Source organism: Pseudomonas sp. TREG-RG-20F-10-E-6-01 (assembly GCF_022662455.1).
In the GTDB taxonomy this organism is placed as follows: domain Bacteria; phylum Pseudomonadota; class Gammaproteobacteria; order Pseudomonadales; family Pseudomonadaceae; genus Aquipseudomonas.
In genome coordinates this window covers 110,550-486,178 of sequence record NZ_JAKNQP010000004.1, presented here as the reverse complement: position 1 = coordinate 486,178, position 375,629 = coordinate 110,550, and the positions used below count along the sequence as shown (strand labels likewise).

Annotated in this window: 314 protein-coding genes, 11 pseudogenes and 1 riboswitch (1 of these 326 only partly in view); of the genes and pseudogenes, 169 read left to right on the top strand and 156 right to left on the bottom strand. The window is 61.1% G+C overall.

Annotated features, from left to right (window positions below):
* The 19 genes from L8K08_RS16225 to L8K08_RS16130 form a co-directional block, all read left to right on the top strand.
* Nucleotides 1-439: hypothetical protein (locus L8K08_RS16225; protein WP_242198622.1), on the top strand; the 439-nt coding region annotated here is incomplete at its 5' end.
* A gap of 59 nt (nt 440-498) precedes the next feature.
* On the top strand, nt 499-1,002 hold the full coding sequence (locus L8K08_RS16220; RefSeq protein WP_145163883.1) for a DnaT-like ssDNA-binding protein: 504 nt from the start codon (nt 499-501) through the stop codon (nt 1,000-1,002).
* Nucleotides 1,003-1,019: 17 nt separating this feature from the next.
* Entirely contained in the window at nt 1,020-1,391 is a 372-nt protein-coding gene (locus tag L8K08_RS16215) for a hypothetical protein (protein ID WP_145163885.1), read from the top strand.
* Nucleotides 1,388-2,044, top strand: a complete 657-nt coding sequence (locus L8K08_RS16210; RefSeq protein WP_145163887.1) for a hypothetical protein — start codon at nt 1,388-1,390, stop codon at nt 2,042-2,044. The genes L8K08_RS16215 and L8K08_RS16210 overlap by 4 nt, the downstream gene beginning before the upstream one ends.
* A complete protein-coding gene (locus L8K08_RS16205) occupies nt 2,041-2,469 on the top strand; it encodes a phage tail terminator-like protein (protein WP_145163889.1) in 429 nt (142 codons plus the stop codon). Before L8K08_RS16210 ends, L8K08_RS16205 begins: the two co-directional genes overlap by 4 nt.
* Before the next feature lie 39 nt (nt 2,470-2,508).
* A complete protein-coding gene (locus L8K08_RS16200) occupies nt 2,509-3,168 on the top strand; it encodes a phage tail protein (protein WP_028616716.1) in 660 nt (219 codons plus the stop codon).
* Between the two features lie 9 nt (nt 3,169-3,177).
* A complete protein-coding gene (locus L8K08_RS16195) occupies nt 3,178-3,558 on the top strand; it encodes a phage tail assembly chaperone (protein WP_145163892.1) in 381 nt (126 codons plus the stop codon).
* A gap of 17 nt (nt 3,559-3,575) precedes the next feature.
* Entirely contained in the window at nt 3,576-3,881 is a 306-nt protein-coding gene (locus L8K08_RS16190; protein WP_242198619.1) for a DUF1799 domain-containing protein, read from the top strand.
* Between the two features lie 27 nt (nt 3,882-3,908).
* Entirely contained in the window at nt 3,909-6,968 is a 3,060-nt protein-coding gene (locus L8K08_RS16185) for a phage tail tape measure protein (RefSeq protein ID WP_242198616.1), read from the top strand.
* On the top strand, nt 6,968-7,306 hold the full coding sequence (locus L8K08_RS16180) for a phage tail protein (protein WP_145163896.1): 339 nt from the start codon (nt 6,968-6,970) through the stop codon (nt 7,304-7,306). The genes L8K08_RS16185 and L8K08_RS16180 overlap by 1 nt, the downstream gene beginning before the upstream one ends.
* A gap of 11 nt (nt 7,307-7,317) precedes the next feature.
* Nucleotides 7,318-8,070 carry a phage minor tail protein L gene (locus L8K08_RS16175; protein WP_145163898.1) on the top strand — a complete coding sequence of 251 codons (753 nt, stop codon included), beginning with the start codon at nt 7,318-7,320 and terminating at the stop codon, nt 8,068-8,070.
* A gap of 2 nt (nt 8,071-8,072) precedes the next feature.
* Entirely contained in the window at nt 8,073-8,840 is a 768-nt protein-coding gene (locus L8K08_RS16170; RefSeq protein ID WP_145163900.1) for a C40 family peptidase, read from the top strand.
* A gap of 160 nt (nt 8,841-9,000) precedes the next feature.
* On the top strand, nt 9,001-10,314 hold the full coding sequence (locus L8K08_RS30285; protein WP_277933643.1) for a PAS domain-containing methyl-accepting chemotaxis protein: 1,314 nt from the start codon (nt 9,001-9,003) through the stop codon (nt 10,312-10,314).
* Between the two features lie 228 nt (nt 10,315-10,542).
* A complete protein-coding gene (locus L8K08_RS16155) occupies nt 10,543-11,154 on the top strand; it encodes a tail assembly protein (protein WP_145164116.1) in 612 nt (203 codons plus the stop codon).
* 59 nt (nt 11,155-11,213) lie between these two features.
* A complete protein-coding gene (locus tag L8K08_RS16150) occupies nt 11,214-14,930 on the top strand; it encodes a phage tail protein (RefSeq protein WP_242198614.1) in 3,717 nt (1,238 codons plus the stop codon).
* A gap of 307 nt (nt 14,931-15,237) precedes the next feature.
* Nucleotides 15,238-16,140, top strand: coding sequence for a hypothetical protein (locus L8K08_RS16145; protein WP_242198612.1), 903 nt, complete (start codon nt 15,238-15,240; stop codon nt 16,138-16,140).
* 60 nt (nt 16,141-16,200) lie between these two features.
* On the top strand, nt 16,201-17,127 hold the full coding sequence (locus L8K08_RS16140; RefSeq protein WP_242198610.1) for a tail fiber domain-containing protein: 927 nt from the start codon (nt 16,201-16,203) through the stop codon (nt 17,125-17,127).
* Nucleotides 17,128-17,195: 68 nt separating this feature from the next.
* Nucleotides 17,196-17,729, top strand: coding sequence for a glycoside hydrolase family 19 protein (locus tag L8K08_RS16135; RefSeq protein WP_242198608.1), 534 nt, complete (start codon nt 17,196-17,198; stop codon nt 17,727-17,729).
* Nucleotides 17,726-18,241: a lysis system i-spanin subunit Rz gene (locus L8K08_RS16130; protein ID WP_242198606.1), complete on the top strand. Its 516-nt coding sequence runs from the start codon at nt 17,726-17,728 to the stop codon at nt 18,239-18,241. The genes L8K08_RS16135 and L8K08_RS16130 overlap by 4 nt, the downstream gene beginning before the upstream one ends.
* 33 nt (nt 18,242-18,274) lie before the next feature.
* On the opposite strand, the gene L8K08_RS16125 is transcribed toward L8K08_RS16130, so the two are convergent.
* The gene (locus tag L8K08_RS16125) at nt 18,275-19,900 is read right to left on the bottom strand and encodes a methyl-accepting chemotaxis protein (protein ID WP_242198604.1); all 1,626 of its coding nucleotides are present in this window, start codon (nt 19,898-19,900) and stop codon (nt 18,275-18,277) included.
* A 745-nt stretch (nt 19,901-20,645) separates the two neighbouring features.
* Between L8K08_RS16125 and L8K08_RS16120 the strand changes: the two genes are divergently transcribed.
* Both L8K08_RS16120 and L8K08_RS16115 read left to right on the top strand, forming a co-directional pair.
* Entirely contained in the window at nt 20,646-21,185 is a 540-nt protein-coding gene (locus L8K08_RS16120; protein ID WP_242198602.1) for a hypothetical protein, read from the top strand.
* A 703-nt stretch (nt 21,186-21,888) separates the two neighbouring features.
* On the top strand, nt 21,889-22,134 hold the full coding sequence (locus L8K08_RS16115; RefSeq protein ID WP_242198600.1) for a hypothetical protein: 246 nt from the start codon (nt 21,889-21,891) through the stop codon (nt 22,132-22,134).
* A 483-nt stretch (nt 22,135-22,617) separates the two neighbouring features.
* Here the strand turns inward: L8K08_RS16115 and L8K08_RS16110 are convergent.
* Nucleotides 22,618-22,923: pseudogene (locus L8K08_RS16110) on the bottom strand (SOS response-associated peptidase family protein); the annotation flags it as partial.
* Nucleotides 22,924-23,006: 83 nt separating this feature from the next.
* Here L8K08_RS16110 and L8K08_RS16105 point away from each other — a divergent pair.
* The 3 genes from L8K08_RS16105 to umuC all read left to right on the top strand — a co-directional run bounded on the left by L8K08_RS16105 (nt 23,007) and on the right by umuC (nt 25,008).
* Nucleotides 23,007-23,216, top strand: a complete 210-nt coding sequence (locus L8K08_RS16105; RefSeq protein ID WP_242198598.1) for a hypothetical protein — start codon at nt 23,007-23,009, stop codon at nt 23,214-23,216.
* A gap of 96 nt (nt 23,217-23,312) precedes the next feature.
* Entirely contained in the window at nt 23,313-23,738 is a 426-nt protein-coding gene (locus L8K08_RS16100; protein ID WP_242198595.1) for a S24 family peptidase, read from the top strand.
* The gene (gene umuC, locus L8K08_RS16095) at nt 23,731-25,008 is read left to right on the top strand and encodes a translesion error-prone DNA polymerase V subunit UmuC (protein WP_242198592.1); all 1,278 of its coding nucleotides are present in this window, start codon (nt 23,731-23,733) and stop codon (nt 25,006-25,008) included. Before L8K08_RS16100 ends, umuC begins: the two co-directional genes overlap by 8 nt.
* A 25-nt stretch (nt 25,009-25,033) precedes the next feature.
* Here the strand turns inward: umuC and L8K08_RS16090 are convergent, their stop codons facing one another.
* Complete coding sequence (locus L8K08_RS16090; RefSeq protein ID WP_145163928.1) at nt 25,034-25,243, bottom strand: hypothetical protein; 210 nt, start codon at nt 25,241-25,243, stop codon at nt 25,034-25,036.
* 88 nt (nt 25,244-25,331) lie between these two features.
* On the bottom strand, nt 25,332-25,493 hold the full coding sequence (locus L8K08_RS16085; protein WP_218570666.1) for an L-serine ammonia-lyase, iron-sulfur-dependent, subunit alpha: 162 nt from the start codon (nt 25,491-25,493) through the stop codon (nt 25,332-25,334).
* A 939-nt stretch (nt 25,494-26,432) separates the two neighbouring features.
* Between L8K08_RS16085 and L8K08_RS16080 the strand changes: the two genes are divergently transcribed.
* Together L8K08_RS16080 and L8K08_RS16075 are read left to right on the top strand one after the other, a co-directional pair.
* Nucleotides 26,433-26,915, top strand: a complete 483-nt coding sequence (locus tag L8K08_RS16080; RefSeq protein WP_242198590.1) for a DUF2846 domain-containing protein — start codon at nt 26,433-26,435, stop codon at nt 26,913-26,915.
* A 336-nt stretch (nt 26,916-27,251) separates the two neighbouring features.
* Nucleotides 27,252-28,271, top strand: a complete 1,020-nt coding sequence (locus L8K08_RS16075) for an alpha/beta hydrolase (protein WP_242198588.1) — start codon at nt 27,252-27,254, stop codon at nt 28,269-28,271.
* 144 nt (nt 28,272-28,415) lie between these two features.
* Here L8K08_RS16075 and L8K08_RS16070 read toward each other — a convergent pair whose 3' ends face one another.
* Entirely contained in the window at nt 28,416-28,976 is a 561-nt protein-coding gene (locus L8K08_RS16070; protein WP_242198586.1) for a fasciclin domain-containing protein, read from the bottom strand.
* Between the two features lie 691 nt (nt 28,977-29,667).
* On the opposite strand from L8K08_RS16070, the gene L8K08_RS16065 reads away from it, so the two are divergent.
* Nucleotides 29,668-30,147 carry a hypothetical protein gene (locus tag L8K08_RS16065; protein WP_242198585.1) on the top strand — a complete coding sequence of 160 codons (480 nt, stop codon included), beginning with the start codon at nt 29,668-29,670 and terminating at the stop codon, nt 30,145-30,147.
* A 375-nt stretch (nt 30,148-30,522) separates the two neighbouring features.
* Here the strand turns inward: L8K08_RS16065 and L8K08_RS16060 are convergent, their stop codons facing one another.
* Nucleotides 30,523-30,900 carry a DUF1090 family protein gene (locus tag L8K08_RS16060; RefSeq protein ID WP_242198583.1) on the bottom strand — a complete coding sequence of 126 codons (378 nt, stop codon included), beginning with the start codon at nt 30,898-30,900 and terminating at the stop codon, nt 30,523-30,525.
* A gap of 352 nt (nt 30,901-31,252) precedes the next feature.
* On the opposite strand from L8K08_RS16060, the gene L8K08_RS16055 reads away from it, so the two are divergent.
* Nucleotides 31,253-31,450 (top strand): hypothetical protein, encoded by a 198-nt coding sequence (locus L8K08_RS16055; RefSeq protein ID WP_145164776.1) that lies wholly within the window; start codon nt 31,253-31,255, stop codon nt 31,448-31,450.
* 973 nt (nt 31,451-32,423) lie between these two features.
* A complete protein-coding gene (locus L8K08_RS16050) occupies nt 32,424-32,720 on the top strand; it encodes a putative quinol monooxygenase (RefSeq protein WP_242198580.1) in 297 nt (98 codons plus the stop codon).
* A gap of 2 nt (nt 32,721-32,722) precedes the next feature.
* On the opposite strand, the gene L8K08_RS16045 is transcribed toward L8K08_RS16050, so the two are convergent.
* The 12 genes from L8K08_RS16045 to L8K08_RS15990 all read right to left on the bottom strand — a co-directional run bounded on the left by L8K08_RS16045 (nt 32,723) and on the right by L8K08_RS15990 (nt 48,780).
* The gene (locus L8K08_RS16045; protein WP_242198577.1) at nt 32,723-33,772 is read right to left on the bottom strand and encodes a hypothetical protein; all 1,050 of its coding nucleotides are present in this window, start codon (nt 33,770-33,772) and stop codon (nt 32,723-32,725) included.
* Nucleotides 33,773-33,784: 12 nt separating this feature from the next.
* Nucleotides 33,785-35,593: a hypothetical protein gene (locus L8K08_RS16040; protein ID WP_242198574.1), complete on the bottom strand. Its 1,809-nt coding sequence runs from the start codon at nt 35,591-35,593 to the stop codon at nt 33,785-33,787.
* Between the two features lie 3 nt (nt 35,594-35,596).
* Nucleotides 35,597-36,895, bottom strand: a complete 1,299-nt coding sequence (locus L8K08_RS16035; RefSeq protein WP_242198572.1) for a hypothetical protein — start codon at nt 36,893-36,895, stop codon at nt 35,597-35,599.
* Nucleotides 36,896-36,953: 58 nt separating this feature from the next.
* The gene (locus L8K08_RS16030; RefSeq protein WP_242198568.1) at nt 36,954-39,317 is read right to left on the bottom strand and encodes a hypothetical protein; all 2,364 of its coding nucleotides are present in this window, start codon (nt 39,315-39,317) and stop codon (nt 36,954-36,956) included.
* Between the two features lie 10 nt (nt 39,318-39,327).
* Complete coding sequence (locus tag L8K08_RS16025) at nt 39,328-40,470, bottom strand: hypothetical protein (protein ID WP_145164790.1); 1,143 nt, start codon at nt 40,468-40,470, stop codon at nt 39,328-39,330.
* Entirely contained in the window at nt 40,440-41,885 is a 1,446-nt protein-coding gene (locus L8K08_RS16020) for a nucleotide pyrophosphatase/phosphodiesterase family protein (protein WP_242198565.1), read from the bottom strand. The genes L8K08_RS16025 and L8K08_RS16020 overlap by 31 nt, the downstream gene beginning before the upstream one ends.
* Complete coding sequence (gene eboE / locus L8K08_RS16015; RefSeq protein WP_242198562.1) at nt 41,875-43,089, bottom strand: metabolite traffic protein EboE; 1,215 nt, start codon at nt 43,087-43,089, stop codon at nt 41,875-41,877. The genes L8K08_RS16020 and eboE overlap by 11 nt, the downstream gene beginning before the upstream one ends.
* Nucleotides 43,086-43,970, bottom strand: coding sequence for a TatD family hydrolase (locus L8K08_RS16010; protein ID WP_145164796.1), 885 nt, complete (start codon nt 43,968-43,970; stop codon nt 43,086-43,088). The genes eboE and L8K08_RS16010 overlap by 4 nt, the downstream gene beginning before the upstream one ends.
* 40 nt (nt 43,971-44,010) lie before the next feature.
* Entirely contained in the window at nt 44,011-44,694 is a 684-nt protein-coding gene (locus L8K08_RS16005; RefSeq protein ID WP_242198558.1) for an EboA domain-containing protein, read from the bottom strand.
* Complete coding sequence (locus L8K08_RS16000; RefSeq protein ID WP_242198648.1) at nt 44,691-45,560, bottom strand: UbiA family prenyltransferase; 870 nt, start codon at nt 45,558-45,560, stop codon at nt 44,691-44,693. The genes L8K08_RS16005 and L8K08_RS16000 overlap by 4 nt, the downstream gene beginning before the upstream one ends.
* Before the next feature lie 5 nt (nt 45,561-45,565).
* The gene (locus L8K08_RS15995) at nt 45,566-47,431 is read right to left on the bottom strand and encodes a 3-dehydroquinate synthase (protein WP_242198555.1); all 1,866 of its coding nucleotides are present in this window, start codon (nt 47,429-47,431) and stop codon (nt 45,566-45,568) included.
* Nucleotides 47,432-47,838: 407 nt separating this feature from the next.
* Nucleotides 47,839-48,780, bottom strand: a complete 942-nt coding sequence (locus L8K08_RS15990; protein ID WP_242198553.1) for a LysR family transcriptional regulator — start codon at nt 48,778-48,780, stop codon at nt 47,839-47,841.
* 109 nt (nt 48,781-48,889) lie between these two features.
* On the opposite strand from L8K08_RS15990, the gene L8K08_RS15985 reads away from it, so the two are divergent.
* Nucleotides 48,890-50,386 (top strand): CoA-acylating methylmalonate-semialdehyde dehydrogenase, encoded by a 1,497-nt coding sequence (locus tag L8K08_RS15985; protein ID WP_145164803.1) that lies wholly within the window; start codon nt 48,890-48,892, stop codon nt 50,384-50,386.
* Nucleotides 50,387-50,602: 216 nt separating this feature from the next.
* Here L8K08_RS15985 and L8K08_RS15980 read toward each other — a convergent pair whose 3' ends face one another.
* The gene (locus tag L8K08_RS15980; RefSeq protein ID WP_145164805.1) at nt 50,603-50,905 is read right to left on the bottom strand and encodes a hypothetical protein; all 303 of its coding nucleotides are present in this window, start codon (nt 50,903-50,905) and stop codon (nt 50,603-50,605) included.
* A 511-nt stretch (nt 50,906-51,416) separates the two neighbouring features.
* Between L8K08_RS15980 and L8K08_RS15975 the strand changes: the two genes are divergently transcribed.
* Both L8K08_RS15975 and L8K08_RS15970 read left to right on the top strand, forming a co-directional pair.
* The gene (locus L8K08_RS15975; RefSeq protein WP_145164807.1) at nt 51,417-52,355 is read left to right on the top strand and encodes a pectate lyase; all 939 of its coding nucleotides are present in this window, start codon (nt 51,417-51,419) and stop codon (nt 52,353-52,355) included.
* Nucleotides 52,356-52,605: 250 nt separating this feature from the next.
* Complete coding sequence (locus L8K08_RS15970; RefSeq protein WP_242198551.1) at nt 52,606-53,853, top strand: glycoside hydrolase family 68 protein; 1,248 nt, start codon at nt 52,606-52,608, stop codon at nt 53,851-53,853.
* 51 nt (nt 53,854-53,904) lie between these two features.
* On the opposite strand, the gene L8K08_RS15965 is transcribed toward L8K08_RS15970, so the two are convergent.
* The 4 genes and pseudogenes from L8K08_RS15965 to xylA all read right to left on the bottom strand — a co-directional run bounded on the left by L8K08_RS15965 (nt 53,905) and on the right by xylA (nt 59,141).
* Entirely contained in the window at nt 53,905-55,041 is a 1,137-nt protein-coding gene (locus tag L8K08_RS15965; RefSeq protein ID WP_242198549.1) for a sugar ABC transporter permease, read from the bottom strand.
* Nucleotides 55,042-56,586 carry a D-xylose ABC transporter ATP-binding protein gene (xylG, locus tag L8K08_RS15960; protein ID WP_242198547.1) on the bottom strand — a complete coding sequence of 515 codons (1,545 nt, stop codon included), beginning with the start codon at nt 56,584-56,586 and terminating at the stop codon, nt 55,042-55,044.
* A 5-nt stretch (nt 56,587-56,591) separates the two neighbouring features.
* Nucleotides 56,592-57,593: a D-xylose ABC transporter substrate-binding protein gene (gene xylF / locus L8K08_RS15955; protein WP_145164815.1), complete on the bottom strand. Its 1,002-nt coding sequence runs from the start codon at nt 57,591-57,593 to the stop codon at nt 56,592-56,594.
* 230 nt (nt 57,594-57,823) lie between these two features.
* Nucleotides 57,824-59,141 (bottom strand): annotated as a pseudogene (gene xylA, locus L8K08_RS15950) (xylose isomerase).
* Nucleotides 59,142-59,281: 140 nt separating this feature from the next.
* Between xylA and L8K08_RS15945 the strand changes: the two are divergent.
* Both L8K08_RS15945 and L8K08_RS15940 read left to right on the top strand, forming a co-directional pair.
* Nucleotides 59,282-60,460, top strand: coding sequence for a XylR family transcriptional regulator (locus L8K08_RS15945; RefSeq protein WP_145164819.1), 1,179 nt, complete (start codon nt 59,282-59,284; stop codon nt 60,458-60,460).
* Between the two features lie 31 nt (nt 60,461-60,491).
* Nucleotides 60,492-61,088, top strand: coding sequence for a DUF1629 domain-containing protein (locus tag L8K08_RS15940; protein ID WP_242198545.1), 597 nt, complete (start codon nt 60,492-60,494; stop codon nt 61,086-61,088).
* 45 nt (nt 61,089-61,133) lie between these two features.
* On the opposite strand, the gene L8K08_RS15935 is transcribed toward L8K08_RS15940, so the two are convergent.
* The 5 genes from L8K08_RS15935 to L8K08_RS15915 all read right to left on the bottom strand — a co-directional run bounded on the left by L8K08_RS15935 (nt 61,134) and on the right by L8K08_RS15915 (nt 67,935).
* On the bottom strand, nt 61,134-62,399 hold the full coding sequence (locus L8K08_RS15935; RefSeq protein ID WP_242198543.1) for a carbohydrate porin: 1,266 nt from the start codon (nt 62,397-62,399) through the stop codon (nt 61,134-61,136).
* A gap of 58 nt (nt 62,400-62,457) precedes the next feature.
* On the bottom strand, nt 62,458-64,866 hold the full coding sequence (locus tag L8K08_RS15930) for a glucose/quinate/shikimate family membrane-bound PQQ-dependent dehydrogenase (protein ID WP_242198540.1): 2,409 nt from the start codon (nt 64,864-64,866) through the stop codon (nt 62,458-62,460).
* A gap of 299 nt (nt 64,867-65,165) precedes the next feature.
* On the bottom strand, nt 65,166-66,053 hold the full coding sequence (locus tag L8K08_RS15925) for a proline iminopeptidase-family hydrolase (RefSeq protein WP_242198538.1): 888 nt from the start codon (nt 66,051-66,053) through the stop codon (nt 65,166-65,168).
* Nucleotides 66,054-66,133: 80 nt separating this feature from the next.
* Nucleotides 66,134-66,892: a LuxR family transcriptional regulator gene (locus tag L8K08_RS15920; protein WP_242198535.1), complete on the bottom strand. Its 759-nt coding sequence runs from the start codon at nt 66,890-66,892 to the stop codon at nt 66,134-66,136.
* A 152-nt stretch (nt 66,893-67,044) separates the two neighbouring features.
* Entirely contained in the window at nt 67,045-67,935 is an 891-nt protein-coding gene (locus L8K08_RS15915; protein ID WP_145164832.1) for a bestrophin family ion channel, read from the bottom strand.
* Between the two features lie 129 nt (nt 67,936-68,064).
* On the opposite strand from L8K08_RS15915, the gene L8K08_RS15910 reads away from it, so the two are divergent.
* Entirely contained in the window at nt 68,065-68,532 is a 468-nt protein-coding gene (locus L8K08_RS15910; RefSeq protein ID WP_242198533.1) for a metallophosphoesterase family protein, read from the top strand.
* 35 nt (nt 68,533-68,567) lie between these two features.
* On the opposite strand, the gene L8K08_RS15905 is transcribed toward L8K08_RS15910, so the two are convergent.
* Nucleotides 68,568-69,290: a FadR/GntR family transcriptional regulator gene (locus tag L8K08_RS15905; protein ID WP_145164836.1), complete on the bottom strand. Its 723-nt coding sequence runs from the start codon at nt 69,288-69,290 to the stop codon at nt 68,568-68,570.
* Nucleotides 69,291-69,337: 47 nt separating this feature from the next.
* The gene (locus L8K08_RS15900; RefSeq protein ID WP_242198531.1) at nt 69,338-71,077 is read right to left on the bottom strand and encodes an IlvD/Edd family dehydratase; all 1,740 of its coding nucleotides are present in this window, start codon (nt 71,075-71,077) and stop codon (nt 69,338-69,340) included.
* A gap of 191 nt (nt 71,078-71,268) precedes the next feature.
* Between L8K08_RS15900 and L8K08_RS15895 the strand changes: the two genes are divergently transcribed.
* Genes L8K08_RS15895 through L8K08_RS15875 form a run of 5 tightly spaced genes read left to right on the top strand, consistent with a single transcriptional unit; the run spans nt 71,269 to nt 77,112 of the window.
* Entirely contained in the window at nt 71,269-72,591 is a 1,323-nt protein-coding gene (locus L8K08_RS15895; RefSeq protein ID WP_145164840.1) for an MFS transporter, read from the top strand.
* 15 nt (nt 72,592-72,606) lie between these two features.
* On the top strand, nt 72,607-73,599 hold the full coding sequence (gene araD1 / locus L8K08_RS15890; protein ID WP_242198529.1) for an AraD1 family protein: 993 nt from the start codon (nt 72,607-72,609) through the stop codon (nt 73,597-73,599).
* Nucleotides 73,600-73,609: 10 nt separating this feature from the next.
* The gene (locus tag L8K08_RS15885; RefSeq protein ID WP_242198527.1) at nt 73,610-75,190 is read left to right on the top strand and encodes an aldehyde dehydrogenase (NADP(+)); all 1,581 of its coding nucleotides are present in this window, start codon (nt 73,610-73,612) and stop codon (nt 75,188-75,190) included.
* 15 nt (nt 75,191-75,205) lie between these two features.
* Nucleotides 75,206-76,069, top strand: a complete 864-nt coding sequence (locus L8K08_RS15880; protein ID WP_242198524.1) for an SMP-30/gluconolactonase/LRE family protein — start codon at nt 75,206-75,208, stop codon at nt 76,067-76,069.
* 38 nt (nt 76,070-76,107) lie between these two features.
* Nucleotides 76,108-77,112 carry a substrate-binding domain-containing protein gene (locus L8K08_RS15875; RefSeq protein ID WP_242198523.1) on the top strand — a complete coding sequence of 335 codons (1,005 nt, stop codon included), beginning with the start codon at nt 76,108-76,110 and terminating at the stop codon, nt 77,110-77,112.
* Nucleotides 77,113-77,255: 143 nt separating this feature from the next.
* Here L8K08_RS15875 and L8K08_RS15870 read toward each other — a convergent pair whose 3' ends face one another.
* Nucleotides 77,256-78,404 (bottom strand): aldose epimerase family protein, encoded by a 1,149-nt coding sequence (locus tag L8K08_RS15870; protein WP_242198520.1) that lies wholly within the window; start codon nt 78,402-78,404, stop codon nt 77,256-77,258.
* 138 nt (nt 78,405-78,542) lie between these two features.
* Between L8K08_RS15870 and L8K08_RS15865 the strand changes: the two genes are divergently transcribed.
* On the top strand, nt 78,543-79,310 hold the full coding sequence (locus tag L8K08_RS15865; protein ID WP_242198518.1) for an SDR family oxidoreductase: 768 nt from the start codon (nt 78,543-78,545) through the stop codon (nt 79,308-79,310).
* A gap of 5 nt (nt 79,311-79,315) precedes the next feature.
* Here L8K08_RS15865 and L8K08_RS15860 read toward each other — a convergent pair whose 3' ends face one another.
* Genes L8K08_RS15860 through L8K08_RS15850 form a run of 3 tightly spaced genes read right to left on the bottom strand, consistent with a single transcriptional unit; the run spans nt 79,316 to nt 80,896 of the window.
* Entirely contained in the window at nt 79,316-79,918 is a 603-nt protein-coding gene (locus tag L8K08_RS15860) for a glutathione S-transferase (protein WP_242198514.1), read from the bottom strand.
* 30 nt (nt 79,919-79,948) lie between these two features.
* A complete protein-coding gene (gene mug, locus L8K08_RS15855) occupies nt 79,949-80,476 on the bottom strand; it encodes a G/U mismatch-specific DNA glycosylase (protein ID WP_242198644.1) in 528 nt (175 codons plus the stop codon).
* Between the two features lie 3 nt (nt 80,477-80,479).
* The gene (locus tag L8K08_RS15850; RefSeq protein ID WP_145164859.1) at nt 80,480-80,896 is read right to left on the bottom strand and encodes a MarR family transcriptional regulator; all 417 of its coding nucleotides are present in this window, start codon (nt 80,894-80,896) and stop codon (nt 80,480-80,482) included.
* A gap of 327 nt (nt 80,897-81,223) precedes the next feature.
* On the opposite strand from L8K08_RS15850, the gene L8K08_RS15845 reads away from it, so the two are divergent.
* The 4 genes from L8K08_RS15845 to yghU are packed head-to-tail and all read left to right on the top strand — an operon-like array spanning nt 81,224 to nt 87,851.
* Nucleotides 81,224-84,403: an efflux RND transporter permease subunit gene (locus L8K08_RS15845; RefSeq protein WP_242198513.1), complete on the top strand. Its 3,180-nt coding sequence runs from the start codon at nt 81,224-81,226 to the stop codon at nt 84,401-84,403.
* A 1-nt stretch (nt 84,404) separates the two neighbouring features.
* The gene (locus tag L8K08_RS15840; protein ID WP_242198512.1) at nt 84,405-85,574 is read left to right on the top strand and encodes an efflux RND transporter periplasmic adaptor subunit; all 1,170 of its coding nucleotides are present in this window, start codon (nt 84,405-84,407) and stop codon (nt 85,572-85,574) included.
* Complete coding sequence (locus L8K08_RS15835) at nt 85,567-87,012, top strand: efflux transporter outer membrane subunit (protein WP_242198511.1); 1,446 nt, start codon at nt 85,567-85,569, stop codon at nt 87,010-87,012. Before L8K08_RS15840 ends, L8K08_RS15835 begins: the two co-directional genes overlap by 8 nt.
* Before the next feature lie 2 nt (nt 87,013-87,014).
* A complete protein-coding gene (yghU, locus tag L8K08_RS15830) occupies nt 87,015-87,851 on the top strand; it encodes a glutathione-dependent disulfide-bond oxidoreductase (RefSeq protein ID WP_242198509.1) in 837 nt (278 codons plus the stop codon).
* An 868-nt stretch (nt 87,852-88,719) separates the two neighbouring features.
* On the opposite strand, the gene L8K08_RS15825 is transcribed toward yghU, so the two are convergent.
* Nucleotides 88,720-89,592 carry an undecaprenyl-diphosphate phosphatase gene (locus tag L8K08_RS15825; protein WP_106579591.1) on the bottom strand — a complete coding sequence of 291 codons (873 nt, stop codon included), beginning with the start codon at nt 89,590-89,592 and terminating at the stop codon, nt 88,720-88,722.
* Between the two features lie 189 nt (nt 89,593-89,781).
* On the opposite strand from L8K08_RS15825, the gene L8K08_RS15820 reads away from it, so the two are divergent.
* Nucleotides 89,782-90,288, top strand: a complete 507-nt coding sequence (locus L8K08_RS15820; RefSeq protein WP_242198507.1) for a GNAT family N-acetyltransferase — start codon at nt 89,782-89,784, stop codon at nt 90,286-90,288.
* Between the two features lie 195 nt (nt 90,289-90,483).
* On the opposite strand, the gene L8K08_RS15815 is transcribed toward L8K08_RS15820, so the two are convergent.
* Nucleotides 90,484-91,425, bottom strand: coding sequence for a GlxA family transcriptional regulator (locus tag L8K08_RS15815; protein WP_145164881.1), 942 nt, complete (start codon nt 91,423-91,425; stop codon nt 90,484-90,486).
* Between the two features lie 174 nt (nt 91,426-91,599).
* Here L8K08_RS15815 and L8K08_RS15810 point away from each other — a divergent pair, with 174 nt between their 5' ends.
* The 3 genes from L8K08_RS15810 to L8K08_RS15800 all read left to right on the top strand — a co-directional run bounded on the left by L8K08_RS15810 (nt 91,600) and on the right by L8K08_RS15800 (nt 94,115).
* Nucleotides 91,600-92,241 carry a TetR/AcrR family transcriptional regulator gene (locus tag L8K08_RS15810; protein WP_242198505.1) on the top strand — a complete coding sequence of 214 codons (642 nt, stop codon included), beginning with the start codon at nt 91,600-91,602 and terminating at the stop codon, nt 92,239-92,241.
* Nucleotides 92,238-92,915: a type 1 glutamine amidotransferase domain-containing protein gene (locus L8K08_RS15805; protein ID WP_242198504.1), complete on the top strand. Its 678-nt coding sequence runs from the start codon at nt 92,238-92,240 to the stop codon at nt 92,913-92,915. Before L8K08_RS15810 ends, L8K08_RS15805 begins: the two co-directional genes overlap by 4 nt.
* Before the next feature lie 78 nt (nt 92,916-92,993).
* Nucleotides 92,994-94,115 carry an alkene reductase gene (locus tag L8K08_RS15800; protein WP_145164887.1) on the top strand — a complete coding sequence of 374 codons (1,122 nt, stop codon included), beginning with the start codon at nt 92,994-92,996 and terminating at the stop codon, nt 94,113-94,115.
* A gap of 163 nt (nt 94,116-94,278) precedes the next feature.
* Here the strand turns inward: L8K08_RS15800 and L8K08_RS15795 are convergent, their stop codons facing one another.
* Entirely contained in the window at nt 94,279-95,277 is a 999-nt protein-coding gene (locus tag L8K08_RS15795) for an NAD(P)H-quinone oxidoreductase (RefSeq protein WP_242198502.1), read from the bottom strand.
* 145 nt (nt 95,278-95,422) lie between these two features.
* On the bottom strand, nt 95,423-96,241 hold the full coding sequence (locus tag L8K08_RS15790; RefSeq protein ID WP_145164891.1) for an alpha/beta hydrolase: 819 nt from the start codon (nt 96,239-96,241) through the stop codon (nt 95,423-95,425).
* 147 nt (nt 96,242-96,388) lie between these two features.
* Here L8K08_RS15790 and L8K08_RS15785 point away from each other — a divergent pair, with 147 nt between their 5' ends.
* On the top strand, nt 96,389-97,453 hold the full coding sequence (locus L8K08_RS15785) for an NAD(P)-dependent alcohol dehydrogenase (RefSeq protein WP_242198500.1): 1,065 nt from the start codon (nt 96,389-96,391) through the stop codon (nt 97,451-97,453).
* 124 nt (nt 97,454-97,577) lie between these two features.
* On the opposite strand, the gene mntP is transcribed toward L8K08_RS15785, so the two are convergent.
* Nucleotides 97,578-98,141 (bottom strand): manganese efflux pump MntP, encoded by a 564-nt coding sequence (gene mntP / locus L8K08_RS15780; RefSeq protein WP_145164895.1) that lies wholly within the window; start codon nt 98,139-98,141, stop codon nt 97,578-97,580.
* A gap of 449 nt (nt 98,142-98,590) precedes the next feature.
* Nucleotides 98,591-99,178, bottom strand: coding sequence for a LuxR C-terminal-related transcriptional regulator (locus L8K08_RS15775; protein ID WP_119736077.1), 588 nt, complete (start codon nt 99,176-99,178; stop codon nt 98,591-98,593).
* 128 nt (nt 99,179-99,306) lie between these two features.
* Here L8K08_RS15775 and L8K08_RS15770 point away from each other — a divergent pair, with 128 nt between their 5' ends.
* From L8K08_RS15770 to L8K08_RS15755, 4 genes and pseudogenes are all read left to right on the top strand, one after another.
* Nucleotides 99,307-100,485 (top strand): acetyl-CoA acetyltransferase, encoded by a 1,179-nt coding sequence (locus tag L8K08_RS15770; RefSeq protein ID WP_106579606.1) that lies wholly within the window; start codon nt 99,307-99,309, stop codon nt 100,483-100,485.
* Between the two features lie 3 nt (nt 100,486-100,488).
* Nucleotides 100,489-102,024 carry an AMP-binding protein gene (locus L8K08_RS15765; RefSeq protein ID WP_242198497.1) on the top strand — a complete coding sequence of 512 codons (1,536 nt, stop codon included), beginning with the start codon at nt 100,489-100,491 and terminating at the stop codon, nt 102,022-102,024.
* A 43-nt stretch (nt 102,025-102,067) separates the two neighbouring features.
* Nucleotides 102,068-103,396 carry an MFS transporter gene (locus L8K08_RS15760; RefSeq protein WP_242198495.1) on the top strand — a complete coding sequence of 443 codons (1,329 nt, stop codon included), beginning with the start codon at nt 102,068-102,070 and terminating at the stop codon, nt 103,394-103,396.
* A pseudogene (locus L8K08_RS15755) lies at nt 103,393-103,539 on the top strand (YbjN domain-containing protein); the annotation flags it as partial. The gene L8K08_RS15760 and the pseudogene L8K08_RS15755, both read left to right, overlap by 4 nt.
* 8 nt (nt 103,540-103,547) lie before the next feature.
* Here the strand turns inward: L8K08_RS15755 and L8K08_RS15750 are convergent.
* Nucleotides 103,548-104,414, bottom strand: a complete 867-nt coding sequence (locus L8K08_RS15750; RefSeq protein ID WP_242198493.1) for a LysR family transcriptional regulator — start codon at nt 104,412-104,414, stop codon at nt 103,548-103,550.
* A 93-nt stretch (nt 104,415-104,507) separates the two neighbouring features.
* Here L8K08_RS15750 and L8K08_RS15745 point away from each other — a divergent pair, with 93 nt between their 5' ends.
* On the top strand, nt 104,508-105,068 hold the full coding sequence (locus L8K08_RS15745) for a DUF4865 family protein (protein WP_242198491.1): 561 nt from the start codon (nt 104,508-104,510) through the stop codon (nt 105,066-105,068).
* Here L8K08_RS15745 and L8K08_RS15740 read toward each other — a convergent pair.
* On the bottom strand, nt 105,058-105,786 hold the full coding sequence (locus L8K08_RS15740; RefSeq protein ID WP_277933642.1) for a CbtA family protein: 729 nt from the start codon (nt 105,784-105,786) through the stop codon (nt 105,058-105,060). The genes L8K08_RS15745 and L8K08_RS15740 overlap by 11 nt on opposite strands.
* 19 nt (nt 105,787-105,805) lie before the next feature.
* Nucleotides 105,806-106,018 (bottom strand): CbtB-domain containing protein, encoded by a 213-nt coding sequence (locus L8K08_RS15735; RefSeq protein WP_145164912.1) that lies wholly within the window; start codon nt 106,016-106,018, stop codon nt 105,806-105,808.
* A gap of 34 nt (nt 106,019-106,052) precedes the next feature.
* A riboswitch (cobalamin riboswitch) is annotated at nt 106,053-106,177 on the bottom strand.
* Between the two features lie 38 nt (nt 106,178-106,215).
* Here L8K08_RS15735 and L8K08_RS15730 point away from each other — a divergent pair.
* Genes L8K08_RS15730 through L8K08_RS15720 form a run of 3 tightly spaced genes read left to right on the top strand, consistent with a single transcriptional unit; the run spans nt 106,216 to nt 108,303 of the window.
* On the top strand, nt 106,216-106,770 hold the full coding sequence (locus tag L8K08_RS15730; protein ID WP_242198638.1) for a histidine phosphatase family protein: 555 nt from the start codon (nt 106,216-106,218) through the stop codon (nt 106,768-106,770).
* Nucleotides 106,771-106,815: 45 nt separating this feature from the next.
* Nucleotides 106,816-107,571 carry a precorrin-6A synthase (deacetylating) gene (gene cobF / locus L8K08_RS15725; RefSeq protein WP_242198489.1) on the top strand — a complete coding sequence of 252 codons (756 nt, stop codon included), beginning with the start codon at nt 106,816-106,818 and terminating at the stop codon, nt 107,569-107,571.
* A 12-nt stretch (nt 107,572-107,583) separates the two neighbouring features.
* The gene (locus tag L8K08_RS15720; protein ID WP_242198486.1) at nt 107,584-108,303 is read left to right on the top strand and encodes an alpha/beta fold hydrolase; all 720 of its coding nucleotides are present in this window, start codon (nt 107,584-107,586) and stop codon (nt 108,301-108,303) included.
* Nucleotides 108,304-109,437: 1,134 nt separating this feature from the next.
* Here L8K08_RS15720 and L8K08_RS15715 read toward each other — a convergent pair.
* The 3 genes from L8K08_RS15715 to L8K08_RS15705 form a co-directional block, all read right to left on the bottom strand.
* On the bottom strand, nt 109,438-109,995 hold the full coding sequence (locus tag L8K08_RS15715; protein WP_124417768.1) for a hypothetical protein: 558 nt from the start codon (nt 109,993-109,995) through the stop codon (nt 109,438-109,440).
* Nucleotides 109,996-110,068: 73 nt separating this feature from the next.
* Complete coding sequence (locus tag L8K08_RS15710; protein ID WP_242198482.1) at nt 110,069-111,877, bottom strand: monovalent cation:proton antiporter-2 (CPA2) family protein; 1,809 nt, start codon at nt 111,875-111,877, stop codon at nt 110,069-110,071.
* A gap of 552 nt (nt 111,878-112,429) precedes the next feature.
* The gene (locus L8K08_RS15705) at nt 112,430-113,296 is read right to left on the bottom strand and encodes an EamA family transporter (RefSeq protein WP_242198479.1); all 867 of its coding nucleotides are present in this window, start codon (nt 113,294-113,296) and stop codon (nt 112,430-112,432) included.
* Nucleotides 113,297-113,395: 99 nt separating this feature from the next.
* On the opposite strand from L8K08_RS15705, the gene L8K08_RS15700 reads away from it, so the two are divergent.
* The 3 genes from L8K08_RS15700 (at nt 113,396) to L8K08_RS15690 (ending at nt 117,180) form a co-directional block, all read left to right on the top strand.
* Nucleotides 113,396-114,178 carry a helix-turn-helix transcriptional regulator gene (locus L8K08_RS15700; protein WP_242198476.1) on the top strand — a complete coding sequence of 261 codons (783 nt, stop codon included), beginning with the start codon at nt 113,396-113,398 and terminating at the stop codon, nt 114,176-114,178.
* An 87-nt stretch (nt 114,179-114,265) separates the two neighbouring features.
* A complete protein-coding gene (locus L8K08_RS15695) occupies nt 114,266-115,819 on the top strand; it encodes a DUF726 domain-containing protein (protein WP_242198474.1) in 1,554 nt (517 codons plus the stop codon).
* A 41-nt stretch (nt 115,820-115,860) separates the two neighbouring features.
* The gene (locus L8K08_RS15690) at nt 115,861-117,180 is read left to right on the top strand and encodes an Nramp family divalent metal transporter (protein ID WP_242198472.1); all 1,320 of its coding nucleotides are present in this window, start codon (nt 115,861-115,863) and stop codon (nt 117,178-117,180) included.
* Between the two features lies 1 nt (nt 117,181).
* On the opposite strand, the gene L8K08_RS15685 is transcribed toward L8K08_RS15690, so the two are convergent.
* Complete coding sequence (locus tag L8K08_RS15685; protein WP_242198470.1) at nt 117,182-118,114, bottom strand: LysR family transcriptional regulator; 933 nt, start codon at nt 118,112-118,114, stop codon at nt 117,182-117,184.
* A gap of 114 nt (nt 118,115-118,228) precedes the next feature.
* Here L8K08_RS15685 and L8K08_RS15680 point away from each other — a divergent pair, with 114 nt between their 5' ends.
* From L8K08_RS15680 to L8K08_RS15670, 3 genes are all read left to right on the top strand, one after another.
* The gene (locus L8K08_RS15680) at nt 118,229-118,717 is read left to right on the top strand and encodes a DMT family transporter (RefSeq protein WP_242198467.1); all 489 of its coding nucleotides are present in this window, start codon (nt 118,229-118,231) and stop codon (nt 118,715-118,717) included.
* A gap of 4 nt (nt 118,718-118,721) precedes the next feature.
* Nucleotides 118,722-119,177, top strand: coding sequence for a DMT family transporter (locus L8K08_RS15675; protein ID WP_242198464.1), 456 nt, complete (start codon nt 118,722-118,724; stop codon nt 119,175-119,177).
* A gap of 87 nt (nt 119,178-119,264) precedes the next feature.
* The gene (locus L8K08_RS15670; RefSeq protein WP_145166092.1) at nt 119,265-119,435 is read left to right on the top strand and encodes a metallothionein; all 171 of its coding nucleotides are present in this window, start codon (nt 119,265-119,267) and stop codon (nt 119,433-119,435) included.
* A 36-nt stretch (nt 119,436-119,471) separates the two neighbouring features.
* On the opposite strand, the gene L8K08_RS15665 is transcribed toward L8K08_RS15670, so the two are convergent.
* Complete coding sequence (locus L8K08_RS15665; RefSeq protein ID WP_242198461.1) at nt 119,472-119,744, bottom strand: hypothetical protein; 273 nt, start codon at nt 119,742-119,744, stop codon at nt 119,472-119,474.
* Between the two features lie 119 nt (nt 119,745-119,863).
* Between L8K08_RS15665 and L8K08_RS15660 the strand changes: the two are divergent.
* From L8K08_RS15660 to L8K08_RS15645, 4 genes and pseudogenes are all read left to right on the top strand, one after another.
* A pseudogene (locus L8K08_RS15660) lies at nt 119,864-120,648 on the top strand (helix-turn-helix transcriptional regulator).
* A 69-nt stretch (nt 120,649-120,717) separates the two neighbouring features.
* A complete protein-coding gene (locus L8K08_RS15655; protein WP_145166095.1) occupies nt 120,718-120,891 on the top strand; it encodes a DUF1427 family protein in 174 nt (57 codons plus the stop codon).
* Between the two features lie 30 nt (nt 120,892-120,921).
* Nucleotides 120,922-121,881 (top strand): zinc-binding alcohol dehydrogenase family protein, encoded by a 960-nt coding sequence (locus L8K08_RS15650; protein WP_242198458.1) that lies wholly within the window; start codon nt 120,922-120,924, stop codon nt 121,879-121,881.
* 570 nt (nt 121,882-122,451) lie between these two features.
* Nucleotides 122,452-122,787: a DUF6124 family protein gene (locus tag L8K08_RS15645; protein WP_242198455.1), complete on the top strand. Its 336-nt coding sequence runs from the start codon at nt 122,452-122,454 to the stop codon at nt 122,785-122,787.
* A gap of 129 nt (nt 122,788-122,916) precedes the next feature.
* Here the strand turns inward: L8K08_RS15645 and L8K08_RS15640 are convergent, their stop codons facing one another.
* From L8K08_RS15640 to L8K08_RS15630, 3 genes are all read right to left on the bottom strand, one after another.
* Entirely contained in the window at nt 122,917-123,942 is a 1,026-nt protein-coding gene (locus L8K08_RS15640; RefSeq protein WP_242198453.1) for a purine nucleoside permease, read from the bottom strand.
* Nucleotides 123,943-123,956: 14 nt separating this feature from the next.
* Nucleotides 123,957-124,904, bottom strand: coding sequence for a nucleoside-specific channel-forming protein Tsx (locus tag L8K08_RS15635; protein WP_145166099.1), 948 nt, complete (start codon nt 124,902-124,904; stop codon nt 123,957-123,959).
* Nucleotides 124,905-125,058: 154 nt separating this feature from the next.
* Nucleotides 125,059-125,997, bottom strand: a complete 939-nt coding sequence (locus L8K08_RS15630; RefSeq protein WP_242198450.1) for an AraC family transcriptional regulator — start codon at nt 125,995-125,997, stop codon at nt 125,059-125,061.
* A gap of 210 nt (nt 125,998-126,207) precedes the next feature.
* Here L8K08_RS15630 and L8K08_RS15625 point away from each other — a divergent pair, with 210 nt between their 5' ends.
* Nucleotides 126,208-127,518, top strand: coding sequence for a sugar ABC transporter substrate-binding protein (locus L8K08_RS15625; RefSeq protein WP_242198447.1), 1,311 nt, complete (start codon nt 126,208-126,210; stop codon nt 127,516-127,518).
* A gap of 18 nt (nt 127,519-127,536) precedes the next feature.
* Nucleotides 127,537-128,310, top strand: a complete 774-nt coding sequence (locus L8K08_RS15620; protein ID WP_242198444.1) for an L-iditol 2-dehydrogenase — start codon at nt 127,537-127,539, stop codon at nt 128,308-128,310.
* A gap of 138 nt (nt 128,311-128,448) precedes the next feature.
* Here the strand turns inward: L8K08_RS15620 and L8K08_RS15615 are convergent, their stop codons facing one another.
* Nucleotides 128,449-129,141: an NUDIX hydrolase gene (locus L8K08_RS15615; protein WP_242198442.1), complete on the bottom strand. Its 693-nt coding sequence runs from the start codon at nt 129,139-129,141 to the stop codon at nt 128,449-128,451.
* 146 nt (nt 129,142-129,287) lie between these two features.
* On the opposite strand from L8K08_RS15615, the gene L8K08_RS15610 reads away from it, so the two are divergent.
* The 3 genes from L8K08_RS15610 (at nt 129,288) to nadE (ending at nt 132,078) form a co-directional block, all read left to right on the top strand.
* A complete protein-coding gene (locus L8K08_RS15610; RefSeq protein WP_242198439.1) occupies nt 129,288-129,935 on the top strand; it encodes a nicotinamidase in 648 nt (215 codons plus the stop codon).
* 11 nt (nt 129,936-129,946) lie between these two features.
* Nucleotides 129,947-131,185, top strand: a complete 1,239-nt coding sequence (gene pncB / locus L8K08_RS15605) for a nicotinate phosphoribosyltransferase (protein WP_242198435.1) — start codon at nt 129,947-129,949, stop codon at nt 131,183-131,185.
* Between the two features lie 77 nt (nt 131,186-131,262).
* Nucleotides 131,263-132,078 carry an ammonia-dependent NAD(+) synthetase gene (gene nadE / locus L8K08_RS15600; RefSeq protein WP_242198432.1) on the top strand — a complete coding sequence of 272 codons (816 nt, stop codon included), beginning with the start codon at nt 131,263-131,265 and terminating at the stop codon, nt 132,076-132,078.
* A 19-nt stretch (nt 132,079-132,097) separates the two neighbouring features.
* On the opposite strand, the gene L8K08_RS15595 is transcribed toward nadE, so the two are convergent.
* Nucleotides 132,098-132,586, bottom strand: coding sequence for a type VI secretion system tube protein Hcp (locus L8K08_RS15595; protein WP_242198429.1), 489 nt, complete (start codon nt 132,584-132,586; stop codon nt 132,098-132,100).
* Nucleotides 132,587-132,762: 176 nt separating this feature from the next.
* Here L8K08_RS15595 and L8K08_RS15590 point away from each other — a divergent pair.
* Both L8K08_RS15590 and L8K08_RS15585 read left to right on the top strand, forming a co-directional pair.
* Nucleotides 132,763-133,131 (top strand): annotated as a pseudogene (locus L8K08_RS15590) (NAD synthetase); the annotation flags it as partial.
* A gap of 95 nt (nt 133,132-133,226) precedes the next feature.
* Entirely contained in the window at nt 133,227-133,712 is a 486-nt protein-coding gene (locus tag L8K08_RS15585; protein WP_242198426.1) for a hypothetical protein, read from the top strand.
* A gap of 45 nt (nt 133,713-133,757) precedes the next feature.
* Here the strand turns inward: L8K08_RS15585 and L8K08_RS15580 are convergent, their stop codons facing one another.
* The 7 genes from L8K08_RS15580 to L8K08_RS15550 are packed head-to-tail and all read right to left on the bottom strand — an operon-like array spanning nt 133,758 to nt 140,197.
* Nucleotides 133,758-134,789 (bottom strand): ABC transporter substrate-binding protein, encoded by a 1,032-nt coding sequence (locus L8K08_RS15580; protein WP_119736011.1) that lies wholly within the window; start codon nt 134,787-134,789, stop codon nt 133,758-133,760.
* Between the two features lie 14 nt (nt 134,790-134,803).
* Entirely contained in the window at nt 134,804-135,901 is a 1,098-nt protein-coding gene (locus L8K08_RS15575; RefSeq protein ID WP_242198423.1) for an FAD-dependent oxidoreductase, read from the bottom strand.
* Entirely contained in the window at nt 135,898-137,241 is a 1,344-nt protein-coding gene (locus L8K08_RS15570) for an FAD-dependent oxidoreductase (protein WP_242198421.1), read from the bottom strand. Before L8K08_RS15570 ends, L8K08_RS15575 begins: the two co-directional genes overlap by 4 nt.
* Entirely contained in the window at nt 137,238-137,528 is a 291-nt protein-coding gene (locus L8K08_RS15565; protein ID WP_106579699.1) for a (2Fe-2S)-binding protein, read from the bottom strand. The genes L8K08_RS15570 and L8K08_RS15565 overlap by 4 nt, the downstream gene beginning before the upstream one ends.
* Nucleotides 137,528-138,322: an ABC transporter permease gene (locus tag L8K08_RS15560; RefSeq protein ID WP_242198419.1), complete on the bottom strand. Its 795-nt coding sequence runs from the start codon at nt 138,320-138,322 to the stop codon at nt 137,528-137,530. The genes L8K08_RS15565 and L8K08_RS15560 overlap by 1 nt, the downstream gene beginning before the upstream one ends.
* 4 nt (nt 138,323-138,326) lie before the next feature.
* Nucleotides 138,327-139,172 (bottom strand): ABC transporter permease, encoded by an 846-nt coding sequence (locus tag L8K08_RS15555; RefSeq protein ID WP_214248528.1) that lies wholly within the window; start codon nt 139,170-139,172, stop codon nt 138,327-138,329.
* Nucleotides 139,169-140,197 (bottom strand): ABC transporter ATP-binding protein, encoded by a 1,029-nt coding sequence (locus tag L8K08_RS15550; protein WP_242198417.1) that lies wholly within the window; start codon nt 140,195-140,197, stop codon nt 139,169-139,171. Before L8K08_RS15550 ends, L8K08_RS15555 begins: the two co-directional genes overlap by 4 nt.
* Nucleotides 140,198-140,438: 241 nt before the next feature.
* Between L8K08_RS15550 and L8K08_RS15545 the strand changes: the two genes are divergently transcribed.
* Entirely contained in the window at nt 140,439-141,269 is an 831-nt protein-coding gene (locus tag L8K08_RS15545; RefSeq protein WP_242198415.1) for an IclR family transcriptional regulator, read from the top strand.
* Nucleotides 141,270-142,143: 874 nt separating this feature from the next.
* Here L8K08_RS15545 and L8K08_RS15540 read toward each other — a convergent pair.
* Both L8K08_RS15540 and L8K08_RS15535 read right to left on the bottom strand, forming a co-directional pair.
* The gene (locus L8K08_RS15540) at nt 142,144-142,809 is read right to left on the bottom strand and encodes a response regulator (RefSeq protein WP_053256610.1); all 666 of its coding nucleotides are present in this window, start codon (nt 142,807-142,809) and stop codon (nt 142,144-142,146) included.
* Nucleotides 142,784-146,167, bottom strand: coding sequence for an ATP-binding protein (locus L8K08_RS15535; RefSeq protein WP_242198413.1), 3,384 nt, complete (start codon nt 146,165-146,167; stop codon nt 142,784-142,786). Before L8K08_RS15535 ends, L8K08_RS15540 begins: the two co-directional genes overlap by 26 nt.
* Before the next feature lie 346 nt (nt 146,168-146,513).
* Here L8K08_RS15535 and urtA point away from each other — a divergent pair, with 346 nt between their 5' ends.
* From urtA to L8K08_RS15480, 11 genes are all read left to right on the top strand, one after another.
* Nucleotides 146,514-147,722, top strand: coding sequence for an urea ABC transporter substrate-binding protein (gene urtA / locus L8K08_RS15530; RefSeq protein ID WP_242198411.1), 1,209 nt, complete (start codon nt 146,514-146,516; stop codon nt 147,720-147,722).
* Between the two features lie 166 nt (nt 147,723-147,888).
* The gene (gene urtB / locus L8K08_RS15525) at nt 147,889-148,806 is read left to right on the top strand and encodes an urea ABC transporter permease subunit UrtB (RefSeq protein WP_177410123.1); all 918 of its coding nucleotides are present in this window, start codon (nt 147,889-147,891) and stop codon (nt 148,804-148,806) included.
* A gap of 10 nt (nt 148,807-148,816) precedes the next feature.
* A complete protein-coding gene (gene urtC, locus L8K08_RS15520; protein WP_145165739.1) occupies nt 148,817-149,980 on the top strand; it encodes an urea ABC transporter permease subunit UrtC in 1,164 nt (387 codons plus the stop codon).
* Nucleotides 149,977-150,735, top strand: a complete 759-nt coding sequence (gene urtD / locus L8K08_RS15515; protein WP_242198409.1) for an urea ABC transporter ATP-binding protein UrtD — start codon at nt 149,977-149,979, stop codon at nt 150,733-150,735. Before urtC ends, urtD begins: the two co-directional genes overlap by 4 nt.
* 10 nt (nt 150,736-150,745) lie before the next feature.
* On the top strand, nt 150,746-151,435 hold the full coding sequence (gene urtE / locus L8K08_RS15510) for an urea ABC transporter ATP-binding subunit UrtE (RefSeq protein ID WP_145165737.1): 690 nt from the start codon (nt 150,746-150,748) through the stop codon (nt 151,433-151,435).
* 218 nt (nt 151,436-151,653) lie between these two features.
* Nucleotides 151,654-152,883: a formamidase gene (gene fmdA / locus L8K08_RS15505; protein WP_145165736.1), complete on the top strand. Its 1,230-nt coding sequence runs from the start codon at nt 151,654-151,656 to the stop codon at nt 152,881-152,883.
* Nucleotides 152,884-152,885: 2 nt separating this feature from the next.
* The gene (locus L8K08_RS15500) at nt 152,886-153,233 is read left to right on the top strand and encodes an FmdB family zinc ribbon protein (protein ID WP_145165735.1); all 348 of its coding nucleotides are present in this window, start codon (nt 152,886-152,888) and stop codon (nt 153,231-153,233) included.
* Nucleotides 153,234-153,248: 15 nt separating this feature from the next.
* Nucleotides 153,249-154,292, top strand: coding sequence for an aliphatic amidase (locus L8K08_RS15495; protein WP_242198407.1), 1,044 nt, complete (start codon nt 153,249-153,251; stop codon nt 154,290-154,292).
* 3 nt (nt 154,293-154,295) lie between these two features.
* Complete coding sequence (locus L8K08_RS15490; RefSeq protein ID WP_242198405.1) at nt 154,296-155,252, top strand: AAA family ATPase; 957 nt, start codon at nt 154,296-154,298, stop codon at nt 155,250-155,252.
* A 67-nt stretch (nt 155,253-155,319) separates the two neighbouring features.
* Nucleotides 155,320-155,892, top strand: coding sequence for a DUF2239 family protein (locus L8K08_RS15485; RefSeq protein ID WP_242198402.1), 573 nt, complete (start codon nt 155,320-155,322; stop codon nt 155,890-155,892).
* 25 nt (nt 155,893-155,917) lie between these two features.
* Nucleotides 155,918-157,273: an MATE family efflux transporter gene (locus tag L8K08_RS15480; protein WP_242198400.1), complete on the top strand. Its 1,356-nt coding sequence runs from the start codon at nt 155,918-155,920 to the stop codon at nt 157,271-157,273.
* A 7-nt stretch (nt 157,274-157,280) separates the two neighbouring features.
* Here L8K08_RS15480 and L8K08_RS15475 read toward each other — a convergent pair whose 3' ends face one another.
* Nucleotides 157,281-157,856, bottom strand: coding sequence for a TetR/AcrR family transcriptional regulator (locus L8K08_RS15475; protein ID WP_145165730.1), 576 nt, complete (start codon nt 157,854-157,856; stop codon nt 157,281-157,283).
* Nucleotides 157,857-157,997: 141 nt separating this feature from the next.
* On the opposite strand from L8K08_RS15475, the gene L8K08_RS15470 reads away from it, so the two are divergent.
* The gene (locus L8K08_RS15470) at nt 157,998-159,170 is read left to right on the top strand and encodes an MFS transporter (protein ID WP_242198397.1); all 1,173 of its coding nucleotides are present in this window, start codon (nt 157,998-158,000) and stop codon (nt 159,168-159,170) included.
* On the opposite strand, the gene L8K08_RS15465 is transcribed toward L8K08_RS15470, so the two are convergent.
* On the bottom strand, nt 159,171-159,536 hold the full coding sequence (locus L8K08_RS15465) for a type II toxin-antitoxin system HicB family antitoxin (protein WP_145165728.1): 366 nt from the start codon (nt 159,534-159,536) through the stop codon (nt 159,171-159,173).
* The gene (locus tag L8K08_RS15460) at nt 159,533-159,784 is read right to left on the bottom strand and encodes a type II toxin-antitoxin system HicA family toxin (RefSeq protein WP_242198394.1); all 252 of its coding nucleotides are present in this window, start codon (nt 159,782-159,784) and stop codon (nt 159,533-159,535) included. The genes L8K08_RS15465 and L8K08_RS15460 overlap by 4 nt, the downstream gene beginning before the upstream one ends.
* Nucleotides 159,785-159,993: 209 nt before the next feature.
* On the opposite strand from L8K08_RS15460, the gene L8K08_RS15455 reads away from it, so the two are divergent.
* Nucleotides 159,994-174,042: a non-ribosomal peptide synthase/polyketide synthase gene (locus L8K08_RS15455; protein WP_242198389.1), complete on the top strand. Its 14,049-nt coding sequence runs from the start codon at nt 159,994-159,996 to the stop codon at nt 174,040-174,042.
* A gap of 3 nt (nt 174,043-174,045) precedes the next feature.
* The gene (locus L8K08_RS15450; protein ID WP_242198386.1) at nt 174,046-185,898 is read left to right on the top strand and encodes a non-ribosomal peptide synthetase; all 11,853 of its coding nucleotides are present in this window, start codon (nt 174,046-174,048) and stop codon (nt 185,896-185,898) included.
* Between the two features lie 290 nt (nt 185,899-186,188).
* On the opposite strand, the gene L8K08_RS15445 is transcribed toward L8K08_RS15450, so the two are convergent.
* Nucleotides 186,189-188,585: a TonB-dependent siderophore receptor gene (locus L8K08_RS15445; RefSeq protein ID WP_277933640.1), complete on the bottom strand. Its 2,397-nt coding sequence runs from the start codon at nt 188,583-188,585 to the stop codon at nt 186,189-186,191.
* 154 nt (nt 188,586-188,739) lie between these two features.
* Complete coding sequence (locus tag L8K08_RS15440) at nt 188,740-190,392, bottom strand: cyclic peptide export ABC transporter (protein WP_242198380.1); 1,653 nt, start codon at nt 190,390-190,392, stop codon at nt 188,740-188,742.
* Nucleotides 190,393-190,591: 199 nt separating this feature from the next.
* On the opposite strand from L8K08_RS15440, the gene L8K08_RS15435 reads away from it, so the two are divergent.
* Nucleotides 190,592-191,419, top strand: a complete 828-nt coding sequence (locus L8K08_RS15435) for a N(5)-hydroxyornithine transformylase PvdF (protein WP_242198377.1) — start codon at nt 190,592-190,594, stop codon at nt 191,417-191,419.
* Between the two features lie 878 nt (nt 191,420-192,297).
* Here the strand turns inward: L8K08_RS15435 and L8K08_RS15430 are convergent.
* Genes L8K08_RS15430 through pvdM form a run of 3 tightly spaced genes read right to left on the bottom strand, consistent with a single transcriptional unit; the run spans nt 192,298 to nt 195,844 of the window.
* A complete protein-coding gene (locus tag L8K08_RS15430; RefSeq protein WP_242198374.1) occupies nt 192,298-193,167 on the bottom strand; it encodes a formylglycine-generating enzyme family protein in 870 nt (289 codons plus the stop codon).
* 28 nt (nt 193,168-193,195) lie between these two features.
* Nucleotides 193,196-194,476: an aminotransferase class V-fold PLP-dependent enzyme gene (locus L8K08_RS15425; RefSeq protein WP_242198371.1), complete on the bottom strand. Its 1,281-nt coding sequence runs from the start codon at nt 194,474-194,476 to the stop codon at nt 193,196-193,198.
* An 18-nt stretch (nt 194,477-194,494) separates the two neighbouring features.
* Nucleotides 194,495-195,844: a pyoverdine-tailoring dipeptidase-like protein PvdM gene (gene pvdM, locus L8K08_RS15420; RefSeq protein ID WP_242198368.1), complete on the bottom strand. Its 1,350-nt coding sequence runs from the start codon at nt 195,842-195,844 to the stop codon at nt 194,495-194,497.
* A gap of 142 nt (nt 195,845-195,986) precedes the next feature.
* Between pvdM and L8K08_RS15415 the strand changes: the two genes are divergently transcribed.
* On the top strand, nt 195,987-197,606 hold the full coding sequence (locus L8K08_RS15415) for a PvdJ/PvdD/PvdP-like protein (protein WP_242198366.1): 1,620 nt from the start codon (nt 195,987-195,989) through the stop codon (nt 197,604-197,606).
* Here the strand turns inward: L8K08_RS15415 and L8K08_RS15410 are convergent.
* A complete protein-coding gene (locus L8K08_RS15410; protein WP_145165718.1) occupies nt 197,599-198,546 on the bottom strand; it encodes a DUF1853 family protein in 948 nt (315 codons plus the stop codon). The two genes, L8K08_RS15415 and L8K08_RS15410, sit on opposite strands and share 8 nt — an antisense overlap.
* A 145-nt stretch (nt 198,547-198,691) precedes the next feature.
* On the opposite strand from L8K08_RS15410, the gene L8K08_RS15405 reads away from it, so the two are divergent.
* The 6 genes from L8K08_RS15405 to pepN are packed head-to-tail and all read left to right on the top strand — an operon-like array spanning nt 198,692 to nt 205,192.
* Nucleotides 198,692-199,582: an NAD(+) kinase gene (locus L8K08_RS15405; protein WP_010210870.1), complete on the top strand. Its 891-nt coding sequence runs from the start codon at nt 198,692-198,694 to the stop codon at nt 199,580-199,582.
* Entirely contained in the window at nt 199,582-200,553 is a 972-nt protein-coding gene (locus L8K08_RS15400) for a metallophosphoesterase (protein WP_242198362.1), read from the top strand. Before L8K08_RS15405 ends, L8K08_RS15400 begins: the two co-directional genes overlap by 1 nt.
* On the top strand, nt 200,550-201,419 hold the full coding sequence (locus tag L8K08_RS15395; protein ID WP_242198358.1) for a rhomboid family intramembrane serine protease: 870 nt from the start codon (nt 200,550-200,552) through the stop codon (nt 201,417-201,419). Before L8K08_RS15400 ends, L8K08_RS15395 begins: the two co-directional genes overlap by 4 nt.
* 14 nt (nt 201,420-201,433) lie before the next feature.
* Nucleotides 201,434-201,694 (top strand): DUF1315 family protein, encoded by a 261-nt coding sequence (locus tag L8K08_RS15390; protein ID WP_017138108.1) that lies wholly within the window; start codon nt 201,434-201,436, stop codon nt 201,692-201,694.
* The gene (locus tag L8K08_RS15385) at nt 201,691-202,521 is read left to right on the top strand and encodes a DUF2797 domain-containing protein (protein WP_242198356.1); all 831 of its coding nucleotides are present in this window, start codon (nt 201,691-201,693) and stop codon (nt 202,519-202,521) included. Before L8K08_RS15390 ends, L8K08_RS15385 begins: the two co-directional genes overlap by 4 nt.
* Nucleotides 202,522-202,534: 13 nt before the next feature.
* Nucleotides 202,535-205,192, top strand: a complete 2,658-nt coding sequence (gene pepN, locus L8K08_RS15380; protein WP_242198354.1) for an aminopeptidase N — start codon at nt 202,535-202,537, stop codon at nt 205,190-205,192.
* Between the two features lie 48 nt (nt 205,193-205,240).
* Here the strand turns inward: pepN and L8K08_RS15375 are convergent, their stop codons facing one another.
* A complete protein-coding gene (locus L8K08_RS15375) occupies nt 205,241-206,287 on the bottom strand; it encodes an aldo/keto reductase (RefSeq protein WP_242198352.1) in 1,047 nt (348 codons plus the stop codon).
* A 157-nt stretch (nt 206,288-206,444) separates the two neighbouring features.
* Here L8K08_RS15375 and L8K08_RS15370 point away from each other — a divergent pair, with 157 nt between their 5' ends.
* The 4 genes and pseudogenes from L8K08_RS15370 to L8K08_RS15355 form a co-directional block, all read left to right on the top strand.
* Complete coding sequence (locus tag L8K08_RS15370) at nt 206,445-207,161, top strand: YafY family protein (RefSeq protein ID WP_242198350.1); 717 nt, start codon at nt 206,445-206,447, stop codon at nt 207,159-207,161.
* Between the two features lie 51 nt (nt 207,162-207,212).
* The gene (locus tag L8K08_RS15365; protein ID WP_242198348.1) at nt 207,213-207,548 is read left to right on the top strand and encodes a nuclear transport factor 2 family protein; all 336 of its coding nucleotides are present in this window, start codon (nt 207,213-207,215) and stop codon (nt 207,546-207,548) included.
* A 15-nt stretch (nt 207,549-207,563) separates the two neighbouring features.
* Nucleotides 207,564-208,670: a cell division protein ZapE gene (zapE, locus tag L8K08_RS15360; RefSeq protein ID WP_242198346.1), complete on the top strand. Its 1,107-nt coding sequence runs from the start codon at nt 207,564-207,566 to the stop codon at nt 208,668-208,670.
* Nucleotides 208,671-208,781: 111 nt separating this feature from the next.
* Nucleotides 208,782-208,971, top strand: a pseudogene (locus L8K08_RS15355) (GNAT family N-acetyltransferase); the annotation flags it as partial.
* 102 nt (nt 208,972-209,073) lie between these two features.
* Here the strand turns inward: L8K08_RS15355 and L8K08_RS15350 are convergent.
* From L8K08_RS15350 to L8K08_RS15335, 4 genes and pseudogenes are all read right to left on the bottom strand, one after another.
* Nucleotides 209,074-209,295, bottom strand: a complete 222-nt coding sequence (locus L8K08_RS15350) for a hypothetical protein (RefSeq protein ID WP_242198344.1) — start codon at nt 209,293-209,295, stop codon at nt 209,074-209,076.
* A 143-nt stretch (nt 209,296-209,438) separates the two neighbouring features.
* Nucleotides 209,439-211,675, bottom strand: a pseudogene (locus tag L8K08_RS15345) (TonB-dependent siderophore receptor).
* A 127-nt stretch (nt 211,676-211,802) separates the two neighbouring features.
* Nucleotides 211,803-213,545: a phosphoethanolamine transferase CptA gene (locus tag L8K08_RS15340; RefSeq protein WP_242198342.1), complete on the bottom strand. Its 1,743-nt coding sequence runs from the start codon at nt 213,543-213,545 to the stop codon at nt 211,803-211,805.
* Between the two features lie 151 nt (nt 213,546-213,696).
* The gene (locus tag L8K08_RS15335) at nt 213,697-213,873 is read right to left on the bottom strand and encodes a DUF6026 family protein (protein ID WP_164487944.1); all 177 of its coding nucleotides are present in this window, start codon (nt 213,871-213,873) and stop codon (nt 213,697-213,699) included.
* A 268-nt stretch (nt 213,874-214,141) separates the two neighbouring features.
* Between L8K08_RS15335 and gnd the strand changes: the two genes are divergently transcribed.
* The 3 genes from gnd to L8K08_RS15320 are packed head-to-tail and all read left to right on the top strand — an operon-like array spanning nt 214,142 to nt 217,466.
* Complete coding sequence (gene gnd / locus L8K08_RS15330) at nt 214,142-215,125, top strand: phosphogluconate dehydrogenase (NAD(+)-dependent, decarboxylating) (protein ID WP_065906492.1); 984 nt, start codon at nt 214,142-214,144, stop codon at nt 215,123-215,125.
* The gene (gene zwf / locus L8K08_RS15325; RefSeq protein ID WP_242198340.1) at nt 215,122-216,645 is read left to right on the top strand and encodes a glucose-6-phosphate dehydrogenase; all 1,524 of its coding nucleotides are present in this window, start codon (nt 215,122-215,124) and stop codon (nt 216,643-216,645) included. Before gnd ends, zwf begins: the two co-directional genes overlap by 4 nt.
* Nucleotides 216,642-217,466 (top strand): HAD family hydrolase, encoded by an 825-nt coding sequence (locus tag L8K08_RS15320; RefSeq protein ID WP_242198338.1) that lies wholly within the window; start codon nt 216,642-216,644, stop codon nt 217,464-217,466. Before zwf ends, L8K08_RS15320 begins: the two co-directional genes overlap by 4 nt.
* Before the next feature lie 85 nt (nt 217,467-217,551).
* Here L8K08_RS15320 and L8K08_RS15315 read toward each other — a convergent pair whose 3' ends face one another.
* Nucleotides 217,552-217,812 carry a hypothetical protein gene (locus L8K08_RS15315; RefSeq protein ID WP_106579746.1) on the bottom strand — a complete coding sequence of 87 codons (261 nt, stop codon included), beginning with the start codon at nt 217,810-217,812 and terminating at the stop codon, nt 217,552-217,554.
* 343 nt (nt 217,813-218,155) lie between these two features.
* Between L8K08_RS15315 and L8K08_RS15310 the strand changes: the two genes are divergently transcribed.
* A complete protein-coding gene (locus tag L8K08_RS15310; RefSeq protein ID WP_242198336.1) occupies nt 218,156-219,481 on the top strand; it encodes a sigma-54 dependent transcriptional regulator in 1,326 nt (441 codons plus the stop codon).
* Between the two features lie 61 nt (nt 219,482-219,542).
* Here the strand turns inward: L8K08_RS15310 and L8K08_RS15305 are convergent, their stop codons facing one another.
* The 7 genes from L8K08_RS15305 to L8K08_RS15275 form a co-directional block, all read right to left on the bottom strand.
* Nucleotides 219,543-220,853: a transporter gene (locus tag L8K08_RS15305; RefSeq protein ID WP_145165703.1), complete on the bottom strand. Its 1,311-nt coding sequence runs from the start codon at nt 220,851-220,853 to the stop codon at nt 219,543-219,545.
* Nucleotides 220,854-220,902: 49 nt separating this feature from the next.
* Entirely contained in the window at nt 220,903-221,652 is a 750-nt protein-coding gene (locus L8K08_RS15300) for a hypothetical protein (RefSeq protein ID WP_242198334.1), read from the bottom strand.
* 37 nt (nt 221,653-221,689) lie between these two features.
* On the bottom strand, nt 221,690-222,367 hold the full coding sequence (locus L8K08_RS15295; RefSeq protein ID WP_145165701.1) for a C39 family peptidase: 678 nt from the start codon (nt 222,365-222,367) through the stop codon (nt 221,690-221,692).
* Nucleotides 222,368-222,429: 62 nt separating this feature from the next.
* Complete coding sequence (locus L8K08_RS15290) at nt 222,430-223,125, bottom strand: heme utilization protein (RefSeq protein WP_145165700.1); 696 nt, start codon at nt 223,123-223,125, stop codon at nt 222,430-222,432.
* Nucleotides 223,126-223,191: 66 nt separating this feature from the next.
* The gene (locus L8K08_RS15285) at nt 223,192-223,755 is read right to left on the bottom strand and encodes an adhesin (protein ID WP_242198332.1); all 564 of its coding nucleotides are present in this window, start codon (nt 223,753-223,755) and stop codon (nt 223,192-223,194) included.
* Nucleotides 223,752-224,204: a hypothetical protein gene (locus L8K08_RS15280; RefSeq protein ID WP_145165698.1), complete on the bottom strand. Its 453-nt coding sequence runs from the start codon at nt 224,202-224,204 to the stop codon at nt 223,752-223,754. The genes L8K08_RS15285 and L8K08_RS15280 overlap by 4 nt, the downstream gene beginning before the upstream one ends.
* Before the next feature lie 315 nt (nt 224,205-224,519).
* A complete protein-coding gene (locus L8K08_RS15275) occupies nt 224,520-225,515 on the bottom strand; it encodes a FecR family protein (protein ID WP_242198330.1) in 996 nt (331 codons plus the stop codon).
* 154 nt (nt 225,516-225,669) lie between these two features.
* Between L8K08_RS15275 and L8K08_RS15270 the strand changes: the two genes are divergently transcribed.
* Nucleotides 225,670-225,939, top strand: coding sequence for a PepSY domain-containing protein (locus tag L8K08_RS15270; protein ID WP_106579755.1), 270 nt, complete (start codon nt 225,670-225,672; stop codon nt 225,937-225,939).
* A gap of 19 nt (nt 225,940-225,958) precedes the next feature.
* Here L8K08_RS15270 and L8K08_RS15265 read toward each other — a convergent pair whose 3' ends face one another.
* Nucleotides 225,959-231,115, bottom strand: coding sequence for a DUF6543 domain-containing protein (locus tag L8K08_RS15265; RefSeq protein ID WP_242198328.1), 5,157 nt, complete (start codon nt 231,113-231,115; stop codon nt 225,959-225,961).
* 169 nt (nt 231,116-231,284) lie between these two features.
* Here L8K08_RS15265 and L8K08_RS15260 point away from each other — a divergent pair, with 169 nt between their 5' ends.
* Complete coding sequence (locus L8K08_RS15260; protein ID WP_242198325.1) at nt 231,285-232,322, top strand: Ldh family oxidoreductase; 1,038 nt, start codon at nt 231,285-231,287, stop codon at nt 232,320-232,322.
* 49 nt (nt 232,323-232,371) lie between these two features.
* Here L8K08_RS15260 and L8K08_RS15255 read toward each other — a convergent pair whose 3' ends face one another.
* Nucleotides 232,372-232,692, bottom strand: coding sequence for a DUF883 family protein (locus tag L8K08_RS15255; RefSeq protein ID WP_106579758.1), 321 nt, complete (start codon nt 232,690-232,692; stop codon nt 232,372-232,374).
* A 163-nt stretch (nt 232,693-232,855) separates the two neighbouring features.
* Here L8K08_RS15255 and L8K08_RS15250 point away from each other — a divergent pair, with 163 nt between their 5' ends.
* Nucleotides 232,856-233,110 (top strand): hypothetical protein, encoded by a 255-nt coding sequence (locus tag L8K08_RS15250; protein WP_003190904.1) that lies wholly within the window; start codon nt 232,856-232,858, stop codon nt 233,108-233,110.
* On the opposite strand, the gene L8K08_RS15245 is transcribed toward L8K08_RS15250, so the two are convergent.
* Complete coding sequence (locus L8K08_RS15245) at nt 233,082-234,002, bottom strand: LysR family transcriptional regulator (protein ID WP_145165694.1); 921 nt, start codon at nt 234,000-234,002, stop codon at nt 233,082-233,084. The genes L8K08_RS15250 and L8K08_RS15245 overlap by 29 nt on opposite strands.
* A gap of 91 nt (nt 234,003-234,093) precedes the next feature.
* Between L8K08_RS15245 and L8K08_RS15240 the strand changes: the two genes are divergently transcribed.
* Nucleotides 234,094-235,020, top strand: coding sequence for a carbon-nitrogen hydrolase family protein (locus L8K08_RS15240; RefSeq protein ID WP_145165693.1), 927 nt, complete (start codon nt 234,094-234,096; stop codon nt 235,018-235,020).
* Between the two features lie 36 nt (nt 235,021-235,056).
* Here the strand turns inward: L8K08_RS15240 and L8K08_RS15235 are convergent, their stop codons facing one another.
* Genes L8K08_RS15235 through L8K08_RS15225 form a run of 3 tightly spaced genes read right to left on the bottom strand, consistent with a single transcriptional unit; the run spans nt 235,057 to nt 237,514 of the window.
* Nucleotides 235,057-235,614, bottom strand: coding sequence for a GNAT family N-acetyltransferase (locus tag L8K08_RS15235; protein WP_242198323.1), 558 nt, complete (start codon nt 235,612-235,614; stop codon nt 235,057-235,059).
* A complete protein-coding gene (locus L8K08_RS15230; RefSeq protein ID WP_145165691.1) occupies nt 235,614-236,075 on the bottom strand; it encodes an LEA type 2 family protein in 462 nt (153 codons plus the stop codon). The genes L8K08_RS15235 and L8K08_RS15230 overlap by 1 nt, the downstream gene beginning before the upstream one ends.
* Before the next feature lie 11 nt (nt 236,076-236,086).
* Nucleotides 236,087-237,514 carry a nucleobase:cation symporter-2 family protein gene (locus L8K08_RS15225; RefSeq protein WP_242198321.1) on the bottom strand — a complete coding sequence of 476 codons (1,428 nt, stop codon included), beginning with the start codon at nt 237,512-237,514 and terminating at the stop codon, nt 236,087-236,089.
* Between the two features lie 232 nt (nt 237,515-237,746).
* Here L8K08_RS15225 and L8K08_RS15220 point away from each other — a divergent pair, with 232 nt between their 5' ends.
* Nucleotides 237,747-239,372: a methyl-accepting chemotaxis protein gene (locus L8K08_RS15220; protein ID WP_145165689.1), complete on the top strand. Its 1,626-nt coding sequence runs from the start codon at nt 237,747-237,749 to the stop codon at nt 239,370-239,372.
* A 770-nt stretch (nt 239,373-240,142) separates the two neighbouring features.
* Here L8K08_RS15220 and L8K08_RS15215 read toward each other — a convergent pair.
* A complete protein-coding gene (locus L8K08_RS15215) occupies nt 240,143-241,258 on the bottom strand; it encodes a Gfo/Idh/MocA family oxidoreductase (protein ID WP_242198320.1) in 1,116 nt (371 codons plus the stop codon).
* Between the two features lie 300 nt (nt 241,259-241,558).
* Between L8K08_RS15215 and L8K08_RS15210 the strand changes: the two genes are divergently transcribed.
* Together L8K08_RS15210 and L8K08_RS15205 are read left to right on the top strand one after the other, a co-directional pair.
* Complete coding sequence (locus L8K08_RS15210) at nt 241,559-242,590, top strand: YCF48-related protein (RefSeq protein WP_242198636.1); 1,032 nt, start codon at nt 241,559-241,561, stop codon at nt 242,588-242,590.
* A gap of 18 nt (nt 242,591-242,608) precedes the next feature.
* Nucleotides 242,609-244,984 (top strand): RND family transporter, encoded by a 2,376-nt coding sequence (locus tag L8K08_RS15205; RefSeq protein ID WP_106580502.1) that lies wholly within the window; start codon nt 242,609-242,611, stop codon nt 244,982-244,984.
* Nucleotides 244,985-245,044: 60 nt separating this feature from the next.
* On the opposite strand, the gene L8K08_RS15200 is transcribed toward L8K08_RS15205, so the two are convergent.
* Nucleotides 245,045-249,997, bottom strand: coding sequence for a hypothetical protein (locus tag L8K08_RS15200; RefSeq protein WP_242198318.1), 4,953 nt, complete (start codon nt 249,995-249,997; stop codon nt 245,045-245,047).
* Nucleotides 249,998-250,138: 141 nt separating this feature from the next.
* On the opposite strand from L8K08_RS15200, the gene L8K08_RS15195 reads away from it, so the two are divergent.
* The 3 genes from L8K08_RS15195 to L8K08_RS15185 all read left to right on the top strand — a co-directional run bounded on the left by L8K08_RS15195 (nt 250,139) and on the right by L8K08_RS15185 (nt 251,924).
* A complete protein-coding gene (locus tag L8K08_RS15195; RefSeq protein WP_242198316.1) occupies nt 250,139-250,426 on the top strand; it encodes a DUF5629 family protein in 288 nt (95 codons plus the stop codon).
* The gene (locus L8K08_RS15190) at nt 250,413-251,588 is read left to right on the top strand and encodes a lactonase family protein (RefSeq protein WP_242198314.1); all 1,176 of its coding nucleotides are present in this window, start codon (nt 250,413-250,415) and stop codon (nt 251,586-251,588) included. The genes L8K08_RS15195 and L8K08_RS15190 overlap by 14 nt, the downstream gene beginning before the upstream one ends.
* A gap of 156 nt (nt 251,589-251,744) precedes the next feature.
* Nucleotides 251,745-251,924: a hypothetical protein gene (locus L8K08_RS15185; protein WP_145166200.1), complete on the top strand. Its 180-nt coding sequence runs from the start codon at nt 251,745-251,747 to the stop codon at nt 251,922-251,924.
* Between the two features lie 126 nt (nt 251,925-252,050).
* Here L8K08_RS15185 and L8K08_RS15180 read toward each other — a convergent pair whose 3' ends face one another.
* The 11 genes from L8K08_RS15180 to L8K08_RS15130 all read right to left on the bottom strand — a co-directional run bounded on the left by L8K08_RS15180 (nt 252,051) and on the right by L8K08_RS15130 (nt 266,841).
* Nucleotides 252,051-252,644: a glutathione S-transferase gene (locus L8K08_RS15180; RefSeq protein WP_242198312.1), complete on the bottom strand. Its 594-nt coding sequence runs from the start codon at nt 252,642-252,644 to the stop codon at nt 252,051-252,053.
* A complete protein-coding gene (locus L8K08_RS15175; RefSeq protein ID WP_242198310.1) occupies nt 252,641-256,279 on the bottom strand; it encodes an AAA family ATPase in 3,639 nt (1,212 codons plus the stop codon). Before L8K08_RS15175 ends, L8K08_RS15180 begins: the two co-directional genes overlap by 4 nt.
* The gene (locus L8K08_RS15170; RefSeq protein ID WP_242198308.1) at nt 256,276-257,517 is read right to left on the bottom strand and encodes an exonuclease SbcCD subunit D C-terminal domain-containing protein; all 1,242 of its coding nucleotides are present in this window, start codon (nt 257,515-257,517) and stop codon (nt 256,276-256,278) included. Before L8K08_RS15170 ends, L8K08_RS15175 begins: the two co-directional genes overlap by 4 nt.
* A gap of 172 nt (nt 257,518-257,689) precedes the next feature.
* Complete coding sequence (locus tag L8K08_RS15165) at nt 257,690-257,974, bottom strand: hypothetical protein (RefSeq protein WP_242198306.1); 285 nt, start codon at nt 257,972-257,974, stop codon at nt 257,690-257,692.
* Between the two features lie 1,412 nt (nt 257,975-259,386).
* Entirely contained in the window at nt 259,387-261,027 is a 1,641-nt protein-coding gene (locus L8K08_RS15160; RefSeq protein ID WP_242198303.1) for a BatD family protein, read from the bottom strand.
* Complete coding sequence (locus L8K08_RS15155) at nt 261,024-262,763, bottom strand: tetratricopeptide repeat protein (RefSeq protein WP_242198300.1); 1,740 nt, start codon at nt 262,761-262,763, stop codon at nt 261,024-261,026. Before L8K08_RS15155 ends, L8K08_RS15160 begins: the two co-directional genes overlap by 4 nt.
* Nucleotides 262,760-263,848: a VWA domain-containing protein gene (locus L8K08_RS15150; RefSeq protein WP_242198297.1), complete on the bottom strand. Its 1,089-nt coding sequence runs from the start codon at nt 263,846-263,848 to the stop codon at nt 262,760-262,762. Before L8K08_RS15150 ends, L8K08_RS15155 begins: the two co-directional genes overlap by 4 nt.
* Nucleotides 263,841-264,335, bottom strand: coding sequence for a DUF4381 domain-containing protein (locus tag L8K08_RS15145; RefSeq protein ID WP_145166030.1), 495 nt, complete (start codon nt 264,333-264,335; stop codon nt 263,841-263,843). The genes L8K08_RS15150 and L8K08_RS15145 overlap by 8 nt, the downstream gene beginning before the upstream one ends.
* Entirely contained in the window at nt 264,332-265,264 is a 933-nt protein-coding gene (locus L8K08_RS15140; RefSeq protein WP_094952755.1) for a DUF58 domain-containing protein, read from the bottom strand. The genes L8K08_RS15145 and L8K08_RS15140 overlap by 4 nt, the downstream gene beginning before the upstream one ends.
* Before the next feature lie 5 nt (nt 265,265-265,269).
* The gene (locus tag L8K08_RS15135; RefSeq protein ID WP_034106117.1) at nt 265,270-266,229 is read right to left on the bottom strand and encodes a MoxR family ATPase; all 960 of its coding nucleotides are present in this window, start codon (nt 266,227-266,229) and stop codon (nt 265,270-265,272) included.
* A 258-nt stretch (nt 266,230-266,487) separates the two neighbouring features.
* Nucleotides 266,488-266,841, bottom strand: a complete 354-nt coding sequence (locus L8K08_RS15130) for a hypothetical protein (RefSeq protein WP_242198295.1) — start codon at nt 266,839-266,841, stop codon at nt 266,488-266,490.
* Nucleotides 266,842-267,321: 480 nt separating this feature from the next.
* On the opposite strand from L8K08_RS15130, the gene L8K08_RS15125 reads away from it, so the two are divergent.
* On the top strand, nt 267,322-272,190 hold the full coding sequence (locus tag L8K08_RS15125; RefSeq protein ID WP_242198293.1) for an NAD-glutamate dehydrogenase: 4,869 nt from the start codon (nt 267,322-267,324) through the stop codon (nt 272,188-272,190).
* A 300-nt stretch (nt 272,191-272,490) separates the two neighbouring features.
* On the top strand, nt 272,491-273,069 hold the full coding sequence (locus L8K08_RS15120) for a TIGR00730 family Rossman fold protein (RefSeq protein WP_145166033.1): 579 nt from the start codon (nt 272,491-272,493) through the stop codon (nt 273,067-273,069).
* Nucleotides 273,070-273,099: 30 nt separating this feature from the next.
* On the opposite strand, the gene L8K08_RS15115 is transcribed toward L8K08_RS15120, so the two are convergent.
* The 3 genes from L8K08_RS15115 to L8K08_RS15105 form a co-directional block, all read right to left on the bottom strand.
* On the bottom strand, nt 273,100-273,786 hold the full coding sequence (locus tag L8K08_RS15115) for a GntR family transcriptional regulator (protein WP_145166034.1): 687 nt from the start codon (nt 273,784-273,786) through the stop codon (nt 273,100-273,102).
* A 17-nt stretch (nt 273,787-273,803) separates the two neighbouring features.
* Nucleotides 273,804-274,505, bottom strand: coding sequence for an FCD domain-containing protein (locus L8K08_RS15110; RefSeq protein WP_145166035.1), 702 nt, complete (start codon nt 274,503-274,505; stop codon nt 273,804-273,806).
* A gap of 145 nt (nt 274,506-274,650) precedes the next feature.
* Nucleotides 274,651-275,976 carry a C4-dicarboxylate transporter DctA gene (locus L8K08_RS15105; protein WP_242198634.1) on the bottom strand — a complete coding sequence of 442 codons (1,326 nt, stop codon included), beginning with the start codon at nt 275,974-275,976 and terminating at the stop codon, nt 274,651-274,653.
* A 216-nt stretch (nt 275,977-276,192) separates the two neighbouring features.
* Here L8K08_RS15105 and L8K08_RS15100 point away from each other — a divergent pair, with 216 nt between their 5' ends.
* Nucleotides 276,193-276,822, top strand: coding sequence for a DNA-3-methyladenine glycosylase I (locus L8K08_RS15100; RefSeq protein ID WP_145166037.1), 630 nt, complete (start codon nt 276,193-276,195; stop codon nt 276,820-276,822).
* 138 nt (nt 276,823-276,960) lie between these two features.
* Here L8K08_RS15100 and L8K08_RS15095 read toward each other — a convergent pair whose 3' ends face one another.
* A complete protein-coding gene (locus L8K08_RS15095; RefSeq protein WP_242198291.1) occupies nt 276,961-277,362 on the bottom strand; it encodes a cupin domain-containing protein in 402 nt (133 codons plus the stop codon).
* An 84-nt stretch (nt 277,363-277,446) separates the two neighbouring features.
* Nucleotides 277,447-278,880: a PLP-dependent aminotransferase family protein gene (locus L8K08_RS15090; protein WP_242198289.1), complete on the bottom strand. Its 1,434-nt coding sequence runs from the start codon at nt 278,878-278,880 to the stop codon at nt 277,447-277,449.
* A 153-nt stretch (nt 278,881-279,033) separates the two neighbouring features.
* Between L8K08_RS15090 and L8K08_RS15085 the strand changes: the two genes are divergently transcribed.
* Entirely contained in the window at nt 279,034-279,477 is a 444-nt protein-coding gene (locus tag L8K08_RS15085; protein ID WP_124417691.1) for a carboxymuconolactone decarboxylase family protein, read from the top strand.
* On the opposite strand, the gene L8K08_RS15080 is transcribed toward L8K08_RS15085, so the two are convergent.
* The 6 genes from L8K08_RS15080 to L8K08_RS15055 form a co-directional block, all read right to left on the bottom strand.
* Nucleotides 279,478-280,245 carry an SDR family oxidoreductase gene (locus tag L8K08_RS15080; RefSeq protein ID WP_094952746.1) on the bottom strand — a complete coding sequence of 256 codons (768 nt, stop codon included), beginning with the start codon at nt 280,243-280,245 and terminating at the stop codon, nt 279,478-279,480.
* A 22-nt stretch (nt 280,246-280,267) separates the two neighbouring features.
* A complete protein-coding gene (locus L8K08_RS15075) occupies nt 280,268-281,335 on the bottom strand; it encodes a phosphotransferase family protein (protein ID WP_242198287.1) in 1,068 nt (355 codons plus the stop codon).
* 130 nt (nt 281,336-281,465) lie between these two features.
* Nucleotides 281,466-283,358 carry a pilus assembly protein TadG-related protein gene (locus tag L8K08_RS15070; RefSeq protein WP_242198285.1) on the bottom strand — a complete coding sequence of 631 codons (1,893 nt, stop codon included), beginning with the start codon at nt 283,356-283,358 and terminating at the stop codon, nt 281,466-281,468.
* A 91-nt stretch (nt 283,359-283,449) separates the two neighbouring features.
* Nucleotides 283,450-284,400, bottom strand: a complete 951-nt coding sequence (locus L8K08_RS15065) for a 2-hydroxyacid dehydrogenase (protein ID WP_242198283.1) — start codon at nt 284,398-284,400, stop codon at nt 283,450-283,452.
* Nucleotides 284,401-284,494: 94 nt separating this feature from the next.
* Complete coding sequence (locus L8K08_RS15060; protein ID WP_242198280.1) at nt 284,495-285,019, bottom strand: cysteine hydrolase family protein; 525 nt, start codon at nt 285,017-285,019, stop codon at nt 284,495-284,497.
* 182 nt (nt 285,020-285,201) lie between these two features.
* A complete protein-coding gene (locus L8K08_RS15055; protein ID WP_242198277.1) occupies nt 285,202-285,816 on the bottom strand; it encodes a TetR family transcriptional regulator in 615 nt (204 codons plus the stop codon).
* Nucleotides 285,817-286,099: 283 nt separating this feature from the next.
* Here L8K08_RS15055 and L8K08_RS15050 point away from each other — a divergent pair, with 283 nt between their 5' ends.
* Nucleotides 286,100-287,377: a serine/threonine transporter gene (locus tag L8K08_RS15050; protein WP_242198274.1), complete on the top strand. Its 1,278-nt coding sequence runs from the start codon at nt 286,100-286,102 to the stop codon at nt 287,375-287,377.
* A gap of 141 nt (nt 287,378-287,518) precedes the next feature.
* Nucleotides 287,519-289,156, top strand: a complete 1,638-nt coding sequence (locus tag L8K08_RS15045; protein WP_242198271.1) for a SulP family inorganic anion transporter — start codon at nt 287,519-287,521, stop codon at nt 289,154-289,156.
* 196 nt (nt 289,157-289,352) lie between these two features.
* On the opposite strand, the gene acnB is transcribed toward L8K08_RS15045, so the two are convergent.
* Nucleotides 289,353-291,962 (bottom strand): bifunctional aconitate hydratase 2/2-methylisocitrate dehydratase, encoded by a 2,610-nt coding sequence (gene acnB, locus L8K08_RS15040; protein ID WP_106580470.1) that lies wholly within the window; start codon nt 291,960-291,962, stop codon nt 289,353-289,355.
* Between the two features lie 396 nt (nt 291,963-292,358).
* Here acnB and L8K08_RS15035 point away from each other — a divergent pair, with 396 nt between their 5' ends.
* Nucleotides 292,359-292,829, top strand: a complete 471-nt coding sequence (locus L8K08_RS15035) for a DUF1289 domain-containing protein (RefSeq protein ID WP_145166047.1) — start codon at nt 292,359-292,361, stop codon at nt 292,827-292,829.
* Nucleotides 292,830-292,951: 122 nt separating this feature from the next.
* Here the strand turns inward: L8K08_RS15035 and L8K08_RS15030 are convergent, their stop codons facing one another.
* Nucleotides 292,952-293,815, bottom strand: a complete 864-nt coding sequence (locus L8K08_RS15030) for a universal stress protein (RefSeq protein ID WP_242198267.1) — start codon at nt 293,813-293,815, stop codon at nt 292,952-292,954.
* A 156-nt stretch (nt 293,816-293,971) separates the two neighbouring features.
* Here L8K08_RS15030 and miaE point away from each other — a divergent pair, with 156 nt between their 5' ends.
* The gene (gene miaE / locus L8K08_RS15025; protein WP_106580467.1) at nt 293,972-294,574 is read left to right on the top strand and encodes a tRNA isopentenyl-2-thiomethyl-A-37 hydroxylase MiaE; all 603 of its coding nucleotides are present in this window, start codon (nt 293,972-293,974) and stop codon (nt 294,572-294,574) included.
* Here miaE and L8K08_RS15020 read toward each other — a convergent pair.
* A complete protein-coding gene (locus L8K08_RS15020; protein ID WP_242198264.1) occupies nt 294,530-295,729 on the bottom strand; it encodes an MFS transporter in 1,200 nt (399 codons plus the stop codon). The genes miaE and L8K08_RS15020 overlap by 45 nt on opposite strands.
* A gap of 157 nt (nt 295,730-295,886) precedes the next feature.
* Here L8K08_RS15020 and L8K08_RS15015 point away from each other — a divergent pair, with 157 nt between their 5' ends.
* Complete coding sequence (locus L8K08_RS15015) at nt 295,887-296,594, top strand: winged helix-turn-helix domain-containing protein (RefSeq protein ID WP_145166052.1); 708 nt, start codon at nt 295,887-295,889, stop codon at nt 296,592-296,594.
* Nucleotides 296,595-297,872 (top strand): ATP-binding protein, encoded by a 1,278-nt coding sequence (locus L8K08_RS15010; RefSeq protein WP_145166053.1) that lies wholly within the window; start codon nt 296,595-296,597, stop codon nt 297,870-297,872.
* A 311-nt stretch (nt 297,873-298,183) separates the two neighbouring features.
* Here the strand turns inward: L8K08_RS15010 and L8K08_RS15005 are convergent, their stop codons facing one another.
* Both L8K08_RS15005 and L8K08_RS15000 read right to left on the bottom strand, forming a co-directional pair.
* A complete protein-coding gene (locus L8K08_RS15005) occupies nt 298,184-298,672 on the bottom strand; it encodes a GFA family protein (RefSeq protein WP_145161198.1) in 489 nt (162 codons plus the stop codon).
* Nucleotides 298,673-298,704: 32 nt separating this feature from the next.
* Nucleotides 298,705-299,595, bottom strand: coding sequence for a LysR family transcriptional regulator (locus L8K08_RS15000; protein WP_145161196.1), 891 nt, complete (start codon nt 299,593-299,595; stop codon nt 298,705-298,707).
* Nucleotides 299,596-299,761: 166 nt separating this feature from the next.
* On the opposite strand from L8K08_RS15000, the gene L8K08_RS14995 reads away from it, so the two are divergent.
* The 8 genes from L8K08_RS14995 to dctM all read left to right on the top strand — a co-directional run bounded on the left by L8K08_RS14995 (nt 299,762) and on the right by dctM (nt 308,480).
* Nucleotides 299,762-300,580 (top strand): MaoC family dehydratase N-terminal domain-containing protein, encoded by an 819-nt coding sequence (locus L8K08_RS14995; protein WP_242198261.1) that lies wholly within the window; start codon nt 299,762-299,764, stop codon nt 300,578-300,580.
* Nucleotides 300,581-300,607: 27 nt separating this feature from the next.
* Nucleotides 300,608-301,771 (top strand): acyl-CoA dehydrogenase family protein, encoded by a 1,164-nt coding sequence (locus tag L8K08_RS14990; protein WP_242198258.1) that lies wholly within the window; start codon nt 300,608-300,610, stop codon nt 301,769-301,771.
* Between the two features lie 10 nt (nt 301,772-301,781).
* Nucleotides 301,782-303,131, top strand: coding sequence for an MmgE/PrpD family protein (locus tag L8K08_RS14985; protein ID WP_242198256.1), 1,350 nt, complete (start codon nt 301,782-301,784; stop codon nt 303,129-303,131).
* 9 nt (nt 303,132-303,140) lie between these two features.
* On the top strand, nt 303,141-304,334 hold the full coding sequence (locus L8K08_RS14980; protein WP_242198254.1) for a CaiB/BaiF CoA-transferase family protein: 1,194 nt from the start codon (nt 303,141-303,143) through the stop codon (nt 304,332-304,334).
* Nucleotides 304,335-304,349: 15 nt separating this feature from the next.
* Complete coding sequence (locus L8K08_RS14975) at nt 304,350-305,165, top strand: CoA ester lyase (RefSeq protein WP_242198252.1); 816 nt, start codon at nt 304,350-304,352, stop codon at nt 305,163-305,165.
* Between the two features lie 241 nt (nt 305,166-305,406).
* Nucleotides 305,407-306,390 carry a TRAP transporter substrate-binding protein gene (locus L8K08_RS14970; RefSeq protein WP_145161183.1) on the top strand — a complete coding sequence of 328 codons (984 nt, stop codon included), beginning with the start codon at nt 305,407-305,409 and terminating at the stop codon, nt 306,388-306,390.
* A 177-nt stretch (nt 306,391-306,567) separates the two neighbouring features.
* A complete protein-coding gene (locus tag L8K08_RS14965; RefSeq protein WP_242198250.1) occupies nt 306,568-307,200 on the top strand; it encodes a TRAP transporter small permease in 633 nt (210 codons plus the stop codon).
* On the top strand, nt 307,200-308,480 hold the full coding sequence (gene dctM, locus L8K08_RS14960; protein ID WP_071487261.1) for a C4-dicarboxylate TRAP transporter large permease protein DctM: 1,281 nt from the start codon (nt 307,200-307,202) through the stop codon (nt 308,478-308,480). Before L8K08_RS14965 ends, dctM begins: the two co-directional genes overlap by 1 nt.
* 120 nt (nt 308,481-308,600) lie before the next feature.
* Here the strand turns inward: dctM and ampC are convergent, their stop codons facing one another.
* The gene (ampC, locus tag L8K08_RS14955) at nt 308,601-309,755 is read right to left on the bottom strand and encodes a class C beta-lactamase (RefSeq protein WP_242198248.1); all 1,155 of its coding nucleotides are present in this window, start codon (nt 309,753-309,755) and stop codon (nt 308,601-308,603) included.
* A gap of 127 nt (nt 309,756-309,882) precedes the next feature.
* Here ampC and L8K08_RS14950 point away from each other — a divergent pair, with 127 nt between their 5' ends.
* Both L8K08_RS14950 and L8K08_RS14945 read left to right on the top strand, forming a co-directional pair.
* Entirely contained in the window at nt 309,883-310,773 is an 891-nt protein-coding gene (locus tag L8K08_RS14950) for a LysR family transcriptional regulator (protein WP_242198246.1), read from the top strand.
* A gap of 75 nt (nt 310,774-310,848) precedes the next feature.
* Nucleotides 310,849-312,033 (top strand): DUF2252 domain-containing protein, encoded by a 1,185-nt coding sequence (locus tag L8K08_RS14945; protein WP_145161167.1) that lies wholly within the window; start codon nt 310,849-310,851, stop codon nt 312,031-312,033.
* 383 nt (nt 312,034-312,416) lie between these two features.
* Here the strand turns inward: L8K08_RS14945 and yghX are convergent, their stop codons facing one another.
* Together yghX and L8K08_RS14935 are read right to left on the bottom strand one after the other, a co-directional pair.
* Nucleotides 312,417-313,304: a YghX family hydrolase gene (gene yghX / locus L8K08_RS14940; protein ID WP_145161165.1), complete on the bottom strand. Its 888-nt coding sequence runs from the start codon at nt 313,302-313,304 to the stop codon at nt 312,417-312,419.
* Nucleotides 313,305-313,348: 44 nt separating this feature from the next.
* Nucleotides 313,349-313,843, bottom strand: a complete 495-nt coding sequence (locus tag L8K08_RS14935) for a PaaI family thioesterase (protein ID WP_242198244.1) — start codon at nt 313,841-313,843, stop codon at nt 313,349-313,351.
* Between the two features lie 121 nt (nt 313,844-313,964).
* On the opposite strand from L8K08_RS14935, the gene L8K08_RS14930 reads away from it, so the two are divergent.
* Nucleotides 313,965-314,531, top strand: coding sequence for a YceI family protein (locus L8K08_RS14930; RefSeq protein WP_242198243.1), 567 nt, complete (start codon nt 313,965-313,967; stop codon nt 314,529-314,531).
* On the opposite strand, the gene L8K08_RS14925 is transcribed toward L8K08_RS14930, so the two are convergent.
* Nucleotides 314,528-315,418 carry a DMT family transporter gene (locus L8K08_RS14925; protein WP_242198241.1) on the bottom strand — a complete coding sequence of 297 codons (891 nt, stop codon included), beginning with the start codon at nt 315,416-315,418 and terminating at the stop codon, nt 314,528-314,530. The genes L8K08_RS14930 and L8K08_RS14925 overlap by 4 nt on opposite strands.
* 89 nt (nt 315,419-315,507) lie before the next feature.
* Between L8K08_RS14925 and L8K08_RS14920 the strand changes: the two genes are divergently transcribed.
* Nucleotides 315,508-316,833 carry a PLP-dependent aminotransferase family protein gene (locus L8K08_RS14920; protein ID WP_242198239.1) on the top strand — a complete coding sequence of 442 codons (1,326 nt, stop codon included), beginning with the start codon at nt 315,508-315,510 and terminating at the stop codon, nt 316,831-316,833.
* Nucleotides 316,834-316,862: 29 nt separating this feature from the next.
* On the opposite strand, the gene L8K08_RS14915 is transcribed toward L8K08_RS14920, so the two are convergent.
* Nucleotides 316,863-317,294, bottom strand: coding sequence for a nuclear transport factor 2 family protein (locus tag L8K08_RS14915; RefSeq protein ID WP_106578990.1), 432 nt, complete (start codon nt 317,292-317,294; stop codon nt 316,863-316,865).
* A 257-nt stretch (nt 317,295-317,551) separates the two neighbouring features.
* On the opposite strand from L8K08_RS14915, the gene L8K08_RS14910 reads away from it, so the two are divergent.
* Genes L8K08_RS14910 through L8K08_RS14900 form a run of 3 tightly spaced genes read left to right on the top strand, consistent with a single transcriptional unit; the run spans nt 317,552 to nt 318,982 of the window.
* A complete protein-coding gene (locus tag L8K08_RS14910) occupies nt 317,552-317,761 on the top strand; it encodes a DUF6434 domain-containing protein (protein WP_145161156.1) in 210 nt (69 codons plus the stop codon).
* 5 nt (nt 317,762-317,766) lie between these two features.
* Nucleotides 317,767-318,237: a RidA family protein gene (locus tag L8K08_RS14905; protein WP_242198236.1), complete on the top strand. Its 471-nt coding sequence runs from the start codon at nt 317,767-317,769 to the stop codon at nt 318,235-318,237.
* A 7-nt stretch (nt 318,238-318,244) separates the two neighbouring features.
* Nucleotides 318,245-318,982, top strand: a complete 738-nt coding sequence (locus L8K08_RS14900) for a CPBP family intramembrane glutamic endopeptidase (protein WP_242198633.1) — start codon at nt 318,245-318,247, stop codon at nt 318,980-318,982.
* A 554-nt stretch (nt 318,983-319,536) separates the two neighbouring features.
* Here the strand turns inward: L8K08_RS14900 and L8K08_RS14895 are convergent.
* Nucleotides 319,537-321,246 carry an amidase gene (locus tag L8K08_RS14895; protein ID WP_242198631.1) on the bottom strand — a complete coding sequence of 570 codons (1,710 nt, stop codon included), beginning with the start codon at nt 321,244-321,246 and terminating at the stop codon, nt 319,537-319,539.
* Nucleotides 321,247-321,301: 55 nt separating this feature from the next.
* Nucleotides 321,302-322,090, bottom strand: coding sequence for a helix-turn-helix domain-containing protein (locus tag L8K08_RS14890; protein WP_242198234.1), 789 nt, complete (start codon nt 322,088-322,090; stop codon nt 321,302-321,304).
* Nucleotides 322,091-322,173: 83 nt separating this feature from the next.
* Between L8K08_RS14890 and L8K08_RS14885 the strand changes: the two genes are divergently transcribed.
* Complete coding sequence (locus tag L8K08_RS14885; RefSeq protein ID WP_242198232.1) at nt 322,174-322,491, top strand: DUF2834 domain-containing protein; 318 nt, start codon at nt 322,174-322,176, stop codon at nt 322,489-322,491.
* Between the two features lie 158 nt (nt 322,492-322,649).
* Here the strand turns inward: L8K08_RS14885 and L8K08_RS14880 are convergent, their stop codons facing one another.
* Complete coding sequence (locus tag L8K08_RS14880) at nt 322,650-323,816, bottom strand: GGDEF domain-containing protein (RefSeq protein ID WP_242198231.1); 1,167 nt, start codon at nt 323,814-323,816, stop codon at nt 322,650-322,652.
* A 111-nt stretch (nt 323,817-323,927) separates the two neighbouring features.
* Nucleotides 323,928-325,139, bottom strand: coding sequence for an MFS transporter (locus L8K08_RS14875; protein WP_242198228.1), 1,212 nt, complete (start codon nt 325,137-325,139; stop codon nt 323,928-323,930).
* A 97-nt stretch (nt 325,140-325,236) separates the two neighbouring features.
* On the opposite strand from L8K08_RS14875, the gene L8K08_RS14870 reads away from it, so the two are divergent.
* Nucleotides 325,237-326,058, top strand: coding sequence for a helix-turn-helix transcriptional regulator (locus tag L8K08_RS14870; RefSeq protein ID WP_242198225.1), 822 nt, complete (start codon nt 325,237-325,239; stop codon nt 326,056-326,058).
* Nucleotides 326,059-326,185: 127 nt separating this feature from the next.
* Nucleotides 326,186-326,299: pseudogene (locus tag L8K08_RS14865) on the top strand (AraC family transcriptional regulator); the annotation flags it as partial.
* On the opposite strand, the gene L8K08_RS14860 reads toward L8K08_RS14865, so the two are convergent.
* Nucleotides 326,274-326,780, bottom strand: coding sequence for a GAF domain-containing protein (locus tag L8K08_RS14860; protein WP_145161140.1), 507 nt, complete (start codon nt 326,778-326,780; stop codon nt 326,274-326,276). The pseudogene L8K08_RS14865 and the gene L8K08_RS14860 overlap by 26 nt on opposite strands.
* Before the next feature lie 52 nt (nt 326,781-326,832).
* Entirely contained in the window at nt 326,833-328,335 is a 1,503-nt protein-coding gene (gene proP / locus L8K08_RS14855; RefSeq protein ID WP_242198223.1) for a glycine betaine/L-proline transporter ProP, read from the bottom strand.
* A gap of 153 nt (nt 328,336-328,488) precedes the next feature.
* On the opposite strand from proP, the gene L8K08_RS14850 reads away from it, so the two are divergent.
* Entirely contained in the window at nt 328,489-329,019 is a 531-nt protein-coding gene (locus L8K08_RS14850; protein ID WP_242198222.1) for a GNAT family N-acetyltransferase, read from the top strand.
* A gap of 143 nt (nt 329,020-329,162) precedes the next feature.
* A complete protein-coding gene (locus L8K08_RS14845) occupies nt 329,163-330,566 on the top strand; it encodes an MFS transporter (RefSeq protein WP_242198220.1) in 1,404 nt (467 codons plus the stop codon).
* A 39-nt stretch (nt 330,567-330,605) separates the two neighbouring features.
* Here L8K08_RS14845 and L8K08_RS14840 read toward each other — a convergent pair whose 3' ends face one another.
* Complete coding sequence (locus L8K08_RS14840) at nt 330,606-331,523, bottom strand: helix-turn-helix domain-containing GNAT family N-acetyltransferase (RefSeq protein WP_242198218.1); 918 nt, start codon at nt 331,521-331,523, stop codon at nt 330,606-330,608.
* A gap of 119 nt (nt 331,524-331,642) precedes the next feature.
* Nucleotides 331,643-332,665 carry an EamA/RhaT family transporter gene (locus L8K08_RS14835; RefSeq protein ID WP_242198216.1) on the bottom strand — a complete coding sequence of 341 codons (1,023 nt, stop codon included), beginning with the start codon at nt 332,663-332,665 and terminating at the stop codon, nt 331,643-331,645.
* A gap of 92 nt (nt 332,666-332,757) precedes the next feature.
* On the opposite strand from L8K08_RS14835, the gene L8K08_RS14830 reads away from it, so the two are divergent.
* Nucleotides 332,758-333,666, top strand: a complete 909-nt coding sequence (locus L8K08_RS14830) for a LysR substrate-binding domain-containing protein (protein ID WP_242198214.1) — start codon at nt 332,758-332,760, stop codon at nt 333,664-333,666.
* 30 nt (nt 333,667-333,696) lie between these two features.
* On the opposite strand, the gene L8K08_RS14825 is transcribed toward L8K08_RS14830, so the two are convergent.
* The 3 genes from L8K08_RS14825 to L8K08_RS14815 form a co-directional block, all read right to left on the bottom strand.
* The gene (locus tag L8K08_RS14825) at nt 333,697-334,989 is read right to left on the bottom strand and encodes a sorbosone dehydrogenase family protein (protein WP_242198212.1); all 1,293 of its coding nucleotides are present in this window, start codon (nt 334,987-334,989) and stop codon (nt 333,697-333,699) included.
* Nucleotides 334,986-335,411 carry a DUF2231 domain-containing protein gene (locus L8K08_RS14820; protein WP_106579007.1) on the bottom strand — a complete coding sequence of 142 codons (426 nt, stop codon included), beginning with the start codon at nt 335,409-335,411 and terminating at the stop codon, nt 334,986-334,988. Before L8K08_RS14820 ends, L8K08_RS14825 begins: the two co-directional genes overlap by 4 nt.
* An 88-nt stretch (nt 335,412-335,499) precedes the next feature.
* The gene (locus L8K08_RS14815; RefSeq protein ID WP_242198209.1) at nt 335,500-335,823 is read right to left on the bottom strand and encodes a hypothetical protein; all 324 of its coding nucleotides are present in this window, start codon (nt 335,821-335,823) and stop codon (nt 335,500-335,502) included.
* Nucleotides 335,824-336,076: 253 nt separating this feature from the next.
* On the opposite strand from L8K08_RS14815, the gene uvsE reads away from it, so the two are divergent.
* The 4 genes and pseudogenes from uvsE to L8K08_RS14795 all read left to right on the top strand — a co-directional run.
* Nucleotides 336,077-337,105: a UV DNA damage repair endonuclease UvsE gene (gene uvsE, locus L8K08_RS14810; protein ID WP_242198206.1), complete on the top strand. Its 1,029-nt coding sequence runs from the start codon at nt 336,077-336,079 to the stop codon at nt 337,103-337,105.
* Nucleotides 337,106-337,145: 40 nt separating this feature from the next.
* Entirely contained in the window at nt 337,146-337,625 is a 480-nt protein-coding gene (locus L8K08_RS14805) for an ATP-binding protein (protein ID WP_145161124.1), read from the top strand.
* Nucleotides 337,622-338,392: a nucleotidyltransferase domain-containing protein gene (locus L8K08_RS14800; RefSeq protein ID WP_242198204.1), complete on the top strand. Its 771-nt coding sequence runs from the start codon at nt 337,622-337,624 to the stop codon at nt 338,390-338,392. Before L8K08_RS14805 ends, L8K08_RS14800 begins: the two co-directional genes overlap by 4 nt.
* A 131-nt stretch (nt 338,393-338,523) precedes the next feature.
* A pseudogene (locus L8K08_RS14795) lies at nt 338,524-338,628 on the top strand (alpha/beta hydrolase); the annotation flags it as partial.
* On the opposite strand, the gene L8K08_RS14790 reads toward L8K08_RS14795, so the two are convergent.
* Entirely contained in the window at nt 338,625-340,565 is a 1,941-nt protein-coding gene (locus L8K08_RS14790; protein ID WP_242198201.1) for a methyl-accepting chemotaxis protein, read from the bottom strand. The pseudogene L8K08_RS14795 and the gene L8K08_RS14790 sit on opposite strands and share 4 nt — an antisense overlap.
* Nucleotides 340,566-340,789: 224 nt before the next feature.
* On the opposite strand from L8K08_RS14790, the gene L8K08_RS30280 reads away from it, so the two are divergent.
* Complete coding sequence (locus tag L8K08_RS30280; protein WP_277933638.1) at nt 340,790-340,918, top strand: hypothetical protein; 129 nt, start codon at nt 340,790-340,792, stop codon at nt 340,916-340,918.
* Nucleotides 340,919-340,935: 17 nt separating this feature from the next.
* Here L8K08_RS30280 and L8K08_RS14785 read toward each other — a convergent pair whose 3' ends face one another.
* Nucleotides 340,936-341,403 (bottom strand): MarR family winged helix-turn-helix transcriptional regulator, encoded by a 468-nt coding sequence (locus L8K08_RS14785; protein WP_145161118.1) that lies wholly within the window; start codon nt 341,401-341,403, stop codon nt 340,936-340,938.
* 79 nt (nt 341,404-341,482) lie between these two features.
* Here L8K08_RS14785 and L8K08_RS14780 point away from each other — a divergent pair, with 79 nt between their 5' ends.
* From L8K08_RS14780 to L8K08_RS14770, 3 genes are all read left to right on the top strand, one after another.
* Nucleotides 341,483-342,985 (top strand): FAD-dependent oxidoreductase, encoded by a 1,503-nt coding sequence (locus L8K08_RS14780; RefSeq protein WP_242198199.1) that lies wholly within the window; start codon nt 341,483-341,485, stop codon nt 342,983-342,985.
* Nucleotides 342,986-343,253: 268 nt separating this feature from the next.
* Nucleotides 343,254-343,700 (top strand): HIT domain-containing protein, encoded by a 447-nt coding sequence (locus tag L8K08_RS14775; protein WP_242198196.1) that lies wholly within the window; start codon nt 343,254-343,256, stop codon nt 343,698-343,700.
* Entirely contained in the window at nt 343,700-344,146 is a 447-nt protein-coding gene (locus L8K08_RS14770) for a VOC family protein (protein ID WP_242198629.1), read from the top strand. The genes L8K08_RS14775 and L8K08_RS14770 overlap by 1 nt, the downstream gene beginning before the upstream one ends.
* 8 nt (nt 344,147-344,154) lie before the next feature.
* Here L8K08_RS14770 and L8K08_RS14765 read toward each other — a convergent pair.
* Nucleotides 344,155-344,880, bottom strand: a pseudogene (locus tag L8K08_RS14765) (oxidoreductase); the annotation flags it as partial.
* On the opposite strand from L8K08_RS14765, the gene L8K08_RS14760 reads away from it, so the two are divergent.
* Together L8K08_RS14760 and L8K08_RS14755 are read left to right on the top strand one after the other, a co-directional pair.
* Nucleotides 344,854-345,495, top strand: coding sequence for a TetR/AcrR family transcriptional regulator (locus tag L8K08_RS14760; protein ID WP_242198194.1), 642 nt, complete (start codon nt 344,854-344,856; stop codon nt 345,493-345,495). The pseudogene L8K08_RS14765 and the gene L8K08_RS14760 overlap by 27 nt on opposite strands.
* A complete protein-coding gene (locus L8K08_RS14755) occupies nt 345,419-345,874 on the top strand; it encodes an NUDIX domain-containing protein (RefSeq protein WP_242198192.1) in 456 nt (151 codons plus the stop codon). Before L8K08_RS14760 ends, L8K08_RS14755 begins: the two co-directional genes overlap by 77 nt.
* On the opposite strand, the gene L8K08_RS14750 is transcribed toward L8K08_RS14755, so the two are convergent.
* On the bottom strand, nt 345,871-346,431 hold the full coding sequence (locus L8K08_RS14750) for a cysteine hydrolase family protein (RefSeq protein ID WP_242198190.1): 561 nt from the start codon (nt 346,429-346,431) through the stop codon (nt 345,871-345,873). The two genes, L8K08_RS14755 and L8K08_RS14750, sit on opposite strands and share 4 nt — an antisense overlap.
* Before the next feature lie 126 nt (nt 346,432-346,557).
* Here L8K08_RS14750 and L8K08_RS14745 point away from each other — a divergent pair, with 126 nt between their 5' ends.
* Nucleotides 346,558-346,812 carry a hypothetical protein gene (locus L8K08_RS14745; protein WP_242198188.1) on the top strand — a complete coding sequence of 85 codons (255 nt, stop codon included), beginning with the start codon at nt 346,558-346,560 and terminating at the stop codon, nt 346,810-346,812.
* A gap of 5 nt (nt 346,813-346,817) precedes the next feature.
* On the opposite strand, the gene L8K08_RS14740 is transcribed toward L8K08_RS14745, so the two are convergent.
* The 4 genes from L8K08_RS14740 to L8K08_RS14725 all read right to left on the bottom strand — a co-directional run bounded on the left by L8K08_RS14740 (nt 346,818) and on the right by L8K08_RS14725 (nt 349,913).
* Nucleotides 346,818-348,131: an FAD-binding oxidoreductase gene (locus tag L8K08_RS14740; protein ID WP_242198186.1), complete on the bottom strand. Its 1,314-nt coding sequence runs from the start codon at nt 348,129-348,131 to the stop codon at nt 346,818-346,820.
* Between the two features lie 48 nt (nt 348,132-348,179).
* Nucleotides 348,180-348,335 carry a hypothetical protein gene (locus L8K08_RS14735; RefSeq protein ID WP_178119684.1) on the bottom strand — a complete coding sequence of 52 codons (156 nt, stop codon included), beginning with the start codon at nt 348,333-348,335 and terminating at the stop codon, nt 348,180-348,182.
* 101 nt (nt 348,336-348,436) lie between these two features.
* Nucleotides 348,437-349,252, bottom strand: a complete 816-nt coding sequence (locus L8K08_RS14730) for a suppressor of fused domain protein (protein ID WP_242198184.1) — start codon at nt 349,250-349,252, stop codon at nt 348,437-348,439.
* Nucleotides 349,253-349,280: 28 nt separating this feature from the next.
* Nucleotides 349,281-349,913, bottom strand: coding sequence for a TetR family transcriptional regulator (locus tag L8K08_RS14725; RefSeq protein WP_242198182.1), 633 nt, complete (start codon nt 349,911-349,913; stop codon nt 349,281-349,283).
* Nucleotides 349,914-350,024: 111 nt separating this feature from the next.
* Between L8K08_RS14725 and L8K08_RS14720 the strand changes: the two genes are divergently transcribed.
* Genes L8K08_RS14720 through L8K08_RS14710 form a run of 3 tightly spaced genes read left to right on the top strand, consistent with a single transcriptional unit; the run spans nt 350,025 to nt 352,746 of the window.
* The gene (locus L8K08_RS14720; RefSeq protein ID WP_242198180.1) at nt 350,025-350,681 is read left to right on the top strand and encodes a class I SAM-dependent methyltransferase; all 657 of its coding nucleotides are present in this window, start codon (nt 350,025-350,027) and stop codon (nt 350,679-350,681) included.
* Nucleotides 350,682-350,694: 13 nt separating this feature from the next.
* Entirely contained in the window at nt 350,695-351,561 is an 867-nt protein-coding gene (locus L8K08_RS14715; RefSeq protein WP_242198178.1) for an SDR family oxidoreductase, read from the top strand.
* Nucleotides 351,562-351,573: 12 nt separating this feature from the next.
* Nucleotides 351,574-352,746: an arabinose transporter gene (locus L8K08_RS14710; protein WP_242198176.1), complete on the top strand. Its 1,173-nt coding sequence runs from the start codon at nt 351,574-351,576 to the stop codon at nt 352,744-352,746.
* Here the strand turns inward: L8K08_RS14710 and L8K08_RS14705 are convergent.
* Nucleotides 352,733-353,353 (bottom strand): LysE family translocator, encoded by a 621-nt coding sequence (locus tag L8K08_RS14705; RefSeq protein WP_242198174.1) that lies wholly within the window; start codon nt 353,351-353,353, stop codon nt 352,733-352,735. The genes L8K08_RS14710 and L8K08_RS14705 overlap by 14 nt on opposite strands.
* Nucleotides 353,354-353,832: 479 nt before the next feature.
* Here L8K08_RS14705 and L8K08_RS14700 point away from each other — a divergent pair, with 479 nt between their 5' ends.
* Nucleotides 353,833-357,336, top strand: coding sequence for an AAA domain-containing protein (locus tag L8K08_RS14700; protein WP_242198172.1), 3,504 nt, complete (start codon nt 353,833-353,835; stop codon nt 357,334-357,336).
* A 155-nt stretch (nt 357,337-357,491) separates the two neighbouring features.
* Nucleotides 357,492-359,690, top strand: coding sequence for an OsmC domain/YcaO domain-containing protein (locus tag L8K08_RS14695; protein WP_145161088.1), 2,199 nt, complete (start codon nt 357,492-357,494; stop codon nt 359,688-359,690).
* A 166-nt stretch (nt 359,691-359,856) separates the two neighbouring features.
* Here the strand turns inward: L8K08_RS14695 and L8K08_RS14690 are convergent, their stop codons facing one another.
* From L8K08_RS14690 to L8K08_RS14650, 9 genes are all read right to left on the bottom strand, one after another.
* On the bottom strand, nt 359,857-361,023 hold the full coding sequence (locus L8K08_RS14690) for a cystathionine gamma-synthase (protein WP_242198170.1): 1,167 nt from the start codon (nt 361,021-361,023) through the stop codon (nt 359,857-359,859).
* Nucleotides 361,020-362,396: a cystathionine beta-synthase gene (locus L8K08_RS14685; protein ID WP_242198168.1), complete on the bottom strand. Its 1,377-nt coding sequence runs from the start codon at nt 362,394-362,396 to the stop codon at nt 361,020-361,022. Before L8K08_RS14685 ends, L8K08_RS14690 begins: the two co-directional genes overlap by 4 nt.
* Nucleotides 362,397-362,537: 141 nt before the next feature.
* Nucleotides 362,538-363,401 (bottom strand): 4-hydroxy-tetrahydrodipicolinate synthase, encoded by an 864-nt coding sequence (dapA, locus tag L8K08_RS14680; protein ID WP_242198166.1) that lies wholly within the window; start codon nt 363,399-363,401, stop codon nt 362,538-362,540.
* Nucleotides 363,402-363,683: 282 nt separating this feature from the next.
* The gene (locus L8K08_RS14675; RefSeq protein ID WP_242198163.1) at nt 363,684-364,661 is read right to left on the bottom strand and encodes an alpha/beta hydrolase; all 978 of its coding nucleotides are present in this window, start codon (nt 364,659-364,661) and stop codon (nt 363,684-363,686) included.
* Nucleotides 364,662-364,862: 201 nt separating this feature from the next.
* The gene (locus tag L8K08_RS14670; RefSeq protein WP_106579039.1) at nt 364,863-365,324 is read right to left on the bottom strand and encodes a hypothetical protein; all 462 of its coding nucleotides are present in this window, start codon (nt 365,322-365,324) and stop codon (nt 364,863-364,865) included.
* A gap of 110 nt (nt 365,325-365,434) precedes the next feature.
* The gene (locus L8K08_RS14665) at nt 365,435-366,472 is read right to left on the bottom strand and encodes a helix-turn-helix domain-containing protein (protein WP_242198160.1); all 1,038 of its coding nucleotides are present in this window, start codon (nt 366,470-366,472) and stop codon (nt 365,435-365,437) included.
* A gap of 15 nt (nt 366,473-366,487) precedes the next feature.
* The gene (locus tag L8K08_RS14660) at nt 366,488-366,874 is read right to left on the bottom strand and encodes an ester cyclase (RefSeq protein WP_242198157.1); all 387 of its coding nucleotides are present in this window, start codon (nt 366,872-366,874) and stop codon (nt 366,488-366,490) included.
* 51 nt (nt 366,875-366,925) lie between these two features.
* Nucleotides 366,926-368,047, bottom strand: coding sequence for a tetratricopeptide repeat protein (locus tag L8K08_RS14655; RefSeq protein WP_242198154.1), 1,122 nt, complete (start codon nt 368,045-368,047; stop codon nt 366,926-366,928).
* Between the two features lie 70 nt (nt 368,048-368,117).
* Nucleotides 368,118-368,738 carry a LysE family translocator gene (locus L8K08_RS14650; protein WP_242198152.1) on the bottom strand — a complete coding sequence of 207 codons (621 nt, stop codon included), beginning with the start codon at nt 368,736-368,738 and terminating at the stop codon, nt 368,118-368,120.
* 266 nt (nt 368,739-369,004) lie between these two features.
* On the opposite strand from L8K08_RS14650, the gene L8K08_RS14645 reads away from it, so the two are divergent.
* From L8K08_RS14645 to L8K08_RS14630, 4 genes are all read left to right on the top strand, one after another.
* Entirely contained in the window at nt 369,005-369,742 is a 738-nt protein-coding gene (locus tag L8K08_RS14645) for an SDR family oxidoreductase (protein ID WP_242198150.1), read from the top strand.
* 94 nt (nt 369,743-369,836) lie between these two features.
* Nucleotides 369,837-370,748 carry an enoyl-CoA hydratase-related protein gene (locus L8K08_RS14640; RefSeq protein WP_242198148.1) on the top strand — a complete coding sequence of 304 codons (912 nt, stop codon included), beginning with the start codon at nt 369,837-369,839 and terminating at the stop codon, nt 370,746-370,748.
* A 139-nt stretch (nt 370,749-370,887) separates the two neighbouring features.
* Nucleotides 370,888-371,298 carry an ASCH domain-containing protein gene (locus tag L8K08_RS14635; RefSeq protein WP_242198146.1) on the top strand — a complete coding sequence of 137 codons (411 nt, stop codon included), beginning with the start codon at nt 370,888-370,890 and terminating at the stop codon, nt 371,296-371,298.
* Nucleotides 371,299-371,549: 251 nt separating this feature from the next.
* A complete protein-coding gene (locus tag L8K08_RS14630; protein ID WP_145161070.1) occupies nt 371,550-372,029 on the top strand; it encodes a DUF2867 domain-containing protein in 480 nt (159 codons plus the stop codon).
* A 9-nt stretch (nt 372,030-372,038) separates the two neighbouring features.
* Here L8K08_RS14630 and L8K08_RS14625 read toward each other — a convergent pair.
* Nucleotides 372,039-372,258 (bottom strand): annotated as a pseudogene (locus L8K08_RS14625) (DUF4287 domain-containing protein).
* A 178-nt stretch (nt 372,259-372,436) separates the two neighbouring features.
* Between L8K08_RS14625 and L8K08_RS14620 the strand changes: the two are divergent.
* The gene (locus tag L8K08_RS14620; RefSeq protein WP_242198144.1) at nt 372,437-372,877 is read left to right on the top strand and encodes a MarR family winged helix-turn-helix transcriptional regulator; all 441 of its coding nucleotides are present in this window, start codon (nt 372,437-372,439) and stop codon (nt 372,875-372,877) included.
* Nucleotides 372,878-373,119: 242 nt separating this feature from the next.
* On the top strand, nt 373,120-373,446 hold the full coding sequence (locus tag L8K08_RS14615) for a helix-turn-helix transcriptional regulator (RefSeq protein ID WP_242198143.1): 327 nt from the start codon (nt 373,120-373,122) through the stop codon (nt 373,444-373,446).
* A gap of 2 nt (nt 373,447-373,448) precedes the next feature.
* Here the strand turns inward: L8K08_RS14615 and L8K08_RS14610 are convergent, their stop codons facing one another.
* Together L8K08_RS14610 and L8K08_RS14605 are read right to left on the bottom strand one after the other, a co-directional pair.
* Complete coding sequence (locus L8K08_RS14610; RefSeq protein WP_242198141.1) at nt 373,449-374,942, bottom strand: methyl-accepting chemotaxis protein; 1,494 nt, start codon at nt 374,940-374,942, stop codon at nt 373,449-373,451.
* A gap of 184 nt (nt 374,943-375,126) precedes the next feature.
* On the bottom strand, nt 375,127-375,629 hold the 3' portion of the coding sequence (locus L8K08_RS14605) for a TonB-dependent siderophore receptor (RefSeq protein ID WP_242198139.1). Its footprint extends 1,657 nt past the window's final position; only the last 503 of its 2,160 coding nucleotides appear in the window; its start codon lies off the right edge, out of view; it ends in the stop codon at nt 375,127-375,129.

The window sequence follows — 375,629 nt, the reverse complement described above, 5'->3', positions numbered from 1 at the left end:
GGCCGGCATCGACGTGTCAGTGAGGGAAGCCAAACGGGTGCAGATTGTTGGTGCGGGCAGCCAGTCCGAACTGGAAAAGGTGATCTTGTCTTTGCGTGCTGAGCATGGATCGATTCAGATACTTGTTGACGGCCTGGAGGCTGGCGAGATTAACCGCCCCGAATCCGGCGAGTTGGCGCTGCGCTTGTTTGAAGTGCTGAGCACCATCCATGCCTCGGTTGGTGAGCTGACGACTGAGCGTGACGGCCTGGCCTTGAATGTCGACGCACTTCGCGGAGAGGTTGAAGCGCTGAAGAAGTCTGCCCTCACGCCGCCGGCTGACGAGGCCGGTGAAATCGCGGCGCTGAAAGCAAAGCTCGATGAGGCCAAGGTCCAGTATCGGGCAAACGTCTCCAAAGAATCCCTGGAAAAGCTCGTCGCTGAGCTGCCCAAGGAGTAATACTGCTGGCTGTCGGTGTTCCGGCGGCCATTTTTCAAAACATGCCAGCGAGTTGACGTATGACACTCATCATCGAGGACGGTACCGGCAAGCCTGACGCCGAAAGCTACGCGAGCGCCGAGGACCTGGCCATGTATGCCGTGAAGTTCGGCACGGTCATCCCCGCAGGCGTTCCCGAGCAGGAAGCGTTGCTGCGCCGGGCCGCCTTGGCGATGGATGGCATGACCTGGAAGGGAAGCAAGACGAATAGCGAGCAGGGACTGTCCTGGCCGCGCCGGGAAGTGCTGCTGGATCACGAGATCAAGCCGAACAACTACCTGCCGGCGCGTATTCAGTACGGCCAAATGGCGCTGGCCGCCGAGATCCATCAGGACGATATTGACCCGGTGGAGAAGCGGAAAGGAGCGGTGACGCTGGAGCGTGTTGAAGGTGCGGTCACCCGCGAATACGCGACGATTTCCAACACCAGTGGCCGACTGTTGCCGGCGGCGCCTGATCGACCGAGCGCTACGCAGTTTGCCGACTACTTACAAAAGCGCGGGTTGTTCGCGATCCGCGCATAGCTGTAACGGAGACCACCATGGCCACCTTCTACGACGAAATGGCCGTGATGGCTCTGGATATGATCACAGAGTTCGGCCAGCCCGTGACCATCAGCAAGACGGAGCCGGGCGAGTACGACCCGGACATCGGCGGCGAAGCGCCTGGCGCAACTGTTGACCAAATCGCCCAAGGCATCCTGCTCGACTTCACCGGCCTAGAATTCCAGAACAACAGCCTCATCCGGCAAGGCGACAAGAAGCTCAAGATCGCTGCGCAGGGTTTGGCCTGGGTGCCAGGCCTACTCGACAAAGTGGTCGTCCAGGGGCGTACCTGGTCAATTATTCCTCCGCTGAAAGAGGTCAACCCAGCCGGGACGCCAATCCTGTATGAGCTGCAGGTGCGCTCGTGAGCCGGGCAGGCGCTGGCCAGTCAGGCAGCTTCGCCCTGAGCTTGGCCGAGTTCGCCGCCCAGGCCAGTGAAGCAATCGACGCGAGCCTGCGTGAAATCATCATCGAGATTGGCAGCAGCATCATCCGCATGTCGCCGGTGGGCAACCCTGAGATATGGGCCGCGAACGTCGCTCACCGGGAATCCAATGCCCGCGCTGCCGATGACTACGACTTCAAAGTCGCCATCCGCAACACGCTCATCAACCTGAACGAGTCGAACTTCACGAAGGCAGGCAACCTCAAGCGCGGCGTGAAATATGCCAAGCCTCTAACGAAGGCCGAGCGCCACCAGAACTTCAACGTGAATGGCCTGGTCGCCGGTCAGGACTATGTCGGCGGCCGATTTCGGGCGAACTGGAATTTCTCTATTGGCTCTGTCGACAACAGCTTCCGCATTCACCCGGACCCGACAGGAGCTGAGGCGAATGCGCGGCTTGTGGCGGGCGCCATTGAGTTTAAGGCCGGCGAAACGGCTTTCATCGTAAACAACTTGCCCTACGCGATTCCGCTGGAGTTCGGCCATTCCACCCAGGCCCCCGGCGGCATGGTCCGGGTAACCGTGGCTCGCTTTCAGCAGATCGTGCTGGAGGCCATCAGGAACAACCAGGTATGAGTCACGCACGCGCCCGTCAGGCAATCGAAACGAAGCTGGCCGCATGGGCGGCTGCGCGCCCGATACGAGTGGCCTACCCAAACCAGCCTTTTACGCCAAGCGCTTCTGAAACGTACCTGCGAGCTTTCCAACTGCCGGCCAGCACAATCTGCCGCTATCTCGGCGGGGAGGCCTACGAGTACGCCGGTGTTTATCAGGTCAGCATCGTCTGCCCCTCGGCGCAGGCCATGGCCACCGCCGAAGCGCTTATTGACGAACTGACCCGGCTGTTTCGCGTCGACACGCCACTGGCCCGCAACGGTTTCGAGGGCTTGATCACCGAGCCAGTAGATCAAGGACCAACTATTACCGAGTCGGCGACCTACACGGTCCCGGCCAGCTTCACCTATCTGGGTGTCGCAGACCAACCGCCCGCTGGGGCATAACCTACCGCCGTCAGGCGGGCACTCAAGAGGAAATACACCATGGCCGCACGCTTCCCGCTGCCGAACGGCGCTGTGCTGGAGATCGCCAGCGTTTTGGGATCTGCTGTCCCATTCACCGCCTTGACCAATGCCAAACCTCCAGTCGCTGCATCTGTTGGACACAGCATTGAAATGGGCGACATCTTGCTGGTCAACTCTGGCTGGGCGCTCATCAATGATCGCGCTGTAAAAGCATCCGGGATTACTGCCGATGCCTTTTCCTTGGCTGGCCTCAACACCACCAACACAGACAAGTACACCGTCGGCGCAGGTGCCGGCTCAGTGATTCCTGTGTCCGGCTGGACGCAGATCTCGAAGGTCACGTCCTTCACATCGTCCGGTGGTGAGCAGCAGTACCAAACTGTCGGCTATCTGGAAGACGATGACGACAAACAGTTCCCGACCAACCGCAACCCCACCACGATCACCATCGTAGTAGAGGACCAGCCGACAGCTCAGTATGTGGAAACCGTCGAAGGTTATGACGACACCAAGGAGCTGGCGGTCGTCCGCATGAAGCTGCGTAACGGTGATCAGATCCTCTATCCGGGCTATGTGAGCATCACCCCTGACCCGACCATGGAGCGCAACAACGTCATGACGCGCACGATCAGCATCGGGCTTTCCGCTCGTTCGCTTCGTTATCTGGCTGGCGCATAAGGACTTCCCATGGCAAAGATCAGGATCGCCCAGAACCCTACATTCAAGGCATTCGTGCAGATTCCAATTGTCGGGGAGGAGCCCGAAAAAATTGAGTTCACCTTCAAGTATCGGGATCGGCCGGGACTTGCCGCCCTGTTTGATGATTGGAGCGCGAAGGGCAAGGAGATGCGCGCCAGTTTCGTTGAAGGGACCACATTGTCTGATGTCGTCTCTGCCGAGACCGAGCTTCAGGTGCAGCAAATCAAGGATCTCGTCGTCGGGTGGGGCTTCGATGACAAGTTCGACGACAAGAGCATCCATGCTCTTGTGAAGTCCTGTTATGGCACCGCCGAAGCAGTAATCAACGCCTACCAGAGCGCTTTTAGCCAGGCGCGCCTGGGAAACTGAGGGCGGCAGCCAAAGCAATGTACGAAAGCGGCCCATCTGCTGAGCAGTTGGGTGTTCTCGGGCTGACGGCTGCCGACCTTGACGATGAGGATGTCGAGGTCTGGCCCTGCAACTGGCCGGCGTTCTTCCTGTTCAGCCGGATGTCGACTCAGTGGCGCGCGGGCTCCGGCGGCGCGATCGGTCTCGACTACAACTGCATCCGCGACGTGGCCGGCTTCCTCGGTATCAAGAAAAAGAAACTCGCTGAAATCTTCCCTGACCTTCAGGTGCTGGAAGGCGAAGCCCTGCGCGTCATGGCGGAGGAAAGGGAAAACAGCCCGTGAGCACGGGCACTTATTCAAGGTGAGTCGATGAACATTGCAGAACTCGGCGTCAAGATCGACTCGGCCGATGCAATCCAGGCTAAAGCGAGCCTGGATGATATGGCGAAGGCCGGCGGCCGGGCCGAGCAGTCCGCCGTTTCGCTGATGAACGAAATGCAGGCGCTGGAGAAGTCGCTTTCCACCAGCGCCAAGACTACGCAGGACCTGGCAAAGCAGCGTGACGCGCTCACCAAGTTGACCAAGACCGGCGCCTACGGCGAGGCCGAGGCGGCGAAGATCTCGGCGCAGCTCGATAAGCAGCAAATCGCCTTGGCCAAGTCTGCAATGGACGAACAGAAGGCCCTGAACAGCCTGCTGGGTGCCATTGACCCGGCCCGCGCCGCATTGGCCAAGCTGGATACCCAGGTCGAGCAACTGGGCAAGCACCTGGATGCGGGCCGTATCAACCAAGAGCAATACAACCAAGCCCTAAAGAAGATCGATGGCAAGTATGCCGAGATCGACAAGACAAGTTCGGCGTTTGCCGGCCTCGGACTGAACACCAAGGCCGCCCGGCAGAACGTGGTTCAGCTGGGAAACGCTCTGGCTGAAGGCAACATCCGCGTTGCAGCGCACAACATTCTGGAGCTGGGGACCAATGCCGGTTCATCGGCAATTCGGATCGCGGCAATGGCCGCGCCTATTGGGCTGGCTGTCGCAGCGGTCGGCGCACTCGCTTATGGATTTGTTCAGGGTAGAGCCGAAACCGACAATTACAACAAGTCGCTGATCCTCACCGGCAACTACGCAGGCGTCAGTGCCGGACAGCTCGGCGATATGGCGCGCCAGGTCAGCGCTACTGTCGGATCTACGGGGCAAGCAGCCTCTGTCCTGGCCCTGCTGGCTGACAACGGAAAGATCGCAGGTGCGAGCTTTACCGAGATCACTCAGGCCGCCGTGTCGATGCAGGAAGCCACTGGCAAAGCTGTGAGTGAGACAGTAGGGGAGTTCTCCAAGCTGGCGGACGACCCTGTCAAGGCGTCCGCCGCGCTAAACGAGCAGTACCACTACCTGACTGCCTCGGTTTACTCGCAAATCGTGGCCCTGGAAAAGCAAGGCGATCACGCCGGCGCCGTGAAGCTCGCGACCGATGCCTACGCTGATGCGATCAATGAGCGCACTCCAAAGATTCTGGCAAACCTCAGTCTTTGGGAGAAGGCGTACAACGCCGTGGCGCGCGCCGCCGACGGGATCAAGAATATTGGTCGTCGCGACATCAACGCGGATATTGAAAGCGCGAAGGCGGACCTGCTTGAAGCGCATAACATGGACGGTTTGTTCCAAAACAAAAAGTCCAAAGACGCGCTGATTGAGTTTCGGCAAGATCGCCTGAATATGCTGGAAGATGAGAAGGCGGCCCAAGCCGATATCGCGAAGTGGGAGGGTGACCAAGCCAAGGCCCAAGGCGAAGCCGTATCATCGATGGCTAAAATCGATGCTTTGACTAAATCGTCATGGACGAATGAGCAGAAACGCGCCGACGCCCTCAAGGACTACAAGAAACAGCTCGACGATATCCGCAAGGTAGCGCCGAACGATCCTCGCCTGGCTCAGGCAACGGTCGACAAAAACATCGCCAATATCAACGACAAGTTCAAAGACCCGAAGGCCGCCGGTTCCCAGGTGGACTTAACCAGTTTCAACAACGCTAAGAACGACCTGTCGGCGATCACCGACACCTACAAAAATTACCAGAAGGAACTGGAAGCGGCTCAAAAGGCTGGCTTGCTGTCCGAGGAAGACTATCTGCTGCGGCGCCAGGCGCTTATCGGCAATCAGCTCGACCAGACAACGGCGGCCTACGAGGCCGAGATCGCCGCCCTTGAAGCCGCAAAGGGGATGAAGACCACGTTGGCCGCGCAGACCATCCAGCTCGACCAGAAGATCGCTGACGCGCGAGCGGGAATGGTCAAGGCACAGAAGGACGCTGATAGCCAGCTTGAAGTGCTGGCGACCAACGAGACCGGGCGCCTGGCGAAGCAAGAGCGCGCGATCAGCACCTACGTGCAGGCACTGGGGCAGCAACAACGAGCCCTGGAGCTTGCCGGGCAGCGCGCCGTGATTGGCGTAGGCCAGGGTGACCGTCAGAACGCACTCAGCGGCGAACTGAACAACCAACAGGACCGATTTGCTCAGCAGTCGCTGGAGCTTGCCAACCAGAAGTCTGACCCGTCGCGGAACATGTCGGAGGAAGAGTTCAAGCGTAAGTCGCAAGCGCTCGCCGACGCGAATAAAGCTGCCACTGACCAGATTCGGCAGAACTACGCGGATGTGGAGAGCGCCCAGGGCGACTGGACGAAGGGCGCGACAGCGGCTTGGGACAACTATTTGGATTCGGCGCGGAACATCGCCGGGCAGACGAAAAGCCTGTTCGGCAACGCCTTCAGTTCGATGGAAGACGCGGTAGTCAACTTCGCCATGACTGGTAAAGCATCGTTCTCGGACTTTGCAAAATCGATCCTGGCTGACATGGCGCGCATAGCAACGCGTCAGGCCAGCTCGGCATTACTGAGCAGCCTGGTGGGTTCCGCGGCGAGTTACTTGGGCGGCAGTGCCGCCGTTGGCAATGGGCTGGCTGCTGGATCAGCTGGTGCCGCGTCTTCAAACCTTGGCGCCTCGGCTGGCGGCTATTCCGGGTCCTACTTCCCGCAAGCATTGGGCGGCGCCTGGTCGGGCGGAGTGCAGATGTTCGCCGACGGCGGCGCTTTCACCAACTCGGTCGTCAGTAAACCCACAGCTTTTGGCATGGCCAACGGCAAAACCGGCGTTATGGGGGAGGCTGGAGCAGAGGCGATCATGCCACTGACTCGCACATCCAGCGGCAAGCTGGGTGTTATGGCCAAGGGCGGTGGCGGGGCGGGTGCAACGCAGATCAACGTCGCGGTGCATATCGACGGAGACGGCAACGCATCATCCTCCGCCGACGCGCCTGGCTACGACCTGTTCGGCAAGGAGCTGGCGGCTTTTGTGGAGCAGAAGTACCAGCAGATGCGCAACAAGGACATGGGCCAGGGCGGCGTTATCAACAAAGCAATCAAGGGGCGCTGATGGCAATCGAACGATTTACATGGGCAACGGAGAAGGGCGCGGAAGGGGAGATTACCCAGCGCGTCCGGACCAAAAAGTTCGGCGATGGCTATGAGCAGTCGGTCGAGGATGGACTGAACAATCAGTCGGAATCCTGGCCGGTGACGTTTACCGGTATGGGCACGCGAATCCTGGAGATCAGGAAGTTCCTCGACAGGCATAAGGGGGCAAAAGGCTTTCTCTGGACGCCGCCCCTCGGCGAGCTTGGCCTCTACAAGTGCAACGGCTACAAGCCAGTGCACCGCGGCGGCCAGGTCTACGCCATCACCGCTACCTTCCAGCAAACCTTTCATCCCTGAGATAACCACCCATGGCACTGATCACGGACATCCAGAAACTGGAGCCCGGCGGCGAGATTCGCCTGTTCGAAATTGACGGTACCGAATACGGCGCCGATTACCTGCGCTTCCACGGTCATGCTATCCCGCACACGCCGGACGAACTATTGGCATACGAGGGATCAGAAGCCGATCTGCCGGCTAAGTCGATTTGGTGGCAGGGTGCCGAGTACGCGGCCTGGCCGGTGCAAATTGAAGGTATCGGTTCCAGCAGCGACGGAACAGCCACTCGCCCGACATTTGCCGCCGGCAACATCAATGGGCGTGTCACAGCGCTGTGCCTGGCGTTCGAGGACCTGCTGAAGTTCAAGCTCACTGTCCGCGAGACGTTGGCGCAGTATCTGGATGCAGCGAACTACCCGGAGGGCAATCCGACTGCAGACTCGACCCAGGAGGCGCTGGAGATCTGGTACATCGACCAGAAGACCAGCGAGGACGGCGAGGCGGTGGTCTGGGAGCTGTCGTCTCCTGGTGAGATCGACAACCATGGACTTCCCGGGCGCCAGATGACGACGTTCTGCCACTGGGCCATGACCAATGGTTACCGAGGGCCGGACTGCGGCTACACCGGCGCGGCCATGTTCGACGACGAAGACAACCCCACGGATGATCCGGCCAAGGATCAGTGCAAGGGCTGCCTGTCGTCCTGCAAGTTGCGATTCGGCGAGAACAACGAACTGTCCTTTGGCGGATTCCCCGCCGTGTCTCTCATTGCCCGGAGCTGACCATGCGCAAGCACATCATTGCGGCCATCCAGGCGCATGCGGCGACGGAGTATCCGCGAGAGTGCTGCGGCCTGCTGTTGGCCGTGGGCCGCGCGCAGAAGTACTTCCCGTGCCGGAACATAGCCAAGGAGCCGAACGAAGAGTTCCGGCTTGACCCCGAGGACTACGCCGCGGCGGAAGACTTGGGCGAGGTGATCGGCATCGTCCACTCGCACCCGGACGCCACCAGCAGGCCCTCACCGCATGACTTGGCCATGTGTGAGGCCACGGCTTTGCCATGGCACATCCTGTCTTGGCCCGAGGGTGACTTGCGCACGATTACGCCGGCGGGTAGCACGCCGCTGCTCAAGCGCCCGTTCGTGCACGGCGCTTGGGACTGTTGGCAGGTTTGCGCCGATTGGTATCAGCGGGAATGGGGGCTGAAGTTTGAAGCCTTCCAGCGCGTCGATGGCTGGTGGGAGAGTGCAGAGAACGTAAGCCTGTACGAGCAGCATTACGCGGCAGCCGGCTTTGTGCGAGTCGACCGGCCACAGCGCGGCGACCTAATCGTCATGCATGTCGGGCGGACTGTTCACCCGAACCACGCTGGGATTTACCTGGGCACAGACCCGGCACTGCCCGATGAAGAGTCGGGTACGTTCGGCATCGGTCCATTCCTACTACACCATCTTTACGGAAGGCCATCTGAGATCATTGTCTTTGGCGGATCTTGGTATGACCGAACCAGCTTGATTCTCCGGCACAAAGACGCCATGAGCCAATTGAAATAATTTTATTTAGCGCCAGAGTCGCTGAATTCTGCAGCCTCTGGATGTTGCAGCATCGTCGCTCAACTATACTGTGCACAGCAAAACCGTTTTCCCCTCGGATGTCCTCAATTTTCGCCAGAAGATGCCGATAGGACTGGTGTGATCACAGAGGCGATTTCCTATGTTCAACGCTAACCTTAAGAAACAGCTTCAATTTCAAAATAATGAGCTGTTGGAGCTGCGCCAGCTGCGCGATGGCCTTAACCGTGAAATGTTAACTTTGAGTATCGACTCAACGTTTAGAATTACGGCATGTAACGACAATTTTGGAAAAGCACTGGGCTATGCTCCGGATAGTCTTTTAGGTCGCGCAATGGCAGAGATTGTGCCGCAGTACGTATCCAAACTAGAGTGCTTTCATAACTTCCGATCCGCGGTTGCCGCAGGCAGATCGATCACCGACGATTATAGGTACCTTCATGCTGATGGCTCATTAGTCTGGATTCATGCACATTGGCAGCCAATCAAAGATGAGAGTGGCCAGTTGAGTCATGTTACTTGCTACGCTACTAACATTACTTCTCGAGTAGAAAAAGCTTCGGAAAATGCGTCATTTATTGAGGCGCTACTACGTTCTACAGCGGTGATCGAGTTCGATCTCTCTGGAAATGTACTGATGGCAAATGATCAGTTTTTACAAGCTATGGGCTACAGCCTAAAACAAGCAAAAGGGAGCCATCACCGAGTTTTCTGTAAACAAGAGCAAGTTTCATCCCAGGAATACAAGGATTTCTGGTCAGCGTTGAATAGAGGTGAGTTTATTGCCGGCCGATTCGAGCGCTTAGACAGCCGCGGCCAAACGGTGTGGCTGGAAGCAACCTACAACCCTGTTTACGACACCGAAGGTAAACTTTGTAAAGTAGTAAAGTTCGCGACTGTGGTGACGGATCAGGTGGCCCGTGAGCAAGAAGTCAGCGGGGCAGCCCAAACAGCGTTTGAGATATCCCAGCAAACTGATATCAGCGCACAGCGAGGAGCTGTTGTCGTAAACGACACTATGCACACAATGCGTAAAATCGCCGCTGACATGCAGGCAGCCTCTGGGGGAGTAGAAGCGCTGGGCAAACAGTCATTGTTGATCAGCTCGATTATTCAGACGATTAGCAGCATCGCTCAGCAAACCAATCTTCTGGCTTTAAACGCTGCGATTGAAGCCGCTCGCGCAGGTGAGCAGGGTCGAGGCTTTGCCGTTGTGGCCGACGAGGTTCGACAATTGGCTGGGCGAACCAGCACGGCGACAGAAGAAATCGCATCGGTAGTTTTACAGAATCAGAAGCTGGTAGATGAGACCGTCACTGAAATGGCGAATAGCAAATCACAAGCTGAACAGGGCCTTGAGCTCGCCACCCAGGCAGGTCAGGTCATTGTCGAAATTCAGGATGGTGCGAAGCGAGTGGTCGACGCGGTGGGCAGGTTTGCGACCCAGGTTGCTTAGCGAACGAGGTGGTCCGGTAAGGCTGCCATTTTGAGGGCTAGGTTCATTCGTTGGAGAGTAACTTTAAATCGGCCCAGAGGCGTAGCTTCTGAGACAACGCACTATTTGTTGGTGAGTTACTGGATCGCCAGTAAGAGACTGGCGGTACTTAAACTAGCGCGTATTGCAGCGCATCAAATTGATCAAGGCTCGTTTCTGCGGGCCTTTTTATTGCCTGGAGAAAAGCAAATGGCGGCACTTGCCGTTAATTATCAGCCTATGACCACGATCCTGCTCTACGGACAGCTTCGTCAGTTTGGTAAGTCCTTTCGGATGGCCGTAAGGACGCCGGCAGAAGCAGTTAAGGCCCTGTGCGTGCAAATTCCAGGGTTCGAGCGATTCTTGTCCAACGCGAAGTCCCGTGGGATCGAGTTCGCCGTATTTCGCGGCAAGACAAACCTAGCTGAGAAGGAACTTGAGTTCTCGGGGGAGGGTGATATTCGCATTGCCCCGGTGATAACCGGCAGTAAGCGCGGCGGAGCGCTGCAAACCATTGTCGGCGCAGTACTGATCGTTGTCGGGCTGGTCATCACCGGCGGAACCTTTGGCGCGGGGGCACCGTTTGGCTCAGCCTTGATCATGATGGGCGGTTCGATGGTGCTGGGCGGCGTTATCCAAATGCTCAGCCCCCAGGCCGGCGGCCTCAAGACCAGTGCGGCGCCGGAGAATACTCCCGGCTACGCCTTCGGTAGCGCGAAGAACACCACGGCATCCGGCAACCCGGCAGCACTGTGTGCCGGCCGCCGACGCTGGGGCGGCGCGATCATCAGTGCCGAAATCTACGCGGAAGACCAAATGTAGCCCGCACCTGCTGAACAGCGCCGCCCCTTGAGGCGGTTTTTTATTGCCTGGAGGAAAGCATGGGCGCAGCAAAGAAGCTCGACATCTACGGCGCCAAGGGTGGTTCCGAGAAACCGAAAATACCAACCGAAGCGCCGGACAGTCTGCGCTCTGTTGCTATCGCGAAAATGCTGATCGCGGTGGGCGAGGGTGAGTTCGAAGGCATACCGACGGCGCGCGACATCTATCTCGACAACACCCCCCTGCAAGACCCTCAGGGAAACATCAATTTCCCGAATGTGAAGTGGGAGTGGCGAGCAGGAGCGGTAGACCAAACCTACATCCAGGGCATTCCATCTGTCGCGAACGAAACTACTATTGGCACCGAGTTGCGTAGCGGTACTCCATGGGTCCGTTCCATCAGCAACACACAGCTCTCGGCTGTGCGCGTGCGCTTTGCATGGCCAGCGCTTCAATCTGTGGATGCTGGCAGCAACATCAAGGGTTACGCGATCGGCTACAAGATCGAGTTGGCCACTGACGGCGGCGCCTACCAGGAAGTGCTGAGCGAGGGGGTTTCCGGAAAGACCACCAGCCTGTACGAGCGCAGCCGGCGAATCGATCTGCCGCGCGCAACGACTGGATGGTTGCTGAAGATCACCCGGCTGACGCCCAACCAGAACAACAACAAAATCTCCGACACGATGCAGATCGCCGGTTTCACCGAGGTGATCGACGCAAAGATTCGTTACCCAAATACGGCCCTACTTTTCATCGAGTTTTCGGCCGAGCAGTTCCGCAATATTCCAGCGGTAACGCTCGAGTGTGATGGCCGAAAATGGCAGGTGCCGAGTAACTATGATCCCCGATCGCGTAGCTACACAGGTGTCTGGGATGGGACGTTCAAGGAGGCCTGGACGGACAACCCTGTCTGGCACACCTACGGCATCACAACGAACGACCGTTTCGGCCTGGGCCGCCGCATCAAGCCGTGGATGGTCGACAAGTGGGAGCTGTACCGCATCTCGCAGTATTGCGACCATCTGGTGCCGGACGGGAAGGGTGGCCAGGAGCCGCGCTTCATCTGCAATTTAAACCTGCAGAGCAAGGCTGATGCCTGGTCGCTACTGCGCGATATCTCGGCGATCTACCGAGGGATGACCTACTGGGCTCAGGGCCAGGTATTCACCCTGTCGGATATGCCGCGAGCCACGGACTTCGACTTCGCTTACACCCGCGCAAGCGTGCTCGATGGCAAGTTCACCTATTCCAGCGCGTCGGAGCGCACCCGCTATACCCGCGCGCTGGTCAGCTACGACAACCCGCTGAACAACTACGACACCGACGTCACGGCGGTGACTGACCAGAAGCTGCAGCGGCGCTATGGCGACAATCCGTTGGAGATCAGCGCGATTGGCTGCACCCGCGAATCCGAGGCCCAGCGCCGTGGTAAGTGGGCGCTGCTCACAAACTCCAAGGATCGGGCGGTCACCTTCAAGGTCGGCCTCGACGGTCGTATCCCGCTGCCCGGCTACGTAATTCCGATCGCTGACGAACTGCTGGCCGGTCGGCCGGTGGGCGGGCGCATCTCGGCTGTGAATGGCAAGGTCATCACCCTGGACCGCGACACCCAGGCCAAGCCCGGCGACCGGCTGATCCTCAACCTGCCTGATGGCAAGTGTGAGGGGCGGACTGTGCAACTGGTGAGTGGCCGGAAAGTCACGGTGACCGTGGCTTATTCCGTGACGCCCGAAGCTGAACTGGTGTGGGCGCTGGATGCCGACGACTTGGCGATCCCGCTGTATCGGGTCCTGAGCGTGGCCCGGCCAGAGCCTGGCGTGTTCGAGATCTCGGCCGTGCAGTACGACCCGAGCAAGTTTGCGCACATCGACACCGGCGCGCGCCTGGAAGATCGGCCGATCAGCGTTATCCCGATCACCGTGGTTCCGGCGCCGGCCAGCGTCACCCTGACATCGAGCTATGCCGTAAATCAGGGCATCGCGATCAGCACCATGGACATCTCGTGGCCAGCCGTCATCGGCGCCGTCGCGTACGACGTGGAGTGGCGTAAGGACAGCGGCAACTGGATCAAGGTGCAGCGCACTGGTTCGACCAGCGTCGATGTCACCGGCATCTACTCGGGCGCCTACCTGGCTCGCGTGCGCTCGGTGAGCGCCTTTGAAATTTCCTCAGTCTGGAAGAGTTCGAACCTCACCAACCTGCAAGGCAAAACGGGCCTGCCGCCGGCGGTGTCGTTCCTGCGCACCACCAGCGAACTGTTCGGCATCAGCATTAAGTGGGGCTTCCCAGCAGGTGCAGATGACACCCAGCGCACCGAGCTGTGGTATGGCCCGGCGAACAACCTGGCGGCGGCTACCAAGCTGGCCGACCTGGCGTACCCGCAGGCCGACTATCGCATGCAGCAGTTGCTGGCGGGCGCTACGTTGTTCTTCTGGGCGCGCCTGGTGGACCGCACCAGCAACATAGGTCCGTTCTACCCGGTGGTGAATGGTGTGATGGGCCAGGCCAGTTCGGACGCTGGCCCGATACTTGAACAGATCAAGGGGCAGATCAACGAAACATCGCTTGGGAAGACGCTCAACGACCGTATCAACCTTGTCGACGGCAATGGCCCGGGTTCGGTGAACGGCCGCATCAACACGGCCAAGCAGGAGCTGGAAGGCCTGATTGACCAGATCGTCGACGCCCTTGAGTACGTTCCCAGCAAGGCCTACGCCTTGAACGACATTGTGCGAGTGGGGCAGCACCTGTACCAGGCAAACGGCCCGGTACCGGCAAACAACCCGCCGCCGAACGCAACCTACTGGACCGATATCGGCACTGTAACGCAGACGGTAAACGCCCTGGTGACGCAGGTTCAGCAGAACTCGGCGACGATCAATCAGCACGGCCAGGACATCAGCGCTCAGGCGACGCAGCTGAATGCGGTGAGGACGACGGTAAACGATCCAGTCACCGGCGTGGTTGCCACGGCGTCGGGTCTGAGCACGCTGAAGGCATCGGTTAAAACGCTCGACGGCAAGGTCTCAACCACGGCCGAGCGCGTTGACGGCATCTATCTGCAGGTCAATCCACCGATGCAGGGCGACGATAGCGCGCTGATGGGTTCCGAAGCGGCCTACGTTGGGGTCTGGTCCACTCAGTCAGCATTGATCGAGGGGGATCTTGTCCAGGGGCAGAAAACCGAGGCCGTCGAGGTGAAGGTGGCGGCGACCGCCGCGGCAGTTGCAGCAGAGCAAACCGCAAGGATCAGCGGCGAGGGCGTGCTCGCGTCCAGCATCGAGACGCTAAAGACCTCGGTGGGTGGCAACACCCTGGCCATCCAGACCAATGCCACGGCCATTCAAACCGTCGACGGCAAGGTCACTGCGAATTGGACTGTGCGGTTGCAGTACGAGGCTGCCACCGGCCTCTACAAGTACGCGGGTATCGGTCTTGGGTTGGAGAACGGGCCGGGCGGTCTGCAGTCGCAGTTCATCATCGACGCCGACCGGTTCGCCATCGGGCAAGCCGGCATCGTGCCCTTTGCGGTACAGGGTGGGCAGACGTTCATTAAGTCGGCTTTCATCCAGGACGGCACGATTACCAACGCCAAGATCGGCAACTACATCCAATCCAACAACTACGACCCGGGGAGGACGGGCTGGAGACTGTCGTTTGATGGCACTTTCGAAATGAACGGGAATATTCCGAACGTCGGCACCATGAGGCTGACCAATACAGCCCTTAAATTCATTTACGCTAACGGTGTAGTTGGCATTGACTTGAGTCTTTAAAAATGGTCGGACTAGTTATTAAAGATCAAGTAACGGGTTTGGTTAAGGTTGATATGACCATGAGCATCAGTCAGACCCAAGGATCGGTAGTTACAAACGCCGTGAATGGGTCTCTCGCTCTGCCTGCGCCACCTCCAGGGAAAACCCAATACCCTATCGTCGTACCTCTACAAGATAGGCAGCAGGAGAAAGGTAAGCTGCCTGCTGCCACCATTGTTAACGGTGTCCTCTCATGGGCGTATTCGTATAACACCAATGGCTGGGGAAACTTCTCAGTTAATTGCATAATTTATTACGGGTACTATTAATGCCTCAGCTTGCAGTCAAAAAGAGCGATGGAACTCTGCTTTTCGATACTAGCCGTATCACCTATGGACTCGTTAAAAGTGGGTACATGGTTGTTATTGAGACTTGGAGGCGTAGACAGTTAAAGAGCGGTAACGTAGATCCAAGTTGGGGCGGCAACTGGACGGAGCCAACTGTTAGCCAAAGTGTATCGTTTGCTGATGTTATTTATGGGTTCACAGTTACCGGTGCAAAATCACCGATTGTGTTTTTAACTGGGCCAGGGTGCTTGCAGGGTACAAAGATCATTGGCGACTCAATGGTTTTTCTTTACACAAACGCAAGCACTAGCACGAGGTTTTATTGCTTTGATCTAATGCAGGATGTGTTCCCTGGAGGCGGGTATTTGAAGGCCAAGTTCAGTGATGCGAGCGCGTCTTTCAACTCGCTGCAGCCGCCCCTGAATATTGTAGCTGCGGTCCAGGCTCCTCCGCCTACAGGTACGCAAGCAACGATGTATCCAATCCCCACTGCGAGCAGACCTTACGCCGGGGCAGTTCTCACAGTAGAGCAGCGTCAGACCCCGCCAAATTATCAGGTAAACATATTGACGGCGAAGGTTACGATGAACCTCCGGGCCGGGATTGAATACGCGGCGTATCTCCCATGGACTCGCGGCTGCCAAATATGGGTGTACGGCAATAATGAAAGCTACCCTACCTATCGATACGGCGGGAGTGAAGGCGCATACGGAATCGTTGGAGGGATGCAGTTCATGTTTGGGCCAGCAGGGGGAACGCCCCAAGATACTCCGGTGGTTATTACCGGTACGCCGATGCCTCCAAACTTTTCACAAGTTGCGACTGATAGGTTGCCGACTGCTCTTGTTGTAGAGACGGCGAGCCTACCGTTTCCGTTTAATTGAAGTAACACACTTTTTATACTCTTATCACTGATTCGATGAATATGTTACTTGGAGATTATTATGGCAAGACAGGAAATTAACTTAGGTACAGCGCCTACAGGCGCCGGTGGTGATACCACCCGGAGCGCCGCCGCTAAAATGAATGCAATGTCGACGGAGATTTATGCTGCCCTCGGCGGAACGAATGGAACTCTCCCGTCCGCCTTACCAATCTCTAAGGGTGGCACTGGCGTGACTGATGGCCGCGCTATATTCACTGAGGTAGGCGTGCAGGCGGCGTCAGGCCGGTACAACATTCAGGGCTTGTATATGGGCTGGAATGCTGCCGGGCTGGGGGAGGGGCATTTCATTGTAAACAAAGGTAATGGTGACGGCGGCTTCTCCTGGCGCTCAGTAAACGCCGGCAATACTGCCGGTGGCCCAACCATGACCTACTCATATGCTGGGATATTGAGCGTTCCCACTATATCTGCAACGGGTGTGGCGGTAGGTACGTTAGCTGTAACGAACGAGGTTTCAGTAGAGCTTCCGGTTCGTGGAATTCGTTGCCGCACTGGTTTGAACGGGGCTTACACAGCGAACTCTTATAACTTCAACTGGACCGGCTCAAACGTTGACGTGTACATCGGCGCAACGTACGTGGGCACCATGACACTGTTCGGCTCTGACTACCGCTTCAAGAAATACATCAAGGACGCGCCGCAGGCATCTTACCTGGACCGTATCGACGCTTACCGGATCGTCACCTACCAGCGCAAAAATTTCGGCGATGTTTTCAAGGGAGATAACGTCGTTTACCAAGGCCTGATCGCGCACGAGGCGCAGGAAGTCAATCCGCTTGCCGTCACCGGCGAAAAAGATGGGATTGGCGACGACGGCCAACCCCGCGTTCAGCAACTCGAACCGATGGCGTTGATCACGGACTTGATGGGGGCTGTCAAAGAATTGCGCGCAGAACTCGCTGCGTTGAAGGCTGCACAGGCTTAAGCAGAGCCCCCCACAAAGAAGCCCACCGATACCGCCTTGAGCGGTTTTTTTTCGCCTGGAGAAAAGCTATGCCGATCACCGAGCAGCAGTTGCTGCAAATCCTCCCGAACGCCGGCCGCCAAACCGGCGTTTTCGTTCCTGTGTTGAACACGGCCATGGGCCGCTATGGCATCGTCGGCAAGTTGCGCCTGGCCGCGTTTATCGCCCAGGTCGGGCATGAATCGGGGCAACTGCGTTACGTGCGCGAGGTCTGGGGACCCACAGCCCAGCAGGCCGGCTATGAAGGTCGCGCCGATCTGGGCAACACCGTTAAGGGGGACGGTTCTAAGTACCGTGGCCGCGGCCTGATCCAGATCACCGGCCGGGCCAACTATGCCGCGTGCGGTGAAGCGATGGGCCTGGAGCTGATCAACGAGCCCGAACTGCTCGAACTGCCCCAGCACGCGGCGATGACTGCGGCCTGGTTCTGGTCCACCAAGGGGCTCAACACGCTGGCGGATCAGGGTGAATTCACGAAGATCACCCGCCGCATTAACGGTGGGCTCAACGGCCTGGAAGATCGCCTGCAGTTGTGGGAGCGGGCTAAGAAGGTGCTGGCGTGACGCCGGTGCAGAAGCTGGCGAGCCTGGTGCTGCTGATCCTGGCGCTGATGGCCGGCGCCGCGGGCGTGACCTGGCAGGTGCAGGACTGGCGCATGGGAGAGAAGCTCGCCGAGCAGGCCGGCCTGCACAAGGATGATTTGGCAACGATCAGCAATGCCGCAGCGGCCCAGGCCCGCGCCGAACAGGACAAACGCTTGGCCATCGAGCAGGATCTCGCGGCCCAGGATCAACAACACACTCGAGAACTATCCGATGCTCAACGCAACCAGGCTCTTTTGCGCGACCGCCTTGCCACTGCTGATGTGCGGCTGTCGGTCCTCCTTGCCGATGATCCAGCCAGTGGCTGTAACGTGCCTACCGCCGCCGGCGCCGTCGGCGTGGTTCATGCAGCCCGTCGAGCCCAACTTGACCCAGCGCATGCGCAACGAATTATCGCCATCACCGACGATGGGGACAACGGACTGATCGCGCTGCGCGCGTGCCAGGCATATCTCAGGGCGATAGCCGATTAAATTAAATGGCAGGGCTGACGGTGGGTTTGGTATTTAAATTCTGAAACGACCGACCATCTGATTGAGTGATATTGCAAGTCTCGAAAGCTCGTTACTTGCTAGAAGAGTCTGATGGGTTCCTTCGCTACTTTGAACGCTGAGTTCTCTAATGCTTATGAGAGCTCTATCTACCTCTCTTGCTACATGAGCCTGCTCTTCCGATGCAGTCGCGATCTGCTGATTCCGATCATCGATCAGCTGAACAGCTGATGTGATAGCTTTGAGCGACTGGCCAGCCTCATCAGCCGTTTGCCTAGTGCTATGCGCCTCATGGGTGCTACTAATCATCGATTCTACAGCTTGCGCACTACCTGCCTGAATGCTTGAAATCATTTGTTCGATTTCCTGAGTTGCAGTTTGGGTTCGATGAGCAAGAGCTCTAACTTCATCCGCAACCACTGCGAATCCTCTTCCTTGTTCACCTGCTCTAGCAGCTTCAATAGCAGCGTTTAGCGCTAGGAGGTTGGTTTGCTCCGCGATTGCTCGAATTACACTTAAAACTGTACTTATTTCTTGCGTTTGTCCAGCTAGCAGTTGTACTTGTTCCGACGTGATCTCAATTCTGTCCGTTAAGCTGCGCATTGCTTTGAGTGTTTCACCAACTTTATTGTTTCCTGCCGCTGCAGCTTTGTTGGATTCACGAGCTGATTCTGATGTGGAAATAGCGTTGCGAGCAACCTCATCAACCGCGGCGCTCATCTCGGTCACCGCAGTTGCAGCCTGTTCGATTTCACTATTTTGCTGCTGAAGGGTAAAGCTTGCGCCTTCTGTTATCGAGCTCATCTCAACTGCGGCAGTGCTAAGCTGCGTGGCAGCCTCAGATATCTCGCTGATGGTATCACGCAAGGTTCCTTGCATTGTATTGAGCGCTCGCATTAACCTTGCGGACTCATCATTTCCGGTTACCTCAAGAACAAGCCTAAGGTCGCCTGCTGCTATCTCTTCTGCCATCTTTACAGAGGAGTTCATAGGGCGAACTATACTTCGAGTAAGTGCAATTGCAAGAAATATGGTAAGAACTAATGAAGCACCAATCACTGAGTCGACAATTGTAATGCTGTTTGAGTATACAGCCGTCGCTGTAGTCCCTGCTGTAGCTGCTCCTTTGACGTTGTGATCTCTCAATGCTGTAAGCTTAGCCTGGTAATCGTTGGCGCGATCACGCTGTTCAGTATTTGCAAATTGAACGGCTTTCTCATGCTGCGTGCCATCTAATTCGAGTATGGTTTTGAGCCCGTCTATATATTTCTCCATCGTCGTAGCGGCTTCATTAAATTTCGCTCGTTCGTCTTCATCGGATATTAAATTGTTTCGATAGTATTCGGTTTGCTTATTAAGTATATTCTGCGCGTCCTGGAGATGCTCTGAAGCTGTCGCTTTTTCTTCTAGGCTCGAAGTGGCTAGTAAGCGAATGCTCTCTAAACGGGCGCCCAAAAGTGCAATCTGTATATCGTCAGCAGTCTGTATGCTTGCGAGCCAATTATTTTCAATGTCCTGCTCTGTTCCTCTCAATTTTCCGAGCTGTACGTACGAAAAGGCTCCAAGTGCAATTACAAGCATAGTGATAAGGCCGAAGCAGAGAGCGGATCTGGGAGCGATATTAATGGAACGTAGATTCATGGTGACTCCATAGGGAAAAAACCAGCGACGCTGCCAGTATTATTTATCTATCGGCCTTAACCTCTGACAGATCAATCAAAAATTTCTATCGAATGACCCGTTATGTCTGCAGCTGAGCGTGCTTGGAGTCTATGGAGCTCTCAAAACGCCAATTTTACGGCAGATGGATTGCGAAAAGTGAATCGGGAAAATCTGCGAGGGCATCAAGTGACGCTGCGTGGAACCTTTCAGTGTAGTACAGGGGGCTATTTCAGAATATTGGTGAGTGCTTACGACACCTTCACCCACTAATACTAGTCAACCTTAGTCTCCGGTATCCAAGTTGTATTGCATGGATTGGTAGTTGTGGAGATTATTCACTTCACCTGTCGACGAGTGTGCATATTCTGTCAGGGCCCATCAGTGCATGCGTCAATCGCGAGCAGCAGCGGTTGGCGCCCCTCAGCGTCGGCTTTGGCCCACACAGTCCACGCCACCCGTACTATCACCAGTCACGCTCCGGTGTTACAAGTCGGTGTTTATGGTGTGGCCATCAGCGAGTTAACCTGTGCTACCTTCTGGCGGACAAGCCGAAGCGGCGTGGGCTCTGTGCATCGCTGAAGCGTATCGCGTTAGTCGCTGCAATCATCTATGTCAAAGGTAGAGCTTTGATAGCTGAATGGAAAGTCGGCCTCAGGCAGGGTATACCCTACCCCCGCAGTAGCTCTTCGTAAGTCCATCGATCACGTAAAAAGGAAATTACGCCGTGTCACTTACTTTCGATTCCGAAACTCAACAAGCACTTGAGCAACTCCTGTTAACCGCTCAGAAGGACACCAGGCAGGGCCGTACGGTAGCCAGTTTTCTGTTCACCTTGTGGAACGCGGGAAGACATGTTCGCTCCGCCGTTACCGAGGTGTGGGGACTTGATCCAGAGATCGTCCGAGCATGTGCCCAGGTCTTTACGTGGCTGAACGATAACAAAGTCTTCCCCGAGGAATTTGGTTGCCCGAATACGAATGGCGACGCTGACCAGCGCATGGCGAGGTGGAGTATGATCCTAAATCCAGATCTACCGCCGGCAGTGGCCGACACAACGACGGCCGATTTTGCACTCGGACTGTGGAATGATAAGTGGCTTATGAGTGACGAAGCCGTGCGCTGCAGCTACTGCCTTGCCACACAACTGCCCAGCAATGCTCAAATTCCGATGGTCCATTCCGATGGCTGTGAAATTGGCAACATACAATATCCGTTGCGGGATTTGGCAAACATTCTGAGGGCTGTGTCGGAGGATTCTCCATGAGTGGCATTCTCCCAGTCAGGCGTTAACAATAATCCACTTATAAAAAGGGGCTGCACGTATTGACTTGACGGGGACGTTTTTTATTGGTATAGGCAGCCAGGCAGCCCTAGACTGCGTTACCAGTTTCGCATAACCGCTTCAACGTGCAGTCCATCTACAAAGGCAATAATAATTATGCACGCGCCCCTCACTCATCCACTAGCCATCGATAACGCCCAGCAATTTTTCAACGACCTCATGACCCTAGCAGACCCCGAGTACATCTTATTTAGAGTGCGTCACCACGTAGAGGCGTTCCGGATCCAGTCCTTGACTGAGCGGGCGCCGCCCAGTCTGTATAACCAGTTGATTGGTTTTTTGGACGGTTTGATCGCCGGCGAGGTCTTATCCCCAGAGCACGGGCGGGAATTCCATTACCGTCTTATTAAAGGGTTCGAGTCCGCATGGATGAATACATAAAGGTTCAGTGTCCTGTTTCTAGCCCACTGTCGCCCGACTTGTGTGCTGATTTCGCTTTAGGCCTGTTGAATGAGCGATGGATCATGAGCGAGGAAGCGGTACGCTGCCGTTTATGCCTGGCCACGCAATGGCCGAGTAATGCTCATGACCCGGTGCGACACTGCGCAGGCTGCGAGCTGATTCAAGCTCAGTACCCGTTGCGCGAATTGGCCACAATATTAGCCGAAGTGCAGGGAGTTGCGAGATGAACGTCAGCCAGCAGTTGGACGCGATAAGCCTACCGGCTGGGCTTCGCACCAAGATGCAAAACCACCTGTCACGCCAGGCGCGTGCTGAGGATTTGCAAGCCCTGAAGCTGGCCCTGGCGCGCGCTAAAGGTTTTGTCGAAGGGGTAGATGCAGCCCATGCGCTGACCCCGGCGACCATCGAGGCGCTGTTTATTGCGGTCGAGGACGCAGCTGCCGCGCGGTACCGGGAACTGACCGCTTGATCGAGGAGGCTTCACCCGACACGCTAAAGTTCTTGTCAGTGAACACGTGATGCGTGAGGTGGTGGTTGGAAGCATTGCCGGCAAAGATAGTAAGCGGACGCTTTCGATTCGTCTGGGCGATACCTCGGCGCGGCTTGTACCGATGCGCTCTGTACGAGAACCATTGCGTACCTGATCAAGCCCCACTGCAGTGGTCCGTTGCGCCAGTCATGGGGCTTTAAGGCGTCAAGTGTAAAACTGGCGTCGGCGGAAGCTTTAGTGCCAGCTGTAGCACGCCCACCGCGTCCGGCCCATCCTCGTTAATCCATTCCCCATGGTGCTAGAGGATCATGTTGCCGGTTGCTTTTCCCATCCGTTCGGCGATCCATTCAGGGTGCCTGTGGCGTGGCCGAACTGGGCCGCCAGCGCTGTCCCTGATCAGACGGAAAGCGCCGGGGGCGTGGTGGTAGCGTCTTTACAGTCGCCATCGCGACAAGCGCAGCCGCTGTTGATGGGTGCGATTGCCCGGTGCGGACAGATCGCACGAAAGAACCGTCCATGGGCTACTTTCTCGACGCGCGCATTGATCGGTGCGGCCCTGACCTTGGCCCAGTGTGGCCGCCGACCTCAGCGCACCATGTCGGCGTGCAGCAGATCACCCTGTAGGTGGAGCAGGGCGACTTGGGTTGTGGGGGCTACGTTGTAACGCTCCACTGGCAATTCACCGACAGAGTTAGCCAGAGCGTTAGGCATGCTCAACGCTGCCACGAAGTCGTGAATTCCCCGGTACTGGGTAAGTCTTCCGCACATGATGCTCTCCGCTTGTCGGACCTGCTGAACAGTTGGGCGCTGGCCAATCTCTACACTGTAGACACTGGCCTCGAGTATTCGTCATGACGATCCACAGCGAGCAAATCAACGCAATGCAGGCGTGGTTCGCCTTGCGCAATGAACCCGACTTCATATCGGCGACAGCTGAAGATCGTTACGAGAGGCGCCTGTCCCTGGCTGACGATATGAAAGAGCGCGGCGTAATCGACAGCGGTGAGTGGCGGGAACTCACAGAAGAGGCTGTCGCCGCTTACGCAGATGAGTTTGTCTGACGGGGCCGCTTGTCAGATATCTCTTACGCCAAATTGACCGCAAGCCATCTGCGTTATTAACTGTACATTCGTACAGTGTATGTAAAAGGCTGCATCATGAGCTTCGCAATTTTAGGTCCTATCGCCGAGGGCGGCACGAAGCTGCCCTTTTGCTCTTTTCGGGTACCAGCTGGCTTTCCATCGCCGGCGGCCGACCATATTGAGCAGAACATCTCATTGGATGAGGTCTTAAATATCAGGGCGCCGCACGTCTATCTGATCGCCATCACTGGCGAGAGCATGCAGGGCGCGGGAATTTTTGAGGGTGACCTGGCGGTTGTGGACCGGTCTATTGAGCCGGCACACGGGCATGTAGTGGTGGCGCTGCTGAATAATGAACCCATCTGCAAACGTCTGTGTAAGCGCGGGAGAGAGGTGATCCTTCTGTCGGAGAACCCGAAATACCCGGCGCGGTACATTCTGGAGGGCGACGAGCTGTCGATTTGGGGCGTGATCACCAGCACCGTACGCAGCCATGTCTGAACAGACACCTGTCTTTGCGCTGATTGACTGCAACAGCTTTTATGCAAGCTGCGAGCGTGTGTTCCGCCCTGACTTGGCAAAGGTGCCAATCGTGGTGCTAAGCAACAACGACGGCTGTGTCATCGCCCGAAGCTACGACGCGAAGCCTTTCATCAAGATGGGCGAGCCGTATTTCCAGATCAAGCACAAGCTCAAGCAGCACGGCATTGTCTCGTTTTCATCAAATTATGCCCTGTACGGGGACATGAGTGAGCGGGTCATGACGCTGATCGAGAGCATGGTGCCCGCCGTCGAGATCTACAGCATTGATGAGGCCTTCGCCGACCTGAGCGGTATTGCCAGCCTGGATGTCCTCGGACGCCAGATCCGCGCACGGGTCTTTCAGTGTACCGGAATCCCGGTGGGCGTCGGAATCGCCCACACAAAGACCCTGGCCAAGCTGGCCAACCACACAGCGAAGCGCCTGCAGGCCCAGACCGGCGGTGTAGTGAATATCACTGACCCGGTAAAGCGTGACTGGGTATTGCGCAACACCGACGTCTCAGAGGTGTGGGGTGTCGGCCGGAAGATGAAGCTTCACCTGGACACGATGGGCATCAAGACAGCGATGGATCTGGCCAAGGCCGACCCCTGGACGCTTCGCAAAAAATTCAGCGTGGTCATCGAGAAGACCGCCCGCGAACTGGCCGGCACCTCATGCCTGGAACTGGACGAGCCCGACCCACCCAAGCAGGAAATCTGTTGTAGCCGGATGTTCGGAAAGCGCCTTACCGAGTTGCCGCCGATCAAGGAGGCGGTGGCCACCTACATGATGCGCGCCTCTGAAAAGCTGCGAGCTCAAAACTCGCTGTGCAAAAAGGTCCGTGTCTGCATCCGCACAGGCATGTTCAACCCCGAAGAAGCCAAGTATGCCAATGGGGTAGTGGTGGATATGCCGTATCCAACTGACGACGTGCGCCTGCTGACAAAGGCTGCAGTTGACGCCCTTGACCGGATTTTTCGACCTGGCTTCAAGTACAGTAAAGCCGAGGTGATGTTGCTCAACCTTTGCCAGCCAGGTGAATACACGGACGATCTATTCGCGGTGTCTCAGCCAGTCGAGGCCACCAGAGTGATGACCGTGCTGGACCAGATCAATGACAGGTGGGGAAGGGGGACGCTGCGATCGGCCAGTGTACCGACAAACCCCGACTGGGGGATGCGCCGGGACATGATGAGCCAGAGCTACACTACGAAGCTCGATCAGCTGTGGTCGGTTGCTTGCAAGTAGTGAAGCGCTCAGCGTCAGATCAACTTCACTCGGGCGACATAAGGACCGCCAGGGTCAGCTTGATGAACTTCTCGTTGTCATCAATGGTGTCCAGAGCTCCGCGCACGTTCTCGGCTACCTCGGCGGAGCCACGCTGCTCGATCCAGTTCGATATCTCCATGATGGAAGCCTCAAGGGCCAGCTGGTTTTCGTAGAGCTTGGACAGAAGAGAGGGGAGCAGGTCTGAGTTGGGCATGTCTGGTTCTCCTAAGAAGGAATAAGAGTACCAGTCAGAAGGTATTTGAGAAGTGAGGCCGAAGCATCTAATTAAAGGTGCGCAGGAATCAGCGAAGAGAAATAATGTTCTTAGCTAGTGACAGGATACCCTGTACACCGCTCGTGCTGGCCGCCATTACCGATACCATTGCTGCCCATACTGTCTCAAAAAAACATGCAACATAAGTGATGACATTGCTTTTTGTACGACGTTGAGATTTATTATTCATAAGTACCCCCTTTTTTGTTGATTTAAAGCTCTGTTCTGATTTTTTTTGCACTAAAACGCTGATGAAACGCAAAAAACTAAGAAACAGTAGGGGGAACAGCAAGGCACTGAGATTCGAACTCAGAAACACACTAGCTAAAAACACTAATCTATAAAATCATCTCATAAAAAAACGGCCTGTCAAGTTTTTGTTGACCTGGGTGGTCTGGAGTGCTAGCTGGGTTTTTTATGGGGCAATTTGCTTAGAAAAGCAGTTCCTAAACTAAAAAAGTACCCCAGGTGGAATGCGCCTTCAAGCCTTATCAATTGCTTCGAGAAAAGGAACTCTGCAGGCCCTCAAGGCGTCAGCCCGTCTTTATATGCGTAGCGGTCTTGAAAACCGGCGAACGTTAATAGCGTTCCCAGGGTTCGAATCCCTGGTTTCCCGCCAAGATTTACACAAAAGCCTCGCGAAAGCGGGGCTTTTGCGTTTCCGGGGTTTGAGAAATCAAGCAGCCTAGCTACTGATCGTTTTCGCATCATTTCAGGCGGTTTCCGCAACTCATTGCAAATTGCGGTCAGCGGGTCGGCTTAACGATCTGCCCGACGCGCTGATAAACCATCTCTGTTATTCGCTTGTCCGTGTGCCCGAGCAGGTGGCTGGCGTCGCACTGCTTTAATTTACCTTTCAGGCCCGGCAGTCAAATGCTGGGCCCATCCGCCGCATCGGCATCAGCGCACTCATTCGGCTGTTCGACGCGCGGCGATCACGACGTAGCGGGCTGTCACTGATCTTCGAATGCATGGCGATTCTAGGCAGGAACTAAAGCCCTCGCTTACCATTCGTGGCTTACCGCCAACATTTGGGGGGAGAGTGGGGGACGTGCAAGATCAGCACAAAAAGTTTGATTGGTAGTCTTGCAGTGTTGATCATCAAGCGCTGGATCAGAATGGAGCAGTTATGACTCGAGTATGGAAGATTTCAGCACTTGTCTGGTTGGCGCTCCTTAGCGCTTGCACGATCACAGGGCCAACATTTACACCTCTTAAAAACGTGGATTCACAACAGGGTGTCATCTATGTCTACAGGCCCAGTAACTACGACATGGGCTTAATGTCTGCCATGATTTCTTTGGATGGCAAGCAAGTAGCGTCTCTGGAGAACGGTGGTTACATAGCCGTACCTGTTACACCAGGTGAGCACAGGGTCACTCAGAAATGGAAAGCTGGAATTCTGGGGAATTCTGATCTTGAGGGCGGCACCACCGCCGTTGTCATCGACGTTAAAAGCTCAGATGCCTCGTACATCAGCCTCACGTCCAGCAGCGCCAGAGTGCGTGTAAACCAATCAAACGCTGTCAAGCTGCATTGGCAGCTTAATAAAATCTCTGCCGACCAGGCATTGCCCGAGATTTCTCAATGTAGAAAGGTTGAGGCGATCTAGTTCCAATCGGGCCGCAATACCAACAGCCAAATTGTGCGCAAAGAAAAGCCCGCGATGGGGATCAGCGGGCTTAAAGGGATGTTCACCAGGAGCTTGGGTTAACCATAGGCGCTTGACTGTGAAAAGTTTGTGAGTGTCTGGCGAGGTCACTGCCTGGATTGCGATATAACGGCAATGGCGTCCACCTAAAATCCGTGGGCAGCCATGCCAAGGGCTTTAGGCGGCCTACGGTGAAACACCGCGCCGTGATGACATAAAGGCGTTATTCTGGGGACAGGCGACGCAGCATGGCGCCGCCGTTTCGCTTGTATCCGCCGGTAAGCATCAGGAGATCCTGTGTCCACTTCCGAGCTGACTTCGCACATCTTCAGTACGCCCCGTCATACGACGCACTATGTGGCGTCGGGGCCTGCCGAGGGGCCATTGATGATGTTCCTGCACGGCTGGCCGGAGCTCGGTCTGATCTGGCGCGCGCAGATGGAAGCGTTCGCTGCCCAGGGCTGGCACTGCGTTGCACCCGACATGCGCGGCTATGGCGGCTCTTCTGTGCCGGCGGACACCCGCGCGTACTCCATTGAAAACATCGTGGCAGATATGGCAGAGCTTCATGACCATCTCGGTGGAATGCCCGCCATTTGGGTGGGCCACGATTGGGGCAGCGTTGTGGCGGGTGAATTGGTTGCTCATGAGCCCCAGCGCAGCCGCGGCGTTGTGCTGATTTCGGTCCCGTACTTCCCCACCACCAACGCGCTGCCGACGCTCGTCCCGCTGGTTGACCGAACAATCTATCCGGCAGACGAGTATCCAGACGGTCAATGGGACTATTACCGCTATTACAACACGCACTTCGCGTCCGCCGTCGCAGACCTTGATGCAGATAAAGCCGCATCACTGGCTTCGATTTATCGACGAGGCGACCCTGCGAGCATCACTAAAGTCGCATCAAACGCCCAAGTCACCAGCAAAGGAGGGCGGTTTGGCGCAGCGCACCGAGCCCCGCCCACCCAGCCCGACCCCGCGCTCTGGCCGCAGGCGGACTTCGCGGCACTGGTGCGCAGTTTTGAGGAGCATGGTTTCCGCGCGCCCTGCGCGTGGTATTTGAACGACGACGCCAACATCGCTTATGCCCATCGAGCGCCCAATGGCGGCCGCCTGTCCCTGCCCGTACTGTTTGTGAACGGCGACTACGACCCGATGAATACCATCAAGGGTAATCAGCTGGGCGAGCCAATGCGTGCGGCCTGCGCAGACCTCACTGTGACGAGCTTATCTGGCGGGCATTGGTTGCCGGTGGAGTGCAAGGCCGAACTCGTTGAAGCAATCAGTACCTGGCTTCAGCGCAGAAACTTACGATGAGTATCGAGACATTGACGTTGAGGTGCGCCGGCTAAGGCTTGTGAACGTTTCGGCATGGCTCATGAACACGGCCATGATCACCAGCCGGTTATTGACAGGCCTCACTACCCGGCAAACTGCGCGTCTGCCGGGCTTGAAGAGCGTTTAAGGCATCAAGACCGAGTCGACAACGTGGATCACGCCGTTGGACTGCATCACGTCTGCGATGCTGATACTTGCCTTACCGCCTTTGGCATCTACCACCCAAAGCTTGCCGTCGTGCAGCTTGATATTCAGCGACTCACCTTGAACTGTTTTCAGCATAACGGTGCCGCCGTTCTTTTTGGCGTCGGCCTTAAGTTGTGCCGATGTGTGAGTGCCGGGTACGACATGGTAGGTCAGGATTTTAGTCAGGTCGGCTTTGTGTTCAGGCTTGACCAGCGTATCGACGGTGCCTGCGGGCAGCTTGGCAAAGGCTTCGTTTGTCGGCGCGAATACGGTGAATGGGCCTTTGCTATTAAGCGTATCAACCAACCCGGCAGCCTTGACTGCTGCAACCAGCGTCGTGTGGTCCTTTGAATTGACCGCGTTTTCCACGATGGTTTTACTGGGGTACATCGCTGCGCCTCCGACCATCACAGAGTCGGCGGCGAAGCTTGCGGTTGCAGTTACGGAGAGAATAGCGAAGCAGGCTGCTGCAGCAATTTTTTTGTAAAAGGCGTGCATGGTGTATCTCCTTGGCTCGTATGCCCTGCGAGTGAGGGTATTGAATCTACGCGCCAGCGATCAAAGTGGATGCACCCGTTCATACAATAATTTTGTGAGCGTCTCGCGTTTTCGCTCAAGTTTCTTCCTGAAGTGGCAGCTAATGGCCGAAGACTTCAAGGTTTGAATGCCGAACAAATCTTTTCCGCTGTAGTACAACCCTCGCCAGGAGCGTGTGTTTTGAAATTACAAAACCGACTTTTCTGAGCAGAACAAGGTTTCCTATAAGGACCTTGGCTGGGGAGTAAAACACGCTCAGTAGTTGGTTTTTCTGTAGCGCTGCTCGCCGATAGGGTTTGGCGCGCTCACCCGGTCGAATCCGGCGGGGGGGGGGCAGGGGCGCCTGCAGCGTGTCGACCCGTTGCGCACCCTACGCAGGTGGTGCCCGACAGATGCGTTTTTACCCAGTACCTGCCCATCCAACTGCGCCATGAAAAGGCATGAGAACTGCTGTCAGGCCGTTCCCGCACTCTTGTACTGCGCTGCCAACCGCTACATAATCCCACCGCTGAGGTTGATGTCTTTAGCAGCAAGGACGAAGACTGTGCCGCTTATGAGTCGTGCATTTTTCGAGCTGCGCCGATTGCACTGCCAAGCATTTATATATTGAAGAAATCAACGTTACACACATTGACGCCCCTCAGGAAAAAACATGTACAAGATGATTGCGGCACTGAGCTTTCTCGCTATAACTTCAGCGACAATGACTGGATGCAATGAAAAGGAAGGAAGCAAGGAAAACGCGGCAGCTACCAAAACCACTTATAACCCATCTGATAAATGCGCCATTGACACCATCGCCGGAAAGACCGGTGCAAGTATTTACGTTCCGCGCAGCGTTGTTCAATTCAACGGCTGGGCTTTCGATAGCGTTAACCAAAGTGCTTCGAAGGAAATCAAACTTCGCCTGAACGGTTATAAGGGCGATCCTGTCGCATTCAAGGATCATACTGTTATTGATCGGCCGGACGTGGCAAAGGCATTCAACAATCAGAAGCTCTTGAAGTCAGGTTTCTCCTTCAATGCTGATTTGTCTTCGTTGGAACCAGGTGGCTACAGCATCTCCATTGAGATCCCTGGAGAGAACTCCTCTCTGCTATGCCAATCCAAGGTCTTGCTTGTAATCGAATAACCCCAACATTCGCTGCCAGCCTCGAAGCCACTTCAAATGAAGCCGCGAGCATGAGCGTTGAGGCTGGCAGCGCTTGATCTAAAAGTCTTCAGCCGATTGAAAAGCTGAATTCAGCACGACAAAAACGCCCTCCTGGTACGCGTAATATTGCTCACTTAAGCGCAGCAATCCTACGATCCCGCCTCGGACGGTCCTTCAGAAGCGTCCCGCTTACACCGACCCACAGCCTTCACCATTCGCAAAAATAGTATTGCTGCGGTTTCAAAGTGCATGAGAAAGGCTCTTGCTTGACTCACACAAAAGCCCCGTTCAGGCGGGGCTTCTGCATTTCTGGGATAAAAGACGCTCGACGCAGGAGCCTCCGATTATTTCTTTTTACTTGAACAAACCACCGATGGCATTGATCGCATCCGCGGCCTTGTTCATGTTTTGTTGACGTTGAGGGTGGGTGTCCACCTGCGCCTGAGCGTTGTAGTTGGAATTACTGCAGCTTTTGTTGGTTTGCGTCAACGCTGCCTGGAAGGCCGTCGCGCGCAAGGTGTCACCCTTGGCATTGGCCGCGTTTATGTTTGCCTGGAGGTCGCGGATCTGTTGCTGGCAGGAGGCGTTAGTGGTGTTGAGGGTGTTGCTGTTGCTGGCGCCGCCCAGGGCAGACGACAGGGCGCCCGTCAGGGCGGTCAGGTCGGCAGCGTGGGTGGGCAGAGTAAACAGGCTGAGCAGGGTGGCGGCTGGCGCGAGTTTGGAAAGACGCATGGCAAACCTCAATGTTTGATTGCCTGCGCTCAAGTGGGGACCCGAGCTGGCGCAGAACAATATCCGTATAGAGGTGAGCGCTCGGGTGGAACGAAATATAGGTTGGTCAATTATTGACCTTCAATATCGGCGTTGCATAAATGTGAGTTGTTTCACGTTGTGCGTCGGCCATCGCTGGCGGCCCATCAGGTTTACACCGGCTCTACCTGCGTTCGGTAGTAAACATCCGAAGCTGAAAGCGTTAAGACCGAGCGTTGATCGGCACCATTCGTCTAATGCTTTGCACTCTGAATGCTGCGCCGTCTCTGAAGCTTAAGTGCGCATTTCCCGTGCGCCAAAGCGGAGAGTCAACATGGAAATCAACGAGAAGGCGCCAGGAAACCTTTCCCAACAAGCCGTGACGCGCGGCACAGACAACGAAACGGGCCACGATCCGCGCCAAGATGAGGGCGCGCTCCCATTGCCGCCTGACGACGACGCGCCACTGGAAGAGGATATGTCGGATGTGGACGCGGCTGATTCAGTCGCGAGTGAACACCCCGATAATTGATCATTTTACTTCAGCGAACCCGGCCACTGCGCCGGGTTTTTTATTGCCTGCAGAACGTGATCACCCATGCAACCCGTCTAGATCAAAGGTTTTAAGCCGACTCAGGGTTGCCAGGCGTGGTTTTGGCGATTAACCTGAAAATGTTCGAATTGTTACGAATAATTTCGGGTGCGACCGATTTCGGTTTGCACGACTTCAGGATGAGGAACGAAAAATGTTTTCACACGAAGGTCCCGCACTAGAGCTGTTACTGTTCATTTTTGGCTTGGCTGGCCTGCTTCTGGTCGTCTGGTTCTGTCATCACCAATACGAGCGAAAAACCGGGAAGGGCGTTAAAAAACAACAAAATCGTAACGAAAGCCGCTCGAACTAGAGTGATCAACGCGGTGCCAGCGGTCGGCCATTAAGCCTGACCGCCGGCAAAATGCAGCGTTACGCGACGGTGCAAATCCAGCGGTGATTTTGCCGATACGGCGCGCGGGTGAAGTGCACATCTGAAACCAGATTCAGGCCGCGTTCCTGAAGCGCTTCGGTCAATGCTACGAGTGTCTCTGCTTGGATAGTCATTGCTGTTACCTCGTCAGATTTACTGCGTTCATAGTTCTTGACCGGGCGGGCAACTGACTAATTCAAATTATCTATGCGCGTGCTTAACCTCTTGCGCTGGGTGGCGATTGGTTCAGCGTCATCGCTCATTCATCCAGTTCAATAAACAGGTGACATGGAGCAAAAAAACCGCGCAGCCAGTGCTGTGGTACGACGATAAGGCGAGTATCCAATGAGAATCGCAGACAAAGAAAAGCCCACGATGGGGGCGCGGGCTTAAAGGTGTTCACTTAGGAGCTGAGTTGAGGCTATGCGCCCGACTGTGAAAACCGTGTGAAATGCACCCCTCTATTAGGCTTTTTTGCACCTTGGCGGCGTGCTCACGTACTGTGCGGCTTCCTTAACCAAACTTTGCGGTGGTGTTTGCATGTCAGATGAAGTGCGGCTTGTCGTCATTATCAATACGCAGCCCGGCAAGGGCGCCGAGCAACGTGCAGCGTTCGCGAAACTGGCCCCTTTGGTCAGGGCTGAGCAGGGCTGTCTGCAGTACGATTTGCACCCCGTGGTCGGCAACCCCGACAGTTTTGTCTTGATCGAAAAGTGGGCTTCGAAGGACGCCCTGACCGCCCACCATGAGGCCGTTCATATGGTTGAAGCAGCCAGGCACAATCCGTCTTTTCGCGCCGCCCCCGCGACCGTTCTGCTGTTAGAGGATGCGCTCTAGCCTCATAGCTGCACCCGCCGCAGCCTGCCACTGAGCGGCGCCACAGTGCCGTCGGGTGTCGGCAGCGGTCGGCCCGTCAAGCCCATGCCTTCGCTCACCACTACCGCGTCCTGCACCACACACAGGTTGGACGGCGTATCCAGCCCGCGCGCGAGCACTTCCACTGTTGCGTTGCGCAGGTCACAGCGCAACAGTCGCCCGGTAAAGCGGGTAAAGCCTCCGTGCAGCGGCTCGCCGTTCCAGTCCGGCAGCAAGGGCTGTTGCAGATGGCTGCACAGCTCCAGCACCAGCAGATTGCCTTGCGGGCACAGCGCCAGCCCGGTGGGCAGTTGCAGGCCGCGAATCACCACTTCGATTTGCCCACTGGCCGGGTGAACTCGAATCACTTGCCCGGCGTAGTCGGCAAAGTCGATGCCTTGGCGCGCGGGGTCGCCGTGCAATTCCCCAGAGAACAAGCTAATCAACACGGCGTCTGTGTGCGGCTCGTACACCAGGGTGACAGGAACAGCCTCCTGATCCTCATCCAGAACGGGCAATTGCGCGAGCACACGTTCTTGCTCGCCGTGTCTGAACTCCACCAGTTGATTGGTATCCGGTTTCACCGCCAGCCAACTGCGTCGCGTCGGGTGGTAGCACAGCGCGTTCAGGTTGCCACGGCTGTGGAACACCGGCTCGGGCGGGTTGTATTGCAGGTCGAGCAGTCTGGAACCGCCGACGTAATCGGTCTGGCTGGCCAGGCAACGTCCGTCACCACAGGCGATGTCGGACAGGCCCATGATTTCATCGCGCAGCATGCGCGCCTGCAGGTTCATGCTGCGAAAACCCTGGGCGAGCACTTCGCCGGGCAGATAGGCCCCAGGCCTCAGCGGGTCAGGCTGCAGCCGACTGATGCGACTGCTGAACGGCTGGTCCGCCACGCCTGAGCCGGCTTCGGCCAGCCACAGGCTGCCATCGGCTTGCAGGCACACGCCACGCGGGTTGAGCAGGCCTTCGGCGATAACGCTGCTCGGGCGCAGGGCTTCGATGGGCTGTGCGGGAATATGAAGTGTCATAGCGTTTGCCTCCTATTGCGGTGGCTGCCACGGGCTGCCGGTGAGATAGGCCCGCAGCAGTGCGCGCTGAGCGGGGGACATCGAGCGCACCACCGGCATGAACAGCGTGGTGCCCTTGTAGGCGTCCGAGGTGCGCGCAAGGATCGCGTTCTTCGCGCCCATGATCGCGTCAGGCTGGTTCAACGGCACGTAGCGCGACATGGCGGGGAAGGCCAGGTAGTGAAAGCGCAGCACATTCGGGTACACCTGTTGCCAGGTAATGACGCTGCCCTTGGCGATGCCAAAGTCGGTCTGAGCGTATTTTCGGAAGTTGGTGAAAAAGGCGCCGTTGTCCACGCCATTGGCCGTGTAGGTCAGGGCCACGAAGCCCGCCTGGGCGGCGCTGCCGGTTTTGAGCGTAACGGGAAAACTCACCGTCTGTTGGCCAGCATTCACCGTCAGCGAGGCCGGAAAGTTGAGAAAGTCCGTGTATTGCTTCTGCTCGTAAACGCCCGGCGCACTCGCTGCCAGGCTGACTTTGGTGGCGCCGGGCACCGGCCCGCCCAGGTAGCGAACCTGCAAGGTGACCGTCAGGCCGTTGGGGTAATCCTCCAGGTACACGTTGCGCTGATCCGCATACACCCGATAGGTCGACTCGGTCGCCTGCAACTGAGTCCCGGCCACCTGGCCAGGGGCGTTGATCGCCAACGGCGTGGTCCTGACGGCCTGCTGCTGGCTGGTGGTCAGCGCCACATCGACGATGCCGCCATACACGTAGTAATTGACCAACGGGCTGGCAGTCGGGTTGAGGGTGATCAGCGGCGCGGCACCGGCTGAAATGGTCACCGGCCCATAATTCGCATTCGGCCCGATCGGGCTGGTGATGTCGTCCCGTACCGCGCGGAAGGTTTGCTTGGGAATCACATTGACCATGTCCAGGCTCAACAGCCCGTTATTGCCCAGCGCCGCATAGGCGGCGTTGTTCGTGGCTGCGTTGACCAATTGCCGCCCCGGCTGGCAGCTCAGCGGCTCGCCGGCAAACGCCGGGGCCAGCGTACCGATGACCCGGCCAATGCTCGGGTTGGGCGTGTATTTACCGGCAGCATAATCGGCATCGAGCTGCGCGGTGGTCATCTGCGGGCACATCTCGAACATCACGAAACGCAGGACGATGCCCGTCGCGCCCGGCGCCTGGATGATCGCCTTGAGGCCGCTGCTGTTCGGGTTCCAGCTGACGATGCTGCTCAGCGGGAACGTCAGCTGGAACGTGCCGCTGGCATGGAACGATCCCGGAGCGTCCATCTTTGCCGGCTCGAGCACGCGCCCGGTCACGTCGAAACTGCTGCACACCGCATTGCAGCGAATCAGCAGCTGGATATTGTCGTTGCTGCCGATTTGCAGGCCGCCGACAAAAATCTGCGTGGTGGTCGAGGCGCTGGGGTCCAGATCCACCATCATCGGCCCGGACACTGGTGCCTGGCCACTCACCGGGTCCACCGAACCGAGCAGGTACACCGGCTGACCGACCTGGTCACCCGTGGTGCTGATATTGCCGGGGCTGCCTTGGGAACTGATCAAGGCGTTCTGCATGTCCACCACGTGCTGGCCGTAGTGGTTCCAGCCGCCGGCGGTGTAGTAGTTGCCGTCGGGCGCGTTGATCATGCTGTTCAACTGGTCATCGGTGTAAGACTGCGCGCCGGGTGCCAGGGTCGACGTGGTCAGGTCGAAGAGCGGCCATTGCTTGTTGCCATTAAAAGGAATGGTCGGCGAGTTGTTCGGCAAGCTCACGTCCGTGCGGATGCCGCCCCAGAAATTCAGTCGTGGTCCGTTGAGGATGCTCATGGTCTATTCCTTGCCCGTGGCGTGTGGGGTGATGGGGCTGTTGGCAAATTTGAACAGGTAGGAGAAGTCGGACTTGAACGGGCTCTTCACCGGTGTCGCCATCGAATGGCAGTTCATGCAACTGCTGGTGGGCTGGATATAGCTTTCCATGGTCACGTTGGCCGACAGCGCCGGGGTCGGCTGGCCCAGTGGGTTGCTTGGGTTGTTCGGCATCAGCGGGCGCTGGGTGGTGATCAACTGGTAGTACTTCAACACGCTGCGTTGCAGGCCTGGATCGTTGCGGTAATTGTTGTTGACCCAGCTCGTCACATCCGCAATGGGCGTCACGCGGTTCAGCGGGTTGGGCGTCTGGAACGTGGTGCCGGGCTTGGGCACGCAGACCAACTGGGTGCCTTGTGTTTGCCAGTTGCAGGGCGACTGGTTCAGCGCGGCGGCGGGCGCGGCCGCATTGAAGTAGGAATAGGCCGTGCCGGGCGCCGGTTGATCGACCCATTGACCGTTGACTTTGGCTTTGGGCGGCACGTTCTCGACCTGCTCGAAGGTGGACCAGATCCACTGCGGGTAACCGTTGACCTTGGTGATGATATGCAAGCCCACCAGGCCCAGGTACGCCTCGCCGACGCCAATGCGTTGCCCCTGGCTGTTGAACCGCGCCACGCGGGCAAATTGCGTGAGGTAATGGCTGGCATTGTCACGGGCGGTGAGCACGCGCCAGCTGGATTTGACCTCGATCACGCCATTGGGGAAGTTGATGGTATTGGCCCTGGACACCACATTCGCGTTGTAGAAGTTATTGCCGACGATGTAGTTGTAGGACGCCTGGTTGGCCGAAATATCGTAGTAGGTCGGGTTGCCTGCCTGATCGATCAACCAGCCGCCCACCGCCTGGTCGATGGAGTTGACCAGTGAGCTGTTTTTCAGCGCTGCGATGTTGATGATGCCCAGGCTTCTGGCGGTCAGCGGGCTATTCCACGGCCCGGGGTTGGCGGCCCCCGGCAGGAAGATTTCGCTGACGGTCTTGTAGGTCTGCCACACGGTGTAGCCGGGGTCGCCGGGTTGTTTGCTGCAGTTGGGCGCGCCGCGCTGCCCGTCCTGTGCCGGCCAGTTCAAGGCAACAAAAAGCTGCCAGCTGTATTGATCGAACTGGTCCTGGCTGGCAGTGGCTGCGGGCGCGCTCGTGGGCGGCTGGCAATTGAGTTGCGTGGCCAATGCCGAGGGCTTGCCGCTGTCGTCCCTGGCAAAGGCGCCGGGGCTGAGCAGCATCAGCAATAGCAACAGTCGGCTCAAGAGGCTGGCGTTCATAACACACTCCTTTGAAAACCGGGTGACAGGGGCGTCACCCGGTGGTCCTGTGCGTGGCTTACGCGTAGTCGTTCATGCTCAGCGGGACGGGTGGATAGTTACGCTTCACCAACGCCTGCGCCCACAGTTCCAGCACGGCGCGACGGCTTTGCGGCATGTCCCGCGTGATGGGCATCGCCAGCGTGCTTTCCTCCTGATACGCCTTGCTGATCAACACGATCAGTTGGTCGACGGCGCCCTCGATGCGCGTCAGGTTGTTGAGCGGCATGTACTTGCTCATGATCGGGTAGAGGTAATAGAACGGCTGCAGGATGAACGGGTAGATGAAGGTCTCCCATATCAGCTGGCCGGCATTTTCACGCTGATAAATCAGGTTCCACGCGTTGACGAAATCCTGCTGCATCTGCGGTTCCAGCGGCAGCACACGCAGCGGCGCGAGAAAATCGGTAAAGGCCTGGTTGAGCGGAAAGCTGAAAGGAATCTCCGGTTCCTGCTGGCCTTCCTGGACAAAGAAACGCAAGGTCGGAAAGCCCGGCGCCTGGGCCGTGACCGTCAGGTTGGCGATGCCATTGGCGTCGGTCTGGATCTTGGTCAGGCTAAATTGCACCGGGCTGTTCAGCGGGTCTTGCAACGTGCGTTGCAGGGTGATCGGGTTGGCGAACGTCAGCGTCGGGCTCAGGGCGACAGCGGCGGGCGTCGGCAGGAATTGCTGGTAGGTCACCGGCACGGTTTGATCGGCGGGCACCGCCAGCCGGGTTGCCATGAGCTGGCGGCCCGTGCCTTCGGTGATCTGGCCGGCCAGGGTCTTCGCACCGACAAATTGCGGCAGGCAGGGGCTGTTGTTGGCCGGGTTCTGCGGGTCGTTGTTGAACAGCGAAAAGTCCGCTGCGTTACTGAACGCCAGGTAGTAATCGGTGGTGCACAGCATGTAGGCATTGCCGTATTCGGCCACCCACAACGTGGTGCCGGCCGGAGCGGGCTGGCCGTCGTATTGCACCATCACCTGCAACGTCTTGGTGTCGCCCACGTCGATAAAGCTGGCGCTCTCTACCACCTCGGCGGTCCACAGTTGCTGGGTCGCGGCGATGACCGGCGTGTTGCCTTGCTGTTGCAGTTCCAGCGTGCCGGATTGCAGCTGCGCCTGGGCCTCGACGGTGATCGGCAGGTCGAGGATGCCGGCGCGCTTGTCGAACGCCAATTGCTGGTAATCGTCATAGCCAAAGCTGGCCAATGGGCTGAATTGCGCGCCTTGGCGGATACCGATCTGGTAGTTGCCGGCCTGGTACTTGGCCGCGACCGGAATGTCGGCTTTGCTGTCGATGGGGTAGAACGGAAAGGCGTTGCCCAGGTCCAGCGACAAGGTATTGCCATGGGCCTGGGCCGAGATCACGCCCAGTTGAACCTGGCTGGTGGTGCCCGGTGAGGTTTTGTAGATCGCCACCTTGGCGGCCGGCACCAGGCGCCTGCCTGCCGGCGCGGTGGGAAATTCATCCTCAAACCACAACCCCAGGCTGCCCACGGTACGGCTATAGGCCGGGTTGAAGAAAATATCCCCGACGTTATCCAGCGCCTGTTGATACATGGCCTGTACCTTGGCCTGGGCTTCGGGCGTGGCGCTGTGGGTGTTGATGGGGGGATAGTTGTTGAAGATGCCGTTCTTGTCGTAGCAGGTCAGGTAGGTGGTAAAGCGGAACATCAGCCCCTTGGCCTGTTGTTGCGCCATCTGCGCCTGCAGGTTTTGCAGCAAGGCCGAGTTGCCGATCACCCACGTCAGGTTTTCTTTCGGGAAGCAGGTCTGCCAGGTGGTGGTCACGTACGCCAGGCCGCCGAGGTTGGCCCAGTTGAAGTTGAGGAAACGGTCCAGCATGCGGTGCTCGCGGTTGAGCGTCAGGCCGCATTGCGCATTGCCCAGCACCAGTTTGTCGAAGTACAGCGCGGTGAAAGTGTTCTGCCACGGGCTCACGTCGACAAAACGCGCCGGCGACGTCGGCGCGCCGCCAAACGGATTGCCGAGCAGCTGATAACTTTGATTGATCAGCGGGTCCTGGCTGACGTAACCACCGTCGGGCAACTCGCCGCCGGTGATCACCGACTGGGTCTGGTTGTAGCTCACGGTGCCGCAGGCGTTATCGCCGAACAGGTTCCACTCGCCGGGAATCATGGGGGATGCCAACTGCCCGGCATTGCCCGGCACCTGCATCACGTAGTCCGGCACGGCGGCCGGCGCCAGTGGTGCGATGGTCCACGGCAGCAATTGGCTGGCGGCGTTCAGCGGCGTGATCTTGAAGGCTTCCAGGAACCGCCAGTTCATCTGCATTTTTACCGCATCGTAAAGCGGGTACATGTCGTTGTTGTTGGCGGTCGGCGGGTTCCAGAACATATGGCCGCCCAGGTAGATACGCGGGAAATTCAATACGCTCATGTGAGGCTCCTTAGCGTTGCCACTGGGCGCGTTTGAGCGACCAGACAAAGTCCAGTTTGTGATACCCGACAAAGTCGGAAGCCGGCAGTGCGGCGGTTGGGTAAACGATGCCGCCGTCTTGTTTGAGGGCGAAATTGAAGTAGCCCTTGGTCGGCGAATACGCGGCGGTGCCGTGGCAGGCGAAACACGACGACTGGTTCTGGAACGCCGATTCCAATTGGGAGTTGGCGAGCAGCGTGGGCGTGGTATTGGATTGCACGCCGATCAACTCGTATTGCGCCAGCGTGGGGTTGCTTGCCTGAAAACTCGTATTGACCGGCTGCGCCGCCGGGGTCGGCCCGGTGCTGTTGGTCATCGGCGTGGGCGGGATCGCGTTGGTCACGGTGTACTTGCTGTTGTTGCGGTTTTCGAAGGTGGTCCACACCCAGTCGGGGTTCAACTTGTTGATCACATGCAAGCCGCTCAACGCGGCATAGCCGACCACGTACTCACTGCCTTGCTGGTAGTAGGTCTGGGCGATGTAGTAGCCATCGTTGGCCAGTTGCTGCTGGTAGGTGGGGTTGTTGCCGATCCACAGCCAGGCGGCCTTCAGCTCCCAGGCCGTGGAGGGAAAGTTGAGGTCGCTGGTCAAGGCGGCCTGGCCATTCACGTTGTAAACCTTCTGCTGCACGATGTAGTTGAAGGTGTCCGGGCCCATCAGCAGCTGAAACCGCACCGCCTGGCCTTGCTGGGCTTGCGGCACCTGGCCGCCCATTTCCAGGATCAGCCCGTCCACCTGTTGCGTGGCGTTGAGGTTGTGAAACAGACGATTGACGTTCATGCCCATCGCCTGGGCTTGCGTCAGCACCGCAGCGGGCACGGGTGTGCGCTGGGCGTAGGGCAGGGGTTGCGTGCCATTGGCCAGGTAAACCTGGTCTGAAGGCTTCATGGTTTCCCAGGCCCGATCAGGGCTTTGTGCCGCAGCCGGTTGGTTGAGGCAGACAAACCAGTTCCAGGCCAGGGTCTCGGGGCTCTGGGTGAAGGTGGCTCGCGTCTTGTCGAGGTTGCCGCCAAACTGCAGAAAATTCGTGCAGTCGAAGGCCGTGCTTGCGCCTTGGGCCTGGGCCAATCCGGCCAGTGCACTCAGGACAGTGATAGATAAGGCTCGCCGCATGGAAGCTCCTTGGCATTGGCCAGTTCGAGGTGTGGGCGCCCCAGGAAATGTTCCAGGAGCAGTTGCTTGACTGCCGTCGCCGCAAGCTGCTGCGGTAACGCCAGATCGCAATTGGTGATCAGCAATGGGCCGGTCTGTGCGCTGCTGGGCAGGCGGCCGTGGCTGCCACGCACCAGCGTGGTGTCCAGCGGGATCAGGTCCATGTAGTAGCGAAAGCCGAGCTTTTTTTGCAGCAGGCGGCGCGCCATTTTCAGTTTGGGGAAGCGAATCGCCGGGTCGATGAACAGCTCGACCGGGTCGTAGCCAGGCTTGCGGTGGATGTCCACGGTGCGCGCAAAGTCCGGCGCCTTGCGCTCATCCAGCCAGTAGTAGTAATCGAACCAGTACCCCGCGGCGGCCACGGCCACCAGCTCGCCGCTGCGCGGGTGATCGAGCTGCCAGGTGCGTTGCTCGGCTTTATCGAGCACTTGCTCGATACCGGGCTGGCGCTGCAGCAAGGCTTTGATCCGCGCAATGTCCTGTGCCTGCTTCACGTAGATGTGCGCAACCTGATGATCGGCCACCGCAAACGCCGCGCTGGCGCCCGGGTCGAGCAATTCCCAACTCAAGGATTGGCGCACCTGCAATAGGCCTTCGGCGCGCAGCACGCGGTTGATCGACACCGACTGCTCGACCGCTTCGATGCCGTACTCGGACAGCACCATCACCGCCGCCCCCTGCGTCTCGGCGAAGGCCAGCAGGCGCCCCACCTCGGCGTCGATGGCGCGCACTTCATCGGCAATCGAGGGGTGCTCAGGCCCCACGCGCTGCAAGCTGTAGTCGAGGTGAGGCAAGTAGATCAATTGCAGGTGAGGGCGATTGATCTGGAACTCGGCCATCGCGCAATCGACGATCCAGCGGCTTGATGCAATGCCCGCTGCCGGCCCCCAGAAGCCATGGAAAGGGAACTCGCCAATCTGCGCCTCGATCTGCTCATGCAGGCCGGGCGGTGACGAATACAACCCGAACTGTTTGCGCCCATCGGCCGGGTAATGCGGGCGCGGGGTGATGGCGGCGTCTACGTCGGCGTACATGTTGTACCACCAGAACAACTGGCTGCAGCGAAAGCCCGGCAGCTCGCGCTTGAGCGTGTGCCAGACCTTTTCGCCCTGGATCAGCGCGTTGGGTTGCAGCCAGAAACGCACCTCGGCCTGATCGCGAAAGTACCAGCCATTGCCGACAATCCCGTGCTGCGACGGCGGTGCGCCGGTGAGGATCGAGGCCTGCACCGTCGAGGTCACGGCGGGGAACACCGGTTGCAGGTTGGCCATCTTGGCGGTCTTGAGCAGGGTGTTGATGTGCGGCGTCGCTTCGCCCAGCAGCGAGGGCGTCAGCCCGACCACATTGATCAGCAGCAGCGGTTGTTCAGAGGGCATCGGCGCAGGCCTCCCGCACATGCAACAGGTTGCGCTGGCGCAGTTGCTCTTCGACCCAGCGCAGTTCGGCGGCGATGCCGGCCAGTTGAGCGGCCTCGGTTGCGGGCCGCAATTCGACGGGCAGCACGCCCCAGCTGTAGGTTTCCACCTCCAGCACCGGGCGAAAATCGGTATGCGCCGCCAGGTAATCGAAGGTCTGCGCCAGGGCAACCTGGCTGCCGCTGAGTTCGGGCAACAACAGGTGATCGCTGAACAGCGGGATGTGGAAGTGGATGCGCAGTTCGTCGAACCCGGCGCAGTCATTCAGGGCGGCCGGCAGGTCTGGCCAGGCCACTCGATGGCCCTGGGGCGTGAGCGCTTTCACCTGGTGCAAGTAGGTGAGTTCGGCGAAGGTGCTCAGGGTCTTGAGCACGTGTTCGCGCCGGCTGGCATCGTCCGATGGCAAGCGGCAAATCATCGCGTTGGACAGCTGGACCTTGCCCACCGGCACCCCGGCCGCGCGCAGCCGTTCCAGCGACTGGTAGCAGTCTTCGAACATCACCGCCTGGTGGCACACATCGAAGCACAACGCCAAGTAGGCATGGTTGGGGTCCATGGCTTGCCGGCGCTGGAAAAACGCGATGGCCTGCTCGGTGTTTTCCAGCACGCAGTCCGGTTCCATTTCCAGGCAGAACACGACTTTCTTGCCGGTTTGCCAATGCAGGTGGGCGAGTGCGGCGGTGAGTTGGCTCAGATGCTCATCGGCGCGCGCCTGCAATGCCGGCGTCCAGGTGGCGGCATAGCCCAGCGGTACCGTGGAAATCACGCCGTGGCGGCAGTCGTTTGGCAAGGCATCGGCGAGAATGCGCGCCAGGTCCAGGCTGTAGGCCAGGCGTTGCGGGTCGGCCCAATTGGGCAGGTAGACATCGGCTTTGACGGCGCCCTGATGAAATTCGCCATAGGGAAAACCGTTCAGCGAGGTCAGGCGCAAGCCGCTTTGCGTGAGCAATGCCAGGAACGACACGCGCGCCGATTCCTGCTGCAGCTGCGCCGCCGCATGAGCGCAAATCCACAGGCCGCTGTCCTGTTGCCGCAGCCCGCGCAAACTGCGCACGCCTTCAAAGTGCTGCTTGATCGAGGCACGTAACCCGGCCAGGTCGCGGGTCGGGTGCACATTGCTGCAATACCCGAGTTGGGCGGCCGTCCAGCCGCTGCCGGCACTCATTTGACCACCGGTTCCTGGCCGCGCAGGGCCGAGTTTTCCTGCCATTGCTTGCGCTGGTCGATGGGCAGTGGCGTGCTCACCAGCGCCTTGTCGAGCTGGCCACTTTGGGCAAAAAAGTCCACCGGGTTATGGAACAGCACCTGTTCCACCTGGGCTTCGCTGAAGCCTGCGGCCAACATCGCCTGGCCGGTCTTGGGCACTTTGAGTGGGTCGCTGATGCCCCAGTCGGCAGCGCTGTTGACCACCATTTTTTCGGTGCCGTACTCCTTGAGCAGCGCGACCATGCGCTGCTCCGACATCTTGGTGTTGGGGTAGATGGAATGGCCGCGCCAGCACTCGCTGTCAAGCACCAGCGGCAAGGTCAGTTCGTTGAGGTGGTCGATGATCACCAGGTGCTCGGCGATGCCTACTTCACGGATCACCGCGAGGGTGCGTTTGGTGCCGCCGATCTTGTCGCGGTGCGGCGTGTGCACCAGCACCGGCAGGTTGAATTGCTTGGCCAACTCCAGCTGCGCAGCGAGAAAACGGTCCTCTTCCGGCGTGATGTCGTCGTAGCCGATTTCGCCCACTGCCACCACGCCGTCCTTGACCAGGTAGCGCGGCAGAATCTGCAGCACTTCATTGGCGATCGACAGGTCATTCGCTTCTTTGGGGTTCAGGCCGATGGTGCAGAAATGATGAATGCCAAACATGCTCGCGCGAAAGCGTTCCCAGCCCAGCAGCGTGTCAAAGTAGTCGACAAAACTGCCGACACTGGTGCGCGCCTGGCCCTGCCAGAACGCCGGTTCGATCACGCCGGTGATGCCGGCGGCGGCCATGTTCTGGTAGTCGTCGGTGGTGCGGCTGACCATATGAATATGCGGATCGAAGTACTTGAGCATGGTGAATCCTCGTCAAGGGCAGGGGCGGCGTTGTGCGGTGTCAGTTCAGGCAGGCGCGCCATTGCGGCGGCAGGTTCAGGCTTCGCAGGCGCTGGTGTTGCGCCGGGCTGAGCAGGTCAAAGGCGATGACGGTGGGCAGCCCGGCGGACACGGTTCGCTCGGCCGCGAGCTGTTCGTCGAGCAGGTCGAGGGCCAGCTGGTTGAGCGTGACGCCCTGGCGCTGCGTGAGGCCCATCAAGCGCCCGACGTCGAGGCCCATGCCGAGCGCTTTGAGTACCAACTGGTGAAAGGCGCGCTCCGGGTAATGGCGTGACGGGTAAGCCGTGTCGAGGGCAAGGGCGGCAAATACCTGCGGGTTGCTGGTGCGCCCGGCCTGCAGGGCGAGCGCCACGCAAAGGCCGTCGCTGTCGAGCCAGTCGAGGGCACGCAGCAGGGCGATTTTTTCCTGATCGTCACCCCACAGGAACAGCTGACGCAGCAACGGCACCTGCTCGGTGGCCGGGGTGTGTTCGAGTGCCTTGGCCGCCACCAGTGCACGTGCCAACTCAACGGCCGGCGCGGGCAGCAGACGCTTGCATTGGCCGCTCAACAACGCCGCCAGGGTGGCGCTGGGTTGCTGGGCAAGCTGCGCCTGCGCCTGCTGCCACCAATCCAGTTCGGCGGCGTTCAGTTGCTGGGTCAGGGCTTGTAGGTGTGCGGCGAGGCCATCCTGGCGCATGTTCATGTCGGCTTGATCCAACGCTGAAAGTGGGGAAGCAGGAAAAACACCAGCACACACAACAGGCTGCCCAACGGTTGGTTGGCCACCGCCAGCACCAGCGCGTCGAACAGCGGCAGGGCGGCCAGGCCAGCGCCGATAAAGGCACGCACCTGGCGTTGTTGCGGGTTGGCCAGGTGTTTCCAGTAATGCCAACCCAGCCAGCCGAGCCACAGCAGCAACACCGGCCAGAACCACAGCGTGTTGGAGTAGAACGCCAGGGCCAGCGGGCTGAGCATCAGCAGCAATGGCAAGCGGCTGATCAGCTGGTTGCGATGCTCCTGGCGCGCCAGGTAAGTCAGGCCGCTGATGTACACGCCGAGCAGCATCGCGCACAGCCAGATCGGCTCCGGCGGCACCGCCAGGCTGGCCGCTGCCGTGAGGTACAGCGCCGAGCGACAGGCGCCCATCAGCCACACGCTGTGGGCGTATTTCTTGTGCAGCAGGTTGTAGCCGACGATGCAGCCCACCAACAGCACCACGCTGCCAAGCAACCAATGCGGCTTGTCGATCAAGCGGCTCAGGCCCAGTACCGCTGCGGCGGCGAGTATCAGCAGCAGCACCGTGGCCAGGCCGACTTGTTGCCGGCTGGCCAAACCCAGGGTGATCGGGCGCGGGTTGTGGTGTTGCCGATCCCAGTCGGCGTCAAGCCAGTCGTTCAACAGCATGCCGGCCAGGTACAGCAGCGACAGCGTGATCAGCAGCAACCCCCACACCAGCGACGACGGCGGTGCCAGGGCGCCGGCGCTGCTGGCGAGCAGGGCCGCAGCGAGGGTGTTGGTCCATACCGTGGGCAGGTTGGAGACGCGGCCCAGGGTCATCCAGGTTTTCATCGGGCTCATTGTGCGTAACCCTCGCCCAGCGTCAGCGCTGCTTCGCTTGCGGTCGACAAGCGTTGCAGCGCGACCTCCATCGTCGCGCTGTCGATTTCATGCAGGTCCACCGACTGGCCGATGCGGTTGAGCATGGGGATCGACAGTTGCCCGCCCAGGTGCTGGCGGAACTCCTCCAGGCCCAGCAACAGCGGCGAGCGACCCTGCGCATCTTTCAAGGCCAGCTCCGGCGGGCACAGGTTGAAGCCCAGCTTGCGCAGCAGGCTCATCACACGCTCAGTGTCGGTATCGCTCAACAACCCCAAGGCATTCGCATACAGCCCATCCAACGCCATGCCCACCGCGACCGCTTCGCCATGGCGAAGCCGGTGGTGGCTGAGGTTTTCCAGTTTGTGCGCGGCCCAGTGGCCGTAATCCAGCGGCCGGCCGTTGCCGCGTTCGAACGGGTCGCCGGCGCCGGTGATGTGCGCCAGGTGCAGCTCGGCGCAGCGGCGAATCGCATGGCGGCTGGCCGGGTGATCAAAACGGGCGAGGGCATCGGCGTGTTGCTCCATCCACGCGAAGAACGCCTGGTCCTTGATCAGCGCCACCTTGACCGCTTCGGCCAGCCCGGCGATCTGGTCGCGGCGGGTGAGGCTGGTGAGCAGTTGGAAGTCGTTGATCACCGCCGTGGCAGGGTAGAAGGCACCCAGCAGGTTCTTCTGGCCGAAGGCATTGATGCCGTTTTTCACGCCGATGCCGGCGTCGTTCTGGGCCAGCACCGTGCTGGGGATACGGATCAGGCGAATGCCGCGGTGGAAGGTGGCGCAGGCGTAGCCCACCGCATCCAGGACCGCGCCGCCGCCCAGGGCCAGCACGTAGCAATGCCGGTCCAGGCCATGTTGCAGCATGTCGGTGTAGAGCTGCTCCAGCACGCGTGAGGTTTTGCTCAGTTCACCCGCCGGCACGGCGATGGGGGCGGTTTGCAAATGCAGGTCTGCATGGGCGGCGAAATAGGCGTCGATTTGCGCCAGCAATTGCGGGGCGCTGTGCAGCAGTTGCGCATCGGCGAACACCATCACCGTCACCGGCGCCTCGTGCTGGGTGACGAGCGCGCGGTGCAGGCACGGGTTGAGCGGATCAAACACGTGATCGGTGAACATCACCGGGTAGTCGTAACTGACCTCGAACCGTCCGCGCAGCGGCTGCTGCCCATCGGGTTTGCGTTTGAGCAGGCTGTAACCGGCCATAAACGCCAGCGGCAACACCATGCTGGCGAGGAGGGTGACCAGCAGCGAGTTCTGCTCGATCAGCAACGTGCCGATGGCGGTGTAAGCCAGTGCCAGTCCGGCATTGGCCAGGGTGGTGATCAGCAAGAATGCGCGCAGCGGGTAGCGTTGCATGCCGGCGGCCACCACCGAGGTTTCCGCCAGCACCGGCACGCCGCGCAGGCAAATCAGCGACAACGTGCCCAGCCGATACGCCAACTGCCCAGGCTGGCGCTGAGGCAAGCCAAGGCGGCCGGACAGCAAGCGCAAATAGCCGGCGCCAAGCGCATAGCCCAACCCGGCGCCCAGGCACAGCCCAATGAAAATCACCAGGTAACCGCCAAGGCTGCCGAGCATGGCCACCGCCAGCAACGCCACCAGGCTTGACGGCACCGGCAACACCACATCGAGGGCGAGCAGGGCGAGCAACAGCAGTGCCAGGTTGAATGCCTGGGCAGGCGTCGAAGGTTGGTACAGGTTGAGGTGAATCAGGAAGTCCTGGATCTGTTGTTCAAACAACAGGAAGCTGGCGATCACCAGCACAGCAAAGCCCATCAACGACAGCCAAAAATGTTCGGCTGGCCCCTTTTTCGAGAACGCACGGTACCACCGGCTGCGCTTCATCAAAGCATCCCTTTTGAGAGTTAAGACTAAGTTCCGTGTCAGTGTTAAGCGCTGTTTTCAGAGCAATAGAGTTCCTCGCCCGTCGGGCTGGTTATGTGCGTAATGGCTGATGGCTTTCACGGTATTCATGAACGTAGCCGGTTGTGGTTTTTTTGCAAGTTTGCGCCGCAAGGAGTTTAAAGCCGGCAGGTTGGCGAGGTTTATACAGCAATATTTATCTAGGTTTTACAATTAGTTGTATGGCTTTTTTTAAAGCGTCAAGAACCCGTTGTTGCAGGCGTTGGCAAGTAACAAGTTCAATACAAGGTCTTAACGTTGGTTATTTAGATTATTGCCGCTGGCTATAAGTCGTTCGGCACTAAGTGCTTGTCGAGAATGGTTCCGCTTAAGTCGTCTGCATAAGTGTGTTACTTACCCATGAACCGAAAACCGCCGGACAACTTATCCTTTAGATAGCCAACTAACGTACTGACCGATTTAGGTACATGGGGCGAGTACGGTCGAATCAGGTATATCTCATCGGCAAACGCGCCCTTAAGCGTCCAGCCCTTGAGCACCTGCACCAACTTGCCATTGGCCAGTGCGGCCTGCGCGCTGAAATCCGGGAGCAGGGCGATGCCCAGGTGGTTCACCGCCGAGTCGCGCAGCGCTTCACTGTTATTGGTCGAAAAACTCCCAGAGATCGGCACGGTCACCCGTTCAACCTGTTTGCCGCCGCGTTCAAACGTCCATGCTGGCTGGTCGGTGCCCCGCGGGTAGTACAGGCAGTTATGCGCGGTGAGGTCGCCTGGTTCGCGCGGTTCGCCGTGCTGTTGCAGATACTCGCGCGTGGCGACCAGCACCGAGCCGGTGTCGCACAGCTTCCACGCCACATGGGTTTCCGGCACCTGGAAGCCGTGCCGTACCGCCAGGTCGTAGCCTTCGGCCGCCAGCGAACTCAAGGCATCCGAGACGTCCAGCTGGATGCGCACCTGCGGGTAAAGCTGCAGGAACTCGGACAGGTGCGGCACCAGCTGCTGGCGGGCAAACGCCACCGGCGCGGTGAGGCGCACCAGGCCGCGAATCTCCCCGGCAGCGTCGCGCACCGACGAGAAACTACGCGCGATGTGCGCATAGGCGCTGCGCACTTCGCGGGTCAGTGACAGGCCCGCATCGGTCAGCCGCACGCTGCGCGTGGTGCGGGTGACCAGCCGGGTGCCGGTGGCTTTCTCCAGGTCTGAAATGCGCTGGCTGACGGCGGACTTGCTCACCCCCAGGCGCGCGGCGGCGGCGGTGTAGGTGCCTTGCTCCTCAAGCACCGACAGCCAATGAATGTGGGTCCACAGCCCTTCGATCTCAGCCTTTTCCATGATTCTATTGTTCGCCTATGAGGACAATAAGTTCTGGATTCTGCTCTGGTTCGGAACAAACTGAAAGCCTATCGTGGGCTCCAACGTTACCGACCTGGGATCAACTGCCATGCGCACCATCGAGCATTACATCAACGACCAGCGCGTTTCCCGCGATGATCGCTATCAGGACGTCTACAACCCGGCCACCGGTGAGGTGACCGCTCGCGTGGCCTTGGCCAGCCGCCAGACCGTGGGCGAGGCCGTCGCCGCTGCCCAGGCCGCCTTCGCCGGTTGGGCCGACACCCCGCCGATCCGCCGTGCCCGCGTACTATTCCAATACCTGCACCTGCTGCGTGAACGCAAAGACGACCTGGCGCGCATCATCGTCGCCGAACACGGCAAGGTGTTCACCGACGCCCAGGGCGAAGTCGACCGGGGCATCGACATCCTCGAGTTCGCGTGCGGCATTCCCAACCTGCTCAAGGGCGAACATTCCGACCAGGTGTCGCGTGGCATGGACAACTGGACGATGCGTCAGCCTTTGGGCGTGGTGGCCGGCGTGACGCCATTCAATTTCCCGGTGATGGTGCCGATGTGGATGTACCCGATCGCCATCGCGGCGGGCAACACCTTCATCCTCAAGCCCAGCCCGACCGACCCGAGCGCGTCGCTGTTCATGGCTGAGTTGCTGCGCGAAGCCGGCCTGCCCAACGGCGTGTTCAACGTGGTGCAGGGCGACAAGGAAGCGGTGGATGCCCTGCTCGAACACCCGGACGTCAAGGCCGTGAGCTTTGTCGGCTCCACGCCGATTGCGCAATACATCTACGAGACCGGCGCGCGCAACGGCAAGCGCGTGCAAGGCCTGGGCGGCGCGAAAAACCACATGGTGGTGATGCCCGATGCGGACATCGAAAAAACCGTCGACGCGTTGATGGGCGCCGCCTACGGCAGTGCCGGCGAGCGCTGCATGGCGATTTCCGTGGCGGTGCTGGTGGGTGATGTGGGCGATAAAGTCATCGCTGCCTTGACCGAGCGCGCGAAGACATTGCGCATCACCGACGGCCGCGATTTGAAAGCCGAGATGGGCCCGATCGTGTCGCGTGCTGCACTGGAACGCATCAGCGGCTACATCGAACAAGGCGTGCAGGCCGGCGCGCAACTGCTGCTCGATGGCCGTGACTACGTGCCCACCGAACCGGGCCTGGAAAACGGCTTCTGGCTCGGCGCCACCTTGTTCGACCACGTGACGAAAGACATGAGCATCTACCGCGAAGAAATCTTCGGCCCGGTGCTGGCCTGCGTGCGCGTGAATGACTTCGGCGAGGCGATCAAGCTGGTCAACGACCACGAGTTCGGCAACGGCGTGAGCTGCTTTACCCGCGACGGCAACATTGCTCGCGAGTTTGCACGGCGTATCGAAGTGGGCATGGTCGGCATCAACGTGCCGATTCCGGTGCCGATGGCCTGGCACGGCTTTGGTGGCTGGAAGAAGAGCCTGTTCGGTGACATGCATGCCTACGGCACTGAAGGCGTGCGCTTCTACACCAAGCAGAAATCGATCATGCAGCGCTGGTCGGAGAGCATCGAGCAGGGTGCGGAGTTTGCGATGCCGGTGTCCAAATAGTTCGATAACACCGCAGATCAACTGAGGGAAATCTACTGTGGGAGCGGGCTTGCTCGCGAAGGCGGTGTGCCAGCCAGCTCATGTGTCACTGACCCAACGCATTCGCGAGCAAGCCCGCTCCCACAATTTGACCGAGTTCAACTGCCAGCCCCGTGGTGCTCTGCTTTTCTGTGGGAGCTGGCAAGCCAGCTCCCACATTTTTTTGACCGCGTTTATTCAGGCCGTGGTTTTTGTCGGGTTCAGGCACTCAATGGAGCGATCCACCGTCGTCCTGGCCATCTCCAGCAAATGCCACACCGCCAGAATCTTCGCCCGCTCGGGGTTTGGCAGCAGCTCGCTGCAATTGAGGGTGGTGGCCGACGCGCTGTCGAGCAGGCTCGCGGTGTAGAGCAGGGCGTCTTCGAAGCTCAAGTCTTCGATGGGAACACCCTGGGCAGGCAGGTAATGGTCGATGGCGCGGTTGAATGCGGCGCGGGCCTTGGCTGAACTGAGGGGTGGGTCGGGGACGACTTTATTCATGGTGTAACTCCTATTGAACAAGGAAGCTACCGCCAACGCTGCTAAACGAGGGTGGCAGCTGTACGCGGGTTAGCAGACCGGTCAATAGGAAAACCAGCGCACCCGAAGGTGCCCCACGCACAGCCACCATAAAAGCAGAAGTGAACCGTGTGCCTATTGAAGTCAGGCTGCTAAACCCGGTCGCTAAAATGCAGCGACGGACCGCAGACTAGCCACCGATTCCAACAGGCACAAGGCGGCGGGGATTGTCTAGGAAACGTCCTGCGATTAAAAGCGACGCGCCTTGCTGGCCTTTTAAAAACCAGAAAAAAAGCTATTTCCTACTCATTGGTGGTGCTCGTGGGTTGACCGCGTACTGAATGTCCACTACTGTATATAAACACAGTGTTTAGGCGCTGATCAGCCAAACCCGGCATTACCAGCCATGCCGAACACTGTGTGCAAGTTAACGGATTAACTTGAATCACGGGCTCGCACTGTCGAGCCGCTATTTATGAAAGAGAGGGAACTCATGTCGTATCCAGAAAGCAAGCTCATCGGCTTGACCGGTTTCGCCCTTGCGGCAAAAGTCACTGGTGGCTGGGCGGGCCAGGTGGTCAGTATCACCACACTGGACCAACTCAAGGCCAATATTGGCGACACCACCCCGCGGGTGCTGGTGATCAACAGCAATATCTCGGCGTCGAGCCTGACCAAAGTGAACATGGGCGCCAACAAGACCCTGATCGGCTCCTTCCAGAACCGTACGCTGGAGAACATCCACCTGCGTGCCACGGCGCAGTCGCAGAATATTATTCTGCAAAACATTATCTTCAAGCATTCGGCAAGTATTAAGGCCAATGACGATATCCAGGTGTACCTGAACTACGGCAGTAAATACTGGATCGACCATTGCTCTTTTGTCGGCCACACCTGGTCCACCACGGACGGCAGTGAAGATAAACTGGTGTATATCGGCGAAAAGGCCGACTACGCCACCATCAGCAACTGCTTTTTTGGTAACCACAAATACGGCTTGATCTTCGGCCACCCAGCCGATGACAACAACGCAGCTTTCAATGGTTACCCGCGTCTTACGCTGTGCCATAACCGCTTCGACAACATGGAAGTGCGCGCGCCGGGTTTGATGCGTTACGGTTATTTTCACGTGTATAACAACTACGTGAATAACTTTCACCTGGGTTTTACCCTGGCGCAGAACGCCAATATCCTTTCTGAAAGTAATTACTTCGGCGAGGGCAGCCAGAATAACGGCATGTTGGACGATAAAGGCACTGGTACTTTTACCGACACCAACAGTGTGCCCAGCATCACCAACCAGAAGTCGCCTAACGCCCAGTGGACAGCGCGTTCCAACTATAACTACACCTTGAAAACCGCAGCGCAGGCCAAGGATTTCACGCAAAAGAATGCTGGGGCTCAGGCGGTAGCGCTGGTGTTTGGTAGCTGAGTAGCTCACTGTCTATTGATCGATCATTTATGAAGCGTGCCACTGTATTTATATCAAGGATATAAATACAGTGGTGGCACTTGTGACTTAAATAATTCTTAATGTTGTCATCAATAGGCTTCATGTTAAACCTTGTTTCGCACATATAGAGCCAACTACGGCTCGCTCTTTTCAGTCGCAATGCAGTTGCCGGCTGTCAGTGTTATTTAATCTTCGCTTGTCACTAAAGCGTCAGTAAAAGGACATCATCATGAAACCTGCGAATCACACACCCACTCGTTGGACTCGGGCCGATGCGCTAAAAGTTAATGAAAATGACCCGACGACTACACAGCCGTTAGTGAGTCCTGACTTCCCTGTCATGAGTGACACCGTGTTTATTTGGGACACCATGCCATTGCGTGAACTGGATGGCACGGTGGTATCGGTTAATGGTTGGTCGGTTATCTTCACGTTGACCGCAGACCGTCGCCCGCATGATCCACAATTTATCAATGCCGATGGCCGTTACGATATCAAGCGTGATTGGGAAGACCGCCACGGCCATGCGCGCATGTGCTACTGGTACTCGCGCACCGGCAAGGACTGGATCTTCGGTGGCCGCGTGATGGCCGAAGGCGTTTCGCCGACCACCCGTGAATGGGCAGGTACGCCGATCCTGCTCAACAACCACGGCGATATCGACCTGTATTACACCTGCGTAACGCCGGGGGCCACGATTGCCAAGGTCAGGGGCCGGGTCGTCACGTCGGACAGCGGCGTTACGCTTGAGGGCTTCACTGACGTCAAGTCGCTGTTCGAGGCGGATGGCACGTATTACCAGACCGAAGCGCAGAATGCGACGTGGAACTTTCGCGACCCCAGCCCGTTTATCGACCCCAACGACGGCAAGTTGTACATGGTGTTTGAAGGCAATGTCGCGGGCGAGCGCGGTACTCACGAAGTAGGCCCGGATGAACTCGGCCTGGTGCCACCTGGCCATGAAGACGTCGGCGGTGCGCGGTATCAGGTCGGTTGCATTGGCATTGCCGTGGCCAAGGACCTCAACGGTGACGAATGGGAAATCCTGCCGCCACTGGTGACGGCGGTGGGCGTGAACGATCAAACCGAACGCCCGCATTATGTGTTCCAGGACAACAAGTACTACCTGTTCACCATCAGCCACAAGTTCACCTACGCGGACGGTGTGACCGGGCCGGATGGCGTCTACGGGTTTGTTGGCGATCATCTGTTTGGTCCCTACACGCCGATGAATGGCTCGGGGCTGGTACTTGGCAACCCACCGTCGCAACCTTTCCAAACCTATTCGCATTGCGTGATGCCCAATGGCCTGGTGACGTCGTTTATCGACAGCGTGCCCACCACCGGCGATGACTACCGTATCGGCGGCACCGAGGCGCCCACCGTGAGGATTGTATTGAAGGGGGACCGTTCGTTTGTGCAGGAGGCCTACGATTACGGTTACATCCCGGCAATGCGTGATGTTGTGCTGAGCTAGACCGGCCAAAAAGAAGCCACTCATTCGAGTGGCTTTTTTTATGGCTGTGATTCAGCGCCGCCCGGCCCGCGTACTCACATCCACCCACACCGCCAGCACCAGAATGCTGCCCTTTACGATCATCTGCCAGTAACTGTCCACATCCAGCATCGACATGCCGTTATCCAGGCTGGTAATCACCAGCGCGCCGAGCAACGCGCCATACACCGTGCCCGAGCCACCGCGCATGGAGGTGCCGCCGATAAAGCACGCGGCGATGGCATCCAGTTCGCCCATGTTGCCCGCCGACGGTGAACCCGCCGCGAGGCGCGCGGTATTGACCAGGCCGGCGAGGGCGCACATCACGCCCATGATGCCGAAGATCCACAGCTTCACCGCCTGCACGTTGATGCCCGACAGCCGCGTGGCTTCCATGTTGCTGCCCACCGCATACACGCGGCGGCCGAACACGGTCTGGCTGGTGACGTAGCTGAATACGCCGAGCAGCACCAGCAACAACAGCACCGGAACCGGGATGCCGTCGTAGCTGTTGAGGGTGGTGACGAACCCGGCGAGTACCGCGCCAATCACCGCCACGCGCAGCCCATCACGCATCAGGGAGTGCGCAGCCAGGCTGTGCAGGGCGCGGTTACGCCGTTGTTTCCAAGTGAGGAACAGGGTTAGAGCGAACAGCAAAATCCCAAGGCCGATACCCACGCTGTGCGGCAAATACCCCTGGCCCACATACACCAGCGACGGCGACACCGGCGCGATGGTGGTGCCGCCGGTAATCCCCAGCAGAATCCCGCGAAACGCGAGCCTGCCGCCCAGGCCGACGATAAACGACGGGATGCGCAGGTAGGCGGTCATGTAACCGTTGGCCAGCCCGAGCATCAGGCCGCAAAGTGCCACCAGGCTGAGGTTGGCCAGCAGCGGGATGTGATAGACCACATCCAGAATCGCCGCGAGCCCGCCCAGCAATCCGAGCAGTGAACCCACCGACAAATCGATCTCGCCGCTGATGATCACCAGCACCATGCCGCACGCCAGGATGCCAGTTATCGACATCTGCCGCAGCAAGTTGGAGAGGTTGCGTGGCGTCACGAAACCGCCCTCGGTCTGCCAGCTGAAAAACAGCCAGATAACCGCTACGGCAATCACCAGGGCGAGCATTTTGTAGCGGGTAAACAGCTGTTTGACGTGGTTCATCTACGCGGTCTTCCGATCATTATTGTTATGGCTGAGCGCGGCGGCGAGCACCTGTTCCTGGGTGAGGCCCTGGTTGATGAAATCACCGCGCAACTGCCCGTCGCCGATCACCAGCACGCGGTTGGAAACCCCCAGCACCTCGGCCAGCTCCGAGGAAACCATGATGATCGCCACGCCTTCGGCCGCCAGCGCGCACATCAGTGTGTAGATCTCATACTTGGCGCCCACGTCCACCCCACGCGTAGGCTCGTCGAGGATCAGCACCTTGGGCTTGGTCATCAGCATTTTTGCCAGCACGGCCTTTTGCTGATTGCCCCCGGACAGGCTGGTGATCGGCAAAAACGGGCTGGCGGTCTTGAGGTGCATACGCGCGATTTGCTGGTCGATGCTGCCCAGTTCGGCCTCGGCGTCGATGCGGGTCAGGTGCGCATAGCTATCGAGCACTGCCAGGGTGATGTTCTGGCCCACACCCAGGTCGGGAATGATGCCTTGGCGCTTGCGGTCTTCGGGCACCATGCACAGCCCGGCGCGGATCGATTTGAGCGGTGTGCGCGTGTCGATCACCTGGCCATCGAGCCACACTTCGCAGCGGTAGCGGCCGGGGTACGCGCCGAACAGCGCCGACACCAGCTCCGTGCGCCCAGCCCCCACCAGCCCGGCAATGCCGAGGATTTCCCCGCGCCTGAGCACAAAGGAAATATCGTCGACGCGTTTGCGCTTGGGGTTGTCCACGTCATAGCAGGTCACGTTACGCGCTTCGAAAATCACCTCGCCGACCTCGTGAGGCTCGGTGGGGTAGAGGTTGCTCATCTCGCGGCCTACCATCTGGGTGATGATCTGCGGGATATCCATGTCGGCCATGGCGGTGGTAGCGATGTGTTTGCCATCGCGGATCACCGCGATGGTGTCGCACACCGCTGCCACTTCATCGAGCTTGTGCGAGATATACACGCAGGCCACGCCCTTGGCTTTGAGGTCACGGATGATGTCCAGCAGCACGTCGATTTCCGAGCGGGTCAGGGCCGAAGAGGGCTCGTCGAGGATCAACAGGCGCGCCTGTTTGTTCAGGGCCTTGGCGATTTCCACCAGTTGCTGGTAGCCGCCGCCGTACTGTGAAACCGGCAGCGCCACGTTCATGTCCGGCACCTTGAGTTCACGCATCAGTGCCTGCGCACGATGAATCATCGCCGGGTAGTTCATGCGCCCGCCGGGCAGGGTCAGTTCGTGGCCCATAAAGATGTTTTCGGCCACCGACAGGTCCGGCACCAGCGTCAGCTCCTGGTGGATGATGACGATGCCCGCGGCCTCGGTTTCGCTGATCGACTGGGCCTTGAGTGGCTGCCCATCCCAGAGGATTTCACCGTCCCAGGTGCCATACGGGTAAACCGCCGACAGCACCTTCATCAAGGTGGATTTGCCCGCACCGTTTTCACCGCACAGGCCGACACATTCCCCCGGCCGTACCCTGATGTCGATGCCGTTCAGCGCCTTGACACCGCCAAAGGTTTTGACGATGCCGTTCATTTGCAGCAAGTAGTCGGCCATGGCGGTCACTGCCCGGCAATCTGCTCTTGGGTATAGAACCCGTCTTTCTCCAGCAGATCGATATTGGCCTTGGTCAACGGCGTAGGCGTGAGCAGGATGGTGTCGACCTTCTTGCTGCCGTTGTCGTATTGCGAGCTGTAGGTGGGTTTCTCATTGCGCGCCAGTTGCACCGAGAGTTTCGCCGCTTCTGAGGCGATCAGTTTGAGCGGCTTGTACACGGTCATGGTCTGGGTGCCGTCGATCACGCGCTTGACGGCAGCGAGGTCGGCGTCTTGCCCGGAAATCGGCACTTTGCCCGCGAGTTTCTGCGCGGCCAAGGCCTGGATCGCACCGCCGGCGGTGGCGTCGTTGGAGGCGACGATGGCGTCGATCTTGTTGTCGTTTCGGGTCAGGGCGTTTTCGACGATGCTCAGGGCTTCGGTGGGGTTCCATTCCTTGACCCACTGCTGGCCGACAATCTTGATGTCGCCCTTGTCGATGGCCGGTTGCAGCACTTTCATCTGGCCCTCGCGCAGCACCTTGGCGTTGTTGTCGGTGGGCGCGCCGCCGAGCAGGAAGTAGTTGCCCTTGGGCGCCGCCTGCAGCACGCCGTTGGCTTGCATCTCGCCGACTTTTTCATTATCGAAGGAGATGTAGGCGTCGATATCGGCATTGAGAATCAGGCGGTCATAGGACACCACCTTGATGCCGGCCTTCTTGGCTTCGGCGACGGCGTTGGTCAGCACGGTGGCGTTGAACGGCACGATAACGATCACATCGACGCCTCGGGAGATGAGGTTTTCGATCTGCGAGATTTGCTTCTGTTCATTGGCATCCGCCGACTGTACGAAGACCTTGGCGTCGAGTTTTTCGGCCGCGGCGACGAAGTAATCACGGTCACGGGACCAGCGTTCCAGGCGCAAATCGTCAATGGAGAAACCGATTTTTGGATGGGCGGAATCGGCCATCACCGGCAGGGCGAGCAGGGCCAGAGCAGTGGCGAGCAAGGTGCGTTTAAATGACTTCATGGTGGTGCGTCCTTTTATTGTTGTTGGAAAGACACGGTGTGACGACTGTAGGCGAACAGTGTAGTTGTGGCGAGCGGGCTTGCCCCGCGTTGGGCGGCGCAGCAGTCCCATTCCAGGCGACCCGCTCTACCTGAAATACCGCGGTGTCAGGTTTCAGGGCCGCTTCGCGCCCCAACGCGGGGCAAGCCCGCTCGCCACAACAAGCCCGTTCGCCACAGGCAGACACCCTGTCAGGTATAGATAAACCGATTGACCACGCCTTCAAGCATCTCCTGCCGGCCACTCACGGCCTGCGGGTTCAGCTCGTGTGCAAAGGCGTGCTCGGCCAGCGACTCCAGGCTGAACTCACCGGCCAATACCGCCCGGCCCAATGGCTGGTTCCAACCGGCATAACGCTGGTCCTTGAACTGCTGCAGCCGGTCGTTCTGCACCATTGCCGCTGCGCGCTCCAGCGCCAGGGCCAGCACATCCATGGCGGCGACGTGGCCGTGGAACAGGTCGATATCGTCCAGGCTCTGGCGGCGGACTTTGGAATCGAAGTTGTAGCCGCCGTTCTTGAACCCGCCGGCCTTGAGGATTTCGTAGGTGGCCAGGGTCATCTCCTCGACGCTATTGGGGAACTGGTCGGTGTCCCAGCCGTTCTGCGGGTCGCCGCGGTTGGCGTCGATACTGCCGAAAATCCCGAGGGACACGGCGGTGGCGATCTCATGATGAAAACTGTGACCAGCAAGAGTCGCGTGGTTGGCCTCGATATTCACTTTGATCTCGTGTTCCAGGCCGTACTCATGCAGGAAACCGAACACCGTGGCGCTGTCGTAATCGTATTGGTGTTTGGTCGGCTCCTGGGGCTTGGGCTCAATCAACAGGTCGCCCGTAAAGCCGATCTTGTGCTTGTGCTCCACCACCATGCGCATAAAGCGTCCGAGCTGTTCGCGCTCGCGTTTGAGGTCAGTATTGAGCAGGGTTTCGTAGCCCTCGCGGCCGCCCCACAGCACATAGTTGGCACCCTTGAGCCGCAGCGTGGCGTTCATCGCGCTGAACACCTGCGCGGCGGCGTAGGCGAACACCTCCGGGTCCGGGTTGCTGGCAGCGCCGGCGGCAAAGCGCGGGTTGCTGAAGCAGTTGGCGGTGCCCCACAGCAATTTGATGCCGGTCTGTTCCTGGTGGCGCTCCAGGTGGTCGACCATTTGCGCAAAATGGTTGCGGTACGCCTTGATCGAGGTGCCTTCGGGTGCGACGTCGGTGTCGTGAAAGCTGTAGTAGTCGATGCCCAGTTTGGAGAAAAACTCGAACGCCGCTTCCGCCTTGCCGATGGCCAGTTCCATCGGGTCGCCGGTGCGCTGCCAGGGGCGTTTGAAGGTGCCTACACCAAACATATCCGCCCCCTGGCCACACGAAGGTGTGCCAATAACAGGCTGCCATGCGCAGGTGCTCGCGCATGGGTTTGCCGAGGATGATTTTGTTGGCGTCATAGTGGCGAAAGGCGAGGGCAGAGTCGCTGCTGGGGCCTTCGAAGCGAACCTTCTCGACACCGGGGAAGTACGGCATGGCGATTTCCTTATTGTTCTTGGCGGTGACTCGATACTAGCAACGGCATCGGGACTGCCGATTATGAAAATCACCAAGCCATGGTGCGATTTTGACTAGAGAGGTCTAGGCTGTGGCGACCGGCTTTAAGGATAAAAACAATGAAAACCCTACCGCCTGTTCACCGCATCGCCTTGCTGTTCAATGGCAGCAAGATCTACGACCGGGGCATCATCACCGGCATCGGCAATTACCTGAGCAGCACGCGCGTGTCCTGGGACCTGTTTCTTGAAGAGGACTTTCTGTGTCGCCTCAAGGGCATCGAACGCTGGCAGGGCGACGGCATCATCGCCGACTTTGACGACCCGCTGATCGGCGAGGCGCTGGCCGACATCAAGCTGCCGGTGGTGGCGGTGGGCGGCTCCTATCAGGATGCGCGTGCCTACCCGAAGGGCATTCCCTATGTCGCCACCGACAACCGTGCGTTGATGAAGCTGGCGTATGAGCATTTGATCGAAGCAGGCCTGCGCCGTTTTGCCTGTTTCAGCCTGCCGGAAGCCCAGGCCAATCGCTGGGCCCAGGAGCGTGAGAAAGCCTTCCGCCGTCTGTTGCAACGCGATGGCCTGCACGTGGAGGTCTACCGCGGTCTAGGCACCAGCGCACCGTTGTGGGACAGCGCCGTGGAACAGCAGATTGCCTGGCTGCACAGTTTGCCCAAGCCCATCGGCATCATTGCCGTCACCGACGCCCGCGCACGGCAGTTGCTGCAAGCCTGCCTCACTGCCGGCATTGCCGTGCCCGAAGAAGTCGCATTGATCGGCATCGACAATGACCCGCTGACTCGCACGCTGACGCGCGTGCCGTTGAGTTCAGTCATCCAGGGCACCGAGACCATGGGCCGCACGGCTGCGGCGCTGCTGCACCAGATGCTGCACGGCAAACCCTGCGCGGGCACACAGATTCTGGTGCCGCCGGATGCGATCAATGTGCAGGCGTCCAGCTTGCATCAACCGTTGGGTAACCCGTACGTGATGCAGGCGCTGTTGTTTATCCGCCAGTACGCTTGCCAGGGCATCAAGACCGCCCAAGTGGCGGCCTATGTTGGCGTTTCGCGCTCTTCCCTCGAATCACACTTTCGCAAGGCGCGCGGCTGCAGCGTGCACGATGAGATCCTGCGCTTCAAACTCGCAGCCGCCGCCAAGGGCCTGGAAAACCAAACCCTGGCGATTGCCGACATCGCGGCGCGCTGCGGCTTCAAATCGGCGCAGTACCTGCACACCGTGTTTCGACGGGAGTTTGGGTGTACGCCGCGTGAGTATCAGCACACAGCGGCTTCATAATGTCGGCAGACGCGGGGAAAAGGATAAGGACATGCGGTATTACTTACTCAGGCCGGATCACTCAGTGCCGCACAAATGGGTGCTTGGAGACATACGGCACGTTAATAACTGGCACTTCAGTAATCCGCCGCCCAATTACATGGAGCCTGGCACGTACACCCTCGACGTCAGGTTCGAAGGGGTTGAGGTTGATTACGCGCTGGCGGGTTATGGCAGTGTTCCGGTATTGAGCAGAAGAGCACGTGATGCATTAGTGGGCTTGCCGGAGGTGGATAAGCCTTATCACCATCTCGTACTTGAGCCGGTGCACATCGCGAACACGCACGTTGAACAGGACTATTTCGTGATGATCATCGAGACGCAGATTGAGTGCGTTGATCAACAACGCTCGGAATATCAGCGGTATGCCGTGGATGATCCGGTACGGCCGGACCGGGCGGGGGATTATCGCGGCTTTACCAGGCTCGTTATTGATCCGGTAAACGTGGGTGGCCGAGCTATTTTCAGGCTTAAGCACTATCTGGGTGCAATCATCGTCAGCGAAGAAGTGAAGCGTCGCTTCGAGAGCGCAGGGGTAGTCGGGATGGCGTTTGATTCGGTAAATGGTGACACAACCACTGTGACCTGACAGGCGCGAGACGCAGCTGGCGCTCGCGCCTCGGCCCTTATCCGGTCAGAAAGTGGCCTTCACCTGTAAACCCACTACCAGCGCGTTGTCGATGTTCTCACCGGAAAACGCCCCCGGCTCGATGATGTATTGCACATCCGGGCGCAACGTCAGCCACGGCGTGGCCTGGTAGCCGTAACTGAGTTCGATCAGTTGCTCGGCATTGTTCAGGTTGGGGTAGTCGGTGCCCGCGTTGAACGCCGCCAATTCCTGCACATCCCGACTGCGCGGGTTCGGCACCGCACGGCCATAACCCAGGGCGACGGTGTCGCGCGGGCGGCCTTCGAACGGTTTGTACAGCACCACGCCCGCGCCATACCACTTGCTGAACGGCGAGGCGGCCTCGCTGGCGGCCGAGTATTGACCGAAGGCGTGCAGCACGCGACCGGCTGATGTGCTGGACGCCCACACGGCCTGGTCGATCAGCAGGTAGTGACCGCCGCGCCCGCTGACTTCTTTGTTGCTGCCGATGCGTTTGACGTCGGAGCTGTCGTAGTAGTAACCCAGCTTGTATTCACCCGGCAGCGGGCCCGCGTGTTTGTAGACCAGCTCGATCGGTACCACCGTGCCGGTGGTGCGTTTGGGGTCCAGGCGCCAGGCGCGGCTGGAATTGCCGTTACTGTCCGGGTCGACATTGAATGCTGCCACGCGCAGTTGCCAGGATGGCGAGAAATCGTATTTCACCCGCGCGCCGAGGCGCGCATTCGGGTAGTTGGTCCAGCCGCTGCCGCCGGACATGTTCAGCGGGTGCCCACAGAAACCGGCGTTCATGAAGTTGCACAAAATGCCGCTGTCGAGGCCGCCGAGGTCATTGCCCATGGCCATGTAGCCCAGCTTGACGTTCAGCGCGGGGGTGAACAGCGTGCGTTCGTAGCTCAACTCGGTGAGGCGGGTGTAGAGGCCGCCGTAGTTTTCCTGGATCGGCAGGCGGTTGCCCACCAGGTCTTCGGAGGCGCTGTTGCCGCGCCGGTCGTTGATGGTCAGTTGGATGCGGTCGCCGTTGTTGAAACCGTAGAGCTTGCCCAGGTCGAACTGCACGCCGAGCTTGATGTTTTGCGAGTAGCGCGCCGAACGGTGTTGGCCGCCGTCGGCGTTGTAGGCGGTTTCGCCGCTGTAGTCGCCGGTGAAGCGGATGCCTTGCTCGTCGAGTTCACGGCGCAGGCCGCCCCAGTCGCCGGTCAGGGTGGTGTCGTCGGCTTGAACGGGCAGGGCGGCAGCAAAGGCCAGGCCCAGCACCAGGCGGCCAAGGGGCAGATGAGAAGTGGGGGTCATGCGTGGTTTTCCAGACAAAAAGCGCGGTGCCGGAGGGCGACACCGCGCGAACACGGGGTTATGGCAGGGCGTAGGCGATCACGTAGTCGCCACGGTCAGTGGACTGGCGCGCGCCGCCGGCGGTGATGACGATGTATTGCTTGCCGGTTTTCGGCGACACATAGGTCATCGGGCCGCCTTGGCTGCCCACCGGCAGGCGGGCTTTCCAGACTTCATCACCGTTGCCGCTGTTGAAGGCGCGCAGGTAGAAGTCCTGGGTGCCGGCGATAAAGATCAGGCCGCCCTGGGTGGACAGCGTGCCGCCGAGGGTCGGCAGGCCAATCTTGATCGGCAGGTGCATGCGGATGCCCAGCGGGCCGGTGTCTTCAACCGTGCCCACCGGCACTTGCCAGGCGATCTGCTGGGTCTTCATGTCGATGGCGGTCAGGGTGCCGAACGGCGGCGCCTGGCACGGGATGCCGGCCACCGACAGGAAGCGGTTTTTGTTTACCGCATACGGCGTGCCCTTGAGCGGTACGGCGCCCATGCCGGTGTTCAGCGCTTCGCCACCGGACGAGGCCTTGGCCTTGTTCTGCGACGGGATCATCTGGATCCACAGGCCCAGGCGCATGTCGTTGACGAAGATAAAGCCATGCACCGGGTCGGTGGAAATGCTGCCCCAGTTCATGCCGCCCAGCGAGCCTGGGAAACTCAGCGATTTATCGGTGCCCGGCGCGGTGTACAGGCCTTCGTAGCGCATGCCCTTGAAGTCGATACGGCACAGCAACTGGTCGTAGGGCGTGGCGCCCCACATGTCCGATTCGTTCAGGGTTTGCGCGCCGATCTGCGGCATGCCCACCGATTTAGGCTGGGTCAACGAGTACGGCTCGTTGGGAATGTTCGCGGCCTTGACCGGCACTTCCTTGACGTCTGTGAGCGGCTTGCCGGTGGCGCGGTCGAGCACGTAGATCTGCCCGGCCTTGGTGCCGATCACTACAGCCGGTACTGCCTTGTCGCTGCCCGGTGGGGTGAAGTCGATCAGGCTCGGCTGCATCGGCAGGTCGAAGTCCCACAGGTCGTTGTGGACGGTCTGGTACACCCACTTTTCTGCGCCGGTGGAGGCGTCCAGCGCCAGCACCGAGGCGCCGTATTTGTGATTCAGTTGGGTACGTTCAACGCCATAGATGTCGGTGGACGAGCTGCCCATCGGCAGGAAGACGGTGTTCATCAGCGGGTCGTACGACATCGGCGCCCAGCTGTTCGGCGTGCTGCGCACGTAGGTGCTGCCGGCGGCTGGCGCTTGTTTGTCTTCGGGGTTGCCCGGGTCGAAGGCCCAGCGCATTTGGCCGGTGATCACGTCGAAACCACGGATCACGCCGCCGGGCATATCGGTTTGTACGTTGTCGGCGACGCGGCCACCGACGACGACGGTGGTGCCGGCCATCAACGGTGCCGACGACAATTGGTAGTAGCTGTCCGGCACATCGCCCAGGCCGGCTTTGAGGTCCACTTGGCCGTGGGTGCCGAAGTCTTCGCAGAATTTGCCGGTGTCGGCATCCACCGCGATCAGGCGTGCATCAATGGTGTTGGTCAGCAGGCGACGCTGGCACTGGGCACCGGCCGGCACGCTGGCAGCCATGATCGGCGAGCTGTTGGGTTGGGTCGGCTGGGCAATGGGCGCGGTGGCGTCGAAATACGCCATGCCACGGCAACGCTGCCACACCGCCGATTTGGCGTTGACTTCGTTCTTCCACAGCTCTTTGCCGGTGTCGGCGTCCAGTGCGATCAGGTTGTTGTGCGGTGTGCAGATGAACACTTTGTTGCCGATCTGCAGGGGCGTCAGTTGGTCTTCGGCACCGTTGCCGTCGCTGATGGCGACGTCGCCGGTGTGGTAGGTCCACGCCACTTTGAGCTTGTTGACGGTGTCGCGGTTGATCTGGTCCAGCGCGGCAAAACGGCTGCCGCCTTCGGTGTTGCCGTAGTGGGCCCAGTCTTTCTGCGCGTCGGCGGCAGCCACCGGCGTGATGCCCGGGCCTTTACCGGTAGGCGCCACGCTTGGGTGCGCCACGAACATGTTGCCTGCAGCGACGGCCACGCCCACTGCCAATACGGCAGCAATGCCATACGCGCCGCGAGCCGGCTTGCCGGCCAGCAGCGGATACACCAGCGCCACCACCACGCCGATCACCGCAAACATGAATAGCCGCGAGAACAGCGGCCAGTACACCAGCCCTACATCCGCCACCGCCCAGACCGCCGTGCCCACCAGAAAGGCGGCGAACAACCACGCGCCAGCCGGGTTGCGTCGCGCGATCAACAGGCCGGAAACGGCCATGGCCACGCCACCGATCAGGAAGTACCAGGAACCGCCCAGGCTGACCAGTTTGGCGCCGCCAACGGCCAGGGCCACGCCGAGCAGGGCAATGATGATGCCCAGGCCCAGCAGGAGATATCGTGAGGCGCCAGCGGCGCGGGATGCTCGTTTCATGTCGACAGGACTCGAAGGTGAGTGACTAAAGGTCGAATGTTAGCAAGATAAGTAACTGGTTAGTACATTCTACTGGGTAATAGTCTGTTACAGGCTTTGGGATGATGGTGTTGCAAACCGCCTTGAAGTGGCAAGCAGGCTTTTGTGTGGTGAGCAGGCTTTGTGTGGCGAGCAGGCTTGTCCTGCGTTGGGCTGCGGAGCGGCCCCAATAAAAACACCGCGGTCTGCCAGCCAGAACGCGGTGTTTGTTTTCAGGACTGCTTCGCAGCCCAACGCAGGGCAAGCCTGCTCGCCACTCTTCACTCCAGGGTGGCAAGAAACTCGGCTACACACGCCATGCACGCTTCACGCTCTTCAACATGCGGCATATGGCTGGACTGCTCGAAAATCTGCCAGCGCACGTCGCTGATGCCGTCCGCAAACGGTTGCACCGTGGCCGGTGTGGCTTCGTCGAAGCGCCCGGAGATCAGCAGCGTGGGCACCTGGATTCGCGCCAGGCGATCAATGATCGTCCAGTTGCGCATGCTGCCGATCACATGGAACTCAGTGGGACCATTCATCGCGTGGTAGACGGTGGGGTCTTCTTCGATGGCGGCATTGGTGCGCTCAACTTCGGCCGGCACCGGTTGGGTACGGCACACATGGCGCGCGTAAAACACTTCCGCTGCGGCGAGGTATTCAGCGGTGTCGGTGGTGCCGGCGGCCTCATGACGCAGCAACGTGGCCTGCACCTCGGGCGGCAGCGCTTGGCGCAGTTCATTGGCCGCTTCGCACCATAAGTCCATCGAGGCTGGCGAATTGGCAATAATCAACGCTTTCAAGCCGGCAGGCTGGCGCACCGCGTGCTCGGCGCCGAGCATGCCGCCCCAGGACTGGCCCAGCAGCGCGTAGTCGCTGATCTCAAGGTGCTCGACCAGGTTGTCCAGCTCTGCCAGGAACAGTGCCACGCTCCAGAAATCGACAGAGGCGCCGGGTAAGTGGGTCGAGCGGCCATTGCCGACCTGATCGTAGTGCACCACCGCGCGGCCCGTGGCGGCCAGGTCTTTGAAACTGTCGACGTAATCATGGGTGCAGCCCGGGCCGCCGTGGGCAACGATCAAGGGCAGGCGCCCTGAATTCAAGTCGCCGGTGACCCGGAACCACGTCCGATAGCCACGGAAATCGGCATAACCTTCGCGAACCAGCATGTTCTGTACCTCATTGGGATCGATGCGGTACAGGCTAGCCAAAACGGCGCGTCAGGTGCACTGGTAAAAGTGATAGGTTCTCAAACTTCCACCAGCCGGTAATGCAAACCACGCGCCACGGCTTCGACGCGATTGCGCGCACCCAACTTGCGCGCGGCGGCGACCAGGTGCAGGTTGACCGTCGCCTCGGAGCGGTTGAGGGCGGCTGCAATGCACTTGGCCGACAGCCCCTTGGCCGAATGCTGCAGGCACTCGCGCTCGCGCCGGGTGAGGTGAACATGCGTGCAACAGCGCTGCGCCGGTGCCAGCAGTTCGCTGGCCCGGGCCTGGAAGGTGTGTGCCATTCCCAGCATGTCACCAAGACTTTGCCGGGCCTGCTGCTCGGCCTGCGCCGGGGTGCCGTCGATGATCGCGGTGAGCGTGGCAAAGCCGCCATCCGGCAAGTGCAGCGGCACCGTCAGGCCGGTGCTCAGGCCGTAGTCGCGGACATAGTGGGCCACCGGGCGATGGGCGTCGGTCAGGGCGACGTTCCACGGGGTGTCGCTGCCGAACGACCACACAAACGGCGTGGTTCTGCGCGCGGCGCATTGCTGCACCGGGTCGATCTGGTAATAGCCGCCCGTGCACCACAGGTCGTGCATGTCCAGCGGTGCATTCAGCGCCTTGAACACCGACGGGGTGATCAACGCGCCTTCATGGCTGACCGGCACTGGCGCAAAGTCGTAGATCAGCGTGTTGAACCCCAACCGGTTGGTCGCCGCTTGCACATGCGCCAGGCACGCATCCAGGCTGGTCAGGTGGGCGAGTTGCTCGCTGAATGTCATCAGGTCGGTGTGCATGACGCCTCCGGGCGGTGGGATGCGCGGTTTCTCCAGCAAACGCCATACCAACGGTTGTCATGCGGGCCTTGGCGCATCGCGCGCCGAACCGGCGGTGGCAGATGAAATGCGCCTGACGAGCATCATCTGCCTTCTTGAGGCTGTCGATGCGCTCAGCCGATGCGCTCGCCACCCAACGCATCGCGCTGCATTGACTGCAGGTTTTTCTCGATGGTTTCGCAGATGCTTTCCATCTGGATCTGGTGCTCGCTTGAGTGAAACGGGCTTTGCAGGTCGGTGCCGATACGCTCGATCGCCAGCAGCATAAAGCCCACCACCGTCGAGGCCAGCGGGGTGAACCAGCCCAGGGACTCCACCAGCCCGACTGGCACGATCAGGCAGAAAAGAGAAATAAACAGCCGTGGAAAATACACGTAAGGGTAGGGCAGCGGCGTATTGGCGATGCGCTCCATGCCACCTTGGGCATTGGACAAGTCCACCAGGGTTGACTCCACTCGCGACAGGCGGATGCTGTCCAAGTGGCCGGCCTTGTACTCCCTGGCCAGCAATGCCGCCGAGCCGGTAAGGATGTCATTGGCGAAGTTATTGGTCGCACCGTTGCGCGCGAACTCCTCGGCCGGGATGAACGCACGCACCTCGTCGGGGCACGGCTTGCCCCTGAGGTGCGCCGCCAGGCAATTCACATAGGCCACATGACGGCGCAGCAACGTGGCTTTGGCCGGGTTCACTTCGCCGTCCGGGTCGTCCAGCAGCGTCAGCACCTGTCGGGCAAAACTGCGTGAGTTATTGACCATCGCGCCCCATAGCGTGCGGGCTTCCCACCAACGGTTGTAAGCGCTGCTGTTGCGAAAACTGATCAGCACCACCAGCGCCGAACCCAGCAAGGTCAACGGCATCAGCGGCAAATTGATCTTGGTGGTGAGAAACAGCATGAAATCCACCGTCACGGCGACATCCCACAACAACAGCCAGAACAGAGCCCAGCCCACATAGCCCATGGTCTTGATGATCAGGCGGTATTTTTTGATGATGGCGGCTTTCAAACGAGGTCCTCGCGGCGAGCGGTAAGCAACAATGCCTTAGCTCGGACGCTGGTTTGGGGGGAAGGTTCGCTGATGACCTGAATCGTTTAAGGCGAGTGCGGTCAATGTTCATAACCCTTAGGAGGCTCTATGAAAATTGGCGTGATTTCCGATACCCACGGCTTGCTGCGGCCTGAGGCGATCGCGGCGCTGCAAGGCTGCGAGCAGATTATCCATGCGGGCGATATCGGCGGGCCGGACATCCTTGAACACCTGGCGCAGATCGCGCCGGTGCATGTGGTGCGCGGCAACAATGATCAGGACGCGGCCTGGGCGCAGCAGGTGCCTGACCATCTGAGCATTGATCTTGACGGCTGGAAAACCCTGGTCGTGCATGACATTGCCGACGTGCCCGCGTTACTCGACCCGCACACACGGCTGGTGATCACCGGCCACTCGCACAAACCCTTGATCGTGTGGCGCGGCGCAACGTTGTACGTCAACCCGGGCAGCGCTGGCAGGCGCCGGTTCAAACTGCCGGTGACACTTGCGGTGCTTGAGATCGTTGAGGCGTCGATTGAGTCGCGGCTGATTTCGCTGGTGGACGCTGTTCAGTAGCCGATTGGCTCAATCAGGTGACGCCCGTCGTGCATTTACAACGGGGTCAGCACGTTCATCACCGTGTCCAGCGCCACGCGCGTGTCGTCCAGTTGCACCAGCGAAGCGTGGCGGGCGCCGAGGGCGTCGCGGTTCTGGATCGCCGTGAGGATCGCCTTGTGACGCGGCAGGCTCAGGCCCTGGATGTCCGGGCGGCGGTTGGTGATGTTGATCGACTCGCGCAACGGCAGCGAGAGCATGTTGCACATATAGGCAAGCAGGTCATTGCGGGTGGCGTCGGCAATCGCGCGGTGAAAGTCCAGGTCGGCCTGCAGCAGGTCGTCGTGGGTCTTGGCGGTTTCCATGCCCAGGTAGGCTTGTTCGATGGTGGCAATGTCTTCATCGGTGGCGGTGGTCGCGGCCATGGCGGCGATTTCCGGTTCGAGGATGCGCCGCACGCCGGCCAGGGTGTTGAAAAACTCACTGTGAGGCGTGGTCTGCATCAGCCAGGACAACACGTCAGGGTCGAGCAAATGCCATTTCAGGCGTGGCCGCACCACCGCGCCCACCCGGGGTTTGGAATACACCAGGCCCTTGGCGCTGAGCACGCGCGTCGCCTCGCGCAACACCGACCGGCTGACCTTGTACTCCTCGCACAGCGTGGCCTCCATGGGCAGGCGTTCTTCGGGTTTGAAGCGACCGGAAACGATGTGCATGCCCAAGTCCTGAACGATCTGGGCATGCATGCTCTTGCGCGGCTTGGACGGCTGGTGATCCATAACGAACGGGAGGCCCTGGCTAAATAGGCGGCATCATAGCATCCCAATTAGTGGGAATGACGGGGGACTTCAGCCCCACGGCAACCCACCAGAAAGTCAAAGTCGCAGCCTTGGTCGGCCTGCAGCACATGGTCGATGTACAGCTGACGGTAGCCGCCGACGATCAGCTTCTGCGGTGGCGGCAGCTCGGCCATGCGTGCCGCCAGCTCTGCGTCGGAGATGTCCAGGTGCAGGCGGCCATTGGCGCAGTCCAGTTCGATCCAGTCGCCTTCCTGCACCGTGGCCAACGGCCCGCCGGCGGCGGCTTCGGGTGCCACGTGCAACACCACCGTGCCGTAAGCGGTGCCGCTCATGCGCGCATCGGAAATACGCACCATGTCGGTCACACCCTGGGCCAGCAGCTTGGCCGGCAAGCCCATGTTGCCGACTTCAGCCATGCCCGGGTAACCCTTGGGGCCGCAGTTTTTCATGACCAGGATCGAATTGGCATCCACGTCCAGTTCCGGGTCATTGATGCGCGCCTTGTACATGTCGAAGTTCTCGAACACCACCGCGCGGCCGCGATGCTGCATCAACTCGGGGCTGGCGGCCGATGGTTTGAGCACGGCGCCCAACGGCGCCAGGTTGCCGCGCAGCACGCAGATGCCGCCGTCGGCGCGGATCGGGTTGTCGAGGGTACGGATCACTTCGTCCTGGCCGTAGATCGGCGAGTCCTTGGTGTTCTCGCCCAGGGACTTGCCGTTGACGGTCAGCGCATGCGGATGCGGGATCAGGTTGGCTTCGCCCAGGCGGCGCAACACGGCGGGCAGGCCACCGGCATAGTAAAACTCCTCCATCAGGAAACGCCCTGACGGCTGCAGGTCGACGATGGTCGGCACGCCGCGGCCCATGCGCGTCCAGTCATCCAGGTCGAGCTCGACGCCAATGCGCCCGGCGATGGCTTTCAAGTGAATCACCGCGTTGGTCGAACCGCCGATGGCCGCGTTCACGCGGATCGCGTTTTCAAACGCTTCCTTGGTGAGGATCTTCGACAGCTTCAAGTCTTCGCGCACCATCTCTACCGCACGCATGCCGGACATATGCGCCAGCACATACCGGCGCGCATCCACCGCCGGGATCGCCGCGTTGTGGGGCAGGGAAGTGCCCAGTGCCTCGGCCATGCAGGCCATGGTGGAGGCCGTGCCCATGGTGTTGCAGGTGCCGGCCGAGCGCGACATGCCGCCTTCGGCCGCGAGGAAATCGTCCAGGGTGATGGTGCCGGCCTTGACCTGTTCGCTGAGCTGCCACACCACCGTGCCCGAGCCGATGTCCTGGCCTTTGTGCTTGCCATTGAGCATCGGCCCGCCGGTGACGACGATGGCCGGCACGTCGCAACTGGCCGCGCCCATCAGCAGCGCCGGGGTAGTTTTGTCGCAGCCGGTGAGCAGCACCACGCCGTCGATGGGGTTGCCGCGAATCGCTTCCTCCACGTCCATGCTCGCCAGGTTGCGCGTGAGCATAGCGGTGGGGCGCAGGTTGGATTCACCATTGGAGAACACCGGGAATTCCACCGGGAAGCCACCGGCCTCGATCACACCACGTTTGACATGCTCGGCGATCTGGCGGAAGTGCGCGTTGCACGGCGTCAGCTCCGACCAGGTGTTGCAGATACCGATGATCGGTTTGCCATGGAACTGATGGTCGGCGATGCCCTGGTTCTTCATCCAGCTGCGGTACATGAAGCCGTTCTTGTCGGCGGTGCCAAACCACTGGGCGGAGCGGAGGGTGGGCTTTTTATTATCAGGCATGGTGGTCTCTCTTATTGTATGACTATATGTTCTATATGCGGCTAAACATAAGCGCAAAATCGAGGCTTTGGAAGAGTTGTTTTGTAAATAGTCATACTATATAGTCGGCTTCAAATGAGGTATCGCCCTGCCTGAATTTGGCCGGCGGCAACCCCCGAGCTTCTATAAAAACAACAATCGGAGATCGACCCATGAGCCAGGAACTGCGGCTTATTCGGCGCATCACGCTGAAACTGATTCCCTTCCTGATCCTGCTCTACCTGATCGCCTACGTGGACCGCTCGGCGGTGGGTTTTGCCAAGCTGCACATGGGCGCCGATGTCGGCATTGGCGACGCCGCCTATGGTTTGGGCGCGGGGCTGTTCTTCATTGGCTACTTCCTGTTCGAGATTCCCAGCAACCTGATGCTCGACCGCTTCGGCGCCCGGCGCTGGTTTGCGCGCATCATGCTGACCTGGGGCGCGATCACCATCGGCATGGCCTTCGTGCAGGGGCCGCACAGTTTTTACGTGATGCGCTTTCTGCTCGGCGCGGCGGAGGCGGGGTTCTTTCCCGGTGTGCTGTACTACATCACCCAGTGGTTCCCGGTGCGCCATCGCGGCAAGATCCTCGGGCTGTTCATCCTCTCCCAACCCATTGCGATGATGATCACCGGCCCCGTGTCCGGCGGCTTGCTGGGCATGGACGGCATCCTCGGCCTGCATGGCTGGCAGTGGTTGTTCATCGTCATCGGCACGCCGGCGCTGTTGCTGACCTGGCCGGTGCTGCGCTGGCTGCCGGACGGCCCCCAGCAGGTCAAGTGGATGAGCGAGGACGAGAAATCCTGGCTCACCGGCGAGCTGAATAAAGACCTGCAAGCCTACGGCCAGACCCGCCACGGCAACCCGTTGCATGCACTGAAAGACAAACGAGTGCTGCTGCTGGCGCTGTTCTACCTGCCCGTAACCTTGAGCATTTATGGGCTTGGCCTGTGGCTGCCGACGCTGATCAAGCAGTTTGGCGGCAGTGACCTGGTCACCGGTTTCGTCTCGGCGGTGCCGTATATCTTCGGCATTCTCGGCCTGCTGATCATTCCGCGCAGCTCCGACCGTTTGAATGATCGCTACGGCCATCTCGCGGTGCTGTATGTGCTGGGCGCCATCGGGCTGTTCTTGAGTGCCTGGCTGAGCTTGCCGGTGCTGCAAATGGCCGCGCTGTGCCTGGCGGCGTTCGCGCTGTTCTCCTGCACGGCGGTGTTCTGGACCCTGCCGGGGCGCTTTTTCGCCGGCGCCAGTGCGGCGGCGGGCATTGCGCTGATCAACTCGGTGGGCAACCTCGGCGGCTATATCGGCCCGTTCGTGATCGGCGCGCTCAAGGAGTACACCGGCAACCTGGCCTCGGGCTTGTACTTCCTGTCGGGTGTGATGGTGTTCGGGTTGCTGCTGACCGGCGTGGTGTACCGCGTGCTGGAACGCAAGCACGTGCTGCCCGCCGAACAATTTGCCGCCAGCGCCCGGGGTGCCACGCGGACTTAATCAAGGAGACATTTCATGCGTTTAGTTCAGTTTGAGTTACGCAACGGTGAGCGCCGTGTCGGCGTAGTAGAAGGCACCAAGCTGCGCGAAGTGCAGACGGCCCGCAGCGTGCGTGAGCTGGCGTTGGCGGCCATCGAGGCGGGCGTCAAATTGGCGCAACAGGTCGACAAGCTGGGCCTGGGCGACAGCTACGATTACCGCGCATTGCTGGCTGACCTGAAAATCCTGCCGCCGCTCGATCACCCGGACCCGGCCCACATGTTGATCAGCGGCACCGGCCTGACCCACCTGGGCAGCGCCTCGGCGCGGGACAAGATGCACCAGCAGGCCGGTGACGACAGTGCGATGACCGACACCCTGCGCATCTTCAAATGGGGCGTGGAGGGCGGCAAGCCCGCGTCTGGCCAAGCGGGTGTGCAACCGGAGTGGTTCTACAAAGGCGACGGCAGCATCGTGGTGCGCCCGGGCCAGGCTTTCCCGGTGCCGCCGTTTGCCGAAGACGCCGGTGAAGAGCCGGAAATCGGTGGCCTCTACGTGATCGGCCACGACGGCAAACCCTATCGACTGGGCTTCGCCATGGGCAACGAGTTCTCTGATCACGTGATGGAGCGCAAAAACTACCTGTACCTGGCCCACTCCAAGTTGCGCAGTTGCAGCTATGGTCCGGAGTTACGCGTAGGCGAGTTGCCGCAGCACCTGGCGGGCACCAGCCGCATCCTGCGTGACGGCAAAGTGATCTGGCAAAACGAATTCCTCAGTGGCGAGGCCAACATGTGCCACAGCCTGGAAAACCTTGAGTATCACCACTTCAAATACAGTCAATTCCTCAAGCCGGGCGACGTGCACATTCATTTCTTCGGCACCGCCACGCTGTCATTCGCCGACGGTATACGTACCCAACCGGGCGATGTGTTCGAGATCAGCCAGGCCGAATTCGGCGCGCCGTTGATCAATACCGTCGGCAGCGCCGCTACGGTGTTCGAACCCGGCAATGTCATCACCCTTTAAGGAGAGCACCATGCCCCCGTTTCTCGGCCACAACTACATCGGCGGCCAGCGCAGCGCCAACGGCAGCGTCAAGTTGCACAGCCTTGACGCCACGACCGGCGAAGCCTTACCCCAGGCTTTCTACCAGGCCACCGCGCAGGAAGTCGACGCCGCCGCCAAGGCCGCCGCTGCTGCATATCCGGCTTACAGGGCGTTGAGCGCTGCGCGCCGTGCGCAGTTCCTGGACGCGATAGCCGACGAGCTGGATGCCCTGAGCGATAACTTCATCGCACTGGTGTGCCGCGAAACGGCACTGCCCGCCGCGCGTATCAAAGGCGAACGCGGCCGCACCAGCGGCCAGATGCGCCTGTTTGCCACCGTGCTGCGGCGTGGCGATTTCTACGGTGCACGCATCGACAAAGCCTTGCCCGAGCGTCAGCCGTTGCCGCGTCCGGACCTGCGCCAATACCGCATTGGTCTGGGCCCGGTTGCAGTGTTCGGCGCGAGCAACTTTCCGCTGGCATTTTCCACCGCCGGTGGCGACACCGCAGCGGCGCTGGCGGCGGGTTGTCCGGTGGTGTTCAAGGCCCACAGTGGGCACATGGCTACGGCTGAGCAGGTCGCCGATGCAATCCTGCGCGCGGCCCAGGCCACCGAAATGCCGGCGGGCGTGTTCAATATGATCTTCGGCGGCGGCGTCGGTGAGGCGCTGGTCAAGCACCCGGCGATCCAGGCGGTGGGTTTTACCGGCTCGCTCAAGGGCGGTCGCGCCTTGTGCGACATGGCCGCAGCCCGGCCGCAGCCGATCCCGGTGTTTGCCGAGATGTCGAGCATCAACCCGGTGATCGTATTGCCGCAGGCATTGCAGGCGCGGGCGCACACCATCGCCCGCGACCTGACGGCCTCGGTGGTGCAAGGCTGTGGTCAGTTCTGCACCAACCCAGGCCTGGTGATCGGCATTGCATCGCCGCAGTTCAGCGCATTCACCCAGCAGGTGGCCAGCCTGATCAATGATCAGCCGGCGCAAACCATGCTCAACGCCGGCACCTTGAGCAGCTATGGCAAAGGCCTGGAAAAGCTGCTCGCGCACCCGGGCATCCAGCATCTGGCGGGCAGCGCTCAAGCAGGCAACCAGGCGCAGCCGCAGCTGTTCAAGGCCGACGCCCGCCTGCTGATCGACGGCGATGAAGTGCTGCAGGAAGAGGTGTTCGGCCCGACCACGGTGGTGGTTGAAGTGACTGATCAAGCCCAACTCAGCGCCGCCTTGCAAGGGTTGCACGGCCAACTGACGGCGACGATTATCGGCGAGCCGGCCGACTTTGAGCAGTTCACCGAACTGACGCCGTTGCTGGAACAAAAAGTCGGCCGCATCCTGCTCAATGGCTACCCTACCGGCGTTGAAGTCTGCGACGCGATGGTCCACGGCGGGCCCTATCCGGCCACCTCGGACGCGCGCGGCACCTCGGTCGGTACCTTGGCCATCGACCGCTTTCTGCGTCCCGTGTGCTTCCAGAATTACCCTGATAGCCTGCTGCCCGACGCGTTGAAAAACGCCAACCCGTTGCGCATCCAGCGGCTGGTCGATGGCACGCCATCGCGCGAGCCGCTGTAAAAAACAGGAGGTCACATGCCGTTTAATGCCGTTACCGCACACCGTGCACAGTTGGGCGAAGGCCCGTTTTGGGATGCGCCGACCCAGGCGCTGTATTGGGTCAATATCATCGGCAAACAGGCGTTGCGCCTGATGGACGGGCAGTTGCAGATCTGGCAGTTGCCCGAGCACGTCTCGGCGTTTATTCCCTGTGAAAGCGGCGATGCGCTTGTGACCTTGAGCAGCGGCGTCTACCGGCTCGACCTGGCGACCGAAGCGCTGACGCTGCTGTGTGTGGCCGACCCGCAACCCGGCAACCGTGGCAATGAAGCGCGCTGCGATGCCCAGGGCCGCCTGTGGCTGGGCACCATGCAGAACAACATTGGCGAGCGGGGCGAAGACCTGCCGATCACGCGACGTTCCGGTGGCCTGTTTCGCATCGACGCCGATGCGCAGGTCACGCCGCTGCTGCGCGGCCTGGGCATTCCCAACACCTTGCTGTGGAGCGAGGACGGCAGCCAGGTGCATTTCGGCGACAGTCTGGACGGCACGCTCTACCGACACGTGATCCAGGAGGGCGGCCAACTCGACCCGGCGCACGTCTGGTTTGGCCCGCATCCACGCGGAGGGCCGGACGGCTCGGCGATGGACAGTCAGGGTTATGTCTGGAATGCACGCTGGGACGGCAGTTGCCTGCTGCGCCTGACGCCTGACGGCGCAGTGGACCGCGTCATCGAACTGCCCGTCAGCCGCCCCACCAGTTGCGTATTTGGTGGGCCGAATCTCACCACGCTCTATATCACCAGCGCCGCCAGCCCGTTGGATCACCCCCTGGATGGCGCGGTATTGGCCATCGAGGTCGATGTGCCCGGCATACCCTGTCACCGCTTTGCCGGTTAAATCCTGACATTCAAAAACAACAACAAGGAGTCACCCGTATGAATCGTCGTCGTGGTTTGCGTTCCCTGTGCTGCGCCGCTGTGGCGGTGTCAGCCCTGAGCCTGAGCGGCCTGTTGCTGGCTGCTGAAGAAGTGAAGATCGGTTTTCTGGTCAAGCAGGCTGAAGAGCCGTGGTTCCAGACCGAATGGGCGTTTGCCGAAAAGGCCGGCAAGGAACATGGTTTTACCGTGATCAAGATCGCCGTGCCCGATGGCGAGAAAACCCTGGCGGCCATCGACAGCCTGGCGGCCAACGGCGCCAAGGGCTTTGTGATCTGCCCGCCGGACGTGTCCCTCGGCCCGGCCATCGTCGCCAAGGCCCGCGTCAACGGCCTGAAAGTGATTGCCGTGGACGATCGCTTTGTCGATGCCAAGGGCAACTTCATGGAGGACGTGCCGTACCTGGGCATGGCCGCTTTTGAAGTCGGCCAGAAGCAGGGCGCGGCGATGGCGGCTGAAGCGAAAAAACGCGGTTGGGACTGGAAGGACACTTATGCGGTGATCAACACCTTCAACGAACTCGACACCGGTAAAAAGCGTACCGACGGCTCGGTCAAATCCCTGGAAGATGCAGGCTTTCCCAAGGATCACATCCTGTTCACGGCCGCCAAGACCCTCGACGTCCCGGGCAGCATGGACGCCACCAACTCGGCTCTGGTCAAGCTGCCCAGCGGTGCGAAAAACCTGATCATTGGCGGCATGAACGACAACACTGTACTCGGCGGCGTACGCGCTACCGAAACCGCAGGCTTTGCCGCGGCCAATGTGATCGGTATCGGCATCAATGGCACCGACGCCATCGGCGAATTGAAGAAAGCCAACAGCGGCTTCTTCGGCTCAATGCTGCCCAGCCCGCACATCGAAGGCTACAACACCGCGAAGATGATGTTCGACTGGGTCACCACCGGCAAGGAACCACCGAAGTACACCGCCATGGATGAAGTGACGCTGATCACCCGCGAGAACTTCAAGCAGGAACTGGAAAAAATCGGCCTCTGGAACTGAGCAGTGGCCAAACCGATGAACCATTGCTGAGCCATGCTCAGCGAGCACTGAATGTGGGAGCGGGCTTGCTCGCGAATGCGCAGTGTCAGTCACTGCATCTGTGACTGAACCAGCGCTTTCGCGAGCAAGCCCGCTCCCACCGTTCAATCGGCGGAGAACTTGAACACGGTGTGTTGGGTATAGGTCTGCCCAGGGTTCAACCGGGTCGACGCAAATGTCGGCTGGTTGGGTGCATCCGGAAAGTGCTGGGTTTCCAGGGTAAAGGCGCTCCAATGCGCATACGCCTTGCCGGCCTTGCCCTTCACCGTGCCATCCAGGAAGTTGCTGGTATAGAACTGCACGCCGGGCTCGGTGGTGTAGAGCTGCAAACGTCGGCCGGAGGCGGGGTCGTGTACGTCGGCGGCGAGTTGCTTGATATCGCCTTTGGTATCCAGCGCCCAGTTGAAGTCAAACCCACCCTGTTTGTGCTCGGCGAACTTGAGCTGCGGATGGTCGTCCTTGATGTGCTGGCCGATCGGCGTGGGTTTGAGGAAATCCATCGGCGTGCCTTTGACCGGAGCCAGTTCGCCGGTCGGAATCAACGTGGCATTTACCGGTGTGTAGCGGCTGGCATGCAAGGTCGCCACTTGCTTGAGGATGTCGCCATTGCCTGCGCCGGCGAGGTTGAAGTAGCTGTGGTTGGTGAGGTTCAGCACCGTCGGTTTGTCGGTGGTGGCCTTGTAGTCGATGTGCAGTTCGTTTTTATCGTTGAGGCTGTAGGTGACCTCGGTCTTCAGGTTGCCGGGGAAGCCCATTTCACCGTCCTTGGACAGGTAGCTCAGCTTCACGCCGACCGAATCTTTGCCCTTGACCGGTTCGGCCTGCCACACGTGCTTGTCGAAACCCTGAGCACCGCCGTGCAGCGAGTTGGGGCCATCGTTGAGCGGTACCTGGTAACGCTTGCCATCGAGTTCGAACGCCCCGGCGGCCAGACGGTTGCCGAAGCGGCCGATGCTCGCGCCGAAAAAGGCCGTACCGCTCTGATAGCCCTGCACGTCGTCGAAACCGAGTACCACGTCATCGACCTTGCCGTTTTTATCCGGCACTTTCAGCGACTGCAATACGCCGCCGTAAGTGATCACCGTGGCTTGCATGCCATGGCTGTTGCGCAAGATGTATTGCTCGACGGCGGTGCCGTCGTTGGTTTTGCCGAAAGGCTTGTGTTCACTGCTAAGCCCGGCGGCCTGGGCGCCACCGCTGGCAACCAGCATGGACAAGGCGAGGCCTGAAAGCAGGTGTCGAGGGTGCTTCATGGTCGAACTTCCTTTTGTTGTTTTCAGTGGAATAGTTCTACTAATGTGCGATATTTCGTCGAGTTGACAGCGAATTTATAGCCTTAAACCCCAGATACGCCAAATAAAATAAGACTAATTGATCGAGGCAAGCGTTATATGAGTACTGCACACGCCGTTTATCCCGACCTGAAGGGTAAGACCGTACTGATTTCCGGAGGTGCCTCGGGCATCGGCGAATTCATGGTGCGCGCCTTCGCCGCGCAGGGCGCCAAGGTGGCCTTTGTGGACCGCGCGCAAAGCCAGGGCGAGCGGCTCGCGGCGGTGTTGAGTGTCCAAGGGCATAGCGTTGAGTTCGTGTGCTGCGACATCACTGATGAAATCGCCTACAAAGCGGCGATCGCGCGTTTTGAGCAAACGCTGGGGCCGATCACCGTGCTGGTGAACAACGCAGCCAACGACGTGCGTCATACGCTGCAAGAAGTCGATTCGGACATGTTCGACAGGCTGATCGCCGTCAACCTCAAACACGCCTTTTTTGCCGCCAAGGCCGTGGTGCCGATGATGAAAAGCGCGGGCGGCGGGGCGATTATCAACCTGGGCTCGGTCGGCTGGATGATGGCGTCGGCGGGCTACCCGGTGTACGCGGCCAGCAAGGCGGCGGCCCATGGCATGACCCGAGCGCTGGCGCGGGAACTGGGCCCCAGCCGTATCCGCGTCAACACCCTGGTGCCCGGCTGGGTCATGACCGAAAAACAGCTGGCGATGTGGGTGGACGATGCGGCCAGGGAGCTGATCAGCCGCAGCCAGTGCTTGCCAGGCAGTGTGCTGCCGGAACACATCGCCAACATGGCGCTGTTTCTTGCCTCCGATGCGTCGGCGATGTGTTCGGCACAAAACTTCATTGTGGATGGTGGCTGGGTCTAGGCCAGTTATTCGATGGGGTATTTCCTGAACGCCGGATGCTGTTCCAGCTGATTGGCGTGGCGTTGCAGGTTGGGATACGCCTGGGCCTTGAGCAGCGTCGGCAGTTTTAACTGCGTGAACGACCAGGCGACGGCCGCCGTCAGCGCGGCCTGGTTCAGGCGTTCACCGCTCGCCTGGGCCAGGTGTGTTTCCAGCAGCGAATAAGCGGCCAGCAACTGCCCGGTCACGCGATCAAGCCACGGTTCATGCAGTTTTTCTGCTGGGCGCAAGTGGTGCTCGTAGACGATCTGCACGGTTTTCTCACACGCCGCCAGGGCCAGGCCGAGCACTTGCAGCTCTTTGGCGCGTGCGCCGGCGTTGTGTGGCAGAAGTTTTTTGTCGGTCGGCGCCAGGGTTTCGAAGTAGTCCAGGATCAGGCTGGAATCCATCAGCACCGTTCCATCATCGAGCACCAGCGTGGGCGCCTTGACCACCGGGTTGATTGCAGTAAATTCAGCGTAGGTGCTGAACACCGAGAGCGACTCGTGTACGAAATCCACGCCGTACAGTTCAAGGGAAATTGCGACGCGACGAACGTAAGGCGAGTCCAGCATGCCGACCAGTTTCATGAAGCCTCCAAGGCTCTCAGGGTGTTTGGCTCAAGAGATTAAAGGCACCGGGCCGGCCTGCGCAATGGCCTCGCGCAGCGGCTGATAGGCGTGCACGAGTTGCTCCAGGCTGAACGCCAGGTTGCGCCCGCTCGGGTTGGGCAACACCCACACCGAGGCGCCGCCCAATAACTGCGGCTGCAGCCCCCAGGCGATCTCGCGCAGGCCGGACAACGCGCTGTAACCGACCTTGCCCAGGAACGCCACACACCGCGGCTGGCAACGACGGATCTTGTGTTCAAACGCCGTCGCCGCTTCGGTGAATTCATGTCGCGCCAATTCCCCCGCGCTCGCCGTCGGGCGCTCGACCAGGGTGGTCAAGCCGCAGTGATAGTCGAGCAGGGTGCGCGCATCCTCCGGGCGGATTTCATGCGGGGTAAAACCCGCCAGGTGCAACGTGCGCCAGAAGCGGTTGCTGCGATTGGCGAAGTGCAGGCCGAGGGCGGCAGAGCCCTTGCCCGGGTTGATGCCGCAGAACACCACGTGCAGGTGGTCGGCGAGGATGTCTTCGAGGCGGATGGCTTAATCGTCCTTGGCCAGGAGCGTGCGGGCAAACTGGTCGGAGGCGATAAAATCCAGGGTCTGGCGCAGCTGCGCCGCCGCTTCACGGCCGAACGCCTGATCAAAGCGCTCGGCCATTTGCGTCGAGATGCGCTTGGCGGCCGCGTGCGTGCGCTGGCCTTGCTCGGTCAGCAGCACGCGGCGGGTGCGGCGGTCGAATTCGTCCACGCGCAGCTCTACCAGGCCATCGCGCACCAATGGCTTGAGTGTGTGGCCCAGGGCGGACAAATCCATCACCAGGGCTTGCGCCAGTTCGCCCATCTTCGGCGTGCCGGCCTTGGCGATGCGGTTGAGCACCGCGTATTGAGTGGCTTTCAACCCGCAGGGCGCATACGCCTCGTCATAGATCTGGCCCAGGCGACGGGACGTGCGGCGCACGGCACCGTTCACGCAGGCGCTGGGACTCTCGGAACAAGGCGGGGCAGATTTCAAGGGCAGATACTCTCTGATACAAAACACGACGCGGGTGATTATGCCTGTGCGACCTGTCAGGACAAGGCCTTTCAGACCGAAGATGGCTTGCAGATGAAGACTGAGACAGCTTGAAACAAATTAGTTGCGTACGCCACTAAATTAGATATCGTGGCATATGCCTCTTTGTGACCGGATGTCGTTACAAGCTCCCCAGGAAACGCGTGGGGCGAGGCGGGAAAACGGCACGGCTCTGCCTGCTTGATCATCCAACCCCTGTCTGGATCACCTCCTATGCTGAGCCTCGTGCGCATCGCGTTGCGGCGCCCCTATACCTTTCTGGTATTGGCTATTTTCATCCTGATCATCGGCCCGCTGGCGGCCTGGCGAACGCCGACCGACATCTTTCCCGAAATCCGTATCCCGGTCATCGCGGTGATCTGGCAGTACACCGGCCTGCCGCCCGACCAGATGGCGGGGCGCATCACGTCGCCGTTCGAGCGCGTGCTGACCACCACGGTCAACGACATTCGCCATATCGAAGCGCAGTCGATGAATGGCTACGGCATCGTGAAGATCTTCTTCCAGCCCGGCGTCAACATCAGCACGGCCAACGCCCAGGTCACGTCGGTATCCCAGGCGATCCTGCGGCAACTGCCGCCCAGCACCGTGCCGCCGCTGGTGCTCAACTACAGCGCCTCCACCGTGCCCATTGTGCAACTGGCCTTGTCGGGCGCGGGTTTGAGCGAGCAGCGCCTGGGCGATATTGGCCTTAACCAGGTGCGCCTGATGCTCACCACCGTGCCCGGTGCGGCGCTGCCATACCCATTTGGCGGCAAGAGCCGCCAGGTGCAGATCGACCTTGATTCGGCGCGCATGCAGGCGCGCGGCCTGTCGGCGCAAGACGTCGCCACCGCCCTGGCCACGCAGAACCTGATCACGCCGGTGGGCACGCAGAAGATCGGCAGCTACGAATTCAACCTGCAACTGAACAACGCACCGTCGGATTTCCATGACCTGGAAAACCTGCCGATCAAGACCGCCGACGGCACCACCGTGCTGATCCGCGATGTGGCCACCGTGCGCGACGGCAACCCGCCGCAAACCAACATCGTGCACGTGAACGGCAACCGCTCGGTGCTGCTGCCGGTGCTCAAGACCGGCTCGGCATCGACCTTGGGCGTGATCGCCGGGATCAAGGAAAAGCTCGCGGACAACAAGGCCGCCTTGCCGCCTGACCTGAACATCGACCTGATCGGCGACCAGTCACTGTTCGTGCGCTCGGCCATCAGCGGCGTGGCCCGTGAAGGCGTGATCGCGGCGGCGCTGACCAGCCTGATGATCCTGCTGTTCCTTGGCAGCTGGCGTTCGACGGTGATCATCGCCACGTCGATTCCGTTGGCGATCCTGGCCTCGATTGCCACGCTTTCGGCTCTGGGCGAAACCCTCAATATCATGACCCTCGGCGGCCTGGCGCTGGCAGTCGGCATCCTGGTGGACGACGCCACGGTGACCATCGAGAACATCAACTGGCACCTGGAGCAGGGCAAGCCGGTGGAGACGGCGATCCTCGACGGTGCGGCGCAGATCGTCACGCCGGCGTTCGTTTCGCTGCTGTGTATTTGCATCGTGTTTGTGCCGATGTTCTTCCTCGACGGCGTGGCGCGCTTCCTGTTTGTACCGATGGCTGAGGCGGTGATTTTCGCCATGATTGCCTCGTTCATTCTGTCGCGTACGCTGGTGCCGACACTCGCCAACTACCTGCTCAAGCCGCATGTGCACGGTGAGGACGGGCACGCGCCGTCGCGCAATCCGCTGGTGAATTTTCAACGTGGTTTCGAGCGGCGTTTTGAAGGCTTTCGCGAGCGCTACCACAGCGTGTTGGACAGTGCCTTGCACCATCGCCGCACGGTGGTGATCGGCCTGCTGGCGTTTGTTGCGGTGTCGTTTGCGCTGGTGCCGTTTCTGGGGCGCAACTTCTTCCCCGAGGTCGATTCCGGCTTGATCCTGCTGCACGTGCGTGCCCCGGTGGGCACGCGGGTGGAAAGCAACGCGCACTTGATCGCCGACATCGAGAACGCGATCCGGCGCAAAGTCCCGGCCAATGAGCTCAAGGCGTTGGTCGACAACATCGGCCTGTCGATCAGTGGCATCAACGTGGTGTACAACAACACCGGCACCGTGGGTTCCCAGGACAGCGACATTCAGATCAGCCTCAATGAAGGCCACCGTCCGACGGCAGAATACATGCGCATATTGCGCGAAACCCTGCCACGCGAGTTTCCGAGCGCGGTGTTCTCGTTCCCGGCGTCCGACATCGTCGGGCAGATCCTTAACTTCGGCTCGTCGGCACCGATTGACCTGCAAATCACCGGCAATAACCTGGCGGGCAACTTCACGTACGCCAGCGCGTTGCTGCGGGATATTCGCCGGGTGCCGGGCGTGGTCGATGCGCGCATCCAGCAGTCGCGGCAATTGCCGACGTTCAATATCGACGTGGACCGCACCCGCGCGCAATTGGTCGGCTTGACCGAGCGCGACGTGACCAACAGCCTGGTGGTCAACCTCGCCGGTTCCAGCCAGGTGGCGCCGACCTTCTGGTTGAACCCGGCCAACGGCATTTCCTACCCGATCGTGATGCAAACCCCGCAGTACAGCCTTGAAAGCCTGGCGGCGTTGCACAACCTGCCGTTGAGTGGCGGCAGCGGGGCGGCCACCGACCAGACGTTGGGCGGCCTGGCGAATATCCAGCGCAGCCACAGTAATTCGGTGTTCACCCAATCGGATATCCAGCCAGTGGTCGAAGTGCTGACCGCGATTCAGGACCGCGACCTCGGTGGCGTTGCCGCCGATATCCAAAAGATCATCGCCGCCCACGCCGGTGAAGTACCTACCGGCTCCAAGGTCATCCTGCAAGGCCAGGTACAGACCATGAACGCGGCGTTCAGTGGCTTGCTGTTCGGCCTGCTCGGCGCGGTGGTGCTGATCTACTTGCTGATCGTGGTCAACTTCCAATCCTGGGCCGACCCGTTTGTGATCATCACCGCGTTGCCGGCGGCGCTGGCGGGCATCGTGTGGATGCTGTTTATCACGCACACGCCGCTGTCGGTGCCGGCGCTGACCGGGGCGATCATGTGCATGGGCGTGGCCACTGCCAACGCCATTTTGGTGGTGAGCTTCTGTCGCGAACGCCTGGCGGTGCACGGCGATGCGGTGCAGGCCGCGCTCGAAGCCGGCTTCACCCGGCTGCGGCCGGTGTTGATGACGGCCATTTCGATGATCATCGGCATGGCGCCCATGGCCTTGGGCCTGGGCGAGGGCGGCGAGCAGAACGCGCCACTGGGCCGCGCGGTGATCGGCGGCCTGGCGTTTGCCACCGTCGCCACGTTGATTCTGGTTCCGTTGATTTTCAGTCTTGTCCACGGGCGTCGCCAGCACGCCACGCGTGCGACCACCATTACCCAAGGGGTTTGACATGTCCGTTTCCGTTTCTAAATCCAAGTCTTCCCGTGGCCTGCTGTGGCTGATCGTGGGTGCGGCAGTGGTGGTTGTCATCGTCGGTGTCGGCATCGGCGTGCGCGCCAGTGAATCGCGCGACCTCAAGACCTGGACCGACGCCCAGGCGTTGCCCAGCGTCAACCTGATCAAGCCGGTGGTGCAGGCCCAGGGCCCGGTGCTCAACCTGCCGGGGCGGATGGAGGCGTACTCACGCGCGTCGATCTTCGCCCGGGTCAACGGCTACCTGAAATCCTGGAATGTCGACATCGGCACCCGCGTCAAAGCCGGGCAAGTGTTGGCTGAAATCGACACCCCGGAACTCGACCAGCAACTGCTGCAGGCCCGTGCCACGTTGGCCTCGGCCCAAGCCGATGAGCACCTCGCCGAAACCACCGCCAAACGCTGGCAGGCCATGCTGGCGAACTACTCGGTGTCGCGCCAGGACGTGGATGAACGCACCGGCGACCTGACCGCCAAGCAAGCCAAAGTGGCGGCGGCCAAGGCCAATGTCGACCAGCTGGTCGCAACCAAGGGCTTCCAGCATCTGGTTGCGCCGTTTGCCGGTGTGGTCACCGCGCGCAGCACTGACGTAGGCGCGTTGATCAGTGCGGGCGGGACCGCCGGCAAAGAGCTGTTTGCGGTGGCCGATGTCAGCCGCCTGCGCGTGTATGTGCAGGTGCCGCAAACCTTCTCGCCACAGATTCGCGAAGGCACCACCGCGCGCCTCAGCGTGCCGGAGTACCGCGGCGAAACCTTCACCGGCAAAGTGATTGCCACCGCCGACGCGGTCAACGCTGCCTCCGGCAGCACGCTCGTGCAATTGCTGGTGGACAACCCCGGTGGCCGCTTGCTGCCCGGTGGCTACACCAGCGTGCAGTTTGACTTGCCGGTGCAGGCCGACGTCATCCGCGTGCCGTCCAGCGCCTTGGTGTTCGATGACAAGGGCATGCGCGTCGCGACCCTGGACGCCAACAACCATGTGCACTTCAAGACCGTCAGCATCGCCCGCGATTTTGGTGACAGCGTCGAAATCGCCAGCGGCCTGCAAGCCGCCGACCGCGTGATCGACACGCCGCCCGATGGCCTGGCTGATGATGATTCGGTGCAGCTGGCGGTCGCTGCCACTGAGGTCAAACCCCATGGCTAAGCGCAATGTGCTGGGTTTGATCGCCACGCTGAGCCTGGGCGCCTGCTCGTTGGCGCCACCGCTGAACGTGCCGCACACACCGATGGCCGCGCAGTTTCACACCCAAGGGCCCTGGACGGTCGGCACGCCGAACGATCAGGCCAACCGGGATGGCTGGTGGCGCGTCTACAACGACCCGCAGCTGGATGCGATGCAGCAGCAGTTGTTGAAAAATAACGCCGACCTGAGCGCGGCGCTCGCGCATTACCAGCAATCTCAAGGGTTCCTGGCCCAGGACCGTTCGGGGCTGTTCCCGAAGATCTCGGCCATTGGCAACGGCCAGCGCATTCGCCAGTCAGACACCAAGCCGTTGCGCTCGGCCACTTCACCGGATGTCTACAACTCCGCGACCCTGGGCCTGGAAGTCGACTATGAAGTCGACCTGTGGGGCCGCGTGCGCGACACCGTGGCCGCCGGCACCAGCGACTCGGATGCGGCCAGGGCAGACCTGGCGTCGGTACGCCTGAGCCTGCAGGCGCAACTGGCCGACAGCTATATCCGCCTGCGCGGTATCGATTGGCAGAACCAGTTGCTGGAGCAGACGCGCGACGCTTACGCCAAGGCCCTTGGCCTGACCGAAGGTTTGCATGGCGGCGGTATCGTCTCCGGCCTGGACGTGGCGCGGGCGCGTACGCAGTTGTCGACGGTTAAATCACAGCTCAGCCAGAGTCAGGTGCAACGGGCGCTGCTGGAGCATTCGATAGCGGCGATGCTCGGTGAGTCGGCTTCCACTTATAGCGTCGCCGTGAACGTGGCGCCGATTGCCTTGCCTAATGTGCCGACCGGCGTGCCTTCCAGCCTGTTGCAGCGTCGGCCGGATATTGCGGCTGCCGAGCGTCGTATTGCTGCGGCCAATGCGCGGATTGGCGTCGCCAAGGCGGCGTGGTTCCCGCAGATCACGCTGAGCGCCCAAGGCGGTTATCAGAGTGACGAGTTTGCCCGCTTGCTCAGCGCGCCCAACCTGTTCTGGGCCATCGGCCCATCACTGGTGGGCACCCTGTTTGACGGCGGCGCGCGTCAGGCCCAGGTGGACATCGCCAAGGCCGCCACCGATGAAGCGGCGGCCAAATACCGTGGCGTGGTGTTGGGTGCGTTCGAGCAGGTGGAGGACAACCTGTCGCAAATCGCCGGCCTGGGCACGGCCCTGGATGATCAGCGTGATGCGGCGGCTGCGGCGCAATACGCCGAAGACCTGTCCACCTCACGTTATCGCCAGGGCGCCGTGGCATACCTGGATGTGGTGACTGCGCAAGTGGCGGCGCTGGAAGCCAAGCGCAGCGTGTTGCAATTGCAAACTCAGCAATTGAGCGCCAATGTGGGCCTGATCAAGGCGCTGGGCGGCGGATGGAACGTGGCTCAATTGGCTGCGTCGACCCCTGATGAAACTAAGGAGAAGTGAGCATGACCGAGTACGTACCCCCGAAAGTCTGGACCTGGGACACTGAAAGCGGCGGCACCTTTGCCAGTATCAACCGGCCTATCGCCGGTGCGACTCACGAGCAGGAATTGCCGGTTGGCAAGCACCCGTTGCAGCTGTATTCGCTGGCCACACCCAATGGCCAGAAGGTCACGATCCTGCTGGAAGAGCTGTTGGCCCTGGGGCACGCCGGCGCGGAATACGACGCCTGGCTGATCAAGATCGGTGACGGTGATCAGTTTGGCAGCGGGTTTGTGGCGGTGAACCCGAACTCGAAGATCCCGGCGTTGCTGGACCGCAGTGGGGATACGCCGATTCGGGTGTTCGAATCGGGGGCGATTTTGCAGTACCTGGCGCAGAAGTTTGGGGCGTTCTTTCCCACTGAGCCGGCGGCGCGTGCGGAGTGTTTGTCGTGGTTGTTCTGGCAGATGGGCAGTGCGCCGTACCTGGGCGGCGGGTTTGGGCATTTTTATGCGTATGCGCCGAGCAAGATGGAGTACCCGATCAATCGGTTTGCCATGGAGACCAAACGCCAGCTGGATGTGCTGGATCAGCGGTTGGCGGTGAGTGAGTACATTGCCGGGGATGAGTACACCATTGCGGATATTGCGATCTGGCCTTGGTATGGCGGGTTGGTCAAAGGCCGGTTGTATGGGGCTTCGGCGGAGTTTTTGTCGGTGCATGAGTACAAGCATGTGCTGCGTTGGGCGAACGCGATTGAGGCGCGGCCGGCGGTGCAGCGGGGGCGCAGGGTGAATCGGGTTTCTGGGGAGGTTTCGGAGCAGTTGCGTGAGCGGCATGATGCGAGTGATTTGGACTGACTTTTTTTTGGGGGGGTGAGTACATATCCGTTGCTGCGGTCACGGCGGCTGGCGGTTCCGCTCTTACAGCGGGTCACTTTTGGCAAACGCCCCAAAAGTAACCAAAAGGTCTTTGCCCCACCACTCGGCACCTCGCCTAGGCTCGGTGTGCCCTCACTCCGGCTTGAATCCGTGGGCCGCCGCGACGGGCCATCCATGGCCCAACGCGGCTAACCCGGCGTCCTGCCGGGTTACCCACGGATTCAAGCCTGCGTTCGGCCAGCGTGGTTGACGGGGCCTGTCAGATCACAAGCAAGATCAAAAGCAAAAGCACGGCGGCCTGAAAGCCGACCTGAGTGGTAGAAGCAAAAGCAGATCAAAAGCAGAACAACACCACATCAACCTGATGCACAGAGATCCAAATGTGGGAGCGGGCTTGCCCGCGAATGCTGTGTGTCAGCTACACATTAGTTGACTGACCCACCGCCTTCGCGAGCAAGCCCGCTCCTACAATTTGACCGAGTGCAGCCCGCCACCACCGCACTGCTTTGCTTTTCTGTGGGAGCTGGCTTGCCTGCGATGCAGACACCTCGGTGTATCAGGCATAACCAGTCGATGCTATCGCAGGCAAGCCAGCTCCCACATTTGATTGAGTTCAGCTTCCAGAATCAGGTCGGCTGTCAGGCCGCCTCGGCCGCGCTTTTGATCTAACCACTCAGGTCGGCTACTAGGCCGCCGTGCTTTTGCTTTTGATTTTGATCTTAGGCGCCCCACGCTCCAAAGCCTGCGTGAGGGCACACCGAGCCCAAGCGAGGTGCCAAGTGGTGGGGCAAGAGCCTTTTGGTTACTTTTGGGCCGACCGCCAGCCTGGGGCTTAGCTCCGCACGGTTTAACTCAAAAAGCCGGTGCTCACCGCCACGATCAGGAAAATCCCCAGCAGCGCGCGGTAGATCACGAACGGCCAGGTGGAGAACCGCTCCAGGAACTTCATCAGGCCCCAGATGGCAAAGAACGCCGAGACGCTGGCGACCACCAGCCCGAAGATCAAGTGCGACCAGGCGTGGGCGGGCATGTCGGCGTGCAGCAGCACCCACAGTTCTTTCAAACCGGCGAGGGCGATGGCCGGCAGGCCCAGCAGGAAGGAAAAGCGCGCAGCTTCTTCACGCTTGAAGTTCAGGAACAGCGCGGCGGTGAGTGTCGAACCGGAGCGCGACACCCCAGGAATCAGCGCGCCAATCTGCGCGATACCGACAATCAGCGCATCGCGCAGGCGCATTTCGCTCATCTCACGGGTGTGGCGCGCGCGCACTTCGGCCACTGCCAGCAATACCGCCATCACCACGCAGGCAATCCCGATCACCATCAGGCCGCGTAACGGCGAGTTGCAGGTATTCAGGGTCGAAGACAGCGCCAGGCCGGCAATCCCAATCGGGATAGTGGCCAACACAATCGCCACGGCCAGTTTGAACCACCGGTCGTTGTAGTCGCCCCGGCGCACCGCACTGATGCTGCCGGTGGTCACCTGGCGCACGTCACGCCAGAAGTAACTGACCACCGCCGCCAGCGCCGCCAACTGCATGGCCGCGGAAAACGCCGAACCCGGGTCTTGCCAGCCGAGCAGGGCGGGCACCACTCGCATGTGGGCTGTGGACGACACCGGCAACAGCTCGGTAATGCCCTGGATGACGCCCAGGATGAAGATCTGCAGGTAGTCCAGAGAGGCAAAGCCCACATCCAGGCCGGCGGAACAGACGTTTGTCACAATACGTGTCCTTGAAAAAAGGGGCTTTAGAAGAAGCAGTAGGCGAAGTTTATTCTAAATGTTTCAGGATATTGGACGCGGAGTAGCAAATCCGCAATCGGTTCAGCAAACAGAAAGGTTATGCAATGTATTGGCGTGTGTATCACTTTTGTGAACAATGGGGTTTTGCGTATTTTCACCGAGAGCCCAATGCCTGAAACCACCGTCGAATTGATCCAGACCGGCCCCGATGCGTCTGAGCTGATCCGTAATCTTTACCAGTACTATGCCTATGAGTCGTCAGACTGGGAGCAGGAAGATGTGGAGTCGGATGGCCGTTTCTATATCCATGACGAGCACCTGACCCGCTACTGGCAAGACCCGCAATGGAGCGCCAACCTGCTGCTGGTGGATGGCTACATCGCCGGCTTCCTGCTGATCGAAGGCAGCGAGCTGCCGGGCATCGACGCACTGGAACTGGCCGACCTGTTCATCCTCAAGCGCTATCGCCGCAAAGGCATTGGCCGCGCTATCGCCACCCAAGTGCTGCGCAGTGGCGAGACCAATTGGCTGGTGCGGTTCTACGATCAGGATGAAGTGTCCCAGGCGTTCTGGCGCGCGGTGCTCGATGACCTGCCGCGCCCGGTGCAGATGCTTGAGCTGGATGACGATCCGCAGTTGGTCAGTTATTTGATTACGCGGGCCGCGCTGCACTAAACACGATGTTGGACTTAGCCGGGCACGGCCGCACTTGGACTCGTCGGCCGGTTTCGCCCTGAATGGCACAGGCCCAAGGCCATGGCATCTACTCTATTCGCAGCGCTTTTTGCCTGAATATCCGAAGGGCACGGTGACCCGCCTTGGCCTGGGTACGGGTAAACAACCCAACAGCCAAAACCCTTAACACTGCCGCTAGGCTCCCGCGTTGAACAACACTTGCTGCATCGCCTGCGGCGGTTGCCCGAACGCGCGCAGAAATGCCTGGCGCATGCGCTCGCGGTCACCGAAGCCGGTTTCGCGGGCCACCACTTCGACCGGGTGACGGCTGGTTTCCATCATCGCCCGGGCAGCTTCCACCCGCAGCGACTCGATGGCCTTGGCCGGCGTCTGCCCGGTTTCTTCGCGGAACACCCGGCTGAATTGGCGCGGGCTCAGCCGAGCCACCTCGGCCAGGGCTTCCACCGACAGGTCGTGGGTCAGGTTTTCGCGGGCATAGGCCAGGGCCAGTTGCACGCGGTCGGACTTGGGGTCCAGTTCCAGTAACGCCGACAATTGCGATTGCTCACTGCCGCGGCGCTGGGCAATCACCAGCTTGCGGGCGATGCGTCGGGCGAGGTCGCTGCCCAGGTCGGCTTCCACCATGGCCAACGCCAGGTCCACCCCGGCGCTCATGCCGGCGCCAGTCCAGACCTGACCGTCAACCACGAACAGTTTGTCTTCTTCGAGTTGAATATCCGGGTAGCGCTTGCGAAATGCCGGCGCGTGAATCCAGTGGGTGGTGGTGCGCTTGCCTTCGAGCAAACCGGCTTCGGCCAGCACGAAAATGCCCATGCACAGCGAGGCCACGCGCCGCGACTGCGCAGAGGCGGCTTTGACCACTTCCAGCAGGTTGGCCTCGGGCAGGCGAAATTCCAGGTAGCCGCTGACGATCAGCGTGTCATAACCCTGTGGCCGAATCGGGCTGGTATTCACCGAAAAACCCTGGGAGGTCATGACGGCGCCGCCGCTCTCCGAGACCAGATGAAACTCATAAGCCGGTTCACCGCGCAGCAGGTTCGCGCACTCGAACACCGAACCCAGGCTGAGGCTCAGGGACTGGAAATTCGGGTAAACCATCAGCGCAACGCTGTGCATCGTCATTCTCCAAGGGGCGTGGGAGAGGGGATTGTCGGCGGGTACCAGGCAAACGGCAACCGACTTTGTGCCATGTCCGAAATCCTTGCGGATATGACATTGTTGAAGTTTTTCTCGACGCCTAACATCCCCTCAACGAACTAGACGACTGGTCTAATCGGGACGGGATGAATGATGACTAACGCGACTAACAGTACGAGGCAGACCATTCTGGATACGGCGCAATTGATTGTGAGCCGCAAAGGATTTTCTGCCGTGGGGTTGAACGAAATACTTCAAGCCGCCGATGTACCCAAAGGGTCGTTTTATCACTACTTCCATTCCAAAGATGCATTCGGCGTGGTCTTGCTCGACACCTATTTCGACCAATACCTCAAAGGCATGGAGCAACTGTTCCAGCAACCCGGGCTGCCCTGGGCCGCCAGGTTGATGCGCTATTGGCACACCTGGATCGACAACCAGACCGGCTGCACCGACGCGGGCAAATGCCTTGCCGTCAAACTCGGTGCCGAGGTGTCAGACCTTTCAGAGCCAATGCGTTTGTCCCTGCAACGCGGCACCACACGCACCATCGCCTTGCTGGCCGAGGCCTTGCAGCACGGCATCCAGGATGGCTCGCTGGCGGTTCAGCAACACCCCGAAAGCCTGGCTCGGCGCTTGTACGCGCTGTGGTTGGGGACCAGCGTCATGAGCAAGATCACCCGAACATCCGCGCCTTTTGACGAGGCGCTGCTGCTGACCCGACAGTTATTGGGTTGCCCTGAACTGCTGATGCATACACCTACTGAAACCATCGATCGAGGCACTGGAAAATGAAAGTATTAATGGTACTGACCTCTCACGACCAGCTTGGCAATACCGGTCGTAAAACCGGCTTCTGGCTCGAAGAATTTGCGGCGCCCTATTACACCTTCAAAGACGCGGGTGCCGAACTGGTGCTGGCATCCCCGGCCGGCGGCCAGCCACCGCTGGACCCGGTCAGCGATCAGCCGGATGCACAGACCGAGCAAACCCGTCGCTTTGCTGGCGACCCGGCGGCCCAACAGGCCCTGGCCAGCACCGTCAAGCTGGACACGGTCAACGCCAACGACTTCGACACCGTGTTCTACCCAGGCGGCCATGGCCCGCTGTGGGACTTGGCCGAATCGCAAACGTCGATCGCACTGATCGAGGCCTTTGAGCGTGCCGGCAAGCCGATTGGTTTTGTCTGCCATGCGCCGGGCGCTCTGCGTCATGTCAAGGCCGTGAATGGCGAGCCGCTGGTCAAGGGCCGTCGTGTTACCGGCTTCTCCAATGCTGAAGAAGCTGCGGTTGGCCTGACCGATGTGGTGCCGTTCCTGATTGAAGATGATTTCAAGGCGCTCGGCGGCCACTATGAAAAGGGCGCTGATTGGCAGTCCTTCGTGCTCGAAGACGGCTTGCTGGTGACCGGGCAGAATCCTGCCAGTTCCAGTGCTGTGGCCAAGGCCCTGCTCACACTCACCGCCTGAATTAATCACACACGTTATTGATTGGCGGCTCCTTGGAGCCGCCAATGCTTTTGCTCGCCCTGAATTTGGAAATTTCACATGACTCATCATTTAAATACCCCAGTAAAACTGGGCCATCACACGCTCAATAACCGTGTTGTCTTGCCGCCTCTGACGCGTCAACGCAGCGCGCAACCCGGCGATATCGCCACCGACCTGATGGCCGAGTATTACCGCCAGCGCGCCACGGCCGGTTTCATGGTCAGCGAAGGCACGCAGATCGAACCGCGCGGCCAGGGTTACGCCTGGACGCCGGGTATCTACAGCCCGGCGCAGATCGACGGCTGGCGCAAAGTCACCGACGCCGTGCATGCCGAAGGTGGCGTGATCTTCGCCCAGCTGTGGCATGTGGGGCGCGTGTCCCATAACGCGCTGCAACCGGAGGGCGCCGCACCGGTCGCGCCGTCGGCCATTGCGGCGGAGCAGGCAAAAGCCTTTATCGAAACCGGGCCTGGCGTCGGCGAGCTGATGCAGCCGCCCGTGCCGCGTGCGTTGAGCAGGCTGGAAATTGAAGAACTGGTAGGGCACTACGCACAGGCGGCGCGCAATGCATTGGATGCCGGTTTTGACGGGGTGGAAATCCACGCCGCCAATGGTTACCTGGTCAACCAGTTCATCTCCGCCCACGCCAACCAGCGTGATGACGAATACGGCGGCTCGCTGCACAACCGCCTGCGCTTTCTACGCGAGATCGTCGAGGCCGTGACCGCCGTGGTCGGCCCGCAGCGCCTGGGTGTGCGTTTTTCTCCGCTGTTCAGCGGCACGGATCAGGACCGCGTGTACATCGGCCTGGTCGAGGAAGATCCGCATCACACCTACATTGAAGCGATCAAGGTGCTCGAGGCATCGGGCATTGCCTATGTGTCTATCGCCGAGGCTGACTGGGACAACGCTCCCGACCTGCCCGAAACCTTCCGTCAGGCGGTGCGCAGCACGTTCAGCGGGCGCATCATCTACGCCGGTCGCTATACCGCTGAGCGTGGGGCAAAACTGGTGGAGGCGGGGCTGGCAGACTTGATTGCCTTCGGCCGTCCGTTCATTGCCAACCCGGACCTGCCGCAGCGACTGTTCAACGGCTGGCCGCTGAACCCGTTGCGGGCGCAGGGCATGTACGGCGGCTCGGAAGAGGGCTACACCGATTACCCGGCGTTCGCCGAGTAACTAGTCGATGCCCCGGCGCAGATCTGTTGTCGGGGCCGTCGAGCAGTGGCGCGGCGGCGAAGGCGGTGGGGCAGGCAACAACATGTTGACCGTGCCGCCGCCATTGCAGCCTCGCTGGAGCTCTACAACTGCCACCGCTGGTCTTCAGCAGGGCGGATGAGCGTCATTCCACGCGCAACACAATCTTGCCAATGTGATCGCCGCCTTCCATCCGCGCATGGGCCTGGGCGGCGTCGGTGTATTCGTACACCTTGTCGATCATCGGCAGGCAGCGTCCGGCGGACAGTACCGGCCACACGTATTCGCGCAGCTGTTCGGCAATGGCAGCCTTTTCGTCCTTGGTGCGTGCGCGCAGCAAGGAGCCGGTGATCACGGCGCGCTTGCCGAGGATGGTCAGCAGGTCGACGTCATTGGCCTTGCCGCCGCCGAGGAAGCCCAGCATCACCAGGTGCCCGTCCATGGCCAGGGACTTGAGGTTATTGTTCAGGTACGAGGCGCCCATGATGTCGAGGATCACATTCACGCCCTTGTTGTCGGTCTTCTGCGCGATGACCTCGGCGAAGTCCTGCTCGCGGTAGTTGATCGGCTCGGCGCCCAGCTTGGCGATCGCCGCACATTTGTCGGCGCTGCCGGCGGTGGCGAACGCCTGGATACCGTATTCGCGGCACAGCATCAACGCGGTGGTACCGATGCCGCTGGTGCCGCCGTGGATCAGCACGCTCTGGCCGGTATGAGCATCACCCAGGCCAAACAGGTTGGCCCAGACGGTGAAGAAGGTTTCCGGCACGGCGGCGGCTTGAATCCAGTCCATGCCATCCGGAATCGGCAAGGCCTGGCTGGCAGGCACCGCGCAAAATTGTGCATACCCACCGCCGTTGGTCAGGGCACACACCTTGTCACCCAGCGCGTACTCGCTGACACCCTCGCCCAATGCAACCACTTCACCCGCCACTTCCAAGCCTGGAATGGGGCTCATGCCAGGTTTCATTGGGTACTTGCCGGCGCGCTGCAACGCATCCGGGCGGTTGACGCCGGCCGCGTGCACGCGAATCAGGATTTCACCGGGACCTGCCACCGGCACATCGGCCCGGCGCGGTTGCAGGACCTCGGGGCCGCCAGGGGCGGTGATTTCGATCAGGGTCATTTCTTTTGGCAGTGACATGTGCGATTACCTGCAACGATGAGCGTATGAGTTGGGACCGCGTCGGGCAGTCGCCGGTTCAGCCGCATCATACCCAGGGTCAGCGCCTGTCGAAAAAAAAAGCCGGACAAGCCCGGCAAAATAAGGAGAGGGTGATTCACTCGCTTCAGCGATTGAGGAACGCCAACAAGTCTTCATTCAGCTGCTGGGTGTGGGTGGCGGCAAAACCGTGCGGCGCATCCTTGTACACCTTCAGCTGTGCGCCCTTGATCATCTCGGCCGCGACTTTACCGGTGGTTTCGAACGGTACGACCTGGTCGCCGTCACCGTGGATCACCAGGGTTGGCACCTCGATCTTGGCCATGTCCGGGCGGAAGTCGGTCTCGGAGAACACGGTGACACAATCCACGGTCGATTTAAGCGACGCCAGCAACGCGACCTGCAAGGTCTGCGTCAGCACGCCCTGGGAGACTTTCTGGCCCTTGTTGATGCCATAGAACGAGGCGTTGAAGTCGCTGATAAATTGCGCGCGATCCTTCAGCAGCCCGGCCTTGATGCCATCAAACACCGCGGTAGGCACGCCCTGCGGGTAATCCGGTTTTTGGCCGAAGATCGGCGTGACGGCGCCCAGCAGCACGAGGCCGGCCAAACGCGAGTTGCCGTGGCGAGCGATGTAGCGGGCCACATCGCCGCCGCCCATCGAGAAGCCCACCAGGGTCACCTCCTTGAGGTCCAGGTGTTCGATCAGTTGGGCGATATCGTCGGCGAAAGTGTCGTAGTCGTTACCGGTCCACGGTTGGTCCGAGCGGCCAAAACCCCGGCGGTCGAAGGCGATGGTGCGAAAGCCACGGCTGCTCAGGTATTCCATCTGGTATTCCCACATGTCGGCATCCAGTGGCCAACCGTGGCTGAACAGCACGGGCTTACCGCTGCCCCAATCCTTGAAATAAATCTGGGTACCGTCTTTGGCAACGAATGTGCTCATGGAAAACTCCTTGGGGTCAGGGGGCAAAAGCTCAGTCTCACTATCGCGTTAAACCGGCCCAGGGGCTTGTACGGATGTGCTCGGTTGAACGCTTGCGCGTCTGCATTGGTCCACTGACCTCTACCGTCAGTTCAACAGGTGAACCAAATGGCCAAGACTTACAGCTACGCCGCTCGGGATTCCAAGGATGCACTCAAGCCTTTTACCTTCGAGCGCCGCGCGCCGGGGTCGGACGACGTCCAGATCGATATTCTCTATTGCGGCGTGTGCCACTCCGACCTGCACACCGCGCGTAACGAATGGCACAACACCTTGTACCCGTCGGTGCCCGGCCATGAAATCGTCGGCCGCGTCACGGCCGTCGGTGCCAACGTGAAAAAATTCAAGGTCGGTGACCTGGCCGGTGTCGGTTGTATGGTCGACAGTTGCCAGCACTGCGCATCCTGCGCCGAGGGCGAGGAGCAATACTGCGAGAACGGCTTTACCGGCACCTACAATGGCCCGGTGTTCGGCGGCGAAAACACCTTTGGCGGCTACTCGGACAATATCGTGGTCAAGGAGAAGTTCGTGCTGCGCATCTCCCACGATTCGAACCTGGCGGCCGTGGCGCCGCTGCTGTGCGCGGGCATTACCACTTACTCGCCGCTGCACCACTGGAAGGTGGGGCCCGGCAAAAAAGTCGGGGTCGTCGGCCTCGGCGGGCTAGGGCATATGGCGGTGAAGATCGCGCATGCCATGGGCGCGCATGTCACGCTGTTCACCACCTCGCCGAACAAGCGCGAAGACGGCCTGCGCCTGGGGGCCGACCAAGTGGTGGTGTCAAAGAACCCGGACGAGATGGCCAAGGTCGTCAACAGCCTGGACTTCATCCTCAACACCGTTGCCGCGCCGCACGACCTCGATGCGTTTCTCAATCTGCTCAAGCGCGATGGCACCATGACGCTGGTCGGCGCACCCGACAGCCCGCATCCGTCGCCGACGGTGTTCAACCTGATCTTCAAACGCCGCAGCCTGGCCGGTTCGTTGATTGGTGGCATCCAGGAAACCCAGGACATGCTGGACTTCTGCGCCAAGCACAAGATTGTCTCGGACATCGAGATGATCGACATCCAGGGCATCAACGAGGCGTACGAGCGGATGCTCAAGGGCGATGTGAAGTATCGCTTCGTGATTGATATGGAGAGCTTGAAGAAGGAAAGTCACGCGGCTTGAAACGCGGCAGACCTACGGTGGGAGCGGGCTTGCTCGCGAAAGCGCATTGACAGTCAACAGAGTCATCGACTGATCCATCGCCTTCGCGGGCAAGCCCGCTCCCACATTTGTTCAGTGCAGGCCGTTAAGCCGACAAGTGCTCGTAGAGAATCGTCGCACCCACCAGCATCAACACCACGCCGCCGACCATTTCGGCGCGCTTGCCCACCACCGTGCCCAGCACCCGACCGAGCATCATGCCGATGGTTACCATGGTCATGGTCGCCAGGCCGATGGCTGCCGACGCCACCAGAATATTCACATCGATAAAGGCCAGGCCCACGCCGACGGCCATCGCATCAATGCTGGTCGCAAAGGCGGTAATGGCCAGGATCATGAAGGAATGCTGGGTCGGCTTTTCCGCCTCCTCATCGTCCGCCTTGAGCCCGTTGTAGATCATGTGCAAGCCCAGTGCGACCAGCAGGGTAAAGGCGATCCAGTGATCCCAGTCCTCCACCCAACGCGTGGCTGCATGGCCGATGGCCCAGCCGATCATCGGCGTAATGGCTTCGATCACACCAAAAATCAGGCCGGCGCGCAGTGCTTCGATCAGACGCGGTTTGTGCAGGCTGGAGCCTTTGCCGATGGCCGCCGCGAAGGCGTCCGTGGACATGGCCAGGGCGAGAAAAATCAGGGAAATGGGGTTCACGGTGAGGCTTCCAGTCGGGCTGTATGAGTCAACGACACAACCACACGCCCGACTTTAGGCATGGATGTGTCGCTGGTCTCACCAACCTCAACGGTGTTCGTACCACGGCAGGTTGCCGAATATGTTGATACGAACGCTTCTGAGCGGGTCAGAAGCCGGTTACTCCCCAACGAAGGGGCGCATCATAGACAGCCAAATATGAAAATTCCGTCAACGCCCTTCAAATACCGGTGGGCGGCGCTCCATACGCTCAGGCCGACGTCGGCGCCGAGGATCACCACGCCGACGCGCTGGGCGGCGAGGGCGACGGAGTCTTGCGAGGTTGGGTAGCGGGCGAAGAACGATCGGAGTGCGCCATATCATTAGTCCTTTAAACGTAACTGCGTGGGAAAGCTCCTTTTGAGCACTTTCAGCGTAGCTAGCGTAGGACCGGGGTTTGTAATGGTTGGCTATAACCAGGCGCGCCCGCCGACGAAAATCATTTTTGACACCAGCTCCACGATGTTTTTCACCTCAAGTTTCTTCATCAGCCGTGCCCTGTGCACTTCCACCGTACGGTGAGAGATCGCCAGGCGCTGGGCGATCTCCTTGGATTTAAGACCGTTGACGATGTGCATGGCGATTTCCCGCTCCCGTGGCGTCAGGTCGCCGGTACCCTGGTGCGTGCGGTCCAGGCGCTCGAAGTGCCAGATCATCAGCTTGAACGGGTCTCTGGGCGTGAGGGTGTAGCCGTGGGACTTGGCCCAGAACACCTCGCCGCTTTTGTGCTGCATGAAGCGTTCATCGGAGTAGAAGCCGTTCTCGCTCTCCAGCAGCCAGTCGTGGCTACGCTTGCCGATGGCGTGATAATCGGCCTGGGACGGGTAGATCAGCAGGGTCAGTTGGTTGACCAATTCGTCGCGCGAATAGCCGAACAACTGCAGGAAGGCCTCATTGCAATCGACCATCACGCGGTTGCGCGTGACCAGTTGCGGGGCGGGGGAGAGCTGGAACGCCAGGCGTTCGATATCTTGAAGTTGCTGGGTAAACGCGTTCATTGGGCATCCTGCCTCGTTGCTTTTCTCACCGGGCTACTTATCCATGTAAGTAGTTACACGAATTGGCGAGCGCTCAGCGGTGCGTCATTGTAGGTAAATGTCCGCATCAAAAATAGAAGAAATTGATTATGCCAGCTGATTGCGTCTCCATTGTTGCCGCCGGTCATTCGCGTTTTGGTCGCCTGGAAGGCACCACCCTTGAAGACCTGATCGTGCAGGTTACCCGCGAAGCCCTGGCCGATGCGGCCATTGATGCGTCGCAAATCGATGCGTTGTTCCTGGGGCACTTCAACTCGGGGTTGGTGCCTGACGGGTTTGCCAGCTCCTTGCTGTTGCAGGCCGACCCGGGCCTGCGCTTCAAACCCGCCACGCGGTGTGAAAACGCCTGTGCGTCCGGCTCGGCGGCGATTCAGGCCGGGGTCAACGCGATCCTCTCCGGCAGCGCCGACCTGGTGCTGGTGGTCGGCGCCGAGAAGATGACCCACACGTCCACCGCCGAGGTCACTCAGGCCCTGGCCGGCGCCGGTTATCAGAACGACCCGGCCGAAGCCGGCTTGAGTTTCCCGCAGCTGTTCGGCCGTGCGGCGCGCCAATACACCGAGCGCTACCACTGCCCGCTGGGCTCGATGGCCGCCATCGCCACCAAGAACCACACCAATGCCATGGCCAACCCGCTGGCGCAAATGCACCGGGTGATGGATTTCGAACACTGCAACAACGTGTCCAAGAGCAACCCGTTTGTGGCCGAGTCACTGCGCCTGACCGATTGCTCGTTGATCAGCGACGGCGCCGCCGCGATCATCCTGGCCTCACCCAAGCGAGCGCGCGCGTTTCGTCGAGACGTGCAGATTCGTGCGATGACCCAGGTCAACGACTGCTTGCCCATTGCCCAGCGCGACATCCTGGCGTTTGAAGGCCCGCAACGGGCCATCCACTCGGCGCTGCGCGGGGCGAATATCACCCTGGCCGACCTGAGTTTCGCCGAGGTGCACGACTGCTTCACCATCGCCGAACTGCTGATCTACGAAGCCATGGGCCTGGCGCCCAAGGGCGAGGGCCATCGCGTGCTCGACAGTGGCGTGGTGCGCGCCGGCGGGCGGCTGCCGGTGAATCTCTCGGGTGGGCTCAAGGCCAAGGGGCATCCGGTGGGTGCCACCGGCGTGTCGATGCACGCCTTGGCGTTCCGCCAATTGACCGGCGAACCGATTGGCCTGGCGGTGCCCAACCCGGAGTTTGGCCTGGTGTTCAACATGGGCGGCATGGCAGTGGCCAACTACGCCTCGGTCCTGCACGCGCGCCGGTACTGACCCATGAACATTGCCAACTGGTTGCACGACACCCAGCGCCGCGACCCGCAGCGACCGGCATTGTTCGAAGGCACGCGGCAAGTGGCCGACTACGCCACCTTTGCTGCGCATGTTCGCCAGCGCGCCGCGCACTTGGTGGACCAGCACGGCGTGGTCGCCGGTGACGCGGTCGCCGTGCTGATGAAGAACAGCTGCGACTACCTGGAAGTGCTCTACGCCATCTGGTGGCTGGGCGCAGTGGCTGTGCCGATCAACGCCAAATTGCACCCGGCTGAGGCGGCGTGGATCGCCGATAACGCCCAGGCGCGCCTGATCTTTACCGACGGCGGCCGGGTATTTTCGGCGTCGCGCGACTTGCCTCAGCACTGCAAGGAACTGGACGGCCACACGCTGCCGCCGACGCGTGGCTGGCCGACCCTGGCGCAGCCGGAGCCCCGCCAGGACCAGGATCTTGCCTGGCTGTTTTACACCTCCTGCACCACCGGGCGCTCCAAGGGCGTGATGCTGTCCCACGGCAACCTGATGGCGATGTCGTTGTGTTACCCCACAGACGTGGATCCGGTCAGCGCCGATGACGCCGTGCTGTATGCCGCGCCAATGTCCCATGGCGCCGGGCTCTACAACTTCATTCATGTGCGCTGCGGCGCGCGGCATGTGGTGCCGGCTTCCCACGGTTTCGACGCCGCCGAGCTGTTTGGCCTGGCGGCCGAGCTGGGCAACGTTTCACTGTTTGCGGCGCCGACCATGGTCAAGCGCATGGTCGAACAGGCGCGGCGCCAGGATTATCGCGGCGAAGGCATCAAAACCATCGTTTACGGTGGCGGCCCGATGTACCTGGCCGATCTGTGTGAGGCCGTCGACACCTTCGGCCCGCGGCTGGTGCAAATCTACGGCCAGGGCGAGAGCCCGATGACCATCAGCGTGCTGCCTCGCGCGCTGATCGCCGACCGCCAACGCGCAGACTGGGCCACGCTGGCCGCCTCCGTCGGCCATGCGCAATCGTGCGTTGAAATCCGCATTCTCGACGCACAGCACCAGCCGGTGCCGACGGGCGAGCGCGGCGAAATCGCCGTGCGCGGTGCCACGGTGATGCAAGGCTACTGGCGCAACCCCGAGGCATCGCGTCAGACCCTGGTCGAGGGCTGGCTGTTGACCGGTGACGTCGGCTTTCTCGACGCGGCGGGTTACCTCACCCTCACGGACCGTTCCAAGGACGTGATCATCAGCGGCGGCAGCAACGTGTACCCGCGTGAAGTCGAGGAGGTGCTGGCGCAACATCCCGAGGTGTTCGAGGTGTGCGTCGTGGGAGAGCCGGATGCGCAATGGGGCGAATCGGTGGTGGCGTTTGTGGTGACGCGCAGCGGGCAACCGCTCGATGAAGCCGAGCTGACGGCCTGGTTTTTACAGCGCATGGCCTCGTTCAAGAAACCCAGGAAGTACCTGTTTCCCGGCGAATTGCCAAAGAACAGTTACGGCAAAATCCTCAAGACCGACTTGCGGCAGTGGCTGAAAGCAGCGAGTATCGCCGCGCTTCCCTAGACCCGTTTTTCATGGACAGAACATCAGACAAGGAGTCCCTTTGATGGGCAATCAAGCGCAAGACATGGTCCGCAAGCGGCGCCGTGCGTTTCTCGGTGCCACTTCCGGTCACTTGATCGAGTGGTACGACTACGGCGTCTACGGCTTTCTCGCCGTGTACATCGGCCAGGCATTTTTCGTCTCCGATGACCCCACCACCAGCCTGTTGGCCAGCTTCGCGGCGTTTGCCCTGAGCTTTTTCATCCGGCCCCTGGGCGGGCTGTTCTTCGGTCCGCTGGCGGACAAGATCGGCCGCCGCAAAACCCTGATCATGGCGCTGGTGATGATGACCGGTTCCACCGTCATGCTCGGCCTATTGCCCACTTATGCAACGCTTGGCATTGCTGCGCCGATGCTGCTGATTCTGGTGCGCTGCGTGCAGGGTTTCTCGGCGGGCGGCGAGATCGGCACAGTGACCAGCTTTATCTCCGAATACGCCGGCCCCGGCCGACGCGGTTTTGCCACGTGCTGGCTGATGGTCACCGCCGTGCTCGGCCTGCTGCTGGGCGGCGCTGTGGCCAATGGCATGACCTGGGTCCTGGGCGCCGAGGTGATGCAGGAATGGGCCTGGCGCGTGCCGTTCCTGATCGCCGCACCGTTGGGTTTTATCTCCATGTACATCCGCCTCAAGCTGGAAGACAGCCCGGAATTTCTCGCCTTGCAGCGCGCCGGGCAGACTTCCCGTGCACCGCTGCGCGAAGTCTGGCAGTGGAAGCGCGCGATTGCCCTGGTGTTCTTCATCATCACCTTGCACAGCTCGATCTTTTACCTGGTGCTGACCTTCGCCTCGACCTACATGGCCAAGATCCTCAAGTTCGACAGCGGCACCACGCTACTCTATGTGTTCGTCGCGAGTTTCTCGGCCGCGTTCGTGATGCCGTTTGGCGGCGCGTTCACCGATAAATACGGACGTAAGCCGTTTCTGATGGTGATCGGCACCCTGGCCACGCTGGCGATGTTCTGGCTGTTCAAGTCGGCACCGACCGCCACTGCCGCGTCGTTCTTCGCGCCATTGATGGCGGTGGCGATCCTGTTCGGGCTGTATGCCTCCTCGACCTATGCGCTGATGAGCGAGCTGCTGCCCACGCGCATCCGCTCCACCGGGATTGCCGTGGCGTACAACGTGCCGGTCGCGGTGTTTGGCGGCAGCGCGCCGCTGATCTCCACCTGGCTGATCAAGGTGACGGGCGACATCACTTCACCCTGGTATTTCTACGTGGCAACCGGTGTGGTGTCGTTGATCGCACTGGTGGTGCTGCGCAAGGAAGATTTCGTCGCCAGTGTCAGCCCGATGGTGGCGCCGGCGGGGGCCGTGTTGGCCCCGGCCGCCTGATCAACAGCGTTACCCCGAAAAGCCTGACTGAATGGCTGCAGGAAGCCGGCTATCGCGTCAACCAGACCAAACAGAACGGCATCGTGCAATTGCTCAGCGCGAGCCAGGGTACCGGCTTTGCCGTGCGCTTCGGCAACCCGGCGCCTGACACTCAGCGCTGCAGCACGCCACGAAACGTTGCACTCAACGCGCGCAACGTTTCGCGCGAGCGCGCATCACTGATCCGGCTATACAGCAGCACTTCACTGACGGGTAATGCGGGCAGGCGGTATTGCTCACTCACGTCCACCGCCCCGGCCGGGGCCACGCGGTGGGCGAGGGCGGCGACCCCCAATCCGGCACTCACTGCCGCGCCTACCGCCATTACGCCACCGCCGACAAACACTTCGGTCCAGTCGATACGCGCGGCCTCCAATGCCCTCACCGCCAGGTGCCGAACGCCACAGGGCGCGGCCATGGTCGCCATGCGCAGCGGTGTACCGGGGCTGTGTTGCCAGTGTGGCGCCGCGAACCAGCCAAAGCGTTCCACGGCCAGCACTTCGCCGTCCTGGCGATCGCCTTCGTTGCGCACGATCACCGCGTCCAGTTCATTGCGATCAAACGCGGCCACCAGGTCGCGGGACGAGGCGATGCGCACCTCGAGAATCACCAGCGGGTCGTAGGCCGCGAGTCGGCTGAGCCAGGTGGGCAAGTCCGGCCCGGCCACGTGGTCGCTGATACCAATCACTAAACGCCGAGGCGCGTGGGCGCCCGGGTCAGCCAGTGCGCGCTCATGGGCATTGAGCAGGGCACGCGCGGCCACGATGAAGCGCTCGCCCTGGGGCGACAGCTGCACATGGCGAGGCGTGCGTACCAACAGGCGATAACCGAGGCGTTCTTCCAGGCGCTTGAGCTTCAGGCTGATGGCCGCCTGGGACGTGTCGAGCGCCTCGGCGGCGCGGGTGAAGCTGGCGAAATCAGCCACCAGCACAAAGGCGTGCACGGTGTCGATGTCGAGGGGTTTGAGCGCGTCAGTCATATCCAATCCTTATCGCACTTATATTCGGCCATATCTTGTTGAAATCATCGCCAGTGCGCAAGCTCTTTCCACATCTTGCACAGGAGTTTTGCCATGTTTGCCAAACAGTATTCACACCGCCTGCCTGCCGACTACGACATGGACGTGATACGCCGGCGCGCCGCGCAATTGGGACCATTGTGGGATGACACGCAAGGGCTGCTGTTCAAGGCGTTTATCGCGCAGACGCGTGGGCAGGCGCCGGGCAATGTGTATGCGTCGGTGTACCTGTGGGCCGACCCGTTGCAGGCCGCCGACTTTCTACTCGGCGAGCGTTTTCAGAAAGTGCTCGACAGCTTTGGCCGTCCGCACATCGAAAGCTGGTTGCCGCTGGATGTGCAGCGTGGGCCCGCGCAGCACGCGTTGAGCCTGTACCGAGAGGAGTGGCCGCTGGTGCCGGGGGCGGATCGGGCGGGGATCGTCGCCGAGGAAAAACGGCGCAATCAGCAGTTGGCTGACAGCGGTGACACGTTTGCGGTATGCCTGGCGCTGGATGTGCAGGCGTGGCGGCTGGTGCGCATCACCTTGTCAAGCAAGGCGCTGGATGCGGCGCATCCCGGAACGGGCTATGAGGTGTTGTACCTGGCCCGCCCCGGGGTTCAGTTCAAGGGTTGAAACGCGCTGTTGGCTGGCTGAGCTTGCGCTCGGCCACCGCGCCAAACACCAGGCCGAGAGTGGTCCACAGCACCACCTGGATACCCAGCGACGCTACGCGGAATTTCCACAGCAGCACGGCCGAAAACGCCTCCGGCACTTCGTTGATCACCGGGAACAGGCTGCCGGCCACCGACACAATCACGATGTACAACGCCACACCCAGGATCGCCCCAGCCCAGACGCCACGGCGGGCAATCAGCTTGCGCGCGGCGTTGATCGCAATCACCGCGGCCGCCACTGACACCAGCAGCATCAGGAAGAACAGCTTGGTGCGCTGCGCGATGGTTTCGGGGTCGCCCACCGAGGGCGGGTTAGCCGGGTACTTGAGCCCTGGCACCAGGGTAATTGCCACAAATGCCGCCAGTGCCAGCAGCGCCGCCAGGCCACGCGGGCCGACCTTGCCGATGCGCCCCAGAGCGTAAGCGAACACCAGGGCGAAGAGGCCGCCCAGTGACACGCTGTACACCACCACGCCGGTGAACAGGCCGAAGGTGCTTTGCACTTCGCGGCTCACCAGTGCCTCTTCCGGCGCATCGCCGTGCATCTGTGCCATGTGGTCTTCAAAGGCGATGGCCTTGTCGATCTGCGGTTCACCAAAGGTCTTGGCGAAGCCGAAAGCCAGCACGCCGGCGAGCAAGCCCACCAGCATCCCGCGCAGGAGTAAATGCCCTGTCATGTCGTGTCTCGCTTATCGATTAATGGCAGGGGAAACCCAGCAGGTGGCGGCCGTCGTGCACAAACTCATGCACATACATGCCTTTGAACACCGCGGTGGCGCCTTGCTCGGCGCCGACAAAATAGAGCGCCAGCAGCAACAACAGGCCACCGAAGATCGCCCAAGGCAGAATGTCGCCCAAGGGCAGGGTGGGTAAATGCACATCAGGATTCGTTGCAGCAGTGTTAGCCATAAAAACCTCCAGGGATGACGCGTCCCGAAATGGATTGCGATTGGGCTGAAACAGGGTCTGGCTTACGGCTAAAAGGCCGAATACAGTGGCGCGACCGCGCCGGATTTGAACCGGCTTCCTCTTTCATGTTCGTTGTAACATGTTGAAACAACTTTGCCAGTCTACGCCGACTGCGCGTCGAAACAGAGTGAATTGTGATGCAGGCCACCCGGTTGACCTTGATATGCCATGCCGTAACGCCGTTGCAAAAACAGGGGCGGTTTCCCAATGACGAATCGGTAGCGATGCAGTGGCAACCCGCGGCCTTGTCCCTGGCGGGTCGCTTCAGGAAAAGCCCGCGACTGGTGTGTGGGCCCGAGGCCAGAACCCGGCAAACCGCCGGCTTGTTCGGCGATAACGCGCAGGTCGAAGACGCGTTGCGCGACGGTGATTTCGGCGCCTGGAAAGGCCAGGCCATCGCCCAGCTCGACAGCCATGCATTGAGTGACTGGCTGACCAACAGCGCCAGCGCGCCTCACGGCGGTGAGTCGGTGGAGCAGATTTGCGTACGCGTCGCTGACTGGATGAAAAGTCTCGAAACCCAACCCGGGCATGTAGTGGCTATCACCCACCCGTTTGTGATTCGCGCCGCGATGCTGTACGTGTTGCAGTTCCCTGTCTCGATGTTCTACCTGATTGATGTCGAGCCGCTGTCCGCCACCGAACTGCGCTTTAACAAGGTGTGGCGCCTGCGTCTGGAAACTCACGCCTGAGCGCGTGAACATGGCAAAATCCACGCCCCGCAATGAGAGCAACCCATGAAACGCATCCTGATCATCGGCATTGGCGCCGGCAACCCTGACTACATCACGATGCAGGCCGTCAAAGCGCTGAACCGCACCGACGTGTTTTTCCTGATGGACAAGGGCCAGAGCAAAGACAAGCTGATCGACCTGCGCCGCGAGATCTGCGAAACCTACATCACCGAGCCTGGCTACCGTTTCGTCGAGGCCGACTGCCCCGAGCGCGTGCGCGGCGATATCGACTACACCACCGCCGTGCAGGACCTGAATCGCGACAAGCAGCAGACCTTCGAGCACATGATCAATGAGCAGATGGCTGACGGTGAAGTGGGCGCGTTCCTGGCCTGGGGCGACCCTGCGCTGTACGACAGCACCATCCGCATTCTGCAAGCGATCCTGGCCAGTGGCCGCAGCGTATTCGAGTTCGAAGTGATCCCCGGCATCACCAGCGTGCAAGCCCTGGCCGCCCAGCACAAGGTGCCGCTGAACCGCATCGGTCGCTCCATCGAGATCACCACCGGGCGCCGGTTGGCGGCGGGGCAGGCGAGTGATGCGGACACCTTGGTGGTCATGCTCGACGCCGAAGATTCCTACCGCAGCGTGGCCGATCAGGACATGGACATCTACTGGGGCGCCTACCTGGGCACGCCGGACGAAATCCTCATCAGCGGCAAAGTCAGCGAAGTGGCTGAGCAAATCCAACAGGTGCGCAAGGCGGCGCGTCTGGAAAATGGCTGGATCATGGACACTTACTTGTTGCGCAAACCCTGAGGTCACTTTCCCATGCTCAAACTGTTTGCCCTGGCACTGACCCTGATGGCCAGCGCCGCCCACGCCGACTCCACGCTTCACACCGATTTGCCCCTGTCTTATCTGGAACAGACCCAGAGCGATGCGCGCAATCAGCCGTTGGTGATTTTCCTGCACGGTTTTGGCAGCAACGAGGAAGACCTGTTTGGCATCAAGGACGCGCTGCCGTCCACCTGGACCTACCTGTCGGCACGTGCGCCGATGCCCGTGGACCCACAGGGTTATCGCTGGTTTACCAAGACGCCGGGTGACGGGGATTACAATGGCGAAACCGCCGACCTGCAACGCAGCGCCGCGCTGATCGAAGACTTTGTGGGCAAGGCCACTGCCAAATACCACACGCAAAGCGATCGGGTGTTTCTGGTGGGGTTCAGCCAGGGCGCGATCATGTCGTACGAGGTGGGCTTGCGAAAGCCCGCGTTGGTACGCGGCATCGCGGCCTTGAGTGGCAGTGTATTGCCGGTGCTCAAGGCTGAGCTCAAACCCAGCGAATCATTGGGCAAATTGGCGATCTTTATCGGCCACGGCACTCTCGACCAGGCACTGCCGTATGCCTCGGCGACCCGGGCCAACGAGGTACTGGTGGGCCTTGGGTTGACGCCGGAGTTTCACGGGTATCCGGGCATGCCGCATACCGTCAGTGAGACCGAAGTGCAGGACCTTAAGGCCTGGCTGGAGAAAAGCCTGAAGTGAACCGGCGGGTGAGGGTTGCTGCGATGGTTATTTTTCGTTTGGTAGCGTTGAGTGCCTGTCCGTTGCTGCACTAGTGGCTTTTCTGTGGGAGTTGGCTTGCCCGCGATGCGGGTGCCTCGGTACATCAGCCATACCCAGTGGATGCCATCGCAGGCAAGCCAGCTCCCACCTTTGACCGAGTACACACGACACCCATCTATCTAATGCACAGAGATCCAACTGTGGGAGCGGGCTTGCTCGCGAAGGCGGTGGTTCAGTCAGCTCATGTGTCACTGACCCGCCGCTTTCGCGAGCAAGCCCGCTCCCACAATTTCACCGAGTTCAACTGCCACCACCGCACCGCTTTGCTTTTATGTGGGAGCTGGCTTGCCTGCGATGCAGGCACCTCGGTCCGTCAGGTACACCGGGTTGATGCCATCGCAGACAGGCCAGCCCACATTTGACCGAGTACAAACGACACCCATCTATCTAATGCACAGAGATCCAACTGTGGGAGCGGGCTTGCCCGCGAATGCGGTGGTTCAGTCAGCTCATGTGTCACTGACCCACCGCCTTCGCGAGCAAGCCCGCTCCCACAATTTGACCGAGTTCAGCCGCCAGCACCGCACCGCTTTGCTTTTCTGTGGGAGCTGGCTTGCCTGCGATACAGGCACCTCGGTGTATCAGGCATAACCAGTCGATGCTATCGCAGGCAAGCCAGCTCCCACATTTGATTGAGTTCAGGTTCCAGAATCAGGTCGGCTGTCAGGCCGCCTCGCTTCCGCTTTTGATCTAACCACTCAGGTCGGCTACTAGGCCGCCGTGCTGTAGATCTTGATCTTGATCTTAGGCGCCCCGTTAAACCACGCTGGCCGAACGCAGGTAGTACGGAGCGGGTAAACCGGCAGGACGCCGGTTTACCCGCGACGGGGCAGGGACGGCCCGTCGCGGCGGCCCGCGGAGTAATGCCTGCGTGAGGGCACACCGAGCCTAGGCGAGGTGCCGAGTGGTGGGGCAAGAGCGTTTTGGTTACTTTTGCGCTTTTCAAAAGTGACCCGCTGTAAGAGCGGAACCGCTATCAGCCATCACCCCCACAACGGATATGTACCCGGTCCCCAGCACCCCCATCAACTCTCCATCACCCGCAAAACCAGACTACTTACCCCCAGTAATCTGCTTCACCAACTCCGCATGCCCCTTCACATCATCCGCCCGCGAAATCGCCTGAATCACCAGCAAGTGATTGCCCGAGCCACCCAGGAATGTCGAGTTCAAAGTCTTGCCGCCACCCTGGGTGGCCGTGCTGTCGACCTGACGCAGGCCAAGACCTTTGAAGGTCAGTTTCTTTTCGTTCTGCTTCTTGAAATCAGGCAGGGCAGCGCTCTGGTCCTTGACGAAATCAGCCACGGCGCCATCCAGAAACTGCGGGTCATTGTCTTTAATTGTGGCCCCGTCGTTGCGCACCGTTTCAGCCACGATCACCACACTTTTCGTGGTCGAGTTGGCGTACAGCGTGCCTTGGGTGTCGGCGGTCCCGTCCTCAACCTTGCCGGTCGGCAGCGTGTCGGCGACGTAAGCCTTGGGCAAGTTGAAGGTGAACTTGCCACCCAGCGTCGAGATGGTTTGTGTAGCAGTTGGCTTGGTTGCTGCGAACACGCCGCCGGCGGTAAGCGCCAGGGCCAGCAGCACGGCGGTCTTGGTGAAAGTGGCCATGAAGCGCTCCAGTGGATGAACGAAATTGCGGCGTATTCTGTCAGAAAACTCGCCAGATCGTTCATCCCTGTCCTCACACTTTGTCGGACTCTTCCTCAAGCCGGTCCATCTCAAACAGCCGCGCCAGTTCCGTACGCGCTTCCTGGGCGGTTTGCATGACCTTGGCGGCATCGTCATATACCGCGTGCTGCGCAGCGAGCACCTGCAGGTCGTGATTTTTGAAACGGGTGATGCGCGCATCGGCCTGGGCCTGGCTCAACCCGAGACCCACCAGGGTGCGTCGGCTCATTTCCAGGCTGGAGTAAAACGTCTCGCGCACCGGTGACGCGTCCAGGTCGACCAGGCGGTGGACGTGTTGGCGGTTACGTGCACGGGCGATGATTTTCATGTGCGGGTAGAGGTTGCGCACCAGTTCGGCGGTCTTGATGTTGATCTCCGGGTCGTCCATGGCAATCACGAAGAACTCGGCCTGATCGACCTTGGCCGCGTGCAGGATTTCCGAGCGCTGCGGGTCGCCGTAGAACACCGGCATACCGCCGAAACTGCGGGTCAGTTCGATGGTTTCCACCGAGGTGTCGAGTGCGATAAACGAGATGTTTTGCGCACGCAGAATCCGCGCTACGATCTGGCCCATACGGCCCATGCCGGCAATCACCACACGCGGCGCATCGCTTTCGATGGCGCGGTATTCCTCTGGCACTTCCACCGGTTTGACCTTGGGCTTGAACAGCTTTGGGCACACCAACAGCAGCAGCGGCGTCACGGCCATGGACAGCGTGATGGTCAGCACCAGCACATCGTAGAGGTGCGGTTCGAACAGGCCCTGGTCGCGCCCGATCTTAAACACCACAAAGGCAAACTCACCGCCGGCGGCCAGCACCACGCCCAGGCGCAGCGCGCTCTCGCGATTGAGGTCGCCGACCATCCGGCCCACCGCATACAGCAGCGGCAGCTTCAAGCCGATCAACAGCAGCGTCAGGCCGATCACCACCAGCGGCGAACTGAGCAGCAGGCTGAGGTTGGCGCCCATGCCCACACTGATGAAAAACAGGCCGAGCAACAGGCCTTTGAACGGTTCGATCTGCGCTTCGAGTTCGTGGCGGTATTCGGAGTCCGCCAGCAGCAGCCCGGCGAGGAAGGCGCCGAGGGCCATCGACACGCCCACCAGCTCCATCAACCAGGCCGTGCCGATCACCACCAGCAGCGCGGTGGCGGTGGACACTTCGCGCAGGCCGGTCTTGGCGACAATGCGAAACACCGGACGCAGCAGGTAGCGTCCACCGATGATCACCACGGCGATGCTGCCGAGTATCTGCAACACGTGTTGCAAGCCCTGGGCTTCGGTGGTGGGGTGATCACTGCCAGCCAGCAGCGGCACCATCGCGATCAGTGGGATCGCGGCGATGTCCTGGAACAACAGAATCGCAAACGCCAGGCGCCCGTGCGGCTGATTCAGCTCTTTGCGTTCGGCCAGGCTTTGCAGCCCAAACGCGGTGGAGGACAGCGCCAGGCCCAGGCCCAGCACAATCGCACTGTTCCAGGCTTGGCCAAATAGCCACAACGCCACCACCGCCATCACCAGCCCGGTCAGCAACACTTGGGCCAGGCCAACGCCGAACACCGCCTTGCGCATCACCCATAAACGCTTGGGCGACAGCTCCAGACCGATGATGAACAGCAGCAACACCACGCCCAATTCAGAGAACTGCGCCACGCTTTGCGGGTTGCCGATCAGGCCCAGCACAGAGGGGCCGATGATCACCCCCGCGAACAGATAACCCAGCACTGCGCCCAGTTGCAGACGCTTGGCCAACGGCACGGTCAGCACGGCGGCGAGCAGGAACACCACGGCTGCTTGTAAAAGGTTGCCTTCATGGGGCATTGCGAACTCCAGGATCTTTAAAGCCAATCAACAGGGCGCCATTAGAGCGCTTTTTTACATTTTGAAACTTGTATTTTTGACGCGACCGGCAATGGATGTTGGCTGTTGTCCCGTTCTTACCGGTCGCTTACGAAAGTATTAATACCATTTAATTCAATGACTTTTCTGTAGGGCTACTACCGTTTCGACAAACTGAATCAGTTGTCACCACGGTCAGGTATTTCGAATTCGATGCGTGTAGGTCAATAGCGTTGGGCTTCTGCGCATTCATGGATGAAGGCTTGGACCACGAAGGAGTTGGACGTGGACAGAAGACTTGCTGCTGTACGCTCTTTGTGGCGAGCGGGCTTGCCCCGCGCTGGGTTGCGCAGCAGCCCCAAAGCCAGCCGCTGCGGTACGCCTGACACACCGCATTTTCCTTGATGGGGCTGCTTCGCAACCCAACGCGGGGCAAGCCCGCTCGCCACGAGGGGGCCTATCTGGAAATAAGCGCCTGTTCCGCCAGCATCTGCAACAAATGCCGCTGCACGAGCTGCGCAAGGTTCCCGGATATCAGCATCGCCTTGGGGGCTTGCGGTAAAGCCCGACTGCCAAGCCGGCAATAATCACAGCGATCGCGATCAGGTTGGGCAGGGATACGTGCTCGTCCAGCATCAGCACTGAACTGGCAATTCCAAATACCGGAATCAACAGCGACAGCGGCGCCACGGTCGATACGGGGTAGGCCTTGAGCAGGGAGTTCCAACCCCAGTAGGCAAAGTGTGTCGCCAGGTAAACCTGAAACAGGATCGACAACACGACGGTCAGGTCAAGGCGCTCGGGCAGGTGAGCGAAGGCGGCGTTGCCGTGCAGCCACCACGCCATGAGGAACAGTGGGATCGGCGGAAACAGGCTGGCCCATACCATGAACGAAAAGATTTCCTTCACCCCTGATGCCTTGATGATGACGTTGCCGATACTCCATGCTAGGGCACTGAACACAATGAACAAAACCCCGAGTACCGCGTGCTCGCCGGTCTGGCTGGCGATGATTCCCGCCAGGCCAATCAACGCGAGAAAAGCGCCGACCCACTGTGCAGCACGGATTTTTTCCTTGAACAGCAGGTGGCCCCAGCCGAGCGTGAAAAACACGCTGAGTTGAATGATCAGCGAGGCGATCCCCGGGCTGACGCCGATGTGGATGCCGTAGTTGATCACGCCCCACATGCCCAGCCCGAAGATCACGCCGTAAGCGGCCACGTAGCGGAATGGGACGACGGGCCGCTTGATAATGAACACCAGCGGCAGGGCGGCCAGGGCAAAGCGGATGCCGGTGAGGGCAAAGGGGTCGATTGAGCGCAGGCCCAGTTTGGTAATGGGAAAATTCAGCCCCCAGACCAAGGTAACCAACAGGGCAAGCGCCAGGTGTTTCTTCTGCATGGACGTTCCTTTGAACAGATTTCTTCAAAGGCGTGAATGCTAGGGCGCAGGGCGATGGCCCGCTTGCTTTGTCAGGTCATCCTTTGACAATATCGGGCCATGCTGCCGACCTTTGATGACAACGACCCCGAAGCGCTGGTCACCCTGCGTGAATACCCCTCTGGCACCGTGTTCACGCGGCATACACACCCGCGTGGGCAATTTGCCTATGCCTCCACCGGTGCGTTGAGGATGTTCACCGACCTCGGCAATTGGGTGGTGCCGCCGCAGCGGGCGATCTGGGTGCCGGGCGGCGTGCCCCATGAAATGCACATGCGCGGCGATGTGGTGATGCTCAATACCTACCTTGATGACCAGGCTGCCGAACGGGCAGGGCTGCGGGATCGTTGTCAGGTATTCGAGGTGTCGCCGTTGCTCAGGCATCTGTTGGAAGCGGCACTGGCTATCGCGCCGTCGGCGGCGACCACGGTCCGTCAGCACTGCGTATTGACGCTGCTGATCGATGAAATAAGCGCCATGCCCGAAGTGCCCCTCAGCGCGCCGTTGCCTGCCGAGCCACGTCTGGCCCAGGCTTGCCAGCGTTTTCTGCAGGCTCCTGCGCAGACCATCTCCCTCGATCAGATGGCCCATTGGTCGAACATGAGCCGACGCACCTTCACCCGCCATTTTCACGAAGGCACCGGCATGACGTTTGTGGCCTGGCGTCAGCAGGTCTGCCTGCTTGAAGCCACTGCGCGGCTCAGTCATGGCGCCTCCATTACCGAGGTGGCGTTGGGGTTGGGTTTCAGCAGTTCCAGCGCCTTTACCTCGGTGTTCCGCCGAAACCTGGGAGAGGCGCCCGCGCGCTACCTGGCCAAATCCAGGGCGGCGTCAGCGTTCTGAAAACGGCACACGTCGGTCAGGATTCACCTTCCCCAGCGTCATGCTTTGTTACTATCGCCGTCCATCGTCACCAGGAGTCACCGGCCCATGCAACACCAGTGGGATGAAATGCACCGCACCCGCAAGCCCACGTTTGTACTGTGCGGCGAGCCTCAGGGGGATGTGCTCAATCTCTACGTTCACGGTTATTCGGCCTTCTTCAACCGCCAGCAACTGGGCAATTTCAAGCAGCAGCTGGCGAGCATCGAAGGCTCGACCAACCTGATGCTGTTCTGGCCGGCGGGGCATTTTCTCGAAAACCTGTTTGCGCCCTTCAAGGATGTGATCACCTCGATGCTCGGCGGTGGCGGCCTGGGCGCAGCGACGGTGGGCGTGGGCAAGGCGATTGCCTATTTCCTCGACCATTACAAAAGTGTCGAGGCGCGCGTCGATGAAGTGGCCAAGACCCTGTTGCCTGAACTGGCCAGTTACCTGCACGCCGAGTCGCTGGAGGTACGGCGCATCAACCTGATCGGGCATTCGCTGGGCGCGCGCATCCTGGTCAAGAGCGTGCTGGCCAGCCCCGAGGTGGCTCGTGAACTGCCGCTGAACAACTTGTTGCTGATGGGCGGGGCGATCTGTACGTCGAGCCCGTGGGATGAAGTGTCGGCGCCGCTCAAGGGCCGGGTGATCAATTGCCACTCCAGCAAGGACTGGGCGCTGGCCATGAAACCGGACACCGAACGTTGCATTGGCCGTTATGCAATTGAGGTCACGCCCGCGCTCAAGGCCAAGGTCACCAATGTGCACCTGGCGACGTTCGACCATGCCGCCTACTGGCCGCAGCTGAAAACGGTGGTGCAATACACCGACCTGTTGCAGGAACGGCGCGGCATGATCCGCGCCGATCAGCGCAGCACTGAAGTGCGCTTTGCCGAAGAGGACGCAGAACTGTTCCCCGCGTTGGTGCAGGCGCGGCCGGACGAGTTGAAGTTCCTTGCCGAGTTGATGGCGCAAAAGCGCAGTGCGTCAATCGATGCCAGTGTGCGCGAACCGCTGAAACTGGCCATCGAGTTGCAACGCATGGGCGGTGACAGCTTTATGAACGTTGCCCGTGGCCACGGCGTGAGTTACCGCCAGATCGCCGAAGATGTGGCGCAGCGGTTGGGGATCAGGTTCGATGAACCGGTTGAAACCGTGGCACTGGCGGACATTGAGGCGCTGGTTGCTGAGAGGTTGATCGAGCAATACAAGGACAAACTCAGCCGTGCCGACCGCCAAGCCTTCGACGCCGAACTCAAGGCCGCCGCGCAAAAAGAGCAGGGCGTGTTCAACCGTATCGATATCAGCCGCTCGGCCACCACCGCCTTGAGTGGCACGGCGTTGGCGGGGTTTACCGGTTTTATTGTGCGCCGTGGCGCCGCCTCAGCGATTCCGGTGGTGGGCCAGGCATTGGCGGCGGCGATGTTGCTCGTCACGGGTGTGCGAGCGTTCTCCGGCCCGGCGTACTCGATTACCACCTTGTCGGTGTTGATGATCGGCATGATTCGCCAGCGTATGGAACGCGAAGCGCTGAACCAGGAGCTGGACCTGGTGGTGCAAGTGGTCGACACCTTCGACCTGCCCCGGGAGACGGTGATGCGCACGGTCGTGTCGGACTGATAAGCTGCGGCTCTGACTTGTATGTTTGCCTGGGATACCGCGTGAAATTCAGCCTGCCGAAAATCGCTACCGCCCCATTCTGCCCGCCGGAAGTGGCCGGCTCCGTCATCGTTGACCCCAAGGCTTCGTTTTTCAAACGGGCGCTGATGTTCGCCGGCCCCGGCTTGTTGATCTCCATTGGCTACATGGACCCCGGCAACTGGGCCACGGCCATCGAGGCCGGTTCACGCTACGGCTACAGCCTGTTATTCGTGGTGCTGTTGGCCAGCCTGGCCGGCATGGCGGTGCAGTGCCTGTGTTCGCGGTTGGGCATCGCCACCGGCAAAGACCTGGCGCAACTGTGCCGTGAGCGCTACAGCAAACGTTCGGCACGCACCCAGTGGCTGCTGGCGGAAATCTCGATCATCGCCACCGACCTTGCCGAAGTGCTTGGCTGCGCCCTGGCGTTTCACTTGCTGCTGGGTGTGTCGCTGACCACCGGTATTGTCATCACCGCCTTCGACACACTGTTGATCCTTGCCCTGCAAAACCGGGGCTTCCGGCGCCTCGAGGCGATCATGCTGGCGCTGGTTGCAACCATCGGCGTGTGCTTCTTCATCGAGCTGGTGCTGATCAAACCCTACTGGCCCGACGTACTGAGCGGTTTTACTCCGTCACTGTCGGCCATCAGCGATGCGGCGCCGTTGTACCTGGCCATCGGCATACTCGGCGCCACGGTCATGCCGCATAACCTCTACCTGCACACCTCGATTGTGCAAACCCGCCTGATCGGCAAAGACCTCGCCAGCAAACAGGACGCGGTGAAACTGGCACGCATCGACACCATCGGCTCCCTGGCCCTGGCCTTGCTGGTCAATGCGGCGATCCTGGTGCTGGCCGCCGCTGCGTTCTACAAGACTGGCCACACCGACGTGGTCGAGATTCAGGATGCTTACCACCTGCTCGACCCACTGGTGGGCGGGGCTTTTGCCAGTGTCCTGTTTGGTATCGCGTTGCTCGCCTCCGGGCAAAGTTCGACCTTCACCGGCACGATTGCCGGGCAGGTGATCATGGAGGGTTACCTCAACCTGCGCATTCCCTGCTGGCAGCGTCGCCTGATCACCCGAGGCCTGGCACTGATCCCGGCGTTTTTGGGGGTGTGGCTGATGGGCGACGATGCCATTGGCAAGTTGCTGATTCTGAGCCAGGTGGTCCTCAGCCTGCAGTTGCCGTTCGCGCTGTACCCACTGATCCGCATGACGGGTGACAAGCAATTGATGGGGCCGTTTGTGAACCGCCTGCCCACACGGCTGTTGGCGTGGTTTCTGTTTGCCGTGATCAGCGGGGCGAACGCGTGGTTGATTGGGCAGTGGTTGTTTTGAATCACCGGTCCCAATACGGCACCGCGCCAAAACACTCGACAAAATAATCAATCACCGTGCGCACCTTCAGCGACAGCCGGCGGCTGCCGGGCCATAACGCGGCAATCTGCTGCGGCTCAAGCGTCGTGGCCACGTCGTACTCGCTCAGCACCGCCTGCAAGGTGCCGGCGCGCAAGCCTTCGCCGATCAGCCAGGACGGAAACACCACCAGCCCCAGGCCTTGTTCGGCGGCGTGGGTGAGGGTGTCGGCGTGGTTGCCGGTGATCGGGCCTTTGACGCTGTAGGGCGTCCAGTCGCCCTGGTCGCGGCGGAAAAACCAGCGTTGCTGGCCGGTGATGCCTTTGTAGGCCAAGCACTGGTGGTTAACCAGTTCGTCGGGGTGGCGCGGTGTGCCATGCCGGGCCAGGTAGGCAGGGCTGGCGGCGATGCGAAAGCGTTGAGGCGCGAAGATGCGGGCCTGCATGCCGGAATCGTTGAGCACGCCGATACGAAACAGCAGGTCGGTGCCGTCTTGCAGTGGGTCGACGTAGGTGTCGGTTTGCTGGATATCCAGTTGCAACTTGGGATAGCGCCTGCACAGCTCGCCCAGCCACGGCGAAAGATGACGCTGGCCGAACACCATCGGCGCGTTGATGCGTACCAGGCCGCTGGGTTCGCTTTCCTGTTCCTGCAACGCCTGGCCGGCTGTTTCCAGTTGTTCCAGCATCAAGCGCGCATGGTGCCCGAGCAGGCGCCCGGCCTCGGTAGGGCTCACGGCGCGGGTGTGGCGGTACAACAACTGTTGGCCGAGTGCCTGCTCCATCAACTGGATCTGCCGAGAAATGGAGGAGGGCGCCAGGCTTTCACGGCGCGCGACTTCAGAAAAGCTGCCGTGATCCAGCACGGCGACAAACAGGCGCAACGCCTTGAAACTCAATTCATTCAAGCCCTGCATCATGGCCTCCAAGCTGTGCGTTATGCGCAAAGGTGTTATCCGTATGCTCCCATTTATCGCACAGCACGGCCACCGGATAATGCGCGCCATGTTTTTATAAAGCGCAGGTGATGTATGCAGGCACGTTCGATCGAAGGTGTGGCCCAGGCCACGCCGAAGAAAAACCTTTTACGGTTGCTGTTGTTGCCGTTGGTGATCCTGGCGGGCATAGGCCTGTCGGTGGAGGCTGGTTTGCTCGGGCCGCTGGGCGTACAGGTGGGCCACTTGTGGGCGACCTTGAGCATCTTCGGCGTGGGCACGGCGATCCTGTTTTTGCTGTTGCTTTTCAGCGGCCCGCAGACAGGCCCGGCGCTGACCGACCTGCCACGCTGGCAGTTGATCGGCGGCTTCCTGGGGCCGATGTACGTGGTGGTGCTGACGTTGGCCACGCCGCACATCGGTATCGCCATGACCATGATCGCGATCCTCTCGGGCCAGGTGGGCAAGAGTGTGTTGATCGACCATTTCGGCTGGTTTGGCACGGCGCGCAAGCGGGTCAACGGTGAGCGCTGGATTGCGTTGGCGCTGATTGTGGCGGCACTTGTTCTGATTGCACGAGGGTAAGGCGATGAATCTGATTCTGTTGTTGGTACTGGTGATTGCCGCCGGTGCGGTGCTGAGTGTGCAAGCGGCCATCAACGGCCGCCTGGGCCAGGCGGTGGGCGTATTGCGCAGCAGTCTGCTGACCTTTGCGGTGGGCGCAATCACCACGGCGCTGTTGATCTTCTTTTTTGAGCCGGCCCAGTCCGTCAGCCTGCTCGAGGTGCCTAAGTGGCAACTGACCGGCGCGCTGTTCGGTGTGGTGTACATGATGGTAATGGTCGGCGCGGTGCCCATCGTCGGCACGGCGGTGGCGACGGTGGCGGTGATCGTCGGGCAGTTGGGCATGGGCATGCTGATCGACAACTTCGGCTGGCTGGGTAACCCGGCGATTGAACTGTCGGGCAGCGGTATCGTGGCGATGCTTTGTCTGGCGCTGGCGCTGGTGTTCATGTACCGCAGCAATACCCGTCAAGCCGATTAATGGGCTGAACCTTGCTGCGTTGCCGGGAGTCATTGCTTAAGGTGTTGCGTTCGCAGCACTTGGACGACCATGAAAAGGAGTCTGACCATGCCAGATGAAACCTGTGCTTGCCCACACTGCAAATGTGTACTGGGCGCCGACGCGGTAATGAAGGACGGTAAAGGCTATTGCTGCCAAGGCTGTGCCGAGCACCATGCCCACGGTGAGCCGTGTATGGCGCCAACGGGCTGTGAGTGCGCCAAGTCGGCTCACGGCTAAGCGTGTCAGCGAGAGGCCGGTGTTACCGGCCTCTTTTTATTGGGGTTTGAGTTCGAACCTGACGCTGTGGTCGGCCATGCGCTGACGAGCTTTGACCACCGCACTGATCCGCCGCCCCTCCAGCGCAAACACCACGGTTTGCGCCGCGTGCAGATCCTCCGGCAGCGGCTGGAACACCCGCAACACGGTGCGTTCCGGTGTGCGCTGAACACTCACTTGGCACTCGGCATGCTTGGCCATCGGGCCGAATAATGTGTCCTGGGTGTAGTCGATGTGCGCCTTGCCATTCACCGGTTCTGATCCGTCCATTGTTAGAGCTCCCTACTCTCAAGGTCTAAGCAAGTGATCGTTGCGGGCAGCAAAAATTCACTCGGATTGTGGCGCGGCGGTCATTACCATGGCGGCTCACCCTTGATGATGTGTAGCCCATGGCCCTGGCCGCGCCCCCCGACCTCAGTGATCACGCCGTGCCCGTGCAACCCTTGGCGCGCACCTACCCGCGTGGGTTGTATGTAGAACCGCACAGCCACGACTGGGGCCAGTTGCTCTACGCCATGAGCGGCGTGATGTGGGTCGAAACGCCTCGCGAAGCGCTGGTTGTGCCGCCCCAGCGTGCGGTGTGGCTGCCGCCGGGCGTGGAGCATGGCATCCGCGTGGTCTCGGACCTGCAGATGCGCAATATCTACCTGCGCCCGGCCCTGGCGGCGACGCTGGACAGCCAGGTGCAGGTGATTGAAGTCGGCGGGCTGTTGCGCGAGCTGATCGTCACCTTGGTCGACCAGGGCGACAACGGCGATACGGCCTACTACGACGCCGTCGTCGGCCTGGCCCTGCTGGAATTGCAGCGGGCCCGTCGTTCGCAGATCCGCATCGCCATGCCGGTGGGCGCCGACCGTCGCTTGATCAACGCCTGCCAGGCGGTGATGGCGGCGCCGTCGCTGGAGATTCCGTTCGAGCAACACGCCGAGGCGGCCGGGGCCAGTGTGCGCACCCTGGCGCGGCTGTTCCAGAACCACCTGGGCATGGGCTTTGCCGAATGGCGCCGCCAGGTGCAACTGGCCACGGCGGTGGCGGAGCTGATCCAGGGCCAGTCGGTGAGTGGCATTGCGCGGTCTTTGGGCTATTCGCCGAGCAGCTTCAGCGACATGTTCCGGCGTGAACTCGGCGTGGCGCCGTCGCACTACGCAGGTTGAGGGGTTGGCCGAAATCCTGAAGCACTTGGCCGATGCTTCAGGCAGGCGCTCACTACACTGAGCGCATCAACCTACAAGGCGCCGCCCCCATGAACTACCTGATTTCCCTCGCCATCGGCCTGTTTGTCGGCGTGATCTACGGCGCCCTGGACTTCCGCTCACCCGCGCCGCCTGCCATTGCCCTGGTGGGCCTGATGGGCATGTTGCTCGGCGAGAAACTCTGGCCCATGGGGCGCGAGTGGGTCAGCGGTTGGTTGTCCTGATTTCCTTTTTCCCTTCGATGGATATTGGCCATGAAAGCACTGCAATTTTCCGCCACCGGCGACCTCGCCGCCCTGGGTTTCGTTGACGTCGCCAGGCCGGTGCCGGCCGCCGGTGAAGTACTGGTCCAGATCAAGGCTGCGGGCCTGAACCCCAGTGATGTTAAAAACGTGCTCGGCCGTTTTCCCTACACCACGGTGCCGCGGATTCCCGGCCGGGATTTTGCCGGGGTTGTGGTCGAGGGGCCGCAGGCACTGGTCGGTCAAGAGGTCTGGGGCACCGGGCGCGACCTCGGCTTTTTCGCCGATGGCTCCCACGCTCAATACCTCACCGTGTCGGCCAAGGGCGTGGCGCATAAGCCGAGCCACTTGAGTTTTGCCCAAGCCGCCAGCCTGGGTGTGCCGTACACCACCGCGTGGGATGCACTGGAGCGTAGCGGTGTCGCCAAAGGCTCGCGGTTGTTGGTGATTGGTGCCAATGGCGCCGTGGGCAGCGCGGCGTTGGCGTTGGCGAAGATCCGGGGGGCGCAGGTACTGGGGGCGGTGCGCAAGGCGGATCAGGTTGAGGTGCTGCAGGCTCAAGGGTTTGACGCGATTACGCTGGGCCAGCCGGAAGAGTTGGGCGCGCAGGTCAACGCCGTGTTCAAGGGCGGCGCGGATGTGATCTTCGACACCACCGGTTTCTGGTTGCCGGCGGCTGTCGCCGGTTTGGCCCCGTTCGGCCGTATCGCAATCATCGCCGCGCCGGTGGATGGGCATGTGCAACTGCCGGCCCTGGCGTTGTATCGCAAAGGCGGTTCGGTGGTGGGGATCAACTCATTGCTCTACAACTGCGAGCAGTGCGCGGTGATGCTGGAGCAGTTCGGACGCTTCTTTGATGAAGGGTCGTTGCCGCTGCCGACAGGCTTGCGCGAAGTGGCGTTGGCGGATGGCGTGCAGTGCTACGAAGAAGTGAACACGGGCAGTGCGGACAAGATCATCTTCCTGCCTTAATGCGCTGAAAAAAGGTGGGAGCTGGCTTGCCTGCGATGGCATCAACTGGTTATGGCTGATGTACCGAGTTGTCTGCATCGCAGGCAAGCCAGCTCCCACATTTGACCGAGTACACACATTTACCTGATGTGCTGAGCTCCAAATGTGGGAGCGGGCTTGCTCGCGAATGCGGTGGGCCAGTGACAAATAAGCTGACTGACGCACCGCCATCGCGGGCAAGCCCGCTCCCACAGTTTGATCTTCATCAGGCTTTGGGAACGGGTTTGACTCGGACGTTTCCCACAAGGGTTTCAGGTTGTCGCTCGGAAGGGCGCTGACTAACCTCACTGCCGTCGCTGACCATTCAGCGACCGGATTTGACCGTCCGACCTTGTTAACGAAACGCTACGCCCTGTACCTATCTCAGGCGTTTTTTTTATGCCTGAGGTATTGTGTCGCGGCAGTTGTGCGCGGGATACCTTTGGGTATGCCGGGTTCGTTGACAACCGGTCGGTCAACCCGCGTACAGCTGCCACCTTAACTCGCTTGACCGCGAGCGTTGGCAGCTCCACTTGTCGACGGAGTTCCACCATGATCAAAGACAGCCCAAATCCACCCGGCCAACCCGACTTCGATACCAGCACCCTGCACGAAGTGGCCTACCGCGCGATCAACCACTACCTCAACCCCGCAAAACCCATCCCCGACCCCACTGACGGGCTTTTCACCGTGCGCGCCGACCTGGGCACGGAAACCTTGCTGGTCAATGCTTCCCAGGATTTGGCGTCCATCAGCCAGATTGCCAACCATATGGCGTTTGAAATCGAAGGGTCGCAACGTAATGTCGCGCTGGGCATCTGCCGAATGCTGGAAGGGGTGCAACTGTTGGTGGATAAGGCGCTGAATGTGGCCCACCCGGCGAGTTAACGATCGCGAGCCTTAACGCAGTCAAAAATGTGGGAGCGGGCTTGCTCGCGAATGCGGTGGGTCAGTCACAGAAAGGTTGACTGGAACACCGCTTTCGCGAGCAAGCCCGCTCCCGCAGTTTGATTTGTATCAGGCTTCGGGGACGCCTTTTTCCCAGGCGGACCAGTTTTTCAGGATCGCTTGAACCAGCGGATTGCCGGTGCGATACAGGTTCTCCAACGCCGGCACGAACCCGCCTTGATCGGCGTATTTCAGCAAATTGTCCACTTCGCTGTAGCCAGGGTACGGCCGGTCGAAATCGGACCCGGCACGCACCACCGCCAGGCGCTGGATATCCACCAACCCTTCGCGACTGGCGCGCAGCAGGGCTTCATAGGTGGAGTTGTCTTCCTGCTGGGTGGTGCAGTACTCGCCTTTGTTGTCGGTGAGCAGCTTGGTCCAGACTTCGGCGCGCTCGCTCAGGCGGGTGCCGGAGAACCAGGTGTTGCCCGCCAGGGTGTCACACTGGGTGACTTGCGGCGGCTGGTTGGCCGGGGCGGCCGGGTAGTGTTTGCGCCAGGCGCTGGATTCCTTGCTTTCGCTCAGCTCAACTTTGTGCGACAGGGCAAATGCCTTGGCTTGCAGCTTGGGGTTGAGCTCGAACACTTCGGTCTTGTAGTCCAGCGGCGGTTTCTCGTTCGGGCCTTTGGTGTTGATGCCGATGTAACCGGTCGGCCAGTCTTTAGGCGCATCGCGCGAATCCAGCTCCCACTGGGTGCCGAACTCCACCAGGTAGTGCGCCCAGGCGGCGGTGCCGATGGTGCCGTGTTTGGGGCTGATGCCGGCAATCCCGGCGATCAGGAAATAGCTCTGGCGCAGGTCGAACTTGGGCGATAGCGCCAGGGCAAGGGTCGAGGCGGCGGCGTTGGTCTGGCCCATGCCAGTCACCAACAGGCACACGTCCTGGGTGTTGCAGCGGATCACCGGGTATTCGGCGGAGAGGCCGGGTACGCGTACTTCCTGCTTGAGTTCCAGGCGATCGATCCAGGTTTGCGCCTCGGGGGCGAACATGGTGATCAGCATCACTTTGGGCTTGATCGGCGCGGTGTCCGCGAGCACCACGTGGGGCAACACAGCCAGGCCGACGGCCAGCGAAAGACGGGTTAATGCGTTCATCTAATACTCCTTGATCAGAATTGGTAGCCGACACCGGCGTAGTAGCCCCAGCCATCCGAGCGGGCGCGGAAGTTGCCTTCGCCAAAATTCAGCTCGCTGCCGTCCTCCCAGTTGCCGCCGTTGTGAAAGTAACGGCCGACCAGGGTGAAACGCAGGTGGGTGAACGAGTACAGCAGCACGTTGGTGGCCACCACGGAATTGGCGGTGCGTGCCGGGTTGTCCTTGTGCAGGTCCGAGCCGAAATCGTAGTTGGTAAAGCCGATGTAGGTCAGCGACGCGCCGTTGTCGAACTTGCTGATGGGCACGATGTACTTCATTTGCGCACGGTAGCCGTCCCACTGGTATTCATTGCTCGCCCCATAGTTTTCCCACTGGTAACGCCCATAGAAGTTGGCCGACAGGTTGACCCGCGAGTGCGTGTCGATGTCGGTGCCCAAGCCGCTGTACAGGGTGTTGGCGCGGTTCGCCTTGTTGCTGCCGTGGTCGTAGATCCAGTCAAACGCCACATACCATTCCTTGAACGGCCCGATGGCCAGGCTGCGACCGGCCAGGTAGTCGATGGAGATGCGCGGCTCGTGCTCCATGAACACCGGCGAGCCATGGTCCCACGCGCCTTTGTCATTACTGTTACCGATGCCGAGAATTTTCGGCACGTCGATATAGCCGTACAACTCGAACGGGCCTTTACGACCGAAGTACTCGTATTCCAGGTACACGTCATCTTGCGGCTTGGGGCCGAAGCTGATGTCTTTGCTGCCGATCAGCGTCAGGTCCTGGTTGAACCATTCCGACAGGTACGCGCCTTTTTTCGTCGGGCTGGCTTCCGGGGCCAGGGTTTCGCCCTGTGCTGAATCATCGGCGGGTTTTTCCTGCGCCAAAATGGGTGCGCTGAGTACTCCCGTAACGGCGGCCAGTAGCAAGGAAACACCAAAGGAAGCAGGACGCCTTGAGGTGGGGTGCATTGAAAATCCCTATTCGTACGCGGTTAGACCCGATTCCTCGGGTTAAGGAGAACTTGCCTACCAAGTTCGTTCCGCAAACGTTTGCACAGGCTGTACCAACTTTGCTCAATGGCTTGAATAAAAGGGAAAAAACCGGAATTAATCGACGGTTTGATCAAAAATGACTGGGTGTCATTTTCTCGATGCGGTTAAACAAATGCATCGCCGTTTCGCGCCGATACTCGCTCGGCGTCTGGTTCATCTCGATCCGAAAATGCCGGTTGAAGTTGGACAGGTTGGCGTAGCCCACTTCAAAACAGATATCCGCCACCGACATGTCGCTTTGCAGCAACAGCCGGCAGGCACGCTGTACGCGGAATTTGCGCATCAGGTCGATAAACCCATGACCGGTGTTGCGCTTGAAGAAGCGCGAGAAGCCCGGCTCGCTCATGTCCAGGCGTTGCGCGATGACGGACAGGCGCAGGTCGCCGGTCAGTTCCGTCATCAGGTAATCGAAGGCTTTGTTGATGCGCTCGGCACTGCGCGCGTCCAGGGTTGGGGCGTAGCAGGGGCTGGCCAGCGCCTGCACGTTTGGCGTCGGGGCGTTTTTCAGGGTGTCGAGCAGTTGCAGGAACAGGATCAGCCGTTGCAGGCCGTGGGCCTTGCCGATGTCTTCGAGCAAGCGTGCGGCGTGCACGGCGGTGTCGCCGCTGAATTGCAGGCCGCGCCGGGCGTGTTCGAACAGCGGCTGCAAGTCGCCAAGTTCCGGCAGGGTTTTGCGCAGGGCGAGGAGGGCGGCGCCGTCGAATTGCAGCACCACGTCGCGCCCGGTCAGGTATTCACCGGGGGCCAGGTCGCCGATCCAGTCGTGGGGCAAGTCCGGACCGATCAGCGCGACATGCCCGGCACTGAATGCGCCGATGTAGTCGCCGGCCACCAACTTGCCGCTGCCTTGGCGGATCAGGTGGATTTCGAACTCGGGGTGGTGGTTCCAGCGCGCCAGGTCATACGGGTAATCGTGTTCGAACCAGCGGAAGCAGTGGTCCGGCTCAGGCAGGATGACTTCCAGTTCGGCAGGGCGATGCTCGAACAGCTTGGCGCGGTTGATGGGCATGCTGATGCCTCTTTTACTTATGGAATCTCTGCAAAATACGCCGGTTGACAACGGGCACGCTACCCCCGGTTTCGCCTGGCGCTGATACTTTTTTGATCCGCGAGCCCAGGTTAAAAAAGTATCAGCCGAGCATTCGCCATGCGTTTGTGAGGGCCTGGCCAAGCTGCTGTAATCGGCGCTCTACAACAAAAACAACAGGTGGAAACCGCCATGTTCAAGCTTCCGCAAGCGCTTTTCCTGCTGTCCGGCCTGGCCTTGGCCCTGCCCAGCTACGCCGCCGACACCGTCACCATCGCCACCGTCAACAACAGCGACATGATCCGCATGCAACGCCTGTCCAAGGTCTTCGAGGCCCAGCACCCGGACATCAAACTCAACTGGGTGGTACTGGAAGAAAACGTGCTGCGCCAGCGCCTCACCACCGATATCGCCACCCAGGGCGGCCAGTTCGACGTGCTGACCATCGGCACCTACGAGACGCCGTTATGGGGCGCCAAGCACTGGCTGGAACCCCTGACCCAACTGCCGGCTGATTACGACGCCGAAGATATTTTCCCGTCGGTGCGCCAGGGCCTGTCGGTCAATAACACCCTGTACGCCTTGCCGTTCTACGGCGAAAGCACCGTGACCTACTACCGCACCGACCTGTTCAAGCAAGCCGGGCTGAGCATGCCCGCGCAGCCCACCTGGACCCAGCTGGGGGAGTTCGCCGCCAAACTCACGGCCAAAGACAAAGGCCAATACGGCATGTGCCTGCGCGGCAAGGCCGGCTGGGGCGAGAACATCGCGCTGCTCAGCACCATGGCCAACGCCTTCGGCGCGCGCTGGTTCGATGAACAGTGGAAGCCGGAATTGACCAGTCCCGAGTGGACCGCCGCCGCCAACTATTACGTCAACACCCTGAAAAATTACGGCCCGCCCGGTGTTTCCAGCAATGGCTTCAATGAAACCCTGGCGTTGTTCAACAGCGGCAAGTGCGCGATCTGGGTGGACGCCAGCGTCGCCGGCTCCTTCACCACCGACAAAAGCCAAAGCAAAGTCGCCGACGACGTAGGTTTTGCTGCGGCACCCACCGAGGTCACCGACAAAGGCTCCTCCTGGCTATACGCCTGGTCCCTGGCGATCCCGGCGACCTCCAAGCACAAAGACGCTGCCAAGGCCTTCATCACCTGGGCAACGTCCAAGGATTACATCCAGTTGGTCGCCGATAAAGAAGGCATCACCAACGTGCCGCCGGGCACCCGCCAGTCCACCTACAGCGAGGCTTACCTGAAGGCCGCGCCGTTTGCCCAGGTGACCCTGGAAATGATGAAGCACGCCGACCCCGCGCACCCCTCGGCCAAGCCGGTGCCGTACGTGGGCATCCAGTACGTGACCATTCCTGAGTTCCAGGCCATCGGCACCTCCGTCGGCAAGTTGTTTTCGGCGGCGCTTACCGGCGGCATGACGGTTGATCAGGCGCTGCTCGACGCTCAGTCCACCACCGAGCGCGAGATGAAACGCGCCGGCTACCCGAAATAATTTCTACAGGACAGCCCCATGAAACGACTCGAAGGTAAGAGCGCGCTGATCACCGGATCGGCGCGTGGCATCGGTCGCGCCTTTGCCCAGGCGTATATCGCCGAAGGCGCAATGGTTGCCATCGCCGACATCAACCTGCAACGTGCCCAGGCCACAGCGGCTGAGCTGGGCCCACAGGCGTATGCCGTCGCGATGGACGTCACCGACCAAGCCTCCATCGACGCCGCGCTTGCCGCCGTGGTGGCCCATGCCGGCAAGCTCGATATCCTGATCAATAACGCTGCACTGTTCGATCTGGCGCCCATCGTCGACATTACCCGCGACAGCTACGAGCGGCTGTTCTCGATCAACGTCGCCGGCACGCTGTTCACCCTGCAGGCCGCCGCCCGGCAGATGATCAGCCAGGGCCACGGCGGCAAGATCATCAACATGGCCAGCCAGGCCGGGCGGCGAGGCGAGCCATTGGTGGCGATCTATTGTGCGACCAAGGCGGCGGTGATCAGCCTCACGCAATCGGCGGGGCTGAACCTGATCAAGCAGGGCATCAACGTCAACGCCATCGCCCCCGGCGTGGTGGATGGCGAGCACTGGGATGGCGTGGACGCGTTGTTTGCCCAGCATGAGGGCTTGGCGCCCGGCGAGAAGAAGAAGCGGGTAGGGGCCGAGGTGCCGTTTGGGCGCATGGGCACGGCGGAGGATTTGACCGGGATGGCTATCTTTCTGGCTTCCAAAGAGGCCGACTATGTGGTGGCCCAGACCTACAACGTCGATGGCGGTAATTGGATGAACTAAAGCCGAGCATCGATTAAGAATGTGGGAGCTGGCTTGCCTGCGATGGCGGTCTGTCAGTGACAGCTTTACTGACTGACCCACCGCTATCGCCGGCAAGCCAGCTCCCACATTGGATCTTTGCTGTTCTTAAGTGCCAGGCTACTCAGCAAAACTGCGATCAAAAAAATACACTTCCCCAGGCTTCAGGTTCTCCACCGTCGCCTGGGGCCTGCCGCCTTCGCCATTCTTCTTGCGCCCCGTCTCACGCAAATACCCCGCCTCAGTCAGCTTCAACAAACGCTGGCGGATACTGGTCTTCAACACCGGCCGCGCCAGCACCCGCGAGAAGATCGTGGTCGCTTGCGGCGCGCTGAATTCGTTGCCCAAAAACATCAACGGCAAGTTGCTGTACAGCGACTTGGAAAACAGCCGCTCCTGCACGGCGGCGACGATCAGGTTGTGATCGAAGGGCAGTTTGATACTGCCATCGGCCACTGCATTCAGCGAAAACCAGGCCTGATGCTCACCCAACACCACATCATCGGCCACGATCGCCAGGTAGTACGTGGACGACGACCAGCAGCGCGGGTCGCGAAACGCATCGCCCACCGTGCCGACTTGCTCACTCCAGGCCAAATCAAAACCGACCTTGTCGCTCGCCCGCAAGCGCTCCACGGCATCCTTGAGGCTCAGATCTTGCACGCCGCCATTAACCACCACGCCCGGTAACGCCCAATGGCCGGCAAAGGGCTCGGCTTCGCGCTTGTTCAGCAGTAGCTTCAATTCTCCGGCGGCACGGCAATAGAACAACACGCACAAGTCGACGGTGTGGAGGTAGGCACTGAGTGGCATGGGAAATCCTTCTGAACAGCGGTGGGGCACAGTCTAACGGATCGAACAGCTATGTCATGTACTTGCTCCAGCATAGATAACTAAATGTTTCTTGCAATGAAAGTACATGACGTGTACTTTTGTTTCCAGGCCACCGGAGAATCACTATGACCCTCGTGAAAACTGCCATTGCTTCATTCGACGTCGACGCCCAGAAGAGCTTCACGCCGCTGTGCCCCAACGAATTGCCGGTGGTTGGCGGTGACCGGATCGGTGCCGAACTCAACTACATGGCCAGCCTCGCCGGCCACCGTGTCGGCAGCAAAGACGCACACACCCCGCATGCCCCGTGGGTGGTCACGCAGCACAGTGAGATGCTGCAACCCACCGGCCTGGCCCACGCCGATGTCACCTGGGTCAGCCACTGCGTGCCGGGCACCGAGGGTTTTACGCTGCTGGACGAACTGCCCACGCCGTATGACTACGACTACTTCATCTGGAAAGGCGTCGAACCCGACCTGCACCCCTACGGTGCCTGCTACCACGACCTGCACGACAAACTGTCCACTGGCGTCATCGAGTATTTGAACGCCCAAGGCGTGCGCCGCGTGATCGTCGGTGGCCTGGCCCTGGACTACTGCGTCAAGACCACCACGCTGCAACTGCTCAAGGCTGGCCTGGAGGTGGTCCTGCACTTGCCGGCCTGCCGAGGTATCAGCGAGGAGGGCGGCGTTCAGGCGGTGAATGAGTTGCTCAAGGCCGGTGTTGTCATCAGCAGCACCCGCGAAGAACTGGCCGCGATGGCCACGCGCTAAGGAGAAACACCATGGAAAGTGCCTACGACTACGAATCCCCGGTCATCCAGGGCTTGCTCGACACCGACTACTACACCTTCACCATGATGCAGGCCGTGTTGCACCAGCACCCGAATGTCGACGTGGAATACAACTTCATCGTCCGTTCCAAAGAAAAACTCGGCCACCTGATCCCGCAATTGCGCGACGAGCTGGAGAAACTCGCCGGCCTGCAGATGCGCGAAGGCGAACTGCGCTTTCTGTTCAACCCGCGCTTTCGCGAATACCTGACCCCGGACTACGAGCGCTTCCTGGGCCTGTTCCGCTTCAACCTGCGCTACATCCATGTCAGCGAGGTCGACGGCCAACTGAACATCCGCGTGGTCGGGCCGATGCTGCACTGCATCATGTTCGAACAGCCGGTGCTGGCGTTGGTCAGTGAGCTGCGCAACCGCGACAAATACCCCGACGTGAGCCTGGAAGACGTCACCCGCAAGCTCTACCAGAAGTTCGACTGGCTGGAGAAAAACCTCAGCCGTGAGGAGCTGGCCGACCTGCGCGTCTCGGACTTTTCCACACGCCGGCGCCTGTCGTTCAAGGCCCAGCGCGAAGTGGTGGACATCATGCGCCGCGACTTCCCCGGACAGTTCATCGGCACCAGCAACGCGCACCTGGCCTACGAATTCGACCTGCCGCTGATCGGCACCATGGCCCACCAATGGCTGATGGTGCACCAGCAACTGGGGCGCCTGCGCGAGAGCCAGAACGCCGCATTGGAAAACTGGGTGCGCGAATACCGCGGCCGCCTCGGCATCGCCTTGACCGACTGCATCAGCACCGATTTTTTCCTCAAGGATTTCGACCTGTACTTCGCCAAGCTCTACGACGGCCTGCGCCAGGACTCGGGTGATCCCATCGTCTGGGCCGACAAAGTCCTGGCCCGCTACAAACAGCTGGGCATCGACCCGATGACCAAGGACCTGATGTTCTCCGACGGTCTGAATTTCGAAAAATGCCTGCCGATCCTGCGGCACATCCGTGGCAAGGCCAAGTTCGGTTTCGGCATGGGCACCAGCCTGGCCTGCGACGTGGAGGGTGTGGAACCGCTGAGCATCGTGATGAAGCTGGTGCGCGTACACGGCGAGCCGGTGGTGAAGTTTTCCGATGACCCGATCAAGAACGTCTGTGAAGACGCCTCGTTTTTGCAGTACGCGGCCAAGGTATTTTCGGTGGGAGGGGGCTTGCTCCCGAAAGCGGTGGATCAGCACTGACGGTGTTGACTGACACGCGGTCTTCGCGGGCAAGCCCGCTCCCACAGGTCAATCCAAGTCATAGAGAGAGGTGTGATATGCAAACTCAGGCACGTATCGCGCAAGAACTGAACATCAACCGCGCGCTGGTCAAGGGCAGCGAACCGCAGGAGATTCAGCGGCGCATCAATTTCATCAAAAGCACCTTGCGTAGCTCCGGCTGCAAGGCGCTGGTGTTGGGCATCAGCGGCGGTGTCGATTCCCTGACGGCGGGCCGTCTGTGTCAGTTGGCCGTGGAGCTACTGCGTGCCGAAGGCTACGCTGCGCGCTTTATCGCCATGCGCCTGCCGTACAAAACCCAGGCCGATGAAAGCGATGCTCAGGCCTCCCTGGATTTCATCAAGCCGGACCACATCGACACCTTGAATATCGCCGCCAGCGTCGACGGCCTGATGGCCAGCCTGACGGCCACTGAAGCCAGCGCGGCGCATGTCGACTTCATCAAGGGCAACGTCAAGGCCCGCACGCGGATGATTGCGCAGTACGCCGTGGCCAACCTGCACAACGGCCTGGTGGTCGGTACCGACCATGGCGCCGAAGCGTTGATGGGGTTCTTCACCAAATTCGGCGACGGCGCCTGCGACCTCGCGCCACTGTCGGGCCTGACCAAGACCCAGGTGCGTCTGCTGGCCAACGCCCTCGGTGCGCCGGGCAACCTAGTGCACAAATTACCGACCGCCGACCTCGAAGAATTGGCGCCGGGCAAGGCGGATGAGCAGGCCTACGGCTGCACTTATGCAGAAATCGACGCCTACCTGATGGGCGAGCCGGTGAGTGAGCGGGTGCGCGCGATTGTTGAAGGGGCCTACCGCAAGACAGCGCACAAACGTGCGCTGCCCGTGATCCCCGACTAAGTCGGGGATCACTCGTTCTCTAGATTTTGATATTTTCGCGAATGTTCCAGCCGAACCGGACAGGTCCACCCTCCTTGCCGCCATCGGCGTTCTGCGGCTGGTAACTGACTTCAACCTTGGCAAAGTTAAGGCTGATTTCCTCTGTCAGTACATCATTGGTTGCTGCTGCGCGCGTCTCATAGGAGGCCACCATGACGTCCCTCAAGGTGATCACCAGATACTCCACATTGCTGGCGCCTCCCGCTTTGCGCACCACAATTCGGGCTCCCGGATAGTGCTTGCCCGTTGCGCAGGCCATCATCAGATTCGGCGTGGACTTATCCAGGGGCTTTTCGATAGCGATATTGCCCATATCGACCTTGCCGGCTCCGCCGCCAGTTCCGCTGTGCATCGACCCTGCTTGCGTGATCCTCCAACCCCAGCGCGATATATCGATTTCATCACGATGTGTCTGGTCGTTGGACTCGCCCTTGATATCGCCAAGCTTTAAAAACATATCCGTTGCCATGCTCGCCCCATGTCTGATCGTTCGCCGGAACTGGCGCGGGCGTACTTTTCCGATTCCTACGATTGTCCACAAGGCTCCAAGGTGACAACAGGAAGCGGCCTTCTGGAAAAAGGAAACTTTCCGACATTCTTGGCAGATACGCTCTGCGCGCTTGTGAAATCAGGAGCAAAAACGGAATGGCTTCCAGCGTATTCAAGGACGGTTTCCCCAGCGCCCACCGCACCACCCGTGAACGGGTAGAAAGCAGCATGGACCTGCGTCGGCTGTTTGCCGCCATTGATGCCGACCCGGCGATTGCCGGGGCAGGGGTGGTGTATCTCGATTCACAGTTGTGGCCGGTGACGTTGCGTGAGTTTCAGCCGATTTGCAGCGTGTTGCCCAAGCGCGTGATTTTGCGCGAGATGCCAGCGTCGATGGCACGCTTGGATTTTGTGCGGCGATTGGAGCATGAGCCGCGGGAGTCGCAGCTTGCATTTGAAGCGATCAATGCATCCTTGTCTTGCGGTGCTGCAGTGTTGGGCTGGCTTGTTGTACTGAGTGGCTCAGTGGGCAGTGCGATGGGGCTGATTGGAAGCTATCGAAATGGCCATGTCGGCAGCGCGACGACCATTGCTATTGGCTTATACGAGGAGGTTGCAGAATGAGTAAGTCAGTTGCCGGTTTTCTCATCCATTACTTTCCAGTGTTCATGGGCACAATATTCATGGGCCTCTTCGCAGGCGCCATGGTCACTGTCCTGGTGGACACAACCTATTTGCGTAGCCTGGAGCCATCGCTGCAAGCTGAAGTGTCTGGTTGGAGTCTACTGTCGATGACTGCTTTTTTAGTGTTTGCCAACTTCATGATTGCGAGAGGTCGCAAATGGGCCGCTAGCGTGTTGATGGGCTATTTCGCTTTCTCCCTGATGCTGGTGCTACCAATGATTCAATATCGTCCGCATACCGTGGCGTTTTCTCTGGGGGTCGCGTTTCCGCTTTTCGAGTTGCTGCTGCTCAATACGCACCGCCATCGAGAGATGCGGCAAAAGCTTTTTGAAATCCACATCCAACGGAATGCGGCGAGAGCGATCTACGAAACATACTCAAATCAGCTCAAGGCCAATGCACGCAGGGCCAGGGCTAAGTGACGTTAGCTCCCACACAAATGCGTGGGAGCAATCCGCTATTTCAGGTTAGCGCTCAATCGAGCGACTCCACCGCGCATTCCACTCCGGCCGCGCCTGGTTCACCTGGTCCCAATCAATCGAAATCGCCGTCTGCAAGTAACCCTGCATGGCCTCCACCCGCGCGCGGGTTTTATCGGTGGTCGGCGTGGTCGGGTTGGAAGGGATCTGATCGCCTTCTTCAAGCGCCGGTGCCTGGGCTTGCGCGGTCAGCAAGAAGGCTGCGAGTTTCTGCGCCAATTCCGGCTGGTCGTTACGCGCGATCACGCACTCGGCGACGTTCAGCACCACCGCGCCTTCCTTGGGTTGCGCGTATTCCATCGGGATGCCCAGCAGTTTCTGCGTGGTCACCTGGGTCGGCGTCAGGGGGAAGATCGCAGCCTCGTCGGTTTGCACCATTTCGGAGATCTTCGCCGAGCTGGCGATGTATTCCAGCACGTTGGGGCCGATGGTTTTCGGCCAGGCCTTGAAGCCCGGTTCCACGTCTGTTTCGGAGCCGCCCTGGATACGGTTGAACATCAGGAAGCCGTGCAGGCCGAAGGTGGAGGAGGCCAGGGACTGGAACACCACCTTGTCTTTGAAGCGCGGGTCGGCCAGGTCCATCCACGAGGTGGGCGCGGCCCAGCCTTTTTCCTTGAACATCTTAGCGTTATAGCCAAGGCCCGTGACGCCCAGGGTCACGGCCACGGCTTCGTCCTTGATCTTGGCCTTGGCCGGGATCTGGTCCAGGGGGGCGCTCGGGGCGAGTTTGTCGCACAGGCCCATGGAGATGGCGCGGTACATGATGCCGTCGTCGAGGAACATCACGTGCATTTGCGGGTTGTCTTTGTTGGCCTGGACCTTGGCGAGGATGTCCGACGAGGTGCCGGGCACGATCACCACCTTGACGTTGTTGGCCTTCTCGAACGCGGGCAGCACCTTATCGGCGTACACCCGCTCCATGGTGCCGCCGTTCATGCCCAGGTACAGCGTGGGCGCAGCATGCGCGGTGGAGGCGAGCAACGCGAGGGACAAGCAGGACAGCGCGATACGTGTGTGCATGGGTGTTTTTCCTCTCAGGCTTGGAAACGACGGATGGAAAACGTTTCGATGGGTTGCCGGCTGGCCCCGCTGCAGACGATCTCTGCCAGGGCTTCACCAACCGCAGGGCCGAGCTGGAACCCGGCGCCGGCAAAGCCGAAACCGTGGAGCAGGCCAGGTTGGGTACTGCTGGGGCCGATCACCGGTTCGTGATCGGGTAAGTAACCTTCGGTGCCGCTCCAGGTCCGTATCGCCTGGGCACCTTTGAGAAACGGGTACAGTTCGCCTGCGTTGCGCAAAATCTCCAGCACCGCTGCCTGCCCCGGCCGCGCCGTCAGCGGGCCAAGGGCAAAGCCCCGGCCGCCGCCAAGAATGCAATTGCCACGGGCGACCTGGCGCGCATAAATGCCGCCGCCTTCAACACCGGTACTCACGTCCATCACCACCGGCAACGGCTCGGTCACCAGCATCGCCGGGTGCGCCGAGGTGATCGGCACCGGTTCGCCAAATTGCGCGGCGACGGTCCCGGCCCAGGCGCCGGCGCAGTTGAGCAGCCACGGCGCGTGCAGGTGCAGACCGTTGGCGCAGTGCACCTGGAACCGCTGGCCGTCGTGTTCGATGCGCATCACTTCGGCGTGCTCGTATACCTCAGCACCCTGACGCTGCGCGGCGCGGGCAAAAGCGGGCGACACCAGGCGCGGGTTGGCGTGCCCGTCTTCAGGGCACAATGAAGCGCCGACCGCGATATCGCCGACCCAAGGGAATCGCGCGCGCAGCTGCGCGTAATCCAACACCTGCAAAGCCAATCCAAAACCACGAGTTTGCTCGGCATAGGCCTGCAGCGCGTCGAGGTCCGCATGGCTGCGCGCCAACTTCAAATGCCCGGAGCGCACGTACTCGCCGTCGATGCCGATCAACCCCGGCAAGTCGGCCCACAACTGGTGGGCGCGCTGCGACAGCGGCAGTTGATGCAACGGCCGCCCCTGACGGCGCACGCCGCCGTAGTTCACACCGCTGGAATGCGAGCCGCAAAAGTCGCGCTCTACCAACGCCACGCGCTGACCTTTTTGCGCCAGCATCAAGGCCGCCGAGGCGCCGACGATGCCGCCGCCCAACACGATCACGTCGATCATGGCTGCACCTCTACGCCAAACGGCAGCGGCTTGATCGGCGCCTGGCCGCGCAGGCGGCCGACGTGTTCAATCCCGCGACCACTGCGCTCAGCGACAATCTCGGCGGCTGCCAGCCCGCACATGCGGCCCTGGCAGCGACCCATGCCGACGCGGCAATGGGCCTTGACCCGATTGATTTCCCAGTGGCCTTCATCCACCACCGCGCGTACCTCGCCGACGCTGATTTCTTCGCAGCGGCACAGCATCAGTTCATTCGGCGCCTGCGCGGCCCAGTGTTCGGGGAAGGGGAATGCGGTTTCCAGGCCGTGGCGAAAGCGCTGGATGCTCGCCAGTTGCTGTTCCAGGACGGCGGTGCGGCGAGGGTCCACGGCAATGCCTGAGTCTTCCAGCACCGCCAGCGCCGCGCGCTCGCCGGCCATGTGCGCCGCGTCGGCGCCCATGATCCCGGCGCCATCGCCTGCCAGGTACACGCCGTGGACACTGCTGCGCCCGGCGCTGTCGCGCTCGGGCAACCAGGCGCGGTTCAAGCTGTTCCAGGCAAATTCGCAGCCGAGCAAATCCGCCAGCTGTGTCTCGCTGCGCAAGGCATGGGCGAAGGCTACGGCATCGCATTCCACCGTGTGCTCGCCCCAATGAATACCGTTGACCCGTTGTTCGCCGTCGATCTGCGCGAGCGTCGCGCCCTGGTGCACGGGAATGCCATGGGCCGTGAGCCAGGCGCGGTAATACACACCCTTGGCCAGCGTCGCCGGTTGCCCGAGCAATGCAGGCAAGGCGCGGCATTGCGCGCTGAACGGCGCGCTGTCGAGCACCGCGACCACCTTGGCCCCAGCCTTGGCGTATTGATAAGCCACCAGATACAGCAACGGCCCGCTGCCGCAAAACGCTACGCGCTCACCGATGGCGCAGCCCTGATACTTCAAGGCGATTTGCGCCGCCCCAAGGCTGTAGACACCGGGCAGCGTCCACCCCGGTACGGGCAGGATGCGGTCGGTGGCGCCGGTGGCGACGATGAGTTGCGCGTACTCGATGCTCTCGGCATGGCCGCAATTCAACAGGTCCAGGCGACCGTCCTCGGCGTTCCACACCAGGGTTTGCGGCCGGTAGTCGATCAAAGGTGCCAGCTCATCCATGGTGCGGTGCACGGCCTCGGCCTTGCTGGCTTCAAACCCGTAAAGCTGTTTGGCCGAGCGCTGGAAGTTGGCCGGTTGACGCCGGTAAATCTGCCCGCCGCCGCGCAGGCTTTCATCCACCAGGCACGGCGTGACGCCGTGGTCGAGCAGGGTACGCGCCGCGCTGATGCCGGCCGGGCCTGCGCCCACAATCACTGTTGGCTTCATGCCTGGCGCCCCGGGTCACGGCTGATCGCCTGGCCTTCTTCCAATAACGTCGCACAGGCGCGTACGCGGCGACCGTCCTGCAGCCGCACCCAGCAATCCTGGCAGGCGCCCATCAGGCAGAACCCGGCCCGGCGTTCGGCGCTGAAATCGCTGCCGCGCAGGTGCTCGGCACAGGTCAGCACGGCGGTCAGTAACGTGTCGCCGAGCAAGCCCGTAGCGGGTTGCCCATCCAGGGTGAAGGCCACAGCCGGGCGCTGGGTTTCGGCCAATCGTTTGAACAACGCCATCAATGTTTCCCCACCAGCACGCGGTCCAGGCCGTAGACCCGGTCGAGCAGAATCATGGTTGCTGCGGTCAGTGCAATTACCAGCGCCGACACCGCCGCCATCATCGGGTCGATGGACTCGGTGGCGTACACGTACATGCGCACCGGCAGGGTTTGCGTGGCCGGTGAGCTGACGAAGATCGACAGGGTCACCTCATCAAAACTGTTGATGAACGCCAACAACCAGCCGCCGGCCACACCGGGCAGAATCATCGGCAAGGTGATTTGGCGAAACAGCGTAAAGCGGCCGGCGCCCAGCGACTGCGCCGCCTGTTCGGCGCTGCGGTCAATGCCGATTGCCGCCGCCAGCACCAGGCGCAGCACGTACGGGGTGATGATCACCACGTGGGCCAGCATCAGCCAGGTGAAGCTGCCATTCACGCCCATCAACGCGAACAAACGCAGCATCGCCACACCCAGCACCAGGTGCGGGATGATGATTGGCGAGAGGAACAACGCACTGAAAAAGTTGCGCCCCGGAAACTGATAACGGCTGATCGCCAAGGCCGCCGGCACAGCAATCAGCGTGGCCAAGGTGGCGGCGGTGAACGCCAGGATCAGGCTGTTATAGAACGCCTGGATAAAGTCGGCACGCTCGAACACTGCGCGAAACCAGCGCAGGGAGAAGCCCGACGTCGGCAAGCTCAAGGTGTTTTCCGGGGTGAAGGCCACCAGGCACACCACCACCAGCGGCGCCATCATGAACAGCACCACCACGCCATGAAAACCGAGGGCCAAAGGACCGTTTCTGGACATGCGCTTAAACCCCCAGGGACTTTTTGTAGCGGCTTTCGACCATGCGGTTCCAGCTCAGCATGATCAGCAGGTTGACCAACAGCAGCACCACCGCGATGGTCGCGCCCATGGGCCAGTTGAGTTCCGAGAGGTACTGGTCGTACACCACCGTGGCGACCATCTTCAGGCGGCGCCCGCCGAGCAGGCCGGGGATCGCAAACGAGCTGGCCGCCAGCCCGAACACAATCAACGTGCCGGACAGCACGCCGGGCATGACCTGCGGCAACACGATCTTGCGCATCACCGTGGCCTGGCTGGCGCCGAGTGACAGCGCCGCCTGTTCTGCCGACGGGTCGAGTTTTTGCAGCGAGGTCCACACCGGAATGATCATGAACGGCAGCATCACGTGCACCAGCGCGATGATCACCGCAAACGGCGTGTACAGCAGCTTTACCGGACGCCCGCCGAGGGCCTGGATTACCTGGTTGACCAGCCCGTCGGCGCCGAGCAACAGGCTCCAGCCGAAGGCGCGCACCACCACCGAAATCAGCAACGGCGTGAGGATCAGGATCAGGAAGATCGAGCGCCACGGCGTGCCCATGCGGCTCAGAATGTAAGCCTCGGGCACGCCGATCACCACGCACAGCAAGGTCACCAGTGCGCTGATCCAGAAGGTGCGCCAGAAGATTTCATAGAAGTACGCATCACTGAACAGCGACAGGTAATGCGCCAAGGTCCATTCATCCGCCTTCACGCCCACCTGGTAGTCGAACACGTTGAACGACAGCACCAGCGTCATCACCAGCGGCAAAATCAACAGCCCGGTGAACAGCGCCAGGGCCGGCAACGACAGCAGATAACCGCGACTCATGCGCGCACCTCATCCGCCGCCAGCACGCGCAACAGGCCGGCGTGCCAGTCCAGGCCGACTGCCGCGCCGCAACCGAGCGGCGCGCTGCCGTCGTTGCTGCGCACCACGGTGATTTCGCCAAGCGAGGTGTGGACGCGGTACAGCCATTGGCTGCCGAAAAAGTAGCTGTCGAGCACCTTGCCTTGCACGCGCCCGCTGCCTGCGGCCACCAAGGTGATTTTTTCCGGGCGCAGGCTCAGGGTCAGCTCGCCGTCGCCGCGGGCGTGGCGCACTTGTGGGGTGCCAAGTTCGTCGTAGTCACCCGGCAGCAGGTTGGCCTTGCCGACGAAGTCCGAGATGAAGCGCGTGCGTGGGTGTTCGTAGAGCGTGTACGGTGCGTCGATCTGCGTGACGCGTCCGGCCTGCATCACCACCACGCGGTCGCTGATCGACAGTGCTTCGGCCTGGTCGTGGGTGACCATCAAAGTGGTGATGCCCACGGCGCACTGGATGCGGCGGATTTCAAACTGCATCTCTTCGCGCAGGTTGGCGTCGAGGTTGGACAACGGTTCATCGAGCAGCAGCACCGGCGGCTCGATCACCAGCGCGCGGGCCAGCGCTACACGCTGGCGCTGGCCGCCGGAGAGTTCACGCGGGTAGCGCTCGGCGTGCGGCGCCAGGCGCACCAGTTCCAGCACGGTCTTGACCTTGCTGGCGATTTCGGCGGCCGGCACTTTGCGCATCTTCAGGCCGAAGGCGACGTTGTCGCGCACGGTCATGTGCGGGAACAGCGCGTAGCTCTGGAACACCACGCCCAGGCCACGGCTGGCGGGTTTGGCGTGGGTGATGTCGCGGCCGTCGAGCAGGATTTGCCCGCCGCTCACGTCGACGAAGCCGGCGATCATTTGCAGGGTGGTGGTTTTGCCGCAGCCCGAGGGACCGAGCAGGGAAACGAACTCGCCTTTTTCTACCGCAAGGTCAGTGGCGACCACCGCATCGACGGCGCCGTAGCGTTTGCTCAAGGCGTTGAGTTGGAGAAAAGCCATGTCTGCGTTCCACCTGTTTGAGTCGCGTCGAAACGCGCTTTTTTGTTTTGGGCAGATGCGAAAAGAGTGCTGCGGGTGCGGTGGCGCTCGATCTCGAGTCGGCTGCCGTTTGTTGTTCATTTCGCCCCTGTGGACGCAGATTAGGACGAAGACTAGGATGGGTGGAAGATGGAATTTCACTCAACGAACTATTATTTTCAAATTTATTCATTCAGCAGAATTTATGCAGAGATTATGTGATATGGATTCCACTGAGCGGAATGGCAGCGACAAAGAAGTGGGTTCGGGCAGCGTGTCGCGGGTGTTCGCGCTGTTGCGTGCATTGGGCGAGGTACCCGAAGGTGGCGAACGCGTGACGCAACTGGCGCAGCAGGTCGGGCTGTCGCAGCCCACCATCCACCGCCTGTTGCGCAGCCTGATGGACGAGGGGATGGTCGAGCAGGACGCGCGCAGCAAGCGTTATCGCCTGAGCCTGGAGTTCTTCGCGCTGGCGGCGAACGCGGGCAAGACCGGCAACCTGCGTGACCTGGTGCGGCCGAGCATGTTGCGCTTGAGTGCGTCGTTGGGTGATTCGTTGTTTTTGCTGGCACGCAGTGGTTTTGATGCGATCTGCCTGGACCGCAGCGAGGGGCCGTACCCGATCCGCACCTTTACCGGGGATATTGGCGGGCGTGTGGCGTTGGGTGTGGGGCAGGGCAGTTTGGCGATTCTGGCGTTCTTGCCGGAGGAGGAGCGTGAGACGGTGATTCGCTACAACTTGCCTCGGCTGAAGGATTTTCACCTGTATGACGAGGTGCTGCTGCGTTCGGAAGTGGAGAATGTGCGCAGCCTGGGGTATGCCGCGCGCAACACCGGAGTGCTGGAAGGCATGGCGGGGTTGGCGGTGCCGATTTTGAATCGGGAGGGGTATGCGGTGGCGGCGTTGAGTGTGGCGACCATCAGTGATCGCCTGGGGCCGAGCCGGTTGCCGATGGTGGTGGAGTTGCTCAAGCGTGAGGCGGCGGCGATCGGGCCGAGGATCAATCCGTTTGATCCGACGTTGCGTCGGCCTTCGCAGGCTTTTGGTGGGTAGCTTGTGTGCCGTTGCGCTATGGCCGTCTTTGGGCGGGCGCTTCTGTTGGTAGATTTGAGTACATATCCGTTGCTGCGGTAACGGCGGCTGGCGGTTCCGCTCTTACAGCGGGTCACTTTTGGCAAACGCCCCAAAAGTAACCAAAAGGTCTTTGCCCCACCACTCGGCACCTCGCCTAGGCTCGGTGTGCCCTCACTCCGGCTTGAATCCGTGGGCCGCCGCGACGGGCCATCCATGGCCCAACGCGGCTAACCCGGCGTCCTGCCGGGTTACCCACGGATTCAAGCCTGCGTTCGGCCAGCGTGGTTAACGGGGCCTGTCAGATCAAAAGCAAGATCAAGAGCACGGCGGCCTGAAAGCCGACCTGAGTGGTAGAAGCAAAAGCGGATCAAAAACACAGCAACACACCTCTATCTGATGCACTGAGCTCCAAATGTGGGAGCGGGCTTGCCTGCGATTCAGGCACCTCGGTGTGTCAGGCATAACCAGTTGATGCCTTCGCGGGCAAGCCCGCTCCCACAAGTTGACCGCGTTCAGCCGCCAGCACCGCGCCGCTTTGCTTTTCTGTGGGAGCTGGCTTGCCTGCGATGCAGACAACTCGGTGTGTCAGGCATAACCAGTTGATGCCATCGCGGGCAAGCCCGCTCCCACAATTTCACCGAGTGCAGCCCGTCACCACCGCACTGCTTTGCTTTTCTGTGGGAGCTGGCTTGCCTGCGATGCAGGCACCTCGGTGTATCAGGCATAACCAGTTGATGCCTTCGCGGGCAAGCCAGCTCCCACATTGACCGAGTACAGCCTGAGGTTTCAGGGCAATGCAGATCTGCACAGTCTCTACTTGATGTATTGAGACCCACACAAGCACCACACACATTCAGATCGCGGCCAGTGCAACTGAGGTCGCGGCTGTTCGAGTCTCCACGCCGAGCTTCACATACACATGCTCCAGATGCTTGTTCACCGTCCTGGGGCTCAGCCCCAGAATGTCGCCGATATCCCGGTTGGTTTTCCCACACGCCACCCAACGCAGCACTTCCACCTCACGCTCGGTCAGTTGAAACCGCGCGGATAACAGTCGTTGCGCCGGGGCGTCCTCCAGGGTCAGCACGCTCGGCTGCGTGGCGGCACGCGCCGAGAGCAGGATTCGTGACGTACGCAAATGCGCTGCCACCCGCGCCAATACCTCATCCGTCTGGATCGGCTTGGTCACGTAGTCGCTGCCACCCACCTCAAAACCCTGCACCACGTGCTTGCTGTCGGTCAGCCCGGTCATGAACACCACCGGGATGTCCGCACTGGCCGGTTGCGCCTTGAGCCGGCGACAGGTTTCGAAACCGTCCAGCCCCGGCATCATTGCGTCCAGCAGAATCAGGTCCGGGCGCCGGCGTTGCACGCGGTTCAACGCGCTGAGGCCGTCCAGCGCCACCAGCACCATGTAGCCCGCGTCATCAAGTGCGTCGGACAGCATGGCGAGGTTGTCCGGGGTGTCATCGACGATCAGCACCACGCCAGGTTCAGTGCTGCGGGTGAGCGCATTCATCTTCGGCCTCCTTTAAGGTTCGGTTGAGTTCATCCAGGCGGAAACCCTTGAGCAGCCCGCGCACTTTGGCGATAAAAGGCGCGGCGTCCGGGCGATGTTCCAGGATGGTGTCGAGTTTTTCATGCAAGCCGCGCACATAGCCGATGGCGCTGAGTTCGGCGAGGGCGGCGAGGTCTTCAGGGCTGGGCAATACGCTGGGCGGTGCAGGCGGTGTGGACGTTCGGGTGCGCCGCAGCCACTGCAGATCCAGGTGCTGTTGCAGGCGCCCGAGCAGTTCCGGGGTGCGCACCGGTTTGGCCAGGTAGTCGTTGCAGGCGGCGGCGATGCTGCGTTCACGGTCGTCGGTAAAGGCGTTGGCCGAGATCACGATGATCGGCGCGCTGGACAGCGCATTGCGGCGGATCAGGCGGCTGGTTTCCCAGCCATCCAGGGTCGGCATCGACAGGTCCATCAGGATCAGGTCCGGCGCCAGCAGCGCCACCTGGCGGATTGCGTCCTGGCCATTGCTGGCCTGGATCACCTCAAACCCCAGCGGTGTGAGCATGCCACTGAGCACCTTGCGATGGTCCACATGGTCGTCCACCACCAGGATGCGTCGGCGCACACCGTGATAACCGATGATGTCGTGCTCCACGTGCACCACCGCCTGCGGCGCGCGCACCTGGGAGAGGAACAGCCGCACCTGGAAACACGTGCCTTTGTCCAGCTCACTGGTGACGCGCAACTCGCCGCCCATCAGCGAGGTGAGCATGCGCGTGATGGTCAGCCCCAGGCCCACGCCCTTGTCCTGGCGCATCAGATCGCCGCGCTCGAACGGCTGGAATATCCGCTCGATTTGCCCAGGGTCAATGCCGATGCCGGTGTCGATGATTTCAAAATTGGCGGTTTCGCGCATGTAGCTGACCCGCAGGCGCACCTCGCCGCTGTCGGTGAAATTCACCGCGTTGCCGAGCAGGTTGATCAGGATCTGACGCACGCGTTTTTCATCGCCACGCACCACGGCCGGGATCTTGCCCACGCAGTCCAAGCGAAAGCGCAGGCCCTTGTCCTGGGCTTGTGGGGTGAACATCTGTTCCAGGTCGTGGAGCAACTCGGGGAAGGGGATTTCCGTGAGTTCCAGGCGCAGTTTGCCGGCCTCGATCTTGGCCACGTCGAGCAGGCCATCGATCAGTGACAGCAGGTGCGAGCCGCTGCGCAGGATGGTCGCCAGCGCGTCCTGATGCTGCTCGGGCATGGCGTTGTCGCGCTGCAGGATCTGGGTAAAACCAAGGATGCTGTTCAGCGGCGTGCGCAGCTCGTGAGAGAGCCCGGTGACGTAACGGCTTTTGGCGGCGTTCGCGGCTTCGGAGGCCTCTTTGGCTTGTTGCAGGGCTTGGTCGGTGAGGCTGTGGGCGTCGATTTCCTGCATTAAAAGCAGGGTCTGGCGGTCGGATTCTTCCTGGGCGACGCGGCGGCTTTCGCGGGTCAGTACCACCCACCACGCGAGCACGGCGGCCAGCACTGACAGGGTCAGGAAAGCCTTGAAGAACGCCTGATACAAGGTCTCGGAATGCGGCAACCCTTGGGCGGCTTGCACGTAAATCAACGCCAGCGCGCCTGCGAGCAGCAGCACCAGCACCAGCAACAACCCCAGGTAGTGCGCCAGCCGCGTATGCAGGCGCGGCATCAGGGTGGTGGGCAGCAGCCAGCGCAATACGCCTTCGAACTGCGTGACCAGGCGCGCATGAGGTTTGCACCGATCACCGCAACGCGCGTCCAGCGAGCAGCACAGCGAACAGATGGGCGTGCTGTAGGCCGGACAAAACGCCATGTCGGCGGTTTCGAACGGGTTGCTGCACAGCCCACAGATCGCGTGAGTGGCGGGGGCCACCGGGTGAATCAGCGTCACGTCACTGGTACGCGCGATGTAGTACTTGCCTTGGGTCAGCCAGGCCAACAGCGGCGCCATGATCAACGCCGTGCCCAGCGCGACGAAGGGCGGCGCGGCCTGGGCCAGGGCACCGAACAGGCCGAAGTGGGCGAGGATCGACAGCAACGACGCAATCAGCATCGAGCCGACGCCCACCGGGTTGATGTCGTAGAGGTGCGCGCGCTTGAACTCGATGTGTCTGGGCGACAGGCCCAGCGGCTTGTTGATCACCAGGTCGGCCACCAGCGTGCCGATCCAGGCAATCGCGATATTCGCGTAGAGCCCCAGCACCTGGTCGATCACATCAAATACGCCCAGCTCCATCAGCATCAGCGCGATGGCCACGTTGAACACCAGCCACACCACGCGGCCGGGGTGGCTGTGGGTCACGCGGGCAAAGAAGTTCGACCAGGCCAGGGAGCCGGCGTAGGCGTTGGTCAGGTTGATTTTCATCTGTGAGATGAACACGAACAGCACCATCGCGCCGAGCGCCCATTCCGGCGAGCTGAACACATAGCGGAATGCAACGAGGTACATCTGCGTGGGCTCGGCGGCGCGCTCCATGGGGATTTCATGTTGCAGGGCGAGAAACGCCAGAAACGCCCCGGCGAACATCTTCAGCGCGCCGGGGATGATCCAGCCGGGCCCCGCACAGAGCAGGGCGGCCCACCAGCGTTTGCGGTTGGCGGCGGTCTTTTCCGGCAGGAAGCGCAGGTAGTCGACCTGTTCGCCGATCTGCGTAACCAGCGACAGCGCCACGGTGCAGGCGGCGCAGAACGACAGCAAATTAAACCCGCCGCCGTCGCCACTGCGTCCGACAAAGCTGGTCCAGTCGCTGAAGACGTCGGGGTTTTTCCACCAGACAAAGCCGTAGGGCAGCACGAGCAACAGCAGCCAGAGCGGTTGCGTCCACAATTGCAGGCGGCTGATCAGGGTCACGCCGTAGGCCACCAGCGGAATCACCAGCAATGAGCAGATCACATAGGCGATGGCCAGCGGAATATGGAAATACAGCTCCAGGGCCAGGGCCATGATTGCCGCTTCCAGTGCGAAGAACAGGAACGTGAAGCTGGCATAAATCAACGAGGTGATAGTCGAGCCGATGTAGCCAAAGCCGGCGCCACGGGTGAGCAGGTCCATGTCCACGCCATAACGGGCGGCGTAATAACTGATGGGCAGGCCGGTGAGGAAAATCACCAGGCTGATCGCCAGGATCGCCCAGAACGTGTTGGTGAAGCCGTAGCTCAAGGCGAGCACGCCGCCGATGGCTTCCAGCGCCAGAAAGGACACGGCGCCCAGGGCGGTGTTGGCGATGCGCAGTTCCGACCATTTGCGAAAGGATTTGGGCGTGTAGCGCAGGGCGTAGTCTTCCATGGTCTCGTCGGCGACCCAGGTGTTGTAGTCGCGGCGGATCTTGACGATGCGCTGGGTGCCGGAGGTGGGGTGCACGGTGGAGGACTCCGCAGAAGGGCGAGATTGAATGAGCAACTTCCATGCCCTGACAGGTGCCGCAGGTCCAAATGCGGGAGCGGGCTTGCTGTGGCGAGCGGGCTTGCCCCGCGTTGGGCTGCGTAGCAGCCCTGAAACCAGACAACACTATTTACCTGGAAAAATGCGCTGTTCTTAACAGGGCCGCTTCGCAGCCCAACGCGGGGCAAGCCCGCTCGCCACAACTTGCCCTGAAACAGTGCGCAACGGCATACGTCAAATGACGTACACCGTTACGTCAGGCTGCGTATACCCGCGATGGCCGGCTGCCGCCATGCTGAACCCCTCATTGCAGAGGAGTCGCCCCATGGCACCACGATTGATCCGCTCCACACCGTTGTTGGCCTTGTCCTTACTGGCGGCCGCTCTGTTCAGCCAGGGCGTGCTGGCCGATAACGAAGGCCTGGCCGTGACCCCTACCGAAGTCACCGTCGGCCAGTTGCACTCGGCCACCGGCACCATGGCGATTTCCGAGACCGGCTCGATCCAGGCCGAGCGCCTGGCCATCGAACAGATCAACGCTTCGGGCGGGATCCTGGGACGCCAGATCAAAGTGATCCAGGAAGACGGCGCCTCCGACTGGCCGACCTTTGCCGAAAAAGCCAAGAAGCTGCTGGTCAACGACAAGGTCGCCGCCGTGTTCGGCTGCTGGACGTCGGCTTCACGCAAAGCCGTGCTGCCGATCTTCGAGAAAGAAAACGGCTTGCTCTACTACCCGACCTTCTATGAAGGCCTGGAACAGTCGAAAAACGTCATCTACACCGGCCAGGAAGCCACCCAGCAAATCCTCGCCAGCCTCGACTGGATCGCCAAGATCAAGGGCGCCAAGACCTTCTACCTGGTCGGCTCGGACTACATCTGGCCACGCACCTCGATGAAGATCGCGCGCAAGCACATTGAAAACGTGCTGCACGGCACGGTGGTTGGCGAAGACTACTACCCGCTGGGCAACACTCAGTTCGGCTCGCTGATCAACAAGGTCAAGCTGAAGAAGCCGGACGTAGTGTTTGCGGCCGTGGTCGGCGGCTCCAACGTGGCGTTCTACAAGCAACTCAATGCGGCGGGTGTGAATTCGTCCAAACAAACCCTGCTGACCCTGTCGGTCACCGAAGACGAGCTGCTCGGCATCGGCGGCGAAAACATGGCCGGTTTCTACGCCTCGATGAAGTACTTCCAGAGCCTGGACAACCCGAACAACAAAGCCTTCGTCGAAGCCTTCAAGGCCAAGTACGGCAAGGACGCGGTGATCGGCGACGTGACCCAGGCGGCGTACCTCGGCCCTTGGTTGTGGAAAGCGGCGGTGGAGAAAGCCGGCAGTTTCGACGTGGATAAAGTCGTGGCGGCAAGCCCTGGCATCGAGCTGAAAAACGCGCCGGAAGGCTACGTGAAGATCCACGAGAACCATCACCTGTGGAGCAAGTCGCGCATCGGCGAAGTGCAGCCCAACGGGCAGTTCAAGGTGATCTACGAGTCGGATCTGATCGAGCCGAACCCGTTTCCAAAGGGTTACCAATAACCCCCAGGCACACGGAGTTTCAAACTGTGGGAGGCGGCTTGCCCCCGATAGCCGTGGGTCAGTCACAGCTTTATAAGCTGACCCACCCTCATCGCGGCAAGCCCCTTCCCACATAAGGCAAAACGGCACAAGCCTGCATTTCATCTCTCTGTAGGAGACCATCATCATGGAATGGCTATCGGAATTTGGAGCCATCGCGGCGATGCAGGGGTTCAACGGTTTGTCCGTGTTCTGCGTGCTGTTGCTGATGGCATTGGGGCTGGCGATCATCTTTGGCCAGATGGGCGTGATCAACATGGCCCACGGCGAGTTCCTGACCATCGGCGCCTACACCACCTACGTGTGTTCCAGCCTTACCGCGCATTTTGCGCCAAGCTTTCAACCCTATTACTTCTTCGTTGCCATTGCCCTGTCATTCCTCGTTGCCGGTGCCATTGGCTGGCTGGTGGAGTGGGCGATGATCAGCCGGTTGTACAAGCGTCCGCTGGACACCTTGCTCGCCACCTGGGGGTTGTCCCTGGTGATGCAGCAAACCTTTCGCTCGGTTTTCGGCGCGCGTGAAGTCAGCGCCGAACCGCCGGCCTGGCTGATGGGCTCGGTGAACTTCACCGATGCCATCGAGATCCCGCGCAACGGCCTGTTCATGATGGGCCTGACCCTGCTGCTGACCGCCGCGATCTTCCTGATGCTGTACCGCTCGCGCTGGGGCCTGCAGGTGCGCGCCACGGTGCAGAACCGCCTGATGAGCCGCGCGGTGGGCATCAATACGCGCAAGGTCGACCGCATGACCTTCGCCCTCGGCTGCGGCGTGGCCGGTGTCGCGGGCGCGGCGTTTACCACCATTGGCTCCACCGGGCCGACGGCGGGTTCGCAGTACATCGTCGACACTTTCCTGGTGGTGGTATTCGGCGGCGCGCAGAGCCTGTTCGGCACCATCGCCTCGGCGTTCGTGATCGCCCAGACCCAATCGCTGTCGGAGTTTTTCCTCAGTGGCTCGATGGCCAAGGTACTCACGTTGTCCTCGGTCATTCTGATCCTGATGCTGCGCCCGCAAGGGTTGTTCTCCATCAAAGTGCGCAAGTAGAGGCGAGCAGATGAAGGCTTTAGACAAGCTGCTGGGCGGCCAGCAAAACCTGATCGGTATCGTGTTGTTGGCGTTGCTGGTGCTGGTGGTGTTTCCCCTGACCCTGGACGCGTTCCGCCTGAACATGGTCGGCAAATACCTGACCTATGCATTCGTCGCCGTGGGCCTGGTGCTGTGCTGGGGCTATGGCGGCATTCTCAGCCTGGGGCAGGGCGTGTTCTTCGGCGTCGGCGGTTACTGCATGGCGATGTTCCTCAAGCTGGAAGCCTCCGACCCCGAGAGCACCAAGATCCAATCCACACCGGGCATCCCGGACTTCATGGACTGGAACCAGATCACCGAACTGCCGTGGCTGTGGCAGCCGTTTCACAGTTTCAGCTTCACGCTGGTAGCGGTGATTGCGGTGCCGGTGCTGCTGGCGTTTATTATCGGTATGGCGCTGTTCAAGCGGCGCGTGGGCGATGTGTATTTCTCCATCGTCACCCAGGCGATTGCGCTGATCCTTACCGTGCTGATCGTCGGCCAGCAGGGGCTGACCGGTGGCGTCAACGGCATCACCGACCTCAAGACCCTGCTGGGCTGGGACCTGCGCACCGACAGCGCGAAAATGATCCTGTACTTCATCAACGCCGGCTTGCTGTTCGGCTGCATCTTTATCGGCCGTTTTATCCTCGCGTCCAAGCTGGGCCGGCTGCTGATGGCGATGCGCGACAAAGAAGAGCGCGTGCGGTTTTCCGGCTATGACGTGGCCAGTTTCAAGATCTTTGTGTTCTGCGTGGCCGCCGCGTTTTCGGCGATTGGCGGGGCGATGTTTGCCTTGCAGGTGGGCTTTATGTCGCCGTCGTTCGTGGGCATTGTGCCGTCAATCGAGATGGTGATTTTCGCCGCGGTGGGCGGGCGCATGTCACTGCTCGGCGCGGTGTATGGCGCGCTGCTGGTGAACTACGGCAAGACGTACTTTTCCGAGTCCTTTCCTGAATTATGGCTGTACCTGATGGGCGGGCTGTTTATCGCCGTGGTCATGTATTTCCCCAATGGCCTGGCCGGGTTGTGGGACAGCCACGGTCGCCAGGCATTGGCCAAACTGCTGCGGCGCAAACCCGTGGCGGCGCCCCCGGTGAGTCCGGCGGTTAAACCCAAGGCTAAAAGCAACATCCTGGAGACCCAGCCATGAGCGCCGTCGGCTTTGAAATGAAAAAACCGGTGTTGGCCATTGAAGGCCTCACCGTGTCGTTCGACGGCTTCAAGGCGGTCGACAACCTCAACTTGTATATCGACCGCAATGAAGTGCGCGTGGTCATCGGTCCCAATGGCGCCGGCAAGACCACGGTGCTCGACCTGATCTGCGGCAAAACCCGCGCTACCAGCGGCAGCATCCAGTTCGACGGCCAGGAACTGACCAAGATGCGCGAGTACAACATCGTGCGCGCCGGCGTGGGGCGCAAGTTCCAGAACCCGTCGATCTACGAAAACCTCACGGTGTTTGAAAACCTCGAGATGTCTTATCCCGCCGGGCGCAAAGTGTGGGGCGCGCTGTTTTTCAAGCGCAGCGCTCAGGTGGTTGCGCGGGTGGAAGAGGTGGCGCGGGAAATCTTCCTGGGTGATTTGCTGCAACAACAGGCCGACCTGCTGTCCCACGGGCAAAAGCAGTGGCTGGAAATCGGCATGCTGCTGATGCAGGACCCGGAGTTGCTGATGCTCGACGAGCCGGTGGCAGGCATGAGCGTGAATGAGCGCGCGCAAACCGCCGAATTGCTCAACCGCATCAGCCAGGGCCGCTCGGTGCTGGTGATCGAGCACGACATGGAGTTCGTCAAAAGCATCGCGCATAAAGTCACGGTGCTGCACCAGGGCAAGGTGCTGGCCGAGGGCAGCATGGAGTCGGTGCAAAGCAACCCGAAAGTCATTGAAGTGTATTTGGGCCACTGAGGAATCCGGCATGTTCAAGATCGACCAGTTGTCCTGTGGTTACGGGCAGAGCCAGATCCTGCACGATCTGCAACTGAACGTGGCCAAGCGCGAGATCGTCGCGGTGATGGGCCGCAATGGCATGGGCAAGACCACGCTGTTCAAGAGCCTGATGGGCATTCTGCCGCAGTGGCAAGGCCAGGTCAGTGTGGACGGGCACGATGTGTCGGCGCTGGAAACCCATGAGCGGGTGGCGCGCGGGATTGCCTATGTGCCCCAGGGCCGCATGATTTTCCCGAGCATGACGGTGCTGGAAAATATCCAGACCGGGTTACCGGCGTCGGCCCGCGGCAAGGTGCCGGAGGATTTGTATGCGCTGTTTCCGGTGCTGCATGACATGCAGTCGCGCAAGGGCGGCAACCTGTCCGGCGGGCAGCAACAGCAACTGGCGATTGCCCGGGCGCTGGCGACCAACCCCAAGGTGTTGTTGCTCGACGAGCCGACGGAGGGCATCCAGCCGTCGATCATCAAGGACATTGCGCGCACGCTCAAAGAGATTCGCAACCTGCGCGATTTGACCATCGTGGTGTCCGAACAGGTGCTGTCGTTCACCCTGGAGATTGCCGACCGCTTTCTGGTGATCGAGAAGGGCCGCTTCGTGATCGAAGAGACCCGCGACCGCGTGGATGAAGCGACCATCAGCCGCTACCTGTCCGTCTGACACAACACAGTTCAACTGTGGGAGCTGGCTTGCCTGCGATGACGGTCTATCAGTCACAGAAATGTTGGCTGGACAACCGCTATCGCAGGCAAGCCAGCTCCCACATTTTTGATTGCGTTCCATCCTTCCCTGCATACGTCATCCAACGTATTTCCGGTTTTCCCTGGCTCCCCGAGACTGGATTCCACGCACCAGACCATCCGCCCAGGAGCCAGTCCATGACCGAAACGCTGATCAAAGTCGACCTCAACCAGCCCGTCACTGAAAACGAAAATATCCATAACCGCTGGCACCCGGATATCCCGATGGCGTGCTGGGTGAAGCCCGGCGATGACTTCATTCTGGAAACCTACGACTGGACCGCCGGCGCGATCAAGAACAACGATGACGCCAGTGACGTGCGCGACGTGGACCTGTCCACCGTGCATTACCTGTCAGGCCCGGTGGGTGTGCACGGCGCCGAGCCGGGTGATTTGTTGGTGGTGGACTTGCTCGATATCGGCGCCAAGGCGGATTCGCAGTGGGGCTTCAACGGCTTCTTCTCACGGCAGAACGGCGGCGGCTTTCTCACCGATCATTTCCCCAGCGCACAAAAAGCCATCTGGGATTTCAAAGGCATGTTCACCCGTTCTCGGCACATTCCGGGGGTTAACTTTGCCGGCCTGATCCACCCCGGCCTGATCGGCTGCCTGCCCGACCCGGTGATGCTCGCCGACTGGAACCGCCGCGAGCAGGAACTGATCGACACCAACCCGACCCGCGTGCCACCGCTGGCCAATGCGCCACTGGCCGCCACCGCGCACATGGGCAAGCTCAAGGGCCAGGCCCGTGACGATGCGGCTGCGACCGGCGCGCGCACGGTGCCGCCGCGTGAGCATGGCGGTAACTGCGATATCAAGGACCTGTCGCGCGGTTCGAAGATTTTTTTCCCGGTCTATGTCAACGGTGCCGGGTTGTCGGTGGGTGACCTGCACTTCAGCCAGGGCGACGGCGAGATCACCTTTTGCGGCGCCATCGAAATGGCCGGCTGGGTGCACATGAAGGTCGAGCTGATCAAGGGCGGCATGGCCAAGTATGGGATCAAGAACCCGGTGTTCAAGCCCAGCCCGATCACACCGAACTACAAGAATTACCTGATCTTCGAAGGCATCTCGGTGGACGAACAGGGCCAGCAGCACTACCTGGACGTCAACGTCGCCTACCGCCAGGCCTGCCTGAATGCGATCAACTACCTGACCAAGTTTGGCTACTCGCCGGCCCAGGGCTATGCCTTGCTCGGCTCGGCGCCGGTGCAGGGGCATATCAGCGGTGTGGTGGATATTCCGAATGCCTGCGCGACCTTGTGGCTGCCGACGGAAATCTTCGAGTTCGACATCAACCCCAATGCCAACGGCCCCACCCAGTTCCTCGACGGCAGCGTCGACCTGCCCATTGCCCCGGACCTGTAGCCATGCCGACTTACGAATATGCCTGTGACACCTGCGGCACGTTCACGATGTTGCGGCCCATCGCCCAACGCAACGAGCCCAGCCAGTGCCCGTACTGCGAAGGGCCGGGCGGCCCGCTCAGGGTCTCGGCCCCGGCACTGCAAACGCTGTCGGCCAACCAGCGCAAGGCTATCGCCGGCAACGAGCGCAGCGCCCATGCGCCGCAAACCGTCGGCGAATACCAGCAAAGCCGCAAACATCCGGCCGGTTGCAGCTGCTGCGGCACCCGCAAAAAAGTCGAGCCGAGCAAGGCCAACCCCTTGGGCCTCAAGACCAGGACCGGGCCACGGCCGTGGATGATCAGTCACTAGACCAGGAGTGATGTTATGCGTCATGGCGATATTTCCAGCAGCCCAGACACCGTCGGTGTCGCGGTGGTGAACTACAAGATGCCGCGCCTGCATTCCAAGGCCGAGGTCATCGACAACGCGAAGAAAATCGCCGGGATTATCCTCGGCATGAAGCAGGGCTTGCCCGGCATGGACCTGGTGGTGTTCCCCGAATACAGCACCATGGGCATCATGTACGACCACGACGAGATGATGGCCACGGCCGCGAGCATCCCCGGCGAAGAGACGGCGATTTTCTCGGCAGCGTGCCGCCAGGCAAACACCTGGGGCGTATTTTCCCTGACCGGCGAGCGCCACGAGGAGCACCCGCACAAGGCGCCGTACAACACGCTGGTGTTGATCAATAACCTCGGCGAAATCGTGCAGCGCTACCGCAAGTGCATCCCCTGGTGCCCCATCGAAGGCTGGTACCCAGGCGACCGCACCTATGTGTGCGACGGGCCCAAGGGCATGAAGATCAGCCTGATTATCTGCGACGACGGCAATTACCCGGAGATCTGGCGCGACTGCGCGATGAAGGGCGCCGAGTTGATCGTGCGCTGCCAGGGCTATATGTACCCGGCCAAGGAGCAGCAGGTGCAGATGTCCAAGAGCATGGCCTGGGCGAATAACTGCTATGTGGCAGTGGCCAACGCGGCGGGGTTCGATGGGGTGTATTCGTACTTCGGCCACTCGGCGATCATCGGCTTTGACGGGCGCACCCTGGGTGAGTGCGGCGAGGAAGAGATGGGCATCCAGTACGCGCAACTGTCGGTGTCGCAGATTCGCGATGCGCGGGCCAACGACCAGTCGCAGAACCACCTGTTCAAGTTGCTGCACCGTGGCTATACCGGCATGCATGCCTCGGGCGATGGCGACAAGGGCGTGGCGGACTGCCCGTTCGAGTTCTACCGCACCTGGGTGCTGGACGCGCAAAAGGCCCAGGAGAATGTCGAAAAAATTACCCGCAGCACCGTGGGTGTCGCCGAGTGCCCGGTGGGGCAACTGCCCCATGGCGGCAAAGAAAAAGGGGTGGAGTAGGGCATGCGGTTTACCTTTGAACTGGTGCAGGTGATGGCGCTGTTGCGCAGTCGCATCGTTGGCCAGGAGGCGGCGCTGGCGCAGGTGGAGCGGCTGCTCAAGGTGGTCAAGGCCGATATCGGCGAGCGCGATCGGCCATTGAGCGTCAACCTGTTCATGGGCCCGACCGGCGTGGGCAAAACCGAAATCGTGCGCCTGCTGGCCCAGGCGCTGCATGGCCGGGCCGACGGGTTTTGCCGCATCGACATGCACACCCTTGCCCAGGAGCATTACGCCGCCGCGCTGACCGGCGCGCCGCCGGGGTACGTGGGCAGCAAGGAAGGCATCAGCCTGTTCAACAGCGAATTGATCCAGGGCAGCTACAGCCGCCCTGGCATTGTGTTGTTCGATGAACTGGAAAAAGCCAGCCAGGAGGTGGTGCGCAGCCTGCTGGGCATTCTTGAAAACGGCCAACTGACCCTGGCGGGTGGCACGCGCACCCTGGATTTTCGTAACAGCCTGATTTTCATGACCAGCAACATCGGCGCGCAGCAGGCGCGTCGTCATCGCCAACGCTTCGCTCAGGGCTGGCGGCGGCTGCTGCGGGTGTTTGTGCGGGGCGAAGCGGCGGTGTTGGAAGAGGCCCTGCACGGGCATTTCGAGCCAGAGTTTCTCAACCGCATCGACCGTATCCTGATGTTCGAACCCCTCGACAAGCGCTGGCTTGATGCGCTGCTGGACGTGGAGCTGGAGAAGCTCAACCAGCGTCTGGCGGCGCACCAGCGCTCATTAAGCATGGATGCGTCGGCGCGGGCATGGTTGTGTCGCCAGCACGACGCACGGTTTGGCGCGCGTGCGCTGGGCCGCCGTGTACGGGTGGAGCTGGAGCCGGCGATCGCGGAGTGCTTGCTGCGCGATCCTGCTGTGCAAGGGATGCGAGTAACGGTGCGGGGTGAACACTTGGACGTTTCGCGACAATAGCCTTGCATGCTCACCAATTAGGGCTAATATGATCCGGGTAAAACAAATAACATCCGGGTAATAAGCCATGTCTACGCAACACACACCGCTGTGCACTGCCTTCTTCCGTCACCAGCGCGTGGCGGCCGGCGCCTATTCGGCGGTGGCCGAAACCCTGGCAGGGCTGGACCTGACAGCCGGCACCTTCCTGGTCTTTGATGACGCCACCGGCGCCCAAGTCGATTACCCATGGCCTGGCGGTTATGTGCCCGAGCAACCCGCAGACACAGCAATCGACGAAGAGCTTCCCGCAGCCCCAACGGTGGGCCGCCCGAAGCTGGGTGTGGTCGCGCGGGAAGTCACGCTGCTGCCGCGCCACTGGGAATGGCTGGGCCAACAACCCGGCGGCGCCTCGGCGGCCTTGCGCCGGTTGGTGGATGAAGCGCGAAATGCCAGCGCTGGCCGTGATCAGGCGCGCCAGGCCAAGGAAGCCAGCTATCGTTTCATGAGTGCCATCGGCGGCGACCTGCCTGGGTTTGAAGACGCCTCGCGGGCATTGTTCGCTGAAGATGCGGCGGCCTTTGCGAGCAAGATCGGGCACTGGCCGAGGGATGTGCAGACGTACCTGGCCTGGCTGTCGCGCAATGCTTTCCCCGTCTAACAATAATTCCGGGACTCGAACGACCATGGAAGTCACTCAGCAACGGCCGTTGTGGCAGATCTACCTGATTTTTTTGGCACCGATGGTGCTGTCCAATTTTCTGCAAAGCTTTTCCGGCACCCTCAACGGCATCTATGTCGGGCAAATGCTCGGCACCCAGGCGCTGGCGGCGGTGTCGGGGATGTTTCCCATCGTGTTTTTCTTTATTGCCCTGGTGATCGGCCTGGGGGCGGGCGCTTCGGTGCTGATCGGCCAGGCCTGGGGCGCGCAGGAAACCGGCATGGTGAAGGTGATCACCGGTGCGACGCTGACCCTTGGCGCGCTGGTAGGCCTGATCGCGGCGGTGCTCGGCAGCCTGTTCGCGCGCCCGGCCCTGCAGGCGCTGGGCACCCCGATGGATGTGCTCGACGATGCCGTGGGTTATGCCCAGGTGATGATGCTGATCATGCCGCTGCTGTTGGTCTTCATCCTCTATACCCAATTGCTGCGCGGCGTCAGTGACACGATCTCGCCGCTGCTGGCGCTGATGGTCTCGACCCTGATCGGCCTGTTGCTGACGCCGGCGCTGATTCGCGGCTGGATCGGCCTGCCGCCCATGGGCATCCAGAGCGCGGTGTACGCGGGGCTGGTCGGTAATGCCTCGGCGATGCTGTTTTTGATCCTGCGCCTGCGCCACAAGAACCATGTGATGGCGCCGGACCGTGAATTGCTGGCTGCCTTGCGCCTGGACCGGGCGATCCTCGGCAAAGTGCTGCGCATCGGCTTGCCGACCGGCTTGCAGATGGTGGTGTTGTCGCTGTCCGAATTGGTCATTCTTGCGCTGGTCAACAGCCACGGTTCCCAGGCCACGGCGGCGTATGGCGCGGTGACGCAGATCGTCAATTACGTGCAGTTCCCGGCGCTGTCGATTGCCATTACCGCTTCGATCCTCGGCGCCCAGGCGATTGGCGCCGGGCGCCTGGAGCGAATCGGGCCGATCCTGCGCACCGGCCTGTTGATCAACACCTGCCTGACCGGTGGATTGATTGTGCTCGGCTACCTGTTATCCCACTGGCTGCTGGGGCTGTTCATCACCGACGACGCCGCGCGGCTTAATGCCGAGCACCTGCTGCACATTATGCTCTGGAGCGTTTTGGTCTTTGGCTTCCAGGCGGTAGTGGGCGGGATCATGCGCGCCAGCGGCGTGGTGCTGATGCCGGTCGCCATCTCGATTTTCTGCGTGCTGTGTGTGGAGCTGCCGATGGCGTATGTGCTCAATGCGCATTTCGGCCTGCAAGGTGTATGGATGGCGTTTCCGGTGACCTACCTGGCGATGCTGGCGCTGCAGACTGCGTATTACCGGCTGGTGTGGCGGCACAAGCAGATCAAGCGGCTGGTGTAGCGCGGGCTTATTGCTTCAAGCCGCGCAGCAGTAACTCCAGACCCTGCAAGCCTTGCTCCAAGCGATCGCCCGGGTGTTCATCGCGGGCGATCCACAGCGCGGTGTTGACCAGGCTGCCATTGATCAACTGCGCCAGCGCGACGCTGGGGCCCTGTTCGATGGCACCGGCCTGCATCAAGCCCTCAAGCAACTGGCACAGCGACGCGACGCAGTGATGCTGCGACCCGGTATCGCCGAGCACGGCTGGCGCATCCTGCAAAACGATGCGTTGGATTTCGTCGTCCTGGGCCATGCGCAAATACGTTCGGCAGCGCTCGCGAAAACCTTCCCACGGGTCCTGGGCCTGATCGGTGATGTGCTGCAGTCGCGCGTCCATTTCGCTGTCGAGTTGGGCGACCACGGCGGCCAACAGGCCTTTCTTGTCACCAAAGTGGTGGTACAACGCACCACGGGTCAGGCCGGCGCGCGCGGTGAAGTCGTCCATCGACGTGTTGGCATAGCCCTGTGTGGCGAAGGCTTGGCGGGCGCTGGCGATCAGGCGGGCGCGGGTTTCTTCGATTATTTCGGCACGGGCTCGGCTCATGGGGTGGGCTCGCGAGGGTGTTTGAGGGTTTGACATACGCTGCGTATGTTACGCATGATTTGCCACATACGCACCGTATGTATTTTGCCTTGATGCCTGCCGATAGCAAGCTTCAAGGTCTTGAGGAAGAGGTCAAGCAGGATGGCAAATCCCTACGCCGAGTTGTTCCACGCCCCTGGCAGCCGGGCTTTTGTACTGGCCGGCATGCTTGCGCGCATGCCGATATCGATGACCGGTATCGGCCTGATCACCATGCTGTCGCAAGTGCATGGCGGCTTTGGCCTGGCGGGCGCGGTGGCGGCGGTGTTTGCCTTGGCCACGGCGTTTTGTGCGCCGCAGGTTTCGCGGTTAGTGGACCGCTACAGCCAGGGCAGGGTGCTGCCGATAGCGGCGCTGATTGGCGGTGGGGCGTTGTTGCTGTTGCTGTTGTGCACCTGGTTGCAGGCGCCAAGCTGGACGTTGTTTGTGTTCGCCGGCCTGGCCGGTTGCATGCCCAATATGTCGGCCATGGTGCGGGCGCGCTGGACCGAGTTGTACCGCGGCCAGCCCAAGTTGCAGACCGCGTTTGCCCTTGAATCGGTGCTCGACGAGGTGTGTTTCATCATCGGCCCGCCGATCTCGGTGGGCCTGAGTGTGGTGCTGTTCCCGGAAGCAGGGCCGTTGGTGGCAGCGCTGCTGTTGGCGGTGGGGGTGACCACCTTCGTGCTGCAACGCGCAACTGAGCCGCCGGTGCATGAACATCAGGACCATCACGGCCGCTGGCTGATCGCCTCACCGTCGGTACTGATCCTGATGATCCTGTTGCTGGCCATGGGCGTGATTGTCGGCGTGGTGGACGTGGTCAGCGTCGCATTCGCCCAGCATCAAGGCCAACCGGCGGCGGCAAGCATCGTGCTTTCGGTGTATGCCATTGGCTCGTGCCTGGCGGGTCTGGCGTTCGGCACGCTCAAGCTCAAGGCGCCGTTGCCCCGCCAGTTTTTGTTCTGCGGCGTGGCGACGGCGTTGACCACCTTGCCGTTGTTGCTGGTGACAAATATCCCCGGGCTGGCCGTGGCCATCTTCATCTCAGGCTTGTTCTTTGCCCCGACGCTGATCGTGTCCATGGCCCTGGTGGAGCGGATCGTCCCGCCCAGCCGCCTGACCGAAGGCATGACCTGGTTGATCACCGGCCTGAGTATCGGGGTGGCCATTGGGGCCGCCAGCTCGGGTTGGATGATCGACCATTTCGGCGCCACCAGCGGGTTCTGGGTGGCGCTGGTGGCGGGTGCGGTGGTGCTGGGCTCAGCGCTGCTGGGCTATCGAAGGTTGGGCTGATCAGCCGATCGCCGGAGAAGGTTCTGCGCAATGATGTTGCAAAAACTCATTCAGCGCCTGGCGCGTCAGGTCATTGAGCGTCACTTTCTTACGGGTCGCTGCCAGGGCTGCGGCCAGATGCAGGTCATGGCCGACCCGCACGTTGAATGAACCCTTGCACGGTTTCTCCGGTGTTTGCCCGAGGGTGTGGCACGTCGCGAGGTAGTCTTCCACGGCCTCTCGAAAGGCCACGTCCAGCTCCGCGACGGTTTTGCCCTCATAGCTGACCAGCGCCTTGATAAACAGCACTTTGCCAAACAGGCAATTGTCTTCGAGGCTGGCTTCGATAGAGCCGATGTAGCCGTTGTGTTTCAGTTGGTTGTTCACTGAATCAGTTCTCCTGATTTCAATTGTTCGATGATCTGGCGCCGAATGTAGTGTTTCAGTTCGTTGCCGGGGTGAGGCTTGTGCAAGGTGATCATTGCATTGGGGTCGCCGATGTCGAATTTGACGCGGCTTCCAGCCCCTTCAATCTGTGTGTAGCCAAGACGCTTGAGTAGCGTTTCGAGCTCTGGCCAGGTAAAGGCCATGCGCTCGTTGAGCAGTTTGGCGAGCAGCTTTTCATTTTTGGACACGGCGTTCCCTGCGTGTAACTAAATGTAGTTGCAAAAAGTGGTGTTCGTCAATGCTAGCCCGGCTTCGTGTGTCTTTGCTGAGATTGATGTAACCCTTGATGACACCGCGCCTCACGCCCTTCATCCCCCGCTAATTTTTCCCCGCCCGGTTCGTTTTATAGGGACGACGTGCCTTTGTGCTTCCTGCCTATTGCTCCGGACTCCAAGAAATGAATGCTGAAGACTCCTTGAAACTTGCTCGCCGGTTTATCGGGTTGCCCCTGGAAAAACGCCAAGTATTCCTGCAGGCCTTGCAGAAAGAGGGCGTGGATTTTTCCCGGTTTCCGATTCCGGCGAGTGTGGAGGCAGAGGATCGCCAGGCGCTCTCGTACGCGCAGCAGCGCATGTGGTTTCTGTGGCAATTGGACCCGGCCAGCGGCGCCTACAACCTGCCCGGCGCGGTGCGGCTCAAGGGCGCGCTCAGCCTGCGTGCGCTGGAGCAAGCCTTCGCCAGCCTGGTGGCGCGGCATGAAACCTTGCGCACAGTCTTCCAACGCCAGGCCGATGAACGCCTGACCCAGGTTTCGGTAGATCCGTCGCTTGTCGTCGAGCACCTGGAATTCAGCGCCATGGCCGCCGTTGAGCAGGAGCAGGCCGTCAACGACGCGGCGACGCGTCAATCGCTGTTGCCGTTCGATTTGGAACACGGCCCTTTGCTGCGCGTGCAGTTGCTCAAGCTCAACGCGCAGGAGCATGTGCTGCTGCTGACCCTGCACCACATTGTCTCCGACGGCTGGTCGATGAACGTGCTGATCGACGAGTTCATCCGCTGCTACGACGCCCATGAGCGCAACGAGGCGCCGCAATTGCCGGCGCTGCCGATCCAGTACAGCGACTACGCCCTGTGGCAGCGCCGCTGGTTGGAAGCAGGGGAGCAGGCACGTCAGCTCGCGTACTGGCAGGCGCGTCTGGGCGACGAGCATCCGGTACTGGAACTGCCAACCGACCACCCGCGCCCGGCGATGCCGAGTTATCAGGGCACTCGCCATCATTTCGCGATTGACCCAAGCCTGGCCGCGCAACTGCGAACCTGCGCGCAAAAGCACAACGTCACGCTGTTCATGCTGTTGCTGGGTGCTTTCAATGTGCTGCTGCACCGTTACACCGGGCAGGCAGACATTCGCGTCGGCGTACCGATCGCCAACCGCAACCGTACCGAAGTCGAAGGGCTGATCGGCTTTTTCGTCAACACGCAAGTCCTGCGCACCGAACTGACCGGGCAAACCCGCGTTGGCGAATTGCTGCAAGGCATCAAGGAACACGCGCTGGGCGCCCAGGCTCATCAGGAATTGCCCTTTGAGCGCCTGGTGGAGGCCCTCAAGGTCGAGCGCAGCCTGAGTCATACGCCGCTGTTTCAGGTGATGTACAACCACCAGCCGGTGGTGGCCGACATTGCCAACGTCAGCACCGCTTCAGGCCTTGAGCTTTCGCTGGTGGAATGGCAAGGGCGCACCACCCAATTTGACCTGACCCTCGATACCTATGAGAAGTCCGGCACCCTGCATGCTGCGCTGACTTATGCCAATGACTTGTTCGAGGCGCCTTCCATTGCGCGCATGGCGCGTCACTGGATCAGCCTGTTACAGGCCATGGTGGCCGACGGCGAACAGCGCATTGGTGAATTGCCGATGCTGGCAGCCGATGAGCAGCACGTACTGACCCATGCGTGGAACCAGACCGGCGAAGCCTACCCAACCGAGCGCGGCATCCATCAACTGATCGAAGACCAGGTGCAGCGCACGCCGAGTGCTCCCGCGCTGGTATTCGGCGAAACCACGTTGACCTACGCCCAACTCAATGCCCGCGCCAACCAACTGGCCCATGCTTTGCGCGAGCAGGGCGTGGGCCCGGACGTGCTGGTGGGGCTGTGCGTCGAGCGCTCCGTCGAAATGGTCGTGGGCCTGCTGGCGGTCCTCAAGGCCGGTGGCGCCTACGTGCCGCTGGACCCGGAATACCCTCAGGAACGCCTGGCCTACATGATCGAAGACAGTGGCATCACGCTGCTGCTCAGCCAGCAAAGCCTGCTCGCCGTCTTGCCTGTCGAACGTATTCAGGTGATTGCCCTCGACCAGCCGGCCAGTTGGCTGGCGGGCTACAGCAGTGCCTCGCCCGACAGCGGCGTTCACGCACTCAACCTGGCCTACGTGATTTACACCTCCGGCTCGACCGGCAAGCCCAAGGGCGCAGGCAACAGCCATCGCGCCTTGGTCAACCGCTTGTGCTGGATGCAGCAAGCCTACGAATTGACGGCCAGTGATGCGGTGCTGCAGAAAACCCCGTTCAGTTTTGACGTGTCCGTGTGGGAATTTTTCTGGCCGCTGATGACCGGCGCGCGCCTGGTGGTCGCGGCCCCCGGCGAACACCGCGAGCCGGCCCGGCTGATCGAAACCATTGGCCGCCACGCCATCACCACGTTGCACTTCGTGCCGTCGATGTTGCAGGCGTTTATCCATGAGCCGGGCGTGCAAGCCTGTGCCAGCCTCACACGCATCGTCTGCAGCGGTGAAGCCTTGCCGCTGGATGCGCAACGGCAGGTCTTTGCCAAGCTGCCAGCAGCCGGGTTGTTCAACCTCTACGGCCCGACCGAAGCGGCCATCGACGTGACCCACTGGACCTGCATCGATGAAGGCGCCGACAGCGTGCCCATCGGGCGGCCCATCGCCAACCTCGCCACCTATGTGCTCGACGCTCAACTCAACCCGGTGCCCGCCGGGGTGTCCGGCGAGCTGTACCTGGGCGGCACCGGCCTGGCGCGCAGTTATCACCGGCGCCCGGCGCTGACTGCCGAGCGCTTTGTGCCGAGCCCGTTCGTCAACGGCGAGCGCCTTTATCGCACCGGCGACCGCGTGCGTCAGCGCACTGACGGCGTGATCGAATACCTCGGCCGTCTTGATCACCAGGTTAAATTGCGCGGCTTGCGCATTGAGCTGGGCGAAATCGAGACGCGCCTGCTCCAACACCCTTCGGTACGTGAGGCGGTGGTGCTGGTGCAGGGTGGCAAGCAGTTGGTCGCCTACCTTGTGCTCGACAGCGAAAAGCCAGCGGACCTCAAGGCCTGGTTGCTCAGCAGTTTGCCGGAATACATGGTGCCGACCCATTTCGTCGTGCTCACCCAGTTGCCGGTCACCGCCAACGGCAAGCTCGATCGCAAAGCCTTGCCACTGCCGGATGCTGCGCCGCAACAGGCATTTATCGCGCCTTCGAGCGACCTGCAAAAAGCCCTTGCGGCGATCTGGAGTGATGTACTCGGCGTTCCACACGTGGGTGTGGACGACAACTTTTTCGAGCTGGGCGGCGATTCGATCATCTCCATCCAGGTGGTCAGCCGTGCCCGTCAGGCAGGCATTCGCCTGAGCCCGCGGGACTTGTTCCAATACCAGAGCGTGCGCAGCCTGGCGCTGGTGGCGAGCTTTGAGCAGGCAGTGGTTATCGATCAGGGGCCGGTCACCGGTGAGGTGATTCTGACCCCGGTGCAACAGGCGTTTTTCAGCCAGGCAATTGCTGCGCGCCACCACTGGAACCAATCACTGTTGCTGACCCCGCGCGAGGCGCTGGAACCTGCGCAGCTGGACGCCGCCCTCACACAGTTGATCAACCACCACGACGCCCTGCGCCTGAGATTCACCCGGCAGGCCGATGGCTGGCAGCAAGCCCACGCCGCGCCGGCCGCTGAATCTGTACTGTGGCAATCCAGCGTCGGCACCGAGGCTGAATTGGCCGCGTTGTGCGATGAAGCCCAGCGCAGCCTGAACCTTGAGCAAGGCCCGATGCTGCGCGCAGCGTTGGTCACCCTGGCTGACGGCGCCCAGCGCCTGCTGCTGGTGGTCCATCACCTCGTGGTCGATGGCGTGTCCTGGCGCGTGCTGCTTGAGGATCTGCAACAGGCTTATCGCCAGGTCGCATTGCCCGCCAAAACCAGCAGCTACCAACAGTGGGCGCAGCAGTTGCAGGCGCACGCGTATACGCTGGATGAGCAGCTGCCTTTTTGGCTGGCGCAGTCCAGCGACGCCGAGCTGCCGTGCGATAACCCGCAGGGCGGCCTGCACAATCGCCTGGGTGCCACGCTTGAAACCCGCCTTGATGCCGATCACACCCGGCAACTGCTGCAAGACGCGCCAGCGGCTTATCGCACCCAGGTCAACGACCTGCTGCTGACGGCGCTGGCGCGCGTGATCAGCCGCTGGAGTGGCCAGGCCGCCGCGCTGATCCAGCTGGAGGGGCATGGTCGCGAAGACCTGTTCGACAGCCTCGATCTGAGCCGCACGGTCGGCTGGTTCACCAGCCTGTTTCCGGTGCGTTTACAGGCCGCAGGCGAACTGTCGGATGCAATCAAGTCGATCAAGGAGCAACTGCGCGCGGTTCCGGAAAAGGGCTTGGGCTACGGCCTGCTGCGCTATCTGGGCCAACCGCAATCGCGTGAAGCCCTGGCCGATTTGGCTGCGCCGCGTATCACCTTCAACTACCTGGGGCAGTTCGACCGCCAGTTCAACGAGGCAGCGCTTTTCGTCCCGGCCAGCGAAGGCGGCGGCCAGGCGCAGGACCCTCAAGCACCGTTGGCCAACTGGTTGACGGTGGAAGGGCAGGTGTATGGCGGTGAGTTGTCGCTGCAATGGGGTTTCAGTCGCGAGATGTTCAACGCTGCAACTATTCAGCGCCTGGCGGATGACTACGCTACGGAACTCAAGGCGTTGATCGAGCATTGCTGTGCAACGCCTGCCGGGCAGGTCACGACATCGGACTTCCCGCTGGCGCGTATCACCCAGCAGCAACTGGATGCACTGCCCGTGGCCGGGCCGGACATCGCCGATCTCTACCCGCTGTCGCCGATGCAGCAGGGCATGTTGTTCCACACCCTGTACGCGCCCCAGGGCCAGGCCTATATCAACCAACTGCGCCTTGATATTGAAGGCCTTGACCTGCTGATTTTCGGCCGCGCCTGGCAAGCGGCACTGGACCGCCACGACATCTTGCGCAGCAGCTTCCACTGGCTGGGCCTGGACAGCGCCCATCAGGTAATCAGGCGTCAGGTCGACGTGCAGTTGCAGGTGATCGAAGACGTGAATGCCGACCTCGATGCGCTGGCCGATGCCGAGCGCTCACGCGGCTTTGAACTCAATGCCGCACCGCTGTTTCGCCTGATGCTGGTGCGCAGCACAGGTTCGGCCTGGCACTTCATCTTCACCAGCCACCACATCCTGATGGATGGCTGGAGTAACGCGCAGTTGCTCGGCGAAGTGCTTGCCCATTACGCAGGCCAGGCCGTGCCGGCGCCGCTGGGGCAGTTCCGCGATTACCTGGGCTGGCTGCAACAGCAATCGTCGGGCGAGGGCTACTGGAAAAATGCCCTGGCGCCGTTGCAAGCGCCAACCTTGCTGGCGCAGGCACTGCGTGCGCCGGTTGGCGGCGTGGGCATGGCTGACCATCAAGTGCTGCTGGACAACGACTTTACCCAGGCCCTCGGCGAATTTGCCCGCCAACAAAAAGTCACGCTCAATACTGTGCTGCAAGGCGCCTGGAGCCTGTTGCTGCAACGCTACAGCGGCCAGGCTTGCGTGGTGTTCGGCGCGACCGTCGCCGGGCGTTCAGCGCCGCTGCCGGGGATTGAGCAGCAGTTGGGCTTGTTCATCAACACCTTGCCGTTGATCAGTGCCGCGTCGCCCGCCCAATCGGCCGGCGCCTGGCTCAGCGAGCTGCAAGCCTTGAACCTCAGCTTGCGTGACCATGAACACGTGCCGCTGTACGACATCCAGGCGTGGGCCGGCCAGCAAGGTGCGGCGTTGTTCGACACCTTGCTGGTGTTCGAAAACTTCCCGGTGGCCGAAGCATTGAAGCAAGGTGCGCCCGCAGGCCTGACCTTCGGCCGCATGCACAACCATGAACGCACCAACTACCCGCTGACCCTGGGCGTCGAACTCGGTGCCGGCCTGCGCCTGGACTTCAGCTATGACCGCGCCCATTTCAGCGAGCAGCAGGTGAAGCGGCTGGGCGCCAACGTGCGTCACCTGTTGGCGCAAATGATGGCGGACGCCGGTGTGCCGCTGGGTAACCTGCAACTGCTTGACGCCGCCGCGCAGCACGAGGTACTCGCGCTCAGCCAGTCTGCCGGTGCCGCCCAGCGTCCTCAGCGCGTGCATGAGCGCATCGCTGCCCAGGCCCACGCCACACCTGACGCGCTGGCGGTTCAGGCGGGCAGTGAGCGGCTGAGCTACGCCCAACTCAACGCCCGGGCCAACCGCTTGGCCCATCATCTGGTGGCGCTCGGCGTAGGGCCGGGCCAGCGTGTAGGCCTGGCCAGTCGGCGTGGTCCGCAGCTGATCGTCAGCCTGCTGGCGGTGCTCAAAAGCGGTGCTGCCTATGTGCCGCTGGACCCGAAATACCCTGCAGAACGTTTGGCCTACATGCTGGCAGACAGTCGTTTGAACGTGCTGCTCAGCGAAACCGGGTTGCTCGCGGATCTGCCGCTGCCGCAAGGTTTGGTCCGTGTGGATTTCAGTACGTCTGGTGAAGAACTGGACGGCTACCCGGCGACCAATCCGCCCAACACGGCGGCGGCGGCCGACCTGGCGTATGTGATCTACACCTCCGGTTCCACCGGCCTGCCCAAAGGCGTGGCCATCGATCATGCCGCGCTCGGCCAGTTCTGCGACAGCGCAGAGGCCTACAGCCGGCTCAGTGCGCAAGACCGTGTACTGCAATTTGCGACCTTCAGCTTCGACGGCTTTGTCGAGCAGTGCTACCCGCCGCTGTGCGTGGGTGCTGCCTTGATTATGCGTGGCGACGAGCTGTGGGACGCCGGCCAACTGGCGCGCGAGATCGTCGAACAGGGCGTGACCCTGGCCGACTTGCCGGCCGCTTACTGGTATTTGCTGGCCAAGGAGTGCGCCGTCGACCGCCGCACCTTGGGCAACCTGCGCCAGGTGCACGTGGGCGGTGAAGCTATGTCGGTGGAAGGCATCCGTGCCTGGCATGCGGCGGGGCTGGGCGCCGTGCGCCTGGTCAACACCTACGGGCCGACCGAGGCGACGGTGGTGTCCAGCGTGCACGATTGCCAACTGGCGGATGCCAGTGATGCGTTCGGCGTGCCGATTGGCCGCGCCATCGCAGGCCGTTCGTTGTATGTGCTCGACAGTGGTTTCGAACTGCTCGGCACCGACGGCGTCGGCGAACTGTGCATCGGCGCCGAAGCGGGCCTGGCCCAGCGCTATTTCGACCGCCCGGCCTTGACCGCCGAACGCTTCCTGCCGGACCCGTTTTCTGCTGTGCCCGGTGCACGCCTCTACCGCAGTGGCGACCTGGCGCGTTACAACGAAGCCGGTGCGTTGGAGTACGTCGGGCGTATCGACCATCAGGTAAAAATTCGTGGCTACCGCATCGAAATGGGCGAAATCGAGGCCGGACTGCAAGCTTTGCCGCAGGTGCGTGAAGTCGCGGTGATCGCCCAGCCGAGTGCGGTTGGCATGCAACTGGTCGCCTATGTGGTGCCCGCCCATGGTCACACCCTGGACGCTCAGGACCTGGCGGCCACCTTGCGCCAGTCTCTGCCCGATTACATGGTGCCGGGGCATTGGCTGGTACTTGACGCTCTGCCACTGAACAACAACGGCAAGCTTGACCGCCGTGCGCTGCCGGCGCCTGACCTGAACCTGCGTCAACAGGCGTATGTGGCCCCACAAAGCCCGCTGCAAGTGCAATTGGCGGCGATCTGGCAAGCGGTGTTGCAGGTCGAGCAGGTCGGCCTGACGGATCACTTCTTCGAGCTCGGCGGCCATTCATTGTTGGCCACCCAAGTGATTTCCCGCGTGCGTCATGAGTTGAAACTGGAAGTGCCGCTGCGCGCACTGTTTGAGCAGCCGACGCTGCAAGGGTTTGCGTCGGCCTGTTCGGGCTTGCATCAACACAGCGCTCAGCCGCTGGTGGCGCTGGAACGTGGCCAGCCGATGGCGCTGTCTTTCGCCCAGGAACGCCAGTGGTTTTTGTGGCAACTGGACCCCACTAGCGCCGCGTATCACGTACCTACGGCGCTGCATTTGCGCGGCCAATTGGACATCACCGCGCTGGAGCGCACGTTCCAGGCGCTGGTGCTGCGCCATGAACCGTTGCGCACCACCTTTGCTGACGACGGTGAGCGGACCTGGCAGGTGATTCATCCCGACCTGGCGATAAATGTCGAGCAGGCGAGGGCAGCGGCCCCGGCGATCCAGGCCTGTGTGGAGCAAGAGATCCAGCGCCCGTTCGACTTGCGCAACGGCCCGCTGATGCGCGTCAAACTGCTGGTGATCGCGCCCGATCACCATGTGCTGGTGATCACCCAACACCACATCATCTCTGACGGCTGGTCGATGCACGTGATGGTGGATGAGTTGGTGGCGTTGTATCAGGGCCAAGCTCAGCTGTCGGCGTTGCCGATCCAATATGCCGACTACGCCGTGTGGCAGCGCAACTGGATGGCGGCCGGTGAACAACAGCGCCAACTCGATTACTGGCAACAGCGCCTGGGCGATGAACACCCGGTGCTGGAACTGCCGTTGGACCACTCGCGACCGGCGGTGCAGAGCTTTCGCGGTGCGCGTCAGCAGGCCCAACTCGAACCTGCGTTGTTGGCTGACCTTAAGGCATTGGCCCGGCGTGAGGACGTGACCCTGTTCATGCTCTTGCTTGCTTCGTTCCAGACCTTGCTGCATCGCTACAGCGGGCAGTCCAGGCTGCGTGTCGGGGTGCCGATCGCCAACCGCAACCGCCTCGAAACCGAGCGGCTGATCGGTTTCTTCGTCAACACCCAAGTCATCCAAGTCGACCTTGACGGGCAGATGGCCTTCGAGCAATTGCTCGGTCAGGTCAAGCAGCGGGCCCTGGAGGCCCAAGCCCATCAGGACCTGCCGTTCGAGCAGTTGGTAGAAGCGCTGCAGCCAGCGCGCAGCCTGAGCCACAACCCACTGTTCCAAGTGATGTTCAATCACCAGGACAACCTGCGCTCCGCCCCGGTGCAACTGCCGGGCCTGGCGTTAGAGCCACTGGATTGGGCCGGCCACACCACGCAATTCGATTTGAGCCTGGAAACCGAAGAGTCTGCCGACGGCCTGTGGGCCTCGCTGACCTACGCCACCGACCTGTTCGAACCCGAGACGCTTGCGCGCCTGGCGCAACATTGGCAAAGCCTGCTGCGCGCTGTGGTGAATGACGCGTCGCAGGCGCTGGATGAACTGCCGATGCTCAGCGAGCAGCAATGGCAACAGACTGTGCACAGCTGGAACGACAGCCACGCCGAGTACCCGCATACGCGTTGCGTGCATCAGTTGTTCGAAGCGCAAGTACTGGCAACACCGGACGCAAGCGCACTGCAATTCAATGGCGACAACCTGAGTTACTGTGAACTCAACCGCCGCGCCAACCGCTTGGCCCATCGCCTGATTGCGGCGGGCGTCGGCCCTGACGTGCTGGTGGCGGTGCATGTCGAGCGCTCGTTGGACATGGTCGTCGGCCTATTGGCGACCCTCAAGGCCGGCGGCGCCTATGTGCCGCTCGACCCGCAGTTCCCGGCGGATCGGCTGGCGTTCATGCTCGGAGACAGCCAAGCGCAGGTGTTGCTGACCCAGCCACACCTCAATGGTCGCCTGGCGCAACCGCAGGGCCTGCACGTGCTGCTGGTCGATGACGCGTGTGGGGACGAACACAACCCGCAGGTCAATGTCACGCCGGAGCACCTGGCCTACGTGATTTACACCTCTGGTTCCACCGGCAAGCCCAAGGGCGTGATGGTGCGGCATCAGGCACTGTGCAGCTTTACCTGCGGCATGGCGGACACCCTGCAGATCGGCAGTGATGCGCGGATTTTGTCGCTGACCACTTTCTCATTCGACATCTTCGCCCTTGAGCTATACGTGCCACTGACCGTGGGCGCTACGGTGCTGCTGAGCGGCAAGGAAATGGCGCTCGACCCGGAGGCGATTCTCGATCTGGTGCACAACCAGTGCGCCAATGTGCTGCAAGCCACGCCTTCGACCTGGCGGATGCTCCTGGAAAGCCCGCGCGCGTCGCTGCTACAGGGCATCAAATGCCTGTGTGGCGGCGAAGCGCTGCCGGTCGACCTGGCCCAACGACTGCTCGACCTGCAGGGCCCGGTGTGGAACCTTTATGGCCCGACGGAAACCACCATCTGGTCGGCTGCTCACCGCCTTGAGCAGGCGCAGCCTTTTGTTGGTCGCCCGATTGCCAACACGTCGCTGTTCATTCTCAACGCCGGGCTGACGCCATGCCCACAAGGGGCGGCCGGTGAATTGCTGATCGGCGGCGCTGGTCTGGCGCGCGGTTATCACGCGCGCCCGGCGCTGACCGCCGAACGTTTCGTGCCCAACCCGTATGGCGCACCCGGTGAGCGCCTGTACCGCACCGGCGATTTGGCGCGCTATCGCCCGGACGGCGTAGTGGAGTACATCGGCCGCGTAGACCATCAGGTCAAGGTGCGCGGTTTCCGTATCGAGCTGGGTGAAATCGAAGCCTGCCTGCGTGAGAACGCGGCGGTGCGTGAAGCCGTGGTACTGGCCGACAACGACCGTTTGATCGCCTATCTAGTGACCTTTGCTCCCGAGCAACAGGCGAGCCTGCGTGAGCAGTACAAGGCTGATCTGCGCGCGCGTTTGCCGGACTACATGGTGCCTACGCACCTGATATTCCTTGAAACCCTGCCGCTGACTCCCAACGGCAAGCTCGACCGCAAGGCACTGCCCAAGGCGGATGCCGAGCTGTTGCTCAAAGCCCATGTGGCGCCCGTCAGCCCGCGCGAACAGCAGGTCGCGGCGATCTGGGCTGATGTGCTGGAGGTGCCGCAGGTGGGCCTCGATGACCACTTTTTCGAACTGGGCGGGCATTCGCTGCTGGCCACGCGCGTGGTGTCGCGAGTACGTCAGGTAGTGGCGTTGGAAGTCGCGCTCAAGACCCTGTTCGAACAGCCTGTGCTCGGTGACTTTGTGCGTGCATTGGGTGAGGAGGGCGTCACCGCGCCTGCACTGCTCAAGGCCGACCGCGCGCAGCCGTTGCCACTGTCTTACGCCCAGGAGCGCCAGTGGTTCCTTTGGCAGCTCGACCCGCACAGCTCGGCGTACCACATCCCCAGCGCCTTGCGCTTGAAAGGCGCGTTGGACGTGGCCGCGCTGCAACGCAGTTTCGACACCTTGCTGGCGCGCCATGAAAGCCTGCGCACGCATCTGCGCCAAGACGCGAGCGGTGCGGTGCAAGTGATTGAAGACCTGGGCCTGATTGAAATCGAACGTTGCGATACCGATGAAGCCGGGCTCAAGACGCAAGTGGCCGAGGCGGTCGCGCAGCCGTTTGACCTGCTGCGCGGGCCGTTGCTGCGCGTGAAATTGTTGCGCCTGGCCGCGGACGATCATGTGGTGGTGCTGGTGCAGCACCATATCGTCTCCGATGGCTGGTCGATGCAGCTGATGGTCGAGGAGTTGGTGAAACTCTACGCCGCCTTCAGCGACGGCCACACGCCGAATCTGCCGGCGTTGCCGATTCAATACGCCGACTACGCCCTGTGGCAGCGCAACTGGATGGAGGCCGGCGAGAAAGCACGCCAGTTGGCGTACTGGCGTGAACAGTTAGGCGGTGAGCAGCCTGTACTGGAGTTGCCGTTTGACTACCAGCGCCCGGCGTTGCCGACCCATCGCGGTGCGCGCTTGGGCTTTGAATTGACACCGCAGCTATTGGCTGGCTTGCGTAGTGTGGCGAAACAGGCCGGGGTCACGTTGCCGATGGTGTTGCTGGCGGCCTATCAGGCCTTGCTGCACCGCTACAGCGGTCAGGAAGATGTGCGCGTCGGCGTGCCGATCGCCAACCGCAACCGCCTTGAAACTGAGGGCCTGATCGGCTTCTTCGTCAACACCCAAGTGCTTAAGGCTGACGTCAACGGCCAGATGAGCGTGGCGCAACTGTTGCATCAGGTGCGCCAACGCTCCCTGGAAGCCCAGGCCCATCAGGACCTGCCTTTCGAGCAACTGGTGGAGGCGCTGCAGCCCGAGCGCAGCATGAGCCTGAGCCCGTTGTTCCAAGTGCTGTTCAACCACCGCGTGACCTCGGCGGGCAGCCATTTGCAGCGTTTGCCGAGCCTGCAGGTCGAGGTGTTGAGTTGGGATGAGGGCGTGGCACAGTTCGACCTGGCGTTGGATGTGGAAGAGTCGCGCGAAGCACTGCGTGCATCCCTGAGTTACGCCACTGATCTGTTTGCCCCCGCGACCATCGAACGCATGGCCGGGCATTGGCAGAACCTGTTGCAGGCCATGGTCGATGATCAGCAGCAGGCCATCGGGCAGTTGAACCTGCTGAACCCGGATGAGCAGCAGCACATTCTGCACCTGTGGGATTGCACCGGCTCGGGCTTCTCAGCCGCACGTTTGGTGCACGAACTGATCGCCGACCGCGCGCGGGAAACCCCAGATGCCGTGGCGGTGAAATTCGACTCGCACACCCTGACTTACGGCGAGCTTGATGCACAGGCCAACCGCCTGGCGCATGCGCTGATCGCTCGTGGTGTGGGGCCGGAAGTACGCGTGGCGATCGCCATGCCGCGCAGCGCCGAAATCATGGTGGCGTTCCTCGCCGTGCTCAAAGCCGGTGGTGTGTATGTGCCGCTGGACATTGAGTACCCGCGTGATCGCCTGCTCTACATGATGGACGACAGCCGCGCCCAGTTGCTGTTGACGCACACCAGCGCCTTGCAGCAATTGCCGGTCCCGCAAGGACTGAACACTCTGGCAATCGACCGCAGCGAGGACTGGGCCAACTTCAGCGACGCCGCCCCTCAGGTGGCACTGGACGGCGACAACCTGGCCTACGTGATCTACACCTCCGGCTCCACCGGTATGCCCAAAGGGGTGGCCGTGTCCCACGGTCCGCTGGTGGCGCACATCATCGCCACCGGTGAGCGTTACGAAACCGGCCCGGCGGATTGCGAACTGCACTTCATGTCGTTCGCTTTCGATGGCTCCCACGAAGGCTGGATGCACCCGCTGATCAACGGCGCCAGCGTGCTGATCCGCGACGACAGCCTGTGGTTGCCGGAGTACACCTACGCCCAAATGCACCGCCACAATGTGACGATGGCGGTGTTCCCACCGGTTTACCTGCAACAACTGGCCGAGCACGCCGAACGCGATGGCAACCCACCGGCAGTGCGCGTCTACTGCTTTGGCGGGGACGCGGTAGCCCAGGCGAGTTACGACCTGGCATGGCGCGCACTGAAACCCACCTACTTGTTCAACGGCTACGGCCCGACCGAAACCGTGGTGACGCCGCTGCTGTGGAAAGCCCGTAAGGGCGACCCGTGCGGCGCGGTGTATGCGCCCATCGGCACGTTGCTGGGCAACCGCAGCGGTTACGTATTGGATGCGCAGTTGAACCTGCAACCCATCGGCGTCGCTGGTGAGTTGTACCTGGGCGGTGAGGGTGTGGCGCGTGGTTACCTCGAGCGTCCGGCACTGACCGCTGAGCGTTTCGTACCGGACCCGTTCGGCAAACCTGGCAGCCGCGTGTACCGCAGCGGCGACTTGACCCGTGGTCGCCCGGACGGCGTGGTGGACTACCTGGGCCGTGTCGACCATCAGGTGAAAATCCGGGGTTTCCGCATCGAATTGGGTGAAATCGAAGCCCGTCTGCGCGAGCAGGACAGTGTCGGTGAAACCGTGGTGGTGGCTCAGGAAGGCCCGACCGGCAAGCAACTGGTGGCATATGTCGTACCCACTGATCCGGCCCTGATCGACCAGGCCGAGTTCCGCGACGCCTTGCGTCGGGCCCTCAAGACCCGCCTGCCGGATTACATGGTGCCCACGCACTTCATGTTCCTCGCGCAGATGCCGCTGACCCCCAACGGCAAGCTCGATCGCAAAGGCTTGCCCGCACCGGATGTGAGCCTGATGCAGCAACGCTACGTGGCCCCGCAAACCGAACTGGAACAGCAGATTGCGGCGATCTGGGCCGAGGTGTTGCGCCTGCCGCAAGTGGGCCTGGACGACAACTTCTTCGAAGTCGGCGGCCATTCTTTGCTGGCGATCCAGATCACATCGCGGGTCCAGTCCGAGCTGGGCCTGGAAGTGCCCCTGGTTGAAGTGTTCCAGACCGAAACGCTGCGCGCCTATGTGCAGGCCGCAGCCACCTTCCGCGCCGGCAGCGCGGAAGATTTTGATGATCTTCGTGACTTTTTGAGCGAACTAGAGGCGATTTGAACCATGCTTTCCAACCCTAATATCGATCTGGTCTCGCGCTTTCTTCGCCTGCCGCTTGAACAACGTCAGCAGTTTTATCAGCGCCTGCAAGCGCGTGGCATGAGCTTCGCGCAACTGCCGATTGCCCCGACCCGCCACGAGGTCCAAGCGCTGCCCTTGTCTTACGCTCAGGAACGCCAGTGGTTCCTCTGGCAGTTGGACCCTGACAGCGCCACCTATCACATCCCTGGCGCGCTGCGCCTGCAAGGCCAGTTGGACCTGGTGGCGCTGCAGCACAGTTTCGACCGTTTGCTGGCGCGCCACGAAAGCCTGCGTACCCGGTTGGTACAGGATGGTGAGCAGTTGTTGCAGGCCGTGATGCCTGAGGCTCGCGTTGAAATCGTGCAGCGACGCACGGACGAACAGCACCTGATGGCGCAGGTGGAAGCTGAGGTCGCGCGGCCTTTCGATCTGCTCCAGGCACCGCTGTTGCGAGTGACGCTGCTGCAACTGGCCGACGATGAGCATGTGCTGGTGATGGTGCAGCACCACATCATTTCCGATGGCTGGTCGATGCAGGTCATGGTCGAGGAGCTGGTGCAGCTCTATGCCGCCAGCAGCCAGGGCCGCAGCCTGGAATTGCCCGACCTGCCGATCCAGTACGCTGACTATGCCCTGTGGCAGCGCGGCTGGATGGAAGCGGGTGAGAAAGCCCGTCAATTGGCGTACTGGGAGTCACTGCTGGGCGGCGAGCAACCGGTGCTGGAATTGCCCCTCGATCACCCGCGACCGGCTCAGCAAAGCCATCGCGGTGCCAGTTTGCAGGTGCATCTGTCACCGACGCTGGTCAGTGGTATCAAGCGCCTTGCGCAGCAAGAGGGCGCGACCCCGTTCATGCTGCTGCTGGCTGCGTTCCAGACCTTGCTCTATCGCTACAGCGGACAGTCGGACATCCGTGTCGGCGTGCCGATTGCCAACCGCAACCGGGTCGAGACCGAGCGGCTGATCGGCTTTTTCGTCAACACCCAAGTGCTCAAGGCCGACCTTGACGGGCAGATGAGTTTCGTCGAACTGCTGCAGCAGACCAAGCATCGCTCGCTGCAAGCCCAGGCCCATCAGGACCTGCCGTTCGAACAACTGGTGGTGGCGTTGCAGCCCGAGCGCAGCCTGAGCCACAACCCATTGTTCCAGGTGATGTTCAACCACCAGACTGACGCCCAGGGCGGGCGCGAGGGCCAGCAATTACCAGGGCTGCGCGTCTCGGAACTGGACTGGGACAACCAGACCACGCACTTCGATTTGAGCCTGGACACCCATGAGTCCGCCGAAGGCATCTGGGCGGCGCTGACCTATGCGACCGACCTGTTCGAGGCCGCAACGATCGAGCGTTTGGCGCAGCACTGGCAGAACCTGCTGCACGCAGTGGTGAGCGCACCGCAGAGTCGTCTCAGTGATGTGGTGATGCTCGGCGCCGCCGAACAAACGGTGGTACTCGAGGAGTGGAACGCGCCGGCTACCGGCATCGAACTGCACGCGGTGCATCAACTGTTCGAGGCTCAGGCCCGGCAGCACCCTGAACGCCAGGCCTTGGCGCTGGACGAGCAGGCCATCAGCTATGGCGAGTTGAACCGCCAGGCCAACCGTCTGGCCCACTACCTGATCGCCCAGGGCGTAGGCCCGGAAGTGCTGGTCGGCATCGCCGTGGAGCGTTCGTTTGCCATGGTGGTGAGCCTGCTGGCGGTGCTCAAGGCGGGCGGTGCGTACGTGCCGCTCGACCCGGAATACCCGCGTGAGCGCCTGCTGCACATGCTTGAAGACAGCGGCGTGAGGCTGGTGCTCACGCAATCGTCGCTGCGTCAGCGCCTGCCGCTGCCTGGGCTTTTGGCGATCCTGGACATCGACCTGGCGGATGCGCAACTGGCGCAATGTGCCGAGCACAATCTAGGGCTCGACTTCGAACCGCGCAACCTGGCCTACGTCATCTACACCTCAGGCTCTACCGGCAAGCCCAAGGGCGTCGCCATCAGCCATGCCGCCTTGAGTGAGTTCGCGAGCATTGCCGCTGACTATTCGTGCCTGACTGCGGACGACCGAGTTCTGCAGTTCGCGACCTTGAACTTCGACGGCTTCGTCGAGCAGCTGTACCCAGCCCTGACCCTCGGTGCCACCGTGGTGCTGCGTGGCGCGCAACTGTGGGACGGTGCCGAGCTGTACCGGCAGGTTATTGCTCAGGGCATCACCCTGGCCGACTTGCCCACGGCCTACTGGAAACTCTTTTTGCAGGATTGCCTGGCGGCGGGCCCGCGCGCTTACGGCGCACTGCGCCAGGTGCATATCGGCGGCGAAGCCATGCCGCTGGATGGCCCGGCGTTGTGGCGTCGTGCTGGGCTTGGGCATGTGCGCCTGCTCAATACTTATGGGCCGACCGAGGCGACCGTGGTGTCCAGCGTGCTGGACTGCAGCGCCGACACCACTATGATCGGCGCCAGCAACAGCCCTATCGGCCGCGCGCTGGCGGGGCGTGGGTTGTATGTGCTCGACCGTGATTTGAACCTGCTGCCGGTCGGTGCCGTGGGTGAGCTGTATATCGCCAGTGAAAGCGGCCTGGCGCGTGCCTATCTGCAACGCCCTGCGCTGACGGCGGAACGGTTTGTCGCCGACCCTTTCAGTCATTCGGGTGCGCGCCTGTATCGCACGGGTGACCTGGCTCGCCGTCGCGCTGATGGCGTGATCGAGTACGTCGGGCGGGTCGATCATCAGGTCAAGATCCGTGGTTTCCGTATCGAGCTGGGTGAGATCGAGGCGTTGCTGCTGGCCCAGGCAGGCGTGCGCGAAACGCTGTTGCTGGCGGCTGACAATCAGCTGCTGGCCTATGTGGTGCCGACGCAACCGCTGGCCGAGCAAGAACAGTTGGCTGCTGGTGAGCAACTCAAGGCCAGCCTGCGCGAGCAATTGCCGGATTACATGGTGCCGGCTCATCTGATTTTCCTCGCACGCATGCCGTTGAACCCCAATGGCAAGCTGGACCGCCAGGCCTTGCCCAAACCGGATGCCACGTCGGCGCAAAGCGATTGGCAAGCGCCGGTTACCGCCCTGCAACAGCAGGTTGCGGCGATCTGGGCCGATATCCTCGGCACTGAGCGTGTAGGCCTGACCCAGCATTTTTTCGAGCTGGGTGGGCATTCGTTGCTGGCGATGCAGGTGGTCTCGCGCCTTCGCCAGGCGCTGAACCTGGAAGTGCCGCTCAAGGCTCTGTTCGAGCAGCCGCGCCTGGACGGTTTCGTCGCCGCTATTGAAGCCCATTCCCCAACCACGCCAAAGGCGCCGGCGCTGGTGCCGGTGGGGCGTGACCAACCGCTGCCGTTGTCGTATGCCCAGGAGCGCCAGTGGTTCCTCTGGCAACTGGAGCCGCAAAGCGCGGCGTATCACGTGCCCAGTGCCTTGCGTTTGAAAGGGCAGTTGGACATTGCCGCGTTGCAGCGCAGTTTCGACACGTTGCTGGCACGGCATGAAAGCCTGCGCACGCATGTGCGCCAGACCCACGACGGCGCAGTGCAGGTGATCGACCCGTTGGCGTCGGTGCAGATAGTGTGTGGCGATGTCGAGGAGGCCCAGCTCAAGGCGCGAGTAGAAGCTGAAATTGCCAAGCCGTTCGACCTGCAACAGGGGCCGTTGCTGCGCGTGGCGCTGCTGCGTCTGGCGGCTGACGAGCATGTGTTGGTACTGGTTCAGCATCACATCGTGTCCGATGGTTGGTCGATGCAGCTGGTGGTGGAGGAACTGGTACAGCTTTACGCCGCGTACAGCCAAGGGCAGGGCGTGCAATTGCCGGCGTTGCCGATTCAGTACGCTGACTACGCTGTGTGGCAACGCAACTGGATGGGCGCGGGTGAGAAAGCGCGCCAACTGGCCTATTGGCGCGAGGTGCTGGGCGGTGAGCAGAGCGTGTTGGAGCTGCCCTTCGACCACCCACGCCCTGCGGTGCAGAGCCACCGTGGCGCACGCCTGCCTATCGAGCTGGCGCCGACACTGGCCCATGACCTCAAGGCATTGGCCAGGCAGCAAGGTGTGACACTGTTCATGCTGTTGCTGGCGTCGTTCCAGACCTTGCTGCACCGCTACAGCGGTCAGGAAGAAATCCGCGTCGGCGTGCCGATTGCCAACCGCAATCGCAGGGAAACCGAGCGCCTGATCGGCTTCTTCGTCAACACGCAAGTGCTCAAGGCCGACCTGCATGGCCAGATGAGCGTCGAGCAGTTATTGCAGCACACGCGCCAGCGCGCGCTGGATGCTCAGGCGCATCAGGACCTGCCGTTCGAGCAACTGGTCGAAGCCTTGCAACCGGAGCGCAGCCTGAGCCACAACCCGTTGTTCCAGGTGATGTTCAACCACCAGACCGATGTGGGTCAGGCCCAGGTTCAGCACCAACTGCCGCAGTTGCGGGTAGAGGGGCTGGACTGGGAGAGCAAGACCGCGCACTTCGATCTGGACCTGGATATCCAGGAATCCAACGAGGGTATCTGGGCCACGCTGGGGTATGCCCAGGATTTGTTTGAGGCCGGCACCGTGCAACGTATGGCTCGCCATTGGCAGAACCTGTTGCAGGGCATGGTCGCCAACCCGCAGCAAAGCCTCAGCCAATTGCCGCTGTTGGACAGTGCCGAGCAGCAACAGATTCTGCACCTGTGGAACTGCACCGATTCGGGCTTCTCGGCCAAACGCCTGGTGCACGAATTGGTCGCCGACCGTGCGCGGGAAAACCCGAATGCAGTGGCAGTGAAATTCGATTCGCAAACCCTGACGTATGGTGAACTCGATGGCCAGGCCAATCGCCTGGCGCATGCGCTGATCGCCCGAGGTGTGGGGCCGGAAGTACGCGTGGCCATCGCCATGCCGCGCAGTGCCGAGATCATGGTGGCGTTTCTGGCGGTGATGAAATCCGGTGGCGTCTACGTACCGTTGGACGTGGAATACCCACGTGATCGCCTGCTGTACATGATGCAAGACAGCCGTGCAAAATTGTTGCTGACCCACTCGGCTGTGCAGCAGCGGCTGCCGATCCCCGAAGGCCTGGAAGCGCTTGCGGTTGATCAGGTCCAAACTTGGGCCGAGGCTGACGACAGCGCCCCTCAGGTGGCACTGGACGGCGACAACCTGGCCTACGTGATCTACACCTCCGGCTCCACCGGTATGCCCAAAGGGGTGGCCGTGTCCCACGGTCCGCTGGTGGCGCACATCATCGCCACCGGTGAGCGTTACGAAACCGGCCCGGCGGATTGCGAACTGCACTTCATGTCGTTCGCTTTCGATGGCTCCCACGAAGGCTGGATGCACCCGCTGATCAACGGCGCCAGCGTGCTGATCCGCGACGACAGCCTGTGGTTGCCGGAGTACACCTACGCCCAAATGCACCGCCACAATGTGACGATGGCGGTGTTCCCACCGGTTTACCTGCAACAACTGGCCGAGCACGCCGAACGCGATGGCAACCCACCGGCAGTGCGCGTCTACTGCTTTGGCGGGGACGCGGTAGCCCAGGCGAGTTACGACCTGGCATGGCGCGCACTGAAACCCACCTACTTGTTCAACGGCTACGGCCCGACCGAAACCGTGGTGACGCCGCTGCTGTGGAAAGCCCGTAAGGGCGACCCGTGCGGCGCGGTGTATGCGCCCATCGGCACGTTGCTGGGCAACCGCAGCGGTTACGTATTGGATGCGCAGTTGAACCTGCAACCCATCGGCGTCGCTGGTGAGTTGTACCTGGGCGGTGAGGGTGTGGCGCGTGGTTACCTCGAGCGTCCGGCACTGACCGCTGAGCGTTTCGTACCGGACCCGTTCGGCAAACCTGGCAGCCGCGTGTACCGCAGCGGCGACTTGACCCGTGGTCGCCCGGACGGTGTGGTGGACTACCTGGGCCGTGTCGACCATCAGGTGAAAATCCGTGGTTTCCGTATCGAATTGGGTGAAATCGAAGCCTGTCTGCGCGAGCAGGACAGTGTCGGTGAAACCGTGGTGGTGGCTCAGGAGGGCCCATCCGGCAAGCAATTGGTCGCCTATGTGGTGCCGTTGGACCCGGCGTTGATCGACGATGCCGTGGCGCAATCGAACGGCCGCGAGGCGCTGCGTCGTGCCTTGAAAACCCGTCTGCCGGATTACATGGTGCCCACGCATCTGATGTTTTTGCCGCGCATGCCGCTGACGCCCAATGGCAAGTTGGACCGCAAAGGCTTGCCGCTGCCCGACGTGAGCCAGATGCAGCAGGTCTACGTAGCGCCACAGAGTGAACTGGAGCAGAAGATTGCCGCGATCTGGTCCGACGTGCTGCGCCTGCCGCGTGTGGGCTTGCATGACAATTTCTTTGAACTGGGCGGCGACTCGATCATTTCGATCCAGGTGGTCAGCCGCGCCCGCCAAGCGGGTGTGCGCTTCACGCCCAAGGACCTGTTCCAGCACCAGACGGTGCAGAGCCTGGCAGCCGTAGCCCGCGAAGGTGAGGGCGCAGTGGTGCTGGATCAGTCGGCGCTGACCGGCGAGTTGCTGCTACTGCCGATCCAGCACGCGTTTTTTGCCGATGACATCCCGCAGCGCGAGCACTGGAACCAGTCGGTGGTGCTGCAGCCGCACCAACGGTTGGAGGTGCCTGTGCTGTTGGCGGCACTTGAGGCGTTGATCGTGCATCACGACGCCCTGCGCACTATGTTTGTCCAAGGTGCAGACGGCTGGCGTGCGGTGTATCGAACTGCGCAGCAGCATCAGGCCGAACAGGTGTTGTGGCAGACCACGCTGAACACCGCTGAAGAGCTTGAGGCCCTGGGCGAAGAAGCCCAGCGCAGCCTCGACCTGAGCCAAGGCCCGCTGCTGCGTGCGGTGTTGGTGGGCATGGCCGACGGCTCGCAACGCTTATTGTTGGTGATCCATCACTTGGTGGTGGACGGTGTGTCCTGGCGCATCCTGTTGGAAGATCTGCAAACCGCCTACCACCAACTGGTCGAAGGCGTCAGCGTGGTGCTGCCGTCCAAGACCAGTTCCACCCGCGCCTGGGCCGAGCGTTTGCAAGCGTACGCCGGTACTGCGGCGCTGGCCGAGGAGTTGTCGTGGTGGCAGTCGCAGCTGCAGGGCAGCCGCGCCGGTTTGCCGGGCGCCGACCCGCAGGCCAGTGTCAGTAACCGGCATGCCCTGAGCGTGACGACGCACTTGGATCAAGGGTTTACCCGGCGCTTGTTGCAAGACGCTCCAAGTGCCTACCGGACCCAGATCAATGACGTGCTGCTGACCGCTTTGGCGCGCGTTATCGTGCGCTGGACCGGTGACGCGTCGATGCTGATCCGCCTGGAAGGCCACGGCCGTGAGGACCTGTTCGACGAGATCGACCTGACTCGCACCGTCGGGTGGTTTACCAGCCTTTATCCATTGCAATTGGCACCAACCGACTCCCTGGCGGGTTCGCTCAAACAGATCAAGGAACAGCTGCGCGCGGTACCACACAAAGGCCTGGGCTTTGGCGCCTTGCGTTACCTGGGCAGTGCCGAGGCGCAACAGGCATTGGCGGGTTTGCCGCGCCCGCGCATCACGTTCAATTACTTGGGACAGTTCGACACCAGCTTCGAGAGCGGCGAACAGGAGGGCTTGTTCGCGCCTTCCGGTGACGCCAGTGGCGCCGAACAAAGCCTCGATGCGCCGCTGGGCAACTGGCTGGAAATCAATGGCCAGGTGTACGGCGGCGAGCTGAAGTTGAACTGGAGTTTCAGCCAGGCCATGTTCGCCCAAGCAACCGTGCAACAGCTGGCTGATGAGTACGCGTTGGAACTCAAAGCCTTGATCGAACACTGCTGTGCTGCGGCCAATCAGGGCGTGACGCCGTCGGACTTCCCGCTGGCGCGCCTGTCGCAAGTTCAACTGGATGCGTTGCCGCTTGCCGTTTCTGAGGTTGAAGACCTGTACCCATTGTCGCCGATGCAGCAAGGTATGTTGTTCCAGTCGCTGTATGGCGAAGGGTCGGGCGATTACATCAACCAGATGCGCATCGATGTGGACGGTTTGGATGTACCGCGCTTCCGCCAGGCCTGGCAGGCGGCGGTTGACCGGCATGAAATCCTGCGCAGCGGCTTCCTCTGGCAGACCGATGTGGAGCAACCGTTGCAGGTGGTCTACAAGCAGCGACGAATGCCGCTTGAGGCGCTTGATTGGCAGGACCGCGCCGATTGCCCTAAGGCACTCGATAGCCTGGCCGAATCGGCACGCGTCCAAGGTTTTGTATTGGAGCAGGCGCCGCTGTTGAGCCTGTCGGTGATACGCACGGGTGCGTCGAGTTATCACTTGATCTACACCAATCACCACATCCTGATGGATGGCTGGAGTGGTTCGCAGCTGTTTGGTGAGGTGTTGCAACACTATGCCGGCGAGCCGCTGTCTGCACCGACCGGGCGTTACCGCGACTACATCGCCTGGTTGCAGGCGCAGGACAAGGCCGTCAGCGAAGCCTTCTGGAAGGCTCAACTGGTCAATCTGCAGACGCCTACGCGTCTTGCACCTGGCCTGTCGAGCAATGAGCCTGCTGCATTGGCGGCCAATGGTGAGCATCGCCTGAGCTTTGACGCCGCTCACACCGAACGCCTCAAAGCGTTCGCGCAAGGCAACAAGGTTACGCTCAATACCTTGGTGCAAGCTGCCTGGTTATTGCTGCTGCAACATCACACCGGGCAGGCTACCGTGGCCTTCGGCGCCACCGTGGCAGGTCGCCCGGCCGAGCTGCGCGGTATCGAGCAGCAAGTCGGTTTGTTTATCAACACGCTGCCTGTGGTGGCCACGCCTGAGGCGCAGCTGTCGGTCAGCCAGTGGCTGCAACAGATCCAGGCGCAGAACGTGCGCTTGCGCGAGCAAGAACACACGCCGCTGTTCGAGATCCAGCGTTGGGCCGGGTTGGGTGGCGAGGCGCTGTTCGACAGCATCCTGGTGTTCGAGAACTACCCGGTGTCCGAGGCGTTGGAGCAAGGCGCGCCGTCGGGCCTGCGCTTTGGTGCGGTGCACAGCCTGGAGCAGACGCACTACCCGTTGACCGTGCTGCTGGGCATGGGCGACAGCCTCGGGCTTGAGTTCAACTATGACCGCCAGGCCTTCAGCGCCGCACATATCCAGCGCTTGGCCGAGCACTTCCAGCAGTTATTGAATGCCTTGATTGTCGATGCCGACCAACGCCTGGCCGCACTGCCGTCCGTGACCCGGGCCGAGCGTGAGACGTTGCTGGCCTGGAACGCCACGGCTCAGACTTACCCGCTGCATCAGGGCGTGCATCAGTTGATTGAGGCCCAGGTGCTACGTACGCCGCACAGTCCGGCCCTGGCCTTTGCCGGGCAGCAGTTGAGCTACGCCGAACTTAACCGTCGGGCCAACCGCCTGGCGCATCGTTTGGTGGCGGCGGGTGTCGGGCCGGACGTGCTGGTGGGGCTGGCGGTGGAGCGCTCCATCGAGCTGGTTGTCGGCCTGTTGGCCGTGCTCAAGGCCGGCGGCGCCTATGTGCCGCTGGACCCGGAATACCCGCGTGACCGACTCAGTTATATGCTGCAAGACAGTGGCGTGAATCTGCTGCTGACCCAGGCACATTTGTTGGCGCAACTGCCGCTCTCGACAGGCGTGCAAAGCCTGGTGCTGGAGACCGGCGAAGCATGGCTTGAAGGTTACAGCGAGCACAATCCTGATGTTGCAGTGGATGGCGAGAACCTGGCGTATGTGATCTACACCTCGGGCTCGACCGGGCAGCCCAAGGGCGCCGGCAATCGGCATTCGGCATTGACCAATCGACTTTGCTGGATGCAGCAGGCATACAGCCTGGATGGCGGCGATACGGTGCTGCAGAAAACCCCGTTCAGTTTTGACGTGTCGGTGTGGGAGTTCTTCTGGCCACTGATGACCGGCGCGCGTCTGGTGGCGGCAGCGCCGGGAGATCATCGCGATCCGGCCCGGTTGATCAGCTTGATCAACGCCGAGCAGGTCACCACGCTTCACTTTGTGCCATCCATGCTGCAAGCCTTCTTGCAGGACGCGGCGGTCGGCTCTTGCCATAGCCTGCAACGCATTGTGTGCAGCGGCGAAGCATTGCCGGTGGACGCGCAGCAACAGGTTTTTGCCAAGCTACCCGCTGCCCGGTTGTACAACCTGTACGGGCCGACGGAAGCCGCGATTGATGTGACCCACTGGACCTGTGTCGAGGAAGGCAGTGATGCCGTGCCGATTGGCCAGCCCATCGCCAACCTGGGCTGCTACGTGCTGGACAGCAACCTGGAGCCGGCGCCGGTGGGCGTGTTGGGCGAGTTGTACCTGGGCGGTATTGGCCTGGCGCGGGGTTATCACCGTCGGCCGGCGTTGACCGCTGAGCGTTTTGTGACTGACCCCTTCGGCAGTGGAGAGCGGCTGTACCGCACTGGCGACCTGGCGCGCTATCGCGACGACGGTGTGATCGAGTACGCGGGCCGCATCGACCATCAGGTCAAACTGCGCGGGCTGCGCATCGAGTTGGGTGAAATCGAGGCGCGTCTGCTGGAGCATGAGTGCGTGCGTGAAGCGGCCGTGCTGGCCGTGGACGGCACGCATTTGGTGGGTTACCTGGTATTGCAGGCGCCGAGTGAGGATTGGAAATCCGTGGTCGGCACGCACTTGTCTGCGCACTTGCCGGATTATATGGTGCCCGCGCAGTGGGTCGTGCTTGAGCAGATGCCGCTGAGCCCGAATGGCAAACTGGATCGCAAGGCGCTGCCCAAGCCTGAAGCCAGCGGCGCAGACCAATACCAGGCGCCGCACAGCGAGATTGAGCAACAGGTTGCAGCGATCTGGAGTGAGGTGCTGGGTGTTGAGCGGGTGGGGTTGAACGACAACTTCTTCGAGTTGGGCGGCCACTCCTTGCGCGTGCTGTTGCTCAAGGAGCGCATCCGGCAGGTCAGCGGGGTCAACCTGTCTGTCAGCCAATTGATGCTCAACCCAACCGTGCGCGGGCAGGTTAATTGCCTGCAGGGCGATGCGCGCAGCGAGTTGATCGTCAAGCTCAACAGCCAGACCCAAGGTACGCCGCTGTTCATGTTCCACCCAAGCTTTGGTTCGGTGCATTGCTACACCGCGATCGCCCTGGCGCTGCGCGAGCAACGCCCGGTGTACGGGGTGATCTGTCGTGCGCTGGTGGAAGAGGGCGCGTCGGTGCCTGAATGGCAGGCGATGGTTGACGATTACGCCGCGCAATTATTGGCGGCTCAGCCACAGGGTGCCTATCGCTTGGCCGGTTGGTCGCTGGGCGGCAACCTGGCGATGGAAGTCGCCTACGCGCTAGAGCAAGCAGGGCGTGAGGTGGAGTTTGTCGGCTGGATCGATTCGGCGCCGCCGCAGTGGCTCAAGCCGTATTGGGACGCGGTGATCGTGGAGGAGGGGCGCGAGGCATCCGCCAATGAGCGCCGTGCGGCGTTGCTTGGGGCAATGTTCCCGGCGTTTTCCGAGCAGATTGAAGGTGCGTGGCAGGAGTGCCAGCGTCAGGCAGCGGATGAAGACGGGCAATGGTACGCGTTCGTGGCCTGGGCAGAGCAGCATTTGGGTGAAGGTTTTACCCGCATCAAGGAAGAGTTGCTGCGTGGCAACGAGGCGCAGATTTCCTGGGAGGTTGACCGTGCGTTGAGCGAACGCTTGGAAGCGGCGGACTTCAAGCCGATCCAGGCGTCGGTCAGTTGCTGGTGGGCCTCATTGAGCCGCGCGGGGCAGTTCAAGGACCTGATCGAACAGAACATGGCGAAGGTGATTGGGCAGGGGCGCATCGAGCGTTCGGTGATGATCGACACCGATCATGACGGCATTATCGACAGCGCCGCGTTCATCAACAGCCTGGTGGCCGCCATGGAGTAAGGAGGGCGACGCACGAATCAACCCTGATCATTGATCCGGGTTTTTTTGTGCTGGATTTCAGGCCGGGCAGGCATCAAAAAAGGGCTCCGCAGACGTGATTTTCTGTGGGGGCTGGCTTGCCTGCGATGGCATCGACTGGGGGCCTGATATTTCGAGGTGCATGCATCGCAGACACGCCAGCTCCCACAGTTGACCGAGCATGGCCTTAATACACAGGCATAAAAAAGCCCGATGAGAGCGGCGCTTTCATCGGGCGTTGGGTTGATCGCTTGGGTGATCAGTGCATTTGATCAGAAGTCCCAGCGGGTGCTGAACATCACGTTACGCGGATCACCGTAGGCGGCCGAGTTATAGAAGCCCACGTTGGTGTAGTAGGTGGTGTCGAAGATATTGTTGAGGTTGACGGTCGCCGAGAGGTTCTTGGTGACCTGGTAGCGGGTCATCAGGTCCACCACTGTGTAGGACGACTGGGTGATGTCCTGGTTTTTATTGAGCGGCTGGTTCCAGATTTCATTCCAAGCCTTGGTCTGCCAGCGCACACCGCCACCGACGGTGAACTTATCCAGAGCACCCTTGAGTTTGTAGGTGGTGTTCAGGTTGACCTGATTTTCCGGCTCGAAGGTGGAGATTTTCTTGCCGTCTTCGTCGCGCACGATCTTGTGGGTGTAACCGCCCTGCAGCTGCCAGCCTGGGCTCAGCTCACCGGAGATTTCTGCTTCGTAGCCTTTGGTGACGGCCTTGGAACCCTTGAACGCATAATTGTCGGGTGTCGGGGTTTGGTTGTTGTAGGCATCGTCAGAGATAGCGCGATTGGTCTCATGCACCTCGAAATACGCAAGGCTGGTGTTCAAGCGGCCTTCGAAGAACTCGCCCTTCAAGCCTATCTCGTAGTTTTGCCCTTCGTCCGGCTCGAGCAGCGTCTGGTTGCGGTCTTTATAGGTGCTTTCCTGAGGTTGGAAAATATCGGTATAGCTGGTGTACACCGAGAAATTGTCGTTCAGGTCATAGATCACACCCGCATACGGGATGAACCGGCCGGTTTCCTTATAGGAGGGGTTAATACCGGTGACGTGATAGTTGGCGACGCGACCGCCGAGAATCACGTTCAGGTCATCCATTACGTTCAAGCGTGTCGTCACGTAGTAGCCGGTCTGACGGATATTGTCGTCGGTGTACTGCTGGACCGGGCCGTAGATCGGCTTGGCGATCTTGCCATTCCAGTTGTAGAAATCGACTTTGTTGCCGCCTGGCCATTCCGGTGACCAATAACCCTTGCCCTGCCAGCGCGAGGTGCCGATCGAGCCGCCTACGACCAGTTCATGGTCGCGGCCGAACAAGCTGAAAGGCCCGGTGGCATACAGATCGGCCGAGGTGCTTTTGGTTTCGCCCGTGTACTTCTGCCCATTGATCGTTGCGCTGCCATCGGACTGGGGCTCAACGAACTGAATCGAGCCAAGGTCGGCGTGGTAGCTGTTGATCTTGTGGTCAAGTTGGAACTTGGTGACCCAGCCATCGCCCAGATCATGCTCGAGCATGGCAAAGGCGGTGCGGGTGTTTTGTTCCCAGGAACTCCAGGTGGTGCCGTTGTTGTAGGAGCGGGGCATCTTGTTGATGCTGCCGTCGTATTTCACCAGCGGGAAGGAACCAGACCAACTTGAACCTTGTGGAATGCTGTCCTGGTAGTCGAAGCCCACGGTCAGCATGGTATCGGGGGACAGGTCGAACTCGGTAATACCGTAGTAGGTTTCGGTCTTGCGGGAGTAGTGGTCCATGAAGGAATTTTTGTCTTGGTACGCCGCCACTGCGCGACCACGGACGTTGCCGCTGTCGGTCAACGGGCCGCTGACGTCGACTTCGCTGCGGTAGTTGTCCCAGGAACCTGCGCCCAGTTGCACATGGCCTTTGAATTCCGAGGTGGGCTTCTTGCGAATCAGGTTGATGGTCGCGCCCAGAGAGCCGGCACCGTTGAGCAGGCCGGTGGCGCCCTTGAGAACTTCGACGCGGTCGTAGATCGCCATGTCGCTCAGGGTGTTACCTGCCGAATAGCCAACGTTGCGCACGGTGGACGGAATGCCGTCGTACTGGAAGCTGTTGACCGAAAAACCACGGGAATAATAGTTGGTACGGTCGGTGTCATAGGCCGACACGGTGATGCCCGGGGTGTGGCGCATCACGTCATCGACGTTATTGAGGCCAAAGTCTTCGATGTGCTGGCGGGTGATCACCGTAATCGACTGCGGGGTTTGCCGCGGCGTCAGGCTCAAGCGGGTTGCCGTGGCAATGGTGCCTGGCGTGTAGGAACCGGAGCCCTCGGTGATGTTGCCCAGGGCGTTGCCGGTTACCTCGGTAGGGCTCAATTCCAACGCTGCGGATGTACCGGCGGCGGTCACGGTCAGCGAGTTGCCATTGAAGGTGTGGGTTGTCTCTGTGCCACCCAGCAAGGTGTCGATTGCCCGCTGCGGTTCCATTTTGCCCTTGACTGCGCGGCTGCTCTTGCCCTGCACATCGCTCGGGCTGTACAGCACCTGCACGTTGGTCTGGCGCCCAAACTCCTGCAGCGCGCTCCCCAGCGACTGCGCAGGAATATCCAGCTCGATCTCCTGTGCCTGCGCATAACCTGCAACCGGCAGCGATATCGCCAGGGCCAAGGCGCTCGGAAGAAGATTGATGTTCAGGGCCCGGCGCATGGATAGCGCTTTGCTCAGGGGGCTGAGACCGAGTCTTGCTGGCATGGATGCTTTCTCTTCTATGTTTAAGTGGGCAAGTTATAGGTGTTTATTGAGTATTGTTCTCATTACCACTAGTGAGACGTTCCTACTTGTAAAAACCGGAAAATAAATTTCAGGCAGGCTCCATTTCGTGCACCACCTGGCCGGCGCGCAGTCGCACCAATTGATCGGCGATGTCGAAGTAGCGGTCGTCGTGGCTGATTACGATGATGGTTTTGCCCAGGCGCTTGAGGTCCGGCAGCAGCTCGGTGTAGAAAATCCGGCGGAAAGCCGGGTCCTGGTCGGCGGCCCATTCGTCGAACACCAGTACCGGGCGTTCTTCGAGCCAGGCGTTGACCAATGCCAGGCGTTTGCGTTGGCCGGTAGACAGGTCGGTGGTGCTGAACACGCCGTCCTTGACGCTGACCTTGTGCGCAATCTCCAGGCGCTCCAGGTATTTGGCGGCGCTAACCAGTGAGTGGGTGGCGCTGCCTTGCACCAGATCGTCGAACAGGTAGTAGTCGGAGAAGATCGTTGTGAAGAGTTGGCGATAGTCATCGCGCTCGGGGTCGGTGACGGCCTCGCCGTTCAGGCGGATCTCGCCCGCCTGGGGCGGATACAAGCCCAGCAGCAGTTTGATCAGGGTGGTCTTGCCGCTGCCGTTCTCGCCGACGATAAACACGATATCGCCTTGTTTGATGCTCAGGTTGATCGGCCCCAGGTGGAACGGTTCGCTGCCTTCAATCGCCGGTGGGCTGTAGCTCACGCCGCGCAGTTCCAGGCTGTTGACGACCGGTTTTGGCGCTTCGCTGTCATCCATCAGCAGGTGCGGTTCGGGGGAGGAGAAGCGCTCCGACAGCTCGCTGATCCGGCCAAAGGCGATCTTGGCCTTGCCCACCACCGGCAGGTAACCGAGCAGGTGTTCCAGCGGGCCTTTCATGTACAGCAGCACCAGCACGAAGCCGGTGATCACCGTAGGGTCGGGGTTCGGGTTGTAGGCCTGCATCGCCAGGGCCAGGCCGATTACCACGAAGAACAGCATCGAGCCGAACGTCTTGGCGAGGATATAAATGTTGACCGAACGCACCTGGATATCGCTGATGCGGTCTGCGGTTTCCTGGATGCGATGGGTATTCATGCGATAGCGCCGTGGGCGGTGCATGCGCAGCTCCTTGGCGCCGGAAGCGATCGCGTTGTAGTAGCGCTGCAATTCATCTTCATGGCTGCGCGCCAAGTCAAAGCCCTGGATGCCTTTGCCACCGGCAATGAATTGCACGGCGCTGCCGATGATGATCGCCACCACCATCATCAGGAACATCGGCACCGACAGGTAGGCAAGGTAGCCCAGGCAACCGAGGGTCACCGTGGCGGCGATGGCCAGTGGCGTGAAGGCGAAAGAAAAATCGCTGATGGTGTCGACGTCATGGGTCAGCACCGGGATCAGCCGGTGGGAGCGGTAGCGCTCGATCTGGCCGATGGGTGCCGACAGCACTTTCTCGCCCAGATCTTTGCGCAGGGCAGCAATGATGCGTTGCCCGACATAGTTGGTGCCGATGTCGGAAATGATCGAGCTGATCAGCGCCAGTACGCACAGCGCCGCAAAGGTCAGGACCACGCCTTGGGTCATGCCGTTGACCGAATGCAGCGCGTTATTGATGGTGGCGAGCAGCAAGGTAATGGCCAGGCCGCCCACCATGCCGAGGGCGACGGAGATCGTCACGATGGTACGAAAGGGCCTGAGCAAGGCGAGCAGACCCTTGAAGGCGCTGCGTTTGGGGTCGGTCATAAGTACTTCCCGGAGAGTGAAAAGAGGGGCTGGGCACACAGACCCTTACCCATGACAAACGAAGCGCCGGCGCGAGTATTTAGCTCGGCGTGCCCTTTGCTGGTGGCGCGGCATAAATTGCCGCGCAGCTGGTTCGTTCTTGTGCTGTAGGCGCACGTGCATCGACGCCGCGCGCAGTCCATTCAGCGAGAGCGAAACAATGACGAAAAAGAACCTGGTGTATGTGTGGTCCCTGCGAAATGCCGCAGCCGACAAGGCCGGGCAACCGGTGGCCTACAAGGACCACGAGCGCTACATGAAGTCGGTGCTGGAGTTTCTGGTGGGCTCGTTGAACGACACCCCATTGGGCGAGGCGTACAACCTGGTTGGCGTGGTGTACGACGATGACGAACAGAACCCGCGCGACCAGCAACTGGTCAGCGATTACGGCTTTGCCTACAAACCAGGCCGCCAGTGGCTGTACCCGGCGGATCTGCAAGTGCAGGGCCGGTTGGTTAACGATTTGTTGCTGAGCGTGCCGTCCACCTATCGCCGTCTGCCACGCGGCAGCGCCGAGCACATCGCCGGCAAGCAGGATTTCGAGCGTCGCCTGCACGACACGCTGGTGGAATTGAAAGCCGATATCGTCGTGCTGGATGGTTTGCTGGTGATTCTGGATGAGTTGGTGCGGCCAGGTGCGCCGTTTGCGCGGCGCATCATGAACATTCACCCAGGCATTACGCGCATCGAATCGCCTTATGAACGCCGCGGTGCGTACGCTACCTGGAGCGCGTTGTATGGTGCGCGCGGGCAAACCGTGGTGGATTGGGCGACCAAGGCCACCACGCCGTCCGAGCCGCTGTACCTCACCGGCGCGTCGTTCCACTACGTGGATAACGGCATTGATTCGGGTGAAGTGTTTCACGACGTGCTGAAAACCGAGATCTCGCCCGAGGACACTATCCTCGAACTGCGCTGGAACAACTTCAACAACAGCCTGTTCCCGGCGTTGCACGAAGGCTTGGAGTTGTTGGCCAAGCAGGCCTGAACACAGCCCTATGGGTACCTGCAGAACCAAAATGTGGGAGCGGGCTTGCCCGCGAAGGCGGCGGCCCTGTCGATACAGGGGTGACTGACACACCGCTATCGCAGGCAAGCCAGCTCCCACATTTGAATGGTGGCGGTCTTGACGGCTTGCGCACGACCCTAGGCCCAGCCGCCCCAACAGGTATCGCGAATTTTTACCTGATGTACGCAAGGCAAAATGTGGGAGCGGGCTTGCCCGCGAAGGCGGCGGCCCTGTCGATACAGGGGTGACTGACACACCGCTATCGCAGGCAAGCCAGCTCCCACATTTGAATGGTGGCGGTCTTGACGGCTTGCGCACGACCCTAGGCCCAGCCGCCCCAACAGGTATCGCGAATTTTTACCTGATGTACGCAAGGCAAAATGTGGGAGCGGGCTTGCCCGCGAAGGCGGCGGCCCTGTCGATACAGGGGGGACTGACACACCGCTATCGCAGGCAAGCCAGCTCCCACATTTGAACGGTGGCGGTCTTGACGGTTTGCGCACGACCCTAAGCCCAGTCGCCCCAACAGGTACCGCGAATTTTTACCTGATGTACGCAAGGCAAAATGTGGGAGCGGGCTTGCCCGCGAAGGCGGCGGCCCTGTCGATACAGGGGTGACTGACACACCGCTATCGCAGGCAAGCCAGCTCCCACATTTGAATGGTGGCGGTCTTGGTATTTGCGCACGACCCTAGGCCTAGCCGCCCCAGCCATTACCGCGAATTTCTACTTGATGTACGCAAGGCAAAATGTGGGAGCGGGCTTGCCCGCGAAGGCGGCGGCCCTGGCGATAAAGGGATGACTGACACACCGCTATCGCAGGCAAACCAGCTCCCACATTTTGAACGGCGCCGCGCTTAAAGCTCGCGCACTACCCGAAAGCCAATCCAGTCGCCGCGCGTTTGCGGGTAAATATTGTTGCGGTTGCCCGAGCGTGAAAACACGGGCGCTTCGCCCCAGTCATTGCCGCGAATCTGGTAGCTCTCGCAGTTCGGTTCGACCCAGGCGCTGCCGTCGGTGGGCGCACCGACGTAGTTGGGGTGCTCGCAGTCGGCAACCCGCTCATAGACATTGCCGTGCATGTCGTACATGCCGAACGCATTCGGCGGGTAGCTGTCCACCGGCGAGGAATAGCTGTAGCCATCCGCCGGGCCGTAAGTGTTGGCATGTTCGGCGATGCTGTAACCCTTGCCCTCATCGAAAGGAAACGGAAACGGGCCGGTGGTGCCCGCACGCGCCGCATATTCACGCTGCGCTTCGCTGACCATCTGGTACTTCTGCCCGGTCTTTTTCGACAGCCAGGCCACATAGTTCTTGATGTCGTCCATGTCCATGCACACCGCCGGCTGGCGCGGGCCTTGTGGGTAGCGTGGTTTGCTGGCGATGCATTCGCGCCCTGGGCGGGTGTCGCCGTCGGCGATCTTGACGCCGGTCTGGCGGATATAGCTGTCCCATTCACCGGCGGTGATATGGAAGCGGCTCATGGCAAAGGGTTTGGCGAAGGTCACCTCATGCATCGGGCCTTCGTCGGGCTCGCGGCCGACTTCGTCTTCCGGGGTGCCCATGGTAAAGGTGCCGGCCGGCAGCACGACCATTTCCGGGCAGTCCTTGCAGTCTTTGAATACTTTGCCCGGTTGCGCGGCGGCCTGGGCCAGGCCTGGCAACAGTGCGCCGCACAGGGCGGTCAGCGCCAGGGCAGTGAGGGGCTTGAGTCGGGATGGAGTCATGTGGGCATCTCGTTCAAAGGAAAAGGGTTCACAGCCGTTGGCTCAGCAAACTCATGAAACGCTGGATCTCATCCGAGCTGTTAAGCAGACCGGGGGAGGTGCGAATCACGGGGCCGACATCGCGGTCTACCGCATCGATCACCACGCGGTTTTTCATCATGTGAGCGACCACGGCCTCGCTGTCCTGGCCCTTGACGCGGAAGAAGGTAAAACCGGCGGAGAGATCAGGGCTGCGCGGCGTCACCAGCTCGATCTGCGAGTGAGCCAGCAAACGGCTTTTCAATTCGCTGTTGAGCGCGTGAATGCGCGCCTGCACTTGCGGCTTGCCCAACTGCAAATGCAGCTTGAAGGCTTCGTCCACCGCCCAGCGATGCTCAAAAGCGTGGTAACCGCCGGGCGTCATAGTGGTGGCGAAATTGGTGTCTTCGGAGAAGGTCGGCACCATCGGCGTCACGTATTTGTTTTCGGCGTCACGGGCGCACACCAGGCCGGTACCGCGCGGACCGAACATCCATTTATGTGTGCCGGCGATAAAGAAGTCGCAGTGCATGTCGGGGAAGTCGAGGTTTTCCACGCCAAAACCGTGCACGCCGTCCACCACGTAGAGAATGCGGTCGTTTTCATCGCGGTGACGGTTGAGTGCATCCACCAGCCTGCCGATCTCGCCAATCGGTAGTTTCACGCCGCTGCCCGACTGCACCCAGGTCATGCCCAGCACGCGGGTGTTGGGGCGAATACTGCGCTGGATATTGCCGAGGATTTCGTCGGCAGACACGCGATTGGCGTCTTCGAACAGCCTGAACCGGCGCACCTGCGTGCCTTGCTTGAGCACGCGAAAATCCAGGACGTTCTGGGTGGCGTAATGCTCGTGCACGGTGGTGAGGATTTCCTGGTCGGGTCGCAGCTTTATCCCGCCGTAGATCATCGCCAGCCCTTCGGAGGTGCTGCCGGTGAGGGCAATTTGCGCCGGCTTGGCGTTCAAGTAGCGACCGGCCCATTCCCGTACCTGGCCTTCGCGTTTCCAGGTTTCCTCAAGCCCCCAATCCATCGCCAGCCCTGGGTTGCGGTCGATCTGCTGGCGGTAGCGGTCGATCGCCTCGCGCACCGGCTTGGGGTGCGAGGCCACCAGGAAGTTGGAGAAGTGCAGGTAGTTCGGGTCCTGGTTGAACAGCTGTTTCAATCCCGTCCATGGGTCGTTCGCAGCGGGTGCCGGGTTGTCGGCCAATGCTTGAGGTATCAGCGCAGCGCCCAGCGGCAGGCTGGCGGCGAAGACACCGGCCTGTTTGAGAAATGTACGGCGATCAGTCATGGACGTGCTTCTAGGTGGTTAGCGGTTGGCCAAGGGCTTGGCGGCTTTTTGTACCTGGTCCCATACGCGCAGGAAGTTGCCTCCCCACAGCTTGGCGATGTCGGCTTCGGAGTAGCCACGCTGGATCAGCTCAGCGGTGACGTTGCGCACCTCGCCGACGTTCTCCCAGCCCTGGATGCCGCCGCCGTCGTTGAAGTCCGACGAGATGCCGACGTGATCGATGCCAATCTTGCGCACGGTGTAGTCGATGGCGTCGCCCCAATCCTTGAGGGTGGCCTTGGGTTCTTCTTCGAGAATGCCGTACAGGCCCTGGGCGTACTGGCCGAACTTCTGCTCGGGCCAGGCGGCAATGATTGCGTCGCCGGGCATCAGGGCCATGGCCAGGTTGGGCAGCGGCGGCAGGTCGAACCGCGCGCGCAGGGCGTTGAGTTTGTCTTGGGTTGGCTGGCTCAGCGGACGCAAATAGGCCGGGAAGCCCACCACTTGAACCACGCCGCCACTGTTCTTGATCAGTTGCAACTCCTTGTCGCTGAGGTTGCGCGGGATATCCACCGAGGCGCGTGGCGCCGAGTGGGACGCCACCATCGGCGTGCGGCTCAATTGCGCCACCTGCTCCAGGGCTTTGGTCGACATTTGCGACACATCGATGATCACGCCCAGGTCATTGAGGCGATGCACTGCCTGTTGGCCGATGGGCGACAGCCCTTCGAGGGCGTCGGTCGAATCATTGAAAAACGGCAGTGGGCGCGACGAGTCGGACCAGGCGTTATTGCCGATATAACTGAAGCCGAACATGCGCATGCCGCGCGCCGCCCACAGGTCCAGTTGGTTCAGGTCATCGCCCAGCGGGTAGGCGTTGAGCATGCTGATAAACACCGCAAATTTGCCCTCACCGTGCAGGCGGCGCAAATCGTCCGGGGTGTAGGCGATGCCAACCTGGTTGGGAAAGTCGCGCACCATGCCGGAGATGATCTTGTAGCGCACCTCTTGCTCGTGGCGGGCCTCCTCGACAAAACCGTCGGTGGGCTTATGCGGCGCGTTGGGGCCGTTCCAGATTTCCGGCCAGCCGAAAATCGTCAGGGCTGCGCCCGACAAGCGCCCGCGCGCCGCCTTGGCCAGGTCGAACTGGCCGCTGCCATCTTTGTCGGCCTCATTGCCGGCCGTGCCGAAATCCATCGGCACCGTGATGTGGCTGTCGAACGACAGCAGACGGTCCTGCATTTCATTGGCTTGCTTGATCACCTCCAGCGGGTAACCGGCATTGCCGCGAAACCAGTGGTCCCAGACCAGAAAGCCGGCCCCGGCGCCGATGGCCAATGCCAGCGGCAGGCCGATCAACAGCGCCTTTTTCGAACGTGGTTTTGTCATTGCCATCTCAGTCAGTTGAGGCCTTTGCTATCAGGGAAGAACGAGTCATGGCCGGGGAAATTTAGGCCCGCTTCGCGCGGCGGTAAATTTGCGAAGGCTGCAAACGTTCTAGCTCTGATTAAGCCGTTTCCTAAGGTAAACAATGACGATCTCTCGACGTGGGTTCATCGCAGGCCTGGCGCTGACGGGCGCTGCCGTGCCGGCGGCCTTTTATGCCCATCGCGAGCTGACGCGTGAAGAAGAATTCCCCATTACCCCGGGCGAGGCCACGGTGGATTTGGCCGATACCGAAGGCCAGCATTTGGCGAACATTTTGCGCGGTGTGTGGAGCCTGCGCCTGGAAGGCCGCGACGCCGGGCTAAAGGGCTTGCCACTGCAAGGCCTGGAACTGCTGCTGGACATCGCCCCGCGTGGCCGTGGCCTGCGCGGCTACCTGGACACCGCTGAAGCCCTGCGCGCCGAAGGTGAGCCGCGTTACCGCGTACTCGGTGACGTGCTGACAGGCGAGGGCGCCTTGCTTTACTGGCGCCTGATCGACCGCGAGGCGGCCGACGGCGCACCGGCCTATGAATTCAAGATGACCCTCGATGAAGTCTGGGCCGACTTCGCTAACGCCGGCAGCAGCACCCTCAGCGGGCAGATCCTCAACCTCGATCGCCCCTTGGCATTGACCGAGCGTGACAACCGCTTTATCGCCCACAAGCAATTGTTTCCCGAAGCCCGCCAACGCATCGGCCTGAACCCGACGCTGCTGGCCTGGCTGATTTCGCCGGAGCACCGCCTGTTTCACCAACTCTGGCACGCCACCCGCGACCAGTGGCACAAGCTCTCGGAAGAAAAGCGCGACGCCTTGCGCGGCATCGGCTGGCAGCCCGGCCCGCGCGGCCAGGAACGCGACGCCCGTGGCAAACGCAAAGATCGCAACGGCTCGGGTATCGACTTCTTTTTCATGCACCGCCATATGCTCGGCAATGCGCGTTCCATGCAAGATTTGCCGTCGTGGCCGCAATTCCCCGAGCCGCAGCCGGCGCTGGAACGCGACCGTCTGGGCTTTGTGCGTTACTTCGATAACCACGACGGCTTCGCGTTGCCGCCCTGTTGGTCGGCGCCGGATGACAGCGAATACACCCAGTGGGTCAGCGATATCAAGGCGGCCCAGACTTACCACAGCAACTTTCAGGTCTGGGAATCCCAATACCGCGACCCACGTTACCTGGCCAAGCTGAGCCTTGGGCAATTGGGTTCCGAGATGGAATTAGGCCTGCACGACTGGCTGCACATGCGCTGGGCCTCGGTGCCGCGTGACCCGTCCAACGGCGCGCCGGTGCCGTTCGCCCGCGACCCGTCGGACTTTGCCGCGCGTTGGTATGCGCCGGAGAACGACTTTCTCGGTGACCCGTTTTCATCCCATGTAAACCCGGTGTTCTGGCATTTTCACGGCTGGATCGATGACCGCATCGAGGATTGGTTTCGCGCCCACGAGCGCTTCAACCCCGGTGAGGTCAGCCGGCTGGAAGTCAATGGCGTGAACTGGTTCGCGCAGGGGCGCTGGGTGGAAGTCGGCGATCCGTGGCTGGGGCCGGACACCCACGGCTGCAGCACCACGCCGGGTTTGCAGATGGGCAGGTCGATGGAGATGGACCCGGAGACCATGAAGCTGGCGCTGCGTATTACCTTTGCCGCTGAGGACGAAGGCTTGCAGGCATTGTTCAAGCGTGTGCCGAGGCGGCCCTGGTACGCACGGCACTTGAAGGTCAAGTAACGCCTGGGACGTTGGGCCAGAGGTCGGCCACCAGGAACAGGCGTTCGGCTTCTTCCCAATCCTCGCCATTGCGAACCATGCGTACCAGAAGCTGCGCCGGCGCCATCGGGTCAAGTGCCGCCAGCCAGCCGTGCATTTGCTCCTCACTCCACACCTCGTCCTGCGGGTAATGCGCCGGCGCAAGCCAGGCATGCCGCGGCAGCGGTTGCCAGCGCCCCGGCGGGCTGGCACTGACCAGCGCCGGCCAATCGCGCTGATGCAGCCAGCGCCCCCGCAGATGCTGCGGATGGGCACCGTGAGGGGGTTCGGCCTGGCCGGGCCAGGGATAGAGCAAATACCCGCCGAGCCACAAATGCGCATCGAACTGCTGGATATCCAGCGCCGCCAATGCCTCGCGGCTTTCCGCACGCGCTGAAATCGGCAACTGATGCTGAGCGAGGTGTGCCAGCTTGCGGTCCAGCCGATCATGGCACCCCGGCCCCAGCCATTGCGCGGCGTCCAGGCCGTTGCCGTCCTGCGGCCCGAGATACAGTTTGATCGCCAGTTCCAGGTGGTGCACGCCATCGCGGTCGCGCAGCAGCATGTCCAGCTCGCCCAAGGTATGCCCGGCGCGGCGGATCGGCAGGTTGGCGGCGAGCAATTCCACGCCCGGCGCATGCTGCACGGCAAATTGCCATAGGCGCTCGTAGTAAAGGCCCAGGCGCCGTGTGCGGGCAAGGCTTAGCCAGTGCTGCAAGGCGCTGCTGTCTTGATCGAGCGCGCGTAACCATCGCTCCAGCAGATGCGGTGCCTGCACCCACTCGCTGCCCGCCAGCGGGTGGCGCTGCGGCCAGGGCGTTTGCGCGAGCATCGGCGGGGCAAGCATCACCCACGCCAAATCGCGCACTTCGGGGTGGCGCAGTTGGCGGGGCAGGTTGTGCAAATCCGGGAACACAGTCATGGTCCGAGCATAGCCGTTTAACGTCTGTACAGGTGGCTGAGAACCATTGTCATCAAGGGTTCACGGCGACAAAGGATTTTGCCTGACGCGGCCTTTCGCCCATAATCGTTGTTTTTCGCCACACCCCAAACCCCGCAGGAGCCCCATGGAGCAATTTCGCAATATCGGCATTATCGGTCGCCTGGGCAGTACCCAGGTGCTGGACACCGTCCGCCGACTGAAAAAGTTTCTGCTCGAGCGCCACCTGCACGTGATCCTCGAAGACACCATCGCCGAAATCCTGCCGGGCCATGGCCTGCAAACCTCGTCGCGCAAAATGCTCGGCGAAGTCTGCGACATGGTGATTGTGGTCGGCGGTGACGGCAGCCTGCTCGGCGCAGCCCGGGCGTTGGCGCGGCATAACGTGCCGGTGCTGGGGATCAACCGCGGCAGTTTGGGGTTCCTGACCGATATCCGCCCCGATGACCTGGAAGTCGAAGTGGCCAAGGTGCTCGATGGCCATTACCTGGTCGAAAACCGCTTCCTGCTGCAGGCCGAAGTGCGCCGCCACGGCGAAGCCATCGGCCAGGGCGACGCGCTCAACGACGTGGTGCTGCACCCCGGCAAGTCGACGCGGATGATCGAGTTCGAGCTGTATATCGACGGCCAGTTCGTGTGCAGCCAGAAGGCCGACGGCCTGATCGTGGCCACGCCGACCGGTTCCACGGCGTACGCGCTGTCGGCCGGCGGGCCGATCATGCACCCCAAGCTGGATGCCATTGTGATCGTGCCGATGTACCCCCATATGTTGTCCAGCCGGCCAATTGTGGTCGATGGCAACAGTGAGCTGAAAATCGTGGTGTCCAAAGACATGCAGATCTACCCGCAAGTCTCCTGTGACGGGCAGAACCATTTCACCTGCGCCCCCGGTGACACCATCACCGTGAGTAAGAAGGCGCAGAAGTTGCGGTTGATCCACCCGCTGGACCACAACTATTACGAAGTGTGCCGGACCAAGTTGGGCTGGGGCAGCCGCTTGGGGGGTGGAGGCGACTGATGCTCGATCCCGCGCGTAGCTACGACCTGATTGGTGACGTGCACGGTTGCGCTCATACTCTTGAGCACTTGCTCGACCGGTTGGGCTACCACAAACAGGGCGGCACCTGGCGCCATCCGACGCGAATGGCGGTGTTCCTCGGCGATATCATCGACCGTGGCCCACGCATTCGCGAGGCGCTGCATATTGTCCACGACATGGCCGAGGCCGGTCAGGCGCTGTGCATCATGGGCAACCACGAGTTCAACGCGCTGGGCTGGAGCACACCCGTGCCGCCGGGCAGCGGCAAGCAGTTCGTGCGCGAGCACAACCCACGCCACGCGCGGTTGATCCACGAGACCCTGACCCAGTTCGAGCACCACCCGGCCGACTGGCACGACTTTCTCGGCTGGTTCTATGACATGCCGCTGTTTGTCGATGCCGGGCGTTTCCGTGTGGTGCACGCGTGTTGGGACGAGGGCTTTATCCAGCCGCTGCGCGCGACGTTCCCGGATGGCTGCATCGACCAGCACTTTCTGCAGGCCGCCGCCGTACCGGGCAGTTTTGCCTGCAACGCCTTCGACCGCCTGCTGCGCGGCACCGACATGCGCCTGCCGGATGGCCTGACGCTGACCGGTGGCGATGGGCTGACGCGCTCGTTCTTTCGCACCAAATTCTGGGAAGACGACCCGAAAACCTATGGCGACATCGTGTTCCAGCCCGATGCGCTGCCGGAGCCGGTGGCGCGTACGCCGCTGTCGTCCAGCGAAAAAAATTCGCTGCTGCGTTATGGCGTCGACGAGCCGTTGCTGTTCGTCGGGCATTACTGGCGCAGCGGCAAACCGGTGCCGATCCGCCCGAACCTGGCCTGCCTGGATTACAGCGCTGTGCTGTACGGCAAGCTGGTGGCGTATCGGCTAGACCAGGAAACCCAGCTGGATCCGCGTAAATTTGTCTGGGTCGACGTTGAGCGCCCTGAGGTTATTTCATGAGCACCGTAGCTGTTTTACGCTTGCCGCTGAGTGTCGACCTGGCGGGTTTCGTCAAGTTGCTGCAACGCATGCAAGTGCCCCATCGTGTCAGCGAAGAGGCCGGCGAGCAGGTGTTGTGGGTGCCCGAAACCATCAGCGACGACGTGCGCGTGTTGTACCAACGCTTTCCCGACGGTGATCCGGACCAGCAACTGGACATCCCCGAGCGGGCGCCCGTTACGCGTCCCAGCTTTGTGCAGCAGGTACGCCACAGCCCGGTGACGGCGCTGGTGCTGCTGGCGAGCATCATTGTTGGCGCGGTGACGTTGCTGGGTGAAAACCTGCAAACCATGAGCTGGCTGACGTTTCTGCCGTTCCATGTGACGGGCGAGTACCTCCAGTTCACGCCTTTTGCCGAGACTATGGCGTCGGGGCAATGGTGGCGGTTGGTCACGCCGATGCTGATCCACTTCGGCATTCTGCATTTGGCCATGAACGGCATGTGGTACTGGGAACTCGGCCGGCGCATTGAAGTGCGCCAGGGCAGTATCAACCTGCTGGGCCTGACCCTGCTGTTCAGCCTGGTTTCCAATTACGCGCAATACGCCTATGGCGGCCCGAGCCTGTTTGGCGGCCTGTCCGGCGTGTTGTATGGCTTGCTCGGGCATTGCTGGATTTTCCAGTTGCTGTCGCCCAACCCGGCTTATCGCCTGCCTCGCGGGGTGCTGGCGATGATGCTGATATGGCTGGTGCTCTGCATGTCGGGGCTGATCTCGATGATCGGTTTCGGCGAAATCGCCAACGCGGCTCATCTGAGCGGCTTGGTCATCGGTTGCCTGACGGGCTTGCTGGGTGGGTTGTACAACCGCCGCAAAGCCTCCATTTGATAAGGAAGAGCCTTATGTCCTCTTTTGCTGAAATGATCGAAAACATCACCCCGGACATCTACGAGAGCCTCAAGCTCGCCGTGGAAATCGGCAAGTGGTCCGACGGCCGCAAGCTCACCGCCGAGCAGCGTGAGTTGTCGCTGCAAGCGGTGATCGCCTGGGAAATCCAGAACCTGCCCGAAGAGCAGCGCACCGGCTACATGGGCCCGCAGGAATGCGCGTCGAAATCGGCACCGGTGCCGAACATTCTGTTCAAGTCGGATGCGATCCATTGATTGAAATTGGTCGCGGTGCAGTCAGCAAAATGTCGGCGCAACTCGGTGAGCCGACCGTTCAATACGCGTTTCGCCTGGGCGATACCGAGGTGCCGGTCAATCCGTTGATCGGCACGCACGTGCGCCTGGAATACCTCGGCGCCATCCATTGCAGCCATTGCGGCCGCAAGACCAAAACCAGTTTCAGCCAGGGTTATTGCTACCCGTGCATGACCAAACTGGCCCAGTGCGACCTGTGCATCATGAGCCCCGAGCGTTGCCATTACGACGCCGGCACCTGCCGTGATCCGGGCTGGGGCGAGCAATTCTGCATGACCGACCACGTGGTCTACCTGGCCAATTCGTCTGGCATCAAGGTCGGCATCACCCGCGCTACCCAGCTGCCGACACGTTGGCTGGACCAGGGCGCCAGCCAGGCGCTGCCGATCATGCGCGTGGCAACCCGCCAGCAATCGGGCTTCGTCGAAGACCTGTTCCGCAGCCAGGTGGCCGACAAGACCAACTGGCGCGCACTGCTCAAGGGCGATGCGGTGGCGGTGGACCTGGCTGAAGTGCGCGATGCACTGTTTGCCTCGTGCGCCGAAGGCCTGCTGGGTTTGCAGGAACGCTTTGGCCTGCAGGCCATCCAAACGATTGCCGACATTGAACCGATCGAAATCCGCTACCCGGTCGAGCAGTATCCGACCAAGATCGTCAGCTTCAACCTGGACAAGAACCCGATTGCCGAAGGCACGCTGTTGGGGATCAAGGGCCAATACCTGATCTTCGACACCGGCGTTATCAACATTCGTAAGTACACGGCCTACCAGCTCGCCGTGCATCAGTAAAAGGATGCCACCCATGCGCACCGAACAACCGAAGATGATTTACCTGAAGGACTATCAGGCGCCGGACTACCTGATCGAAGAGACGCACCTGACCTTCGAGTTGTTCGAGGACCACAGCCTGGTCCACGCGCAGCTGGTGATGCGCCGCAACCCCGAGCGTGGTGCGGGCCTGCCGCCGCTGGTGCTCGATGGCCAGCAGCTTGAACTGCTGACCGTCAACCTGGGCGACCGTGAGCTGAGCGAAGCCGACTACCAGTTGACCGACAGCCACCTGACCCTGCAACCGACCCGCGAGACCTTCACGGTCGACACCAGCGTGCGCATCCACCCGGAAACCAACACCGCGCTGGAAGGCCTGTACAAATCCAGCGGCATGTTCTGCACCCAGTGCGAGGCCGAAGGCTTCCGCAAGATCACTTACTACCTCGACCGCCCGGACGTGATGAGCACCTTCACCACCACGGTGATCGCCGAGCAACACAGCTACCCGGTGCTGCTGTCGAACGGCAACCCGATTGCCAGCGGCCCGGGTGAAGACGGGCGCCACTGGGCGACCTGGGAAGACCCGTTCAAGAAACCGGCCTACCTGTTCGCGCTGGTGGCCGGTGATTTGTGGTGCGTCGAAGACACCTTCACCACCATGACCAATCGTGAAGTGGCGCTGCGCATCTACGTCGAGCCGGAAAACATCGACAAATGCCAGCACGCCATGAACAGCCTGAAAAAATCCATGCGCTGGGACGAAGAGACCTACGGCCGCGAGTACGACCTCGACATCTTCATGATCGTGGCGGTCAACGACTTCAACATGGGCGCCATGGAGAACAAGGGCCTTAATATCTTCAACTCCAGCGCCGTGCTGGCGCGCGCCGAAACCGCCACTGACGCCGCGCACCAGCGGGTTGAGGCGATCGTGGCCCACGAATACTTCCACAACTGGTCGGGTAACCGCGTGACCTGCCGCGACTGGTTCCAGCTGTCGTTGAAGGAAGGCTTCACGGTGTTCCGTGATTCCGGCTTCTCCGCCGACATGAACTCGGCCACGGTCAAGCGCATCCAGGACGTGGCGTACCTGCGCACTCACCAGTTCGCTGAAGACGCAGGCCCCATGGCCCACGCCGTGCGCCCGGACAGCTTCATCGAAATCTCCAACTTCTACACCCTGACCGTGTACGAAAAGGGCTCGGAAGTGGTCGGCATGATCCACACCTTGCTCGGCGCTGAAGGCTTCCGTAAGGGCAGTGACCTCTATTTCGAGCGCCACGACGGCCAGGCGGTGACGTGCGACGACTTCATCAAGGCCATGGAAGACGCCAGCGGCGCGGACCTGACCCAGTTCAAACGCTGGTACAGCCAGGCCGGTACTCCGCGTCTGGCGGTGAGCGAGTCCTACGACGCCGCTGCCAAGACCTACAGCCTGACCTTCCGTCAAAGCTGCCCGCAAACCCCGGACAAAGTTGAAAAACTGCCGTTCGTGATCCCGGTGGCGCTGGGCCTGCTGGACGCCAAGGGCGCCGGTATTGCCTTGCGCCTGGCCGGTGAGGCCAGCGCTGGCGCCACGTCCCGAGTGATTTCGGTGACCGAAGCCGAGCAGACCTTCACTTTCGTTGATATCGCCGAACAACCGCTGCCGTCGTTGCTGCGCGGCTTCTCGGCGCCGGTGAAACTGAGCTTCCCGTACAACCGCGACCAGCTGATGTTCCTGATGCAGCACGACAGCGACGGATTCAATCGCTGGGATGCCGGCCAGCAACTGTCGGTGCAAGTGTTGCAGGAGCTGATCGGACAGCATCAAGCGGGTCAGCCGCTGAAGCTGGATCAACGGCTGATCGACGCGCTGCGCACGGTGTTGAGCGATGAAAGCCTGGACCAGGCGATGGTCGCCGAGATGCTCTCGCTGCCAAGCGAAGCCTACCTGACTGAAATCAGTGAAGTGGCGGATGTGGACGCGATTCACGCCGCCCGTGAGTATGCGCGCAAGCAACTGGCCGACAACCTCTACGAATCGCTGTGGCTGCGCTACCAGGCGAACCGCGCGCTGTCCAAGCAGACACCTTACGTGGCCGCGGCCGAGCACTTTGCCCGTCGCGCCCTGCAGAACATTGCGCTGTCGTACCTGATGCTCAGCGGCAAGCAGGAAGTGCTGGCGGCGACGCTGGACCAGTTCGACACCAGCGACAACATGACTGAGCGCCTGACGGCGCTGGCGGTGCTGGTCAACTCGCCGTTTGAGGCGGAAAAGGCGCAGGCGTTGGCGGTGTTTGCCGAGAACTTCAAGGACAACCCGCTGGTCATGGACCAATGGTTCAGCGTGCAGGCCGGCAGTACCTTGCCGGGCGGCCTGGCGCGCGTCAGGGCATTGATGGAGCACCCGGCGTTCAACATCAAGAACCCGAACAAGGTGCGGGCGCTGGTCGGCGCGTTTGCCGGGCAGAACCTGATCAACTTCCACGCTGCCGATGGCTCGGGCTATCGTTTCCTGGCCGATTTGGTGATCCAGTTGAACGGGTTCAACCCGCAGATCGCTTCGCGCCAGTTGGCGCCGTTGACGCGCTGGCGCAAATACGACAGCGCGCGCCAGGCGCTGATGAAGGCGGAGCTGGAGCGCATTCGTGCCTCCGGTGAGCTGTCCAGCGACGTATTCGAGGTGGTCAGCAAGAGCCTTGCGTAAGGTCTGCGATTGAAAAAAAACGGCCTGCTCAGGCCGTTTTTTTTCGCCTCAGATAACGGGTGGGCGAGGGGCGTCCAAGCCGGTGTCGGTAGGGAAACGCTCGGCAATGATTGTGTGCGGAACGCCCAGCGGCAGGGCGCTGGCGCCATCCAGGCGGGTCACTTGTTCGGCCGACAATTGCACGTTCAGCGCACCCAGGGTTGCATCGAGCTGCGCGCGGGTGCGGGAGCCGAGGATCGGGATCAGCGCGGTGGTCGAGCGGCGGGCTTTTTCGCGCAGCCAGGCAATGGCGACGTGGGTCGGGCTGGCGTCGAGTTCGCCGGCGACTGCCAGCAGGGTGTCGAGTACGGTGGTTTCGCGGGCGCTCTTTTCCGAGTGGATCAGCATGCCCAGTTTGTTGGCGCGGTTGTCGTCCTGCGTTTCACGGTATTTGCCGGTGAGGAAACCACCGCCCAACGGCGACCACAGCGTGGCGCCCAGGCCCAACGCTTCGGCCATCGGCAGCAACTCGCGGTCGGCGCTGCGCTCGGCCAGGCTGTATTCCACCTGGACGCCGATGATCGGCGCGAAGCTGCGCACTTCGGCCAACAGATCCGCGCGGGCGATACGCCAGGCGGGAAAGTTGGAGAGGCCGGCGTAGTGGATCTTGCCGGCACGCACCAAGTCATCGAAGCCGCGCAGGATCTCTTCCATCGGCGTGACGTTATCGCTCATGTGCGCCCAGAGCAGGTCGATGCGGTCGGTGTTCAAGCGCTTGAGACTCTCCTCGACGGCACGCACCATGTTTTTGCGGTTGTTACCGAGCTTGAGCGTGCCTTCATCGGACGGCTGGGTGCGCAGGCTGTATTTGGTGGCGACCACCAGGTTGTCGCGCTCGGCGGCGATAAATTCCCCCAGCAGCTTTTCGGCCTGGCCGAACTGGTAGCCGTTGGCGGTATCCAGGAAGTTGCCTCCTGCTTCGAGGTAGCCATCGAAGATCTGCCTGGCTTCGTCGCGCTCGGCGCCATGGCCCCAACCTGTGCCGAAATTACCGGTGCCCAGGGCCAGTTCCGATACCTGCAGGCCGCTGCGGCGACCAAAGACTGTATTGCGCATACAAAGACTCCTGTGGGGTGATTTTTTACATGTTTTGAAACATGTATTTAATATGATCTTCGTAATTTATTCGGTCAAGGGGCTTTTTACTGCTGACGTTTTCTGACAGGAGGCTCTGTTAAGCTTCGGTACTTGTTCCTTTCTCGGTGGGTTTGACGTGTCGCGTACCACACGATTGCTGACCTTGTTGCAGGCCCTGCGGGGCAAGAAACGCCCGGTGACGGCCGCCGTACTGGCGGCGCAACTGGAGGTGTCCGAGCGCACGCTGTATCGCGATATCGCTGAATTGACAGCGCTGGGGGCACCGATTTTTGGCGAGGCCGGAGTAGGGTACGTGTTGCGCAGCGGGCTGTTTCTGCCGCCATTAATGCTGAACGCCGAGGAAACCGAAGCGATCGTGCTGGGCCTGCGTTATGTCGACCAACGTGGCGACGATGTGCTGAGCCGCGCCGCGGCCAATGCGTTGGCGAAAATCGCCGATGTGCTTGATCCCGCCGCCCAGGAAGCATTGCGCAACCCCACGCTGTTGCCCGGCCCTCCGGGGTTCGGTTACCCGGAAAATCGCGTGCCGCTGAACGTGTTTCGCGAGGCGATCCGCAACCAGGAAAAGCTGCAAATCGATTACGCCGACGCCAGCCAAACCCAGAGCCAGCGCCTGATCTGGCCGCTGGCCCTGGGTTTTCTCAATGACGTGCGCGTGATTGTGGCGTGGTGCGAGTTGCGCGGCGCTTATCGCACCTTTCGCACTGACCGAGTGGCCGCAGCCGAGGCTCAGGGTGATCGCTACCCTGGCCGACGCAGTGACCTGTTGCGAGCCTGGCGCAAGCTGATGGAGCAGAACGAATCCGCGCCGTTTACTCCTGACAAAAACTGACACAACCGTGGCTTAGCATGGCGTCATAAATCATTAAAAAGGAGCTGCGCCATGTCCATTCCTGAGTTGGCACCCGCGATTGTGGCCTACATCGCCGCGACCAATACTCGCAACACCTCAAGCATTGCCGAGTGTTTTGCCGACGATGCCAATGTGTTTGATGAGGGTGAGCATCAAGTCGGCACCGCCGCGATTGCGCGCTGGATGGAAGACACCGGGCGTCGTTATCAGCCTCGGGTTGAAGTGCTGAACGTGCAGCATCGCACCGGCAAAGTGTTGGTCAGCAATGTGGTTTCCGGTAATTTCCCCGGCAGCCCGTTGGAGCTGCGCTACACCTTTCGACTGAACGAGCAGGGCAAGATTTCGCGGCTGGATATCTCTGTGTAAGTCATACTGGCGCGCATGACTTTCGACTCGCCTCTCGCCGCTTATCAATACGCCACCACCCAGCCCGGTTTCGTGCCAGACGAGGCCCAGCGCCGGGCGGTTGAAGCCCTGCAACACTGCCACGAAGCCCTGCACCAGGGCCGCTCGCCAGTGACCGGTGTGTACCTATGGGGGCCGGTGGGGCGGGGCAAGACCTGGTTGATGGACCAGTTCTATCAAAGCTTGCGGGTGCCAGCACGCCGTCAGCATTTTCATCATTTCATGGGATGGGTGCATCAGCGTCTGTTTCAACTCACGGGTATCCAAGACCCTTTGCAGGCGTTGGCCCGCGAGCTGAGTCAGCAAGTGCGCGTGCTGTGTTTTGACGAACTGTTCGTGAATGACATTGGCGATGCGATCATTCTCGGCCGTTTGTTCCAGGTCATGTTTGATCAGGGTGTGGTGATGGTCAGCACGTCCAATCAGCCGCCCGATCAGCTCTACGCCGACGGCTTCAACCGCGAGCGGTTTGTGCCAGGCATCGAGGCGATCAAACAGCACATGCAGGTGGTAGCGGTAGACGGTGGCGAAGATCATCGTTTGCATCCTGGCGTGGGGCTGCAGCGCTACTGGGTGAACCAGCCGGATGCGCTCGCGACGCTGTTCAAGCAATTGAGCGCAGGGCAGGCGGTGCGCTGCGGGCCAATCAGTGTCGGCTTGCGCTCGATTGTGGCGGTGCAATCCTGCGACACGGTGCTCTGGTGTCGTTACGCCGAGCTGTGCGAGCGGCCGCTGGCCGCCATGGACTTCATGCTGCTGTGTGATCGCTTCACGGCCATCCTGTTGGGCGACGTCCCCTGCTTGAGCGCACAACAACGCCCGGCCCGAATCGCCCGTGGTACCGAAGATGCGGCCCAACGTGTGGTGGCCGGTGACCGCGAGCTGCCGCAGTTGTCGGTGCACGATGACAGTGTGCGACGTTTTATCGCCCTGGTGGACGAGTGCTATGACCGCAAGGTGCCCTTATATATCGAAGCCCAGGTGCCGCTGGAAAGCCTCTACACCGAAGGCTACCTGGAGTTTCCGTTCCGCCGCACGCTCAGTCGCTTGCAGGAGATGCAACTGCAGCGCTTCGGGACCTAGGAGTCTTTTCGGAGTCTTTTCGCGCACGGCGCATCATCGAGGAAGCAAATGGACACCCCAGACACCGCTGGTGCTGCAAGCCAGCTACACCAATGCGGTGCACGCCGACGCCTGGGCCTGAGTCAGAAAATGCTGCAAAAGGTCAGGGAAATCGCCCGGCAGCGTGGTTGCTGCAAGATCACCCTTGAAGTGCTCGAGGGTAATGACGTGGCACAGGCGGCGTATCGCAAGTTTGGTTTTGATGAATCGGATCTTTGATCCGGCACAGGGGCGCAGGCTGTTGTGGAACAAAGCGCATTGATAAATAACGTGCAAAAAAAAAGGCGCCATTAAATGGCGCCAAGTTAACCTTTGCCAACGGAGCGGGATGGCACAGGGCAATGCGGATTAACTAAGTATTAAATCAGCTGTTGGGTTGCGGCTCTTCACTGGATTGTTCAACCGTGTGGGGCTTTACATTCTTGCCATCGGCAATCGCTGTTTGGTCAGTGGTGCCATGAGTCTTCTGTTGCATGAAGGTGAAGTTGTTATAGAACTCCTTCGAGCGCTCTGAACCGCCTTCTGCGAAGGCGGCTACGGAAGTCAGGGTCATCAGGCTGGCAAGCATCAAGGTCGAAAGTTTCATAAGAGGTATCCCCATTAAGTGTGATCGGTATCCGCCTCGTCCGTGATCAGATTCATGGGGCGATTGTGGGGCGATCTTATTAAGTGGGAATTAACGGCTTGGGGCCCCGAAGTTAACGATTTTGTTAACTTCGGGTCAGCGATTTAAAGCTTCCAGTCCAGCGCAAGCGTGACGGATCGCGGGTCGCCCCAATACACACCATTATAAAAGCCGACACGTTCGTAATACTTTTTATCAAATAGATTGTTAATGTTAAGCGACGCTGAAACATGTTCGTCAAATTGGTAGCGCGACATCAGGTTGACCACGTGTAGGCCTGTTGGGTGATTTTGGTGCTCTCGGTGTTCAGGTAGCCGTTCTCGTCGCGGCCGCCTGTTGGTCGGTCAGCGAAAGCGTAAAAATCGCTCTGCCAATTTACCGCGCCGCCCACCGTCAACCCGCGCCACTCACCCGGCAGCCGATAGGCCGTGGAGATTTTCAGCAGATTGAGCGGCAGGTTGGTGTTGTTGCGCTGCTTGTCACCGTTCGCCGAGTGGGTATAGGTATAGCCCGCCGACAGATTCCAGTCCGGCATGACTTCACCCGACACCTCGACTTCAAAGCCCTGCACCTTGTTGCCTTTGCCGCTGGCGGTGTAGAACTGCTCGCCGCTGACCGGGTCCGGCGCGGCGTTGTTGTCCAGTTCGGCCACGTTATCCTGGGTGCTCCAGAAATACGCCGTCGCCAGGTTCAGGCGTTCGTTCAACAGGCTGCCTTTGAGGCCTATTTCATAGTTGCTGCCCACCACCGGCTCCAAATACTTCTTGCTGGAATCCCGCGCGGTTTGCGGGTTGAAAATATCGGTGTAGCTGGCGTACACGGTGTATTCGGGTGTGAGGTCGTAAAGCAGGCCAGCGTAAGGCGTCCACATGTCGTTGTGGGTCTGGCGGGTTTTAGTGGATTGGGTCAGTTGGTTATCGGTGTTGTATTCAGGTGAGACGCTTTCGATTTCCCAACTGCCATAGCGGCTGCCCAATACGGCATGCAGCCGGTCGGTCAGGCTCAGGCGTGTGGCGAGGTAACCCGCCTTCTGTTTTCGGTTGCTGTGCTCGCCCTTGAGGCCAGTGGTGCGGTCCGGGAACTTGGCGATGCCACTCATGTGTCGCCAATCTTTGATGTCCGTGTAGCCCTGGGGATTATTGACGCGCTGAAAAGGCGCCGTATCGCGCTGTTCGGATTCGCCATACCCGACCATTAATTCATGCTCGCGCCCCAGCAGCGAATAAGAACCGGCGATATTCAAATCCACCACGTCCATTTTCGATGTGCCGACCATCTGGTTGGTCCAGGCCGTCATGCCGCTGCCATCCGGATTGGGAAAGCCGGCGCCGCCGTAATACACCTTGCCGTCCGTGTCGCTTTGGCGATGGGTGTAGGCAGCTTTCAGGTGCCAGTCTGCAGACAGCTTATGCTCGATGGAGGCAAAGGTGGTTTTGTCTTTAAGCGGCCAGGAGCTCCAGTCGGTCGCCAGGTTGGCGGAACGCGACAGCCGAGCCTTGCTGCCATCGCTGTTCCAATAGGGCAGGGTGCCCCAGGAGCTGCCCCGCACATGCTTGTTCTGGTAGTCCAAACCCACGGCGACAACGGTATTGTCCGTTAGATCGGCTTCGAGGATGCCGTAGCCCACTTCCCGTTGCATCGCATAGCTGTCGCGAAAGGACTGGCTGTCACGGTACGCCAGCACGGTGCGGCCACGCAGGCGCCCGTCAAACGCCAGTGGGCCGCCTACATCGATATAGCTGTAGTAGTTGTCATGGCTGGCACCGCTGACGCCGGTCTTGGCTTGCCACTCTGTGGTGGGGCGCTTGCGGATCATGTTCACGGTGGCAGAAGGGTCGCCCGCCCCGGTCGTCAGGCCGGTGGCGCCGCGCACAACCTCGATGCGGTCGTAGATGATGGTGTCGGCGTCGGACTTCATGCGGCCAAAGGTATTGAGCATGCCGTCGATCTGGAAGTTACTGATCGAGTAGCCGCGGGAAGAGTAACTCGCCCGGTCCGAATCCAGGTGCTGCACCGTAACGCCGGTGGTCTGGCGCAAGGCATCGGTGAGGGTATTGAGATTGAAGTCATCCAGCTGCTGGCGGCTGATCACCGAAATGGATTGCGGGGTTTCCTTGATGGACAGGTTCAGCTTGGTGGCGGTGCTCATCGAGCCGGTGGTGTAAGCCCCGGTGTGCTCGGTGGCGGTGCCCAGGCCTTCGGCGGTGATGCTGGTCGCACCCAGTTCGTAGGCTTTGGCCGGCAGGTGTTCGGGGTCGGTATCAGCCATCAGCTCCGGGCTTGCAACGGCGCCGAACAGGCCAAAGGTGAGGGTCATGGAACGGGTAAAAGGCGCGAACATCGCAGCGGACTCCTTGTCGTCTTTGATGCCACCCGGAAAGGGAAGGCATGGCTCAAAGACGAAAGGAGCGGGGGAACTTTAGGCTCAAACGAGAATGATTGTTATCTTTGTGTTACAACGCCGGTGACTACTTGACCACCACTTCGGCGGCATCGACCTTCTTCGGCTTGATCAAGCTGAAATCGATAAGGCCTTTTTTCTGACCTATATACGGGTCGCCAATCATCCGCGGGCGCGCCTTGAAGCTGTCATTGACCAGGCTTTTGCTGCGGTCCCATTCATCAAAGCTCAGCCCGGCCATGTCCGCCCAGGTGTGAATCAGTTGCGAGCTGCTGTAAGGGCGTTGCAGGTCGCTGGCGAAACTCCAGTCGTGGGTTTCGCGCCACTTCGGCGAGGCGTACGCCATGAACGGAATGGTGTACATCGGTGCCGTCGGCTTGCCTTCGTTGCGCCCCAGCGTGCCGTGGCCGGCCGAGTCGAATACGTCTTCGCCGTGGTCCGACAGGTACAGCAGGAAGCCGTTGGGGTCGGTCTTGGCGTAGTCCTTGATCAGGCTCGACACCACGAAGTCGTTGTAAAGCACCGCGTTGTCGTAGCTGTTGTAGGTCGGCAACTGTTGGTCGCTGATGCCTGGCGGTACGCCCTGACGATCGGTGAATTTGTCAAAGGTCGGCGGATAACGGTACTGGTAGCTCATGTGGGTGCCCAGCAGGTGCACCACGATGAACTTGCGCTCGGTAGGGTCGGCCAGGGCCTTGGCGAACGGTGCCAGCACGTCGCCGTCGTACTGGCGGGCGTTCTGGTTGCGGTTGTTATTGAGGTACACCTGCTCGTCAGCCTGTTCGGAAAAGGTCGTGAGCATGGTGTTTCGCTTGGTCATCGTCTGCTGGTTGGTGATCCAGTAGGTTTTGTAGCCAGCCTGTTTCATCACGCTGACAATCGACGGCGTCTTGAGGTACAGGTCAGGGTTTTCTTCGTCGGCGAAGGTCAACACCTGTTGCAGCGCTTCAATCGTGTAAGGGCGCGGCGTGATGACGTTATCGAAGACCGCCAGTTGGTCGCGCAGCTTGTCCAGTTCCGGCGTGGTATTGCGCGGGTAGCCGTAAAGGCTCATGCGCTGGCGGTTGGTGGACTCACCGATTACCAAGACCAGGGTCGACGGCTGGCCGGCCATGCTGTCCTTGAGGCTCTTCAAGGGCGGGATCTGGCTGGCGCTCGTGAGCATGCCTTGCATGCTGTTCAGCTGCTCGGTGTAGCGGCGATAGGCGACGATCATCTGCCACGGCACGGCAGGCTCTACCCGCGACTCGAAGCCATCGATGGCCAGTTCCATGGTGGGGTTGGTTGCAATCTGTTTCACCAACGGATAACCGACCACCGCCAGGACAATCGCGGTGGCCGCGAGAATCGACTGACCGCGCGGCAGGTAAACCGGGCGCAGGCGGGTCCACAGGAAGATCGCCAGGGCAGTGTGGGCAATGAACGCCAGCACGATCCACCAGGCAAAGTATTGAGTGGCGTATTCGCCAGCTTCAGAGATGTTCGACTCGAACATGATGAAGATGACGCTTTGGGAAAATTCCTGCTGGTAAATGAAGAAATAACCCAGGCTGGCCATGGAGCAAGCCCACAGCACAACGCCGATCAAGGCGGCGAGCAGGCGCGTACGGCGCGGGAACAGCAGCATCGGCGCGAGCCAGAACGCACTCAGGAAGAAGGCTTGGCGAAAACCGCTGAAGCCGGAAGTGCCGGTCAGCTGGATCAGCAGTTGGGTAATACCCGAGAAATACCAGAAAAACAGAAACAACCAGCCAAGGCCGGCCCAATCAAAGCCTTTCGCAGACTTCGTGCTGCGTTTGAACATCGCCATCCAGCGCTCCAACCCGATAATTGCCAGTTGCCGCGCAGGAATACGCGCAGCAGAGGGCTACCGCATGTGGGTGGCCCTATTCGGCGGGAGTATCGGGAGGAGGATGTGAAAACTTCGTGAGTTATTCCTGAACGCTTCGTTCAGCCCACGTTCAGCAAAGTGCGGGCTGAGGCCCGGACGTTTGATTGATTTGCGCCTGAAGGTGTGAGCGCAGGCGCAGGACTTCCTGCTGCAGCTGATCGCGCTCGTCTTTCAACTGGCGCAGTTCGTCGCGACGGACGGTGACATAGAGGGTCTGTGGCGGGCGGATCGTCTGTGCTGTGCTCATTGCTTACCTCGCAAATAGCCGGTAGATCGCGGTGCCGGAACGCTTAATCGAGGTCCTCGGCAACAGTCGCAGCGATTCTGAATTCTTTTTTGAATCAATGGAACTTTTTTATTTTTGATGGTCGCTGTGACTTTTGCGGCCGTGATGCTGAAACGATGGCCTTTTTTTGTCATGAAACTACAAGGATCCGCTCTGGACTAACCCTCATTAGCCTCATTGCGCTATAAACTATGTCACACATTTATTTAGCAGTTAGGAGCATCAGCACATGCAACTGGGGATTATCGGACTAGGCCGCATGGGCGGTAACATTGCGCGGCGCCTGATGCTCAATGGGCATACCACCGTTGTATACGACCGTAACGAAGCATTCGTCAAAGGCTTGAGCGAGGAGGGCGCCACAGGCGTTGCCGACTTGAAGGCCTTGGTAGCCGGGCTGCAAAAGCCTCGCGCCATCTGGGTCATGCTGCCTGCAGGCGACCCGACCGAAAACACCATCAATGAACTCAGTGAGCTGCTTGAAGACGGTGACGTGATCATCGACGGCGGCAACACCAACTATAAAGACGACGTACGTCGCGCTAAAGCCCTGTCGGAAAAAGGCCTGCACTATGTCGACGTCGGCACCTCCGGCGGCGTCTGGGGCCTGGAGCGTGGCTACTGCATGATGATCGGTGGCGACGCCGAGACTGTACAGCGCCTCGACCCGATCTTCGCCAGCCTGGCCCCGGGCCTGGGCAATATCCCTCGCACCAAGGACCGTTCCGCCTCGGCTGACAGCCGTGCCGAGCATGGCTATATCCATGCGGGTCCAGCGGGCTCCGGGCACTTTGTGAAGATGATTCACAACGGCATCGAGTACGGAATGATGCAGGCCTTCGCCGAAGGCTTCGACATCCTCAAAACCAAAAACTCGGAAAACCTGCCGGAAGATCAGCGCTTTGATCTCAACGTCGCCGACATCGCCGAAGTCTGGCGCCGTGGCAGCGTGGTCTCGTCCTGGTTGCTGGACCTGACCGCCGACGCCCTGGCCACCGATCCAAAGCTGGACGGCTACTCAGGTTCCGTGGCCGACAGTGGCGAAGGCCGCTGGACCATCGAAGCGGCCATGGAGCAAGCGGTGCCGGTACCGGTGCTGTCCACCTCGTTGTTCGCTCGCTTCCGTTCCCGTCAGCAGAGCACTTACGGTGACAAAATGCTGTCTGCCATGCGCTTCGGCTTTGGCGGCCATGTGGAGACTTCCAAAAAATGACCGCCAACGGCAAGAAACCCAAGGCCGAACCTGCTCCGCCCACCACGCTCTTTCTGTTTGGCGCCCATGGCGACCTGGTCAAGCGCCTGCTCATGCCGGCGCTGTACAACTTGAGTCGTGACGGGCTGCTGGGCGAAGGCCTGCGCATTGTGGGCGTTGATCACAACGCCATCAGTGATGCCGACTTCGCCAAGAAACTCGAGGACTTCATCCGCACCGAGGCCGCAAGCAAGGTCAAGGGCAATGCCGAAAACGCCCTCGACCCAGAGTTGTGGGCACAGTTGGCCAAGGGCATCAGCTACGTCGAAGGCGATTTCCTCGACGACAGCACCTACGTCGACATCGGCAAGAAGATCGCCGACAGCGGCACCGGTAATGCGGTGTTCTACCTGGCGACTGCGCCGCGCTTCTTCAGTGAAGTGGTGCAGCGCCTGGGCAGCGCCGGCTTGCTTAATGAAACCGACGATGGCTTCCGTCGTGTCGTGATCGAAAAACCCTTCGGTTCCGACCTCGCCACCGCCGAAGCGCTGAACGCGTGCCTGCTCAAGGTGATGAGCGAGAAGCAGATCTACCGCATCGACCATTACCTGGGCAAGGAAACGGTGCAGAACATTCTGATCAGCCGTTTCTCCAACGTGCTGTTTGAAGCGTTCTGGAACAACCATTACATCGATCACGTGCAAATCACCGCGGCCGAGACCGTCGGCGTAGAAACCCGCGGAAATTTCTTCGAAAAAACCGGCACCCTGCGCGACATGGTGCCCAACCACCTGTTCCAGTTGCTCGCAATGGTAGCCATGGAGCCACCGGCGGCGTTTGGTGCCGATGCGGTGCGTGGTGAAAAAGCCAAGGTCGTCGGCGCCATCCGGCCCTGGTCGTTGGAAGATGCGCGGGCCAACTCGGTACGCGGCCAGTACACCGCTGGCGAGATCGCCGGCAAGGCGCTCCCCGGCTACCGCGAAGAAGCCAACGTCGCGCCCGACAGCAGCACCGAGACGTTCGTTGCCCTCAAGGTGATGATCGACAACTGGCGCTGGGTCGGTGTGCCGTTCTACTTGCGCACCGGCAAGCGCATGAGCATTCGCGACACCGAAATCGTGATCTGCTTCAAGCACGCGCCGTATGCGCAGTTCCGCGATACCGAAGTGGATGAGCTCAAGCCCACCTACCTTAAAATCCAGATCCAGCCCAATGAAGGCATGTGGTTCGACCTGCTGGCCAAAAAGCCTGGGCCAACCCTGGAGATGGCCAATATCGAATTGGGTTTTGACTACAAGGACTTTTTCGAGATGCAGCCGTCGACGGGTTACGAAACCCTGATCTACGACTGCATGACCGGTGACCAGACCCTGTTCCAGCGCGCTGACAACATCGAAAACGGCTGGCGCGCGGTGCAGCCGTTCCTTGACGCCTGGAAAGAGGACGATGGCATCCAGGCCTATAAGGCCGGTGAAGATGGTCCGGCAGCGGCCGATGCCTTGCTGGCCCGCGATGGCCGCACCTGGCATAGCCTGGGATGAATGATGCCGCGATCCATCCCATCCGATTTGTCCTGAGCGATATGGACGGGACGCTGCTGCGTCCCGACCACACGCCCAGTCAGCGCACCATTGATACAGTGCGCGCCATGCGCGACGCTGGCGTGTTCTTCAGCCTGGCCAGCGGGCGGCCGCCCAAGGCCATGATGCAGATGATCGAAACGTTCGGCATCGATGTGCCGGTGGCAGGCTTTAACGGCGGCACGTTGATCAACCCCGATGGCAGCGTGCTGCTGGCCCACCATCTGCCGGCGGAGGCGGCGCTGGTCACGTTGGCGCTGTTCTCCGGGCAGCCGGACGTCGAAGTCTGGCTGTTTGCCGATGGCGAATGGCTGCGGCGTGATCCGCCCGGGCCGATGGTAGCGGTTGAAGCCGCTGGCCTGGGGTATGGGCCACTGGTCGTGGAGAGTTTTGAGCCGTACCTGGATCGGGTCGACAAGATTGTCGCGGCCAGTCACAACGCTGAGTTGCTGATTGAGCTGGAGGCGCAGTTGCAGCCCAAGGTTCAGGGGCTGGCCCATGTGTCGCGTTCGCAACCGATTTACCTGGACGTGACGGCAATGCAGGCCAACAAGGGTGATGCCTTGAAAGCCCTGGCTGCGCATCTGGGTGTACCGCTTGAGCAGACAGCCGCCATTGGCGACGGCGGCAACGACCCGGCGATGTTTCACGTCGCCGGTTTGTCGATTGCCATGGGCCAGGCAGAAGAGGCCGTCAAACGTCAGGCCAGCGTCGTCACCGGCAGCAATGTCGAGGATGGTGCTGCACAAGCGTTAGAGCGGTTTATTCTGGCGGCGCGATAAGCGCCGTCACTGGCCAACGTGAATGGACTGAACTTCCGATCATTGTTTTTACACGAGGGCAATGATCGGAAGTTGCTGTGTTGTCTTACTTGGGCATTGCCCAGGACTGCAACTTATAACCATCTTTGTCGAGTTCGGCGCGAGCCTGTAACAACAAATCTTCCAACTGAGCCGGGTCGGTATAGGCGCTCGAGGACAGCTGTTTGCTGCCAATACGCGTATTGGTGCGGTCGATGACGCTCAGGCTGAGGGCGCCATTGCCATCGTGCCAGGCCACGCACTGAAAGGGCTGAAAAGCACGGTCTGCGATCAAAAGAGCTTCGTTGATGCGGAGCGGGGCGTTCATGTGAGTCTTCTCTCTAATGCCCATTCAAGTGAGTGCCGTCGGTTGGGCGAGCCAGGCGGCGAGTTACTTGTACTGATGCTCGATGGCGGGGTACGGGTCACATGCTAGAGCAAGAAATTTTAACTTTCCGTGATCAACGTCAGGTAAGCGGCTGTTTTGAAAGCTGAATGAACGTCTCTGTGCGTGGCGATTTTTTACTTGGAAACCTCCAGCAGTGGCTTTCTGCCAACACTTATAGCGAAATGGTACAAGGCGCGCGTCAATACCTTGCTAGTGTTAGCGCCAGGCCTCACAAACCTTTGTTTCTAAATAACTTTAAGAATATTGGCGCCAAGGAATAGTCATGGTTGTTACACCTGTCCAGCGTCGTCTGCTTGTGGTCGATCCGTGTGATGACTGCCACGGACTGCTGCCCGGTCTGCGCGCCGCCGGATGGGAAGTGGACAGCTGCGCCCTTGGAACCGTCGGCGATCGGTCTTGCGACGTTGGCCTGCTGCGCTTGCAGCCCTATCACCTTGAGCGCCCGGAAGCGGTCAAGGAGTTGATCAGCCGCAGCGGTACCGAGTGGATCGCGGTGCTTAGCCAGGACGTTTTGCGCCTGCAAAATGTCGGAGATTTCGTCTGCGAGTGGTTTTTCGACTTCCACACCTTGCCGTTTGACGTGGCGCGCGTGCAGGTCACGCTGGGGCGTGCGTTCGGCATGGCCCGCCTGCGTGGTAAAGGCCAGACGCTGATCGATGAGCCCGAGCATGAATTGCTGGGTGACAGCCGGCCGATCCGTGAACTGCGCAAGCTTTTGGCCAAGCTGGCACCTACGGAATCGCCGGTGTTGATTCGCGGTGACAGCGGCACCGGTAAAGAGCTGGTGGCCAAGACCTTGCACCGCAAATCCCAGCGTCACGCCAAGCCGTTTGTGGCCATCAACTGCGGTGCAATTCCCGAACACCTGATTCAGTCCGAGCTGTTCGGCCATGAAAAAGGTGCGTTTACCGGCGCGCATCAGCGCAAGGTCGGACGCATTGAGGCGGCTCACGGTGGCACGTTGTTTCTGGATGAAATCGGTGATTTGCCGATGGAGCTGCAAGCCAACCTCTTGCGCTTTTTGCAAGAGAAGCAAGTCGAACGTGTCGGTGGCAGCCAACCCATCCCCGTGGATGTGAGGGTATTGGCGGCAACCCACGTTGACCTGGAAACCGCGGTTGAGAAGGGCACCTTTCGTGAAGACCTGTATTACCGCCTGAATGTGCTGCAGGTGGTCACCGCGCCCTTGCGTGAGCGCCACGGCGATGTAGCGATGCTGGCCAACCACTTTTCACGCTTCTACAGTCAGGAAACCGGGCGCCGCCCGCGCAGCTTCAGCGAGGATGCACTGGTAGCGATGGGGCAACACCCTTGGCCGGGCAACGTGCGCGAGTTGGCCAATCGCGTGCGCCGCGGTCTGGTGCTGGCCGAAGGACGACAGATCGAAGCGGCGGACCTGGGTTTGCTGGGCGAGCAGGCAATTGCGCCACCGATGGCTACACTGGAAGATTACAAGCACCGCGCCGAACGCCAGGCGCTGTGCGATGTGCTCAATCGGCACAGCGACAACCTGAGTGTCGCAGCCCGTGTGCTGGGGGTTTCCCGGCCGACGTTCTACCGATTGCTGCACAAGCACCAGATCCGCTAGGGCGGGTAAAACGAAAGCCCCGCAACGACCCTTATCGTTGCGGGGCTTTTCCTTGCGCGGCTTAAAAGTAGTACGGGAATTTCAAGCTGAACGTAAAGTCCGGAGCATCGTCCGTCATCCCGATCGACAGGTTCGGCACGATGGTCAGGTTTTCCGAGGCGGCAATGGTCATGCCCACGTTGAAGTAACCGGCGTTGGCATCGCTGGACACCACCGACTGCCAGTCCTGGCCGTTTTGCTTGATCTTGCTTTTGCGCTGCACCAGGTCCGACACGGAAAACGACATGCTCATTTTCTCGTTGAGGGCGAAGGCGACCCCCAGGCCAAGTTGGAAGCTGTCGCCGAGGCTGATTTTGCCGGGGACTTTCTGGTTGACGTTAGGGCTGATATCGCCGAATGACTCTTCGAAGTTATGCGTATACGACAGCGAGCCGAACAGCACCGCCGGATCGAAGGTTTTCACCAGGGAGATGCCTGGCGTTACCGACCACACACCGTTGCCCGTCGGCAGGCTTTCCGGCACGGCGAGGTTATTGTTATTGGCTTGCTCGATCAGCTTGATGCCGTAGGGCTCCTGGCCGGTCGGGGCCTTGACGCGCACTGACACCACTGCATCCGGCAGGTTGGCGCTTTCATCCAGGAACTTGTAAGCAATGCCGAAGTTGACATCGCCGATGGTCGGGTCTCGGGTCACCGACGCTTCAGACGTGGCGTTGGAGTCGCCGTTGGCACCGCCCGACTGATAAGTCGACTCGCGGTACACCACCGGCACGTTCAAGTCGAACTGCCAGCGATTGTCCAGGTTGTAGCGTCCGGTCAGGTCCAGGGTCCAACTGTCGGATTTGATTCGGTCCAGGTTAATGTTGCCCAGGAAGATGGAGTCCAGGGCCAAAAAGCCGTTGAGGGAGAGCTGGCGAGCATCGTAGCGGGCATAGGTAAGGCCGGTTTCGAAGCTGAACTTGCCGTTACCGAAAAAGCCGCTGGCTTCGTTGTACAGGTTGCTCACGCTTTGTGCCGGGGCCGAGTCGTCCTTGAGGCTTTGCCCGTAGGAACTGCCGCCGCCGGCGCCACCCGAGGCGGCCGCCGCACCTGTGCCAGGCGTATGACCGGCCACGGTGGTGCCGCCTTTCTGGAAGTCGGCGGGGGATTTGGCCAAGCGTTTGGGTGCGGGCGTTGCGGGTTGGTCTTCTACCTGTCGTACGCGTTGTTCCAGTACGGCCAGTGCTTTTTGCTGCACTTCATAGCGTTGTTTGAGTTCCAGCAGTTCCTGCTTCAAGGTCTCAATGTCGGCATCCGGCGCGGCGTATAGCATTGATGCAGGCAAGAGCGTACTCAAGCAAACCACGGCACGTAACGATAACGATCGATGCATGAAATAAGCCGTCCCTTTCTAATGCGTAAGTGTCGTGGCTCAGCGTAGTTCAATATCCGGAGGGGCGTAGGCCTTTGAGCTGATCAAGATTCAGGTTTTGCGTGAGGTTGTTCAGACCGTTGTTGCCCAGCACCACATTGAGTTGGGTCATGTTGTTCACAAAGTTGCTGTTGCCTTGGATGACCGTGCCTTGCAGGACGTTGCCGCCGCCAATTTGCTGCACCGCATTGCCCTGGTTGTTACTGGCCTGAAGCGCCATTTGCAGCCCGCCGTTATTGGCCGTGACCGTCACCTGGCCGGCTGCGGTGCCGCCGGTGATCGGCTGGCCAGCCATCAGCGCTTGCCCTGATTGCACGTAGTTGGCAGGCGCCAGGCCGTTTTGGGTGACGTTGATGTCCACGCCGTTGCTGGCGGTGTTGCCGTCGCCCGCTGCGCGCACGCTTTGCGTCACGCCCTGGCCGGTGCCCAGGCCTGCGCCGCCGATGACCGTGCCGGTGCCTTGTGGTTGCTGGGTGATGCCGGTGCCATCATTGCCGGTCACCTGCACATAAAACTGAGGGGTCACGGTGGCTGAGCTGACCTGCATATTGGCCGTGCCGGTAACGGTTGCACCGGCGGCATTGGTCCAGGTGCTGCTCATGACGATCCCGAAGCTGATAATCCGCCCCGGCATGACATAACGCCCACGCAGCTCGGCCATTTCCGAGTCCTTGAGTTCGATCGGCTTGAACGCCGAGGAAGCATAGGCAGGTACTGAGGCTGCCAGGCACATGACCGTCAGCCAGCTTCGAGTGTTCATCGTGTGCTCCTGGAGCATCCTGCTCCTTATTGCGCTTCTAGAAGAAGTCGCTCTGGATAAAACCGAAGTCCATCAATTCACTGTCGCGTACGGGGCTGAATTCGTTCAGTTGGCTCTTGGCGGTCAGTGGGTTGGGCGGCGTGAGCAGGGCGTTGGCCTTGTCGTAGCCCTCGCCGATAACCGCGAACACAATGCCGTTCCAGCCTTTGACGAAATCGTCTTTGGCATAGCGCTTGTTACCCAGCACGGGGTCGCCGATGTACACCCAGTCGTTGTCGGCCCGTTGCAACACCACGAAATGCTTGTAGCCACGAATATCCAGCAACACCACCACCGGCACTTTCACGGTGATCAGTACTTGCGGGGTGATCCGGTAGCCCTTGGCGCGCATGTGGATGCTTTCCAGGTAGCGCTTCATGTCCAGCATCGAAAAGCCCTGGGTGCGCACGAGGTTCTGGTCGGCGTTGACCAGCATGCCCTTGATGACGTGGTCTTCATCCACGTCCATCCAATAGGCTTGGCGCAGGATAGTCGCCAGTGCGGCCGCGCCGCAGCTGAAGTCGGTTTTCTGTTCCACCAGGTTGGCGAACTTGCGCTCGCGGATGCTCTCGACCTTCTTGTAGACCACCGCGCCGTTAGGCATGACCACGGCCATTTGCGCCGCCCAGGTCGGGCCGGTGAGTGCCAGCAGCAGAAGGAGGGCTCCGAAGCGCATGATCGTAGGACCTGTTGGACACTGGAAATAAAAAGGGCCTTGTTGCCAAGGCCCTGTCTGCATCAGAAGCGAGTGATTGCGACGTTGTTCTGACCTTGGTTGTTGCTGCCCGACAGAACGTTGGAGTTCGACACGCCGGAGCTGAAGTTCATCGAGTTGTTCACGCTGGCGTTGTTGACCACCGGTTTGCTGCTCCAGCCGTGGCCGCTGCTCAGGTTCTGGGTCAGGTTACCCGACACGTCCTGCACGCCGGCGACGGTTGCGGCACCGCTGTCGCCATTACCCGAGGCGATTGCAACACTGCTGCTGCCCTGGTTGGAGGTGCCCGATGCGGCGTTCAGTTGAATCACGCCCGAAGCGTGGTTACCGCTGTCGTTGAGGGATGCGTTGTTTTTGGTGCCGCTGTTGATCACCAGGTTGCCGGTGTTCGACTGTGCGGTGCCGGTGCTGGCGAATACGAAGTCGGCGTCGCCGGATACGATGGCGACATCGTTTTTGCCTTGGTTGTTGTCGCCGCTCAGCACGTTGCCGTTGGCCACGCCGCTGATGTTGTTGTAGGAGTCATTTGCCGAAGCGTTGTTCTTGGTTTTGTCATTGAGCACCACGTTGCCGTGGTTGCTTTGACCGTCTTGGGTGGTCGCCGCTGCGGTCGTTGGCGCAGACTGTGGATGATGGTTGGGTTGACCCGCTTGAGCAGCAACAGCCATGAGCGCAGCGAGAGCGAAAGCCAGTGGTTTGAGGGCCATTGTAGTTTTCATGGTGTATCTCCTTGCTTCTATTAGTTGGTTAAGTGTTGGTACGTTCCAGCTACCGACTCAGCTCCATCAGTTGAGTCGTAAATTCAGGGTGTTAGCCACTCGGTTCCCCACCCCGGCGCTCTGGTTGACCTGAACCACTCCACGGCTGCCGGTGAAGGCCTGGTCGCTGGTCACGACCTGGCGGCTGCCAGTGGTAGAGGTCAATCCTGAGTCGGTTGCAAGCGCAACGTTCTGTTGCGACATGACGCTGTCGTCGATGCTCTGCGGGCCAGCGCTGACGCTGATTCGCACGGCATTGATCATCTGGTTCTGGGCCCCGGCCGACTGATTGACGCTCAGTGCACCGTTGCCATTGCTGAAAGCGTTGCCCTGGATCGTCGTCCTGGCGTTCAGCGCGCGGTCGGCCGCAGCGCCGCTGATTTTTTGCGTGACGGTCACCGTTGACTGGGCGTTGTGGCCCACAGCGATCGCGACGTTGTTGCTCAACTGTTGCTGATCGCCCGCAGCCTGGTTGATCGAGACCACGCCGTTGTACTGCGTGCCCGAGTTATCGATGCTGGCGTTGTTGTTGCTGTCGGCCATCGCCGCTGTGCAACCGAGCGCCGCCAGTAGCATCCAGGTGCGATTCATTTCATCGCCCCCCCGACCATGCCGCTGATGTTGTTCAGCGGGGCGAGGCCGCTGGATATCGCACCGTTGACCGTGCCCGAAATGCCGCCGCCACTGTGGCCGGCCGCGCTGCTGGCGCCCAGGCCTGGACCGCTGCCGATCGTGTTCAAACCAGTGATGTCGCCGTTGGGCATGATGCTGCGAGTAATGCTTGAGCCGCTGCTGATGCGCCCAATGTCGTTGTCGCTGAGTTCATTGGTGGAGGCGCGCAGCACTTGCGCTGACGGGTTGGCATTGACGGTGTTGGGGTAGGGGTCGACGCCGCGTGAGCGGCCGATGACATACGGTTGAACCTGGCGCTCAATCACGATCACGCCATCACCTGCCGCGAGCACTGGAAGGCTTGCGCCGGCACTCAATACGCAGCTGATCAGCAGGAGGCTCAGTGAGCCTGAAGTGTGTGTGTCCACGGCAGTGTTCCTTATTCTTAGCGCTGACCCTAAACAGCGCTGTAAGGGAGAGAGCAGAACGCGTGCCGCTTTTTATTTGTTTTTGAAATTCAGAGGGTTGGGATCAAAGCAAGGCGAAGTGATGGCCGTGCTGTATCAGCGTTGAGACAGTGCCCCCGTGGCCGCGCATAGGCGGCCCCGCCTCAAGGCTGTCTCATGGCTGAAACAGTCGGTGTGACAGAACGATGAATCCGCTCAGCACGGGCGGTTCAGGGCACACATGTGTTTCAAAAATGGACACTCAGGGCGCAAGCGGTCCCGTTGATGCAAAGGGCATCAGCCTTTGGGGGCTTTACGTGGAATCGAATTGAGCACGGGGTTGCCGTCCTGGTTCTGGGTCAGGTAGACCGGCAAAACCTTGGGCAGGGAGGGGACGAGGTTGTTGACCTCGTTGATGTTGTAGATGCCGCCGATACGAATGGTCCCGGTGGTGGTGTCTGCCAGCATCACGGGTTTATTCAGGTAGCGGTTGATCAGTGGCAATGCATCGGCCAGCGCCAGGTTGTCGAGCACCAGTTTGCCCTGGCGCCAGGCAAGCGCGGCGTCATTGGGGCTGATCGCGGCGATTTGCGGCGTAGCATCGCCCGTGTGGTAGCTCGCCTGCATGCCCGGAGTCAGCGGCACGCTGCCATGCACGGCGTCGCTGGAAATCTGTACCGAGCCCTCAAGCAGCATTACCCGCACCTGGTCCTCGTATTTCCAGACGTTGAATTGCGTGCCCGTGACGCGCACCTGGCCGTCGCCAGCCCGCACGATGAAAGGGTGATGGCTGTCGTGAGCGACCTTGAAAAACGCCTCGCCCTTTTTCAAGGTCGCCCGACGCTCGTCCTTGTAGTGGCTGTAGACCAACTCGGTGCCCAGGTTCAGCTCCACCTGGCTGCCATCGCCGAGGGTGATCTTGCGCAGACCCTGGGTGGCTTCGAAGTGTTCATACGAGCTGGGCAACCAGCCCGCTTCCCAGCCCGTGAGGGCGGCAAGCGGCAAGGCCGCCAGGCACACGGCTGCGGCAACGGCGTAGGCGCGCAGCCGCCTGCGCGGCTTAAACGCCAGCACCGCCGGCGCCGGCTCGCTGCGTGGCAGGTGATCGGCCACGTCCCAGATTTCCAGCATGGCCGCGTATTCGAAGGCGTGCAGGGGATGGGCGTCGTGCCAATCTGCAAAAGCCTGACGTTCGCCCGCCGTGCAGTCATCGGCATGCAGGCGCATGCACCAATGCGCGGCGGCGTCGGTGATGGCGTCATATTCGGCTTCTGAAAGGGACTTTTCGCTCATTAACTCATCCTGATTTCGCACATTCTAACCTCCCGAGGCGGATGGCGAGAACAGCCATCATGGCGATTGCACATCAATTGGAACTTATTCTCGTTTGAAAACATCAGAAAAACAGAGGACATGAGTCCGTCATTCCCCCCAATGGAGTACGAAAATGCTGAAGAAAACCTTAGTCGCCCTGTGTGCAACCACCGCGCTGCTCAGCGCTGGCGCAGCCCTGGCGGATAAACCGGGCGCGGGCTGGATCACCATCGAGAAGGCCATTGAAACCGCCAAGGCCAAGGCCGGGTATGTCGAAGTCTACAGCGCCGAAGCCGATGACAAAGGCTACTGGGAAGTCAAAGGGCGCAAGTCCGATGGCGTCGTCTATGAAGCGCGTATTGATGGCGCTTCGGGCAATATCCTGCGTGACCAGAAAGACTGACGTCCTGCCGGGAGCCTGCTCAGGCTCCCGCATCCAGCGCTCGGCCCAGTTGGCAGATCAAGTAAGTCACCGAGTCGGCATTCGCCAGAATGGTGTCGATGCGTTTGTCCGGGTCGCTCATGAAGATCGCCCGGGCGTCGTTGAGCGTCCGCGCTCCGGTGGTGTTCAACACTTTATTCTTCAAGGCTCGGGTCCAGGGACGGTCACCAAAATCCTCCCATTGCTCGCTGAACACATCCCAGGTCTTGAACAGCATCGTCGCCGGCGTCAAGGTTGACAGCGCCGTGTCGCGCAGGTGAGCAAGGTCCATCAACATCAACGGCGCGCCGCTGACGTGTACATTGATCAGGTCTGTAAACGGTCGCATGGTGTCCAGGTAGGCCAGGTCTTCGGTCGCGGAGATCAAGTGCGTTATCTCGTGAATCAACGTCGTCGCACGTGCGTGCGCCGAAATGTCGAACGGGACGATCAAGCGGTTCTGATAGATGTCCATGCGTGGGTCGAAGAACCGGTCCAGCAGGTAGATCTTCTTTTCGGCGTCGTTGGGCAAGACGAAGGCGAAGGTGTCGTGCGGGCTGTACCGGTGGATACCGCTGACAAAACGCATCGAGTCGGGGGCGGTCAGGGTGGGGTTGACCAGTTCATCGAGCACTTCGTCGACTCGCCGTTCAACCCTGTGCATTTGTTCAGCGGTCATGGTGATGACGCCGAACAGCTCACTTAAAAAACGTCCGACCCGACTGTTCGGGGCTCTCAGCACGGCAAAATTGACGATGTTGCGCTTGCAGGTGACCGCATAGTAGGTCGCAACGTTGAGCGCTTCGTCGATACAGTGCGCCTTCCAGCTGGACAGCGCGGCGATTTCCCGCAAACCCACGGCCTCGATATTGATGGCTTCCCGCTCGGCTGCACGGGTGGAAAGCTTGCCTGCGTAGCGGCTCAAGGTTTTTCCAAAGCGCGGGTGATGCCGGTCAAGGTCCAGCACCCACTCGCCCAGGGCGTTGCGCTGCAAATAAGGGCCTTGCTGTGCACCGTTGCTGATGCGCCAGTGCTCACCGGCTTTTTTCACGGGGTAGACTTTGCCCGCCAGCGGCACCAGGCTGAGGGCGCCGATGTCATCGTGGTACACGTGGCTGTAGGCGCTTTTTGTCAGGTCGGCCAGGGCAGTGTCGTGGTGTTCAAAGGTTTGCAGGTGCGTACGCAGCGGCGCCGTCAGGTCCTGCTCTGCCAGGCTGGTCGCGGTGGGGGCAGGGGCCTTGAGCCATTGCTCCAGCGTCGGTTGCTCCGCGGGGGTTGGCGCATCGGGCAAAACCCTCTCCAGGCTTTTGCGCAAGGTGGCCATTTCGGCCACGCCTAGCGCGAAAGTTTTCAAGGCGTGCGCCCAGCGGTGTTGCTGCAAGTCTTCGGCAGACACTTTGAACAGTTTGTAGCTGCGCCACACCATCAGCGGGTACGTGAGTTTGCCCGCCATCAACTGCAGGGTCTTGGGGATTTTGCTGGTCAGCAGGCGGGTGATCGCCTCCCACTGTGTTTTGCCCGAAAGCGTGAACTGGCAGCTCAGCATCCGGTTCAGCATCTCGCTGTTGTCGGCAAACAGATGGTTGAGCAGGTTACCGCTGATGGGTGATGAGCCCAGACGAATCTCCGGGCTCTGCTGACGCCCTTGCGGCTGCAGCAGATGGCGGTAAGTCGCCTGATGGGCCGTTTCCAGCTGACCCACGATCCACTCCTGCAAGGCCCCGGGCGTAGTGAATTCATCGAGCAGGGCGGCTTCATTCGCGTATTCCCTCAACACATGTTGGGGGCTGTAGGGCGCGTACAAAACCACTGGGGCGGAGGCGTCGGCGTGCGGGCCGATCAGGTAGCAACCCAAGGCCTTGACCAGGGCTGCACCCTCGGTGGCTATCAGTTCCAGCGGGCGAATGGTTGCCGTCACGCCGCGCACGGCGGCGCGAGCCACGGCGTCGGGCATATCCAACACCTGCCGGATAAAACTCCAGGCCGAGCCGGACAGCCGCCCATCCAGTTTTTGTTCGTGGGCGTATTGCAGCAGTTGCCAGGGCAACTGCCGACAGAACAGGTGACGGCGCTGGCGTGTGTCTTCGGTTTGACCGCCCAAGTGACTGGTCAGCAATGCTTGGTAGAGGCTTTTCAAGTCCAGCTGTCGAACCAGTTGCACCACGGCATTACCGTCCAGCGTGGGCGGCAGCGGCGTGGCAGTACGTGAGGTCGGGCGGATCTGCTCGGCGCGCAACGCGGGCAGGTGCCGCAGGGCGAAGTCCGTCAGCGTTTGAATGGTGCCTTCGCGTTCGATACGCGCAGGAATCAGTATGTTGTCCGGGTTGACCACCTGCCCGGGAAAGCGCGCATTGAGCAGGGTTGAAAGCCTGCTCATGACCTGTTCGCGCAAGGGCGTGATGCTGTGCAGATAGTCACGCTCGTCCGGCGCACTGAGGCGATATTGTTCAAGCAGTTCGGCATGCAGGATCTGCTCTGACGGCTGCGCCATGCCCAGCCATACCGGCAGCGCCTGCTGGTTGACCAGGGCGCGGGTAAGCGTGACAGCCCTTTGCAGGTTGGACGGCGGCGCCCGCCGGATCAGCGCGTCCATGCAGTCCTGAAAGCGTTGTACGCTCACTGGCATCGACAGCAGGTGATCAACCTCGCCCGACAGGAGCTGGTTGTAGGACTGTTGACGGTTGTTGAGCAAATGATCGTCGATGCGTTGCATCGGGCCCAATTGAAGGCGTTGATGAGGCACACGCCTCGACGCCGGCAGGTTTTCGACAAGGGGCAGGCGCGCCTGCTCATCCTGCAAGCGTTGCCCCAATTCATCGCGCAAGGCCTGGATCGAATCAAACGCCTCATAGCCGCGACTCACCGTCCATAGCAGCGCCGCACCGGAATGAAGAACGTCCAGGCCGCCGCGTTCCGACAGCACAAAACAATTGGCCAGGGGCTGCAGCGCGGTCTGCGTACCGACCTTCAAGGTCAGGCCATAGGCATCCGGTATAAAGCCGTTCAGGCCGTGGCGGGTCAGCCTGTCCATGCTGTCGGCATTGAGCACGCTGCCCAGCAGCCCGAGATGAGCCGGCGGCAAAGTCTTGGACAAGCGCCTCAGCTCAGCTTCGCCACTGAGGCCCTGAAACATCGCCTGGCCAAGATGCACAGGGTGAGTGTCCACCAGCAGGTGCGGCAGCGCGCGCAAGCCTTGCGTAAACGAGCTCAAGACCCGCTCGATGACTGCGTTGAACGTGGCCACGGTCAAACTCGGCACCTGGTAGGCGACGCCTTTGCGCCGCTGATAAAACCCGCTCCGGCTGGAGCCGGTCAAGGCGCTGGCCTGCCGGACGAGCCGCGCAATGAAGTGTTCAACCATGTTCAACGAGGTCTGCGGTGGGCGCTCTTCGCGCTCCAGTGCTGTGGTGGCGTAGGTGTTGATCTCAATAGTGTCGGCACTCAGCGCCAGGTGCCTGCTGGCCAACTCTGCCTCCAGGGCGTGGGCTGCCAGCGCGCGAAGGGGCCTGTGTTTGCTACGTTCGAGCACCAGCGCCGCATCGACCGCGTGCAGCCGCTGCAAGTGCGCCTTGGCCTTTTCCGCGATGACCGTGCCGGGCTGGCCACTGCCCGTGGTGATGGGGTGGACGCTCCAGCGCCCCTCGGTCTCCTGCTCCATCAAACGGCTGTCGAGCAGGGTGCGCAGGTCCAGCGCACTGTCGAGCAGAGCGGCCAGGTCGATACTGCCCGCGCCGCGCCGATACAGGCCCAACGCATGTTCCAGGTTGTTGAACTGTTTGGCCGCGATGTCTTCGATCATCTCCTCGAAGACATTGCCGACCACAGGATGGCCTGTGACGTGCAACGCGTCCGTGCCGACAAACAGACTGCGCTCATCCAGCGAGACGAAGTTAAGCAGCTCATCTTCATGCCCGGCGGTCCTGAGCATGACCCGCAGCGTGTCGTTAAGGGCATTCATGTCCTTGAGTACCTGCAGACCGCGCGACTGAGTGTAGAGATAAGCGTGGGTGTAGCTGATCAGCAAAGTGCTGGCCAGCTCCACCGTCTGATGATAGGGCGCGTGAACGCGCACTTTTTCCACGCTCAGGCTACTGGCGTAGGCGGTGCGGGCAGCCTGGTCCGAGAGAAACAGGGCGCGCAGCGCCTGGCTTTCTTCAGTGCTCAGGATCGTATTCTGGTGTTTGAACAACAGGTCGGCGCGAAACTTGTCACTCATCACCCGGGCAAAAAACCGCAGGCGTGATTGCCCGCCGTCGAAGTCTTCGTTCCAGTAGGTCTGGAGCAGGCTGTGCAACAGGCTCGAAAGGAGGCTGCTGGTTTGTTCGACGAGGCTGTCCCAGCGTTGCTGGTCTTCGGCCAGTTGCGCCTCGGTAAACGCGCGGGTGTCATGGCCGATGTTGAAGAACGTGTGGGTCTGCCCCGAAGGCCAGGCTTGCTTGACGTAAAACTGCAGCAGCGCATCGCGCAGTGGCATCGAGGCGACCCAGCGACGGTCTGCTGCCGTTGAGGCCTGGCTGAAAAAATTAACCCGCGTATCGCTCTGGTTGAGGCCGGGAAAGCAGGTCCGGGCCATGATGGTGAGCAATGTGTCGAGCATCCAGTGCAGGCTGGGGAGCTTACGCAACTGCTCGAGCATCGCGGCCACATTTTTTTGTTGGCCGGCCAGGATGGCCTGCTCCTGGTCTTCCATGACCGCGCCCGGGATGACGGCGGTGCTCACCGTCAGGTGCAGATTGACCGGCAGTGCATCACGCTCGCCGATGGCCACAAACTGCAGCCACTCTTCGCGCTTGGCCGGATGTGCCAGGCGCTCCTGTACGTCAATGAGCAGGTCGGCGCGGCTGTCGAACAGCTCCAGGCCGCCATAGGGGCTGTAGAGCACGGCCTTACTGGCATCGGGTGTGGGGCTCATCATAAACGCCCCGGCCAGCACGATGGCGGGCTTGCCCTCAGCGGTGGCCAGCAGCCGTTCCACCTTCATCGGGTAGCCGTGCAGCGCCTCATTCTGGCGCGCTGCATCAGTGGCGTAGTAGAGCGTGTGCAGCCAATCAAGGTCCTTGACCGAAAACCCCAGCGCGCGCTCTCGCGCAGTCGGGGCTTTGCGTTTGACGGTCCGTAGGAACTCATCGAAAAAGTACGGCGGTGTCACGTGCGTCATGGGGTGCTCTCCTTCCACGCGGCGGTCATCAAGCGCCAAAGTAGGAGGTCGCACAGCACGCTTGGCGGTAGATAACGCAAGCGCCCGTTGACAGCAGGCACAGGAGGCGTTGTTTAATCGGCGGTCTGGATTCTTGTTGTCTCTTCCAATTATAAAATCGGAGCTACAGATGTCTGCCCAGTCCCCGCTCGTTGACAGTCCTGCAGCATTCATCGGTTTCAATGACCTGGTGGGATTGCTGCAGGCGATATTCGTCAAGCACGGCACCTCACCGCAGGTCGCCTCGATCCTGGCACGCAATTGCGCCAGCGCCGAGCGCGACGGTGCGCACAGCCACGGCATTTTCCGCATCCCCGGTTACCTCAGCACGCTGGCCAGCGGGTGGGTCGACGGCAAGGCCACGCCCGTGGTCACGGATGTGGCGTCCGGCTTCGTGCGCGTGGATGCCGGCAACGGGTTCGCCCAGCCGGCCCTTGAAGCGGCGCGCGCGCTGTTGGTAGACAAAGCTCGCAGCGCCGGCATCGCACTGCTGGCGATTCACAACTCACATCACTTTGCTGCGCTGTGGCCGGACGTCGAGCCCTTCGCCGAAGAAGGGCTGGTGGCGTTGAGCGTGGTCAACAGCATGACCTGCGTGGTGCCCCACGGCGCCGACCGGCCGCTGTTCGGCACCAACCCCATCGCTTTCGCCGCGCCGCGCGCCGACGGCTCGCCCATCGTCTTCGACCTGGCCACCAGCGCCATCGCCCACGGCGACGTGCAGATTGCCGCGCGCAATGGCGAGCGCTTGCCGCCGGGCATGGGCGTCGACAGCCTCGGCCAGCCGACCCAGGACCCCAAAGCCGTGCTCGAAGGCGGCGCGCTGTTGCCCTTTGGCGGGCACAAGGGCTCGGCCTTGTCGATGATGGTCGAGTTGCTGGCGGCAGCGTTGACGGGAGGCAATTTCTCGTTTGAATTCAACTGGGCCGATCATCCGGGCGCGCGGACACCCTGGACCGGGCAATTGCTGATCGTCATCGACCCGAGCAAGACGGCCGGGCAAAACTTCGCCGAACGCAGCCAGGAACTGGTGCGGCAGATGCATGCGGCGGGGTTGCGGCGCTTACCGGGGGATCGACGTCACCGCACACGGGCGAAATCGCAGCAACAAGGTATTGAACTGGACGCGCAAGAGCTGGCGCGCTTGCAGGCCTTGCTGGAGACGTAAAAAAGGGGCTGCGCCAACGGCGCAGCCCCCATGCATCAGGTACGGTGTATCAGTTACGGCGACCCAGCAACAACCCTACCACCAGGCCGAAACCTGCGGAGATGGCCACGGTCTGCCATGGATGGCCACCGATGTAGGTTTCGGTCGCGTCGACCACCGGCTTGCTGCGCTCGCGCACGTTGGAGACCGACTCCAGCGCTTGCTTGAGTTTGATGGCGACCTGTTCGCGCAGGGTTTCGCCTTCTTCGCCTACCAGGGAGGCGCTGCTCTTGAGCAGTTTGTCCGACTCTTCGATCAACGCCGTCAGTTCACTGAAAGCTTGATCCTTGATTTGATCTTCGACAGCTTGGGCGGCAGATTTGCGGGCCATTGTGTGACTCCTTGCAGGTGAATGTGACAGTGAACAATGGAGTGTTGGGCGGCAGCAAAAGTTGCAGTTTTTTTGCCGGGGCCTGTTTTTGGGCAAAATCCGAATCAGGAAATTTCGACCTACAGTGTAAGATGTCGCCTATTTATGCAGCAGGTAATTCCACATGAGCTTCAATCTCGCCAATAAAACCCTCGCCGAACGCGCCGAGCTGGAAGATGAAAAGTCACGCCTCTACGACCTGTGGCAGACCAACCTGGGCAAGGCCAAGGGCGAAGCGGCGCGTTTGTTCGGCGAGCGCGCCAAGCGCAAGGGCAAGTGGGCTGAATGGGTGCGGGCAGAACTCGACGGCATGTCGCCGCCGGAGTTTTCCAACATGGTGCGCAGCGAAGTCAACAAGCTGATGGCCGCGGCGAAATAAAGCACGCCACAATCGCCTCGCGCACCTTGAGCAACAGCGGGTCAAGCTGCGCCTGGGTGCGCCAGCCCAGTTCTACCGGGTAAAACGGCAGCGCCAACGGGCAGGGCAGTACCCGCAAGCCGGTCATGTGCGCAATGGCCTGGGCCGCATGCCCGGGTATCGTCGCCACCGCCGTGCTGCCCTTGAGCAGAAACGGCAGTGCGGCAAAGTGGCTGGTGGACGCGCACACCTGGCGGCTCAACCCTTGCGCCGCCAACCCTTCATCGGTGATCCCGATAAACCCGCCCGACGACACCAGCACATGTTCGCGCGCGACGAACTCATCCAGGCTGATAGCGTGCTGGCTGGGCGCCAGGCTGTCCGGGTCGACCAGGCAGCGGTAATCCCCTTCGCCCACGACCTGTCGACTCAGCCTGCGCTCGGCAAACCCGCCCGCGGTGATTGCCAGGTCCAGGCTGCGGTCGAGCAGCGCCGCGGCGACGATCTGGCTGTGGGTCTGGCGGAAGATCACCCGCAGCTTGGGCGCACAGCCGGCGATGGCCTCCATCAGCCGGCGGGCGTAGGCAATCTCGAAGTCATCGGATAACCCCAGGACCACTGAACGCCCGTGATAGTCATGGTTGTCCGGGTGGACCATGGCCAGGCTTTGTCGGCAGCGGTCCAGCGCTTCGCTGATCACCGGTTTGAGCTGATTGGCGCGCAACGTTGGCGCCAGGCCACGGCCGGTGCGCACAAACAATTGGTCGCCATACACGTCGCGCAAACGCCGCAGGCCTGCGCTGATCGCCGACTGGGTAACGCCCAGGCGCAAGGCGGCGCGGCTGGCGCTCGACTCGTCGTGCAGGGCTTCGAAGGTTTTCAGCAGGTTCAAGTCAACCTGGGCGATATTCATTTGGCTCATATCATTCAGCACTGAAGTGGGCTTTATTCATGATCGCGGCTGCCCGGAGAATGGGCAACCCCCCTTATCTGGAGTGATCGTGATGCCCGTTTCTACCGTGGCTGCCTTGCAAATCGGTGCCTTGCCGGAAGGCAAAGCGCAAACCCTGGCGCAAATCCTGAGCTATGAACACGAGATTAAGCGCAGCGGTGCGCAATTGGTGGTGATGCCTGAAGCCTTGCTGGGCGGCTATCCCAAGGGCGAGAGCTTCGGCACGCAGCTGGGTTATCGCCTGCCGGAGGGGCGCGAAGCCTTTGCACGCTATTTTGCCAATGCGATCGACGTGCCGGGCGTCGAGACGCAAGCGCTGGCCGGGTTGTCTGCCCGCACCGGTGCCAGCCTGGTACTCGGCGTGATCGAGCGCAGTGGCAGCACGTTGTATTGCACGGTGCTGTATTTCGAGCCCAATGGCGGGCTGGTTGCCAAACATCGCAAGCTGATGCCCACCGGGACCGAGCGGTTGATCTGGGGCACGGGCGATGGTTCGACCTTGCCGGTGATCGACACTGCCGTAGGCCGCATCGGTGGTGCGGTGTGCTGGGAAAACATGATGCCGCTGCTGCGCACCGCGATGTATGCCAAGGGCGTGGAGGTATGGTGCGCGCCGACCGTGGATGAGCGCGAAATGTGGCAGGTGAGCATGCGCCATGTTGCCCATGAAGGGCGTTGCTTTGTGGTCAGCGCTTGCCAGGTGCAGGCCTCGCCTGCGGCGCTTGGCGTGCAGGTGGCCAATTGGCCGTCAGACCGTGCGTTGATCGCGGGCGGCAGTGTGATTATCGGGCCGATGGGCGATGTTCTGGCCGGGCCGTTGGTGGGAGAGGCCGGGTTATTGACCGCGCAGATCAATACCGATGACCTCGTCCGGGCACGTTATGACTATGACGTGGTGGGGCATTACGCACGCCCGGATGTGTTTGAGCTGGTCGTGGATGAGCGCGCCAAACCGGGCGTGCGCACCCTCACCGACTGAAGCCGGTCAAGCCGTAGGCGCCGGCAAGCTTGGCGCCTACCGCGTGACAGGTAGCGTGTTGAGCCACTCTTCGCGGGTTATTTCCCAAATATCGCGCGCGAAGGTGCCTTCGACAAACCGCCCCTCCTGCGACCTGATCAAGCGCATGCCGGTGCGCTCGGATATCCGCCGCGAGCCTATATTGGGCGCGGCCTTGGGCACACGCAGCACCGGGCGCTTGAGTACCTCGAACCAATACTCGGTCACCGCCGCGCTGGCCTCGGTCATCAAGCCCTGGCCTTGCCATTGCGGGCCCAGCCAGAAGCCGCGGTTATCGTCCTCTTCGTCCATCAGGCTGATATTGCCGATCAACTGCTCCGGCGCACTTTTGAGGCGGATTGACCAATGCCACTGCTCGCCCCGTGCCATCGCCGGCAAGGCGACCTGTTCCAGGTAGCAACGCGCGCCATCGGCCGGGTAGGGCCAAGGCACGTCGGCGTTGAGGTAGCGCACCACGTCCCAATGCGCGAACTGCTGCTGGATAGCCTCGGCATCCGCGAGCACCAGCGGGCGCAGGATCAGTCGTTGGGTCAACAGTACAGGTTGGCGGGTCATCACCAGGTCGCCGTGTTCGGCAGGTCCAGCGTGCCGCGCTCGACAAAACGCAGGGTGCCAAACAGGCCACCCGCCAGTTTGCCGCGCAGCACATAGGGCAGGTTGTTCAAGCTCTGGGTCTGGCTCAGGCCCAGGGTCTGGCGCAACACGGAAAACGCCGAAACGCTCACCGGCACCATCAGCACGGTTTCAGAAAACCGTGGGATCGAGCCCGACTGGTCACTGACCCCCGACGCCAACGGCCGGCCATTGACGTCCAGGTCCAGGGCTACGCCGCTGTAGTCGATCGCCGTGTCATTGGGGTTTTGCACGCGCAGTTTCACGGCGAATCGTACTTCCAGGTCCTGGCTTTGCAGCGGCTCGATGCCGACCACGCTGATGTTGACCGGGTCGCGATTGGGGAACAGCGCGCAGGCGCTCAAGGTCAGCAGCAGTAGCGATAGAACCATGAGCTTGCGCATAAAAGGTGCTCCTATTTCGTGACGTCCGGGTCCTGCATGACCTTGAGGGTAGAGGACTCCGGATCAAATTCATCTTCTTCCAGCTCTATGAACTCTTCGGGCAGGAAAATGTTCAGCAGGATTGCACAGAACGCGCCCACCGTGATCGGCGACTCGAAGATGTTGTGCAGCGCCTTGGGCAGGTCGCGCAGCACTTCCGGTACGGCGGCCACGCCCAGGCCCATGCCCAGGGAAATCGCCACGATCAGCACATTGCGTCGGTGCAGCCCGGCTTCGGCGAGGATCTTGATCCCGGCCACGGCCACCGTGCCGAACATGATCAGGGTGGCGCCGCCGAGCACCGGCTTGGGCATCAGTTGCAGCACCGCGCCGATCATCGGGAACAGCCCCAGCAGCACCAGCAGGCCGGCGATGAAGTACGCCACATAGCGGCTGGCCACGCCGGTCAACTGGATCACCCCGTTATTCTGCGCGAAGGTCACCATCGGCAGGCTGTTGAACGTGGCGGCCATGGCCGAATTGAGGCCGTCGGCCAGCAGGCCCGACTTGATGCGTTTGATATACAGCGGGCCTTTGACCGGTTGTTGCGAAATCATCGAGTTGGCAGTCAGGTCGCCAGCGGCTTCCAAAGGCGAAATCAGAAAGATTACCGCCACCGGGATAAACGCCACCCAATCAAACGAGAACCCGTACTTGAACGGCACCGGCACGCTGATCAGCGGCACGTGAGGCAGTGCTGCCAGATCGACCCGGCCCATGCACCAGGCCACTACAAAACCCAGCGTCAGGCCGATCACGATTGAACCCAGGCGCAGGAACGGGTTGCTGAAGCGGTTGAGGACCACAATGGTCAGCAGCACCAGCGCCGCCAGGCCCATGTTGCCGGCCGCGCCCAAATCGCTGGCGCCATAACCGCCGGCCATATCGGTGACCGCCACTTTGATCAGCGACAAGCCCATCAAGGTAATGATGGTGCCGGTCACCACCGGGGTGATCAGCTTGCGCAGCTTGCCGATGAACTGGCTCAGCACCACTTCGATAAAGGCTGCGAAAAAGCAGATACCAAAGAGCGTCGACAGAATTTCATCGGTGCCGCCGCCCCGGGCCTTGACCATAAAACCGGCGCTGAGAATCACGCTGATAAACGAAAAGCTGGTGCCCTGCAGGCACAACAGACCCGAACCGACCGGGCCGAATGTGCGCGCCTGCACAAACGTGCCGAGCCCGGACACGAACAGCGCCATGCTCACCAAGTACGGCACCTCGCTTTCAAGGCCCAGCACGCCGCCGACGATCAAGGTGGGGGTGATGATGCCGACGAAACTGGCGAGCACATGCTGCAATGCGGCAAAAATCGCCGCGGTGAAGTGCGGGCGATCTTCCAGGCCGTAGATCAGGTCGGATTTATAGCGGGGGCGAGAGGTTTGAGCGTCAGACACAATACAGGCCCGGTAGGGAAAGGGGGGCGCAGGATGCCAGAAAGTGCCGGCCGTCAGAAGTGTGTAAAAATTTTTCGAAACACCCTGCATTAGATCCCGGCACCTGCCGATACCGTATTCAAGCCCACACAACTCTTACAACAGTGGTGCCCAAAGATCAGAGCGGTGCGTTGACGCCCACTGATCGTGTCGCGGCAGGGACGCTCGCCCACTCTTTCTCGAGAGCAGCCCTATGTCCCTACGTAATCTGAATATTGCCCCGCGCGCGTTCCTCGGTTTTGCGTTCATTGCGTTGCTGGTCGTGATCCTCGGCGTATTTGCCGTTAACCGCATGACACAGATTCGCCAGTCTTCCCTGGACATGGGGACCATCCAATTACCCAGCATGAAATTTCTCGGCAACATGACGGAAAACGTCCTGCGCTTGCGCATCCTGTCGTTCCGGATATTGATCAACCGTGAGCCTGCGGCCCTTGAGGAGGCCAAGACCCGCGTAGCGGTGTTGGTGGACAAGGTCAAGCAGGCCCAGCGTGCTTACGCGGTCATGCCGGCAGGCCCGGAAGAGGCGGCCCTTTACAAAGCCTTCGCCGCGACCCTCGACAATTACTTCGCGGCGCAGGCCGAGATGATGTCGCTGTCGCAGCAGAACAAAGTCGAGGAAATGCGCAGCCTCATCAATACGCGGATCAAGGACGGTACGGATCTGATGGGCGAGCAGCTGAACAAACTGATCGCCATCAACAGCGTCGATGCCGACCAGGCCGGCCGGGACGCTGAAGGCAGCTACCAACAGGCCGTCAGCGGCATCATCATCGTTTCGGTGGTGGCGGCGTTGATGACGGTGTTACTCGCCTGGCTGCTGACCCGCAGCATCGTTGCGCCGCTGCGCAAAGCGGTGCAAGTGGCCGAAACCATCGCCAGCGGTAACCTGACCACGCTCGTCGAAGATGCTGGCAAGGATGAACCGGCCCGCCTGCTTGGCGCTTTGTCCGCGATGCAGACCCACCTGCGCCAGACCATCCAGCACATTGCCGGTTCGGCCACGCAACTGGCCTCTGCTGCCGAAGAATTGAGCGCCGTCACCGAGGAAGCCTCCAGAGGCCTGCAACAACAAAACAACGAAATCGACCAGGCCGCCACCGCCGTCAACGAAATGACCGCCGCCGTGGAAGAGGTGGCGCGTAATGCGGTGTCCACCTCTGAAGCGTCCAGCCAGTCCAACCAGGCGGCGCGCGAAGGCCGTGACCGTGTGGTGGAGACAGTCGGCGCGATTCAGACCATGACCCAGGACGTACAAACCACCTCGGTGATGATCGAAGGCCTGGCGACGCAGGGCCGTGACATCGGCAAGGTGCTGGACGTGATCCGCGCGATTGCCGAACAGACCAACCTGCTGGCGCTCAACGCAGCGATTGAGGCGGCACGCGCCGGTGAAGCCGGGCGTGGCTTTGCGGTGGTGGCCGATGAAGTGCGGGCGCTGGCGCATCGCACCGCGCAGTCGACCCAGGAAATCGAGAAAATGGTCGCCGGCATTCAGACGGGTACCGGCGAAGCGGTGCAGTCGATGCAACAAAGCAATCAGCGCACCCAAAGCACCCTGGAAATGGCCCGAGCCGCCGGTGTGGCGCTGGAGCAGATTACGCAGTCGATCAGTTTGATCAACGAGCGCAACCTGGTCATCGCCAGTGCTTCTGAAGAGCAGGCCCAAGTGTCCCGCGAGGTGGACCGCAACCTGATCAACATCCGCGACCTGGCGACTCAGTCGGCAGCCGGCGCCAACCAGACCAGCGCCGCCAGCCACGAACTGTCGCGCCTGGCAGTGGATTTGAACGCGATGGTGGCGCGGTTCGTGATCTGATGATCGAGGCATGTTGGGTGTGCGTTGCTCCCTGTTTTCGCTCAGTTTTTGCCAACGCCCAGGCGCCGACTTGAGGGGGGCAAGCACAAGCAGAGCGGCTTTATGGTGGGAGCTGGCTTGCCTGCGATGCAGGCACCGTGGTGTATCAGGTACACCGGGTTGATGCCATCGCAGGCAAGCCAGCTCCCACCTTTGATCGAGTACACACGCCACCCCTCTACCTGATGCACAGAGATCCAACTGTGGGAGCGGGCTTGCCCGCGAAGGCGGTGGTTCAGTCAGCTCATGTGTCACTGGCCCACCGCTTTCGCGAGCAAGCCCGCTCCCACAAGTTGACCGAGTGCAACTGCCAGCACCGCAGTGCTTTGCTTTTCTGTGGGAGCTGGCCGGGTACACACGCCACCCCTCTACCTGATGCACTGCGATCCAAATGTGGGAGCCGGCTTGCCCGCGAAGGCGGTGGTTCAGTCAGCTCATGTGTCACTGGCCCACTGCTTTCGCGAGCAAGCCCGCTCCCACAAGTTGACCGAGTTCAGCTGCCAGCACCGCAGTGCTTTGCTTTTCTGTGGGAGCTGGCTTGCCTGCGATGCAGGCACCTCGGTGTATCAGGCACAACCAGTTGATGCCATCGCAGGCAAGCCAGCTCTCACATTTGATTGAGTTCCGCCTTCAAGGTCAGGTCGGCTGTCAGGCCGCCGTGCTCTGCTTTTGACCTTAGGCGTCGCGTTAAACAACGGATACACACCCCCGGCCAAACCAAGTCCCCGCGCTCACACCTCACCCACCACAACCCAACGCTCTTCACGGGCCGCCACACGAATCGCCGTTGCCAACTGCTCAACCGCCCATGCCCCCTCAAAGTCAGTGCCCCCCGCGCCTTGCCCCGCCAGCGCCATGATCAATTCGTGCACTTCCAGCGTCTTCAACTCGTTGTACCCCAGTTGATGCCCGGCCGCCGGGCTGAACGCGGCATAGCCGGGCAGGGCAGGGCCGGCCAGCAACCGTTGGAATCCGTCCTGGCCGAGCCGACACACTCGCAGTTCATTCAAGCGCTCCTGATCGAACGCCAGCGTGCCTCGCGTACCGCTGATTTCAAAACTCAGGTGGTTCTTGTAACCATGCTTGAGCCAGCTGCTGCTCACCGTGCCGCGCGCGCCATTGGCAAAGCGCAAGAGTGCGTGCACCTGGTCGTCCACCGCGATGGGTTTACAGTCACTGCTGCCGTGGACGAGCGGGCGTTGGGCGTGGACGGTCTGGGTGTCGGCGCACACGCTGTGCACCTCACCCACCAGATAGCGCGCCATCGACAGCAAATGACTGCCCAAATCCGCCAGGGCGCCGCCGGCATGGGCCACGTCACAGCGCCACGACCACGGTGAGGCCGGGTCGGCCATGAAATCTTCGCTGAACTCGCCCTGGAAACTGATGATCTCGCCCAACTCGCCATCGGCAATCATCTGCCGCGCCAGGCTGATCATCGGGTTGTGCTGGTAGTTGTAGCCCACCCGCGTGACCACGCCGGCCGCACTCGCGGCGCGGCGCATGGCCTCGGCCTGCGGCAGGCTGACGGCCAGCGGTTTTTCGCAATACACCGCCTTGCCCGCTGCAATCGCCGCCATGGCCATGGGGTAATGCAAGTGATTGGGCGTGGTGATGGCCACGACATCGACCTTGGGGTCATTGATCAACGCCTGCCAGTCGCCGTGGGCCTGGGCAAACCCCCAGGCGGTCGCGCAACGCTGTGCGCGTTCGGTGTCGGCATCGGCCAGGGCGGCCAGGTTGAGGTGTACCGGCAGTTCGAATACCGCGCGGGCATTGTTGAACGCCAAGGCATGGGCGCGCCCCATGAAGCCCGTGCCGATCAGGCCGATTCCGAGTTCACGCATAGCGGTGGTCCTTTGGATTATTGTTTTCAGGACGTGTATTTATGGAATAAATATTCTCTAAATTCAATAGATGGAATAAATATTCATTAATCAGCCTGGCTAATGCACTCATATTCAGCCCATCGTCATCGCCCGCCAGTTAACAAAAGATAACGTAGCGCCGATTGTCAGACGATTCGAAAGCCCGATAGGATGGCCCCTGCTTCCTTCAGGCGCTCTAGATTGCAGGTTTCAGAGGCCGGCAAGGCAAGACGACCTAACAATAATAAATCGGGAGAAAGGTCTATGAGTGAGCCTGTCATGGGTTGGGTTGTTTGCCGCCCGCGCGTCGCCCGCAAGGTTGCGATGCTGGCTACAGCGCTCTCGCTGCTGGGGGTGTTGTCGACACCCGTGCTGGCAGCCGATGAAACCGGCGCACCGCCGGCATTTGCGATTCAATCCCCCAAGGCCGCCAAAGGCCTGATGATCGACGTGGTGCACGCCGGCTCCCGTCTGGTGGCAGTCGGTGACCGCGGGCACATCCTCTATTCCGATGACCAGGGCAGCACCTGGACCCAATCCCAAGTGCCGACTCGGCAACTGCTCACGGCAGTGTTTTTCGTCGATGAAAAACACGGCTGGGCTGTCGGTCACGATGCACAGATTCTTGCAAGCGCCGATGGCGGCGCCACCTGGACCCAGCAATACCAAGACCTCAAACGCGAAGCCCCCTTGCTCGACATCTGGTTCAAGGATGCCGAGCACGGCCTGGCCGTGGGCGCCTACGGTGCGTTGATCGAAACCACCGACGGCGGCAAAACCTGGGAAGACGTCAGCGACCGCCTCGACAACGAAGACCAGTTCCACCTCAACGCCATCGCCTCTATCAAGGACGCCGGGCTGTTTATCGTCGGCGAGCAGGGCAGCATGTTCCGCTCCAGTGACGACGGCCAGACCTGGGAAAAGCTCGAAGGCCCGTATCAGGGCTCGCTGTTTGGCGTGATCAGTACCGCTCAACCCCACACCCTGTTGGCCTATGGCCTGCGCGGCAATCTCTACCGTTCCACGGATTTTGGCAGCACCTGGGAACAGGTTGAGCTGAACGCGGCGCGGGGTGCCCTGGAATTCGGCTTGTCCGGCGCCACGTTGCTTGATGACGGTTCGCTGGTGGTGGTCGGCAACGGTGGCAGCGTGGTGATCAGCCATGACGACGGGCAGACCTTCAGCGTGTTCAATCGCCCGGACCGCATTTCACTCTCGGCGGTCACCGCGGCGGGCAACGGCAACTTGATTCTGGTCGGGCAGGGTGGCGTGCGTGTGGCCTCCGCCGCCGGTGCAGAGCTCTCAAAATAATAAGAAGGCGGGGTTTCAATGAGCAGTCATCACAACGATAAAGCGACCTTTCTTGAGCGCCTGATCTTCAACAATCGCCCGGCAGTGATCGTCATTTGCCTGCTGGTGAGCATTTTTCTGTTCTGGCAGGCGACGTTGATTCGCCCCTCCACCAGTTTTGAAAAGATGATCCCGCTCAAGCACCCCTTCATCGAAAAGATGATGGAGCACCGCAACGACCTGGCCAACCTGGGCAACACGGTGCGCATCTCCGTGGAGGCCAAGGACGGTGACATCTTCACGAAGGAGTACATGGAGACCCTGCGCCAGATCAACGACGAGGTGTTCTACATCTCCGGCGTTGACCGCTCGGGCCTCAAGTCGCTGTGGAGCCCCAGCGTGCGCTGGACCGAGGTCACCGAGGAAGGTTTTGCCGGCGGCGAAGTGATCCCGCAGAGCTACAACGGCTCGCCGGAAAGCCTCGACCAGTTGCGCAACAACGTGCTCAAGTCCGGCCAGGTGGGGCGCCTGGTGGCCAACGACTTCAAGTCGAGCATTGTCGACATTCCGCTGCTGGAGTCCTACCCGGACCCACAGGATCAGGGCAAGTTGCTGGCCCTGGACTACCGCAAGTTTTCCCACGAACTTGAAGACAAGATCCGCGACAAGTTCGAAGCGCAAAACCCCAACGTCAAGATTCACATCGTCGGGTTTGCCAAGAAGGTCGGCGACCTGATCGACGGCCTGGTCATGGTGGTGATGTTCTTCGGCATCGCATTCGTCATCACCCTGATTCTGCTGCTGTGGTTCACCAACTGCCTGCGCAGCACCGTCGCGGTGTTGAGCACCACGCTGGTGGCGGTGGTCTGGCAGCTCGGCTTGATGCACTTCTTCGGTTTCGGCCTCGACCCGTATTCGATGCTGGTGCCGTTCCTGATCTTCGCCATCGGTATTTCCCACGGCGTGCAGAAGATCAACGGCATTGCCTTGCAATCCAGTGAGGCGGACAACGCGCTGACCGCCGCCCGACGCACGTTCCGGCAATTGTTTTTGCCGGGCATGATCGCGATTCTCGCCGACGCGGTGGGCTTTATCACCTTGCTGATCATCGACATCGGCGTGATCCGCGAGCTGGCCATCGGCGCCTCCATCGGCGTGGCGGTGATCGTGTTCACCAACCTGATCCTGCTGCCGGTGGCGATCTCCTACGTAGGCATCAGTAAACGCGCCATCGCCAAGAGCAAAAAGGACGCGCACCGCGAACACCCGTTCTGGCGCCTGCTGTCCAAATTCGCCAGCGCCAAAGTCGCGCCGGTGTCCATCCTGCTGGCGCTGATCGCCTTCGGTGGCGGCCTCTGGTACAGCCAGAACCTGAAAATCGGCGACCTCGACCAGGGCGCACCGGAACTGCGCCCGGACTCGCGCTACAACAAAGACAACAACTTCATCATCAACAACTACTCCACCAGCTCCGACGTGCTGGTGGTAATGGTCAAGACCCGTGCCGAAGGCTGCTCGCGCTATGAAGCCATGGCGCCCATCGACCAGTTGATGTGGAAGATGCAGAACACCGAAGGCGTGCAATCGGCGATCTCGTTGGTGACCGTGTCCAAGCAGATGATCAAGGGCATGAACGAGGGCAACCTGAAATGGGAAACCCTGTCGCGCAACCCCGACGTGCTGAACAACTCCATCGCCCGCGCCGACGGCCTGTACAACAACAATTGCTCGCTCGCGCCGGTGCTGGTGTTCCTTAACGACCACAAGGCCGAAACCCTCGACCGCGCGGTGCATGCGGTGCAGGACTTCGCCAAGGAAAACAACAAGGACGGCCTGGAATTCATCCTCGCCGCCGGCAACGCCGGGATCGAAGCGGCGACCAACGAGGTGATCAAGGAATCGGAGCTGACCATCCTCATCCTGGTGTACCTGTGCGTGGCGACCATGTGCATGATCACCTTCCGCTCGTGGGCCGCCACCCTGTGCATCGTGCTGCCGCTGGTGCTGACCTCGGTGCTGGGCAACGCGTTGATGGCGTTCATGGGCATCGGCGTCAAGGTCGCGACCCTGCCGGTGGTGGCGCTGGGCGTGGGGATTGGCGTGGACTACGGCATTTACATCTACAGCCGTCTGGAAAGCTTCCTGCGCGCCGGCCTGCCACTGCAAGAGGCCTACTACCAGACGCTCAAATCGACCGGCAAAGCCGTGCTGTTCACCGGCTTGTGCCTGGCCATCGGGGTGTGCACCTGGATTTTCTCGGCCATCAAGTTCCAGGCCGACATGGGCCTGATGCTGACCTTCATGCTGCTGTGGAACATGTTCGGCGCGTTGTGGCTGCTGCCGGCGCTGGCACGGTTCCTGATCAAGCCTGAAAAACTCGCGGGGCAGAAGGGCAACTCGCTGTTTGCACACTAAGCCCGACACCGTCGCGCGGTGCCGTGTGGCAAGGGTGCAATGCCCTTGCCACACGGCATCTCAGGTTGTGAAGTGGCCCAGCGCAATGCACTGGGCACGGGTTGAGCGCAGGGCCCGTGGCATTGGCGCGATTGCCAGGAACAACTGATCCACGGGCGGCGTAATCAGCACATACAGAATGTGGGTCAGCGGTTCGCCGCCGGGTTCCGTGCGGGTATGAAGGTCGGCCTGGACATGTTGCTTGAGCAGGTCCTTCTGTGTGTACTTGCGCTGTTCCGGCAGCTTCAGGTGGGCCCGCGTGTAGTCGGCGGGCAGGGCGTCGGCATTGGCGTAATGAAAATGCGCATACCACAGCACCACCGGCGGTTTTTTGGCCTTGTCGTACACCGCGTACTCAGTGAAGAAGTCGCCGCTGAGGGTCGGGCGCTGCGGGTCGGCCAGGCTGGTCAGGTTGATGTCGATCTGTTTTTGTTCCCACAGGTAATTGAGGCTCTCCTGGGTCGGCCATTGCCGTTTGTACGCCTCACTGCACACGCGCTGCGCCAGCCGGCCGATGTCCCGGGCGTGTGCCCGGTATTCATCGATCAGGCGTTGCACCGCGGTCTTTTGCGCCAAATGGTCGCGTGCCAACTCATCGGCCAAGGCCGTGAGCTTTCCGGCGTGGCCCATCAGCAATTCATTCCAGCCACTCGGGTCGACATGTTGACGGGTCAGCGGCGAGTCGAGTTTTTGCTGCTCGGCCGTGATCAGCTGTTCAATGCCTTTGCGTTGTTCGATCAGCGCCTGGGCCAGGCCTTTGAGGGTTGCCAGTGAGCGACCTTGGGCTGTGCCTGCCGGGGCAGCCGCGGGGTCCTTCGCGGTGTTGGCCCAACCGTCTTCGTGGCGGCTGAACGAGGCAATGGTTTCGCCGGTCAAGGCGTCGGTGAGGGTGAGCTGCTCCTGGCTGTTCTGGGCATCGGCAGGCTTGAGCTCACCGATGAAGTACGCCTTTTTGCGGGTTTTGAACACGCGCTTGGCCGGGTTTTTGGGACGCAGGGTTTTCGATAAGGGCAGCTCGACGTCCAGCTCTTCCTGCTTGCGTACCACCGCTTCAAGTTCGCTTTGCGCAAGCGCCTGGGCAAATTCAAGGCCTCTCAGCAGGCGTTCGGCCTCCGGGCGCAGGCGCCCAGGGTTGAGGGCTTTGAGGGCGCGAATCGCATCCTCATGACGGCGGTACCGGTCAAGGACCGTTTCATACACATTACGTTGCTCGGCCAGCGGGTACTCGGCACCGCTGCGCACTTCCACGTGAGACTGCAGGGCTTGGGCCAGGTCGCTCTGTTCGAGGCGGTTGAGGTAAAACTCCTCCAGAGGTGGCAGTCGTCGGTCGGCCGTCGCCAGGGTGGCGGCGGCGAGGTAATTGAGCGCACTGAGCCTCAGGTTGTTGGCGAAAAAATTCTGCGGGTATTGGATCAGCGTCAGGCATTCCTGGCGGATCACACGGCCCGCCACCGAGTCATCTTCCAGTTGTTCGAGCGTATGCTCCATGGCCGCCGCGACCTCGGCCATGTGCTCGCGGATATTGGCCGATTCAACCGTGTTGCGGATGTATTCGTTGTAGACGGCGGTGTCTCCCAGCAGGTTGTCGACAAACATCCTGCGCGCCATCTGCCCCATGGGCTCGCCCGTGCTGGAAAAACGCATGGCGTTCAACCGGTCCACCAACAACGTCTGGATGGCCGACTGCTGGTTCCAGATGGTCCCCAGGATTTTTGCCCGATCAAGCACGTGCACGCCGGCGCCGCCGACCTTTTCCAGTTCCTGGCCCACCTTGACCATTTCCAGGCGTGGGGGCAGGGACTGGGCAAATTGGTCTTCGAGGTTCTGCAGCAGAATCTGAAACTCGGTGCGTCGTTGCTGGTGGTTCAGGGTCTCCTGCTGATGCCGCACCGCCAGGGCGGGCCGCCGCTCGGGCGGCGCTTTTTGCAGAAGATTCCAGACCAATTGCACGGTTTTGCGTTGGTTTTTCAAGGCGGTGGCGGCGGACCACATGCGCTCCATCGATGCCAGGAAGGGCGCCATCAAGGGGGTTATTTGCGTATCGAGTGCCTGCGCGCGTGCGAGCAGCTCGTTTTTTCTACGCTGGTTTTCCTCGCGCAAGGCCGCCATCCGCTTGGGGCCACCGCCCACCAGCTTAAGGCCGCGGTCCAGTGTCCAATGGCCTTTTCCATCGGTGCAAAGCTTGATGCCGGGGTGGTCGATTTTTTCGGGGTGCACGATATACACGTCGCCAAAACCGGGAACGATGCTGGCCCTGAACAACAACCCACCGACCGAGGCATGCCAGACCCCGTTGAGGTTGTACAAACCCAGGTGACGCCCGAGGCGGACCTGTGCAGGTGCGGGCTGTGGCCAGGGCACGCTGAATGCCCGCAGTTTTTCCAGCAGCGCTGCCGATGCAGCGTCGCTGGCCAGCGAATGATCGAAATCCAGCAGCGTGCGGCCACCGCCGGGCGGTTCGGAAGGCAGGCCGACCGTGCCACGTTCAATGATCGCCGGCGGGCTGCTTGCCGGGCCGAAAACTGCTCGCCGGAACGCCGGCTGCGTGGGCAAGGCTTCCTCACGTGCAGGGTGTACCGGCGCCGCCGTCAGCGAGCCCTGATGCACCAGCAGCAGGGCGATGTTTTGCAGCAGGTCGACCCACGCCAGCGCCCGCGTCTGAGGGTCGTCACTTTCCAGCGCTGGCACATCGTGCGTGAGGCCCTGCACCAGTTGCATCAGCCAGCCGATTGCCGCCAGTGGCCCGCGCACGGCCATCAGCAGGGTGTTGAAGCCCAGCTGCGTACCTTCCAGGATCAATGCCCAGCGGCTCTCGCTATTGGACGTAGACTCGCGCTCAGCCTGCGCCAGCAGTTGCTGAGTTTCGCAGCCAAACAGGTACTCCATGAGGCTGCCATTGTTCAGGGCTTGGAGGATTTCGTCGCTGCTCTGGTCGCCCGCGGCGGCCAATTGCGCCGGTTCAGGCACGCGCGGCAGCGGGTCGAATTCCGAGCCCAGGCCGACCCGCACGTAGTGGGGCTGGGTAAACCCACCGTTGCTGTAGATGGCCCTGGCCGAGTCCGGCAACCAGGTCAAGACGCTGTCCTGCAACGCGCCGGGCCGTACGAGGGCGGCCAGCAGGCTGTCGCGACTGGCAAACTCCAGCAGCGAGTCGCAATAGGCCGGCCGATACAGCAGGTGCGGGCCTCGTTGCGTATCGAGGGGCTCGATGATGAACATGTTTTGCACCACGTCCGCCGTGGCGCCGGGCTTGCGCACCAAGGCCAGCACCCGCATGACGAGGCTTTCACCGCCAACCTGGCGCCCCGTGGGGGCTGGGTTCAGCACGGCCTCCACCCACTGAACGCCGCGCGATGTCAGGCCTGCTTCGCCTTTTAGCTTGTGCTCCAGCGCTTGGGTTTTCAGCTGCACCGGCCGTTGCTGTTCGAACAGTCGTGTGCGTTTTTGAGCGGCCTCGGTATCGCTGAGCAGCGCCTGGTGCAGGTAATGAGGGTAATTGTTGCCGATGTCGACACGCTGGACCAGTTGGCGAAGGCCGTCGGCTGTCAGCCAGGGTTCAATTACCCGGCCGGTGCGGTGGCTGAGTGTCATGCGGCCTTTGGGCGCGCCCGAGAGGTTTTTCAGGGCCAGATCGACCAGGCTCAGGGTCACCGGCTCGACATAACCGCCGGCCAGGGTGCCCACCGCCACGTGAAAGGTCAGTTGCAAATCGTCGGCGTGGTACCCGCTCGACCGAGCGGCATCGTCGCAGGCGCGTTGACCACCCAGGGCGACGCTGCGATCCAGGCACAGTTGCTGATTCAAATGTTCGGTTGCATAGCTGCGCAGGGTTTCCAGGCTGTCGACGTCTGAATCGCCAAGGGTCAAGCGGCGGATTGCGGCCTGTTCAAGCAGGCACTGACGGTAGGCAAGGCGCTCGGCCGCGCCGGCGTGCTGCAGCCAGGCGGGCAGGGCTGCGCGGATCGAATTCAGGGTTGCCAGCGGTGTGGTGGTCGAGTGGCTGAAGACCTGCGCCGGGTTTGTAGCGCCAGCAAACCGCAGCTCCAGGGCCTGCACGCTGGACCCGGCCGGGAGCTCAATGGCCGCGAGAGTGTCCAGTTGCCCCTCAAGTATGAGCGCGGCTTGCACCTCGAAAATATTGCCGTCGGGCTCGTACTGCTTCCAGGTCATCCGCTGCGCGCGAAAACGCTGCTGCAGGTGCATTCCCCAGGCCTGGCCGAAGGCATCGAGGTCGGCGTACGCCTCGATCTGCCCCGATACGCGGCACAGCAACACCTGCGCAGGGGCGACCACCAGCACATCGCTGGCTTGCAGGGTGAGTCGGCTGCCTGCCTGCTCCAGAACGGTTTCCAGGGTATAGGCGCGCACGGCCTTCTGCGGCCAAGGGCGCTGGGCGCGCGTACTTCGATCGGGGTAACGGGCCAGTGTGACGAGGGTATCGAGCTGTCGTGCCAGGTTCCCTGGCTGGCGAATGGCCGAGTCGAGCAGCGCGCCTTGCAGCACGTGGGCCAGCCACTGCCAGCGGCTGCCGCCGGCATCCGTGTCCTGGCTCCAGTAGGCAGCCAGGGCGTCTTGAAAGGCGATGCTCAGAATCAGCGGCAATTCTCTGATAACGGCTTCGATCACTGCCAGGTCGTAGTCGTGCCGGCCATTGGCCTCAAAGGTCAGCCGGGTACCCGTGGCGTCGCCCAGGTAACAGTCCAGGCCGTAGCGCATGGACACATCGGGAAAGCTGCCATCGGCCAGGTGACTGAGCGCCACCTCCAGCAGCGGGAACAGGCTGCGTCCGCCGCCGTCACGGGGTATGGCCAGGCGCAGGTCCGCAAGCGGATAGCTCAGCGGCGGGTATTTTTCCTTCAAGTGGTCGGCCAGCAACTGCGCGGTGACGGAGCGCAGTGTCGGGCGAGTGAGAAACCGGGCTTCAACCGCTTGTCGGGCCGGGTGTGCAGCAGGGACGGTGTTCGGGTCTGTCATGGGTATTCCTTTACAGGTGAGCAAAACGCGCCCTTGCAAAGTAATGCGCTGCGTCGCCCGGAGGCGGTAGCCCGTTATGGCTTTAGGTGCGGGCAGCAAACTGGCCTATCATTAGCGCTTTGAACCTGATGAAAGACTGTGATGACCGATAATTTGCCTGCCGTCCTGAAGACTTCCGACATGCTTGAAATCGACGGGCTGCATGCCTTTGATTTCACCTTTGATGAACAGGCCTTGCTGATCACCGCCATGGACGGCCGTGCTGAAAAACGCTGGCGTTTCAGCCTGGAGCAGGTACAGGCCGCCACCTTCGATGACACCTTGCAAAGCTGGACCCTTAACGGTGATTCGGGCGAGCACCGCCTGATCTGCATGAGCGCGTTCACCGGCAACAATAACGACGAGGATGAAGCGGATGATGATGCGTAAATTCTGGCCCCTGCTGATGGCGGGCAGTGTCGGTGCCATGTCGGTGCAAGCCGCACCGGCAGACACCTATGAACTGCTGGTGGGCAGCTACACCGCCGGTACCAGCGAGGGTATCTACCGCCTGCAGTTTGACAGCCGTACCGGTCAATTCAGCGGCAAGCCGGTACTGGCCGCGAAGGCAGCCAACCCGTCGTGGCTGACGATCTCCAAAGACCAGAAGCATTTGTTCGTGGTCAACGAGAATGGCCCGGGCCAGAAAGACCCGGTCGGCCGCGTCAGCAGCTACAGCATTGACCCGCAGAACCATCAGTTGACCCTGATCAACCAGGTGCAGAGCCTGGGCAATGAACCCACCCATTCCAGCCTCGCCGCTGATGGACGTTACCTGTTCGTTGCCAACTATTCGGTACTCGAAGATCCGGGTGGCAGCCTCGCGGTGCTGCCGGTTGACGCCGCTGGCAAGCTGTCGGCGCCGGTGCAACTGAGCGGGCATCCGTCCAGCCGGGTAAACCCGGAGCGTCAGGCCTCCAACCATGTGCATTCGGTGGTGTCATCGCCGGACGGCAAATACGTGTTCGTTCAGGACCTGGGGGCCGACAAGGTGTTTGCCTACCACTACGACCCCAAGGCCAACCCTGAACTGCCGCTGACCCCGGCCAACCCTGCCGCCGTGCCAATGCCACCGGGCAGCGGCCCGCGTCACTTGCTGTTCAGCGCGGATGGCAAGCATGCCTGGCTGACCACCGAAATGAGCGCCCAGGTTGCCGTGTTCGATTACAACGACGGCAAGCTCAGCCAGACCCAACTGGTGGACTTTGCTGGTGGGCAGCCGGTGGCCGACAAGGCCGGCGCGGCGCTGCACGCCTCCAGCGACGGCAAATTCCTGTACGTGAGCAATCGCGGCACCGCCAACCAGATGCTGGTGTTCAGCATCGACCCGGCCACCGCGCACCTCAAGGAACTGCAGCGCCGTTCCGTGGAAGGCGACCACCCGCGCGAGTTCAGCCTGGACCCGAGCGGCAAGTTTTTGCTGATCGCCAACCAGAAAAGCAACGAAATCGTGGTAGTCGAACGCGACCCCAAGACCGGCATGCTGGGTAAAACCGTGCAGAAATTGCCGATCGATGCCCCCAGTGACCTGAAGTTCCTGGTGCGTCAATAAGCCACAGGCCCCGCCATGCGGGGCCTGACTCGGTGTATTAATTCTATTAATAGCGGCTACTGTTTCAAAACATTACCAAGGTTCAGCCCTCGGGCGTAAGTTGGGTTCCAAGGCCTCTACCGGCCACCTAAACCAACGAACACAAGGGTTACCGACATGAACTTGAACCTCTTCTCCATCATCGCCGCTTCCGCTGTTTCCGCCACCGTGGCATTGCCTGCCGCCGCCAGCGTGGAAGTTTCCGGCAAAAAATCCAGCACCAGCGCCTACACCCAGAAATACCTGCAACAAAGCGCCAACTTCTACGCCGCACTGGATCACAAGACCCAGCACTGAGCGTGAGCTGAGCGACGGTCACCTGTGGGCGCTGGCTTGCCTGCGATGAAAGCAACTCGGTGTATCAGTTGCACCGAGTTGTCGGTATCGCAGGCAAGCCAGCGCCCACAGGTGATTGTGTTGGGTTCAGGGTTTTGCCATTACCGCTGCAAACAGCGGTGATTCCAGAAAACGCTGTAGCCAGGCCTGCAACCGGTGATACTCCGTGCCGGCAAACCACTCGCAATCCACATGCGCGAACTGACGCACAAACGGCGCCAGTGCCACATCGGCCAGGCTCAAATGGTCGGCCAACAAGTATTCATTCCCCGCCAGCAAACCTTCCAGCTTGTGCAAAAACACCTCACCCTCGGCCCGATAATGTTCCATCGGCTGCTCCGGGTAGCGCTCGGCGTACTTGTATCGATTCAAGTGATGTTTGAAAGTCTGGTCGTTCTCGGCGATCAGTGCCAGCACCCGCGGGTCGCCCTTGAGCAACCAGTCATCAGGGTCGTGCTGCGCCAGGGCCCAATGCATGATCTCCAGGCTTTCCTCAATCACCCGACCGTCCACGCTCAATACCGGCACCGTGCCCTTGGGCGACAGCGCGAGCATGTCGGCCGGCTTGGCTTTCAGGCTCACCTCGACGATCTGCACGGGCACGCCCGTGTAGCGCAACGCCATGCGCGCGCGCATCGCATACGGGCAGCGCCGGAACGAATACAGCAGCGCCTCGCTCACTTGACCTCCAGCGTGCTCAAGCCATTGCCCTGACGCTTGACCTGGATCTGCACCGGGATGCGCTCGTGCATTTCCTGTACGTGGGAAATCACCGCCACCTTGCGGCCCTGGGCCTGCAGACCGTCCAGGGCGTCCATCGCCAATTGCAGCGACTCCGGATCAAGGCTGCCAAAACCTTCGTCGATAAACAGCGACTCGATCTTCAACGTGCTGGACGCCATCGACGCCAGGCCCAACGCCAGCGCCAGCGACACCAGGAAGGTTTCGCCCCCGGACAACGAGTGCACCGAGCGCAGTTCATCGCCCATTTCCGTGTCCATCACCAACAGCCCGAGCATGCTGCCGCCGCGTTTGAGGCGGTAGCGGCGCACCAGTTGGCGCAATTGCACGTTGGCGTGATGCACGAGCAAGTCCAGGTTGTAGGCCTGGGCGATCTTGCGGAACGTGTCGCCGGTGGCCGAACCGATCAGCGCATTCAGGCGCGCCCAGCGTTGCCATTCTTCATAGGCCTGGGTGATCTGTTCGGCCAGCGCGTGGTTGGCGTCCTGGCGGCGCTGGTCTTCGGCCTGGCGCGCGCGCAACTCGGCGCAGTGTTTTTCGCCCTCGGCCAATTGCTGGTTGAACGTGGCCAGGCTGCTATCGAGTTGCTCGGCGTCCAGGTTGCCGTTGTGCAAGGCCTGATGCTCGGCGAGGCGTTGCTCGCGTTCGTGCAGCAGCACCTTGGCTTGTTCGACGGCTTTTTCGCTGTGTTGCACCTGCTGGCGCAACGCGCTGATCTGGCTGTCATCAAAGGCCAGCAAGCGCGCGAGCCCGGCGTCATCCAACTCGGGGTGCAGCGCCCGCCATTCGCCCAGGCGTTCGTCGAGGCTGTGCTGCTCAGCAGTCAGTGCCTGTTGGCGTTCCTGCTGCGCCTTGAGGTCGGCAGCCAGTTGAATAAGGGCATTACGCAGGTCTTGCAGCTGTTGATTGGCGTCGGTTTCGCGCTGACGTGCCTGCGCCACCGCCTGATCCAGTTGCTGCTGCCACTGTTCAGCGCTGGCATGATCGCCCAGCAGCGCCGTAAGTTGTTCCTGCGCGGCCTGTCGCTGCGCGGACAACTCGGTGACGTGCTGATGCAAGACGTCCAGTTGCTGCTGGCGATGCTGCTGATGGGTCTGTTCTTTCTCGATGGCCTGTTGACGTTCCTGCTGCTCGGCCAGTTCATCGCGCTGATGGCCCAGCTGTTCCAGGCGCTGGCTGACCTGCTGGTCGAGCTGCATAAAGGTCGCGGCCGGTTCGCGGCGCAAGCCTTCGAGGGTTTCGGCGGGCAGCAGGCTGGCGAAGGCATGCAGCTCTTCGTCGAGACGTTCGCGATCGTTGGACAGCTCGCGTTGCTGGTCCACCAGCAACTGCCGAGCTTGCTGGCTCGCATCCTGAGCGGCTTGCAACTGCTGCTGCAAACGCCCGGCATTTTGTTGCAGGTTGAGCAGGGCGCCCTGGCGTTGTTCGTCCTGGGTGATGCTTTGCGTCAGCTGCGCCAGTTGCTGGGCCAGCCAGGTGCTGCGCTTGGTGGCGTCCTGGTTGAACAGCGAGGCCGACAGCGGGTGTGCATCCAGGCTGGGTTTGAGCGCGTGTTGCTGCGTCGCCAGGTGCTCCTGCTGTTGCAGAAACTCCTTTTGTTGCGCGATCAAACCACCCACTTCGCCGCGCAGCTCGGTAAGTTTTTCCTTGAGCACGTCGACGGCTTTCTGCGCCGTGGCTTCTTCGTTCTCATCATGCCGGCCGAGGCTTTGCAGCAAGGCTTCGGGCTGGTGATAGGGGTGCTCATGACTGCCGCACACCGGGCAGGGCTGGTCGTCCTGCAACTGCTCGCGCAATTCCTCGACGCTGGCGCTGCGGGCCAGGCGTTGGCGTTCGAGCAGTTGCTTGGTCACCGTCAAGGTTTGCTCGGCGACGGCCAGCTCGGCCTTGGTTTGCAGACCGGTCTGGTTCAGTTGTTCGCGCTGTTGCTGCGCGTCCGCAAGTTTCTGCGTCAGGCTGGCGGCCTGTTGGTCCAGCTGCTGCTGGTTGTCCCACAGCCGCGTCAGGTCTTCAAAGGCGCGTTGCTGTTTGCGGTTGTCCTGCAGCAGGCTCGCCAGTAGCTGGATCTGCTCGGCGACCGCGTGCGGCTCGGCGCCGGCTTCCTGATACAACAGGTCCAACGCGTCACGCTGCTGAGCGAACTTTTCGGCGGCGGTGGTGGCGCGTTGTTCCAGCTGCGGCAGTTCGCTCTGGCCTTTGTTCAAGCGATTGCCGATCAGCATCAGCTGTTGCAGACGGTCGCGGTAAGCGCTCCAGGCATCGCTCAGCGGCGCCAGGGCGGCGCTGCGCTCCAGCTCGGCAGCCAGGCGTTGCAGGCGTTCGGCAACGTGGGTGTGCTTGTCCTGCAAGCCCTTCAACAATGTCTGGCCTTGGGTGCAGGCGACTTCGTGTTGCTGTTGGTCCTCGGTGCGTTTGGCCAGGTCCTTGGTCAAGTGGGCGAGGGTGCTTTGTGCTTCAAAGGCCTGGCGCAACAAGGGCACGGCGTCGGCCTGGTGCTTCAGCGCCTCAGCCAGTGCCGCCTGGGCCGCCGCTTGCTGGGCTTGCGCCTGCTCCTGACGCATGTGCAGTGCGGTTTGCTGCTCGCTGTGTTGCTGAATCTGCGCGGCGAGCGGCGTCAGCAACGCGCCGAGTTCAGCCTGTCGAGCAAACTGATGGCGTTGTGGCGCCAAGTGCTCCAGGCGGCTCAGGTCCTGGCGTTGCTGGCCTTGGCCCTCCCAATCGGCCTGCGCGCGTTGCAGTTGCTCAGTCGCGCTTTGTTGGCGCTCCTGCCATTCGCGCAACTCCTTGAGCCAGGTGTGCTGCAACTCCAACTGCTTGAGCTGGGCCTGCTGGGTCTTGAGCTGCTGCTGCGCCGTGGCGAGCTGTTGATCCAGTTCGGCGCGGGCCTCGGCGGCCAATGGCACCACGCCGGTGGCCTGGTCTTGCAGCTGTTTGTGCGCGTCCTTGGCGTCCTTGGCCTTGTCGAAGGCGCGGCGGCCAAGCTGGGTGTAGAGCGCGGTGTCGGTGAGCTTTTCCAGCAGTTCGCTGCGCTCATTGTCGTTGGCCTTGAGGAACGCGCTGAATTCACTTTGCGCCAGCAACACCGCGCGGGTGAACTGCTCGAAATTCAGGCCCAGGGCCAGTTCCAGCTGGGTCTTGTATTCGGTCTTCTGGCTGGCCAGCAGTTGGTCGCTGTCCAGGTCGATCAGGCTTTGCCGGCTGTTCTGCAACTTGCCGCTGGCCTTGTCGCGGGCGCGGTTGGCTTCCCAGCGCGCACGGTAGCGACGGCCGTTGACGCCGACAAAGTCCACCTCGGCATAACCGCCGCCGGTGCCGCGGCGCAGCAGGGTGCGTGGGTCGCCGATGGAAATGTCGCTGTCGGCATCCGGCATCTTGGCCTGGCCGGTATCGCCCAGGCGCGGCACCGCGCCAAACAGCGCCAGGCACAAGGCATCGAGCAAGGTACTTTTGCCCGCGCCGGTCGGCCCGGTGATGGCAAACAACCCGGCGCTGGCCAGGGGCTCGGCGGTAAAGTCGATTTCAAACGGGCCGGCCAGTGAGGCAAGGTTTTTCAGGCGGATGGCAAGAATCTTCATGGCTGTTCACCCGCCTGTTGCACTTCCTGGAGCAGCACGGCGAAATCCTTCAAGGTCTGTTCATCCACTTCACTGCCGTAGTTGTCCTGCCAGGCGCGGCTGAACAGCTCCTGGGGCGTGAGCTGGTCGAGTTCGACCAGGCGCTCGTCGTCGGTGGCGTCGCTGCCGCGCTTGCCGGCATATTCGGCGGCGATGCGCACCAGGCGCACGGCCTTGCCTTGCAGGGCGGTTTCGATTTGCTGGCGCAGGTCCGGTTGCGGCTCGTCCAGGCGCACCCGCACTTCCAGCCACGGGTGGCGTTGGGTCTCGGCGAGCAGGTCGATGTCGGGCAGATCCGCCAGTTGCTTGAGGATCTCCGCCAGCGGCGCAGCGTCCAGGCGTTGCAGGTTGACCGAACGCGGAATCAGGCGCGGCTCGACGCTGACCAGGCGTCGGCCCTGGAAGACCACGTCGAGAATCTGATGCTTGTAGCCGATTTCGGAAAACGACAGGGGAATCGGCGAGCCGCTGTAGCGAATGCGTTCTTCACCGTTCACCTTTTGCGGCTTGTGCAAGTGGCCCAGGGCCACATAGCTCACGCTGGCATCGAACAGGCTGGCGGGCAGCGCCTCGGCATTGCCGATGATCAGGCTGCGCTCGGAGTCTTCCGACACCGAACCACCGGCCATATGCGCATGGCTGATGGCAATCAGCGCCTGGCCTTTTTTGCGTTTGGCATTGGCGGCGGCAATCAGCCATTCATGCACCTGGCCGATGCCGCGCAGGTAGTCGTCGCCCAAGTGCGCGCCGGTGACTTCCGCCGGGCGCAAAAACGGCAGCGCCAGGCACCAGGCGGCGATCTTGCCTTTGGCGTCAGGCAGCGGGATCAGCAGGCGCTCGGCATCCAGTTGGCCGTCATCCAGCCACAGCACGCGGCCCAAGGCATGCGTGCGCAGGCGGCGCATCAACGGCGCGGGCAATTCGATGCGCGAGCCGGAGTCGTGGTTGCCGGCGATCATCACAATCGTGAGTTTCGGGTTGTGTTCGTGAGCGCTGATGATGAAGTCGTACAGCCGCTCCTGGGCCTTGAGCGGCGGGTTGACCGTGTCGAAGATATCGCCGGCGATCAGCAGCGCATCGGGCTGCTCGGCTTTTAATTGGCCCAGCAGCCACTCGAGGAAACAGGCGTGTTCGAAGTCGCGTTCCTGGCCATGCAGGTTTTGGCCGAGGTGCCAGTCGGAGGTGTGGAACAGACGCAAGGCGAACTCCGGGGAGAAGATGAAAAGGAGGGGAGTTTACCTGTAAAAGCAGGTTCGGTGCCCGCGGCTGGCCCAGATCAACTGTGGGAGCTGGCTTGCCTGCGATGGTATCGCCTCGGTTGACTGAAAGACCGAGGTGCCTGTATCGCAGGCACGCCAGCGCCCACAGGGGTTATGCGGCGTGCAGGCAGTTCAGCGCGCGGTCGGCCAAGGTTTTGGCGTTGTTGATCAGGTGTTCGGTGGCGCTCGCCATGTCGCGTTCATGGCCGAGCAGCGTTTGCGTGGTGCCGGCCGCGGTGGCGGCGGCGCAGCGCAGCAGGTCGCAGATTTGGGCCAGGGCGTCTTCGAAGCTGAGGTCGTGATGCGCGACGAAGGACGGCAGTGAGTCGGGTTGCAAGTAATGGCGCAGGGCGCGCTCAAAAATTTCGTGGGGTGGGTCGGGGACGATTTTGTTCATGAATGAAACTCCTAGAAGGTTGGGAGCCATTCTTTTGCAGATCTCACTCGACAAAAGGTGGCAGCTATGTGCGGGGTGAGATAACCGGTAGGAGCACCCGGCCAGACCGAAGTCTGCCCGCACACAGCCGCCATAGAGCATATCGCTCGCGGTTGTGACACTTGGCGCCTACACAGGATCTCACCCCTGATCGCTGATATGCAGCGACGGAGCGAAGGCTAGCCAGTGAGGTGAGCAGGCGCAAGGCCGAAGGATTGTCTAGGAAACTTCCCGCAAATTAAAGGGATGTGGATTGCTGGCCTTTAACAATGCGTGTCGATCAGGCGGCACTGATCTACCGTGGGGGCGGGGGTGGGGGAGTACATATCCGTTGCTGCGGTCACGGCCACTTAGGGTTCCGCTCTTACAGCGGGTCACTTTTGGCAAACGCCCCAAAAGTAACCAAAAGGTCTGTGCCCCACCACTCGGTGCCTCGCCTAGGCTCGGCATTCCCTCACTCCGGCTTGAATCCGTGGGCCGCCGCGATGGGCCATCCATGGCCCAACGCGGCTAACCCGGCGTCCTGCCGGGTTACCCACGGATTCAAGCCTGCGTTCGGCCAGCGTGGTTGACGGGGCCTGTCAGATCAAGATCAAAAGCAGAGCACGGCGGCCTAGTAGCCGACCTGAGTGGTTGAAGCAAAGCAGGGCAACAGCACAGCAACACACCTCTATCTGATGCACTGAGCTCCAAATGTGGGAGCGGGCTTGCTCGCGAATGCGGTGGTTCAGTCAGCTCATATGTCACTGACCCACCGCCTTCGCGAGCAAGCCCGCTCCCACAATTTGACCGAGTTCAGCCTCCACCACCGCACTGCTTTGCTTTTCTGTGGGAGCTGGCTTGCCTGCGATGCAGGCACCTCGGTGTATCAGGCATAACCAGTTGATGCCATCGCAGGCAAGCCAGCTCCCACATTGAATTGAGTTCAGCATCCAGAATCAGGTCGGCTGTCAGGCCGCCTCGCTTTCGCTTTTGATCTAACCACTCAGGTCGGCTACTAGGCCGCCGTGCTCTGCTTTTGATCTTGATCTGCTTTTGACTTTGATCTTAGGCGCCCCGTTAAACCACGCTGGCCGAACGCAGGCTTGAATCCGTGGGTAACCCGGCAGGACGCCGGGTTAGCCGCGTTGGGCCATGGATGGCCCGTCGCGGCGGCCCACGGATTCAAGTCTGCGTGAGGGCACACCGAGCCTAGGCGAGGTGCCGAGTGGTGGGGCAAGAGCCTTTTGGTTACTTTTGGGCTCTTTTCAAAAGTGACCCGCTGTAAGAGCGGAACCAATACCCGCCATCACCCAAATAACGGATATACACCCAGCGACCCTGCGCCAACCACGGTCCAAACAGCATGGGTAAATACACCGCACACCCAGGGCCTACTTGGGATACAACGGCGGCAAGCTGGTGGTATCCGTCGCCGGGTCTTGCTCTCGCTCAGCAACCGGGATGGCCTTGACCGCCCGCCAAAGGTCTTCACCCAACCAGAAATGGCCACTTTCGCTGTAGAGCGCGCCATTCAACCCGTCCAGCGCATCCGACAACGGCACAAACCGCGCCGCCATGTCGGCCAAGGTCTCCGGCTGTTGCCGCGCCCAGGCATCCAGCGCCTGACGCGTGGCCTGTGGGTCGTTGGCCTGGGTGGCGCGCTTGAGGTCGTCGAGCAGTGAGCGCGGGCTCGGGCCCGTCTGAGCGGCCCGTTGCACAGCCGGTTGCCGACGCGCACGCCACCACAGGCCGAAGCCCAGCAGCGTGGTGCAGGCAAAGATCAACGTGCTGAGCTGCCACAGCCACAGGCGGTCATCGTCTGGTGCGGTGATCACGGTCGGCGTGGCGGGCGTGTCGACCACCAGGCTCGGGTTGGTCGCCACCTGCAGCGTGCGGGCAGGCAGGCTGGTGCGTTCGAGGTGGTCTTCGTGGGTGTTCCACCACACCACCTCGACGGCAGGCAGTTCGATGGCGCCGGCGCGGGTCGGCACCAGGGCTTCGCGGTCTTCGCGGCTGCCGGTCAGGCCGTGGTCGTTGTTCTGATTGCCCAGCACCGGCTGGTCGGGGTAGCGGCGCAGGCCATTGATGTCGGTGCTGGGCAGGGCCGGCAGTTGCGCGCTGGACAACCCTTCGGCCTTGACCGTGAGGCTGCGGGTCAGCGAGTCGCCGACTTGCACGTGCTCAGGCTCTGGGTTCCAGGCTTGCGTCAGGCTGAGGCTGCGGGCCGGTATCCACGGCGCGTCGGCCGGGTACAGCGTCGGCTTGGGTTTGACCGTCAGCGCAATTTCGGCTGAGCTGACGTGAATCAGCTTGCCCGGCTTGGTGCCCTGCAGCGTGTTTTCCTGCGGCGGGCGCGATTCCACCAGCGTGGCGCTGAAGGTCTGCCCTGGAATCACCAAGGCGCCGCTGTGTTGCGGGTAGATCGCATAGCGGGTTTCGATCACGCCATGGCGAATGCTGTTGATGACTTTTTCATAGGTGCGCGACTCGCCCAATTGCTCGATGCGCGCATCGGGAATCTGCAACGGCGTGAGGCTGCTGTCGTCATACAGCGACACCGAGTGGTACACGCGCACGGTCAGCAGCGCCTGGGCCTGGACGTACACGCTGCTCTGGTCGAGGTTGGCCTCGATGAACACCGGGGCCAGTTCGGCGCTGGTGTTCTGGCTCGCGGTTTCGACCACTTGCAGGCTGATCGGCTGGGTCTTGAGCTCGCCCACTTGCAGCGGTGGAATCACCACCGTGCCGTTTTCCTTGGGCAGCAGGGTGATGATCCAGCGCGTGGTGGCGTGATTGTCGCCGCCCAGGGTGGTCAGTTGGTTGATCTGGCGGGTGCCGCTGACTTCAAACTGCGCATCCAGCGGCGCCAGGTCCGGCTTGCCGAATTGGGTGACGTCGCTGGACTCGACCGTCAGCTCCACCGTTTCCCCGGAATTGAGGCGGCTGCGGTCGACGCTGGCGACCAGGTTTGCCGCCTGGGCGTGGCCTGCCGTTAACGCGAGCAGGAGCAGAAGGGTGGTGCGGCGGCTCATCGAGTCTTGTCCTGATGTTGTTGCTGTTCGTACCAGAATTTGCGCCGCAGCAGTTCGCCGGGGTTGTCCGGGATCTCCCGCAGCCATTGCTCCAGGGCTTGGCGATGTTCGCCGTCAATGTTGGCATCGGCAGGGCGCAGCGGCGGGGTGGTGGTGTGTTCATCACCCAGTTCGCTGCCCGGTACGTCGTTGCCGCCAGCTTTGGGCGTGCCGCCGGTCTGGGTATCGCCGGTGCCGGCCTCGCCCTGGCCTTGGGGCGATTGTTCGCCACTCGTGGCACTTTGCCCGCTGGTGCCCGGTTGCGCAGTTTGGCCGGGTTGGGTGGTTTCGTCATCTTCCTTTTTTGCCGGCTTGGCGGGCTCGGGCTGGGCCTTTTCCTGAATCAGGGTTTCGACCAGCGCTTTGTTTTTCAACGCCGGTTGCAGGTCGGGTTGGGCTTCCAGCGCCTGTTCGTAGGCATCAATCGCGGCTTCCAGTTCGCCGGACTTGGCCAGGGCATTGCCGCGGTTGTAGTGGGAATAGGCGTCATTGCTCAGCGCAAAACGCTTGATCGCCTCGGCGTAATTTCCCGCCTCGTACAAGGCAACGCCCTGCCATTGCGGGTTTTCGAAGTGTTCGGCGGCTTCGGCCGGGCGTTTTTTCTTCAGCAGGTACTGGCCCTGTTGGTCGGGACGCAGCCACAGGTCCTGGAAATCGAAGGCATAGCTGGGCTGCGGCGCACCCATTAACAGCAACGGCAGGCAGAACAGCCAGCCGCGGCGCCCGGCGCAGGCCGCGAGCAGCAACAGTGGCAGCAGCAGCCAATAACCCTGGTCGGCCCAGGCATCGAGGTGCAGCAGTTGGCCGTCGTTGCGCAGGTTCTGCGGGCCATCGAGCAGGTTGAGTTGGCGCAGGTCCTTGTCGTCCAGGCGCGCGGCGCGATAGCGGCCGCCCATTTCGCTGGCAAACGCCTTGAGGGTCGGGCTGTCGAGGCGCGGCACCAGAATCGCGCCCTGGTCGTCCTTGAGGAACTCGCCGCTTTCCTGGGTCACCGGCGTGCCTTCACGGCTGCCGATGCCGAGGATCGACAAGCTGGGCGCCTGGGCCCCTTGCAGCTGCAGCCGAATGCCTTGGCGCTCCTGCTTGGACAGCGATGCGCCCACCAACAACAGGCGCCCTTGGCCCAGACCGCCTTGCTTGAGCAAGCCCAGGGCCTTCTCCACGGCGAGGTCGGCGCGATGGCCGGGCTCGGGCATGATCGAGGGGCGCAGGGCTTCGAGCAGGTTGCGGCTGGTGGCCAAGTCATCCGACAGCGGCACCAGCGTGTGGGCGCTGCCGGCATACACGACGATGGCAGTCGGTGCATCGGCGCGCGCCTGCAGCAAGTCATACAGCTTGCGCCGAGCTTGTTCGAGGCGATTGGGCGGGCTGTCGGTGGCGAGCATTTCCGGGGTCAATTCCAGCAGCACCACCAGCGGGTCGGCGGGTTTCTGGCTGGACTGTTCAACCCGTTGCCAGCTGGGGCCGAGCAACGCCAACACGGCCAACAGCCAGGCGATGCCCAGCACCACCCACGGCGATTTGCTCTCGCGGCCATTGCCGCCACTGAGCAGCACCGCATGAAACGCCGGCGGCAAGATGATCTGCCAGCGCCCGGCGCGCTTTTGCCGATGCCACAGCTGCCACAGCAGCCAGCCGAGCAACGGCAACAGCACTACACACCAAGGGCGGAACCAGTGCGGCCAGAGGTCGATCATCGACGCCTCCGCAAACGCAGGCGTTTGAGGCGCTGGCGCCATTCTGGGTGCTGTTGCAGGAAATTGCCCTTGGTCGAGAGTTTATGCCAGGCGCGTTGCAGCGCGTTGTTGGGCCAGCGTTCCTGGATCACCAGCAACAGGCTCAGAACCAGCGCAAGGGCCAACGGCGCGCTGTACAGCGCCAGGGCCGGACGTGCCTGGGTCGGTTGCTGGGCAACGGGCTCAAGCTGGTCGAGGGTTTGCTTGATCTTGAGCAACTCGTCGCCGTCGCGGGCGCGGAAATAGCGGCCACCGGTGGCGTCGGCGATGGCCTTCAACGCGGGTTCGTCGAGGTCCAGGCTCGGGTTGACGCCCAGAATGCCCAGGGAACCGGTTTGCGCCGGATCGGCGCCGATGCCGATCGGGTAAATCTTCACGCCTTCTTCAGCGGCCAGGCGCGCGGCGGTCAGCGGGTCTATCTGTCCGGCGTTATTGGCGCCGTCGGTGACCAGAATCAGCACGCGGCTTTGCGCCGGGCGCTGGCGCAGGCGTTTCAGGGCCAGACCGATCGCGTCGCCGATGGCGGTGTTCTTGCCGGCGATGCCGATGCGCGCTTCGTCGAGCCAGGCGCGCACGGTACGCCGGTCAAAGGTCAGCGGCGCTTGCAGGTAGGCCTGGCTGCCAAACAGGATCAGGCCGACGCGGTCGCCTTCACGGCTTTCAAGGAAGTCGCCGAGCAAGTGTTGCACCAGGCTCAAGCGGCTGACGTCCTCGTCCTGCCAGTGCATGTCGGGGAAGTCCATCGAGCCGGACACGTCCACCGCCACCAGCAGGTCGCGGCCGCTGGCGGCAATCGGCAGCGGCTCGCCGAGCCATTCCGGGCGCGCGGCGGCGGTCAACAGCAGCAACCACATCACCACAAACGGCGCCTGTTGGCGCCAGCCGGGCAGGTTGACGCGTGCGCGGCGGCGGGCCAGGCCTTCGAGGTCGGCGAGGTAGCTGACCTTTAACGCCGGCTCACCGCTGTCGGCCACCGGCAAGACCAGTCGCATCAACCAGGGCAATGGCAACAGGGCGAAGATCCACGGCCAGGCGAACTCAAACATGTTTGCGAATCCAGGTGTCGACGGCTTGGGTCAGGCCGGCGATGGCCTTGTCGTCGAGTTTGCATTCGGGTTTGTAAGCGCCTTCCACCAGCACCATCCAGCGCGTGAGGCCGGCAGCCGGGCAGCGGTTGTCGAGGAACGCCAGCCATTTGCGGCCATTGAGGGTGTGGCTCTGGCTGTAGGGGTAATCGTTGCGGCACAGGCGCTTGAGCAGGCCGTTGAGTTGCTGCAGCCAGGCACCGGCGGGCGCGCCGTCGTAGGGTTTGGGCATCAACGCCAGCTCGGCGAGGGCGGCGATGCGCAGTGGGTCCAGCGGTTGTTCGGCGCGGGCCACCGGGCGGCGCTTGGGCAGCAAACGGCGCAGCGACCACAGCCCCCAGCCGAGCAGCGGAATCACCAGCAGCAACAGCCACCACCCCGGCGCAGGCGGCCAGAAACCGATCGCCGGCGGGGCGATCAAGGGTTGCAGTTGGTCGAGGCTGCTCATTGCTTTTTAACCGGGCGTTGCGGGTTGAGGTATTCGCGCAGTTGCTCGACCATTTCGCTTTGCGTGCTCAACGGCATCAGCAGGATTCGCAGCTTTTGCGCCAGCAGCTCCCAACGTGCGATGCGGGCTTCGGCCTGGGCTTTGTAGGCCTGGCGCAAATCGAAGTTCAGCGTGTCGAGTTCCAGTTGTGCGCCTCGCTCGGCAAAACGTAAGAGCCCGGCGGCGGGCAGGGCGTGGTCCAGCGGGTCTGAAATCGGCAACAGCAGCAGGTCGCAGTGCCGAGACAGCAGGCTGAGCTGTTGCTCTGCGCCTTCGGTCAGCGCGCGCTCGTCGCAGATCACAATCACCAGGCTGCCTGGGCGCAGCACTTCGCGGCCACGGCGCAGCGCCATGCCCAGCGCGTCGGCTTCGGGGCGGCTCTCGGTGTTCAGGCTCTGGTTGACGCGCACCAGGCGGTTGAGCAGTTGCAGCAGGCTTTGTTTGCTGCGCCGGGGTTTGATTTCGTAGTGTTCGTTGTCGCCAAACACCAGCCCGCCGACGCGGTCGTTATGCCCCAGCGCTGCCCAGCCAATCAGGCTGGCGGCTTGCGCGGCGAGCACTGACTTGAACATCTGGCCAGAGCCGAAAAACAGCCGACAACTTTGCTCAACCATGATGAAAATCGGACGTTCGCGCTCTTCGTGGAACAGTTTGGTGTGCGGCTCCTGAGTGCGCGCCGTGACGCGCCAGTCGATGGTGCGCACGTCGTCGCCGGCCTGGTACACGCGCACCTGGTCGAAGTCGACGCCACGCCCACGCAGCTTGGAATGATGCAGGCCGATCAGCGGGCTGCGCTGGCTCGGCGTGGAAAACAGCTGCACTTCGCGCACGCGGTGGCGCATCTCAATCAATTCGCTGAGTGTGACGCGGATGCCATCGCTTGCGTTCATGGGGTTCAAGCGACGGCAACGACGTCGAGGATGCGTTGCACCACACGGTCCTGGTCGATGCCGGCCGCTTCCGCTTCGAACGACAGGATGATGCGATGGCGCAGCACGTCGAACAGCACCGCCTGGATGTCTTCCGGGCTGACAAAGTCGCGCCCGGCCAGCCAGGCGTGGGCACGCGCGCAGCGGTCCAGGGCGATGGAACCACGCGGGCTGGCGCCGTAGGCGATCCACTCGGCCATCTCCGCGTCGAACTTGGCCGGGGTGCGGGTGGCCATGACCAGCTGCACCAGGTATTCCTCCACCGCGTCGGCCATGTACAGGCCGAGGATTTCCTTGCGCGCCGCGAAGATCGCCTGCTGGCTGACGCGGCGCTCGGGTTTGGTTTCACCGTTGAGGGCTTCGCCGCGGGCTTGTTGCAGGATGCGCCGTTCGACGGCAGCGTCCGGGAAGCCGATTTTGACGTGCATCAGGAAACGGTCGAGCTGGGCTTCGGGCAGCGGGTAGGTGCCTTCCTGCTCGATGGGGTTTTGCGTGGCCATTACCAGAAACAGCGGCGACAGGTCATACGTGCTGCGGCCCACGCTGACCTGGCGCTCGGCCATGGCTTCGAGCAATGCCGACTGCACCTTGGCCGGCGCGCGGTTGATTTCGTCGGCCAGCACCAGGTTGTGGAAAATCGGCCCCTGCTGGAACACGAAACTGCCGGTTTCCGGGCGATAGATCTCGGTGCCCGTGATGTCGGCGGGCAGCAGGTCGGGGGTGAACTGGATACGATGGAACTGCGCTTCGATGCCTTCAGCCAACTCTTTGATGGCCTTGGTCTTGGCCAGGCCCGGTGCGCCTTCGACCAGCATGTGGCCGTCGGCCAGCAGGGCGATCAGCAGGCGATCAATGAGTTTTTCCTGGCCGAGAATCTGCGTAGAAAGAAAAGTTCGCAGCGCGAGCAGCGCTTCACGATGTTCCATCGATGACGGTTCCTGGAGAGATTGACCGGGCGTTGATAAAAAGCGCCGGGCCTGGGGCGCTTACTTTAATGCATCGAGGGGGGTGGCGACTAACGGCGTGACGGGTATTTTTGGCAAATCTTGTAGGAAATTTGTATGGGAGCTGGGTCAATGTGGGAGGGGGCTTGCCCCCGATAGCGGTGGATCAGTTTTCACATCTGCGACTGAGCGACTGCTATCGGGGGCGAGCCCCCTCCCGCATTTGATCGTTGGTGCAGCTTAGATTCGGGTGAACGTACCAGTGCCCTTAAGAATGTTCTGCAAGGTTTCCTCAACTTCAGCCAAATCCGACGCGGCGGTGCTGTGGAGAATTTCCAACTGATCCTTGCCCCCCAGCGCATCGGCATCGCCGGCGGCCAGCTCAATCAGCAACGTCGTGTCGCTCAAGGTGACTTTCAGGCCATCCAGGGTCGACGGCTCGTAATCCCAGGTCAGTTCTACTTCCTCTTCATCCGGGTAACGGGTGAGCATGAACATCTCGCCGTTTTTGCCGTGGCAGCAGAGCATGGCCATGTTGTCTTCTTCGTCGTCGCACGGGGTGGCCATCAGTGCGTCAGTGTTCAGTTGCAGCATGGGAAATCCTGTCTGGGGGAGGGCGCAGCGCGCCAATTGTGCCATTGCGGCGAATTTTGTGCTGCATCGTGTGTCAGACGCAGTGCATGACCTGACGGGCAATACCAGTCACTTTCGGTACTCGCGAGCTTGAAAACAGGCGGTTTTTCCTCGGAAAAATCCGGGTTGCTCAAGTCGCAACCCCAAGCCTGCGTACCGATGACCGAATATGTCGCAGCGTCGCAAGCAGCTGTCTTCCTACACTCGTTAAGCTGCGCAACGGATGTGCCCTGTGCCGGGAGTCTGACCTGCCCGTCGTACCGTCGCCCTGCACGGTGTACATCTTATGGAAGTTGTATGTGACCTCATTGTCTTGTCCAGCTTCACCCACCTGTCACTCTGAATTCGTTACTGTAGACCGCGAACAGAGCTGACGGTCTCCCCGCAAGGGGATAACACGCGACGCTTCCATCAATAACAAGCCCAAGCGGAGTACCACAGATGGCGTTCTTCACCGCAGCCAGCAAGGCCGACTTCCAGCATCAACTGCAAGCGGCACTGGCGCAGCACATCAGTGAACAGGCACTGCCACAAGTGGCGCTGTTTGCTGAACAATTTTTCGGCATCATTTCCCTGGACGAACTGACCCAACGTCGCCTTTCCGACCTGGCCGGTTGCACCTTGTCTGCCTGGCGCCTGCTTGAGCGCTTTGATCACACCCAACCGCAGGTGCGGGTCTACAACCCCGATTACGAACGTCATGGCTGGCAATCGACGCACACCGCGGTCGAAGTGCTGCACCATGACTTGCCCTTCCTGGTCGACTCGGTGCGTACCGAGCTGAACCGTCGTGGCTACAGCATCCACACCCTGCAAACCACCGTGCTCAGCGTGCGCCGTGGCAACAAGGGCGAGTTGCTGGAAATCCTGCCTAAAGGCACCCAGGGCGAAGGCATTCAGCAAGAATCGCTGATGTACCTGGAAATCGACCGCTGCGCCAATGCCGCCGAACTGAACGTGCTGAGCAAAGAGCTTGAGCAGGTGCTGGGCGAAGTGCGCGTGGCCGTGGCTGATTTCGAACCGATGAAAGCCAAGGTCCAGGACCTGCTGGCCGGTATCGACGCCAGCCAGTTCAGCATCGACGGCGAAGAAAAAGCCGAGATCAAGAACTTCCTCGAATGGCTGGTGGGCAACCACTTCACCTTTCTGGGCTATGAAGAGTTCGTGGTACGTGACGAGGCGGACGGCGGGCATATCGAATATGACGCCAACTCTTTCCTCGGTCTGACCAAGCTGCTGCGTGCCGGCCTCACCGCCGAAGACCTGCGCATCGAAGACTACGCCGTGGCTTACCTGCGTGAGCCGACCGTGCTGTCGTTCGCCAAGGCCGCGCACCCAAGCCGCGTGCATCGCCCGGCTTACCCGGACTACGTGTCGATCCGCGAGATCGACGCTGACGGCAAGGTCATCAAGGAACACCGCTTCATGGGCCTCTACACCTCCTCGGTGTACGGCGAAAGCGTGCGAGTGATTCCGTACATCCGCCGCAAGGTCGCGGAAATCGAACGTCGTTCGGGTTTCCAACCCAAGGCTCACCTGGGCAAAGAGCTTGCTCAAGTGGTTGAAGTGCTGCCGCGTGACGACCTGTTCCAGACCCCGGTCGACGAGCTGTTCAGCACCGTGATGTCGATCGTGCAGATCCAGGAACGCAACAAGATCCGCGTGTTCCTGCGCAAAGACCCGTACGGTCGTTTCTGCTACTGCCTGGCCTACGTGCCGCGCGACATCTATTCCACCGAAGTGCGCCAGAAGATCCAGCAAGTGCTGATGGATCGCCTGAAAGCCTCGGACTGCGAATTCTGGACCTTCTTCTCTGAATCGGTGTTGGCCCGTGTTCAGCTGATTCTGCGGGTTGACCCCAAGAACCGCCTGGACATCGACCCGCTGCAACTGGAAAAAGAAGTGGTGCAGGCCTGCCGCAGCTGGCAGGACGACTACTCGAGCCTTGTGGTCGAAAGCTTCGGCGAAGCCCAGGGCACCAACGTGCTGGCGGATTTCCCGAAAGGTTTCCCGGCCGGCTACCGCGAGCGTTTTGCCGCGCATTCGGCCGTGGTCGACATGCAACACCTGAACAGCCTGACCGAAGCCAACCCGCTGGTAATGAGCTTTTACCAGCCGCTGGGCCAGGTTTCCGGCCAGCGCGAACTGCATTGCAAGCTCTACCACGCGGATACGCCGCTGGCACTGTCCGACGTGCTGCCGATCCTGGAAAACCTCGGCCTGCGCGTGCTGGGTGAATTCCCGTACCGCCTGCGTCACGCCAATGGCCGCGAGTTCTGGATTCACGATTTTGCGTTCATCGCCGCCGAAGGCGTGAACCTCGATATCCAGCAGCTCAACGACACCTTGCAGGACGCGTTTGTGCACATCGTGCATGGCGATGCCGAAAACGATGCGTTCAACCGCCTGGTACTGACTGCCGGCCTGCCATGGCGCGACGTGGCGCTGCTGCGTGCCTATGCGCGTTACTTGAAGCAGATCCGCCTGGGCTTTGACCTGGGTTACATCGCCAGCACCCTGAACAACCACACCGACATCGCCCGCGAGTTGACCCGGTTGTTCAAGACCCGCTTCTACCTGGCGCGCAAGCTCACCGCCGACGACCTGGAAGACAAGCAGCAACGCCTGGAACAAGCGATCCTCACCGCCCTGGACGACGTTCAGGTGCTCAACGAAGACCGCATCCTGCGTCGCTACCTGGACCTGATCAAGGCCACCCTGCGGACCAACTTCTACCAGACCGACGCCAACGGCCAGAACAAGTCGTACTTCAGCTTCAAGTTCGACCCGCGCGCGATTCCTGAGCTGCCCAAGCCGGTGCCGAAGTTTGAAATCTTCGTGTACTCGCCGCGTGTTGAAGGCGTGCACCTGCGCTTTGGCAATGTGGCACGTGGCGGCCTGCGCTGGTCCGACCGTGAAGAAGACTTCCGTACCGAAGTGCTCGGCCTGGTAAAAGCCCAGCAAGTGAAAAACTCGGTGATCGTGCCCGTGGGCGCGAAGGGCGGCTTCCTGCCGCGTCGCCTGCCATTGGGCGGCACCCGCGACGAGATCGCGGCCGAGGGCATCGCCTGCTACCGCATCTTCATCTCGGGCCTGTTGGACATCACCGACAACCTCAAAGACGGCGCCCTGGTGCCACCGGCCAACGTCGTGCGTCATGACGACGATGACCCGTACCTGGTCGTGGCAGCGGACAAGGGCACTGCGACCTTCTCCGACATCGCCAACGGCATCGCCATCGACTACGGCTTCTGGCTGGGCGACGCGTTCGCTTCCGGTGGTTCGGCCGGTTACGACCACAAGAAAATGGGCATCACCGCCAAGGGCGCGTGGGTGGGTGTGCAGCGTCACTTCCGTGAGCGCGGCATCAACGTGCAGGAAGACAGCATCACGGTGGTCGGCGTCGGCGACATGGCCGGTGACGTGTTCGGTAACGGCTTGCTGATGTCCGACACGCTGCAACTGGTCGCGGCCTTCAACCACCTGCACATCTTCATCGATCCAAACCCGAACCCGGCGACCAGCTTCGTCGAGCGCAAGCGTTTGTTCGAGCTGCCGCGTTCGGCCTGGACCGACTACGACACCAGCATCATGTCCGAAGGCGGCGGTATCTTCTCGCGCAGCGCGAAAAGCATTGCCATCTCGCCACAGATGAAAGAGCGCTTCGACATTCAGGCCGACAAGCTGACCCCGACCGAGCTGCTGAACGCCTTGCTCAAGGCGCCGGTAGACCTGCTGTGGAACGGCGGCATCGGTACGTACGTCAAGGCCAGCACCGAAAGCCATGCCGACGTGGGCGACAAGGCCAACGACGCGTTGCGTGTCAACGGCAACGAGCTGCGCTGCAAGGTGGTGGGCGAGGGCGGTAACCTGGGCATGACCCAACTGGGCCGTGTGGAATTCGGCCTCAATGGCGGCGGTTCCAACACCGACTTCATCGACAACGCCGGTGGCGTGGACTGCTCCGACCACGAAGTGAACATCAAGATCCTGCTCAACGAAGTGGTGCAGGCCGGTGACATGACCGACAAGCAGCGCAACCAGCTGCTGGCGAGCATGACCGACGAAGTCGGCAACCTGGTGTTGGGCAACAACTACAAGCAGACCCAGGCCCTGTCCCTGGCTGCGCGCCGTGCCTACGAGCGTGCTGCCGAGTACAAGCGTCTGATGAGCGACCTGGAAGGCCGTGGCAAGCTGGACCGCGCCATCGAGTACCTGCCGACCGAGGAGCAGCTCACCGAGCGCGCCTCCAGCGGCAAGGGCCTGACCCGTCCGGAGCTGTCGGTGTTGATCTCCTACAGCAAGATCGACCTCAAGGAAGCCCTGCTCAAGTCGCTGGTACCGGATGACGACTACCTGACCCGTGACATGGAGACCGCGTTCCCACCGAGCCTGGTCGCCAAGTTCGGCGAAGCCATGCGTCGCCACCGCCTCAAGCGCGAGATCGTCAGCACCCAGATCGCCAACGACCTGGTCAACCACATGGGCATCACCTTCGTGCAGCGACTCAAAGAGTCGACCGGCATGAGCCCGGCGAACGTGGCCGGTGCCTACGTGATCGTGCGTGACATTTTCCATCTCCCGCACTGGTTCCGTCAGATCGAAGCCCTGGACCACCAGGTTTCCGCTGACGTGCAACTGGAGCTGATGGACGAGCTGATGCGCCTGGGCCGCCGTGCCACGCGCTGGTTCCTGCGCAGCCGTCGCAACGAGCAGGACGCTGGCCGTGACACCGCGCACTTCGGTCCGCACCTGGCAGCGCTGGGCCTCAAGCTCGACGAACTGCTGGAAGGCCCGACCCGCGAAGGCTGGCAGAACCGCTACCAGGCCTACACCGAAGCGGGTGTGCCAGAGTTGTTGGCGCGCATGGTTGCAGGCACGACTCACCTGTACACCCTGCTGCCAATCATCGAAGCCGCCGACGTGACCGGGCATGACGCCGCCGAAGTGGCCAAGGCCTACTTCGCCGTCGGCAGCGCCCTGGACTTGCCATGGTACTTGCAGCAGATCAGCGATCTGCCGGTGGCCAACAACTGGCAGGCCGCGGCCCGCGAAGCTTTCCGCGATGACGTGGACTGGCAGCAGCGCGCGATCACCATCTCTGTTCTGCAAATGGCCGACGCGCCACACGACATGGAAGCCCGTGTGGCCCTGTGGCTTGAGCAGCATCAGGACATGGCTGATCGCTGGCGCGCCATGATGGTCGAAATCCGTGCTGCGGTCGGCACGGACTACGCCATGTATGCAGTCGCCAACCGTGAACTGCTGGACCTGGCGTTGAGCGGTCAGTCGGTGCTGCAATCGGCTTGATCCTGCGGTAAAACAAAAGCCCCCGTATCGTGAGATGCGGGGGCTTTTTGTTTCGCCACGCTTTACCAGACACCCTTGGCCACGTGTGGGAGCTGGCTTGCCTGCGATGGCGGTCTTTGAGTGAAAGATGTGCGAACCGACCCACCGCGATCGCAGGCAAGCCAGCTCCCACAATTGGATCTTTGTACGATCGATCTACGAAGTAATGCTTAAAGGTGGCCGGTAGGCTAATTCTGCTCGTGGGACCTGGCGTGGTTAAATGGGGGCTGTGCTCAACACATTCAGATCAAGCGAGGGTGTATGCGACTTTGTATTTTCTCGGGTTCAAGCGCGGGCCGATTGCCGGTGTATGCGCAAATGGCGGCTCAATTGGGTGAGGCGCTGGCCAAGGCGGGTATCGGCCTGGTCTACGGTGGCGCCTCGGTCGGCTTGATGGGGGCGGTGGCTGACGCCGCGCTGGCCCATGGCGGTGAAGTGATCGGGGTAATGCCAGAGTTTCTGGCCGAAAAAGAACTGGCGCACACCGGCCTCAAAGATTTGCGCATCGTCAGCTCCATGCACGAGCGCAAAGCGCTGATGGCCGAGCTTTCCGACGGCTTTATCGCGTTGCCCGGCGGCCTCGGTACGTTTGAAGAGTTGTTTGAGGTGTGGACCTGGGCGCAACTCGGCCAGCACGCAAAACCTTGCGCTCTGCTGAACATCAACGGCTTTTACGACGGCCTGGCCACGTTTCTCGATTCGGTTGTCAGTGAGGCGTTTCTAAAACCCGTGCACCGCAACATGCTGATCGTGGAACCGAACGTCGAGCGTTTGCTGGCTGCCGTGTTGAGTTATCAGGCGCCCAACGTGCCCAAGTGGATCACGCGAGAAGACACCTGATGCCACAGGCAACCGACGCGGTGGCGAGCGTCAGTTGAGCGTGAGCAATTTCGCCTCCAGATGATCCAGATGCTGGGTCATCAGGCCGATCGCGCGGTTCACATCGCGTTGTTCCAGCGCATCCACAATCGCCACATGCTCCTGCCACGCGCAGTACGTGCAGGCGTGTGCCTCGTATTGAGCAATGATCAATGAGGTCAACGGCACCAGGCTGTTGAGGAACTGCGCCAGGGGCGCGTTGTGTGCCATCGCGGCCAATTGCAGGTGGAACTCCCCGGACAGGCGAATCGCCGTGGCGCGCTGGTCGCGGTCAATACAGTCACGTTCACCGGCGATCAACTCACGTAACTGCCGAATGTGCGCGGGCGTGGCCTGGGCACAGGCCAGCTGCACCACGGTAACTTCCGTCATTCGCCGGGCTTCCAGAATCTGCCGCGTCTGCTGGGCGTCCGGCGCAGCCACTTGGGCGCGCTGGTTGGGACGCAGGATGATCACTTGCTGATGGGACAGCTTGGCCAATACGCGTCGAATCACGCTGCGGCTCACACCGAAGGTTTCGCCCAGGCCTTCTTCGGTAAACCGGCTGGCGGGGGCGATGCGTTGTTCGAGGATGGCATCGAACAAGCGCGGGTAGATGTCATCCACCGAGGGCTTTTTACCGGCCACAAGGCGCAGGGCCGGGAGAATGGGATCGCGTTGCAGCGCGTGGGCGGTCATGGCCGGTCTCCAAAAATTCAGCTGCCCAGATGGTCGTCCGGGATGTTCAAGCGAATGCCCATGCGCAGGCCTTCCTGGAGGATGTGCCGACGCATCTCGGCACTGGCCAGTGCACTGTTCTTGTTGCGGATGGCGCGCACCACGGCTTCGTTCTCTTGCAGACGCTCGGCAAGATGTTCCGGCGAGTTGCGCAAGACTTGCGCGCTCAGCTTGAGGGCGTTGCTGGTTTGCTGCACCACGTTCTGGAAGATCGGGTTGGACGTCAGCGCGAACAGTTCTTCGTGAAAGCCGATGTAGGCGTTCATGCCGGCTTCGGCGTCACCGGCATCCAGGGCTTCGCGCATGTCCATCAAGGTCAGGCGCAGTTGGCCGACTTCCTTGCTGCTGATGGATTGGGCGACCAGGCCGACGATGAAGGGCTCGAGGGTGTAGCGCAGTTGCAGGATATCTTCGAGGCTGGCGTCGGCCACGGCGTCGCTGGCCTGCGGCTCGCTGACGCTGGTTTCCAATACCACCACGCCCTTGCCGGGCATCGAGCGCACCAGGCCAAGGGTTTCCAGCACGATGACCGCTTCGCGCAGGCTCGGGCGGCTGATGCCCATCTGTTCGGCCAGTTCACGCTGGCCGGGCAGCATTTCTCCACGCCGCCACTGGCCACGCTTGAGTGCGGCGCGCAGTTTTTCTACGACTGAATTGACGACGGTTGAGGTGCTGATCACGTCTACGTCTCCTTGGATGTTTCCAATAGGGTCACGATTCCAAGTGGGAGCTGGCTTGCCTGCGATGACTGACTGTCAGTCAACATCGTTATGGCTGACCCACCGCTATCGCAGGCAAGCCAGCTCCCACAGTTGGATCGCGTTGCTAGAACTCCTGATGCGCCGGCAGTACCGGCTTCTTGGCCTGGAAGGCATAGCCTTGCTGACCGTCGAGCACCTTGTTGGCGCGTTGGATATCGATGTCTTTTTCCCAGCGGGCAATGGCTACCGTGGCGACGCAGTTGCCGATCAGGTTGGTCAATGCACGGCCAATACCCATGAACCAGTCGACCGCCAACACCAGCACCAGCCCGACCACCGGGATCGCCGGAATAGCGGTGAGGGTCGCCGCCAGAATCACCAGTGCCGAGCCCGGAATTCCATGGGCGCCCTTGGAGGTGATCAGCGACACCAGCAGGATGGTCAGCAAGTCGGTCATCGACAGCGGCGTACCGGTGGCGTTGGCGATAAACACGATGGCCAGGGTCAGGTAGATCGAGAAGCCGTCGAGGTTGAACGAATAGCCCGTCGGAATCACCAGGCCTACGGTCGAGCTGCCAATACCCAGGTGCTCGAGTTTGCGCATGATCTGTGGCAGTACCGCATCGGAGGAGGCGGTGCCCATCACGATCAGCAGTTCTTCGCGCAGGTACTTGAGCAGCGGCAACATGCGCAGGCCGGACACACGCATCACCAGGCCAAGCACCACCGCGACAAAGACAAAGCAGGTCAGGTAGAACAACCCTACCAGGCTGCCCAGGTGTTGCAGCGAATCCAGGCCGTAGGTGCTGGTGGTGAACGCAATGGCGCCGAACACGCCGATCGGCGCCAGGCGCACGATCATGCCCATGATGCGGAAGATCACGTGGCTCAGCTCGTTGATCAGCCGCGAAATGCCCGAGGCGGCTTCGCCCACCAGGTTCAGCGCGCTGCCAAACAGCACCGAGAACAGCAACACTTGCAGCACGTTGTTGTCAGCGAAGGCGCCGATCACCGAGTTGGGGATCAGGTCCATCAGGAACTGGCTGGTGCCGCGGATGTGCTGGCCTTTGTCGGCCAGTTCATTCAGACCGGCGGAGGACAGCTGCTCAAGGTGAATATTGGCGCCGGTGCCGATGCCGGTACTGAACGCCATGATCAGGCCGATCACCAGTGCGACGGTGGTCAGCACTTCAAAATAGATCACTGACTTGAGGCCGATGCGTCCGACCTTCTTCAAGTCGCCGGCACCGGAAATACCGCTGACCACCACGCAGAATACGATCAGGCCAATCAGCATTTTGATCAGCTTGATAAAGCCGTCACCCAGAGGTTTGAGTTGCGAGGAGAATTCGGGAAGGGCCAGGCCGCAGATAATGCCCAGCATCAGGCCAATCACGACTTGCAGGAAAATCGAACGCGAGCACCATCTGAGCATGGGAGGGATCTCTATTCGTTGCCCTGGTGGTTCCAGGGCTTAATTGTTGTGGTCTTACCGGTAAGTCCAGTGCGCGGCCAGTCTACGCCGGGTTTTTTTGAAATCACAAGTAAATAATCGGCGGTTGACAGTTCCCGGTCTGACCAGTTGGTCGGCAAGCGTGATGCTTGAGCGGTTGGCGGGCTGGAAAAAAATTCGCTTATCATCGCGGCTTGATTCGCGAGGTGATCGATGGACGCACCAGGACTGACCACGGACGCCACAGGGCAGACCCACTGCACCTGGCGCACGGCGGCGCCGGAATACCCGCGCTATCACGACCACGAGTGGGGCGTGCCGGTGGCGGATGATATTCAACTGTACGAGAAGATTTGCCTGGAAGGCTTTCAGGCCGGCATGGCGTGGATCACCATCCTGCGCAAGCGCGAGCAGTTTCGGGCAGCTTTCGAGGGCTTTGATTTTCGCCGCGTGGCGCAGTACGGCGAGGCGGATATCGACCGCCTGATGAATGATCCCGGCATTGTGCGCAATCGGGCCAAGATCGTCTCCACCCTCAACAACGCGCGCAGGGCGTGCGAACTGGTGGATGAAACCGGCTCGTTGGCCCATTGGATATGGGCGTTCGAGCCAGCCGAGGAGGAGCGCCCGGCCGTGGTAGACATGGCTTACTGGACCGGCAACCCAACGTCGCCGGCGTCGGTGCGCTTATCCAAAGCCTTGAAAAAACGCGGCTGGACCTTTGTCGGCCCCACCACCATGTATGCGTTGATGCAGGCGATGGGCATGGTCAATGATCACCTGGAAGGCTGCGCTTGCCGAGCGCAGATCGAAGACCTTCGCCGACAATTCAAACGCCCCTGAATCCTCGAATCCAACACCCTTCAAACTGTGAGAGCTGGCTTGCCTGCGAGGGCGGTGAGTCAGCCAACACATCTGTTTCTGATGTACCGCTATCGCAGGCAAGCCAGCTCCCACAATTCAGTTTTGTGGTGTGGCTGGTTACTGCGGCAGCGGCGTCAACACCTCAGCCTTGTCATCCAGCACCATCACCACCAGCAGCTTGGCCGGCTGGGTCTGGCTGGCGTTGCTTGATTCGAAGTGCCGCGAGCCGGCCGCTTCATAGAACGACTCACCGACCTTGTAGGTAATCGCCTTTTCATCGTTGACCCGCGAGGTGATCTCACCCTCCAGCACATACGCCACGGCAGTGCCGGTGTGGCTGTGCGGCACGGTGGCCTGGCCGGGTGCGTAATCGACGGTGAGCATGATGGTTTTCTTGCCGGGCACGTTGATCAAAGCGTGTTCCTGCAGCACCTTGATGGATTCCTGGTTGTAAACCGGCTCGTGGGCGAGGGCGCTGAGCGAGGCGAGCATCAGGGTGGCAGCGAGCAGTCGTTTCATGATGAAGTTTCCGAGAAGTTCGAGACCTCTTCACCCTACGCCGCCGAGTGCACCTGACCAATGACCAATGCGCGGGAAAACCCGCTAGCCAATCTGCTGCAGAATATCGCGCAGCCGGTCCAGCGCCGGGTCGATGTCGAGCAATTCGATGGCGCCGAAGCCGATGATCAACCCTTGGCGCACGGGGGCGTCATGGAAGAACACATCCACCGGGTACACGCCCACTTCCACGCGCCGCGCCAGTTCCATCAGCAACGGGATATCCACCGGCACCTTGCACAGCGCCGCCATGTGAAACCCCGCCACGCTGGGCACCGCTTCAAACCAGGGCGCCAAGTCACCTGCCAGGCGCTGCAGGATGCGTTCGCGGCGCCCGGCGTACACCGTGTGGCAGCGGCGAATGTGCTTGAGCAAGTAGCCTTCGCTGATGAACTTGGCCAGTGCCCATTGCGGCAGCGTGGAGCTGTGCTGGTCGGTCAGTTGCTTGGCCTTGAGCACCGCGCCGTAAATGGCCGGTGGCAGCACCGCATAGCCCAGGCGCAATTCCGGCAGCAGAGTTTTCGAAAAGGTCCCGACATAAGTAACCACGCCACGGCTGTCCATGCTTTGCAGGGAATCGGTGGGGCGGCCTTCGTAGCGGAATTCGCTGTCGTAGTCGTCTTCAATGATGATCGCGCCCAGCTCGAACGCGCGCGCCAGCAAGGCTTCGCGGCGCGCCAGGCTCATGGGCATGCCCAAAGGGAATTGGTGGGACGGGGTCACGTAGATCAGCCGTGTGCCGTCCGGGATCAGGTCGACCTGAATGCCTTGGGCGTCGACCGGCACGCCGGCAACGTGCGCGCCCATGGCCATGAACAGCTGGCGCGCCGGGCTGTAGCCGGGGTCTTCCATGGCGACCGTGGTGCCCGGTTCGAGCACCACGCGGGCGATCAGGTCCAGCGCCTGCTGCGCGCCATTGGTGACCACAATGTCGTCGGCGCGGCATTTCACCCCGCGCGAAAACGCGACGTGCCCGGCGATGGCCTCACGCAGCGCGGGCAAACCTTCCGGTTGACTGTAAAAGCCGCTGTCTCGGGCGATACGCCGTAACGCATCCTGGGTACAGCGCCGCCATTCATCCTGGGGGAACTGATTGCGGGTGGTGGCGCCTCCGATAAATTCATAGCGCAGGGTGCTGTCGCGCGTGGGATGGCGCATGGGCGAGGGCAGCGCCGCCCATTTGCCCAGGTTGGCGGCACAAGCCAGGTCGGCGGCGGTTTGCACGCGTTCGGTTTGCACCGTATGGGCGTTGACGAAGGTTCCGCGGCCGGTCTTGCCCACCAGCAGGCCTTCGTATGTCAGGGTGGCGTAGGTGTCCGACACGGTTTTGCGCGACACGCCGATTTGCTCGGCCAACAAGCGGCTGGGCGGCAGCTGCGCGCCGACCGCCAGGCGTCCGGACGCAATGGCTTCACGCAACTGCCGGTACAGCTGTTCGGCCAGGTCTTTGCGGCCGTTGATCACCACGTGCAGTTCCATGTTTCATCCCAAGGCATTCGCTCTGGGCCAAGACTACTCGCTCGCGTAGCGCGCTCAAAATGGTCTGCGCATAAACCGCCCGATTGGCTATAGGGCTTATGGAACGGGGGCTCTAGGCTAGCGCACACTGACTTGCCCGCCCGAGAACCGCCCATGGAACGCCGTCTGGATTACTACACCGCCTCACCGCAAGCGCTTAAAGGCATGTTGATGCTGGAGGCGGCGACCTTTGAACTGTCCATCGAAAAACCGCTGCTGGAGTTGATCAAGATCCGCGTCTCGCAGCTCAACCACTGCGGGTTTTGCACCGACATGCATTCGATGGCAGCGCGCCAGCGTGGTGAGAGTGAGCGACGCCTGTTTGCACTGTGCGTATGGCGTGATTCGCCGTTTTTCAGCGCGCGGGAAAAGGCCGCGTTGGCCTGGAGCGAGTCGGTGGCGACGCTGCCGACATCAAGTGTCTCGGATGAACTCTACACGGCAGTGCGCGTGGAGTTCAGCGAGCAGGAATTGGTGGACCTGACCATGGCGGTGTCCAGCATCAGTGGCTGGAACCGCCTGGCGGTGAGCTTTCGCCAGCAACCGCCGAATGCATGATCAGGACAGGAAACCGCCGTCCACGTTCAGTGACACGCCGGTGGTGTAGCTGGAGGCGTCGCTGGCCAGAAACAGCACCGCGCCGGCCATTTCGCTCGGGTCGGCCACGCGTTTGAGCGGGATCTGCGCCAGCGCCATTTTCAGGATCGAATCGTTCTTCACCAGCGCCGAGGCGAACTTGGTGTCGGTCAGGCCTGGCAGCAGGGCGTTGCAACGAATGCCGAACGCTGCGCATTCCTTGGCGAACACTTTGGTCATGTTGATCACGGCGGCCTTGGTCACCGAGTAGATGCCCTGGAACACGCCAGGGGAAATGCCGTTGATCGAGGCCACGTTGATGATGCTGCCGCCCCCGTTCTCGCGCATCAGCTTGCCGGCTTCCACCGACATGAAGAAGTAGCCGCGAATGTTTACGTCCACAGTCTTCTGGAAGGCGCCGAGGTCGGTGTCCAGCACGTTGCAGAACTGCGGGTTGGTGGCGGCGTTGTTGACCAGAATATCCAGGCGGCCGAACTGTTCACGGATACCGGCAAACACCTGGGTGATCTGCTCCATTTCACCAATGTGGCAGGCCACGGCCGTGGCTTTGCCGCCGTCGGCGATGATTGCATCTGCCACGTGCTGGCAGCCTTCCAGCTTGCGGCTGGAGACGATCACGTGGGCGCCTTGCTGGGCCAGCAACTTGGCGATGGCTTCACCGATACCGCGGCTGGCGCCGGACACAAAAGCAATCTTGCCGTCGAGGTCGAACAGGTGGGTCTTGGACATGAAGGGTTCCTTGTTCTTGCAGTCAGAGGGCTGATTTGGCGATGACGTTCAGGCTCATTTGCTCCAGCAGCGTGTTCATGTGGATGAACTGCGCAAAGCGTTTGTCCTGGGTCTGGCCGTGGAAGAAGCGGTAGTAGATCTGTTGCACGATGCCGGCCAGGCGGAACAGGCCATAGGTGTAGTAGAAATCGAAATTGTCGATCTGGAGGCCCGAGCGCTCGGCGTAATAATCGACGAACTGGCGGCGGGTCAGCATGCCGGGGGCGTTGCTTGGCTGGCGACGCATCAGTTGCACCGGTGCCGGGTCGGCGGCTTCGATCCAGTAGGCGAGGGTGTTGCCCAAGTCCATCAGCGGGTCGCCCAGGGTGGTGAGTTCCCAGTCCAGCACACCAATGATCTGCATCGGGTTTTGCGGGTCGAGGATCACGTTGTCGAAGCGGTAGTCGTTGTGCACGATGCTGGAGGTCGGATGGTCGGCCGGCATCTTGTCGTTGAGCCAGGCGCGCACTTTCTCCCAGCTCGGGGCATCTGGGGTCAGGGCTTTCTCGTAGCGATCACTCCAGCCGCGAATCTGACGCTCTACATACCCTTCAGGCTTGCCCAGGTCAGCCAGGCCGCAGGCCGCGTAATCCACCTGGTGCAGTTCGACGAACTTGTCGATAAAGCTTTTGCACAGCGCCTCGGTCTTGGTGGCGTCCAGGCCCAGTTCGGCCGGCAGGTCGGAGCGCAGGATGATGCCGTTGACGCGCTCCATCACATAGAACTCGGCGCCGATCACCGACTCATCGGTGCAATGCACATAGGCCTTGGGGCAGTACGGGAAGCCATCTTTCAACTGGTTGAGAATGCGGTATTCGCGGCCCATGTCGTGGGCGGACTTGGCCTTGTGGCCAAAGGGCGGGCGGCGCAGCACGAATTCCCGGTCCGGGTATTCGAGCAAGTAAGTCAGGTTGGACGCGCCACCGGGGAACTGGCTGATCTTGACCGCGCCGTGCAGGCCCGCAATATGCGCCTTGAGGTAGGGATCGATGAGGCTGGCATCAAGTTCTTCGCCTGGGCGAATCTGAGTCGATTGGTCGTTAAGCGCCATGCTTATCCCTTCTGCTTATTCTAAAGGCCTTGGACTATTGGCTAATCTAATGCGCACCGCCGCCCAGCGACAAGGTCGGGGCGGCTTAATAGGTTAGCGTGTTGGATGATGATCAGCGGGCCTGATGCGCTCAAATCACCAGCATCGCCCGGCCACCGGGGTTGCAGGACAGGTTGGCACCGATTTCGACTTTTGCCAGGTCAATGCCAAGGCCGGCGAGCAGGTTATTGACGATGGGATCGAGAAGCGGGCCAAGTACCCCGCCAATCACGCCCCCAAGCAATGAAAGCAAGCCATTGAGCAGGCCCGTGACCAGGCCCAGCACAGCGCCCAACAGGCTGGCGATTTTTGGCGGGTGGTTGATCAGTTGGATGCCGGTGAGTGTTTCCTTGAGGCTGCTGACGACGTTCGAGGCGGCGAATTGATAATACGCGGGGGGCAGATTGACCGCCGGCGGGTTGGTGTAGGTGTGCGCGCGTTCGGTCCGGGCCACATCGCTGTCGACGCGCACGCCCAGCCCGCCTGCCGCGAAGGCTTGCCGGTCGCTACAGACGCCGGTGCCGCGCTTGCAGGTCTTGGTACCGATGTCCACCACCGGGTACTCGTCGACGTGCAGCGTTTGGGTGGATGAAAACAGGTTTTTGGGGTCAACCTGGCCGATCATCGCGTGCAGGGCCGAGGTTTCGCCAAGCACCGACAATGATTTTTTGCCACTGTCGCAACTGTAATCCGTAACCTTGGCGCTGCCACCCGCGGCCTCCAGGGCAATGTCGAGTGTGTCGCCGATCTCAAGGCTGGTGACCAGGCAACAATTGGGGTCAAGCAGCCCCAACAAGCCGCTCAGCACTTCATTGAGCGCCTGCACCAGGCCTCCCAGCGCGTTATTGACCAGCGTGACGATCGGCAGCTTGACCGAAATCAAGGTGCGCACTTGCGCGGTTCGCACATAAATGGGCTGCGTGGCGATGTTCTTCGGGTCGCCGATGCTTGAGAGTTGCCCAGGCTCGATCACTTTGGTCGAGACGGTGACGCCGAGCAGCCCCAGCACATCCACCGGCAGCTCAACGGCAACGGCGCTGGCCTTGTTCGACAACTGCACAAGGCCCTGGATCAGGTTGAACAGCTGCAGTTTCACATCCAGTGCACTTTTGTCCGTGCCGTTCTGGATGTTGATCAGGTCGCCCAAGTGCAGGATTTGCGTGCCCGGCGCAATCAGCTTGATGGCTTCGAGGTTGTTGATGACGAGGGTGACCGCATCGCCACCGAGTTTGAGGACGTCGATGGCGGCCTGGACCAGTTGGCCGACGGTGGCGTCGGTCTTGAGCAACTGATCGTAATTGCCGGCGCTGACGTTCAAGCGGATCGCCAGGGCATCCAGGTACTTGAGCAAACTGATATCGGTGTTGATCAAACCGTTCCAGCCCACCGCGTCGAGCTGCAACTTGCCGCCCAGCAAGCCGCCGATCAAGGCGTTGAGGGCCACGGACTTGGTGCTGTCGACGGTCAACAAGGTGCTGCGTACGGTGAGTGACGCCACCGTTGGGGTTGGCGCGGCGGCGACCGCGGTCGCGCTCAAGAGCGTCATCATGTTGAGGGGTTGAGCCGAGAACAGCGTGAGTAAGCCATGGGCGAGGCTGGTGTGCACACGGTGGGTGGCGATGACCCGGATGGCCTCGGTTTTGGCAGGGTCGGCGCTGAAGGTGCGCATGAAGTCGGCACCGGTGGCCAGGGTGCCGCAGGCAACGGCCAGCGTGCGATTGTCGTCGACAGTGAAGTGGTTGCGCGCTGCGCTTTGAGTCGCAAACTGGGCCGCATTGTTAGTGGGCGCCGCGCACGTGCCGCTGCGGCTGACCGCTTCGAGCGCCGCTGTGTCGACCACCCGCTGTAACTTGCGCTTCTCCAGGTACAAGCGACCGCTGTCGACCACCAGCAATAGAAACAACAGCGCAATCCCAAGGGTCATCGCGCCGATCAAACCGATGGCGCCGCGCTGGCGGGCCGGGCCGAGTCCATGGCCAAACATTCTGCGTTCCTTCGTCGGTCATGCACCGACGTCCTGAGCATCCCCGCACAGCAGTGTAGTCAGGTTTTACGTCGGCACTGGCTATTCGCTACTAGTTGCGTGGCGGCAGCGTCACCGGTGTAAGCACTGGGCGGCCGGCAAAGTATTCCACCAGGTTGTCGGCCACACGCTGCACCGTATCGTGGGCGGCTTCGGGAGAGAGGCCAGCCACGTGGGAGGTGAGTACGGTATTGCTCAGGCGCTTGAGGGCGTCCGGCACTTTGGGCTCGTCGTCGAACACATCCAGTGCCGCGCCGCCGATACGCCGTTGCTCAAGAGCGGCCACCAGGTCTGCCGTGACTACCACGCTGCCGCGTCCGATGTTCACCAGGTAGCCGTTCGGTCCCAGCGCATCCAGGGCGTGGCGATCAATCAGGTGACGGGTGCTTGCACCGCCGGGGGTGGCCAGGATCAGGAAATCCGAGGTGCGCGCCAGCTCAACGGCGGTGGCGCAATAGGTGTAGTCCACGTCATCGCGGGGCTGGCGGTTGTGATAACTCACCTCCATGCCGAACCCGAGCGCCGCGCGCCTGGCGATCTCCATGCCAACGGCGCCGAGCCCGAGAATCCCCAGCTGCTTGCCGCCCAGGGACGGGCGCATCACCTTCGGCCATTCGCCGCGCCGCACGGCCGCGTCGGTCTGGGGGACGCCGCGCACCAGCGACAGCAGCAATGCCATGGCGTGGTCGGCCACCGACGGCGCATTCACCCCGGCGCCGTTGGTGACGACGATCCCGCGATTGCTCGCCGCCTGCAGGTCCACATGCTCGTAACCGGCACCGATCACGCAGATGATCTCGAGCAAGGGCAATGCGGCGATTTCCTCCGCATACAGCCCCAGCGGGCCACGGGTCAGCACGGCCTTGATCTGCCCGCCATGCGCCTTGATCGCCTGGGCGCGTTCGGCCGGCGTCGGCGCCAGAATCACGTGAAAGTCGTTGCTCTCGATGATTTGCAGGTATTCGTTGATGGTTTCAACCAGGACCAGAACAGTGGTGGACATCGGAAGGCGCTTCCTGAAGGGTTTGAAGAGTGAGTATGCGGGATTTGTAAGACAGAACGTTTTGTTCCGCCAGAAAAATCCCGCATAGACGCCGTTAGAACGTGATGCTGTGCGCTTTCACCCGTTTCACAAACGCCCCGGCCAGGGTTTCGTTGTGATGCTCGATGATCGCCTCGGCAGACAACGCGTTGGTGTTCATGCAGGTATGGCCGTCCTCGGGCAAAGTCACCGAGAACCCAAGCTCGACTGCGACTCGGCAGGTAGTGTCGATGCAGAACTGGGTTTTCATCCCCACAATCACCAGTTCATCGACTTGCGCCACCGCCAGTTGCTGCGCCAGATCAGTTCCCAGGAAACAGCTGGGGCGGGTCTTGTTGAAGACATGGTCGCGAGCGGCGTCGACCTGCAGGCCCGGCCACAACTGCCACAACGGGCTGCCGGCTTCTATCGCAGAGCCTGAGGGACCGGTGTGTTGGGCCACGAAGATCGGCGCGTGGGCGCTGCGCGCGCGTTGAATGAGTTGATTGATGGTGCCCAGCACCCGTTCGCGCTCGAAGGGCTTGTCGGGCCCGTCGTACAAGCCGTTTTGCATATCGATGATCAGCAGGGCGTTTGCCATGGTCTTGCTCCTTGCAGTGGCCAGATGGCGGGGCAATAAAAAGGCCCCGTCCATTGCTGGCGGGGCCTTGGGTTGAATCCGGGGTGTTTTAGTTCAAGCACCCACAGCCACCGCACGACCCGCCATTAGCGGTCGTGGTGGTGGTGCGGGTGAGGTGCAGCGCAATAGGCTTCATGGCCCGATCATGCTGGGACGGGCGCAGGGCTGTCAACGGGCGCGTCCGATTTCGCCTCGGGTAGCAGCGTATTTCGTGCAGCCTCCAGGAATTCGTCTGACAGGCTACTGCCGCGTGTCGCACGAGCGAGCGTGACGGCGCCGATCATCATCGCGTAGTTGGCCAGCATGGCCTGACGGTCTTGAGCCTGCAACTGCGCAAAGATCTCCAGCGACCGTTCAACACCGGCGACGAAGGTGCGCTGTAATTGCGTGTTGGCGGGCTCATGGCACATGTCCGGAGTAAAGGCCGATATCGGGCAGCCGTCGCCGGGATTGTCGCGGTGGGTGGCCGAAAAGTAGTGGCGCAAGATGGTTTCGCATGCCGATTGCGGGTCTTCACTGCGCTCGATTTTTTCCTGCCAGCCCTGGTTCGAATGCTCAAAGGCCTGCTGGCAAGCCTCGGTGGCCAGGGCTTCCTTGGACGCAAAGTGCCCGTAGAAACCACCATGGGTCAGGCCGGCGGCGGCCATCACGTCCGCCAGGCTGATGCCATGCAGCCCGCGCTCACGAAACAGGTGCGTGGCGGCCTCCACGATGATTTCACGGTTGAGTTCGGCTTGTTTGCGGGACACGCGAGGCATGACAGGGCTCTCAGAATAAAGGCGGGCATTGCCTGAAAAGTACAGCAAAGCCCGCGATTCCAAAATAGATTTGTTTGGGCATGTATTACTTCGACGCTGCTGCAGCCCTCTGGAACCGCTGCCTGCAGCGACCCCGACTGATCTGCACCGGGGCACCGTTCCTCAGCTAAGTCTTTGCTTATTCAGGAGAATCCCGGACAATCGCGCGCTTGTTATGGTCGGGGCGCTGCCTGTCAGGTTTTTCTGACTCGTCCCGGCTGTGGAAATGCGGAGATCCGACCGGATGAATGATCAGGCCAATAGCGTCGACGAACGCTATGCAACGACACCTGCAACCCTCACAGGCTGGAGCCGCCAGGACACCACCTGGATGCTCGGGCTGTTCGGCACCGCCATCGGCGCCGGTACTTTGTTTTTGCCCATCAACGCAGGTCTTGGTGGCTTCTGGCCGCTGGTGATCCTGGCACTGCTGGCATTCCCGATGACGTTCTTTGCCCACCGTGGCCTGACCCGTTTCGTCCTGTCCGGCCGTGAAGGTTCTGACATTACCGACGTGGTCGAAGAGCATTTCGGTCTCAAGGCCGGTGCACTGATCACTTTGCTGTACTTCTTCGCCATCTTCCCGATCCTGCTGATCTACAGCGTGGCCCTGACCAACACGGTCAGCAGCTTCATGGAACACCAACTGCACATCATGCCGCCGCCGCGCGCGATCCTGGCGTTTGTGCTGATCCTCGGCCTGTTGGCCGTGGTGCGCTGCGGCGAGCAGGTGATCGTCAAGGCCATGAGCCTGATGGTGTATCCGTTTATCGTCGCGTTGCTGTTTCTGGCCGTGTACCTGATCCCGCACTGGACCGGCGGCATTCTCAGCACCGCCCGTGAAGTCCCGGCGCCGTCGGCGTTGCTCAACACGCTGTGGCTGGCGATTCCGGTGATGGTGTTCTCGTTCAACCATTCGCCGATCATCTCGGCCTTTGCGGTGGACCAGAAGCGCCAGTACGGCGCCAACGCGGATGAGCGCAGCTCGCAGATCCTGTGCCGCGCGCACCTGTTGATGGTGGTGATGGTGCTGTTCTTCGTGTTCAGCTGTGTGCTGACCCTGACGCCGGCGCAATTGGCCGAAGCGAAAGCACAGAACCTGTCGATCCTGTCGTACCTGGCCAACCACTTCGACAACCCGACCATCGCCTTCGCCGCGCCGTTGATTGCGTTCGTGGCGATTGCCAAGTCGTTCCTGGGCCACTACATCGGCGCCAGCGAAGGCCTCAAAGGCCTGGTGCTCAAGACCGGTCGCCGCCCGGCGGCCAAGTCCCTGGACCGCATGACCGCCGCCTTCATGCTGGTGGTGTGCTGGCTCGTCGCCACGCTGAACCCGAGCATCCTCGGCATGATCGAGACGCTGGGCGGGCCGATCATTGCGTCGATCCTGTTCCTGATGCCGATGTATGCGATCCGCAAGGTACCGGCCATGGCCAAGTACCGCGGGCAGGCGTCCAACGTGTTTGTCACTGCTGTAGGCCTGGTCGCGATTACCGCGTTGGTTTACTCGCTGCTGTCCTGACACCGAGCTGTACACCCCAAGGCCGATTCGCACATTGCGTGAATCGGCTTTTTTTTGTGCCTGGAAACCCTGTCCTGGCTCAACCGCTGACGGGCAATGGAGGCTAAGCTGACGCAGGTTTTATTTGCCAGGATGGGCTGATTGAAAACTGCAATTGATGTGACGTCGTCCAGTCGTACCCAGGACCTGCTCGCCGGGTTATCCATTGCCGGTTTGCTGCTGCCGGAGGCTGTGGCCTATTCCAGCATCGCTGCGCTGCCGCCCCAGGCCGGGGTGATTGCGCTGTTTGCCGGGCTGGTGTGTTACGGCATGTTCGGTACCAGCCGCTTTGCGATTGTCTCGGCCACCTCGTCTTCGGCAGCAGTACTGGCCGCCGCCACTGCCAGCCTGGCGGGCGGTGACTCGGCGCTGAGGCTGGCGCTGGCGTTCGGGTTGGTGTTGATCACCGGGGTGTTGTTCTTGCTGGCCGGGCTGTTCAAGCTTGGCGGTGTTACTTCGTTTATCGCTAAACCGGTGTTGCGCGGGTTTGCCTTCGGCTTGGCGCTGACCATCATTCTCAAGCAGCTGGCCAACGTGGTCGGTGTGCACTTGACCGACAACAACTTGATCCGCTTCCTGCCGCAACTGATGGAGCAGCTGCCCCGGTGGAACTGGCCGGCGGCGCTGGTCGCGGCGATTGCGTTGGGAGTGCTTTGGTTGTGCGCGCGGATTCCGCGCCTGCCGGGCGGGCTGCTGGTGGTGATCCTGGGCATTGTTGCCGGGCAGTACCTGGATTTACAGGCCCACGGCGTGGCGTTGATCGGTCTGATCGACTTGCGCTTGGAGTTCGGGCATTTGCCGGTGCTGCCATTCGCCGATTGGCTGCGCCTGGGTGAGCTGGCGTTTGCCTTGGTCATGATCCTGTATGCGGAGTCCTATGGCTCTATCAGCTCGTTCGCGCTTAAACACGGCGACCGCGTGACATCCAACCGCGACTTGCTTGCGCTGGGTGCGGCCAACCTGATCTCCGGGCTGTTTCACGGCATGCCGGCCGGTGCCGGCTATTCCGCAACCTCGGCCAATGAGGCCGCCGGTGCCGGTTCACGCCTGGCCGGAATCGTTGCCGCGCTGGTGGTGCTGTTGATCGTGCTGACCGTGCTGCCCTATGTCGCGCTGACCCCGGAACCGGTGCTTGCCGCCATCGTCATCTACGCACTGGGCCGTGGCTTGAGCCTGCAGCCGCTGGGGCGTTACTTTCTCTGGCGGCGCGATCGTCTGCTGGTGATCTGTGCCGTGGCGGCAGTGCTGGTGCTAGGCGTGCTGGATGGCTTGCTGGTGTCGGTAGCGATCAGCGTGGTGCTGATGCTGCGCCAGATGTCATCGGCTGATATCCAGGTGCTGGGGCGCTTGGGTGACAGCCATGATTTTGTCGATCGTCAACACCACGCCGATGCGGTGGAAGTGCCGGGCCTGTTGATCGTACGGCCCAGTGAGGCGCTGTTTTTTGCCAATGCCGAACGCATTCTGGGCGCGGCGTTGCGCCTGATGCGCCAGTCGCCGGTGGAGGCGGTGGTGCTGAGCCTGGAAGAATCTCCGGATCTGGATGGCACCAGTATCGAGGCGCTGGCGGCGTTTTTCGCGCAGGTGCGCGGGGAGGGCAAGCGCTTGGTGCTGGCGCGCGTGCGGCATGAGGCGTTGGACGTGCTGCAAGCCTTGCCGGAGGCGCTTGCGCCACAGGTCTTGCTCAGTGGCTTGAGCGTTGACGGTGCGGTGCAGTTGGCGCTGCGGCACCAGTCCTGAGTGTGCAACACGTCAGCTGTGGGAGCTGGCTTGCCTGCGATAGCGGTAGGTCAGCCAAAGATGCATCAACTGACGGACAGCTATCGCAGGCAAGCCAGCTCCCACAGGTATTTTGTGGTGGTGTCGAGGTTGTATTCCAGGCATAAAAAAACGCCGCGTACCTTGCGATACGCGGCGTCCTTTATGTCAACACACCTTAGGCTTGAATCACCGGGATGTTGGCGCTTGCTGCGATTTTGCGGAACTCGGCGATCTGGTCGAAGTTCAGGTAGCGGTAAACGTCACTGGCCATGGTGTCCAGTTTGGCCGCGTAGCCCATGTACTCTTCGACGGTCGGCAGGCGACCCAGGGTGGAGGCCACTGCCGCCAGCTCAGCCGAGGCCAGGTAGACGTTGGCACCATCACCCAGACGGTTCGGGAAGTTACGGGTCGAAGTCGACACAACGGTCGAGTTCGGTTCTACGCGTGCCTGGTTACCCATGCACAGCGAGCAGCCCGGCATTTCCATGCGCGCGCCAGCCTTGCCGTAGATGCCGTAGTAGCCTTCTTCGGTCAGTTGGTGAGCGTCCATCTTGGTCGGCGGCGACAGCCACAGACGGGTTGGCAGCTGACCCTTGACCTGTTCCAGCAACTTACCGGCCGCGCGGAAGTGACCGATGTTGGTCATGCACGAACCGATGAACACTTCGTCGATCTTCTCGCCGGCAACGCTGGACAACAGACGGGCATCGTCCGGGTCGTTGGGTGCGCAGAGGATCGGCTCGTTGATTTCAGCCAGGTCGATTTCGATGATTTCGGCGTATTCCGCGTCGGCATCGGCTTCCATCAGCTCAGGGTTGGCAACCCAGGCTTCCATCGCTTGGGCGCGACGTTCCAGGGTACGTGCATCGCCGTAGCCTTCGCCGATCATCCAGCGCAGCAGGGTGATGTTGGAGTTCAGGTACTCGGTGACGGAGTCTTTCGACAGCTTGATGGTGCAACCGGCAGCCGAACGTTCGGCCGAGGCGTCGGACAGCTCGAAAGCCTGTTCCAGCGTCAGGTCGTTCAGGCCTTCGATCTCCAGGATGCGACCGGAGAAGGCGTTCTTCTTGCCTTTCTTCTCTACGGTCAACAGGCCAGCCTGGATCGCGTAGTAAGGAATGGCGTGAACCAGGTCACGCAGGGTGATGCCTGGTTGCATTTTGCCTTTGAAGCGCACCAGGATCGATTCCGGCATGTCCAGCGGCATGACGCCAGTGGCTGCGGCGAACGCGACCAGACCGGAACCGGCCGGGAACGAGATGCCCATCGGGAAACGGGTGTGGGAGTCGCCACCGGTGCCGACGGTGTCCGGCAGCAGCATGCGGTTCAGCCAGCTGTGGATGATGCCGTCGCCTGGACGCAGCGATACACCGCCACGGGTCATGATGAAGTCAGGCAGGGTGTGGTGGGTGGTCACGTCGATCGGCTTGGGGTAAGCCGCGGTGTGGCAGAACGACTGCATCACCAGATCGGTCGAGAAGCCCAGGCACGCCAGGTCTTTGAGTTCATCACGGGTCATGGGACCGGTGGTGTCCTGGGAGCCCACGGTGGTCATCTTCGGTTCGCAGTAGGTGCCAGGACGAACGCCTTTGCCTTCTGCCAGACCGCAGGCGCGACCGACCATTTTTTGCGCCAGGGTGAAGCCCTTGTCGCTTTCAGCCGGCGCTTCCGGCAGCTTGAACAGGGTCGAAGGCGGCAGGCCGAGTTCGGCGCGTGCCTTCTCGGTCAGGCCACGGCCGATGATCAGCGGGATACGGCCGCCGGCACGGACTTCATCCAACAGCACCGGCGTCTTCATTTCGAAGGTGGTCAGGACTTCATCGGTGCCGTGTTTGCAAACTTTGCCAGCATGCGGGTACAGGTCGATCACGTCGCCCATGTTCATGTTGGTGACGTCGAACTCGATTGGCAGTGCGCCGGCATCTTCCATGGTGTTGTAGAAGATGGGAGCGATCTTGCTGCCGAAGCAGAAGCCGCCAGCGCGCTTGTTTGGCACGTAAGGAACGTCGTCGCCGAAGAACCACAGTACGGAGTTGGTCGCCGATTTACGCGACGAACCGGTACCGACCACATCACCGACGTAGGCGATCGGGAAGCCTTGGCCACGCATCTCTTCGATCTGCTTCATCGGACCGGTCTTGCCTTGCTCGTCCGGCACGATGCCTTCGCGAGCCATTTTCAGCATGGCCAGGGCGTGCAGCGGGATGTCAGGGCGGGACCAGGCGTCCGGGGCAGGGGACAGGTCGTCGGTGTTGGTTTCGCCGGTGACCTTGAACACGCGCAGGCTGATCTTGTCGGCCAGGGTAGGGCGGTTCTTGAACCACTCGCCATCAGCCCAGGATTGCAGCACGGCTTTGGCGTGCTCGTTGCCGTTCTTGGCTTTTTCAGCCACGTCGTGGAACGCATCGAACATCAGCAGGGTGTGCTTGAGTTGGGCGGCAGCGACAGGCGCCAACTCGGCGTCGTCCAGCAGCTCGACCAACGTCACGATGTTGTAGCCGCCTTGCATGGTGCCAAGCAGTTCAACCGCGCGTTTTTTGTCGATCAGGGGAGAAGTGGCTTCGCCCTTGGCCAGGGCAGACAGGAAACCGGCCTTGACGTAGGCAGCTTCGTCAACGCCTGGTGGAATGCGGTTGGTGATCAGGTCAACGAGGAATTCTTCTTCGCCAGCCGGGGGATTTTTCAGCAGCTCGACCAGGCCTGCGGTTTGTTCGGCGTTAAGCGGCTGGGGAACGATACCCAGTGCTGCACGCTCTTCGATATGTTTGCGGTAGGCTTCAAGCACAGTTATTACCCTCATCAGTGGTCCCACGGGACGCTCATCCAGAAATGAACGGCACGCATGCGCTCGGGGGCTTTTTGGGCCGCAAAGCCAGCGCTGCCGGCATTCCTCACAGAAGCTGCTTTCAAAGTTTTACGCCTGCAGAACGGAGCTGATGAGGGTTGGCGCTGGCATTTACCTACCGGGTAATAACCATCGCCAACACCGTTCTGAAGGAACGACTGTGCTCGTGACGCTTTGAAAACAGCTTCCAGCGGATTATTGGCGCCTTACAAGGCCGGATGATTCTACGGCAAAAAAAATCTAAAGGTAAGTTGCCTAACCAAGTTTGCTGGGTGATCAACCTTAGACAAAGGGCTAACATGCGGCATTGTTTCGCGGATTTGTGTGTCGTTGCCTATGCCCAACCAAACCATCAAGACCCCCTGCGTCGGCCTGTGCTCCACGGTTTACGGCGACCTCGTGTGCCGTGGCTGCAAGCGCTTCCACCACGAAGTGATCCTGTGGAATGGCTATAACGAGGAAGAAAAACGCGCGGTCTGGCTGCGGCTCGAGCAACTGCTGGTGCAAGTGATGGCCGGTAAACTCGAAGTGTTCGACCCCAAGATGCTGCGCGGGCAGTTGGAGCAGCGCAAGATTCGCTTTGTGCCGCACCAGTCCGAGTACTGTTGGGCCTACCAATTGATCGCCCGTGGCGCGCGGGTGATTTCCAACCTGGAAGCCTATGGCATGGTGCTGCTGCCAGAGTTTCGCGACTGGGCGTTGCCGGAGCTGCGCGATGCGATTGATCGGGAGTTTTTTATCCTCTCGGAGGCGCACTACCAGCGCTATATCGCCCCGGGTTTCCTCAACGATGCATTTGCTGGCTGACACCACACAGCGAAAATGTGGGAGCGGGCTTGCTCGCGAAGAGGGAGTGTCAGCCAATCAATTAATTGACTGATCCGCCGCTTTCGCGAGCAAGCCCGCTACCACAAGGGATTTTCAGTGGGTCAGGCCTTGGTCGCCAGTTCTTCCAGGTGATCCATCAGTTCCTGCGGCTTGAGCACCAGCACATCGCTTTCCACCGCATCCAGCACCACTTCCGCCGTATTGCCAATAAGCGCCCCGGAAATCCCCGTGCGCGCCACGGTGCCGATAATCGTCACCGCCGCCTGCCACTTATGCGCCGCATGAGGAATCAGCACATCCGCCGGGCCTTCTTCGATGTGCAGATGGGTGTCGTCGATATCGAACTCGGCCTGGAACGCCTTGCACTGCTCGCGATAGCGCGCCTCGATGGTTTCCTTGAGCTGAAACGTCGGGTCACTGGCCGACAGCATCGGCGAGGGATGGGCGCTGATCACGTGCAATTGCGCCTTGGCCAGGCTCGCAATTTCGAAGCCGTGATCAATGATGGTGTTGTGCAGCGCCAGATGTTCACTGTCGTGGTTGCCCACATCGATTGCCGCCAGCACCACCTTGTCGGCCCACGGCGTCGAGGTTTTCACCAGCAGCACAGGCGTTGGGCAATAGCGCAGCAGCTTCCAGTCGGCCGGCGTCAACAAGGCCTTTTTCAGCGGGCTGTCGGCGAAGTGCTGCTTGATCACCAGCCCACAGCCCTCGGCTTGCTGCACATCGATGATGGTTTCATGCAGGCTCTCATTCCACGCCTGCTCGGTGGTCACGCTGTAGCCGTCTTCATGCAGGCCGGACTTGAGCAGGCTCAGCAGCGCCGAATGCTCATGTTTCTTGTCGCAGACCAGCAGATGCAGGTGCGCGCCGGTGACCCCGGCGATCAGCTTGGCGCGCTTGAGCGCCAGGCTTTCCGAGTGCTCGGGCTCGATGACCACCAGGATGCTGCGGATAGCTTGCATGGACGGATCTCCAGAGACGCAAAAAAGGGGCCTTGCACAACTATAGTTGCTGCCCGCCAGACGTCATGTTGATGCACATCAAAGCCAGTGGCTGGTGGTCTGCGGCGGGGTCGGTATAATCGGCGCCCTTTTGTGATCCTTTTGCCAGTGAGCCCGATGAACCTGCCCGAAATCCACGAATTCCTCGGCTGCCGCACCCCCGACGCCTGGGTCCAGGCTGCCTTGGCCGATCAGGCAACCCTGCTGATCGACCACAAGAACTGCGAATTCAAAGCCGCCAGCACCGCCTTGAGCCTGATTGCCAAGTACCACGCGCATGTTGACCTGATCAATATGATGTCGCGCTTGGCGCGCGAAGAGCTGGTGCACCACGAGCAAGTCATGCGCCTGATCAAAAAGCGCAAAGTCGAGCTGCGCCAACTGCACGCCGGCCGTTATGCCTCGGGTTTGCGCAAAGTGGTGCGCAGCCATGAACCGGTCAAACTGGTGGACACCCTGGTGGTCGGCGCCTTCATTGAAGCGCGCAGTTGCGAGCGTTTCGAAGCGCTGGTGCCGCATTTGGACGAAGAACTCGGCAAGTTCTATTTCGGTCTGCTCAAAAGCGAGGCGCGGCACTTCCAGGGTTACTTGAAACTGGCCTACCAGTATGGCGACGCCAAAGACATCGCCCAGGTGATCGAGCGGGTCAGGGCGACCGAGCAGGAACTGATCGAATCACCCGACATCGAGTTCCGCTTTCACAGTGGCGTGCCAGCCTGAGGCGACGGCCACGCCCAGCAGTGCGGTGATCCCGGTCAGCAGCAGGATCACCGTTTGTGTGCCCAGCGGCGCCGCCAGCACGCCAATCAACAAACCCGCCAACGGCTGCGACAGGTTGTTGAGCAGCGTGATCACGCCCACGGTTTTGCCAAAATCCTGTACCGGAATCACGCGCTGACGGGTGCTGCGCAGGTACAGGTTAAACATCTTGTCGAAGCCGGTGATCAGCAGGAACCCGAAGGTGTAGGCCCACACGTTGGGGCTGATGGCCGTGATCAGCGCACCCACGCCGATCATCGAATACGACAGGCCGCCCAGTACCTTCAACGGCAAGGTTGCGCGCGCCAGGTAAAACAGAATCCCGATCGTCACCACCGCGCCCGCAGCTTGCAGCAGGGCGTACGTATCCTTGCCGGCGCCATAGTGGCCGGTGACCATCGCCGCCGACGTGGCCAGCGTCACGCCAATAATCAGGTTCACGCCCACCGCCAGGGTGATGATCCGCTTCAATTCGGCGAGCGTGCGGATATGCCCGAAGGCAATGCGCAGCGGTTGCAGCCAGATGTCCCGGTGCTGCTCGAAGGTTGGCAGGCTCACCGCGCTGGTGCGCTGCCACAGCAGCATGGCCAGGTCCGCCAGCACAAACAGCCCGGCAACCCCCAGCACCACCCAATGCCAGGCCCATACTTCAAGCATCAGCGCCGCCAGCAGCGGGCCGAGCACCAGGCCACTCTGGTCGGCGATTTGTGAATAGGAAAGGGTCTTGGCGTAGGTGTACTGCTTGAAAATATGCGGCATCAACACTTCACGCGCCATGATGCCCTGGGTGGTCAGCACGCCGCACAGCGCCGAGAGCATGACGATCCAGTAAATGCCGTCGAACACGCCGTACAAGGCCACGGCTACCACGCAGGCCAGCGCCCGGTAAACCTGGCTGATATGCAGGATGCGCACTGGTGAAATTTTGTCGCACACCGCGCCACACACCGGGAAGGCCAGGTAACGCGGCAGTGACTCGACAAAAAACGCCAGGCCGGCCCAGGACACACTCTGGGTGGTCTGGAACACGATCAGTGGCACGATAAACAACAGAATCTGGTCCGCCAGCCGCGACAGAAACAGCGAAACAAAGAACGCCAGGTAATCCTTGCGCATACAACTCCCTGTGAATGGCGTTAAAGATTGCAGGCTATTTGTTAAAAACTCTTAAAAGCATGAAGCTTGGTCGGCCACTGATGGCCAGCGGCTTCTGTTGAGCAGCTTGCCACCTATAATGCCCGCACTTCAATCCGCGCAGCCACACTGAGAATTTATGGAAAACCTGGGTCTGGGCAAGGTCTTGCTCGTTGAGGACGATGAAAAGCTGGCAGGGCTAATCGCGCACTTCCTGTCGCAACACGGTTTCGAGGTACGAGTGGTGCACCGCGGTGACGAAGCCCTGGCGGCGTTTCTCGACTTCAAGCCGAAAATCGTCGTGCTCGACCTGATGCTGCCCGGCCAGAGCGGCCTGCACGTGTGTCGCGGCATTCGTAACCTGTCCGACACGCCCATCGTGATCCTGACCGCCAAGGAAGATGACCTGGACCATATCCTCGGCCTTGAGTCCGGTGCCGACGACTACGTCATCAAACCCATAAAACCTCCGGTGCTGCTGGCGCGATTACGTGCGCTGCAACGTCGCCAGGTGCCCGAACCCACCGTGCGCGGCTCGCTGGAGTTTGGCCGGCTGGCGATTGACCGCAGTTGCCGGGTGGTCAGCCTGGGCGGTGAGAAGATCGACCTCACCACCATGGAGTTCGAACTGCTCTGGCTGCTGGCCAGCAGCGCGGGCAAGATCCTCTCGCGCGACGACATTCTCAACCGCATGCGCGGCATTGCCTTCGATGGCCTGAACCGCAGCGTCGACGTGTACATCAGCAAACTGCGCAGCAAACTCAATGACAACCCGCGTGAGCCGGTGTGCATCAAGACCATCTGGGGCAAGGGCTATCTGTTCAATCCATTTGCGTGGGAGGTTTAGATGCTGCGGCTGTTTCTGCGCCTGTATGTGATCCTGGCGCTGGGGTTGGCGGGCGCGATCTGGCTGGTCAACTACACCTTCGACGAGTTACTGCCCGAGGCCAACGAAACCTATAACCGCGAGGCGCTGCGCGGTCCGGCCTATGGCCTGGTGGAGCAGTTGCGGCCCTTGCAAGGCGAGGCCCGGCAGGCGCGCCTGGCCCAGCTGCAGCCTCATTATGGTTTGCGCCTCAAGCTGGTGCAGAGCGACACCCAGGCGCTTACCGAGCGCGAACAGCAGCTGTTGGCCGATGGCTTGCTGGTGGTGCGCGGGGATTTCATGGAGTTCCTGACCAATATCGACGGCGGGCCGCAACTGCTGGAAATCAAACTGCCGGAGGAGCCCAAGTGGCTGTACCTGTGGGCCTATGGTTTTCTCGGCTTGTGCCTGGCCATCGTCCTGTATTTTTGGGTGCGCCCGCACTGGCGCGACCTGGAGCATATCCGGCTGGCTGCGCAACGCTTTGGCGACAACGACCTGGCGTCGCGCATCCTGCTACCGCGCCGTTCCACCGTGCGTGAGCTGGCCGGGCACTTCAACCAGATGGCCGAGCGCATCGAAAGCCTGATCGCCAACCAGCGCGAACTGACCAACGCCGTTTCCCACGAACTGCGCACGCCGATTGCGCGCTTGTCGTTCGAGCTTGATCAACTCAGACAGCAGGCCGACCCGCGCCAGAGCCGTGAGCTGATCGCCGACATGTACGCCGACCTGGGCGAACTGGAGGAAATGGTTTCCGAACTGTTGACCTACGCCAGCCTGGAGCGCGGCGCCACCCAGGTTACCCGTGAAAACATCGAGGCCCACAGTTGGCTCGACAGCGTGATCGGCAGCGTGGCCCTGGAGGCTGAGGCGGCGGGTGTGCAGCTGTCGCTGCGTACCTGTGAGGTCGACTTTATCCAAATCGAACCGCGCTTTATGGCGCGCGCCGTGATCAATCTGCTGCGCAACGCCATTCGCTACGCCGAGCGCCGTGTCGAAGTGTCGTTGATCAGTTTTGGCAGCGGTTACGAAGTGCGCGTCAATGACGACGGCCCGGGTGTGCCGATGGAAGGGCGGGCAAAGATCTTCGAACCCTTCCTGCGCCTCGACGCCAGCCGCGACCGCCGCACAGGCGGTTTCGGCCTGGGCCTGGCCTTGGTAAAACGGGTCAGCCAGTGGCATGGCGGCCAAGTGGAAGTGCTGGATTCGGAGTGGGGCGGAGCGTCGTTTCGAATGACCTGGGCGTATGCCGAGTAAGGCTTGGCGTGGATTCAGCAATGCCCATGTGGGAGAGGCCTTGCCAGCTCCCACCTTTGACCGAGTACAAACGAGCAGCACACCCATCTACCTGATGCACTGAGATCCAACTGTGGGAGCGGGCTTGCTCGCGAAGGCGGTGGTTCAGTCAGCTCATGTGTCACTGACATACCGCTTTCGCGAGCAAGCCCGCTCCCACATTTGACCGAGTACAAACGAGCAGCACACCTATCTACCTGATGCACTTCGAATGCTAGGGCTGCGCGGGCCAACAATCTTTGGGCGCTTTGTCGGGAAACGGTCAAAGACTGTTAACGGGTCAACCCGAGGCGTTCGTGCCATTGGGCTATGGATTCTTCGGGGTATTCGTCGAACTGCAGGTCGCCTTTGCGCACGCTGACTTCAACCCAGGGCGCCCTGGAGCCGAGCATCAAGTGCGTGTGTTCCGGCGGCACCGGCAACGGCGTGTCGATGGCTGAGGCGAACGGATGAATCAGCTCAGGCCACTGCGGGCTGAACAGCCACAGTGCGCTGCCGCATTGCGAGCAAAAATGCCGTTCGGCGGTGCTCGCATGTGCACGGCTGGCGCCCTCGGGCTTGAGCCTGGCGTGGTAGATCGAAATCTGTTTGCGCCCCTGAACCTTCAGGCTTTGCGTATCACCGGCAAGGTTGATCGCATAACCGCCGCCGCCTTGGGTTTTGCGGCAGATCGAGCAGTAGCAACGCTGGTAGGGGTACGGGTGCTGGCTGGTCAGACTGAACGTTACGGCACCGCAATGGCAGGATCCTTCGAGTTGCATGGCAGTCTCCTCTGGCAAGGTGACTGTTCAGCTTAGGCGCTTTGCGGCATCAGGGTAGCAATCAGCGCCCGAATGGTGCCCGGCAGTGCTTCCAGTTCGCGCACCAGAATACTGCGCTCGCGAATGGCCCAGGGTTCATCCAGTTTGACCGCCACCAACTGCATGGTCCGGCTGTGCCGCACGGCGGCAGACTCGGGAATGATGCCGATGCCCACGCCAGCCTCGACCATCCGGCAGATCGCCTCAAAGCTCGACACCTGGATACGCAGCGACAAATGCTTGCCGAGCCGTTCCACGTGCTCGCGCAAAAAGGTTAACAGCGTGCTGCCTTCGTGCAGGCCGATATGTTGGTACGCGAGGGTTTGTTCCAGCGTCACTGAAGGCTGGTCAGCCAACGGATGACCCACGGGCACCATCAGCACCAGTTCATCGGTACTGAAATGCAGCACCTGCAAACCTGCCGCTTCAACCGGCCCGGCGATGATGCCCATGTCGCTGGTGCCATCGAGCACACCGCGCACGATATCGCGGGACAGGCGCTCTTGCAGGTCGACGGTCACGCCGGGGCGCTGGGACAGAAAGCCCGCCAGCACCTCCGGCAAAAACTCGGTGACCGCCGTGGTGTTGGCGAAGATGCGGATATGCCCGGCCGAATCCACGCCGTATTGGGTGAACTCGCTCTTGAGGTAATCCACTTGGCGCATGATCAGCCGCGCATGGTGCAGCAAGCGTTCGCCCGCCGGGGTGATCTCCACGCCCCGGCTGTCGCGGTACAGCAGGCGCGTGTCGAGTTGGCCTTCCAGCGCCTTGATCCGCGCACTGGCGGCAGCGGGCGAGAGAAACGCGCGTTTCGCGCCTTGGGTCAGGCTGGGGGATTCGGCGATATGGATAAACAGGCGCAGGTCGGCGAGATCGAAGTGCATGCAGAACACCTATTCGGCAACGGTGAAGATCAATTGTGGGAGCTGGAGGTGTGACAAGCGGCGTTCAGCATAACCGAACGCTGGTTTATTGAAATGCAAATTCTCAGAACGGGCAGGCGCTTGCATGATCCGGGGCAGACCACCACTGCCAGAGGATGCGTACCCGATGAGCGCCACCGATTGGATCGGCCGAAGTGAAACCGCCCACGACCACCTGAGCCACAACCTGCTCAAGCGTATTGCCGCGACCTTCGGCGAAGCGGTGCCCCAGGATGGCGAGGCCGTTCCACCGTTGTGGCAGTGGTGTTTTTTTCAAGACCCGCTGCCCGAATCGGCCCTGGGCACCGACGGCCACCCGGCGCGTGGCGGCTTCCTGCCGCCGGCGGACAACCGCAATCGCATGTGGGCCGGTGGGCGCATCGAGTTCCTGCACGCCTTGCGCGCCGGTGAGGCGGCCACCCGCGAATCGACCATCACTCAGGTCGAAGAAAAGACCGGCCGCACCGGTTCGCTGCTGTTTGTCACCGTGCGCCATGACTATTCCCAGGGCGGTCGCCTGGCGATTCGCGAAGAACAGGACATTGTCTACCGCGAACCCACGCCACCCAAGCAGGGCAGCGGCGAGGCACTGGCCCAGGGTGAATGGCAGGAGACCGTCGAGCCCACGCCAACCCTGCTGTTTCGCTACAGCGCCGTGACCTTCAACGGCCACCGCATCCATTACGACTACCCCTACGTCACCGGCACCGAAGGCTATTCGGGCCTGGTGGTGCATGGGCCGTTGATCGCCACCTTGAGCCTGCGCGCGTTTTGCCGCGCCCATCCGCAAGCCAGCCTGCGCCGGTTGGCCTATCGCGGCGTGCGCCCGTTGATCGCGCCGCAGCCGTTTGCGCTGAGCGGGCGCCTGACGGCACCCGGCGTGGCGCAGTTGTGGGCCGGCAATGCCGAGGGCGTGGCGCAAACAGCCGAACTGCATTTCGAATAAACCAGAACAACAGGCGGAGAGCCGTTAATGAACCCCAATGACAACGAAGAACTCAATGCCATCCGCGAAGGCGTGCGCGCCCTGTGCGCCGAATTCGATGCCGCTTACTGGCGCAGGATCGACGAACAAAAAGGCTTCCCCGAAGCCTTCGTCAAAGCCCTGACCGACGCCGGCTGGCTGTCGGCGATGATCCCGGAAGAATACGGCGGCTCCGGCCTGGGCCTGGCTGAAGCCTCGGTGATTCTTGAGGAGGTGAACCGCTGCGGCGGCAATTCCGGCACGGTTCACGGCCAGATGTACAACATGTTCACCTTGCTGCGCCATGGCAGCGACGCGCAGAAAAGCTTCTACCTGCCCAAGCTCGCCAGCGGCGAACTGCGTCTGCAATCGATGGGTGTCACCGAGCCCACCACCGGCACCGACACCACCAAGATCAAGACCACCGCGATTCAGCGCGGCGACAAATACGTGATCAATGGCCAGAAAGTCTGGATCTCACGCGTGCAGCATTCCGACCTGATGATCCTGCTGGCGCGCACCACGCCACTGGCCGAGGTGAAGAAAAAGTCCGAGGGCATGTCGATCTTCCTGGTGGACCTGCGCGAAGCCATCGGCAACGGCCTGACCGTGCAGCCCATCGCCAACATGGTCAACCACGAAACCAACGAGCTGTTCTTCGACAACCTGGAGCTGCCCAAGGGCAGCTTGATCGGCGAGGAGGGCAAGGGCTTCAAATACATCCTCGACGGCCTGAATGCCGAGCGCACGCTGATTGCCGCCGAATGCATCGGCGACGGCCGCTGGTTTATCGAAAAGGCCAGCGCCTATGCCCGCGACCGCGTGGTATTTGGCCGGCCTATCGGGCAGAACCAGGGCGTGCAGTTCCCGATTGCCGAAGCGCACATCGAGATCGAAGCGGCAGACCTGATGCGCTGGCGCGCGTGCGCGGAGTACGACAGCGGCCAGAATGCCGGGGCCAGCGCCAACATGGCCAAGTACCTGGCAGCCAAGGCGTCCTGGGAAGCGGCCAACGCCTGCCTGCAAACTCACGGCGGCTTCGGGTTTGCCTGCGAGTACGACGTGGAGCGCAAATTCCGCGAAACCCGCCTGTACCAGGTGGCGCCGATCTCCACCAACCTGATCCTGTCCTACGTGGCCGAGCATTTGCTCGAACTGCCACGCAGCTTCTGAGGGCCTGACCATGAGCCATACCCAAGCCCTGTGTCGGTTCCTCGCCGAGTTGAACTACGAACAGTTGCCCGAAAACGTGCTGGCGCGCACCGAAGACCTTTACCTGGATTGGCTCGCCTCTGCATTGGCGAGCAAGGGCGCGCACCCGATTCCTTTGTTCGAGCGCTACGCACAAAAGATGGGCCCGAGCAGCGGTCCGGCGCAGATCATCGTCAGTGGCGCCAGCAGCAGCGCGTATTTCGCCGCGCTGGTCAACGGCGCCGCGTCCCATCTGGTGGAGCAGGATGACCTGCACAACAGCTCGGTGCTGCACCCGGCCACCGTGGTGTTTCCGGCTGCCTTGGCCGCCGCGCAAGACCTCGGCAAATCCGGCCGCGAGTTGCTGCTGGCGTCGGTGGCCGGTTATGAAGCCGGGATTCGCATCGGCGAATTCATGGGGCGTTCTCACTACCGTATCTTCCACACCACGGCGACTGTCGGCACCCTGGCGGCGGCCGTTGCGGTGGGCAAGCTGCTGGATTTCAACGAAGAACAATTCATCAACCTGCTCGGCAGCGCCGGCACTCAGGCCGCCGGCCTTTGGGAGTTCCTGCGCGATGCCGCCGACTCCAAGCAACTGCACACCGCCAAGGCTGCCGCCGATGGCTTGCTCGCCGCGTACCTGACCGCAGACGGACTGACCGGCGCGCGCAATATTCTTGAAGGCGACCAAGGGTTGGCGGCGGGCATGTCCAGTGACGCGCAGCCGAGCAAATTGTCGGCCGACCTGGGCACGCGCTGGGCGCTGCTGGAAACCTCGTTCAAGTTTCACGCCTCGTGCCGCCACACCCATCCTGCCGCCGATGCGCTGTTGGATTTGATGAAGCGCGAAGGGCTGGGCGCTGAGCAGATCGCCCGCGTGCAAACCCGTGTGCACCAGGGCGCCATTGATGTCCTGGGCCGCGTGGCAGTGCCCGCGACCGTGCACCAGGCCAAGTTTTCCATGGGCACGGTGCTCGGCCTGATCGCCGTGCATGGCAAGGCCGGGCTCACCGAGTTTCACCAGCTGGCGCTGACCGATCCCGCCGTTGCGAGCTTTCGCGACAAGGTCAGCATGACGCTGGACCCTGAAGTGGACGACGCCTACCCGCAACGCTGGCTGGGCCGTGTCACCGTCACCACGGTCGACGGCCGTACGTTGCACGGCGCCATTGATGAGCCCAAGGGCGACCCGGGCAACACCTTGAGCCGTGAGGCGCTGGCGGACAAGTTCCAGCGCCTGACCCACTTCAGCGGCGCCCGCTCACCGGCCCAGGCGGATGCACTGATCGACAAGGCCTGGAACCTGCGTAACGCCGCGTCCATGGCCCACTGGCTTTGAGGATTTGTGATGAATAATCAACGACCGCTGGACGGCATCACTGTCGTCAGCCTGGAACACGCGATTGCCGCGCCATTCTGCACACGTCAATTGGCCGATTTGGGCGCCCGCGTCATCAAGATCGAACGCCCTGGCGCCGGTGATTTTGCGCGTGGTTACGACGAGCGCGTGCGCGGCCTGGCCTCGCATTTCGTGTGGACCAACCGCTCCAAGGAAAGCCTGACCCTGGACCTCAAGCAGGACGAGGCGGGCGCCATCCTCGACACCCTGCTGGCCGACGCCGACGTACTGGTGCAGAACCTCGCACCCGGCGCGGCGGCGCGCATGGGCTTGTCGTTTGAAGCGCTGCACGCGCGTTTCCCACGGCTGATCGTCTGCGATATTTCCGGCTATGGCGAAGGCGGGCCTTACGAGAAGAAAAAGGCCTATGACTTGCTGATCCAGAGCGAGGGCGGCTTTCTGTCGGTGACCGGCGGCCCCGGTGACGACCAGATGGCCAAGGCCGGTTGTTCCATCGCCGATATCTCTGCGGGCATGTACGCCTACAGCGGCATCCTCTCGGCACTGCTGCTGCGCGGCAAAACGGGCAAGGGCAGCCGCATCGACGTGAGCATGCTCGAAAGCCTGGTGGAGTGGATGGGCTACCCGATGTATTACGCGTTCGACGGCGCGCCGCAACCCCCGCGCGCCGGGGCGGCGCACTCGACGATTTACCCGTATGGGCCATTCCCCACCGGCGACGGCGGCACGGTGATGCTTGGTTTGCAGAACGAACGCGAATGGGCGGCGTTCTGCGACAAGGTGCTGCTCACGCCGCAATTGGCCACCGATGAGTGTTTCTCGGCCAACTTCAAGCGTTCGGCCAACCGTGAAGTGCTGCGCCAGATCATTGTCGATAGCTTTGCGCAGCTGGACGCCGAGGCGGTGATCCAGCGTTTGGAAGACGCGCAGATTGCCAGTGCGCGTGTCAACGACATGCAGGGCGTGTGGGACCATCCGCAGCTCAAGGCGCGCGACAGCTGGCGTGAAGTCCAGAGCCCGGCCGGGCCGTTGCCGTCGCTGCTGCCACCGGCGCGCAATGCCGCGTTCACGCCGCGAATGGACGCTGTGCCGGCACTCGGGCAGCACAGCCAGAGCATTCTCGATCGGCTTGGCTACTCGGTCGATGCCATCGACAGCCTGCGCGCGCGCGGCGTTATCTAATAAGGAATTCAAGTGATGCCAAAGCCTTTGGTTCGTTCGGCCTTGTTTGTGCCCGGCAATCGCCCGGAGCGGTTTGCCAAAGCGTTGGCCAGTGGCGCCGATGCGGTGATTGTCGATTTTGAAGACGCGGTCGAAGAGCCGCTCAAACGCCAGGCGCGGGATAATCTCGGGGCGTTTCTGCAAGGCCATCCCGAGGCGCAGGTGTGGGTGCGTATCAACGCGCCGGAGCATGCCGAGCATTTCGAAGACGTGGCGTTCTGCAAAGCCCATGCAAATGTGGCAGGCGTGCTGTTGCCCAAAGTCGAGAGCGCGGCGCAGGTGGCGGTGGTGGCGGCCACCGGCAAAATGATCTGGCCGATTATCGAAAGTGCGCGGGGTTTGTTGGCGGTGGCTGAAATCGCTCGGGCGCCGCAGGTGGAGCGCCTGTCGTTCGGGGGCCTGGACCTGGCGCTGGACTTGAACCTGAGCAGCCATTCCGCGGCCGCGCAGTTCGCCCTCGACCAGGCACGCCTGGCGTTGATCGTGCATTCGCGTGCGGCAGGGCTGGTCGCGCCGCTGGATGGCGTGCACCCGGCTATCGATGACCCTGAAGGTTTACGGCGTTCGATCCGGCACGCCTACGAGATGGGCTTTGCCGGCGCGCTGTGTATTCATCCCAGGCAGGTGGCGGTGATCCACGAGGCCCTGGCGCCGAGCGCCGATGATTTGGCCTGGGCCAAACGCGTGGTGGATGCCGGCGCACACGGGGCAGGGGCCTATCAGATTGATGGGCAGATGGTGGATGCGCCGGTGCTGCTGCGCGCGCAGAGGTTGCTGGCGGCCAAGATATAGCTGACGAAACCGAATCAAAAACTGTGGGAGCTGGCTTGCCTGCGATTGCGGTGGTTCAGCTAACAAATCCACTGCCTGACACACCGCTATCGCAGGCAAGCCAGCTCCCACACTTGATCTTTATTGTTCTGAAGATTGGCGTTCGTCCTAGCCGAACGCAGGTATCTAAAATTCGAAATTCACTACACACGTGACATCAGGCACCTTGCCCTACAACACAACAATAAGAAGGTGATTGTCCATGCTCAAGCTTTCTCGGGCGCTGCTGTGCGCCGCCACGTTGTTTGCCGCGGGCCTGGCCCAGGCGGCGGACCCGATTGTGATCAAGTTCGCCCACGTGGTCGCCGAAAACACCCCCAAAGGTCAGGGCGCGCTGCTGTTCAAGAAGCTCGCCGAAGAGCGCCTGCCGGGCCGCGTCAAGGTTGAGGTGTACCCCAACTCGTCGCTGTTCGGCGACGGCAAGGAGATGGAAGCGCTGCTGCTGGGCGATGTGCAGATGCTGGCGCCGTCGCTGGCCAAGTTCGAGCAGTACACCAAGCAAGTGCAGATTTACGACCTGCCGTTTTTGTTCAACGACCTGGCCGCCGTCGACCGCTTCCAGGCCGCTCAGGGCAAAGCCCTGCTGACCTCGATGCAAGACAAAAACATCCTCGGCCTGGCCTATTGGCACAACGGCCTCAAGCAACTCTCCTCCAACAAAGCCCTGCACGAACCCAAGGACGCCCGTGGCCTGAAGTTCCGCGTGCAGGCCTCCAGCGTGCTTGAGGAGCAGTTCAAGGCGATCCGCGCCAACCCGCGCAAGATGAGCTTTGCCGAGGTCTACCAAGGCCTGCAGACCGGCACTGTGAATGGCACCGAGAACACCTGGTCGAACTATGAAAGCCAAAAGGTCAACGAGGTGCAGAAGTACTTCACCGAGTCCAACCACGGCCTGATCGACTACATGGTGATCACCAACGCCACGTTCTGGAACGGCCTGCCGCCGGACATCCGCACCACCCTGGACCAGATCATGCTCGAGGTCACTGTGGAGGTGAACAAGCAGGCCGAGGCGCTGAACCAGTCGGCCAAGCAGAAGATCATCGACGCCAAGACCAGCGAAATCATCGAACTGACCCCCGAGCAACGCCAGCTCTGGCGCGAAGCCATGCGCCCGGTGTGGCAGAAGTTTGAAGGCGAGATTGGCGCCGACCTGATCAAGGCGGCGGACGCGTCCAACCAGTAGTTGGGCGAGCACCCGGACTCACGGTGCAAAGGGCTTTATGTGGGAGCTGGCTTGCCTGCGATGCAGGCAACTCGGTGTATCTGCAGAACCGAGCTGCTCCCATCGCGGGCAAGCCCGGCTCCCACAGGTTGAGCCGATTTCCACCCCGACATCATTCCCGCTTCGCGAGGTTTTGCCATGCAAACGCTAAGGCGCGTCTGGGAGCACCTGGAGGAAGGTTTTATTGCCTTCCTGCTGGCCGCCATGACCCTGGTGACATTTGTCTACGTCATGCTCAACAACATCTACACGCTGTTCTTTTCCCTGGCGGACAAGTGGGCGTGGAGCAGCAACTTCTTCAACGCCCTGGGCGACCACACCATGACCTGGGCCCAGGACATGACCTGGAGCGTGGCGCTGACCAAGGCCATGTTCGGCTGGCTGATTTTCTTCGGCATCTCCTACGGTGTGCGCACCGCCGGCCACCTTGGCGTGGACGCGCTGGTCAAGCTGACCAGGCGGCCGGTGCAACGCTTGCTCGGCATGCTCGCGTGCCTGTGCTGCCTGGCCTACGCGGGGCTGTTCATGGTCGCCAGCTACAAGTGGGTGAGCGCGGTAATGACCGCCCATATTGGCGCCGAAGACCTCGACCAATACGGCGTGGACGTGGGCGATATTGTGATCATCGTGCCCATCGGTTTCGCCCTGGTGTTCATCCGCTACCTGGAAATTTTCTACCGCATCTTTACCCACCGTCAGGTCGGGTTGGGCCTGGCCGACGAGGCCGGCGAGGCCAGCAAGTTGGCCGGCAGCCATGAGGAGCGTCACTGATGGCCGTGCTCTGTCTGTTTTTGCTGCTGTTCGTGTTCATGTTCCTCGGCGTGCCGATTGCGATTTCCCTCGGGCTGTCCGGCGCGGTGTCGATCCTGATGTTCAGCCAGGACTCGGTGAGTTCGCTGGCGATCAAGCTGTTTGAAACCTCCGACGCCTACACCTTTTTGGCGATTCCGTTCTTCCTGTTGTCCGGTGCGTTCATGACCACCGGCGGCGTGGCGCAGCGCTTGATCGACTTTGCCAACGCCTGTGTCGGCCACATCCGCGGCGGCCTGGCGATTGCGGCGGTGTTGGCTTGCATGCTGTTTGCCGCGCTGTCGGGCTCATCGCCGGCGACGGTGGCAGCGGTGGGTTCGATTGCCGTGGCGGGCATGGTGCGCTCCGGTTACCCGAAGGAATTCGGCGCAGGGATCATCTGCAACGCCGGGACCCTGGGCATTCTGATTCCGCCCTCGATTGTGATGGTGGTTTACTCGGCGGCCACCGAAACCTCGGTGGGCAAGCTGTTTATGGCCGGTGTCATTCCGGGTTTGCTGCTGGGGTTGATGTTGATGGTCGCGATCTACATCGTTGCGCGCATCAAAAAACTGCCGGCTCAACCGCGTGCGACCTTTCGTGAGTGGCTGACCTGTGCGCGCCGCGCATTCTGGGGCTTGCTGTTGCTGGTGATCATCCTCGGCGGCATCTACAGCGGCATGTTCACCCCGACGGAGGCCGCGGCGGTGGCGGCGGTGTACTCGGCGTTCGTGGCGTTGTTCATCTACAAGGACATGAAATTTCGCGACTGCCCCAAGGTGTTGTTGGAGTCCGGGCGCCTCGCGATCATGCTGATGTTTATCATCGCCAACGCCATGCTGTTCGCCCACGTGCTGACCACCGAACAGATCCCGCAGGAAATCACCGCTTGGGTGATCTCTGAAGGCCTCACGCCGATCGGCTTTCTGATCATGGTCAATATCGTGTTGCTGGTGGCGGGCAGCTTTATGGAGCCCTCGGCCATCGTGTTGATCCTGGCGCCGATCTTCTTCCCGATTGCCATGAAGTTGGGCATCGACCCGATTCACCTGGGGATCGTGATGGTGGTGAATATGGAAATCGGCCTGGTGCACCCACCCGTGGGATTGAACCTGTTCGTGACCTCGGCGGTGACCGGCCTCACCCTGGGGCAGACCATCCGCGCGGCATTGCCGTGGCTGATGATCCTGCTGGTGTTCCTGATTATGGTGACTTACTTGCCGTTTATTTCGCTGGCGTTGCCGCACTGGCTGGGGATGTAACACGTTCAGAAATGTGGGAGCGGGCTTGCTCGCGAAAGCGGTGTGTCAGTCAACATCTTCACCGACTGACACGGCGCCTTCGCGAGCAAGCCCGCTCCCACAGTTGATGTGTGCGAGGCTTTAGTGATCCATCGCGCTCAAGATCGCGTGCGCCACCTTGACCCGTTCAGCGTTGGGGTAATTCTTGTTCGCCAGCATCACCACGCCCATGTCCTTGCTCGGCACGTACACCACGTACGCCCCGAAACCGCCGGTCGAGCCGGTTTTGTTGTACAGCACATTGGCCGGTTGCGGCTGTGCGGGCGTCAGCCAGTTGACCTTGTGCGGCTCCATTGCCATAGGCGTGGAGTTGCCCTCCAGCAAGGCTTGCAGCGTGACCGGGTAAGGGTAGCGCTCCCAGCCCAGGCCCTGGGTCATGCCGTTCACGGTGTAGTAGCCCGCGTGGGTGGTCGCAATCGCTTGTTGCAGCGGCTTTTCCAGGGTTTGCGGGTGCATGTTCACCATCACGTAGTGAGCCAGGTCGTGGGCGCTGGTCTTGATGCCGTAGGCTTCGCTGTCCAGCGCGCCGGGGCTGACGCGTACGGGCTTCTGGTTGTTGTCGTAGCCTTGGGCGTACAGCGCGGATTTGTCCGCGGGCACGCTGACGTGGGTGTTGGTCAAGCCCAGCTTGGGCAGCAGGGTTTTTTCCATGGCCACATTGAACGGCTGGCCCAGGCTTTGCGCCGCCAGATAGCCGAACAGCCCGATGCTCGGGTTGGAATACAGGCGTTGTGCGCCCGGTGCGTAAGTCGGTTTCCAGTGCTGGAAGTAGCCGAGCATGGTCTCGGCGCTGTCGGCCGCGTCGGGAAATTGCAGGGGAAGGCCGCCGGCGGTGTAGGTTGCCAGCTGCAGCAGGCTGATCTTGTCGAAGGCGCTGCCGGCCAATGCGGGCAAGTGCTGGCTGGCGGTGTCGGAGAGCTTGAGCTTGCCGGTCGCCTGGGCGTAACCGCCGAGGGTGGCGGTGAAGGTTTTACTCACCGAGCCGACTTCAAACAGGGTGTTTTCGCTGACCGGCTGCTGGGTCTCTTTTGAGGCCGTGCCGTAGTTAAAGTATTGCACCTTGCCGTTCTGGACCACGGCGACCGCCAGGCCCGGAATGGCCTGTTGTTGCATCAACGGTTTTACGCGGGCGTCTACCACGGCCTGCAGGTCAGTTGCCGCCACGCAGTTGCCGGCAGCGATGAATACGGCCAGGGCGGTTAAATTACGCACTCCAAACAGAGAAAGTTGGGGCATGATGTCGCTTCCATGAGGTGATCGATTAAATAGAAAGCCTGCGCAGGCGGGGCAAATGTAGGCAGTTTGCCGGCCGCGATCAAACGATCATATCTCGCACCAGCCATTAGAAAATCTGGGGTCAAGCATGCTGCGTTCCCATCTGCCGCTCAATGCCTTGCGCGCCTTCGAGGCGTCGGCCCGCCACTTGAGTTTTACCCGGGCCGCCATTGAGCTGTGTGTGACCCAGGCGGCGGTCAGCCATCAGGTGAAAAGCCTTGAAGCTCAGCTCAATGTCACCTTGTTCAAGCGCCTGCCACGCGGCTTGATGCTCACCCGTGAGGGCGAGACCTTGCTGCCAGTGGTGCGCGAATCGTTTGACCGCATTGCCCAGACGCTCAGCCAGTTCGAAGGCGGGCATTACCGCGAAGTGCTCACCGTAGGCGCGGTGGGCACCTTTACCGTGGGTTGGCTGCTGCCACGCCTGCCGGACTTTCAGGCGCGCTACCCGTTTATCGACCTGCGCCTGTCCACCCACAACAACCGTGTGGACGTGGCCGCCGAAGGCCTGGATTACGCGATCCGCTTCGGCGCTGGCGCCTGGCACGGCACCGACGCCTGTGAATTGCTGGCGGCGCAGTTGACAGTGCTGTGTACGCCCAGCATTGCCGAGCAGTTGCGCACGCCCGTGGATTTGTTGAAACACACCTTGCTGCGCTCCTACCGCGCCGATGAATGGAGCCTGTGGCTCCAGGCCGTCGGTTTGCCCGCCGATACCCTGATACCGCGCAGCATTGTGTTCGACTCTTCACTGGCAATGATGGAGGCGGCGCTGCAAGGCATCGGCGTTGCGCTGGCGCCGGCGATTATGTTTTCGCGGCAACTGGAAAGCGATGTGATCCGCCAGCCGTTCGACATCGGCATCACCACCGGCAGTTATTGGCTGACGCGCTTGCAGTCGCGGGCCGAAACCTCGGCGATGCTGGCGTTCAAGGCGTGGCTGCAGGACGTGTGTGCACAGCCGGGAAAACTGTCTTAATGCCACTATCTTGATACAAAATGAAACATCTCTTGGCGGCGAAGCTCTACTGTATCTCCCGTACTGAGTTCATCCATGAAAACCCCGCGCCCCGCCGACCGCATGCCCCACCTCACGCAACTGCGCAACTTGAAGATGGCGCGCTCCGCCCACGCCTATGTGCGCGGCAGCACGGTGCAGTTTTACGAATGGCTGCACAGCCAGCCAGGCCGCCGCTTGCCGCACGGCCCGGCGATCTGGATCTGCGGCGATTGCCACGCCGGCAACCTGGGCCCGACCGGCGATATCAAGGGCCGTATCGACATGCACATCCGCGACCTTGACCAGACCGTGATCGGCAACCCGGCCCACGATCTGGTGCGCCTGGCCTTGTCGTTGGCCACCGCCGCACGCGGCTCGGACCTGCCGGGAGTGACCACCGCGCGCATGCTTGAAGAGATGATCGGCGGCTACGAACAAGCCTTCAAAGACAAGCCCGATGAAGTGCCGCCACGCCCATCCCAGGTCAAGGCCGGCATGCGCAGCGCGGTGGAGCGCACCTGGAAAAACCTGGCGCGTGAACGCATTGAAAACGTGCGGCCGACGATTCCGCTGGGCAAGCACTTCTGGGCATTGTCGCGGGCAGAAAAGGGCGCCCTGCAAACCCTCTGCGCCTCGGATGAAATCCACCAGTTGGTCACCTCGCTCAAAGGCCGGCCCAAAGACGCCAAGGTTGAGCTGCTGGACTCAGCCTATTGGGTCAAGGGCTGCAGTTCCCTCGGCTTGCTGCGCTATGCGGCACTGCTGGGCGTGGGCGACAAGGATGATCAGGAATATTGCCTGATCGATATCAAGGAAGCCGTCGGCGCCGCTGCACCGCGTACACCGCGCGCGAAGATGCCCCGCGACAATGGGCGACGGGTGGTGGAAGGCGCGCGCCAGCTGTCACCGGGCTTGGGTGAGCGCATGCTGGCGACGCGCTTTTTGGATCACGGATTCTTCATCCGCGAGCTGCTGCCCCAAGACATGAAGCTGGAGCTGGATGAACTCAGCGAAACCGACGCCATGCACGCCGCCGGCTACCTGGCCCGCGTGGTCGGCATCGCCCATGCCCGGCAAATGGACCGCGACACGCGCAAGCAGTGGATGGCGGTGCTGCAGGAAAACCGCTCGAAACAGCTGGATGCGCCGTCGTGGTTATGGACCAGCGTGGTGCAGTTGGTGGGGAGCCATGAGCAGGGTTATCTCAACCATTGTCGGCGGTATGCGCTCGAACACTGATCTGGAAAACTGCGCGTACCCAATGTGGGAGCTGGCTTGCCTGCGATAACGGTGGGTCAGCCAGCCTATTGGTTACTGAAAGACCACCATCGCAGGCAAGCCAGCTCCCACAGTTTTTTACTGTGAAAATTGAAAATGAAAATCGTGAAAGTCGGGGTCAGACCACGGTTTTGGATTAAGCGTGGTCCGCCCCTTATTTCTAAGCTGAGAGCTGGCTTGTTGTGGCGAGCGGGCTTGCCCCGCGTTGGGCTGCGCAGCAGCCCCAGAAGCGTCAACGCGGTTTTCCAGATGTATCGCGTCGTCAGGTTTCAGGGCCGCTTCGCGCCCCAACGCGGGGCAAGCCCGCTCGCCACGGCAAGACAGCCTCCACATTTAGAGTGGGGTCAGGCCAGGTATTTGTGGAACCAGCCGAGGGTTCTTTCCCACGCCAGATTCGCCGCCGCCTCGTCATACCTGGGTGTTGAGTCATTGTGAAACCCGTGGTTGGCGCCCTTGTAGATGTACGCCTCGTACGTCGTGCCCGCCGACTTCAAGGCCTTCTCATACGCCGGCCAACCTTCGTTGATCCGCGTATCCAGCTCGCCGTAGTGCAGCATGATCGGCGCCTTGATGCGCGGCACATCTTTCGCCTCCGGCTGCTTGCCGTAGAACGACACCGCCGCGCCCAATTCGGGGTAAGCCACCGCCGCCGCATTGGTCACGCCGCCGCCATAGCAGAAGCCGGTAATCCCGACTTTGCCGGTGCTGTTGTCGTGGTGCATCAGCCATTCGATGGCGGCGAAGAAGTCGTTCATGAGTTTTTCGGGGTCGACTTTCTGTTGCAGTTCCACGCCTTTTTCATCGTTGCCCGGGTAGCCGCCCATGGAGGTGAGGCCGTCCGGCGCCAGGGCGATGAAGCCGGCTTTGGCCAGGCGGCGGGCGACGTCTTCGATGTAGGGGTTCAGGCCACGGTTTTCGTGAACCACCACCACCGCCGGCACCTTGCCGCTGGCCTTGGCCGGGCGTACCAGGTAGCCGCGCACCGTGCCGTTGCCTTTGGGCGAGGGGTAGGTGATGTAGTCGGCGATGATCTCCGGGTCGGTGAACTTGACCTGTTCGGCCAGCGCATAGTTGGGGCTCAGGGCCGCCAGCAGCGCAGAGGCGGTGAGGCCGCCGAAGGTGAACAGCGCGGCGCGGTCGAGAAATTCGCGGCGGTTGAGCTTGCCGTGGGCGTAGCCGTCGTAGAGTTCCAGCAGTTCGGGGGCAAAGTCTTTCGCGGTGAGACGAGTCATCGGTGCATTCCTCGATTAGCGGTGGCAATCAATGTAGACCAGGATCAGCCCTCGCGACCATGCGCGGCAGCGGCCAGCTGCCCAGTGTCGACGCGCACGAACACCGAGTCACCGATGGCGGTGAGCACGTCACCTGCGTACACCTCGCAGACCACGCGGCTTTTGCGTCCCACCTCGCCCTCAACCCGCGCGCGCAGGCTCAGCGTGACGCCCATGGGCGTGGGTTTGATGAATTTGATGCCGAGATTGCCGGTGACGCAATCGATGCGCGGCAAGCTGCCGGGTTCACGTTGCTCGGCGCGGTAGTGATAAGCCATGGCCGTCCAGTTGGAATGACAGTCCACCAGCATGGCGATCAGGCCGCCGTAGACCAGGTCGGGCCAGCCGCTGTATTTGGCCTCGGGTTGATGCTCGGCGATGACATGGACGCCATCGGCGTCCCAACGGCTTTTGATGTGCAGGCCATGTGGATTGCTGCCGCCACAGCCGTAGCAGATGCCTTCGGGGGCGGTGGTGTCCTGCAGAGAAGGGGTGGGCATGAAAAGTCCTTATTGTTTTTCGCGACTACTCTGTTTAGCAGGACGCGCGCCCGATGGGAATAAATCCATGCCATGGCGTGTTAGCTCAGCACGTGTGTCCTTTTCTCTCGCGGAGCGTTTCATGAAGCGTCGAATGTCCAAGGTGTTTTTGCTGGCCCTCGTCTTCGGTTGGTTTTCCAGCGCGCGGGCCGTGGAATATAAAGACGTCAACCGCACCGCCAGCCAGATCAGCTTTACCTTCCAGCAGTTCGGGCAGCGGGTGTATGGCACCTTCAGCGACTTTGAAGGCACCCTGACGTTCGATACGCAAAAGCCCGAGGCGGCGCATGCGTTGCTCAAGATCCAACTCGCCAGCATCGACGCCGGCAGCCCGGACGCCAATACCCAGTTGCAACAACCGGCGTGGTTCGACACCACGGCCTATCCGGTCGGCGTGTATGAATCCAACGGCGCCACCGCGCTGGGCGACAACCGCTACACGATCACCGGCAACCTGACGATCAAGGGCATCACGCGGCCGGTGGAGATCACTGTGCTGCTCAAGGAGCAAAGCGGCATCGGCGTGTTCGACGGCGAGTTCGTGCTCAAGCGCGATGACTTCAAGATTGGCGAAGGTGAGTGGGCGGGCAACAGCGTGGTGTCCAACGACATCACCATCAAGTTCAAGATGGTTGCGCCGCAGCGTTAGCGCGCGAAGCGCTTCGCACCGGCCACGCAGCCGATCACCGCAACCGTCACCAGCACCATGCCGAGGCTGACCTGCTCATGCAGCAGGCCCGCTGCCAGCGCCAGGCCAAAGAAGGGTTGCAGCAACTGCAACTGGCCGACGGCGGCGATGCCCCCCTGGGCCAGGCCGCGGTACCAGAACACAAAGCCGATGAGCATGCTGAACAACGCCACATAACCCAGGCTCAGCCAGGCCGGCAGGCTGATGCCGCTCAAGGTCGCGGGGGCGAGGATCAGACTCAGCGGCGCCACCACCGGCAGCGACACCACCAGCGCCCAGCAGATCACCTGCCACCCGCCCAGGGTGCGCGACAATTTGGCGCCCTCGGCATAGCCCAAACCGCATGCCAGCACTGCCAACAGCATCAGCACGTCACCCACGGGCGCGGCGCTCAAGCCTTGGGCGACGGCGTAACTCATCACCAACAGGCTGCCGAGCATCGAAAACAGCCAGAACACCGGGCGCGGCCGCTCGCCGCCACGCAGCACGCCGAATACCGCTGTGGCCAGCGGCAGCAGGCCGATGAAGACAATGGAGTGCGCCGAGGTCACGTATTGCAACGCCAGTGCCGTCAGCAGCGGGAAGCCAATCACCACACCGAGCGCGACGACTGCCAGCGGCATCCACTGCGCGCGCGCGGGGCGTTTCTCCTTGAACACACCGAGCAGGCACAGCCCCAGCGCGGCGGCGAGGGTGGCGCGGATCATGGTCAAAAATACCGGGTCGAACTCCATCACCGCCAGGCGCGTCGCCGGCAGTGAGCCGCTGAAAATGAGCACGCCAATAAAACCGTTGATCCAACCTTGAGTGCTGCTGTCGAGGCTGTTGAGGCGAAGGGTGCGTTCCATGAGGGCGTGCCTGAAAAGGTTAGGTTGCGTTTGGCCATCCTAGGATTGAAGATTAAGACAATCAAAAAATTGTCATGGATACATCACCTATGCCACGTGCTCGCTACAAGTCGCTGGTCGATGCTTTTGCCGCGGATATTCGCAGCGGTGCGCTGCCACCCGGCACGCGTCTGCCCACCCACCGGCAATTGGCCGCCGACCATGGCCTGGCGCTGGTCACGGCCAGCCGGGTGTACAGCGAGCTTGAGGCGATGTGCCTGGTCAGTGGCGAAACCGGGCGCGGCACTTTCGTGCGCGAGATCTCGTTGCCGCCGGGGCAGGGCAGTGGGCAGATGACGGTGGCGACGGGCATGCTCGACCTCAATTTCAACTACCCGTCGCTGCCAGGCCAGGCCGATTTGCTGCGCACGGCGTTGCGCCAACTGGCGCTGTCGGGCGACCTGGAGGCGCTGCTGCGCTACCAGCCCCATGCCGGCCGCCTGCACGAGCGCGCGGCCGTGGCGCGGCACCTGTTGAACCGAGGGCTGGTGGCGGAGGCCGAGCAAGTGCTGGTGGTCAGTGGTGCCCAGCACGGCTTGGCGGTGACGATGATGGCATTGCTCAAACCGGGGGATGTGATTGCCGTCGATGCCCTGACGTATTCAGGCTTTAAAGTGCTGGCCGAAACCCTGCACCTGGAAATCGTCGCGATCCCGGTCACTGCCAGTGGCCCGGATCTGGACGCCCTGCAACGCCTGTGCAGCAAACGCCCGGTGCGCGCGGTGTACAGCATTCCGACCTTGCATAACCCATTGGGTTGGGTGATGAGCCTGGAACAGCGCGAGGAATTAGTCGGCATTGCCCGACAACACAACCTGATGCTCATCGAGGACGCGGCCTACGCGTTTCTGGCAGCAGAAGCGCCGCCGCCATTGGCAACCCTGGCGCCTGAGCGCACGGTGTACGTCGGCGGGTTTTCCAAGAGCGTCGCGACCGGGTTGCGGGTCGGCTTTATTGCCGCGCCCCCGGCCTGGGTAAAGAAACTGGAACGCACCATCATGGCCACCACCTGGAACGTGCCCGGCGTCATGAGTGCGATGGCCGTGGCCTGGATCGAGGACGGCACGGTCGACCAACTGGAAGCGCAGAAGCGCCAAGATGCCAGCGCGCGACAGGCCTTGGCGGCGCACGTGCTCAAGGGCGTGCATTACATCAGCCACCCGTCATCGTATTTTCTGTGGCTGCCGCTGGGTGAAGAGGCCAGGGCCGATCAGATCGCCATGGCCTTGCAGCGCGAGGGTATTTCGGTGTCGACCGCCGAGCCGTTTGCGGTCTCGGCAACCGTGCCCCACGCGCTGCGTTTGGCGTTGGGCTCGGTGAGCATGTCGGCGCTGCGCGAGGCGCTGGTGAAGGTTCGCGAGGTGGTGCAATGGTGAGCTGAGGCGCGCTCGCTCACCGCCAGTCATCAGTATTTGTAAGCCTGACGCCCGATCAGCAGCCATTTGCCCTTTTGCTTCTGCCAGACCTGGAAGTTGTCGATGTCGGTTGGCGTGTCTACGCCGCTGTTCACCGCCAGTGCGTGAAAGTGGTTGCGCACCAGGGCGGTGTCGCCGTCGAGGGTAATGGTCTGGTTCTGCATTTCGAGGGTCTTGAACGCGCTGGTGTGGGTTTCCAGATCAGCAATGAATTGCGCTTTGTTCTGCACCTTGCCGCTGGAGTGGCCGTAGGTGAGTTTGTCGGAGGTCAGCGCATGAAGCTGCTTGAGGTCCAGGTGCAACATGGCTTGGGTCAGTTGGTCGACCGCTTGGGCCACATCCTTTTCGGCGGGGGCAGGCGCAGCTGCGACGTAGCCGGTGAACAGGCACAGAAAACCGATCAGCACTTTGACGTTTTGCATGGGTGTTTCCTTATTGTTGTTGGGGTCGGGCACGATGATTTAAGTCGTCGTACAACCATGCAATATTTCTGATGGGGAAAGAAAGTGAAATTTCGAAATATCTTGAAAGGGTTGGGCATTGTTTCGTTATGAATCCGGCGAGGTCTTGTACGACATCTCAACACAGAAACCGATGGTGCGAGTTTTGCCTTGCCGCTTCCTGCTCAAGTAGCACATCGCTATGCTACTGCCGACACAACAAAACGCCCGAGGGGAAAATGGATTTTAACTGGCACAGCGACGTCATTACCCGCGCTACTCCCGTCACCCCCCACTACAAAAATACCCAGAACGTTCGCCGTTTCATGCTTGAACACTGCGGCCCGGGGTTCAAGTTCGACCGGCCTTTCATGGCCTGGATTCGCAGCGACATCCCCAAGACCCTGGGCGATGTGGTGGATGAGTGGCAACGTCGCAACGAGGTTTGACGAGCATGACAGCAGACGAAAAATACCAGGCGGCCCAGCAGCGTCTCGGCTATCAACTGGATGAGTTCAAAATCGGCGGCAACTACACACCCTTGGTGCGCGATGGTCACCACCTGTACATCAGCGGCCAGATCCCGCGGGTTGGCGACACGATCGTGCTGCCTGGCAAAGTCGGCGAAAGCCTGACCCTGGCCCAGGCACAAATCGCCGCCGGCATCAGCGCGCTGCGTTGCATGGGCTTGCTCAAGCAGGCATTGGGCTCGCTGGATCAAGTCAAGGCCATCGCACGTATCACCGTGTACGTGCGCAGCGCCGAAGACTTTGATCAGCAAAGCGAGGTGGCCAACGGTGCGTCGGACCTGCTGCATGAAATCCTCGGCAGCGCTGGCACGCACACCCGCACCTCGGTGGGGGTGATGCAGTTGCCGAAGTCGGCAGCGGTCGAGATCGACATGATTGCTGTCGCCCACGGTTGAAGCCGGCATGATCAGCCAAGGCATGGGCGTACTGATCAACTACGGCATTCACCTGGCGCCGGGGCTGGTACTGTTTGGGCTGTGGTTTGCGCTGACGCCCAGGGCAATGCCGGCGATGCGCATCCTGATCCTGCTGACGGCATTTGTGTTGATGCGTGACGCGATGACGCCGCTGGGGATGTGGTCGCTCAGCAGTGAGGTGCAGATTGCGTTCAGCGCGAATGCCTTTGTGTTGGCGGCGTTGGGCGGGATGTCAGTGCTGCTGATCATGTTGCTTGCACGCACGGCGCCGCAGTTATGGCAGTTGATGCGCTGGACCATCGGCAATCCTGCGCTGGGCCTGGCCGTGGGGCTTGTGGTGGGCTGTTTGCTCGGTGTGCCGCTGCGGGTTTACCAAGGCATCGAGGCGTTCGAGATTCACGGCTACTGGGTCTGGCTGCCGGGTATGGTGGTCCTGGCTTATGGCGCGAATGCGTTGGAAGAGGTGCTGTTTCGCGGGTTTTTGCAGGGCTACCTCGAACAGCAAGTGACGCCATTGCGCGCGGCATTGATCAGCGGCGTAGCCTTTGCGGCCTGCCATGCGTTCCTGGCCTTGAGTGTCACCCAACTGGGCTGGCCGGTATTGCTGTTCACCCTGATCGAAGGGCTGGCCTGCGCGCTGGTGCGCATGCGCTACGGCGTGTTGCCGGCGACCGTGGCCCATGGCACCGCCATCCTGCTGATTGCCGTGCCTTACCTGGCTTGATGTGAAATACAGTAAAACTTGTGGGAGCGGGCTTGCCCGCGAAGGCGGCCTTTCAGTGACAAATAGGCTGGCTGATCCACCGCTATCGCAGGCAAGCCAGCTCCCACAATTGGACCGTGTTTAGCCAACTGCTGATTGGCGCGGCCTGAAATGCAGTCAAAAACTGTGGGAGCGGGCTTGCCCGCGAAGGCGGTCTGTCATTGGCAAATAGGCTGGCTGATCCACCGCTATCGCAGGCCAGCCAGTTCCCACAGGTTGAACGTGTTTAGGCTGCTGCTGATCGGCGTGGCCTGAAATGCAGTTAAAACTGTGGGAGCGGGCTTGCCCGCGAAGGCGGTCTTTCAGTGACAAATGGGCTGGCTGGCTCACCGCTATCGCAGGCAAGCCAGCTCCCACAATTGGACCGTGTTTAGCCAGCTGTTGATTGGCGTGGCCTGAAATGCAGTCAAAAACTGTGGGAGCGGGCTTGCCCGCGAAGGCGGTCTTTCAGTGGCAAATAGGCAGGCTGATCCACCGCTATCGCAGGCAAGCCAGCTCCCACAATCGGACCGTGTTTAGCCAGCTGCCAGCGGCGGCGTACGCGGCGGGATCAGGCGTTTGCTGCCGGTGGCTTCATACGCCGAAGCAAAGCGCAGCAGCGCCGAATCGTCATAGGCGCGCCCGGCGAAGGTCAACCCCACTGGCATGCCGATGTCCGCCATTACGCCCATCGGCACGGTGACGGTCGGCACGCCCAGGTGGCGGATCGCGAGGTTGCCGTTAGCCACCCAGACGCCGTTGCTCCAGGCGATATCCGCCGAGGCTTCGTTTACGTCGGCATCGGCCGGGCCGACATCGGCCACGGTCGGGAACAACACCGCGTCCAGGCCCCGTGCGTCCATCCAGTCTTCCAGGTCGATGCGCCGGGTCTGTTCCAGCCCGCGCAGGCCATCCGGCACGGTGCTGATTTCGTTCCACGGTGTGATGCCGCGCTCGGCCATGCGCACGTATTCGTCCATGCCGGCGGCCAAATCGTCTTCACGGTTGGGCAGGGTGCCAGGGTCGTGCGGGAAGATTTTCGGCCCGTCGACATCCGCCAGGCGGTTGAGTGCCGGGTCGTCGTTGGCGCGCAGGAAATCATCGAACGCCCAGGCCGACAGTTCCCACAATTCGTCGTGCAAAAATTCCTTGGAGACCAAGCCACGGGTAAACACCGTCGGCGCGCCAGGGCGGTCGCCTTCGCAGTTGGAGACCAGTGGGAAGTCGACTTCAATCACTTCGGCACCAGCCGCTTCCAATGCCTGGCGCGCGGCGTGCCACAAGTCGATCACACTGGCACGGGTGTTGATCTTTTGCCCGGTCGGCCCGCCGATCCCGGGTTTCTCGCTGGTGCCGGCCTCGGGGTCGGCATTGATGTACATGCGCGGCACGCCGAAACGCTTGCCGGCCAGGGATTCGCTGCCCACAGCCAGGTCAGCGTAAGAGGCCGGGCGCACCGACGCCACGCTCGGAATCGGCACCCACGGTTGCAGGCGCCAGAGGTCGCCGCGCGTGTCGGTGTCTTCGGCGACCACGACGTCGAGCACTTCAAGCAGGTCGGCCATGGTGCGTGCGTACGGCACCACCACGTCCATGGTTGGCGTCAGCGGCCAGTTGCCGCGTACGGAAATAATCCCGCGCGACGGCGTGTAGGCACACAAGCCATTGTTGGACGCCGGGCCGCGCCCGCTCGACCAGGTTTCCTCGGCCAAGCCGAAGGCGGCGAAGCTGGCAGCCGTTGCGGTGCCCGCGCCGTTGGACGAGCCGGAGGCAAACGGCGCCGTCAGGTAGTCAGCGTTGTACGGACTTTCTGCACGGCCATAAACGCCGCGCTGCATCCCGCCATTGGCCATCGGCGGCATGTTGGTCTTGCCCAGGCAGATAGCGCCGCCGGCGCGCAGGCGCTCGATGGTGAAGGCGTCGCGCTGCGCCACCAGCGCGGCGAAGGCCGGGCTGCCGGAAGCTGCCGTCAGGCCTTTGACCAGGTAGCTGTCCTTGGCGGTGTAGGGAATGCCGTCCAATGGCCCCAAGGTTTCGCCCTTGGCCCGGCGCGCATCGGCGGCCTGGGCTTCTTCAAGCGCTTGGGGGTTACGCACCACCACGGCGTTCAACTGGGTCGCGGTCTGCGGGCCGTCATAGGCCTCGATGCGTGCCAGGTAAGCCTTAACCAGTTCAACGGCAGTGGTCTGGCCGCTTTCAAGCGCAGCGCGCAATTGGGCAATGGAGACTTCGGTAACTTGCATCAGGTTTTTTTCGCCGCCTTCAGGTGGGAGGTATGGCGGCAGTCTACGTACAGATATTTCACAAAACCAGCGCCGCATATTCCGCGTAAGCGGCGCGCATCACTTGCCACGTGGGCGCGTCAGCAGGAATCAGATGTTCGATGCGCAGTGACGTGAGGGTGATGTCCTGGGGCATGCCGAAGGTGGTGAAGGTGGACAGGAAATTCAGTTCACCGCGATGTGAGCGGATGCGCGTGAACACCAGCGGCGGCATTTCATTGGGCAGCTCGGTGCTGCTCGGCACCGGCAAACGGGCCAGTAACCCCGCCAATGCAGGATTACCCAGCGCTTCGCGGGTTGCGCGTTGCCAGGCGACGGTGCGGATTTCTTCGGCGTTGATCAGGTGATCGCCCAGGCCGCCGGTTTGCAACAGCGTGGTCAGCAGGTTCAGCCCATCGGCGGCATTCGGCTCAATCCCGACCAGCTCAAACAACAGGCCGGTGCTGGCGTTGGCGGCGAGCACTTGCCACTCGCTGCCCAGCAGAATCGCCGGGGCGGGGTTGTTGGCGTGCAGCACATGGCTGACGGCTTCACGGACGGCGGCCATGGCGGGTGCGGCGAGTGGGGTGGCGGTGTAACGCGGCGCGTAGCCGGCGGCGAGGAACACCTGGTTGCACTGCTCCAGCGGGGCCTCCAGCGCCGTCAGCAGAGTATGCAAAGTACCCGGGCCTGGTTTGGCCCGGCCGGTTTCGATGCAACTGAGGTGGCGCTGGGAAACGCCCGTGATCAAGGCCAGGTCCAGCTGGCTGAGCTTGGCCTGTCGACGCAATTGGCGCAGGTGCTGGCCGGCAGTTAAAGGGGTGTCCATGGCCTGATCATGACCTCCGAGGTCATTGCGAGAGGCGCAACCTTATCACTATGTTGAGCCTCGATCCTTTCAAGGAAGGCACCATGCGCAGACCTTATTTCGCCCTGGCCGGTTTGCTGGGCTTTTCGTTGTACACCTTGGCTACGATGCTCACGGCCGAGCAATCACTGTTGGCATTTGGGCGGGAATTGATGTCGCGGCCGGACACCGCGCAGGTAGTGATTGACCTGTACCTGATGGCGCTGCTTGCGTGTGCGTGGATGTACCGGGATGCGCGCGGGCGAGGGCGCTCGCTGGCATCGCTGGTGCCGTATTTTTTGCTGACGGCGGTGTTTGTGTCGGTGGGGCCGTTGCTTTACATCGTCGTGAATGGGTTTGCACACCGTCACCACCAAACCTGAGGCAAGCGGGTTTGCAGTGGCGAGCGGGCTTGCCCCGCGTTGGGTTGCGCAGCAGCCCCAAAAAACTGCCGACGCGGTGCCCCTGAAACAATGCGGCGTCCATTATGGGGCTGCTGCGCAGCCCAACGCGGGGCAAGCCCGCTCGCCACAACAAGCCATTAACCGTACGAACCGGTTCCCGTTCGGTCCACCAGCCGAATGCTGTCACGCCCGCCGCGTTTGCTTTCATAGAGCGTGGTGTCGCCTTGTTCGATCAGCGCCGTCAGGCTCGGCGGTGGCTGGTCGAACAGGTTGGCGCCGATGCTCAGGGTGACCGGTGCCGGGGTGGTGAAGGTGTGTGCGGCCAACTGCCGGAACTGCTCACGCAAGCGGCTGCCCAGCTCGACAATCTGGGCGGCCGAGGCCTTGGTCAACAGGATCACAAACTCATCCCCGCCCAGGCGAGCCGCCAGCGCGCCTTCGGGCACCACCGTGCGGATCATCTCGCTCAGGGCAATCAGTAAACGGTCGCCGGCGGTATGCCCGTAGAGGTCGTTGACCAGTTTGAAGTTGTCGATATCGATTAACAGCAAAGCGCCTGGGTGTTGCGGCGATACCTGGGCAAACAGCTGCGGCGCACGCACATCCAGGGCGCGGCGGTTGTACAGCGCCGTCAGCGGGTCGCGGGCCGCCAGCCGGGCGATCTGCTGTTCACGCCGATAGCGCTCGGAGCCGGTCATCGACAACGCGATCAACATGATCGCCATTGCGCCCTCCACCAACGAAACCTGGATGATTTCGCCCTTGAACGCGGCAAGATCGATCAGCGTGCCGGGGATGATTACCGACAGCGCCTTGGCCACATAAAACGCGCCGTGAAGCAGCAATACATAGCGCAATTGCACCGCGCCGATGCTCAGGGATTTGCCGTGGGGGCGCAGCAGGAAATTGGCGCGCAAGGTCGGCAACGCGACCAGCAATGAGTTGACCATCAGCATGGCTTTGGACCACGCCAGGTCGCCGGGCAATAGCAGCATGCCGAGCCAGGCGGCCAGCATCAGCAGCCAGGCGCGCGACAGGCGCACGTGGGTAAAGCGGGCCACGCCGAGCAAAAACAGCCAGTGCGCGCTCACCAGCAAGCCGTTGGCAAACCAGATACCGATCATCAACAGGCCGCTGCTGCGCAGCAGGGCCAGGGTGGAGCCGACGCTGATGATCGCGAAACCCGCCGCCCAGAACAGCAGCGACGGCTCACGCACGCTGCGCCATTCCACCGCCAGATACAGGGCAGCAGCAGCGGCCAGCGCGATGGTCAATATCAGAATCGTAGGAGGGTCGAGCGTCATGTCGTGCCGGGTCTGCCTGGGTGTGCGCTTGAATATCCGGATTGTAAGCGCACACGCAGGTTTTTCAGAGCACTCCGTGTAATAGCATACGGCCAGCCGATGATTGGCCGGTCAGACGCCTTTGGTTGAAGGCAGCAGGATCGTCAGGATGCCCGCCAGTGGCAGGAACGAACAGATTTTGTAGACGTACTCGATGCCGTGGTTGTCGGCGAGCAAGCCCAGCAACGCGGCGCCAATCCCGCTGAAGCCGAACATCAGCCCGAAGAAGATCCCGGCGATCATCCCGACGTTGCCGGGCACCAGTTCCTGGGCGAAGACCACGATGGCCGAGAAGGCCGAGGCGATGATGAAACCGATCACCACGCTGAGCACGGCCGTCCAGAACAGGTCGACGTAGGGCAGGGCCAGGGTGAAGGGCGCGGCGCCGAGGATCGAGAACCAGATGACTTTCTTGCGGCCGATCTTGTCGCCGATCGGGCCACCGGCAAAGGTGCCGACGGCCACCGCGCCGAGGAACAGGAACAGGTACATCTGCGAGTTGGCCACTGACAGGTGGAATTTCTCGATCAGGTAAAAGGTGAAGTAGCTGGTCAGGCTGGTCATGTAGAAGTATTTGGAGAACACCAGCAGCGCCAGTACCACCAGGGCAAATGTCACGCGGCCCTTGGACAAACCGTGGGTGGCCTTGCCGCCCTGCTTGAGCTTGAACAGGTTGAGGTGGTGGCGGTACCAGCGGCTCAAGCCATACAGCACCATGATCGCGAACACGGCGAATAGCCCGAACCAGGCGATATGGGTTTGGCCGTAAGGAATGATGATCGCCGCCGCCAGCAACGGGCCGAACGCGCTGCCGGTGTTGCCGCCAACCTGGAAGGTCGATTGTGCCAGGCCATAGCGCCCGCCCGAGGCCAGGCGTGCCACGCGTGAGGTTTCCGGGTGGAAGGTCGACGACCCGACCCCGACCAGCGCCGCCGCCAGCAGGATCAACGGGAAGGTGCCGACAAACGCCAGCATCAGGATGCCGATCAGCGTGCACACCATGCCCGCCGGCAGCAGCCAGGGCTTGGGATGGCGGTCGGTGTGGTAGCCGATCCAGGGTTGCAGCAAGGACGCGGTCAACTGGAAGGTAAGGGTGATCAGGCCGACCTGGGTAAAGCTCAGCCCGTAGTTGGCCTTGAGCATCGGGTAGATCGACGGCAGCACGGCCTGGATCAGGTCGTTGATCATGTGCGCCAGGGCACAGGCGCCCAGGACACGCATGACCAAGGGGCTTATTTGCGGCGTAGCGGTTGCAGTGGCGGGTGGCGCGGTCAGGCTCGACATGCAGGCATTCCATACAAGGCAGCGAACAGGGGCAGTGCGTACTTTAGCGCGCTGCCCGTTTCTAAATGTTGCGGCGTTTATGCTAGATTCGCTGAAAATGCCTGTCTCGCGTAATTCGGGCGCCAACCATCGCAAAAAGGGCGAAATCATCAAACCACTGGATGTATTTCTGCGGGAGATCGACGAGGGCGACTGGGCTGTCATCAGTTCTGCGACCGATTACCCCGAAAACTGGGTGATCCCCGACCACAGTCACGAAAAGCATCAGCTGTTGTACGCCGTCGAAGGCGTGATGGTGGTGTATTCGGCGTTGAACCAATGGACGGTGCCGCCCAATCGCGGGTTCTGGATGCCCAGCGGGCAAGTGCATTCGCTGCGTTGTGTGGGCACGTTGAAGATGCGCAGCGTGTTTGTGCGCCCGGACTGCTTCCCCAACCTGCCGAGCGAGCCCAAGACCGTCGGTGTGTCGCCGTTGTTGAGCGAGCTGATCAAAGCCTCGGTGAGTTTGAAGCCGCCGTACGCCGAGGACTCGCGCGAGGCGAGGATCATGCACCTGATCCTCGACGAACTCGCGATCCTGCCGGCCTTGCCGTTGTCACTGCCCCAGCCGGCCGACCTGCGCATCAACCGTATCTGCCAGGCGCTGCAGCAGGAACCGGGTGATGCCTCGACGGTCGCCGATTGGAGTGATCGCCTGGACCTGGACCAGAAAACCATCCAGCGCCTGTTCCGCAAGGAAACCGGCCTGACCTTCGGCCAATGGCGCCAGCAGGCGCGGTTGCTGCTGGCGCTGGAGCGCATTGCGGTGGGGGAGAAGATCATCGATGTGGCCATCGAGCTGGGCTATGAAAGCCCAAGCGCGTTCACCAGCATGTTCAAGAAACAGTTTGGCAAAACCCCGAGTCAGTTTTTCAGATAGCGCTGGGGGGTACGTAGGTCGCTGTGGCACGCCGCGAGGTCAGGTAAGCCACGAGGCCTGCGATACCCAGGGTGGCACCCGAGGCGATTGCCGATTGGAAAGCCAAATCCACCAGCCTGCAGGCGCTTTGGGCTATGAAAGCCCTTCACAGTTCAGCCGATTGTTTGGCATGCCGCCAAAGCGCGAGAGTGCTGCACGGCGGGGCAGGGCGGTGGTTACTGATCAGCTGTTGTCAGGTTAGCGAAGAAAATACAGCCAATCAGCCGCGCAAACAGGCTCAGGGTTTCCGGCAGGTTGGGGTCGTCAAACAGCATCGCCCGTGAGTCCAGTGCACACAGCGCGCCGAACAGGCGGCCATCGGGCAGAAAGATCGGCGCACCGGCGTAACTTTCGATGGCGTACTGCTTGACCACCGGGCGGGTGGCAAAGCGGCCATTCTGGCTGATTTGCGGAATGAACAGAGCCTGCGGGTCGACGCAGAATTCACTGCACAAGGTAGTTTCCAGGTCGAGTACGTCGTCGACATGAATCCCCATGTGCAGCGGGTCATAGGCCGAGCACACCACCCATTTCAGGTCAGTGAATTTGGCAATGCCGGCAAAGCGCATGCCGGTCAGGCGGGTTACCAGTTGCAGGATGCTGGTAGTGGCTTCGATTTCGGCGATGGCGGCGCGTTCGTCCGCGCTGAGTAACGAGTGGGCTGCGGTGACGCTTGGAACCATGCTTGGGCACTCCAGTGGCGTGGCGGCGGGGGCCACCACGCATGGTCAGGTATCAGTTGATTCGCGGATGCTGTTGCACCAGGTTCTGGCGCTTGGCTTCCAGGGCGGCAATTTCGGCATCGATGTCTTCGATCTTCTGCTCGATATTGTCATGGTGCTCTTGCAGTATTTCCTTGGCTTCTTCCATATCGGACGCTGCTGGCGCCGCGCCGCGCAACGGCTTGTTCGCGGTTTCCTTCATGGTCAGGCCGGTAATCAGGCCGACCACCGCAAACACCATCAGGTAGTAAGCGGGCATGTACAGGTCGTTGGTGCTTTCCACCAGCCAGGCCACCGCGGTGGGTGTGAGGCCGGCGATCAGTACCGAGACGTTGAACGCGCTGGCCAACGCACTATAGCGAATGTGGGTCGGGAACATAGCCGGCAGCGTCGAGGCCATCACGCCGATGAAGAAGTTCAGCACCACGGCCAGAATCAACAGACCGGCGAAAATCAGGCCGATTTTACCGCTGGTAATCAACATAAACGCCGGGATAGACAGCAACAGCAGCCCGACGCTGCCGGCGATGATGAAGGGTTTACGGCCAATCTTGTCGCTGACAAAACCGATGAACGGCTGCACGAACAGCATGCCGACCATGATCGCGATGATGATCAGCACGCCGCTGTTTTCTTTGTAATGCAGGTTGTGCGACAGGTAGCTCGGCATATAGGTGAGCAACATGTAGTACGTCACGTTGGTGGCCGCGACGATACCGATGCAGGTCAGCAGGCTGCGCCAATGCTGGGTAGCCACCTCTTTGAACGACACCTTGGGACCGTGGGTCAGGCCCTGGCGGTCGCCTTGTTCAAGTTTGTCCATGTGCTGCTGGAACGCCGGGGTTTCTTCCAGCGCGTGACGCAGGTACAAACCGATGATGCCCAAAGGCAGGGCGAGGAAGAACGGCAGACGCCAGCCCCACGCCTCGAAATCGGCTTCACCGAGGATCGTCGAAATCAGCACCACCACTCCGGCGCCGAGCACGAAACCGGCAATCGAACCAAAATCCAGCCAGCTGCCGAGGAACCCGCGTTTACGGTCCGGGGCGTACTCGGCGACGAAGATCGAGGCGCCGGTGTACTCACCGCCTACCGAGAACCCTTGGGCCATCTTGCACAGCAACAGCAGGATCGGTGCCCAGATGCCAATCGAGGCATACCCGGGAATCAGGCCGATGGCAAAGGTGCTCAAGGACATGATGACGATGGTTGCGGCGAGGACTTTCTGCCGTCCGTATTTGTCGCCCAGCGCACCGAAGAACAGGCCACCCAGCGGGCGAATCAGGAAGGGCACCGAGAAGGTGGCCAAGGCGGCAATCATTTGCACGCTCGGTGAGGCATCCGGGAAGAACACCTTCCCGAGCACATAGGCGACGAAACCGTAGACACCAAAGTCGAACCACTCCATGGCGTTACCCAGGGCGGCGGCGGTAATCGCCTTGCGCACCTTGGCATCGTCGACGATGGTGATGTCTTTCAATCCGATGGGTTTGACGCTTTTCTTACGTAATTTCATGCGGGCCACTCTAAAACAGAACAGGGGAGGTGCCATCGTTGCGATGGCACCGCTCTGTCAGTTCAGATACAAGCGGACATGAAATAATTCACCGCTATTTACCTTTTTTTGCAGATGAATTGAACTTCACGACCTGACCAGGGAATTATCAGAATGCCCGTCACCGCCTCACGCCTGATCTATCGCACGCCAGAGGCCAGCGATGTGCACCGATTGTTCGCGATCTTCGGCGACCCGCAGACAAACCTGTTCAACCCGAGTGGCCCAATGGCCAGCCTCGACGACGCGCAGCGCCTGCTCAACCACTGGCTCGAACAATGGGCCAGCCAGGGCTATGGCTGGTGGGCCATTGCCCGTCGCGAGGCGCCCGATCACCTGATCGGCTTTGGCGGCGTGGCGCCGCTCAATTACCTGACCGAGCGGCGCATCAACCTGGGCTATCGCTTCGCGGTCGATGCCTGGGGGCAGGGCTATGCCACCGAGCTTGGCCACGACGCGCTGACGATGGCGTTTCAAACGCTGGGATTGCCTCAGGTATTCGGGCTGGTGCGACCGGATCACGCCGCGTCGATCCGTGTGTTGGAGAAGCTCGGCATGCAGCCCTTCGGCCTGCTTGACGATGTGCCCGGCAAAGCACCCAGCCGAGTATTCAGGATTTGTCATCCTACAACTGCGCGTAGTTAAGCATTTTCAAATCTGCTTAATCCCTGGTTAAAAGGCAATTCTGGTGATTGACACCGGGTAGGCGGCCCGATATAAAAGTCACAGTTGTACGACGACATATGACGTTACATATGTCTTATCTAACAAAAATAAAAAGTGATGCCATGAATTTGAATGAGCCCATCAACGCCCATCGCGTCGGCACGGCCGTCGGCAACTATCGCTGGACCATCTGCGCGATGTTGTTCTTTGCCACTACCGTCAACTACCTCGACCGCCAAGTCCTCAGCCTTCTGGCGCCGCAGTTGTCGACGCAATTTGGCTGGAGCAACACGGACTACGCCAACATCGCGGCGGTGTTCCAGTTTGTCTACGCGATTTCCATGCTGTTTGCCGGACGCTTTGTCGACAAGATCGGCACCAAGGCCGCCTACGTGGTGGCGATTGGCATTTGGTCCACCGGCGCCATCATGCATGCGTTCTCGGTGCCGATGGGTGAGGGCATCGCTGCGGTGAGCGGCGCTATCGGCCTGGCGGTGATTCCGGTGTCGATTGCCGGTTTCATGCTGTCGCGCGCCGTGCTGGCGATTGGCGAGGCGGGCAACTTCCCCATCGCGATCAAGGCCACTGCCGAATACTTCCCGAAAAAAGAACGCTCGCTGGCCACCGGTATCTTCAACTCCGGGGCTAACGTGGGGGCGATCCTGGCGCCGATCTGCGTGCCCTTGATTGCCGGCATATGGGGCTGGGAAGCGGCCTTTATGGTCATCGGCATGCTGGGCTTTGTCTGGGTGGCGGTGTGGGCGGCGGTTTACGAAAAACCGGAACAGCAAAAACGCTTGTCGGCCGAAGAGCTGGCTTACATTCGCAGCGACCAGACGGTGCAGCCGTTCACGCCAGAACCTGCGGGTGCTGTTGCGAAAAAAGTCTCGTGGTTCAAACTGCTGACCTACCGCCAGACCTGGGCATTTGCCTTCGGCAAGTTCATGACTGACGGCGTGTGGTGGTTCTTCCTGTTCTGGCTGCCCACTTACCTGTCGGCGCAATACGGCATGAAAGGCGCGGACATCGTGATGCCGCTGGCCGTGCTGTACAGCATGACCATGGTCGGCAGTATCGGCGGCGGCTGGTTCCCCAGCTACTTCATGGCCCGTGGCGATGCTCCCTACGACGGGCGCATGAAAGCCATGCTGGTGATCGCGCTGTTCCCGCTGGTGGTGTTGCTGGCGCAGCCCTTCGGCTACCTGAGCTTCTGGGTGCCGGTGCTGCTGATCGGTGTGGGCGCCTCCGCGCACCAGGCGTGGTCGTGCAACATCTTCACTACGGTGTCCGATATGTTTCCGCAAAAAACCGTGGCCTCGGTGGTGGGCATCGGCGGTATGGCCGGGGGCTTGGGCGGTGTGGTGATGACCAAGATCGGTGGCTGGGTATTCGACTACTACAAGTCCATCAACGACATCCACACCGGTTACATGATCATGTTTGCGATCTGTGCCCTGGCCTATCTGGTGGCGTGGAGCGTGATGAAGGCGCTGGTACCGCGCCATAAGGAAATCACTGACCTGTAATCGCGCAAGCGCCCGCGCTGGCGACAGCGCGGGAACGCCTTACAGCTCGCGGGCCCAGGTTTCACTGATCAACGATTTGCCGAAGCTCACCGTCGCTTCTTGGTCTACCAGGCGGAACCCGGCTTTCTGATAGAGCTTGCGCGCATCGGTCAGCGCGTCGACCGTCCACAACAGCATGCTTTTGTAACCGGCATTGCGCGCAAAACGCAGGCATTCTTCCACCAGCCGCTGACCGATGCCCATGCCCCGTGCACTGGCGTCCACGTAGAGCATGCGCAGCTTGGCGGTGGTTTCGTCATGGCGCACCACGAAGATTGACCCCACCACTTCACCGTCCTTTTCGGCGATCCAGCAGCGCTCGGCGCTCGGGTCGAATTCGCGCAAATACTTGGCGACAATCTCCGACACCAACGCTTCAAACTCCCAATTCCAGTGGTACTCACGCGCATACAGCGCCGATTGCTGTTGCACCACCCGGCCCATGTCGCCGGGCTGCGGATCGCGCAGCAGGTAACTTGGCGTGCCGCCTTGCAACAGTGTCTGGATACGCTGCATCGACGCCGTGAGTTGCTGCTGTTGCTGCTCGGGCAAGGCTTCGAGCAAGGCGATGACTTCCTGTTGGGTCTGGTTTTCCAGCGGCGCCAGCACTGATCGACCGAGGTCGCTGAGGTGCAGTTGCACCGCCCGCGCATCGGTGACGGAGCGCACTTTCTGGACCAGACCTTTCTTTTCGAAGCCGCTGATCAGCCGGCTCAGGTAGCCCGCATCAAGGCCGAGCATCTGGCACAGGTCGGCGCTGGTCAGGTCGCCACGGGAGGAGAGTTCGTACATCACGCGGATTTCGGTCAGCGAGAAATCGCTTTGCAGCAAGTGTTCCTGCAGCACGCCGATCTGATGGGTGTAAAAACGGTTGAAACCGCGAATGATCGCGGCGCGTTCGACAAGGGTCGTGGTCATGGCAGTGCTCGGGTGGTTGCCTCAAGCAAATATATAGTTGCCTAAGGCAATCAAGTCAACCGTTTTAACGCCCGACGATCGCTCTTCGCTGCTTTCACCAGATAGCCAGGCCGTGACACTCAAAGGTCTCGGTGGGTGCAAGTGAGCCGATGCTGTGGGTCATCCTCGGCGCTCCCGTCAGTGTCGGGCGTTGCGGCAGGCTTTGTGCCTGTCAGGATAATACCCACCGCCATGACCACGCCGATCAGCACCGCCGCGAGGCCGGTGGCTTCCATCCACGAAGGGCCGCGACCGTGGAACCACAGGCCGAGCAGGGCCGCGAAGAGCGATTCGAGGGCAATCAATTGGCCGCTGAGCACCATCGGCAGTCGTCGGGTGGCAGCATTCCAGGCCCAAGCACCGACCACCGTGGACATCAGCGCGATGATCAGGCTCCAGGCATACAGCGCACCCGCCTGGGCTAAGCCAAATCCCAGGGTTGGCAGGCGCAGCAGGTTGAATACACAGAGCAACGGCAGCAGGCAAAGGGCAGTGCCGCCGGCCCCCACCAGCATTAACGCGGTCCAGAGGCCGGTGGCGGTTGCTGGAAGGGTTGTCAGGTGTTTTTGATTGATCACGCTGAATCCCAGCCACAAGGCAACGGCGCTGAACGAAAAAAACACACCGGCCAGCCACGAAACGGCACTCAACGCCGGTTGGTGCAGGCTGCTGATGTTCGACAGCAAAAGCCCCAGCGTCAGGCACGCTAAAGGCGCCGCCAGCCGGCCCCACGCCATGGTCTTGTTCCGGGCATTGCCAATCAGGGCCAGTAGCACTGGCACCATGCCGACACACGCGGGCGTCAATACCGGGCCGCCCAACATCACGCCTGCGCCGATGCACACGCCGTACGCCAGGCAACCTGCCGCGCCAAGCGCTGCGGCCAGCCAGCATTGCCTTGGGCTGAGCCATTTCAGTTGGGCCCGGCTCAGGATCACTCCGCCCACGCCCAGTACGCCGACCCCCAGAAACCGTACGGCCATCAGGTCATAGAGGCTGTAGTCACCAGTGACATAAGGGGCGATGAAGTTCAGCGCCCAGCCCAATGTGGCGACACACGCGAGCAGCACGCCGACAAAAACAGAGGTTCGTAGTGAGGTCATCCGAGGCATCCGTGAAGTCATGGATGAATGGTGCACACCCGCCGGGCTGTGCTACAAACGAGTTCTCGGGCCCGGATGCATAACCTCAGATTATGAATACGCTTGGTAAAAACCTGCCGCCGCTCGCCAGCCTGCTACCGTTTGAGGCCGCCGCCCGCCTGGAGAGTTTCTCCAGGGCGGCAGATGAGCTGCACATCACTCAGGCGGCGGTCAGCCGGCAAATTCGTGGGCTGGAAGACAACCTCGGGGTGAAGCTGTTTTATCGACGTAATCGTGCGGTTTTCCTGACCCAGGAAGGGCGTGAATTGGGCCAGGTGGTCAGCCAGGCGCTGCACAGCATCAGTGACGGCGCTGCGGGTTTGCGCGCGTCCACGGCCCAGCGCCGTGTGGTGCTGCTTTGTCAGCTCTGCGAGGCGTTTTATTGGCTGATGCCACGTCTGTCGACGTTTCACCAGCAATACCCGCACATCGAAATCCAGGTGGTGACCTCGACCCGGCCCCTCACGGAGTTCAAGGACCACTTCGACGTGGCCCTGCAAAGTACCCGACGCCCCAGTGGCGCCCATCCGTTGATGCTCACCGCCTCTGACGAGGTATTTCCGGTCTGCAGTCCTGCGTACCTGAACGCTGAACACCCCTTGCCACTCAGCGAATTGCACGCCCATACGTTTTTGCACCACAGCGCCGCGCCACCGCATTTGATGGAGTGGGACGAGTGGTTGCAGGCATTTGGTCAGGTATTGGCCGCGGATGCGCGTGGCGCCACCTTCGATAGCTACCCGTTGATGTTGCAGGCCGCTGTGGAAGGGCACGGTATCGCCATGGGCTGGCGTCGCACCGCCAGCCGTTTGATTGAAAGTGGGGCGCTGGTAAGACCCTGCGCCGAGAGTGTGCAGCTACCCGAGGCGATTTCGGTCTACAGGCAGCAAGGCGCAGGCCCGCGCAGCGAAGTTGCGGCGCTGCTGGCCTGGCTTGAAATGCAATTGCACGGTGAGGGCTGACAGGGGCGAATCGCCCCTGTCATACACGGGCTAGCGATTACGTGTTACGCGCCAAATGGTATTGGCCAGGTCATCGGCAATGATCAGCGCACCTTTGGGGTCCACCGTCACGCCTACTGGGCGCCCACGCGTCTTGCCGTCATCGCCACGAAAACCGGTGGCAAAATCAATCGGTTCACCCGCCGGCTTGCCATTGCTGAAGGGCACGAAGATCACTTTGTAGCCCACCGGGTTATCGCGGTTCCAGCTGCCGTGCTCGCCGACAAACGCACCGTCGGCGAATTTCTCACCCATCGCAGGGCTGGAAAAGTCCACACCCAACGCTGCAACGTGGGAGCCCAGGCTGTAATCGGGCTTGATGGCGGCGGCGACTTTCGCCGGGTTCTGCGGTTGCGCGCGTGGGTCGACGTTCTGGCCCCAGTAGCTGTAGGGCCAGCCATAGAAGGCGCCTTCACGCACCGAGGTCAGGTAGTCGGGCACCAGGTCCGGGCCGAGTTCATCGCGCTCGTTGGCCACCGCCCACAATTGCCCGGAGCCGGGTTGAATCGTGAGCGCGGTCGGGTTGCGAATGCCGGTGGCGTAGGGTTTGTGCGCGCCGGTGGCGGCATCGATTTGCCAGACCATCGCCCGGTCGATTTCCACTTCCATGCCGCGCTCGGTGATGTTGCTGTTGGAGCCGATGCCCACGTACAGCTGGCGCCCGTCCTCACTCACGGCCAGCGACTTGGTCCAGTGATGGTTGATCTGCGCCGGCAGGTCGGTGATTTTGGTCGGCGGGCCACTGGCTTTGGTCTGGCCGTCGGCGTAGTCAAAGCGCACCAGCGCGTCCTGGTTGGCGACGTAGAGTTTGCCGTCGGCGTAGGCCAGGCCATAAGGCGCATTGAGGTTGTCGGCAAATACCGTTTTCAATTCATAGGTGCCGTCACCGTCGGCGTCGCGCAGCAGCGTCAGGCGGTTGCCGCCCTTGACCTTGGTGTTGCCCTCGGCCTTGATCACGCTGGCGATCACGTCCTTGGGCTTGAGCTTGGCCGCGCTGCCGCCACGGCCTTCGGCGACGAGGATGTCGCCGTTGGGCAGCACCAGGGTCTGGCGCGGGATAGCCAGGTCGGTGGCAATGGCGGTAACGCTGTAGCCCTCGGGCACCTTGGGTTTCTGCTCGCCCCAGGGCGCGGGCTCGGCAATTTTCATGCTCGGCAACAGGCTGCTTTGTTGCTCGGGCAATTTCGGGTCGGGGCCGCGGGCCTGGGTTTTGTCGCCTTCGCCACCACAGGCGGTCAGCAACAGGGCGGCGCTCAATACGCTCAGGGTGTGAAAGGGTTTCATTGGGCAACTCCCGAGCGCAGGTTAGTCAGGCCGATCCACGTTGCGGCGATGGCCAGCACCGTGACGATCACCGACAGGATCAGGCCGCCAGGCATCATCGCGTAGGCGTCCTTGGCGTGCTGAAAGGCGTTGACCAGCCCAAGCACCCAGGTCGCCAGCAGCAGCAGGAAATAAGCTGCAGGGCGCCCGGCCTTGCGTTCGGCGCGCAGCAGGTTGACCAGCGCAAACAACAGCGCAAAGCCACTGAACACCAGCGCGCCGGCGATCAGCCAGGATGCAAAGTTGGCCCACTGGATCTGGTAGGTCTGGCCGTAGGCAATGTCACTGAGCAAGGCACCCAAAAACAATGGCACGGCGCCGGCCAGCAAGATCGAGTGCAGCGGGCCAGGTCTGACGGTGGGATAGGCGGGGAGGGTAGTCATGTCGGTGGCGGCTCCTTATCGTTCAGCACCCTGGGATCAGGGCACGGTGACTTCGCATAGGAAAGGAGCCTGGCATTTGTAAGAAAGTTCAGTGGGGCTTCGTGTCGAGATGTTTTTCAAACCACGCCGCATACGGCGTATTGGCCACCCGGTAACGGTTGTAGTCCGGGCTGCCATCACGCCACCACACCGGGCCACGCTCACCGAGTGCAACCTTGGCCTGCTGCACCTGCTGGCGCGCCGCGCGCAATTGGCTGGCGTCGCCGCTGGCCTTGGCCGACTTGACGGCGCGGCGCGCATCCATCAAAGCGTTGACCCAGCGCTGTCGCGTGGCTTCATTCAGCTCGGGGTTGGTGCAGCGCCACAGCTGACCCTTGACCACAAAGTAGCGCCCGTCGGGGGTGCTAAGCATGGTGCCAGCGCAGGACGCGCAACAGGCCCCACGTCATGGAAAACACAATTGCCATCCAGCCGGCAAACAGGCTGCAGAGTGTCATTGCAAGGTTCATCATCACCTCCATTGCGTTATCGTTCCTTATAGGTGACCGCCAGGTGAAACCGGGATTCAACTTGATTCACGCACGACGCGCGTTGAATGAACCCTTAGCGGCGCCATGCGCCTAACATTCTGTTGTCCTCACGCTCACTCATTACCTGGCCTTTCCATGAACCATCCTCGCATCGGCTTTGCCTGCCAGTACAAGCACGCTGAACGCCTGCCGTCAGCCAGTGCGCTCAAGTTAATCGAAGGCCCCTACAACCCACGTACCACCACTTTGCGCTGGATGGAGAGCGTCGAACCTCAGGTCGCCCGCAGCAAATTGGTCGAGGTGGTGACCCACAACCTCGCGGCGCAATTGCGCCTGCTGGCCTATGTCGCCGAGCTGCCTGCGACGCTGCGCATGCTGCGCTTGAGCAGTGACCTGCTGCCGTTCTACAGCCACCCGAAAGTGGCAGATGTCTACAAAGACCCGGCCCTTGTGCGTCAGTTGAGCGAGGGGTTCGCCGCCATCGGCGACCTGGCTCGCGCCTCGGATATCCGGTTGTCCTTTCACCCTGGGCAATATTGCGTGCTGGGCTCGGACAACCCCGGCGTGGTGGAAAACAGCGTGGCCGAGTTCGAATACCACGCCGACATGATCCGCATGATGGGCTACGGCCGCCGCTTTCAGGACCTCAAGTGCAACGTCCACATCGCCGGCCGCTTGGGCGTTGAAGGCACCCGCGCGGTGTGGTCACGCTTGTCCGAGGTGGCGCGTAATTGCATTACCTTTGAAAACGACGAAAAAACCTACGGCCTGGACCACTGTCTGCAAGTCGCCGACCTGGCACCGGTGGTGCTGGACATTCATCACTGCTGGATCAACGAGGACGAATACATCGACCCCGATTCGCCACGGGTTGCCCGCGTCATCGAAAGCTGGCGCGGCGTACGCCCGACGATGCATTACTCCCAGCCCCAGGAAAGCCTGCAAGCGCTGGGGTTTGACGCCGAGCACAAGCTGGAAATGGACGCGCTCCTGAAGGTGGTCGCCAAGCGCGATCTGTACGCCCACAGCGCGCAAATGTGGAACCGCTGGACCAATGACTACGCGCTGCAGTTTCTCGAGCGCTTCGACATCATGCTGGAGGCCAAAGACAAGAACGTCGCGGCGCTGGCATTTTATGAGTATTGGCAACGTCGTTCGGCGTGAAAAATGGCATGCTGCGTGGCCCGACATAAGGAACCGTTCCATGCCAACCCTGCATCTGTTGTGCGGCAAGATTGCCTCCGGCAAATCCACCCTGGCTCAAACCCTGGCCGCCGAGCACGCCGCCCTTGTGCTCAGCGAAGACCAGTGGCTGGCGCAGCTCTATCCGGGTGAGATTCTGTCGATTGCCGATTACCTGCGCTGCGCCCAGCGTGTTCGCGCGGTGGTGGGGCCGTTGGTGATCAATCTGTTGAAATCGGGCATCAATGTGGTGCTTGATTTCCCGGCGAACACACTGGCCAACCGTGAATGGTTGCTGGGTTTGGCAAAAGCAGCTCAAGCGCCGCACCGCCTGCATTACCTGGAACTGGACGACGCCACCTGCCGCGCCCGCTTGCATGCGCGCAATGCTCAGGGCGAGCATGATTTTGCCGCCACGGACGCCGAGTTCGACCTGATCACGCGCCATTTCTGTGTGCCCAGTGAGTCGGAAGGCTTGGTGATTGAGGTGCATCGCCCATGAGCGCGCCTCCAGGTGTCGATGCCAATGGCTGTGTGCTGACCATTGCCGATGCGCCCATTCAAGCTCAATTCCAACCGCTGCTGGCCGATGTACGCGAGTCTCTGGCAGGCGCAGGGCTGGGCTTGCACAGCCTTTACCTCTACGGCAGTGTCGCGAGGGGCGATGCCAGCCCAGGCGAGTCCGACCTTGATGTGACGCTGGTGCTGACTGATCCGCCGGATGCGCACGTACTCGAGGCGTTGGAGCAGCTGCGCCAGGCCCTGGAGCAACGGCACGAGGTGGTGAGCAAGATCGACTTCGACATCGGCCACCGCGCCGAGGTGCTGGCGCCCGAGAACCGCAACCGCTGGGGCTTCTGGCTCAAGCACCATTGCCGTTGCGTGTGGGGCGATGATCTGTCGCTGCGCTTCGAGCCGTTTCGGCCCTCACGTGACATCGCCTTGGCGCTCAATGGTGACTTCGAGCCGGTGTTGAACGGTTACCTCACACGCATCGAACACGCCAACTCGGCACCTGAGCGACTTCGCCTGCAACGCGAAGCGGCGCGCAAGTTGATTCGGGCGACGCACACTTTGCGCACGGCAGACGCGTCAGGCTGGCCGCAAACCCTGGAAGAGCATGTGGCCTTGTTCGTGCTGCATTACCCGTCGATGCGTGTCCAGATCGCCTACTTCCTGTTTGAGGCGCGTAACCCGAGTGCCGAATGCGCGGCGTTTTCCACGCGCCTGCAGGCCTTTGTCAGCTGGATGGTTTCACCGCAGGCTTAGATAGGTGTATGGCGCTCAACCTCACTTTGCATACGCCGAGCCTATGATTAACTTTCGCCTGATTCGCCACCTCCGGCTGTTCCTTGCCGTTGCCGAAGAACAGCATTTCGGCCGCGCAGCCAAGCGTCCATGGCGTGCGGCTGGCGCTGATTACCCAGTGCGGGCACTTCCCGATGTATTCCAACCCGGCGGCGATGTGGCACCAGATTGCAGACTTCCAGCGCCGCACGCTTTAGGACTTGAAGCGTCCCACCAAGGCGTTCAACTCATCCGACAAACCTGCCAATCGCCCCGAATCATCCTGGGCTGAGTTGGCCAGGCTTTCGACCAATCGCGCCTCGTCGTAGATCTGCTGGATGTGCCGGTTGATCTCTTCGGCGACGCTGTGTTGCTCCTCGGCGGCGGCGGAAATTTGCAGGTTCTGGTCGCGGATTTCATTCACCGACAGCTGAATGCCCTCAAAGCTGTCTCGCGCGCTTTCAATCGACGACACGCTGGCGCGTGACAGGTCCAGGCAACTGCTCATCTTCTGCGTGACTTCCTCGGTCTTGCTGCCCAGGGTGCCGAGCAGTTGCTCGATCTCGCCAGTGGAGTCCGAAGTGCGCTTGGCCAACGCGCGTACCTCATCGGCCACCACGGCAAATCCTCGGCCTTGATCACCGGCGCGGGCCGCTTCAATCGCCGCGTTGAGCGCGAGCAGGTTGGTCTGTTCGGCGATGGCGCGAATGGTGCCGAGGATCTGGTTGATGCTGCGGCTACCGGCTTCCAGCTCGACCATCGCTTGGGACGACTCGGTCAGGCGGCGGCCCAGGCGATTGACGTTATCGGTGGTGACTTCGATCTGTTGCTTGCCCTCGGCCACGCGGCGATGGCCGTTCTCGGCCGACTCTGCCGCGCCACTGCAGGAGCGCGCGACCTCGTTGGCGGTGGCGACCATTTCGTTGAACGCAGTGGACACCAGTTCCACCGCCTCACGCTGACGGCCGGCGGCGTCGTTCATGTTGTGCGCCACCTGGCTGTTGACCCGTGACGCGTCCTGCAAGTTGGTCGAGGCCGCGCCGATATGCTGGATCAGCTGACGGATAGCGGCGAGAAACTTATTGAACCAGCCAGCCAGTTCGGCGGTTTCATCCTTGCCCTGCACCTGCAATTCATGCCGCAGATCGCCTTCACCTTGGGCAATGGATTGCAAACCGGTGCTGACCTGGCCGATCGGTTTGACGATCACCTTGGAAAACGCCGCTGCAATCAGCCCGAAGATCAACACCAGCACCGCCACAATGGCTGCGGTCAGGTACGTCATGCGCGTGGCAGCCGCCATCACCTCGTTGTATTCGATCAGCCCGACGTAACGCCAGCCGAGGCCGGGCGAGGTCCAGACGTTGGCCATGTAGCGCACGCCGTCGATGACCACCTCGGTGGAACCCTGGGCCGTTTCGGCCAGATGCGCGTAAGGCGCGCCGAGCGCTTTGAGCGGCTTGAAGTTGTGCGCGGCATCGCGCGGGTCGACCAGCACCACGCCGTCTTCGATCAGCATCACGTAGCCGCTTTCACCCAGCTTGATGCTCTTGAGCAATTCGGTGAGGTTCTTCAGCGACACACTCACCACGAACACGCCCTTGGCCTTGCCGGTGGTGTCCAGCAGCGCGCGCGCGGTGCCTACCAGGGCCACGTCATCCTTGTCGTAATAGTAAGCGGGGGTGCGCACGGTTTTGTTGGGGCTGGCCATTGCGGCCTTGTACCAGGGGCGGGTACGCGGGTCGTACTGGGACAGTTGCGGGTCATCGGGCCATTTGGCGTAGGTGCCGTCTTCCAGGCCGATGGACAAAATGGCCGCCGAAGGGTGGGTGGCGCCGAAGCGCGCGAATTGGTCGATGACCTGCTGAGCCTGGGCCGGCAGCGATTGGCTGGCCGCATTGGCAGGCCGGTAATCCTTGAGCGTGTTCAGCGAAGTGTATACAGGATCAGCGGACATCTGATCGACGTTCTGCAAGGTGCCATCGAAGAATTGCCGGATGTTGCCATCGATCTGGCGTATTTCACGGGTGCTGCCGTCGATGAATTGCTCCACCGCCTGGGTTCGTGTGTTCATCACGCAGATCAGCGCGACCAGGCTGACCGGGATAAAGGCCACGGAGACGAACGCGAGTACCAGCTTATTTTTTATCTTCATCGAGACGACCATCGGCAGGGAGGGCGACCAAATCATCGTCTCTATCAGCGAGGCGGCGATTTGCTATCACTGCCTGTTTCGGCTAGGAGGCGGTAAATCTTTAGCAGTATTTTGTGCACAACAAAAATAGTTTTTGTTCTGGGGTTTCGAGCGATAGAGCACGGTCATTCGATTGATGACGTGGTAGCTATCTGCTGGTCGCGCCCGGCTGGGTGCGCACGCAAATGGGCGACCCCGGTGCGCCGCTTGAAATCGGCGAAAGCATCGCGCTGGTGGTGGAAACCGTGGAAGGGCACGCCGGAGCGCCGGGCCTGACGTTTACGGATCGGCACGGCCTGACGTTACCTTGGTGACCCTTGCCCGAGGTTTGTCAGCGTAGACCTTTGGTTGCCCGTATCGAATCGTCCTTGATGTCCTCGGCGAATTTGCGCATCAGGCGTACCAGGTTTTCGAAATCGCCTTCCTCCCAGGTCGAGAAGATCGACACGCCCATGCGCTCGCGGGCGTCATCCACGCGGTCGGTCATGGCCTTGCCTTTTTCGGTGATGACTGACTCGCGTACACGACGGTCCACGGCGCTTTCCTGGCGCAGGATCAGGCCGAGGCTTTCCAGCTTCGCCACTTGGCGGCTCACGGTGGTGTAGTCGCGGCCCACGCGGTCGGCCAGTTCGACCACGCCAATCGGACCCAACCGTTCAACCAGCACCAGCAGCGGAAACAGCGCGCGGTCCAGGGAAATCCCGGCCTCGCGCACCATTGCTTCGTCACGCTGGGGGCGGTTCATCACCCCAACGATCTCCACGAGCGAGCCGTGCAAGTCACGCAGTTGTGCGCTCATATGTGCGTTTTGCACGCTTTTTGTTGACACTGTGTTTCTCCGTCATAATATGTGCGTATTGCACATATAGGTGATCCGTATGAACGAGCGATGCGCTGTCGATGTAGTGATTTGCGGTGCCGGTGCGGCCGGCCTGACCCTGGCGATCGACTTGGCGCGACGGGGCATCACCTTCCGCCTGGTCGAGAAAAACGCCGAGCCTTTTCACGGCTCACGTGGCAAGGGCATTCAGCCGCGGTCGCAGGAAATTTTCGAAGACCTCGGGATTCTGGATCGCCTGTTCGCTGTGGGTGGAGTCTATCCGACTGAGCGGCGCTACCGCGACGATGGCAGCTACACCGATGCCGATTCCATCGAGCGCAACGCCTCGACGGCAGCCGAGCCGTATCAACAACCGTTGATGGTGCCGCAATTTCTGACCGAACGCGTGATGCGCGAACGCTTGCTCGAGCTAGGGCACCGGCCGGAGTTTGGTTGCGAGTTGGTGGGATTCGAGCAGGATGATGAGGGCGTCAGCGTACAGCTGGCCAGCGCGGCAGGTACGCAATCGGTGCACGCGCGCTGGCTGGTGGGTGCCGACGGCGGTCGCAGTTTTGTGCGTCACGCCCTCGAAATCGGGTTTGCGGGAAAGACGCTGGGCGCGCGTGCGCTGGTCGCCGATGTGCAGTTGTCAGGGCTTACGCGGGACTGCTGGCACCGCTTCGGCGAAGGCGACCTGCTACGGCAGGTCGCCGTGTGCCCTCTGGCCGGCACCGAGCTGTTCCAGATTCAGGCGCCGATTGCGCTCCAGGCGCAGGTCGACCTCAGCGCACAAGGGCTGACGGCATTCATCGCAGAGCGCACCGGGCGCGATGACATCCAGGTGCACGCCGTCTCCTGGGCGTCGGCCTACAGCATGAATGCCCGCTTGGCCGATCACTATTGCGTCGGGCAGGTGTTTTTGGTCGGCGACGCTGCGCACATTCATCCACCCACTGGCGGCCAGGGGCTCAATACCAGCGTGCAGGATGCCTACAACCTGGGCTGGAAACTGGCGGCGGTGGCCAACGGTGCACCTGAAACGCTGCTCGACACTTATGAACAAGAGCGGCGCCCGATAGCCGCTGCGGTGCTGGGCTTGTCGACCCAGTTGCTCCAGGGCATGCAACGCGGCGACATGCGCCGGGGCAGGGAAGTGCATCAACTCGACCTGGGCTACCCGCAATCGTCACTCGCGCTGGGGCACGCCGAACGCGTCGGCAACCGTGCGCCGGATGCGGGGCTTCGCGGCGCCGGCGGGCAATCACTGCGCCTGTTTGATATGTTCAAGGGGCCGCATTGGACGCTGCTGGGATACGGTGTTGCACCCGGCTTGGTGTCGCCTCGGGCCGGGCTGCATATCCACCTCATCGGCGCGCACGGTGAGCTAATCGATGACCAAGGGCAGTTTCAAGACGCTTATGAACTGGCGCCTGGGGAGTGGGTGCTGGTGCGTCCGGATGGCTATATCGGCGCGATTGTTTCGTCAGGCAGTATCGAATCCTTGGAGGCGTACTTGTTGCAGGTCGGGCTTTCGCCGGTGCTGCTGGACAAGGCCTGCTAACCGCCGCGGGTTATCGACGCTTGAGGATGGTTTGCAGGGCGGCGGCCAGGACGGCGATATTGCCGCCTGCTGAACCGCCGCAAAGGCCAGTGCTTGGTCAGTTCGTAGAATGGCTGCACTGCACTGTCCATCGGAGTCACTCCTCAGTCGGCATGCCGTGCGCCCGTTCGGTTGCTGGGCTGACAGGGTTAGCCCGGCCAATGTTTGCATGGATACGTCTGGTTCACATAGCCTGCTGCTTTCTTCCCCGCGTCATTAAGGACAATGCATGCCGCTGATTTCACACCGCGTAGAACTGGCCCGCAAGGGTGCCAACGACAAGGTTATCTGCCGCATGGCCTCGGGTTGGGCAGTCATGGGCGACGTACAGTTTTTGCCAGGTTACTGCCTGCTGCTGCCCGATCCCGTGGTCGCCAGCCTCAATGACCTGGACGCCAACGCCCGCGCTACCTACCTGCTCGACATGGCGCGCATCGGCGATGCCCTGTTGGCCGCCACCGATGCGTTGCGCATTAATTACGAGATTCTGGGAAACTCGGAACCGCAGTTGCACAGCCATATTTTCCCTCGCTACGCCACGGAGCCGGACGACAAACGCACGATGCCCGTATGGTTCTACGACTGGAAAACGGCACCGCCTTACGCTGAAGAGCAGCACGGTGACCTGCGCAAGAAGCTCGCGCAGTTGCTGACCTCCCCACTGGACGCAGGATGATGATGCAAAGAAATAAGCTGGTCCCGGAATTGATGGTCACTGACCTGAATGCCAGCCTCGAATTCTGGGTGTCATGGGTAGGCTTTAACGTGGCTTACCAACGTTTGGAAGAAGGGTTTGCCTACCTGGACCTCAACGGCGCGCAGGTGATGCTCGAGCAAATCGACCCGCGCGCCAATCAATGGCAAACGGCGGCATTGGACCTGCCGTTGGGGCGCGGTATGAATCTGCAGATTGATGTCGCGGCGGTAGGTCCGGTGCTTGAGCGGCTGGATGCTGCGGCGTATCCCATGTTCAAGCCCTGCAAGGATGTCTGGTATAGGGCCGGTGAGGTCGAGGTCGGGCAGCGTGAGTTTCTCGTGCAGGACCCGGACGGCTATTTGGTCAGGCTGGTCGAACGACTTGGCGAAAGGGCACGCCGGCTCGATGACGGGGTGCCCACATAGCGCGTGGCTCAGTGCGCGATGGCATTCAGCTCAGCGACAGTCTCATCGGTCAATGCCAGTTCGCCCACCGCCAGGTTTTCATGCAAGTGCGCCACCGACGAGGTGCCGGGAATCAGCAGAATGTTCGGTGAGCGGCGCAGCAGCCACGCCAGCGCCAGCTGCTTGGGCGTCACGCCCAGCCGCTCTGCCACACGCGTCAGTGTCGATGACTGCACCGGCGTAAAACCACCCAGTGGGAAGAACGGCACGTAGGCAATGCCTTGCTGTGCCAGCTCGTCGATCAGGGCGTTATCGTGCTGGTGCGCGATGTTGTACAGGTTCTGCACGCACACGAACTTAACGATGTTGCGCGCCTCGGCCACCTGCGTCGGCGTCACGTTGCTGATGCCGATATGGCGCACCAGGCCTTGCTGTTGCAGTTCTGCCAGCGCGGTCAGTGGCGCTTCGTTCGAGCCTTCGCCGGGGCCCATCAGGTTGTGGGACGCGCGGAAATTGACCACGTCCAGTACATCCAGGCTCAGGTTGCGCAGGTTGTCATGCACGGCCTGTATCAGCGCTTCCCTGGAAGGCGCGGCATGCCAGCCACCTTCGCTGTCACGGCGGGCGCCGATCTTGGTGACGAGGGTGAGGTCATCGCGGTAAGGGTGCAGCGCCTCGCGAATCAGCTGATTGGTGATATGCGGCCCGTAGAAGTCGCTGGTGTCGATGTGGTTCACGCCGGCTTCGACGGCCTCGCCCTGATCCGCTGCACCACCACCCGAGTGGCTGAGCGCGCCGGCATGTCGGTGGGCAGCCTCTACCAGTACTACCCCAACCGCGACGCGCTGCTTGCCGCCGTACTGCAAAAACACCTCGAGTGGGTGGCCGAGGCGGTCGAGTTGGCGTGCGGCCGGCACCAGGGCAGGCCGGTGGCGGAAATGGCGTGCGGCCTGGTCAGCGCGCTGGTCACCGCCAAGTTGCGCGACCAGGGCATTTCCAAGGCGTTGTATGCCATTGCGGGCGAGCGGGGCGGTGCCGAATTGGTCGCGCGCATCAATAAGCGCATGGTAGCGGTGATCGCCGCCATGCTGGAGACGGCGCCGGATGCGCATTTCGAAGACCCGATCCTGACCGCCGGGATTTCCCTGAGCGCTATCGTCGGCCCGGTACGGACCCTGCTCGAAGGCAACGCATCGCCCGCGTTCGAGCCGGACTTGAGCAGCAGACCACGCTGCTGTTACGGGGCTATCTGCAAGCCCATCAGCACCCGGTTTCAAACAAGGAATAAAGCGAATGCGCGAGCGCAAGGCATCACGATTGTTGGTGATAAACCCGGCGGGCGAAGTCCTGCTGTTCAGGTTTGTGCATAAAGACGGCGCCCTGGCCGGCCGGGATTACTGGGCCACGCCCGGCGGCGGCGTCGAGGCGGGCGAAACCTTCCACGCGGCAGCCATCCGTGAACTGCGCGAGGAGACGGGCATTGTGGTCAGCGCTGTTCAAGCGCCTGTGGCACAACGCAGCTTTGAGTTGATGCTGCCCAGCGGTGAAACGGTATTGGCGATTGAGCACTACTTTATCGTTCACGTCGCGAGCGAGGCGCTGTCCAGGGCAGAATGGACGCCGCAAGAGACGCAGGTGATGGCCGACCATCACTGGTGGTCCGCTCAGGCGTTGCGATCGACCAAGGACAGGGTATGGCCCCAGGGACTGGTTGAGATGCTGGTGAACGCGGGCATTTTTGCCGCTTAAGCAGCGGCAAGAATATCGAGTGTTTGCATGACCCTGGCGTAGTCCATCGCCAGGTTACTCAGCGACAGCGCATGCACATCCTCGGCAGGCCAGAGCCGCCCCGACAAGTCGGTTTGATCGAATGTATAGCAAGCGTCTGAAGCCACGATCACGTCAAAACCCAGGTTGCCGGCGGACCGCGCCGTAGACTCGACGGAATTGTTGGTTATCACGCCGACGATCACCAACTGCCTGATCGCGCGCATCTGCAGCCAGCGCTCCAGGCCGGTGACCGCGAACGCATCCGGCACGTTTTTCTCCAGCACCTGCTCATGCGCGAGCGGCGCCAGCGCTTCCTGGAATTCACAGCCTGGCTGGCCTGGCCAAAAGACCGAGCCGGGTGTGCGCGACATATGCCGGACATGCACGACCGGACGTTGCGACTGCCGCCAGGCGCCCAGAAGCTGCTGCATGTGCAACTCGGCCTCTGGGTTGTTGCGGCGCCCAAGCTTGGGATGGTGCATGCCCTGTTGCATGTCGATGATTACCAATGCTGCGTTTGTGGCTAACGGTTCCATGGCCCATCCTTTTGCTGATCTGGAGCGAACATATCAGCGATTGCCGGCATGCCAACAGGGATTTGTTCGAACCCAGCGCTGTTTGCCTTTACACTGCGGCCCCCAATTTCAGCAGGGATGCTCTGGATGCGCGCGCTACTGGCAGAAATCATCCTCACCCTCAAAGACACCGCGAGCGCAAAAGCGACCGCGACGGCGCACTATACGGTGCCGATGGAAACCGAAAACCTGATCATCGTGCGCGAGCCGCTGGCGTCGCAGCGCGTTGGTCCGTACCACATCCAACGGGTGAAAAACTTCGCGGTGATCGAACATAACTCGGCGCCGGACAGCCCCGACTACTTCACGGGCATGTACCGCAAGCAGCCCGCTCAACCCTGAGTGGGTCAGCGCAGCTTCTCGAGCATCTGGTAGTACCACATGCCCACCGCCAGCATCGGGTTGCCGAACACATCGCCCAGCGGCACCTTGATGTGTGTGCAGCCGGCAAAGGTGTCGTACTTTTCCAGCGTGCCGGTCAGCGCTTCGGCCATGATCTCGCCCATGATGTGGCTGGTGGCGATGCCATGCCCCGAGTAACCCTGGCAGTACCAGACATTCTCTGAGAGCTTGCCCAGCTGCGGGATGCGATTGATCACAATGCCCATCGCACAACTCCACTGGAACTCGATGTCTACCCCCCTCAATGCGGGAAACGTACGCTCGATGCAAGGGCGCAGTTCCGCAGCGATGTCGCGTGAGTCGCGCCCGGAATAGTTCGCGCCGCCACCGAACAGCAAGCGCCCATCGCCCGTCAGGCGGTAGTAATCGAGCACGAACCGGCAGTCGTACACCGCCAGGTCCTGTGGGTTGATCTGCTGCGCCAGCGCGCCCAGCGGCGCGGTTGTGACAATGCCGCCCATGGCCGGGAAGATTTTGCCCTTGAGCTGTTTGGGTTCGAGCCTGTGGTACACGTCGCCGGCCAGCAGCACCTGGCGCGCGTCGATGCGGCCAAGGGCGGTGATCACGGCAGGCCGGTCGCCATGCACGATTTCCAGCACTTCGGAGTTCTCAAAAATCAACGCCCCCAGGCCGTGCGCTGCGCGGGCTTCGCCCAGGCATAGGTTCAGTGGATGCACGTGCAGGTTGCGCGTGTTTTTCAGCGCACCGAGGTACAGCGGGCTGTCCAGATGCTGACGCATGGCGGCCTGATCGAGCAGACTGACCTGATCGCCCATGCCGCGCCGTTGTGCTTCATCGTGGAAAGCACGCAGTTCGCTCAGGTGTGAGGGCTTCATCGCCGCATGCAAGTGGCCGTGCTTGAGGTCGCAGTCAATTGCGTACCTGTTCACGCGTCGCTCGATGATCTCGTGACCACGCCAGCGCAGGTGCCAGATGAAGTCGTCGACCTGCGTGCCCAGGCGGTTGCGCATTTGCTCGCGCATGGCCTCATCGCCCGACAGGCTGCCGGTGACTTGCCCGCCATTGCGCCCACTGGCGCCCCAGCCGATCCGGTTGGTTTCGACAATCGCGACCTTGAGCCCGCGTTCAGCCAGCTCGACGGCACTGGCAACGCCGGTGAAGCCGCCGCCGATAATCACCACGTCAACGCTGACCTGGCCTTGCAGGGTCGGGTACTGGGTAGCATCGTTGAGGCTGGCGGTGTAATACGAAGCGCTGCGCTGGGCAGCACCGATGACAGGTCGCATGGCTGCGGTCATGGAAGGATCCTTCTGAAAAATGAATGCCGGTAAGGCGTTTCAACTTGATCAGAGGCGTGCATCGGGCGGACGCGCATGACGGCAATGCCACAGCGCCCAGAAGGCCAGGATGATATTGAACAGCGGGTTTTCGCAGGGACGCGCCTGCGCCTTCGGGAAGCAAGGTTGCAGGTGGCGAGAGAACACACGCAATAGCGAAATCATGGTTGCCGATGCTCCCACCACGCGCAGGTGCGTTAAATCGCCGTTTGTGTACCTTCAGTTATGGCTTCGTTAAACAATCGTCACGGCGGCGCAACGCCCCCTCATACGACGCTTTCGCGATACAAGGCGCTGGTATGCCCTACGCCAGCGGCGTTCAAACGCGCCACCAGGTCCTCTCGAGCCGCACGCCCACCTGTACGCACATACTCAAGCTCCGACGCGGTAATCAACACCACCGGCACCAGTCGCACCGGCGACAGCGGCATGTCTTCAAGGCGGGTAGGGAAGTCTGGTTGCGGCCCACCGAGCAGCACCCCGGTGGCGTCGTCTTCGGTGACGAACAGCTTGGGCACTTGATCGCTCATTTGATGTGACAGGCTGAACCCAGGCAGTTCCAAAGACAGTACGCCGTGAGTGTCCAACTGGTGGGTAATGCCGCCCGCGTTGGCCACGGTCTTGGCGACGTGTTCGAGCAGTTCGAACGCCCAACTGCGGCGCAAAGGGTCGACATCACCCGGCTCGCCACGCGCGTCGTCGGGAATATCCGGCGTTTCCAGGAACAATTCCATCTCAAACCCATTGCCCAGCCCTTCTGCATCGTCGAAGGGATCGGACAGGCCTTCGGTGGCGAGGACGATGGATCCATCACGGCGCACCACACGGTACGCCTGGCGGGTGGAGGGCCAATGAGGACCGCCGGTAAAGCTTGGGCTGATCATGTACGTCAGCACGTCCTGCTCCACGCTCCCCACGGTCTGCCAGTGACGGTCCAGGCATTCACCGCTGGCAAGGCGCGCTGCGATATTGGCTGCATCTGCTGCAGTTTCAACCGGCTCAACAGGTTCAGTCGGCGCGGGCAGGGCCGCTTCGGCGTCAGGTTTTTTGGCAGTACCGAACAACTTCTTGAAGAAGTTCATGGGCATTCCTTTGCTGGAGATGAGTGCTTTACAGCTGATTGAGTGCGTTTACATAGGCGCGAAACATATCAGCCATTCCATCGGCGTAAACAGATATTTCTGCCGCCGTACGTGGGCTGCCGGAAAAATCCTTACCCACCGAACTGAGCGTGGTCAGGATCAAATCACAGGCCAGTGCACGGCGTTCAGCAGGCACGTCGGGTAGCAATTCAAGCATGAACGTCTCGAAGGCGCGCTGACCTGCCGCGCGCACTTCCACGGCTTCGGGCGCATCGCGGTACAGCGGCGCGGCGTCGCTCAGGGCGACGCGCAAATGCGCTTCTTCACATTCGGAATGGATAAACGCATGCACCAGAGTGCGCAGGCGCTCAAGCGGCGCAACGTCGGTTCTCTCCAGAATGTCGCGCAGCATCTGCGTGGTCTGCTGCCACTCATCGCTCTGCAGTCGGAACAGGATGGCCGCCTTGTTGGGGAAGTACTGGTACACCGAACCGACACTCACACCGGCCTTTTCCGCCACCCGCGCGGTGGTAAAACGCGTGGCGCCTTCCTTGGCCAAAACCTGAATAGCCGCTTCCAGGATCGCCGCCACCAGCTCGGTGGAACGCGCTTGTTGTGGCTGTTTGCGTGAGGAAATACGGGCGGTCTGGCGGGTTGTCATCTGGGGCTCCAGCAGCGGGGCTAACGCGAATAGCGAATGCGACGAATCACTCGCATACTTTTAATGCGACGAATTAGTCGCATCTTAGCCCCAACCTCACGGAAATCAATCATGTCGACCCTGACCACCGCGCCAATGGCGCCCCTGATCGAACGCCTCTACGCACAAGCCAACGCGGCCACCAGCCCACTGATCAACAGCGTTTCGCGTGAAGAACGCGACCGTCTGATGCACAGCAAAACCGACTACCTCGCGCTCTACACGATGCTCAAAGACCTGTGGCTGCCGGTCTCCCGCGACACCGGCACCTTGCTGTACCTGTTGGCGCGCAGCACCAAGGCGCAGGCTATCGTGGAGTTTGGGACGTCGTTTGGCCTGTCCTCCTTGTTCCTGGCCGCCGCGTTGCGCGACAACGGTGGCGGCGTGTTGATTGGCAGCGAGTTCGAGCCCTCGAAGATCGCCCTGGCACGCGAGCATTTCATTCAGGGCGGAGTGAGTGACCTGATTGAAATCCGCGAGGGCGATGCCTTGGTGACGTTGGCCACGGGCCTGCCGGAAGCGGTCGACCTGCTGCTGCTCGATGGCGCCAAGAGCCTGTATGGCGACGTGCTGAACCTGGTGGAAAAACACCTGCGGCCCGGCGCGCTGGTGATAGCCGACAATACTGACTATTGCCCGCATTACCTGGCGCACGTACGCGAGCCTGCGAACGGCTACCTGTCCGTGCCCTTTGCCGATGACATCGAACTCTCGATCCGCTTGCGCTAACAGGAGTCACCTCATGCATGTATTTGTCACGGGAGCCACCGGCTGGGTGGGCTCCGAAGTGGTCAAGGACCTGATCGGCGCCGGCTACCTGGTCACCGGTTTGGCCCGCAGCGATGGCAAGGCCCAGGCACTGGCGGCCACCGGCGCGAAAGTGCTGCGCGGCTCGCTGGATGACCTGGATGTTCTGCGCCGAGCGGCGTGGGGCGCGGACGCGGTCATCCATACCGCGTTCAACCATGACTTCACACGGTTCATCGAAAACTGCGCGCAGGATCGTCGCGTGATCGAGGCGCTGGAAAGTGTGCTCAAAGGTTCGGACACGCCGCTGATCGTGACCTCAGGCCTGTCGGGCCTGGCGCGCGGCGCGCTGGAGAGTGACTTGCCGAACGCCGGCGCCCCGCGCCAATCCGAACCCACCGCGCGGCTGTTGGCTGAGCGTGGCATACGGGCGGCAACCGTGCGGCTGGCGCCGTCGGTGCACGGGGTGGGCGACCATGGTTTTCTGCCGATTTTGATTAGGCTGGCGCGGCAGACGGGCGTGTCGGCCTATATTGGCGACGGCGAGAATTGCTGGTCTGGCGTATACCGCACCGACGCGGCGCGGGTCTACCGCCTGGCGCTGGAGGAGGGCGTCAGCCAAGCCGTGTACCACGCGGTGGCGGACGAGGCCGTGCCATTTAAAGCTATCGCTGAAGTGATCGGGCGTCGCCTCGGTGTGCCGGTGGAAGCTCGGCCGCGTGAGCATTTTGGTTGGTTCGCGATGATGGCCGGGGCTGATATGGCCGCGTCCAGCGCGCAAACCCGTGACCTGCTCGGTTGGGTGCCCAGCGGGCCGGACTTGCTGACAGACCTCGATCAAAGCGATTACTTCACCCTCTGACAGGCGGTTTTCATGAATCAAAATGTCGTGCTGAAACTGCTGCCGATCACCCTGTCGGTGTTCGTCGGTTTCCTGATCATCGGCCTGCAATTGCCGGTACTACCGCTGCACCTGAACCACACGCTGGGCATGAGCACCTTGGTGGTCGGTATGGTGGTCGGTGCGCAGTTCGCCGCGGCGTTGCTGTCACGGGCCTGGGCCGGCAATTTTGCCGACATGCGTGGGCCCAAGCGCGCGATGTTGATTGGCATGCTGGTGGCGGCCAGTTCCGGCGTGCTGTACCTGGCGTCGCTGGCGTTTGTCGACACACCGGCGCTGTCAGTCTGGGTGCTGCTCGCCGGGCGCGTGGTGCTGGCCTTGGGTGAAAGCCTGATCATCACCGGCTCGATGGGCTGGGGCATGGGCCTGGTCGGGCCGCAGAACGCCGGCAAGGTCATGGCCTGGATCGGCATTGCGATCTATGCCGCATTTGCGCTCGGGGCACCGTTGGGCGTGGCGATCAATAGTCAGTGGGGGTTCAGTGGAATCAGTATCGCGACCCTGCTGTTGCCGCTGTGCGCCTTTGCCATCGTCGTGGGGGCCAGGGGCGTTGCGCCCACCAGCCAGCGGCGCACCTCGTTTTACAAAGTGCTGGGCACAGTGTGGTTGCCGGGCCTGGGGCTGGCGTTTTCCAGCATCGGTTTTGGGCTGATCACAGCGTTTATCGCGCTGCTGTTTGCGTCCAAGAACTGGGGTAACGCGTCGTTCGCCTTCACCGCGTTTGGCCTGGCATTTATTGGCGCGCGAATCTTCTTCGGGCACCTGCCGGACAAGCTCGGTGGCGCAGTCGTCGCGTTGGTCTGTGTGCTGATCGAAGCGGCGGGGCAGTTGTTGATCTGGGGCGCAGGCTCACCGCTGATGGCCTACCTGGGCGCAGCGCTGACCGGCTTCGGTTATTCGTTGGCGTTCCCGGGGTTTGGTGTCGAGGCGATCAAACGTGCGCCCCCGCAAACGCGCGGGCTGGCCATGGGTGCCTATGTGGCCTTCCTCGATATTGCGTTAGGGATCAGCAGCCCGTTGGCCGGCGCTTTGGCCGGCGCCGCCGGGGTAGGGTCGGTGTACCTGGCCGGCGCCGGGGCGGTGGCGATGTCGGTGGTGGTGGCGTGGGTGTTGTTGGCTAAACAGCCGGCACTCAGCGCTTGCTGAACGCCAGGCGCGCGGCAAATACAACAAAGATCAAGCCCGTGGTGCGGTCCATCCACTGGATGACCTTTTCTCGGCGCAGGAAGCCAGACAGTGGCCGGGTGGCGCCAATCAACGCCAACGACCATGCCAGCCCCAACACCACGTGAATGCTCACCAGGCCGAAAGTCCAGGCAATCAACGAATGGCCTTGGGGAATGAACTGCGGCAGGAACGACACGTAGAAAATCCCCACCTTGGGGTTCAGCACATTGCCCAGCATGCCCTTGAAAAACCAGTTGCCGCCGGGCCTGGCGTCAGCGTTGACCGACGACAATGAACGGCGCGGGCGCAGCAGCATGTTCACGCCCAACCCTGCCAGGTAAGCGGCGCCGCAGTACTTGAGCAGGTTGAACGCCACCTCCGACACTGCAATCAACGCGCCCAGCCCAAAAGCCACGGCCGCGCCCCACACCAGGCAGCCCGCGTTGATGCCGAAGGCAGCGTGCAGCGCCTGGCGCTTGCCTTCTACCGTGGCGGTGCGCAGCACCAAAGCGGTGTCGAGCCCCGGCGTGAGCGTCAGCACAGTGGCGGCGAAGGTGAAGGCGAGGAGGTTGTCAGTGATGGACATGGGCTTTTCCGTTCAAGTAAGGCGTCAGATCCAATCCGGCCAGATATTCAAGGAGGCCAACGCTGACCTCGATTACCGCGTCGCAAAACTCTTTATTGCCGCGCCAGCGTAATGTGGGTCGGGGTCCAGCATAGCTTCGAATCAGCGCCAATAACGGATTTGCCCAAGGCGCTGGCCTAGGACTGCGCGTTGTCGACAAAGACGCAAGACTCGAAAGCGGCGTAAGTGGTTAGCCTTTAACGCCGGATTTCAGTTGGGTCAGCGCCGTCGCAACGGCGTGGTATGGACCGCTTGGCCAAGGATGAGCACTGATGATGAGGTGGATGGCATAATCCTTATCCTCGATGCCCAGGCACCTTGGACTTTCTTATCTCAACACCTGTGTTGATTAGTCATCCGCGTGTCGAAACGCTACTCTCGGCGCCCATTACCCATCCACCGACCGTCACAGTGAGTGACGGCCTTCATGAATCAGGACGATGAACGACTATTCTTCCAAGCTCGCAAATTATTGGCGTAATTCACTGGCCGATGCCGAAAACGGCAATGGCGCTTTATCGCCGAGCCAAGTCAAAACCTATACTGCTTTGCCCATTGACGCGTTAGCCAAGGGCTGTGTACCTGATGAGCAGCTCAGCTTGTTGTTTGCGGGTGAGCCTGCCCAACAGCTGCACGTTGAAGTCACCCTGCGCCCCTTTGTGTACAAGTCGCGCCTGGAACACCGTCAGGCGCGCAATGGTTTACCCGCGTGGATCACTCCAGTTCTGTGCCGCGTATCAGTGACCCGCGATGGGCGTATTTATCCGACTGCACAGGCGCTGGTGCCTCGCGACATCCTTGATCCATTGGATCGCGATAATTTCACCATCGGTGCTCAGTTCGACCTGGACACGTTTCTGTCAGCAGAACAAGCGCCACAGCTGGATCTGCCTGCGGCCGGTAGCGAGCTTAGTGCCGATCAATATCAAGAAAAGTGGATCAGCTATCTACGGTTCTGCAAGAAGATGTTCCACACGGTTTCCGACGGTTGGAATGGGGTCGATGATGGTTTTGATCCGGTCAATTATTGTTTTATTTTCAAGGAACAAAAGGCAGAAGGTTTTAGCCGCAATATCGTCGCGCTCTATGATCATCTGCGAGAGGCAAAACCCACGGCGCCCTTGTTTGATCGTTTCGCTCAACGTGAACCCACACCAGACGAACCCTGTTTACCCACCAATAGCCTGTTCGCCAGGCGGCTAGGGCATGCCGGTGACGAATACGCGTTAGCACCCGCCCAACGCGATAGCCTGGCGCACCTGCTTTGCGGCGAGAGCGGTGATGTGTTGGCCGTTAACGGGCCTCCTGGCACCGGTAAAACCACATTGCTCTTGTCCGTTGTTGCCTCGCTCTGGGCCAAGGCTGCGGTAGACGGTGATGAGCCGCCAGTGATTGTCGCCAGTTCTACGAACAACCAGGCTGTCACCAACATCATCAAGGCGTTCGGTAAAGATTTCTCAGAGGGCACCGGCCCCTTTGCGGGACGCTGGCTACCCGACATCAAGAGCTTCGGGGCGTACTTCCCCAAGTCCTCGGCAGAAGCGGAAATGGCCCGCACCTATCAAACCAAAAGCTTTTTCCAGGAACTTGAGTCGCAGGCCTATCTTGATAAAGCGCAGCAAGCTTATCTTGGCAAAGCCGCCATCGCATTTGCAGGTGAGCCGGTTCCTACCGTCAAGAATACAGTGAGTAAACTTCAGGCAGAGATACGAACGCGTCAGCACCAGCTCGCCGAGATTGAGAAAGGGTGGGCAACATTGGTGGCTGTCCGCAACGCTGTTCAACGGCTGCTGGGGAATGATCCACAGGCGGGGATCGCACGTCTTGAAGCCCAACTCACGAACCACGCCGAACAGCTTGCCAAAGCGCAAGCCCGCCTCAAGGATTTCAAGCATTACCTGGCTCATGAACCATTGATCTACTCGCTGTTTAGCTGGTTCGGTCCAGTCGCGGCTAAACGTCTTCGACTGGCGAAGTTGCGAGTTGATGAAGCTGATACCGCGCTGCAGGCAGCCGCCGATGTCAGCTCGATCGAACGTCAGTTGACCGCCGTTGTTGCTCTGGCCGCCCAGGCGTTGAAACCACTTGAAACGCAACTGGCGCAGGTCCGCGAGTTGATGCAGAGCCTGCAACGTGAGGTGTCGAATTGGCAGACGGTCATCGCGGTATTACCGAAGGCTGCTGGCAAAGCGGCCGCACAGGTGACATTTGATGATTGCGACAGTTGGGCGGATACCTCTTTGCGTTTCGAGATCTTCTTGCTCACTACGCATTACTGGGAAGGACGTTGGTTGATGGAAGTCGCTGACGAATTGCCAGACATTCTTAAAAGCCGTGGCAAAAAGGGTCGCAAGACCTTGGAGAAGAACTGGCGGCGCTGGATGAAGCTGACACCGTGCGTCGTGGCTACGTTTTTCAGGCTACCAGCAGAACTGCACTGCAAGCGCCACGATGGCAACGGTTTTGTTGATGATTACGCATTGAATTTTGTCGATTTGCTGATCGTCGACGAGGCTGGTCAGGTCTTGCCTGAGGTCGCAGCGCCATCATTCGCATTGGCCAAGCAGGCGTTGGTCATTGGTGATACTCAGCAAATTGAACCTATTTGGTCGATTCCCGCTGCTGTCGACATCGGCAACCTGATCAGCGCGGGCCTGTTGTCTCGGGACAAGGTGGATGATGACTACGCTGCCTTCTGCGACAGCGGACGCAGTGCCGCCAACGGCAGTGTCATGTCAATTGCGCAGTCGACCAGCCGTTACCATTACGATCGCGACCTCGCCCGGGGTATGTACTTGTATGAACACCGTCGTTGCTATGACTCGATCATCGATTACTGCAATGCCCTTTGCTACAAAGGCAAGTTAGAACCGCGCCGGGGGGCAAAACCGCACGGTGGCTTGCCTGGGCTCGGCTATCTGCACATTGATGGCAGGTGCCAGCAGAAACAGGGCGGTAGCCGTCACAACCTGCTCGAAGCGCAGACGATTGCCGCGTGGATTAAGGCTAATGAACAGGAACTCACACAACGCTACAAGAAGGAACTGTGGGAGATTCTGGGTGTGATAACCCCCTTCGGCGCACAGACTCAGTCGATCATCGAGGCGTGCTCAGCGTTGGGTATCCGTACCGGCAAAGGCGACGGTGAAGTCACCATCGGCACTGTTCACTCCTTTCAGGGGGCAGAACGGCCAGTGGTGATTTTTTCGGCGGTTTACTCCAAACATGCCGATGGTCCTTTCATAGACCGCAGGGACAGCATGCTGAACGTTGCTGTTTCGCGGGCTAAAGATAGCTTCCTGGTGTTCGGTGATATGGACTTGTTCACCCAGGTGTCCGCCAGCAAACCGCGCGGACGCTTGGCCCTCTACCTGCTCAGTGACGCGGCGAATGAGCTGAAGTTTGATTTCCAGCCTAGGGTCGATTTGCTCACTACGCGCACCGGATTGAGCCATTTGCATGAGTTTGCCGAACATGATCGGTTCCTGTTGCGTACCTTGGAGATGGCCCGCCACCAGGTTCAGATAGTGACGCCGTGGGTTAAGTTACACAGGATGCATGAAAGCGGTGCTTTGGACGTCATGGGCGGGACGGTGAAGCGTGGTGTCGAAGTAACGGTCTATACCGACTTGCGCTTCAATACTGATATCAAGCGCGGTAAGCCCGATGGTGATACAGGCAAAGTAGCAGAATTCAAGGAGGCCATAGCTGCTTTGAAATCCCGTGATGTGCAGGTTCGTGTGGTCAACAAGGTGCATAGCAAGATTGTCATGGCCGATGAAGAATTGCTGTGTGTCGGGTCGTTCAATTGGCTGAGCGCGGATCGTTCGGGTGATTACATACACCATGAGACGTCCATGGTTTATAGAGGGCCCGATGTGCGAGACGAACTCATCGTTAACCGAACGAGCCTTGCGCAGCGCCTGAGTCCGCGAGCGTTATAGCCTGATGCATCGCTGCGTCAGCTGAGGGCTGCAAGCAGCTGACGCAGCGATGCAAAGAGGCACCGATCGGCAGCCAATTCGGAAAACCCTGAGACTTCCCGGCGAAAATCTTCATAATGGCGGCCAATTTGTTTAGCTCGTTCTGGTGTGCCCGCATGGAAATTAAGGTCAACTTTCTCGACAACCTTCGGCTTGAAGCCAAGTTCGATGACTTCACGGTGATTGCCGACCAACCCATTCGCTATAAAGGCGATGGTTCGGCCCCGGGTCCGTTCGATTACTTCCTGGCTTCGTCGGCGTTGTGTGCGGCGTACTTTGTGAAGCTGTACTGCGAAACACGCAATATCCCCACCGAAAATATTCGCCTGTCGCAGAACAACATCGTTGATCCGGAAAACCGCTACAACCAGATCTTCAAGATCCAGGTCGAGTTGCCGGCGGATATCTCCGACAAGGACCGCCAGGGCATCCTGCGCTCCATCGACCGTTGCACCGTGAAGAAAGTCGTGCAGGCCGGGCCCGAGTTCGTGATTGAAGAGGTGGACAACCTCGACGCCGATGCCCAGGCGTTGCTGATGCCTGGCGCTAGTTCTGAGGCGGGCACCTACATTGCTGGCAAAGACCTGCCGCTGGAGCAGACCATCGCCAACATGTCCGGCATTCTCGCGGGCCTGGGCATGAAGATTGAAATCGCCTCGTGGCGCAATATCGTGCCTAACGTCTGGTCGCTGCATATCCGCGACGCCCACTCGCCGATGTGCTTTACCAACGGCAAGGGCGCGACCAAAGAGGGCGCACTGGCGTCGGCGTTGGGCGAGTTTATCGAGCGGCTTAACTGCAACTTTTTCTACAACGACCAGTTCTGGGGTGAGGAACTGGCCAACGCGCCGTTCGTGCATTACCCGGATGAGCGCTGGTTCCAGCCGGGCCGCAAAGACGAGTTGCCGCCTGAAATCCTCGACGCCTACTGCCTGAAAATCTACAACCGCGATGGCGAACTGCGTGGCTCGCACCTGTTCGACACCAATTCGGGCAATGAAGAACGCGGCATTGTTTCGCTGCCGTTCGTGCGTCAGTCCGATGGCGAGGTGGTGTACTTCCCGTCCAACCTGATCGAAAACCTTTACCTCAGCAACGGCATGAGCGCGGGCAATACCCTGGCCGAAGCGCAGGTGCAGTGCCTGTCGGAGATTTTCGAGCGCGCGGTCAAGCGCGAAATCATCGAAGGCGAATTCGCCCTGCCGGACGTACCGGCTGAAGTGCTCGCCAAGTACCCGGGAATTCTTGCCGGTATTCAAGGGCTGGAAGCCCAGGGTTTCCCGGTACTGGTCAAGGACGCGTCACTGGGCGGTGAATTCCCGGTGATGTGCGTGACCTTGATGAACCCGCGCACCGGCGGCGTCTTTGCCTCGTTCGGCGCCCATCCGAGCCTGGAAGTGGCGCTGGAACGCAGCCTCACCGAATTGCTTCAGGGCCGCAGCTTCGAAGGCTTGAACGACCTGCCGCAGCCGACCTTTGAAGGCCACGCGGTCACCGAACCGAACAACTTCGTCGAGCACTTTATCGACTCCAGCGGCGTGGTCTCGTGGCGCTTCTTCAGTGCCCAGTCGGACTACGAGTTCGTTGAGTGGGATTTCTCGGGCCAGGGCGAAGACTCGAATGCTCAGGAAGCCGCGACCCTGTTCGGCATTCTCGAAGGCATGGGCAAAGAGTCCTACATGGCGGTGTACGAACACCTCGGCGCAACCGCCTGCCGCATCCTGGTGCCGGACTACTCGGAAATTTACCCGGTGGACGACCTGATCTGGGACAACACCAACAAGGCGCTGTTTTTCCGGGCCGACATCCTCAACCTGCACAGCCTCAGCGATGACGAGCTCAAAGCACTGGCTGAGCGCCTGGTGGAAAGCGAGCTGGACGATTACACCGACATTACCACCTTGATCGGCATCGAGTTCGACGACAACACCGCGTGGGGCCAACTGACCATTCTGGAGTTGAAGCTGCTGATCTACCTCGCCTTGCAGCAGTATGAGGAGGCGAAAGAGTGCGTGGAGATGTTCCTGCAGTACAACGACAACACCGTTGATCGCGGCCTGTTCTATCAGGCGGTGAACGCGGTGTTGGAGATGCACTTGGACGAGGACCTGGAACTCGCGGATTACGAGGCCAACTTCCGCCGCATGTTCGGCAATGAGCGCATGGACGCGGTGATCGGCTCGGTCAACGGCACGCTGCGTTTTTATGGCTTGACGCCAACCAGCATGAAGCTGGAAGGGCTGGATCGGCATTTGCGCTTGATCGACAGCTACAAAAAGCTGCACGCGGCGCGTGCGAATATCACCTCAGCCTGACGCCCTCTGTGGGAGCTGACTTCACCTCGGGCCAGACGCTAAACCCTGTGGGAGCGGGCTTGCTCGCGAATGCGGAGTATCAGTCACCGGATGTATTGACTGACCCACCGCTTTCGCGAGCAAGCCCGCTCCCACATTAGGACCTTCCTTGTCAGGGCATGCTGGGTCAGATCAGAGCCAATGCCTGCGCCAGGTCGGCCCGCAGGTCTTCGACGTCCTCAACGCCCACCGACAAGCGCACCAAACCATCGCCAATGCCCAGCTGCGCCCGCGTTGCTGCCGGGATGCTGGCGTGGGTCATGATCGCCGGGTGTTCGATCAGGCTTTCGACGCCGCCCAGGCTTTCGGCCAAGGCAAAGATCTTCACGTTTTCCAGAAAGCGTGTGGCGCCGGCCAGGTCACTGTTCAAATCCACCGAAATCATCCCGCCAAACCCGCGCATCTGCTTGCGTGCCAGTTCGTGCTGGGGATGCGAGGCCAGGCCTGGGTAATAAACCCGTGAAACTTGCGGCTGTTGTTCCAGCCAGGTGGCCAACTCCAGGGCATTGCTGCAATGGCGCTCCATGCGCAGCGCCAGGGTTTTCACGCCGCGCAGCGTCAGGAATGCATCGAACGGGCCGGCAATCGCGCCGACCGAGTTCTGCAGGAAACCCAGGCGCTCGGCGAGCTCCGGGTTGTGGCCGACAATGGCGATGCCGCCGATCACGTCGGAGTGGCCGTTGAGGTATTTGGTGGTGGAGTGCACCACGATGTCGAAACCCAGCTCCAGCGGGCGCTGGATCCATGGGCTGGCAAAGGTGTTGTCGGCCACGCAGATGATGCCGCGGTCGCGGCAGATTCGCGCGATGGCACTCAGGTCAGTGAGGCTGAGCAGCGGGTTGCTCGGGGTCTCGACCCAGACCATGCGTGTGTCGTCTTGCAACGACGCTTCAAACGCTTGCAAGTCGCTCAAGTCGACAAAGCTGAAACGGTGGCCGGCGCTGCGCTGACGCACCTTGTCGAACAGGCGGAAGGTGCCGCCGTACAGGTCGTTGCCGGAGACGATATGCGCACCCGCATCGAGCAGTTCCAGCACGGTGGAAATCGCCGCCAGCCCGGAGGCAAAGGCAAACGCCTGGCTGCCGCCTTCAAGGTCGGCCACGCAGCGTTCCAGGGCAAAGCGCGTGGGGTTGTGGGAACGACCATAGTCAAAGCCCTTGTGCACACCGGGGCTGTCTTGCAGATAAGTGGAGTTGGCATAGATCGGCGGCATCAGCGCTCCCGTGGTCGGGTCGGGTGATTGCCCGGCGTGGATCACGCGGGTGGCAAAGGCGCTTTTATCGGGCTGACTCATGCAAGGGATCTCCGTAGGTGATTAAGCAGGTCGACGCGGGTGATCAGGCCATAAAACCGTGAGGCGTCAGCAATGATGGCAACCAGGCCGCGATCAAGTTCCGCCTGCAGTTCGGCCAGGCTGGCACTCGGGGCCAGGGTTTGCAAAGTGTCGGTCATGGCGCTGGCAACGATCATGGAGAAGTCGGCGGCGTCATGGTGCAACCCCAGCAGGATGTCGGACTCGTCGATCACGCCAACCAGTTCGCGGCCTTCGACCAGCACCGGCAGTTGCGAGACATCGGCCAGGCGCATGCGCTGGAAGGCTGTGAGCAGGGTATCGTCGGGGCTCACGCTGATCACGCGGCCGTCTTCGAAGCGGCGGGCGATCAGGTCGCGCAGGTCGCCGTAGTGTTTGTACTGGAGCAGGCCCGCGTCGTTCATCCACTGGTCGTTGTAGACCTTGGACAGGTACCGCGTGCCCGTGTCGCAGACGAAGGTGACCACGCGTTTGGGCTCGGTCTGCTCGCGGCAATAACGCAGCGCAGCAGCGAGCAGGGTGCCGGTTGACGAGCCGCCGAGAATACCTTCGGCCTTGAGCAGTTGACGGGCGTGGTCGAAGCTTTCTTCATCGCTGATGGAATAGGCGTGGCGCACGCTGGAGAGGTCGGCAATCGAGGGGATGAAGTCTTCGCCGATGCCTTCCACGGCCCACGACCCCGGCGTTTCCATCCTGCCGCTGCGGCTGTATTCAGCCATCACCGAACCCACCGGATCGGCCAGCACCATGGCCAGTTCCGGCTGTACGCGTTTGAAGAAGCGGGTCAGGCCGGTGAGGGTGCCGGCCGAGCCGACGCCCACCACGATCGCGTCCACGTCATGCTGGGTTTGCGCCCAGATTTCCGGCGCGGTGCTGGTTTCGTGCGCCAGCGGGTTAGCCGGGTTGTTGAACTGGTCGGCAAAAAATGAACCGGGAATGTCCTTGGCCAGGCGCGCAGCCACGTCCTGGTAATACTCGGGATGGCCCTTGCCAACGTCGGAGCGGGTGATATGCACCTCGGCGCCCATGGCCTTCAAGTGCAGGACTTTTTCGGTGGACATCTTGTCGGGCACCACCAGCACCACGCGGTAGCCCTTGGCCCGGCCGACCAGCGCAAGCCCCAGGCCGGTGTTGCCGGCGGTGGCTTCGATGATGGTGCCGCCGGGGCGCAGGCGGCCGTCGCGTTCGGCGGCGTCGATCATTGCCAGGCCGATGCGGTCCTTGATGGAACCACCGGGGTTTTGGCATTCAAGCTTGAGGAACAGGGTGCACAGGCCGGTATCAAATCGGCTGACCTTGACCAGCGGCGTGTTGCCGATCAATTCGAGTACGGCGGGGCGGGAAAGCGTGGGCATGTCGTCACCTGGTACGGAAGAGGCGTAGGGGAGGGACAGCAAAATGCAAAGCATGGCTTGGAACATAGGCCGGGATCGCGCCGGTCGCAACCGGGCGGTCCGTTGGATGTCTTTTTTTGGCGCATGAGCGCGTGTTGACGTTTAAACGCCGCGCATCAAAACCTGCTGCAACCGCTCTATAACGCCAGTGCTGGCGGTTTGCATCGGCGCGCGCAGCTCACTGGCGATCAAGCCTTGCATCGCCAGCGCAGCCTTTACCGGCGCGGGGTTGGGCTCCATGAACAGGGTGTTGATCAGGGGCGTTAACCTGAAAAAAGTCGCCCTGGCCTCGGTGAGCTGGTTGTCGCGTACCTGCTGGTACAGCGCCACGAAGTCTTCGGTGTGCACATGGGCCGAGGCTGCAATCGCACCACTGGCGCCCTGGCACAGCGCGTTGAAGATTTGAAGATCTTCGCCACACAACACCTCCACGTCGCCGCTGGCGAGCAGCGCCAAGGTAGTCGCCAGGTTGCCGCCGCAGTCTTTGATCGCGACGATTCGCGTGTGCTTGACGATGTTCAGCAAAGTGGCCTGTTCGAAGGTCACGCCGGTGCGGTAGGGAATGTCATAGAGAATGATCGGCACACTGGAGGCGTCGGCCACCGTGCGGAAAAACGCTTCAAGGCCGGCCTGGGAGGGGCGGATATAGCTGGGCGCCGGCACCAGCAAGCCGGCCACCGGGCGTTTGAGGATTTCGCTCTGGAACTGCAGCAGTTCACGCTGGTTGTTGCCCGCCAGGCCCATCACCACGCGCTGCGCCGGCACGAGTTGCAGCACCGCATCCAGCACGGCCAGTTGTTCCTGACGGCTCAGTGACGCGGCTTCCCCGGTGGTGGTGCAGACCATGATGCCGGCCACGTGCTTTTCCAGCAGGTGGCTGACCAGCCGGCGCAGGCCGATAAAGTCGATGGCGCCGTCATGAAACGGCGTGACCACGGGAACCCAGATACCTTGAAACGATGACATGCACTTTCTCCTGATGGTTGACCGCTGGAGTCACCGTCAGAAGGGCAGAGGGATTGTGCATGGGAGGGACGTCCGTCGCGCTCAATGTCCTGTCAGCTCATCTGACGGGACAGCGCGCCCCGGTCACATGAGCGACTGTTTCTTCGATTTGAGGGCGTGCGCCACGCAACCTTGCGCCTTGGCAATCAAGCCAATGGCACAAAGGTTAACGAAAGACGATGCAGACATGCGCTGACACACCCTGAATAAGGCCTCCATCTTCAGCGGACGTGACGGAATGTGTCAACCCCGCTTCAGCTGCTCACGCACAAATGCTGCGACCTCGGCGGCCAGCTCCGCATCTTCCGGTGCGCCCATGAAACCGCCGTGGGGCATGGCTTCGAACACATGCAGCTGCGCCGTTACCCGTGCCTGGCGCAGGGCGCGGTGCAGGCGCACGGTGTTGGACAGGAACAGATCACGGGTGCCGCTCTGCAGAAAAGTTGGCGGGAAACCCTGGGTGAAATCGCCAAACAGCGGTGACAGGTACGGGTGAGACAAGTCCGCACCGTTGGCATACAACAGATTGACGTTCATCAGCGGATTGGGCAGCACCACGTCGACGGTGCGGTTGACCTGGAAGCTGTCGCCGGACTCGGTGAGGTCGACTTCCGGCGACAGCAACACCAGCGCGGCTGGCAATGGCAGACCTTCGTCACGCGCACGCAACACCATGGCGGCCGCAAGGTTGCCGCCCGCTGAGCGGCCACCGATCACGATCTGTTGCGGCGCGTGTTGCTTGAGAACGTGCCGATAGACGGCCAGGCAGTCATCCAGCGCTGCGGGGTAGGGATGATCGGGCGGCATGCGGTAGTCCACGCCATAGCAGATCACGTCGTGCAGGTCGGCTTGTCTGCCGGCCGCGAGGCGGCAGTTTTCGCCGCCGCCGAACACCAGCGCGCCGCCGTGCAGGTCAATGTAGGCAAAGGGCGTGGCAGACGCCGGTGTGGCGACATGCACGCTGGCGTTTTCAACCCTGATGGTGTGCAGGCTGGCCAGCAGCGACGCCGCTTGCCCCGCGTTGGTGCTGGCGTAGTTTTGGGCCACGGCGGCCTGCAGACGGCGCCAGCCGTCATGGTCCTCGGGCGTTGGCATCGCGTGCAGTGCATTGAGGGGCACACCGTCAGCCCCGACCAGGCGTTGCAGTGTGGCCTGCGCTTGAGGGCTGATGGACTGCGGGACGGGCAGTGTACGGGGTTCAAGTTTGACGCCGTGGCTCATGGGCTTGCTGCTCGCGTTCGACGACTTTGGGAGCGTCAGGATGCCAGAACGTGGGCCGGTGTGGCGAGCGGGCTTGCCCCGCGTTGGAGTGCGAAGCGCTCCCAATGAGGCCGCCTCGGTACCACCGGCATACCCCATTGGCAGGTTGCGGGGCTAGCCCGCTCGCCACTACGAGCCTGCGTTCACTGCCGGGCGGTGCTGTTACAGAATGCTGTAGTCCCTGACCACGCCATTGTTGAGGTGGATGTTCAGGCGGCGGCTCTGTTGCTGCGGTGCAAGGTTGTCGATGGCTGTGCGCCGGGTGTCGAGGGCATTGTCGTAGGTATTGCCGGGGATACGGTTGGAAACCAGCCCGAGCAAGTGGCGCATGGACGCGTTCTGGGTGGTGGAGGGCGCGTAGTTCCAGGTTTCGGTGCCGTCGGATGAAATCGACTGGTCCTGCGGTTCGCCATACAGGGCTTTGAGCTGTTGGGAGGTGGTCTTGCCAGAAATGATGTGCGTCCTGACATACGTGGTGTCGAACAGCGAAATATCCGGCCCGGCTTTGCCCTGAATACCCGGCAATGACAGGTTGTTCAAGCTGCTGAGGCCGTTGACGCCATTGGCGCAACCCGTCAGCAAGAGGGCGGTGGCAAGCGTTGCGATAACAGTACGACGGGCCATGATTTTCTCCGTTTAGTCAGGGCTCTGGAACGTCGGCCAATGATAAAACGGTGAAAAACACGCGGAAAAAATGTTCCTGTCTGCGCGTCTCAATGACTTGCCTGGGTGTCTCAGACCGCGTTCATCTGCCCCAGGATGTTGCGTAACGAGAACCCGGTGTGGCGGCTCACGCGCTCCGGTGCCTGGGCAGCGGCGCTCAACTCCCGGGCCTCGCGCGGCGAATAGCCAAAGGCTTGCTTGAAGGTGCGGCTGAAGTGCGCATCACTCTTGAAGCCGAACTGGAAGGCCAGCCCCGACACCCGCTGCCGCGCGCCGGTATCACTCTGGATAATCACCCGCGCGCGGTTCAACCGGCGCTGCTGGATATACGCCGCCACGCCGGATTCCTGGCTGAACACCCGATACAGTTGCGCCCGCGAAATACCCAAGTGTTTGCACAGGAAAACCGGGGACAATTCCGGGCTGCGCAGGTGCTGTTCAATCAAGCGCCGGGCGCGGTTGAACAGGGTGTGGTCGATCGCTTGCTCGGCGGTTTGCAGGTTGGCCACTGTCGGCGCCAAAGCTGCCGATACCATGGCCAGCGTCGCCTGTTGGGCGTGCGGGATTTCCTCGGGTGTCAGGCGCGGCAGGCGCTGTTGCAACGCGCGCATATGGTCTGCGAGCAGCTCGCTCAAGCCGCCCTGCAGCACCTGGCCATGCACGTCTTTGTAGCCGACGCTTTGCGCCAGCAAGTCGCGAGGAATGGTGAGGATCACGGTATCGCCAGCCGTGATCAGGCAATCGAGTTCACGGGCCAGGTCCAGCATGTAGATCTGCGCGTTACCCGCCGCCAGCGTGGTGCGGCCTGCTGTGCCATTAATCGTGTGAGTCAGGCCCAGGCAGAGGTAGTAGTGGTCGAGGCTGTCACGGCGAATCATTTGTGTGGAACGCTTGACCCGATACGGCACCGGCTCGCCGGCACCGTCCCAGGCACCGCAGCCCATCAATAACGAACCCAGGTAACCGGTGGCCAGGCGGTAATTGAAGGCGGCGGATTCAGGCTCGCTGATGGTGATATCGAAGATCGCATTCACTTCCTCGCGCCACACTTCAAAGCGTTGGCGCGGTGGGTAGGGTTGGGTGGTAAAGGTGAAAAGCGGGTTCTCCACAAGCGGCTCCATCCATTAAAGCTGTTGTTTGATCGCCGCCTTATCGATCACGGACCAGACGTGGGCGATCTTCCCGTCGACGAATTCGTAGAATACGTTCTCATCGAAGGTCACCGTCTTGCCGTTGATCGGCAAGCCGAAAAATTCACCTTTGGGCGTGACGTGGAAGTTCAACCGGCTGGCGACGGTGGGCGGATCCGCGACCAGCAGTTGGATGCGGAACACCAGGTCGGGGATCTCGCGAAAGTCCCGCTCCAGCATCGCGCGGTAGCCGGCAAGGCCGACGGGGGTGGCGTTGTAGGTCACCTGCGGGTGCACGAAATCGCCGAGGCGCTCCCAGCCCTGGCGGTTGAGGCAGTCGATATACCCTCGGTAAAGGCCGGCGAGCTGGTTTCGGGTCATGGCGTGTTCTCCTTCTTGAAAAGCACTCATCGACTTTACCCGTGTGTGTGCCTACGGCGCGCTGGTTATATCACCCAGCAATTGCCCAAGCCCTTGCGGGGTTGAATAGAGGGCTTCCAGCGCCGCGACGTCGGCCAGTTGTTCTGCGGACAAGGCTTTTTCCTCACGCTCAAGCTGGCCGCGTAAATAGTCCTCGTACTCGGACAGCTTTTGATTCAGCGCCACGCGCACGAGGCCGCATGCCTTGAGCTTGTTAGGTTCAAAGCCCTTTCCCATATCCACATGCATGGCGAGGGTCGCCGTCGCGACAGCGTACCCTTGTGTCGCGGCCTTGAGCAGCCATCGGTTCGCCGTTGGATAGTCTGCCGGCACTGCACCGCTGCTGCTGTACAGATAACCAAGCATGTACTGCGATTTGGCCCGGCCCGCGTCGCCAGCGCGGGTATACCACCCAATGGCGGCGGGTACGTCTTTGGGAGTGCCGATGCCATTCAGGTTGGCCATCCCGAGCCATTCGTACGCTTCGCTATTGCCTGAGTGGGCGGCCTGGGTCAGCAGCTGGATGCCTTGCTGAGGGTTTTTCGGCGTGCCTACGCCCGTGAAATAAAAGGTCGCCAACAGCGTTTGGCCCTCAGCATCGCCTCGCGCACTGGCTTTGCGCGCCCAGAAGAATGCCTTGCGGTCGCTTTGCTCAACGCCAATGCCTCTGAAATAGGCGTCGGCAAGCCGTTGCTGGGCGCGGGCATGACCTTGCTGCGCAGCCTTGCGATACCACACCGCGGCTTGAGCGCTATCGCGCGGCATTTCCACGCCGCCATAGTTTGCATCCCCCAAAAAAAACTGGGCTTCAGAGTTGCCTTTCTCGGCTGATAGCGTGATCCACTCCAGGCCCTTGCGGTGATCAACGGCCACACCGCGCCCGAAAAAGTAAAAAAAGCCGGTTTTGAACTGTGCGAAGGTCTCGCCTTTTTCCGCCGCGCGCAAATACCACTCTGCGGCCTTGACCGGGTTTTTATCGACGATGATGCCTTCGTCGTAGAAGGCGCCAATCAACAGTGTGGGGCTGTGGGGGCTGCGCCACAGACTGATCGCCAAGGCGACCAAGCAATAGGCCAGAAGGCCAAAGCACAGTAAAGCGAGGGGTAGGGCGAAGCGGCGCAATGTCGAATCCATTCGTGAGGTGCAGGTGGGCAGTGTAGCGGCGCTTGCGAGCGATGGCATCACTCGCTGTTTCGCAGCGACCTCAAGCGCGACGCGCCATCAACAGCACCGTTGCCGCTGCCGACAACAACCCCGCGCAGCATCGATTGAAAATTCGTTTACCGCGCGGCTCGGCAAACCAGCGACGCATGTGCAGGCCCATGTAGGCATAGGCGCTGATGGCGATCCATTCCAGCACCAGGAACATCGCGCCCAGCAGCGCAAATTGTGGCGTGATCGGCTGGCCTGGCACCACGAACTGCGGCAGGAAGGCTGTGAAGATCAAGATAGCCTTCGGGTTGCCCGCCGCCACCAGAAACTCCTGACGCGCCAACGCCCATAACCCCACCTTTTCCGTCGCCGATTCAGCCCCTGCCTGCGGATTAGCCCGCCACAACTGAAACGCCAGATAAAACAGATACGCCGCGCCCAGAATCTTGATCGCGTAAAACAACAACTCCGAGGTTTGCAGCACCACCGCCAGGCCCGCCGAGGCGAGGGCGATCATGCCGGCGAAGGCCAGTAAGCGGCCAACACCGGCGAGGCAAGACGTGCGATAGCCGTAGCGGGTGGCGTTGCTGACCGACAGCAAGTTGTTCGGGCCTGGCGCCATGTTCAGGGCGAAGCAGGCGGGGAGGAAGAGGGCGAGCGTGGCAAGGTCCATGGCGGCTCCGGGTTGGGCGGGGAGCGTTGAGGATAAGGGCAGTTGAGGCGGCTGGACAATCCGCGCGTTGCAGTGAAGGGCACAAGCGGACCGGCCTATGCCAGTAGCGGGCATTCCAATCCGGCATAAATGTTAGTCCCGGTTGCCGTCTACAGGGGGGTCATTGCCTCCTTCAATCTTCCCGCTGTGGCGCCAACCTGGCGCCCCGCCGCGTCGTTCTCACATGGGCGGGCGGCGCAATGCAGGCCAGATTGGAGGTACGCCACGTGAGCAAAAAACTTGAAGGCAAGGTCGCTGTTATCACGGGTGCCAGCGCCGGAATCGGCCTCGGTATTGCCAAGGCGTTTGCCAACGAAGGCGCTCGCGTGTTCATCACAGGCCGGCGTCAATCTGAGCTTGACCGCGCGATCGCTGAGATTGGCCACGGTGCGGTGGGCATCCAAGGCGATGCGGGCAAGCTTGCCGATCTGGACGCGCTGTATGCAAGCGTCAAGGAAAAAGCCGGGCGCATTGATGTACTGGCATTGAACGCCGGGTTCTATGAGTTCATGAAGCTCGGCGAGATCACCGAGGAGCATTTCGACAAGACCTACAATGCGAACGTCAAGGGCCTGCTGTTCGGTCTGCAGAAAGCGCTGCCGCTTCTGGGAACAGGCGCATCGGTAATATTCACCGGTTCAATCGCCGCTTCCATCGGCATCCCCAGTATGTCCGTCTATTCATCGACCAAGGCCGCCGTCCGCAATCTGGCGCGCGGTTTCATACTGGACACCAAGGAACTGGGCATCCGCATCAACGTATTGAGCCCCGGCCATACGCTTACCCCGGGACTGCAGTCGTTGATTCCCGAAGCCGCGCGTGACGGCATTGTTGGCAGCATCCCTCTGTCTCGCTTGGGCAGCCCGGAAGACTTGGGCAAGGCGGCCGTATTTCTCGCCTCTGACGACAGTGCTTACATTACCGGCATCGAGCTTCATGTCGATGGCGGCGTCTCGCAGTACTGAACTGAAAACTTGAGCACCCGAGTTGGAACGGCCGCGTTATCTGATGGGCACGGCGAACCCATTCGCACAGCCAATTTCGCCAAAGGATGTATCGATGCAAAGATTATTCCGCAGGATCATCATGTTCTCAGCACTGTCCCTGTTCACGGGCGTTGTGATTGCGCAATGTGTAGACGACATCAAAACACGCCCTGACGACGTCACCCTGGTCGATATTCCGACAAGTGCCGCTCACAAAATTAGCGTCGAGCGACGTGGCAAGATCGTACTGATTGGTATCAACCGACCCTATATTCAGAACAGGCTTGATCCGCAAGCGTACCTGGCCCTCGCCAAGGCGTATTACGACTACGACCATGACCCTTCACTGCGCGCCGCTGTGTTGTTCGGCCACGGTGACAACTTCTCGCAGGGCCTTGACGTTGAGGGCTTCAAGGCCGTTGCCAGCTCGGGCGGACCGACGCTCGGTGCCGGGCTGATCGACCCGCTCGGCAAGAAAATGCCCTATCTCACCAAACCTCTGATCGTGGCGGTCCACGGCGACACGTGGAACATGGCGCATGAGCTGTTTCTTGTCGCCGACATACGGGTTGCGGCGAACAACACTAACTTCGGGCAGGATGAAAACACGCATGGTCGTTTCCCGGGCGGCGGATCGACAGTACGATTCGTGCGCGAAGCCGGCTGGGCCAACGCCATGCGCTACATGCTGACAGGCGATCATTGGACCGCCCGTGAAGCCTATCGCATGGGTACTGTGCAGGAGATCCCCGATCGGCAGTCAGCCCTCGACAAAGCGATCGAGTTGGCAAACAGGATCGCCGCCAATGGCCCTTTGGGGATCAAGGCATCGCTGGCTTCTGCGCATCGCGTCATCGACCCGGTGCAAGCCGACGCCCTGTCCGCATTAGATGCGCAACGCTCAACGCTGTATAAGTCAAATGACTTCCAGGAGGGGCGCAACGCGGAGGCTCAAGGGCGGTTGCCGGTCTATCACGGAAATTAGAACCGTCAGGTATGGCGAGGCCTGCTGAGTGGGTCGCGCCATTACCGGCGGCGGTCAACTTGATTGAAGGTGCCGGGCTAATCATTCGCGAATGGGTGCTGACGCTGCAGTCAACGATAAGGTTTAAACGGATTGAGTGATGCGCATGATTGACGATTTGAAGATCAGGTACCCGAAAGCCAGTGCATGGGCATTTGGGGATACTCCAGACATGGCAGATGAGCTGGCTGGACTTGTCGCTAACAGCATTAAAACAGCGTCATGTTGCTCACTTTCATCATTCAACCATCAAGATGAATCGTCAGCGATTGGCGGTTACAGCATCATCCTCAACAGTCGGGGCGAGCCGGTATGTGTCATTAGGCTTGTTTCGCTGCGTATCATTCGTTACTGCGACGTGAATGAAGCGTTTGCAAGAAAGGAAGGCGAAGGGGATCTCAGCCTCAGGTACTGGGCGCAGGGCCATAAAGATTTTTTTCAACGGGAGGGCTCGTTCGACGAGGCGATGGAGCTTGTGGCAGAAGAATTCGAGTTGGTGGAAGTGGTGTAAAAGACAACGTTATCCAGCCAACATCCGGCAGGTGCTGCCAGCTCAGGAAGGCGACAGTCGCTCATTCTTGCGCTCACCTTCTTCAAGGTCATTTCGCGCTTTACTTGAACTGACGCGCAAAATAACCTCTGCCCGGCAGGCAGCGCCCTGCCTTTTAAGCCACAGCCTGGTGCGTCAATTTTCTCGACGAATAGCGGTAATGCTTGCGGCTGAGGGCATTCAACAGTGCCCACCTTTCAAGGAGAGAATGTTTGGCGACCACCGATGTTGTACACACGCTGCGCCTGCCGGGCGACCTGGATTATTACGATCGCAGGTCGATCCTGCTGCCGGTAGATGTCACCGCACTTGAAGCCTGGAATATCATGACGGCCGAACCGGGTCCATTCCTGCACATGGCGTTTCGGATCAGGGATGCCATTTGCGCGTTGTTTGGGGTGAAACGTATTGGCGGGTTTTCCGGCACGCGGCGAGAGCATGTGCAGGTCGGCGAGCGGCTGGACTTCTTTTTGGTGGAGCACAGCGCTCCCAACGTGCTGGTACTGACCGAGCGCGACCGGCATCTGGATGTGATGATCTGCCTGTCGATCAGCGATCGTATGTTCACGATCACCTCATCAGTGATCACCCATAACGCCTTTGGCCGCTTTTATATGGTGCCGGTCGGTCAGGTGCACAAGCTGATCGTCAACCGTGACCTGAAGCGACTCAAGCGCAGCCTTGAAGGGTAGGACGGCGGCTCAGTCGCTTTTTTCCATCGCCGCGTAATACGCCACCAGCGCATTGGCGTGGCCATGGCCCATGCGGTGCTCGGTTTTTAAGCCAGGCGACCCTTTCCATGTGCTTCTGGGCATTGACGGTTTTGAGCAGCTCCAGCCAATGGCTGATGGGCTGCCCATACTTTTTTTCGATGGCGGGGAAGTACGACGCCGGCCCATTGGTGCTTGTCTCGTCGGTCATGCTGCAACCTCCCTTTGGTGCCCTGTAAGCGAGGGGGGGCTCGCCTGAACTCAGGCTAGTAAAACGTGAGGGATTTCGCCTGCCTTACCGTGGCCGTTCGACACTCAAGGAAGATAGCTAAGCAAGTTAGCTATATGTTGGCGTGGTCGTCACCTCAAGATCCAGAGCAGCCAAACGCATGAAGCCACCCGCATCTGTTCCCGCCCCAGACCACGACCCACGCGGCCTGCAGATCGCCAGCGATGCCGTCGCGCAGCAGCTGCAACAGATCGCCATCCTGACCCGCAAAGCCGCCAGCCATCTTGCCGATGCCTTGTCCATCAACCAGACCGACATGGCGGCGCTGGAGCACTTGATCACGGACGGCCCGTCGCCACCGACCGAACTTGCCTCGCGCCTGTCGGTGACGACCGCGGGCATCCCCCCAGGTCTCGACCGCCTGGAGCGTGCCGGCCATGTGATTCGTGAGCGCCAGCTTGATGGTGTGTCCGGTTCCCGCCTCGGTGGCCCTGGTATATCAGCACATTGCGCCAATGCTCACTGGGTTGAACGCCGTGCTGGCGACGCAGCCTATTGCGCCTCGCCCATCAGTGGCATGGGCACCAGCCTGGGCCTGTGAGGGGCGTATGTGTTGGCCGGCGAGCTGGGGCGCCATGTAGATCACCCCCAAGCGTTCGCCGCCTATGAAACCCTGATGCGGCCCTACGTGGCTCCAGCGCAAGGCGTGCCCAAATGTGCGCCGCGGTGGGCGTCACCTCACTGACCTGCCGGACTATGCCCTGAAAGGTCAACTCAAATGAGTGACCTTCTTTGAGGTGTATAGGCGTATGGTGGTTTATACCCTCATGGCAGGCATTCAACATGGACAGCAGTTTAGGCGGGCGCTTAAAGGAAGAGCGCAAAAGGCTTTTACTCTCCCAGCACGATTTTGGTGTGATAGGGGGTGTGGCCGAAAACGCACAGGGCCACTATGAAAGGGGCGAGAGGCTGCCCAAATCGGACTATCTGATGGCGATCCGTCGCAGAGGGGTCGATGTGCTGTATGTGCTGAGCGGGGAGCGTTCGCACATGAGCGCGGATGACCTCACGGTGGAAGAAACCGAAGTCGTCAATCAGTACCGCACGCTGCACGAGGCGGATCAGGGGGCGATTGCTCAGATCACCTCCTCATTGTCCCGAGACTCATGACTTCATTGATGAAACCTGCGCCCCAGGGCATCCAGGCGTACCGCAATCGGCGGTAACCGTTCACTGCTGCGGGCCAGCGTCTCCACATCATCCGCGGTGCTTTGCGCAATGCTCTGCACCGCTTGCAAGCGCCCGACAATCTCCAGGTTGGCCGTGGACTGCTCGCGCGTGGTGCTCACAATTCGCCCATTCAGGGCGTCGATGCGCGCGATATCGGCGCCTACCGCTTGCAGCATCTGTACCGCCAACTGGCTGTCTTGTACGCAACGCTCTACGCCTTGCTGGCTGTCATGCATTGCCTCGACTGCCTGACGGCTGCCGTGTTGCAAGCCTTCGATGATCTGTTTGATTTCCTGGGTGGACACCGCCGTGCGCTGGGCCAGGCTGCGTACTTCATCGGCGACCACGGCAAACCCTCGGCCTTGCTCGCCAGCGCGCGCGGCTTCGATGGCGGCGTTGAGCGCGAGCAGGTTGGTCTGGTTGGCGATGCTGCTGATCACTTCGAGCACCGAGCCGATCTGCTCGGCTTGCGCCGCGAGGTCTTGCACGGTGGAGTGGGTGCCGTGAATGCGTGAAGCCAGTTGGCTGATTTCATGCTGGGCGCGGCCGACGCTTTCCTGGCCGCGCACGATTTGTTGGCTGGCTTGGCCGGCGTGCTCGACAGCCTGTTCAACGTGCACGGTGATGTGGCCCATGGCGTCTTCCATGCGCTGCATCGAGCCGGTCATCTGGGTGATTTCTGCCAACTGATGGCGTGCGCCTTTTTCCAGGGTGCCGCTGGCACTTGCCAGTTCCTGGCCGAGTTGGCCAAGGCCCTGGGAGTCGCGGGTCACGCCGTCGATCAGGTGGGTGATTTGCTGCAGGAAGTGGTCGAAGCGCTTGGCCAGGGAAACGTGCACTTTGCCTTCACCTTGGGCGGTTTCGACGGTGAGCTGGGTGGTCACGGCGAGCATTTTCTCGAGCATTTCCTGGCTTTCGACCGCCTCTCGCTGGCTGTGGATGGCCAGGTAGAGCAGGGCGACGGTCTCCATCACCACGTAAAAGGCGTGGACGAACACCATGCTCCAGCCGCCGTGGTGTTCCATCACAAACACCGGGAAGCCTTGATGTTGCAAGGCATGGAAGACCACGTGATGCACGGCGATCGTTGCCGCCGCGACCAGGATCGGCAGCCAGTCGCGGTAGAACGTCAGCACCGCCAGCAACGCGAAAATGCCGAAGTGTGATTCGATCACGCCTTGCGCCTGGTTGATGTGCAGGGCGGCCATTACCATCAAGCCGGCGCCCAGCAGGCAGCGCATCAAACGTGTTCCGCCGAGGGCGCGATAGAGCACCGTCAGCACCACACTGGTGCCTGCGCCCACGGTCAATGCCTGAAGCCAGGTGTCGTGCCAGAACGCCAGCCCGAGTGAGAACAGAAACATCAGCCAGACCAACGCCAGCATGATGCGATTGGCCTTGCGGTAGTGCTCTAGAAAACGCGGGCGGGTGGGCATTCACTCTTACTCCATGTGTTCGGCGGGTAATAGGCAAGCATGCGGCGTGCCACGACGGGCCGCCGGTGGAGTGAAGCAGGTATTCGTGTGTTTTTTGATTCAGGGATGCCAGAACGTTATCGGCATCCTTGAACGGGACTTTAAGAACGGCTACCCGAACGGATAGCCGAGGCTGCGATGATGATCAGAAGGTGTACTTGGCGGTCAGCATCATGTTGCGTGGGTTGCCGTACGCGTCACCGCCGTAGCTCACCGAGTTGGCGATGGTCGAGTAGTAGCGACGGTCGAAGATGTTGTTGGCGTTGAGCTGCAGGTCCAGGTGCTGGTTGACCTGGTAGCCGGCCATCAGGTCGGTGACGGCATAGCTGCCCTGTTTGAGCCGGTATTTACTGCCGTCCGCGAGGGCAAGGTCGTTGTACATGCGGCTCTGCCAGGAGACGTTGCCGCCCACGCGGAATTTTTCCAGCGGGCCCTGAAGGTTGTAGCGCGTGGTCAGTTTGAACAGCTGTTCTGGCGTGTCGGTGTCGTACTGCTTGTTGACCTTCTGCGGGTTGGCATCATCCTTGATGGTGTGCGTGCGGGCGTAGGTGTAGCCACCGCCGACCTGCCAGTTCTCGGTTAACGCGCCTTGCAATTCGACGTCGATACCCTCGCTGCGAATTTCGCCGGAGGCTTCGTTGCAGGAGG

Excerpts from the sequence above, each read along its gene's own strand:
- L8K08_RS15675 (WP_242198464.1), top strand. The coding sequence starts at position 118,722 with ATGAATCTGATTCTGTTGTTGGTACTGGTGATTGCCGCCGGTGCGGTG.
- L8K08_RS16060 (WP_242198583.1), bottom strand. The coding sequence starts at position 30,900 with ATGCGTCTTTCCAAACTCGCGCCAGCCGCCACCCTGCTCAGCCTGTTT.
- L8K08_RS15670 (WP_145166092.1), top strand. The coding sequence starts at position 119,265 with ATGCCAGATGAAACCTGTGCTTGCCCACACTGCAAATGTGTACTGGGC.
- L8K08_RS14695 (WP_145161088.1), top strand. The coding sequence starts at position 357,492 with ATGGAAATTAAGGTCAACTTTCTCGACAACCTTCGGCTTGAAGCCAAG.
- L8K08_RS14875 (WP_242198228.1), bottom strand. The coding sequence starts at position 325,139 with ATGTCGAGCCTGACCGCGCCACCCGCCACTGCAACCGCTACGCCGCAA.
- L8K08_RS15680 (WP_242198467.1), top strand. The coding sequence starts at position 118,229 with ATGCAGGCACGTTCGATCGAAGGTGTGGCCCAGGCCACGCCGAAGAAA.
- L8K08_RS16220 (WP_145163883.1), top strand. The coding sequence starts at position 499 with ATGACACTCATCATCGAGGACGGTACCGGCAAGCCTGACGCCGAAAGC.
- L8K08_RS14805 (WP_145161124.1), top strand. The coding sequence starts at position 337,146 with ATGCCAACCCTGCATCTGTTGTGCGGCAAGATTGCCTCCGGCAAATCC.
- L8K08_RS14710 (WP_242198176.1), top strand. The coding sequence starts at position 351,574 with ATGAATCAAAATGTCGTGCTGAAACTGCTGCCGATCACCCTGTCGGTG.
- L8K08_RS14705 (WP_242198174.1), bottom strand. The coding sequence starts at position 353,353 with ATGTCCATCACTGACAACCTCCTCGCCTTCACCTTCGCCGCCACTGTG.
- L8K08_RS16205 (WP_145163889.1), top strand. The coding sequence starts at position 2,041 with ATGAGTCACGCACGCGCCCGTCAGGCAATCGAAACGAAGCTGGCCGCA.
- L8K08_RS15635 (WP_145166099.1), bottom strand. The coding sequence starts at position 124,904 with ATGCACCCCACCTCAAGGCGTCCTGCTTCCTTTGGTGTTTCCTTGCTA.
- L8K08_RS16045 (WP_242198577.1), bottom strand. The coding sequence starts at position 33,772 with ATGACACTTCATATTCCCGCACAGCCCATCGAAGCCCTGCGCCCGAGC.
- yghX (WP_145161165.1), bottom strand. The coding sequence starts at position 313,304 with ATGACTCGTCTCACCGCGAAAGACTTTGCCCCCGAACTGCTGGAACTC.
- L8K08_RS15240 (WP_145165693.1), top strand. The coding sequence starts at position 234,094 with ATGCCCGTTTCTACCGTGGCTGCCTTGCAAATCGGTGCCTTGCCGGAA.
- cobF (WP_242198489.1), top strand. The coding sequence starts at position 106,816 with ATGAAACGCATCCTGATCATCGGCATTGGCGCCGGCAACCCTGACTAC.
- urtA (WP_242198411.1), top strand. The coding sequence starts at position 146,514 with ATGGCACCACGATTGATCCGCTCCACACCGTTGTTGGCCTTGTCCTTA.
- L8K08_RS14660 (WP_242198157.1), bottom strand. The coding sequence starts at position 366,874 with ATGACCCGAAACCAGCTCGCCGGCCTTTACCGAGGGTATATCGACTGC.
- L8K08_RS16170 (WP_145163900.1), top strand. The coding sequence starts at position 8,073 with ATGCGCAAGCACATCATTGCGGCCATCCAGGCGCATGCGGCGACGGAG.
- zwf (WP_242198340.1), top strand. The coding sequence starts at position 215,122 with ATGACCGCCAACGGCAAGAAACCCAAGGCCGAACCTGCTCCGCCCACC.
- L8K08_RS15835 (WP_242198511.1), top strand. The coding sequence starts at position 85,567 with ATGGCTAAGCGCAATGTGCTGGGTTTGATCGCCACGCTGAGCCTGGGC.
- L8K08_RS16180 (WP_145163896.1), top strand. The coding sequence starts at position 6,968 with ATGGCAATCGAACGATTTACATGGGCAACGGAGAAGGGCGCGGAAGGG.
- L8K08_RS15800 (WP_145164887.1), top strand. The coding sequence starts at position 92,994 with ATGACTCATCATTTAAATACCCCAGTAAAACTGGGCCATCACACGCTC.
- L8K08_RS15895 (WP_145164840.1), top strand. The coding sequence starts at position 71,269 with ATGAGCCAGGAACTGCGGCTTATTCGGCGCATCACGCTGAAACTGATT.
- L8K08_RS14965 (WP_242198250.1), top strand. The coding sequence starts at position 306,568 with ATGCAAACGCTAAGGCGCGTCTGGGAGCACCTGGAGGAAGGTTTTATT.
- L8K08_RS14830 (WP_242198214.1), top strand. The coding sequence starts at position 332,758 with ATGAATACGCTTGGTAAAAACCTGCCGCCGCTCGCCAGCCTGCTACCG.
- L8K08_RS15480 (WP_242198400.1), top strand. The coding sequence starts at position 155,918 with ATGGAAGTCACTCAGCAACGGCCGTTGTGGCAGATCTACCTGATTTTT.
- dapA (WP_242198166.1), bottom strand. The coding sequence starts at position 363,401 with ATGTCATCGTTTCAAGGTATCTGGGTTCCCGTGGTCACGCCGTTTCAT.
- L8K08_RS15205 (WP_106580502.1), top strand. The coding sequence starts at position 242,609 with ATGAGCAGTCATCACAACGATAAAGCGACCTTTCTTGAGCGCCTGATC.
- L8K08_RS15165 (WP_242198306.1), bottom strand. The coding sequence starts at position 257,974 with ATGAACAAAATCGTCCCCGACCCACCCCACGAAATTTTTGAGCGCGCC.
- L8K08_RS15720 (WP_242198486.1), top strand. The coding sequence starts at position 107,584 with ATGCTCAAACTGTTTGCCCTGGCACTGACCCTGATGGCCAGCGCCGCC.
- L8K08_RS15880 (WP_242198524.1), top strand. The coding sequence starts at position 75,206 with ATGCCGTTTAATGCCGTTACCGCACACCGTGCACAGTTGGGCGAAGGC.
- L8K08_RS16115 (WP_242198600.1), top strand. The coding sequence starts at position 21,889 with ATGAACGTCAGCCAGCAGTTGGACGCGATAAGCCTACCGGCTGGGCTT.
- L8K08_RS15305 (WP_145165703.1), bottom strand. The coding sequence starts at position 220,853 with ATGCATCGATCGTTATCGTTACGTGCCGTGGTTTGCTTGAGTACGCTC.
- L8K08_RS15920 (WP_242198535.1), bottom strand. The coding sequence starts at position 66,892 with ATGCACACCGACCTGATGACATTCAGCGAGCAACTCGCCCACCTGACC.
- L8K08_RS15155 (WP_242198300.1), bottom strand. The coding sequence starts at position 262,763 with ATGATCGACCTCTGGCCGCACTGGTTCCGCCCTTGGTGTGTAGTGCTG.
- L8K08_RS15885 (WP_242198527.1), top strand. The coding sequence starts at position 73,610 with ATGCCCCCGTTTCTCGGCCACAACTACATCGGCGGCCAGCGCAGCGCC.
- L8K08_RS15620 (WP_242198444.1), top strand. The coding sequence starts at position 127,537 with ATGAAACGACTCGAAGGTAAGAGCGCGCTGATCACCGGATCGGCGCGT.
- L8K08_RS15475 (WP_145165730.1), bottom strand. The coding sequence starts at position 157,856 with ATGAGCCGAGCCCGTGCCGAAATAATCGAAGAAACCCGCGCCCGCCTG.
- L8K08_RS14685 (WP_242198168.1), bottom strand. The coding sequence starts at position 362,396 with ATGCCCACGCTTTCCCGCCCCGCCGTACTCGAATTGATCGGCAACACG.
- ampC (WP_242198248.1), bottom strand. The coding sequence starts at position 309,755 with ATGCCCCAACTTTCTCTGTTTGGAGTGCGTAATTTAACCGCCCTGGCC.
- L8K08_RS14725 (WP_242198182.1), bottom strand. The coding sequence starts at position 349,913 with ATGACAACCCGCCAGACCGCCCGTATTTCCTCACGCAAACAGCCACAA.
- L8K08_RS15310 (WP_242198336.1), top strand. The coding sequence starts at position 218,156 with ATGGTTGTTACACCTGTCCAGCGTCGTCTGCTTGTGGTCGATCCGTGT.
- L8K08_RS15235 (WP_242198323.1), bottom strand. The coding sequence starts at position 235,614 with ATGACCCGCCAACCTGTACTGTTGACCCAACGACTGATCCTGCGCCCG.
- miaE (WP_106580467.1), top strand. The coding sequence starts at position 293,972 with ATGAACCTGCCCGAAATCCACGAATTCCTCGGCTGCCGCACCCCCGAC.
- L8K08_RS15295 (WP_145165701.1), bottom strand. The coding sequence starts at position 222,367 with ATGCGCTTCGGAGCCCTCCTTCTGCTGCTGGCACTCACCGGCCCGACC.
- L8K08_RS15805 (WP_242198504.1), top strand. The coding sequence starts at position 92,238 with ATGAAAGTATTAATGGTACTGACCTCTCACGACCAGCTTGGCAATACC.
- xylF (WP_145164815.1), bottom strand. The coding sequence starts at position 57,593 with ATGAAGTCATTTAAACGCACCTTGCTCGCCACTGCTCTGGCCCTGCTC.
- L8K08_RS15135 (WP_034106117.1), bottom strand. The coding sequence starts at position 266,229 with ATGGAACATCGTGAAGCGCTGCTCGCGCTGCGAACTTTTCTTTCTACG.
- L8K08_RS15640 (WP_242198453.1), bottom strand. The coding sequence starts at position 123,942 with ATGAACGCATTAACCCGTCTTTCGCTGGCCGTCGGCCTGGCTGTGTTG.
- L8K08_RS16175 (WP_145163898.1), top strand. The coding sequence starts at position 7,318 with ATGGCACTGATCACGGACATCCAGAAACTGGAGCCCGGCGGCGAGATT.
- L8K08_RS16140 (WP_242198610.1), top strand. The coding sequence starts at position 16,201 with ATGGCAAGACAGGAAATTAACTTAGGTACAGCGCCTACAGGCGCCGGT.
- L8K08_RS15990 (WP_242198553.1), bottom strand. The coding sequence starts at position 48,780 with ATGGAAAAGGCTGAGATCGAAGGGCTGTGGACCCACATTCATTGGCTG.
- L8K08_RS14950 (WP_242198246.1), top strand. The coding sequence starts at position 309,883 with ATGCTGCGTTCCCATCTGCCGCTCAATGCCTTGCGCGCCTTCGAGGCG.
- L8K08_RS14770 (WP_242198629.1), top strand. The coding sequence starts at position 343,700 with ATGATGCAAAGAAATAAGCTGGTCCCGGAATTGATGGTCACTGACCTG.
- L8K08_RS15870 (WP_242198520.1), bottom strand. The coding sequence starts at position 78,404 with ATGAAGCACCCTCGACACCTGCTTTCAGGCCTCGCCTTGTCCATGCTG.
- L8K08_RS14700 (WP_242198172.1), top strand. The coding sequence starts at position 353,833 with ATGAACGACTATTCTTCCAAGCTCGCAAATTATTGGCGTAATTCACTG.
- L8K08_RS15020 (WP_242198264.1), bottom strand. The coding sequence starts at position 295,729 with ATGCGCAAGGATTACCTGGCGTTCTTTGTTTCGCTGTTTCTGTCGCGG.
- L8K08_RS16040 (WP_242198574.1), bottom strand. The coding sequence starts at position 35,593 with ATGAGCATCCTCAACGGACCACGACTGAATTTCTGGGGCGGCATCCGC.
- dctM (WP_071487261.1), top strand. The coding sequence starts at position 307,200 with ATGGCCGTGCTCTGTCTGTTTTTGCTGCTGTTCGTGTTCATGTTCCTC.
- L8K08_RS15560 (WP_242198419.1), bottom strand. The coding sequence starts at position 138,322 with ATGTCCAGAAACGGTCCTTTGGCCCTCGGTTTTCATGGCGTGGTGGTG.
- L8K08_RS15410 (WP_145165718.1), bottom strand. The coding sequence starts at position 198,546 with ATGACTGTGTTCCCGGATTTGCACAACCTGCCCCGCCAACTGCGCCAC.
- L8K08_RS15645 (WP_242198455.1), top strand. The coding sequence starts at position 122,452 with ATGATCAAAGACAGCCCAAATCCACCCGGCCAACCCGACTTCGATACC.
- L8K08_RS15440 (WP_242198380.1), bottom strand. The coding sequence starts at position 190,392 with ATGACCGACCCCAAACGCAGCGCCTTCAAGGGTCTGCTCGCCTTGCTC.
- L8K08_RS15840 (WP_242198512.1), top strand. The coding sequence starts at position 84,405 with ATGTCCGTTTCCGTTTCTAAATCCAAGTCTTCCCGTGGCCTGCTGTGG.
- L8K08_RS15985 (WP_145164803.1), top strand. The coding sequence starts at position 48,890 with ATGCGCACCATCGAGCATTACATCAACGACCAGCGCGTTTCCCGCGAT.
- L8K08_RS15925 (WP_242198538.1), bottom strand. The coding sequence starts at position 66,053 with ATGCTGGTTCGCGAAGGTTATGCCGATTTCCGTGGCTATCGGACGTGG.
- L8K08_RS14820 (WP_106579007.1), bottom strand. The coding sequence starts at position 335,411 with ATGACTACCCTCCCCGCCTATCCCACCGTCAGACCTGGCCCGCTGCAC.
- L8K08_RS15130 (WP_242198295.1), bottom strand. The coding sequence starts at position 266,841 with ATGCTGCAACTGAACACTGACGCACTGATGGCCACCCCGTGCGACGAC.
- L8K08_RS15115 (WP_145166034.1), bottom strand. The coding sequence starts at position 273,786 with ATGACCGCCCACGCGCTGCAACGCGATCCCATTCTCCCGGCCCTGCGC.
- L8K08_RS14755 (WP_242198192.1), top strand. The coding sequence starts at position 345,419 with ATGCGCGAGCGCAAGGCATCACGATTGTTGGTGATAAACCCGGCGGGC.
- L8K08_RS15200 (WP_242198318.1), bottom strand. The coding sequence starts at position 249,997 with ATGACAGACCCGAACACCGTCCCTGCTGCACACCCGGCCCGACAAGCG.
- L8K08_RS15630 (WP_242198450.1), bottom strand. The coding sequence starts at position 125,997 with ATGCCCATCAACCGCGCCAAGCTGTTCGAGCATCGCCCTGCCGAACTG.
- L8K08_RS15970 (WP_242198551.1), top strand. The coding sequence starts at position 52,606 with ATGAAACCTGCGAATCACACACCCACTCGTTGGACTCGGGCCGATGCG.
- L8K08_RS15770 (WP_106579606.1), top strand. The coding sequence starts at position 99,307 with ATGCCAGCTGATTGCGTCTCCATTGTTGCCGCCGGTCATTCGCGTTTT.
- L8K08_RS16105 (WP_242198598.1), top strand. The coding sequence starts at position 23,007 with ATGACGATCCACAGCGAGCAAATCAACGCAATGCAGGCGTGGTTCGCC.
- fmdA (WP_145165736.1), top strand. The coding sequence starts at position 151,654 with ATGACCGAAACGCTGATCAAAGTCGACCTCAACCAGCCCGTCACTGAA.
- L8K08_RS15220 (WP_145165689.1), top strand. The coding sequence starts at position 237,747 with ATGTCCCTACGTAATCTGAATATTGCCCCGCGCGCGTTCCTCGGTTTT.
- L8K08_RS15435 (WP_242198377.1), top strand. The coding sequence starts at position 190,592 with ATGACGAAAAAGAACCTGGTGTATGTGTGGTCCCTGCGAAATGCCGCA.
- L8K08_RS15935 (WP_242198543.1), bottom strand. The coding sequence starts at position 62,399 with ATGACCCCCACTTCTCATCTGCCCCTTGGCCGCCTGGTGCTGGGCCTG.
- L8K08_RS15425 (WP_242198371.1), bottom strand. The coding sequence starts at position 194,476 with ATGACTGATCGCCGTACATTTCTCAAACAGGCCGGTGTCTTCGCCGCC.
- L8K08_RS15060 (WP_242198280.1), bottom strand. The coding sequence starts at position 285,019 with ATGGCAAACGCCCTGCTGATCATCGATATGCAAAACGGCTTGTACGAC.
- L8K08_RS15210 (WP_242198636.1), top strand. The coding sequence starts at position 241,559 with ATGGGTTGGGTTGTTTGCCGCCCGCGCGTCGCCCGCAAGGTTGCGATG.
- L8K08_RS15785 (WP_242198500.1), top strand. The coding sequence starts at position 96,389 with ATGGCCAAGACTTACAGCTACGCCGCTCGGGATTCCAAGGATGCACTC.
- L8K08_RS15315 (WP_106579746.1), bottom strand. The coding sequence starts at position 217,812 with ATGAACGCCCCGCTCCGCATCAACGAAGCTCTTTTGATCGCAGACCGT.
- L8K08_RS15555 (WP_214248528.1), bottom strand. The coding sequence starts at position 139,172 with ATGAGTCGCGGTTATCTGCTGTCGTTGCCGGCCCTGGCGCTGTTCACC.
- L8K08_RS14650 (WP_242198152.1), bottom strand. The coding sequence starts at position 368,738 with ATGGACCTTGCCACGCTCGCCCTCTTCCTCCCCGCCTGCTTCGCCCTG.
- L8K08_RS15350 (WP_242198344.1), bottom strand. The coding sequence starts at position 209,295 with ATGAAACTTTCGACCTTGATGCTTGCCAGCCTGATGACCCTGACTTCC.
- L8K08_RS14610 (WP_242198141.1), bottom strand. The coding sequence starts at position 374,942 with ATGCCCACCCGCCCGCGTTTTCTAGAGCACTACCGCAAGGCCAATCGC.
- L8K08_RS15775 (WP_119736077.1), bottom strand. The coding sequence starts at position 99,178 with ATGAACGCGTTTACCCAGCAACTTCAAGATATCGAACGCCTGGCGTTC.
- L8K08_RS30285 (WP_277933643.1), top strand. The coding sequence starts at position 9,001 with ATGTTCAACGCTAACCTTAAGAAACAGCTTCAATTTCAAAATAATGAG.
- L8K08_RS14800 (WP_242198204.1), top strand. The coding sequence starts at position 337,622 with ATGAGCGCGCCTCCAGGTGTCGATGCCAATGGCTGTGTGCTGACCATT.
- L8K08_RS15085 (WP_124417691.1), top strand. The coding sequence starts at position 279,034 with ATGGAACGCCGTCTGGATTACTACACCGCCTCACCGCAAGCGCTTAAA.
- L8K08_RS15820 (WP_242198507.1), top strand. The coding sequence starts at position 89,782 with ATGCCTGAAACCACCGTCGAATTGATCCAGACCGGCCCCGATGCGTCT.
- L8K08_RS15335 (WP_164487944.1), bottom strand. The coding sequence starts at position 213,873 with ATGAGCACAGCACAGACGATCCGCCCGCCACAGACCCTCTATGTCACC.
- L8K08_RS15340 (WP_242198342.1), bottom strand. The coding sequence starts at position 213,545 with ATGGCGATGTTCAAACGCAGCACGAAGTCTGCGAAAGGCTTTGATTGG.
- L8K08_RS15490 (WP_242198405.1), top strand. The coding sequence starts at position 154,296 with ATGCGGTTTACCTTTGAACTGGTGCAGGTGATGGCGCTGTTGCGCAGT.
- L8K08_RS15760 (WP_242198495.1), top strand. The coding sequence starts at position 102,068 with ATGGGCAATCAAGCGCAAGACATGGTCCGCAAGCGGCGCCGTGCGTTT.
- L8K08_RS15980 (WP_145164805.1), bottom strand. The coding sequence starts at position 50,905 with ATGAATAAAGTCGTCCCCGACCCACCCCTCAGTTCAGCCAAGGCCCGC.
- L8K08_RS14845 (WP_242198220.1), top strand. The coding sequence starts at position 329,163 with ATGAATTTGAATGAGCCCATCAACGCCCATCGCGTCGGCACGGCCGTC.
- L8K08_RS15735 (WP_145164912.1), bottom strand. The coding sequence starts at position 106,018 with ATGGCTAACACTGCTGCAACGAATCCTGATGTGCATTTACCCACCCTG.
- L8K08_RS15270 (WP_106579755.1), top strand. The coding sequence starts at position 225,670 with ATGCTGAAGAAAACCTTAGTCGCCCTGTGTGCAACCACCGCGCTGCTC.
- L8K08_RS15940 (WP_242198545.1), top strand. The coding sequence starts at position 60,492 with ATGCGGTATTACTTACTCAGGCCGGATCACTCAGTGCCGCACAAATGG.
- L8K08_RS15625 (WP_242198447.1), top strand. The coding sequence starts at position 126,208 with ATGTTCAAGCTTCCGCAAGCGCTTTTCCTGCTGTCCGGCCTGGCCTTG.
- L8K08_RS14715 (WP_242198178.1), top strand. The coding sequence starts at position 350,695 with ATGCATGTATTTGTCACGGGAGCCACCGGCTGGGTGGGCTCCGAAGTG.
- L8K08_RS15715 (WP_124417768.1), bottom strand. The coding sequence starts at position 109,995 with ATGGCCACTTTCACCAAGACCGCCGTGCTGCTGGCCCTGGCGCTTACC.
- urtC (WP_145165739.1), top strand. The coding sequence starts at position 148,817 with ATGAAGGCTTTAGACAAGCTGCTGGGCGGCCAGCAAAACCTGATCGGT.
- L8K08_RS14840 (WP_242198218.1), bottom strand. The coding sequence starts at position 331,523 with ATGACCACGACCCTTGTCGAACGCGCCGCGATCATTCGCGGTTTCAAC.
- L8K08_RS15705 (WP_242198479.1), bottom strand. The coding sequence starts at position 113,296 with ATGCAGAAGAAACACCTGGCGCTTGCCCTGTTGGTTACCTTGGTCTGG.
- L8K08_RS14825 (WP_242198212.1), bottom strand. The coding sequence starts at position 334,989 with ATGAAACCCTTTCACACCCTGAGCGTATTGAGCGCCGCCCTGTTGCTG.
- L8K08_RS15655 (WP_145166095.1), top strand. The coding sequence starts at position 120,718 with ATGAACTACCTGATTTCCCTCGCCATCGGCCTGTTTGTCGGCGTGATC.
- L8K08_RS15010 (WP_145166053.1), top strand. The coding sequence starts at position 296,595 with ATGCTGCGGCTGTTTCTGCGCCTGTATGTGATCCTGGCGCTGGGGTTG.
- L8K08_RS14975 (WP_242198252.1), top strand. The coding sequence starts at position 304,350 with ATGCCAAAGCCTTTGGTTCGTTCGGCCTTGTTTGTGCCCGGCAATCGC.
- L8K08_RS15765 (WP_242198497.1), top strand. The coding sequence starts at position 100,489 with ATGAACATTGCCAACTGGTTGCACGACACCCAGCGCCGCGACCCGCAG.
- L8K08_RS15665 (WP_242198461.1), bottom strand. The coding sequence starts at position 119,744 with ATGGACGGATCAGAACCGGTGAATGGCAAGGCGCACATCGACTACACC.
- L8K08_RS14990 (WP_242198258.1), top strand. The coding sequence starts at position 300,608 with ATGAACCCCAATGACAACGAAGAACTCAATGCCATCCGCGAAGGCGTG.
- L8K08_RS14620 (WP_242198144.1), top strand. The coding sequence starts at position 372,437 with ATGAAGCCACCCGCATCTGTTCCCGCCCCAGACCACGACCCACGCGGC.
- L8K08_RS15930 (WP_242198540.1), bottom strand. The coding sequence starts at position 64,866 with ATGAAACGAGCATCCCGCGCCGCTGGCGCCTCACGATATCTCCTGCTG.
- L8K08_RS14675 (WP_242198163.1), bottom strand. The coding sequence starts at position 364,661 with ATGAGCCACGGCGTCAAACTTGAACCCCGTACACTGCCCGTCCCGCAG.
- L8K08_RS15470 (WP_242198397.1), top strand. The coding sequence starts at position 157,998 with ATGGCAAATCCCTACGCCGAGTTGTTCCACGCCCCTGGCAGCCGGGCT.
- L8K08_RS15810 (WP_242198505.1), top strand. The coding sequence starts at position 91,600 with ATGACTAACGCGACTAACAGTACGAGGCAGACCATTCTGGATACGGCG.
- L8K08_RS16200 (WP_028616716.1), top strand. The coding sequence starts at position 2,509 with ATGGCCGCACGCTTCCCGCTGCCGAACGGCGCTGTGCTGGAGATCGCC.
- L8K08_RS15055 (WP_242198277.1), bottom strand. The coding sequence starts at position 285,816 with ATGCCTCGCGTGTCCCGCAAACAAGCCGAACTCAACCGTGAAATCATC.
- L8K08_RS15275 (WP_242198330.1), bottom strand. The coding sequence starts at position 225,515 with ATGAGCGAAAAGTCCCTTTCAGAAGCCGAATATGACGCCATCACCGAC.
- L8K08_RS14735 (WP_178119684.1), bottom strand. The coding sequence starts at position 348,335 with ATGATTTCGCTATTGCGTGTGTTCTCTCGCCACCTGCAACCTTGCTTC.
- L8K08_RS15550 (WP_242198417.1), bottom strand. The coding sequence starts at position 140,197 with ATGGCTTTTCTCCAACTCAACGCCTTGAGCAAACGCTACGGCGCCGTC.
- L8K08_RS15140 (WP_094952755.1), bottom strand. The coding sequence starts at position 265,264 with ATGAACGCAAGCGATGGCATCCGCGTCACACTCAGCGAATTGATTGAG.
- L8K08_RS15395 (WP_242198358.1), top strand. The coding sequence starts at position 200,550 with ATGAGCACCGTAGCTGTTTTACGCTTGCCGCTGAGTGTCGACCTGGCG.
- L8K08_RS14890 (WP_242198234.1), bottom strand. The coding sequence starts at position 322,090 with ATGGACACCCCTTTAACTGCCGGCCAGCACCTGCGCCAATTGCGTCGA.
- L8K08_RS15255 (WP_106579758.1), bottom strand. The coding sequence starts at position 232,692 with ATGGCCCGCAAATCTGCCGCCCAAGCTGTCGAAGATCAAATCAAGGAT.
- L8K08_RS15585 (WP_242198426.1), top strand. The coding sequence starts at position 133,227 with ATGAGTAAGTCAGTTGCCGGTTTTCTCATCCATTACTTTCCAGTGTTC.
- L8K08_RS15700 (WP_242198476.1), top strand. The coding sequence starts at position 113,396 with ATGCTGCCGACCTTTGATGACAACGACCCCGAAGCGCTGGTCACCCTG.
- L8K08_RS15050 (WP_242198274.1), top strand. The coding sequence starts at position 286,100 with ATGAATGATCAGGCCAATAGCGTCGACGAACGCTATGCAACGACACCT.
- L8K08_RS15740 (WP_277933642.1), bottom strand. The coding sequence starts at position 105,786 with ATGACAGGGCATTTACTCCTGCGCGGGATGCTGGTGGGCTTGCTCGCC.
- L8K08_RS16010 (WP_145164796.1), bottom strand. The coding sequence starts at position 43,970 with ATGCTCAAGTACTTCGATCCGCATATTCATATGGTCAGCCGCACCACC.
- L8K08_RS30280 (WP_277933638.1), top strand. The coding sequence starts at position 340,790 with ATGGGCGACCCCGGTGCGCCGCTTGAAATCGGCGAAAGCATCGCGCTG.
- L8K08_RS15795 (WP_242198502.1), bottom strand. The coding sequence starts at position 95,277 with ATGTCACTGCCAAAAGAAATGACCCTGATCGAAATCACCGCCCCTGGC.
- L8K08_RS15745 (WP_242198491.1), top strand. The coding sequence starts at position 104,508 with ATGTTTGCCAAACAGTATTCACACCGCCTGCCTGCCGACTACGACATG.
- L8K08_RS15575 (WP_242198423.1), bottom strand. The coding sequence starts at position 135,901 with ATGATCGACGTGATCGTGTTGGGCGGCGGCATCGTCGGCGCCTCGGCG.
- urtE (WP_145165737.1), top strand. The coding sequence starts at position 150,746 with ATGTTCAAGATCGACCAGTTGTCCTGTGGTTACGGGCAGAGCCAGATC.
- L8K08_RS16030 (WP_242198568.1), bottom strand. The coding sequence starts at position 39,317 with ATGAGCGTATTGAATTTCCCGCGTATCTACCTGGGCGGCCATATGTTC.
- L8K08_RS14970 (WP_145161183.1), top strand. The coding sequence starts at position 305,407 with ATGCTCAAGCTTTCTCGGGCGCTGCTGTGCGCCGCCACGTTGTTTGCC.
- L8K08_RS15790 (WP_145164891.1), bottom strand. The coding sequence starts at position 96,241 with ATGAGCACATTCGTTGCCAAAGACGGTACCCAGATTTATTTCAAGGAT.
- L8K08_RS15750 (WP_242198493.1), bottom strand. The coding sequence starts at position 104,414 with ATGACTGACGCGCTCAAACCCCTCGACATCGACACCGTGCACGCCTTT.
- L8K08_RS15260 (WP_242198325.1), top strand. The coding sequence starts at position 231,285 with ATGTCTGCCCAGTCCCCGCTCGTTGACAGTCCTGCAGCATTCATCGGT.
- L8K08_RS14655 (WP_242198154.1), bottom strand. The coding sequence starts at position 368,047 with ATGGATTCGACATTGCGCCGCTTCGCCCTACCCCTCGCTTTACTGTGC.
- L8K08_RS16190 (WP_242198619.1), top strand. The coding sequence starts at position 3,576 with ATGTACGAAAGCGGCCCATCTGCTGAGCAGTTGGGTGTTCTCGGGCTG.
- L8K08_RS15250 (WP_003190904.1), top strand. The coding sequence starts at position 232,856 with ATGAGCTTCAATCTCGCCAATAAAACCCTCGCCGAACGCGCCGAGCTG.
- L8K08_RS16135 (WP_242198608.1), top strand. The coding sequence starts at position 17,196 with ATGCCGATCACCGAGCAGCAGTTGCTGCAAATCCTCCCGAACGCCGGC.
- L8K08_RS15710 (WP_242198482.1), bottom strand. The coding sequence starts at position 111,877 with ATGCCCCATGAAGGCAACCTTTTACAAGCAGCCGTGGTGTTCCTGCTC.
- L8K08_RS15245 (WP_145165694.1), bottom strand. The coding sequence starts at position 234,002 with ATGAATATCGCCCAGGTTGACTTGAACCTGCTGAAAACCTTCGAAGCC.
- urtD (WP_242198409.1), top strand. The coding sequence starts at position 149,977 with ATGAGCGCCGTCGGCTTTGAAATGAAAAAACCGGTGTTGGCCATTGAA.
- L8K08_RS14995 (WP_242198261.1), top strand. The coding sequence starts at position 299,762 with ATGAGCGCCACCGATTGGATCGGCCGAAGTGAAACCGCCCACGACCAC.
- L8K08_RS14980 (WP_242198254.1), top strand. The coding sequence starts at position 303,141 with ATGAATAATCAACGACCGCTGGACGGCATCACTGTCGTCAGCCTGGAA.
- L8K08_RS14785 (WP_145161118.1), bottom strand. The coding sequence starts at position 341,403 with ATGAGCGCACAACTGCGTGACTTGCACGGCTCGCTCGTGGAGATCGTT.
- L8K08_RS14740 (WP_242198186.1), bottom strand. The coding sequence starts at position 348,131 with ATGACCGCAGCCATGCGACCTGTCATCGGTGCTGCCCAGCGCAGCGCT.
- L8K08_RS15185 (WP_145166200.1), top strand. The coding sequence starts at position 251,745 with ATGAACTTGAACCTCTTCTCCATCATCGCCGCTTCCGCTGTTTCCGCC.
- L8K08_RS16000 (WP_242198648.1), bottom strand. The coding sequence starts at position 45,560 with ATGAAAACCTGGATGACCCTGGGCCGCGTCTCCAACCTGCCCACGGTA.
- L8K08_RS15195 (WP_242198316.1), top strand. The coding sequence starts at position 250,139 with ATGACCGATAATTTGCCTGCCGTCCTGAAGACTTCCGACATGCTTGAA.
- L8K08_RS15150 (WP_242198297.1), bottom strand. The coding sequence starts at position 263,848 with ATGTTTGAGTTCGCCTGGCCGTGGATCTTCGCCCTGTTGCCATTGCCC.
- L8K08_RS15145 (WP_145166030.1), bottom strand. The coding sequence starts at position 264,335 with ATGAGCAGCCTCGACCAACTGCAACCCTTGATCGCCCCGCCGGCGATC.
- L8K08_RS16025 (WP_145164790.1), bottom strand. The coding sequence starts at position 40,470 with ATGCGGCGAGCCTTATCTATCACTGTCCTGAGTGCACTGGCCGGATTG.
- L8K08_RS15100 (WP_145166037.1), top strand. The coding sequence starts at position 276,193 with ATGGACGCACCAGGACTGACCACGGACGCCACAGGGCAGACCCACTGC.
- L8K08_RS15065 (WP_242198283.1), bottom strand. The coding sequence starts at position 284,400 with ATGTCCACCACTGTTCTGGTCCTGGTTGAAACCATCAACGAATACCTG.
- L8K08_RS14635 (WP_242198146.1), top strand. The coding sequence starts at position 370,888 with ATGCGCATGATTGACGATTTGAAGATCAGGTACCCGAAAGCCAGTGCA.
- uvsE (WP_242198206.1), top strand. The coding sequence starts at position 336,077 with ATGAACCATCCTCGCATCGGCTTTGCCTGCCAGTACAAGCACGCTGAA.
- L8K08_RS16055 (WP_145164776.1), top strand. The coding sequence starts at position 31,253 with ATGGAAATCAACGAGAAGGCGCCAGGAAACCTTTCCCAACAAGCCGTG.
- L8K08_RS15285 (WP_242198332.1), bottom strand. The coding sequence starts at position 223,755 with ATGAATCGCACCTGGATGCTACTGGCGGCGCTCGGTTGCACAGCGGCG.
- L8K08_RS15035 (WP_145166047.1), top strand. The coding sequence starts at position 292,359 with ATGCCCAACCAAACCATCAAGACCCCCTGCGTCGGCCTGTGCTCCACG.
- L8K08_RS16050 (WP_242198580.1), top strand. The coding sequence starts at position 32,424 with ATGTCAGATGAAGTGCGGCTTGTCGTCATTATCAATACGCAGCCCGGC.
- L8K08_RS15485 (WP_242198402.1), top strand. The coding sequence starts at position 155,320 with ATGTCTACGCAACACACACCGCTGTGCACTGCCTTCTTCCGTCACCAG.
- L8K08_RS16195 (WP_145163892.1), top strand. The coding sequence starts at position 3,178 with ATGGCAAAGATCAGGATCGCCCAGAACCCTACATTCAAGGCATTCGTG.
- L8K08_RS15975 (WP_145164807.1), top strand. The coding sequence starts at position 51,417 with ATGTCGTATCCAGAAAGCAAGCTCATCGGCTTGACCGGTTTCGCCCTT.
- L8K08_RS14945 (WP_145161167.1), top strand. The coding sequence starts at position 310,849 with ATGAAAACCCCGCGCCCCGCCGACCGCATGCCCCACCTCACGCAACTG.
- L8K08_RS15415 (WP_242198366.1), top strand. The coding sequence starts at position 195,987 with ATGACGATCTCTCGACGTGGGTTCATCGCAGGCCTGGCGCTGACGGGC.
- L8K08_RS16085 (WP_218570666.1), bottom strand. The coding sequence starts at position 25,493 with ATGAATAATAAATCTCAACGTCGTACAAAAAGCAATGTCATCACTTAT.
- L8K08_RS15455 (WP_242198389.1), top strand. The coding sequence starts at position 159,994 with ATGAATGCTGAAGACTCCTTGAAACTTGCTCGCCGGTTTATCGGGTTG.
- eboE (WP_242198562.1), bottom strand. The coding sequence starts at position 43,089 with ATGAGTGCCGGCAGCGGCTGGACGGCCGCCCAACTCGGGTATTGCAGC.
- L8K08_RS15000 (WP_145161196.1), bottom strand. The coding sequence starts at position 299,595 with ATGCACTTCGATCTCGCCGACCTGCGCCTGTTTATCCATATCGCCGAA.
- araD1 (WP_242198529.1), top strand. The coding sequence starts at position 72,607 with ATGCGTTTAGTTCAGTTTGAGTTACGCAACGGTGAGCGCCGTGTCGGC.
- L8K08_RS15450 (WP_242198386.1), top strand. The coding sequence starts at position 174,046 with ATGCTTTCCAACCCTAATATCGATCTGGTCTCGCGCTTTCTTCGCCTG.
- L8K08_RS15070 (WP_242198285.1), bottom strand. The coding sequence starts at position 283,358 with ATGTTTGGCCATGGACTCGGCCCGGCCCGCCAGCGCGGCGCCATCGGT.
- L8K08_RS16070 (WP_242198586.1), bottom strand. The coding sequence starts at position 28,976 with ATGCACGCCTTTTACAAAAAAATTGCTGCAGCAGCCTGCTTCGCTATT.
- L8K08_RS16080 (WP_242198590.1), top strand. The coding sequence starts at position 26,433 with ATGACTCGAGTATGGAAGATTTCAGCACTTGTCTGGTTGGCGCTCCTT.
- L8K08_RS15030 (WP_242198267.1), bottom strand. The coding sequence starts at position 293,815 with ATGCAAGCTATCCGCAGCATCCTGGTGGTCATCGAGCCCGAGCACTCG.
- L8K08_RS15565 (WP_106579699.1), bottom strand. The coding sequence starts at position 137,528 with ATGGCGTTGTTCAAACGATTGGCCGAAACCCAGCGCCCGGCTGTGGCC.
- L8K08_RS15580 (WP_119736011.1), bottom strand. The coding sequence starts at position 134,789 with ATGCACACACGTATCGCGCTGTCCTGCTTGTCCCTCGCGTTGCTCGCC.
- L8K08_RS14640 (WP_242198148.1), top strand. The coding sequence starts at position 369,837 with ATGCAAAGATTATTCCGCAGGATCATCATGTTCTCAGCACTGTCCCTG.
- L8K08_RS15945 (WP_145164819.1), top strand. The coding sequence starts at position 59,282 with ATGAAAACCCTACCGCCTGTTCACCGCATCGCCTTGCTGTTCAATGGC.
- xylG (WP_242198547.1), bottom strand. The coding sequence starts at position 56,586 with ATGGCCGACTACTTGCTGCAAATGAACGGCATCGTCAAAACCTTTGGC.
- L8K08_RS16150 (WP_242198614.1), top strand. The coding sequence starts at position 11,214 with ATGGGCGCAGCAAAGAAGCTCGACATCTACGGCGCCAAGGGTGGTTCC.
- L8K08_RS15545 (WP_242198415.1), top strand. The coding sequence starts at position 140,439 with ATGGATTCCACTGAGCGGAATGGCAGCGACAAAGAAGTGGGTTCGGGC.
- L8K08_RS15910 (WP_242198533.1), top strand. The coding sequence starts at position 68,065 with ATGAAAATTGGCGTGATTTCCGATACCCACGGCTTGCTGCGGCCTGAG.
- L8K08_RS15365 (WP_242198348.1), top strand. The coding sequence starts at position 207,213 with ATGTCCATTCCTGAGTTGGCACCCGCGATTGTGGCCTACATCGCCGCG.
- L8K08_RS16065 (WP_242198585.1), top strand. The coding sequence starts at position 29,668 with ATGTACAAGATGATTGCGGCACTGAGCTTTCTCGCTATAACTTCAGCG.
- L8K08_RS16035 (WP_242198572.1), bottom strand. The coding sequence starts at position 36,895 with ATGAACGCCAGCCTCTTGAGCCGACTGTTGCTATTGCTGATGCTGCTC.
- L8K08_RS15405 (WP_010210870.1), top strand. The coding sequence starts at position 198,692 with ATGGAGCAATTTCGCAATATCGGCATTATCGGTCGCCTGGGCAGTACC.
- L8K08_RS15860 (WP_242198514.1), bottom strand. The coding sequence starts at position 79,918 with ATGAAACTGGTCGGCATGCTGGACTCGCCTTACGTTCGTCGCGTCGCA.
- L8K08_RS15695 (WP_242198474.1), top strand. The coding sequence starts at position 114,266 with ATGCAACACCAGTGGGATGAAATGCACCGCACCCGCAAGCCCACGTTT.
- L8K08_RS15090 (WP_242198289.1), bottom strand. The coding sequence starts at position 278,880 with ATGGAACTGCACGTGGTGATCAACGGCCGCAAAGACCTGGCCGAACAG.
- L8K08_RS14850 (WP_242198222.1), top strand. The coding sequence starts at position 328,489 with ATGCCCGTCACCGCCTCACGCCTGATCTATCGCACGCCAGAGGCCAGC.
- L8K08_RS14750 (WP_242198190.1), bottom strand. The coding sequence starts at position 346,431 with ATGGAACCGTTAGCCACAAACGCAGCATTGGTAATCATCGACATGCAA.
- gnd (WP_065906492.1), top strand. The coding sequence starts at position 214,142 with ATGCAACTGGGGATTATCGGACTAGGCCGCATGGGCGGTAACATTGCG.
- L8K08_RS15495 (WP_242198407.1), top strand. The coding sequence starts at position 153,249 with ATGCGTCATGGCGATATTTCCAGCAGCCCAGACACCGTCGGTGTCGCG.
- L8K08_RS16145 (WP_242198612.1), top strand. The coding sequence starts at position 15,238 with ATGCCTCAGCTTGCAGTCAAAAAGAGCGATGGAACTCTGCTTTTCGAT.
- L8K08_RS15430 (WP_242198374.1), bottom strand. The coding sequence starts at position 193,167 with ATGACTCCATCCCGACTCAAGCCCCTCACTGCCCTGGCGCTGACCGCC.
- pepN (WP_242198354.1), top strand. The coding sequence starts at position 202,535 with ATGCGCACCGAACAACCGAAGATGATTTACCTGAAGGACTATCAGGCG.
- L8K08_RS15445 (WP_277933640.1), bottom strand. The coding sequence starts at position 188,585 with ATGCGCCGGGCCCTGAACATCAATCTTCTTCCGAGCGCCTTGGCCCTG.
- L8K08_RS15080 (WP_094952746.1), bottom strand. The coding sequence starts at position 280,245 with ATGTCCAAGACCCACCTGTTCGACCTCGACGGCAAGATTGCTTTTGTG.
- L8K08_RS14775 (WP_242198196.1), top strand. The coding sequence starts at position 343,254 with ATGCCGCTGATTTCACACCGCGTAGAACTGGCCCGCAAGGGTGCCAAC.
- umuC (WP_242198592.1), top strand. The coding sequence starts at position 23,731 with ATGTCTGAACAGACACCTGTCTTTGCGCTGATTGACTGCAACAGCTTT.
- L8K08_RS15175 (WP_242198310.1), bottom strand. The coding sequence starts at position 256,279 with ATGAAGATTCTTGCCATCCGCCTGAAAAACCTTGCCTCACTGGCCGGC.
- L8K08_RS14900 (WP_242198633.1), top strand. The coding sequence starts at position 318,245 with ATGATCAGCCAAGGCATGGGCGTACTGATCAACTACGGCATTCACCTG.
- proP (WP_242198223.1), bottom strand. The coding sequence starts at position 328,335 with ATGAAATTACGTAAGAAAAGCGTCAAACCCATCGGATTGAAAGACATC.
- L8K08_RS16125 (WP_242198604.1), bottom strand. The coding sequence starts at position 19,900 with ATGAATCTACGTTCCATTAATATCGCTCCCAGATCCGCTCTCTGCTTC.
- L8K08_RS15845 (WP_242198513.1), top strand. The coding sequence starts at position 81,224 with ATGCTGAGCCTCGTGCGCATCGCGTTGCGGCGCCCCTATACCTTTCTG.
- L8K08_RS15120 (WP_145166033.1), top strand. The coding sequence starts at position 272,491 with ATGCGACTTTGTATTTTCTCGGGTTCAAGCGCGGGCCGATTGCCGGTG.
- L8K08_RS15125 (WP_242198293.1), top strand. The coding sequence starts at position 267,322 with ATGGCGTTCTTCACCGCAGCCAGCAAGGCCGACTTCCAGCATCAACTG.
- L8K08_RS14720 (WP_242198180.1), top strand. The coding sequence starts at position 350,025 with ATGTCGACCCTGACCACCGCGCCAATGGCGCCCCTGATCGAACGCCTC.
- L8K08_RS16215 (WP_145163885.1), top strand. The coding sequence starts at position 1,020 with ATGGCCACCTTCTACGACGAAATGGCCGTGATGGCTCTGGATATGATC.
- L8K08_RS16185 (WP_242198616.1), top strand. The coding sequence starts at position 3,909 with ATGAACATTGCAGAACTCGGCGTCAAGATCGACTCGGCCGATGCAATC.
- L8K08_RS16100 (WP_242198595.1), top strand. The coding sequence starts at position 23,313 with ATGAGCTTCGCAATTTTAGGTCCTATCGCCGAGGGCGGCACGAAGCTG.
- L8K08_RS15375 (WP_242198352.1), bottom strand. The coding sequence starts at position 206,287 with ATGCGCAATACAGTCTTTGGTCGCCGCAGCGGCCTGCAGGTATCGGAA.
- L8K08_RS15400 (WP_242198362.1), top strand. The coding sequence starts at position 199,582 with ATGCTCGATCCCGCGCGTAGCTACGACCTGATTGGTGACGTGCACGGT.
- L8K08_RS15615 (WP_242198442.1), bottom strand. The coding sequence starts at position 129,141 with ATGCCACTCAGTGCCTACCTCCACACCGTCGACTTGTGCGTGTTGTTC.
- pncB (WP_242198435.1), top strand. The coding sequence starts at position 129,947 with ATGGAAAGTGCCTACGACTACGAATCCCCGGTCATCCAGGGCTTGCTC.
- L8K08_RS14780 (WP_242198199.1), top strand. The coding sequence starts at position 341,483 with ATGAACGAGCGATGCGCTGTCGATGTAGTGATTTGCGGTGCCGGTGCG.
- yghU (WP_242198509.1), top strand. The coding sequence starts at position 87,015 with ATGACCGAGTACGTACCCCCGAAAGTCTGGACCTGGGACACTGAAAGC.
- L8K08_RS14915 (WP_106578990.1), bottom strand. The coding sequence starts at position 317,294 with ATGCAAAACGTCAAAGTGCTGATCGGTTTTCTGTGCCTGTTCACCGGC.
- L8K08_RS15320 (WP_242198338.1), top strand. The coding sequence starts at position 216,642 with ATGAATGATGCCGCGATCCATCCCATCCGATTTGTCCTGAGCGATATG.
- L8K08_RS15390 (WP_017138108.1), top strand. The coding sequence starts at position 201,434 with ATGTCCTCTTTTGCTGAAATGATCGAAAACATCACCCCGGACATCTAC.
- zapE (WP_242198346.1), top strand. The coding sequence starts at position 207,564 with ATGACTTTCGACTCGCCTCTCGCCGCTTATCAATACGCCACCACCCAG.
- L8K08_RS14690 (WP_242198170.1), bottom strand. The coding sequence starts at position 361,023 with ATGAGTCAGCCCGATAAAAGCGCCTTTGCCACCCGCGTGATCCACGCC.
- urtB (WP_177410123.1), top strand. The coding sequence starts at position 147,889 with ATGGAATGGCTATCGGAATTTGGAGCCATCGCGGCGATGCAGGGGTTC.
- L8K08_RS15595 (WP_242198429.1), bottom strand. The coding sequence starts at position 132,586 with ATGGCAACGGATATGTTTTTAAAGCTTGGCGATATCAAGGGCGAGTCC.
- L8K08_RS15265 (WP_242198328.1), bottom strand. The coding sequence starts at position 231,115 with ATGACGCACGTGACACCGCCGTACTTTTTCGATGAGTTCCTACGGACC.
- L8K08_RS15005 (WP_145161198.1), bottom strand. The coding sequence starts at position 298,672 with ATGCAACTCGAAGGATCCTGCCATTGCGGTGCCGTAACGTTCAGTCTG.
- L8K08_RS15190 (WP_242198314.1), top strand. The coding sequence starts at position 250,413 with ATGATGATGCGTAAATTCTGGCCCCTGCTGATGGCGGGCAGTGTCGGT.
- L8K08_RS15865 (WP_242198518.1), top strand. The coding sequence starts at position 78,543 with ATGAGTACTGCACACGCCGTTTATCCCGACCTGAAGGGTAAGACCGTA.
- L8K08_RS14930 (WP_242198243.1), top strand. The coding sequence starts at position 313,965 with ATGAAGCGTCGAATGTCCAAGGTGTTTTTGCTGGCCCTCGTCTTCGGT.
- L8K08_RS15570 (WP_242198421.1), bottom strand. The coding sequence starts at position 137,241 with ATGAAGCCAACAGTGATTGTGGGCGCAGGCCCGGCCGGCATCAGCGCG.
- L8K08_RS14870 (WP_242198225.1), top strand. The coding sequence starts at position 325,237 with ATGCCTGTCTCGCGTAATTCGGGCGCCAACCATCGCAAAAAGGGCGAA.
- L8K08_RS15900 (WP_242198531.1), bottom strand. The coding sequence starts at position 71,077 with ATGCCTGATAATAAAAAGCCCACCCTCCGCTCCGCCCAGTGGTTTGGC.
- L8K08_RS15500 (WP_145165735.1), top strand. The coding sequence starts at position 152,886 with ATGCCGACTTACGAATATGCCTGTGACACCTGCGGCACGTTCACGATG.
- L8K08_RS14985 (WP_242198256.1), top strand. The coding sequence starts at position 301,782 with ATGAGCCATACCCAAGCCCTGTGTCGGTTCCTCGCCGAGTTGAACTAC.
- L8K08_RS14925 (WP_242198241.1), bottom strand. The coding sequence starts at position 315,418 with ATGGAACGCACCCTTCGCCTCAACAGCCTCGACAGCAGCACTCAAGGT.
- L8K08_RS15075 (WP_242198287.1), bottom strand. The coding sequence starts at position 281,335 with ATGGCGCTTAACGACCAATCGACTCAGATTCGCCCAGGCGAAGAACTT.
- L8K08_RS14910 (WP_145161156.1), top strand. The coding sequence starts at position 317,552 with ATGGATTTTAACTGGCACAGCGACGTCATTACCCGCGCTACTCCCGTC.
- L8K08_RS15965 (WP_242198549.1), bottom strand. The coding sequence starts at position 55,041 with ATGAACCACGTCAAACAGCTGTTTACCCGCTACAAAATGCTCGCCCTG.
- L8K08_RS15730 (WP_242198638.1), top strand. The coding sequence starts at position 106,216 with ATGCAGGCCACCCGGTTGACCTTGATATGCCATGCCGTAACGCCGTTG.
- L8K08_RS15215 (WP_242198320.1), bottom strand. The coding sequence starts at position 241,258 with ATGCGTGAACTCGGAATCGGCCTGATCGGCACGGGCTTCATGGGGCGC.
- L8K08_RS14935 (WP_242198244.1), bottom strand. The coding sequence starts at position 313,843 with ATGCCCACCCCTTCTCTGCAGGACACCACCGCCCCCGAAGGCATCTGC.
- L8K08_RS14745 (WP_242198188.1), top strand. The coding sequence starts at position 346,558 with ATGCGCGCGCTACTGGCAGAAATCATCCTCACCCTCAAAGACACCGCG.
- L8K08_RS14920 (WP_242198239.1), top strand. The coding sequence starts at position 315,508 with ATGCCACGTGCTCGCTACAAGTCGCTGGTCGATGCTTTTGCCGCGGAT.
- nadE (WP_242198432.1), top strand. The coding sequence starts at position 131,263 with ATGCAAACTCAGGCACGTATCGCGCAAGAACTGAACATCAACCGCGCG.
- L8K08_RS15230 (WP_145165691.1), bottom strand. The coding sequence starts at position 236,075 with ATGCGCAAGCTCATGGTTCTATCGCTACTGCTGCTGACCTTGAGCGCC.
- L8K08_RS14670 (WP_106579039.1), bottom strand. The coding sequence starts at position 365,324 with ATGGCCCGTCGTACTGTTATCGCAACGCTTGCCACCGCCCTCTTGCTG.
- L8K08_RS15095 (WP_242198291.1), bottom strand. The coding sequence starts at position 277,362 with ATGAAACGACTGCTCGCTGCCACCCTGATGCTCGCCTCGCTCAGCGCC.
- L8K08_RS15610 (WP_242198439.1), top strand. The coding sequence starts at position 129,288 with ATGACCCTCGTGAAAACTGCCATTGCTTCATTCGACGTCGACGCCCAG.
- pvdM (WP_242198368.1), bottom strand. The coding sequence starts at position 195,844 with ATGACAAAACCACGTTCGAAAAAGGCGCTGTTGATCGGCCTGCCGCTG.
- L8K08_RS15875 (WP_242198523.1), top strand. The coding sequence starts at position 76,108 with ATGAATCGTCGTCGTGGTTTGCGTTCCCTGTGCTGCGCCGCTGTGGCG.
- L8K08_RS15905 (WP_145164836.1), bottom strand. The coding sequence starts at position 69,290 with ATGGATCACCAGCCGTCCAAGCCGCGCAAGAGCATGCATGCCCAGATC.
- L8K08_RS14860 (WP_145161140.1), bottom strand. The coding sequence starts at position 326,780 with ATGGTTCCAAGCGTCACCGCAGCCCACTCGTTACTCAGCGCGGACGAA.
- L8K08_RS14815 (WP_242198209.1), bottom strand. The coding sequence starts at position 335,823 with ATGCTTAGCACCCCCGACGGGCGCTACTTTGTGGTCAAGGGTCAGCTG.
- L8K08_RS15685 (WP_242198470.1), bottom strand. The coding sequence starts at position 118,114 with ATGCAGGGCTTGAATGAATTGAGTTTCAAGGCGTTGCGCCTGTTTGTC.
- L8K08_RS16005 (WP_242198558.1), bottom strand. The coding sequence starts at position 44,694 with ATGAACATGCGCCAGGATGGCCTCGCCGCACACCTACAAGCCCTGACC.
- L8K08_RS15540 (WP_053256610.1), bottom strand. The coding sequence starts at position 142,809 with ATGAATGCGCTCACCCGCAGCACTGAACCTGGCGTGGTGCTGATCGTC.
- L8K08_RS16155 (WP_145164116.1), top strand. The coding sequence starts at position 10,543 with ATGGCGGCACTTGCCGTTAATTATCAGCCTATGACCACGATCCTGCTC.
- L8K08_RS14790 (WP_242198201.1), bottom strand. The coding sequence starts at position 340,565 with ATGAAGATAAAAAATAAGCTGGTACTCGCGTTCGTCTCCGTGGCCTTT.
- L8K08_RS14835 (WP_242198216.1), bottom strand. The coding sequence starts at position 332,665 with ATGACCTCACTACGAACCTCTGTTTTTGTCGGCGTGCTGCTCGCGTGT.
- L8K08_RS15815 (WP_145164881.1), bottom strand. The coding sequence starts at position 91,425 with ATGCACAGCGTTGCGCTGATGGTTTACCCGAATTTCCAGTCCCTGAGC.
- L8K08_RS14905 (WP_242198236.1), top strand. The coding sequence starts at position 317,767 with ATGACAGCAGACGAAAAATACCAGGCGGCCCAGCAGCGTCTCGGCTAT.
- L8K08_RS15160 (WP_242198303.1), bottom strand. The coding sequence starts at position 261,027 with ATGAGCCGCCGCACCACCCTTCTGCTCCTGCTCGCGTTAACGGCAGGC.
- L8K08_RS15290 (WP_145165700.1), bottom strand. The coding sequence starts at position 223,125 with ATGAAAACTACAATGGCCCTCAAACCACTGGCTTTCGCTCTCGCTGCG.
- L8K08_RS15995 (WP_242198555.1), bottom strand. The coding sequence starts at position 47,431 with ATGAAGCGCAGCCGGTGGTACCGTGCGTTCTCGAAAAAGGGGCCAGCC.
- L8K08_RS15300 (WP_242198334.1), bottom strand. The coding sequence starts at position 221,652 with ATGAACACTCGAAGCTGGCTGACGGTCATGTGCCTGGCAGCCTCAGTA.
- L8K08_RS14730 (WP_242198184.1), bottom strand. The coding sequence starts at position 349,252 with ATGAACTTCTTCAAGAAGTTGTTCGGTACTGCCAAAAAACCTGACGCC.
- L8K08_RS14885 (WP_242198232.1), top strand. The coding sequence starts at position 322,174 with ATGCGCAGACCTTATTTCGCCCTGGCCGGTTTGCTGGGCTTTTCGTTG.
- L8K08_RS15650 (WP_242198458.1), top strand. The coding sequence starts at position 120,922 with ATGAAAGCACTGCAATTTTCCGCCACCGGCGACCTCGCCGCCCTGGGT.
- L8K08_RS15015 (WP_145166052.1), top strand. The coding sequence starts at position 295,887 with ATGGAAAACCTGGGTCTGGGCAAGGTCTTGCTCGTTGAGGACGATGAA.
- L8K08_RS16090 (WP_145163928.1), bottom strand. The coding sequence starts at position 25,243 with ATGCCCAACTCAGACCTGCTCCCCTCTCTTCTGTCCAAGCTCTACGAA.
- L8K08_RS14615 (WP_242198143.1), top strand. The coding sequence starts at position 373,120 with ATGGACAGCAGTTTAGGCGGGCGCTTAAAGGAAGAGCGCAAAAGGCTT.
- L8K08_RS16020 (WP_242198565.1), bottom strand. The coding sequence starts at position 41,885 with ATGCCCTCTGAACAACCGCTGCTGCTGATCAATGTGGTCGGGCTGACG.
- L8K08_RS14880 (WP_242198231.1), bottom strand. The coding sequence starts at position 323,816 with ATGACGCTCGACCCTCCTACGATTCTGATATTGACCATCGCGCTGGCC.